Annotated in this window: 407 protein-coding genes, 4 tRNA genes, 2 pseudogenes and 1 riboswitch (2 of these 414 running past the window's edge); of the genes and pseudogenes, 226 read left to right on the forward strand and 187 right to left on the reverse strand. The window is 36.8% G+C overall.

Annotated elements, in window-relative coordinates; all coding sequences use genetic code 11:
* A protein-coding gene (locus BCF58_RS07855; protein WP_121461260.1) for an adenylate kinase crosses the window boundary here: on the reverse strand, positions 1-56 show its beginning. It extends 523 nt beyond the left edge of the window; the window shows 56 of its 579 coding nt (coding positions 1-56); the start codon lies at positions 54-56; its stop codon lies off the left edge, out of view.
* A gap of 126 nt (positions 57-182) precedes the next feature.
* Positions 183-737 (reverse strand): phosphoribosyltransferase, encoded by a 555-nt coding sequence (locus tag BCF58_RS07860; RefSeq protein WP_121461261.1) that lies wholly within the window; start codon positions 735-737, stop codon positions 183-185.
* A 335-nt stretch (positions 738-1,072) separates the two neighbouring features.
* Here BCF58_RS07860 and abc-f point away from each other — a divergent pair, with 335 nt between their 5' ends.
* Positions 1,073-2,662, forward strand: a complete 1,590-nt coding sequence (gene abc-f, locus BCF58_RS07865; RefSeq protein ID WP_121461262.1) for a ribosomal protection-like ABC-F family protein — start codon at positions 1,073-1,075, stop codon at positions 2,660-2,662.
* Between the two features lie 95 nt (positions 2,663-2,757).
* Here abc-f and BCF58_RS07870 read toward each other — a convergent pair whose 3' ends face one another.
* Complete coding sequence (locus BCF58_RS07870) at positions 2,758-3,342, reverse strand: hypothetical protein (protein WP_147462045.1); 585 nt, start codon at positions 3,340-3,342, stop codon at positions 2,758-2,760.
* A gap of 208 nt (positions 3,343-3,550) precedes the next feature.
* Here BCF58_RS07870 and BCF58_RS07875 point away from each other — a divergent pair, with 208 nt between their 5' ends.
* Complete coding sequence (locus BCF58_RS07875; RefSeq protein WP_121461264.1) at positions 3,551-4,837, forward strand: adenylosuccinate synthase; 1,287 nt, start codon at positions 3,551-3,553, stop codon at positions 4,835-4,837.
* Between the two features lie 36 nt (positions 4,838-4,873).
* Here the strand turns inward: BCF58_RS07875 and BCF58_RS07880 are convergent, their stop codons facing one another.
* The 4 genes from BCF58_RS07880 to BCF58_RS07895 form a co-directional block, all read right to left on the reverse strand.
* Positions 4,874-5,422, reverse strand: a complete 549-nt coding sequence (locus BCF58_RS07880) for a TIGR02594 family protein (RefSeq protein ID WP_121461265.1) — start codon at positions 5,420-5,422, stop codon at positions 4,874-4,876.
* A 14-nt stretch (positions 5,423-5,436) separates the two neighbouring features.
* Positions 5,437-6,264, reverse strand: coding sequence for an N-acetylmuramidase domain-containing protein (locus BCF58_RS07885; RefSeq protein WP_121461266.1), 828 nt, complete (start codon positions 6,262-6,264; stop codon positions 5,437-5,439).
* 19 nt (positions 6,265-6,283) lie between these two features.
* Positions 6,284-8,143, reverse strand: coding sequence for a hypothetical protein (locus BCF58_RS07890; protein ID WP_121461267.1), 1,860 nt, complete (start codon positions 8,141-8,143; stop codon positions 6,284-6,286).
* An 80-nt stretch (positions 8,144-8,223) separates the two neighbouring features.
* Positions 8,224-9,834: a hypothetical protein gene (locus BCF58_RS07895; protein ID WP_121461268.1), complete on the reverse strand. Its 1,611-nt coding sequence runs from the start codon at positions 9,832-9,834 to the stop codon at positions 8,224-8,226.
* A gap of 392 nt (positions 9,835-10,226) precedes the next feature.
* Between BCF58_RS07895 and BCF58_RS07900 the strand changes: the two genes are divergently transcribed.
* From BCF58_RS07900 to BCF58_RS08000, 21 genes are all read left to right on the forward strand, one after another.
* Positions 10,227-11,066, forward strand: coding sequence for an energy transducer TonB (locus BCF58_RS07900; protein WP_121461269.1), 840 nt, complete (start codon positions 10,227-10,229; stop codon positions 11,064-11,066).
* A gap of 167 nt (positions 11,067-11,233) precedes the next feature.
* Entirely contained in the window at positions 11,234-12,007 is a 774-nt protein-coding gene (locus tag BCF58_RS07905; protein ID WP_121461999.1) for a ParA family protein, read from the forward strand.
* 40 nt (positions 12,008-12,047) lie between these two features.
* A complete protein-coding gene (locus BCF58_RS07910) occupies positions 12,048-12,938 on the forward strand; it encodes a ParB/RepB/Spo0J family partition protein (RefSeq protein WP_121461270.1) in 891 nt (296 codons plus the stop codon).
* Positions 12,939-13,577 (forward strand): DUF5683 domain-containing protein, encoded by a 639-nt coding sequence (locus BCF58_RS07915; protein WP_121461271.1) that lies wholly within the window; start codon positions 12,939-12,941, stop codon positions 13,575-13,577.
* Positions 13,578-13,703: 126 nt separating this feature from the next.
* Positions 13,704-14,405, forward strand: coding sequence for a 4-hydroxy-tetrahydrodipicolinate reductase (gene dapB, locus BCF58_RS07920; protein WP_121461272.1), 702 nt, complete (start codon positions 13,704-13,706; stop codon positions 14,403-14,405).
* Positions 14,406-14,481: 76 nt separating this feature from the next.
* On the forward strand, positions 14,482-16,143 hold the full coding sequence (lepB, locus tag BCF58_RS07925; protein ID WP_121461273.1) for a signal peptidase I: 1,662 nt from the start codon (positions 14,482-14,484) through the stop codon (positions 16,141-16,143).
* A 62-nt stretch (positions 16,144-16,205) separates the two neighbouring features.
* Positions 16,206-16,823, forward strand: coding sequence for a WbqC family protein (locus BCF58_RS07930; protein WP_121461274.1), 618 nt, complete (start codon positions 16,206-16,208; stop codon positions 16,821-16,823).
* 1 nt (position 16,824) lies between these two features.
* Positions 16,825-18,531 carry a S8 family serine peptidase gene (locus BCF58_RS07935; RefSeq protein ID WP_121461275.1) on the forward strand — a complete coding sequence of 569 codons (1,707 nt, stop codon included), beginning with the start codon at positions 16,825-16,827 and terminating at the stop codon, positions 18,529-18,531.
* 119 nt (positions 18,532-18,650) lie between these two features.
* Positions 18,651-19,142 (forward strand): lipocalin family protein, encoded by a 492-nt coding sequence (locus BCF58_RS07940; RefSeq protein ID WP_121461276.1) that lies wholly within the window; start codon positions 18,651-18,653, stop codon positions 19,140-19,142.
* A gap of 22 nt (positions 19,143-19,164) precedes the next feature.
* Positions 19,165-19,854, forward strand: a complete 690-nt coding sequence (locus BCF58_RS07945; protein ID WP_121461277.1) for an OmpA family protein — start codon at positions 19,165-19,167, stop codon at positions 19,852-19,854.
* Positions 19,855-19,962: 108 nt separating this feature from the next.
* Positions 19,963-20,850 (forward strand): decaprenyl-phosphate phosphoribosyltransferase, encoded by an 888-nt coding sequence (locus BCF58_RS07950; protein WP_121461278.1) that lies wholly within the window; start codon positions 19,963-19,965, stop codon positions 20,848-20,850.
* The gene (locus BCF58_RS07955; RefSeq protein ID WP_121461279.1) at positions 20,847-22,163 is read left to right on the forward strand and encodes an FAD-binding oxidoreductase; all 1,317 of its coding nucleotides are present in this window, start codon (positions 20,847-20,849) and stop codon (positions 22,161-22,163) included. Before BCF58_RS07950 ends, BCF58_RS07955 begins: the two co-directional genes overlap by 4 nt.
* Positions 22,164-22,166: 3 nt before the next feature.
* Positions 22,167-22,892, forward strand: a complete 726-nt coding sequence (locus tag BCF58_RS07960) for an SDR family NAD(P)-dependent oxidoreductase (RefSeq protein WP_121461280.1) — start codon at positions 22,167-22,169, stop codon at positions 22,890-22,892.
* A gap of 4 nt (positions 22,893-22,896) precedes the next feature.
* Positions 22,897-23,484, forward strand: coding sequence for an HAD family hydrolase (locus BCF58_RS07965; protein ID WP_121461281.1), 588 nt, complete (start codon positions 22,897-22,899; stop codon positions 23,482-23,484).
* A 23-nt stretch (positions 23,485-23,507) separates the two neighbouring features.
* Positions 23,508-23,984: a hypothetical protein gene (locus BCF58_RS07970; protein WP_121461282.1), complete on the forward strand. Its 477-nt coding sequence runs from the start codon at positions 23,508-23,510 to the stop codon at positions 23,982-23,984.
* 15 nt (positions 23,985-23,999) lie between these two features.
* Entirely contained in the window at positions 24,000-25,175 is a 1,176-nt protein-coding gene (locus BCF58_RS07975; protein WP_121461283.1) for a cysteine desulfurase family protein, read from the forward strand.
* A 69-nt stretch (positions 25,176-25,244) separates the two neighbouring features.
* A complete protein-coding gene (gene trxA, locus BCF58_RS07980) occupies positions 25,245-25,562 on the forward strand; it encodes a thioredoxin (protein WP_121461284.1) in 318 nt (105 codons plus the stop codon).
* Between the two features lie 125 nt (positions 25,563-25,687).
* Positions 25,688-25,761, forward strand: a tRNA-Asp gene (locus tag BCF58_RS07985).
* A gap of 32 nt (positions 25,762-25,793) precedes the next feature.
* Positions 25,794-25,867, forward strand: a tRNA-Asp gene (locus BCF58_RS07990).
* Positions 25,868-25,899: 32 nt separating this feature from the next.
* Positions 25,900-25,973 (forward strand) — tRNA-Asp (locus tag BCF58_RS07995).
* Between the two features lie 172 nt (positions 25,974-26,145).
* Positions 26,146-27,159: a L,D-transpeptidase gene (locus BCF58_RS08000; protein ID WP_228434758.1), complete on the forward strand. Its 1,014-nt coding sequence runs from the start codon at positions 26,146-26,148 to the stop codon at positions 27,157-27,159.
* On the opposite strand, the gene BCF58_RS08005 is transcribed toward BCF58_RS08000, so the two are convergent.
* From BCF58_RS08005 to BCF58_RS08015, 3 genes are all read right to left on the reverse strand, one after another.
* Complete coding sequence (locus BCF58_RS08005; RefSeq protein ID WP_121461286.1) at positions 27,160-27,684, reverse strand: hypothetical protein; 525 nt, start codon at positions 27,682-27,684, stop codon at positions 27,160-27,162.
* A gap of 1 nt (position 27,685) precedes the next feature.
* Positions 27,686-29,014 (reverse strand): PDZ domain-containing protein, encoded by a 1,329-nt coding sequence (locus BCF58_RS08010; protein WP_121461287.1) that lies wholly within the window; start codon positions 29,012-29,014, stop codon positions 27,686-27,688.
* Between the two features lie 107 nt (positions 29,015-29,121).
* Positions 29,122-29,757, reverse strand: coding sequence for an alpha/beta hydrolase (locus BCF58_RS08015; RefSeq protein ID WP_121461288.1), 636 nt, complete (start codon positions 29,755-29,757; stop codon positions 29,122-29,124).
* A 283-nt stretch (positions 29,758-30,040) separates the two neighbouring features.
* On the opposite strand from BCF58_RS08015, the gene BCF58_RS08020 reads away from it, so the two are divergent.
* Positions 30,041-30,490 carry a hypothetical protein gene (locus BCF58_RS08020; RefSeq protein ID WP_121461289.1) on the forward strand — a complete coding sequence of 150 codons (450 nt, stop codon included), beginning with the start codon at positions 30,041-30,043 and terminating at the stop codon, positions 30,488-30,490.
* 81 nt (positions 30,491-30,571) lie between these two features.
* Here BCF58_RS08020 and BCF58_RS08025 read toward each other — a convergent pair whose 3' ends face one another.
* Together BCF58_RS08025 and BCF58_RS08030 are read right to left on the reverse strand one after the other, a co-directional pair.
* A complete protein-coding gene (locus BCF58_RS08025; protein WP_121461290.1) occupies positions 30,572-31,210 on the reverse strand; it encodes a response regulator transcription factor in 639 nt (212 codons plus the stop codon).
* Complete coding sequence (locus tag BCF58_RS08030; protein WP_121461291.1) at positions 31,197-33,224, reverse strand: ATP-binding protein; 2,028 nt, start codon at positions 33,222-33,224, stop codon at positions 31,197-31,199. The genes BCF58_RS08025 and BCF58_RS08030 overlap by 14 nt, the downstream gene beginning before the upstream one ends.
* A 284-nt stretch (positions 33,225-33,508) precedes the next feature.
* On the opposite strand from BCF58_RS08030, the gene BCF58_RS08035 reads away from it, so the two are divergent.
* Positions 33,509-34,015, forward strand: coding sequence for an outer membrane protein (locus tag BCF58_RS08035; protein ID WP_121461292.1), 507 nt, complete (start codon positions 33,509-33,511; stop codon positions 34,013-34,015).
* A 354-nt stretch (positions 34,016-34,369) separates the two neighbouring features.
* Here BCF58_RS08035 and tyrS read toward each other — a convergent pair whose 3' ends face one another.
* Positions 34,370-35,665: a tyrosine--tRNA ligase gene (gene tyrS / locus BCF58_RS08040; RefSeq protein WP_121461293.1), complete on the reverse strand. Its 1,296-nt coding sequence runs from the start codon at positions 35,663-35,665 to the stop codon at positions 34,370-34,372.
* Between the two features lie 232 nt (positions 35,666-35,897).
* On the opposite strand from tyrS, the gene BCF58_RS08045 reads away from it, so the two are divergent.
* Positions 35,898-36,458 carry an RNA polymerase sigma factor gene (locus BCF58_RS08045; protein ID WP_121461294.1) on the forward strand — a complete coding sequence of 187 codons (561 nt, stop codon included), beginning with the start codon at positions 35,898-35,900 and terminating at the stop codon, positions 36,456-36,458.
* Between the two features lie 60 nt (positions 36,459-36,518).
* Here BCF58_RS08045 and BCF58_RS08050 read toward each other — a convergent pair whose 3' ends face one another.
* Entirely contained in the window at positions 36,519-37,157 is a 639-nt protein-coding gene (locus BCF58_RS08050) for a hypothetical protein (RefSeq protein WP_121461295.1), read from the reverse strand.
* 117 nt (positions 37,158-37,274) lie between these two features.
* On the opposite strand from BCF58_RS08050, the gene lipA reads away from it, so the two are divergent.
* Positions 37,275-38,141: a lipoyl synthase gene (lipA, locus tag BCF58_RS08055; RefSeq protein ID WP_027374985.1), complete on the forward strand. Its 867-nt coding sequence runs from the start codon at positions 37,275-37,277 to the stop codon at positions 38,139-38,141.
* Positions 38,142-38,186: 45 nt separating this feature from the next.
* Here lipA and BCF58_RS08060 read toward each other — a convergent pair whose 3' ends face one another.
* On the reverse strand, positions 38,187-39,062 hold the full coding sequence (locus BCF58_RS08060; protein ID WP_121461296.1) for an AraC family transcriptional regulator: 876 nt from the start codon (positions 39,060-39,062) through the stop codon (positions 38,187-38,189).
* Between the two features lie 202 nt (positions 39,063-39,264).
* Between BCF58_RS08060 and BCF58_RS08065 the strand changes: the two genes are divergently transcribed.
* Complete coding sequence (locus tag BCF58_RS08065) at positions 39,265-40,464, forward strand: MFS transporter (protein WP_121461297.1); 1,200 nt, start codon at positions 39,265-39,267, stop codon at positions 40,462-40,464.
* Positions 40,465-40,509: 45 nt separating this feature from the next.
* On the opposite strand, the gene BCF58_RS08070 is transcribed toward BCF58_RS08065, so the two are convergent.
* The gene (locus BCF58_RS08070) at positions 40,510-40,854 is read right to left on the reverse strand and encodes a mannan-binding lectin (RefSeq protein ID WP_121461298.1); all 345 of its coding nucleotides are present in this window, start codon (positions 40,852-40,854) and stop codon (positions 40,510-40,512) included.
* Positions 40,855-41,022: 168 nt separating this feature from the next.
* Positions 41,023-41,403, reverse strand: a complete 381-nt coding sequence (locus BCF58_RS08075; RefSeq protein ID WP_121461299.1) for a SpoIIAA family protein — start codon at positions 41,401-41,403, stop codon at positions 41,023-41,025.
* Positions 41,404-41,516: 113 nt separating this feature from the next.
* On the opposite strand from BCF58_RS08075, the gene BCF58_RS08080 reads away from it, so the two are divergent.
* Positions 41,517-42,722: an NAD(P)/FAD-dependent oxidoreductase gene (locus BCF58_RS08080; RefSeq protein ID WP_121461300.1), complete on the forward strand. Its 1,206-nt coding sequence runs from the start codon at positions 41,517-41,519 to the stop codon at positions 42,720-42,722.
* 4 nt (positions 42,723-42,726) lie between these two features.
* On the opposite strand, the gene BCF58_RS08085 is transcribed toward BCF58_RS08080, so the two are convergent.
* The gene (locus BCF58_RS08085) at positions 42,727-43,314 is read right to left on the reverse strand and encodes a Crp/Fnr family transcriptional regulator (RefSeq protein WP_121461301.1); all 588 of its coding nucleotides are present in this window, start codon (positions 43,312-43,314) and stop codon (positions 42,727-42,729) included.
* Positions 43,315-43,598: 284 nt separating this feature from the next.
* On the opposite strand from BCF58_RS08085, the gene BCF58_RS08090 reads away from it, so the two are divergent.
* Positions 43,599-44,216 carry a C1q-like domain-containing protein gene (locus BCF58_RS08090; RefSeq protein ID WP_121461302.1) on the forward strand — a complete coding sequence of 206 codons (618 nt, stop codon included), beginning with the start codon at positions 43,599-43,601 and terminating at the stop codon, positions 44,214-44,216.
* A 62-nt stretch (positions 44,217-44,278) separates the two neighbouring features.
* Here BCF58_RS08090 and BCF58_RS08095 read toward each other — a convergent pair whose 3' ends face one another.
* The 3 genes from BCF58_RS08095 to BCF58_RS08105 form a co-directional block, all read right to left on the reverse strand.
* A complete protein-coding gene (locus BCF58_RS08095; protein WP_121461303.1) occupies positions 44,279-45,481 on the reverse strand; it encodes a VWA domain-containing protein in 1,203 nt (400 codons plus the stop codon).
* 11 nt (positions 45,482-45,492) lie between these two features.
* Positions 45,493-46,164 carry an SIMPL domain-containing protein gene (locus BCF58_RS08100; protein ID WP_121462000.1) on the reverse strand — a complete coding sequence of 224 codons (672 nt, stop codon included), beginning with the start codon at positions 46,162-46,164 and terminating at the stop codon, positions 45,493-45,495.
* Positions 46,165-46,311: 147 nt separating this feature from the next.
* Complete coding sequence (locus tag BCF58_RS08105) at positions 46,312-48,075, reverse strand: amidohydrolase family protein (RefSeq protein ID WP_121461304.1); 1,764 nt, start codon at positions 48,073-48,075, stop codon at positions 46,312-46,314.
* Between the two features lie 199 nt (positions 48,076-48,274).
* On the opposite strand from BCF58_RS08105, the gene BCF58_RS08110 reads away from it, so the two are divergent.
* From BCF58_RS08110 to BCF58_RS08200, 19 genes are all read left to right on the forward strand, one after another.
* Positions 48,275-50,056, forward strand: a complete 1,782-nt coding sequence (locus tag BCF58_RS08110; protein ID WP_228434759.1) for a tetratricopeptide repeat-containing sensor histidine kinase — start codon at positions 48,275-48,277, stop codon at positions 50,054-50,056.
* Positions 50,057-50,104: 48 nt separating this feature from the next.
* Positions 50,105-50,839, forward strand: a complete 735-nt coding sequence (locus tag BCF58_RS08115; protein WP_121461305.1) for a LytR/AlgR family response regulator transcription factor — start codon at positions 50,105-50,107, stop codon at positions 50,837-50,839.
* A gap of 59 nt (positions 50,840-50,898) precedes the next feature.
* On the forward strand, positions 50,899-51,441 hold the full coding sequence (locus BCF58_RS08120) for a lipocalin family protein (RefSeq protein WP_121461306.1): 543 nt from the start codon (positions 50,899-50,901) through the stop codon (positions 51,439-51,441).
* 86 nt (positions 51,442-51,527) lie between these two features.
* Complete coding sequence (locus BCF58_RS08125; RefSeq protein ID WP_121461307.1) at positions 51,528-52,790, forward strand: CinA family nicotinamide mononucleotide deamidase-related protein; 1,263 nt, start codon at positions 51,528-51,530, stop codon at positions 52,788-52,790.
* Between the two features lie 82 nt (positions 52,791-52,872).
* The gene (locus BCF58_RS08130; protein WP_121461308.1) at positions 52,873-54,930 is read left to right on the forward strand and encodes a M13 family metallopeptidase; all 2,058 of its coding nucleotides are present in this window, start codon (positions 52,873-52,875) and stop codon (positions 54,928-54,930) included.
* Between the two features lie 208 nt (positions 54,931-55,138).
* A complete protein-coding gene (locus tag BCF58_RS08135; protein WP_121461309.1) occupies positions 55,139-57,238 on the forward strand; it encodes a M13 family metallopeptidase in 2,100 nt (699 codons plus the stop codon).
* A 270-nt stretch (positions 57,239-57,508) separates the two neighbouring features.
* Positions 57,509-57,955, forward strand: coding sequence for a type VI secretion system contractile sheath small subunit (locus BCF58_RS08140; protein WP_166668350.1), 447 nt, complete (start codon positions 57,509-57,511; stop codon positions 57,953-57,955).
* Between the two features lie 15 nt (positions 57,956-57,970).
* Positions 57,971-59,332, forward strand: coding sequence for a DUF5458 family protein (locus BCF58_RS08145; protein ID WP_121461311.1), 1,362 nt, complete (start codon positions 57,971-57,973; stop codon positions 59,330-59,332).
* Between the two features lie 77 nt (positions 59,333-59,409).
* Positions 59,410-59,874, forward strand: a complete 465-nt coding sequence (locus BCF58_RS08150; protein WP_228434760.1) for a hypothetical protein — start codon at positions 59,410-59,412, stop codon at positions 59,872-59,874.
* 26 nt (positions 59,875-59,900) lie between these two features.
* Entirely contained in the window at positions 59,901-60,944 is a 1,044-nt protein-coding gene (gene mutY / locus BCF58_RS08155) for an A/G-specific adenine glycosylase (RefSeq protein WP_121461313.1), read from the forward strand.
* Positions 60,945-61,216: 272 nt separating this feature from the next.
* Complete coding sequence (gene gldD / locus BCF58_RS08160; RefSeq protein WP_121461314.1) at positions 61,217-61,774, forward strand: gliding motility lipoprotein GldD; 558 nt, start codon at positions 61,217-61,219, stop codon at positions 61,772-61,774.
* A 28-nt stretch (positions 61,775-61,802) separates the two neighbouring features.
* Entirely contained in the window at positions 61,803-62,726 is a 924-nt protein-coding gene (locus tag BCF58_RS08165; RefSeq protein WP_121462002.1) for a PfkB family carbohydrate kinase, read from the forward strand.
* Between the two features lie 86 nt (positions 62,727-62,812).
* On the forward strand, positions 62,813-64,177 hold the full coding sequence (locus tag BCF58_RS08170) for a peptidylprolyl isomerase (protein ID WP_121461315.1): 1,365 nt from the start codon (positions 62,813-62,815) through the stop codon (positions 64,175-64,177).
* Between the two features lie 91 nt (positions 64,178-64,268).
* Entirely contained in the window at positions 64,269-65,258 is a 990-nt protein-coding gene (locus tag BCF58_RS08175) for an NAD(P)H-dependent flavin oxidoreductase (RefSeq protein WP_228434761.1), read from the forward strand.
* A 14-nt stretch (positions 65,259-65,272) separates the two neighbouring features.
* The gene (locus BCF58_RS08180; protein ID WP_228434762.1) at positions 65,273-66,046 is read left to right on the forward strand and encodes an alpha/beta fold hydrolase; all 774 of its coding nucleotides are present in this window, start codon (positions 65,273-65,275) and stop codon (positions 66,044-66,046) included.
* Between the two features lie 315 nt (positions 66,047-66,361).
* Positions 66,362-70,267 (forward strand): response regulator, encoded by a 3,906-nt coding sequence (locus BCF58_RS08185; RefSeq protein WP_121461316.1) that lies wholly within the window; start codon positions 66,362-66,364, stop codon positions 70,265-70,267.
* 10 nt (positions 70,268-70,277) lie between these two features.
* On the forward strand, positions 70,278-70,634 hold the full coding sequence (locus BCF58_RS08190) for a response regulator transcription factor (RefSeq protein WP_121461317.1): 357 nt from the start codon (positions 70,278-70,280) through the stop codon (positions 70,632-70,634).
* Between the two features lie 7 nt (positions 70,635-70,641).
* Positions 70,642-71,718 (forward strand): HEAT repeat domain-containing protein, encoded by a 1,077-nt coding sequence (locus BCF58_RS08195; protein ID WP_121461318.1) that lies wholly within the window; start codon positions 70,642-70,644, stop codon positions 71,716-71,718.
* Entirely contained in the window at positions 71,712-73,817 is a 2,106-nt protein-coding gene (locus BCF58_RS08200) for a glycosyltransferase family 2 protein (RefSeq protein ID WP_121461319.1), read from the forward strand. The genes BCF58_RS08195 and BCF58_RS08200 overlap by 7 nt, the downstream gene beginning before the upstream one ends.
* Positions 73,818-73,919: 102 nt before the next feature.
* Here BCF58_RS08200 and BCF58_RS08205 read toward each other — a convergent pair whose 3' ends face one another.
* From BCF58_RS08205 to BCF58_RS08220, 4 genes are all read right to left on the reverse strand, one after another.
* On the reverse strand, positions 73,920-75,167 hold the full coding sequence (locus BCF58_RS08205; RefSeq protein WP_228434763.1) for a YaiO family outer membrane beta-barrel protein: 1,248 nt from the start codon (positions 75,165-75,167) through the stop codon (positions 73,920-73,922).
* A 208-nt stretch (positions 75,168-75,375) separates the two neighbouring features.
* Positions 75,376-75,993 (reverse strand): HD domain-containing protein, encoded by a 618-nt coding sequence (locus tag BCF58_RS08210; RefSeq protein ID WP_121461320.1) that lies wholly within the window; start codon positions 75,991-75,993, stop codon positions 75,376-75,378.
* 31 nt (positions 75,994-76,024) lie between these two features.
* A complete protein-coding gene (locus BCF58_RS08215) occupies positions 76,025-76,324 on the reverse strand; it encodes a rhodanese-like domain-containing protein (protein ID WP_121461321.1) in 300 nt (99 codons plus the stop codon).
* A 144-nt stretch (positions 76,325-76,468) separates the two neighbouring features.
* Complete coding sequence (locus BCF58_RS08220) at positions 76,469-77,689, reverse strand: outer membrane beta-barrel protein (protein WP_121461322.1); 1,221 nt, start codon at positions 77,687-77,689, stop codon at positions 76,469-76,471.
* Positions 77,690-77,822: 133 nt separating this feature from the next.
* On the opposite strand from BCF58_RS08220, the gene queG reads away from it, so the two are divergent.
* From queG to BCF58_RS08280, 11 genes are all read left to right on the forward strand, one after another.
* Positions 77,823-78,764: a tRNA epoxyqueuosine(34) reductase QueG gene (queG, locus tag BCF58_RS08225; protein ID WP_121461323.1), complete on the forward strand. Its 942-nt coding sequence runs from the start codon at positions 77,823-77,825 to the stop codon at positions 78,762-78,764.
* A 371-nt stretch (positions 78,765-79,135) separates the two neighbouring features.
* Positions 79,136-79,813: a TIGR02117 family protein gene (locus BCF58_RS08235; protein ID WP_394337667.1), complete on the forward strand. Its 678-nt coding sequence runs from the start codon at positions 79,136-79,138 to the stop codon at positions 79,811-79,813.
* Between the two features lie 6 nt (positions 79,814-79,819).
* Positions 79,820-80,458 (forward strand): murein L,D-transpeptidase catalytic domain-containing protein, encoded by a 639-nt coding sequence (locus BCF58_RS08240; RefSeq protein ID WP_121461326.1) that lies wholly within the window; start codon positions 79,820-79,822, stop codon positions 80,456-80,458.
* Between the two features lie 145 nt (positions 80,459-80,603).
* Positions 80,604-81,383 (forward strand): hypothetical protein, encoded by a 780-nt coding sequence (locus BCF58_RS08245; RefSeq protein ID WP_121461327.1) that lies wholly within the window; start codon positions 80,604-80,606, stop codon positions 81,381-81,383.
* A 211-nt stretch (positions 81,384-81,594) separates the two neighbouring features.
* On the forward strand, positions 81,595-82,269 hold the full coding sequence (locus BCF58_RS08250) for a MarR family winged helix-turn-helix transcriptional regulator (protein ID WP_121461328.1): 675 nt from the start codon (positions 81,595-81,597) through the stop codon (positions 82,267-82,269).
* A gap of 2 nt (positions 82,270-82,271) precedes the next feature.
* Complete coding sequence (locus BCF58_RS08255) at positions 82,272-83,741, forward strand: phytoene desaturase family protein (protein ID WP_121461329.1); 1,470 nt, start codon at positions 82,272-82,274, stop codon at positions 83,739-83,741.
* Between the two features lie 3 nt (positions 83,742-83,744).
* Positions 83,745-84,581: a phytoene/squalene synthase family protein gene (locus BCF58_RS08260; protein ID WP_121461330.1), complete on the forward strand. Its 837-nt coding sequence runs from the start codon at positions 83,745-83,747 to the stop codon at positions 84,579-84,581.
* A 17-nt stretch (positions 84,582-84,598) separates the two neighbouring features.
* Positions 84,599-85,069 (forward strand): SRPBCC family protein, encoded by a 471-nt coding sequence (locus BCF58_RS08265; protein ID WP_121461331.1) that lies wholly within the window; start codon positions 84,599-84,601, stop codon positions 85,067-85,069.
* On the forward strand, positions 85,066-85,524 hold the full coding sequence (locus BCF58_RS08270; protein ID WP_121461332.1) for a sterol desaturase family protein: 459 nt from the start codon (positions 85,066-85,068) through the stop codon (positions 85,522-85,524). Before BCF58_RS08265 ends, BCF58_RS08270 begins: the two co-directional genes overlap by 4 nt.
* A gap of 2 nt (positions 85,525-85,526) precedes the next feature.
* On the forward strand, positions 85,527-86,213 hold the full coding sequence (locus tag BCF58_RS08275) for a lycopene cyclase domain-containing protein (RefSeq protein ID WP_121461333.1): 687 nt from the start codon (positions 85,527-85,529) through the stop codon (positions 86,211-86,213).
* Positions 86,206-87,495, forward strand: a complete 1,290-nt coding sequence (locus BCF58_RS08280) for a cryptochrome/photolyase family protein (RefSeq protein WP_121461334.1) — start codon at positions 86,206-86,208, stop codon at positions 87,493-87,495. Before BCF58_RS08275 ends, BCF58_RS08280 begins: the two co-directional genes overlap by 8 nt.
* Position 87,496: 1 nt before the next feature.
* Here the strand turns inward: BCF58_RS08280 and BCF58_RS08285 are convergent, their stop codons facing one another.
* Together BCF58_RS08285 and BCF58_RS08290 are read right to left on the reverse strand one after the other, a co-directional pair.
* Positions 87,497-88,306 (reverse strand): anti-sigma factor, encoded by an 810-nt coding sequence (locus BCF58_RS08285; RefSeq protein WP_121461335.1) that lies wholly within the window; start codon positions 88,304-88,306, stop codon positions 87,497-87,499.
* 1 nt (position 88,307) lies between these two features.
* Positions 88,308-88,784, reverse strand: a complete 477-nt coding sequence (locus BCF58_RS08290; RefSeq protein WP_121461336.1) for an RNA polymerase sigma factor — start codon at positions 88,782-88,784, stop codon at positions 88,308-88,310.
* Positions 88,785-89,147: 363 nt separating this feature from the next.
* Between BCF58_RS08290 and BCF58_RS08295 the strand changes: the two genes are divergently transcribed.
* From BCF58_RS08295 to BCF58_RS08305, 3 genes are all read left to right on the forward strand, one after another.
* Positions 89,148-89,717, forward strand: a complete 570-nt coding sequence (locus BCF58_RS08295) for a fasciclin domain-containing protein (RefSeq protein ID WP_121461337.1) — start codon at positions 89,148-89,150, stop codon at positions 89,715-89,717.
* Positions 89,718-89,814: 97 nt separating this feature from the next.
* Entirely contained in the window at positions 89,815-90,522 is a 708-nt protein-coding gene (locus BCF58_RS08300; RefSeq protein WP_121461338.1) for a ferritin-like domain-containing protein, read from the forward strand.
* Positions 90,523-90,546: 24 nt separating this feature from the next.
* Positions 90,547-91,356, forward strand: a complete 810-nt coding sequence (locus tag BCF58_RS08305; RefSeq protein ID WP_121461339.1) for a ferritin-like domain-containing protein — start codon at positions 90,547-90,549, stop codon at positions 91,354-91,356.
* 210 nt (positions 91,357-91,566) lie between these two features.
* Here the strand turns inward: BCF58_RS08305 and BCF58_RS08310 are convergent, their stop codons facing one another.
* From BCF58_RS08310 to BCF58_RS08320, 3 genes are read right to left on the reverse strand one after another with little or no spacing between them, the layout of a single operon-like run.
* Positions 91,567-91,761 carry a cold-shock protein gene (locus tag BCF58_RS08310; protein ID WP_121461340.1) on the reverse strand — a complete coding sequence of 65 codons (195 nt, stop codon included), beginning with the start codon at positions 91,759-91,761 and terminating at the stop codon, positions 91,567-91,569.
* A gap of 30 nt (positions 91,762-91,791) precedes the next feature.
* Positions 91,792-92,220 (reverse strand): cold-shock protein, encoded by a 429-nt coding sequence (locus BCF58_RS08315; RefSeq protein ID WP_121461341.1) that lies wholly within the window; start codon positions 92,218-92,220, stop codon positions 91,792-91,794.
* A 14-nt stretch (positions 92,221-92,234) separates the two neighbouring features.
* On the reverse strand, positions 92,235-92,984 hold the full coding sequence (locus BCF58_RS08320; RefSeq protein ID WP_121461342.1) for a DEAD/DEAH box helicase: 750 nt from the start codon (positions 92,982-92,984) through the stop codon (positions 92,235-92,237).
* A gap of 536 nt (positions 92,985-93,520) precedes the next feature.
* Here BCF58_RS08320 and BCF58_RS08325 point away from each other — a divergent pair.
* On the forward strand, positions 93,521-94,468 hold the full coding sequence (locus BCF58_RS08325) for a beta-1,6-N-acetylglucosaminyltransferase (RefSeq protein ID WP_121461343.1): 948 nt from the start codon (positions 93,521-93,523) through the stop codon (positions 94,466-94,468).
* 22 nt (positions 94,469-94,490) lie between these two features.
* Here the strand turns inward: BCF58_RS08325 and BCF58_RS08330 are convergent, their stop codons facing one another.
* From BCF58_RS08330 to BCF58_RS08340, 3 genes are all read right to left on the reverse strand, one after another.
* Positions 94,491-95,552 (reverse strand): 3-oxoacyl-ACP synthase III family protein, encoded by a 1,062-nt coding sequence (locus BCF58_RS08330; RefSeq protein WP_121461344.1) that lies wholly within the window; start codon positions 95,550-95,552, stop codon positions 94,491-94,493.
* Positions 95,553-95,994: 442 nt separating this feature from the next.
* Positions 95,995-96,074: transfer RNA gene (locus BCF58_RS08335), tRNA-Leu, on the reverse strand.
* Between the two features lie 66 nt (positions 96,075-96,140).
* The gene (locus BCF58_RS08340; protein ID WP_121461345.1) at positions 96,141-96,908 is read right to left on the reverse strand and encodes an MBL fold metallo-hydrolase; all 768 of its coding nucleotides are present in this window, start codon (positions 96,906-96,908) and stop codon (positions 96,141-96,143) included.
* Between the two features lie 55 nt (positions 96,909-96,963).
* Between BCF58_RS08340 and BCF58_RS08345 the strand changes: the two genes are divergently transcribed.
* A complete protein-coding gene (locus BCF58_RS08345) occupies positions 96,964-98,391 on the forward strand; it encodes a TonB-dependent receptor (RefSeq protein ID WP_121461346.1) in 1,428 nt (475 codons plus the stop codon).
* 12 nt (positions 98,392-98,403) lie between these two features.
* Entirely contained in the window at positions 98,404-98,853 is a 450-nt protein-coding gene (locus tag BCF58_RS08350; protein ID WP_121461347.1) for a GAF domain-containing protein, read from the forward strand.
* A 52-nt stretch (positions 98,854-98,905) separates the two neighbouring features.
* Here the strand turns inward: BCF58_RS08350 and BCF58_RS08355 are convergent, their stop codons facing one another.
* The 5 genes from BCF58_RS08355 to BCF58_RS08365 all read right to left on the reverse strand — a co-directional run bounded on the left by BCF58_RS08355 (position 98,906) and on the right by BCF58_RS08365 (position 102,361).
* Positions 98,906-99,640 carry an ABC transporter substrate-binding protein gene (locus tag BCF58_RS08355; protein ID WP_121461348.1) on the reverse strand — a complete coding sequence of 245 codons (735 nt, stop codon included), beginning with the start codon at positions 99,638-99,640 and terminating at the stop codon, positions 98,906-98,908.
* Between the two features lie 189 nt (positions 99,641-99,829).
* Complete coding sequence (gene mgtE, locus BCF58_RS08360; protein ID WP_121461349.1) at positions 99,830-101,176, reverse strand: magnesium transporter; 1,347 nt, start codon at positions 101,174-101,176, stop codon at positions 99,830-99,832.
* Positions 101,177-101,316: 140 nt separating this feature from the next.
* A complete protein-coding gene (locus BCF58_RS17370) occupies positions 101,317-101,484 on the reverse strand; it encodes a hypothetical protein (protein ID WP_170148989.1) in 168 nt (55 codons plus the stop codon).
* Positions 101,485-101,496: 12 nt separating this feature from the next.
* The gene (locus BCF58_RS17375; RefSeq protein ID WP_170148990.1) at positions 101,497-101,646 is read right to left on the reverse strand and encodes a bacteriocin-like protein; all 150 of its coding nucleotides are present in this window, start codon (positions 101,644-101,646) and stop codon (positions 101,497-101,499) included.
* 160 nt (positions 101,647-101,806) lie between these two features.
* Positions 101,807-102,361: a pyruvate decarboxylase gene (locus BCF58_RS08365; protein ID WP_121461350.1), complete on the reverse strand. Its 555-nt coding sequence runs from the start codon at positions 102,359-102,361 to the stop codon at positions 101,807-101,809.
* 174 nt (positions 102,362-102,535) lie between these two features.
* Between BCF58_RS08365 and rpsO the strand changes: the two genes are divergently transcribed.
* Positions 102,536-102,805: a 30S ribosomal protein S15 gene (gene rpsO, locus BCF58_RS08370; protein WP_121461351.1), complete on the forward strand. Its 270-nt coding sequence runs from the start codon at positions 102,536-102,538 to the stop codon at positions 102,803-102,805.
* A gap of 57 nt (positions 102,806-102,862) precedes the next feature.
* Here the strand turns inward: rpsO and BCF58_RS08375 are convergent, their stop codons facing one another.
* Complete coding sequence (locus BCF58_RS08375; protein WP_121461352.1) at positions 102,863-103,222, reverse strand: DUF4260 domain-containing protein; 360 nt, start codon at positions 103,220-103,222, stop codon at positions 102,863-102,865.
* Between the two features lie 192 nt (positions 103,223-103,414).
* Between BCF58_RS08375 and BCF58_RS08380 the strand changes: the two genes are divergently transcribed.
* Entirely contained in the window at positions 103,415-105,655 is a 2,241-nt protein-coding gene (locus tag BCF58_RS08380; RefSeq protein ID WP_121461353.1) for a polyribonucleotide nucleotidyltransferase, read from the forward strand.
* 75 nt (positions 105,656-105,730) lie between these two features.
* Here the strand turns inward: BCF58_RS08380 and BCF58_RS08385 are convergent, their stop codons facing one another.
* The 6 genes from BCF58_RS08385 to BCF58_RS08410 form a co-directional block, all read right to left on the reverse strand.
* A complete protein-coding gene (locus tag BCF58_RS08385; protein ID WP_121461354.1) occupies positions 105,731-108,151 on the reverse strand; it encodes a TonB-dependent receptor in 2,421 nt (806 codons plus the stop codon).
* A gap of 4 nt (positions 108,152-108,155) precedes the next feature.
* The gene (locus BCF58_RS08390) at positions 108,156-108,596 is read right to left on the reverse strand and encodes a MarR family winged helix-turn-helix transcriptional regulator (protein WP_121461355.1); all 441 of its coding nucleotides are present in this window, start codon (positions 108,594-108,596) and stop codon (positions 108,156-108,158) included.
* A 329-nt stretch (positions 108,597-108,925) separates the two neighbouring features.
* Positions 108,926-112,093, reverse strand: coding sequence for a M1 family aminopeptidase (locus BCF58_RS08395; RefSeq protein WP_121461356.1), 3,168 nt, complete (start codon positions 112,091-112,093; stop codon positions 108,926-108,928).
* Positions 112,094-112,095: 2 nt separating this feature from the next.
* Entirely contained in the window at positions 112,096-112,968 is an 873-nt protein-coding gene (locus BCF58_RS08400; protein ID WP_121462006.1) for an ABC transporter ATP-binding protein, read from the reverse strand.
* A 141-nt stretch (positions 112,969-113,109) separates the two neighbouring features.
* Positions 113,110-113,313 (reverse strand): helix-turn-helix domain-containing protein, encoded by a 204-nt coding sequence (locus BCF58_RS08405; RefSeq protein WP_121461357.1) that lies wholly within the window; start codon positions 113,311-113,313, stop codon positions 113,110-113,112.
* Between the two features lies 1 nt (position 113,314).
* Positions 113,315-113,830: a DUF2975 domain-containing protein gene (locus tag BCF58_RS08410; protein WP_121461358.1), complete on the reverse strand. Its 516-nt coding sequence runs from the start codon at positions 113,828-113,830 to the stop codon at positions 113,315-113,317.
* Positions 113,831-113,993: 163 nt separating this feature from the next.
* Here BCF58_RS08410 and BCF58_RS08415 point away from each other — a divergent pair, with 163 nt between their 5' ends.
* Positions 113,994-114,347: a TfoX/Sxy family protein gene (locus BCF58_RS08415; RefSeq protein WP_121461359.1), complete on the forward strand. Its 354-nt coding sequence runs from the start codon at positions 113,994-113,996 to the stop codon at positions 114,345-114,347.
* A gap of 72 nt (positions 114,348-114,419) precedes the next feature.
* Here BCF58_RS08415 and BCF58_RS08420 read toward each other — a convergent pair whose 3' ends face one another.
* A complete protein-coding gene (locus BCF58_RS08420; protein WP_121461360.1) occupies positions 114,420-115,511 on the reverse strand; it encodes a DNA polymerase beta superfamily protein in 1,092 nt (363 codons plus the stop codon).
* Between the two features lie 92 nt (positions 115,512-115,603).
* On the opposite strand from BCF58_RS08420, the gene BCF58_RS08425 reads away from it, so the two are divergent.
* Positions 115,604-116,650: an AAA family ATPase gene (locus tag BCF58_RS08425; RefSeq protein ID WP_228434764.1), complete on the forward strand. Its 1,047-nt coding sequence runs from the start codon at positions 115,604-115,606 to the stop codon at positions 116,648-116,650.
* Here the strand turns inward: BCF58_RS08425 and BCF58_RS08430 are convergent.
* The 12 genes from BCF58_RS08430 to BCF58_RS08485 all read right to left on the reverse strand — a co-directional run bounded on the left by BCF58_RS08430 (position 116,647) and on the right by BCF58_RS08485 (position 130,358).
* On the reverse strand, positions 116,647-119,070 hold the full coding sequence (locus BCF58_RS08430) for a S8 family peptidase (RefSeq protein ID WP_121461362.1): 2,424 nt from the start codon (positions 119,068-119,070) through the stop codon (positions 116,647-116,649). The two genes, BCF58_RS08425 and BCF58_RS08430, sit on opposite strands and share 4 nt — an antisense overlap.
* A gap of 105 nt (positions 119,071-119,175) precedes the next feature.
* Positions 119,176-119,922 carry a nucleotidyltransferase domain-containing protein gene (locus BCF58_RS08435; RefSeq protein WP_121461363.1) on the reverse strand — a complete coding sequence of 249 codons (747 nt, stop codon included), beginning with the start codon at positions 119,920-119,922 and terminating at the stop codon, positions 119,176-119,178.
* An 87-nt stretch (positions 119,923-120,009) separates the two neighbouring features.
* Positions 120,010-121,764 carry a hypothetical protein gene (locus BCF58_RS08440; protein WP_121461364.1) on the reverse strand — a complete coding sequence of 585 codons (1,755 nt, stop codon included), beginning with the start codon at positions 121,762-121,764 and terminating at the stop codon, positions 120,010-120,012.
* 190 nt (positions 121,765-121,954) lie between these two features.
* The gene (locus tag BCF58_RS08445; RefSeq protein ID WP_121462007.1) at positions 121,955-123,337 is read right to left on the reverse strand and encodes an RtcB family protein; all 1,383 of its coding nucleotides are present in this window, start codon (positions 123,335-123,337) and stop codon (positions 121,955-121,957) included.
* Positions 123,338-123,428: 91 nt separating this feature from the next.
* Positions 123,429-123,734 carry a GNAT family N-acetyltransferase gene (locus BCF58_RS08450; protein WP_121461365.1) on the reverse strand — a complete coding sequence of 102 codons (306 nt, stop codon included), beginning with the start codon at positions 123,732-123,734 and terminating at the stop codon, positions 123,429-123,431.
* A 134-nt stretch (positions 123,735-123,868) separates the two neighbouring features.
* The gene (locus BCF58_RS08455) at positions 123,869-124,408 is read right to left on the reverse strand and encodes a hypothetical protein (RefSeq protein ID WP_121461366.1); all 540 of its coding nucleotides are present in this window, start codon (positions 124,406-124,408) and stop codon (positions 123,869-123,871) included.
* A gap of 17 nt (positions 124,409-124,425) precedes the next feature.
* Positions 124,426-125,247 carry a hypothetical protein gene (locus BCF58_RS08460; protein WP_147462047.1) on the reverse strand — a complete coding sequence of 274 codons (822 nt, stop codon included), beginning with the start codon at positions 125,245-125,247 and terminating at the stop codon, positions 124,426-124,428.
* 14 nt (positions 125,248-125,261) lie between these two features.
* Complete coding sequence (locus BCF58_RS08465; RefSeq protein ID WP_147462048.1) at positions 125,262-126,620, reverse strand: hypothetical protein; 1,359 nt, start codon at positions 126,618-126,620, stop codon at positions 125,262-125,264.
* Between the two features lie 164 nt (positions 126,621-126,784).
* Positions 126,785-127,099, reverse strand: coding sequence for a helix-turn-helix domain-containing protein (locus tag BCF58_RS08470; protein ID WP_121461369.1), 315 nt, complete (start codon positions 127,097-127,099; stop codon positions 126,785-126,787).
* 387 nt (positions 127,100-127,486) lie between these two features.
* Positions 127,487-128,995, reverse strand: coding sequence for a hypothetical protein (locus tag BCF58_RS08475; RefSeq protein WP_121461370.1), 1,509 nt, complete (start codon positions 128,993-128,995; stop codon positions 127,487-127,489).
* A 266-nt stretch (positions 128,996-129,261) separates the two neighbouring features.
* The gene (locus tag BCF58_RS08480; RefSeq protein WP_170148991.1) at positions 129,262-129,708 is read right to left on the reverse strand and encodes a transposase; all 447 of its coding nucleotides are present in this window, start codon (positions 129,706-129,708) and stop codon (positions 129,262-129,264) included.
* 17 nt (positions 129,709-129,725) lie between these two features.
* Positions 129,726-130,358, reverse strand: coding sequence for a LysE family translocator (locus tag BCF58_RS08485; RefSeq protein WP_121461371.1), 633 nt, complete (start codon positions 130,356-130,358; stop codon positions 129,726-129,728).
* A gap of 725 nt (positions 130,359-131,083) precedes the next feature.
* On the opposite strand from BCF58_RS08485, the gene BCF58_RS08490 reads away from it, so the two are divergent.
* The 3 genes from BCF58_RS08490 to BCF58_RS17650 all read left to right on the forward strand — a co-directional run bounded on the left by BCF58_RS08490 (position 131,084) and on the right by BCF58_RS17650 (position 132,696).
* Positions 131,084-131,416: a HopJ type III effector protein gene (locus BCF58_RS08490; RefSeq protein WP_121461372.1), complete on the forward strand. Its 333-nt coding sequence runs from the start codon at positions 131,084-131,086 to the stop codon at positions 131,414-131,416.
* Positions 131,417-131,486: 70 nt separating this feature from the next.
* A complete protein-coding gene (locus BCF58_RS08495; RefSeq protein ID WP_121461373.1) occupies positions 131,487-132,506 on the forward strand; it encodes a helix-turn-helix transcriptional regulator in 1,020 nt (339 codons plus the stop codon).
* A 61-nt stretch (positions 132,507-132,567) separates the two neighbouring features.
* Entirely contained in the window at positions 132,568-132,696 is a 129-nt protein-coding gene (locus BCF58_RS17650; RefSeq protein ID WP_262696994.1) for a hypothetical protein, read from the forward strand.
* Positions 132,697-132,752: 56 nt separating this feature from the next.
* Here the strand turns inward: BCF58_RS17650 and BCF58_RS08500 are convergent, their stop codons facing one another.
* Together BCF58_RS08500 and BCF58_RS08505 are read right to left on the reverse strand one after the other, a co-directional pair.
* The gene (locus BCF58_RS08500; protein WP_121461374.1) at positions 132,753-133,937 is read right to left on the reverse strand and encodes a DUF1501 domain-containing protein; all 1,185 of its coding nucleotides are present in this window, start codon (positions 133,935-133,937) and stop codon (positions 132,753-132,755) included.
* Between the two features lie 91 nt (positions 133,938-134,028).
* On the reverse strand, positions 134,029-135,405 hold the full coding sequence (locus BCF58_RS08505; protein ID WP_170148992.1) for a DUF1800 domain-containing protein: 1,377 nt from the start codon (positions 135,403-135,405) through the stop codon (positions 134,029-134,031).
* A 238-nt stretch (positions 135,406-135,643) separates the two neighbouring features.
* Here BCF58_RS08505 and BCF58_RS08510 point away from each other — a divergent pair, with 238 nt between their 5' ends.
* The 6 genes from BCF58_RS08510 to BCF58_RS08535 all read left to right on the forward strand — a co-directional run bounded on the left by BCF58_RS08510 (position 135,644) and on the right by BCF58_RS08535 (position 140,947).
* Positions 135,644-136,207, forward strand: a complete 564-nt coding sequence (locus BCF58_RS08510; RefSeq protein WP_121461375.1) for a porin family protein — start codon at positions 135,644-135,646, stop codon at positions 136,205-136,207.
* Between the two features lie 116 nt (positions 136,208-136,323).
* Entirely contained in the window at positions 136,324-137,373 is a 1,050-nt protein-coding gene (locus tag BCF58_RS08515) for a glucokinase (RefSeq protein ID WP_121461376.1), read from the forward strand.
* Positions 137,374-137,515: 142 nt separating this feature from the next.
* Positions 137,516-138,082: a YceI family protein gene (locus BCF58_RS08520; RefSeq protein ID WP_121461377.1), complete on the forward strand. Its 567-nt coding sequence runs from the start codon at positions 137,516-137,518 to the stop codon at positions 138,080-138,082.
* Positions 138,083-138,160: 78 nt separating this feature from the next.
* Entirely contained in the window at positions 138,161-138,787 is a 627-nt protein-coding gene (locus tag BCF58_RS08525; protein WP_121461378.1) for a YceI family protein, read from the forward strand.
* A gap of 68 nt (positions 138,788-138,855) precedes the next feature.
* A complete protein-coding gene (locus BCF58_RS08530; protein ID WP_121461379.1) occupies positions 138,856-139,497 on the forward strand; it encodes an alpha/beta hydrolase in 642 nt (213 codons plus the stop codon).
* 106 nt (positions 139,498-139,603) lie between these two features.
* Positions 139,604-140,947 carry an ammonium transporter gene (locus BCF58_RS08535; RefSeq protein WP_121461380.1) on the forward strand — a complete coding sequence of 448 codons (1,344 nt, stop codon included), beginning with the start codon at positions 139,604-139,606 and terminating at the stop codon, positions 140,945-140,947.
* Positions 140,948-141,001: 54 nt separating this feature from the next.
* On the opposite strand, the gene BCF58_RS08540 is transcribed toward BCF58_RS08535, so the two are convergent.
* A complete protein-coding gene (locus tag BCF58_RS08540; protein WP_228434765.1) occupies positions 141,002-141,625 on the reverse strand; it encodes an FMN-dependent NADH-azoreductase in 624 nt (207 codons plus the stop codon).
* 59 nt (positions 141,626-141,684) lie between these two features.
* Positions 141,685-142,266, reverse strand: coding sequence for a Crp/Fnr family transcriptional regulator (locus BCF58_RS08545; protein WP_121461382.1), 582 nt, complete (start codon positions 142,264-142,266; stop codon positions 141,685-141,687).
* A 188-nt stretch (positions 142,267-142,454) separates the two neighbouring features.
* Here BCF58_RS08545 and BCF58_RS08550 point away from each other — a divergent pair, with 188 nt between their 5' ends.
* Positions 142,455-143,873 carry an L-serine ammonia-lyase gene (locus BCF58_RS08550; RefSeq protein WP_121461383.1) on the forward strand — a complete coding sequence of 473 codons (1,419 nt, stop codon included), beginning with the start codon at positions 142,455-142,457 and terminating at the stop codon, positions 143,871-143,873.
* Positions 143,874-143,889: 16 nt separating this feature from the next.
* Here BCF58_RS08550 and BCF58_RS08555 read toward each other — a convergent pair whose 3' ends face one another.
* The 9 genes from BCF58_RS08555 to BCF58_RS08595 form a co-directional block, all read right to left on the reverse strand.
* Positions 143,890-144,801, reverse strand: coding sequence for a PsbP-related protein (locus tag BCF58_RS08555; protein ID WP_121461384.1), 912 nt, complete (start codon positions 144,799-144,801; stop codon positions 143,890-143,892).
* 53 nt (positions 144,802-144,854) lie between these two features.
* Positions 144,855-145,700: a prephenate dehydrogenase gene (locus BCF58_RS08560; protein ID WP_121461385.1), complete on the reverse strand. Its 846-nt coding sequence runs from the start codon at positions 145,698-145,700 to the stop codon at positions 144,855-144,857.
* A 254-nt stretch (positions 145,701-145,954) separates the two neighbouring features.
* A complete protein-coding gene (locus BCF58_RS08565; protein WP_121461386.1) occupies positions 145,955-148,231 on the reverse strand; it encodes a cation:proton antiporter in 2,277 nt (758 codons plus the stop codon).
* A 97-nt stretch (positions 148,232-148,328) separates the two neighbouring features.
* Positions 148,329-149,039: a LytR/AlgR family response regulator transcription factor gene (locus BCF58_RS08570; RefSeq protein ID WP_121461387.1), complete on the reverse strand. Its 711-nt coding sequence runs from the start codon at positions 149,037-149,039 to the stop codon at positions 148,329-148,331.
* Positions 149,017-149,787, reverse strand: a complete 771-nt coding sequence (locus BCF58_RS08575; RefSeq protein ID WP_121461388.1) for a histidine kinase — start codon at positions 149,785-149,787, stop codon at positions 149,017-149,019. Before BCF58_RS08575 ends, BCF58_RS08570 begins: the two co-directional genes overlap by 23 nt.
* Positions 149,788-149,794: 7 nt before the next feature.
* Complete coding sequence (locus BCF58_RS08580; RefSeq protein ID WP_121461389.1) at positions 149,795-150,166, reverse strand: hypothetical protein; 372 nt, start codon at positions 150,164-150,166, stop codon at positions 149,795-149,797.
* Positions 150,166-151,359, reverse strand: coding sequence for an alanine dehydrogenase (locus BCF58_RS08585; protein ID WP_121461390.1), 1,194 nt, complete (start codon positions 151,357-151,359; stop codon positions 150,166-150,168). Before BCF58_RS08585 ends, BCF58_RS08580 begins: the two co-directional genes overlap by 1 nt.
* A gap of 71 nt (positions 151,360-151,430) precedes the next feature.
* The gene (gene tsaE, locus BCF58_RS08590) at positions 151,431-151,838 is read right to left on the reverse strand and encodes a tRNA (adenosine(37)-N6)-threonylcarbamoyltransferase complex ATPase subunit type 1 TsaE (RefSeq protein WP_121461391.1); all 408 of its coding nucleotides are present in this window, start codon (positions 151,836-151,838) and stop codon (positions 151,431-151,433) included.
* Positions 151,838-152,386, reverse strand: coding sequence for a transglycosylase domain-containing protein (locus BCF58_RS08595; protein WP_170148993.1), 549 nt, complete (start codon positions 152,384-152,386; stop codon positions 151,838-151,840). The genes tsaE and BCF58_RS08595 overlap by 1 nt, the downstream gene beginning before the upstream one ends.
* 169 nt (positions 152,387-152,555) lie before the next feature.
* On the opposite strand from BCF58_RS08595, the gene dnaG reads away from it, so the two are divergent.
* Positions 152,556-154,532, forward strand: a complete 1,977-nt coding sequence (gene dnaG / locus BCF58_RS08600) for a DNA primase (RefSeq protein ID WP_121461393.1) — start codon at positions 152,556-152,558, stop codon at positions 154,530-154,532.
* Positions 154,533-154,584: 52 nt separating this feature from the next.
* Positions 154,585-155,271: an ATP-dependent Clp endopeptidase proteolytic subunit ClpP gene (gene clpP / locus BCF58_RS08605; protein WP_121461394.1), complete on the forward strand. Its 687-nt coding sequence runs from the start codon at positions 154,585-154,587 to the stop codon at positions 155,269-155,271.
* 48 nt (positions 155,272-155,319) lie between these two features.
* Here clpP and BCF58_RS08610 read toward each other — a convergent pair whose 3' ends face one another.
* From BCF58_RS08610 to BCF58_RS08635, 6 genes are all read right to left on the reverse strand, one after another.
* Positions 155,320-156,429, reverse strand: coding sequence for a T9SS type A sorting domain-containing protein (locus tag BCF58_RS08610; protein ID WP_121461395.1), 1,110 nt, complete (start codon positions 156,427-156,429; stop codon positions 155,320-155,322).
* 105 nt (positions 156,430-156,534) lie between these two features.
* Positions 156,535-156,725: riboswitch (cobalamin riboswitch) on the reverse strand.
* A 155-nt stretch (positions 156,726-156,880) separates the two neighbouring features.
* Positions 156,881-157,639: a triose-phosphate isomerase gene (gene tpiA / locus BCF58_RS08615; RefSeq protein WP_121461396.1), complete on the reverse strand. Its 759-nt coding sequence runs from the start codon at positions 157,637-157,639 to the stop codon at positions 156,881-156,883.
* A 15-nt stretch (positions 157,640-157,654) separates the two neighbouring features.
* Positions 157,655-159,781 carry a S9 family peptidase gene (locus BCF58_RS08620; RefSeq protein WP_121461397.1) on the reverse strand — a complete coding sequence of 709 codons (2,127 nt, stop codon included), beginning with the start codon at positions 159,779-159,781 and terminating at the stop codon, positions 157,655-157,657.
* Positions 159,782-159,813: 32 nt separating this feature from the next.
* Positions 159,814-160,164 (reverse strand): tellurite resistance TerB family protein, encoded by a 351-nt coding sequence (locus BCF58_RS08625; RefSeq protein ID WP_121461398.1) that lies wholly within the window; start codon positions 160,162-160,164, stop codon positions 159,814-159,816.
* Between the two features lie 131 nt (positions 160,165-160,295).
* Positions 160,296-161,411, reverse strand: coding sequence for a BT_3928 family protein (locus tag BCF58_RS08630; RefSeq protein WP_121461399.1), 1,116 nt, complete (start codon positions 161,409-161,411; stop codon positions 160,296-160,298).
* A gap of 1 nt (position 161,412) precedes the next feature.
* Positions 161,413-161,979 carry a DUF1599 domain-containing protein gene (locus BCF58_RS08635; protein WP_121461400.1) on the reverse strand — a complete coding sequence of 189 codons (567 nt, stop codon included), beginning with the start codon at positions 161,977-161,979 and terminating at the stop codon, positions 161,413-161,415.
* Between the two features lie 199 nt (positions 161,980-162,178).
* Here BCF58_RS08635 and folP point away from each other — a divergent pair, with 199 nt between their 5' ends.
* The 7 genes from folP (at position 162,179) to ilvA (ending at position 170,496) form a co-directional block, all read left to right on the forward strand.
* The gene (gene folP, locus BCF58_RS08640; protein WP_228434766.1) at positions 162,179-163,015 is read left to right on the forward strand and encodes a dihydropteroate synthase; all 837 of its coding nucleotides are present in this window, start codon (positions 162,179-162,181) and stop codon (positions 163,013-163,015) included.
* Between the two features lie 337 nt (positions 163,016-163,352).
* Positions 163,353-164,225 carry a branched-chain amino acid transaminase gene (locus tag BCF58_RS08645; protein ID WP_121461401.1) on the forward strand — a complete coding sequence of 291 codons (873 nt, stop codon included), beginning with the start codon at positions 163,353-163,355 and terminating at the stop codon, positions 164,223-164,225.
* 177 nt (positions 164,226-164,402) lie between these two features.
* Positions 164,403-166,082 carry a dihydroxy-acid dehydratase gene (ilvD, locus tag BCF58_RS08650; protein ID WP_185144830.1) on the forward strand — a complete coding sequence of 560 codons (1,680 nt, stop codon included), beginning with the start codon at positions 164,403-164,405 and terminating at the stop codon, positions 166,080-166,082.
* Positions 166,083-166,093: 11 nt separating this feature from the next.
* On the forward strand, positions 166,094-167,827 hold the full coding sequence (gene ilvB, locus BCF58_RS08655; RefSeq protein WP_121461403.1) for a biosynthetic-type acetolactate synthase large subunit: 1,734 nt from the start codon (positions 166,094-166,096) through the stop codon (positions 167,825-167,827).
* 14 nt (positions 167,828-167,841) lie between these two features.
* A complete protein-coding gene (locus BCF58_RS08660) occupies positions 167,842-168,123 on the forward strand; it encodes an ACT domain-containing protein (protein ID WP_121461404.1) in 282 nt (93 codons plus the stop codon).
* 54 nt (positions 168,124-168,177) lie between these two features.
* Positions 168,178-169,224: a ketol-acid reductoisomerase gene (gene ilvC, locus BCF58_RS08665; RefSeq protein WP_121461405.1), complete on the forward strand. Its 1,047-nt coding sequence runs from the start codon at positions 168,178-168,180 to the stop codon at positions 169,222-169,224.
* A 12-nt stretch (positions 169,225-169,236) separates the two neighbouring features.
* Complete coding sequence (gene ilvA, locus BCF58_RS08670; protein ID WP_170148994.1) at positions 169,237-170,496, forward strand: threonine ammonia-lyase IlvA; 1,260 nt, start codon at positions 169,237-169,239, stop codon at positions 170,494-170,496.
* An 81-nt stretch (positions 170,497-170,577) separates the two neighbouring features.
* Here the strand turns inward: ilvA and BCF58_RS08675 are convergent, their stop codons facing one another.
* The 3 genes from BCF58_RS08675 to BCF58_RS08685 all read right to left on the reverse strand — a co-directional run bounded on the left by BCF58_RS08675 (position 170,578) and on the right by BCF58_RS08685 (position 174,794).
* Entirely contained in the window at positions 170,578-172,047 is a 1,470-nt protein-coding gene (locus BCF58_RS08675; RefSeq protein WP_121461407.1) for a M20/M25/M40 family metallo-hydrolase, read from the reverse strand.
* 11 nt (positions 172,048-172,058) lie between these two features.
* Positions 172,059-172,295: a hypothetical protein gene (locus BCF58_RS08680; RefSeq protein WP_121461408.1), complete on the reverse strand. Its 237-nt coding sequence runs from the start codon at positions 172,293-172,295 to the stop codon at positions 172,059-172,061.
* Positions 172,296-172,379: 84 nt separating this feature from the next.
* Complete coding sequence (locus BCF58_RS08685; protein WP_121462011.1) at positions 172,380-174,794, reverse strand: hypothetical protein; 2,415 nt, start codon at positions 174,792-174,794, stop codon at positions 172,380-172,382.
* A 113-nt stretch (positions 174,795-174,907) separates the two neighbouring features.
* On the opposite strand from BCF58_RS08685, the gene BCF58_RS08690 reads away from it, so the two are divergent.
* Positions 174,908-175,333: a hypothetical protein gene (locus BCF58_RS08690; protein WP_121461409.1), complete on the forward strand. Its 426-nt coding sequence runs from the start codon at positions 174,908-174,910 to the stop codon at positions 175,331-175,333.
* Positions 175,334-175,363: 30 nt separating this feature from the next.
* On the opposite strand, the gene alaS is transcribed toward BCF58_RS08690, so the two are convergent.
* The gene (alaS, locus tag BCF58_RS08695) at positions 175,364-177,967 is read right to left on the reverse strand and encodes an alanine--tRNA ligase (protein ID WP_121461410.1); all 2,604 of its coding nucleotides are present in this window, start codon (positions 177,965-177,967) and stop codon (positions 175,364-175,366) included.
* A 369-nt stretch (positions 177,968-178,336) separates the two neighbouring features.
* Here alaS and BCF58_RS08700 point away from each other — a divergent pair, with 369 nt between their 5' ends.
* The 4 genes from BCF58_RS08700 (at position 178,337) to msrB (ending at position 180,816) form a co-directional block, all read left to right on the forward strand.
* Positions 178,337-178,888 carry an RNA polymerase sigma factor gene (locus tag BCF58_RS08700; protein WP_121461411.1) on the forward strand — a complete coding sequence of 184 codons (552 nt, stop codon included), beginning with the start codon at positions 178,337-178,339 and terminating at the stop codon, positions 178,886-178,888.
* An 11-nt stretch (positions 178,889-178,899) separates the two neighbouring features.
* Positions 178,900-179,172, forward strand: coding sequence for a hypothetical protein (locus tag BCF58_RS08705; RefSeq protein WP_121461412.1), 273 nt, complete (start codon positions 178,900-178,902; stop codon positions 179,170-179,172).
* Between the two features lie 79 nt (positions 179,173-179,251).
* On the forward strand, positions 179,252-179,698 hold the full coding sequence (locus tag BCF58_RS08710) for a DUF417 family protein (RefSeq protein WP_121461413.1): 447 nt from the start codon (positions 179,252-179,254) through the stop codon (positions 179,696-179,698).
* A gap of 20 nt (positions 179,699-179,718) precedes the next feature.
* Positions 179,719-180,816: a peptide-methionine (R)-S-oxide reductase MsrB gene (gene msrB, locus BCF58_RS08715; RefSeq protein WP_121462012.1), complete on the forward strand. Its 1,098-nt coding sequence runs from the start codon at positions 179,719-179,721 to the stop codon at positions 180,814-180,816.
* A 162-nt stretch (positions 180,817-180,978) separates the two neighbouring features.
* Here the strand turns inward: msrB and BCF58_RS08720 are convergent, their stop codons facing one another.
* Together BCF58_RS08720 and BCF58_RS08725 are read right to left on the reverse strand one after the other, a co-directional pair.
* Positions 180,979-181,824 (reverse strand): ABC transporter permease, encoded by an 846-nt coding sequence (locus tag BCF58_RS08720; protein ID WP_121461414.1) that lies wholly within the window; start codon positions 181,822-181,824, stop codon positions 180,979-180,981.
* Positions 181,817-182,728, reverse strand: a complete 912-nt coding sequence (locus tag BCF58_RS08725; RefSeq protein WP_121461415.1) for an ABC transporter ATP-binding protein — start codon at positions 182,726-182,728, stop codon at positions 181,817-181,819. The genes BCF58_RS08720 and BCF58_RS08725 overlap by 8 nt, the downstream gene beginning before the upstream one ends.
* Positions 182,729-182,833: 105 nt before the next feature.
* Between BCF58_RS08725 and BCF58_RS08730 the strand changes: the two genes are divergently transcribed.
* The 4 genes from BCF58_RS08730 (at position 182,834) to BCF58_RS08745 (ending at position 187,378) form a co-directional block, all read left to right on the forward strand.
* Positions 182,834-184,210, forward strand: coding sequence for an AAA family ATPase (locus tag BCF58_RS08730; RefSeq protein ID WP_121461416.1), 1,377 nt, complete (start codon positions 182,834-182,836; stop codon positions 184,208-184,210).
* 62 nt (positions 184,211-184,272) lie between these two features.
* Positions 184,273-185,382 (forward strand): NAD(P)/FAD-dependent oxidoreductase, encoded by a 1,110-nt coding sequence (locus tag BCF58_RS08735; protein WP_121461417.1) that lies wholly within the window; start codon positions 184,273-184,275, stop codon positions 185,380-185,382.
* A 101-nt stretch (positions 185,383-185,483) separates the two neighbouring features.
* Complete coding sequence (gene prfB / locus BCF58_RS08740) at positions 185,484-186,596, forward strand: peptide chain release factor 2 (protein ID WP_121461418.1); 1,113 nt, start codon at positions 185,484-185,486, stop codon at positions 186,594-186,596.
* Positions 186,597-186,682: 86 nt separating this feature from the next.
* Positions 186,683-187,378, forward strand: a complete 696-nt coding sequence (locus tag BCF58_RS08745) for a DedA family protein (protein WP_121461419.1) — start codon at positions 186,683-186,685, stop codon at positions 187,376-187,378.
* Between the two features lie 37 nt (positions 187,379-187,415).
* Here BCF58_RS08745 and BCF58_RS08750 read toward each other — a convergent pair whose 3' ends face one another.
* Together BCF58_RS08750 and BCF58_RS08755 are read right to left on the reverse strand one after the other, a co-directional pair.
* A complete protein-coding gene (locus tag BCF58_RS08750) occupies positions 187,416-188,279 on the reverse strand; it encodes an alpha/beta hydrolase (protein WP_121461420.1) in 864 nt (287 codons plus the stop codon).
* 166 nt (positions 188,280-188,445) lie between these two features.
* The gene (locus tag BCF58_RS08755; RefSeq protein ID WP_228434767.1) at positions 188,446-188,925 is read right to left on the reverse strand and encodes a tetratricopeptide repeat protein; all 480 of its coding nucleotides are present in this window, start codon (positions 188,923-188,925) and stop codon (positions 188,446-188,448) included.
* Positions 188,926-189,103: 178 nt separating this feature from the next.
* On the opposite strand from BCF58_RS08755, the gene BCF58_RS08760 reads away from it, so the two are divergent.
* Positions 189,104-189,985 (forward strand): DUF808 domain-containing protein, encoded by an 882-nt coding sequence (locus BCF58_RS08760; RefSeq protein ID WP_121461422.1) that lies wholly within the window; start codon positions 189,104-189,106, stop codon positions 189,983-189,985.
* Positions 189,986-190,062: 77 nt separating this feature from the next.
* Here BCF58_RS08760 and dnaJ read toward each other — a convergent pair whose 3' ends face one another.
* The 5 genes from dnaJ to proS form a co-directional block, all read right to left on the reverse strand.
* Entirely contained in the window at positions 190,063-191,184 is a 1,122-nt protein-coding gene (gene dnaJ / locus BCF58_RS08765; protein WP_121461423.1) for a molecular chaperone DnaJ, read from the reverse strand.
* Between the two features lie 97 nt (positions 191,185-191,281).
* Positions 191,282-191,818, reverse strand: a complete 537-nt coding sequence (locus BCF58_RS08770; RefSeq protein ID WP_121461424.1) for a nucleotide exchange factor GrpE — start codon at positions 191,816-191,818, stop codon at positions 191,282-191,284.
* A gap of 138 nt (positions 191,819-191,956) precedes the next feature.
* Positions 191,957-193,291 carry an Nramp family divalent metal transporter gene (locus BCF58_RS08775; RefSeq protein WP_121461425.1) on the reverse strand — a complete coding sequence of 445 codons (1,335 nt, stop codon included), beginning with the start codon at positions 193,289-193,291 and terminating at the stop codon, positions 191,957-191,959.
* Between the two features lie 113 nt (positions 193,292-193,404).
* Positions 193,405-194,712, reverse strand: coding sequence for an OmpA family protein (locus tag BCF58_RS08780; protein ID WP_121461426.1), 1,308 nt, complete (start codon positions 194,710-194,712; stop codon positions 193,405-193,407).
* Between the two features lie 325 nt (positions 194,713-195,037).
* Complete coding sequence (gene proS / locus BCF58_RS08785) at positions 195,038-196,513, reverse strand: proline--tRNA ligase (RefSeq protein WP_121461427.1); 1,476 nt, start codon at positions 196,511-196,513, stop codon at positions 195,038-195,040.
* A 167-nt stretch (positions 196,514-196,680) separates the two neighbouring features.
* On the opposite strand from proS, the gene BCF58_RS08790 reads away from it, so the two are divergent.
* Positions 196,681-197,667, forward strand: coding sequence for a prolyl-tRNA synthetase (locus BCF58_RS08790; protein WP_228434768.1), 987 nt, complete (start codon positions 196,681-196,683; stop codon positions 197,665-197,667).
* A gap of 31 nt (positions 197,668-197,698) precedes the next feature.
* Positions 197,699-199,099 carry an OmpP1/FadL family transporter gene (locus tag BCF58_RS08795; protein WP_170148995.1) on the forward strand — a complete coding sequence of 467 codons (1,401 nt, stop codon included), beginning with the start codon at positions 197,699-197,701 and terminating at the stop codon, positions 199,097-199,099.
* Positions 199,100-199,166: 67 nt separating this feature from the next.
* Here BCF58_RS08795 and BCF58_RS08800 read toward each other — a convergent pair whose 3' ends face one another.
* Both BCF58_RS08800 and BCF58_RS08805 read right to left on the reverse strand, forming a co-directional pair.
* Positions 199,167-199,889 carry a ZIP family metal transporter gene (locus BCF58_RS08800; protein WP_121462014.1) on the reverse strand — a complete coding sequence of 241 codons (723 nt, stop codon included), beginning with the start codon at positions 199,887-199,889 and terminating at the stop codon, positions 199,167-199,169.
* Positions 199,889-200,617 carry a class I SAM-dependent DNA methyltransferase gene (locus BCF58_RS08805; protein WP_121461429.1) on the reverse strand — a complete coding sequence of 243 codons (729 nt, stop codon included), beginning with the start codon at positions 200,615-200,617 and terminating at the stop codon, positions 199,889-199,891. Before BCF58_RS08805 ends, BCF58_RS08800 begins: the two co-directional genes overlap by 1 nt.
* A gap of 134 nt (positions 200,618-200,751) precedes the next feature.
* Here BCF58_RS08805 and BCF58_RS08810 point away from each other — a divergent pair, with 134 nt between their 5' ends.
* Positions 200,752-201,915 carry a THUMP domain-containing class I SAM-dependent RNA methyltransferase gene (locus BCF58_RS08810; RefSeq protein WP_121461430.1) on the forward strand — a complete coding sequence of 388 codons (1,164 nt, stop codon included), beginning with the start codon at positions 200,752-200,754 and terminating at the stop codon, positions 201,913-201,915.
* A gap of 437 nt (positions 201,916-202,352) precedes the next feature.
* Positions 202,353-202,562 carry a hypothetical protein gene (locus BCF58_RS08820; RefSeq protein ID WP_121461432.1) on the forward strand — a complete coding sequence of 70 codons (210 nt, stop codon included), beginning with the start codon at positions 202,353-202,355 and terminating at the stop codon, positions 202,560-202,562.
* A 47-nt stretch (positions 202,563-202,609) separates the two neighbouring features.
* Here the strand turns inward: BCF58_RS08820 and BCF58_RS08825 are convergent, their stop codons facing one another.
* Entirely contained in the window at positions 202,610-203,413 is an 804-nt protein-coding gene (locus BCF58_RS08825) for a helix-turn-helix domain-containing protein (protein WP_121462015.1), read from the reverse strand.
* Between the two features lie 37 nt (positions 203,414-203,450).
* A complete protein-coding gene (locus BCF58_RS08830) occupies positions 203,451-204,461 on the reverse strand; it encodes an SDR family NAD(P)-dependent oxidoreductase (RefSeq protein WP_121461433.1) in 1,011 nt (336 codons plus the stop codon).
* A 209-nt stretch (positions 204,462-204,670) separates the two neighbouring features.
* Between BCF58_RS08830 and BCF58_RS08835 the strand changes: the two genes are divergently transcribed.
* A complete protein-coding gene (locus tag BCF58_RS08835; protein WP_121461434.1) occupies positions 204,671-205,675 on the forward strand; it encodes a glycosyltransferase in 1,005 nt (334 codons plus the stop codon).
* Positions 205,676-205,750: 75 nt separating this feature from the next.
* On the opposite strand, the gene BCF58_RS08840 is transcribed toward BCF58_RS08835, so the two are convergent.
* Positions 205,751-206,977 (reverse strand): aminotransferase class I/II-fold pyridoxal phosphate-dependent enzyme, encoded by a 1,227-nt coding sequence (locus BCF58_RS08840; protein ID WP_121461435.1) that lies wholly within the window; start codon positions 206,975-206,977, stop codon positions 205,751-205,753.
* A gap of 146 nt (positions 206,978-207,123) precedes the next feature.
* Here BCF58_RS08840 and BCF58_RS08845 point away from each other — a divergent pair, with 146 nt between their 5' ends.
* Positions 207,124-207,582, forward strand: coding sequence for an Lrp/AsnC family transcriptional regulator (locus tag BCF58_RS08845; RefSeq protein ID WP_121461436.1), 459 nt, complete (start codon positions 207,124-207,126; stop codon positions 207,580-207,582).
* 10 nt (positions 207,583-207,592) lie between these two features.
* Here the strand turns inward: BCF58_RS08845 and BCF58_RS08850 are convergent, their stop codons facing one another.
* The 3 genes from BCF58_RS08850 to BCF58_RS08860 form a co-directional block, all read right to left on the reverse strand.
* A complete protein-coding gene (locus tag BCF58_RS08850; RefSeq protein WP_121461437.1) occupies positions 207,593-208,630 on the reverse strand; it encodes a bestrophin family protein in 1,038 nt (345 codons plus the stop codon).
* Between the two features lie 112 nt (positions 208,631-208,742).
* The gene (locus BCF58_RS08855) at positions 208,743-210,815 is read right to left on the reverse strand and encodes an alpha-ketoacid dehydrogenase subunit alpha/beta (RefSeq protein ID WP_121461438.1); all 2,073 of its coding nucleotides are present in this window, start codon (positions 210,813-210,815) and stop codon (positions 208,743-208,745) included.
* A gap of 77 nt (positions 210,816-210,892) precedes the next feature.
* Positions 210,893-213,007 carry a S8 family peptidase gene (locus BCF58_RS08860; protein ID WP_121461439.1) on the reverse strand — a complete coding sequence of 705 codons (2,115 nt, stop codon included), beginning with the start codon at positions 213,005-213,007 and terminating at the stop codon, positions 210,893-210,895.
* Between the two features lie 269 nt (positions 213,008-213,276).
* On the opposite strand from BCF58_RS08860, the gene dnaE reads away from it, so the two are divergent.
* The 5 genes from dnaE (at position 213,277) to BCF58_RS08885 (ending at position 228,917) form a co-directional block, all read left to right on the forward strand.
* Positions 213,277-217,938, forward strand: a complete 4,662-nt coding sequence (dnaE, locus tag BCF58_RS08865) for a DNA polymerase III subunit alpha (RefSeq protein WP_121461440.1) — start codon at positions 213,277-213,279, stop codon at positions 217,936-217,938.
* A 278-nt stretch (positions 217,939-218,216) separates the two neighbouring features.
* Complete coding sequence (locus tag BCF58_RS08870) at positions 218,217-221,108, forward strand: fibronectin type III domain-containing protein (protein WP_121461441.1); 2,892 nt, start codon at positions 218,217-218,219, stop codon at positions 221,106-221,108.
* 300 nt (positions 221,109-221,408) lie between these two features.
* Positions 221,409-224,606, forward strand: coding sequence for a T9SS type A sorting domain-containing protein (locus BCF58_RS08875; protein ID WP_121461442.1), 3,198 nt, complete (start codon positions 221,409-221,411; stop codon positions 224,604-224,606).
* Between the two features lie 299 nt (positions 224,607-224,905).
* The gene (locus BCF58_RS08880) at positions 224,906-227,200 is read left to right on the forward strand and encodes a T9SS-dependent choice-of-anchor J family protein (RefSeq protein WP_121461443.1); all 2,295 of its coding nucleotides are present in this window, start codon (positions 224,906-224,908) and stop codon (positions 227,198-227,200) included.
* Positions 227,201-227,327: 127 nt separating this feature from the next.
* Complete coding sequence (locus BCF58_RS08885; protein ID WP_121461444.1) at positions 227,328-228,917, forward strand: GEVED domain-containing protein; 1,590 nt, start codon at positions 227,328-227,330, stop codon at positions 228,915-228,917.
* Positions 228,918-228,966: 49 nt separating this feature from the next.
* Here BCF58_RS08885 and BCF58_RS17380 read toward each other — a convergent pair whose 3' ends face one another.
* Together BCF58_RS17380 and BCF58_RS08890 are read right to left on the reverse strand one after the other, a co-directional pair.
* Positions 228,967-229,125, reverse strand: a complete 159-nt coding sequence (locus tag BCF58_RS17380) for a hypothetical protein (protein ID WP_170148996.1) — start codon at positions 229,123-229,125, stop codon at positions 228,967-228,969.
* 41 nt (positions 229,126-229,166) lie between these two features.
* Complete coding sequence (locus BCF58_RS08890) at positions 229,167-229,994, reverse strand: ion transporter (RefSeq protein ID WP_121461445.1); 828 nt, start codon at positions 229,992-229,994, stop codon at positions 229,167-229,169.
* Positions 229,995-230,241: 247 nt separating this feature from the next.
* Here BCF58_RS08890 and BCF58_RS08895 point away from each other — a divergent pair, with 247 nt between their 5' ends.
* The 3 genes from BCF58_RS08895 (at position 230,242) to BCF58_RS08905 (ending at position 233,090) form a co-directional block, all read left to right on the forward strand.
* On the forward strand, positions 230,242-231,090 hold the full coding sequence (locus tag BCF58_RS08895; protein WP_121461446.1) for a hypothetical protein: 849 nt from the start codon (positions 230,242-230,244) through the stop codon (positions 231,088-231,090).
* Between the two features lie 123 nt (positions 231,091-231,213).
* The gene (locus BCF58_RS08900; RefSeq protein WP_121461447.1) at positions 231,214-232,311 is read left to right on the forward strand and encodes a Nif3-like dinuclear metal center hexameric protein; all 1,098 of its coding nucleotides are present in this window, start codon (positions 231,214-231,216) and stop codon (positions 232,309-232,311) included.
* A 2-nt stretch (positions 232,312-232,313) separates the two neighbouring features.
* Positions 232,314-233,090: a zinc ribbon domain-containing protein gene (locus tag BCF58_RS08905; RefSeq protein WP_121461448.1), complete on the forward strand. Its 777-nt coding sequence runs from the start codon at positions 232,314-232,316 to the stop codon at positions 233,088-233,090.
* Positions 233,091-233,147: 57 nt separating this feature from the next.
* Here BCF58_RS08905 and BCF58_RS08910 read toward each other — a convergent pair whose 3' ends face one another.
* Complete coding sequence (locus BCF58_RS08910; RefSeq protein WP_121461449.1) at positions 233,148-234,926, reverse strand: AMP-dependent synthetase/ligase; 1,779 nt, start codon at positions 234,924-234,926, stop codon at positions 233,148-233,150.
* Between the two features lie 271 nt (positions 234,927-235,197).
* On the opposite strand from BCF58_RS08910, the gene BCF58_RS08915 reads away from it, so the two are divergent.
* Positions 235,198-236,337: an acyl-CoA dehydrogenase gene (locus tag BCF58_RS08915; protein ID WP_121461450.1), complete on the forward strand. Its 1,140-nt coding sequence runs from the start codon at positions 235,198-235,200 to the stop codon at positions 236,335-236,337.
* A 19-nt stretch (positions 236,338-236,356) separates the two neighbouring features.
* Positions 236,357-236,719 carry a hypothetical protein gene (locus tag BCF58_RS08920; RefSeq protein ID WP_121461451.1) on the forward strand — a complete coding sequence of 121 codons (363 nt, stop codon included), beginning with the start codon at positions 236,357-236,359 and terminating at the stop codon, positions 236,717-236,719.
* A 40-nt stretch (positions 236,720-236,759) separates the two neighbouring features.
* Here BCF58_RS08920 and BCF58_RS08925 read toward each other — a convergent pair whose 3' ends face one another.
* Both BCF58_RS08925 and BCF58_RS08930 read right to left on the reverse strand, forming a co-directional pair.
* Positions 236,760-237,704 carry a DUF4349 domain-containing protein gene (locus BCF58_RS08925; protein WP_121461452.1) on the reverse strand — a complete coding sequence of 315 codons (945 nt, stop codon included), beginning with the start codon at positions 237,702-237,704 and terminating at the stop codon, positions 236,760-236,762.
* 225 nt (positions 237,705-237,929) lie between these two features.
* Positions 237,930-239,525: a peptide chain release factor 3 gene (locus BCF58_RS08930; protein ID WP_121461453.1), complete on the reverse strand. Its 1,596-nt coding sequence runs from the start codon at positions 239,523-239,525 to the stop codon at positions 237,930-237,932.
* A 144-nt stretch (positions 239,526-239,669) separates the two neighbouring features.
* On the opposite strand from BCF58_RS08930, the gene BCF58_RS08935 reads away from it, so the two are divergent.
* From BCF58_RS08935 to BCF58_RS08975, 9 genes are all read left to right on the forward strand, one after another.
* On the forward strand, positions 239,670-240,281 hold the full coding sequence (locus tag BCF58_RS08935) for an AAA family ATPase (protein ID WP_121461454.1): 612 nt from the start codon (positions 239,670-239,672) through the stop codon (positions 240,279-240,281).
* 35 nt (positions 240,282-240,316) lie between these two features.
* Positions 240,317-241,147, forward strand: a complete 831-nt coding sequence (locus tag BCF58_RS08940; protein ID WP_121461455.1) for a CPBP family intramembrane glutamic endopeptidase — start codon at positions 240,317-240,319, stop codon at positions 241,145-241,147.
* Positions 241,148-241,233: 86 nt separating this feature from the next.
* Positions 241,234-241,821 carry an RdgB/HAM1 family non-canonical purine NTP pyrophosphatase gene (gene rdgB, locus BCF58_RS08945; protein WP_121462016.1) on the forward strand — a complete coding sequence of 196 codons (588 nt, stop codon included), beginning with the start codon at positions 241,234-241,236 and terminating at the stop codon, positions 241,819-241,821.
* A gap of 51 nt (positions 241,822-241,872) precedes the next feature.
* Entirely contained in the window at positions 241,873-242,787 is a 915-nt protein-coding gene (locus BCF58_RS08950) for a ribonuclease Z (RefSeq protein WP_121461456.1), read from the forward strand.
* A gap of 10 nt (positions 242,788-242,797) precedes the next feature.
* Positions 242,798-243,562, forward strand: a complete 765-nt coding sequence (locus tag BCF58_RS08955; RefSeq protein ID WP_121462017.1) for a TIGR02757 family protein — start codon at positions 242,798-242,800, stop codon at positions 243,560-243,562.
* 8 nt (positions 243,563-243,570) lie between these two features.
* Positions 243,571-244,125 carry a DUF1003 domain-containing protein gene (locus BCF58_RS08960; RefSeq protein ID WP_121462018.1) on the forward strand — a complete coding sequence of 185 codons (555 nt, stop codon included), beginning with the start codon at positions 243,571-243,573 and terminating at the stop codon, positions 244,123-244,125.
* A gap of 236 nt (positions 244,126-244,361) precedes the next feature.
* Positions 244,362-246,707, forward strand: a complete 2,346-nt coding sequence (locus tag BCF58_RS08965; protein WP_121461457.1) for a choice-of-anchor L domain-containing protein — start codon at positions 244,362-244,364, stop codon at positions 246,705-246,707.
* Between the two features lie 172 nt (positions 246,708-246,879).
* Positions 246,880-250,464, forward strand: coding sequence for a choice-of-anchor L domain-containing protein (locus tag BCF58_RS08970; protein ID WP_121461458.1), 3,585 nt, complete (start codon positions 246,880-246,882; stop codon positions 250,462-250,464).
* A 113-nt stretch (positions 250,465-250,577) separates the two neighbouring features.
* A complete protein-coding gene (locus BCF58_RS08975; RefSeq protein WP_121461459.1) occupies positions 250,578-252,941 on the forward strand; it encodes a choice-of-anchor L domain-containing protein in 2,364 nt (787 codons plus the stop codon).
* A gap of 56 nt (positions 252,942-252,997) precedes the next feature.
* Here BCF58_RS08975 and rsmA read toward each other — a convergent pair whose 3' ends face one another.
* Positions 252,998-253,768: a 16S rRNA (adenine(1518)-N(6)/adenine(1519)-N(6))-dimethyltransferase RsmA gene (gene rsmA / locus BCF58_RS08980; RefSeq protein WP_121461460.1), complete on the reverse strand. Its 771-nt coding sequence runs from the start codon at positions 253,766-253,768 to the stop codon at positions 252,998-253,000.
* Positions 253,769-253,859: 91 nt separating this feature from the next.
* Between rsmA and BCF58_RS08985 the strand changes: the two genes are divergently transcribed.
* The 5 genes from BCF58_RS08985 to rluF all read left to right on the forward strand — a co-directional run bounded on the left by BCF58_RS08985 (position 253,860) and on the right by rluF (position 257,518).
* On the forward strand, positions 253,860-254,759 hold the full coding sequence (locus BCF58_RS08985; RefSeq protein WP_121461461.1) for a cell division protein FtsX: 900 nt from the start codon (positions 253,860-253,862) through the stop codon (positions 254,757-254,759).
* A 2-nt stretch (positions 254,760-254,761) separates the two neighbouring features.
* Positions 254,762-255,058, forward strand: coding sequence for a DUF3098 domain-containing protein (locus tag BCF58_RS08990; protein ID WP_121461462.1), 297 nt, complete (start codon positions 254,762-254,764; stop codon positions 255,056-255,058).
* A gap of 172 nt (positions 255,059-255,230) precedes the next feature.
* Positions 255,231-256,049, forward strand: coding sequence for an undecaprenyl-diphosphate phosphatase (locus tag BCF58_RS08995; protein ID WP_121461463.1), 819 nt, complete (start codon positions 255,231-255,233; stop codon positions 256,047-256,049).
* A gap of 34 nt (positions 256,050-256,083) precedes the next feature.
* Positions 256,084-256,815, forward strand: a complete 732-nt coding sequence (gene truB, locus BCF58_RS09000) for a tRNA pseudouridine(55) synthase TruB (RefSeq protein ID WP_121461464.1) — start codon at positions 256,084-256,086, stop codon at positions 256,813-256,815.
* On the forward strand, positions 256,793-257,518 hold the full coding sequence (gene rluF, locus BCF58_RS09005) for a 23S rRNA pseudouridine(2604) synthase RluF (RefSeq protein ID WP_121461465.1): 726 nt from the start codon (positions 256,793-256,795) through the stop codon (positions 257,516-257,518). Before truB ends, rluF begins: the two co-directional genes overlap by 23 nt.
* Positions 257,519-257,601: 83 nt before the next feature.
* Here the strand turns inward: rluF and BCF58_RS09010 are convergent, their stop codons facing one another.
* On the reverse strand, positions 257,602-258,855 hold the full coding sequence (locus tag BCF58_RS09010; RefSeq protein ID WP_228434769.1) for a helix-hairpin-helix domain-containing protein: 1,254 nt from the start codon (positions 258,853-258,855) through the stop codon (positions 257,602-257,604).
* Between the two features lie 309 nt (positions 258,856-259,164).
* Positions 259,165-259,509, reverse strand: a complete 345-nt coding sequence (locus tag BCF58_RS09015) for a MerR family transcriptional regulator (protein ID WP_121461466.1) — start codon at positions 259,507-259,509, stop codon at positions 259,165-259,167.
* A gap of 229 nt (positions 259,510-259,738) precedes the next feature.
* On the opposite strand from BCF58_RS09015, the gene BCF58_RS09020 reads away from it, so the two are divergent.
* Both BCF58_RS09020 and BCF58_RS09025 read left to right on the forward strand, forming a co-directional pair.
* Entirely contained in the window at positions 259,739-262,402 is a 2,664-nt protein-coding gene (locus BCF58_RS09020) for a reprolysin-like metallopeptidase (RefSeq protein WP_121461467.1), read from the forward strand.
* An 83-nt stretch (positions 262,403-262,485) separates the two neighbouring features.
* Entirely contained in the window at positions 262,486-263,379 is an 894-nt protein-coding gene (locus BCF58_RS09025; RefSeq protein ID WP_121461468.1) for an SMP-30/gluconolactonase/LRE family protein, read from the forward strand.
* 20 nt (positions 263,380-263,399) lie between these two features.
* Here BCF58_RS09025 and BCF58_RS09030 read toward each other — a convergent pair whose 3' ends face one another.
* Positions 263,400-264,707: a DEAD/DEAH box helicase gene (locus BCF58_RS09030; protein WP_121461469.1), complete on the reverse strand. Its 1,308-nt coding sequence runs from the start codon at positions 264,705-264,707 to the stop codon at positions 263,400-263,402.
* A 437-nt stretch (positions 264,708-265,144) separates the two neighbouring features.
* On the opposite strand from BCF58_RS09030, the gene rpsA reads away from it, so the two are divergent.
* From rpsA to BCF58_RS09045, 3 genes are all read left to right on the forward strand, one after another.
* Positions 265,145-266,935, forward strand: a complete 1,791-nt coding sequence (gene rpsA, locus BCF58_RS09035) for a 30S ribosomal protein S1 (protein WP_121461470.1) — start codon at positions 265,145-265,147, stop codon at positions 266,933-266,935.
* 164 nt (positions 266,936-267,099) lie between these two features.
* Entirely contained in the window at positions 267,100-268,083 is a 984-nt protein-coding gene (locus BCF58_RS09040) for an EamA family transporter (protein ID WP_121461471.1), read from the forward strand.
* Between the two features lie 83 nt (positions 268,084-268,166).
* A complete protein-coding gene (locus BCF58_RS09045; protein ID WP_121461472.1) occupies positions 268,167-269,162 on the forward strand; it encodes an alpha/beta fold hydrolase in 996 nt (331 codons plus the stop codon).
* A gap of 63 nt (positions 269,163-269,225) precedes the next feature.
* Here the strand turns inward: BCF58_RS09045 and rplS are convergent, their stop codons facing one another.
* Complete coding sequence (gene rplS / locus BCF58_RS09050) at positions 269,226-269,579, reverse strand: 50S ribosomal protein L19 (protein WP_089792393.1); 354 nt, start codon at positions 269,577-269,579, stop codon at positions 269,226-269,228.
* Positions 269,580-269,853: 274 nt separating this feature from the next.
* Between rplS and BCF58_RS09055 the strand changes: the two genes are divergently transcribed.
* Both BCF58_RS09055 and BCF58_RS09060 read left to right on the forward strand, forming a co-directional pair.
* The gene (locus BCF58_RS09055) at positions 269,854-272,601 is read left to right on the forward strand and encodes a fibronectin type III domain-containing protein (RefSeq protein WP_121461473.1); all 2,748 of its coding nucleotides are present in this window, start codon (positions 269,854-269,856) and stop codon (positions 272,599-272,601) included.
* Between the two features lie 113 nt (positions 272,602-272,714).
* Positions 272,715-273,416, forward strand: a complete 702-nt coding sequence (locus tag BCF58_RS09060; RefSeq protein WP_121461474.1) for a CoA transferase subunit A — start codon at positions 272,715-272,717, stop codon at positions 273,414-273,416.
* 64 nt (positions 273,417-273,480) lie between these two features.
* Here the strand turns inward: BCF58_RS09060 and BCF58_RS09065 are convergent, their stop codons facing one another.
* Entirely contained in the window at positions 273,481-275,280 is a 1,800-nt protein-coding gene (locus tag BCF58_RS09065; RefSeq protein ID WP_121461475.1) for an ABC transporter ATP-binding protein, read from the reverse strand.
* Between the two features lie 120 nt (positions 275,281-275,400).
* Between BCF58_RS09065 and BCF58_RS09070 the strand changes: the two genes are divergently transcribed.
* Positions 275,401-276,054: a CoA transferase subunit B gene (locus tag BCF58_RS09070; protein WP_121461476.1), complete on the forward strand. Its 654-nt coding sequence runs from the start codon at positions 275,401-275,403 to the stop codon at positions 276,052-276,054.
* 59 nt (positions 276,055-276,113) lie between these two features.
* Here BCF58_RS09070 and BCF58_RS09075 read toward each other — a convergent pair whose 3' ends face one another.
* Complete coding sequence (locus BCF58_RS09075; RefSeq protein ID WP_121461477.1) at positions 276,114-276,914, reverse strand: DUF4197 domain-containing protein; 801 nt, start codon at positions 276,912-276,914, stop codon at positions 276,114-276,116.
* A gap of 106 nt (positions 276,915-277,020) precedes the next feature.
* On the opposite strand from BCF58_RS09075, the gene BCF58_RS09080 reads away from it, so the two are divergent.
* From BCF58_RS09080 to BCF58_RS09125, 10 genes are all read left to right on the forward strand, one after another.
* Entirely contained in the window at positions 277,021-279,282 is a 2,262-nt protein-coding gene (locus BCF58_RS09080; protein ID WP_121461478.1) for a glycoside hydrolase family 20 protein, read from the forward strand.
* Positions 279,283-279,319: 37 nt separating this feature from the next.
* Positions 279,320-280,312: an isoaspartyl peptidase/L-asparaginase family protein gene (locus BCF58_RS09085; protein ID WP_121461479.1), complete on the forward strand. Its 993-nt coding sequence runs from the start codon at positions 279,320-279,322 to the stop codon at positions 280,310-280,312.
* A gap of 91 nt (positions 280,313-280,403) precedes the next feature.
* Positions 280,404-281,066, forward strand: coding sequence for a copper homeostasis protein CutC (locus BCF58_RS09090; RefSeq protein WP_121461480.1), 663 nt, complete (start codon positions 280,404-280,406; stop codon positions 281,064-281,066).
* Positions 281,067-281,245: 179 nt separating this feature from the next.
* The gene (locus tag BCF58_RS09095) at positions 281,246-281,632 is read left to right on the forward strand and encodes a GxxExxY protein (protein ID WP_121461481.1); all 387 of its coding nucleotides are present in this window, start codon (positions 281,246-281,248) and stop codon (positions 281,630-281,632) included.
* Positions 281,625-284,111: a beta-mannosidase gene (locus BCF58_RS09100; protein WP_121461482.1), complete on the forward strand. Its 2,487-nt coding sequence runs from the start codon at positions 281,625-281,627 to the stop codon at positions 284,109-284,111. Before BCF58_RS09095 ends, BCF58_RS09100 begins: the two co-directional genes overlap by 8 nt.
* 72 nt (positions 284,112-284,183) lie before the next feature.
* Positions 284,184-285,092 (forward strand): AEC family transporter, encoded by a 909-nt coding sequence (locus BCF58_RS09105; RefSeq protein WP_121461483.1) that lies wholly within the window; start codon positions 284,184-284,186, stop codon positions 285,090-285,092.
* Positions 285,093-285,230: 138 nt separating this feature from the next.
* A complete protein-coding gene (priA, locus tag BCF58_RS09110) occupies positions 285,231-287,678 on the forward strand; it encodes a replication restart helicase PriA (protein ID WP_121461484.1) in 2,448 nt (815 codons plus the stop codon).
* Positions 287,679-287,841: 163 nt separating this feature from the next.
* Positions 287,842-289,311, forward strand: a complete 1,470-nt coding sequence (gene dacB, locus BCF58_RS09115; RefSeq protein WP_121461485.1) for a D-alanyl-D-alanine carboxypeptidase/D-alanyl-D-alanine endopeptidase — start codon at positions 287,842-287,844, stop codon at positions 289,309-289,311.
* Positions 289,312-289,399: 88 nt separating this feature from the next.
* Entirely contained in the window at positions 289,400-291,322 is a 1,923-nt protein-coding gene (locus BCF58_RS09120; RefSeq protein ID WP_121461486.1) for a M1 family aminopeptidase, read from the forward strand.
* Positions 291,323-291,341: 19 nt separating this feature from the next.
* A complete protein-coding gene (locus tag BCF58_RS09125; protein WP_121461487.1) occupies positions 291,342-291,914 on the forward strand; it encodes a TlpA family protein disulfide reductase in 573 nt (190 codons plus the stop codon).
* A 29-nt stretch (positions 291,915-291,943) separates the two neighbouring features.
* Here the strand turns inward: BCF58_RS09125 and BCF58_RS09130 are convergent, their stop codons facing one another.
* Positions 291,944-292,822: a cupin-like domain-containing protein gene (locus BCF58_RS09130; protein ID WP_121461488.1), complete on the reverse strand. Its 879-nt coding sequence runs from the start codon at positions 292,820-292,822 to the stop codon at positions 291,944-291,946.
* A 160-nt stretch (positions 292,823-292,982) separates the two neighbouring features.
* Between BCF58_RS09130 and kbl the strand changes: the two genes are divergently transcribed.
* The 4 genes from kbl (at position 292,983) to gldG (ending at position 297,311) form a co-directional block, all read left to right on the forward strand.
* Complete coding sequence (gene kbl / locus BCF58_RS09135) at positions 292,983-294,176, forward strand: glycine C-acetyltransferase (RefSeq protein ID WP_121461489.1); 1,194 nt, start codon at positions 292,983-292,985, stop codon at positions 294,174-294,176.
* Positions 294,177-294,253: 77 nt separating this feature from the next.
* Positions 294,254-294,808 carry a CopD family protein gene (locus tag BCF58_RS09140; RefSeq protein ID WP_121462020.1) on the forward strand — a complete coding sequence of 185 codons (555 nt, stop codon included), beginning with the start codon at positions 294,254-294,256 and terminating at the stop codon, positions 294,806-294,808.
* A 102-nt stretch (positions 294,809-294,910) separates the two neighbouring features.
* Positions 294,911-295,639 (forward strand): ABC transporter permease, encoded by a 729-nt coding sequence (locus BCF58_RS09145; protein WP_121461490.1) that lies wholly within the window; start codon positions 294,911-294,913, stop codon positions 295,637-295,639.
* 4 nt (positions 295,640-295,643) lie between these two features.
* The gene (gene gldG / locus BCF58_RS09150; RefSeq protein WP_121461491.1) at positions 295,644-297,311 is read left to right on the forward strand and encodes a gliding motility-associated ABC transporter substrate-binding protein GldG; all 1,668 of its coding nucleotides are present in this window, start codon (positions 295,644-295,646) and stop codon (positions 297,309-297,311) included.
* A gap of 47 nt (positions 297,312-297,358) precedes the next feature.
* On the opposite strand, the gene BCF58_RS09155 is transcribed toward gldG, so the two are convergent.
* The 11 genes from BCF58_RS09155 to BCF58_RS09200 form a co-directional block, all read right to left on the reverse strand.
* Complete coding sequence (locus tag BCF58_RS09155) at positions 297,359-298,534, reverse strand: type II restriction endonuclease (protein WP_121461492.1); 1,176 nt, start codon at positions 298,532-298,534, stop codon at positions 297,359-297,361.
* Positions 298,524-299,720 carry a DNA (cytosine-5-)-methyltransferase gene (dcm, locus tag BCF58_RS09160; RefSeq protein ID WP_121461493.1) on the reverse strand — a complete coding sequence of 399 codons (1,197 nt, stop codon included), beginning with the start codon at positions 299,718-299,720 and terminating at the stop codon, positions 298,524-298,526. The genes BCF58_RS09155 and dcm overlap by 11 nt, the downstream gene beginning before the upstream one ends.
* A complete protein-coding gene (locus tag BCF58_RS09165) occupies positions 299,717-300,127 on the reverse strand; it encodes a very short patch repair endonuclease (protein WP_121461494.1) in 411 nt (136 codons plus the stop codon). The genes dcm and BCF58_RS09165 overlap by 4 nt, the downstream gene beginning before the upstream one ends.
* 121 nt (positions 300,128-300,248) lie before the next feature.
* Positions 300,249-300,614 (reverse strand): helix-turn-helix domain-containing protein, encoded by a 366-nt coding sequence (locus BCF58_RS09170; protein WP_121461495.1) that lies wholly within the window; start codon positions 300,612-300,614, stop codon positions 300,249-300,251.
* 749 nt (positions 300,615-301,363) lie between these two features.
* On the reverse strand, positions 301,364-302,278 hold the full coding sequence (locus tag BCF58_RS09175; RefSeq protein ID WP_121461496.1) for a helix-turn-helix domain-containing protein: 915 nt from the start codon (positions 302,276-302,278) through the stop codon (positions 301,364-301,366).
* 305 nt (positions 302,279-302,583) lie between these two features.
* Entirely contained in the window at positions 302,584-303,423 is an 840-nt protein-coding gene (locus BCF58_RS09180; protein WP_121461497.1) for an SDR family oxidoreductase, read from the reverse strand.
* Between the two features lie 164 nt (positions 303,424-303,587).
* On the reverse strand, positions 303,588-304,325 hold the full coding sequence (locus tag BCF58_RS09185; RefSeq protein ID WP_121461498.1) for an SDR family oxidoreductase: 738 nt from the start codon (positions 304,323-304,325) through the stop codon (positions 303,588-303,590).
* Positions 304,326-304,401: 76 nt separating this feature from the next.
* A complete protein-coding gene (locus BCF58_RS09190) occupies positions 304,402-304,971 on the reverse strand; it encodes a Crp/Fnr family transcriptional regulator (protein WP_121461499.1) in 570 nt (189 codons plus the stop codon).
* A gap of 77 nt (positions 304,972-305,048) precedes the next feature.
* Complete coding sequence (locus BCF58_RS09195; RefSeq protein WP_121461500.1) at positions 305,049-305,474, reverse strand: DUF1801 domain-containing protein; 426 nt, start codon at positions 305,472-305,474, stop codon at positions 305,049-305,051.
* A gap of 2 nt (positions 305,475-305,476) precedes the next feature.
* On the reverse strand, positions 305,477-305,620 hold the full coding sequence (locus tag BCF58_RS17385) for a hypothetical protein (protein WP_170148997.1): 144 nt from the start codon (positions 305,618-305,620) through the stop codon (positions 305,477-305,479).
* A gap of 9 nt (positions 305,621-305,629) precedes the next feature.
* Complete coding sequence (locus BCF58_RS09200) at positions 305,630-306,058, reverse strand: DUF4268 domain-containing protein (protein ID WP_121461501.1); 429 nt, start codon at positions 306,056-306,058, stop codon at positions 305,630-305,632.
* 143 nt (positions 306,059-306,201) lie between these two features.
* Here BCF58_RS09200 and BCF58_RS09205 point away from each other — a divergent pair, with 143 nt between their 5' ends.
* The 3 genes from BCF58_RS09205 (at position 306,202) to BCF58_RS09215 (ending at position 307,976) form a co-directional block, all read left to right on the forward strand.
* Complete coding sequence (locus BCF58_RS09205; RefSeq protein WP_121462021.1) at positions 306,202-306,609, forward strand: RrF2 family transcriptional regulator; 408 nt, start codon at positions 306,202-306,204, stop codon at positions 306,607-306,609.
* Positions 306,610-306,709: 100 nt separating this feature from the next.
* Positions 306,710-307,597 carry a sulfite exporter TauE/SafE family protein gene (locus tag BCF58_RS09210; protein WP_121461502.1) on the forward strand — a complete coding sequence of 296 codons (888 nt, stop codon included), beginning with the start codon at positions 306,710-306,712 and terminating at the stop codon, positions 307,595-307,597.
* 88 nt (positions 307,598-307,685) lie between these two features.
* Positions 307,686-307,976, forward strand: a complete 291-nt coding sequence (locus BCF58_RS09215) for a putative quinol monooxygenase (RefSeq protein ID WP_121461503.1) — start codon at positions 307,686-307,688, stop codon at positions 307,974-307,976.
* A 100-nt stretch (positions 307,977-308,076) separates the two neighbouring features.
* Here BCF58_RS09215 and BCF58_RS09220 read toward each other — a convergent pair whose 3' ends face one another.
* Complete coding sequence (locus BCF58_RS09220) at positions 308,077-308,874, reverse strand: T9SS type A sorting domain-containing protein (protein ID WP_121461504.1); 798 nt, start codon at positions 308,872-308,874, stop codon at positions 308,077-308,079.
* 97 nt (positions 308,875-308,971) lie between these two features.
* Between BCF58_RS09220 and BCF58_RS09225 the strand changes: the two genes are divergently transcribed.
* The 8 genes from BCF58_RS09225 to BCF58_RS09260 all read left to right on the forward strand — a co-directional run bounded on the left by BCF58_RS09225 (position 308,972) and on the right by BCF58_RS09260 (position 317,611).
* Positions 308,972-311,113, forward strand: coding sequence for a TonB-dependent receptor plug domain-containing protein (locus BCF58_RS09225; protein ID WP_121461505.1), 2,142 nt, complete (start codon positions 308,972-308,974; stop codon positions 311,111-311,113).
* 10 nt (positions 311,114-311,123) lie between these two features.
* Positions 311,124-312,209: an HmuY family protein gene (locus BCF58_RS09230; protein WP_121461506.1), complete on the forward strand. Its 1,086-nt coding sequence runs from the start codon at positions 311,124-311,126 to the stop codon at positions 312,207-312,209.
* Between the two features lie 22 nt (positions 312,210-312,231).
* Complete coding sequence (locus BCF58_RS09235) at positions 312,232-313,110, forward strand: heme/hemin ABC transporter substrate-binding protein (RefSeq protein WP_121461507.1); 879 nt, start codon at positions 312,232-312,234, stop codon at positions 313,108-313,110.
* Entirely contained in the window at positions 313,094-314,134 is a 1,041-nt protein-coding gene (locus tag BCF58_RS09240; RefSeq protein WP_121461508.1) for a FecCD family ABC transporter permease, read from the forward strand. Before BCF58_RS09235 ends, BCF58_RS09240 begins: the two co-directional genes overlap by 17 nt.
* Entirely contained in the window at positions 314,134-314,904 is a 771-nt protein-coding gene (locus BCF58_RS09245) for a heme ABC transporter ATP-binding protein (protein WP_121461509.1), read from the forward strand. Before BCF58_RS09240 ends, BCF58_RS09245 begins: the two co-directional genes overlap by 1 nt.
* Before the next feature lie 2 nt (positions 314,905-314,906).
* Entirely contained in the window at positions 314,907-315,557 is a 651-nt protein-coding gene (locus BCF58_RS09250) for a class I SAM-dependent methyltransferase (RefSeq protein WP_121461510.1), read from the forward strand.
* A 4-nt stretch (positions 315,558-315,561) separates the two neighbouring features.
* Positions 315,562-316,590 (forward strand): hemin-degrading factor, encoded by a 1,029-nt coding sequence (locus tag BCF58_RS09255; RefSeq protein ID WP_121461511.1) that lies wholly within the window; start codon positions 315,562-315,564, stop codon positions 316,588-316,590.
* A 148-nt stretch (positions 316,591-316,738) separates the two neighbouring features.
* On the forward strand, positions 316,739-317,611 hold the full coding sequence (locus tag BCF58_RS09260; RefSeq protein ID WP_121462022.1) for a ChaN family lipoprotein: 873 nt from the start codon (positions 316,739-316,741) through the stop codon (positions 317,609-317,611).
* Between the two features lie 66 nt (positions 317,612-317,677).
* On the opposite strand, the gene BCF58_RS09265 is transcribed toward BCF58_RS09260, so the two are convergent.
* The gene (locus tag BCF58_RS09265) at positions 317,678-322,135 is read right to left on the reverse strand and encodes a fibronectin type III domain-containing protein (protein ID WP_121461512.1); all 4,458 of its coding nucleotides are present in this window, start codon (positions 322,133-322,135) and stop codon (positions 317,678-317,680) included.
* A gap of 265 nt (positions 322,136-322,400) precedes the next feature.
* Between BCF58_RS09265 and BCF58_RS09270 the strand changes: the two genes are divergently transcribed.
* Complete coding sequence (locus BCF58_RS09270; protein WP_121461513.1) at positions 322,401-323,018, forward strand: peptide deformylase; 618 nt, start codon at positions 322,401-322,403, stop codon at positions 323,016-323,018.
* A 34-nt stretch (positions 323,019-323,052) separates the two neighbouring features.
* Here the strand turns inward: BCF58_RS09270 and BCF58_RS09275 are convergent, their stop codons facing one another.
* Positions 323,053-323,328 (reverse strand): hypothetical protein, encoded by a 276-nt coding sequence (locus tag BCF58_RS09275; RefSeq protein WP_228434770.1) that lies wholly within the window; start codon positions 323,326-323,328, stop codon positions 323,053-323,055.
* 98 nt (positions 323,329-323,426) lie between these two features.
* The gene (locus tag BCF58_RS09280; RefSeq protein WP_147462049.1) at positions 323,427-324,392 is read right to left on the reverse strand and encodes a protein-glutamine glutaminase; all 966 of its coding nucleotides are present in this window, start codon (positions 324,390-324,392) and stop codon (positions 323,427-323,429) included.
* 324 nt (positions 324,393-324,716) lie between these two features.
* Between BCF58_RS09280 and BCF58_RS09285 the strand changes: the two genes are divergently transcribed.
* Entirely contained in the window at positions 324,717-325,469 is a 753-nt protein-coding gene (locus BCF58_RS09285; protein ID WP_121461516.1) for an SDR family oxidoreductase, read from the forward strand.
* 99 nt (positions 325,470-325,568) lie between these two features.
* Here the strand turns inward: BCF58_RS09285 and lipB are convergent, their stop codons facing one another.
* From lipB to BCF58_RS09330, 9 genes are all read right to left on the reverse strand, one after another.
* Positions 325,569-326,297, reverse strand: coding sequence for a lipoyl(octanoyl) transferase LipB (lipB, locus tag BCF58_RS09290; RefSeq protein ID WP_121461517.1), 729 nt, complete (start codon positions 326,295-326,297; stop codon positions 325,569-325,571).
* Between the two features lie 80 nt (positions 326,298-326,377).
* Positions 326,378-327,112: a tryptophan synthase subunit alpha gene (trpA, locus tag BCF58_RS09295; protein ID WP_121461518.1), complete on the reverse strand. Its 735-nt coding sequence runs from the start codon at positions 327,110-327,112 to the stop codon at positions 326,378-326,380.
* A 67-nt stretch (positions 327,113-327,179) separates the two neighbouring features.
* Positions 327,180-328,367 (reverse strand): tryptophan synthase subunit beta, encoded by a 1,188-nt coding sequence (gene trpB, locus BCF58_RS09300; RefSeq protein WP_121461519.1) that lies wholly within the window; start codon positions 328,365-328,367, stop codon positions 327,180-327,182.
* Positions 328,354-329,004, reverse strand: coding sequence for a phosphoribosylanthranilate isomerase (locus BCF58_RS09305; protein WP_121461520.1), 651 nt, complete (start codon positions 329,002-329,004; stop codon positions 328,354-328,356). Before BCF58_RS09305 ends, trpB begins: the two co-directional genes overlap by 14 nt.
* Position 329,005: 1 nt before the next feature.
* Positions 329,006-329,782, reverse strand: coding sequence for an indole-3-glycerol phosphate synthase TrpC (gene trpC / locus BCF58_RS09310; RefSeq protein ID WP_121461521.1), 777 nt, complete (start codon positions 329,780-329,782; stop codon positions 329,006-329,008).
* 52 nt (positions 329,783-329,834) lie between these two features.
* Positions 329,835-330,143 (reverse strand): GIY-YIG nuclease family protein, encoded by a 309-nt coding sequence (locus BCF58_RS09315; protein WP_121461522.1) that lies wholly within the window; start codon positions 330,141-330,143, stop codon positions 329,835-329,837.
* Between the two features lie 62 nt (positions 330,144-330,205).
* Positions 330,206-331,192, reverse strand: a complete 987-nt coding sequence (trpD, locus tag BCF58_RS09320) for an anthranilate phosphoribosyltransferase (protein ID WP_121462023.1) — start codon at positions 331,190-331,192, stop codon at positions 330,206-330,208.
* A 113-nt stretch (positions 331,193-331,305) separates the two neighbouring features.
* Positions 331,306-331,875: an anthranilate synthase component II gene (locus BCF58_RS09325; RefSeq protein ID WP_121461523.1), complete on the reverse strand. Its 570-nt coding sequence runs from the start codon at positions 331,873-331,875 to the stop codon at positions 331,306-331,308.
* Between the two features lie 13 nt (positions 331,876-331,888).
* Positions 331,889-333,307 (reverse strand): anthranilate synthase component I family protein, encoded by a 1,419-nt coding sequence (locus BCF58_RS09330; protein ID WP_121461524.1) that lies wholly within the window; start codon positions 333,305-333,307, stop codon positions 331,889-331,891.
* A gap of 549 nt (positions 333,308-333,856) precedes the next feature.
* Here BCF58_RS09330 and BCF58_RS09335 point away from each other — a divergent pair.
* The 5 genes from BCF58_RS09335 (at position 333,857) to BCF58_RS09355 (ending at position 338,660) form a co-directional block, all read left to right on the forward strand.
* Positions 333,857-334,084, forward strand: coding sequence for a hypothetical protein (locus BCF58_RS09335; protein ID WP_121461525.1), 228 nt, complete (start codon positions 333,857-333,859; stop codon positions 334,082-334,084).
* Between the two features lie 2 nt (positions 334,085-334,086).
* On the forward strand, positions 334,087-334,461 hold the full coding sequence (locus BCF58_RS09340) for a c-type cytochrome (RefSeq protein WP_121461526.1): 375 nt from the start codon (positions 334,087-334,089) through the stop codon (positions 334,459-334,461).
* Between the two features lie 131 nt (positions 334,462-334,592).
* On the forward strand, positions 334,593-336,293 hold the full coding sequence (gene lysS, locus BCF58_RS09345) for a lysine--tRNA ligase (protein ID WP_121461527.1): 1,701 nt from the start codon (positions 334,593-334,595) through the stop codon (positions 336,291-336,293).
* 99 nt (positions 336,294-336,392) lie between these two features.
* Positions 336,393-337,766, forward strand: coding sequence for a T9SS type A sorting domain-containing protein (locus BCF58_RS09350; RefSeq protein WP_121461528.1), 1,374 nt, complete (start codon positions 336,393-336,395; stop codon positions 337,764-337,766).
* Positions 337,767-337,835: 69 nt separating this feature from the next.
* On the forward strand, positions 337,836-338,660 hold the full coding sequence (locus BCF58_RS09355) for an OmpA family protein (protein ID WP_121461529.1): 825 nt from the start codon (positions 337,836-337,838) through the stop codon (positions 338,658-338,660).
* Positions 338,661-338,715: 55 nt separating this feature from the next.
* Here BCF58_RS09355 and BCF58_RS09360 read toward each other — a convergent pair whose 3' ends face one another.
* Complete coding sequence (locus BCF58_RS09360; RefSeq protein ID WP_121461530.1) at positions 338,716-339,720, reverse strand: cytochrome d ubiquinol oxidase subunit II; 1,005 nt, start codon at positions 339,718-339,720, stop codon at positions 338,716-338,718.
* Positions 339,717-341,060 carry a cytochrome ubiquinol oxidase subunit I gene (locus BCF58_RS09365; RefSeq protein WP_121461531.1) on the reverse strand — a complete coding sequence of 448 codons (1,344 nt, stop codon included), beginning with the start codon at positions 341,058-341,060 and terminating at the stop codon, positions 339,717-339,719. Before BCF58_RS09365 ends, BCF58_RS09360 begins: the two co-directional genes overlap by 4 nt.
* A 221-nt stretch (positions 341,061-341,281) precedes the next feature.
* Between BCF58_RS09365 and gyrB the strand changes: the two genes are divergently transcribed.
* The 7 genes from gyrB (at position 341,282) to BCF58_RS09400 (ending at position 351,068) form a co-directional block, all read left to right on the forward strand.
* Positions 341,282-343,216 carry a DNA topoisomerase (ATP-hydrolyzing) subunit B gene (gene gyrB / locus BCF58_RS09370; protein WP_121461532.1) on the forward strand — a complete coding sequence of 645 codons (1,935 nt, stop codon included), beginning with the start codon at positions 341,282-341,284 and terminating at the stop codon, positions 343,214-343,216.
* A 111-nt stretch (positions 343,217-343,327) separates the two neighbouring features.
* Entirely contained in the window at positions 343,328-345,220 is a 1,893-nt protein-coding gene (locus BCF58_RS09375) for a DUF3857 domain-containing protein (RefSeq protein WP_121461533.1), read from the forward strand.
* Positions 345,221-345,222: 2 nt separating this feature from the next.
* Entirely contained in the window at positions 345,223-347,154 is a 1,932-nt protein-coding gene (locus tag BCF58_RS09380; RefSeq protein WP_121461534.1) for a transglutaminase domain-containing protein, read from the forward strand.
* Positions 347,155-347,219: 65 nt separating this feature from the next.
* Positions 347,220-347,645, forward strand: coding sequence for a DUF5684 domain-containing protein (locus tag BCF58_RS09385; protein ID WP_121461535.1), 426 nt, complete (start codon positions 347,220-347,222; stop codon positions 347,643-347,645).
* Between the two features lie 72 nt (positions 347,646-347,717).
* Positions 347,718-348,542: an RsiV family protein gene (locus tag BCF58_RS09390; RefSeq protein ID WP_121462024.1), complete on the forward strand. Its 825-nt coding sequence runs from the start codon at positions 347,718-347,720 to the stop codon at positions 348,540-348,542.
* Between the two features lie 44 nt (positions 348,543-348,586).
* The gene (locus BCF58_RS09395; RefSeq protein ID WP_121461536.1) at positions 348,587-349,438 is read left to right on the forward strand and encodes a diacylglycerol/lipid kinase family protein; all 852 of its coding nucleotides are present in this window, start codon (positions 348,587-348,589) and stop codon (positions 349,436-349,438) included.
* A 40-nt stretch (positions 349,439-349,478) separates the two neighbouring features.
* Entirely contained in the window at positions 349,479-351,068 is a 1,590-nt protein-coding gene (locus BCF58_RS09400) for a sulfatase family protein (RefSeq protein ID WP_121461537.1), read from the forward strand.
* Positions 351,069-351,075: 7 nt separating this feature from the next.
* On the opposite strand, the gene BCF58_RS09405 is transcribed toward BCF58_RS09400, so the two are convergent.
* On the reverse strand, positions 351,076-352,356 hold the full coding sequence (locus BCF58_RS09405; RefSeq protein WP_121461538.1) for a dicarboxylate/amino acid:cation symporter: 1,281 nt from the start codon (positions 352,354-352,356) through the stop codon (positions 351,076-351,078).
* 140 nt (positions 352,357-352,496) lie between these two features.
* Positions 352,497-354,185 (reverse strand): gamma-glutamyltransferase, encoded by a 1,689-nt coding sequence (gene ggt, locus BCF58_RS09410; RefSeq protein WP_121461539.1) that lies wholly within the window; start codon positions 354,183-354,185, stop codon positions 352,497-352,499.
* 105 nt (positions 354,186-354,290) lie between these two features.
* On the opposite strand from ggt, the gene BCF58_RS09415 reads away from it, so the two are divergent.
* Together BCF58_RS09415 and BCF58_RS09420 are read left to right on the forward strand one after the other, a co-directional pair.
* On the forward strand, positions 354,291-355,256 hold the full coding sequence (locus tag BCF58_RS09415; protein ID WP_121461540.1) for an NAD-dependent epimerase/dehydratase family protein: 966 nt from the start codon (positions 354,291-354,293) through the stop codon (positions 355,254-355,256).
* A 109-nt stretch (positions 355,257-355,365) separates the two neighbouring features.
* Positions 355,366-356,088, forward strand: coding sequence for a polysaccharide deacetylase family protein (locus tag BCF58_RS09420; RefSeq protein WP_394337669.1), 723 nt, complete (start codon positions 355,366-355,368; stop codon positions 356,086-356,088).
* Between the two features lie 5 nt (positions 356,089-356,093).
* Here BCF58_RS09420 and BCF58_RS09425 read toward each other — a convergent pair whose 3' ends face one another.
* The 3 genes from BCF58_RS09425 to BCF58_RS09435 form a co-directional block, all read right to left on the reverse strand.
* On the reverse strand, positions 356,094-356,918 hold the full coding sequence (locus tag BCF58_RS09425) for a class I SAM-dependent methyltransferase (protein ID WP_147462050.1): 825 nt from the start codon (positions 356,916-356,918) through the stop codon (positions 356,094-356,096).
* A 33-nt stretch (positions 356,919-356,951) separates the two neighbouring features.
* The gene (locus BCF58_RS09430; protein WP_121461543.1) at positions 356,952-358,157 is read right to left on the reverse strand and encodes a metallophosphoesterase; all 1,206 of its coding nucleotides are present in this window, start codon (positions 358,155-358,157) and stop codon (positions 356,952-356,954) included.
* Positions 358,158-358,224: 67 nt separating this feature from the next.
* Positions 358,225-359,292 (reverse strand): 3-oxoacyl-ACP synthase III family protein, encoded by a 1,068-nt coding sequence (locus BCF58_RS09435; protein ID WP_121461544.1) that lies wholly within the window; start codon positions 359,290-359,292, stop codon positions 358,225-358,227.
* A gap of 100 nt (positions 359,293-359,392) precedes the next feature.
* On the opposite strand from BCF58_RS09435, the gene BCF58_RS09440 reads away from it, so the two are divergent.
* The 8 genes from BCF58_RS09440 to BCF58_RS09475 all read left to right on the forward strand — a co-directional run bounded on the left by BCF58_RS09440 (position 359,393) and on the right by BCF58_RS09475 (position 365,678).
* Positions 359,393-359,962 carry a hypothetical protein gene (locus tag BCF58_RS09440; RefSeq protein ID WP_121461545.1) on the forward strand — a complete coding sequence of 190 codons (570 nt, stop codon included), beginning with the start codon at positions 359,393-359,395 and terminating at the stop codon, positions 359,960-359,962.
* Positions 359,959-360,690, forward strand: a complete 732-nt coding sequence (ubiE, locus tag BCF58_RS09445) for a bifunctional demethylmenaquinone methyltransferase/2-methoxy-6-polyprenyl-1,4-benzoquinol methylase UbiE (protein WP_121461546.1) — start codon at positions 359,959-359,961, stop codon at positions 360,688-360,690. Before BCF58_RS09440 ends, ubiE begins: the two co-directional genes overlap by 4 nt.
* 3 nt (positions 360,691-360,693) lie before the next feature.
* Positions 360,694-361,476, forward strand: a complete 783-nt coding sequence (gene porT / locus BCF58_RS09450) for a type IX secretion/gliding motility protein PorT/SprT (RefSeq protein WP_121461547.1) — start codon at positions 360,694-360,696, stop codon at positions 361,474-361,476.
* Between the two features lie 136 nt (positions 361,477-361,612).
* Complete coding sequence (locus tag BCF58_RS09455; protein WP_121461548.1) at positions 361,613-361,915, forward strand: V-type ATP synthase subunit I; 303 nt, start codon at positions 361,613-361,615, stop codon at positions 361,913-361,915.
* The gene (locus BCF58_RS09460) at positions 361,915-362,202 is read left to right on the forward strand and encodes a cell division protein ZapA (protein ID WP_121461549.1); all 288 of its coding nucleotides are present in this window, start codon (positions 361,915-361,917) and stop codon (positions 362,200-362,202) included. The genes BCF58_RS09455 and BCF58_RS09460 overlap by 1 nt, the downstream gene beginning before the upstream one ends.
* A gap of 221 nt (positions 362,203-362,423) precedes the next feature.
* Positions 362,424-363,995: a ribonuclease Y gene (gene rny / locus BCF58_RS09465; RefSeq protein ID WP_121461550.1), complete on the forward strand. Its 1,572-nt coding sequence runs from the start codon at positions 362,424-362,426 to the stop codon at positions 363,993-363,995.
* Between the two features lie 79 nt (positions 363,996-364,074).
* Positions 364,075-365,316, forward strand: coding sequence for an MFS transporter (locus tag BCF58_RS09470; RefSeq protein ID WP_121461551.1), 1,242 nt, complete (start codon positions 364,075-364,077; stop codon positions 365,314-365,316).
* A 167-nt stretch (positions 365,317-365,483) separates the two neighbouring features.
* Positions 365,484-365,678 carry a hypothetical protein gene (locus BCF58_RS09475; protein ID WP_121461552.1) on the forward strand — a complete coding sequence of 65 codons (195 nt, stop codon included), beginning with the start codon at positions 365,484-365,486 and terminating at the stop codon, positions 365,676-365,678.
* Between the two features lie 79 nt (positions 365,679-365,757).
* Here the strand turns inward: BCF58_RS09475 and BCF58_RS09480 are convergent, their stop codons facing one another.
* From BCF58_RS09480 to BCF58_RS09500, 5 genes are all read right to left on the reverse strand, one after another.
* Entirely contained in the window at positions 365,758-366,693 is a 936-nt protein-coding gene (locus tag BCF58_RS09480; RefSeq protein WP_121462025.1) for a YeiH family protein, read from the reverse strand.
* Positions 366,694-366,776: 83 nt separating this feature from the next.
* A complete protein-coding gene (locus BCF58_RS09485) occupies positions 366,777-367,658 on the reverse strand; it encodes a LysR family transcriptional regulator (RefSeq protein WP_121461553.1) in 882 nt (293 codons plus the stop codon).
* Positions 367,659-367,684: 26 nt separating this feature from the next.
* A complete protein-coding gene (locus BCF58_RS09490; protein WP_121461554.1) occupies positions 367,685-368,518 on the reverse strand; it encodes a GLPGLI family protein in 834 nt (277 codons plus the stop codon).
* Positions 368,519-368,550: 32 nt separating this feature from the next.
* A complete protein-coding gene (locus BCF58_RS09495) occupies positions 368,551-369,420 on the reverse strand; it encodes a sugar phosphate isomerase/epimerase family protein (protein WP_121461555.1) in 870 nt (289 codons plus the stop codon).
* Positions 369,421-369,429: 9 nt separating this feature from the next.
* Positions 369,430-369,897, reverse strand: coding sequence for an acyl-CoA thioesterase (locus BCF58_RS09500; RefSeq protein ID WP_121461556.1), 468 nt, complete (start codon positions 369,895-369,897; stop codon positions 369,430-369,432).
* Between the two features lie 123 nt (positions 369,898-370,020).
* Between BCF58_RS09500 and BCF58_RS09505 the strand changes: the two are divergent.
* The 3 genes and pseudogenes from BCF58_RS09505 (at position 370,021) to BCF58_RS09515 (ending at position 371,519) form a co-directional block, all read left to right on the forward strand.
* A pseudogene (locus BCF58_RS09505) lies at positions 370,021-370,372 on the forward strand (arsenate reductase family protein).
* 52 nt (positions 370,373-370,424) lie between these two features.
* Complete coding sequence (locus BCF58_RS09510) at positions 370,425-370,988, forward strand: Crp/Fnr family transcriptional regulator (RefSeq protein WP_121461557.1); 564 nt, start codon at positions 370,425-370,427, stop codon at positions 370,986-370,988.
* A 51-nt stretch (positions 370,989-371,039) separates the two neighbouring features.
* Positions 371,040-371,519: a DoxX family protein gene (locus BCF58_RS09515; protein WP_121461558.1), complete on the forward strand. Its 480-nt coding sequence runs from the start codon at positions 371,040-371,042 to the stop codon at positions 371,517-371,519.
* A 57-nt stretch (positions 371,520-371,576) separates the two neighbouring features.
* On the opposite strand, the gene gcvT is transcribed toward BCF58_RS09515, so the two are convergent.
* From gcvT to BCF58_RS09535, 4 genes are all read right to left on the reverse strand, one after another.
* Entirely contained in the window at positions 371,577-372,653 is a 1,077-nt protein-coding gene (gene gcvT / locus BCF58_RS09520) for a glycine cleavage system aminomethyltransferase GcvT (protein ID WP_121461559.1), read from the reverse strand.
* Between the two features lie 9 nt (positions 372,654-372,662).
* Complete coding sequence (locus BCF58_RS09525) at positions 372,663-373,142, reverse strand: hypothetical protein (RefSeq protein WP_121461560.1); 480 nt, start codon at positions 373,140-373,142, stop codon at positions 372,663-372,665.
* A gap of 4 nt (positions 373,143-373,146) precedes the next feature.
* Positions 373,147-373,656 (reverse strand): isopentenyl-diphosphate Delta-isomerase, encoded by a 510-nt coding sequence (idi, locus tag BCF58_RS09530; protein WP_121461561.1) that lies wholly within the window; start codon positions 373,654-373,656, stop codon positions 373,147-373,149.
* A 78-nt stretch (positions 373,657-373,734) separates the two neighbouring features.
* A complete protein-coding gene (locus tag BCF58_RS09535) occupies positions 373,735-374,337 on the reverse strand; it encodes a Pr6Pr family membrane protein (RefSeq protein ID WP_121461562.1) in 603 nt (200 codons plus the stop codon).
* Positions 374,338-374,557: 220 nt separating this feature from the next.
* Between BCF58_RS09535 and BCF58_RS09540 the strand changes: the two genes are divergently transcribed.
* Together BCF58_RS09540 and BCF58_RS09545 are read left to right on the forward strand one after the other, a co-directional pair.
* Positions 374,558-374,959 carry an LNS2 domain-containing protein gene (locus BCF58_RS09540; protein ID WP_121462027.1) on the forward strand — a complete coding sequence of 134 codons (402 nt, stop codon included), beginning with the start codon at positions 374,558-374,560 and terminating at the stop codon, positions 374,957-374,959.
* Between the two features lie 61 nt (positions 374,960-375,020).
* Positions 375,021-375,980 carry a D-2-hydroxyacid dehydrogenase gene (locus BCF58_RS09545; protein ID WP_121461563.1) on the forward strand — a complete coding sequence of 320 codons (960 nt, stop codon included), beginning with the start codon at positions 375,021-375,023 and terminating at the stop codon, positions 375,978-375,980.
* Between the two features lie 50 nt (positions 375,981-376,030).
* On the opposite strand, the gene mscL is transcribed toward BCF58_RS09545, so the two are convergent.
* Entirely contained in the window at positions 376,031-376,411 is a 381-nt protein-coding gene (gene mscL, locus BCF58_RS09550) for a large conductance mechanosensitive channel protein MscL (RefSeq protein ID WP_121461564.1), read from the reverse strand.
* A gap of 138 nt (positions 376,412-376,549) precedes the next feature.
* Here mscL and BCF58_RS09555 point away from each other — a divergent pair, with 138 nt between their 5' ends.
* Entirely contained in the window at positions 376,550-378,067 is a 1,518-nt protein-coding gene (locus BCF58_RS09555; protein ID WP_121462028.1) for an NAD(P)H-hydrate dehydratase, read from the forward strand.
* Between the two features lie 50 nt (positions 378,068-378,117).
* Here the strand turns inward: BCF58_RS09555 and lgt are convergent, their stop codons facing one another.
* Both lgt and yidD read right to left on the reverse strand, forming a co-directional pair.
* The gene (gene lgt / locus BCF58_RS09560) at positions 378,118-378,984 is read right to left on the reverse strand and encodes a prolipoprotein diacylglyceryl transferase (protein ID WP_228434793.1); all 867 of its coding nucleotides are present in this window, start codon (positions 378,982-378,984) and stop codon (positions 378,118-378,120) included.
* Positions 378,985-379,419: 435 nt separating this feature from the next.
* Positions 379,420-379,626 (reverse strand): membrane protein insertion efficiency factor YidD, encoded by a 207-nt coding sequence (yidD, locus tag BCF58_RS09565; RefSeq protein WP_228434772.1) that lies wholly within the window; start codon positions 379,624-379,626, stop codon positions 379,420-379,422.
* Positions 379,627-379,762: 136 nt separating this feature from the next.
* Here yidD and BCF58_RS09570 point away from each other — a divergent pair, with 136 nt between their 5' ends.
* Positions 379,763-381,040, forward strand: a complete 1,278-nt coding sequence (locus tag BCF58_RS09570) for a replication-associated recombination protein A (RefSeq protein ID WP_121461566.1) — start codon at positions 379,763-379,765, stop codon at positions 381,038-381,040.
* Between the two features lie 49 nt (positions 381,041-381,089).
* On the opposite strand, the gene BCF58_RS09575 is transcribed toward BCF58_RS09570, so the two are convergent.
* From BCF58_RS09575 to BCF58_RS09595, 5 genes are all read right to left on the reverse strand, one after another.
* The gene (locus BCF58_RS09575; RefSeq protein WP_121461567.1) at positions 381,090-381,518 is read right to left on the reverse strand and encodes a hypothetical protein; all 429 of its coding nucleotides are present in this window, start codon (positions 381,516-381,518) and stop codon (positions 381,090-381,092) included.
* Positions 381,519-381,617: 99 nt separating this feature from the next.
* Positions 381,618-383,834, reverse strand: coding sequence for a DUF2339 domain-containing protein (locus BCF58_RS09580; protein ID WP_121461568.1), 2,217 nt, complete (start codon positions 383,832-383,834; stop codon positions 381,618-381,620).
* A 113-nt stretch (positions 383,835-383,947) separates the two neighbouring features.
* On the reverse strand, positions 383,948-384,670 hold the full coding sequence (locus BCF58_RS09585) for a hypothetical protein (RefSeq protein WP_121461569.1): 723 nt from the start codon (positions 384,668-384,670) through the stop codon (positions 383,948-383,950).
* 274 nt (positions 384,671-384,944) lie between these two features.
* Positions 384,945-385,793: a prephenate dehydratase gene (pheA, locus tag BCF58_RS09590; RefSeq protein WP_121461570.1), complete on the reverse strand. Its 849-nt coding sequence runs from the start codon at positions 385,791-385,793 to the stop codon at positions 384,945-384,947.
* Positions 385,794-385,803: 10 nt separating this feature from the next.
* Positions 385,804-386,217, reverse strand: a complete 414-nt coding sequence (locus tag BCF58_RS09595) for an acyl-CoA thioesterase (RefSeq protein WP_121461571.1) — start codon at positions 386,215-386,217, stop codon at positions 385,804-385,806.
* A 136-nt stretch (positions 386,218-386,353) separates the two neighbouring features.
* Here BCF58_RS09595 and dnaA point away from each other — a divergent pair, with 136 nt between their 5' ends.
* The 4 genes from dnaA to BCF58_RS09615 all read left to right on the forward strand — a co-directional run bounded on the left by dnaA (position 386,354) and on the right by BCF58_RS09615 (position 389,564).
* Entirely contained in the window at positions 386,354-387,808 is a 1,455-nt protein-coding gene (gene dnaA / locus BCF58_RS09600) for a chromosomal replication initiator protein DnaA (RefSeq protein ID WP_121461572.1), read from the forward strand.
* A gap of 101 nt (positions 387,809-387,909) precedes the next feature.
* Entirely contained in the window at positions 387,910-388,359 is a 450-nt protein-coding gene (locus tag BCF58_RS09605) for a low molecular weight protein-tyrosine-phosphatase (protein ID WP_121461573.1), read from the forward strand.
* Between the two features lies 1 nt (position 388,360).
* Positions 388,361-388,858 carry a Cif family virulence factor gene (locus BCF58_RS09610; protein WP_121461574.1) on the forward strand — a complete coding sequence of 166 codons (498 nt, stop codon included), beginning with the start codon at positions 388,361-388,363 and terminating at the stop codon, positions 388,856-388,858.
* A 7-nt stretch (positions 388,859-388,865) separates the two neighbouring features.
* Positions 388,866-389,564 carry an SAM-dependent methyltransferase gene (locus BCF58_RS09615; RefSeq protein ID WP_121461575.1) on the forward strand — a complete coding sequence of 233 codons (699 nt, stop codon included), beginning with the start codon at positions 388,866-388,868 and terminating at the stop codon, positions 389,562-389,564.
* A gap of 119 nt (positions 389,565-389,683) precedes the next feature.
* On the opposite strand, the gene BCF58_RS09620 is transcribed toward BCF58_RS09615, so the two are convergent.
* Positions 389,684-390,061, reverse strand: coding sequence for a GxxExxY protein (locus BCF58_RS09620; RefSeq protein WP_121461576.1), 378 nt, complete (start codon positions 390,059-390,061; stop codon positions 389,684-389,686).
* Between the two features lie 96 nt (positions 390,062-390,157).
* On the opposite strand from BCF58_RS09620, the gene BCF58_RS09625 reads away from it, so the two are divergent.
* On the forward strand, positions 390,158-390,535 hold the full coding sequence (locus tag BCF58_RS09625; protein ID WP_121461577.1) for a hypothetical protein: 378 nt from the start codon (positions 390,158-390,160) through the stop codon (positions 390,533-390,535).
* Positions 390,536-390,571: 36 nt separating this feature from the next.
* Here BCF58_RS09625 and BCF58_RS09630 read toward each other — a convergent pair whose 3' ends face one another.
* The gene (locus tag BCF58_RS09630) at positions 390,572-391,447 is read right to left on the reverse strand and encodes a DUF4349 domain-containing protein (protein ID WP_121461578.1); all 876 of its coding nucleotides are present in this window, start codon (positions 391,445-391,447) and stop codon (positions 390,572-390,574) included.
* A 155-nt stretch (positions 391,448-391,602) separates the two neighbouring features.
* On the opposite strand from BCF58_RS09630, the gene BCF58_RS09635 reads away from it, so the two are divergent.
* The gene (locus BCF58_RS09635) at positions 391,603-392,670 is read left to right on the forward strand and encodes a DUF2891 domain-containing protein (RefSeq protein ID WP_121462030.1); all 1,068 of its coding nucleotides are present in this window, start codon (positions 391,603-391,605) and stop codon (positions 392,668-392,670) included.
* Here the strand turns inward: BCF58_RS09635 and BCF58_RS09640 are convergent.
* The gene (locus BCF58_RS09640; RefSeq protein ID WP_121461579.1) at positions 392,667-393,137 is read right to left on the reverse strand and encodes an Mpo1 family 2-hydroxy fatty acid dioxygenase; all 471 of its coding nucleotides are present in this window, start codon (positions 393,135-393,137) and stop codon (positions 392,667-392,669) included. The two genes, BCF58_RS09635 and BCF58_RS09640, sit on opposite strands and share 4 nt — an antisense overlap.
* Positions 393,138-393,208: 71 nt before the next feature.
* Between BCF58_RS09640 and BCF58_RS09645 the strand changes: the two genes are divergently transcribed.
* The 5 genes from BCF58_RS09645 to BCF58_RS09665 all read left to right on the forward strand — a co-directional run bounded on the left by BCF58_RS09645 (position 393,209) and on the right by BCF58_RS09665 (position 399,114).
* Positions 393,209-394,054 carry a helix-turn-helix domain-containing protein gene (locus tag BCF58_RS09645; RefSeq protein WP_121461580.1) on the forward strand — a complete coding sequence of 282 codons (846 nt, stop codon included), beginning with the start codon at positions 393,209-393,211 and terminating at the stop codon, positions 394,052-394,054.
* A 90-nt stretch (positions 394,055-394,144) separates the two neighbouring features.
* Entirely contained in the window at positions 394,145-395,452 is a 1,308-nt protein-coding gene (locus BCF58_RS09650; RefSeq protein ID WP_121461581.1) for a TolC family protein, read from the forward strand.
* Positions 395,453-395,477: 25 nt separating this feature from the next.
* Positions 395,478-396,590: an HlyD family secretion protein gene (locus BCF58_RS09655; protein WP_121461582.1), complete on the forward strand. Its 1,113-nt coding sequence runs from the start codon at positions 395,478-395,480 to the stop codon at positions 396,588-396,590.
* Positions 396,591-396,705: 115 nt separating this feature from the next.
* Positions 396,706-398,298: an efflux MFS transporter permease gene (locus tag BCF58_RS09660; RefSeq protein WP_121461583.1), complete on the forward strand. Its 1,593-nt coding sequence runs from the start codon at positions 396,706-396,708 to the stop codon at positions 398,296-398,298.
* A 111-nt stretch (positions 398,299-398,409) separates the two neighbouring features.
* A complete protein-coding gene (locus BCF58_RS09665; RefSeq protein ID WP_121461584.1) occupies positions 398,410-399,114 on the forward strand; it encodes a class I SAM-dependent methyltransferase in 705 nt (234 codons plus the stop codon).
* A gap of 158 nt (positions 399,115-399,272) precedes the next feature.
* Here BCF58_RS09665 and metG read toward each other — a convergent pair whose 3' ends face one another.
* Positions 399,273-401,306 (reverse strand): methionine--tRNA ligase, encoded by a 2,034-nt coding sequence (gene metG, locus BCF58_RS09670; protein ID WP_121461585.1) that lies wholly within the window; start codon positions 401,304-401,306, stop codon positions 399,273-399,275.
* Positions 401,307-401,643: 337 nt separating this feature from the next.
* On the opposite strand from metG, the gene BCF58_RS09675 reads away from it, so the two are divergent.
* The 14 genes from BCF58_RS09675 to guaA all read left to right on the forward strand — a co-directional run bounded on the left by BCF58_RS09675 (position 401,644) and on the right by guaA (position 421,742).
* The gene (locus BCF58_RS09675) at positions 401,644-404,523 is read left to right on the forward strand and encodes a SusC/RagA family TonB-linked outer membrane protein (protein WP_170148999.1); all 2,880 of its coding nucleotides are present in this window, start codon (positions 401,644-401,646) and stop codon (positions 404,521-404,523) included.
* 11 nt (positions 404,524-404,534) lie between these two features.
* The gene (locus tag BCF58_RS09680) at positions 404,535-406,088 is read left to right on the forward strand and encodes a RagB/SusD family nutrient uptake outer membrane protein (protein WP_121461587.1); all 1,554 of its coding nucleotides are present in this window, start codon (positions 404,535-404,537) and stop codon (positions 406,086-406,088) included.
* A 20-nt stretch (positions 406,089-406,108) separates the two neighbouring features.
* Entirely contained in the window at positions 406,109-407,221 is a 1,113-nt protein-coding gene (locus BCF58_RS09685) for a SusE domain-containing protein (RefSeq protein ID WP_121461588.1), read from the forward strand.
* Positions 407,222-407,298: 77 nt separating this feature from the next.
* A complete protein-coding gene (locus BCF58_RS09690) occupies positions 407,299-409,455 on the forward strand; it encodes a glycoside hydrolase family 97 protein (RefSeq protein ID WP_121461589.1) in 2,157 nt (718 codons plus the stop codon).
* Between the two features lie 133 nt (positions 409,456-409,588).
* Positions 409,589-411,436 (forward strand): glycoside hydrolase family 13 protein, encoded by a 1,848-nt coding sequence (locus BCF58_RS09695; RefSeq protein WP_121461590.1) that lies wholly within the window; start codon positions 409,589-409,591, stop codon positions 411,434-411,436.
* Positions 411,437-411,462: 26 nt separating this feature from the next.
* On the forward strand, positions 411,463-411,984 hold the full coding sequence (locus tag BCF58_RS09700) for a nuclear transport factor 2 family protein (RefSeq protein WP_121461591.1): 522 nt from the start codon (positions 411,463-411,465) through the stop codon (positions 411,982-411,984).
* Positions 411,984-413,390 carry an MFS transporter gene (locus BCF58_RS09705; RefSeq protein WP_121461592.1) on the forward strand — a complete coding sequence of 469 codons (1,407 nt, stop codon included), beginning with the start codon at positions 411,984-411,986 and terminating at the stop codon, positions 413,388-413,390. The genes BCF58_RS09700 and BCF58_RS09705 overlap by 1 nt, the downstream gene beginning before the upstream one ends.
* 231 nt (positions 413,391-413,621) lie before the next feature.
* Positions 413,622-414,353, forward strand: a complete 732-nt coding sequence (locus BCF58_RS09710) for a pirin family protein (RefSeq protein WP_121461593.1) — start codon at positions 413,622-413,624, stop codon at positions 414,351-414,353.
* 129 nt (positions 414,354-414,482) lie between these two features.
* On the forward strand, positions 414,483-415,034 hold the full coding sequence (locus BCF58_RS09715) for an NADPH-dependent FMN reductase (protein WP_121461594.1): 552 nt from the start codon (positions 414,483-414,485) through the stop codon (positions 415,032-415,034).
* Positions 415,035-415,329: 295 nt separating this feature from the next.
* On the forward strand, positions 415,330-416,322 hold the full coding sequence (purM, locus tag BCF58_RS09720; RefSeq protein WP_121461595.1) for a phosphoribosylformylglycinamidine cyclo-ligase: 993 nt from the start codon (positions 415,330-415,332) through the stop codon (positions 416,320-416,322).
* Positions 416,323-416,397: 75 nt separating this feature from the next.
* On the forward strand, positions 416,398-416,970 hold the full coding sequence (purN, locus tag BCF58_RS09725) for a phosphoribosylglycinamide formyltransferase (RefSeq protein WP_121461596.1): 573 nt from the start codon (positions 416,398-416,400) through the stop codon (positions 416,968-416,970).
* A 253-nt stretch (positions 416,971-417,223) separates the two neighbouring features.
* The gene (purH, locus tag BCF58_RS09730; protein ID WP_121462031.1) at positions 417,224-418,738 is read left to right on the forward strand and encodes a bifunctional phosphoribosylaminoimidazolecarboxamide formyltransferase/IMP cyclohydrolase; all 1,515 of its coding nucleotides are present in this window, start codon (positions 417,224-417,226) and stop codon (positions 418,736-418,738) included.
* A gap of 89 nt (positions 418,739-418,827) precedes the next feature.
* A complete protein-coding gene (gene purD / locus BCF58_RS09735) occupies positions 418,828-420,066 on the forward strand; it encodes a phosphoribosylamine--glycine ligase (protein WP_121461597.1) in 1,239 nt (412 codons plus the stop codon).
* 146 nt (positions 420,067-420,212) lie between these two features.
* Positions 420,213-421,742, forward strand: coding sequence for a glutamine-hydrolyzing GMP synthase (gene guaA / locus BCF58_RS09740; protein WP_121461598.1), 1,530 nt, complete (start codon positions 420,213-420,215; stop codon positions 421,740-421,742).
* A gap of 426 nt (positions 421,743-422,168) precedes the next feature.
* Here guaA and BCF58_RS09745 read toward each other — a convergent pair whose 3' ends face one another.
* The 14 genes and pseudogenes from BCF58_RS09745 to BCF58_RS09810 all read right to left on the reverse strand — a co-directional run bounded on the left by BCF58_RS09745 (position 422,169) and on the right by BCF58_RS09810 (position 437,964).
* Positions 422,169-422,474: a hypothetical protein gene (locus tag BCF58_RS09745; RefSeq protein ID WP_121461599.1), complete on the reverse strand. Its 306-nt coding sequence runs from the start codon at positions 422,472-422,474 to the stop codon at positions 422,169-422,171.
* Positions 422,475-422,659: 185 nt separating this feature from the next.
* Entirely contained in the window at positions 422,660-423,208 is a 549-nt protein-coding gene (locus BCF58_RS09750; protein ID WP_147462051.1) for a hypothetical protein, read from the reverse strand.
* The gene (locus BCF58_RS09755) at positions 423,205-423,813 is read right to left on the reverse strand and encodes a hypothetical protein (RefSeq protein ID WP_121461601.1); all 609 of its coding nucleotides are present in this window, start codon (positions 423,811-423,813) and stop codon (positions 423,205-423,207) included. The genes BCF58_RS09750 and BCF58_RS09755 overlap by 4 nt, the downstream gene beginning before the upstream one ends.
* Before the next feature lie 6 nt (positions 423,814-423,819).
* Positions 423,820-424,077 carry a hypothetical protein gene (locus BCF58_RS09760; RefSeq protein ID WP_121461602.1) on the reverse strand — a complete coding sequence of 86 codons (258 nt, stop codon included), beginning with the start codon at positions 424,075-424,077 and terminating at the stop codon, positions 423,820-423,822.
* 237 nt (positions 424,078-424,314) lie between these two features.
* A complete protein-coding gene (locus BCF58_RS09765; RefSeq protein WP_121461603.1) occupies positions 424,315-424,797 on the reverse strand; it encodes a hypothetical protein in 483 nt (160 codons plus the stop codon).
* Positions 424,798-425,257: 460 nt separating this feature from the next.
* Complete coding sequence (locus tag BCF58_RS09770; protein WP_121461604.1) at positions 425,258-425,605, reverse strand: hypothetical protein; 348 nt, start codon at positions 425,603-425,605, stop codon at positions 425,258-425,260.
* A gap of 225 nt (positions 425,606-425,830) precedes the next feature.
* Positions 425,831-426,313, reverse strand: coding sequence for a hypothetical protein (locus tag BCF58_RS09775; RefSeq protein WP_134197396.1), 483 nt, complete (start codon positions 426,311-426,313; stop codon positions 425,831-425,833).
* 272 nt (positions 426,314-426,585) lie between these two features.
* Positions 426,586-427,697, reverse strand: a protein-coding gene (locus BCF58_RS09780) for an IS3 family transposase (RefSeq protein ID WP_121461606.1) whose coding sequence is annotated in 2 segments (ribosomal slippage) — positions 426,586-427,442 and positions 427,442-427,697 — 1,113 coding nt in all. Because the reading frame shifts where the segments join, the coding sequence is not laid out codon by codon here.
* 193 nt (positions 427,698-427,890) lie between these two features.
* Positions 427,891-428,364 (reverse strand): hypothetical protein, encoded by a 474-nt coding sequence (locus BCF58_RS09785; protein ID WP_121461607.1) that lies wholly within the window; start codon positions 428,362-428,364, stop codon positions 427,891-427,893.
* 16 nt (positions 428,365-428,380) lie between these two features.
* Positions 428,381-428,647 (reverse strand): annotated as a pseudogene (locus tag BCF58_RS17535) (hypothetical protein); the annotation flags it as partial.
* An 80-nt stretch (positions 428,648-428,727) separates the two neighbouring features.
* Positions 428,728-429,213 carry a hypothetical protein gene (locus tag BCF58_RS09795; RefSeq protein ID WP_121461608.1) on the reverse strand — a complete coding sequence of 162 codons (486 nt, stop codon included), beginning with the start codon at positions 429,211-429,213 and terminating at the stop codon, positions 428,728-428,730.
* A 2-nt stretch (positions 429,214-429,215) separates the two neighbouring features.
* The gene (locus BCF58_RS09800) at positions 429,216-433,307 is read right to left on the reverse strand and encodes a DUF6443 domain-containing protein (protein WP_170149000.1); all 4,092 of its coding nucleotides are present in this window, start codon (positions 433,305-433,307) and stop codon (positions 429,216-429,218) included.
* A 94-nt stretch (positions 433,308-433,401) separates the two neighbouring features.
* Positions 433,402-436,323, reverse strand: a complete 2,922-nt coding sequence (locus tag BCF58_RS09805) for a hypothetical protein (protein ID WP_147462052.1) — start codon at positions 436,321-436,323, stop codon at positions 433,402-433,404.
* Positions 436,324-436,329: 6 nt separating this feature from the next.
* Complete coding sequence (locus BCF58_RS09810) at positions 436,330-437,964, reverse strand: T9SS type A sorting domain-containing protein (protein ID WP_121461611.1); 1,635 nt, start codon at positions 437,962-437,964, stop codon at positions 436,330-436,332.
* A gap of 369 nt (positions 437,965-438,333) precedes the next feature.
* On the opposite strand from BCF58_RS09810, the gene BCF58_RS09815 reads away from it, so the two are divergent.
* Positions 438,334-439,836: a carbon-nitrogen hydrolase family protein gene (locus BCF58_RS09815; protein ID WP_121461612.1), complete on the forward strand. Its 1,503-nt coding sequence runs from the start codon at positions 438,334-438,336 to the stop codon at positions 439,834-439,836.
* A gap of 93 nt (positions 439,837-439,929) precedes the next feature.
* Here BCF58_RS09815 and BCF58_RS09820 read toward each other — a convergent pair whose 3' ends face one another.
* Positions 439,930-443,691, reverse strand: coding sequence for a fibronectin type III domain-containing protein (locus tag BCF58_RS09820; protein ID WP_121461613.1), 3,762 nt, complete (start codon positions 443,689-443,691; stop codon positions 439,930-439,932).
* A 297-nt stretch (positions 443,692-443,988) separates the two neighbouring features.
* Between BCF58_RS09820 and BCF58_RS09825 the strand changes: the two genes are divergently transcribed.
* Entirely contained in the window at positions 443,989-445,635 is a 1,647-nt protein-coding gene (locus tag BCF58_RS09825; protein WP_121461614.1) for an ABC1 kinase family protein, read from the forward strand.
* Positions 445,636-445,732: 97 nt separating this feature from the next.
* A complete protein-coding gene (locus tag BCF58_RS09830; RefSeq protein WP_121461615.1) occupies positions 445,733-447,085 on the forward strand; it encodes a DEAD/DEAH box helicase in 1,353 nt (450 codons plus the stop codon).
* 45 nt (positions 447,086-447,130) lie between these two features.
* Here BCF58_RS09830 and BCF58_RS09835 read toward each other — a convergent pair whose 3' ends face one another.
* The 8 genes from BCF58_RS09835 to BCF58_RS09870 form a co-directional block, all read right to left on the reverse strand.
* Entirely contained in the window at positions 447,131-448,084 is a 954-nt protein-coding gene (locus tag BCF58_RS09835; protein WP_121461616.1) for a tetratricopeptide repeat protein, read from the reverse strand.
* A 9-nt stretch (positions 448,085-448,093) separates the two neighbouring features.
* Positions 448,094-448,750, reverse strand: coding sequence for a GDSL-type esterase/lipase family protein (locus BCF58_RS09840; RefSeq protein ID WP_121461617.1), 657 nt, complete (start codon positions 448,748-448,750; stop codon positions 448,094-448,096).
* Positions 448,751-448,818: 68 nt separating this feature from the next.
* The gene (locus BCF58_RS09845; protein WP_121461618.1) at positions 448,819-449,280 is read right to left on the reverse strand and encodes a lipocalin family protein; all 462 of its coding nucleotides are present in this window, start codon (positions 449,278-449,280) and stop codon (positions 448,819-448,821) included.
* 163 nt (positions 449,281-449,443) lie between these two features.
* The gene (locus tag BCF58_RS09850) at positions 449,444-450,607 is read right to left on the reverse strand and encodes an iron-containing alcohol dehydrogenase (protein ID WP_121461619.1); all 1,164 of its coding nucleotides are present in this window, start codon (positions 450,605-450,607) and stop codon (positions 449,444-449,446) included.
* 121 nt (positions 450,608-450,728) lie between these two features.
* Positions 450,729-451,313 (reverse strand): hypothetical protein, encoded by a 585-nt coding sequence (locus BCF58_RS09855; protein WP_121462032.1) that lies wholly within the window; start codon positions 451,311-451,313, stop codon positions 450,729-450,731.
* A 37-nt stretch (positions 451,314-451,350) separates the two neighbouring features.
* The gene (locus tag BCF58_RS09860) at positions 451,351-452,643 is read right to left on the reverse strand and encodes a hypothetical protein (RefSeq protein WP_121461620.1); all 1,293 of its coding nucleotides are present in this window, start codon (positions 452,641-452,643) and stop codon (positions 451,351-451,353) included.
* Between the two features lie 68 nt (positions 452,644-452,711).
* A complete protein-coding gene (locus BCF58_RS09865; RefSeq protein ID WP_121461621.1) occupies positions 452,712-453,116 on the reverse strand; it encodes a putative periplasmic lipoprotein in 405 nt (134 codons plus the stop codon).
* 157 nt (positions 453,117-453,273) lie between these two features.
* Complete coding sequence (locus tag BCF58_RS09870; protein ID WP_147462053.1) at positions 453,274-453,909, reverse strand: hypothetical protein; 636 nt, start codon at positions 453,907-453,909, stop codon at positions 453,274-453,276.
* Positions 453,910-454,037: 128 nt separating this feature from the next.
* Here BCF58_RS09870 and BCF58_RS09875 point away from each other — a divergent pair, with 128 nt between their 5' ends.
* Entirely contained in the window at positions 454,038-456,572 is a 2,535-nt protein-coding gene (locus tag BCF58_RS09875; RefSeq protein ID WP_121461623.1) for a phosphoenolpyruvate carboxylase, read from the forward strand.
* 55 nt (positions 456,573-456,627) lie between these two features.
* Here BCF58_RS09875 and BCF58_RS09880 read toward each other — a convergent pair whose 3' ends face one another.
* Entirely contained in the window at positions 456,628-458,232 is a 1,605-nt protein-coding gene (locus tag BCF58_RS09880) for a S8/S53 family peptidase (protein WP_121461624.1), read from the reverse strand.
* Between the two features lie 86 nt (positions 458,233-458,318).
* Here BCF58_RS09880 and BCF58_RS09885 point away from each other — a divergent pair, with 86 nt between their 5' ends.
* The 4 genes in view from BCF58_RS09885 to BCF58_RS09900 are tightly spaced (at most 16 nt apart) and all read left to right on the forward strand, a layout consistent with a single transcriptional unit that may run on beyond the window.
* Entirely contained in the window at positions 458,319-459,443 is a 1,125-nt protein-coding gene (locus tag BCF58_RS09885) for a DegT/DnrJ/EryC1/StrS family aminotransferase (protein ID WP_121461625.1), read from the forward strand.
* A 3-nt stretch (positions 459,444-459,446) separates the two neighbouring features.
* Positions 459,447-459,902, forward strand: coding sequence for a hypothetical protein (locus BCF58_RS09890; RefSeq protein ID WP_121461626.1), 456 nt, complete (start codon positions 459,447-459,449; stop codon positions 459,900-459,902).
* A 16-nt stretch (positions 459,903-459,918) separates the two neighbouring features.
* Positions 459,919-460,941: a UDP-glucose 4-epimerase GalE gene (gene galE, locus BCF58_RS09895; protein WP_121461627.1), complete on the forward strand. Its 1,023-nt coding sequence runs from the start codon at positions 459,919-459,921 to the stop codon at positions 460,939-460,941.
* Positions 460,942-460,951: 10 nt separating this feature from the next.
* Positions 460,952-461,373: the 5' portion of a methyltransferase domain-containing protein gene (locus BCF58_RS09900; RefSeq protein WP_121461628.1), read on the forward strand. 343 nt of this gene lie beyond the right edge of the window; only the first 422 of its 765 coding nucleotides appear in the window; it begins with the start codon at positions 460,952-460,954; its stop codon lies beyond the right edge, outside the window.

The raw sequence follows: 461,373 nt of genomic DNA on the forward strand, positions 1-461,373 counted from the left end.
TGTGCTTGTGTTCCTTTTCCACTTCCTGGAGGGCCGAACAGAACAATGTTTATCATAATGTTGAAGGGCTTCTGGCAATTGGCGGTTTGCTTTTTTGCTTTTAGCTATTTTTAAGTTATTATTGAATGTATTTCTTTATTCTACTTTTTAGGCTAAAAGCTATCAGCTCATAGCCAACAGCGTTAATGATTGATTTGTCCTTCTTCCAATTGATATAAATTGGGTAAATTTCTTCCTAATTCATCATAATCCAATCCATAACCAAGAACAAACTTATTTGGAATTTCTTTTCCAATATAATCAAGCTTGAAATCTTTCTTATACACTTCAGGTTTCAATAAGAAAGAAGCCAGTTTTACGGACTTCGGACGTTGTGTTTCCTTGAAATATTTAAAAAGGCTTTCCACCGTATTTCCTGTATCTACAATATCTTCCACAAGGATAATATGACGGTCTTTCACATCTTTGGTAAGCTCCATTTTCTGGTAAACAATCCCCGTAGATTCTGTTCCTGCATAAGAACTCATCTGGATGAAAGCAATCTCGCAATTTCCCGGGTAATATTTCAAAAGATCAGAAAAAAACATGATTACGCCATTCAAAACACCAATGAAAACAGGAACTTCGTCCTTGTAATCCTCATAAATTTTTAAAGCTGTCGCTTTTACAATCTCCTGAATTTCGGCGTCCTTCAGATAAGGAACAAAAGTTTTGTCGTGAACTTGAATGCTTTCCATAAATAAAATTAGTAGGTGGCAAAGTTACGGATTTTTGATGAAAATATTTTCCTGTTTTATTTCAAGTTCCGAAAAGGATTTAAGTTGAAATGTCATTCTGAATGAAACAAAGTGGAGCGAAGAATCTATCTGACAGATTATGGGATAGAGGATAAGAGATTCTTCCTTCCTCAGAATGGCAAAAACTGAAACATAAAAAGCAAATTTAAAAGAATCACTATCTTTGTCCTTTCAAACCCCAAAATATAAGACATGTAGGATACAGTTTCTTTCAGATTTAATTGAATAATAACCATTCGTGCTATTGACGTTTAACCTTAATTAAGAAAGAAATCATGCTTTTTCTACATCATATATCCTTTGGGTTTCCTGCGGGAAATCTGCTTTTTAATTCTATAAATTTAACGATACCATCTCATACCAAATCGGCTTTGGTCGGAAGTAACGGCATGGGAAAATCTACCTTACTGAAATTGATTGCCGGCGAAATTGAACCTCTGGAAGGAAATATCAATATTCAAGGTGATCTGTTGTACGTTCCGCAAATGTTCGGGAACTGTAATTATTTGACCGTTGCAGAATGTTTGAAAATTGAGAAAAAGTTAGAAGCGCTTCAAAAAATCACTAATGGCGAAGTGGATGAAATCTATTTTGAAACATTGAATGACGACTGGGATATTGAAGAACGTTGTCAGAATGCTTTACAATACTGGAAACTTGAAAATGTTAGTGTACATCAAAAACTGGAAAGCTTAAGTGGCGGTCGAAAAACCAAGGTCTTTCTTGCCGGAATTCAGATCAACCAACCGGAAATTATTTTGCTTGATGAACCTACCAATCATCTGGACTTGGAGGGAAGAAACCTGTTGTATGATTTTATTGAAAAAACAAGCTCAACGGTTATCATTGTCAGTCATGACCGAACTTTACTGAATCTGGTTGATACTATTTTTGAATTAAGCAATCAGGGAATTTCTACCTATGGCGGGAACTATGATTTTTATGCTGAACAGAAAGAAATCGAAAATGAAGCCCTGCAAAACGATATTCATTCCAAAGAACGGGCGTTGAAAAAGGCCAAAGAAAAAGAACGTGAAACAATGGAACGAAAACAAAAACTTGACGCAAGAGGAAAAGGAAAGCAGGAAAAATCCGGAGTGGCGAGAATTATGATGAATACACTCCGGAATAATGCGGAGAAAAATACTTCCAGATTAAAAAGCGTTCATGCCGAGAAAATCAATGATATTTCCGGTGACTTACGGGATTTGCGCTCGTCTGTGAGGAATGCGGATCAGATGAAAGTGAATTTCAATGACTCGAATTTACATTCGGGGAAAATTCTGATTTCTGCGGAGGAAATTAATTTTAAATATGAGGAAGAAAATCTTTGGAAAGAAAATCTCAGTCTTGAAATCCGAAGTGGAGACAGGATTTGTATCAAAGGTTCCAACGGTTCCGGGAAAACAACATTGATTAAATTGTTATTGGGAGATTGGGAGCCCTCTGCAGGGAAAATTACCAGAGCGGATTTTCAAACGATTTATGTTGACCAGGAATATTCTTTAATTGATAGAAATTCTACCGTATATGAATTTGTCCAACAGTTCAACGACAATGCCATGCAGGAATTCGAAATAAAAACCTTTTTGTCAAGATTTTTATTCGGAAAGGAAACGTGGGACAAAAAATGTAATGTTCTGAGCGGCGGAGAACGCTTGCGGCTACTTCTATGCGGGCTTTCCATCAGCAATAAAGCTCCCGATATGATGATTCTCGATGAACCGACGAATAATTTAGACCTTCAAAATGTGGAAATACTTACGAATTCTATTAAAGATTATCATGGGACTTTGGTGGTGATCTCGCATGATGAGGTGTTTCTGGAGGAGATTGGAGTGAAAGACGAAATTTTGCTGATTTAAAATTAAAAACAGAATTATCTGCTTTTTGCTTTTTTCGTAGGAATCCAAACGGTTGAATTGTGAAAACCTTATTTGGATTCCTATAGAAGAAATGATTATTTTATTTTAATGTTGGGTAATGGATAGGTTCCCACTGCTTCTATCCATTGAGTGGAATTATTTTTAAAATTAGTAAAAAAGGCATTCATATTTTCTTTATAACCTCTTTCACTTACAGCGAAAAGTAAAATACCTTTATTGTTTTCTGTGACCAGTTTATACCGGTAAATATTTCTTTCGGCGACTGTTACTTCTTTGCCGTCTTTAGAGTTCTCGCTAACGAGGAAATCCAGGATGTATTCTCCATTATTTTCATATATCTGATAATTGACTAAAGGATTGGCCTTTTTCATTTCTTCAAGTTCAGTCACTTTTTGATTAATAACATCTTTAATATCAAAGTTCCCTCTTACAAACTCAACTAATACTAATGTGTTATATTTTTCAATATTTTCATTTGAACTTAGATATTCCTGTTTAAAATAATTTTCGTTGGGATGTGAACTCCATGTCAAATTATACACTTTAGAGCCAATTATAATCGGTCCCGGAACATTCAGATAGTCGGTTATCTTATTTTGAGCATGCAGGGAAAACAATGGAAGTAAAAGAAAAAGAAAAATTTTTAATGGCTTATTCATGGTTTCTAGTTTGTTGAAATCAAAGATACTTATTTTTATTGTGAAGTTTAGAGAAACAAAAAAACAGATTCTAAACAGATAAATTGTCAAGTTATCATTGTGGGAAACCGTAACCATTTCCACCCACCCAAAAAATAAAATTCCCCTCAAATTTGCTCACCCAATTTTTTAAAAGTAATTTTGCATGAATCTAAAATAAAAGTAAAATATGTCAACTTACGTAGTTGTAGGTCTTCAGTACGGAGATGAAGGTAAAGGGAAAATCACGGATGTTTTATCGGCCAAATCGGATTACGTTGTACGCTTCCAGGGGGGAGACAACGCAGGTCACACCGTTTATGTAGGCGATGAAAAATTTGTTCTGCACCTTCTTCCTTCAGGAGTTCTACAGTGCAAAGGGAAATGTATCATTGCGAACGGAGTAGTGGTCAATCCTAAATCTTTCATTAAAGAAGTTGGACAGATTGAGAGCAAAGGCTTACGAACTGACCACATTTTTATCAGCAGAAGAGCGCATGTGATCATGCCTTACCACATTTTATTGGATACCTACCGTGAGGAAGAGCATGGGGGAACACAGATCGGAACTACCAAAAAAGGAATCGGACCTTGCTATGAAGACAAGATTGCAAGAGTGGGGATCAGAATGGTAGACCTTTTAAATCCTGAAATTTTAAGAGAAAAAATTGAGAAAAACTTAAAAGTTAAAAACTCTCTTTTTGAAAAATATTACGGAAAACCGACATTAGACGTTGAAGAAATCTACAACGAATATGTAGAAATCGGAAAACAGCTTCAGGACAGAATCGTTGATACGGAACTGGAATTGAATGAAGCGATCAGAGACGGTAAAAATGTTTTATTCGAAGGCGCTCAGGCTTTGATGCTGGACATTGACTTCGGAACCTATCCGTATGTAACTTCATCTTCTCCGTCAACTGGAGGAGTTTGTACAGGAGCGGGAGTTCCGCCTACCTCCCTTCAAAACCTCATAGGTGTTGCGAAAGCATATTGTACAAGAGTAGGAAACGGGCCTTTCCCATCTGAATTGGATAATGAATTGGGTGAGAAGATCAGACAGATTGGTGGTGAATTCGGGGCTACAACCGGAAGACCAAGAAGAACAGGCTGGTTGGATTTAGTTTCTTTGAAGCACGCTTGTATGATCAACGGGATCAATAATTTAGTAATTACCAAATTAGACGTTCTTACAGGAATCGATACCTTGAAGATCGCTACGAAATATAAAACGGAAGACGGAAAAATCATCGATTACTTCACTTCTTCCACTACAAAATTATATGACTACGAAGCGCTTTACGAAGAACTTCCGGGCTGGACTGAAGACATCACGAAGGCGAGAAGCTATGATGAGCTACCGGACAATGCTCAGAAATACATCGAGTTTATCGAGCAGTATTTAGGAATCAACGTTTACCTTGTTTCTGTAGGTCCTGAAAGAAGCCAGAACATCATCAGAAAAGAATTATTCTAAGATAAAAAGAAAATCCTGCGAAAGCAGGATTTTTTATTAGGCCTCGTTGCTTGAAACGGTGCCTGAAGAAGAAAGTGAAATTTTTCTTACATTAACGGGTTGGTTGATATAGTTGGGCCTTCTGGCAGTATAAAGCCGTTTTTTTTCAATTCGGGTAATGCATACTTTATCACTTTGGTTTCCTCCCAGTACATGGAAGCAGGAAGCGTCTTCACCTACATACAAACCTACGTGTCCGCCGCCATTTCGGATAAACACCAAGACATCACCTAACATGGGAGTGGGAGTATGTTTCCCGAAATTTCCCCAGTTCAATGCCCAAAGTGGATCTTTAACGATCTGCTTAGAACTCCTTTTAGCCACTACCGCCATAAAAAGCCCGCACCAGGGAATAGAGTCGGCATTATAGAACTTTTTAACACCATTGTACATCGGGTCTTGTCCCACCTCCTGTGCCCAGGATAAAATGGTAGCATTATTGGCTGCGCCGGGTATTTCCGTAGTGCCATAAAGGTTTAACGCCTGTTTGATCATGATAGGCCCGTTCTCTTTGACAAGCCATTCATATTGTTTTGAAAGTGCCATGGTTATAAGTATTTTTAGTTTTTGGAATATTTAGCGTATGCTTTTGCAAGCTTTTCATCATACTTATTGAGCTTATAGCCGCCACCGTTATAACCTTTTGCAAAATTTGCCCAGTTTTTATTTCTTAAATGAATTAAAAGCCCGTTCTTTTCAAGGAATTTTCCGAATGCTTTCAAATGTTCCCCTTCATTGATCTCCATCTTGGAAACAAAATCATTCACATCTGCATAATCCAGGTTTTTAGCATGAAATCCCATGATCTGGAATGATCCCCATGAAGCGGAACACAATGCTGCGTCTTTAAATTTCGGGTCATTTCCCAATGAAATGGCTTCATTGAGCCTGTCATACTCTTTTACGCCTCCCTGATAATAAATTTTAGTCCATTTAGGATACAGAACATCTTTATTATTGGCATTGTAATAGGAGCTTGGGTCAATTCCTCTTTTCTTCAGTTCGTTCCAGAAAATGTGCCCTTCAAATAAAATCTTAGGCTTATTGTTGATCAGGAATCCTTTTCCGCTGCTTTCAATTTCGTTGACAGCTTTTACGGCGGCTAATTCAAGCCCGTATTGACTGGCAAAGCTGATAAGATCGCTTTCCTTTAAAAATTTGTCTATGGAGTTAACAGGGGTGGTGGTTTTTTGAAGAAGTACTGTCCACGTTTTTACGCCAACAATTCCATCCACTACCAAAAAATTTTTCTTTTGGAAATCCTTTACGGCGGCATCTACCTCCAAAGTAAAAGAATCAGAGATCTTAATAGTATATCCTAGTTTATGAAGAAGCTCACAAAGGGTGAGAACTTCCGGTGATTTTGTATAATATTTTAAAAGTTTCATGGTTTTAGTTTTTAAGGGGTTATGAGTTCATAGGTATTTTAGGCATTCTTTCGCAGATCATGCCGATCAGGAAGAAGGATTTGAATTTCACTTCCTCTCTTTGAAGCTTATATTCCAGAGTCAATGGATTGGCATTCGTAACACTGAAATTCTGTTGCAGCACAGCATAATCATCAATTCTGAGCTCAATACTGTAATCACCGATAGGAATAAACTGGTTGATGATTCCCACCTCATTGGATTCGATCTCAAAAATCCGGTTGTTATTGGTTCCTTTGATCGAAAGTGCACATTTATAAATAGGCTCGTTATTCATTTTATCAAGAACCTTGAACTGCACATTGGCTCCTGTAGGTGGTGGAGGTGGCGGAGTAGTTGGGATAGGGGTTGTCGGATACTTTGGTCCCCACGTTCCCCAAGGAACTTTAATTGGAGTTGGGGAAGGTGTCACGGGTTTTGGTGTTGGTTGTACCGGACTTGCTCCATGGGTTCCTGGAATCTTGATTCCGCCCATCATTCCACCAAGATTGATTTTGTTGGCAAAAGCAGTGCTGGCCGCGGCTTTCATAGCTTCAGGTGCCGGTTCAGCGGCTGGTTTTACAGAGATGTCATTGGCCGGGGCCATTTTTACCGTTTCAACGGCAGCTGTTTTCTTGGCCATATAATTAAGCTGATCAGACTTTATGGTCTTTACATTCGTAATGGCTTTTAAAAATTTTTGATTATTGTTTTTGTTCACAAAAACCTGCTGTTTCATCACCAGCGGGCCAAAATACACCAGTTGATTCGGATTGCTTACCGCTTCACTATTGATGGCCGGATTCAAAATGATCTTAAGGTTTTTCATCAGGATCATGGTTTTGGGAAATGCAGGAAGTTTAAAATCATTGGAAATCGTCTGTCCGTCTGATATCTTTTTAGGCTCATTCCACTCAAATACGGAAGACAGCATAAAGTTTTTATTGAACCAGCTTCTTTTTAAATGAACAAAGGAATACTCAAGTTCCACTGCCTCGATCATACTTTCATCATAATCAATAGACATGATTTCCGAAGGCAGGTTTTCAGTAGCATTTTTAGCTTCAGAATGTAAACCGTCCAGTTCCGATTTTTCAATCCGCATGCTGTTCCATCCCGATTCGTTTTCCATAAAATCATAAGGGATAAAATTGATATCATGTATGGATGCCTGGTTGATAACATCCGTTTTTTCTGCCGCTTCAAAAGTGTTTCTGGCATTTTGAGCCATGGCTATATACAGATCAGCTTCCGTTGCTTTATTGATCTTGGCAAGCTCTTTTTCGATTATATCTTTATTGCCTTTTACTTTCCATTCGGAAAAGGCAAGTTCTTTTATATTGTTGAGGTGGATCAGCTGATCATTCCAGTTGTTTTTTTCTTCATCCGTATCCAGCCCGTCAAATAATTCCAAATGGGAAGTAATATTATTGACTGCTGTTTCATGGTTGGTCCGATACTTTTTATAGGCTTTAAACTCCTTCGTATCATTGTTTTTAGCATCAAAAAGAATGGTGCTTTTTGTTTCTAATACTTTATCCAGGTGTTCTTCAATATTTTTCAGGTTGTTTTTTTCAAGAATATCCCTGTAGATATCGAATAGGGAATTATTAGGGTTGAGATCCCAGAAGTTGGGAGAAATAGGAACAGAGTTAAGCTCATAAGCCATATTCTGTTTTTTAATGATGGAAAGAGCTTTTTTCTGTTCATCATTAAGCAGGCTTTGAGGTTTCAATAATTCAAGCTCTTCATTCTCATAGATTCTCAAAGACGGGCAGATCATCGGTAAATCGTTTTCCATGGAACTTTGAGACATATATATGTTTTTCAGCTTCTGGTAAACGGCAATAAAATATTTCATGGCTATTAGTTTTGGGTATTGGTTTTTGGAAATAACCGACAGGAAAAACTCCTGCCGGTTACTCATTTATAGAGAAGATATTATGATTTTCCGTCTGTCCACTTCTTGATCTCCGGATTTGGGTTTGGAGATTTTGGAACTACGTGGCATTTGTAACCGATGATGTAGATCCCATCTGAAGTTAACTTTTTACCATTCCATTTGGCATTGGATTTTACATCCTGGTTGTCATAGCTGTAGCTGCCTCCGAATACGAAAGGTCCGATTCCCACCGCTGCTCCTGAGCTTACTGAGTTTTTAACATCCGTGAATGCTGTACTGTTGTTGGTGAAATCTAAAGAAACATCTTTAGCAATGATTAATTCCGTAATGATAGAAGGCATCAATCCTTTACCTTTACCATCGCTGATCATATCTCCGTTTAATGCTTGTGGAGATTGCTCATGTAATTTCCAGTATTTGGATTCTACGAATTGTTGATTGAACCAACCTCTTTCCACTCTTACTTTTCCTAATTTGAAAGAGATTTTCATATTAGTGTAATCTGTGTTTACTTTGGTTTTCTCGTGTTTTCCTCCACCTTTAGCTCCTATAGAGAAAATTCCCATGCTGAATCCTCCTGCAGCACTCCAGTTATGAACCGTTTTTGAATAGTCATAATTAGATTCACCTTCGGTAATGGTAATAGTAGGCCATCCTTTAGATTCTTTTAATGCATTCGCTGCAACCGGGATAGAAGGAGAGTAGTTGGTGTAATCCAGAACTCTTGTTCTCTGGCTGTTTCTGAACTCAGACTGGATTCTTTTCTTGATGACAAGCATGTGTTTCTCTTCAATTTCACTCAGATAATTCTGGATTCTTTCCACTGCTTCTTTATACCCTAAAGATTGCCATGCTTTTAAGGCTGCATCTTCACGTTTTTTCATGTTTTTACCGTCGATGGAAAGTTTAGCCATAGCTTCTGCGTCCCCATTATCGGCAGCCGTTCTGATTTCGTTGTTAGCATCTACCACATCGTAATATTTCATTTGATATTCGATGTATTTTGCGTACGTTGGAGATACGAAAGTGTGGAAGATTTCCGGCTTGTTCATATCATCGATAGGTGCGTTTTCATCAAAATCAGGATTTTTTAGTTTTTTAATTTTGAATAATTTATCTCTTAAAGAGTCTAATTTCTTTTCAACCTTTTCATCAAACTGGGTGTCTACAACTACCGACCATTGTAAAAGATCCTCATATACTTTAGAAACTCTTTTCTGAGAATCATTCATAACACTCATGATAGTCATTGATCTTCCGTTTCCGTCTGGTGTAAGAGGGGGAAGCTGAGAGGGAACGACATCTACCATGGCAGCAAATTGCTCCATTTGAAGATATTTTCTGAATTTGCTGTTAGATAAAGCATTTTGATACGCTTCCATATCTACTTTAGGATTTCCGTTGGCATCAAGGATCGGTTTTCCTGTCCCGTCAAGCATTGGTTTTGGTGATGGAGCATCTCCGAAAAGCCCGTTAAGTGCATAATCGAAAGTATCTTCAGAAAGAGTAATCCCTACCGGGTCAAAGGCGATGAAATCATCTGGTCCCAAAGAATCAGGATTTCCTCCGTTAGTTACAGTGTCATAAACTTGCTTTAATAGCATACTCATCAGTGAGTTTGATTTTGCTTCTTGTGTTAAAGTTGGCATAATTATCAGTTTTTAAATAGTGCTTACTCTGTTAGGTTTTCAGCTTACCCTTTTTTGTTTGTTTTGTATGGTACAAATGTATTCCGGGTCCGGAAAAAATATCTCAGTATTTTTCCGATTTTGGGGGTGTGGTTTTTACTGTTTTTAATTTTATGTTGATTTTTTGTTAATTATTAATGTTTATTGTTGATATGTGAAAATTGTAATGGTCTTATTGTTAATAGGTTGTTATTATATACATAGTTAAATTTAACATACATGTATAAAATTTTATAAAATGTTATTGTTTTGGTAAAATTTTGGCAAATGTTTTGATATCGATATAATACTTATTAATAAGAATTGAAAAACTAATAATCACAAGTATTAACAGTTTAAATATTTTACTAGTGATGAAACACCTACAACACAACCAGGAATTTCGCTTGAATGAAATCCTTTTTGAGCATCGTAACAAGGAATACGGTGCCTATGTATTAAGAAATGAATCAGACAGACTACTAACGAAAGCACTCTTTGTAGGTGTTGGTTTATTGGCTGCGATTTCAATTACTCCAATGTTGATCTCTACATTTAAAAATGATGTGCCAACAGAAGGCCCAGGAGGAGTAGTTATTGAATTTGTTGATCCTGTTGTTCCTGATGTTCCAGAAACACCGCCGGTACAACCTGTTCAGCCGACCGCTCCGGAACAACAAACATTTAATAGTGCTGTTCCTACACCTTCAAGCAATGCTCCGGATGAACCCATAAAAGATATCCCAGAAACGGCTAAGCCCGGATTGGTTGATAATTTTAAGCCTGAACCAAATCCATCAGATACTTATGTTCCTACAACTTCAAATACAGGAATTGGACCTATTGTGCCTGAAGTAAAGCCTCAACCACCTGTAGAGAAAACAGATCCCAATAAAATTGCCGATGCTGGAGAATTGAGTAAAGAAGCCGACTTTGTAGGGGGAATCAATTCATTTAGAAATAAAGTCATCAGTAATTTTGACGGATCCGGTTTTGAAGGAAGCGGAGATTTGATGAAAACAACCATTACCTTCATTGTGGAAACCGACGGAACTATTTCCGGAATCAAAGCCAATGGAGGAGATGCAGATTTCAATAATGAAGCCATAAGAACCATTAAGTCTGTAAAAGGAAAATGGGTTCCCGGAAAAAATAAAAAAGGAGAAGCCGTAAGAAGTTATTTCAAATTTCCGATTTCCATGAAATTCGAATAATAATAGTAAATACAAATCTTGAACAGTTATCCACAAAGAGCTATTTTTTGTGGATAATTTTTTTAATGTATAAAATCCTTATTAACAATATTTTAACTCAATTTAGGTTTCAGCATTCACGAAGAGCAAAGAAAAAAAGTGTATTTTTGAAGCTTAAAGTTCTAATAATGGCAAAAATCATAGGTATCGCTAATCAAAAGGGAGGAGTTGGAAAAACAACAACAGCTGTAAATCTGGCTGCAGCATTAGGGGTATTGGAAAAAAGAATATTAATTATTGATGCGGATCCGCAGGCCAATGCAACATCCGGCCTGGGAGTTGAGGAAGTACAGTATTCCACATATAATTTATTGGAGCATAGCGTAGATACAAAAAGCTGTATCCAGAAAACGAGTACACCTAATTTGGATATCGTTGCATCACACATAGACTTGGTAGCGGCAGAAATAGAGCTGGTAGATAAAGACGACAGGGAATATATGCTTAAGCAAGCCTTACAGAGTGTGAGAGATGATTATGACTTCATCATTATCGATTGTGCACCGAGTTTAGGTCTGATTACCGTCAATGCACTTACCGCGGCAGATTCGGTAATTATCCCGATCCAGTGTGAATATTTCGCATTGGAAGGATTAGGAAAACTTTTGAATACCATTAAAAACGTACAGAAGATCCATAATAAGGATTTAGATATTGAAGGATTGCTTCTTACGATGTATGACAGCAGATTACGACTGTCTAACCAGGTAGTGGAAGAAGTAAATGCACACTTCCCTGAAATGGTTTTTGAAACCATCATCAGCAGAAATGTGAGATTGAGTGAAGCACCGAGTTTCGGGGAAAGTATCCTGAATTACGATGCCGAAAGCAAAGGAGCTATCCAGTATATTCAATTGGCAGAAGAAGTACTGCTGAAAAACGAAAAATTAGTAAAGAATTAAAATTAGCTTAAAGCCATAAGCTTAAAGCTTGAAGTATAATATGAAGGACAAAAAAAGAGCTATGGGACGTGGTTTGGGTGCTATTTTAAGTGCTGAATCCAAGGCGACAATCAATTCTGCTACCGATGAAGGCGCAGATAAATTTGTAGGGAATATTGTAGAAGTGTCTATAGAAGATATCTATCCGAATCCCACCCAGCCAAGAACTTATTTTGACGAAAAAGCATTAAATGAACTTGCGCAGTCCATCAAAAACTTAGGAGTAATCCAACCGATTACCTTAAGAAAAGATGGCGAAAAGTTTGAAATCATATCAGGAGAAAGACGTTACAGAGCCAGCAAATTGGCCGGTCTTACTTCTATTCCTGCATACATCCGTTTAGTCAACGATCAGGAACTGTTGGAAATGGCTCTTGTGGAGAATATCCAGAGGGAAGACCTTGATTCTATTGAAATTGCATTGACATATCAAAGACTTTTGGATGAGATCGGGATGACCCAGGAAAATCTGAGCCAGAGGGTAGGGAAAGATAGAAGTACGATTACCAATTCCATCAGATTATTGAGATTAAGTCCCGATATTCAGAATGCAATCCGAAGCGGGGAAATTTCTGCGGGACACGGTAGAGCCATTATCAGTTTGGAAAATGAAGAATTACAGCAAATTTTGTTTGACAAAATCATCAAAGAACAATTGAATGTTCGCCAAACCGAACAGGCTTCCGCTATTCTTAAAAACCCGAAATCTCCCGCTGCTAAAAAAGTAAAGCCGGAATTGTCAAACAACTATAAAAAAGCGCAGAAGACAATTTCTGATATTTTAGATGTAAAAGTGGAGATCAAAACCTCCGGAAATGGTAAAAAAGGTAAAATTGTTCTGGACTTCAAAAATGAAGACGAGCTGGAATATATTTTATCCCATATTAAATAAATGAAAAAAATACTTTTCACATTTTTCTTATGCCTGTTTGTGACGGCATATTCACAGGTAAATCCAAATGATACCATTCGGGTGGAATATCATCCGAAAGACAGTATCTCTGCGGCAAAACCTGCCAAATCCGAATCCCAGGTTATTGCAGATCTTGAAAACGCCAACGGACCTACAAAACAAACCCTTAAGTTAAATCCCACAAAAGCCGGGTTATATTCTGCGGTTCTTCCGGGATTAGGACAGTTTTATAATAAAAAATACTGGAAAATCCCAATCGTTTGGGGTGCGGTAGGTGCAGGTGCAGGAATTGCAGTCTGGAATGATAAACAATACAGAAAATACAGAGAATACTATATTGCCAAATTGAATGGTACCCCCAATGAATTTGTAGATACTCACCCTTGGCTGGATAAAGTGGCTTTAGGAAATGCACAGGACAGAGCAAAAAGACAAAGAGATTATGCCATAGCTTTTACAGCTCTCATATACATTCTGAATATTGTAGACGCAGTAGTGGATGCCCACCTCTATGAAAGCCGCCACGACCCCGACCTGTCTTTCAGCCCTGCAGTAATTCAGGATCAGTATGGTATGGCACCTCCGAAAACAGGTTTGAGTTTAAGTTATAGATTTTAATAAATAGTAAGTACGTTTTAATTGATAATACTTTGCTAAATGAATGCCTTTGAGAGTTAAAAACATATAGCATTTTAATTTCTTTGCGATGAAAACTCAACAAAACGTATGGTTAAATAAAAAAATATGAAAATAGCATTAGTTGGATATGGTAAAATGGGCAAGATCATTGATGAAATTGCAACCAAAAGAGGCCATGACGTGGTGGCCCGCCTGAAAGAGACCCCAACTGCTGAAAACCTTAATAATGCAGACGTCGTTATTGAATTTTCATTGCCGGAAGTGGCATTCAACAACATAAAAGCATCTCTGGAAAATAAAATTCCCGTGATCTGCGGAACTACAGGATGGCTGGAAAAGAAACAGGAAATTGAGAAAATGGCTCTTGAAAACGAAACGGCCTTCCTATACGGCTCTAATTTCAGTCTAGGTGTCAACTTGTTTTTTGCTTTAAATGAAAAATTGGCTGATCTGATGAAAAATGTAGATGAATATTCCTGTCAGTTAGAAGAAATTCATCACATCCACAAATTAGATGCTCCGAGTGGAACCGCTATTTCTTTGGCAGAAGGTATCTTTAAACACAATCCGAAATTTGATGCCTGGAAATTGGACGATACACAAGGAAATCAATTAGGGATTTTTGCGATCCGTGAAGATGAGGTTCCTGGAACCCACAGTGTATTCTACAGAAGTGAGGTAGACGAAATTGAGATCAAGCATACAGCTTTCAACAGAAGCGGTTTTGCATTGGGAGCTGTAGTGGCTGCAGAATGGATTAAAGATAAAAAAGGAAACTTTACCATGAAAGACGTTTTGGGACTGTGATCTGTAACAAAACTTCATAATCATTAACTAATAATAAGTTGCTCAACACAAATTAACAGAATAGGCACGAAAATTTATGAATTACTTTTTAACTTATACAGTATATGTTCTCATTCTCTCCATATTAATGGGGATTTCAACATGGAAGCTGTTCAAAAAAATGGGCTATAGTCCGTTATTCGCATTTATACCTTTCTATAATTACTTCATTATTTTAAAAGAAACGAAGCATCCGAAATGGTGGGCTATTTTATCCTATCTACCCATTGTAGGACCTATTATGATGTCTGTTTTCCATATTTATTTAATGAAAAAATTCGGGAAAAGCCTTTTCCAGCACCAGCTTCTCACAGTGATTCTTCCTTTCATATATATGGCAACGGTAAACTATTCCAAAGATGTGGAGCTTGAAGATGAAAATGCGAATGAGTTATTTTTAACAGACGAAGAGAAAAATGCTAAAAAGAAAGATACTTTTATCGGATCTATTACTTTTGCTGTAGTTTTTGCAACCATTATCCACGTTTTTGTAACACAGCCTTTCGGAATTCCTACCGGATCCATGGAAAGAACATTATTAGTAGGAGACTTCCTTTTCGTAAACAAATGGAGCTATGGATACAGATTACCAATGAGACCGGTAGCAATCCCATTCTTACAGGGTACAATTTATGATAGCCAAAAAGATGGAAACCCTAAAAATGATCCTAAATCTTATGTGGAGGGGGTAAAGCTGCCATACACAAGAATATTACAATTCAATAAGCCTCAGAAAAATGATGTGGTAGTGTTCAACTATCCTCAGGATTCCGTGCATACGGCCATCGACAGAAAAGATCCTTATGTAAAAAGATGTGTAGCGGTAGCCGGAGACACCTTTGAAATGAGGGGCGGAAAACTTTTCGTGAATGGAAAACCTGAAACGGTTCTTGGCGATCAGGAAGTTCAGCATGCTTATACGGTAAATGCGGGAGAGCAATTAGATATTCCGTCACTGTATAATACTTACGGATTCTTACCGGTAAGAGAAATGCAAAACGATAAAGGGTTTGAATATATTTTCCAAGGATTAACAGATAAAACGGCAGCAGAAATTAAAGCCTTACCGAATGTGATCTCAATGGAAGAAAACATCTATCCGAAAGATTCTGCAACCATTTCATATAAATTAAACGCTGATAAAACAGCCTATACAAAAAGTATTGACACTACTCAATCTATTTTCCCGATCAACAAACCTTGGAACCAGGATTGGTATGGTCCTGTAAGAATTCCTAAAAAAGGGGATGTAGTAGCTATTAATAAAGAAACACTTCCAATGTATCAGTGGATCATTTCAGAATATGAACACAACAGCTTGGAAAATAAGAACGGGAAAATTTTCATTAACGGGAAAGAAGCTAGCCAATATACAATCCAGCAGGATTATTATATGATGGTAGGAGACAACAGAGATGCTTCATTGGATGCAAGATTCTTTGGTTTCGTTCCAGAAGAGAATATCGTGGGTAAACCAATGTTTACATGGATGAGTTTACAGGGAGCATTCTCAGATGCAAGCTCTTCTTATCAGGCTCCGTTTAAAGTACGCTGGGAAAGAATGTTCAAAGCAACCAATACAGGAGAGGCGAACAAAACTTCTTACTGGTGGATCGCTGCAATGATTCTTATCTTATTCTTTGGGTGGGAGTATTTTGTGAAGCTGTTCAGAAAGAAAAAAACAGAAGAAGATTTATAATTAAATAAAACTAAAACTAAAATGAAGTATTTGAAAAAATGCTTCATTTTTGTATAAAGAATATGAAGAACGTATTACTGCCGGTATTTTATTTGCCACCTATTTCATGGTTTTCAGTTTTTCTGAATCCTGAGAATAATATTGTGTTTGAACAGTTTGAAAGCTTTCCAAAACAGACCTACAGAAACAGGGCCAATATTTATGGAGCCAACGGGAAACTTTCATTGATTATTCCTATTAGTCACAACGGAAAAAGAGAATTAAAGGACATTGAAATTTCCGAATCTGAAGATTGGAGAAAACTTCACTGGAAATCAATTCAGACCGCGTATCAAAGTTCCCCTTATTTCGAATATTATGAAGATAAAATCAGAAAAATATTTGATATTGATGAAAAGAACCTGGTCAATTTTAATCTGAAAGGATTAGAAATTATTTTGCAGACCTTAAAAACAGAAAAGGCATACTCTTTGAATGAAGAATATATCAAAAATCCGGAAGAACTCAATTTCAGAGAACGTTTCTCAGCCAAGCTTCCTTCAGAATTTGAAATGGAAGAATATTATCAAACATTCTCGGATAAGTCAGGATTTTTAAAAGATTTGTCAATTTTGGACCTAATTTGTAACAAAGGACCGGAATCTTTGACTTATATTAAAAATATTAAATATTTATACTAACATGAAAAAGGTATTATTAGCTGCTGTTTTTTTAGCGGGATTTAGCTTTACATATGCTCAGGAAGCGCAAGTGAAGACCCTAGACCCTAAAGAGAATAAAGACTTGATGACGTGGTATCATAAAGATTATGCTACGGCAAAAGTATACGGTGTGAATACGGAAAATGCATATAAATTTTTAGAATCCAAAGGATTAAAGCCTACAACTGTTGTAGTAGGAGTTTTAGATAGTGGGGTTCAGGTAGACCATCCCGGATTAATTAAAAATGTATGGACTAATCCGAATGAAGTTCCGAATAACGGAAAAGATGATGATGGAAACGGATACATAGATGATATTCACGGATGGAATTTTATAGGAGGCAAAAATGGAGATGTTGATGTTGATAATATGGAAGTAACCCGAGTGGTTGCCAAATATAAGCCGGTATTTGAAGGGGATGATTCTGCAAAAAACAAAGCAAATCAGGCTAAAATGCCCGAAGAGTTTGCCATGTATATGAAGTCCAAAGAGATTTTCGGTAAGAAAAGCATCGAAGCAAAACAAAGCATGCAGACCTATACCATGATCAATGATTTAATTCCTAATATGGTTAAATTATTGAACGGTAAATCTGTTACAGCGGAAAATATTGCTGCTATAAAACCATCAACGGATCAAAAAGATGCCATTGCCCTTCAGATTTTAAATCAGGTAGCTCAAAGCCCGGAATTCAAAGGGAAATCTACTGCTGATTTTGAAAAAGAAATGAAATCGCAAATGAAAGAGGCAATTGACCATTTCGGGCCTCAATCCAAGCAATATGATGTAAACTACGATCCAAGAAAGGAAATCGTAGGAGATAACTATGAGGATTATTCTGAAAAAAACTATGGGAATAACCACTATGAAGGACCTGATGCAGAACATGGAACTCACGTTGCGGGTATCATTGCCGGACTTCCTCAAGGAAAAGAAGTTCAGTACGGTGTTGCTTCAAGAGTAGCGAAGATCATGTCTGTAAGAACAGTTCCAAATGGTGACGAAAGAGATAAAGACGTTGCGAATGCGATCAGATATGCAGTAGATAACGGAGCCAAAATTTTAAATATGAGCTTTGGTAAACCGGTTTCTCCGGGGAAAAATGTAGTTTGGGATGCATTTAAATATGCTCAGGATAAAGGAGTTCTTTTGGTGAAAGCTGCAGGAAACGAAAATGAAGATGTGGCTGAGCATCTTGCTTATCCTACTAACTTTAAAAATGTTACAGATGAGAAACCATTTGTAAACAATGTTATCGTGGTGGGAGCAAGTACCAACAGAAACAATGAGCTTAGGGCTGGTTTCTCTAACTTCAACAAAAAGATGGTAAATGTATTCGCTCCGGGTGAAGAAATCTATTCTACCGTTCCGAAAAACGAATACAGATATCTTCAGGGAACTTCAATGGCTTCTCCTGTTGTAGCTGGTGCTGCTGCGGTTCTGTTATCCTATATGCCAACTCTTAAACCGGATCAGGTAATTGAATCTTTAGTAAAATCAAGTAATCCGAACACCGAAAACCAATTCGGAGATTTCTCTCAGTCGGGGGGTGTTATAGATCTGAAAAAAGCTGCTGAATATGCTTATGCTAATTTTTATAACGGAAAATCATCTTCAGGTGCTAAAAAAGCTGTAAAACCTGCAAAGAAAGTTAAAAAGCCTGCCGGAAAAGCCATTAAGCTATAAAATAAATACTTATAATAAATTTACAACAGAAAAAGTTCCAATCTTTGGGACTTTTTCTGTTTTTTTATGATTTTGGCACGGTTTTTTGTAACTTTATAATATCTAAATAATAAACAGATATGAAAAAGTTACTACTTGCAGGAATGTTGGGAACATCACTTTTTGCAGTGTCTTGTTCCTCCGTTAACAATGCAAAAACATCACAAAATCAGAGAGCGGAATTCCTTAAATTAAAAGGAGATTGGCAAATCGTAAGCATTGATTACGATAAAAAGTATAAAATCAAACCTTTTGATGAGGGTGCAGATGCCCAGTGCTTTGTAGGAAGCCACTGGAGATTAATCCCTAATAACTATACAGGAGCATACACTTTAAACGGTGGTGGATCTTGTCCTACTGTAACACAACCGATCAAAATTGATGCAACAGGAGGAAATACTTTCTCGTTCAAGAAAATTGCACCGGATACAAAAGCAAAGCAAAATACCGCAGGATACACTTTAAACCTGATCAACCAGACTACAGACCAGTTTTCGCTTGAACAGAATGTTCCTTTTGATGGAAGCACCGTAAGGGTAGTGTATAATTTTCAGAGAACAGGAATGAAATAATTAATGATAAATATTAAATAAGATGAAATTTAACAAAACATATATCGGAGCATTATTCTTATCATCCGCATTGTTGCTAACAAGCTGTGAGGCTGTTCAGAACTCAAATCACCAACAAAGAGGTACTGCAGTAGGAGCGGCTTCGGGAGCAGTAATTGGAGGGATCTTAGGAAATAATGTCGGAAAAGGTAAAAATGCTGCTTTAGGAGCTGTATTAGGAGGAATTATAGGTGGGGTAGCCGGTAACGTTATCGGTTCTAAAATGGATAAGCAGGCTAAAGAAATTAAAGAAACCTTACCAGGAGCTGAAGTAGAGAGAGTAGGAGATGGTATTAAAATTACCATGAGTGAAAGTATTGTAAACTTCGCTTTTGACTCATCAGATCTTACCGCTGCAGCGAAAACAAACTTAGATAAACTGGCTCAGGTTCTTATCAATAATCCGGATACCAACATCAATATTTATGGTCATACCGACAGTAAAGGGTCAGATGATTATAACATGAAATTATCAGAAAGAAGAGCCAATTCCGTAAAAGCATATTTATCGGCTAAAGGTATTGCTTCAAGCAGATTGTTTGCCATGGGAGAAGGAGAAGGCATGCCGGTAGCTACTAATGACACAGACGAAGGAAGAGCTAAGAACAGAAGAGTGGAATTTGCGATTACTGCTAACGAAAAAATGATTAATGATGCCCAACAGGGTCAATAGTTAATTTAAACATATAAATATTTTCTTAAAAGACCGCTTCGGCGGTTTTTTTTGTATTTTTATGCTATAAATTTTGAAATCACTATTTTTGCAATTGAAATAACATAAATGAAGAAATATCTGAAATTGCTGCGTGTAGAGCAATGGGTGAAGAATCTTTTTGTCTTTGTCCCGTTGTTTTTTTCCGGCAATATTACCAATCTGGATCTGCTTACCAAAAGTATATTTGCTTTTATCATATTTTCCCTCGCCGCCAGTGTAGTCTATATCCTTAATGATTATAACGATATTGAAGCGGATAAAAAACATCCTGAAAAAAGAAGAAGACCTTTAGCCAGCGGAGCTATTTCAAAATCACAAGCGATAGGAATCCTAATAGGGTTAATTGCAGCTGACATTGCCCTTGTGTTTTTTGCCCAGGCTTATTTTCATAAGAGTTTGTGGAAGTTTGCTACCATCATCCTGTTTTATTTTGTGATGAATATTGCTTATACATTTAAGCTAAAACACGTTCCGATTATTGATATTTTTATTATTGCTATCGGGTTTGTCCTGAGAGTATTGGCGGGAGGATATATTACGGGGATCAGCATTTCTCAATGGGCTATCCTGCTGACATTCGTTTTAGCTTTGGTTTTAGCGATTGGAAAAAGAAGGGGAGAGCTTATTAATGCTCAGGTTTCAGGAAAAACAAGAAGAGCACTGGACGGATATAATGTACAGTTCGCAGATATTGCGCTCTCCATATCCGTAACATTAGCCATTGTTTGTTACCTGATGTTTACGCTATCACCGGAGGTGCAGGACAGATTTCATGAAAGGGTATTTTACACGGTTATTTTCGTAGTATTTGCATTCTTAAGGTATCTGCAACAGACATTGGTGTATAACAGGACGGAATCCCCTACAAAAATTGTTTACAGGGACAGATATATACAGGTCACCTTATTATTGTGGGTTGCTGCATTTTTAATTCAAATTTATTTTAAAAAATGAAGCCGAATTTTATACAGAAGGTTACAAACTGGGGCAATTATCCTATAGTGGAGAAAGAAATGAAGTCTGATGACAGCTTCAGCAAAATAAAAGAATTTGTACTAAGCCATAATGAAGTCATTGCAAGAGGAAACGGAAGATGCTATGGAGACGCTTCGTTGGGAGAACATATATTTTCTACAAAAAAACTCAATAAACTTATCAGTTTCGACCGTTTAAACGGGATCATTGAATGCGAGTCAGGAGTATTGCTTTCAGAAGTTCTGGAGGTAACGGTTCCGCAGGGATATTTTCTTTATGTAACCCCGGGAACTAAGTTTGTGTCTGTGGGGGGAGCAATTGCATCAGATGTTCATGGTAAAAACCATCATGCAGAAGGCTGTTTTTCAGAATATGTGATAGAATTCAAATTAATGAATGAAAATGGGGAAATCATTACTTGTTCGCGGGAAGAGAATTCAGATAAATTTTGGGCGACTATCGGCGGAATGGGGCTTACCGGAATTATTTTGACGGCAAAGTTCAAACTTAAAAATATAGAAACAGCCTACATCCGTCAGGAAAGTATAAAAGCCGAGAACCTTGATGAAATTTTCAAGCTGTTTGAAGAAAGTGAAAGCTGGACGTACACCGTTGCATGGATTGACTGCCTTCAGAAAGGTAAAAATATAGGAAGAAGCATTTTAATGAGAGGAGAGCATGCTTTTCAGCACGAATTACCACAACATCTGGCCAAAACTCCGTTAAGGCTGAAAAAGAAATTCCAGCCAACGGTACCTTTCTATTTTCCTAATTTCGTTCTGAATGCTCTTACCGTAAAGATCTTTAACTTATTGTATTATAAAAAGCAGGCAAAAAAAGAGGTGAAAAGCTTTATTGATTACGAAACCTTTTTCTATCCCCTGGATGCAATTAATGATTGGAATAAAATTTACGGAAAGTCAGGATTTATCCAATATCAGATGGTTATTCCAAAAGAAACCGGAAAAGAAGGGATGAAAAAAATTCTGGAAACTATTGCGAATAGTGGAAATGGTTCTTTTCTGGCTGTATTAAAGCTGTTTGGTAAAAACAACCCGGAAGCTTATAATTCGTTTCCTTTTGAAGGGTACACCCTGGCGTTAGATTTTAAGGTGAATTCAAAACTGAAAAGGCTGATTGATCAGTTGGATGAGATTGTTCAGGAATTCGGAGGAAGGATTTATCTGACGAAAGACAGCATGAGCCGATCTTCATTAACCAATTACCTTAAAAATGTTCAAAATCCTAAATTTGTGTCCTTACAGCACAAAAGAATCATAAATAATAACTAGCCAATGATAGTTCTGGGAAGTACGTCTGAAGTAGCACAGGCTTTTGTGGAAAAAGCGCTTCAGGAAGGCGAAAAATTTGAAAAAATATACCTTTTTACCTCAAATAAAGAAACTACTGAAAGATTTGCGAGACATATTGATGTGAAATTTCTTCAGCAATCCGAAGTCATTGAGCTGGATTTATTAAAAGAAATCGATTATAATGCTTTTGATACCATCCAATCCAACCTTTTATTTTGTGCCACAGGATATTTAGGAGAAGGGACAGAGGAAGGGCTGTATGACAATAAAAATACAGACAGGATCATCGATATCAATTATTCCAAACTCGTTCCGGTGATCAATTATTTTGCTCAAAAATTTGAAAGCAGGAGATCGGGAACGATTATCGGATTATCTTCTGTAGCAGGAGACAGGGGAAGGCAGAGCAATTTTATTTACGGAAGCGCAAAAGCGGCTTTTACAGCGTATTTAAGTGGTTTGAGAAATTACCTGTTTGATAAAAAAGTTCATGTATTGACGATCAAGCCCGGATTTATGGCTACAAAAATGACAGAAGGACTTCCATTAAACCCAAAATTGACGGCTACTCCAAAACAGGCGGCAGACTGTATTTATAAAGCTTATAAAAAACAAAAGGATGTTGCATACGTTTTACCAGTTTGGGGCGTTATTATGATGATCATAAGAAATATTCCTGAATTTATTTTCAAAAAATTAAAGCTTTAAAAGAATGAAAAAATTGTATTGTTTTGATTTTGATGGTACTATAACGTATAAAGATACCATGTTCATGTATCTTAAATTTTATGACCCTACCAAATTCAGATTACAATTTATTAAACACGTTCCGCTTTTCATTTTATTAAAATTAAAGCTTGCCGAAACTGAAAAAGTAAAAAAAAGTTTCATTGGTTCTATTCTTAAAGGGCAGACTCAGGAAAAGATAGAAAAGAAATCCAAAGAGTTTTTTGAGCACAACTATCCTAAGATCGTTCGTGAAAATGCTTTGGATTTTATCAATAATATGGATCGCAGTAATACAAAAAGTCTATTGGTTACTGCATCCTTGGATATTTGGGCAAAACCTTTTGCCGATGCATTGCAAATGCAGTTGGTTTCTACAAAAGCCGAATTCAAAAATGGAGTGTTCACCGGAAACTTTATCGGCAAAAACTGCAACGGAAAAGAAAAGCTGGTAAGGATAAAAGAAGAGATCAGTGATTCTAAATTCGATAAGATCATTGCTTTTGGAGACACTTCCGGAGACAAGTATATGCTTAAATGGGCAAATGAAGGTCATTACCAATTTTTTCACTAATTTTGGATGGTAAAAATGTAACAATGAATAAATTGCTTGTTTGGAGTTTTGCAATCATGATGAGCTGTGCAAACACACCGTCCCCAACCTCTCAAAAATCTCAGAGTATGCAGACCAGTGCTGAAATTCTTGTGTCAGAATCACAGGGCGGAACAGAACGTCCCGGATTTGTTATTTTAAAAAACGAACAGGAGTTTCAGAAAGCTGTTCAGGGCGGTAATTTTACAATTGCAGAGGCGGGCAAAGAACAGGCTGTGGATTATCCGGATTTTCCTAAAAATAAAAAAGTTATTTTATATAATATGGGAGAATTCAGATCGGGAGACCATAGAATCGCAGAAATAAAAAGTATTTCGGTGAAAAATAATATATTGTATGTAGAAGTTCCACCCTATGTTTCAGGAGGTATGGAAATACAGGTGATTTCAAAACCGTGGATCATCTTTGCCGTTCCTTCGGATTATCAGTTCAATTCCGTAGAATTAAAATATTCAAAGTAAAAAGTAAAAGTAAAAATGAATAAAGTATATTTAGATAACGCTGCAACAACACCTATTTCAGAAGAAGTTATTGATGCCATGGTAAGCATCATGAAAACCAACTTTGGAAATCCTTCCTCCACGCACAGCTTTGGACAGGAAGCAAAAATCCTGATTGAAAATGTAAGAAGGCAGGTTGCAGATTATCTTCACGTTACTCCCGCTGAAATTATCTTTACTTCATGCGGAACAGAATCAAATAATATGATTATCAAATCCTCTGTAGAACATCTTGGTGTAGAGAGGATCATCAGTTCTCCTTTGGAACACAAGTGTGTTTCTGAAAGTATTTTGGATATGAAGAACAGAAAAGGAGTGGAAGTGGCTTACATCCGCCCCAACGGAAAAGGAGATATTGATCTTAATAGATTAGAAGAATTATTAAAATCTTCAGATAAAAAAACTTTAGTGAGCCTGATGCATGCCAATAATGAAATCGGAAATATTGCTGATATCAAAAAAATTGCGGAATTATGTAAAGCGCATCACGCCCTTTTCCATTCTGATACCGTACAAACAATGGCTCATATGAACCTTGATTTTTCTGATATTTCTGTTGATTTTGCTTCCTGCAGTGCTCATAAATTCCATGGGCCAAAAGGGGTCGGGTTTGCCTTCATCAGAAAAGCAACCGGTTTAAAAGGAATTATCACCGGAGGACCTCAGGAAAGAAGCTTGAGAGCCGGAACAGAGAATGTAAGCGGTATCGTAGGATTAGGAAAAGCGCTGGAGTTATCTCTTCATCATATGGAAGCTTATACCAACCATATGCAGGGGATTAAAGATTATGCGATTGAAAGATTATCTGCAGAAATTCCGGGAATTAAATTTAATGGAAGAAGTGCAGAAAAAGAAAATAGCCTCTATACGGTTTTAAGTGCATTATTGCCCTACAAAAATCCTTTGATAGGCCTTCAGCTGGATATGAAAGGAGTGGCGGTTTCCCAGGGAAGCGCATGTTCTTCAGGAGCCTCAAAGCCTTCAATGGTTATGATGATGGTTTTATCTGAGGATGAAATGGATCATTGTACGCCATTACGTATATCATTCAGTCATATGACTACTAAAGAAGATATTGATGCTTTAGTAACTGCCCTGAAAGAAATTTCAGATGATTTCGTTATAGAAAAAACAAATGCTGAACATAGATAGGCTTATCGCTTAAAAGTCTTAATTTTGAACTGTAGAATTAAATATAAAATTAATTAAATAAAAAATAAAATGGCTTTAGAAATTACAGATAGCTCATTCCAGGAAACGGTTTTGAAATCAGATAAACCGGTATTAGTAGACTTTTGGGCGGTATGGTGTGGACCATGCAGAACTTTAGGTCCGATCATCGAAGAAGTGGCGGCGGATTTTGAAGGGAAAGCAATAGTAGGAAAAGTGGATGTGGACAACAACCAGGAAATTTCAATGCAGTATGGCATTAGAAATATTCCTACTGTTCTCATTTTTAAGAACGGAGAAGTTGTAGATAAATTAGTGGGGGTAGCTCCAAAAGATGTTATCGCTGAAAAGCTAAGCGCACACTTATAAAAAAATAACTTTGATAATGAACGCCTTCCAGCTATGGGAGGCATTTTTTTTTAAAATAATTTGCAGGTAATTAAAAAAGATGTATTTTTGCAATCACAAAAAGAAACAAGCTCTTTAAGAAAAATGATCCGGTAGTTCAGCTGGTTAGAATGCCGCCCTGTCACGGCGGAGGTCGCGGGTTCGAGTCCCGTCCGGATCGCATAAGTTTTATCAATTTACTTTAAAAAAATTGATCCGGTAGTTCAGTTGGTTAGAATGCCGCCCTGTCACGGCGGAGGTCGCGGGTTCGAGTCCCGTCCGGATCGCATAAGTTTTATCAGTTTACTTTAAAAAAATTGATCCGGTAGTTCAGCTGGTTAGAATGCCGCCCTGTCACGGCGGAGGTCGCGGGTTCGAGTCCCGTCCGGATCGCATAAGTCTCTTATCAAATAGGAGGCTTTTTTATTTTTTATTATTTACGTTTTTTTAGTCTATCCGTATTTTCCCGATATTTTTATGAATAATTAGTATTATTCAATTTTAGGTCTGATATTTGTACTTCAGAAGCGAAACTCAATGACCTAATTATTTTATGAACATATTTGTGAAAAAATCATTTCTATACACATGCTTATGTGCTTTATTGTTGATCTCATGTAAAAAAGAAATAGAGAAAATAAGCGATACTTTTAAAGATACTTCTTCCATAGAATCTCCGGCAGAAAAACAAGATTCCATCAAAAAGGATTCTGTAGTACAAAAAGAATCTATTCCTGCTCAAATGAAGGATAATGGATTTTACGGAGCTTTTATACTTCCGAAAGATAAAAAACTAAGGGATTCCATGTTTTCGGTCTTCAGCAAACAATACACAGAAAAGGAGCGTTACGCAATTCTTGCGCTCAACCGGTTGGACTCCAAAAACAAATGGAATGCGGACACCCTTGTGGTTCCTGTGAAAATAGACACTACTTTGATGGCTTATTCACCGTTTCCAATGCAATTGGATGTATTGAGCCCTGTAAAAAAATTCGTTGTTTTTTCCTATCCTATTCAGGCTTATGGAGTGTATTCCAACGGAAGTCTGGTTAAATGGGGTCCGACAAGTATGGGAAAAAAATCGGCAAAGACAAAAACAGGCTTAACATTCGCCAACTGGAAAAAGAAACTGGCCATATCTACCGTAAGCAGCGAATGGAAATTACCTTATAACTTTAATATTTTTAATCTTGACGGAATCGGATGGCATCAGTATGATCTTCCGGGTTATCCTGCATCACACTCATGTTTGAGACTGTTAATGAATGATGCCAAATGGTTATATGGCTATGCGGACACCTGGGTTCTGAATCCGGGCGGAGCAACCACAAAAGCAAAAGGTACAGCTGTTTTGGTATATGGGGATTACAAATGGGGCGGAAGAAAGCCCTGGAGAAAATTATTGGATGATCCTAATGCAAATAATATTTCTGTAGAGGAAATGACGAAAATGATCGAACCCAGTATTGAAAAAATATTACAGGAGCAGGATAACAGAGAAAAAGTTGTAGATTCTATAAATGCAGCGAAAGCAGTACTTGAGCAAATGCCGCAGACACCAAAGGCTATTGAGCCTTAATTAATCTTTTTTTTCAAATTGTAAAGTGGACTCTTCTGCAAACTTTCTCAGTTTTTGCATTTCATCTTTAGCTTTAATCTGCCCGAATCTCGCAGCAGCATAGGTGAGTCCTATACAAACAAGCATGATAAATGAAGCGTTTAAGGCCCATGGGAATTCCTTGCTGTTGATTTGCTTTTCAACGTAATACATGGTGAAAAAAGTCATCCATAAGATCGAGAAAGAGAAGTAAAGAAACATGAAAAACGTCCATACCGCCGAGCTTGGTCCGAACACACCCCTTATGGCTGTCTGATCATCTTCTGTTTCTATCCTTAATGATAACCTTGGCTTCCAGTAGTTGTCATCTTCTGTTTCCACACAAATAGTAGCGACTTCTTTATTGATATTGCCGGAAAATTCATCTTTATGCTCATTAAGATATGTTCTGAGGTTTTCGGCATATTCCTCCTTGCTGAGACCGGTAAACATCTTGAATCTCGGGCGGGTTCTTATTTTATCTAAAGTGGTTTCCTCGGTTTTCATATTAATATTGATCTTGATACGGGATAGGATCTTCCAATACAAAACTTAAAGTCAGTTTTTCTGTTTTTCTCTGTACAACCATGGTGATAGATTTTCCCTCCTGGGATTTCATGATTTCCAGTATTTTTTCCATTGTCATATCAGAGGTTTTGCTTCCGTTGATGGTAATAACCTGATCATCCTTTTTAAAACCTGCTTTGTCGGCTGGTGAATCTTTTCTTACCCCGGAAATAGAGAAAATGGGCTTTAAGACAAATTTATATTGAAATCTTTCACCGGCTGTAAGCTCAGCGGCAATTTTATTAGTTTTGGTAGTTTCTATAGAGACGAAATCTTTTTCCCACTGAAGTCCGTCTTGCCTGAAATCGAGGCCACTCATGTTGAAATGAAATGGGTCCCCGAAATTCTTGTTTTTTCTTAAATACAGCTTCCCGTTAAGGTAATCGAAAATAACCGTAAAACGACGCATTATTTCGCCTCCTACGGATCCTTTTCTGTTCTCGACGATGGTTACATGCTGGATAGAATACTCATCGGGCATCGCGGTAAGAGGTTTTTCAAACTTAAAATCGCCGATATAGAAGTTATGGATCCTGCTTCTCTTTCCAAAAATATCGCCGTTAAAACCTCTTCCTAAAAAATCATCAATATTGGGACGATTGTATACAAAATCTTTGATAAGGGTAGGGAAGAGCCATATAGGATCACTGTTTCCCAAATCAATCAGCATCTTTGAGCTTTTCTTTTCTCTCGTCATTTCTATATCTGCATAAATGTAGGGTTTATTCTTTTCGATGGATATGGGGAATTCTTCAAAACGCTGCGATTTTTTCCGGAATAAATCAGTATCGTTGTAGACGGTAATTTTTTTTGAAAGATAGTCTATGGCAACAGGATGGTTCTTAAAGAAATGATATCCGATCACTCCGTTTACAGGAATGCCGACATGAGTGGAAATATTGAATTCCTGATTGGTGATAATGAAAATAGTCATGGAACGATTCGTGAAATTGTTTCCCACCTTTCCAATATTGTTATCCGATCTGAATCCGTCGATACTTAAATCCCCTCCCAATCCGGAAAATCTGACTTTTTCAACGCTGGTCAGCTTTACTTCCTTATTCTCCAGACTGAAAAGCAGTGTTTCTGCTACCCCGGTATCCAGTAAAAAGGTAAGTTCAGCTCCATTAATGGTAACAGGAATGAAAATAAGGTTATTGATGAGCTTGAACGGGATAACTGTTTTTTTAGCATCTTTTATTTCAAAAGCGTTTTGGGCATTGAGGAAAATGCTGAAAAATAGCGCAACTATAAAACATCTTAAATTCATTTACTGAATTTAGTGAATTTATTCTTACGAAAAACAAAAAAGATTCTCAATGGTGAAAATCTTTATATAAACTGCAATAAAACCGGCAATTGTTTGTATAGTGTAGGCTATTTTGAATAAAAGTCCATCAAATCCATATAGTTTTTTTGATTCACTCCATGGCCGCTCATGTATTCACGGAATGTAAAATAACAGTTAAGATCATATAAAAGATCGGCAGCTTTTCTTCCCCATTCTAATGGAATAACTGCGTCATCTGTACCGTGAGATATAAAGAATCGCAGGTGCTCCAGTTTCTTTTTGTCTTTGATGTTGCCCAGTAATTTATTTTCAGGATAACTGCTCATACATGCAACACGGTTGAAAAGTTCAGGATATTGTAAAGCCAAAGCATAACATAATATTCCTCCCTGGCTAAATCCGCATAAGTGAGCTTGTCCTTCGGTTAGTCCATAACGGTTAATGATTTCAAGGACACTTTCCAACACGGCACGAAGGGATTCGTTAGCCTGATCGACATTGATAAAATTTTCAGGGTTGTCGAAATCTATATCATACCACGAATATCCCTCAAATTGAGTGTCTCTTGGAGCTCTGAAGCTTATGATAAGCCAATCTTGGGGAAGTGTTTCTCTGAAGCTGAAAAGATCCTGCTCGTTGCTGCCATATCCGTGAAGCATAAAAAGTACAGGAGTATTTGGAGTAATATTTTCCGGTTCTCTAATGATGTAATCTAAATTCATAAGACAAATATAGTTATAAATTGAATTAAAAAAGATCTTGACCTGATAATATTAAAAATGTAAAGTTTTAGTTTAAATAAAATTAGTTTTAACTATTGATTAATAGTGTATTATAATTTTTATATATAATTAAGTTTAATATAATTTTTTATTAAATATACAATTTTTTCAGCTTTTATTGATTTGATACTGTTTAGAAATCTTTATTGGAAATTTTTCATAAAAGTTATTTTTATATTGATAAAAAACCTATATTTGGAACATTAAAAATCTATTTGGAGAAATGAAGCAATTTTACAAATCAAAAAGTTTACTTAGACTTTCCTTTTTATTCATCGTATTATTCTCAGTAATTTCTGTTGTTAATTCTTGTAAAGATGACGATGATGATGAATTTACAGATCATATTGTTCAGTTTGAAGCAAAAATAGTTAACGGGGGACCTGCAACTCCGCCACCGACTACTTTTAGTAAATTTAAAACGGTAGTTACCCAGGTTGGAACCAGCTCAAATACTATTTTTGATCCGCCGGGTTTTACATGGACAAGTGGGGAGTTTTTTGTAAATTCTAGCCAATCGCAATTGAATTTAGCCGCTAATGCAGAATTGTTACATGCGGATTCTAAATTGACTGTAACTATTTGGATTGACGGGGAGATTGCCGAAACAGCTACTGTAGAAGGTGCAGGAACGAAAAGTGTTTCTGTAGCTCACAGTTTCTTAGAATTGTAAATCAGAATAACATATTAAGATATATAAAAATACCGCCGATCGGCGGTATTTTTTGTTTAAAAAATTATAAGAAGAAGATTACTATTCATCTATCATATTTTGTTGCAAAGCAATAGTAATAAGCTCTGTTGAATTCTTTGCCTGAAACTTCTGCAACAGGTTTTTACGATGGGTATCTACAGTGAGAGGGCTGAGGTAAAGTTCTTCTGCAATGATACTGCTTGTTTTTCCCTGGGCCACCAACCTTAGGATCTGTTTTTCCCTTTTGGTAAGTCTGGGCAAGGAAAGCTCACTTTGGGAAGGCTTGCTGATGATTTGCTTGGTTTCGTTACAGAACACAATATTTCCGGAAAGTGTACCTTTTATGCATTCTATAAGCTCTTCAATAGAGGTGTTTTTCAGTAAATAACCACTGGCTCCGTTTTGGATACATTGCATAATGATACTCCGCTCGGAGCGGTTGCTGAACATAATGACGGAAGTATCGGGTGATATTTTCTTTATTTCTTTGCACAACTCAATGCCATTGGCATCAGGTAAAGTAATATCGAGCAGAATAATATCTACGGCATTGGATTTTACGTATTGGATGATTTCTGAAGCTGAAGTGAAGCTCTCAGAGATATGAAGGAATGATTGATTTTTAAGCATCATTTTCAACCCTTCAATAACTATTGGATGGTCATCTACAATAACGACATTTATTTTATGAGATTGCATAAGTGTTTAATTCAATATTAATAATTGTTCCTTCATGATCAGAATTGATTTCCATCTTGCCTTTAAGATAATCGACTCTGTTTTTAAGGTTATGAAGTCCCATGCTTTTTGATTTTTTAAAATCCTCTTCCTTGAATCCTTGTCCGTTGTCTTCAACAGTAATCAGGAAGTATTCATCGGATTGTGAGCATTGCAGTAATATATTGGTCGCTTTTGAATGTTTTACCGAATTAGTCAATAGCTCCTGAGCGATTCTGTAAATATTAAGCTGTATGGATAATGGAATGTTTTTGCTGATATTAATAGGTTGAAAATCCACTTCCAGATCTTTCCTGGTGTAAAAGTCACAAAGGTCTTTAAGAGCTGTTTCCAGGCCGAAATTCAGCAAAGATTCGGGCATAAGGTTCCGGGCGACATGTCTTAGCTCAGTAACCGAATGATCCAGCTGATTCAGAATTTTATAGAAATCTTTATGCTGATCTGCTTCCAGATTGGTTGATGACCATGTGGAAAAATTGATTTTAACCCCTGCAAGCATTCCGCCGAGACCATCGTGAAGATCTTTGGCAATCCTTTCCCTTTCCCTTTCTTCACCTTCCAAAATGGCTTTTGTGAGAGATAATTCTTCCTTTTGTTTGATATCTTTTATTTTTTGCTGCAGGTTGATCTCTTTTTGTTCGGATAACTTCTTGTTTTTTCTGTACAGGAGAAATAAGAAAATCAAAAGACTGAGAAATAACAATAAAACAAGACCTAATATCCATAAATAAGAATCTTTTTTATTGACTTCTAATTGTTTCTGTATTTTTTCCCTATTGAGGCTTGCAATTTTTTTCTCGGCTTCCGCTTTTTTATACCTGGCTTCAAGGTTAGCTATATTTTGATGAATAAGCACCGTATTAGTACTGTCGATAGAGTTGATGAACTTTTCAGCATATAAATTGGCATTGACTGTATCTTTCAGGGCTGTGAAATTTTTGGTCAGTCCTTTTAGAGTTTCCTGTCTGTTTTTTTGATAGGCAGAGGTTTTATATACCTTAGTCAGGATTTCATTGGATTTCTTATAGTCTTTTGCATCCTGATAGATCTGTTGCTTGAATAAGTTGATTCTTTCAATGATTGTAGTGTTTTTGTATTTTTCGGCATTACTGAGCCCCCAATCAAAGTTTTTGAATGCTTCGGAATAATTCCCCAGCTTCATATGATAAAAGCCTAAGGTACTGAAGTAAAGGGAATGAAAATTAGATTCCGGATAATCTTTAATGATAGCATACGTTTTATTGAGTTCCGTTTTTGCTTCCTGCATCCTTTTTTCTCTCATCAGGCATTCTGCTTTTATCAAAAGGGTTTCCCCCAGAAAGCCTTTTGATTGTGGGGTCTGCTTTTTTAACCTGTTAAAAAAAGATTCTGCCATATTACAATGTTCTATGGCTTTTGAAAAATCCTGTGAATTGTAAAATGAAAGGGCCACCCCTTTATACAATCCGCCAATGAGCTCATAATCTCCTATAGATTGTGCCAAAGGAATTGCTTTGGTGATAATAATATTCATGGATTCCACTTCTTTGTTCTGCATTCTTTTGAATAAAGACAGATTCTGAAGCATAATGATTCTTATTTTTTTCGCCTCCTTACTTTTATATTTCCTCAGAATAGATTCTATGCTTGTAAAATCTTTTTCAAGAAGAGTGGCCACATCAGGCTTCGTGAAATTGATTAAAGATTGATAATAAAGCCCTATATCCTTATACAATTGGCTTTGGGATGAGCTTTTAAGGCCTTGTTTTACATATTTATTATAATTTTCTATATCCTGTCTTGTGAAATAAGTAGCGGCAAGCTGATAAGATTTAAGAGCTTTTACAGTATCTATGGTTTCATTGTTGGTTGCGGTAACCAGGCTGTCAAAATTACTGTTCTTTTTTTCCAGATAATAAAAATAGGCAGCTTGGGCATTTACTTTATATGAGCCAAACAGTGAAAGTAAAAAGAAAAATAAATATTTATTCGCCATGGGGAAGTAATAGGATTGCTGAGGTTCAAAAATAAAAAAATACACTAAAAGAATAATGATATTGCTGTATGTTATTTTATATGACAGTCTTATGGGTGAAAATTATAATTCCTGAAGATATATTTTGCCAAAGATACAGCATAAACGACTCATTAAATATACCTGAAAACAGGTAGAAAAAAATACTGTTTTTTAAGGATTGCAGTCTGTGCTGTACTCTGATAGCTTTGCAGAAGTCACAAAGACATATGAATTCTCAAATTAAACATTAAAATTATTATTAAATGAAAAAGAAGATCTTTTTACTGGGTTTGATTTCCCTTTTTGGAATAATGAATGCACAGAGAGTACAGAAAGGAGAAGCTCAGATAAATGCAGGAATCGGATTCTCAAACGGATGGGGAATGCCTATTTATGCAGGGTTTGATTATGGGATCCACAATGATATTACGGTAGGTGCCGAAGCAAGCTTTACTACTGAAAAATACACAGGTGATATCAAGGGGACCTGGTTTGGAATCGGAGTGAATGGAAACTATCATTTTAATACCCTTTTTAAAATACCGAATAAGTGGGATATCTATGCGGGAGTAACCTTAGCTTATAATTCATTCTCTTATAAGTATAACGGATCTGATTATGATTATTTCGGAGGCGAATCTTCAGGAGTTGGTTTTGCGGGGCAAGCCGGAGCAAGATATTATTTCACAGACCATTTCGGAGTGAATGTGGAGTTCGGAGGCGGAACGATAGCTTCCGGAGGAAAGGCGGGAATAACCTATAAATTTTAATCAGTTACATACTAAAACCAAATATGAAAAAAATTAACATACACCAATCATTCAGATATGCTTTTATTTTTTATTAACGGTATTATTCTTAGATATTACGCCATGATGCAGCGATGATGATAATAGCACAAGCCACAAAGTGGTTGATAATACATAGCAGCTTATACAGATTTCTACTTTTAAAAAATGATAACTTTCTCAAAAGCCGTGAAGCTATCCGCACGGCTTTTTTTACTTGAATTGATTTTCAACAATGAAGTAGTTTTTTCATGCGGTTAATTTTGTATTAAAAAAAGAAAGACACCTTGATAATCAAGGTGGCTTTCTCATATAATGATATTGTTTGAAGTCTGTTTACTGAACTTTAATGATAAAATAACTTTTCTTGCCTTTCTGAAGCAATAAAAACGTACCGTCAATCAGGTCATTTTCATTGGCCGTGAAGGTGTCGTTCACTTTTTGTTTGTTTACAGAAATCGCATTTCCTTTTATTTCCCTCTGGGCTTCGCTTTTAGATTTTAAAAAGCCAGACTTTTCAGAAAGGAGATCAATAATGTTTACTCCCAATACATCTGCTTTGGTAATTTCTTTTTGAGGAACTCCATCAAATACTTCCAAAAAAGTTTCCTCATCAAGGCTTATAAGGTCTTCTGCGGTAGAACGTCCGAAAAGAATCTCAGAAGCTTTTAGAGCCTTTTCATATTCTTCCTTTCCATGAACCCAAACGGTAACCTCTTCGGCAAGTTTTCTTTGAAGTTTTCTCTCATGTGGAGCTGTTTTATGCTCTTCAATTAAGTCTTCAATCTCCTCTTTCCCTAAGAACGTATAGAACTTGATGAATCTTTCCGCGTCTTCATCTGTAGCGTTCAGCCAGAATTGATAAAATTTATAAGGAGAAGTTCTCTTTTTATCCAGCCAGTAGTTTTCACCGCTTTCAGATTTTCCGAACTTGGAACCGTCTGCTTTAGTGATCAAAGGTACAGTGAGTGCAAATGCTTCACCCTGAGCTTTTCTTCTGATCAATTCCGTTCCGGTAGTAATATTTCCCCACTGGTCAGAACCTCCCATCTGAAGTTTCACATTATTATTCTGGTATAAATGAAGAAAATCGTACCCCTGGATAAGCTGGTAAGTAAATTCCGTAAAGCTCATTCCTTCTGCGCCGCCTTCACCCGTAAGTCTCTTTTTCACAGAATCCTTGGACATCATATAGTTGACCGTAATGTTTTTACCAACATTTTTGGCAAAATCCAGGAATGAAAAATTCTTCATCCAGTCGTAGTTGTTTACCAGTTCCGCTTTATTCGGCTCATTTCCCTCAAAATTCAAAAATCTTGAAAGCTGGTTTTTCAGACAGTCTACATAATGAAGCAACGTAGCTTCATCCAAAAGATTTCTTTCTGCGGATTTTCCGGAAGGATCTCCGATCATACCGGTGGCACCTCCTACCAAAGCAATAGGTTTGTGGCCATGTTGCTGAAAGTGCGCTAAAATTTTTATCTGAATAAGACTTCCGATATGCAAAGAATCAGCCGTTGGATCGAAACCAATATACGCGGTAGTTACCTCTTTATTCAGTTGCTCATCAGTTCCGGGCATCATATCGGCAAAAAGACCACGCCATTTTAGTTCTTCAATAAAGGAATTCATTTATATTTTCTTTACAATTTAACGGTGCAAAGATAGTAAATTCAGAGGTATGAGCACAAAAGGTAAAAAGCAAAACGGGATAATAGCAAAAACTTCATCGCTATGAATCATATTTTATGAATGCCAAGCCTGTTATTACCTGTTTTTTATATGGTAGAGATAGGTAAGGAGCAATAAAGCTCAATATTTGGTCCTTTGCAGTTTTGCCTAAAATAAATTATATTTGTTAGTAATGAACGAAGAACAACTATTTTTGCTCATCCAGAGAGCAAAGGATAAAGACCAGAAAGCCCAAACGAAACTCATTAATATTTTTTGGGTGGATGTATTTTCTTTTGTCATGAAAAAAGTGAGGGATGAAAATGATGCTGATGAAATTACCGTGAATGTTTTTTCCAAAGTCTTATCCAAACTGGATATGTATGATCTGCATTTCCAGTTCAAAACCTGGATTCTCACCATTGCCCAGAATACAGTTATCGATTTCTGGAGAAAAAGAAGCAGGGAAAACCAGGATACTACCGAGAATCTTGAAGAGGTGAAAAATCAGTATGCAAAATCTCCGGAGGAACTGATGATTTCTGAAGAAGAACAAAAAAAGATCATCAAAACAATCGAATCTTTAGATGCTAATTACCAGGATATTATAAAGCTGAGGTTTTTCGAAGAAAAAAGCATCAAAGAAATTGCCGATGAGTTGGGGATTTCCGTTGCCAATACCAAAGTAAGGGTGATGCGTGCCAAAAAAGTCTTGGCAGAATTGTTGAAGAATAATGAGTTTGAAGAGGATTAATAAAGTTTATCAGGATTTAAGTTTACTATCTCATTGTCTTATCATTCCTTACAAGTTTAATTAGATATAAATCTCTGCTTTTGTCTTTGGTAAAACGATTTTTCTTTGATCTTCCTGGTTTCTGTTTTGCAGATTAATTTTTAACCCTTTTTTATTATAGATTTCCTTTTGGGATTTTCCGTTACTGGGGTTAGTAGTATCTTCTACCTCCTTTTCATAAACCAGTTGCCCGGTAGAAAGGTTGAAATCTACATCTACCCAATAATCTCCGGGTCTGCCGTAAGAAGAAGAGTGACCAATCAGTTCAAAATGTCCGTTCTGAAACCTGTATTTATCTGTATAGCCCCATTTCCAGCTGCTTCCGCCGGATTGGGAAATCATTAAGATGCCTTTTTCAATTTTCGTGTCTCCATAAGGATCACCCATCATTCCGCCGCCCTTACTTTCAAGAACAGCATTTCTGGATTTTTCTAATACAGTCCATTTTCCGTTGACCATTTTTAAGATCTGGATTTCACGGATATTTCCTGTATCTGTAGTATCGTTCGTGTTATAGACAATTACTTTTTCCGGAATTTTATCGCCGTCGAGATCTCCGTCTACCGTTTCAATAATTTCTGAACCTGCAGGCTGAAATTCTTTTTGAGCAAAACAAAACGTACCGGATACTATAGATAAAAGGAAAAATAACTTCTTCATGGGATGTAAATTTGGTTGCATCAAATTTACGACTATATTTTAATTATCTGTTCCATCAATTTTTCCATTAGATGGTTTCCATTAAAAAATCCTTAACTTTGACCTTCAATTTTAGAAATGGAAAATTCAGTTCAAGACACTACTGTTCAAAAACCAAAGTGGATCCGTGTAAAACTTCCTACAGGAAAGAATTACAGAGAATTAAGGACTTTGGTGGATAAATATAAATTAAACACCATTTGCCAGAGTGGAAGTTGCCCGAATATGGGCGAATGTTGGGGAGAGGGGACAGCCACCTTTATGATTTTGGGAAATATCTGTACCAGAAGTTGTGGATTTTGTGGAGTGAAAACCGGAAAACCACTCGATGTAAATTGGGATGAGCCTGAAAAGGTAGCACGCTCCATTAAATTAATGAAGATAAAGCATGCGGTTCTTACGTCTGTAGACCGTGATGATCTGAAAGATATGGGCTCTATTCTTTGGGGAGAAACCGTGAACGCCGTAAGAAGAATTTCTCCGGGAACTACAATGGAAACTCTTATTCCGGATTTTCAGGGGATTACCAAACACCTGGACAGATTGGTGGAAGTGGCTCCGGAAGTGATTTCTCATAATATGGAAACGGTAAAACGTTTAACCAGGGAGGTAAGAATCCAGGCCAAATATGAAAGAAGCCTTGAAGTGTTGAGGTATCTGAAAGAAGCAGGACAAAGAAGAACAAAAACAGGAGTAATGCTTGGATTGGGGGAAACCAGAGATGAAGTTTTCCAAACCATTGAAGACATCAGAAATGCCAATGTGGATGTCATTACACTGGGGCAATATCTTCAACCTACCAAAAAGCATTTGCCGGTGAAAAAATTCATTACTCCGGAAGAGTTCGATGAATTTGGAGATTTTGCAAGAAGCTTGGGCTTCAGACACGTTGAAAGTTCTCCTCTGGTAAGAAGCTCTTATCACGCAGAAAAACATATTCATTAAAATACAGTCGCTCCGAATCGGAGCGATTTTTTTGAAGTATAGTGATTAGAAATTATTTATTTCAATTGACCTGTCAATTTTATTCAAATGCTTTTTTCTGAACTCTGAAGGCGTTTCCCCCACATGCTGTTTGAATAGCTTATTAAAGTAAGATATGCTTTCAAAACCAACCTGAAAACAGACTTCCGTTATTGAAGATTCTTTTAATAAGAATATCCTGGCCTGATTGATCCTGTAATTATTCACGAAATCTGTGAAAGTCATATCGGTTTGCTTCTTAAAATACCGGCAAAAAGCGGGAGTGCTCAAACTTACAATTTTTGCAATCTCATTCACGTTAGGTTTTTTATCATAATTTTCATGGATGTAATCATAGATGGTCCCCATTCTGATCTTGTCATTCAGGAACCATTTTATTCGGGTATCTTCACTGTTGAGCTCTTTTACTTCTTCGGATTCTGCCAGAATTTGTAAAATTTCGATCAATCCCAATAATGAGTCAATTGAACTCTTCTTTCTGAGGAGATGGAGCTTTTCCACGATCAGTTTTTTGGTTTCTCCATAAAATGATAAACCCAGATAGGAACGTTCCAGAAGAAGCTTTATTTTTTCAAATTCAGGCACAGGAACAATAGTATTCTGAAGAAAATTTTCCCTCATTTGCAATACCATTTGCCAACATTCAGTCTGAATTCCATAATCAAAATTAAGATGGGGGACATTGGAGCCGATCAACAGGAGGTCACTTTCTGTAAATCCGGAAATATCTTTGCCAATGTGTCGTATCCCGCTTACCGCTTCTACATATACCAGTTCTATTTCAGGATGATAATGCCAGAAAAAACAATTCTTTAAGGAAGGGGAGAAAAGCTTAAAAGACTTTCCGTCTTCAAACTCAATTATTTCTTTCTGGATTTTCATTTTGGTTCTATTTTAATGATTTAATAAACTAAAATTAATAATAAAGGTTAATACAGAGCAAATTTAGATCATTCAAAGAGAAGTGAAAATCAATATTTCTCTCGATTTTTGCATTTCAAATGATATCTTGATGACAGATTCTGAATTTTTTCTAAAACTACCGGATCATCATCACTTTAGGAACTTTAAAATATAAAAAGGAATGCTCGACAAAAGGATAATACCACTGGCTATTGGTGGTTTGGGGATCGGAACTACAGAATTTACAATCATGGGGTTGCTTCCCGATATGGCAAAAACTTTACAGATTACAATTCCGGAAGCAGGGCATCTGATTTCCGCATATGCTTTGGGTGTTGTAATCGGGGCACCGATACTGATCGGGTACTCAGTCAAATTTCCGCCCAAGAGAGTCTTGATTGTACTGATGATTCTTTTTACATTGTTCAATGCCTTATCCGCTGTGGCACCTGATTATACCAGCATGCTGATCATCAGGTTTATGTCCGGATTACCTCATGGTGCATTTTTCGGAGTAGGAACCGTGGTTGCTTCAAGACTTGCCGGAAAAGGAAAAGAGGCTCTTTACATCTCTTTAATGTTTACCGGGCTCACAGTGGCCAATCTGGCCATGGTTCCGTTGGTTACTTATATAGGGCATGCCTTTCACTGGCGTTGGTATTTCGCCATTGTGGCTGGTATTGGTGTACTGAGTTTATTATCTCTGAAACTCTGGCTTCCTGTGATGGAAACGAAAGAAGATGGTCATTTCCTGGAGGAACTGAAATTCCTTAAGCATAAACAGTCATGGCTGGTTTTATTGATCACTGCCATTGGATTTGGAGGCCTTTTCACATGGTTTAGTTATATTACCCCTCTAATGACGGTCATTGCAGGGATTAAAAGCAGTCAGATGGCATACGTTATGATCCTCGCAGGAGGAGGTATGGTGGTGGGAAACCTGGCCGGAGGATTTTTATCGGATAAGTTAGGTCCTGAAAGAACATGCTGCCTGTTGCTCTTTTTGATGATGTCTTCCTTGGCCGGCGTTTATTTTCTTTCGGCATATCAAAATATTGCTTTGGTGTTGACATTCATTTGCGGGGCATTATCCATGTCGGTTTCATCTCCCATTAATATCATGATGATGAAAGCGGCCCCGAAAAGTGAAATGATGGCGGCTGCTTTTATGCAGGCTGCTTTTAATATCGCTAATGCGATGGGTGCATTTTTAGGAGGAATTCCTCTGGAATATGGATTGTCGTTCAATTATCCTGCATTGGTAGGGGTGGGAATGACTTTTATAGGATTGATGATCAGCATCCGGTATATGTATCTGTACAGAAACATAAATGAGGGTGTAGAGGAAATATTAGGGGATTATGTCTCCTGCGATCAATAAAAAGACGGCCTCCGCAAGGAGGCCGTCTTTTTTGTGTACATTCGTTTAGAATTTGAATACACAGCCGCAAACGCTCATTTTACCTTCCACAACGGTTGTCCATTGTCCGTTCCAGGTACCACCGTAAGAGGCACAAATGGCAGGACAGACCGCTTTAGCATCCTCATCGCTCCAGATAGGGCCTGCCAGGACATCCAACGCATATTCTGAGCTCCCGGTTGGTTGTGTACTATATTCTACTTCTATAACACTCATTTCTCCCTCTACAATGGTTGACCATTGTCCGGTAAATTTTCCTAAATGTGCCGCAGCAATGCGACCTCCTAATTTTTGTGCTTCATCATTGTTCCAAAGTGGTCCTGCAATGATGTTGATTTTGAATGTTGACATGATGTAAAATTTTATGTTGGTTAACATTACAAATGTATTCACTATATAGGGAAATATATAGAGTAGAAAACACCAAATTGGTTATTAGGTATTTATACGGCAGAAATAAAAAAACTGTCTCCTGTGGTATCACAGGAGACAGTTTTTCCTCTTTATTTAAATTGTTTACTATGCCTCAACTTCATCGCCGTTTTTACACCAGTAAAGGGCGTTGTACAAGTTTTCTTTCGGAAAAGATTTGAATTCGCCGGGCATTAAAACACTGAAAATATCAGTGAAGTTCTGCACTCCCTCTTTGTCTGTGACAATGGCAGTGCGGTTCCACTTTATTAAATTCTTCAACCCTAAAAGCGCATCCTGCAGCCAGGCTCCCATCGTAAAATTACTCAGGTCTGTATCCAGATAAAGTAAGTAATTAAGCTCTTCAAATTCGTCTACTTTAGCTTTTACATGAGGGATAACAACATTTTCAAAATCCTCTTTAGTTACTTCACCAGTTGCGTTGAAAGCCGCAACATTTTCCGGTGCTTCAGGAATAATCGTAATCATAGTCTAATATTTAATGTGGTTGCATTGAAAAAACAGCAATAATTAAACCATAAATTAATGAAAAATCGTTAAAAAAGTTATAAATATTATCTATTTTAGTATAAAATATGAATATGGATCTCAAATCGAATGAGCCGTTCTGGCTGTTGAAAAATGGGCTTATTGCTTCCTATCCTTCCTTGAAATCAGATGAAGACTGTGAAGTCCTTATTGTGGGAGGTGGCATTACAGGAAGCTTAATCGCCCATCAAATGATTGAAGACGGATACCGTACAATTCTTATCGATAAGAGAGAAATATGTAATGGAAGTACCTCGGCTACCACTTCAATGCTTCAATATGAAATTGATGTTCCCCTTTCAGAACTCATCGAAAAGGTGGGCAAAAACGGTGCTGTTAAAAGTTATCAGGCTTGTTCTGATGCCATTGATAAGATTGAGAAGTTATCAGAAGAAATCAGGTCGGATGCAGGGTTTAAAAGAAAAAAGTCTCTCTATTTTGCATCCAATAAAAGTGATATTCTCTGGTTGAAAAATGAATTTGAAACCCGTAAAAAGGCGGGCTTTAAGGTAAAGTGGCTGGAACCGGAAGAAATTATTGAAAAATTTGGTTTTAAGAATACTTATGGAGGAATAATTTCCGCTCAGGGAGCAAGTATTGATGCATTTAAACTGGCTCATGAATTATATAAGCTTAATATAAAGAAAGGACTGAAGATTTTTGACAAGACAGAAATGAAATCTGTACAATATCATAAAGGCTATAACTTAGTTTCTACTGTCAATGGTCCTACGATAAGAGCTAAGAAAATAATTTATTGTATCGGATATGAAAGTAAAAACCTGATCAAAGAAAATTTTGTTGACCTCAAAAGCACCTACGCCATAGTTTCTGAGATCGATAAAATAAAGTTCCGGAATATTACTGATATATTGGTGTGGAATACCGATAAGCCTTATCTCTACCTGCGTACTACAGATGATGGACGAATGCTGATCGGTGGTGGAGACGAAGATTTTTATGATGCCGGGAAACGGGATGCCCTTCTTGATAAAAAAGAAAAGGAAATCCTGAAAGCATTGAAAAAAATCAAACCTGATTACCATTTTTATACCGATTTCGTTTGGGCAGGCACTTTTGGTGAAACCAAAGACGGGCTTCCCTATATCGGAACCCATGAAAAATTTAAAAACTCCTTTTTTGTTCTCGGTTTCGGAGGAAACGGAATCACTTTTTCAGTGGCCGGAATGGAAATGGCTTCTCTATTTATGAAAAACAAAAAACATCCTTTATCAAAATACTTTAAGTTTGGAAGGTGATACGCTAAAGCTTATTGCCGTTTGAATCAAAATACCTTTTTTTTAATCTGCTTAATGAAACCGGATGCATACCCAAATAGGTGGCAAGATCTTTCGATTTTACCCGCAGGATTAATTTGGAATTCTGGTTGAGTAATTGGAGATACCTTTCTTCCGGGGTCAAGCGGAGAAAAGAATAAAAATTACTGTAAATATCCATGGCGGTTTTTTTCCAGTACATTAAAAGTAAGGAGGCTATATTAGGATAATCTTTAATCGATTCTTCCAGTTCATTATAATTCAGAAGGAACATGGTGGTTTCCTCCAATGCTTCATAGGTAAGTGATGAAGGGCGGTTAAGTGCTAAAATCTCCATGCAGCCATATATATTGTTCTCAGGAACAAACCATACAGTTTTATTATTTTTATCATATACTCTTATAAGTCCTTTCAGTACAATGCCGACCTGACTGATCTGCTCTCCTCTGTGTAAGATTATTTTATTCTCCGGAAAGGTAACCATCTGAACCAGTTCTAATAATTTTTCCTTATCACGGTCATGAAGAAAGTCATTCTGCTCAAAATAATCTTGAGTAAATTCATTAGATCTCATATGTGTTTTTATACTAACTAATGTAATAATATTATTTCAATTCAGGTAATTGTGAATGAGGAAAAAATAATAAACTGTGATGTTTTGTTATTTTATCATTAACAGTTGTTAATAAATAATTTAGCTTTCGTTAATAAAATGTCATATTAGTAGTGATTATGATAATTTATTTATAGATAGGGTTTAGATTTGTTGAAGAATTTCAAATCAGCCAGATCATGAAAAAAAAAGACTTCATTACAGTATTGCTGCTTTTTTGGGTAGGAATGCAATGCTAGTCACAGGTGGGAATCAATACAACTGATCCACAAGCTACCCTGGATATTAATGGAAATTTACGTGTTCGTGTTACTGAAAAATGCATCGGACCTTCTTGTACAGATTCTATCCTAGTGCGAAATGCACAGGGCTATGTCCAGACTATTTCAAAAGCACAACTAACTGCTCCTGCTCATAAATCCTTTGTATCCGGTACGGGAAACAGTAGTGTCATTCTTGTGGCAATTTCATCTGCTACCAACTGGGGGAAAATATTATTTGATAAGGAACTTATAGATGAAAATAATGATTTTGATATAGTAAATAACATTTTTACAGCTCCTTTGGACGGTATTTACGAGGTGTATGTTCAGTATAAAGTTTCCTCAGCTATTTCTGCAGGGGAGTTGGGAATAGGAATTTTTGTACAAAAAGGAGTGGTGGCACCTGAGCTAATAGCGGAAGAAAGCTATACTAATCTTAGCCTTCTCGGGATTCCCGTATCTCCTGCTACAAGGAGAACACAGGCCATAGTAGCGCTGAAAACCGGAGATCAGGTTTTCTTCGGAGCCAAAGCATCTATCTCTTCACTGGACCTCTTATCGGGCTCTTCATCATTATTCTCCATTCATCAGATAAAATAATCATTTGTGTTTTTATTTTTGTGTATTGGCGGCCGGCTCATTTGAGCCGGCCGCCTAAGGTATTATAAACTATATCCGTTTTCCCTGGCCAGTTCTACAATAGATCTTTCAATGGCTTTTCCAAGATCGTCTGTGTCTGCATTGCCTCTTTTTTTCATTTCGGCATCAATGTAGGCCTGTCTTTTTTTTGATAATTCCTCAATTTCTTTCTGAATTTTTTCACGCTCGGCAGATTTGGCGGCTACGGCTTTTTTTACCTCTTCTTTGCTTTTGCCCTTGAATTCTTCAGGGAGCTCTTCTTCTTTAACGGAACTAATGAAGTTGACATCCTTTTCTGCCCTGTCAACCAAATCCCAGTTATCATTTTTATAAGCATTTTTCTTCGCTTTGGCTACGGTTCTTTCTGCCGCATTGGAGGCAGACTGCATTACCGCATTTTTATCCTGTACCAATTGCATTTTTTTATATTCATAGCCCCTGTCTCCGTAATATATATAGGTATCGTTCAATTTTGTATTGCATTCGGAAATTCTGATGTCATAAGGGGTTTCAATATAAATTACCTTTTTATTGCTATCGATATTAAAATATTTTCCGTCACCCAGCACTGCTCCGTTTTGCCATGAAGTCCGGATCCCTTCGTTTCTGTCTCCACAGAAGATGGTATTGGTATAGATTCTTTTAGCCTTTGCTGACGAAACAGATTCTTTATAGTTGATTCTTCCCTGGTCGAATGGCTCATTGCCTGCAATATAAATCAGTTTCATGCTTTTATCATTGCTGTCCCAGTTCAGATTCATGGAAGCATCACGGATAACGGCACCACAGAACTCGCTTCCACCGTTGGTTCTTAAAGCAAACAGTTTTTCGGAAACTACATCAAGATTTTGTGTTAACGGAGTTACCTGCCGGATGTAATTTTCATCACTTATTCCGTCATTACCATATTCATATAAGGCAATTTCAATCTGTGGAGCCTGTCCGTTATACTTTAAGGTGGTTAAAGTATTCACAATATTCCAGAGCCTAGATTTAGCCTGATCAATAAGCCCGTCCATACTGTTGGATGTATCCAGTAAAAGTGCCACCTGGATTTTATTCTCCTTGCCGGTAAGAGATGGGGAGGTTGAAGAAGCATCATTCTGTGCAAATGTTCTTTCAATTTGAATGTTCGGATTTCTTTTGATACAGCCGACAGTTGAAGGGTTTTGGGCATTTAAAAATACCGCTCCCGCTGCTAAAGTTAAAAATTTTAAAGTTGACATGATGTTATTATTTAAAGGATTTCATATTTTGTTTTGATGCTGTATTTCAGCTTGATGTTTTCAATATGGTCGAAAGAATAATCTTGTACTGCTTCAGACTGTATTTGAACATTACTTACCATTTTTTGAGCATAAGCAGGTAAAACTGCATCACTTGTATAATCTTCGATCTCAATAATTTCCAAAGGATTTCCTGTTTTCCTGCCAATGCTTTCCAACAGGTAGTCTGCTTTTGCTTTAGCTGCCTTTAAAGCATTTATTTTTACCGCTTTCTTAAAGTCAGCTATTTTGGTATTTTTAATTTCAGCAATGTTCATATTGCTTACCCATTTTTGGTTCAGGTCCTCAAACAATTTGCTTATCTCTGTTTTGGTACTGACTTTAAACTGGTAGCTTTTCGTAAAAGTTTTAGTTTTTGAATAAATATTCTGGTACATAGATTTGAAATCTATATCTTCATTTTTCACATTATGGGTTTTTAGGATCTCGAATAACTTCTTTTCGCTTTCAGTCAGATCATTTTTATTATCCGCTTTTATGCCGATATTGAAGATGATTTCATCAGGTTCCACCTCCATTTCGGCAATTCCGGTAACTTCAATTGCATTTTTCTTTACTTCCTGTGCATGGACTAAACTTCCTAGCGTAAAGAATCCGATCAATAAAAAATGTCTCAATTTCATAATTTTGGGTTTTAAATTCTGAAGTAAAGGTAGCTGTATTAAGAACCTGAAACCGGGAGACTTGGTGAAACTGCTTTTTGACTTGGTGGACATAAAAAAAGACAATCCTGGTAAGGATTGTCTCGTATTCTGATTTATAAAGTCTTATTATCGTATGAAATAAACTTTGGAAATCTTATTATTTTTGATTTCATAGATAGCGGTTGCTTCCACTTTCTTGATCGGGTTCATCCCGGAAACACTTTCTTTATCAATAACGAAATTACCATTGATGATCCTTTCCTTAAGCTCACAATGAAGATCTGGAAGCCTCTTGAACATATCACTATAGTCTTTTCTCATGGCTTCCTTGCCTTTGCTCAATAATTTATTAGGAAAAAAGTAAAGCTCTACATCATCTGCATAAGGTTCCAGGAAAGCTTCAATATTTCTTGCATTATAAGCATTAAGCTGCTTTTGCACTAAAATTTCCGGGGTTACTTTCACTATTTTTCCGGTTTCTAATGCCTGCCCGTTTTTAAATACCAGATTTATCTTTGTGAGATTTTCTAAATTTTCAATAGGATCAGAGTCCAACAGGACTAGATCAGCAGTTTTGCCCAAAGAAACGCTTCCGGAGCTGTTTTCTTTATTGAATATTTTAGCGGGATTTATAGTAGCGGATTGTAAAATTTGCCAGTTACTCATTCCTGCTGCTTTCATAGCTCTGAGTTCAGCAATGAAGGATGCCGCATGCTGAGTCCCGATATTTCCAGCATCTGTACCTGCAGCTATCGTTACGCCACCGTCAGCCAGTTTTTTTAAATTAGCTATCCTGATGGAATCTACTTTTTCCATATAAGTATTTATTTGTGGCAGATTAAACCTGGTCTTTAATTTTTTAATCATTAACGAATCTGCAGTATCAGACAGATGCTTCAGATCGTATATGGATCCTATTGCTGTAGGATTAGAATTTTCCAATTCATAAGTGGTGTAGGCATTTTTCTGAGCATACGTTTTGTAATAGTTATCCGCTACGATAAGCGTAGGACATAAAACCACCTTTTTTGATTTCAATAATTTTACAAAGTCGTCAGAAACCACTTCATCTTCAATATTGTGTACTAAAAAATTAGCCCCGTGCTGAACTGCAATTTGTGCCGTGATCCGTTCAGTAGCATGTACAGCTACCTTTAAATTATTTTTATGGGCTTCTTCAATGATTGCTTTTATAATGGGCTCATGCTTTCTTGCGGCAGCCTCCGCTTCTTTACCTTCACCCATGACGATATACCATATTTTGATAAAATCAGGCTTGTAAGGAAGCTGATCCTGTACCAGTTTCTTTGCATCCTCTATAGAAGTGACAAGGCTGAAGGGCTCATTTTTATCCAGCTTTTTAAAAGCTTCGGGCTCATAGGTAGTTAAGAGTGGCCCCGTCATATATACAGTAGGCAGATTAGCCTTCTGTGAAAATGAATTTCTGAGGGTTAGAAAATTATAGGTAGCTCCCACGTCAATTACGGATGTGATCCCGGATTTAAGATAGCGCTGCATAAAATCTTCCATATGATCATGAACCCAATCGATTTCCTTTTCGTAGGGAGTATGTTTCCTCAGGTCTAATGCATCAGGTCTTGCGTACAAACCTCCGCTTTGAAAGAAATGCACATGTGCGTCAGTCATTCCCGGGATTAAAAATTTTCCTTTACCATGAATAATATGGGCATTCTGGAAAGGCTTTACTTTTCCGGCGGGCCTAATCTCAGAGATAATATCTTTATTAATAATAACGGTTTGATTAGGGATAAGTTTCTTATTGATAACATCTACAATGGTAACATCCTCAATATAAGTCTGAGCCTGTAAGGTATGGATGAAGCTGCTCAGAAAGCATGCAATAATAAATAGATAACAATTTTTTTTCATGGTTCAATTAAGTTTTCTTTTTATTTGAACAAAAATAACGAAACAGTTCCGATGAAATGTTATAAAATTTCAAGGATATGATTTTTTGATATTGAAAAGTTTTGCAAAGGTAAACTTGGTGAAAAGGAGTTCTGACTTGGTGAAGAATGAGGAAGTATAAATAAAGATTTAGTTACTTTGCATTATAGATTGGGAAATAGTGAAATTACTCTTCAAAATCATATTAGTTTTCATATTTGCGGCTGGAAATCTTTCCTCTGCCCAGGACTCTATGCGGGTTTCAAAGGCCCTTAAATCTGCATCGAAACTGAAAAAGGCAGTTGATAATAATGACGAAAAGGGTGTTGCAGATATTTATGTAGGGATAGCTAACGATTACTATAACAAGGGTAATTATCTTAAAAGCGAAGAATATTTGCTGAAGGCAAGAAATATTTATCAGAGCCTGAATGACAAAAAAAATCTTGAAACGGTCACCAGAAAACTGGCACAATCCCAGGAAAAGCAAAATAAATTTACCCCGGCGCTTACCAACTACAGTAAAGCTGCGGAAATAAGTTCCTCCAAAGAAAACAGGGCTGTCAATTATAATGATGCTGCAAGATTATCCACTTCTTCACCTGAATTGAAGGCCGAAGTGATTCAGAGTAATATAAATATCAGCAGGAAGGAAAATGAAAAAGGTGATTTAGCGGCAGGTTACAGCCAAATGGCAGACCTGAATATCCAGCAGAAAAATATTCCCAAAGCGGAAGAAAACCTGAACAACGCCTATGAAATATCTAAAGAGCAGGCAGCTCCGCAACAGGCATTGGAAATCAATCAGAAACTCACAGATTTTTACGTAGACAACAAAAACTTTGATAAAGCGATTGAGGCTAAAAAGAAAGTGCTGAAAGAAGATTTCGTAAAAGAGAACACAGAGGAAAAAGTAAATCAGATTCAGGAACTGGCGGATATCTATATCAAAAAGAATGACCCGCAGGAAGCTATTAATTTATTGAAAAATGCTTATGCCATTGCCCTTGAAAAAGGACATACACTGGAAGCTCAGAAAAGCGTTCAGAAACTGGACAGTTTATATAATGTATCTGAAAATACAGATGCTTCCGTGCAACTTTACAGGGATTTTTTAGGAAAGCTTCCCGATTTGGTTTCCAAAGACAGAAGCCTGGTAGATAACAAAATATTAGAAGATACCGAAGAACGGATTTCACAGCTGGAGAAAGAAAAAAAGCTTAAAGATGAGCTTATTCGTAAGAAAAATATATTCAATTATGGTTTAATAGGGGCTTTGATCCTTTTATCAGGATTAGTAGGTCTCATTTTCTGGACACTGAGAAAAGTTCAGGTTAAGAATAAAAAAATTGCCTTGCAGTCGCTTCGCCGTGAGATGAATCCTCATTTTATTTTTAATAGCCTGAATAGTGTTAATCAATTCATTGCAACCAATAATGAACTGGAAGCCAACCGATATCTGACGAGGTTTTCAAAGCTGATGCGTGGAGTGATGGAAAACTCTACGGAAGACTTCATTCCGTTTCAGCAGGAGCTGGATTTATTACAAAACTACCTGGCGTTAGAGAAAACACGTTTTGCGGATAAATTTGATTATGAGATCCATGTGGATGAAAACCTGAATTTACAAAGCCTGCAAATCCCCGGAATGCTTGTTCAGCCGTTTCTGGAAAACGCAATCTGGCACGGGCTGCGCTATAGAAGCGGGAAAGGGCTTCTAAATCTGAGCTTTGAAAAACTTAATGATCATTTGAAAATCACCATTGAAGATAACGGAATAGGAATAGAAGAAAGTAAAAAGCAAAAAACAGAACACCAAAAAATAAGAGAAGGCCGGGGAATGAAGAACACACTGGAGAGAATTGCTTTATTGAATGATTTATACAGCCGCCATATTCAGTGTGATATAACAGATAAGAAAAATGAACAGGGAGTTTTAGTGGTTATAAGTTATGAGTTATAAGTTATGAGTTTCTGATGGATCATCTCTTTCTAAACCTAAATTCAAAAAATGAAAATAAAAGCCATACTCGTAGATGACGAAGCCATTGCAAGAGATGTTTTAAAAAATTATCTCACCAAATATTGTCCGCAGGTTGAAATTGTAGGAGAAGCGGAAAATATAAAAGAAGCGGTTCCCTTAATTGCCGGAAAGCAACCGCAATTGGTTTTTCTGGATGTGGAAATGCCTTTCGGGAATGCTTTTGATGTATTGGAAGCCACCAAAGAATTTTCTTACGAAACCATTTTTATTACCGCATTTTCACAATATTCTTTGCAGGCACTTAACAAATCTGCAAGCTATTATATTTTAAAACCGATTGATATTCAGGAATTGATTGTTGCGGTGAATAAGGTGATTGAAAGTATTGAAAAGAAAGAAGAGCTCAACAGAAATAAAATTTTGCTGGAGAATTTAAAGCTAAAACCTGAAAAGCAGCAACTCATTTTACCTACTTTACAAGGCTTTGATGTGGTGAAAACGGAAGACATTGTACGGCTTCAGGCAGACGGAAACTTCACGCAGGTCTATCTTACGGACCATTCGAAAAAAATGGTATGCAGGTTTTTAAAACATTTCGATGATCTGTTGGAAAATCCTTTTGTAAGAGTACACCGTTCCCATATCATCAATACCAATTTTGTTAAATCTTACCATAAAAGTGGAACAGTAACACTATCCGACAATACGGAGATTGAAGTTTCCGGAAGTTTTAAAGATAATTTTCTGAAAGTTTTCTCATAGATGAATAAGGCGTAGGCATTATTTTTGAAGTTTTCATACAACCACAAAACGTTAGTATTATGAAAAATTTTCAGAAAATAATAGTCCCTGTTTCGCTGGGTATTTTAGGAGTGATTTTATTTAATTCCTGTTCAGTGGGAATTCCGGAAGGGGCAAGAGCCGTTAAAAATTTTAATGCCCAGAAATATCTGGGAAAATGGTATGAAGTGGCACGTTTCGATTATAAATTTGAACGGAATATGGATAATGTTACGGCTACCTATACTCAAAATTCTGACGGAAGCATTCGGGTAGAAAACAGAGGGTATAATGTGGTAAAAAAAGAATGGAAAGAAGCGATAGGAGAAGCCAGATTCGTAAAAGACAAAACGGAAGCCCGTCTTAAAGTCTCATTCTTTAAGCCCATCTGGTCCGGCTATAATGTTATAGACATCGATGAAAATTATCAATATGCCTTAGTGGCCGGGAACAGTGTAAAATACCTTTGGATACTTTCCAGGACTACAGAAATTCCTGAGAGTATCCGACAAAGATTTCTTGAAAAAGCTAAAAAGATCGGTTATAATACAAATGAATTGATTTGGGTAAGGCACAATCAGTAATTTTTTAAGTACGATTTTAAGTTAAATATATTGTCAGCCACATATATTTTCCCGTCATTTGTATAAGAATTTTCGAGAATATACATATGGAAAAAGCTGTTCTGATTACCATTGGTGATGAGATTCTTTCAGGAAATACCGTAGACACCAATTCTAATTTTATTGCTACTGAACTTAAAAACATAGGAATACAGGTTGTACAGATCTTCACCATTTCAGATGAGATTGAAACCATCAAAAAAACTTTACATGCTGCACTGGAATCGGGCGACCTTGTGATTACAACAGGTGGATTGGGACCCACCAGAGATGACAAAACAAAAAAGGCCCTGGCTGAATTTTTCAATGACGAGATTGCTCTGGATGAGGTTACTTTTGAACATCTTAGAAAGTATATGGAAAAAAGAGGAAGGCTTGAGATTCTTGAAAGAAACAGAGAACAGGCTTTTGTCCCTACAAAATCTTTAGTTTTCCAAAATTATTACGGAACCGCTCCCTGTATGATGATGGAGCAGAATGGAAAGCTGTGCTTCAGTCTTCCGGGAGTTCCTTATGAAGTAAAGCCATTGATTAAAGATCAGATCATTCCTTACTTAAAAAATAAATTCAATCTCAACTATATCACTACAAGAATTGTTTCCGTTGTAGGAATTCCCGAAAGTATTTTAGCGGATACCATTGAAAACTGGGAACTGGCCCTTCCGGATAACATGGCATTGTCTTACCTTCCGGTAGGAACCAGGGTGAAACTGAGATTAATTGCGAAAGGAGATAATGAAGAGCTGTTACAGCAACAATTGGAAGACCGGGTTCAAATGCTGCTCCCTTTAGTGGAAGGTCATACCATTGCCACATCCGAAGATAAAATTGAAAAGATTTTAGGTGAATTGTTGAGTGAGAAAAAGCTCACTATTTCAACAGCGGAAAGCTGTACGGGAGGAGAACTGGCCAAAATGATCACTTCCAATTCAGGATGCTCAAAATATTTTCTGGGGGGAATCATTGCTTATGCTTCGGAAAAGAAAACCGAAATTTTAAAAGTTTCACAAGATACAATTGATCAGTATACGGTAGTGAGCGAACAGGTTGCCCGGGAAATGGCAAAAGGTTGTCAGGAATTATTTGATACAGATATTTCTCTTTCCACAACCGGAGTGGCCGGGCCGGGAAAAGGTGAGGACGGGAAAGAAGTAGGAACTGTTTTCTATACCATCAGAATCAATGAAAAAGAACAAACCTCAAAACTCTATATGCCTCATTTGGAAAGGCTCGATTTTATGAATTTTGTTTCACAGAAAATCCTTCAGGATCTGATCGGGATGCTGATACAAACTGAAGATAATCAGTAATGTACATAAGCGGCTGGAAAATAAAATACTTTCAGTAACAAATTGAAGAAAAGACATACATATTGTATAAATTGTAATTAGAATGAAAAAATTAACGCTTTCTCTGTTCTTATTAACAGGGATTTGTTCACAGAATGTATTGCAGGCTCAGGCTAATGCAAACAAAACTGCTGTGAGTGCTACAGATAAAGGATTAGACCTTAGTCTGATGGATAAATCTGTACGTCCTCAGGATGATTTTTATAACTATGTGAACGGAACATGGATGAAAACTGCTAAAATTCCGTCTGATAAGCCAACCTGGGGAAGTTTCAACAAGCTTGCTGATGATACGGATAATAATTCCATGACGATCCTGAACTCTCTTTTGAAAGATAAATTTGCTGATGGAACAGAGGGGAAAAAGATTCAGGACCTGTATGCTACCTATATGAATATGCAGAAGAGAAATGCAGACGGAATCAAGCCTATTCAGGCAAATATCAACAAAATTGATGCTATCAAAAATGTTGCGGATCTTCAGAATTATCTTACTTCAGCAACGAAAGAAGGCGAAAATACTTTCTACGGATGGGGAGTGGATGCAGATCTGAAAGATTCTAAAATGAATGCTGTTTACTTAGGTAATGCTGCTCTTGGTTTAGGAAGAGATTATTATCAGAAAGTCAATGAAAAAAATACAGAGGCTATTGCAGAATACACAAAATATGTAGCTTCCATGTTGAAAGAACTGGGTTACAAAAATGCTGATGCAGCTGCAAAAGGAATTGTTGATTATGAGAAAAGTATTGCACAGACTTATTTGACGAACGAGCAAAGCCGCGACAATACACTTCAGTATAATCCAAAAACAATGTCGGAACTTTCCGGATTGGTGAAAAATGTAGACCTTCCTGCTTACCTTAAAAAAGTGGGGGTGAATACGGATAAAGTAATTATCGGGGAAATCGGGTATTACAAAAACCTGGATAAATTCATCAATGCCCAGAATCTTCCTGTGATCAAGGATTATCTGAAATTCCATATGCTTCACGGAAGTGCTTCTTATTTAAGCGAAAAACTGGGCGACATGAAGTTTGCTTTCTACGGCAAATATTTAAGAGGTCAGCAAGAACAAAGAGCTCTTAACAAAAGAGGGTATGAACTGATCAACGGAACCTTGGGCGAAGCCTTCGGAAAATTATATGTTGAAAAATATTTCCCTGCTGAAGCAAAAGCTCAAATGGTTGAGTTAATTGATTACCTGAAGAAAAGTTTCGCGGTTCACATCAATGGTTTGACATGGATGTCTGCTACAACAAAGGAAAAAGCAATGCAGAAATTGAACAAATTCACTGTAAAAGTTGCTTATCCTGATAAATGGAAAGATTATTCTAAACTAAATATTGTTTCTGAAGCTAAAGGTGGAAACTTATATTCAAACCTTCAGAACATCACTGAATGGCAGTATAACAAAGATTTGGCGAAAATCGGAAAAGCTGTTGACAAATCAGAATGGGGAATGACTCCGCAGACGGTAAATGCTTATTACAACCCGGTAAACAACGAGATCGTTTTCCCTGCTGCGATTCTTCAACCACCTTTCTTTAATCCTCAGGCTGATGCTGCCATTAATTTTGGTGGAATCGGTGCGGTTATCGGTCACGAAATGAGCCACGGATTTGATGATTCAGGAGCACAGTTTGATGCAGACGGAAACCTGGTAGACTGGTGGACTCCGGAAGATAAGGCCAATTTCGAAAAAGCGACAAAAGCTCTTGCTGCTCAATACGATAAGTATGAGCCAGTAAAAGGAACGTTCGTAAACGGGACTTTCACGAACGGTGAGAATATTGCTGACCTGGGAGGTGTAAATATCGCTTATGATGCGCTTCAAATGTATCTGAAAGATAAAGGGAATCCTGGATCCATCAGTGGTTATACACAGGATCAGAGATTCTTCATGAGCTGGGCAACTGTTTGGAGAACATTGTCAAGCGAGAAATACATGATCAACCAGGTGAAAACAGACCCGCACTCCCCTGGATATTTCAGGAGCTTCGGTCCGGTTATTAATGTTGATTCTTTCTATAAAGCATTCGACGTAAAAGAAGGCGATAAGCTGTATAAAAAACCTGCAGACAGGATTAAAATCTGGTAATCATTACCAAAAAATAGAAAACCGCTCAGAAATGAGCGGTTTTTGTTATTAATGATAATTGATAATCGGTCATTGATCTTAAAAATTCACCTGCATATTGATCTTTACATATCCAGTTCGAATCTTATATCATTTATTATTTATCAATGATCATTAGTAAACAATTCGTATATTTGGTAAGTTTGTGTTCAATCAAAAATTATTTTTAATGAAAAAGCTAAATATTGCAATACTTGCCTTTTCAGGGATAGTATTTTTAAACTCCTGCGGTACCGCAAAAACTGCTGATACCAGTACCAAAACCGAGACTGCAGTTGCCGTTGCAGAACCTGTGAAAAAAGAAGAAGTGAAGGAAGAAGGGATCAATTTATCATATATGGATAAAAGTGTACGTCCGCAAGATGATTTTTTTAGCTACGTTAACGGAAACTGGGTGAAAACCACTCAGATTCCTTCCGATAAATCAAGCTGGGGCTCTTTCAATGCATTGAGAGAAAATGTGGATGATGCTTCTCTTGATATTCTCAATAAAATTCTTTCCGAAAAATATCCGGAAGGTTCGGAAGGACAAAAAATTCAGAACCTGTATGCTTCTTTCATGGATACCAACAAAAGAAATGCGGAAGGTTTAGCTCCGATCAAAGGAGATCTGGCAAAAATTGATGCCATCAAAAACCTCAATGACCTTCAGAAATATCTTTTAGAAGGAACGAAGTTTGGAGACAATTCTTTCTATGGATGGGGAGTAAGGGCAGATATGAAGGATTCTAAAATGAACGCCGTATACCTTGGCGGTCCCGATCTTGGTTTAGGAAGAGACTATTACCAGAAAGACAATGAGGCCAATGCTAAAACTTTAGCAGAGTATCAGAATTATGTGGGCAAATTATTCGGGGTTTTAGGATATAAAAACTCAGCTCAGGCAGCTCAGAATGTAGTGGCTTTTGAAAAGCAATTGGCTAAATACCTTTTAACACTTGAACAAAACAGAGATGCCAATTTAAGATATAACCCTAAAAAAGTATCCGAATTATCAGATTTGGTTAAAAATATCGACTTAGCAAAATATTTAACGGGTGCGGGTGTCAACACAGATAAAGTAATTATCGGAGAACTGAAATATTACCAGAATATGGATCAGTTCCTGACTCAGAAAAACCTTCCACTGTTAAAAGATTACTTAAAATACCATGTTATCAACGGAAATGCGAGTAACCTGGATCAGAATTTAGAACAGATCAGATTCGATTTCTATTCAAAATATCTTCAGGGACAGAAAGAACAGCGTCCGATGGATAAAAGAGGGCTGTCTCTTGTCAATGGAGTTCTTGGAGAAGCTTTCGGTAAGCTGTATGTTGAAAAATATTTTACTCCGGAAGCAAAACAACAGATGGAAACTTATATCGACTATCTGTTGAAATCCTTCAAAACCCACATCAATAACCTGGATTGGATGTCTGCAACCACCAAGGTAAAAGCGCAGGAGAAACTATCTAAATTCTCTGTGAAAATCGCTTATCCGGACAAGTGGAAAGATTATTCTCAATTGAAAGTAAGCTCTCCCGAACAAGGGGCAACCTTATATTCCAATCTTCAGAATGTTGCAGCATGGCAATATCAGAGAAGCCTGGAAAAAGTAGGAAAACCGGTGGATAAAACAGAATGGGGAATGACTCCTCAAACGGTAAACGCATATTACAACGGTTCAAACAACGAAATCGTGTTTCCTGCAGCTATTCTACAGCCTCCGTTCTATAATCCTAAAGCTGATGCAGCCGTTAATTTCGGTGGTATCGGTGCCGTTATCGGACACGAGATTTCTCACGGATTCGACGACAGCGGTTCCCGTTTTGATGGAGACGGAAACCTGAATAACTGGTGGACAGATGAAGACCGTAAGAACTTTGATGCAAAAGTAGGACAACTAGCCGCACAGTATAATGCTTATGAACCCGTAAAAGGAAGCTTTGTAAACGGTAAATTTACAAGTGGTGAAAACATCGGAGATTTAGGTGGAGTGGCTGTTGCTTATGATGCCCTTCAGATGTATCTGAAAGACCACGGAAATCCAGGGCCAATCAGTGGGTTTACTCAGGACCAGAGATTCTTTATGAGCTGGGCAACAGTCTGGAGAACAAAATCCACAGACCAGCATATGGTCAATCAGGTAAAAACAGACCCGCATTCACCGGGATATTTCAGGGCATTCGGTCCGCTGGTGAATCAGGATTCATTTATTAAAGCATTTGATATAAAGTCTGGGGATAAAATGTACAAGGCCCCTCAGGACAGAATAAAAATCTGGTAATAGTTTACCAGCAATTGTTAGAAAAGAAAACGCATCATTTTGATGCGTTTTTTTATTTATTTTTCATAGTTTAGTGACATCATTAAATACTATTTTTTAATTGATATATAATGGATTAAATTAAATATTTCAAGAAAAATCTTAACAAAATTTTGTATGTTACAGTTTTTTTTTAAATTTAAACATTGGATTGGTGACTTGTTCGATTCCGCAACAGGTTATTTTAAAAGCAATCCTCACCAAAATCAAAAATCTCAAAATAATAATAATATGGCAATGTTCAATTATGGTGTTGGCGGAAACGAAGTTAAAGTAGACGCTAATGAAGCTATTCAGGAAATACAAGAGAATAAATCACTCATTGTAAGCCAGCTTACAACCGAGGAATCTTATACCCCTGAAATTGTAACAGGATTAAAGACTGTGGATGATGTCTTCAAACATTTTCAGCCTTCTGTAAGCGTACAGCATGAAACAGAAGACGGCGGAGTGGTAGAAGAAGAATTCCGTTTTCAGAATCTTGCGGATTTCACACCCAAAAATCTTACCCAGAATTCAAATTATTTACAGCAGCTCAGCATGGAGCAGGAGCAGTACAACAAAATTGTACGTCAGCTGAAAACAAATAAAATTCTGCGTAATATGTTGGAAAACGAGCAAACGAGAGCAGCGTTTGTGGAAGTATTGAAAGAAGTGGCACAAGAACTTGAAAAATAATTAAAGACTTTAATCATGGACAGTAAACTACAGGCAGCAGAAGGCCAACAACAAGGTCAACAGCAACAGACGGGTAAACCAAAAGGAAATCCGCTGGCCGAACTTAATAAAATAGGAGGTTTCGGCTTTGTTGAATCCGTTGTGGATGGCATTGCCAATATGAATCCGACAAGAAAAGCAAGGAAAGAAATTTTCCTTAATGATACCAATAAAGCAGACGAAAGAAAAGAACTACTCCAAAAAATAAATCTTTGGGTGCAGCTTTTGGAAGAAAATGAATCTGCGGATAAAATGGCGGAAACCTGCAAAAATAAAGCGCAACAGGCTGATCAGAGTTTAAAAAGAAACCTGAAAAACACCCTTGATGCCGTTCGCCAGCTGGAAACCAACTACAGAACCGTAGCGCAGTTCTACAAAAATACGGAATTAGACAAAGTAGACAATGTAAATATTATTAATGCAAGCATTGATCAGGTAACGGATTTGGATAATCCGATTTTCATTGACGCGATTGCTGATGAATTTAAAAACTACTATGATCGTCTGGATCTTAGGGATAATTATTCCATTCTGGCCATTCCGGGATATCTGGGATCCAATAAGGTAATCGAAAAATGGGCGAAAATCTGTAATGAGAACAAAGTGATGATGGTTACGGATTTCGCGAACCTTGATAAACCGGATGATGTGGTAGACCTTTTCCATTCCGCCAACCTTACAGGAGGAGAATTGCACAGAAGTAATGTGATTATGACGTGTAACTGGCTTGTAGGACGTGGCAAAGCTGAAGAAGTGGGTGAAGAGGAAAATGTAGAACTTCCGCCTTCAACATCCTTAGCCGGGAAAATTCATAAAACACTGATGTCTCAGGTGGCTGCAGGTAAGAAACATGGGAACATCAACGAAGTGGATGCCGTAAAATTCGAATTAAAGAAAAGTGAGATTTCCCAATTAGAAAAAATGGGATTGGTGCCGATGGTGAATGAATATGGCAAAATTATGGCTTTCTCTGCAAAAACATTATTTACAGGAGATAATATCGGACTTCAGACATATTCAGTAGTTCGTGTATTTGATTATGTAACTAAAGTTTTATTGGATTTCTTAAACAGAAGGGCTTTCGAAAACTGGAATGCAAGAAATGAAGACGATTTGAGAAGACAGATCGTAACATTCTTAGATGGCATTAAAGGACCGGATAAACTGATCGAGAAATTCAAGATCGTTCGTTTTGAACAGGATAAAGTGAACAAAGACAGAGTATGGCTGGATATCCGTTTAACCCCGTATTTCCCTACCAAAAGCTTCGTTATTAAATTAGACGGGCACAAAGGAGATGATGGTAACGAATGGGATGCAGAATACGCTCAGGAATAAATTGACCTAAATTTTTATATAAAAAACCGATGCATTTTTACATCGGTTTTTTTCTACCGGATACTATGAAAATTATTATGGAAAGAAGTAAATTCATATATGCTTTACCTTTATTTATTGTGGCTTTTCTGATAAGCTGTGAAGATAAAAAACTTCAAAGCCCTGAACATAAGATAGACCTTTTTGCAGATGAACGGCATGAAGGTAAGGCGTATGTAATGAGTGAAGAAGAATGTTACGATCAAAGTCAAATGGTCATTACCAGTGCGGATGTAAAGCTGGTAGACAGTTCTTCCGGCCGCGGTAAGGCTGTTTTTATCTATAAAATCAACTCAGGGGATTTGGTAAAAACAACACGGGATTCTGCTGTTCATTATCCATTGCAATTTCTTTCCAATTCCAGGTTAAAGCTCGGAAAAGATTCCATGTACATATACCTTCAAAAGCTTAATGGGTATCGTTTTATCGCCAAAGAAAAAAATCTTAAATATCAATGGTTGAAAGGAGCTTCGGTATATTCTGTAGGTAAAGAAAACAAATAAGTTTATCTTTGCAGGGATTTAATGAGATGACTTTTTTGGACAAAAATAACAAAGCTTCGGACTTTTTACACCTGGGCAACAAACTTCTGAGCTGGTATAAGAAAAATGCCCGGGATTTACCTTTCAGGCAAACAAAAGATCCGTATAAAATCTGGATCTGTGAAATCGTTTTTCAGCAGACAAGAATCAATCAGGGGTTGAACCATTATAATAATTTTATTCAAAGGTTTCCCGATGTGCAGACCTTGGCAGAAGCTGAAGAAAATGAAGTTTTACTGTATTGGAAAGGTTTGGGATATTATTCGAGAGCCATTAATATACACAAAGCGGCCCAGCAAGTCATAAATGACTATGGTGGTGTTTTTCCGTCCCGATATGAAGAAATCCTGAAATTAAAAGGAGTAGGCAAATATACTGCGGCAGCCATTACAAGTATTTGTTTTGGTGGTAAAATTCCGGCAGTGGACGGAAACTTTTACAGAGTATTAAGCCGGGTTTTTGCAGATGATTTTGATATATCCAACTCCAGAGCGTTTGCCTATTTCTCAGAATTGGCCACATTAATTCTGCCTGGAAATGTAGGTGATTTCAACCAGGCCATGATGGATCTCGGTTCGGAAATCTGTAAGCCGAAAAATCCATTGTGTGGAGAGTGTCCTTTGAATGAAGACTGTTTGGCATTTTCACTCAACAAAATTTCGGAATTCCCTGTGAAAACCAAAAAAGTGAAAAGTGAAAATCTTCATCTGAAATACTATTTTGTCCACAGGAATGGCCAGTTTCTAATTCAGCAGAGAAAAGACGATTTTATCTGGAAAAAATTATTTGAATTTCCTTCAATTATTCCTGAAGAACTGGAATCATTCAATAAAGGAGTGAAAACCGTGAATCATAAGTTGACGCATAAGAACCTTACTATCGAAATTTCTAATATAGAAGTAACTTCAGAACCTGCCTGGAAGCAATTCATCGCTCAAAATCAATATCTCGTTACAGATTTTGAAGGTTCCCATGAAAAATCTTTTCCTAAACCCCTGGAAAATTATATCCAAAACCGAAATCAGAAATAAATTATTAAGGCACAAAAGCTTTTTTCTTGAAACACTTTAGAGCAATTAAGTTTAAAGTTTAATACTTTGAGAATATTAAGAACACATCATATTTAAAACCGGAGGTTTTAAAATACTTACGTGAACTTCTCAATAACTATATTTTAACTTACCATAACTAAAGTGTTTAAAACTTTTGTGTCTTTTGTGGTTAAACTTATTTTAAATATAAACTCACTGAAAGACTGAAATTTGTCTTCCTAAATCTAAAATCTAATTTGTACTTTTGCAAAATGATTAAAAAAGTCATTTTTATTTTCGCTTCATTACTACTGTTGTCTTGTGGAAAAGATCCTATTCCCAAGCCATATGGGGAACTTCGTTTGGAATATCCGGCACCCAAATATCAGAAACTGGATAAGGATTGTGCCTATAATTTTGAGTATTCTGATTTTGCAACCATTACGGATGCCAAAAGACCTTGTTGGTATTACCTGAATTACCCGAAAATGAAAGCGAAAGTTTTCATCACCTATTATCCGATCCAGAATGATTTTGCAGACCATATCAAAGAAGCGGAAAAAATGGTGTATGAACATACCATTAAAGCAAGTGCTATTGATACTAAATCTTTTGAATATCCTGAGAGAAAAGTTTACGGAAACTTTTATGAATTAAAAGGGCAGAGTGCCTCCAACCTTCAGTTTTACGCTACAGACAGCACAAGACATTTTGTGACTGCTTATTTATACTTTAACACAAGACCAAAGCCGGATTCGCTGGCCCCCGCAGTTAATTACATCAAAAAAGACATGATGCACCTGCTGGACACATTTGAATGGAAAAAATAATTACGTACAAAAATACATTGAAAAACATATGAAACTTTTAGTTGTAGGAAGCGTTGCATTCGATGCAATTGAGACCCCTTTTGGCAAAACAGATAAAATTTTAGGAGGTGCAGCCACTTTTATAGGGCTTACTTCATCCGTTTTAGGAGTGAAATCAGGAATCGTTTCCGTAGTAGGAGGTGATTTCCCGCAGGAATATCTGGATTTGCTTACCGATAGAGATGTAAACATCGAGGGTATTGAAATTGTGAAGGATGGCAAAACGTTTTTCTGGTCAGGAAAATATCATAATGATCTGAATACAAGGGATACTTTAGTAACAGAAGTGAACGTTCTGGAAAATTTTGATCCTAAAATTCCTGATTCTATGCAGGATTCTGAGATTTTACTTTTAGGGAACCTGCATCCCGGAGTTCAGTTATCCGTTCTTGAAAAAATGAATCAGCGCCCTAAGCTGGTTATTCTGGACACTATGAATTTCTGGATGAACACTGCTTGGGATGTCTTAATGGATATGATTGCCAAAACAGATGTGATCACCATTAATGATGAAGAAGCAAGACAGCTTTCAGGAGAATATTCCCTGGTAAAAGCAGCTAAGAAGATTCATACCATGGGGCCTGAATTTGTAATCATTAAAAAAGGTGAGCACGGAGCATTGCTTTTCCATGATAACAAAATTTTCGCGATCCCTGCACTTCCGCTTGAAGAGGTATTCGATCCTACCGGAGCTGGCGATACTTTTGCAGGAGGTTTTGCCGCTTATTTAGCTAAAAAAGGAAAATTTGATTTCGAAACTATGAAATCTGCATTAATCGTAGGTTCTGCGATGGCTTCATTCACCGTTGAGAAATTCGGAACCGAAAGGCTTCAGGAAGTTACGGAATCGGATATGTTCAGCAGATTAAGACAATTCAAAGAATTGACGACATTTGATGTCGAACTGCAATAAATAAGTCTTTTTAAGAAATATTTATAATAAAAAATTGAGTGTAATTCGCTAAGAATTCTAAATTTGCAACTTATTTAAATAGTATAATGATAAATAAACTACAAATCACTTTTCTTTTAGGTGTTTTTATGATGTTGTTTTCCGGGCATGCCCAAGCTCAGTTACAGCAGGGGCAGTTGGTAGATGGGATTGCAGCTGTAATCGGGGATGAAATTGTTCTGGAATCTGATGTAAGCGAGCAGATGAATTATGCAAAGCAGCAGGGAGCATCCAATACAGATAAGTGTGAGTTTTTGGAAAATCTGATCAATAATAAGCTTCTTGTTTACGAAGCAAAAAAAGATACTTTGATTGAAAACCAATCTGCACGAATTAAAGAGCAGGCGAATGCTAAGTATAATCAGTTACTTTCTCAGTTTCCGGATGAAAAATCAATGCTTGCAGCCTATAAGTTCAGAACCGGATATGAGATGAAGAATGCCATCGAAAAAATTGATACTGATACTTATTACGGACAGGCTAAATACCAAAGAGTAACAGAAAAAGCAGACGTTACTCCAAATGAGGTTACAGACTTCTACAATATGTATAAGATGCAACTTCCTGAAGTAAAAGATGAGATTTCCCTTGCTCAGATTATGATATATCCTAAACTTACGGAAGCTCATAAAGAAGAACTGATCAATAAGCTGAAGAAAATCAAGCAGGATATTCAGGCAGGAGAAAGTTTTGAAAGTCAGGCAAGAATCTATTCTGAAGATGAAGGATCGGCGGCTAATGGAGGATTATATAAAAACATCAATAAAGGACAGATGGTAAAGCCGTTTGAAGCTGCGGCTTTAAACCTTCAGGAAGGAGAAATTTCCGAACCTGTTGAATCTGAATTCGGATATCACATCATTCAGCTGGTAAGAAAATCGGGTAAAGTATACGATGCGAGGCATATCCTTTTGAAGGCTACTCCTACTGATGATGAGATTAAGACAGCGAAGAAAAAGCTGGACAGTCTCAGAACTTTAATCATTGATGGTAAAATGACCTTCAAAGATGTGGCATTCAGATATTCTGATGATAAAAGAACCAAATTTAATGCAGGTTTAATTCCTGGTGCAGACGGGTCAAGTAAAATTGAAAGAGAATCCGTTCCGGGAACAATCAGCTACGAATTGGCAGGATTAAATAAAGGAGATATCACAACAGCTTTTGAGGATGAAGATAACAGAAGAAAAGCCGTTAAAATTGTGAAAATTGAAGATGTGATTCCTGCTCACCAGATTACGCTGGAAACAGATTACGACAGAATCAAACAAATGGCACTTAATAAAAAGCGAAATGAAATGGTTGAAAAGTTTGTCAACTCCAAGCTTCCGACAACCTTCATATCAATAGACGGCCGTTATGATTCTTGTAACTTTAAAGCCAACTGGAAAAAAGAATCAATTAAGAAATAAAATAGAAACCTTCAGAGAAATCTGGAGGTTTTTTTATCAGTGTTCCCGGATAAAATTTTTCAAAAAACTATGTTTTTAGTATTTTTACAGCATGAGCAATTTTATAGATTTCAACTCGGCTAAAAAGCTTCACGAAATGCAAAACAATCAAAATAGAATCACACAACTATTCAATATACAATATCCGATCATTCAGGCGGGAATGATCTGGCATTCAGGATGGAGACTGGCCTCGGCGGTTTCCAACTGTGGTGGATTAGGCTTAATAGGAGCGGGAAGCATGTACCCCGATATTTTAAGAGAGAATATTCAAAAATGTAAGCAAGCCACAGATAAACCCTTCGGGGTGAATGTACCGATGCTATACCCCAATCTTGATGAGGTTATTCAGATCATTCTGGAAGAAGGTGTGAAAATTGTCTTCACTTCTGCCGGAAATCCCAAAACCTATACGGAAACTTTACAGAAAGAAGGACTGAAAGTGGCTCATGTGGTATCCTCTACAAAATTTGCCATGAAATGTGAAGATGCAGGAGTCGACGCTGTAGTGGCAGAAGGTTTTGAAGCGGGAGGACATAACGGAAGAGATGAAACAACTACTTTTTGCCTGATTCCCAATGTCAGAAAACATATTTCCATACCATTGATCGCGGCAGGTGGAATTGCTTTAGGATCACAAATGAAAGCAGCCATGATATTAGGTGCAGACGGAGTTCAGATAGGTTCCCGTTTTGCCGCAACTGTTGAAGCCAGTGCTCATGAAAACTGGAAAAAGAAAATTACAGAGCTTCAGGAAGGAGATACACATCTTACATTGAAAGAATTGGCACCGGTAAGAATGGTGAAAAATAAGTTCTTTAATGAGCTGGAAGGTATTTATCAGACTGGAAGAAATACGGAAGCTTTGGTGACCGCTTTAGGAAGAGCAAGGGCTAAAAAAGGAATGTTTGAGGGAGATATGGAAGAAGGAGAGCTGGAAATAGGGCAGGTTTCAGCGTTAATTGATGAGATTCTTCCTGTAGAAACCGTTTTCAATAACTTATTGAAGGAATTTGAGGATACAAAAATGCCTGCATTCTAGTGACGTTTTGAGTTTTGATAGAAAGTAAATTTATTGAAGTCAAAGGGAAAACCCTTTATATAGAATATAACAATTCGTTTGAAAATAAGCCAACCCTTGTTTTCCTGCATGATTCTTTAGGCTGTGTCCAGCTTTGGCGAGATTTTCCTGCTAAGATAGCAAAAGAGACCGGATGTAATGTTTTGGTATATGACCGGCTGGGTTATGGGAAATCCCACCCAATGCTTACTCATGAAAGAGAAAACAATTACATGGAGCAGGAAGCAGATGTATTGAATGATCTTTTGAATGAATTGAACATTAATAACGCTGTTTTATTTGGGCACAGTGATGGTGGTACCATAGCTTTGATTACCGCAAGTAAATATTCTGAAAAGATAAATGCAGTGATTTGTGAAGCAGGGCATATTTTCGTAGAAAATGTTACGGTAAAGGGTGTTAAAGATGCTTTAGAAGCTTTTAAAACAACTAATCTGGGAGAGCGCCTCCAGAGATACCACGGAAATAAGGCCAATAGATTATTTAAAGCATGGACAGAAATCTGGTTGAGCGATCGATTCAGAAGCTGGAACATTGAATATCTTTTACCCCATATACACTGTCCTTTATTATTTATTCAGGGAAATGCCGATGAATACGGAACCTTGGATCAGGTTGAAAAAACAATCAGTCAGACAAGTGGAACTGCAGAAAAATATATTATTCCGGATATTGGGCATACTCCGCATAAAGAAGCCCCTGAATTGGTTATTACCAGATCGGTGGAATTTATTAATAGGATTAAATAAAACAGAAGCGGGCTTTAGCCCGCTTCTGTTTTATTTAAGATATCTGATTAAAACCTCACAAATTACATTTTTTATAGTAAAGTAAAGCATAGCCTGAAAGTGAATTAAATTTAATTTAAATCAGATAAATTCCTGCTAGTCAATATTTGATGTTATTGACTTATTTTATTTCATAATTTGAATTATTTATTGATTTATTATATATATGTCTTTATTTTAATTTTTTTTATAATTCTATACGGATTAATTTGTAACTTGCTTTTACGTGTTTTCCCACCGAGAAATAGAAATCGTGAAATCCTATTTAAAAGTATTATGAATAAATACCCCATTCCTGAAAATGAGGAAGAACGCATCAAAAAGCTGGAATTTTTTGATCTCTTAAATTTAGGAAAAGATCCCCAACTGGATGTGTTTGCAGAGGTTGCCTGTTTGGTTTGCAACTGTTCGGCTTCTCTTATTGCGATGATGGAGAGAGACACCCAGACGATCCAGAGTTGTGTCGGACTTCCTGTAGATTTTGTAGACCGGGAAAATACGATCTGTCAGTATTCAATTGCGACTGGGGAAGTGCTTGTAATCAACGATACTTCGTTGGACGAGAGATCATGCTATAATCAGATGATGAAAGATGCCGGAGTCCGTTTTTATGCAGGTGTACCACTGAAAGATGATGAAGGCTACGTACTGGGTACTCTCTGCGTTATTGATTTTGAGCCTAAAACGATATCAGATGAGCAGCTGGGCATGCTTATAAAAATAGGAGAGGCTGTAACAAAAATGCTGATGGGAAAAAGAAAAAATATTCAGGCGGAGTATTTTGAACAGACCTTTAGTATTTCCAATAACCTGATTTGTGTTCTGGATAACCATCTCATGATTAAAGATGTTAATCCTTCTTTCGAAAAAACATTCGGACTAAAAAAACAGCAGGCACAAGATCAAAATTTTTTAACTCTTTTAGGAGAACATTGTCCGATGCTAAGAGCACAGGTGGAAACATTTCCTGAAACGCAAGAGGAATTTAAGTTCACTACCTCTACCATAGTTGATCAATCATCCATTATTATTGAGTGGTCTTTAAAACAAAATCAGGACCGCTCCGAAATTTTATGTTTTGGAATTAATATTACCCATCTTATTGAAGAAAAAATAAAACTGGAAAGTTCAGAACGAAGGTTCAGAAGCTTCTTTGAAAATGCCATAGGCCTCATGAGCATGCATGATATGGAAGGGTATATCCTGGCTGTCAACGAAAAAGGAAGGGAAACCCTGCATTATGGGGCTGATGAAATCAAAGGATTGAATCTGAAAGATCTTGTGCCTGAAAAAAACTGGGCCTTGCTTGAGCAATACATCCAGCGTATCAATGAAAATAAAGAAGATTTCGGAACCATGATTCTTAAGACGAAGGAAGGCGAAGAAATGATCTGGATGTACCACAATATGGTTGAAATTAATGAAGATGGTAATCCCTATGTCATCAGCACAGCCCTGAATGTGACAGAAAGAATGATGTTGGAAAGAGATCTGGTATATGCGAAGAAAATGTTGGAACAAACGAATGCGGTAGCACAAGTAGGAGGATGGGAGATCAACCTTAAAACCGGTTCCGTATTCTGGTCACAATCTACAAAAGATATCCATAAAATGGATAAGACCTTTGAGCCCAATTTTGAAAGTGCAGTAGGCTTTTATGAAGGAGAAAGTAAAGACAGAATCAAGTTTTTGTTTGACAGGGCGGTAAATAAAGGAATTCCGTATGACGAAGAACTGCAGCTTATACGCAACGACGGAGAGGTTATTTGGGTAAGAGTAAAAGGCATTCCGGAGTTCGAAGATGGAGTTTGTACCAAGATATTCGGGATTATTCAGGATATTGATGCTTTCAAGAAAGTTTACCTTGAGTTAGCTCAAAAAGAAGCTATGCTTCAGTCATTTATAAATTATGTTCCCGCACCTGTGGCTATGCTGGATAAAGATCTCAATTATCTTTCGGTAAGCAGAAGCTGGAAAGATGAATTTCAGATGAATAATATAGAGCTTATAGGGAAAAGTATGTTTACGGTTTCCCAGGTACCGGAGGAAAGAAGAAAAATTTACGAAGAAGCTCTGGAAGGTAAAGCATATAAAAATGAGAATATGGCCATAGATGCCATTCATAAGGACGGTAAGCAACATTATAACCTGGAAGTCAGACCATGGTATCTTTCAGGGGACAGTATCGGTGGGATTATTATTTCGGCTCAGAATATCACTAATGTGATTAAAACCAATGAAGAGCTTAAAAAAGCCAAAGATTTGGCAGATATTGCCAGTAAAGCCAAATCCGAATTTTTAGCCAATATGAGTCATGAAATCCGGACCCCTCTCAATGGAGTGATAGGGTTTTCAGATCTTTTACTAAAAACACCGCTCAATGAAGTGCAGACACAATACCTGAATTACATTAATGAATCAGGAGAAAATCTGCTTAATATCATCAATGACATTCTCGATTTTTCTAAGATAGAATCAGGGAAAATGGATCTTCTGATTGAAAAGAGTAATATTTATGATCTGGTAGGCCAGGTCGTTAATGTGATCCTTTATCAGTCACAGAAAAAGAATATTGAACTGCTCCTGAATATAGAGCAGGGATTACCAAAAACAATCTGGGTGGATGAATCACGCCTTAAGCAGGTGTTGATCAACCTCCTTGGAAATGCTGTCAAATTCACAGAACAGGGTGAAATTGAGCTAAAAGTTGAAAAGCTGGATTTGAATGATAAAAATATGACCTTAAGATTTGCCGTAAGAGATACGGGAATCGGTATTCCGGTAGAAAAGCAGCAGCATATTTTTGATGCTTTTACCCAGGAAAACAGTTCCGTAAGCAAACGTTACGGAGGAACAGGATTGGGGCTTACCATTTCAAATAATATCCTCAAATATATGGGAAGCAAACTTTCGCTCAACAGTGAGCTGCAAAAAGGATCCGTGTTTTACTTTGATATTGAGGTTCCGTATGAAATGGCTTCTCATGATGAAGATGAAGATTTAAGGCTCAATAAAGTCCTTATTGTAGATGATAATGAAAACAACAGAATCATCCTTCAGCATATGCTGGCTTATAAAAATATCGATTCAAAACTGGCGGCTAACGGAATGGAAGCACTTCAGATACTAATGCGTGGAGAGCGTTTTGACGTTATTTTAATGGATTATCATATGCCTGTGATATCAGGACTGGAAACCATAGAAAAAATCAAGGAATTATTTAATACACAAGGGGAGCATTCTCCTCTTATTGTTCTTCATACATCATCAGAAGAACATGACGTTATTAATTCTTTCCGTAAGGAAGAAAACTCTTATTTCCTGTTAAAGCCCATAAAGTCAGAAGAATTATACAGGACTTTAAAGCATGTAGCAAAGCATACTGAAAAAGAAATGAGTAAAACAATATCATCACCGGAAACAGAAAAACCGTTATTTGAGCCTTCACTTCAGGTGTTGCTAGTAGATGATAACCCGGTGAATATGGTATTAAACCATAAAATGATGAAGTCGTTGATACCGGATGCACAACTCACGGAGGCTACAGATGGACTTCAGGCCTTGGAACAATGTAAACAGAAACGCTTCAATCTTATACTCATGGATGTCCAGATGCCGGTAATGGATGGAATTGAAGCTACAAAACAAATACGTTTGTTATCAGACTATGCAACAATTCCTATCATTGGAGTTACAGCAGGGAACGTTTTAGGTGAAAAAGATAAATGCCTTGAAGCGGGAATGAGCGATTTCCTGCCCAAACCTTTAAGGCAGAATGACCTTCTGGAAATGCTGAAGAAACATTTGAGTAATAAGGATACTAAGATAAAAAATGAAAATCCTTTAGAACCTGAGAAACATCTTGATATGAACCTTTTGAATGAACAAACCGGAGATGACGAGGATTTTAGAAAAGTATTCCTGAATCTGGTTGTGCAAGAGCTAACCCTCTCTGAAGAAGAATTAAAACTTGCCGCAACGAAAAAAGATTTAACAGGGGTAAAAGCTATTCTACATAAACTCAAAGGAACAGCCGGAGTAGCAGGCTTATTAAAACTTGCCCAATCTTTTGCCAAGTGGGAAAATAAAATAGAAGAGGGTAATGACTATGCTTCCATGCAGGAAGAAATCGCTCAGGAAGTAGCAATAGGACTGAATTTAATTAAAAGTTTAATAAAATAAAAAACAATTTATGTTGATTTTGATCGCTGAAGACGATGAACTGATTTTGAAAACAATTGAACACAAATTATTAAAAGAAGGACATGAAGTGATCCTGACCCGCAACGGGAAAGAAGCCATTGATACCCTGAAAAATAAAGATGTGGATCTTGCCATTACCGATATCATGATGCCTTTCGCTTCAGGAATTGAAATACTTTCATCCATAAAAACAATGGAAAAAAAGATACCCGTTATCATGCTTTCCAGTATGGGACAGGAAGAAGTAGTACTGAATGCTTTTGATATGGGTGCCTCCGATTTTATTGTAAAACCATTCAGCCCCAATGAATTGATGTTAAGAATTAAAAGATTTGTTCCAAAATAAAATCATAATGCTTCTTTTAACCAACTCAAACTCAATTCATTACCTTTTCCTTGTTTTTTTGGGAATGCTGTCATTGGTGGTATTATTAATAATAGTAGTGCTTATCTATAGCTTTTATCAGTATAAAGAATCTGTTCGGGTTTCCCAATGGTCCGGTATCATTAATGAAAAAGTAACTGAAACCATTGTATATGATGAAGGAGAAATAGCTCCGAACAATAGTTTTGCTGCATTTTCCGATTACCCGTTATTCAGAAACTTATTCCTGAAAAAGCTGGTAGAAACGGATAATAAATTTTCCGGTGCTGCACAGAACAAAATAAAAGACTTATTCAATGATTATAACCTTCAGAATGAAGCTTTCAAAAAGCTTAACCAGAAGCAACCTTATCTGATTGCAGGAGGTATACAGGAGCTTACCGCCATGAATGTTGAGGCGGCACTTCCAAAAATTTCTTCATTTTTAACCCATCCTTCCGTTCAGGTGTACCAGGAAGCCCAATATGCGATGGTAAGCTTTAAAGGTTTTGAAGGATTACATTTTTTGGATACAATTTCCACTAAAATTTCTGAATGGCAGCAGCTGCGTTTGCTCATTTCCATTACAGATATCCCGGCGGACTATGATGATACACTTAAAAACTGGCTTGAAAGTTCCAACGATACGGTAGTTATTTTCACCCTCCGTTTATTGAAGAAATTTCAGCTCTTATCCCTTTATCCAATGGTTATGAATTTGCTCAATCATCCCTCTGTTGAAGTAAGGATACAGGCTGTAAAGGCGCTTCAATCGCTGGAAAATTCTTCTACTATTACGGAACTTACGGATATTTATCCCCATCAGCCTTTTGAAGTACAGCTGGAGATCCTCCGGGTAATGAGAGTGCTGAAAGAACAATGCTGCGCAGGATTTTTACAGCAGCAATTGGTAGAAAACCCTTTTTCCGCGGTCAAAATTTATGCAGCAGAAGCTCTTTTTTCGCTGGGCCATCATGATTATCTGGTGCAGGTTGCCAACGATAAGGCTTCATCAGAACAATTGGTCCAAATTATTAAACACGCCTTACAGGAAAAAATATGCTAGAATTTTCACATATCGTTTACGAAGTCGTTATATGGTTGTTTTTGCTGTACGGTTCAGCTGTAGCGATTATTTATGGATGGATAGGAGTGTATGCTTTAGGAGCTGTAATACGCTATAAAAAAGAAAATACATTTACGGATTACAATATTATCGCCGTCAACCCCAATGCGCCTACCTTTAGTCTTATTGCTCCGGCATACAATGAAGGAATGACCATTGTGGAAAATGTAAGATCTCTCTTATCGCTGTATTATCATAATCTGGAGATTATCATTGTAAATGACGGCAGCAAAGATGATTCCATGCAAAAGCTGACCGAAGCTTATGAGCTGGAATCCATATCCTTCTTTGTGCAGGGAGAAATAGAAACCAATGCGATAAGAAGTATTTATAAAAGTAAAAATCCCGCTTTCAAGAAACTTATCGTGGTAGATAAAGAAAATGGAGGGAAAGCAGATGCTTTGAATGTTGGAATTAATGTTTCTTCGGGAGATTATCTTGTTTGTATCGATGTAGATTGTATTCTTGAACAGGATGCAATTCTTCGCCTGGCAAAACCATTCCTGGAAGAAACAGATAAAAAAATCATTGCCTGTGGCGGAGTGATCCGTCTTGCCAACAACTGTAAAATTGAAAATGGTAAGGTGGTAGACGTGAATATGCCTAAAACATTATTGGGAAAAACCCAGGCTTTAGAATATATCCGAGCTTTCGTGCTGGGAAGGATGGCTTGGTCAAGAGCTTCCGGGCTTATCTTGATTTCCGGCGCTTTTGGTGTTTTCGACAGGAAAATTGTGCTGGCCTGTGGCGGATATGACAGGAATACGGTAGGAGAGGATATGGAGTTGGTGGTCCGCATGCGGAAATATATGGAAGAAAAGAAGGAGCCTTATGAAGTCATTACCATTCCTGATCCTTTATGCTGGACGGAAGTTCCGGAAACTAAAGAAATTCTAAAAAAACAACGTAACCGATGGATGCGGGGAACTATGGAAACCCTTTGGAAGCATCGCAAAATGATATTTAATCCGAAATATGGTAAATTGGGAATGATCAGTCTTCCTTATTGGCTTTTTTTTGAGTTTCTGGGCCCCCTGATAGAATTTTTGGGATATATTATTTTTATTGTTTTTTTGTTATTAGGAATTATTAACTGGCAATTTTCTACCGTATTGTTTGCTTTAGTGATCTCCACAGGTTTTCTTTATTCCATATACGGCATATTGGTAGACCTGGTAAGCCGACAGGTGTATACGAAAAGAAAAGATTTTCTCACCCTCATTGGGACCGCTTTCCTGGAACCATTTTATTTTCATCCTATTGTGGTCAAAGCAAGCATAAAAGGTTTTATAGATTACTTTAAAAAATCTCATAGTTGGGGAGAAATGACAAGACAGGGCTTTAATCAAAGCGCTCAGCATTTACCTTTTAAAGAAAGAGTGGCTGCTATTCTTACAATGAGCCTTAGAACATGGGGAGTGTTCACCATCGTTTTTTCTGTCCTGTTTTTATCAGGAATAACGGTAGAATGGCTTTGGTACCATTATTATGTTTCCGGATTGAATGTCTCAGAGATAACTCAAGACCTTTTCATGGACAACCTTATATTTATGTTTAAGCTTATATTCGGGATTGGAATTATTTATCTGTTGCTGAATTTTATAAAAGAAAGCTGGGCAAAGACTGTAATCATCGTCATAGGTTTATTCGTTATTATAACTCAATATATTTTGTTCCTGTATTTTTCGGAAACCCATCAACTTTTAGGCGCAGATATTTTAAACTATAGTAAAGCAGAAATAGAGCAGAATTTAGAGCATAGCGGAATGCTTAATTTTAAAAATTTTGCATTATTGGGGCTCTTACTTATCGCAGTATTTATTCCCTTTTGGCTGGCTGCTAAATCAGCTTTTAAATCCATGTATGTGGGGCTTGCATTTTTGTGCATAGGGTTAGCAGCTTTATGTATTCCAAAAGATTTACTAAAATCTAATGATTTCTACCATATTGATAAACTTAATCAGAAAGCGGCAAAAAGTAAATGGGATTATTTTTTCAACTCCAATACGGACGATTTTATTGATGAACATTTGAAATAAGAGATTAAATAATGAGTAATAAACAGTTTCGGGCATTTTCTTTGAAAATGCCCGAAACTGTTTTTATATTTGATTCCGGCGGGCTTTCAGCCCGCCGGAATCTTAAAACTTCTTAGTATATCCTACCAGTAAATCGAACTGATTTCCTTTCTTGTTAGGTAGGTATTCCTGATTGTAATACACTGTGGATACAGAAAATAAATTCGTCTTTTGGATAGAAAAATTATATTCCGCTCCTATTTTAAAGGTTTTAAGCTTAAAGCTTTCATTTTCAAGCAAATTATTGCGGTATTCTTCAGGACTTATTCCTGTTCCCACCTGGAGAGCGAAATAATCCTGTGCACTTTTAGTATAATACCGAACGGTTCCAGTATAGGAATGAGCAATATTTTCTTTATTAGGAGTGATGTAAGTGCGTAGATTGAACCAGAAATTTTTATAATATTTCCCGGCAGAAGCGGTAAGCATCCATATATTGTCGGTAAAATAAATCTGGCGGTAGCCGATTTCAGCTTCAAAGCCCTTTGGAAGATTTGCATTTAATGAAGCGCCGGTTCGGTATTTTGGAAATATGCCTACATCATTGGAATATCCACCACCTATATAAAGATATAAAGTTTTGGATAATCTTGGATAAGCTTCTAACTCTATTTGTGTTCCGCTTTCCGCAAATTTGTTGGCATAATTTCCTCTGAGGATAACGGGTCCGATTGGGGTGATTCTCTTGTAATGGATTCCTACGATATGCCAGTCGTTATCAAATTGTTCGTCAAAATGAGAATAATTATAAATGATACCGATTGCATTTTTAGCCGTAAATTCATTGATTCTTATAGCAAGACCCGTAGCTTCCGTATTTTTTGGATTAATGCTTAACACAGTCTGAATTGCTTTCTCGGCTTCAATATAATTTTTATTGGCAAAATGGGTTTTTGCTTTTAATAACCAAAGAGATTCCGATTGAGGGTGGTATGATAATCCTTTGTCAAGAATTTCTATAGCTTTTTCATTTTGATTATTCCAATACTCCAGAGAGGCATAGGCGATAAAATAATCTTCGTCGCGAACATCTTTTTTTCCAAGTTCATCAAATACTCCTCTTGCAGATGCCCAATCCTTATTCCATGTATATAGCCTTCCCAGAAAAATAGAAATATCAGTATAATCAGGGGCTTTTTCCAACGCCTTTTTGGCAAGGGTAATAGATGTGTTATAATCTTTTTGTTCAAAAGCAGTAGTTCGCGCCTGGGCAAATAATTCATCTGCAGTTCTATTTTCCTGACTGTAGAAAAATGGGGAAATAAATAATAACAGGTATCCCAGTGATTGTCTCATTGAAGATGTAAGCATTAAGGTCAGAAGTTTTATTTTGTGAATTGTATATTTATAATAACAAATATATTGAAGTTTTTTATCAGAAACTATATATTGTTAGTTAATGCTCCTTTTTTTGTATGATTTTTTGGTTATCAACATGAAAATAAAACTCAAGGGGGAAATTAATAAAAGTGAACTTTAGCTTCCACTTTAATTTCAATCAGTAATTAAAATGTATGACCTACAGACTTTCAAGCTCGGCTTCAATATTTTCTTTTGCCTGCTTCTCGTATTTTGATTTAAAATACTCGGTTTTAAAAATATGATCAAGCTCTGAAAAATGTTGAAGCACCTTTTTTCTTCCTGGTTTATACAAAAGATCGGGATAGAAAGAATATTCCTTTCTTATCTTTTTTGTGTACTTAAGATAGGCTTCCGGATCTTTTCCGAGGACGGAAAGATCAGCATCCAAAAGATAATTAGTATCATGATGTCCGGAAATCTGATGTGTTTTTGTAGTCAAAATCTGTTCGAAAACATCTTTGATGGTTTTTTTGTCAACCTTTAGCTTTTCAAGCCTGGAAACAGCAAATTCGGCACTTTTTTCTTCGTTGGATTTTGAAGTGACATCATAAATAATATCGTGATAAAAAACAGAAAAAGTAATAGTTGTGAAATTGAGAATTTGATCTCTTACTGCTTCCAGCTCAGAGAACATGCTGTTCAGATGCTCAAGATTATGATAAAAGCGTCCCTTACCGGAATGTTTTTTCTCAATTTCAAGCCAAAGACTTTCAATAAGATTCAGGTCTTGTGAAAACTGCTGGGAATTTCGTACAAACCTTTCTTTCAGATCCATGCTTAACAAATTAAAAATAAAAAGGAACTTTTTAAAAAGTTCCCTGATTTGCTTCCAAAGTGGCTTTTAATTCAGCCCAGCCTCCGCCGTTATAGCCTTCTTTTAATCCTTGTGAATTAAGATATTCCAATGCCTTTCCGCTTCTGTTTCCACTTCTGCAGAATAAGATCACAGGTTTTTCAATAGATAAGATTTCATCTTTTCTATCTTCTACCTCACCTAAAGGAATATTTTTAGCACCTTCTATGTTTCCGTCCATTTCCAGTTCCATGGGCTCACGAACGTCGATCAATTCATAATTTCCTGATTTCAATACTTCTGTTAACGACATAATAAATTATTTTTAGTCCTGAATAATAATAACGAAAATACGCAAAATTCTCCTGACTTTTCAATACTTTCGAGAGATATTTTTGATGATGGACAATAGAGAGCGATTAAAATAAAAGCCATCTATTCAGATGGCTGTATATTTTTAAAATAAGGTATATCCTAAAATCAAAGATATTGTTTGATATTTACTTTTCCAGTATACATAATCATCCAGGAAAGATCTTGGTGAAAGATATCTTAATTCGGCGCTGAACCTGTCATTATACTTATAACCGGCTCCCAAAGCAATATTATTTCCGGAAGATATAGCCAAATGATTATCGTATTCAAAATCTATTTGGGATTTCTTCGATGAAAAATCGAGTACATAAGCAAAATCAACAAAAAATTTCGATTTATCGTTCAGAAAGAAATAATGTCTTATTCCCACAGGAACTTCAATAGATGAATATTCTACACTTCTTGTAGCAGTTAAGATAGATGTGTATCCACCATCAAATGAAACTTCTTTGCTGGATTTGTAAGATTGATAAGTCGGCTCTACAAAAGCAGACCATTTATTTTTATTGAACGGGAAAATATATTCCAATTCAATTCCTATTCTGAAATTGAGTTCAGAATCGAAATCAGTATTTCTTACACCGAAATTTTCGTTTCCGATAGAAAGAGAAGATGAGTTGATACCCGGTCTTATTGTTACATTGAACATATCTCTTTTAGCAGTCTGAACAGTATAATCAGTATTTTTAGTTTCTGAACCTGTGGACCCGGTAGAACAAGCATTAAATTTACTGAAAATATTTACAAGATCTTTTTTAGAATATTTTGCATTATCAATTTCATTGCCTGTAATTCCGCATTTTAAATCAGCTGAGATCTGATCTTTATATTCTTCATTATAAGCTATGCTTCCGTTTCCTATATTGTAGTTTTTGTAAACCAATTGCTTAATTTCGGAATTGTCAACACTATAGAAAAACCTTCTGATATCATCTTGTTCATAAGATAGTAAATCTGCCTTCCCGTCGATCAGATATCTTAAAAGCAATGTTTCCTGATGAAATTCAGGTTCCTTTTTTTCAGAAATGTCTGTGAGTTTCAAAGAAGAACGGTCAATTTTCACTGTTTCTCTTACAAATCTGTATGAACCTACTCCGAATTCCTTAATATTATTGGTATTTTCTCTTTTTACATCAGAAGCATCGGATAGCTTGTATTCAATTTCTTTAGGATTATTTTTCCATTCCGAATTTTTGATAAGGACTTCCTGCTTCTCTCCCGAATTATTGATTACGTATCCGTTTTCAAACTTAATCTGGCTCTGGTATGCGGTAAATGCCAACAAACAAGCCACTAAACTCATTTTTTTCAAGGTGGTAAATATTATTCTATAGTTAATTATTTTAAAGGATTTAACACGAATACATAGCGAATATCATTTGTGTTTAAATACGGCGGCAAATTTATAAAATAATCTTAGTTTTGCAATGTAAAATATGAATTCAAATGCCGGAAAATATTCACAACTCATTAAATCCAAAGCAATAAAGTTTGGATTTCAGGACTGTGGTATTTCCAAAGCAGATTTTTTAGAGGAAGATGCACACCATCTGGAGACTTGGTTGAAGAATAATTTTCATGGAGAAATGAAATACATGGAAAATTATTTTGATAAAAGGCTTGATCCTCGACTATTGGTTGAAGGCTCCAGATCTGTAATTTCCCTGTCCTATAATTATTTCCCGAAAGAAAAAATACCAACTCTTGAGAATTTTAAGATCTCTAAATATGCCTATGCCGAAGATTATCATGAAGTGATTAAAGAAATTCTCCGTGAAATGGTTGCCGAATTGCAGGACGAGATCGGTGACTTCGGATTCAGGGTATTTGTAGACTCTGCTCCTGTCCTGGAAAGAAGCTGGGCGAGGAAATCAGGGATAGGATGGGTAGGCAAAAATGCCAATCTGATCACAAAACAAAGCGGGTCTTTTTATTTTTTAGCAGAAATCATTTGCGATCTGGAACTTATACCGGACCATGAAACAACAGACCATTGTGGTACTTGTACCAAATGCATGGATGCTTGCCCTACGGAAGCTATCATATCAGATAAAATCATTGATGGCAGCAAATGTATTTCTTACGCCACCATAGAACTGAAAAATGAAATCCCCGAATATTTCAGGAATAAAATGGAAGACTGGATGTTCGGCTGCGATATTTGTCAGGATGTATGTCCCTGGAACAGGTTTTCCAGTCCCAATCTTCAAAGCAGGTTTACCCCCAACGAAGCGCTTAAAAATTTCAAAAAAGGAGAGTGGAAAGAACTTACTCAGGAATTGTTCTCGGAAATATTCAGAAAATCACCTGTAAAAAGAACAAAATTTGCAGGATTGAAGAGAAATATTGAATTTTTGGAACGTTTTTCCGGTAAATAATATGCTCAATTTTTGGTGATGATTTCTTTTCTGGAAATTTTGGTTTCCAAAACTGAAGTGGTTAATCAGCCATTCCTTAAATTAAGTACTTTAAGGAGGAAAAGATTTTACAATGATAAAAGTTTGATAAAGCCCTTCTTTAAAAGAAAAAATGACTTTCAGGAGACTAGAATCTCACAGAAAATCAACGTTTTTTTTGTATTCTTTTAGGAGCTATTTTCACTCTTATTTTAAATCTTTTTTGTGATTTAGAATTTTTACGCATATTTACTAATATTTCATACTTAAATGTAATCATTTTTTCGATAAAAACAAATACTTTTGAGAAAAATTAAATTAAATTTTTATTAAATCGGTCCAAAAATATGAGTGTGAAAATGGTATTAATATCTCTCCTTAAAATAGTAGGAATTGTAGTAGGAATTATTCTTCTGTATGGGTTATTAGGTTATTTGCTGCCTTTTATAGAAATTAAGGCAAAAGAAGATGGTCATAAAAAAGAAATTCCGATTTATATTTATACCAATGGAGTTCATACGGATATTGTGATGCCGGTAAAGAATGACCTGCAGGATTGGGGTTCCAAAATTCCATTTTCCAACATACGTTCCCAACAGACGGATTATAGTTATATAGGTATCGGATGGGGAGATAAAGGTTTTTATCTGGATACACCTACCTGGGCCGACCTGAAATTTTCTACGGCATTTAAAGCTGCTTTCTGGCTGAGCGAATCTGCAATGCATTGTACGTATTATAAGACAATGAAAGAAGGAAGTGACTGTAAAATGATCATGATCAGCAGATCGCAGTATACTAATCTTGTGCGGTTTATAGAAGACAAATTTGACAGGGATCAGAACGGGAATTTTATTTTGATTCCCACAGATGCGGTATACAGTGATCATGATGCTTTTTACGATGCAAAGGGAAAATACAGCTTCCTTTATACCTGTAATACATGGTCCAATGATGCTTTAAAAGCAGCCGGACAAAAAGCCGCTTTCTGGACTCCTTCAGATTTCGGGATATTTCAGCACTATAAATAAAATAGAATGAAGACTTTTAGTACAATACTGGTCTGTCTTCTTTTATTCTCATGCAAGAGTGAATCCAGGAAAGAATATATTGCTGTTTCTGAAAATCAGGTTAAAAAGCCTGAAATCGATTTTACCAAAACAAAAATAAAAGCTGAAGAAGCCTTAAAGTTTTGTAAATCCAAAGGTTTCAGTACGGATTTTTGTATCCTTATCGATATGAGCCTGCATTCCGGGGTTAAAAGATTTTTCGTCTGGGATTTTAAGAAACAAAAGGTTTTGAAAAAATATTTGGTGGGTCATGGTTGTGGGATGAATTCATGGAGTAGGGATCAATCCAAAGATAAACCTCAATTCAGCAATGAGGATGGAAGTCATCTTTCGTCATTAGGTAAATATAAGCTGGAGGGTAGAGGGTATAGTGATTGGGGAATTAATGTAAAATATCTGATGCATGGCCTTGATGAATCCAATAGCAATGCTCTGAAAAGATTTATAGTATTTCATTCGTGGAACCTAATGAGCGATGAGGAAATATTTCCTCATGGATCTCCTGAAGGTTGGGGTTGTCCTACGATCTCCAATAATGCCATGCGGGAAATTGATCCCAAGATTCAAAATTCAGAAAAACCGGTCCTGATGTGGATTTATGAATAAGAAACGGTTCGTTTTTCATATTTTTGCAGTGATATGGCCCGTTTTCCCATTTTTTTACGAGATCAACGGAACATCTTTCACACCAAAATCTTAAACAATTAATAAATATTTTACAATGTACTCAGAAATTAAGAAGTTGAAACTCATGAAAAAGATCTTTTTTGTATTCCTTTTTTTATCGGTAAAATTTATAACCGCACAGGCGCCGGATAATTCCTTATATGGATATTTTGAAGAAAAAGGAAATAATACTTTTTATAAAAGCTTTAATTTTGATGGAAATGGAAAAGTGTTCATTGCTGATATGGATTACGGAGAATATTTTACACGTAATGACAGCCTTATCATCTATCCGGATAAAAGCATCTTTATCTTCAAAATTAAAAAAGATAAATTGATAGGTGCCTCTGAATGGGTTAAGAAAGGTACCTGGATCATCAATAAAGACAGTACACAAATCGGAAATAAGGTTATTTCTCCAAAATCTAAGGAAAAAGCCGAACTATTGGCAGAATACTATGATAAAACTAAAAAAAGTAATGACCTGGATGTATTGTTTTCAGATGAGTTTCCAAAAATTAATGAAGAGCTTTGTAATAAGGGACTTGCGAAAGCCTGTCTTAATCTCTTTGGACTAAAAATGCTTGAATATACACCCGGAATTTTGAGTGATGCAGACAAAATCGCATCCAAAAAACTAAAGCCTCATCCGGAATTAATCGCTCTTTCCAAAAAAATTATTGCCCTGGGTGAGCCGGAAGGTTATACGGTATTAGGTTCTTATTATTATACCTTAGGTTTACGAAAAGAAGCTTTTCAGATCTGGGATAAAGGAGAAAAGAATGGAAGCCACAAGTCCGGTATGGCAAAAGCAACGGTTGAGTTTGAAGAAGAATTACAAAAAGCCCAGCAAAAAGAAGAATAGCAATCAAATAGTTTGGCTATAAGAAAATTGAATGCATATTTTTTAATGGAGACTTTAGAATATTGATTAGTATTCCGTACTCATATAGTTATTCTGTAATTAATCATAACCTCTCTGGAAACAGAGAGGTATTTTTTTGTTTAAAAAAATGAATATAAATAAACTATATTTTATTTTATTTAGTATATTTGTATACTAATATTTATTTATCATGCATTACAATATCATAAAAGATGTAATTCAGTTACTTGATCAGTTTGAAACCGACAACAAGACTCAACATTATTCTAAAGATATTGAAGGGTTCAAAACCTGGATATATGATCAGAAAAAACAGCAGCAGGACATCGTGGAAGATGAGCCTTATTGGGAGGGTAAAGAACATGGCAGGTCTCCTGAAAGCGTGATTAGTACTTTGTTAGTACATATGAACAGATATGCCAAAACCTATTCAAAATCTGCTATTGCTGATTCGGATTTTGCAACGCAGGAGGATTTTATCTACCTAATCAATCTTAAAGCGTTTGGAGCGATGACCAAGATGGAGCTCATTAAAAAGAATATTCAGGATAAGCCGGTAGGGATGCTTATCATCAACAGGCTGATCAGCCAGGGATGGGTGGAGCAGAAAGATTCCGATGCGGATAAGAGAACAAAAATGATCACTATTACAGCAGAAGGTCTGGCTGCACTGGCCCAACAAATGGACAAGATCAGAAGTGCTACTCATATTGTGGCGGGTGATCTTGATTATTCTGAAAAGATGAGCCTTATCCGGATTCTGGATAAACTGGATAAGTTTCATCATCTGATATTCAGCAGGAATATTGACAGTAAAAACCTCATTGATGAGGTGTATAAGGAACATACATTTATAAAGAACTAAAAATGAAAAAGATTGCCATTATAGGTTCCGGATTTTCGGGATTATCCGCTGCGGCATATTCTTCAAAAGAAGGACATGAGGTCCATGTGTTTGAAAAAAATGAAAATGCAGGTGGACGCGCAAGGCAGTTCAGGACACATAATGGATATCTTTTTGATATGGGGCCAAGCTGGTATTGGATGCCGGATATTATAGAGTCTTTTTTTAATGACTTCGGGAAAAAGGCTTCTGATTTTTATGAACTGGTTCCACTGGATCCCCAGTTTGAAATGGTTTTTTCAGACACAACCATGAGCATTCCTCACAGGTATGAAAAAATGCAGGAACTTTTTGAAAAAACAGAAAAAGGAGCCGGTAAAAAGCTTGAAGCTTTTATGGAAGATGCACGGTACAAATATGAAGTGGGAATGAAGAACTTTGTTAATAAGCCTTGCCACTCCTGGTTGGAATTTGTTTCGCCAACCATTGTCAAAAGTGCTTTGAAGCTGGATCTGCTTACTAATTTCCAACGTTTTGTCAGAAAGTACTTTAAACATCCGAAGCTGATCATGCTGATGGAATTTCCTGTTATTTTTCTCGGAGCTTCTCCCAAAGATATACCCGCCTTATATAGCCTCATGAATTATGGGGGATATAAATTAGGGACATGGTATCCAATGGGCGGCTTTTTCAGGATTGTAGATGCTATGAAGCAGATAGCCTTAAGCAACGGTGTGCAATTTCATTTTAATGCTAATGTTCAGAGGATTGTTGTTGAAAATGGAAAGGCATCTTCCCTGATCGTTAACGGAAAAGCATTGGATTTCGATGTGATCATCGCTTCATCGGATTATCAGCACACCGAAAGCCAGCTTCTTCCAGAAGAATATAGAAATTATAAGTCAAACTATTGGAAAAATCTGACTTTTGCACCTTCTTGCCTTATTTACTATCTGGGATTAAAAGAGAAAATTCCAAATCTCAAGCATCATACTTTATTTTTTGAAAATGATCTGGAATTACATACCAGGGAAATTTATGAAAATAAGAAATGGCCTACAAAACCTTTATTCTATGCATGTTGTCCTTCAAAAACCGACAAGGATGTAGCACCGGAGAATTGTGAGAATGTATTTCTTTTGATGCCAATTGCCATCGGGATTGAAGATTCTGAAGGAATGAGAGAGAAATATTTCCTTGATATGATTGAACGATTAGAAAAACATACAGGCTCCTCCGGATTGTTATCTAAAATAGAGTATAAAAAAAGCTATTGTATCAAAGATTTTAAAGAAGACTACAATGCCTACGAAGGAAATGCCTATGGTCTTGCCAATACCTTATCCCAGACTGCTGTTTTAAAGCCATCTCTCAGGAACAAAAAAGTAAAAAATATCTTTTATACAGGCCAGCTCACTGTTCCCGGACCGGGAGTTCCGCCCTCTATTATTTCGGGCAAAATAGCTGCCGGAGAAGCCACCCATAAGAATTAAACTATGAAAAAATTATTTGATGAACTTTCTTACAAAGTAAGCAGGGAAACAACAAAGCTTTACAGCACCAGTTTTTCCTTGGGAATACTGGCATTGTCTCCAAGAATCAGGAATCCCATATATGCCATTTACGGATATGTTCGCCTAGCCGATGAAATTGTAGACAGTTTTCATGAACACGACAAAGAAAGACTACTCCGGAGATATAAAGAAGAAACCTTTCAGGCATTGGAGGATGGAATTTCCCTTAATCCTATTCTGCAGTCATTTCAAGAGGTGGTGCATGAATATAAAATCGATCATAACCTTATCAGGCAATTTTTGAAAAGCATGGAAATGGATCTTCATAAGATAGAGTATGACTCGGAATTATATAAAGAATACATTCTGGGATCAGCAGAGGTGGTGGGATTGATGTGTTTGCAAATATTTGTTGAAGGCAATACTGCGGAATTTGAAAGGCTTCAACCATTTGCTATGAAATTGGGTTCTGCTTTTCAGAAAGTTAATTTTCTGAGGGATATGAAAGATGATAGTCAAATATTAGGGCGTAATTACTTTCCTAATGTTGATATTTCCTATTTTGATAATAGGGTAAAGTCTGAAATTGAAAAAGAAATAGAAGCGGAGTTCAAAGAGGCCCTTGAAGGCATAAAGAAGCTCCCGGGTTCTTCAAGATTCGGAGTATATCTCGCATATCGTTATTATATTTCGCTTTTCAGAAAAATAAAAAAGACTTCTGCTCACAAGATCATCAATCAGAGAATAAGAATTTCGAATGGCAGGAAAATATCCTTGATGATGAGCAGTTATCTGCAATATAAAATATCACTTTTATAGTAATTTAAACCGGAATAATGGTACACACGCTTGTTAGAGAACAGCAGCTCAATTGCGATATAGATACAGCATGGAAATTTTTTTCTTCCGCTCATAATCTGTCTGAAATCACTCCAAAGGATATGGGATTCATCGTTCTTACGCCAATGAAGAAGGATGAGATTTATGAAGGAATGATCATAGATTATCACGTCTCTCCTTTACTGGGAATCAAGCTGGACTGGAGGACTGAGATTACTCAGGTAGACTTCCGTAAGAGTTTTACAGATTTTCAGAAGAAAGGGCCTTATAAGCTTTGGAACCATTTTCATGAATTTATCCCGAATGAACAAGGGGTTTTGATGATGGATACTGTTGATTATGAATTACCATTCGGGTTTTTAGGTGATATTGCGCATAGCTTGTTGGTCAGAAAAAAGCTCGATCATATTTTCGCATATCGCTATAAGGTGCTGGAAAAATTATTTAATAAAAAGCAGGCCTCATGAATTTCCTAATTGTCATAGGTACATTTTTTGCCATGGAAGGTGCTACTTGGCTGATCCATAAATATGTCATGCATGGCTTTCTTTGGGTGCTTCATAAGGACCATCATGATCACAGCAGCGATGGACCTGTAGAAAAAAATGATTACTTCTTTATCATATTTGCAGTTCCTACAATAGCGCTTATGTATTACGGAACCATTCAGGGGTTTAATTTTTATTTCTACATCGCCTTGGGAATTGCATTATACGGAATGGCTTATTTTTTTGTCCATGATATTTTTATTCATCAAAGGCTGAAAATCCTCCGTAATACACAGAATCCATATTTACTGGCCATCAGGAGGGCTCACAAGCAACATCATAAGCATACGGAAAAAGAGGAAGGGGAGTGTTTCGGATTCTTATGGGTTCCGGTAAAGTATTTTAAAATGTATTTCAACAAAAATAAATCATAAGAATGCTACAGTATACTTACCTTCTGATCAATTTTTTTACGGTAATCATCTGTTTTGTATTTTCTTTTCATCCTAAAATAAAATTCAACAGGCATTTCGGGGCATTCTTGTTAGCGGCTTTTCTTGTGGGAGCAGTCTTTATCACTTGGGATGCGTTGTTTACGAAAATGGGCGTGTGGTGGTTCAATGAAAAATATACATTAGGGTTGAAGCTTCTGGGGCTTCCGTTGGAAGAGATGATGTTCTTTATCAGCATACCTTTTTCATGCCTGTTTACCTATTACTGCCTGGATCAGTTTTTTCGTCTTGACTGGAAACCAATCCCGGAAAAAATATTCGTCGTGGTAAGTATCGTGATGGCGTTTAGCATAGCAGCTTACCATAATGAAAGAATATATACCTGCATTACTTTTTTTACAACGGCCCTTAGTATGTTTGTTTTATATTTTATGTTGAACGTGCGCTGGATCGGAAAAGCGTCTTTTATTTATCTGATATTAATGCCCGGTTTTATAGCAGTTAATGGAATACTTACGGGAACAGGGCTGGAATCCCCGATCGTCAACTATAATCCGAATGACTTCATGGGCATCAGATTTCTTACGATTCCTATAGAAGATACCGTGTACGGATATGAATTGATCTTATGGAATCTTTATTTTTTTCTAAAATTCAAAACGGATGAGTAAGATTCATGTTTTCTGGTTTCGCAGGGATCTCAGGATTGAAGATAATGTGGGATTGTATCATGCGTTGCGCTCGGGGGGCAAGGTGATGGCTGTCTTTATTTTTGATACGGATATTCTCAATAACCTGAATAACCGATCAGATAAAAGAGTGGATTATATTCATCAGGCATTGGAAGGAATCCATGAAGAATTAAAAGCATGCAACAGTGCATTATTTACCTATCACGGAAAGCCTTTAGATGTATTTGAGAAACTGATCAGCGAATATGATATTGATACTGTTTTCTGTAACCGGGATTATGAGCCGCAGGCAATACAAAGGGATAAGATTGTGGCCGGTTTTCTCAGAAAAAATAATGTAAAGTTTACAGATTGTAAAGACCAGGTTATCTTTGAAAGAAATGATGTTCTGAAAAATGACGGCTCTCCGTACACCATTTTTACTCCTTATTCAAAAAAATGGAAAGAAAGCTTATCAACAGAGAAGATTAAATTTTTTAAGGCTGAGATGAATAATTTTCTTCCTGTACAATCTCCAGAACATATTCTGAGCCTGAAGCATATCGGATTTGAGAAAACAGGAATGCAATACCTGTGTCCTGTATTGAATAAAAAAATAATAGATTCTTATCACCGGTACAGAGATTTTCCGGCAATGGATCATACGACTCATTTAGGGATTGCGCTCCGCTTCGGGACGATCTCTGTAAGAAAATGTGTGCAATATGCCTTACGGCATAGTGAAACATGGCTGAATGAGCTTATCTGGAGGGAATTTTTCATGCAGATCCTGTTTCATTTTCCTTATGTAGTCCATCATTGTTTTAAAAAACAGTATGAGAATGTGAAATGGAGAAATGATGAAAAGGAGTTTGAGTTATGGTGTACCGGAAATACCGGTTATCCTATGGTAGATGCCGGAATAAGGCAGCTTAATGAGACCGGATTTATGCATAACCGGGTAAGGATGATTGTTGCAAGCTTTCTTACCAAACATTTATTGATAGACTGGCGATGGGGGGAAGCTTATTTTGCGGAAAAACTGTTGGATTATGATCTTTCAGCCAACAATGGCAACTGGCAGTGGGCGGCAGGATGCGGATGCGATGCTGCACCTTATTTCAGAATTTTTAATCCTGAAGAGCAGACTAAAAAATTTGATAAGGATCTGGAGTACATCAAAAAATGGCTTCCGGACAATTATCGGGTTCCACCTGTAGTAGACCATAAAGTAGCCAGGGAAAGAGCTCTTGAAACCTATAAAAATGCGCTTATGGAGTAAATCAGATTTCACCCATTACATACATGTTTTCCATAGTTGGAACTTCACTTCCGCCTTGCTTTTCAAGCGTAATTGCGAAAGCCTGGGCTTTATCTATATGAGAAAGGGCAATTTTACTGTCTTTATCCTCAGTATACATACCTGCACTCACAGGCTTACCGTCCGCAATCGCCCAAAGCTGGTACTGCATTCCTGCAGGAGCTTTAGGAAGACTTTCCGCATTCAGGTAAACTTCTTTTGTACTTTTATCCCAAAAAACCACAGCTTTGGAGTCAGGGTGCTTTTCCACACCTTTCAGTTTCACCATTTGCATATCAGGATGAGACAGCATCTGCCATTTCTGCTGCATTTTTTGCAGCGCAATATCCTGAGATTGTTTTTCAGATTCCAGCTTTGTAATTTGTTTTTTGGTTTCGGATTGGCTGTTCATCCAAAATAGATGACCGGCAATACTGATTAAGAATAAGATGGAAGCTGCAATGGCATATACTTTCCAATTGTTGTTCCCCTGGATTCTTACCTCTTCCTGATCTTTGGCAGCCGGAATGTTTTTCGATACCACGGGTTTTATTTCTACAGAAGTTTGTTCCTGCTGAATTTTGTTCCAGATTTTGGATTTTAAATCATCAGGTGGCAATACGGCCTGAGCTGTAGCCAAATCTTCCAGCGTTTTCTGTGCTTCTTCAAAAGCCGCTCTTACTTCAGCATTATTTTTTATCACACACTCCAAAATCCCTGCTTCCTCGGGAGAAGCAAGACCTAGAATATAAGATTCTATAATTCCGGATGATATGTATTCTTTTGTGTTCAATTTATTGATAATCTTTTAATAAATCCTTTAATTTCATTAATGCATTCCGCATCTTCGTTTTTACTGTTCCCAGGGGGATCTTCAGTTTCTCGGATATTTCATTCTGGGTATATCCCTGGTAATATGCTAAATTAATAAGTTCCTGTTTATCTGTTTCAAGACTTTCGATCACGTTGTTAAACCCAATAAAATCGGAGGATGTATTATGCGTTGAAAGTTCTGCTGTGTTATATACGAAATCTGGAAGAGGTTGGTTTTTAAGCTCATTTTGGAAGCCCTTAGATTTCAAATAATCTATTGCTGTATTTCTGGCAATATTGATCATCCAGGTATAAAATCTTCCTTTAGTGCTGTCATATTGATGAATAGAGTTCCAGATTTTTACAAAAACATCCTGGATAACCTCTTCAGTATATTCTTTAGACTGTACGATTCTTAGTATGACCCCGTATAGTGCGCCGGAATAATGGTCATACAAATAATGAAAACCAGTTTCGTTTTTTTCTTTTAATAAAACGATAAGCTCTTCCTCGGAATAGGTTGTTTTAATAGTGAATGTTTTTTCAATCCAAATGTAATAAAATAAAACATATTACAAACAGAATCCAAAAGATCTTTTTCATCGTAAATAATTCAAAGGATTATTCATATGGTTATCAAATATGAAAATTGAGGCTAGAAATAACGTTCCCAATTTTGGGTTTTTATTTTGAATGAAAAATAAGTAGCTGATTTTTAATTGTTTAAATAATATTTAAAAATTTTTAAATCTGAAATTCAGCTTATCTCGTAAATCTATATAACAAACGAAATCAAATATCAAACTTAAAAAAACAACACAATGAACACAAAATCAAAAATCGCAGTCATAGGAATCGGATTCCTGTCACTGGTTTTTAGCGGGGAGGTAAATGCACAGATGATGAAAGAAAAAACCGTAATGGTAGGTGGTGCGCTCATGTACCCGTCTAAGAATATTATTGAAAATGCGGTAAACTCTAAGGATCACAAAACTTTGGTTGCAGCAGTAAAAGCAGCAGGTTTGGTGGAAACTTTACAGGGAGCGGGACCATTCACGGTATTGGCACCTACCGATGCAGCGTTTGCCAAACTTCCGAAAGGAACGGTAGAAAGCCTGGTAAATCCGGAGAACAAGAAAATGCTTACTCAGATACTTACCTATCATGTGCTTCCGGGAAAATACAGTGCCAAGGAAATCTGGGCAGCGGTAAAGGCTGGAAACGGGAAAAGTATGATGAAAACAGTAGCAGGAGAAGAACTTACATTCTGGACTAAAGGCAAAGATCTTTATGTAAAGGATGCCAAAGGGAATAGTGCAAAAGTGACTATAGTTGATGTAAATCAGTCAAATGGTGTTATTCATGTAATAGATACGGTTTTAATGCCGTAAAGGTTTATTAGTTTTCCGAACAGCATAAGTTTTTATGCTGTTTTCTTTTAAATCCGAACAGACCATATAATAATCAGACACTTAAAAAATAGCTATTATGAAAAAACTAATCAGTGTTTCTAATCAGGGAGCTACCCTGGATACCGGCAGAAGGAATTTTTTAAAACTCAGCGGCATAGGGTTGGCTATGGCGGGATTAGCGCTTGTGGGATGCGATGATGATGACTTTCAGGTTATGGATAATAAGGTTTTTGACCTTGGGCAAGGTGATGTTGGGGTTCTTAATTATGCGTATGCCCTTGAGCAGCTGGAAGCAGATTTTTATACCAAAGTGGTAAATAATTTTTACGCGGGAATTTCTACTATTGAAAAAGAACTTTTTACAGATCTTTATCATCATGAAGTCATTCACAGGGACTTTTTTAAGGCGGCTATAGGTGCTGCCACCACCCAGGTGCTTCCGAAACTTGAATTTCAATACCCGAATGTAAATTTTAACGACAGGAATTCTGTACTGGCCACTGCAAAAGCCTTAGAAGATACAGGGGTAGCTGCTTACAATGGAGCCGGAAAATATATATCGAATCCTGATTATTTGGTCATTGCAGGGAAAATAGTTTCTGTAGAAGCCAGGCATGCTTCTGCGATCAGGAATATCATTAATCCCGGCTCAACAGATTTTTCCGGAGATGATGTCATAGATGCCAACGGACTTGATCTTGCAAAAGAACCCAAGGATATCGTAATGGCGGCAGGAGGGTTTATAAAAACACCTTTCACCTGGAAAGAAAGAGGAATTGGTTAATTATTCACTTCAAAATCTATTATTATGAACATTCTTAAATTACTGGATAAGCTTTCTAACGATAAATTTTTTACAACGGAAGCCTCAAGGCTAAACTCCATTACGAATAGCTCTGCAATGGGACAAAAGGCAGCCATAGCCTCAATACCTCTGGGAGCCGCCGCGATGGCATCGGCAAAAACAGAAACAGTATATGCACCGGGACCCGGAACAACTTTTAAAACTGTTTTAACGGACGCTCTGCAACTGGCACTGGTACTGGAATATCTGGAAGATGAATATTACAGCATGGGGCTTTCTGCTTCAGGGCTTATTCCCAATGCCGACAGACCCGTGTTTATGCAGATTTCCAAGCATGAATCGGCGCATGTGAATTTTCTGAAAAGCACATTAACTTCCCTGGGGGTAACTCCGGGTACCAAGCCTACTTTTGATTTTACGGCCAGTGGGAATTTTTCCCCGTTTACCGATTATAATCAGTTTCTTATTCTTGCTCAGGCTTTTGAAGATACGGGAGTACGTGCATATAAAGGACAGGCAGGGAATGTAATGTCTAATAAGGTTGTTTTACAGGCAGCTTTACAGATTCATTCCGTTGAAGCCAGGCATGCTTCGCAGGTTCGAAGAATGAGGGCAAATAAAGGCTGGATAGAATTGGCAAACGGCGGGAATATGCCTGCCGCTACAAACCCGGTATACGCAGGCGAAGATAATATCAATCAGGCAGGATACAATACATCTAATGCTTTTGGAGCTGCAGCAGGTTCCGCTGCTTTTGATGAAATCCTGACGGGTAATGATGCTAATACAATTGCCTCTTTATTTATTGTATAAGGAGGCAGCAAAGTGGTAGGTGTGACCTTCTCCGAACCGGAGGAGGTTTTTCATTTATGAAAAAACCTCTCATTGTTAGATGAGAGGTTAAATGCAATATAAAAAATAAATGATTTTATTTATAGTAATGCGTATTTAGACCATATATCCGGATAGTTAAAATAAATAATGATTCCAACTTATCTTTCATAAATGATCAGAGAATTCAAATTATGCCAATCTTACATTGACAGCATTTAAGCCTCTGTCTCCTTGTTGTACATCAAAAACTACTTTATCGTTTTCACGGATCGATCTTGTGCTCAATCCTGAGGTATGTACAAAAATATCTTTACTCCCATCTGAAGGAGAAATAAATCCGAAGCCTTTTGCTTCATTGAAAAATTTTACGGTGCCTTGTTGCATTGTAATTATTATTAAAAATTGTTATTAAAATTATTTGACCAATTGTATGTTGATAGCGGAAAAGCCTTTAGCGGACTTTTCTTTCTCAAATGATACTTTGTTTCCTTTTTTTATAGGCTCAGTACAATTGTTGGTGTGGAAAAATACATTTTCCTTTGAACTGTTTTCGGTAATAAAACCGTAACCTTTATCACTGAAAAATGTAACAATGCCTACTTTTCGGACATCTTCTTCAGCAATTGGCGCAGCGCCCAGTTGTATTTCCGTGAGGTTTACCTCAATACGTTTTTCGGGAGGAGTAGAGGTTAATCTGCCGTACTCGTCAACATAAACAAGCATGTCGTCCAGATCTTTTCCTTTATTGTTGTTTTCCTTGCGCTCTTCCCTTCTTTGCGCTTTTTCTTTTTGTTTTTGAACTTTTTTCTTGAAATTTTCTTTTTTAGAGAAAGAATCCCCCATAAATTACTGTGGTTTTAATTAGTGTATTGAAATTTTTTATTTTGAGCAACAGGTATTTTAAAACCCATTGGCTTTTGATTATTCTTTAAACTTGAATCTTCCTCTTCATTACTTAATGAAGAAGAGGCTTCCTCTGTACCATTAATGACGATCTCAATCGGGTTATGTGATACAGTATTTGCCAGTTTCCTGGTATCCCTTTTCATTGTTTCGGAGAAAAATAATGTTTGTCTTTTCTGAGAAACAAGTTCCAGGACCTTTTTTACGTCATCTGCGAACTCTTTACCAAGCATTCTGTCAGCTTCATCCATCACCAGGATTTCTATTTTAGATAGGTCGATATGTCTTTGGTTAACAAGGTCCAGCAGTCTTCCGGGCGTGGCAATAAGAATATCTACTCTGGCTCTTAAAGCAGCCAGCTGGCTTCCGGCCAAAACGCCGCCAAAGATAGAAAGCTGGGACAATGGAAGATATTTACTATAAATTGTAAAATATTCTTCTATTTTCATTACCATTTCCCGTGTGGGAGTTAGTATCAGAGTACGGACTTCTTTATGTTCCGGTGTACTTTTCTTAAGGAGCTGCAAAACAGGTAAGGCAAAAGCCGCTGTTTTCCCTGTTCCTGTGGGGGAACATCCGATAATATCTCTCCCGGCTAAAATATATGGAATAGTCGCATCCTGTATTTCTGTAGGTTTTGAGTATCCTGCTTCCGTGACAGCACGAATAATGGGATTGATTAAATTTAAAGTTTTAAAACTCATTTGTAAATTGCCGGATATCCGATATTGTGTCACCAAACCTGTTAAGATTCGAATTGGTATATTCTATATGATGAACATGCATGAAATCATTTCAGTCATCATTTTGCTTTGCTTTACCTATGAAAATATTCCAAAGAATATAATGATGAGCTTGCAATGTGTATCTTTTCATAAGAGTGTACTTTAGTACAGCTCAATGAAATTTATTCTCTTGCTATAAGAGGTTTAATGTATAAGTAACAGACTTGATAGTCGCTTTTTCTTACTCTGAAGTTCAGCCTGCCGGTATAAATATTCATTCAATAAAAATTAATAGTTGAAAGTGGGCAGCTGAAAAAGCAAAACTGAAAGAAAAAATGGTATTTTAAACTATTACAGAATAGCAAAGGCAGAGGCCTGTTTATATATATTGCAAATATACAATAAAATAACGGAATAGCCACCAGTTTAATGAATTGATTATCAAAAATATATTCGTATATTTATCATATTAACCAAATTGTTTGCATGAAGCGGATGATTTTAATTCAGCCGTTATGCTAATTTATTCTCCTATAAGCCAGCCTCAACCCCGGATTTTAAAACAAGATTCTGCCCGGCATATAAAAATTGCTTATTTCATTATGGTGCATCATAAACCTGAAAGTTTTAAAGCAATGTTCCGGAAAATCTATACCAGAGACCAGTTTTATCTTGTGCATATCGATAAAAAGGCGAGTGAGGAGATAACGGATGAAATTCAGTTGTACTTGGTGCATTTTCCCAATGTATATGTTTTGGAAAGTATGAATATTGTTTCGGGGGGCTTCAGCATGATAAAGGCTGAGCTTAATGCCATGGAATTTCTGCTTAATGTAAATAATGAATGGGATTATTTTATCAATCTGAGCGGGGAAGATTATCCTCTTAAATCCCAGAATATCATTCGGCAATTTCTTACCATCAATAATGGAAGGAATTATCTTTTTTATTATGATCAGAAATTTTATCGCCCCGACACGCTTCAACGGATACAAAATCATTTTACGGAACTGTCCCTTAAAATTTCCGCTTTTATGTATAAAAGGGAATTTATGAAAGATGTGATTCCTTATATAGGCGGGAAATGGGTGATTTTTACCAGAGATACCTGTGCTTTCCTGACCCATAATAAAAGGGTGATGGATTTTGAAGATTATTATCTTCACACATTTTTACCTGCGGAATCTTTTTTTCAAACAGTTCTTATGAACACTTCTTTTAATGACATTATCGTTAATGATGATAAAAGAGCGGTAATAGGTAAATCTATATTTAATAAAAAGCAAAATTCCGATAATGTTATTGCGTATTTGAAATCCAGTAATCATCTTTTTATCCGGAAAGTAGACAAAACAACAGATGAGAATATTTTAAAATATCTTGATCAAAGCTATGACCTTCCTTTACAAGAGGTGGATGAAATAGAAAGGGAATTAAGAATAGATCATGATCAGAATAATTAAATTCACTTCCTATCTAATCCTCTTAGAACTTATATACGAAGGCATTGATGTTCATTCCCGCACCTACTGATGCAAAAAGTACAATGTCATTTTTTTCTATCCTGTGCTGCTCCAGCTCTTCTTTTAAAATCATGGTAAGCAAGGAAGGAATGGTTGCCACACTGCTGTTCCCCAATTTATTAATAACCATAGGCATAATATTTACAGGAGTTTGAACACCATATAGCTGGTAGAATCTGTTTACAATGGCTTCATCCATTTTTTCATTGGCCTGATGAATAATGATTTTACTTAACTGATCAATAGAGTACCCACTATTGTCAAGGCATTTCTTCATGGCATCCGGAACATGTAAAAGGGCAAATTCGTATATCTTTCTTCCGTCCATTTTTATATACTTGGTATCCGGACAACTTTCATTATTGTAAGATTTTCCAAAGTAGAGATAATCTTTTTCTTCCAGCGTATAAGAAGCGGATAAATGGGATTTGATACCCGAATCATCATCAGGGTTTGCTTCTACAACTACCGCACCGGCACCATCAGCATAAATCATACTGTCTCTGTCATGAATATCTACGACACGGGAAAGCGTTTCGGCACCAATGACTAAGCATCTTTTAGCTATGCCGGATCTGATGAACGCATTGGCTTGTATGATCCCCTCGATCCAGCCCGGACAGCCAAATAATACATCATAAGCGACGCAAAAATTATTCTTGATTTTTAATGTGTGCTTCACTCTTGCCGCAAGGCTTGGAACCATATCGGATTGCACGGTGCCAAAACGGACATCACCAAAATTATGTGCAAATATGATATAATCTAATGTTTCCGGATCTATTTTCGCATCTTCTATGGCAGCCTGGGCTGCAATTAACCCCAGATCTGATGTTACCTGTTGATGGTTGGCATATCTTCTTTCTTCAATACCCGTGATCTTTTTTAATTTTTCGGTAATGGAAGAATTGTTGTCCTGTAATGCAATTCCGTGCTCGTTGAGAAAAATATGTTTGTCAAAAAATAAATTGGTAATTGTTTCTGAAGGAATGCAGTTGCCAACACCTATGATTTTGCTTGTCATCTAAAAAAATATTATTTGTCTGGTTCTTTACTATAAAGTTGTGTGATCATTGCATTTTCTCAACCTGTTGTTAAGCAAAACCTCCTGCTGTTAACAAGAGGTCAATGAACATATAACTTGTTCTAACTTAAATGTTCGTTTAATAATTTATAAAAACATTGCTATTATCTGTTAATATGACTTTAATGGATTTTCCCCACGGTAATGAGGATAATAGAAATATAAAGTATAAATAGTGAAATAAAAGAGCTTGTGTTTTTTTATAAATTGTATTTCTACGGTTAAAGGTAGTTTATTAATAATGAATATTACTATAAAAAAAATATTTAAAGAAAATTAACAGAATTAATAATATGCTGTGAATATAAAGAAAGAGGTATTCCTTTTTGATTAAACTTAAATGAAAAACCTCTGAAAATCAAATGATTTCAGAGGTTTTTAGTACCCAGGACCGGGATCGAACCGGTACTCCTAAGAACTGGTGTTTGAGACCAGCGCGTCTACCAATTCCGCCACCTGGGCTGCTTTAAATTGGTGTGCAAATATAAAAACTTTTTTACTATTTAAAAATTTTTTGTGAAGTTTTCTTTAAAATTCTATTTCAAGGCCATCGTAGGCAAGATGTATTCCCGCTGGAAGTTCTTTATCTTCAATATCATGCAATCCCAGATGGTGGCTGATGTGCGTTAAAAATAATTTTTTAGGTTTCAGCTCTTTAAAAAGCTGGACAACATCAGGAAGGATAAAATGGGCAGGATGCGGATCAAATTTGCGGATACAGTTCAGAACCAATACATCCAGATCTCTTAATTTTTCTTTTTCCGTATCAGAAATAAAGTTGGCATCTGTGATATAAGCCAGATTTTTAAACTTATATCCAAATACGGTAATTTTATAGTGGATCACCTCAATCGGAGTAACCTCGGTATCTAAAATGGTGAAAGGGTGGTTTTCTATTTCATGAAGCTCAAAAGCCGGAGCCCCGGGATATCTTACATCCGTAAAAGCATAGGGAAAGCGGCTCTTAATTTCGTGTCCAACCCTTTGATAACAATAAATAGGCATATCTTTTCCGCTTTTAAATATAAGCGGCCGCATATCATCAAGCCCGATCACATGATCATTGTGTTCGTGGGTTAGAAGGGTAATATCTACGTGGTGCTCATGGTTCAGCAACATCTGTTGTCTGAAATCCGGGCCGCAGTCGATAAGTATTTTCTTGTTTTCTTCCGTGGTGATCATCACAGAAGACCGGAAACGGCTATCTTTCGGGTTATCGGACGTACATACCTCGCATGTACAGCCAATAACAGGTATACCCTGGGAAGTTCCGGTACCTAAAAATTTCAACTTCATTTTATTTTTGAGGTTGGTTTAATTTTGGTAAATTTACAAAAAATTTAATGTCGTAATGTATCAGAAACTAACTCCTAAACAAAAAGCATTAACAATTAATCTAGATCCTACCATTTATGGTACTTTCGCGGAAATTGGAGCAGGGCAGGAGACTGTTCGACATTTTTTCAGAGCAGGGGGGGCTTCCGGTACAATTGCTAAGGCAATGTCTGCTTACGACAAAGATTTCAGTGATGCCATCTATGGAAAAGAAGTAAAAAACAGATACGTTACCCAAAACAGACTTCGCAAAATGCTTCGCTACGAAGTAGCGTTGATCGAAGAAAGAATTTCCAGGGAAAACAATCCCAACAGAAAGTTTTTTTCCTATGCCAATACGGTGACGACCATTAATTTCGATAAGACCCAGAAAGGTCATGGCTGGGTTGGAATCCGTTTTCAGGTAGCAGAAAATGAAGATTATAACGAAATTGTTATTCACGTTAAGTTTAAAGAGAACGACGCTACTTTACAGCAGGAAACATTGGGGAATTTAGGAGTCAACCTTATTTTCGGGGCATTTACTTATTACGATAACCCAAGAAGACTCATCGAATCATTATATGATGATGTTGCTAAAGACAACCTGGAAATTGATATGATCGATTTCAGCGGACCGGCTTTCGCTTACGTAGATAACAGATTGATGTCTCTTCAGTTGGTAAAGAACGGAATGACGGATGCTGTGATTTTCAACTCAGCTGGGAACAACATGCTGCCTGCGGATATTTTGTATAAGAAAAATATTTTTGCGGTAAGAGGAAGCTTCAGACCGGTAACCAAAGTAAACATAGATATGCTTCAGAATGGTATCGATATGTTTCTGAAAGATGCTACCTGTACTCAGGAAGAAACGGAAATATTAATTGAGATCACCATTTCCAACCTTAGGGCAGACGGAGATATTGATGAAAGGGATTTCCTTGACAGGGTAGATATCCTGGGTAAATTAGGATATACCGTTATCGTTTCCAACTTCTCTGAATATTACCGACTCATTGATTATTTTGCTTCTTATACAGGAGGAGATATCGGAGTGGCAATGGGGGTAAATAACCTGTTGATGGTATTTGATGAAAAGTACTATAAAAATTTATCAGGTGGGATCCTTGAGGCCTTTGGGAAATTCTTCCGTAACGGAATGAGGGTATATCTGTATCCTTACAAAGATCCGGAAACCCATGAGCTTTTAGATGCATCCAACCTAAAAGTGGAAGAGAACCTGAAAGAGCTCTATAAATATTTCAAGCTGAACAACCGTATTGTAGATATCAAAAACTATAATCCGGAATTCCTGGAAATCTATTCCAGGGAAATATTGAGAAAAATTGCCTGCGGCATCAAAGGGTGGGAAAATCAGTTGCCCGAGGGTGTTGCAGAAATGATTAAAGAACGCGGAATGTTTGGCTACAAAGAAGAACTTTCCCTAAAACAATTCTCCTAAAAACAAAATATAATGCTAGAATTAAAGAAGAGGCTTTCTTCCATCCTTGAAAGTCCGAAACATAATACTGAAGAAAAGCTTCAGAAAGTTTGCCACCTGCTGGATCAGGAGATTCCTTATTTCAACTGGACGGGTTTCTATTTTAAAAATGGAGATAAGGACGAACTGATCTTAGGACCTTACGTAGGAGCACCTACAGATCATACTATCATCCCTTATGGAAAGGGAATTTGTGGGCAGGTAGCCGTTTCCAATGAAACATTTATTGTTCCGGACGTGAAATTGCAGGATAATTATTTAAGCTGCTCCATTGATACCAAAGCGGAAATCGTGGTTCCGATCTTTAAAAATGGTGTCAACATCGGACAGATTGATATAGATTCTCATACGCTGAATCCTTTTACCAAGGAAGACCTGGAAATGCTGGAATGGCTGTGCCATGAGGTATCCAAGATTTTGTAATCTGGGTAACAGATTTCGTTGATAAAATATTTCCGGTCCAGGCCGGAATTTTTTATGGCCGGGAATTTATTTCAGATATCAATTCTTTAAAATATTCTCCACATTTCGCAATATGTGTTCCATACCAGGAAAACGCTTCTCCATCTACGATCATAATTTTTTTCTCAGGATAAAAAGCTTTCAGCTCATCAATATGTTTTTCTTTGAACGGAAAAGGCTCGGAAGAAAGCATAATGATATCTGTTTCGGCCAAATCCTCCACGGTGATCTCAGGATACCGGGTTTTGTCTTTAAAGCTGTTTTCAAAACCTGTTTCCGTTAGAATATGATGAATGAAAGTATCTGAACCTATAGTCATATAAGGATTTTTCCAGATCAGGTAAGCGGCTTTTATTGGAGAATTGATCTTTGTCTGATTGAGAACTTCGTAAATCTTGAGATTATAAGCTTTCGCTTTTTCTTCCTGATGAAAAATGTTTCCTAAGTTTTTAACCAGGTAATAATTGTCTTCCACGGTTTCCACATGCGTTACCATCACTTTGAAGTCTTCCATCAAAGCCTCTACCTGGTCTTTGACATTTTCTTCTTTGTTGGCAATAATCAGGTCTGGCTGTAAGCTTTTGATCTTTTCAATATTGATATTTTTGGTGCCACCGATAATTTCTACCTTTTTGATCTTTTCATAAGGGTGAATACAGAATTTTGTTCTTCCGATAACTTCATTTTCCGTTAAACCTAAATCAAATAAAGCCTCGGTAATTGAGGGCACAAGAGAAACAACTTTCATTAATCAGACTTTTGCCTAAAATTACAAAAGTTTTGAACACTTTAGTTATTAGAGTTAAAAGAATAGCATTTATGAAGTACACATCAGTTTTTTTGAAACCTTTGATTTCCATCTTACCTGAGCTCATTATACAGTTTAGCTTTAGACTTATGCAACTAAAGTGGTTTAATTATTTTTTTAAGTTTTATGTTACAAGAGTTTACCCGTAAGGAAAAGTCCGGCTACGGAAAAATAGATAATCAATCCCGTAACATCCACTAAAGTTGCTACAAATGGAGCAGAAGAAGTAGCCGGGTCAAGATTCAATTTTTTAAGAATAAAAGGAACCATAGAACCGGAAAGTGTTCCCCAAAGCACGATCATGACTAAAGAAACGCCCACACTTAATCCAACGAAAGGCCAATACATGCCATAATCGAAAAGACCTGTTTTGTGCCAGATCATAATCCTTAAAAATCCGATGATGCCGAGAACTCCCCCAAGAAATAATCCCGTAAAAATCTCTTTTTTCATGACATACCACCAATCTTTCAAACCTATTTCCTGTAATGCCATCGCCCTGATGATCAGGGTTGCGGCCTGTGAACCGGAATTCCCGCCACTGGAAATAATAAGCGGTACAAATAAAGCCAGTACAACCGCTTTCTGAATTTCGTCCTCAAAATAGCCCATCGCTGAAGCGGTAAGCATTTCGGAAAAGAATAAAATAATCAGCCACATTCCTCTCTTTTTCACCATTTCGATAAGAGAAGTCTGGGTGTAGGGAACATCCAATGCTTCAAGTCCTCCGAACTTCTGAATATCTTCCGTGTTCTGTTGTTCAATTTGGTCGAGGATGTCGTCAATAGTTACAATTCCAACCAGGACACCGGCTTCGGTAATGATCGGAAGGGCTGCCCTGTCGTATTTTTCAAAATAGGTAACCGCATCTTCCTTAGAGGTAGTAGTGGTAATTGCGACAAAATGATTGTCTGTGATTTCAGAGATCAAAGTATCTTCTTCAGCCAGCAATAAACTTCCCAGGGCAATATCGTCGATCAGCCGGTTTCTTTCGTCTACCACATACAAATGGTTCATGGTTTCCACTCTTTTTCCCACCTTTTTGATCTGTTGCAGGCACCTTTTAACAGTCCATTCCTTACGGATCTGGATGTAATAGGGTGTCATCAGACGTGCAATTGAATCAGAATCATATCCTAACAGCTTCAAGGCAATTCTTCTTTCCTGTGGATTAAGATGATTAATGGAGTATTTGATGAGTTCATCCGGGAAATCTTCAAACAATGCCGTCCTGTCATCCGGAGTCATGGCATTCAAAATTTCGGAAACTTCATCGCTTCCGATACTTCTGATGGTTTCTTCCTGGAAATCAGGGTCCAGATGCGAGAAAACTTCTGCTTTGTATTCTTTCGGAACCTTTAAAAATGCCAATAGTCTCTCATCAGCAGGGAGTTCGCTGAGAGTTTCGGCTATGTCGGCAGGGTTAAAGATAAGTTCGTCTGTAGAATTCAAAACGTGAATTTTTTGGCTATGCAAAAATAATTCAAATTTTTAAGATGAAAGAATGATGCGGAAAAATTAAGGATTAATTTAAATTTCATTTTTATCGGGGATCAAAAAAGCACCCGTAAACAGGTGCTTCAAAATTAAAATTAAAATAACAAAAGGTTCCACATTTATTCCATAAGAGGTTCACATATCGGATAGGGTGAAGCGATACACATTCCACCGCTACAGCATTCTCCTGCCCAACATTGTGATGAATCGCTGCATTTTCTGATCAGTCCGCCACCATTAATTTCTTTCTGCTTTTGTCTGCCGAGCTTTTTTAGATTGGTTTTCATTACGACAGGATTTTAAGGTTCTATGCAGGCATATTCTACACACATATAGTTGCAGCACCATCCGATGACACATTGTTCGTGGCTGGTACACTGTTTGAAGGCACCGCCGTTGATCTGCTTTTGAGCTTCTCTGCTAAGTTTTTTCAGATTTGATTTTTTCATATTATTTAGATTTTAATGTCTTACTAAAGTAATAAAATGTTTTAAATTATTCACTATAATATGAAATGTTTGTACACGTTTTTTTGCATTACGTATACGAAACGCAATGTTTTATCTATGACGGAAAAAAGGTCGTAATGTCTGGGTTTTCAGTTTAGCACTAAAGATCCATTTCTGAAGACGGATTGATTTTTTTAAAATTTTTAAGAATCCCTTTTAAAGCACCATTGGTTCCTATTTTAATGGAATTTTCGGTAGAGCCCAAGAGGCGCATATTTTTTCGATAGGTATCGTAATCTGTTTCTGTAATAAAATTTCCCTCGGCATCAAAAAGCTTCATGCTAACGACAACCTGATTAGAGAATACATATTTTCCTAAGCCAACCTTAAAATATTTTACTTTAGGGACAATGGCAAAATCCGCATCGTTATTAAGGCAATAATCAACAATGGTTTCCTTATCCACATTATCAAAAGGAACCTGCACTTCCGCTCTTAGCATTCTGTTTCTTTTGTAACTGCTTACTTTATCGGAGACAGCACTGAAAAAGGCATTATTCGTCGGTTCCTTTATTTCTTCAATATCAGGTTCTACTTCAGGATTGAAGTACAGGATTTTTCTTATCCTATCATCGGCATTTTTCTGGGCCTTTACGGTAGCCATGCCGATAAATAAAAAAGAAATAAACGTTGTAAAAATTAAAATTTTTCTCATCACTAATACGTTTGCAAAATTACTGCCTTTTAATGGGATAGCATACAATTTATTAAGAAATTTTTAACATTTTTTTCTATCATTTTTGATACATGAAATCAATAATGTTTGCAGGCTTAGAAAATAGTCGTATCTTTGCAGTCGTTACATAATAATCATTTAAATAATATTGGAATGTACTTAACAACAGAAAAAAAGCAGGAAATTTTCTCAAAACACGGGAAATCTGCACAAGACACAGGAAGTGCTGAAGGACAAGTTGCACTTTTCACTTTCAGAATCAACCACCTTTCTGCTCACCTTAAGAGCAACCACAAAGATTATAACACAGAAAGATCTTTGGTGAAACTGGTAGGTAAAAGAAAAAGATTACTAGATTACCTTAAAAGAAAAGATATCGCAAGATACAGAGCAATTATTGCTGAACTAGGTTTAAGAAAATAATCTATAAAGATTTTCAAAATAAAAGCAACTTCGAAAGAGGTTGCTTTTTTTATACTGTTACTTTTTATCTTTTCCGATTTTCCCCAAATGAGTGTTATGAAAACTGTCCGGATATTTTAAACCGTATCCTAACATCCTGTCAAAAGCTGAGTGAGCAAAAAGTATGGCCCCTGTCATGTTGAGATAGGGAAGAGAGAGTAGGGTTCCCAGAAGATATATTACGATTGCGGTTCCAAAATGATGAAAGAGATTATAACAAAAAGCTCCAGCTTTATTATTTACGGCATATCCCAGCATAGAAATATCAGGAACAAGGAATAAGCCTCCAAACCACCACCACGAAAAGCCCGTTTGCTTAAAGGCCAAAATCCCCAAAACTAAAAATGTGATATATTCCAGCTGCAATTGTGTTTTCATAGGTTCTTGTTCTCTATAGTAAGAAACTCTGCAATATTTGTTTGTCTTTTTTACCGAAAGTTACAGTTCCGGAGCAGATATTTTATTGTTAAAATTTAATAAACCATCAGAATACATTATCTTTGCAACTGAAAATTTAAAGAGTTTAAATATTAATCGTACTCAATACGGAGTACTAGAGACGAAAAATTTATGAGTATACCTCAAGCGTTCACAGAAACGATTACTCTTGCAGACGGCAGAGAAATCACTATTGAAACGGGGAAGCTGGCTAAGCAGGCCGATGGATCCGTAGTCGTAAAAATGGGTGGAACAATGCTTTTAGCAACTGTTGTAGCCAATAAAGAAGCCAACCCTGGTGTAGATTTTTTACCATTAACGGTAGATTACAGAGAAAAGTTTTATGCAGGTGGGAAGATTCCCGGAAACTTTTTCCGTAGAGAAGCAAGACCTTCGGATCAGGAAATATTAACCATGCGTTTGGTGGACAGAGTTCTCCGTCCGCTTTTCCCTGAAGATTTCCATGCTGAAGTTCAGGTGATGATTTCCTTAATTTCTTATGACGGTAAATCTATTCCTGATGATTTGGCCGGTTTGGCGGCTTCTGCTGCTATTGCCATTACCGATATTCCTTTCAACGGACCGATGTCTGAAGTAAGAGTAGTAAGATTTGATGGTGAACTTTCTATCAATCCAAGCTATGAAGATCTTAAAAATTCAGAACTGGATATTATGGTTGGAGCTACTAAAGATTCGATCGTAATGGTAGAAGGGGAGATGAAGGAGATTTCTGAACAGGAAATGTTGGAAGCTATTATTTTTGCTCATGCAGAAATTAAAAAACAAATTGAAGCTCAGGAAAGACTAGCTGAAAAAGTAGGCAAAGCTTTCCCGAAAAGAGAATATTCACACGAAAATCACGATGAAGCTATTCGTGAAAAAGTATGGAAAGAATGCTACGATAAAGTATATGAAGTAGCTAAAACTCCTTCAGGAAAAGAAGAGAGAGGAGAAAAATTCAAAGCTGTTCTTGAAGAATTTTTAGCACAGTATGTTGATAATGTTGAAGAATTGGAAAGAGTAACGCCTTTTGCAAAAGTTTATTATCATGATGTAGAGAAAGAAGCGATGCGTCAGATGATCCTGGAAGACAATATCCGTCTGGATGGTCGTGATCCTCAAACGATCCGTCCGATTTGGTCTGAAATTGATTACCTTCCCGGAGCTCACGGTTCTGCGATATTTACAAGAGGGGAAACTCAGTCTTTAACGGCTGTAACTTTAGGTTCTGTAAAGGACGCTAATATGGTAGACAGCGTAATGGCGAACTACGACGAAAAATTCTTCCTTCATTATAATTTCCCTCCGTTCTCAACCGGTGAAGCAAGACCTTTAAGAGGAACTTCAAGAAGAGAAGTAGGACATGGAAACCTGGCTCAGAGAGCTTTACAGGCTGTTATTCCTGAAGAAAACCCATATACTATCAGAATTGTTTCAGATATCCTTGAATCCAACGGTTCGTCTTCAATGGCAACGGTTTGTGCCGGAACATTGGCTCTGATGGATGCAGGGGTACAGATTACAAAGCCTGTTTCCGGTATTGCAATGGGATTAATTACTGATACAAAATCTGGAAAATTCACTGTACTTTCCGATATCTTAGGAGATGAAGATCACTTGGGAGATATGGACTTTAAAGTAACGGGAACGGCAGACGGTATTACTGCCTGCCAGATGGATATCAAAATCCAGGGGCTTTCTATGGATATCATGGAAAAAGCTTTAATGCAGGCTAAAGAAGGAAGATTACATATTTTAAATAAAATTACGGAAACAATTTCTGAGCCAAGAGCAGATGTAAAACCTCACGCTCCGAAAATGGTAGTGATGGAAATTCCAAAAGATTTCATTGGTGCTGTAATCGGGCCTGGTGGAAAAATCATTCAGCAGTTACAGAAAGATACAGATACGGTTATTGCTATTGAAGAACAAGGTGAAATCGGACGTATCGAAATTGCAGGAACCGACAGGGAAAAAATCAATAATGCCGTTGCGAAAATCAATGAAATTACTTTCGTACCAGTTGTAGGTGAAGTTTACAAAGGTAAAGTAGTGAAAGTAATGGATTTCGGTGCTTTTGTAGCAATTGCTAAAGGTACTGAAGGTCTTCTTCACATTTCTGAAATCGAATGGTCACGTTTGGATAAAGTTCCTTATTCGGAAGGTGATGAAGTGGAAGTGAAGTTCATGGGGTATGATGACCGTAAGAAAATGAAACTTTCAAGAAAAGTTCTTTTACCGAGACCTCCAAAACCAGAAGGAAAACCAAGACCGGAAGGACAAGGCAGACCGGAAAGACCAAACAGACCTGAAGGACAGAGACCTCAAGCTGAAAAGCCTGTGGAAAATGAAAATCCATCAAGCGAATCATAAGATCAATCTTATTATAAATCATAAAAACCCTCCGAACCGGAGGGTTTTTTATTGTATCGTCAATTTGAAATAGAGTTATCCATTCCCGATTCTTTGCTTCAGATCTTCCGCGCCCCCTGTTTTTCTTGGTTGCCCGGCTTTTCCTGAGCCAAAGTTATAGGTATAGGAAAGTGTAACGACACGGCTGTCTCTTTCCACTACAAAATTTTCTATATAATTGTTGAATTTAGTTTGTGCTTTGGGATTGCTCGTAAAGAAAATATCATTGAACGCAAATTTAAGCGTACTGTTGTTCTTGAATTTCTTCTGAGCTCCGATGTTCAGGTACCAGTTGGGTTGCACATCCATATAGGCATAGACTTCTCTTGCTCTGTAATTTCCGGTAACCTCGGCGGTAAAGCCATTTCCAAGCTTAAATGAATTGATGCTGTTCAGGTTGAACGTAAAATTCCCTTTATTATTGATCTGTGTTCCCGAAACGTTTCCGGTATATGCACCGTAATAGAAATTGGCACTGTTGTTCATATCCCACCATTTAGTCACTTTCACCGGAGCAATCAGATACAGTCCGACATAGGAAGCAGAGCTCAGGTTATCATTGGTTTGTACGGTAATGTTCTCTCCGTTTTCAATGACAGGCTTTATCACGTCTGTAATATTATCAGACGTTTTGCTGTAGCTTAAAGTGGCAAAATACTTATTACTGAAGCTATAAGTAAACTCATAATTCATGGTGGTTTGAGGATTCAGATCCGGATTTCCTGCTTTATAAGTAGTAGGGTCAAGATAGAATTTAAAAGGGTTTAACTGGTTATAGCTCGGTCTTGTGATTCTTCTGCTGAAATTAAGCTCCACATTATTTTTATCATTCAGATCGTATGAAAAAACAGCACTCGGGAAAATTTGCGTGTAGTTCTTTTTATTGATCTGATTCGTGGTGATCTGCGTTCCGGTTACATTCGTGTTCTCGACTCTTAGTCCGAAGGTAGAGCTGAACTTTTTCCATTTTTTAGAGACATTTCCATAAACAGCATTGATATTTTCTTCGTAGATATAATGATTGGTTTTGCTTACATCCAGTACAGGAGTTCCCGAGCTTGCATCAAAGAACTGAAGATCGTTATCTGCTTTTACAAAGCTGGTTTTCGCCCCTCCTTCCAGTTTCCAATCTCCTTTCAGAGCCTTGGTAAGGTCGGATTTAAGAGAAAAAATATTTAAATTTCCATTGATGTCGCCTTTCAGAATATCCACGTTCTCCAGGTTTCCGGAAACCCCGTATGTTCTGGTATCAAAATTCTGTAAAGAAGTATTCGAATAATTGATGTAATCAAAATCGGTTGTGATTTCAGAGCCTAAAGAATCGATAGTATATTTATGATTGAGGTTAAAGGAAGCATTTTTCCAATGGTCATGCGAACGGTTTTGGGTGGTAAAGCTGCCTGAGGGAAGATAATTGCTGCCCAAAATCTGGGATGAGTTATCACCTTTCGGATCAAATTTATTGCTGATAAACCCTACCGAGAATCCAAGAATATTTTTATCATTCATATAATAATCCATTCCGGCTTTGGCGATGTGATTCCTGAAGTTCAATTTTAAGAAATTATCCTGTACATAAGCTTTTTGGAAATTTCCATCATTATCAAAGAAATTTCTGTCCAGCATCAGGTGATTGAAAAATTCCCTGTAGGCAAAGCTGTAATTCGCAAAAACATTGATCTTCTTATTCCTGTGGTTAATGCTGAAGTTATTATTGTTTTTGATGAATCTTCCGGTTCCTAAGGCCACAGAAGCACTTCCGTTGGTTCCTTTTCTCTGGTCTTTTTTTAGTTTGATATTAATAATTGAAGTTCCTGCCGCATCATATTTGGAAGACGGGTTGGTGATGAATTCAATTTTTTCCACGCTCGCAGAAGGAATTCCACGAAGATAATTGGCAAGGTCTGCTCCCGTCATAGGTGTATTTTTTCCGTCTACCTGTACCAGAAGATTACCTTTTCCTCGAAGGCTGATGTTGTCATTGCTGTCAATATTTACTCCCGGAGCTTTTTCTAGGACTTCAAATGCCGAATTTCCGGTGCTTGCAATGCTGTTTTCCACATTCAGGATCATTTTCCCTTCCTGTCTTTCGATATAGGGTTTGGTTTTCGTGATTGTTACGCCTTCGATTTGTTTTTCATTGAGCTGAATCTCAGGAAGAGTAGTGTTACCTGCTACGGCAATGGGTTCCGATCTGTAAGTTTCCGTTCCGTTTTTATTGATTTTCACATAGTAATTTCCGGCGGCAAGATCATTAAAACTGAAACTTCCTTTCTGATCCGCAATTTCCGTTTTTACCAATTTATTTTCGGAATTGAATAAATTGATTTCCATCTGATTCACCTCTGAGGAATTGATATTTCCCGACAGTGAAAAATCCTGTGTTGTCTGCGCAGAGAGCCTGCTGCTGAAAAAAGACAGGATCCAAACAAAAATGAATAAAAATATTCTGGCCATTGTTTTATTTTTTAGAATTTAAACAGTTGTCTGAAATGGTAAGTAATGCTGCATTCATAATTTCCAGCACTTTTCTTGAAATACCCTTTAAAGCAAGTTGTCTGTTACTTTCAATCAAGGTTTGAACTTCTTTGATGATCTTTATTCCCGATTCGGTTACTTCAAGATTGGATTTTCTCCTGTCTTCGGGGTGACTATGGCGAATGATAAATCCTGATTTTACCATAAGATCTATAATTCTTGTCACAGACGCATTATCCTTGAAAACCAGATCCCCGATTTCACTTTGTGTAATTCCGGGATTTTCAAGAATGGCTTTGATGATAAGCCATTGATCAATTGTAATATTGAAGCCGTTGGCTTTCAGTTGCCGTTGTGCATAGTTTCTGTATGATCTTATCGCCTTATCTATATTATAGAAGATGATCGAATTTAATTTTTCCATAATTTCTTATTTAAATAATGACTTATCAATTATTGATATATCAATTAATTTGTTGCGTGAAATTTTATTTTGTTACAATCATGCTTGAAAAATTTTAAATATTTATTTTAACCACAAAAGGCACAAAAGTTTTTTGAACACGTTAGTTACTTAAGTTTCATGCTGAAATATATAAGAAGATCACGTAAGACTGAAATCAGAGGTTTCAAAAAACTCATGTGTACTCATAAATATTTACATTTTTAACTTTAAAATAACTTATGTGTTTTTATAAAAACTTATGTGGTTATATTCAAATAAAAACCACCGTATCAACGATGGTTTTCAATTTATATAGTTGTGAATAATTGGGTGATTTTCTTTTTTATATGTTCGTCCGGAGCGATTTTATAGAATTCTTTGAGAAGATCTAAACTGGTTGGTTTTTTAGGATATCTGTTATTCAGAAGGAAGTTTTTCAAAGCTAGATTCACCTTTTCTTCACCGACCAGCTCACTTAGTTTTACCATCATAACGGCACCTTTGGAATAAGATATATGGGTATTGTTTCCGGTTACTTTATAGATCGGCTGCTCCTGCGACAATCCCTTTTCATTATTATAGATCTGTTCATGAACTTTTATTCTTTCCTTCATTTTCCTCTGTCCATGCATTTTTTTGTACAGCATCATTTCGGTGTACATGGCAAGAGTTTCGGTAAGCATTGTTGAGCCTTCCCTGTCATCAGGATCAATCTGGCTGTTTCCCCACCAGAGATGGGAGAGTTCGTGGCCTGCAAGCTCATTAATAACATCCTGTTCCTCATCTGCATGAATGTTCGCATGGAAAACCATATCTTCAGGCATAAAAATAGCGGAAGGATAGGCTGTCGCAGCAAAACCTCTGGTAAATGAGGATATTTCTGCAAAACTGATGGTTTTGAAAGGGTAATTCCCAAAATTCTGTATGCAATAGTCCAGTGAAAGTTTAGCATTCCGGATAAGATGGTCTACATTTTCATCATGCTTTTCGTGGTAGAAAACATGGATCATAATACCTTTATGATGGATGCTTTTTTGCCTGTATTTTGCTGAAGATACGGCAAAACGAAACGGAATGCCATTCGCTTTATATTGAAAGAATTTTCTTTCTCCTCTGGTAAACTGGTCAGTAAGATCTCCTGTCCCGATTGCAGTCTGGTCTTTTTCCGTAGAAATAACCATATTTAAATTGATAAAATCTTTCCTGAACACTTCCGGCGCTTCAGCCTGCTTCAAGCTTTGCTGTTTTCCAAGCCTGAATTCATCCCTTTTTTTCTGATCCTCGATTTCATTGTCTTTCTGATACCCAATCACGGGATAATATCTGCTGATCCTCATGAAAGAACCGTTTTCTATCATAGCGTTAAATGATTCATGACCATTGACTGCAAACCATTGATAAGAAATTCTGAAATCCAGACGGGCTGTTTCATTAGGCATTAATGGCTTGTTTAAAAGGATCTCTGTAACGGCCTTACTCATTCTCCGGGTTTCTGAATTGGTTTGAATAATTGCTTCATCGATCTGCAGATCCGGATGGAAATTGATGAGAATCTTATCAATAGATTGATCAGACTGATTGATCAAGGTATATGTTCCCGTAATCTCATAAGAATTTTCTGAAGGATGAAGATCGATTTTGGTCAGGACATCCGTAATCACGGGTTGTGGAAGATTTTCGTAGTGACGGAATGCTTTCTCATAATGAGCAGCTTTTACCATCTCTTCCTCTTTATTTTGCGGAGAATAGCCTTTCATAAATAAGCTTCCTGTAAAAGCACCCATCATTAATAAAACGAGAGGAAAAACAGCTTTTTTGAAACTCCATTTTTGGGTTTTAGCCATTTTATTTATCATCCATAAAAGAACCATAATGCCCAATCCGGATAAAAGCCTTTCTGCAAAGGCTACTGAATACACTCCATACCCATTAAAATCGCTGTATGTACCTTTATAATCTGAAAATATTCTCAGTAACGGATAAAGAATAATTTTCTTTGAAATGGGCGTCGCCGCCATAATCAGAAGTAAAACAGAAATACCTAAAGCCACAAACCTGTTCCTGATATTATCATTGATGAGCAAAACAAAGCCTGAAAAAAGAATAATTGGAAATGTATTGAAAAGAATAGTCCCCAAATAAGCGGTCCAGTCTATGTGAAAGTAATGGTAGGTTAACTGAAAAACTAAGCCCTCAAGAATTAATATTCCGCTGAAAAAGAAAAGTAAAATACTGATGGATAAGAAATGACCGGCTAATTTATTTTTGTAAAAATAAGTACTTCTTTCAATCAGGGAGAATCCTGAAGAATGGCTCCTCCAATAAAGATCATTGATGAAATAAGCCGCAATAAACAAGCCGAAAAGATGAAAGTTTTCTGAAATGGTGGTTGCCATCAAGCCCGAGCTTGCATATTTTTGCGGAAGGCGGATTCCTTTTTCTATTTCGGCATACATTTCCATTCCTACAAAGAAAAGTAATAGTATTGAAGCTGCTACGATGGCAATGCTTTTAAAAAGATAGATCAGGTCAATCTTTGCAAAAGACAGGATAGACTGTAAAGCAGAAACATTGTTGAAGTGTAGAGAAGAAACGGTGTATGTTTCTGAATGGGTGTCTGAAAACACAGAATTGAGTTCCGTTTTTCTCTTCTTTTTGCCTGAAAAATGGGAAAAAGAAAAGAGACGGTAGGAGAGTATTAAAAATACAACCGAAATAATCAGAAAAATGACCCTGTTCGATAATAAATACCAGGATAAAGGGATGGTTAATTCGTTCTTTTCCCAAGCGGAAAGATTTCTGCCTTCATAAAAATAGGCGGATAAGCCAAAAGGGTCTGTCAATGCAGATAATTGCTGGGATTCTAAGGATTGAGGAATACTTCCTGCCATAAATGGAGAATTGGAAAATAACAGGATGACCATATACAGTACATAAAGCAGTAAACCACCAATAACCACCATGAGTTTTTTCTTTATGATCAGGGAAATGAAAAATAAAAAGCTACAGACCAAAAGACAATTGATGCATCCGAAAATTAAAAAGGGAAATAGATAATGCCAAAGATTAAAAAGGGGCTGTATCTCGCTTCCGGCACGCATATTCTGACCGATTATAAAGCCGATCATTAAAAAAGTAAAGCTTAAAAAAGTCTGTAAAAAATAAGTATAAAATCTTCCTTCTACATAATCCCATTTTGAAAATGGAAGTGAAAACAGGATATGGTCGAATTTTGAATCCTGATCTTTAAAAAGCTGCTGACTGGCAAAAATAGTAGCGAAAAATATGATGGACAAACTCAACATTCCGGTCATAAAGCCAATGGTATAAGGGGAGTTCAGATAAATACCTTCCCCGACGGTGAGATTGAATTTATTTCCACAGAATATTCCTGAAAATATCAGAATCAGGGCAATAAGATAAGTTAGCCAATGCTTTGTACTGCGTTGGGCTTCAAATAAGAATATAGCGTTCATGATTACATTTTTTGGGTGAGGGAATGAAAGTAGACGTGCTCCAATAAAGGATTTACAGGGATAAATTCTTTAGGCTCTACTTCTGAGAACGTGGTAATGTGCAATTCTCTTTCAATCAGTTGTTGACTGATGATTTGGTATTCCGAATGGTAATTGTTCAACTCATTTTTATCAATGGATTTCGACCAGATTTTCTGATCGAGTTGTGCGATCAATTCATTGGGTTTTCCTTTTTTCAGGAGCTCTCCTTTATTCATGATGGCCATTTCTGAACAGAGATTCCGGACATCTTCCACGAGATGGGTGGAAAGAATAACAATGACTTCTTTACTGATGTCATTCAGCAGGGAATTGAAGCGGTTGCGTTCTTCGGGATCGAGACCTGCGGTAGGCTCGTCTACAATAATAATTTTAGGATTTCCCAATAATGCCTGTGCCACTCCGAAACGCTGTCTCATTCCTCCGGAAAACGTATGAACTTCTTTGTTTCTGAAATCGGAAAGGTTCACTTTTTCAAGCAGGCTTAAAATCTGATTTTTGCGTTCGGAACGGTCTTTAATGCCCTTTAACATAGCAATATGTTCCAGAAGATCAAATGCGGAAATTTTCGGATATACTCCAAAATCCTGTGGTAAGAAACCAAGATTTTGTTTGATGTAATCAGGATTTTTGGAAATATTGATTCCGTTGAATATGATATTCCCTGAAGTAGGTTTCTGAAGACCTACAATTGTTTTCATTAAGGAAGATTTTCCGGCTCCGTTGGGACCTAAAAGTCCGAACATCCCGTTTCCGATTTCCAGAGAAATATTCTTAATGGCTTGAAAACCATTTTTATAGGTGAGGCTGAGGTTGTTGATGGATAAAGTGTTCATATTGTTGAATTTGGATAATAGAAGGACAGGCAATGTTTCCATTGCTTTTAAAAATTGGACGATAAAATTTTAGTTTAACCACAAAAGATACAACAGCTTTTGAGGTTGCTGAATTGATAAGTTTAAAAGTTTATAGTATGATCATTCTTTATATTCTAAAATGTCTCCCGGCTGACATTCCAGTATCTTGCAGATCGCTTCCAGAGTATCGAAACGGACCCCTTTGGCTTTGCCCGTTTTCAGGATGGAAAGATTGACGGGCGTGATTCCCAGTTTTTCTGCCAATTCTTTACTCTGCATTTTACGTTTGGCAAGCATCACATCTAAGTTGACTATAATTGACATTCTATATAAATAAATCTTGTTCGTTTTGCAAATGTAATCCTTGCGTAAAAATATTCGCAAGAAATAAACAGAATATTCCCAGCATGAAATGGATAAAAACCAGTCCCCATATTATGCTTTCCACCTCCACAAAGAAGCTTGCGATAATCACCATTGGTAATGGAAAGAAAATATTATATATGTAAAATCTTTTCAATTGCACCGTATTTTCTTTGGTAAATAATTTCGACTGAAAGAAAACTTTAAAAACTTTGGCGGAAAGCCAAAAGAAAATTCCATATCCCGTTAAAACCATTAAAAAAGAGAAGATGATATACGGATAATTGTTCTCTATATTTAGAAAAGGTTTTTCCGTCAATGGATAGTTGATGTGTAAATATTTATTTTGATTGTAAGGGGTAATTTCAAAACCTGTAATCAGACAAATGAATGAATACAGTGCCGTAAGCAAATAACCCACGGATAATATCAGGCAAATGTAATAGAGGATTCTTGAAATAATTTTAGTCTGGTCCATGTCAAAAAAATAATGAATTGATATTGCAAATGTATAATTAATTATCGTAAAACAATAATTATTTTAAATAAAAATTTATTTTATTAATATTTTATTTCAGATAAACCCGGATAAAATCTTACGGTATAACAGTTTTTAATTAATTTAGAATAAATTTTTTGCAATGGCCTATAGTATTGAACTTGCAGACAGGGTCCGTGAAAGGCTCTCAGAGATCCCAGACCTTGAGATTGTCGAGAAAAAGATGTTCAGCGGTTTATCTTTCCTGGTGAACGGTAAAATGTGTATCAATGTGAGCCATGACAACCTGATGTGCCGGTATCATCCGGATCTGGAAGAGGAAGTTACAAGGAGAAAAGGATTCTTACCTATGATCATGAAAGGAAAGCAGCTTAAAGGATACTGTTATGTGGAGCCTGAAGGCTTTCAAAAACGCGAAGATTTTGAATACTGGATAAAAATATGTCTGGATTATAATGAAGTGGCTAAAGCTTCAAAGAAATCAAGGAAGAAATAACCACGATCACTATAAACAATTGTCATTCTGGACGAAGTGAAGAATCTCTCAATTTTTAATACTGTGAAGATATTAATGATACAATTCTTCTCTGATTTTAACCAAAATTTTTTCTGTCCTTTTTAAATCCGGATAATCAGGAAGAGTAGAAATACTATAATAATGCTCGATAGATTGTATTAAGTCCTCTGCTTTCTTCATAACTGCTTCATAGGACCAGTTTCCTGCTTTAATATCCAGTAATTCATCGCGGTTATCCACACGGATCTGTAAAGAGCCTGTTTTGAAAATATGCTCGCAGGATTGCAACAGACGGATCGTATGCATCATATTTTTGCTGTCGTAATTCTGCCCATGCTGCTGATTTACATTATAGCGGTCTTCATTCCGTTCCAAGACCCATTTCCAGTATTCACGGTAATCCTTGCAGTACGTGGAGTAGGCGTCGAGGTTACAAAACAAGTATGCGATTGATTTTTCTTCTTTCGGAACAGAGGAAACAGAAACCTGATTGGCTTCTTCGTTCTGAATAATTCCTTTATAACCTAGGTTTCCGGATTCATCGTAGAAAACCGCAAACATTCCTTTGGTATTGTCAACGCTCACCAATCCGCATTTTTCCTGAGAAAGACCACCCCGTCCTACGGACACCCCTCCGGCGGAGGGGAATTCACTGAGCCATTTTTTCAACGGAACAGAACCGTGATTCTGTAAAACATAACAGAAATCAAGAATGGATTTTCTTTCTTTATCTATTGGATTCAGGATCTTCTTATTGAGTCCTTTTGCTTTTTTGATCTGCGAAACCGCATAGCCTGCAAACGTATCTTTACATAATTTGGAGAGGAAATCCTCAGGTTTCAACAGACCCATCAATGGATTTTTCCGCAAAATACAGTCTTCCGGGCTTGCCAGAATTTCCAGAATATTAGGATTGTTTTTTTGCAGCAGTTCTACCAATCTTCCGATCTCAAAATAGGTAATGTCGTTGGTTTCATTAGAGATTTGTGGAGTATAATTAAGCCCATAGAATTCTTCTTTCGGTAAATAATATACTCCACGGATATCCGTATCTGAGTTTTCAGTAGCTAATCCGAAAGAACGGCTTCCGGAGATGGCTTCGAAGAGGATGAGGTGTTGGGATTTTATGGTTTGGATGGTCATGACTAATTCTTTGAATGTTAAATAATGATAGAAATACGTAATGTTTTGCGTAAGTTAATTTATTAATTAAAAAGTTAATCAACTATAAAAAAATGATTACTTTTGTAAGTATAATGAGTCAGTTTGATTACATAAAAGATATAGCGAAATATGGTCTTGAAAATGACCAGGAAAAATTATTATCTGTATTAAATGATTTAATTGAACATTCTAAAAATACCAAAAAATTAAACTTTGCAATACAACTACAATCAATTCTAAAAGACTCTCTCAAACAACAAAGAAATAATTCATTAACTAAAGTTGGGTCTGAATCTTATTTTAATAGAATTGAAGATAGAGAAGTCGGAGAGTTAATATTAGAAAAATTAACTTCTAACTATAGGCTTGATAACATAGTTGCTGATAATACTGTAATTCATAGCTTACAATATTTTATTGAAGAACATCAAAAAGCAGAGTTACTTAGAAAATTTGATTTACCAATAGCAAATAAATTATTGTTGCATGGACCTTCTGGTTGCGGTAAAACTTTGGCTTCTTATGTTGTTGCAGGAGAATTAGATAAGATGATGGTTGTTGTGAATTTAGGAGCAATTGTATCATCAAAATTAGGAGAGACTAGTAAAAATTTATCTAAGATATTTAGGAAAGCGGCTTCTGAAGATTGTATTATATTTATTGATGAGTTTGATTCTTTGGGTAAAGTTAGAGATTATTCACAAGATCATGGTGAAATGAAAAGAGTTGTAAATACTATTTTACAATTATTTGATTACCTTCCTCAAAATAGTATTGTTATTGCTGCTACAAATCAAAAAGAAATGCTTGATGAAGCATTACTCAGAAGATTTGATTTTTCTATTGGATTTAATTTACCAAAGGAAAGAGAAATAAAAGAATTAGTATTGCTAACTCTTAAAAATGGTAATTTTTCTTTTGATAGTAAGATAAAGGCTAATAAAGTCATTAAAAATTCTATTGGACTATCTTATTATAGTATACAAAAGACATTAGTTACAGCTATAAAGAGAAGTCTATTTGCAATAAATAATCCAGAAAATATAATTTCCGCCAAAATTGATACTTCAATATGGCAGAAATTAATTGATATTGAAAAAGAATCTATTGGAGTTTAATTTTCTGCATCCAGATCTATATTATTTTCATTTTTAATCTCAATAAATTCATTTATCTCTAGCATTTCTGAATATAGATTTTCAGTATTTTCATTTGATAATATTTCTGTAATTTTAATAACCATTGAAAAGTTATGTTTTTGTTTTTTTAATGATTTCATATAATCTTTTTTTGCTAAACATCTAACTACTATTGAAATCTTATCATCTAATTTACTAAAATCAGCTGGTTGAATTCTGTAAGACATAAATTGACTATTTGAAAATTGTCGATTTTCTATTCCAAAATGGTCTTCACTCCATGTTATGTTATTCTTAATTGAGTAATCACTTTGGTTACCAGTTTCAAATATCTTTACATCTTCTACATCCTTAATAAGATTAAAGGATATATGTAATGGTAAATAATCTAATTGATTATCTTTTATAGGCATAAAACTATAACATAGTGAAATGTCAAACTGTAATTTATTTCCACTTTTATTTAAATACTGAGGAAGAAATATTGGTACTTTGAATATTTCTCCTACCTCAATAAAATTTTCTATAATGAAGGTTATGGTATTATTTTCATTAGCTAGTAAGTGTTCTCTTTTTGGAATGCCGAAACCTATTAAACTTTTTAAAAGGAATTCTGGTTTATCTTTAAAATGAGGTAAAGAATTTTTATTAGGATAGTTTGCCGAATTTATTAATAAAGCTTTGACAGTTTGAGATTTTAAATTAGGGTATTCATTCAGGATTTCGGCTGCATAAGAAGTAATTAAAGGTGTTGATAAACTTGTGCCAGAAGATCTTCCATAAAATTTATCATTGTTTGCAAATGCAGATTTTAAAATTTCTAAACCAGATTTTTCATTAAATAAATCCCCACCAAAGAATACAAAATCTGGTTTATTCAAATGTTTGTTTTTCTGTTTTATTGTTTGGGTATTAATTATTTGAGAATAATCATAATGAAATTTTCTTGTATAATAAGCAGGATAAATTCCATTTGGAGTAATATCTGAGCTGTCATTTTCTTCGAAATTACCAGCTAATGCTCCTACAGAAATATTATTTAAGGACTCAGAGGGAATGCAAATATTAGTGTCTTCACATGCATGAACAATAGTAGTAGCATCCGGTTTATAAAAAAAATCTGGGTATTCGTGATCTGGATGAAACTCATCATCTACTAATGATTTTAAACTATCTGAATTAAAATTTCCAACTGAAATAAAGATTAAAACATCTTCTTCATATGCGATTTTATCTAACTCATATGCAAAAGAACTAAATGGTTCATTATATTTTTTTGCATTGGGAATTACTAACGATAAATTAAAAATTTTAATTCCATATTCTTTTTTGGCAAATTTAATGTCTTCTAATAGTTTTGGAATATCAAGCGGATCATTGCTTTGTTGTAAAGCTTTTATTACAAAGATTTTAGCTTTTGCATTATATGTATTTTTAATAATATTATAAAACTCATCCCCTAAGACAATTAATCCTGCAACCATAGTTCCATGGCCAACCTCATCCCAAAAAGAACCCTTACCAGTATGGTCAATATTTTCATTTAAAATAACTGGTCGTAACGGTAAAATTCTTTCTACTCCGGTATCAATAACTCCTACAGTTGTTACATTATCCCGCAATTCTATTTCAAAATCATAATCTCTTATTGGACCATTATAACCCGGTTTGAACTTTTGAGTTCTCGAGCTAGTTATTGCTCTAACTATATCAAAATTGTCAGCAATAAATTGAATTTGATCTTTTTTAATCTCATAAATTTCTAAAATACTTTCGTGCATTTCAGAATATGAATAACTGAAGTGATGCTCTCTTAGATAGGTAAAAAGTCGTTCTTTTTGAACATTATAAATCTCATCAATACTTTCAATGAAATTAAGTAAAATCCCTTTTCTACTATAAGTTAAAATTCGTGCTGTACTATCAATGAATTCAAATTTATAAATTAAAGCTAAAAGATTGTACTGTTTATTATTGTATGAAGTTCCATGAGGACTTCCAATAATAATTTTTAAATGGTTTTTAAAATTTTCAAATAAACTAAGGTCATATATTTCAAAAATTACAGTTTTGTTAAACTCTCTGTATTCGATAGGAACTAAGCCGTACTTTGTTAAAAATTTTTGTTTTAAATCCGAATTGAAAATATTATAAAAATTAATTTTAATTAAGTCTATATTTTTGTCAAATTCTATACTTCTTTGACTATTTCTTAATTTTTGCTTAGCATAAAATGAAATATTAAATTTTCTCAGTCTTTCTTTTTGAAATTGTTGAATTACTTTTGGCTCATTTTGTTCTGTTATCTCATCAATTTTTTTACCACCTCCAACATTTCTTTGTCTGTTAAACTTTGGGTGGGTTGATTTGTCATTGTTTAAAAAAATATGTCTATTCATGGTGTTTGTTGTGTATCAAAAATTAATAATTTTTATTGAAGTTTTTAAAATTAAATATATTGATAAAAACAAAAAAAAGATTACGGCTTCCCGTAACCTTTTAATTTACATCAATATTTCCCTAAAAACCCTCTCCATCTCATCTTTATCTGTCTTTCCTCCAGTCAAACTCTTTGCTCTTTCTTCATTATCTGCAACCATTTTTTCCAAAAACCCAAAAAGCTCCCAGTCATTCGGATGGTAATACGATTCTCCTTTTGTAGCTTTTAAAGCAATAAGGTTTTCTATTTTTGTTCTTGTAAAATCATCTACCAAAACAAGTAATTCACTAAACAGCACTGGTGGAACGGTTCCTTTTTCTAATATCCATTTTCCGGTAAGAGCAGTTCTTAGGCAGTAGAAATAGCTTTTCAGCTTCACTTCATTGTTTCTGCAGGTTTCCAGATATTTTTTGCTCATACTCAGATAGTGATAAGAAACCGCTACCGGAGAAAAACAACTGTCTGCCAATGGTCTGAACAGTTCAACAAATTTTTTGTTTTCCTTATAGACGATAGGAGAGTAGAACCAGCTTAATAAGGCTGCATTAGATTTTAGCAAAAGATGAAAAGTCTTCCTCAAGTCCCAGCCGGAACCATCCAGATCATCTTCTGTCATAAATTCTATCGTTTCATCTTTATCCCAGGGAGAAAGATACCAGTCTTTTTCGTGTCGGTATATGAAACGGATATCGTAATCGCTGTCAGGAGAAGCAAAACCCCACGCTCTGCTCCCTGATTCTACGGCAAGAAGTATTTCTATACCACGTTTTGCCTCAACTTCTTTGAGTTTATCTAATATTTTTGGTGTCATCGTTTTTTATTTGTAGTGCAAAGTAAAAAAATAACTGCGCAATATTTTTGCGCAGTGAGTGTTATTTCAAATAATAAAAATTTATATTTAGGCTCTAAAAACCTTAATGAAATGATCTTTTTCCAAAGTTTCTAATGAAAAGTCGAAATCTGATTCTTCTCTGTTTGAAGTGATTATTGCTCCTAATTCTTTTATAATGCGATTAAAAGTAAGAGGCTCATACCATTGTTGGTATAGTGCTTTTGTAGCCATTACAGAAACTTCGGAGCTCCCTGAAACATGAGAATGTCCCGCTCCAAAATTCAGTAATGTAAAGCATTGCTTCCCATCCTTTGGCAAAAGAATGCCTAAAATCATTTGTTTTTGAACCGCATTACATCTGGTTTCGGCAAAGAGATTATTGGGATTCATCATATAATCATAAGAAATATTATCCCCTTTTCCTATGATGATTTTATAACCGCTATTGTTGTCACCATAATAGATGTTATTCATAATTAGTGTAGGAGTATTCAATCCTTTATTGGCATAAAGATATTCAACCGCACCATTAGGGGCAGAAGTCATATCTCCTGAATACATCAAATGTCCGTTATTCTGATTATAAGTTGCGTTCCAGCCTGTTTTTCCAGAAATATTAAGTCCTGAAAGGTCAAGATCAAAAGCTCCCCAGGAATCTTCCCAATAAACTCCCACAGCTAACCTTTCTCCATAAAATTTGGTTCCTGTCGGAATATTTCCAACAAACATTTTTTCAGAAGTTGGCAAAGCAAATTCTATGTTTTCAGGCAAATAAATTCTTTTGTCAGAAAGATCATATTTAAGTTTTAGATAGTCCAAAATAAATTTATAGTTCAACTGATTAACATAGGTTTCTTTACCTTTCTTAACCCACGATTTCCCGTTTCTGATCCTGTAGACAAAAGTATCCTGTCCGTATATTCTTGAATGACAAGCTGATAATGCTTTAAACAAAGCAAAAGGAGTGGCATTTTCCAACCAATGTAAATCACCATATTCTAGCAAAGTATTGGTAGCGTTATTCAATGGATTTGCTATTAAAGGTTTATGATAGATTTTTGAGAGCTTTGAAATTTTATTGATTGTTTTTGGAGCTTTGTTTTTATAAGCCAGAAATAAAGGTTTAAACCTGTTAAAGATTTCAGCCAGTTTTTCCAATCCGAAACTTTCAAACAGATACGTTGGATTATATTTACTCTCTTTAATCAGATCAATTAATTCATCATTTTTGATTAAAAGTGTTGTAAGAGTAGTTTTATAAATGACGTAACGGAAAAACTCAACCGGATTTTCAGGATAAATGTTGTACAAATCGGCAATTTTTACGATCGCTTCTTTATTTCTTACGTTTTCTTTTCCGGTAAAATCATATTCAAGCTCATGATGCAGAATATAGAGCAAATCATCAATCTTTTCTTCTTTCAAAGCAATTCCCGATTTCAGCAGTGAAAGGCATTTTTCCTGCATTTCTTCTTTGGTATAGGCTTTCACTACCTTAAAGGTTAATTTCAGATCAGGAACATTTAATATTTCGTTGGGAATATAAATTTCATTCTGAAACCGAGTTCCGTAGGTAGTTATGTAATGCTTGATTTGCTCAACCCATAAATCAAATCTTGAACTGTCTTTTATTTTTTGCCAGGATTTATGAAAGGATTTATTTAAATCATTTCCTTTTAATTTTTCCTTTGCATAGTAACTGATAATTTCTTTTTTTGACCAAAGAGCACCTGGTTCAATGATAAAACCATCTTCTGAAATGAATGGCTTTTCATTAGATTCTCTTGCTAATATAGCATTAAATAATTGTAATGTTTTCATTGTGTTTCATGTAAAAAATAAGTGAGGAGTAATTCTGTAATGAAGCATATAGGAACTCCTTTTACCTATATTTTTATAAAAAAGACGGGGAGTAATTCTCCAAAGTTTATAGGAACTCCCTTTGTCTTATTCTTTGAAAAGGCGGAAAGTAAAATGGGAAATATAGGAACTTTCTTTGCCTTCATTTTGTTCACGCTTTTCTAAACTTCTTCTTTTTCTTCCAAGGCGCATTTTTCTGCACATCACCCGCCATAATACATCCGTAAGGCATCACTTCATCCAATACTTCACAAAGGCCGTATTCTTCTATCTGAGCTCTTACGTTTTTAGCGCTTTTATAAGCTGTCGGAAGCTCGGAAATATCAATTTCATTGGAGAAGAAACGAACATCCAGTCCTTTTGTTTCTTCTGCAAAAACGTCTTCAATGGTTTTATGGGCCAATGATTTCTTATGCTGGCTTCTGCTGAAATTTCTTCCCGCACCGTGAGGCGCAAAACCTAAATTTCTTTCATTCGTTTTTCCCTGAACAATTAATACTGGTTCCGCCATATTCAATGGGATCAGTCTTGGTCCAGTAATATCGGGCATGAATTTATCATCCAACGGAGTAGCTCCTTTCGCATGGTAGAACAAATCACCATCTTTAAAGACGAAATTATGCTCATTCCAGTATCTGTTTTCCTTTTCTATATCCAGTTTGTTTAAAACTGCATCATGAATGGAAGTATGATTTTCTTTGGTCCATTGTCTTATTAACTGTAGCGCCTCCCAATACGATTTTCCTTCTTCCGTATCATAAGGAATCCATGCATTTTCTCTCAAAGTTTCAGGGGAAATTTCCTGTCTGAAACGGTTGGCGACCTTCATTCCTTTATCATACAAAGATGCTCCCGGAGCTCTTGAGCCGTGATGGGTAACCAACATTGTATTTCCTGTATTTTTGGAAATTCCGACGAACAGAAAATGGTTTCCGTCTCCCTGAGTTCCCATATGAGAACGGGCAATGCTGATCAGCTTTTCATCATTCAGAAAATAGTTTGCTCTGAAGGCATCCATCAATTCCTGAGACATCGGCATCTGTTCACCTCTTGGTCTTCCTCCGTACCCGAAATGCGTTACAGAATGAGCAGCATCCAAAACTTCTTTAGGATCAGCCTTTCCAAAATCCGTTAACATCACGGAACAGCAGATATCCGCACTATGGAATCCCGGGTGAATGGCATTTTTAGCAACTGCAACACCCCCTACAGGAATATTTCCTTCAGGACCGGTAGGACATGCATCCGGCATTAATGCACCCCCAACCAGCGTTGGAGTTTTCATTAAAACCTGCATCGTTCTGATCACCTTTTCCACATTATCAGCCTCATTTTCATGTTCCGCTCTGATGTTGATCACAAAATCTTTTGGAGATGCATGAAGCGGGATTTGCTCAGGCTGTTTGAACTGCACAAGGTATTCTTTGATCTGGTTTTCATCCAGGTTATTTTCATTAATATGATCGATGGCTCCTTTAAACCATTTTGCCGGTCTGTATCCTAATTCAATTAAATGATTTCCGTTAAATTCCATTGTTTTTTTCATTTTGATGATGCAAAGTAACGATACAAGTGCGCAGTATTTTTGCGTAGTATAACTTTTTTTAATTATTTTTACAAAAATATCAAGTATACCCAATCTCTCGTCTTCTATGTTGTAGTGTCGCATTAGTATACCGGGTTGTTCCAATAATTTGACTGAATTTTTTAGCAATGACCACAAATAGCCATCCTTTATCTTGGTTGAAATCTTCAATAGCTTTGGCAATATAGCTCTCAATATTTTTTGAATCAGGAACAGAGGCATACCATAATTCTGATAAATTACCGTCTTCAGATACCACTATCAGGTCATTTTTATGCTCTATATTGATAGGAATAAGCTTTATATTATTTGTTTCTAACTTAATTTCCTTAAACCATTTTACCATTCACTTAATTTTTATGCTTGTATGTTTTAAGATTGATAACATTCAAAAAAATCATTCATAGAAACCAAATCTAATCAAGGGAGATTACACTCCCCTGATCAGATAAAAAAACATGAATGTATTGAGTGTTGTCATTATTTCCAGAAAGTCCAGACATTTCCATTGAAAACGGCCAGCTGTTTTGCTGTTGTATCATAAACTATCAAACCTGGAGCAGGATTGATAATAGTAAGATGTGGACTTGCTACTTTTGGTAGTATCATGGCTTTATTGGTATCTTTTAAAACCAAAATACCTGAACTTGATGAAGGAACTCCTGATCCTATTTCCACTTTTGCTCCGGTATTCTCGGTAAGAGAACTTTGGAGGGTAACACCATCAATGTTGGTGATCGGGTCAATTGTAGTGCCTGTAACATCAATTGATAGGTCTTTCCAACCTGTTGAAGACAACAGTTTCACTTTATGATCTGAAATGTCATATATCAAGGTTCCATTTTCTGCACCGGAAATAGAAGCCGCTGAATTAACCCACGGAAGAACCATCCCTTTATTAGCGCTTCCAAACTCTAACGAAACAGAGCCTGAGGAAACAGAATCCTTCCCTATTGCTACCTGAGAATAGGCTGTAATTGAAAAAGCAGAAACGATACTAAATATTATTTTTCTTTTCATTGTATTAAATTTGTGAATTAATTATCCGGGCATGTTTGTTGGCTTAAGCAAGTCCATCCTGACGATGTACCATTGGTATTAATCTGCAAACAATTTAAATCCGTATTATATACCATCATCCCTTCAATAAGATCTGTGGCTGGAATTGCTGCGACCTGAGCAGATGTTAATCTGTTTGGAACAAACCCTTTAGTTTTGGCTTCAAGAGCAATCCAAGCTCCTTTTCTTACGTTTGGCCAGCTGCCATCATTTGCACTCGCTCTATTCAAAGCAGTAATCCCAACGGTAGCCCCTTGAAGAGTTCCGGCTGTTACGGCAGGTTTATAACATACGCAAGAGCTTGTAACCACAATCACAGGTGAGGATACCGGACTGTAACAATTATTGGTGGTATCATGAAAGACCGCCCAATAGGTCCCAGAACTTACTGCATTCGGAGCTGCTACAATAGTTGCCACTGATGGAGTGCTGCTTGTATGCCACTCCAAAACAGTTCCCGCAGGAGCTGTGGAGGAAGTTTGTTGGGTTAAATCTACCGTCATTACGGGGCAGTTATTGGTAACAACTTTTACTCTTGTGCTTGGGCTATAACAATTATTGGCAGCATCATAAAATACCCCGTAATATACTCCCGGTACTGTAGCGGCAGATGCGTTTGCCGTAGTCAATGCATTATTTGTTGAAACGGGAAGACCGTTATGCCACTCAAATGTTGTACCTGCCGGCGGAGTCCCTGTATAATGGGAATTTAAATTGACTGTGACCTGTGACCAAACATTGCTGCACAACATTATTAAAATGGTGATCAGCATTTTCTGATTAAAAAACTTGTTCATCATTTTCTTTCAGTTTTTTAATTGATTACAGGAGCTGCAGTACCCGCTAAACAACAAGTGGTTTTTGTAAACGTAACAGCAACGGATGCCGGACTAAAACAAGATGCGCTAGTATCATGCACAAAAGTATAATAAGTTCCTGCAGTAGCTACTGCTGTAGGATTTGCCACAGGTGTGCCTGTATGAGTGTTATTGGTATACCATTCTAATGTTACTCCAGCTGGCAAAGAGCCGGAATATAAACTATTTAAATTAACCGTTTCCGTTGGGCAGGTATTAGTAATGGTGTTGGAAGATAAAGAAGGAGCTGTTGAACAGCAGCCTCCGCTGGTTACGGTAAGTGTGGTACTTGGAGAAGTACATCCAGCATTATTGGCATCTGAATAAAACACATTATAAGTACCCGGAGTTGAAACAGCCGTAGGATCTGCCACCTGGTTTCCAGACGGATCATAAAAAACAAGCGTTACTCCGGCAGGTAAAGAAGCTTCAGGTGTACCTGTATATTGGCTTTTTAGATTTACTGGGGATCCACATGTCATTGTATAGCTCGTAGAGCTAAAAGTAGGGGCTGACGTAGGGGCGTTGCATTTGAATATAATATCATTTGTGGTAGAAAAAGTACCTGCAGAACTGCCATAATTAATAGAAATACCGATACCATTGTCAGTAGTTGGATTTGTATCTATTGTATTACTAAAGATATATTGATTAAATTGTAAGTTAAAATTAATCTCATTAAAAACTGCTGAATAATATCCATTCCAAGCTTTCCCGCTTTTATACTTAAATGCTTCATAAACCACTTCTCCACTAACTGTTTTTTGAATTCCCATAGTTAGATTTGAGCCTGTACCAGAAACAAAACCTGGCCCATAATCTCCACCTGCCAGATAGGTATCCCATGCTTGAGACAATTTCACTGATTCACTATTACCAGGAGGGATAGTAACATCATATTTCACGGTTATAAAAGAATTGGGATAGGTATATGAATATGTTACTATTAAACCATAGATTAGCGAATTTTTAGTAATGGAGAAGGTGATAGAATGTTCAGTAGTATTTCCCATGGTATTACAAGTACTGCCTGTTGGAACAAGTATATGGCTGCTAGGAACACCTATTTGATTAAGTATCGAGCCCGTTGAGTATGTATCTTGTCCAATTACAAGAGCAATCCCATTTACACCAGGAGTATTATTTGGAGAGCCTCCTTGAAGTGGATTAGGCGAATACATCTGATATTGATTGTTCGCCATTACCTGCAAGTTTCCAGCTCCTGAAATCTCTGTGCGTAATCCATTAGTAGTATTAGTTCCCCCGGTTGGGTTCATAATGGTCACATCATTAAAATCTGTGGGGGTACAGATCATTTGTGCATTAACCTGCATGCTAAGACAGGTTAAAAAAAACAAGATTTGTAATAAATTTTTTCTCATAATATTCATTTTAAATTAAACGTTAATAATTGTAGTGCTTTATAGAGTATCATCTTTGGCTTATTTACAGGAATCCTGCATTTCCAGAGATAGATTCATCATTTGACTAAAAATATTTTTCTCCATTTTGATATTGTATTTCTGCTCATTTTAAATTTTAAAGCTAATTGGCTGTTGTTGAGGTTATTTCTTTTCTGATAATCCAGTATGTAGAATATTGTCTGCTTATTATAAGAGCGGAATTTTGGATTTGAATCACTTTGCTCTGATGTTTCGAAAATGAGATTGTTAAGGCTAATAATATCTAATGCCGTTAATTTCTCTTTTTCAAAGAAACGCCTACAGACATCTGCCTTCTCTGGTTTTTTATATTCTATGATATCAGTATAAATTTTTTTATAATCAGGGTTCATTGGATCATTAAAAAGTTGAATTAAAAGTGAGAAAGGAAATATGTGTAGATATATCTATCTGAGCACATATTTCCATGATTTGAGGGAAATGATTATTCTTTCTTATCATTTTGTTTATATTTTTATCTCTTATACTGTCAAAAAAAATGATTTTATAAGAAGTAATATGGTAATTTTTGTTATTGAATTATTTGGCAAAATTATTGGAAACCCCCGATGGAATCGATAAATTATGGTCGTCGATTATCATCAGTTATCCTGTTTTTTTATGCAATGAGTGTAAAAAGAAAAAATTCGAATTAATCATTAATTCGAATTTTAGCAAATGACAAAAGAATACTTCCTTTTTTTATTTATGGAAATCTTTTCGCTTCTATAAGTGCAATATCAAATAATTTTTAACATCCAGGTATAGATATCAATATTGGTAGGGATGTTTAGTTTTTTCCTTAATCTGTATTTTTTACTCTCAACAGAATTAATAGTTACATTTTTATACTGAGCTATTTCTTTCGTCTCGAATTTCAATTTCATTAAAGCACAGTACTCCAAGTCTGAATGCGTAAGCGCCGGATTTATTTGTAAAAGCTTCTGGTCAAATTCAGGAAAGGCCTCTGAAAATTTTAAATGAAAAGATTTATCCTTACTTTGGACCAGTTTAATAAGTTCTCTTATAAGTTGAACATCTTTTTCAGGTTGTTTTTCTTTTGCTAATTGAGTTGTTTCGTCAGCAAAAAGATCTTTTTCTTCCACAACTGGTAATACGTCATTTTTAATTGCTTTCCCTTTACGTTTTTGGCTAGCCGCAAAGTATATGTATATGATGCAGGCTACTATTATTATTAGGACAGCAATAATAATATAAGTGTAAACCTCATTATTTTTTGTTTTGCTGAGATCTTTATTTTGAGCAGATATCGTATTATCTAAGATTTTTTTTTCAACAATTGAGATACTATCGGTAATATTCTTCACTTTAGAAAGGTATAATGCCTGATTCTTATAATCATCAAGTCCAAGATAGGCCTCTGACATTCCATAATAAATGTCTTTTAATTCTTGCGAAAAAACCCTGTATTCATGAATAAGTTGGATAGATTGATTAAAGTATTCTATAGATTTTGTATAATTTTTTTTCTTATTTTCAATCCACCCTTTATTAATGTAGAAGTAAATGTAAAGTGATTTGTCTTTTTCATTTTTCATAAGCTCTTCAAACTCGTTCATATACTTTCCTGCTTCGGAAAGCTTATTTTGTTTGATATAAGTATAGGCAACATTCAATGCATATGATCCAACTCTAATATTTCTAGCCGGGTTTATTTCTTCCATCTTAGATTCTTCATAAGCTTTTTGAAAATAAAAGAGAATAGAATCCGGAGAAGTCTTCGGGTCATCCCGTAGATTTATTGCTATGGTATTGTATATGGCAGATTTAAGAAAATATCTTCTTTTTCCGACATAAAAATGATCTGCAATATATAAGCTTTTATGTAAAGATTCTCTCGATTTTTTTTCAAATCCTAACCTGGCATAAGCAATTCCCTGTATTAAGAGCATTTTAGACCACATTAAATAATCTTCTGACTTTTCGGCTAAAACCAATCCCTCAGGAATCTTTTTCAAAGCTTCATCATAATTCTGTTCATAAAGATATGCTCCAGCCATCCCAATAATTCCATTCATGATACCTTTGTCATAGCCAATATTCTTTGATTGATAGTAAATTTCTGTACATATTCTGAGCATTTCTTTATTTCCGCTTTCTGCTATTAAATTTTTATTATTAGCAATCGTTATGAGACTATCAATGCTTTTTTGCTGTTTAATTTTATCCTGAGTATAAAAAGTAGTACTCAGTTGCAGGAAAATATATAGTAAAAGTTTGGTTTTCACAGATAATTTAAATTAGATAGAGATTCAAATAATGAGTTGTATCAAAATTAAATTGTATATGATATAACAATCATTTTTCTTAAAATAAAATTAAGAATTTTTTAAAATGCATAATAAATTATGCAGAAATAATATTTAATTATTAAATTTCTTATATATAATAAATAGTAAAACGTATTTATTATAAAAATACGTTTTTGATTGTGAATCATGAGACAGGATAGATAAAAAGAGCAGGAATTTGCCTTTTACATATTAGTAATCTTTTAATTTATCTTATGGATTTCAGTTTTATACTTACTTATCCACTTATATAATGTTGTTTTGGGAATTTTATACTCATCAATAACCTGTTGTTTAGTTTTTTCCCCAATATTGATAAGTTCCAATATAAAATTAATAATTTCTTTGGTATAAAGGTTCTTTTTGAACTGAGGAAGAGAAGAAACATTAGTGTTCTGATTATAACTCATATTACTTGGAGGGGAATAAAGTATCAGATGATGAGAATAGATTCTAAAAAAATCATACTCGAGTAAAATACTAAACTTTAATATAAGATTGCTTTCCAAAAACTCTCTGGATAGTATTGCCGCTAATTCTTCATCGGTACATTTCATGAATTTACAAACGCGATCTATTTCCAGATCACGTTCTTTAATTAATTGGTTGATCAGAGATCCTAAATGAATATTTTTAAAGTCAATCACCATATTATCATAAATTGTATCTACTTATTTTTTGAAAAAAATAAGGCCATTCCTAACCCTGAGAGTACACAGACTTTGCTCCATTTAGTAATTTTCCAAAACTTCTGATTGTTTACAAACTTTGTTAGCTTGCTGGATAAAGACGAGATTATAAAGAAGACTATAAAGGCCTGAAGTGCAAAAATAATCCCCAAAAGAAACATTTGCAAAGTGACATTAAAGCCGCTTTTAGAAATAAATTGGGGTAAAAAAGCAATAAAAAATAAAGCTACTTTAGGATTTAGAACATTCATTAAAAAGCCTTTTCTAATTAAGTAGATTGTGTTTTCTTTACTCTGATCTTGATTTTCATGAAGATTCAGTTCAATTTTTTTTTCTTTTAAAGACATAAAAGCCAGATAGAATAAATAAGCGGCTCCTATATACTTAATGACCGAAAAAGCCAATGCTGATTTTTGAATAATAATAGACAAACCGGTTGCCGCTGCGACAGTATGAACTAAAACCCCTAAAGCTAGTCCTGTTGAAATAGCTATTCCATTTTTTTTGCCTTTCGTTATGCTTTCTGTCAAAACAAATATGTTATCCGGTCCGGGGATAATTGACAATAGCAATGATGCACTTAAGAAAGAAATTATTAATTGTACTTCCATTATAGATCGTTTACCTTTATAGTTAACTAAAATAAATTTGACTTTTCTAAATTAAAGATTAAGTATTATTAGAAATCAAATTAGGGGATGAATTTTGTAGATATATCTATTTGTGCTATCACGCACAAAATAATTAAGAATGTTTTTTTCATTATTATGTTCTTAGTAATCTTGTTCGACTGCAAAATTATAAGAAAGTTCCTTTAAACCTGTAGAATAAAGTCGTCGATTGTCGTTAATTATCATGTTTTTTCATCATATTAATATTGATCAAATGAAAAATAATGTCTTAAGTATATTGATAAAAATTTTTATTCTAATCATTGTATGTGCATAAAAAACGGTGTATCTATTAGATTTTAAATTAAATTTGCAAGAAGGTGTACATGATTGTAAAGTCACACATATAAATTTATTATTTCAATGCTAAAGGTGAAGCATTATAATTGTAATTAAACTTTATAGTTTCTTGGCAATTTGGAAATAGGCTTTCGGCTTTTTGGGATTGTTGATTGTAGATTTAACCACAAAAGTTTTAATTTAAAAAACAAAAGTTTTCTTTAGTTTAAAATTAATAAGTAAATCAAAATCACATTAGTTTAAAAATCTTCGATTTCAACTTGAGTGTACTTCTTTACCATATTGAAAATTAAGCTAAGAAAAAACTTAAAGTGTGTAAAAAAAACTTTTGCAAAGCTTTTATACCTTATAAATAAAATAAAAATATGCTGTTCAAACAACTGGAAAATTCTCCCGAAACCATTCAATTTAAAGAAGTCATTGCTTATATTGATGAAAACTACGATTTTACCCCTATAAAATTTACCAACGGAAATACCGTAAATGAAGCTGGTCAGAATAACGGTTCTTGCAAAATATTCAGTTTTGCGAAGCTGAATGATCTGCCGAAAGAAAAAGTTTTAAATCTTTTCGGAGAGTTTTACAGGGAGGATGTGTTAAAAAATCCGGAAGGAACCGATCACCAGAATATCAGAAACTTCATGGAATTCGGATGGGACGGAATTTCTTTTGAAGGGGAAGCTTTAAAAAGGAAATAATTGACAATTGTCATTCTGAGTGAAACGAAGAATCTCAGGTAAATTCTGATTAATTAAAAAACACAGCACCATGTCATCCAACAAAAATGCCCTTATCCGCTATAAAACATTAGATAAATGCCTTAAGAACAAATACCGTAAATATACCCTGGAAGATTTGATTGATGAATGTTCCGAGGCTTTATTCGAATTTGAAGGAAAAGAATCTTTTGTGAGCAAACGGACTGTTCAGCTTGACCTGCAGAATATGCGCAGCGAAAAGTTCGGATATGAGGCACCTATTGAAGTGTATGACAGGAAATATTACCGCTACAGTGATCCCGACTACAGTATCCATAACATTTCGGTGAACGAAAGCGACCTGAAGGCAATGAACAATGCCGTTCAGATTCTAAAACAGTTCAAAGATTTCTCTATGTTTAAAGAGATGAACGGGGTTATTCAGAAGCTTGAAGATTCTATTCATGCCAAGAATCAGAAATCCATTATTCATCTGGATAAAAATGAACAGTTGAAAGGATTGGAGCATATTGACGTTTTGTATGAAAGTATTTTAAATAAAAAAGTTTTAAAAATTCTCTACAAAAGCTTTACAGCAAGGGAATCCACTGTTTTTACCGTGCATCCGCAATTGTTGAAAGAATACAATAACCGCTGGTTCCTGATCTGTCTGTACAAAGGAAGCATGTACAATTTGGCGCTGGACAGGATGGAAAATATTGAACCCGACGAAAAAACAGAATATATTGATAAAGACCTGGACGGGGACGAATATTTTAAGGATATTGTAGGAGTTACTGTTTCAGAAATGATGAAGCCCAGAAATGTGGTTTTCTTTGTGGATTCTTCCAATGCTCCCTATGTGAAAACCAAGCCGTTTCACAAAAGTCAGGAAATTGTAAGCGAGACCGAAGAGGGAACGGTTTTTAAGATTTGTGTACAGATTAATTACGAACTGGAAAGACTGTTATTAGGATTCGGAGATTGCCTGATCGTTCATAAGCCCAGAAAATTAAGGCTGAAAATGCAGGATAAATTCAAGGCAGGAAGTATGAATTATGAAGCCCTGGTCGTTCCGGACGAAGATTAAATGGCTTAATAATGAGTTGGCTTAGAAATTGTATTTACTTAGATATAAAATGCCACACATTATGAAATCAAGAATTTTTAAAACATTGATCGCAGTTTTAGCACCTTTGGTGATTGAATTTGTAGTTAAAAAAATATCAGAAAAATTAAACGAGAAGAAGGAAGAGAAGAAGCAGTTACCTGCTCAATGAAGTAGTTAAAGTTTAAAATTGAAAGAGGCTTTTCCAAAGGAAAAGCCTCTTTTTATTTATATAAAATCATAAACTCCGTTTTTCCAGCCTAAAACTTTGGAAGAATCCGCTTTCAGCCAGTTTTTAAGAATAGTGGCATAGACTTTCCGGAAATCCTCAGAGTAGACCAGGTCACCTTCATTCAGGTTTTGAAGATCCGGAAGCGCATTCAGAAGCCCTTTCTTTTTCAGGCCCCCACTGATGAAAAACATTTGATTGGCTGTTCCGTGATCCGTTCCGTTGCTTGCATTTTGGGCAACACGGCGTCCGAATTCAGAAAAGGTCATGAGAAGAATGTTGTTGAAAAGACCATTGCTTTTCATATCGGCCACGAAGGATTTCACTGCCTCATTAATATCATTGAAAAGCTTTTTCTGCCGGTCATTCTGATTAACATGCGTATCAAAACTTCCGATGGAAAGATAATAGACCCTGGTATTGATGTCAGATTTGATCAGTGAAGCTACAGTTTTAAAATCTTTACCCAATTGTGAATTCGGATAAGGTTGGGTAGTGGTTTTCGATTTGCTTTTTTCAAAGATATAATCCGCATTATTGATCGTTGATCCTAAAGTCTGGTACAAATAGGATACGGTTTCGTCATCATGATGATGTTCATAAAGTGATTTGAAGTATTTTTCCTGGCTGGTCTGGTATAACCTCTTCGGATCTTTGAAAGCAAATGCCTTATTATTTTCTCCCTTTAAGGCCAGACTCAGCATATCATCCACTTCCAAAGCCTGAGTAGGATGTTCACAACGATAACATTCTTCATCCAGGAAGCGCCCGAGCCAGCCTGTTTCCAAATATTCATCGCTTTTGCTTGCAGAATGCCAAATATCCATACTCCGGAAATGTGATTTATCGGGATCAGGGTAACCTACATTATTCATAACGGCTAGTTCACCACCGTCAAAAAGCTCCTTAAAGAAGGATAAAGACGGATTGATCCCCGTTTCATCATTCAATGAGAGGGAATCTTTGATAGCGATGTTATTTCTTTCTCTGAAATAGATATCATTTTTTGTAGGAATGATGGTATTTAAGCCGTCATTTCCACCGGTAAACTGTAAAACGATCAGGATTTTCTGATTAGGCTCCAATGCTTCATCCAAAGTCATGGCTTTCAAGAAGTTGGGCATCATTAATGATGCGGTAGCTAATGAGCTTATTTTAAGGAATTCTCTTCTTTTGATTAACATAAGGTTAGGTTTTAGGTTAGAGGTAATAGATGGCAGGCTTTACAGATGTTTGTTAACTATGAACTTAAATCTGCGACCTGCGACCTAAAAACTACATGAGTTGATATTCGGGAGTGGACATCAGGTTGATCACATTCATTTTTACACTGTTGTCGGAGAAGTTTTTCACAGACCCCATATCCAGTGTTTTGACATTCAGGATGAGGTAATCCTCACAGTTTTTATTACTGAAAGCCTTTTCAACGCGAGCCCAGTCGATAGCGATATTCGGGTTTTTAAAGCTTTTATTCAGTACTGTTTCACGGGATTTCATGCCCATATCAATATCATCATCCTGTCGCGGAGTATATTCCAAAGGCCTTAATCCGGACCAGATCTGAGGAATCTGTAATCTGAGCATTAAGGTAGAGCTGTCAATCCATGATTTTCCATTGGGCCATCCTGAAACATTCGGCGGATATAAAAGCATCTGACCTAATAATTTTTGATAGACAATAAGATTTTCCGGATTTTGTATTTCCATCGGAAGTATTCTCATCATTCCGGCCATCAGTTCGATAGGGGATTTTATCCTGTTTCCAATATTTTTCTGATCATAGAACCAGGAAGCCGAAAACAGATCATTCATCAGCTTTTTAATATCATAATTGGACTGATAAAAACTCTCGCTCAGCTTATTGATAATAGCAGGATCTATATTTTCGTTAACGAAGAACTTATAAATTTTCGTCGTAATAAATTTTGCGGTGGCTTTTTGCTCCAGAATAATATTCAGAACATCTGCTCCGGTAAAATTTCCGGTTTTTCCAAGGAAAGTTTTGGTTCCGGTATCATGCAGATTGGGTCTTTCCCTGAAATTTCCCAGCTTGTCAAATCCCCACCCGGTAAATGCTCTTGCGCCTTCTCTGATATCTTTTTCTGTATAATTTCCTCTTCCCATAGTAAATAATTCCATTACTTCACGGGCAAAGTTTTCATTGGGATGGCCTTTTTTATTCTGTTGATTGTTGAGAAAGTTCAACATCGCCGGAGATTGGCTTACTTCAAAAAGAAGGTCTTTAAAACTACCTAAAGCATTTTTTCTGATGACATTCAGGATCTGTCTGCTGAACTTAGGGTTGATGACTCTCGTAGCAAAATGGCCGTGCCAGAAGAAGGCCATCTTTTCTCTTAGCTGATCTTTACTGTTGATCATTTTCTCCAGAAAGTTGAGGTTCAGCTCAAGGTTCTGCTCTCTGTTGATCTTTAAAACTTCCTTTTTCCTTTCAGCGGGCGTTTTATCATTCATATAATCGATGATTTCCACATCAGGAGTATCATAATTGATTTCAGAAAAATTGTCCTGTACGAACAATTCTTTCATGAATGTTTTGGTGTCCTTATTTTGTAAGTCTTCAATTTGGTGAATACCCGGACCAAAACCGGCACGCCAGAGAAGGTGTTTATTATGCTGCAGGGAAAGATTCATAATCAGAGGTTTGTTTTTTGGATATTCCAAAAGATGGAAAGTTAAAATAAGAACGGTTAAGAATTCTTAATATTATTATTATGGCTAATGAATTTAAACAACTATTTAATTTATTTTAAATTTAAACGATTGATATTCATTTATTTGTCTGTTATTGAAGTGTTAAAGTAAGGGAAAACACCCTGTTTTGGCATGATTTTTACAGCTTAATGAATAGTAAAATTTAAAAATCAGAGTTATGAAAATGTTTAAACAAGTGCTTTTATTGGCTGGAATTGTAACAGCCGGTATGGCCAGTGCACAGGACTCACAAATGAATAACATGATCAAGGTAGGTGCCAACGTAGGATTAGCTGTTCCCGCTGATAACGTTTCTGCTGCTGTAGGAGTGGACGTATCCTATCAGAACTTAATCACTCCCGGATTTGGTTTAGGTATCGCAACCGGGTATAGCCATTATTTCGGAAAAGATAATGATGGTCTGAACAATAATGATGTTGGCGTAATTCCGGCAGCTGCATTGATCAGAATTTATCCTAAGCAAACAGGATTCTATTTCGGTACGGATATCGGATACGGTTTCCTGGTAGGAGATGAGAAAGTGGCTTCCAACAGTACGGTTGACAGACCGGACGGAGGTTTTTACATCAAGCCTGAGATCGGATACCACAACAGAGACTGGAATTTCTTTGTACAATACCAAAAGGTATTTACGGGAGATAAAGGTGATATCGTGGGTCAGGACTACAATGTGGGGAACATTGGAGTAGGATTCGGGTATAATATTCCATTAGGAAAGTAGTTAGATTTAAATATAAACAATTATTAACCAAAACCTTTTCAATTTTTTTGAAAAGGTTTTTTTTGGTCATACAAAAGTTACGAAAACAATTATTATATTTGATAAAATTTGCGATTATGAATTTGAATCCAAAATTTCCACTTTATTTACCGGGAGTAAAGAACAATGACAATGATAATGTTTCCATCATTGGGGCAAATCTTCGTGAAGATGTTACCAACTTAGGGTATTTTGTTTCCTGTAACGGAAGTATTGAAATAAAAATACAGAACGATTATCCTACTAAAGAATATTCTTCCTTTTCAGATATTTTAAAGAAGTTTATCCAGGATAACCAGTTGGAAAATGTAAAGAGACTGGGAATGGCAGTTCCCGGACCTGTGCTTGACGGTAAAAGCAGCCCTTCAAGATTGGGCTGGAACTTAGATGTAGAAGAGTTCAAAAGAGATTTCGGGTTTGAAAACGTATATATGCTTAATGACCTTGAAGCTTCTGCTTACGGAATGAGCCTTCTTCAGGACAGTGATCTGGAACCTATTTACACAAGCGGACATCTGGAAAAAGGAAATGTAGCTATTTTGGCACCGGGTAACGGATTGGGGGAAGCGGGATATTTCTTTGACGGGAAATACCTGAGACCTTTTGCTACGGAAGGAGGGCACTCCGAATTTTCTCCTAGAACCAATGTAGAGGTTGAATTCTATCAGTTCCTTAATAATATTTACGGAATTGTAAGCTGGGAAAATGTACTATCTAAAACAGGCTTGTTTAATATTTACCGATTCCTGAGAGATGTCAAAAGGCATCCGGAACCCGAAGGTCTCGGTGAGCGTCTTTCTAACGGAAACTTCGTTCAGGAGTTATACAAAGCGGCTGTTGAAGATGATGTGCTGATCTGTAAAATTGCACTGGATACCTTCATTGAGTTTTTAGCGAGGGAAACCAATAACTTAACATTAAAGCTGAAAGCTACCGGTGGTCTTCTGATTTCAGGGGATATCCCACAAATCATCAAAGATTATATTGATAAAGAAAGATTTTATGAAAAGTTCAAGATAAGTGATAAAATGGAGAACATGCTCCGCAATATCCCGATTTATCTGATCAAGAGTGATCATACGGGACTGAACGGTGCGGCGCTGTATGCAGCTTATCCTCAGGAATAAAAAGAGGCTCCGGTTTGCCGGGGCTTTTTTAATGATATTATTCATAAAAAGAATTGTTTTTATTGATATACATCAACGAAATCTATCAAAGAAGATAACTACATTTGCATCATTAACTAACAAAGTAAATAACTTATTCTACATGAAAAAAATATTATTATTAGCTGTATTAGCTGGAGGTTTAGCTTTTGGACAATCAAAAAAAGTAGTAGCATCCGATGTTCACTGGTGGGGATATAAAGTTGCGAAATCTGAAGCAAGTTCTCATGACGGGACTGTAAAAGTAAAGTCCGGGAATATGGTAATGAAAGGAAACCAGTTGGTTGGAGGTACTTTTGTTTTGGATATGACTTCCATTAATGCAACTGATCTTACAGGAGAATATCAGGCAAAATTGAACGGGCATCTTAAAAACGGAGATTTCTTCGAAGTGGAAAAGCACCCGACAGCAACTTTCAAAATTACTTCTGTAAAGAAAAATAATGATAAAATTTACAACAGCCTTGTAACAGGAGATTTAACAGTGAAAGGAAAAACAAACTCTGTTACCTTCCCTGCAAAGGTTTCTTACAGCAAGGGAGTGGTAAGTTTAGTATCCAATAAATTCACGATCGACAGACAGAAATTTGATGTTACGTATAAGTCTACCATGCAGGATGTATTTTTGAAAGATGACATCGATATGCTTGTAAAGGTAACGGCTAAATAATTTAACCAAAAAAAGATTAGTAAAAGTGTAGAAGTTCTACACTTTTTTTTATTTTTGTTGAATTGTAAATAAAAAAGAATGAAAAGATTACTATTGTTTGCTATGATGTGTGTGAGCATATCATTTACTTATGCTCAGAAGAAATTTGATAAGGTTTCTAAAGTGACTTCATCTGAAATCAGATGGTGGGGATATAAGGTTGTAAAGGCAGAAGCATCCTCGCATTCAGGTACCGTAAAGTTAAAAAGCGGTAAGTTCAATTTTGATAAAACTGTTCTTGTAGACGGTGAGTTCATCATTGATATGAGAAGTATAATGGCAGGAGATGTTTCTGAGGAAGATCAGATAAAACTGACCAATGAGCTTAAAAGCACTAATTTTTTTGAAGTAAAAAAATTCCCGATAGCTAAGTTCCACTTAACTAAAATTATCCCTTTAGCGAATAGTGAGTACAATTCTACGGTATATGGAGATATCACGATCAAAGGAGTGAGAAAAACCATTTCTTTCCCGGCTAACGTTTACGTTACCCAATTTACCGTGGTTGTTGAGTCTGCTAAATTCTCATTAAACAGAAGGGACTTTAAAGTATTTTACCAGTCTTCATTGAAAGATTATTTCATTAAGAATGAAATGGATTTCCAGTTCAGAGTTTCTACGGAGAAGTTAGATAACGAAAACAGAGTTCCTGCAAAGAAAAAATAAGCACTGCTTTTTAGAATAATTCAATGGATGTCTTTTTTAAGATATCCATTTTTTTTTATTTTAGTAAAATGAAGATTTATATTGTAAGCGGACTTGGAGCAGATTTTAAAGTGCTGGAAAAAATACAGTTTCCCGATCAGTACGAAATTGTATTCTTAGACTGGCTTATTCCCCAAAAAGATGAGCGGTTGTATACCTATGTGGAAAGAATGGCTGAAAGAATTGATTCTTCTGAACCTTTTTGCCTTTTAGGGTATTCTTTTGGCGGGATTATGGTGCAGGAAATTCATAAACTAAAGCCTGCCGAAAAGGTAGTCATTCTGGGAAGTATAAAATCTGATAAAGAAAAATCAAAACTGATCAGAGCCGGAGAACTCACAAGAATTCCTAAAATAGTTCCGGTGAGCTTTTTCAACGACAGGACAACCAATATTTATTCTGTGGTAAGAAAGTTCTTTGATCCCAAAAACCCAAGAGTTCTGCAATATTTCAGAGTCAGGGATCCTTATTACCTGAAATGGTCCATAGAAAAGATCTCGGATTGGAAATACGAAGAAAATCCTGAGGTGATCCAGATATTGGGAGACAGGGATATTGTATTTCCCTTAAAAAACTCTAAACCCAATTATGTGGTGAAAGGGGGGACTCATCTTTTTCCGGCAACAAAATATAAAGAAGTATCTAAAATTTTAGGGGATATATTTAAATAAATAGAATTTTATATTTAAATCATTGTTAAAATTTAGGGGTTGTTGTTTGAAAATTTAATTTTTATAAAATTTATGTTTACTTTTGATAGGGTTAAATATAAATGATATGACTTTAGGTTTAAAATGGATAGTCTCATTTGCTATCATCGCTCTTGTTGCCATTGGAGGTTTATTCTGGAGCCCCATCGTTGATTTTCCTAATACAGGAGCATTTTTAAGCGAAGATAAAATCGTTGGTGCCGATGTGGCCTGGATTCTGGCTGCTGCAGGTCTCGTCCTGCTAATGACTCCCGGTCTCTCATTCTTCTATGGCGGAATGGTGGGAAAGAAAAATGTAATTTCTACCATGTTACAGAGCTTTATAGCGTTAGGAGTCATATCTATTCTGTGGGTGGTTATCGGTTTTTCACTTTCTTTTGGAGATTCTTTAGGGTTTGAGGTGAACGGTGTTCATTACGGGATCATTGGAAATCCCCTGAGCTATCCTTTTTTCAGCGGAGTAGGCGTTTTACCGCATAAAATGATGGCTTCTACCATCCCTTTTGTGCTTTTTGCCCTGTTTCAGATGAAATTTGCGGTGATTACCCCGGCTTTGATTACCGGATCTTTCGCAGAACGTGTCCGTTTCATTTCCTATCTTTTATTCATGGTGCTTTTCAGTATTTTTATTTATACACCCCTTTGCCATATGGTGTGGCATCCGGATGGACTTCTTAATACATATTTCGGGGTAAAAGACTTTGCGGGCGGTACCGTAGTGCATATGAGTGCCGGATTTGCCGCATTAGCGGGAGCATTGGTTTTAGGGAACCGGAAAAATCCACATCATGAACCTTCTAATATTCCTTATGTGCTTTTAGGTACAGGAATGCTTTGGTTCGGATGGTTTGGGTTTAATGCGGGATCGGCATTAAGTGCCAATGCAACGGCAGCCATGGCGTTTGGAACCACAACTATTGCTTCTGCTTCTGCCATGATGACCTATATATTTTTTGACAGAATCAACAGAAGAAAGATTTCTGCGCTGGGAGCATGTATTGGTGCTGTAGTCGGTTTGGTTGCCATTACACCGGGCTGTGGTTTTGTAACTATTCCTGAAAGCCTTTTTATAGGATTTATTTCGGCAATTGTTTCTAATATAATGGTAAACTGGAAAGCCTTAAAGAAAATTGACGATACATTAGATGTCTTTGCCTGCCATGGAGTAGGAGGAATTATGGGAATGATATTGACTGCTATTTTTGCCCATGGAGAGAATGCAAGCCTTCTTCACGGTGGACTTGAAGTATTTGCCCATCACATGATGGCTTTGATCCTGGTTTCTCTTTTTGCGTTTTTCGGCTCATTACTTTTGTATAAAATTACCAATTCAATCATCACCTTAAGAGTCTCCGAAGAATCTGAAAATATGGGGCTTGACCTTTCACAACATGAAGAAAGCCTGAATTAGTAACAGAAAAAACAGGGCATAATGCGGATACCCTGTTTCAATTGGATTTCAAAATTACTCAATAGAGGCAATAGTGTTAAAGATTGTTTTTTTTGACTCCTCGAATATTTCGCCACCAAATTCTTCATTATCCAATGAGAAAGTGGTGATATCTTTTACTCCCATAATTCCTAAAATATGTTGTAAGTAGGTTGTCTGGAAATTCATATGTCCGTTCTTTTCATTTTCCCCATATCCTGTGTCTCCTCTGCTTGACAGTATAAATGCTTTCTTATTTTCCAGCAGGCCTACATAGTCCCCATCCGGAAAACCAGACCTGAATTTCCAGGTTTCATTGATTCGCATGACCTGATCTATATAAGCTTTTAAGCCGGAAGGAATAGACCAGTTATACATGGGGGTACCAATGACATAGATATCATTTTCCTTAAGCTCTTTTATAAGCTGATCACTCAGCTCTAATTCTTTTTGGTTTTCTTCTGTTCTGTCTGACGGTTTTTTGAATGCTCCTGCGATCCAGGATTCATTAATGTTGGGGATAGTACTAATTCCGGTTTCTCTGTAAGTAAATACATCAAGAGGGTGCTTGGCTTTCCAGTTTTCAACAAAAAGGTCGGTTAATCTTCTGCTGTAAGATCTTGTGTTTCTCACACTGGCATTAATAATCAATATTTTCATAATGGTAAATTGTATACCTCAAAATTCTTGATAATTAAGTCCGGAAAAATTGATCTAGTTCAAGATGATTTATTTTTTTTTTTTTTGATCCTGCTGATAAATTCTGCTGAGACTCCTAAATAAGAAGCGATTAAATACTGTGGAACTTTGGCGGCTATATCGGGATAGGACTCCAGGAAATAAAGGTATTTCTGTTCAGCCTTATACATATTATTAAATACAATTCTTTTCTCCAGTGTTCCAAGGTATCCTTCTAAAATAATTCTAAAATACCTTTCCAGGGAAGGTATTTCTTGCAGCAGTTTTTGAAAAGAGCTATAACTGATCTGTAAAAGAGTGGTTTTCTCTATTGCCTGTATGTTATACATAGAGGCTTTTTGTCTGGAAAAGCTATGGATATCGGTTGCCCACCAATCATCAATAGCTAAAAAAAGAATTTCTTCATTACCGTTTTCAGGATTGATGCAGAAAGCTTTTAAAGCACCGGATACCACATAATTGTCATAGCGGCAGATATCGCCATTTCTTAAAAGAAATTCACCTTTTTCCAAAGTCTTTTCTGTCCACAGGTTTTTAAAACCCGAAATTTCCTCCGGACTCAATCTGACATGCTGCGAAATATTTTTAATTAATGTTTCCATTCACAAGTATGAAAGTACAATGAGAATTTGTCAGGGTTAAAAAAAGAATATTATTCACTGCTAATTTAAAAAATATAATTGTGAAATCTTATTTCTAATAAGTATGAATAGTTATTAATACCGGTTTTGGCTATACTGTTTATTAGATTTATCATGTATCTTTGTATAAGCAAAATGAAGAACCATTTATGGAGTCTATATCAGTTTTTGAAATCATTAAAGTAGGAATCGGCCCGTCCAGTTCGCATACAATGGGGCCGTGGAATGCAGCCGCTGCATTTATCAGAATTCTTAATAGAGAAAGATCGGTTGCCGAGGTGAAAGAGGTTTTTCTTGAATTTTTCGGTTCCCTTGCCAAAACAGGCATCGGACATGGAACTGATATTGCCGGAATGCTTGGCTTGAATGGGGAAGATTTCAAAACAATAGATACCTCAAAAATCGATGAAAAAGTAGCAAGAATTAAGAATGACCAGATTCTTAATTTAGGAGGCGAAAAAGAGATCCCGTTTATCTACGGCCATCATTTGGTTCTGAATATGCAGAAATCCCTGGATTTTCACCCTAATGGAATGATTTTCAAGGCTATTTTTGAAGATGGAACTGAGCTTGTACAGGATTTTTATTCTGTAGGGGGAGGTTTCATTGCAAGCCAGGAAAAAAACTCTATCCAAAAACACTGCATACGTACATTATATCCTTGTCACCATGGTTCAGACATTGTAAAATATTGTGAGAAGCTTGGGTTAAAAAAGGTTTCGGATTTAATTTTAATGAATGAAGAAAGCTGGAGATCAAAGGAAGAAACCAGACAGGAAGCCCTTTATATCTGGCAACAGATCAAAGAATGCATTTATAAGGGCGTAAACAAAGAAGGGGTCCTTCCGGGAGGCCTGAATGTTACCCGAAGAGCGGCAGGAATCAACCGAAAGCTTTTAGGCGATAAGGTCTACAGAAATCTTGATGAATGGTTCCAACAGGTCGTAGATGCAGAAGAAAACTTTACCAATATCAATAAATGGATAGCATGCTTTGCGTTGGCTGTAAATGAAGAAAATGCAAGCTTCGGAAGAATAATCACAGCACCTACCAACGGAGCAAGTGGAGTTATCCCGGCCGTTTTGATGTATTCCCAGGCTTTTACCCCCTTTACAAGTGAAGATGACATTGTAAGGTTTTTATTAGTGGCAGGAGAGATTGGGACTTTATTCAAAAAGAATGCTACTATTTCCGCTGCAATGGGAGGATGTCAGGCTGAAGTTGGCGTTTCATCGGCAATGGCAGCGGCAGGTTTAACAGAGATTTTAGGCGGTAGCGTAGGACAGGTTTTAATGGCCGCAGAAATCGCTATGGAACATCATTTAGGCTTAACCTGTGACCCGATCAAAGGGTTGGTACAGATTCCTTGTATTGAAAGAAATACGATGGGAGCCATCAAAGCCATTACCGCAGCTAATATAGCCTTGGAAAGTGATCCGGGCAAAGCAAAAGTAAGTCTTGATGAGGTAATCCAGACCATGTGGGAAACGGCCCTTTCCATGAGCGATCGTTTTAAGGAAACTTCGGAAGGTGGATTAGCTATTGCAGTGAATGTGCCGGAATGTTAGAATTATTAATGTTCAGCTACTTCCGCTTAAAAGTTTTTGTTATTTTTTTAAATGTCTCTAAATATTTTTCAAAATTTTCCTTAGTCTGCCCAACTATCATATAGTAGTCACCTTTATCGTTGAATAGCATAGCTTGATAGATAAGTTCAGGGATATTATTTTTTGTTTTACCATTGGCAATTATTTCGTAGCCATTTAAATTGTCTATGGTTATCTCATTGATTTGTTTTATGATGCTTTGGTTGCCATTTGGAAGTTTTTTTAATCTTTCTTCAGCATATTTTTTTCGATTTTGAGTGGGAACTTTCCCAATTGAATTCCCTACTATTAAAATGGGCTTTTCGGTGGGGATTTTTCCATCTGTTGAATAAAGCAAACTACCAGACATGTACTTTATAAGTTTAAAGTCTGTATTCGAGGTATCAACGGTAAAAATCGCTGCGTCCAGTGGACTTTCGTTTTGTGATTGGTCGTACACCGTTGAAAGTAATGCCTCTTTAATTATAGGCTCAATAGATTTTGAGACTTCAGGATAAATTCCGCTAACTAAAATGGTTTGTTGCGCATCACCAAAAACAAGGATTTGTTTAAAGTAATTCGTTTCATTCGCTGATTGTGTCACATTAAAAAAAGTAGCCTTAGAGTTTTTGAAGTCAATAGTTTGCTTTTTTATAAGTGTCATTCCTTTCATCTTTAAAGCATCAGCAGTAAACCCATCAATAATAGATTGATAGGGAGCGGGAATTTCAGTAATCATTATTGACGTTCCTGTTTCATTATTCTGAAATCCACTAAAATTTGAGGCTATAACAAATCCGTCGGGCGGAATTAGACTACACTTCGTTCCGGGAACTTTTATTAAATCTTTCGTTTGTCCGAAGCAAACCTGTCCAATTAATAATAATCCAATTAATAATATTTTTTTCATATTTATGTGTCTTTTAAATTTGCAATATCCAAATATACGTATTCCGTGAGTTATTACTTATCAAGTATTCCTCTTATTTTATTTGCATTCTTGATCAGTTCCCCCAAATACTCATAATTTTCCTTTTCCAAAGCTGCTTTGAATTTTCTAAGCTGGGAAATATGCTCATTCAGAACATCCAGAACATTCTCTTTGTTTTGCTTAAAAATAGGAACCCACATTTCCGGATGGGATTTTGCCAAACGTACCGTACTTGAAAAACCAGAACTTGCCAACTGAAAAATAGTCTCTTCTTCACGCTCTTTTTCCAAAACGGTATTCGCTAATGCATAAGACGTGATATGGGAAATATGGGAAATATAAGCCGTGTGAATATCATGATCTTCCGCATTCATATAGATTTTGTGCATATCAAGGCCTTCAATGATTTTTTCTACCAGATTCAGTGCATCTTCTGCGGATTCTTCCTTATTGCAGATGACTCCTGCTTTTCCTGAAAAACTATCTGTAATAGCTGATTTTGGACCACTATTCTCCGTACCCCACATCGGATGGAACGCTACAAACCTGGAACGTTTTGGATGGTTTTTAACGGCCTTTACGATTCCTGCTTTGGTGGAACCTGCATCCATGACCGTCTGATGACCGGAAATTAAATCCAGAACATCCGGCAAAATCTTTCTTGCCGCATCTACAGGAATAGCAATGATGATGAGATCGGAATTTTTAATTCCATATTCAAGATCTACTTTGGCGTCAATGATTTTTAAATCCAGAGCTTCATTAAGATGCATGTCGCTGTTGTCAACTCCGTAAATAAAATCAACAATTCCTTTTTCTCTTAATTTTAAAGCGATCGAACCCCCGATTAAACCTACACCAATAATACTGATTTTCATTTCTCTCTATTTTTTAAAATAAAAAACCCCGTCCAGGACGAGGTTTTAAGTTATATACATTAGAATCCTATCCCAGATCTGAGCTAAAAATTCTATAATAATATGTTCCGTTATTTGTAATCACAAAGCGAAGGTATAAAATATTTTTCAAGTATAAAATAGGGACTAGTGAATTTTGCGGTGCAAGTCAATTAACTTCGTTGTGAATTTTAAATTGACTGTTCACCTGCTCAGCAGAATTCACCGTTGACAAATTATGGGTTAGAAATAATAAGAGTTGATGGAATATCCGATAACCACAGGCTTTTTGAATCAATCAGGTTTTTCCAGCTTTTGCTGCTGATCAGCATTAAATCCTGGGAACTTAAAAATTCTTTTTCAATCTTTTTCTCGTTATACAGGGTAATGTGATTCGGAGCCACCTGTTCAATACCTCTGATCAATTCTTTTACTTCGATATTATTGCGGATCTGCCCTGCAACATCTAAAATAATGATCTGGGAATTGTTATTGTTGATCAGTCTTTTTGCATATTCTAGCAGGTAAAAATCACTCAATTTGAAAATGGGGATAAATACCTTATCCGCAGATTTAAAATCTTTATCTACCAAAACGCCTACAGGAATATGGGTTTTATCTAAAATCTGTAAGGTGAAATCATCAAAAGGAGAGTTGTTGAAAATATAACTTTTACCTTTTACCGTATTCAAAAGTTTTTCAGGGTTAATGATTTTGGTGGTGAAACCTAATAATCTTCCCAGTAAGCTTCCTTCATACATGGATTTTCCTAGCATGATCAGCAAAAGGTCATAATTTCCTTTGTTTGAAATACTGGTCAGATCGTTTTCGATATCCGTAGAAGCTTTGAAAAGAGTAGTCACCTGAAGCTTAAGGTCATGCGAGGTTTCTATGACATTTTTGAATTGCTGGCTTTCGTACTCATCAATTTCATAGGCATGCATTTCATCCACAGGGGCAATGTTCATGGCCGTGATGCTTTTGTTTCCGTTCATTTTATTAGTGAAGTCATGAGCCAGTCTCAATAAAGTGCTTCCCGCTTCAGGCTTATCAAACGACAGCAAAACACGGTATTTGGAATCATTTTCAGGATGTTCCGGTTCGTCTTTTTTAGATTTGAACAGGAAGTTGATGAAATCAAGTGCAGGACCTGTCATGAAAGTAGTGAATAGAGCCATAATTACCATCATGGCAAAAATTTCAGGGCTTAGAACTCCCAGATCGTAGCCAATATTGAGAACGATAAGTTCCATTAATCCTCTCGTATTCATTAAGGCGCCAATCGTTAAACTCTCTTTCCAGTTGATGCCGAGAAACCTGGCCGTTAAAGCACTTCCTGCGAATTTCCCTACAACTGCGGTTAAAATTATGAATCCGGCAGTTATCCATAGATGAGAATCATTTAATAGTCCTATTTGTGTACGGAGCCCTGTGAATACAAAGAATAAAGGAAGCAAAAGAACCAATGCCACATCTTCTACCTTATCGATGAAAAGGGTGCGGAATTTTGCATTTTCCGGCATAATGGCTCCTGCCATAAAGGCACCGAATAATGCATGGATACCGATTACTTCCGTTGCATAAGAAGAAAGAATCAGTGTAAGAAAGAATATGGCAACCATGGGTTTGCTGATGGTGCTTTTACCTGCCTGCAAATCGCCCACTCTTTTTAAGAAAGGCTTTACGATTTTGATCATTAAAAACACATAAGCAATGGCCATAATAATAACATATATGGAACTTGCAAATGAACCTGCTTTTACAATAGCAATTACTGCGGCCAGGATACACCATGCCGTAATATCATCGGCTGCGGCACAGGTAATTACAATGGTGCCCAATTTTGTTTTTTGGAGATTTCTTTCCTGTACGATCCTCGCCAACACGGGAAAAGCCGTGATACTCATGGCAATGGCAATAAATAAGGCAAAAGACGTAAACTGGATTCCGTCCGGAGCAAATTCCTGGTAAATATAATAAGAGAGACCGATCCCTAATGCAAAGGGAATAATGATACTTGCATGGCTGATTACTACGGCATCATGGGCCTTTTTCCTTAAAACGCCAAGATCGAGCTCCATTCCTACAATATACATAAAAAGGATAAGCCCTATCTGGCTCAGAAACTGTAAATTCCCTAATGATTCTTTCGGGAAAAGGAAAGCGGAAAATTCAGGGAAGTACATTCCTACAAGCGACGGGCCTAAAACAATACCGGCAACCATTTCACCAATTACGGTAGGCTGCTTTATTTTCATGCAGATCCAGCCGAAGAGTCTTGCTACAAGGATAATGGTGACAATTTGTGCCAGCAGCAACGCTAAAGGATGGTGAAGATTGGTCTTAAAAGACTCCACAAAGTTATCCCAGGTAGAACCTGTATTCGTTTTTAGGACAATACTTTCTTTCACCTCCAATGTCTGTCCTTCGATGATGAAGTAGTACATCAGGCAAGAAAATACAACAATGGTGCTTATGTAAAAGATAATGCTTTTATATTTCCCCCAATTCATAACTCCGTATTTTAAGTGCAAAGTTGAGAAGAATATATTGATATTAAATTATATTCTTTCTGAAATGTAATGAAGGTTTCAAAAAATGTAATAAAATCTACTTGCCGAATAGCTTTGCGAGAGAGTTTTTATAAGCTTCTCCAATCGGTAATCTGAGAAAATTCTCGCCATCTGCTGAAATGGTAGTGATGACCTCATGGGTTGAAAATACTTTGATAGAAGACAGTGCAATGATTTCTTTTTTATTCACCTGTGCAAAATCTTTGGCAGGCAACATTTCCAGCAGGTTTTTAAAGCTTAAGTTTTTCAGAACGATGGCAGTTCCGTCATTCAGAATGATATCTTTATCCCGGCTGTCAATTTCGGAGGTTTTAATATAAGCAATCTGTTCTGTGAAGATAACCGTTTTTCCTATATTGGTATTCCACTCGATAAAGTCTTTTTTTTGTGAGGAGGATACCAATTGTTGGGCTTTTTCAAAAGCCTGGGCCAATCTTTCTTTTTTGATGGGTTTCCTTACGTAATCCACAACATTTAGATCAAATGCTTCTGCCGCATATTCTTTATAAGCAGTGGTAAAGATGATTTTCTTGTAGTCGGAGATCAGTTCGGCAACCTGAAGCCCTGTCATTCCGGGCATTTCGATATCTAAAATACAGACGTTGCAATCAATCTGATCGATTTCGTTTAAAAAGATTTTAGGATCATTAAATGCTTTTACCACTTCTACATGATCGATCTGTTCACAAAGAAGCTTTAGATAACTTATCGCCAGTAATTCGTCATCAAGAATAACGCATTTTATCATAGAATTCCCCTAAATTGATATTTAATTCGGCAGTGAAGATACCATTTTTTGAACTTTTGGTGAGCTTGTAATGATTATTGTAGATCATTTTCAGCCTCTGATCCAGCGACTGGCTTCCAAAACCGCTTTTTTCCTTTTCCAATACATTCTTCAGGGAAGCTTTATTGCTTACTTTCATGATGAATACCCCGCCTTCAAGCTCCATATGGACGGAAATAAACGAGTCTTGTGCCAGAAAATCAGTATGTTTAAAAGCATTTTCAATAAGATCGACTGAGATTAAAGGGGCAAACACCTTTTCTTCATATATAGCATCGGATTTATTGATCCTGGATTTGATCCTGAAATCGAAAAGGGGATTTATTTTGATCTTATTGATTTCGATAAGGCTTAACGCAAAGTTCAGCTCTTCTTTAGGGCTCACAAACTTATTGTTGCTTTCATATAAAATATAATCCAGCACATTGGCAAGTTTATCCAAAGACATGTACGTCTGATAAGCATGTGACTGAACGGAATTCAGGATGTTTTTGAATAAATGAGGATTGAGTTTGGTTCCGATGTGTTCCAGCTGAACCTCATTCAGCTTTTGTTCAATCAGTTTATTGGTTTCCGAAAGTCGGGTATTTCGTTGTTTAAGCCTTTTATTTTGACCCCATAAATAAATACTTACCGTAAGAAAAAAGAAAACGGCAAAGACTCCAATGAATATCAGATAATCATGAATCATGTAGTAATTGCCCTCCATAAACGTGCTATTTAAGCTTTTTCAGACTGTTCAGTGTTGCAGTTTCCTCACATTTTTCATACGTGATTTCATATACCGGATTTTCCTTCGGATACATCAAAAGGTAATTCGGACAAGGTTTTTTCTGAGCCTGGCTTCGGTCAAAATCCACTTTTCCGAGGGTAATGATGCTGTCTCTTAGAAATTTCTCATCAATCTTATGGATACTCATTTCGCTTTTAAAGCTCTCAGAATATTTGAAATCCTTGGAAAGGGTTTCTGCAATAACACGGCTGTTTGGTAAATAGCCACTACAGCTCGCTCCCTTTTTGTTTAAAATAAAAAATACAATGATAAGTCCCGGAATAAGACCGATTAAATAGAATTTCAGTTTTTTCATTAGAAAATTAAAAGATTGATATCGTGGTAAGTAAGCCCGAAACGGTCACAGATTATTTTTTTGGTATGTCTTCCTTTGTACATATATAAACTCTGCTTCATTTCGTTTTTCCGGATCAGCATATTTTCAAATCCGCCTTCTTCATCATAATTCAGAATGTAGGAAAGGAAGAAGTTGGAAATGGCTTTTGTGGTAGTTCTTGGCATTTTTGAAGTAAGATTCGGAAGGCCGCAATGAATTACCCCGTGTTTGATGATATAAGGTTCTTCCATCGTGGTAAGCTCGGAAGTTTCAATCACTTTACCATTATCAATGGTAATGTCTATAATTACACTTCCTTTCTTCATCTTTGATACCATTTCCTCAGTAACGATAGGGGTCATATTCAATCTTGGAAGAGCTCCGATCACAACGTCGGCACGCCTCAATGCCTTGCTCAGCTCTTTAGGGTCGATGATGGAGGTAGGAACCCTGCTGTCCACCAGTGTATGAAGTCTTCTCAGCTTGGAAAGAGAGTTGTCGAAAACCCTTACACTCGCTCCAAGTCCGATAGCGGCTTTGGTAGCAAATTCACCCACAATTCCGGCTCCGAGAATAACCACTTCGGTAGGTCTTACCCCTGTAATTCCGCCCAGCATTAAACCATTTGATAAGGCTAATAATTCTGAAGCGTATAAAATGGAAACCGTACCTGCAATTTCGCCAACCAGTCTTACCAATGCAAGCTGTTTGTATTCGTCTACGATAAATTCAAAAGCGATGGCATTAATTTTTTTCTCCGCCAGTTTCAGGAAATACTCTTTATCTCTTAAATTGATCTGAAGCGCTGAAACCAGATACGTATTCGGTTTCATATATTCTATTTCAGCCTCTGTCGGCGGGTTTACTTTAAGGATGAGATCCTGCCCGAAAGCTTCTTTAGGATCATTGGTGATTTTTGCTCCTGATTCGGAATATTGTAAATCTGTGAAAAATGAACCCTGCCCAGCCCCTGATTCTACGATGATTTCGTGGCCGTGTTCTACCAATACCTGTACCGCGTCCGGTGTTATGCAGGTTCTTCTTTCATGAAGACAGGTTTCTTTAGGAATTCCAATGCTGAACTGTTTTCCTTTTTTTATAACCTCCAATTTTTCTTCCTTCGGCATCAACTCTTCTTCGGTAAAAGGAGTAAAAATATTTGTGGTGCTCATTCTTACGTTTAAATTAGTTCTTACAAATAATTATTTACAATCAAAATTCATGTAGCAAAGATACATAATATTTACTCGAATGATATCTCTCTGCTGTCACCGGTATTGATGATACTCATAGTGTGGTAGTTAAGCCCATAGAGGTCGTCTTCATATACTTCAGGCCATTCTATGATGCAGAGATAAGCGTTGTCCAGATATTCCTCTATGCCAATATCATACACTTCATCAATACTCTTTAAACGGTAAAGGTCAAAATGATATACTTTTCCTTGAGGTGTCTGATATTCATTAACAATGGAGTAGGTAGGAGAATTAACTTCATCTTCACTTCCCAGGTTTTTAAGCAAAAACTGTGTGAAGGTAGTTTTTCCGGCCCCCAGGTTTCCTTTTAACAAGAGGATATGATGTTGGAGTTGGGGAATGATTTGCTCGACGATCTGTTGCCAGTCTTCAAGTGTATTAATGGTATAGTTCATTATTTATTCAAATTTTCAGAATATAAATCATAAAAATGTTGGGCTCTGCTTTTGGCACGTTCAGGATTTCTGTTTCTGTTATTTCGTACAGGATTTTCATATAAAGCGAGGATTTCTCCCATTTCTATTGGCTGTAATGTCTTAACCTGTTTATTAAATAATGACTGTGAAATCTGTTCAGTGCCTTTTCTGTTTTCTAAAAAGTCAAAATTACTGAAATTAAAATTGAGACATTCTTTTTGGGTATAATGTTGTTCAAGGTATCGGCTCAATAAAAAAATATCAAAAGAGTTTTTATTTTTAATGGTTAGGACAGGGAATAATAGATTGGCTGTTTGACTGCAAGGACATTCTTTTCGAGGCGTTTTTAAACCTGAAAAGGTGTCGATCACTAAATCCCATGAATTTCTGAATAACGAATTAAGGTATACAGTATTATAAAAATCAGTGAAGCTTTCCGGAAGCTTGCTATTGGTTCTTATAGACCATGTAATAATTCTTCTGTCATTTTTATTTAAAATATATCTTCCGCCAAACTCCATGTACATAATAAACATACTAAAGAGAAAAAATAAGACGATTAAAATTCTTTTAAGATATTTCATAACAGGAAATCAATTATCAAAAATAATCAATGAATATGAAATTCTAATATATATAATGGACATTCTAAATTCTAATTTCTGACTTCTATATAAATTTATTTATTTTTACACTATGATTACGAAGCAGACCATAGACAAGATTTTCTCAACAATCAGAGTGGAAGAAATAGTGGGGGAGTATGTTCAGTTGAAGAGAGCCGGGTCTAATTACAAAGGATTGAGCCCTTTTCACGATGAAAAGACGCCCAGTTTTGTGGTTTCGCCGAGTAAACAGATCTGGAAAGACTTTTCTACAGGTAAAGGAGGAACTGCCATTTCCTTCTTAATGGAAATTGAGAATTTTACTTATCCTGAAGCACTTCGTCATGCCGCCAAAAAATACGGGATCGAGATTGAAGAAGATCAGCGTGAGTTTTCTGAAGAAGCTAAAAGTGCCCAAACAGAAAGAGATTTACTTTATAAAATCCATGAAGTTGCCAACAATTATTTCCAGGAAACGCTTTGGGATTCCGAAGAAGGGAAAAGTATCGGTCTTGCTTATTTTAAGGAACGTGAGCTAAAAGATGATATTATAAAGAAATTCCAGTTGGGATATTCCCCGGAAAAGAAGAATGCCTTTACGGAGTATGCTTTAGAAAAGGGGTATGCCAAAGAAATACTGGAAAAATCCGGACTTTCTATTTTCCCGGAAAATACACCGACGGGAGTAGACCGTTTCCGTGAAAGGGTAATTTTCCCGATTCACAGTTTTTCAGGGAGAGTATTAGGTTTTGGGGCCAGAATTCTAAAGAATAATGTGAAGACTGCCAAATATCTCAATTCTCCCGAAACGGAAATCTATCACAAATCCAATGTACTTTACGGTTTAAACCAAGGTAAACAGGCCATTTCCAGAAAAAATGTCTGCTTTTTGGTGGAAGGGTATATGGATGTGATTTCCCTGCACATGTCAGGAATTGAAAACGTTGTGGCGAGTTCAGGAACTTCTTTGACAACAGAACAAATTAAACTTATCAAAAGGCTTACGGAAAATGTAACCATTCTTTTTGATGGAGATAATGCTGGAATTAAAGCCAGTTTCCGAAGTATTGATATGCTTCTTACAGAGGGAATGAACATTCGTGTCCTGCTTTTCCCTGAAGGAGATGACCCGGATTCTTTCGCCAGAAAACATCCGCAGGAATATGTAGAGAAATTCATTGAAAATGAAGCGATGGATTTTATTGATTTCAAGGCGGAAATCCTTTTAAAAGAGGCAGGAAGTGATCCTATTAAAAAAGCAGAAGCAATCCGGAATATCGTAAAATCGGTGGCTTTTGTACAAAATGCCCTGAAAAGAGAGGTCTATCTGAAAGAAGTTTCCAATAAATTCGGATTATCTGAGCAGAGTTTGTTCAATGAGCTCGATGTTCAGAAGCAGATGACTCAAAATCAGAATCAAACCGTTCAGCAGCAGAAGGAAAATAAAGCCCCAAAACTGGAAATTGTTCCGAAACCTGAGCTGGAAATAGATTCCGTTCAATTTAATATCCTGCATCAGGAAAACAGATTGATTGATCTGATGCTGATGTTTGGGGATATGGTCTTGCAGAGGAAAAATGAGAATCAGGAAAAGTATGAAGTAACGGTAATTGAAGAAATCCTTCATCATTTTGAAGAAGAACAATATGAATTTCAGATAGAAACCAATAAAAAGATCATTCAGAATATTCAGGAAGGCATTGAGAATGATGAGCTTCGTGCCGGAAATTTCTTCCTTACTTTAATGGATGAAGATATTACGTCTAAAGTAGCAGATGCCTTACTTATTCCGGATGAATTGAGTGACTGGACGACAAGAAATATATTTCCGCCCTCTATTGGAGATCATGTGGACCTGGAAGTAACCAATGATATTTTGATTCATAAATATTATTACATTCATTACATGATCAAGCAGCTTACATCCGAATTTGAAAGTTATCGTGACACAGATCCTGAAAAGTATTTTGATTCTATCAAAAAAATCATGATGCTGAACGAGCTTTCAAGGAAGATTACCGAAAAATTAGGCTGGTCTCCTGTGACAAAAAGTCCTATAAAATTTTAGGAATAAAAGTTGTAATTTACATTTCAGAATATTTAAAATAATACACAGAAATATGGACATTAAAAAAGAATTCAGAGATTTCTCTGTGAAGCATTTAGGAAACAACGGTCTGGCTACCGATCAGTATATGGGAATGTACGGCCCTACCAATTTGACTCCGTACATTATGGAAGAAAGAAGATTAAACGTTGCTCAGATGGACGTTTTCTCGCGTTTGATGATGGACAGAATCATTTTCCTGGGAACAGGAATCGATGACCAGGTTGCCAATATCGTAACGGCACAGCTTTTATTCCTGGAAAGTGCGGATCCTTCAAAAGATATCCAGATCTATATCAATTCTCCGGGTGGGAGTGTATATGCAGGATTAGGCATTTATGACACGATGCAGATCATTAAACCGGATGTAGCCACGATCTGTACAGGTATGGCAGCTTCCATGGGAGCTGTATTGCTGGTAGCAGGGGAAAAAGGAAAACGTTCTGCTCTTAAACATTCAAGAGTGATGATCCACCAGCCTTCGGGTGGTGCTCAAGGGGTGGCTTCCGATATGGAGATCAATTTGAGAGAGATGTTGAAGCTTAAAAAAGAGCTTTATGACATTATTGCCCAGCATTCAGGCCAAACTTATGATTGGGTTGAAAAAGCTTCGGACAGAGATTACTGGATGACTTCTGAAGAAGCTAAAGGATATGGAATGGTAGATGAAGTTTTACAGAGATCTGCAGATAAAAAATAATTTCGAAGAGTAAGAAATAAAAAACGCGCCGATAGGCGCGTTTTTGTTTTATTGTTTAATGAATTTGTGAACCGTTGAGGTTTTGTCGGTTTTAATTTCCATGAAATAGATTCCTGAATTTAAAGACTGTACACATATTTTTTTAGATTGTACAGTCAGAACTTTTTGTCCTGAAAGGGCAAAAATATTCACTTCTTTTATATTTTCCACTGTTTCGAGTTGGATATAATCACTGGCAGGATTAGGGTAGATCCTGAAATTGTGTTTATAGATATTGGATGCACTCAAGGTAGAATTTGTTGCTTCAGTAGGAGTGTAGGGAAGCCTTTGTCCGAAGCTCAATCCCAACCAGTCATTATTTCCCAGTTGAATTTGTGATAAGTCTGCATAGTTTTTCCAACCGGACAGATCTTTTCCTTTATACAACTTCCAGGTGTTGGAACCTGAGGTGTTTCCTGTGAGATTATTCAGTGATAGTGTAGAAATCTGGTTATTCCCTGAAGTATAATTAAAATAAGGAGCTTGTGTCTTGATCAGCTGTAGAGCCTGTTCAGCAGTCATACTTCCATTATACTGAATTCCGAAAACAAAAGAATCCGTATTGGCTCCAAAATCAATGACCACTAAGCTTTTATTGCTTCCTGTTCCTATCCAGTTCACAATTTGGGATGAATTGTACCACGCGGAATTATAAGCAGCAACAGGTATTGAAGGATGTGAAAGTGGCGGAGTAGTGGGTGTAAATCCGTATCCGAAGGAAATTCCATACCATTTTCCATCGACCAGAATATCATTGTTAACCCCATTATTTAGAGTCATAGAGCCTGAACCTGTTCCGGACCAGGTGGACCAATAATCATCCGGGCTTGGAATGTGATGATTATAAGTAAAGCTGTAAAGAAAACCGGAAGGAATATCGACCGTAATTTTTGGTTCTGCTGCTGCAATAGCATTAATCAAGTCCTCCATCGTTAGATCATTGGAGTCAAAGCGGTATCCCCAGGCATAAGAATAAGGGGTGCTGTCATCATTAAAGTCTGCAATAAAATAGGCTTTTTTCGAACCTGTTCCTACCCAGAACTTAATGTCATTTTCAGTAAATTGTGCCCATACAAACTGTATGCAAAGCAACAAGAAAAAAAGATAGATCTTTTTCATGATATAAAAATTTAAAGTTTTGTTCCCGAAACTTACCTGCAGGATAAAATATTCATGAAAAGATCATAAAGGATTGATGATATTTCATAAACTTTTAGTCCCGAAAGTTGAAATGTATTTAAGGCAGGTCTCCTGGCTTGCATCTTATGGTACACCTTCCCAAATCTTTACATTCAGTGGTATTCAGTACAATAAGTAGTTCAGCTTACAGTTGCGGGTACAGCTCAGGATTTGAATGTTCTCACCTGATTCCCTATTAATGAACGATAGGTTCAACCTTAAAACCGCTGCAAAGATATTTAAAATAGATTGATTATTGAATTATCCCTTCCAAAAACGGAGAGTTGGGTGAGGTGATAGTGTATGTGGTTGATATTCAGTGAATAGGTTTCATAAATAAGTTTCGGCGGCATCGAAGATGCCGCCGAAACTTATTTTATTTATTTTAGATTTAATTAAAAGCTTCAATAATCTTGGAGAAGTCCTCTAATTTCAAAGCAGCTCCTCCAATTAAACCACCGTCAATGTCCGGCTGAGAGAAAATTTCTTTGGCATTGTCCGGTTTTACGGAACCTCCGTAAAGAATAGAAACTTCATCAGCAACTTCCTGTCCGTATTTAGCGGCAATAATGCTTCTGATATGAGAATGGATTTCCTGAGCCTGTTCCGGAGTTGCTGTTTCTCCTGTTCCGATAGCCCAAACCGGTTCGTAGGCTATCACCACTTTTTTGATCTCTTCTGCAGAAAGGGTAAACAAAGCTACTTCGGTCTGGTTTTTCACCACTTCAAAATGCTGTCCTGCTTTTCTTTGTTCAAGAGTTTCTCCGTTACAATACACAGGAATTAAACCTTTATCAAGAGCTAATTTGATCTTTCTGTTGCAGTGAGAGTCTGTTTCTCCGTGATATTGTCTTCTTTCAGAGTGACCGATCAATGACCCGTTTACATCAATAGATTCCAGCATATCCGCTGAAATTTCTCCTGTATATGCTCCGCTTTCATGCTCGCTCATATCCTGGGAAAATACACCGATCTCATCTTTTTCATAAATATCTTTTGCCATCATTAAGTATAAAGAAGGCGGTGCGATCCAAACTTCACAGTTGGTAACATTGTTATTTTTATAGCTTAGTAATTGAATCATCAATTGTTGTGCATCAATTACGTTTTTGTTCATTTTCCAGTTTCCTGCAACTATTTTTCTTCTCATAGTCTTATCTAAAAATTATTGATTAATTCCTTCTAATTTAAACATGAATGCATAGACCAAAGCAAGATCCTTCAGGTAATCAAATCTTCCTGAAGCTCCGCCATGGCCGTAATCCATATCTGTTTTTAATAATAGTACATTTTTATCGGTTTTCATATCTCTAAGCTTCGCTACCCATTTGGCAGGCTCAAAATATTGTACCTGAGAATCATGTAAACCTGTTGTCACCAATATATTTGGGTAGCTTTTCTTTTCAATGTTTTCGTACGGAGAGTAAGATTTCATATAAAAATAAGCCTCCTTGTTATTAGGATTTCCCCATTCGTCGTACTCGTTCGTTGTTAACGGAATGCTTTCATCAAGCATAGTGTTCACAACATCTACAAACGGAACCTGTGAAATAACTCCGTTCCATAATCCCGGGCTCATATTCGCAATAGCTCCCATCAATAAACCTCCTGCGCTTCCTCCCTGTGCATATAAATGTTTCGGGGAAGTATATTTTTCTTTCACAAGATATTCTCCGGCATCGATGAAATCTGTGAAAGTGTTTTTCTTTTTCATCATTTTGCCATCTTCATACCATTGTCTTCCCATTTCCTGTCCGCCGCGGATATGAGCGATGGCAAAAGCAAAACCTCTGTCCAGAAGACTTAACCTTGTACTGCTGAAAGTAGCATTCATTGAATTTCCGTAAGAGCCGTAAGCATATAACAAAACCGGACTGTTTCCGTCTTTTTTGAATCCTTTTTTATAGACAATAGAGATAGGAATTTTAGTTCCGTCTTTTGCTGTAGCAAATAACCTTTCGGAGATATAATTCTTTTTATCATATCCGCCCAATACTTCCTGTTGTTTCAGTAATGCTCTTTTTCCAGTCTTTAAATCCTGTTCATACTGAGAACTTGGTGTGATCAAGGAAGTATATCCGAAACGGAAGTTATCAGTGTTATATTCCGGATTTCCGGAAGGGGAAACCGTATAAACCGGCTCATCAAATTTTAAAAATTCTTTTTTACCCGTTTTTCTGTCATAAATAACCAATTGAGAAAGTCCGTTTTGTCTTTCACTGAAAACAAGATAGTTCTTGAATTCACTGATACCTTCCATTAAGACATCTTTTCTATGGGGGATAAAGTCTTTCCAGTTTTCAACACCTGTCTTATCCAAAGGAGTTTCCATCACTTTGAAGTTTAAGGCATCTTTATTGGTGGTAATTAAAAATTTATCTTCTAATGGTGTCACATCATAAAGAACATTTTTCATTCTCGGCTGGAAAACTTTGAATATATCATTAGGTGTATTGGCATCCAGATATCTTACCTCGGAAGAAGTCGTGGCGCTGGAATAAATCATAATGAATTTTTCATTCTTAGATTTTCCGACTCCAATGTAATTGGACTTATCCTTTTCTTCATAAACAACAACATCCTTTGCGGGATCTGTTCCTAAAGTATGTCTTTTAATCTTTTCAGACAGAAGTGTTACAGGATTGTTTTCTGTATAATAGATGGTTTTGTTATCATTGGCCCATGTTGCATCACCACCTGTATTTTTAATTCCCAAATCCGTTGTTTTCCCGGTAGAAAGATCTTTTAAAAACAATTTGTACTGTCTCCTGGAAACATCATCCACACCATAGATAATTTTTGTATTATCGGGACTGATGCTGAATCCTGTTGCAGAATAATAAGAATGTCCTTCTGCAAGCTGATCTACATCCAGAATGATTTCTTCCGGGGCATTAAGGTTTCCTTTTTTTCTGCAATATTTAAAATACTGTTTTCCGGTTTCTGTTCGGGTATAATAATAATATCCGTTCTTGAAAGTAGGCACAGATTCATCCTTTTCCTTGATCCTTGCTTTCATTTCCTGGAAAAGCTTGTCCCTGAAAGGCTCAGTATCTTTCATCATACCCTGCCAGTACATATTTTCTGCTTTCAGATAATCAACCACTTTCGTTGAATCTTTTCCTTTTTTGAAATAATCAATCATCCAGTAATACGGATCATTTACTTTATCTCCGTGTATTTCCCGGACGTGATCCTGTTTCTCGGCAATGGGAGTCTTAAGGTCGGGGAATTTCTGGGACTGTAATGTTGAAACGCTCATGATTAGTAATCCTAAATAATATTTTTTCATAGTCATATTTTGGTTGAAAGGTGATGTGTAATTTATTCCAGATGCCAGATATTCTTTAGCAGTTTGTAGAATGTATGTTCCTCATCCGTTACAACATGGTCTGCTTTGATCAGGGATTTGGCAAACTGAGCAAACTTTTTACGTTCTTCCTCTGTAGAATCATCCTGGAAGCACCGTGCATGGAATTCAAAATGATCTTTCCACTCTTCAGGGCGGAGCAATGCAAGCGTTTCCAGTTCATTATCAAGGTTCATTCTGAATGGAAATTCATCCGCTAAGTATTGTTGGATCAGCATTCCTTCTTCCGGAGCAAATTCTCCGTCTACAGATGAAAGAATCATTAATAAGTGATAGCCGGCGATGGATTTATTAGATTTTTGCATTTAAAGTGTATGTTTAATTTTGATAGTTGATAGTTGATAGTTGATAGTTGATAGTTGATAGTTGATAGTTGATAGTTGAATAGTCTTTGTTTAAAAAAATCACACTTGACCATTCAACATTCACATTTTATTTATTTAATATAATCTTTTGCAGGTTGTTTGTCTACAATCTTTCCATTTTGAAGAATCAGAACAAAAGGATTACTTCTTGCAATGGTTTTGATGGCTGTTCCGTCCATCATCATATTTTTAATGGTTTTGAAAGTATTCGGATCGGTAGATACTCCATAAATAACCACACCTTGCTTTTCGTCTTTTTGTGCGTTAACCTTAGTTTCCACTTTTTGTAGCAATTCCGGGGAAACATCTTTAGGGTGATAAGAGAATACGATAATAGCTTTTGGAGCTTTGATCACTTCGTTGGTCACATCCATTCCGGTCGGGTCTTCAATCTTGAATTTCACAATTTCAGATTTATAGCCTTCTTTTACCAGCTTGGATTCATTTTTTCCTTCTTCAATTTTCCATGGTGATCCTTCTTCCCAATATTTTGTTTCTTTGATGTATTCATCCTGATTCACTTTAATCACTTCCCCTGTTTTCTGATTTTTAAGGGAGTAAAAAGTTTTGTATTCCGAAGGATTCTTGGCAATTTTTTCTTTTTCAGCAGCCAGATCGGTTCCGGTTTTGTAATCACGGAAATCGATGATCGGTTCATGCAAAATTCCCTGAGACATAATGTAGATCATGATAAGAGAGAACAGACCTAATACAATATATTTAGGCTTATCTGAAGATTCTTTTTGGGTATATTCACCTGTTTTGGTGAAGTCTCCTCTGTATAACAAGAACAGAAGGATAAGCCCGGCTAAAAGGACAATATCTTTAATGAAACTTTGCCACGGAGTAAATTTAATAGCGTCTCCGAAACATCCGCAATCCGTTACTACATTGTAATAAGCAGAATAGAAGGTAAGAAATCCGAAGAATATACAAAGGACGATTAATGCCGAAAGTGTGAACTTAAGTTTGATCTTCAATAAAAGCATAAAGCCCAGAAGAAGCTCCAGTACTACAACGACAATCGAAAACAATAAAGCGAATTTTTCTAAAAAAGGCATATTGAAAACAGCAGGAGAGAAGTATTCTTCCATTTTAAAGGAGAAACCTACCAAGTCCACCGCTTTTACAAAGCCGGATAGAATAAAAATAACGGCAATAATGAAACGTAATATACCTTTGATCATATTAAATAGTTTTAGGTTCGAAATTGTTTTCTTTTTCGGAGAATTTGATGAGGCAGAACACTGCGTAATTCAGCATGTCAAAATAATTGGCATCCAAACCTTCTGAAACGATGGTTTTCCCCTGATTGTCTTCAATCTGCTTGGTTCTGAGAACCTTCTGGTAAATGAGATCTGTAATAGAAGAAATTCTCATGTCTCTCCATGCTTCGCCGTAATCATGGTTTTTCTTTTCCATTAAAGCCTTTGCTTCATTGGCAAAACGGTCATAAAGGCTTAAAATTTCCTCTTTATTTTCGTTGAAATCATTGGAATACCCTTTTTCAAGCTGAATAAGACCGATGATAGAATAGTTGATAATGGCAATAAACTCATCTTCTTCACTCTCATCCACCATTTTTTTATCGGTCATCTGCAAAGTGCGGATCCTATTGACTTTAATGTAAATCTGATCTGTAATGGAACTTGGTCTTAAGACTCTCCACGCTGCTCCGTAATCCTGTAATTTTTTACTGAAAAGATCACGGCACTGACTGATAATTTGCTGGAACTGTACTGAAGTTTTTAACATAAATTCTCTTAATCTTCCAAAGATACAAAATAGCTTGCAGAGTTGTGAGTTATGAGTTAAAAGTTATAAGTTTGTTGTAACTGTTAATTGCCGGGATTACTCATATATAGTTGTTTTGTAGATGTAGATTTTACGGCTTAGATTTGTAAAAAGTTATTACTCATAACTCATAACTTTTAACTCATAACTTATAACTGAGATGAATCATTCATTGAACTGTAACGGAAGATTGGTCGATTTGAGCTCTCCGAAAATTATGGGGATTTTAAATCTTACCCCGGATTCTTTTTCCGACGGTGGAAAGTTTAATAATGAAAAAGATGCTTTGAAGCATGCTGAAAAACTTCTTTCAGAAGGAGCCGAAATTATTGATGTCGGTCCGCAATCCACACGTCCGAATGCTGAATTCCTGAGTAGTGAAGAAGAAATACGAAGGATAGGAGCTGCTATTTCACAGATCAAAAAAGAATTCCCGGAAGCATTGATTTCTTTAGATACATTTTATGCGGAAACGGTACGATTCGGATTTAATGAGGGAATTGATATGGTGAATGATATTTCAGGGGGACAATTTGATGATCAAATGTTTGATACGGTAGCGGAAACAAAACTTCCTTATATTCTGATGCATATAAATCCTTCCTATGAAACAATGCATGACAAGATTAAATACGAAGATATAACCTTGGAAATCAACCAGTATTTTTCTGAGAAAACGAATGTATTATTGCAAAAAGGGATGAAGGATATTATTCTTGATCCTGGTTTCGGATTTGGTAAAACGGTGGAAGATCAGATGAAAATGATAGATGAGGCAGAATATCTTGGATTTCAAAAATTTCCTTTGTTAATAGGAATTTCCAGGAAATCATTTATCTATAAACCACTTGGGAAATCTCCATTGGACATCAATGAGGAAACACAGAAACTTCATATGAAAGTTTTACAGCGGGGAGCCAGGATTCTGAGGGTACACGATGTAGCGGAAAGTGCGGCAGTTATTAAACAATTTTGCGAAAAAAATAAAAAATACTAAAAAAACTTGTATGGTATTTAAAAATTATTACATTTGCAATATGAATTTTACGAATCAAAAAAATATTCTTGTCATTTCTAATAGCATTGTTGTCATTAACAACAATAAGGAAGCGGCATTGTAAAATATTTTAATTTAAATTATATAAGCCGTTTCATATTGAAGCGGCTTTTTTATTTCAAAAATTATGTATCAGTTATTAACAGTAATTATTATCGTCATTATTATTCCCTTACATTGGTGAGAAGGATAGAGTATGACTGTACATATTTGAGCCCTCTCACATCATGAGAGGGCTTTTTTATTCCCCTTTTGTTAATTTTTAAACCCCTATATAATGTATTACAACAGCAAAACGATCGTGTATTTTGACGGAAACTTTCTCAGGGCCGAAGAAGCAGGAATAGACCTTTACGGACAGTCACTGCATTATGGGTACTCTGTTTTTGAAGGTATAAAATCTTATAATACCGATCGCGGAACCAGAATTTTTAAGGCAGAAGAACATTATGAAAGACTGAAAAGATCGGCAGAACTGATGCATATTCCGTTTGATTATAAGGTCAGTGAATTAACGGCGCTTACGTATGAGCTTTTGGAAAAAAATGGTTTCAGCGATGCTTATATCCGTCCATTGATAACCTGTTCTCCCAATATGTCTCTTTCAAAAGGACAAAAATCCTATCTCTCTCTGCTTGCTTGGGAATGGGGCAACGGTTATCTCGCAAATAACTTGAAGATTATGACCTCACGCTTTCAACGCCCAAATCCGAATGCTTTTAAAGTAGAAGCTAAAGTGGGCGGGCATTATGTCAATTCTATTCTTGCCTGTCAGGATGCCAAAGACAAAGGCTATGACGAAGCCCTGTTGCTTGATGAATACGGAAATGTTGCTGAAGGTTCCGGGGCCAATATATTCTATGAAAAGGACGGAACATTATTTACGCCTGCAAAAGGAAGCATATTGCCGGGAATTACAAGACAGACCGTGTTTGAAATATGCAGTGAACTTACTATTCCTGTTAAAGAAACCCTATTTAAACCTGAAGAAATGAAAGGAGCTGATGCCGCTTTTTTCTGTGGCACAGCAGCCGAAATTGTAGCGTTGGATTCTTTGGATGATGTTCCTTTCACTAAAAACTGGAAAGATACTGTAAGCAGCAAGGTACAGCACACTTATCAGAAACTGGTAAGAGGTTTGTCGTTGTAAATTTTAATAAATTAAATAGTTGATTATCAGATTAATAAATATGTTTTTCAAACAATTGAATATTGTAATTTTCATAAAATTGGAAATGAGAACAATATTACAAGCTGTAGTTTTGAATCAGAATTAAAGAATTTTTGACACCAGACTGGAAAATAAAAACAGCAAATGCAGGATTATATGCTAAATAAATATTCAAAAACATTCACACAAAACAGCGAACAGCCCGCTGCAAAAGCAATGCTTTACGGGATAGGCTTTACAGAAGAAGATATGCACAAGGCACAGATCGGTATTGCCAGCATGGGTTACGACGGAAATACCTGCAATATGCACCTTAACGACCTGGCAAAAGTCGTAAAAAAGGGAACCTGGGATCACGGTCTTGCAGGGTTGATATTCAATACGATAGGAGTAAGCGATGGGATGAGCAACGGTACAGACGGTATGCGGTATTCGCTGGTAAGCCGGGATGTAATTGCAGATAGTATCGAAGCCATCTGCGGAGCACAATACTATGACGGAATCATTGCACTACCGGGTTGTGATAAAAATATGCCGGGAACCATCATTGCGATGGGAAGACTGGACAGACCTTCCATCATGGTGTATGGAGGAACGATAGCTCCCGGATGCTATAAAAATGAGTCCCTTAATATCGTTTCGGCCTTTGAAGCTTTAGGGAAAAAAATTACCGGAGAAATTTCAGAAGAAGATTTCAATGGGATTATCAAAAATTCATGTCCGGGAGCAGGAGCATGTGGAGGAATGTACACGGCCAACACCATGTCCTCAGCCATAGAGGCGTTAGGAATGAGCCTCCCGTATTCATCTTCCAATCCTGCGCTAAGTAAAGAAAAGCAAGATGAGTGTCTGGAAGCAGGAAAGTATATTAAAATACTACTCGAGAAAGACATCAAGCCATCAGATATCATGACCCGTAAGGCTTTTGAAAATGCGCTTCGTCTGATCATCATTCTTGGAGGAAGCACCAATGCTGTTCTTCATTTTATAGCCATGGCGAAAAGCGTTGGTGTTTCTATAACTCAGGATGATTTCCAGAAAATGAGTGACTGCACTCCGGTATTGGCAGATCTTAAACCAAGCGGAAAATACCTTATGCAGGACCTTCATGAGCATGGAGGAACACCTGCTGTTATGAAATATTTATTAGACGAAGGATTGTTGCATGGTGACTGTTTAACGGTTACCGGAAAAACCATCGCTGAAAATCTTGAAAATGTTCCTAACCTTGATTTTACAAAACAAAAAATCATCAGACCTCTATCTAACCCCATTAAAGAAACAGGTCATCTGAGAATATTATATGGCAACCTGGCCGAAAAGGGAAGCGTAGCTAAGATCACCGGGAAAGAAGGGGAAAAATTTTCAGGGAAAGCCAGAGTATTTGACGGCGAAAAAGATCTGATCAAAGGAATTGAAAATGGTAGAGTTCAGCACGGAGACGTCATTGTCATCCGGCATGAAGGTCCTAAAGGAGCACCGGGAATGCCGGAAATGCTGAAGCCGACCAGCGCTCTGATCGGAGCAGGACTGGGTGGAAGTGTAGCCTTAATTACTGACGGAAGATTCAGTGGCGGGACTCATGGCTTTGTGGTAGGACATATTACTCCCGAAGCTTACGAAGGTGGTCTGATTGCTTTTGTGAAAGACAATGACCTTATTGAAATTGACGCCGTAAACAACACCATACAGCTAAAGGTTTCCAAAGAAGAAATTGAACAGCGGAAAAAAGGATGGCAAAAACCCGAACTTAAAGTAAAAAAAGGACTGCTGTACAAATATGCACTCACCGTATCATCAGCCGCCGAAGGCTGTGTAACAGACGAACTTATTTAATAAAAATGTTAATGAAAAATTTAAATATACCCACAGAAACAGAAATTAGCGGCAGCCGGATCATTCTTGAAGCATTTCTTCAGGAAGGGGTAAAAACAATATTCGGGTATCCCGGCGGGGCCATCATTCCAATCTATGACGCTCTTTATGATTATAAAGATCAGCTGGAACATATTCTGGTCCGCCATGAACAGGGAGCGGTCCATGCCGCGCAAGGTCTCGCCAGAGTTTCCGGAGAAGTGGGAGTGGTGCTGGCAACCAGTGGGCCCGGAGCAACCAATCTGGTGACAGGGTTAGCCGATGCACTGCTGGATAATACGCCTATTGTCTGCATTACGGGGCAGGTTTTTGGACACCTTTTGGGAACAGATGCCTTTCAGGAAATCGATGTGATGAATATTACAAGCCCTGTTACCAAATGGAATTATCAGGTAGCCGATGCGAATGAACTATCCGAAGTGCTCGCCAAAGCATTCTATATCGCAAGATCAGGCCGGCCGGGGCCCGTATTGATAGATATAACGAAAAATGCCCAGCTGCAAAAAGTTCCGGATAGAGGCTACACACCTTGTGATTCTTTGAGAAGTTACAAGCCAAATCCTGTTCCCCACATGGGATATATTGAAAAAGCAGCTGCATTGATCAATGAGGCAGAAAAACCATTTATTATTGCCGGGCAGGGAATTATGCTGGGAAAAGCAGAAAAAGAGTTTCTGCAGTTTGCTGAAAAATCAGGAATTCCTGTGGCATGGACGGTTTTGGGGATGAGTGCTATCCCCACAGATCATCCGCAGGCAGTAGGAATGGTAGGAATGCACGGAAACTATGGACCCAATATTCTTACCAATCAATGTGATGTTCTGATTGCGGTGGGAATGCGTTTTGATGACCGTGTGACCGGGAAGTTGGATCAGTATGCCAAACAGGCAAGAATTATTCATTTGGATATTGACAAAGCAGAGATCAATAAAAATGTGATAGTTGAGGTTCCCATTCTTGGAAACTGTAAAGAAACCTTACCGCTTCTTACACAGCTGATCAAAGAACAGCAACATGCAGACTGGCAACAAAAGTTTAAAAATTGCTATGAAATTGAACATGATCAATTGATAAGCCATGAATTGTATCCTGCTGAAGGGGAAATTACCATGGGGGAAGTGATCCGACACCTGAACGAAATGACCCAAGGAGAGGCTGTTATTGTAACCGACGTAGGACAGCACCAGATGGCAGCCTGTAGATATTCAACCTTTAAGCATTCCAGAAGCAATATTACCAGTGGCGGATTGGGAACCATGGGATTCTGCCTTCCTGCAGCAATAGGAGCAGCTTATGGAGGAACGAAGCATCCGGTCATTGCTGTGATGGGGGATGGAGGCGCCCAAATGAATATCCAGGAGTTGGGAACGCTGATGCAGTATCAGCCAGATATCAAAATTTTAATTCTTAATAACTGTTATCTGGGCATGGTACGACAGTGGCAGGAACTGTTTCACGAAGAAAGATATTCATCGGTAGATATTCAGAGCCCGGATTTTGTGCAGGTTGCCAAAGGATATAATATTCCGGGAAAAAAGATAGCACAGAGGGGAGAATTGAAGGCCGGCCTTAGCGAGATGCTTCATCATAAAGGAGCTTTTCTTCTGGAAGTAATGACCGGAAAAGAACACAATGTTTTTCCAATGATTCCTCAAGGTAAAAGTGTCTCAGAGATTATCCTTACTCATCATAAAACAGATCAATAAAATATACAAAAAAGATGAAATCAGAAAACAAAGAATACACTATTACTGCCTATACAGAAGACTATCTGGGGTTGATCGGAAGAATCAATGCTATTTTTTCAAGGAGAAGGATCTCTATTGTGAATTTCAATGCAGGACCTTCTGAGATTGAACATGTGAAAAAATTTGTGATTGTGGTCCGGGAATCGGAAGAATCTGTACGAAAGATCACCCAACAGATGGAAAAACAGGTGGATGTACTGGAAGTTCATTATCATAAAACTCCGTATCTGACCACAATAGCACATGCGGGGTGAAGATAGAAGAAACCTGAAAAAATAATAATTAACAACAATAAAAAAATTTAAAAAATGGCAAAATTGAATTTTGGCGGAGTAGAAGAACATGTAGTGACAAGAGAAGAATTTCCGTTACAGAAAGCTCAGGAAGTATTAAAAGATGAGGTAGTGGCCGTAATCGGATATGGAGTACAGGGACCGGGTCAGGCATTAAACCAGAAAGACAATGGGATCAATGTAATTGTTGGGCAGAGGAAAAACTCAAAATCATGGGATAAGGCAGTCGCAGATGGATTTGTACCCGGAGAAACACTGTTTGAAATAGAAGAAGCGCTGCAAAAAGGAACAATTATCTGTTATCTCTTAAGCGATGCGGCTCAGATAGAGTACTGGTCTAAAGTAAAGCAGCATCTTACACCTGGAAAAGCATTGTATTTCTCTCACGGTTTTGGAATTACCTTTAATGAACGTACAGGAATTGTTCCGCCGGCTGAAGTGGATGTATTTCTTGTGGCACCAAAAGGATCCGGAACATCATTGAGAAGAATGTTCCTGCAGAATCGCGGGCTGAACAGCAGCTTTGCTGTGTATCAGGATGCGACCGGAAAAGCAAGAGAAAGAGTAACAGCATTGGGAATAGCCATTGGAAGCGGGTATTTATTTGAAACAGATTTTAAAAAAGAGGTATTCAGTGACCTTGCAGGAGAAAGAGGCACCCTGATGGGGGCCGTACAAGGTATATTTGCAGCCCAATACGATGTATTGAGGAAAAATGGACACAGTCCTTCCGAAGCATTTAATGAAACAGTGGAGGAATTGACACAATCATTAATGCCTTTGGTTGCAGAAAACGGTATGGATTGGATGTATGCGAACTGTAGCACCACAGCACAGAGAGGGGCATTAGACTGGTGGAAACGTTTCAGAGATGCCACTTCACCGTTGTTTGAGGAATTGTACGAAAGTGTTGCAAAAGGAGATGAAGCCCAGCGTTCTATTGAAAGCAACAGCAAACCCGATTACAGGGAAAAACTGGAAGTGGAACTGACTGAGCTTAGAGAAAGCGAAATGTGGAGAGCCGGCAAAACCGTCCGCAGCCTCAGACCTGAGAACAATTAATCAATAAAAATAATGGAAGCACAAACATATCCCTCTGTTTTGGAAAATGTCTATAAAGCGGCAGAAAGGCTTAAAAATGTTGTAGTAAGAACCCCGTTGGCCATTAATAATAACCTCTCTGATATATTTGAAGCAAAGATAAGGTTTAAAAGAGAAGACCTGCAGCGGGTGAGGTCTTACAAGATACGGGGAGCTTACAATAAAATGGCAGTGATGGCTGCTGAAAACCTTGCCAAAGGAGTGGTTTGTGCCAGTGCAGGAAACCATGCCCAGGGAGTCGCTTTTGCGTGCAGTACTATGAAGGTGAAAGGAACTATTTTCATGCCTTTGCCCACACCGGGACAGAAGTTGGAGCAGGTGAGAATGTTCGGTGGTAATGATATAGATATTGTCCTTTACGGGGATACGTTCGATGAAGCTAAAGATGCCGCGGAGAAATTCTGCCAAGATCATCAGGGAATATTCATTCATCCGTTTGATGATCGGGATATTATTGATGGTCAGGCTACGGCAGCGCTGGAAATCCTTGAACAGTCGGATGAGCCTATTGATTATCTTTTTCTTCCGGTGGGAGGCGGTGGACTGGCTGCGGGTGTTTGTACGGTGTTCCGCGAATTGTCTCCACAAACGAAGATCATAGGGGTGGAGCCTTCTGCAGCGGCAAGTATGAAAAAAGCATTGGAGAAAGGAAAGCCGGTGCTTCTTGAAAAGATCAGCCGTTTTGTAGATGGAGCCGCCGTACAGAAAGTAGGAGATCTTAATTTTGAACTTTGCAAAAATGTATTGCATGATATGGCTGTAGTTGATGAAGGAATGGTTTGCGAAACCATTCTCTCCCTCTATAATAAGGATGCTGTTGTGGTGGAACCGGCGGGAGCCCTTTCTGTTGCTGCATTGGAAAAATATAAGGATGAGATCAAAGGGAAAAATGTGGTTTGTATCATTAGTGGGAGCAATAATGATATTACCCGTATGGAAGAGATCAAAGAAAAAGCTCTTCTGCATGCAGGCTTAAAACATTATTTCCTCGTTAGATTCGCACAGCGTCCGGGAGCCTTGAAAACCTTTGTCATGGATGTGTTGGGACCGAATGATGATATCACTTTTTTTGAATATACTCAGAAGAATTCCAAAGAAAAAGGAATCGCCGTTGTAGGGATTGCCCTTAAACACAGTGAAGATTTTAAACCGTTACTCAATAACATGAAAAAGTATGACTTCTTTGTCAATTATCTGAACAATGATCCGTCTTTAATGAACCTGCTTATTTAAAGGAGTAATCTTGGATGGAAAAAACCATTTTGCAACAGGTGAAAAAATAAAACAGGCTGCCTAACTGTGCAGCCTGTTTATTTATCTCTCAAGCGTAAAATCCGGGATTACTTTCGGACGCTCTGTTTCATTGGCAACTTTCCACGATGTTCTGTACATCCATTCCGTCATTTTATAGAGTTTTTTGTAATTGATGTTTTCAGATTCATCTTGTGGAGTATGGTACTGATCGTGCAAAACGCTTGTGAAGAATAGGGCTGGAATTCCAGCTTTTGCATAAGGCAAATGATCACTCCTGAAATAAAAATATTCGGCATGGTTTGGGGAATCCCAATCTTTGAGGTATTTGAACCGGGTACTTTCGTTATTAGCTTCTTCCGCCATTTTTACCAGTTCCTCAGAATTTTTATGAGGTGCATTTCCGCCCAATAAAGCAGCCTCATCAAGACTGTTCCTTCCGATCATATCACCGTTGAGGACGGCTACGATATTTTCTTTAGGGACTACGGGATGGGACGCATGCCATCTCGAGCCAAGCAATCCTCTTTCTTCGGCCCCGTGAAATACAAAAAGAATACTTCTTTTTCCCGGCTGTTTTTTATATGCCCTTGCCATAGCCAGCATAGCAACACAGGTACTTGCATTATCATCAGCCCCGTTGTAGATGGTATCGTTTTTTACGGGATGCCTTATCCCGTCATGATCCTGGTGTCCACTGATCAAAACATATTCGTTTTTAAGCTTCGGATCTGTACCCTCAATTTTTCCGATGATGTTTACGGAAGGATATTTGTAGGTTTCAGTAATGAGGTGTAATGAAATTTTAGGATTATTTTTTACCCAGCCCGCATTTTCTCTTTTAATCCATAAAACGGGAATAGCATTGGAAACAGTTTCCCTTAGCCCTTCCACACCATAAGCTCCTCTTGTCATTTGCGGAACGACTTCCACCCAGCTTTTCTCCGAAGTATCATCGGTGATGAAGATGATGGCTTTTGCCCCCAGCTCAAAGGCTTTATTATAATATTTGGTTCTTACAAATCCAGGATATCTTCTTACAAAAAGGGTCATTTCTTTGGCTATGTTCTTGTCTGAAGCATTTACGGCCAGAACTTTACCTTTTAAATTCAGTTTGGACAACTCTTCAGGTTCTGCATTTCCTGCATATACCACCTCTGTATTCAGGTTGACATTCACCGGTTCTGCAACCAGGAAATCTTTCCATAGTTTCAGGTTGTTTTCCCCAATCTTTAAGGTGCTTTGCGGAATTACCTGATGCCTGTACATATCAAAGAACTGGAAGAATGTTCCATTATCTCCCGCAGGAACCATGCCTGTTTCTTTTGCTTTATCGGCCAGCCACATGGAAACTTTAAGTTCATCCAATGTTCCGGCTTCACGGCCCCAGAACTGGTCTGCTGCCAATTCGTACATGTCCTTTTTCAGGTCGGATTCCTTAATAGCGGAAACCAAAGGCTTTTTATAAGACTGTGCATTTCCGAAACAATATAGGAACAGGCCTAGTAATGAGAGGTAATAACTTTTTTTCATAGTATAGTGTATTAATTAATGTTAGCCAGCTTTTCAGAAAACTGTTTTGAAAATTCCTTTCTGTCTGTTTCCAATTTTTCCTGATTGCCGGGTAGAATATAATTAAAAAGAATTTTATTCTCATGATCAATAAAAATAATTTCCTTTTCTTCTCCATCAATCATCTGGGAGAAAATTTCCCACATGGAAACATCTTTCAGCTTTAACAAATCAAAAAACTGTTCTGCTTTTATTTCTATTTTTTTCATTTTATTTTCTTTTTTACCACCCCGTCAAAATTTTCAATTTTGCCACCCCTCCAAAGGAGGGGAATTACAGGGAGGATATTATTTTTAGAATTCTAATAATTTGAGCTTAAACTGTACTGCAAAATTTTGCTTAAAATTGGAAGTGGTATAATAACCCACTCTATAAAATAATCCCAGGTTGAAGTAAGAAGATAGAAAGTTATTCCATTCCAGGCCTACTTCCTGGTATAAGTGATCCAATTTTCTGAACTTGAACTGGTGGTATTCAGGATATTTCATATCTCCGATGGTTCCTCTCAAAACAAAATCAAAGCTCGAAACATTTTTTCCGAAGCTCTTAAAGTATAAGGGAAGCTTGTGTGTGAAATAATAGGCAATGAATTTGTCATTATAAAATTTTCCACCCTCCAATGTCGCGAAACCAAGATAAGAGGTAAGGTTGAAATTGATATCTCTGCCTGGAGAAGCCAGTCCGTTCATGGTAAAATGTTTCCAGATCGGTGCTTCACCCAGTACCAAACCTCCGTAAAGCCTTACGCCTGTGGTTCCCAGCATAGTCTTAAAGTTATGGACAAAGAGGGCATCAAACCGGGTATAATTAAAATCCCCGCCAAAGGCTTTAAAGCTTTGCTCGTAATTGAAGTAAAGCTCGGGAAATCTCTGCTCAATAATGGATTTTCCCTGCGGAGTCATAATATTTGTAGAGTTGGGGGAAAACTTCAGGGTAAATAATGTATTGAAGTTTTCAAAGGCAGGACCTCTTCCTCTGAACTGATAATCGAACATGGCTTCTTCAAAGTTTCTTTTTGCGGCAAAAACAAGAGTAAGTCCGTTGGAAACATCATTCAGGTAGGAGAGGGAGGCGCCCCGGAAATGATAGTATTTATCATTGTTAAGGTTATTTCCATAGTTCATCATCCTCATTTTGAAATTCCAGAGCCTCCGGTAAAATTCTCCGGAGGAATTAACGTCATTATAATATTCAATTCTGAGGAATGAATTTTTTTCAAGAGAAGTCTTTATATCGAGGCCGAGGCCGTATTTCCATTGATCATCTTTAAAGCCGTAAGCAAAATAATAATCCGGGGAAAAATAGGGATTGAAGGTTTCATTCAGTTTTGCTTTTAACCCTACTCTGAATCCTTCGTATAAGTTGTAGTTGACGATCTCATCTACTGCAAAATCCACAATTCCAACTCTGATTTGGCCATTGATTAGGCCGGTTAATATTTTGGCTTTATTATCAATATTATAGATTTTTCCCAAGCTGTCAATCGTGGTATAGGTATTTCTTTCTCTTTCGGTAAGAGGATCGGTTCTGTAAAGGTCCAGTGTTTTTCCATCCGCATTTTTTACGGAAAAAGTATAGCCTTTAAAATCTTTGGATTCTTCTTCAATGGGTGACTGGAAATCAAAGTATTTTGAGGTAAGGAAAGCATAGGTTCCAAAGCTCCTTTTATCTTTTTTCTCTGTTTTATTTTCAGAATGTTCCTTATCATCTTCTTCCATACCCATTCTGCCCATTCTTAGCTTCACTTTTTCATGAGCGAGAAACCATTTGTTGTTATAATAAATCCAGGTGCTGGTAATAATCCCGTCATTCTTGTTTTTACTGAAATTCTCGATCTTTTTTATACCGTATGTTTCAGTGTCCACATAAATAGCGCCATTGAATTTTCTTTTTTTGTCGGGTTTTTTATAATTCACTTCACGGAAACGGATCACGAAATTCTGTCTTCCGTCCAGTTCGAGGGTATCCGTCAGGAAAAACCTGTAAAGACCTCTGTTTTCCTGCTTTAATTGATTAGGAAGTTTATCCCTGTTGCTTTGTTGCAGCGCAATCATTTCATAAATAGGCTGCTTCAGGCCCGAGATTCTGTTATCCAGGATGTTGATTTTTTCACCGTATTTTTGAGAGTATAAAAATTCCTGTGCTCTTTCCCACAGGAAGAGTTTGCTCTTTGAAAATATTTTTCTTGCAGAAATATTATTTAATGAATCTTTTTCTCTTTTCTTTTTGAAGAAATCGCTCTCATCAAAAAACTGGTTGAACTGTGAAATACTGTCTTCATCGATATCCAGCGAAACTTTTTCATAAGATTTATAAGAATAGGATTCTAAGCTTTTCGGAGAGTTTTCCTTGAATTGCTGATTAACTTTTTTAAGGATTTCCAAGGCTCTGGGATCACTTTTATCCTCTAAGACAACGGTTTCAATAGCTGTAGTACTGGAAGAATTTTTAACGAGGGAAACTTCCATCGTATCTTCAGCCAGAACCGTTTCTTTCTGATAATTTGTGGCTTGGATTTCAATACGTTTACATTTGGATTTAAATTCCAGGACGCCCTCATGGTCAGTATGGCCAAGAAATTTACCGCTACAGGATATTTTTGCATTGGCAACAGGAGTTTTATCGGTATCGTCAATGACCTTTATTTTCGATTGTGAATAACCAAAAATAAATGTTGTGAAAAATATAAACAATAAAATCCTTTTCATGTGAAAAACAACATCAAAAGTAGTAATATTTATTTTTGTGGTGAAAGTTTTTTCATTGATATTGGCACAATTTTTAATAGATTTATGCAGAAATTTTTTAAAACACAATTAAGATGAAAAAATCCTATTTCACAGGAGCACTCTGTGCTGCCCTGCTATTTCTTTCTTTCAGTGCAAAAGCACAGTTACAGGACGTGAATGTCATGACACAACAACGAGATGTTTTAAAGCTTTATACAGAACTGATGGATAAACAGATCAGCCTGGAAAAGGAAAAGCAGAATAACGCTAAAATTTTAAGTAAGACGGAGGGATTAAATAATCAGTCTGATAGAAAAACAGACAAATTCAGCGCTTCTGATCCCAACAGTACGGCGAAAGATGCCAAAAAAACGGCAAAACTTTTAAGACAGACAGAATCGGCTAATAAAGAACTGCAAAAAAGCAATAACAGAATTGCCAGTATGGAAGGCGATATCAAAAAATTGCAAGTGCAGCTGGACAGGTTGAAATATACCGTGGAAGTTAAAGGAAAATAAAAAAAGGAAGTCGGCTGACTTCCTTTTTTGTTATATCTGTAAAGCTTTTTGATAAGCATTTTCCAAGCCTGCAAGATTTTTTCCTCCTGCAGTTGCAAACCCCGGGTTTCCTCCGCCGCCACCCTGGATTTCTTTTGCCAGATCTTTTACAATAGCTCCGGCCTGATAATTTGTAGCCAGATCATCGGAAACTCCTACAGTGATCATCGGTTTTTCATCTGCGTCAGAAAGAACAATGGTAACTGATGCCGGGATCTCTTTTTTCAACTGGAAAACAATATCTTTTACCGAGCCGGCATCTAATGAAGTTTTCTTTACCAGTAATTGCTTATCGCCTTTCTGTTCATAAGCATTTTTCCAGTCGCTGATTTCTCCTTTTGCCTTCTCTTTTTTCAAGGCATCCACTTCTGCTTTTAAAGAAACATTTTCATCCATTAATTTCTCAATAGATTTTACAACATCTCTGGATTTCAGTAATTGAGAGATTTCAATGATCTGCTTTTCCAGATTTTTGAAATACTCATCAGATTTATCCCCGGAAATCGCTTCAATTCTTCGGATTCCTGCTGCAGTTGAACTTTCTGAGGAGATTTTGAAATGACCGATTTCACTGGTATTTTTCACATGGGTTCCTCCACAAAGCTCTTTTGAGCTTCCAAACTGGATCATTCTTACACTGTCCCCATATTTTTCACCGAATAAAGCCATTGCTCCTTTATCCAACGCTTCCTGAATAGGAATATTTCTGAATTCCTGTAAAGCAATGCTTTCTTTGATCTTTTTATTTACTTTTTCTTCTACCAAGGCCAGTTCTTCTTCAGTCATCTTGTTGAAATGAGAGAAGTCGAAACGCAGGTAATCCGGACCTACGTAAGAACCTTTCTGTTCTACGTGTGTCCCTAAAACCTCTCTTAACGCTTCATGTAGAAGGTGCGTTACAGAGTGGTTAGACTGTGTGTTTTTTCTGTCTTTAGCATTCACTTTTGCATAGAAAACAGCCCCCGCATCTTTTGGAAGCCCGCTGATCAGGGAAATGATCAATCCGTTTTCTTTTTTAGTATCTAAAACTTCAAAGCTCTCCGCAGCATTTTCAAGGACACCTTTATCCCCGATTTGTCCACCTCCTTCCGGATAGAAAGGGGAGTTGCTCAATACGACCTGATAAAATTCCCCGTCTTTATTTTCTACTTTTCTATATTTTGTAATATATGTTTCAGCTTCAATTTGGTCGTATCCTACAAAAGTTTCAGGCTTTTCTTCTAAAATTACCCAGTCGTAAACTTTAGAAGCAGAATCTTTTTTGGAACGCTGTTTTTGCTTTTCCATTTCAGCTTCAAAACCTTTTTCGTCGATCGTTAATCCTTTTTCTTCAGCAATAATTCTCGTTAAATCATCAGGGAAACCATAAGTATCATATAATTCAAATACCTCCTCGCTTGGCAATACTTTTAAATTGTCAGCGATCGTTTGCTGGATTAATTTTTCAACTCTGATCAATCCGTTTTCTATGGTTTTTAAGAAAGAATCTTCTTCACTTTTGATGACTTCAGCCACCAGTTGTTTTTGTTTTTCCAGTTCCGGGAAGAAGGTACCCATCTGGTCTTTAAGAACAGCAACCAATTTATAAAGGAAAGGTTCTTTCATGCCCAGGAATCTGTAAGAATAAGAAATTCCTCTTCTTAAAATCCTTCTGATCACATAACCGGCTCCTCCGTTGGATGGCAATTGCCCGTCTGCAATCGCAAAAGAAACCGCTCTGATGTGGTCTACTACTACACGGATCGCAATATCTTTTTCGTCTTCTAAAACACCTGTGTATTTCTTTCCTGAAAGTTCTTCAACTTTAGAGATCAACGGAGTGAAAACGTCTGTATCATAGTTGGATGATTTTCCCTGTAACGCCATACAAAGACGCTCGAAGCCCATTCCTGTGTCAATATGTTTTGCAGGAAGGTTTTCTAAGCTTCCATCTGCTTTACGGTTATATTGCATGAAAACCAGATTCCAGATTTCTACCACTTGCGGGTGATCGTTATTCACTAATTCAAGCCCTGAAACTTTAGCTTTTTCTTCATCACTTCTTAAATCTACATGGATTTCAGAACACGGTCCACAAGGTCCGCTTGCCCCCATTTCCCAGAAATTATCTTTTTTATTTCCATTGATAATTCTGTCCTCAGAAATTACAGCTTTCCAATAATCATAAGCATCCTGATCTCTTTCCAGATTTTCGGAAGCATCTCCTTCAAAAATGGTTACATAAAGGTTTTCTTTCGGAATTCCGTACACTTCAGTCAATAATTCCCAGGCAAAAGCAATAGCATCTTTTTTGAAATAATCACCGAAAGACCAGTTTCCTAGCATTTCGAACATGGTGTGGTGATAGGTATCTCTACCTACATCATCCAGGTCGTTATGTTTTCCTGAAACTCTCAGACATTTTTGAGTATCGGCAATTCTAGGAGCGGTAGGTTCCTTGTATCCTAAGAAAAAATCCTTGAACTGCGTCATTCCGGAATTGGAAAACATAAGAGTAGGGTCGTCTTTCAGTACGATAGGTGCTGAAGGAACGATAAGGTGGTCTTTGCTTTTAAAATAATCTAAAAATTTTTGACGTATCTCTTGTGATGTCATCATGATATATGTTGCTTTGCTTTTTACAATTTTTTGATAAGATGCAAATTTAAGGTTTTTAGCTGATTCGTATGTACTTTAAAATATTGAAGGCATAATTTTTTGTAAGAAATTTTGAAAATACTATTTCTGGTTTCAAAATAAGTGTTTCTTTCTGGACGGAACGGAATAGAATGAAGAATCATAGTGGTAAAAAAGTAAGTTTAGTTTCCTATTCAATGACAAATATTATGATTAATTACTAAATTAGTTTTAATATTTTTGATTCTCACAGATTGAGCAGGTAATGATGGATAAAATATATTGTTAAAAAAATTGCTTATTTCCTTAAATCCGTGAGAGGAAAATTTATAAAATGAGAAAAGTATAATGAAAAATGAAGTGCTGAAAAGTTGGGTGGAACAGTATTCCGGACCTCTTCTGAAGAGAGCGGCTTATTTACTTTCGGATAAAGATGAAGCACAGGATGTTGTTCAGGAAGTTTTTCTGTCTGCCTTTTCATCATATGATTCATTTGAGGGGAAAAGCCAACCTTTGACCTGGCTAATGAGTATTTTAAACAGAAAAGTGGCTGATTTTTATCGTAAAAAATATAAATCTGAGCCACAGATACAGCTGGATCATTTTTTTGATGAAACCGGTTCGTGGAAAAATGATGATGTCCTCAATGATTGGGATTCTTCCAATAAGGAAACCGAACTTCTTGATGATAAAGATTTTAATGAAACTTTAGAGAATTGCATTGAAGATTTGCCCTCCAGATGGAAAATTCCATTGAAAATGTATTATCTTCAGGAAAAAAAAGCACCCGAAGTGAGTCAGGAATTGAATATTTCCACGACTAATCTATGGAAGATTCTGCAAAGAGGAAGAATGCAGCTGAGAGAATGTCTGGATGTAAACTGGTTTGCAAAATCATAAAGGATTGAAAAATGTTAAAAAAACTAATACATATCATTTTTTTGCCATGCAGTGAGGCCACTTTACTGATGGAAAAACGTAATGCAGAAACCATTTCTTCCAAAGAGAATTGGAAACTATCCCTGCATTTAAAGATCTGCAAATGGTGCAGAGCATACCAACAAAAACTCGAAATTTTAGATGATATTCTGAAAAGAAAGCTATCTCAAAGAACAGAAGATGAAATTAATGATTCTGATATTCAGGGTTTTAAAAACAAAATGTTTGAAAAATTAGATTCTTAGAAAAAAAATGTCAGGATTTTGAAATGGTTCCGACTATACTTTTGAAAATAATAAAGTATGTATTCAAAATCTTAAATCTATGAACGGAACTACTACAGAAATCAATCAACGAAGCTCAACCTCTCAACTCGGTTATTATATTTCGTTATTCGGAGCGGCACTTATTTTATTATGGATTGGTGTTTTTAAATTCACTCCTACAGAAGCGGCGGCAATAAAACCATTGGTGGAAAACCATTTCCTGACTTCTTTCGTATATAATGTTATGAGTATTCAGGCAGTGTCAAATGCTATCGGAGTGATAGAAATTATCATTGCATTACTATTGATATTTAGTGTGAAATTTGCTTTTCTAAGAAGGTATGCAGGAATTGGGATGATCATTACATTTCTCATCACGCTAAGTTATTTGCTGACAACTCCGGGTGTTTGGAAAATGGTAGATGGAATTCCGGTGACAGACTTTTTTATCCTGAAAGATCTGATGCTTTTAGGATTTGGATTGATGATACTTGAAAAGAAATAATAATGGATAAAAAGAAAAAAATGAAAAATATATTGGTATTGCTCGGAATCATTCTGGGTATTGCAGTCTTTGCAACAAGTTGTAAAGATTCATTAAAATCAAAATCAGCAGAAACTAAAAAAGAAAATGAGACCATTATGGACAGTAAAAATGTAAGAGAAATTTATTTTGCAGGCGGATGTTTTTGGGGGACGGAACACTTTTTTCAGCAAATTCGAGGAGTAGTAGGAACAGAAGTAGGATATGCCAATGGAAACACTGAAAATCCTACCTATGAACAGGTGGTAAGCCATACCACAGGTTTTGCCGAAACAGTGAAAGTAAAATATGATCCGGAGCAGGTGGATTTGAAATTATTGATTGATTTGTATTTTAAAACGATTGATCCTACAAGTATCAATAAGCAGGGAAACGACAGAGGAGACCAATACAGAACCGGGATTTATTATACTGATAAGGCAGATGAAGCTATAGTAAAAGGAGAGGTTCAGAAATTGGCTAACAATTACAGCAAACCGGTAGTTGTGGAAACCATCCCGTTGAAAAACTTCTACAAAGCGGAAGATTATCATCAGGATTATCTGGATAAAAATCCGGGAGGATATTGTCATATTGAGCCGGGACTTTTCGAAATGGCCAGAAACGCAAACCCGCTTCCCAAAGCAAAGTATCAAAAGCAGGATAAAGAAGTATTGAAGGAAAAACTGACTCCAATTCAGTATGATGTCACTCAGAATAATGCTACAGAAAGGCCTTTTACAAATGAATACGATAAGGAATTCCGTGACGGGATCTATGTAGATATTACAACAGGGGAACCGTTATTTATTTCAACAGATAAGTTTGAATCCGGTTGCGGATGGCCAAGCTTTTCAAAACCGATTACCAAAAAAGTAATTGAAGAAAAAATGGACAGATCTCATGGAATGACTAGGGTAGAGGTAAGAAGTAAAACTGGAGACGCCCATTTGGGACACGTATTTACAGACGGTCCGGAGGATAAAGGAGGGTTACGTTATTGTATCAACAGTGCTTCTTTGAAATTTATCCCAAAAGAAGACATGGAGAAAAAAGGATATGGGGAATATATTTCTTTACTTGAAAAAGAGAAGAAATAAATATAGAAAATGAGGTGATTTGAGACTGCCGAAAGGCAGTCTTTTTTTATATTCACAATCTATTTAATTTAATAATGAAATCCAACTTTAACCAAAAAGTGGCTCGGAACCGAACCACTTTAATCTTTGAATTTTTAATTCTTTAATCTTTTAATCAAATAATTACCAATCCCTCTTTTTCAAAATCCAGTAAGAACCGAAAATAAAGATCACACTCCAAACAATGCAGGCAATTAAGCTTTCTGTAGGATAGGTGAACTCATATTTTAAGCCCATCATTTTTGCCAGATTTAATCTTATTAAAGGATTTGGAATCAAAGAGGACATACTTTCCAAAGGCAGAAGCTTCGTAAAGAAGAAAGAATTTTGGGCTACATCCAGTCGCTGCTGTTGAGTTAAACCTTGCAGTCTTGTAAACGATTCCACTCCGATTAAGATGCTCTCCATAATCCAGAAAACGAAAAATGCAAGGAAAACAAATACCGATTTTCTCAATAAAACGGAAAGGAACATCAGGAAACAGAAGAAAGTAAATAATTTCAGGAAATAATTTCCTATGAAGAACATTTCTTCAAAAACCTTGGCTGAATCAGTGACTTTGGAATATTGATACCCCAAAAATATGGTAATGACAAATACAAGAAGGGTAGAAACAGTCGTAAATAGGGTAATGGTTAATAATTTTGAACTAATAAATTCTTTCCTGCTCAACCCATCAATCGTATTCTGTTTAAACATCCTGTTGCTGAATTCCTGTGAAATGGAAAATACAATGATAAGTCCGAGGAAAATCTTTAGCAAAGCTACAATCCATGTTGTAAAATTCCAGATCTCAGGGAAATTATAAATACCCTGTTCTTTTAAATTGATTGGATTTCCGAAAATTTTAAGATCTACCAGTCCAATAAAAAGCAAAGCGATTAAAATTGCAAAATATAGGACGGTGAAAACCTTGAATGGTCTGTAATTCAGATTTTTATAATATTCGAGTTTTAATAATTTAAGCATGGTTATTCGTGTTTTTTACAAGTTCAAGGAATTGGGTTTCAAGAGACAGCTTTTTCTTTGTCAGATGCGAAAGGAAAATCCCTTTTTCAGCAAGTTTCTGATTCAGACCGGATGCAGAGATGGAGGCATCTTCGCGGATCTGGGCTTTAATGATTTCCCCTTCCAAATGCACGGAAGTAAACCATTGAAGCTCTTCCAGAATACTTAAAAGCTGGGTGTTATTATCTGCTTTCAATTCAAAAAAGCCTTTATTATTAGTCATTTCATCTACCCTTCCGCAGTAAATTGAATTCCCTTCTTTTAATACGATTACATGGCTGCAAATTTTTTCAATTTCATCCAGCAGGTGACTTGCAATGATGATGGTAATTCCCTGTTTGGCAATATTGCTGATGATTTCCCGGATCTGAATGATCCCCTCCGGATCCAGTCCGTTGGTAGGCTCATCCAGAATTAAAACTTCAGGATTATTAAGCATGGCCGAAGCAATAGCCAGACGTTGTTTCATTCCTAAGGAAAATGTTTTGAAAGCGTCTTTCTTTCTTTCAAAAAGGCCAACGGTTTTTAATACTTCATCAATTCTTGTATAAGGGGTGCCCTTAATTTCTGCAACGATTTTAAGATTGGTTTCAGCACTTAAATAAGGATAAAAATTAGGTTGTTCAATAATCGCCCCTATTTTTTTCAAAGTGTCCGAGCTGGTCCCTTTCTGCCCGAACCAATACCAATCACCATTGGTGGGATTGATGGTAGAAAGAAGCATCCCGAATGTAGTGGATTTTCCACTTCCGTTAGGCCCGAGAAGCCCGTAAACATTTCCTCTCTCGACATCAAAAGATATATTGTTTACCGCAACTCTTTTGAATTTTTTAGTCAGATTTTTTACTGATAAAATTTTTTCCATGTAATTTGTCCGTAATTTGTTTTACATAGTAGTAGTCCGTGTAAATGATAAAATGTTACAAGATTAAGATTAAAATATTTACATTTGATAGAACAATAGGTAATTATGAAGTTAATTGAACTTGCTAAGGAATTAAATATTTCAGCTGAAGCTATTAAAAGATTTATCCAGGATTTTGATCTTGATTTAGGAGGGTGTATCAGTACCAATTTTGAAGTAACGGCCGATTTTGAAAAATTTGCCCGGGAAAATATAGATTTTCTAAAGCGTTACGAAAAAGATCTTGATAAAAATAAAACAGTGGAACAGATTGCGGAAACAATCAATCAGCCTAAAGAAAAAATAGAAAAGGCGATTAAAGATGACCATTCCAATATCTTTGATAACGGTTTTTTCCGTTCCTCCATTTCAAGCTATGGAATTGATAACAAATTAGGGGGGAATTATCAGTTTGTCTATGATTATTTCGGACATAAAACAAACCTCCAGCATAGAGATTTTATTGGGTACAGAGACCTGTTTTTCTATATTTCCGGGGTTTTGGAGCCTTTTTTAAACCCGCAGCAGATTAAAGACTGGGGAATTCATAAGCCGGCAGGAATCATATTATACGGCCCACCCGGAAGCGGGAAAATTTTCTGGGCCAATAAAATTGCCGAGATTATCGGGTACCAGTTTAAAGAAGTGAAAAAGCATTATCTGGGGACATCATTTATTGATGGCAGTAAAACTAATTTCAACGATTTTCTGGTAAGCATGATGCAGGAAGACAAAGTACTTCTTTTACTTGAGAATTTTGATGAAATTATGATGGAAAGAAATGCTGAGACTGATGTAGCATCGTGCAATCTGGAAACCCAGGAAATAATTCTTCACTATATAAGCAAATTTGAACAGGAAGATGTACTGATGATAGGTTCCGCCAATTCCGTTTCGGAAATCGATGAGGAAGTTCTTGCTCCGGGAAGATTTGATGTCCTGGTTCCCGTTTTTCCGCCCAATGCGTCCGAACGGTCCGAAATCATCCTGTATGCCATGACAAAAGGTCTTCAGGAAGACTCTTTACTCTACAAAATCCTTAAAAATAATAAAGCTGATAAAATTCCTTTCTGGCATGGAGTTTCTTCACAAATGAAAACATTCAGCAATACCATGGTGATTGATTTTACTCAAAGCCTGAAAAAACGGATTAAAAATCTGTATGCAAGGACAAGAAATGAAAATCTAAAGATCGATCAAAAGCTTTTGAACGGGGCTTTAAGAGATGCGGCTGCCAAACTTACAGAAGAATATCTTGACCAGGTCGCAAGATTCCTGAATGATGTAGTTATTAACAATTATGATGATTTCAAGTTTAGGGTTATCGCTTTGAAAAACGAACTCGATGCTTATAAAGTAGTGGAAGTACCCCGCAGAGCTATTGGTTTTCAACATAATGAAGAAGAAAGTAAAGGAAAAGAGGAAAATAAAGACAACTCTTAAATGTTCATATCGTAATTAATCTCACTTAACATTTATCAACTATCATTAATCATTAATCATTCATGAACAGTATCTGGGAACTCGAAACTTTCTACAGAAAACGGAATATCATTATTGTAGGAGCTGGCTTTACCGGGCTATGGACGGCTGTTTCCATCAAGGAAAAATATCCTGAGAAATCTGTATTGATTATGGAGAGAAATGCAATTCCGTTAGGGGCATCAACCAGGAATGCCGGTTTTGCCTGTTTCGGAAGCCTTACGGAAATCATTGCCGATTCACAGAAAATGGGATGGGAAAAAACGTTGCAGCTGGTAAAGATGAGGTTTGAAGGATTGAAAAAAATTCAAAATTATTTTAATAATGATGAAATTGGTTTTGAATTAACCGGAGGCTATGAAATTCTCAACAACGATGAGCCTTTACAAAAAATAGAAGAGGTTAATGAAAAGCTTAAACCCATCACAGGATTGGGTGAAACTTATTTTCTGAACCAGGATAAAATACAAAAATTTGGATTAGGTAAATCTGAATTTATAATTGAAAATCCATGCGAAGGGAGCCTGCATTCAGGAAAATTAGTACAAAAGCTTTTGGAAAAATGCCACGAACTGAAAGTTGAATTCCTTTTTGGGGCAGAAGTCAAAAAGATGATTGAAAATCCACATGAAATTGAAGTTCAGATTTCAGAAACTGTTTCTGTGTTTGCAGATCAGTTGATTCACGGTACCAATGCTTTCAGTTCAGATTTTTTGAAAACGGAAGAAATTATTCCGGCCCGTGGACAGATTCTTTTAACGGAACCCATTGAAAATTTAAAACTTAAAGGGACTTTCCATTATGACGAAGGGTTTTACTATTTCAGAAATCTGGGAAACAGGGTTTTATTGGGTGGCGGAAGAAACCGGGATTTTAAAACCGAAGAAACAATTGCTTTTGAAACAACCATTTTTTTACAGGAACATTTGGAAAAATTCCTGAAAGAAGTGGTTCTTCCTGATCATCAGGATATTAAAATTGCCCATCGCTGGTCCGGAATTATGGCAATGGGCCCGGAAAAAACTCCAATTGTGAAACAAATTTCTGACAGGCAATTCTGTGCTGTCCGGCTTTCAGGAATGGGAGTCGCTCTGGCTCCGAAAATAGGAGAAATGATGGCGGAAATGATATAAGTAATTGTACGGATCACCTACCTAAGAGAAGATATGTGAAAATCTGTGGCATCTGTGGGAATCAAAAATAATATCAGTATTTTTGCAAAAAAGAAACATTCGTGATTAATAACGACCAGATAAGAGAAGTTCAGTCCAGGATTGAAGATTTACATAAATACCTTCAGATCGAGAAAAAGAAGATCGAAATTTCCAATGACGATGAGAAAACGGCGGCTCCGGAATTTTGGGATAACCCGAAAGAAGCCGAGGCATTCCTTAAACAGCTTCGTTCCAAGAAAAGATGGGTAGAGGATTATGAAGAAATCAACAGTCAGTTTGAAGATCTTCAGGTATTGGCGGAATTTGCCAAAGAAGACCCGGATTCCGAAAAAGAACTGGATGAAACATTTCCGCAATTAGTAGAAAAAATTGAAGATCTCGAGTTTAAGAATATGCTTTCCAACGAAGGAGATGAACTTTCGGCCGTGCTACAGATTACGGCTGGAGCAGGAGGGACAGAAAGCTGCGATTGGGCTTCAATGCTGATGAGAATGTATACCATGTGGGCGGAAAAGCAGGGGTATAAAATCAGGGAGCTCAACTTCCAGGAAGGGGATGTTGCCGGAGTAAAAACAGTTACGCTGGAAATAGACGGGGAATATGCTTTCGGATATTTAAAAGGAGAAAACGGAGTTCACCGATTGGTAAGAATTTCACCTTTTGACAGTAATGCCAAACGTCATACAAGCTTCGTTTCCGTGTATGTTTATCCGTTGGTAGATGACACCATTGAGATTAATATCAATCCTGCCGATATCAGTTTTGAAACCATGAGATCTTCCGGAGCAGGGGGGCAGAACGTGAATAAAGTGGAAACAGCGGTGCGTCTTCGTCACGCGCCTACTGGGATTATCATTGAAAACTCGGAATCCCGTTCCCAGCTTCAGAATAAAGAAAAAGCCATGCAGTTACTTCGATCAAGACTGTATGAAATGGAACTGGAGGAACGTATGAAAGCCAGAAACGAGATCGAAGCCAATAAGATGAAGATCGAGTGGGGAAGCCAGATCAGAAACTACGTTATGCATCCTTATAAATTGGTAAAAGACGTTCGTTCCGGCCATGAAACTTCAGATGTGGATTCCGTGATGAACGGAAATATCACCCCGTTTCTTAAAGCATTTTTGATGGCGGATGGAACAGCGGTTTCGGATGATGATCTCAACCTATAAAATATCATGCTTTGAATTTGTTAAAAACTTATAATTAATTTTTGTTTCAGGTTTTTTAGGCTTACTTTTGTTACTCATCAATATTTATGGAAGATTTCAATAGCTGGAAGGATTTACTGAACCCTGAGTTTTATATTAAAATGGGTGGGTTCTGGCTTATTTTGTTTATTATTTTTGCTGAAACAGGTCTTTTTGTAGGGTTCTTTTTACCCGGAGACTCTTTGTTATTTGTTTCAGGAATTTATGCGGTAGAAATTATCAAAGAGACTTTTGGCTCCACCGGGAGCGACTTCTTAGATACCACCATTTTGGCTGCGTGTGTTTCTTTAGCGGCAATTATCGGGAATGAAGTAGGGTATTATTTTGGATTAAAAACCGGTCCCGCATTATACAAAAAGAAGGATACCACATTATTCAAAAAGAAATATCTTTATCAGGCTCACGATTTTTTTGAAAAACATGGGGCTTTAGCTGTGATTATGGCCAGATTTTTACCTGTGGTAAGGACTTTTACACCTATTGTTGCCGGAATTGTGAAAATGGATAAGAAAGAGTTCCTGAGAGATAATATTATAGGGGCTGTCCTGTGGTCATTCTCTTTAATCTATGCAGGACATTATCTGGATAAAATTTTCAGAGATGAATTCGGAATTGAACTGAAATCTAAACTGGAATATATTATTATCGTAATTGTTCTGATTACAACACTTCCGGTGATCATTAAGTTTCTGTTCGGGAAAAAACAGGACTTCTCTAAATATGAAGATCAAAACTTTGAATAATATCATCATACAAAACCAAATAACCTGCTTTAGCAGGTTATTTTTTTATCCACTCTAAAATATTCGGGTAAATAATACTGTCTCTTTTTCTTTTGCTAAAAAACCTTGGTGCATGGCCCGCTCCTTCCATAAAAACCAGTTTATGGGGAACATTCTGCTGAGTCAAAGCAGAATCCAAAGAAAGACCCTGGCGTTGGTTCACCAGAAAATCTTTATTTCCCTGAAATAGTAGGGTAGGAACCTGAGTGATATTGGCAATAGGGCTTGCTTTTTGAAACTCTTCAGATAAATTTTTACGGTCGAATTTTGTACCTACCATCTTTTGAATCGTAGGAGAAGTATATTTTGAATAAAAGGAATCGAGGAATTCTTTGGAAAAAAAATCAGTGGGTCCGCTCAGAGAAATAATTTTCTTGATCTGATCAGGGTGTTGATACCCGTAAAGCAGCGTCAAATGTCCTCCTGCGCTTTCTCCTAGCAGAATATAATTATTGGGCTGCAGTTCCGCTTTCTGGGCTAATGAATTGAATTTTTCAATAACGGAAGCAATATCCTCCAATTGTTCTTTATAAGTGATTTTTTTTGAAACCAGGCGGTAATTCATATTAATGCTTGGAATATTATTTTTAAAAAGCATTTTCTGAATATGGATCATGTGTTCCTTTCTTCCATATTTCCAGGCACCACCATGAACTATTACAACCACCGGTGAAAATTCCGGATAATCGGATGGCAGGAAAACATCCATTTTCTGTCTCTTATGTTCACCGTATTTTAAATTGTAAATCTTCTGTTCATTATGGGTTCCCACCCAAACCCTGAATCTTGAATTACAGGAATTCAAAACAAATCCGATGCATCCCAAAACAAAGAAATGATATTTGAGAATGAACTTTTTCATAGATTAAAATTACATAAATACAAGGAAATATTGGGGATCAAAAAGATGACTTTTACCATAGCTGGATCACTATTCCGATTTGTTTATCCATAAGAGCCAATTCTTTAGCTCTTCAAGGTCTTGGGCACAAGTCTGGTAAATACATATAATAATTATTATTAAAAAATCATTCATGAAGGGCATTAGCATAATTATATAATGATCGGTTATATCTGGGTAAATGCCCAGAGATTGCTTTTAAAGCTAAGGACAACGCTTCTTTGTATTCCCCCTGAGAGGAAAGGGAAAGAGCTAAAAATGAATCGACTGCGTCATTCAGTTCATCTGAATAATTGGCCTTTTCTTCTCTTAAAATATGAATGCTTTCATCAATGTTCCCGTTATTTCTTAAAGTACTTGCTAATTGAATTCTTGCTCTCCTTCTGCGTAAACCGGATAATCCTTGCTGTAATGCAGATCTGTAAAGAGGTTCTGCATCCTTTTCATATCCTGTTGAGTCAAAAGCACAGGCCATTTCAAAGTTGACAATAGCTTGTGAGCCTGAAAGTCTAGCGGTATGGGTTTTTATTTTCTGAAGAAATTCATCATTGCTTATTTTTCCAAATTGCAGCCAGATACGCTGTAATTGAGCTTCCCAATTTTCCATCTTGTCCATTTTATATTGTATATGATGATTTCCAACAAAGATATAAAATATGAGGAGCCATCTTTATGCTTTCACTATTTTAACAGATATCAAAATTTGCCTTATAAACAATTTGAAAACAGAATTAAATAGTTATTTTTGCTGCACTTAACAATTATTAAAAAAATATTAAAATACTATGGCATCTGGTTTTTTTGCGATTTTAGATGATATCGCTGCTTTGATGGATGATGTGGCAGTTACAAGTAAAATAGCAACTCAGAAAACAGCAGGGATTTTAGGTGATGATTTAGCCGTGAATGCAGAAAAAGCGACCGGTTTTCTTTCCTCCCGCGAATTGCCTGTTTTATGGGCAATTACAAAAGGGTCTTTCATTAATAAACTGATTATTCTTCCCGTTGCTTTCCTGCTCAACTGGCTGTATAAGCCGGCAATAGAGATTATTCTGGTTCTGGGAGGACTTTATCTTGCCTTTGAAGGTGTGGAGAAGATTATCGAATTTTTATTCCACCGCTCCAAAAAAGGACATGAAGTCATTGAAGAAAGCCAGGTTGACGAAGATGAGCCTGTTTCTGAAAAGGCCAAAATAAAATCTGCCATTGCAACAGACTTTATTCTTTCCATAGAAATTGTGATTATTGCCTTAGGAACAGTTATACAGGAAAACCATCCTTTATTGACGCAGATTCTTACCGTAACCTTTGTCGCAATTTTAGCCACTGTTGGGGTGTATGGAATTGTTGCCCTTATCGTAAGAATGGATGATGCTGGCTTTAAACTGATCAGAAAAAGTAATGACAAAGGAATTTTCTCCAAATTGGGCCATTTATTGGTGAATGCATTGCCTGTTATTATCAAAATTTTGGGAATTGTAGGAACACTAGCCCTGATTCTGGTTTCAGGAGGGATTTTCGCTCATAATATCGAATATCTGCATCATTTTCTTCCTACATGGCCTGATATGATTAAGGAATTCACATTAGGAATTATAGGCGGATTAATTGCTGTAGCATTGTTTACGGTTGGTAAGAAAATATATTCTGCAGTTCTTCGTAAATAAGCAGGCTTCAAATAACATACTTCGGCCCGGGAGCAAAGCTCCCGGGCCGAAGTATATTTAAAAAGGACTGGATATTCTTAGTTGAACAAATCCTTTACTTTATCAAAAAACGTTTTCTCCTTTCCGGATGGTTCTGCCACCATTTCTCCGCTTGACATCTGTTTTTCGAAGAAATCTTTCTGTTCTTTCGTCAGCTTTTGAGGAGTCCATACATTAATGTGAATAAACATATCCCCTTTTCCATAACTGTCGATGCTTGGAAGGCCTTTTCCAGCCAATCTTAAGATTTTGCCGGACTGAGTTCCCGGATCTACCGTGATCTTTACTTTTCCGCCAACTGTCGGAACTTCTTTTTTTGTTCCTAAAGCTGCTTCTGCGAAAGATATATATAATTCCTGGTGAAGATTATCACCCTCTCTTTTGATTGCTTTATCTACTTCTTCTTCAATGATGACCAATAAGTCTCCCGGGATACCGCCGAAAGGGGCATCATTTCCTTTTCCTCTTACATTAAGCTGAATGCCGTCTCTTGCGCCTGCCGGAATATTAATGGTAACTTCTTCTTCATCTTTGATCAGCCCTTGCGCATTGGCGCCTGCCGGAATTTTATCTGCTACTTTTCCGATTCCCTGACAGGTCCCACAGGTAGTCTGTGTCTGCATTTGCCCGAACATGGTATTCATTACTTTAATTTGAACACCGGAACCACTACAGGTAGGACATGTTTTTGAAGTGGCATCTTCAGCCATCTTCATTTTCTTCACTTTGATGGTTTTTTGGGTTCCATTCACCATTTCTTCAAGGTTCAGCTTGATTCTTATCCTAAGGTTAGAACCTTTTACCTGCTGATGTCCACCACCACCAAATCCACCGAATCCGCCACCGAAGTGTCCTCCGAAAATATCGCCGAACTGACTGAAAATATCTTCCATATTCATTCCGCCACCGAATCCGCCGCCAAATCCACCATTTCCGCCCACACCTGCATGACCGAACTGGTCGTATCTTGCACGTTTCTGGTCATCGCTTAGGATTTCATAGGCTTCCGCAGCTTCCTTGAATTTTTCTTCAGCCACTTTATCCCCCGGATTTTTATCAGGGTGATATTTTATGGCCATTTTTCGGTAGGCTTTCTTTATTTCATCGGCAGATGCGGATTTGCTTATTTCAAGAACCTCGTAATAATCTCTTTTTGACATGATCTTATAATTGATTATTGATAAATGATAATAGACATTCAGAATGGTATAAGTGAGATCTCATCAATTATCACTCATCATTTATCATTTATTAATATTAGTTTCCTGTTACTACTTTGGCAAAACGAATAACCTTATCGTTCAAAGTGTAACCAGTTTCAATAACGTCTACGATTTTTCCTTTCAGATCTTCTGAAGGGGCAGGAATCTGAGTAATAGCTTCGTGGAAATCTACATTAAAAGAGTCTCCGGCTTTTACTTCCATAGCTTTCAATCCCTTTTCATTAAGTTTATTCTTGAATTTTTGATAAATCAGTTCTACTCCCTGTAAATCTGCAGAATTCCCGTTTTTAGCAATTTCTTTTAAAGCTCTTTCAAAATCATCCAAAACTCCCAGCATAGAAATCATCATATCCTGATTCGCATATTGGAAAAATTCCATTTTTTCCTTTGAAGTTCTCTTTTTATAATTTTCGAACTCAGCATAAAGACGAACATAACGATCTTTTTCTTGTGCCAAAAGTTCATCTGCTGTCGGCTCAACTGTCACATTTTCTCCGGAATTGGCTTCATTCTGGAGGGTATTCTCTTCTTGCTTATTGATGTTTTCTTCGTTGATATCCTGATTTTCCATATTCAATAACTATTTTACTGAATTGTTTGTCAAAGATTCTGCCAAAGAAAAAATCAGGACATTAAGTCAGAAAAATTGGCAGCTGAATAAATGAATAAGTCAATAATGATAAGTCAGTTTTACATCATTGGCCATTGATTATTCCCCGAAAAAAGTTTGGAACAGCAAGTAAAGGTTCAAAATGATGATCACAAAAGAAATCACCCATACACAAATTTTCAAGAACGGTTTGTTTACAAATTCGCCCATTTTTGCTTTATCACTCGTAAACATCACTAAAGGAACCACGGCAAAACTAAGCTGCATGGATAAGATTACCTGACTTAAAACAAGTAAATCTGTTGTACCTTGTTCACCATAAATAATGGTAACGATCAATGCGGGTATGACTGCAATAAGCCTTGTGATTAATCTTCTCAGCCATGGTTTTAATCTGATATTCAAAAAACCCTCCATTACAATTTGTCCTGCAAGAGTCCCGGTAAGAGTAGAGTTTTGTCCGGAAGCCAATAAAGCAATTGCAAAAGCAATGCTTGCCATGGAAGCTCCTAAAATAGGAGTTAGCATCTTATAGGCATCGTGGATATCAGCCACATGCTTATTTCCTGTAGTATGGAAAGTGGCCGCAGCCAGAATAAGAATTGCCGCATTAATAAAGAACGCTAGTAATAAAGACACGGTGCTGTCTAATGTTGCAAATTTGATAGCTTCTTTTTTACCTTCCCTGTCCCGTGTATAATCCCGGGTCTGTACAATACTGCTGTGAAGATACAGATTGTGTGGCATAACAGTAGCTCCTAAGATCCCTATCGCTATATAGAGCATCGCAGGGTTTTGAATTATTTCTTTTTGGGGAACCAATCCCCCAAGGATTTCATTGAATGCAGGTTTTGAAATAATAATTTCATATACAAAACATGCCAGAATAATGAAAATAAGCCCGCCCACAATGCTTTCTATCCACCTGAAGCCTTTCGCCTGAAGCAAAAGGATAATGAGAACATCTATGGTGGTAATAACGATTCCCCAGGTAAGAGGAATATGAAACAATAAGTTCAATGCAATGGCTGAACCGATTACCTCTGCCAAATCACACGCGGCAATGGCAATCTCACATAATATCCAAAGAATAAAATTGGTTGTCGGATGAAAATGATCCCTGCAGGCCTGTGCTAAATCCCTTTCTGCTACTACACCCAGTTTTACAGACAGGTGTTGCAATATCATGGCGAAAATATTGGAAATAAGGATAACAGAGAGCAGGGTATAACCAAATTGTGCTCCTCCGGCAATATCCGTTGCCCAGTTCCCGGGGTCCATATAACCTACGGCCACCATTAGCCCGGGTCCGGCAAAGGCAAGATACTTCCTCCAAAAAGTGGCCTTTCTAGGAACTTTAATAGACGAGTATACTTCTGATAAGGAATGGGAAGTCTTATCTTTCCTCCAGCCTTGTTTTATATTGAAATTCATAAATGTTAGAAATGACTAACAAATTTAATTAAATAAATGAAAATTCAAACATTATAAAAAAGAAAATCCCGGAAAAACTTTTTCCGGGATGAATTTTATAGGATTCTGAAAGATTATTTTGCAAATCTTACAGCCATTTTTCTGTCAACAGCTCTTTCAGCATCAGAAGCTTTAGCATCTACAGTAGCAAACTTGCTTCCGTATCCTTCTGCTCCTAAAACCTGAGATCCAACTCCTGCTTTAGTTAAAGCTGCTTTAATAAAATCAGCTCTTGCCTGAGATAATTTTACGTTAGATGCTTCGTTACCTGTTTTATCTGTGTATCCACCGATTTTAATTTTAGCGTCAGGGAATGCTTTCAAAATAGCTACCAAATTATCCAACTGCCCTTGAGAACCGGCTTCTAATTCAGTAGAGCTTCCCATTTTGAAATTAACATGGTCAAAATCATACCAGGTATCTTTCAAAGCATTATCGTCTGCTGCATTTTTATAACTGTCAGACTTTAAGAAAGTGATCATTCTGTCTTCCATTCCTCCTTTGTATCCTTTAAGTGCTACACCGTTCAAGTCGATATTTTCGTCAACTTTTGCAGTAGTAGTTGTAGTTGCCGCAGTATCCGTAGAAGAAACTGCTGCCGTATCGGAAGAAACTGCCGTAGAATCGGTAGTAGTGGTAGTTGTTGTTGTATCTTTCTTATTGCATTGTTTCCACAAGAAATATCCTGCTGCTAATAATAATAGTAATGGTAATAACCATTTCCAGATAGAACCGCCACCGCCGTCATTGTTATTTCTGTCAGGATACGTTCCCGTAGGAGTAGTACTTCTTGTCACTTCTATTTTAGGTTCTTCATGAGAAGTTACTTTTATTTTGTCATCATCATTATCGAATTTATATCCTTTTGCCCAATCTCCCAGATTTAATGAAGCTAAAGAAAGTCCTGCAGGTAATAACGTAGAAATAATACCTTTCTGGTCACCTAATAAACTTGAAATGCCGGATTGCCCCAAATTATTATCAGAAGCATATTTTCCGATCGAACCTAACGTAGCACCAGTTACCAGATTCAATAAAGAACTGGATGAATTGTTGCTGATTCCTGCATAAGATGCAATAGTATTGACTAATCCGTTTACCTTGTCACCAAAGATTAAGGATAGTAAACTGCTTATCCATGAGTTATTATTCGCAGACCCACCTAATAAATTTCCCAAGATGCCGCTTGACGAAGCATTGGTAATGGCATCCAAGACTGCCGGATTATCAGAATTGTTGGCTAAACCTCCCACAACAGCAGGCAATAACCCACCAATTGCTTTTGAGATGCCAGACTCACTTTCTCCAAGCTGTGATGCTGCCTGAGAAACTAAAGCGGGACCTAATTGTCCTTTGATTAAATCAATAACATTTAAAGACATAATAAATTTATTTTAAAATTAATGTTGGCATAAATTTAAACAAAAAATGGTCCAAATATTAATTTTTTTAAAATATTTGTTAAGTTCTTCAAATATTTTTTGAATAATTGACAAAAATGAGCAGGTGATTTTATAAATAATATTCGTTCCTTAGGTGGTTTGAAGGGGGTGGGATCATATTTTTTATTCCATCTAATGAATTGTAAAGTTTTCTCTGAATAGTGAAGTTGTATAATGGATTATACAGGATGTAATAGATATGTAGCAGAAAAGAAACGCCGAATATTGTCAACAATATCCGGCGGTATAAATTTTTGATATTTTATTAGTATGCTTTTGCAAATAATACTCGTCTTTTAGACGGTTTACCTGAAATTAAGGAAACACCTTCTTCTACATCATCATCTAAAGGGATACATCTTATGGTAGCCTTAGTTTCATCTTTGATTTGCTCTTCTTCTTCTGCAGTGCCATCCCAATGAGCATAGATGAAGCCTCCTTTTTCTTCCAGGACTTTTTTAAATTCTTCATAGGTATCAACTTTAGTCATATTATCTTTTCTAAAATTGTATGCCTTATTGTAAATATCCTTCTGGATAGTAGTCAATAATTCTTCAATATAAGAATCTAATCCGTCAATGGAGCGGACTTCTTTGGTAAGGTTGTCCCTTCTGGCAATCTCAACGGATTTGTTTTCCAGATCTTTTGGTCCGATAGCTATTCTTACAGGAACTCCTTTTAATTCATATTCTGCAAATTTCCAACCCGGTTTATTCTGTGTATCATTGTCAAATTTAACAGAAATCCCTTTTGCTCTTAATTTAGCCTGGATATCCAAAGCCACTTCACTGATTTGGTTTAATTGTTCCTCTCCTTTAAAGATAGGTACAATAACGACCTGGATAGGAGCCAAAGTAGGAGGCAACACCAATCCGAAATCATCAGAATGGGTCATGATAAGAGCTCCCATCAAACGGGTAGAAGTCCCCCAGGATGTTGCCCATGCATGTTCGATCTTACCTTCTTTATTGGTGAATTTCACATCAAAGGCTTTCGCAAAATTCTGGCCTAAAAAGTGAGAAGTACCTGCCTGAAGGGCTTTTCCGTCCTGCATTAATGCTTCAATACAATAGGTCTCATCTGCTCCTGCAAATCTTTCTGAAGGTGTTTTTAATCCTTTAATGACAGGCATAGCCATGAAATTTTCTGCGAAATCCGCATATACATCAATCATTTTTTCTGTCTCTTCAATCGCTTCGTCTTTGGTGGCATGAGCGGTGTGGCCCTCCTGCCATAAGAATTCTGCTGTTCGTAAAAACAGACGGGTTCTCATTTCCCAACGTACAACATTCGCCCATTGGTTGATCAGAATAGGCAAATCTCGGTAAGATTGGATCCAGTTTTTATAAGTACTCCATATGATCGCTTCCGAAGTAGGGCGAACAATAAGCTCTTCTTCAAGCTTCGCATCAGGGTCTACAATTAATTTATGAGGGTTATTAGGATCAGTTTTTAATCGGTAATGGGTGACAACCGCACATTCCTTGGCAAAACCTTCTGCATTTTTCTCTTCAGCCTCAAATAAGCTTTTGGGTACAAAAAGCGGGAAGTAAGCATTAACGTGACCAGTTTCTTTAAATTTCTTATCCATTTCATCACGCATCTTCTCCCAGATGGCGTATCCATAGGGTTTAATAACCATACATCCACGCACTCCTGAGTTTTCAGCCAGATCTGCTTTTACTACTAACTCGTTATACCACTTGCTGTAATCTTCGCTTCTTGAGGTTAATTTTGCCATTACGATTTTAACTTTTTTATATTATTGTTATCTAAAAATAAAAATCTATTTTTGATAGATTTTTATTACCATTATTTGGTACATTTTTGGTACAGATTGCAAATATAATTTAAATTAAAAATTTTTACATTATCATGAAAAGAAATATACATAAAAATTTGCTTGGTATGCTAAAGTCTAAAGGGATTTTAGCAATATCAGGTGGATTACTGCTGATGTCATGTGGCGCTCAGATGGGCGGTTACAGTGAGACAGATGGGGTATACTATGATCCCAACAAAGACACCCTTCCTGAGGGGGTGATCATTAACGATGACAGAGGAAACAGGGTGGGAGAATATTATGATTATTATCAGGACTCTAATGTTATTCAAAATGCTGAAATCAATTCCAGAGAGCAGGATAACCGATACAATGCATGGAGTGGCAATGAATGGAATACAAATGCAACAGACTCCGACTGGGGCAATTTTGCGGGAAGCGTAACTAATTACTATGATAATTCCTGGGGATGGGGATATCCTTGGGGATGGTACGGCGGATACAGCCCATGGGGATGGAACAGAGGCTGGGGTATAGGTTTATCCTGGGGCTGGGGTGGTTATTACGGCTATAATCCATATTGGAACTGGGGATGGGGCTTTGGATATTCACCTTACTGGGGCGGATATTATGATCCTTTCTGGGGTGGTTACGGATATCCTTATTATGGAGGCTGGTATGGTGGATATTGGGGTAACGGATATTACAACAGACCTGTTTACAGAAGAAGTGGTGCAGACGGAAGAGGATTTAACAGCTATAATGCAGGAGGTCTGAATAAATATGGAACAGGTTCAGGTTTCAGAAATGGAAGCAGCGGTACGCTTAGAAACAATACCGGAGGCTTCAGAAATACCAATACCGGAGGCTTCAGACAAGGAAATACGAATAACAGCGGAGGTTTCAGAAATTCAGGAGGTATGAGACAACAGAATCCTACCTATAATCCGCCAAGAAGAAATGACAGTGGTTATAGAAATGATAGCGGCTTCAGGTCAGGAGGATTTAACAATTCCAACAGTGGAGGCGGCTTCAGATCAGGAGGCGGTTCTACAGGAGGCGGAGGTTTCAGATCCAGTGGTGGAGGCGGCGGCTTCAGAGGTGGAAGATAATTTCAAAACGTAATAACTATTCAAAAAAATAATGTTAAAAAAATCTTTAGTATTAATGAGTATTTCTGCTGCATTTTTTGCGCAGGCTCAGGATGTTTCTATTATAAGGAATTCTATTGATGTATATTCCGGATCACCGATGGTTGGGTCATCCAAATTCAATGCGATGGCCGGATCTAACGGAGCTTTAGGAGGAGACGCAAGCTCCCTGCTTACAAACCCTGCAGGTTTGGGAGTGGCTATTTCAGGCGAAATTAATGGAACATTGTCTATCAATAATAATAAAAATACTTCCTCTCTGGCAGGTTCATCAATCAATTATAACGTTAATGATGTAGATCTTGGAAATGTAGGGGGAATCATGACGTTTCAGCTTATGACTGAAAGTGCGTGGAAGTTCATCAATATCGGAGTAAATTTTTCCAACCAATCCATAGAAAATTATGTGGAAACACCGGGGAACAGTAATTTGATGTATGACTTTGATGTAGATAGGAGTTCTTCCTATGCAGGACACGCTTACAACAGATATGGGAACTTATCTAAAACCAGCTTTGGAGTAGGGGCAAACTACAATCATAACCTGTATTTAGGGGTAGGGTTTAATTTCTTCAATGCAACGATTGATCAGTATGATACGGCAGCGTTCAAATCTCTTCAAAATGGAGCCATAGATTATTTTGATAAGCAAAATACACCTTATTTTGAAAGGTCTACCGGATTTTCAGCTTCTCTTGGGGTAATCGGAAAAGTAAGTCCTAATTTCAGAATCGGAGCTGCTTTGGAAACGCCTACCTTCTGGGAAATCGAAAGAAGTTATGATTTTTACAATGATCCTGAACTAGGAGATGATTTCGGATATGAAAACAGAAGATTCACCTCGCCGCTTAAAGCTACAGTAAGTGCTGCGGTTGTTGCAGGTAAAAATTTCTCGTTGAATGCTGACTACAGCCTTGGCCTGTCCAGACCAAAATATAAGGTATATGGTCCTGCGGAAACGGAACTGAATGATTTCTTCGAGGATAACTATAAAAATGTATCTGAATTAAGATTAGGTGCTGAATACAGAATCAAACAATTAAGACTGAGAGGTGGTTATTCTTATGTATCGAATCCGCTTGATGCTTTAACGATCAACAGATTTACCAATGAGGGAACTACCGGTGATCAATCCTATAGCAACCTTATTTTGAATGACAGAAATCTTTTATCTTTCGGTTTAGGATACGATTTCAAATCATTCTATATAGATGCAGCATATCAGAACGTAACTTCTAAGTACAGCAATCCTTTTATGAGAGGTATTCTTACGGATAATATAGATTCTGCTTACTATTCGCCAACAGATATCGTAACCAGTGATGCTTACATTGTTTCCGATGTGAAAAACAGCAGAAATAACTTCTTTATTACATTCGGCTGGAAATTCTAATTTCCGGATTGTGTAATGAGTGATTAAATTGAGGCTCCGAATTTAAACAATTCGGAGTTTCTTGTTTTTAATGATGATGAGTATGGGGATGAGAATGGAAAAGATGCATCGTTAAGGCCAATAAAACTCCTAAAATAACGAGTCCTATTTTCATCCAGTCGATATTGTGATTCTTGTTGCTTTCAAAAATGATCACCGAAGAAATATGCAGGAAAATACCCCCTACAACGGCCAGGAAATAAGGCTGCAGATCGGGATTGAAATAGTTTCCTAACAGCATTCCCAAAGGGGATGCGGAAGCAAACAAGGCAATAATTAATAATGACGGGTAAGATGACGAATTTTTCGTATCGTTCCTGTTGAATAAAAATGCCCCAAGAATAAAAGAAATCGGGATATTATGCACCAGAATTCCCAGTAAATAAGGGGACAGGATTTCTTTCTCGCTGGCTAAAGGAATTCCCTCGATAAACGCATGAACAAAAAGCCCTACCATTAATGCTACCGGAAGGATATTGTTTTCATTATGATGATGGAAATGGCCATGTTCAAAACCTTTGGTAAGAGCTTCCAGAACCATTTGAAGCAAAACCCCGAGAATAACAAAAATACCCAGGTTGGTACTTTCTTCAGAAACATACACCTGTGGAAATACTTCATTAAGGCAGATCGTAATTAAAAATCCTGCACTTAAAATCAATAAGTTTTTAGCCAGCTTTTCTTTCTTGCCAAAATATTTTCCGAGGAATACTCCTGCAATGACACTTAAAATCAGTAAAATAACCGATATCATATTGTTTTCTTAAATAAATTGATGCAACGTGGTGATGTTTCCTTCTGAAAGGGATTCAGCTGATAGTCTCCCCAGATTTTTATTCTTTCAAAACCACATTCTGCAGCATAAGAATGAATGGTTTCCGGAGTGTGTAGCTTTACTTTTTCAAAAAAATGGAAAGACTTTCCGTCAGCTTCAAACTTGATATCTTTAATGATATGCCTTCCTTCTATTTTTTTACCAATTTTAAAATTTATATTTTCCCGTGTAATCACAGATTCCGGGACTATACTTTTTCTTACATATTCTTCATTCAGGTAATCCAGGACGAAATATCCACCAGGTTTTAAAACATTATAAACCGATTGAAAAACTTTTTTATCATCACTTTCCTTATCGAAATATCCAAAGCTGGTAAACAAATTGAAAACGGCATCCATGGGATCCGCATCAATAGGATTTCTCATATCGTGAACATCGAAAATAAGGGTCTGGTTTTCGAACTGTTTATCGAACTCAATACTTTGTCTGGAGAGGTCCAGTCCTAATACATCATACCCCAATTTATTCAGGAAAACGGAGTGCCTTCCCTTTCCACAAGCCAGGTCTATGATTCTAGAAGAAGGCGGAAGCTGAAGGTCAGCCGTTAATTTTGTAATGAAGCTTTCCGCTTCAGTATAATCTCTGTTACTGTACAGCAAATGATAATAAGGGGTATCAAACCAAGATTCAAACCATTCCATAATGCAAAAATAACTAAATTTGTGCGGTTAAATACAAACTATTTTAGACATTAAAGCATTTAAAGATTTAAATTATTGAAATATTGATTGCTCTGATTTAATCTTTCAATTTTTTAATCTTTTAATTATTACTTATGAATACAGACAATCTACAAATTCAGATAAAAACATTCTTCGGACTGGAGCCGGTTTTGGCAGAAGAGATTAAAAAATTGGGCGGCCGGAATGTTGAAATTAAAAACCGTGCGGTTAACTGTGAAGGAGACCTGGGTTTTCTTTATAAAATCAATTATTCTGCGAGAACAGCCTTGAAAATCCTGGTCCCGATCCATGAATTTAAAGCTTTTAACCAGCATCAGTTTTATGACAGGCTTTTAAAAGTGAGCTGGGAAGATTTTTTGGATGTTGATCAAACTTTTGCCATTGATGCAACGGTAAATTCAGAAACATTCAAGCATTCCCAGTTTATGACCCTTAAAATGAAGGATGCCATTGTAGATTACTTTCAGGATAAATTTAAAAAACGCCCGAGTATTGAAACCAAAGATCCGGATATCAAATTCCATCTTCATATCGACAGGGAATTAGTAACCATCTCATTAGATTCTTCAGGTGATCCTTTATTTAAAAGAGGTTACAGAAAAGAACAGGGGCAGGCCCCGATCAACGAAGTGTTGGCGAGCGGAATGCTTCAGATTGCAGGTTGGGACGGAAAAGGAAATTTCCTGGACCCGATGTGCGGTTCCGGAACACTGTTGATAGAAGCAGCCATGATTGCGATGGACCTTCCGGCACAGATTTTCAGAAAGAAATTTGCGTTTCAGAACTGGAAAAATTATGACGCTGAATTATTTACAAAAATTAAAGAAGTCCGAATCAATAGGATTAAAGAATTTGAAGGGAAAATTGTAGGATACGATATTGATGCAAGGATGCTGAATGCGGCAAGAATGAATATTGAAGCGGCTGAAATGGAAGAGGTGATTGAAGTGAAGAAACAGAACTTCTTTGATTCTGAAAAAGAGCTGTTTCCGTTACTGATTGTCTTTAATCCGCCTTATGATGAGAGGATTTCTATCAATGACGATGATTTTTACAAAAAAATAGGGGATACTTTTAAAACGGGTTATCCGAATACTTTAGCATGGTTGATTTCTTCTGATCTTGAGGCAGTGAAGAAAGTTGGATTACGCCCATCAAGAAAGGTAAAGCTTTTCAATGGAAAGCTGGAAACCCGATTTTTACAGTATGAGATGTATGAGGGGACGAAGAAGGTGCATAAAATTGAGAATAATTGATGGCAGGGAACAATTTCGATTTTTTAGATATTATTTTTAATGCGCTGAATGTATTGGATAGCTTTTCATCGGATAAAATTGGTACGGCTCAGACTAAAAAAAATAAGAAATTAAAATACTGGGCGGAATTTTTCAGCAGTATTTTTATGTTAGTAGGTTTTAGCTTCTTTTTTCTGGCAATTAGAGATTCTAAAGACATAATGCATATTTCTTTTTTAACTTTTCTGATTTGCTGTCTGATAGGATTATTAATTTCCTTTATATGCTGCTTTATTCTTTATAAGTTAGATCGGTTTTATTTTAAACGCGTTTCTGCGATGATTACATTTTGTGGATCGTTGATTTTCTGCTCAATTACCTTAATTCTATTAATTTATTTTAAATCAGGAATATTTATATAAAAAATTTTTTTAAATTTATTATCTAAAAAAATAATTATGAAATTATTAGTAATTAATCCTTTTGATATTATAGTAGTCGCAGTAATGATCATCATATTATATGCTGTTTCTATTGCCATACTATTTAAAAATAAGTCTACTATCTGGCCTTATCTCGCATTGCTGTTCTTTCCTGTCATTGCTCCGATAGGCATTATAGCAGGATATTTTATGACAAACAAAATTAAATCTCCAATAACTAAATAAAAAAATCCGCCATCCGGCGGATTTTTATTTTAAAGTTTCCCGAATTATTATATCAAAGAAGGCGCAAAGCCATACTGTTTTTTAAAGGCGTAGGAGAAATGGGATAAGTCTTCAAAACCTACTTCCATATAAACATCCGTCGGTTTTTTATTCTTTTCCGTCAAATGATAATAAGCCAGCTCAAGGCGTTTCTGAATAAGCCATCGTTGTGGTGTAACCATAAACGCTTTTCTGAAATCCCTGTTGAAAGTAGAAAGGCTTCTTCCTGTTAAATATCCAAATCTTTCCAATGGCATATTGAACATATAGTTTTTCTCCATAAAGTTAATAAGATCGATTTTACCAGGCTCTTCAAAATTAGCGAGCAGGGAATCAATATTTTGATCAATTTCCCGTAAAATACTTATTGCTTCAATGATTTTTAAATGAGCTATATTTTCAGGGAAGGCTTCTTTCATATCAAAATAAGGAATCAGGGAAGCCAGACAACTTTCAAGCAACGGATGTTTGGAGAAACTGTAGATTTTAGCTTCTTCGCAGAAACTTTTCTGTTCCCGATCAACAGTAGAGTAGAACAGCTTTAAACGTTCTGTGGTGAGATGCATCACTACGGCTTTATGCGGTTTTCCGTCTTTTGGATAATTGATGATCGTAGCCAGATGATTTCTCGGGATCAGAAAAATATCTCCAGCTTTGAAAATATAAGCCTGATCTGCCTGAATGATTTTGGTTTCCCCGGAAATAAACCACACCAGCATATGATATTCAAAAATAGTTTCCGTTTTGAATAGCTTATCATCATACGTAGATAATTTAATGTCCGGTGTGATGTATTTGATTTGAAAATCCATAAGATCATTTTCTGTTACAAAGGTATTTAAAAATGAATTATTCCACATTGAATTGTATTCCGGTCATTTCCTCACTTAATTTCCATAATCGTTCCGCATTTTCCTGATCAATAGAGTAAGGTTGAACTCCCCGAATGGTAGAGGGGTCATCAAATCTGTGCTCAATTTGCCTGTGATCTATTTCAGCAATATCACAATCTTCACAATAAACGCCGCCAATATTATCCAATAGGGGACTTATGGCGCACCAGACAGTCGTTGCGGCTCCTTGTGGAATAGTTTTCAGTCTGGCTTCAACCTCAGGTTTTATCATCCCGTTTTCATCGTGTGTTCCTATTTGTTTAAACAGTTCGATGGGCTCTTCTCTTCCTAAATCGGTTCCATGTACAGAACCCGGATGTAAAGAATAAGCTCTTACATTGAATTCTTTTGCTCTGTGATCCAGGGCAACGGCAAATAAATTACAGGCCGTTTTAGATTGTCCGTACCCCAATAAGGTCTGATATTCCCTGTACTCAAAATTAGGATCATCAAAATCGAATGGAGACATCTGGTGTCCGTAAGAAGATACATTGATAACTCTGGCTCCATTGGTTTTTTTGAGAGCAGGCCAAAGTTTTGCCGTAAGATGAAATGCTCCCAGATAATTGGTCGCCAGTTGAGATTCAATCCCTCTGGAATCTCTTCGTAACGGAACCCACATAATTCCGGCATTATTGATCAGTACATGTAATTCTTTTCCGGATGCCATGAATTTCTCTGCAAAGGAGTTGATGGATTCAGGGCTCATTAAATCTAAAGGCTCAATTTCCACATTGTCAATTCCGGCCAGATTCTTGCCTGCTTTCTCAATATCCCTTGCAGGAGCGATTACCGTTGCGCCGGCTGAAACCAATGTTTTAGTAGTTTCAAGACCTATTCCGGCATATCCTCCGGTGATGATCACTGTTTTACCGGAAAGATCAATTCCATTAATTACTTCCTGTGCAGTTGATCCTGCATTAAACCCTGAAATTAGCGGTTGTTGTAAGTTTTGATGATGTCTCATTGTATTATTTTTATTGTTGAGACAAAGTTAGAGAGCCGGTTAATGACATATTTTGTTTAAAATTCCAAATTACTTTGTTGAAAATGTCAGCTTTGAAAAAAATAAGTCAATAGATATGATTTTTAAAATTTAAGCGTTAATTAATTTAATAAGTTAGAAAACTGTTTGCGGGTTCTTCCGTGAATAATTAATTTTGAAAAATTTTCAATTTGAAGCCTACCATTTCCATTGTTGTCGCTATTTTTAACCGAAAGGATGAGCTTTTTGAGCTTTTAACTTCGCTCACTCAACAGACTGATAGAGATTTTGAGATAATCATCGTAGATGACGGTTCCCTGATCGATCTTAAACCCACCATACAGAATTTTGAAGAAATTTTGAATATAAAATATTTCAGAAAGGATAACTCCGGACCCGGTTTAACGAGAAATTACGGAGCCAGGAGAGCTGAAAGTGAATGGCTGGTTTTTGTAGACAGCGATGTTGTTGTAGAAAAAGATTATATTGAAAACATCAAAAAAGATATTCTTGAAATTCCATGTGATGCATTCGGAGGAGCGGATAAAGCGCATAAAGGCTTTAATTTGATGCAAAAAGCCATTTCATACTCTATGACGTCGGTTTTTACAACAGGAGGGATAAGAGGGAGTAAAAAAGCGGTTTCCAGGTTCCAGCCGAGAAGCTTTAATATGGGAGTGAAAAAAGAAGTTTTTGATCAGGTAGGAGGCTTTTCCGAAATGAGAATAGGAGAGGATCCGGATTTATCCATGACACTTTGGGAAAACGGATTTAAGACCGCTTTCTTTGATGACATTGCCGTATACCACAAGCGCAGAGTGGATTTCGGAAAATTTTCAAAACAGGTATACCAGTTTGGCTGTGCAAGACCGATTCTTAATCAGCGACATCCGGATTATGTAAAGATCTCTTTTGCATTTCCCACCTTATTTTTATTGGGATATGTAATGGGCTTCCTGGAATATTTTGTCCTTGCAAACGGGTTTATATTGGCTGTATACGGATTATATACTTTTCTGGTATTTTTCCATGCTTTATTGATCACTAAAAATATCAGCATTGCCGGAATGGCAGTGATTTCAACATATATTCAGATGTTTTCCTACGGATATGGCTTCCTGAAATCCTGGATCTTCCTGAATATTTTCAGCATGAAACCTGAAGATGCATTTCCAAGCCATTTCCATAAAAAATAACATAAAAAATCTTTAAGATTCGATTAAAAAATAAAAGCTGTTGAAATTTCAACAGCTTTTACATTTACCAAAACATTAGTATATAGAAATTGTTTCATGGTTGAGAATGCCTACCTTTTTCATGCATTCTTTCATTTTTTGGTATGTTCTTTCAATATCGTGATCCAGTCCAATGGAAAATCTGATCAGGCCGTCGGAAATTCCCATCGCAGCACGTTCTTCTTCCGGAATTTCAGAAGAAGTTGAGCTTCCTGAACAAGAGAATAAAGTTTTATAAAATCCTAAGCTTACAGCAAGATACCCAAGGTTTTCCTGTTGCATCAGCTCCATAAGATCATTGGCCTTTTCGGTAGTGCCTGCATCTAAAGTCAGTAATCCACCGAATCCGTACTCTTCATTCATCATGCTTTTCATCAGCTCATGGTCTTTATGGGATTTTAGTCCGGGATAAGAAACTTTTAACCCATTATTTTCAAACCTTTCAGCCAGATACATTGCATTGTAGCTGTGTTGTTTCATTCTGATATGAAGCGTTCTCAGGTTTTTTAAAATGCTTGCGGAACGCATACTGTCCATGGTCGGACCAAGCAACATGCATGCACCTGTATTTACATTTTTGGTATCGTTGATGAATTCCTGTGTGCCGCAATACACTCCACCAACAGTATCACTGCTTCCGTTGATGAATTTTGTTAAACTGTGGATAACGATATCAGCTCCCAGCAATTGTGGTGAAACAGAAAGAGGGGAGAATGTATTATCAACAATCAGTTTTATATTATATTTTTTACAGATTTCAGATAGCTTTTTCAAGTCAGCTACTTCCAGTAGCGGATTACTTACGGTTTCACAATAAATAACCTTTGTATTAGGCTGTATAGAATTTTCAATAGATTCGAAATTGCTGATATCTACGAAAGTCGTATTGATATTGAAAGACGGAAAAAAGTTTTTAAGAAAAGCATACGTGCCTCCATAAATAGTTCTGCTCGAAATAATATGATCACCTGCTTTGCAAACCTCCATAAGCACAGAAGTAATAGCACCCATTCCTGAAGCTGTAACATTGGCAGCTTCCGTATTTTCCATCTTGGCCAAAGCCTGGGAAAGATACAGGTTCATCGGTGATGAATGTCTTGAATACAGATAGCATCCGTCCGCATTTCCTTCAAATGTATCGAACATGGTTTTAGCAGAAAGGAATGTGTAGGTGGAGCTGTCTGAAATAGATGGGTTTACCCCTCCAAACTCTCCGAAATATTGCAAATCCTGAATTTCATTTGCGGCATTAAAAGTCTCCATTATTTTTTTGTTTTAAATTTGAATTATTTTCAGAATTATTACAACATATTTTTAAAATATTAGATTATAAATCCATCAATTATATAAAAAGGTGAAAAATTGTTTGCTATATTTGAATGTTATAAACTTTTACCAAAAAATTATCTATGGCCTTCGACGAAACTGATAAAAAACTCCTGCTTTTTTTACAGGAAGATTGTAAGCAAACCACCAAAGAACTCTCTTATAAGCTTGGATTATCTGTTACAGCAATTTATGAGCGGATAAGAAAGCTGGAAAACATGGGTGTGATTTCAAAATATGTAGCTCTTCTTGATAAGCAAAAAGTGGATAAAAACTTTATTGTTTTATGCCACATCAAGCTTACTCAACACAAAAAAGAATACGTACTTCAATTTGAAAAAGAAGTGATGAACTTAGAGGAAGTTACCGAATGTTTTCATATAAGCGGTGATTATGATTACATCCTTAAAATAGGAGTGAAAGACATGGATGATTACCGGAATTTCATGCTGAGCAAACTGACCACTTTACAGCATATTGCAAGTACCCACAGTTCATTCATGATCTCCGAGGTTAAAAATACAACAGCAATTGCGCTGTAATAAAGGCGGATTATACTATAACTCCATTTTTAGAAGCAATGGCCTCAGGAAGATCTTCGTGTTCTCCCATGATCTGTAGAAGGTCAATTTCTATAGTCCTGCAAATGGAAAGCATCGGGACATCAAACATCAATCCTGCAAACGGGTTTTCAGAATAATCCCCTACCAGTTCCATGATGATGTATATCCAGCCGATAATAATACAGAAAGGAATACAGGTCCAGATCCCCCAGTCGCCGAGCTTTGCAAACTCATTCACTAAACCCAGCGGAAGTAAAAGGATAAACAGAACGTTGAAAACAAATGCTGTACTTGCGAACTGTCTTGGAGAAGGAAATTTTTTGATTCTTTCTGCCTGTCCCTGAAATCCGTAAAATTCATTCAGTCCGGTCTGTAATTGCATTTGATTGAAATCTGAAATGGCTTTCATATTCTTTAATGCATTGATATCTTTTGCCTGTTGGGAAATTAGATAAGTGGCAAAATTTTTATAAGTTGACTGAAGTTCAGCCTCTTCTTCCGATAAATATTTATGAAGAAAGATCGGTGTTCTTCCGTAATCCGGAAAACCGGCTTTAATCAGTCTGTTACGCTTTTGATTAACGTTGTGATGGGAATGCTCTTCTTCCGCACTGATGTGTTCCCATTCTGTAGGAATCAATAACTGTTCACGAAAAGCATACAGCCATGCGATATGACGGTATATTATCTTTTTTCTCCGGTCTTCAAGGTCAAAGGTTCCGACTTCTTCATTTTCCGTATGGAATGCATAAACCATAGATGCAAAAGAACGGCTTGAATTGACGATCCCACCCCATATTTTTCTTGCTTCCCAAAGTCTGTCATACGCTTGATTGTTTTTAAAACCAACCAAAAACGCTTCTGCAGTACCAATTAAAGCTACGGGAACCCAAGGAATAATCATCCATTGCCAATTGAAAAAATAGAAGAGAACAGCGATCAGCGTACACCAGATGGAGATCCAAATCAGATGAATGCCGGATAAATTGAGTACCTGTCTGTAATTAACATACTTGGTTGTGATCATACATTATGCGTTTTGATGAGACGTCTGAAAATAATGGATTACAAGTTTATTAAAAAAATAAAAAACGAGCATAAAAAAACCTCTAAAAAATTAGAGGTTGGTATGGTTTGATCTAGTATTGTAACATTTCTTCAATCTTCGCAGCTAATTTCTCAGCGTTTGGAAGCATTTCTTTTTCTAACACCAGGTTAATCGGAACGGCAGGTAAATCCAGCGAGCCCATTGTTTCAACCGGAGCATCCAGATATCTGAAACAGTTTTTAGAAATACGGTGAGCAAAAGCTTCTGCAAAAGAGTTGTTAAGCTGTTCTTCTGTTAAGACAATACACTTTCCATGTGCTTTCACTCTTTCAAATACAAGAGCTTCATCTAGTGGAATTAATGTTCGGAGGTCAATAACTTCCACTCTTCCGTTAAAGCTTTTAACTGCTTCTTTAGCCCAATAAACACCCATTCCGTACGTTACAATAAGTAATGTTCTTCCTTTAGCTGTTTCGTCCTGATTGGCTTCGATGATTACTTTTCCTTTTCCAAAAGGTAAAACGTAATCTTCTGCAGGTTCTATGGTTTTAGCATCTTCAGTTCCTGGAACCTTACTCCAGTATAAGCCTTTATGCTCAAGCATTATTACTGGATTCGGATCGTAATAAGCGGCCTTTAATAAACCTTTGAAGTCTGCCGCATTACTTGGGTATGCTATTTTAATTCCTTTGATATTCGCTAAAATACTTTCAACACTACCACTATGGTAAGGACCACCGCCACCGTAAGCTCCGATAGGAACACGGATAATATTGCTTACCGGATATTTTCCGTTACTTAAATAGTTTGATTTTGAAATCTCGGTGATCAATTGGTTGATTCCCGGATAGATGTAATCTGCAAACTGTACTTCAACGATTGGCTTCAATCCAACTGCACTCATACCGGTAGTAGAACCAATAATATAAGCTTCCTGGATCGCCGTATTGAATACTCTTTTACTGCCGAATTTCTTTCCTAAGGTTACAGTTTCACGGAAAACACCTCCGATTCTTTCTCCAACATCCTGTCCGTAAAGTAACGCTTCAGGATGCTTCCACATCAATTCCTGAATAGCATGGATCGCAGCATCTACCATCACAATTTTTTCGCCTCCTTCCGGCTCTCGTGTTCCCGTTTCTTCAGTAATCGGAGTTGGTGCAAATATATGATCAGCAACGGTTTCAGGTTTGGGATCCGGAGCATTTTTAGCCTTTTCGAATGCTTCTTCAGCTTCCAATCTTGCTTTTTTGGTGATTTGCTTTAATAATTCTTCATCAACCCCTGTTTCAAGTAATTGATTTCTTAAAATTTCACCCGGGTCTTTTGCTCTGTGTTTCGTAAGATCTTCTTCATCTCTGTAGAATTCTCTTCTTACTCCTGAAGTATGATGTCCGATAAGAACTGTTTTAGCACAAACAACTAACGGCTTTCTTTCTGTTCTCACAAAATCTACAGCCTTTTTCATTACCTCGAAGCTTTCGGCAAAATCAGTTCCGTCCACTCTCATTCTGTTTAAACCGGTAAATCCGGCTACAAAATCATAGGCGTCACAAGTTCTTGCTTCTTCTTTCGTTACGGAAATTCCCCATTCATTATCCTGAACAAGGAATATGATCGGAAGCTGATGCAACGCAGCAAACTGTAATGCTTCACTTACTTCACCTTCTGTTACTGAATTGTCACCAAGGCTGCAAACCACAACCGGATTATTATCAAACTGTTGTAAGTTAAAATCCTGTATATATTTAATACCCTGAGCAACCCCTGTTGTAGGAATTGTTTGCATTCCTGTAGCCGAGCTCTGATGAATGATTTTAGGCATTTTCTCATCTCTGCTTGAAGGATGCGAGTAGTATGATCTACCTCCTGAAAAAGGATCGTCAGCCTTAGCTAATAACTGAAGCATCAATTGATATGGTTCGAAGCCAATTCCAAGAAGAATGCTTTCGTCTCTATAATAAGGGGAAACCCAGTCTTCTTTAGTTAATTGATATGCCGTTGCCAGCTGAATAGCTTCATGGCCTCTTGAAGTACTATGAACATATTTGCAAACATTTCTGTTTTCTTCATAAATGTCGGCCATTGCTTTGGCAAGCATCATATGGTTATAAGCCTTTAGTAAAATCTCCTGAGAAACTTTTTCGTGAAGTGTATTTTCCATAGAAAGCAAATATACATAAAAAAACAAAATACTAACAAGTGTTAGTATTTTGTTATATTTCCAAGTGTTCTAGGTAATTATTCTTTGATAACCTTTTTAGAAATCACGTCTTTATCTGTTTTCACTTCAACGATATAAATTCCTTTAGGATATGATGATAAATCCACAGATTCCTGATCACTATTGATTGCCCCGTTTTGCAATTTCTTACCCGATAAATCATAAACATTGAAAGTAGATTTTTTAGGTGCTTTCAATACTTTTACGATGTCTTTAGTAACGGTTGGGGCGATAATAATCCCATTAGCAATTTCAGATTCTTTGGTGCCTAAAACTTGCTCACTATGTCCAGTTACAATAATAGAATAGTTTTGAGGATTGTTAGATCCAACATTATCTACCAATGTTCCTTTGTTAGTGATCTCAATTCTATAATTTCTTCCGGCAACCGGAGCATCAATAACAACTTGCTCTACGTTATCAACCGTATTGTCTGCTTTGGTTGCAGGTGTATTTGGACTTGCTGCATTAAGCTTCCATGGATAATAAATCAAGTTACTAGTAGTATCAATAATTCTTAGGTCCATATCGTTGATCAATCTTGATGTTCTGTTATTATGAGCAGCTTGATAAGTAGTAGGAAGATTAGTTAATGCAGGGTCAATCCATGAAATTGTAACTTTTAACGGCTCACTTCCTGATGCTTTTACAAGCTTTTTGTTGGCAACGCCACTTGTTAAAGTTTCATTATTAAAGATTACGGTACCGTTTGATTTTCCAACCAGGATTTCTGCACCTTTCTTAGCATCTGCATATCCCCATCCGAATAATGGATCCGGACCCACATTTCCTGCTTCCTGTGCAGAGTGTACTAATAATGTTTTAGCAGAAGCGGCATTTAAAAGACTTCCTGCAAATAATTGCTTGTTGATTTGTGTCCAAAGTCCGATAATTCCTGTAATTACCGGAGCAGAGAAAGATGTTCCGCTACCATATCCATAAGTTTCACTTCCCGTAGTACTTGAAGCCGGATAGAATACATCAGTACCTGTAGTAGCGATATCTGGCTTAATACCACCATCATCTCTTGGTCCTGCGCTACTGTAGCTTGAATGTACTACATCTGAAGATGTAGTATATTTGAAATTATTAGTAGTAATTACATCTGTAGCTGCAACAACAATAATGTTCTTAGCTAAAGAACCGTTTGTAATACAATCTGCTCCATTGCTACAGTTGTTTGGAGGAAGAGTAGCCCCTGCAGGGAAAAGGGTATAACCCGAACCTGTACTGTAATAGGCTGTAGTAACGGCACTGCCAGTAGGACCATCCCCAAAATAGTTTCCAGCTGATTTTACGATGATATTTGAAGGATTCTGATATACAATGTCATCATAATTGGCATCATTATCTAAATACGCTCCTTGTAAATCATAAGCTGTACCAGATGTACCTCCTGAATAAGAGCCATTCCAATACCATGCACTTTGTGGAAGTCCATAACTAGGTCCCCATAACCATCCTCCGTTGCTTCCATATGAGTGGTTGGAAATATTAGGATTAGCTAATAATATTTTATCAAATACATCACTTGGTGAAGATTGTCCAGGTAAAGTAGTTGTAGCGAATCTGTAAGAATCAATAGTGGAGTTAATAGCAATTCCTTTGATGTTACCATTCAAACCACCACCACTTACAGCAACAGAGCGAGCACCAATAAATCCGGCTACACCAGTTGCGTGATCACTGTAACTTTGCGTAGTAGCTTCCAGGTTTGTAATTCTTCCTGTAGCATTAGCAAATGCAGTATGAGGAGCATATACTCTACCTCCATCGAATACTGTATACTTTATATTTTCACCGTTAAAGGCTCCGGATAATCCAACTATATTTCCTGCTGTGTTAAGTGCATCAGCATTTGCATTTAATCCTTGTCTGGTATCTTCAGTTGTAAAAAAGAAAGGTTTCCCATCAAAAACAAAAGCTACCCTTGTGCTTAAATCTTCTAGCTTTTCCTTTAAATCAGAATCCTTATTTAAATCAATAGTATTGTAATTACTATTTACATAGTTGTTGAAAGCCTGTTGTTTTACAGCTTTTTGTTGATCAAATCTTCTATGCAAAGCTTCATTGCTTTGCGCACTTATTAAAGTAATAGCTAATGTACTGACTAAAAGTAAATGTTTCTTCATAACACTTAGTAAATGTGGAATAAAATATTAAGAGGCAAATATATATAAAATTATTAAGGTGTATTAATTTAATAAGAAAAAGTTGATTTATTGTTGATTTATTTTTTCTAAAATAATAATTACATTGAGTTTTTGATGTTTTTAGTGATGAGGTAATAATTATTAAAAATTGAATTGTATCTACTTATTGAAGTCGGTGATAAAAATTAAATATTAGGAAAAATTGAAGTAACTTTACATTCTCTTTCTTAAAAAAGTTAGAAAATTATATGTACTTAATTTTTGACACAGAAACCACAGGGTTACCAAAAAATTTCAACGCTCCTCTTTCAGATTCGGAAAACTGGCCGAGAATGGTTCAGATCGCCTGGCAATTACACGATGATGAGGGGAATCTGATAGAAAACCAGGATTATATCATTAAGCCGGAAGGGTATGATATTCCCTTTAATGCTGCGAGAATTCACGGGATAACTACTAAGATTGCCAATGAGGAAGGACGGGATTTGCAGGAGGTTTTGGAAGAATTTTCTGAAGTTTTGGAGCGGGTAAGAGTGGTTTCTGGACATAATGTTGAATTTGATTATAATATTGTAGGTGCTGAATTTTTCAGGAAGAGTCTAAAAGATAATCTTCAGGAAAAACCAAAAGCGGATACGATGATCTTAGGAACAGATTTTTGTCAGCTTGGAGGAGGCAGAGGAGGGAGATTCAAACCTCCGAAACTTGAAGAACTTTACGAAAAATTATATGGGCATAAGTTTGATGAAGCCCACAATGCTGCCGCTGACGTAAATGCAACCGCTCAGGTGTTTTTTGAAATGATGAGGGTGGGAGTGATTCCTGCTGAAGTGTTGAAGATTTCAGAAGATCAGTTAAAATATTTCAGAACACTGTATCCTGATCCGATAAAACCTTTCAGTATTGTGATCAGAAGGCAGGTTGCGGATTTCCATAACAAGAAAAAGCAGACGGATTTCGGAAGCATTGATGAAATTGATCTTGGGAAATATTTCAACTTTGATAACCATAGTGTATTCTCAACGCTTATGGCTACATCAAGTATTTCCGACCTTATCAAAAGAGCTTCGGATGATAATTTTCCTGCCGTGGGAATGGTTGATATCGGAAATATGATGGGAGCCTTTAAATTTGTTTCTGCAGTAGAATCGGCGAATTCGGAAAGAAGTAAGAAGCATAAAGAATATCTTGCCAAGAAACAGGAAGCAGAAGAAAAAGGAGAGGTTTTTAATGAAGAAGAACCTGTTTCAGAACCATTAATTCCGGTTGTTGGCTGTGAATTCTATATCTCGGACCGATATGAGCAAAAGCAATTTACAAAAGATGACCCGGATAGAAGAACACAGGTTGTACTTCTGGCGAAAGATTTTAATGGGTATAAAAATCTGGCGAAGCTTTCAAGTATCGGATTTTTGAAAGGATTTTACTTCGGGGTTCCAAGAATCAGTCGTGAAGTTATAGCAGAATATAAAGAAGGTTTGATTGCTTTGACTTCTGGTATTAACGGAGATATTCCTGATGCAATCTTAAATACGGGAGAGCAAAAAGGTGAAGAGCTTTTCAAATGGTGGAAAGATACCTTCGCAGACGATTTCTATGTTCAGATTCAAAATCATAAGCTACCGGAAGAAGAACACTTGAATGAGGTTCTATTGTATCTGGCAGATAAATATAATGTAAAAATCCTGGCTCAGAATGAAACATTTTATACCAACAAGGATGATTCTAATATCCAGGATATTGTAAGCTGTATTAAAGATGGTGAAAAACTATCAACTCCTGTAGGAAAGGGTTTTGGTAAAAGAAGAGGATTGGCGACAGGGGAATATTACATCAAAAACAGTGAAGAAATCAAGGAAGCTTTTCTTGCTTATCCTGATGCGTTTGAAGCTTATGAAGAGTTTCTGGCTAAATTTAGTGCATATACACTGAAAAGAGATGTACTCCTTCCCAAATTCGATATTCCTGTTGAATTTATTCGCCCTGAAGATGATGTGGACGGTGGAAAACGTGGCGAAATGGCCTATTTGACCCATCTGACTTACGAAGGTGCAAGAAAAAGATATGCTGAAATTACAGATGAGATCAAAGAACGTCTTGACTTCGAATTGGATGTTATTGCTAATACAGGGTACCCGGGATACTTCCTTATTGTACAGGATTTTTGCAACGAGGCCAGAAAAATGGGAGTATGGGTTGGTCCCGGACGTGGTTCGGCTGCAGGTTCGGCTGTAGCTTATTGCATCGGTATTACCAATGTGGATCCGATTAAGTATGATCTCCTTTTTGAGAGATTCCTTAACCCGGAGAGGGTATCCATGCCCGATATTGATATTGACTTTGATGATGAAGGCCGGGACAGGATTATCAAATGGGTAATTGATAAATATGGGCAGAATCAGGTGGCTCAGATTATTACTTATTCGGTATTGGGAGGAAAGTCTGCCATCAAAGATGCAGGAAGAGTATTGGATGTTCCTATCCCTGAAACTAACAATATTGCCAAATTAGTGCCTTCGACCCCGGGAATGAATATTGCTAAGGCGCTGTCAAAATATGATAAATTAAGACCGGAAGAGCAGCTTCTTGTAGATGAAATGAGAATGGTTCTCGGCAATCCTGAAGATCCCCGTTTTGATGTGCTGGAAAGTGCTAAAAAAATGGAAGGATGTATCAGGAATACCGGAATCCATGCTTGTGGTGTCATCATTACACCGGAAGAAGTAAGTAATCTGGTCCCGGTTACTATTGCTGCAAAAGATGCGGATATTCTTGTATCGCAGTTTGATAACTCCGTAGCGGAAAGTGCGGGATTATTGAAAATGGACTTTCTGGGTCTTCGTACTTTAACGATTATCAAGGATGCTTTGAAGCTTGTAAAAGAAAGGCATGGTATTGATATAGACCCGGATAAAATTCAGCTTGATGATCCAAAAACCTATCAGTTATTTAAGGAAGGAAGAACAGTAGGGATTTTCCAGTATGAAAGTCCGGGAATGCAGAAATATATGAGGGAGCTTAAGCCTACGGTTTTTGCTGACCTTATTGCAATGAATGCTCTTTATCGTCCCGGGCCAATTAAATATATCCCGAATTTCATCAACAGGAAACACGGAATTGAAGAGATTGTTTATGATTTGCCTGAAACGGAAGAGTATTTAAAGGAAACTTACGGAATTACCGTTTATCAGGAGCAGGTAATGTTGTTATCCCAGAAATTAGCCAATTTTACAAAAGGTGAAGCGGATACCCTGAGAAAGGCCATGGGTAAAAAACAGATCGATGTTCTGAACAAAATGCACCCTAAATTCATCGAAGGAGGCCGTAAAAATAATCTCGATGAAACCCGCCTGGAAAAGATCTGGAACGACTGGAAAGCTTTCGCAGAATACGCATTTAATAAATCCCACTCAACGTGTTATGCGTTGGTTGCTTATCATACGGCTTTTTTAAAAGCAAACTATCCGGCGGAATATATGGCGAGTGTAATGAGTAATAACATCAACAATACAGCTCAGATTACGATGTTCATGGAAGATTGTAAGAGTATGGGGGTAGATGTTTTAGGACCGGATGTAAATGAATCTCAATATAAATTCTCGGTAAATGAGAAAGGGCAGATTCGTTTTGGTTTAGGTGCTATCAAGGGAATTGGAGAAGGACCAAGTGAAGCGATCACTAAAGAAAGAGAGAACGGAAGATTTAAGGATATTTATGATTTCTTTGAAAGAATTCCGTCATCCCAGGTTAACAAAAGAGTCGCGGAGAGTTTGGTGATTGCAGGGGCTTTCGATGAGCTTGATAAATATCACCGGGGACAATATTTTGATATAGACATGGCCGGGAGAACCAATCTTGAAAGGCTTTTAAGATATGGACAGAGCTTCCAAGAAAGTAAAAATGAGGTGGAAAATTCTCTTTTTGCTGATTTTGCGGAAGAAATCCAGATTGAACAGCCTAAGCTGGCTCCCTGTCCGGAATGGCCCAATATGCATAAACTTAACAAAGAAAAGGAAATTATCGGATTCTACCTTTCGGCTCACCCGTTGGATGAATTCAAATATCAATTCCAATTCATGCAGGGGCAACTTTCCAAAAAATCTGTGCTGGAAAAGGAAGAAGTGGAAAAAATAGTTGTAGATGAGGTGCCGATTCTTGAACAGGATACTCCGGAAGAAGTTGTTGATATTGTAGAGATTGTTTCCGATGAATTGCTGACCGGGGAAGAAGAGATGGTGGAAGAAACTACTAAAAAAGCGGAGCCCAAAGGGAATTTCGGATTTTTGAATCTTGATGAGGTGGATGCTTATAAAGAACAGGCATTTAGTAATAATCCCCCTGAATTATTCGAAGAAAAGAAAAAAGACTGGAAGCAGATCCAAAAGGAAAAAGAAAATGGAGGCGGAGGTAAAGAATTTACCGTTGCGGGATTAATTACCGAATACAGGGTTCAGGATGGATTCAAAAGTGGTGAAAAGGTTGCTTTCCTTACATTGGAGGATTATACGGGGTCTTATTCTTTCAGGCTGGGAGACAGAGATTATATGCGATTGAAAGAAAAGCTTGAAGTGCAGCGCTTTGTAATTTTGAAAATAAAATTCGCTCAGGTAAAAGACGGTCGTGTTTTTGTAAACGTTAATGATGTTATCGAGCTTAAAGAGGCATTTGAAAGATTTGCCAAAAGCATATCTTTGGTAATGGATGTTATGGATTTCAGAAAAGAAGATCTGGAATTTTTCAGAAATGTTCTCGAAAAAAATAAAGGCGACCAGAAATTGAAATTCTATCTGAAAAATATTGAAGATGATTCCCATATAGAGCTTCAGTCTATGAAATACTCCGTCGATCTGAATGGAGATCTGATCAAAGAAATACAATTGCTCAATAAATATGAATTTTATTTAAATTAAAAATCACGTTTTGTAGAATAATATAAATCTAAGACAGCTTTTGCTGTCTTTTTTATTTTGAATTGGAAAATTGGAGTTATTGTTTTATTGTATTGAATATCAGTTGTTTAAAAATAATTCATTAATTAATGAATTTTTAGTTATTTAATTTAATTATTGATTTTTAATTAAATAAATACTATTTAAATTATTAATTTTTTAATATATTTTAATAAATATTATTATTTATTTAATTTATTTTGTAATTTTATACTTTGAATTTCTAAATAAAACTAAGTATGAAAAAATTAAATTTACTCTTTATGCTTTTAATGGCCTTTTTGGCTTGTCAAAAGTATTCTGGGCAGTCATTCGTTGTTGCTACCTGTTCTAGCAATGTTGATAATTTTACGTATTCTGCTATGAGAAGCAGTACTACGGCCAATGATAAAAACCGGACGGCATTTATTATTCCGGCTTCTCAATTGACGAGTATTGCTAATGGGACGATAACTTCTACCTATTTTAGAAGAGCTACGGCTTCAGGAACGCTTAACGCAGATGCCAATTTTAAAATCTATTTAAAAAATACTGCTTCAGTAGACTTTGGGGCATCTTCTATCGATTGGGCTACTGAAACGGGAACGGCAACATTAGTATATGATGGAAATCCCCAAACTGCAGTAGGGAGTTCTGCCGGGTATAAACAATTTGTTCATACTACTAATTTTAATTATACTTCTGGAAGTAATCTGGCTGTTTATATAGAATATGTGCAGACGACAGCTCAGGCATCTAATATTTATTGGCAGTATGAGTATGTTGGACCTTGTATCAATACGGCCAACTCCAATACTACTAAATATGAAAATACTACCGGTGCATTTACGGGATCACTTGCGAGTACAAATTATAGAAGACCTTTCATTGCGTTTGATCTTCCTCCTACTTCGGTTCCGGCTTGTACTACAGTAACGTTCCCTGCTGCTGGAGCTACAAATGCTCCTTATTCTCCAATGTTAACATGGAATGCGGTTACGGGTTCCGCTGCAGCATCAAGCTATAAATTAAAAGTAGGGACTACTCCGGGAGGAAGTGATGTAGTGGCTAATACTAATGTAGGGAATGTAACTTCTTATGCTTTGTCTAATCTGACCGCTGGTACAACATATTATGTTACTGTTACACCTGTTAATTCACTTGGTGAAGCTACAGGTTGTACGGAAACTTCATTCACTGTAGCCGGGCCTCCTGCAAATGATAACTGTGCGGGTGCTGTTCCGTTGACTGTAAATACGGATATGAATTGTGGAGTGACAACTGCAGGAAATACATTAGGAGCAACTAATTCAGGAATTACAATGGTTTCACCATGCAGTACAACAGCGGTTGGTGATGATGATGTCTGGTATTCATTTGTAGCAACCTCCACATCTCATGTGGTATCATTGTCTAATGTTGTTTCTACTGGACCTACAAGTACTACAGATGCTTATTTTCAGGTACTGAGCGGGGCCTGTGGCTCTCAAACCAGTGTATTGTGTTCGGACCCGAATGCTGCTATAGTAACCGGATTAACGGTGGGGCAAACATATTATGTAAGAGTATTTACTGTGGGTGAATCGAATGCGGGTGGCAGAAATATCAGCTTTAACATCTGTATAGGAACACCGCCACCGCCGCCGGCAAATGATGATTGTGCAAGTGCTGTTGCTTTGACGGTGAGTTCAGGATCGCTATGTACAAATGCAGTAGCCGGGACAACATTGTCTGCTACGGACTCTGGTGTTGCTGTTGCTCCATGTACAGGAACTGCTGATGATGATGTCTGGTATTCATTTGTGGCTACCTCTGCAACTCATGTTGTTGCCTTAACGAATGTGGTGTCTGTGGGAACAACTTCTTCCACATCGCTTTACCTTCAGGTGTTAAGTGGTGCCTGTGGATCATCAGCGAGTGTAGCTTGTGATACATCTTATGCTACTCCGACCCAGCTTACAGGTTTGACGGTAGGAAATACGTATTATGTAAGGGTTTATAATTCTAATGGTTTGGGTTATGCCAATTCATTTAATATTTGTGTTACAACACCGGTGGCTCCGTCAAACGATGAGTGTGCCAATGCCGTGCCTTTAACGGTGAGTTCAACTTCGACTTGTGGTGGTGCAACTGCAGGGACTACGGCTTCGGCTACTAACTCAGGGCTTGCTGTGTCTCCATGTACGGGAACGGCTGATGATGATGTCTGGTATTCATTTGTTGCATCGGCGACAATCCATGCTATTGCATTATCGAATATAATTTCTACAGGAACTACATCATCTACAAGTTTATATACTCAGGTATTTAGTGGGGCATGTGGAGCGTTGACAAGTGTTGTTTGTGGTACGACTCATTTTACACCTGTTACAGGGCTTACTCCTGGTCAGACTTATTATGTGAGAGTATATAATAGTAATGGTGCTGGCTACAGTAATAGTTTTAATATTTGCGTAATTACGCCAGCTTTACCTCCGGCAAATGATATTTGCTCAGGAGCTGTGGCTTTAACGGTGGGGAATAATTTCAATAGTAATCCTATTACGACAAGTAATGATGGTGCAACAACAGATGGGACAACTACTTGTCAGGCCAGTAGAGGGGAGAATGTATGGTATTCTGTAGTGGTACCGGCTAGCGGTACTCTTACCATTGAGACTCAGGGTGTTGCCGGTTCTGGTCTTCTGGATACTGTACTTTCTGTTCATGGAGGAACATGCGGGGCATTAACAAGTGTAGCATGTGATGATGATAGTGGAATAGATAATTACTCATTATTGTCACTAACGGGGCAAACACCGGGTGCTACTTTGTATATAAGTGTATGGAGATATACGGCAGCGGCAGGTGGAAGTTTTCCGGGACAATTTAAGCTTTCTGCGTATGATGCTTCTGTGTTGGCTACCAATGAGGCGGCTATAGTAAAAGACAAGTTAAAAGTGTATCCGAATCCGTTTAAAGATGTTTTATATATATCTGATATTTCTGGCGTAAAATCAGTTTCTGTAGTGGATATGACAGGACGAATAATGAAAACGATTGATAAGCCTGGATCTATACTTTATTTGGGAGAGTTGAAATCAGGCATGTATATAGTTCTTCTTACGATGAAAGATGGTTCGAGACAAACTATTAAAGTTATTAAGCAATAGATCCGATAGTAATTAAAAATATGAATTAAGATAGCAGCTGTATTAGCTGCTATTTTTTTATGTTAAATGCTGTAAAATGATTTCAGTATAATGTTTTTGTTTATATGTTATAATATTGATTTTCAGATTGTTATTTTATTTTCATTATTATGTGAATAATTTATAAAATTAAATGATTGTTTAGTTTTTGATTTATAAAATGTTGTTTTTGGTGTAAGATTTTTAAAAAAATACAATAGTTTATGATTTTTGTTGAAAATATTTATACATTTACCACCCTAATTTTTAATTTTACTAAGCATGAAAAAGTTATATCTACTCTTTCTACTTTTGATGAGTTTGTTGACTTATCAATCGTATTTAGGACAAAGTTTCACACTTGCTACTTGTTCTACTGGTCTTTCTACAAATACCTACGGGCCAATGAATAGTGTTACAACGGCTGATAGCAAAAACAGAACGGCTTTTATTATTCCTGCTTCACAATTGCTTGCGATTGCTGACGGAACGATCACTTCTACTTATTTTAGAAGAATTGCTACTTCAGGGTCATTACCTGCTGGAACAACTTTTAAAATTTATCTAAAGAATACTGCTGCTTTAGATTTCGGGTCTGGTTCCCCGGATTGGGCTACGGAAATTAGCACCGCTACATTGGTCTATAATTCGGATCCTGCCGTTGCTGTAGGAAGTACTGCTGGATATAAACAGTTTGCTCATACTGCGGGATTTGTGTATACCGGTGGAAGTAATCTTGCGGTCTATGTAGAATATGTACAGACAACGCCTCCAACAACAGCAATTACTTGGGATTATGAATACGGATCACCTTGTGTAACTCCTACAACAGGTACTAATACAACAAAATATGTACTTACTACTGGTGCATTTGGTCCAACACTTACCAGTTCGAATGGTAGAAGACCGGTGGTTGGTTTTGATGTAACTATGCCACCGGCAACTGCTGCGCCAGCTTGTACAACTGTTAGTGCTCCGGCAAATGCTGCTACAAATGTTTCGTTAACACCTACAATTACCTGGTCTGGGGTTTATGGAACAAACGGTGCTTCTAGTTATTTAATTAATCTGGGAACTACGCCAGGTGGAACAGATGTATTAAACGCATACAATGCAGGGAATACAACTTCTTATGCAATTCCTTCAGGGACATTATCATATAATACCAATTATTATTTAAAAGTAATTCCTACAAATAATATAGGTCCTGCGACAGGTTGTAATGAAACATCTTTTACTACTTTACCACTTCCTTGTCCTTCTGTTTCTCAACCTGCAAATAATGCGACTGGTACGTCTCTTAAGCCTACTATTATTTGGTCTTCAATCGGAGGTGCAACTGGCTATAGATTGTCTGTGGGGACTACAAGCGGAGGAACTGATATTTTAAATAATATAGATGTAGGAAATGTTTTGAATTATACTTTTACTTCTAACTTAAATCCTTCTACACAATATTTTTACACAGTTACGGCTTATCAAGGAGGCAGTGTTTCCAGTGGTTGTACGGTAAGAAATTTTACTACAGGTACTGCTGTTGCTCCGGCAAATGATGATTGCGCAAATGCTGTGGCTTTAACAGTGAATCCCACTTTAACATGTACCACAACGACACCTGGGAATACGTTGGGGGCAACATTATCTATGGCTGCCACTCCTTGTTCTGGTACCCCAAATGATGATGTTTGGTATAGCTTTGTAGCAACTTCAACTTCACATTTGGTTTCATTAACAGATGTGGTATCAACAGGTGTTTCTAGTGTAACAGATATGTATTTTCAGGTTTTATCGGGAGCTTGTGGAGCTTTGACAAGTATTCTGTGTTCAGATGATGATGTAAATATAGTTACAGGTCTTACTCCTGGTGTCACTTATTATGTAAGAGTTTACACATATAGTTCAGCGGCTAATGCTAGTGCTAGCTTTAATATTTGTATCAGTACACAGCCAGCTCCGCCTGCAAATGACAACTGTGTAGATGCTGTAACTTTGACGGTAAATCCTGATATGAACTGTGGTACTGTAACTGCAGGAACTACTTCAGGAGCGACAAGTTCAGGTGTTGCGCTTGGGTCATGTTCGGGAACGGCAGATGATGATGTATGGTATAAATTTACGGCTACAGCTACAAGTCATTCAATACAGTTGAAAAATGTTGTTTCAGTAGGAACGTCATCCTCTACATCATTATATGTTCAGGTATTTAGTGGTGCATGTGGAACTTTAACAAGTACAAGCTGTATAACCTCGAATACAAACTATACACTTTTGAGTGGTTTGACAATTGGAGGAACTTATTATGTGAGAGTATATAACAGTAACTCTAATGCAGGAGCAACTTTATATGCGAATACTTTTGACGTTTGCGTGGGAACCTTGCCTCCGCCACCGGCAAATAATGAATGTGCTAATGCTGTATCTCTTGCAGTGAGCAGTTCAAATACATTTACTAGCTTAGTAAACGGTTCTACTTTAAGCGCAACTCAAAGTACAGCTACAGCACCTACTTGTAGTGCTACGGGAATAAATGATGATGTTTGGTATTCATTTACTGCAACATCTGCAACGCATCTTGTGCATGTTTTATACAGTGATAATGCTACTACAACGCAAGTATATTCAGGAACATGTGGTAGTTTGACTGCGGTTACTTGTTTTGCAGGTGGTTTGGGGAACTCAAATGTATTGTTGCAAAATCTTAATGTAGGAGAAACATATTATGTTAGAGTATTCTCAACGTCAAGTACGGCAGCTACGGCCTCGAATTTCCAGATTGCTGTAACTACTCCTTCGGCAGTTAGCAATGATACGTGCGCTACTGCAGCTGCGATAGCTTGTAATGGTTCGGTTCAGGGCTCTAATGCCTTAGCTACTGATGATACGTTGCCGACTTCTACTTGTGGAGGAACAGGAACCACTGCTACTTATAAAGGAGTTTGGTATACAGTAACAGCTACAGAGAATGGGCCTATTACAATTGATGCATGTGGCACACAATATGACGCATACTTAAGAGTTTATACTGGAGATTGTACTACACTTACTTGCTTTGCTAATACTTCCGGTACAGGATACGCTGATGCTGGTTGTACAAGTAATATTTATAACGCTCCTAAATTAACATTTACAGGAGTTACGGGTACTACTTATTATGTACTGTTAACAGGTTATGCTGCTACTAGGATCGGTAATTATAGTATTTCAGTTACACAAGGCTGTTCAAGTCTAGGAACTAATGAAATTAAGGATAAAGAAGATAGAATTAATGCTTATCCGAATCCTTTTGCAGATGTGTTGAATATCTCTGATGTTTCTAATGTGAAATCAGTCTCTGTAATGGATGTTGCAGGAAGATTGGTAAAAACTATTGATACTCCTTCTTCGTCTCTTCATTTGGGAGAATTGAAATCAGGATTGTATTTAGTGGTTTTGAATATGAAGGATGGTTCAAGACAGACGATTAAAGCAATTAAAAAATAAAACTCATATTTTGATTTAATGATAGATGGCGGCTAAATTTTAGCCGCCATTTTTATGGATATACAATGGCAAATAAAATAAGAAATAAAATCTGAAAATAAAGAATGGTTTAAGTTGTTGATATTCAGTGGTTAGTATTTTTATAATTCAATTATGATTGAATTATTATTTTTAAACATTTGTTTTGTTTTACATAACAAAATGGTTTATTTATAATATTATTTTTAAAAAAATAATATAAATATTAAATTTAATTAAAATTTTTTTTAAATTTATTTTCCCTAATAATTTTTACTGTAATGAAGAAACTACTACTTTTTATTTTAACATTGCCCATTCTATGTTTTGGACAATGGACAGAGAATTTTGATGCCGGAACTACTATGCCGGCAGGATGGGCCGTCATTAATAATGGCGGAGCCAATGGCTGGGTATTCGGAACACCCGGTGCGGGAACTGCCCAGTCTGGATCGAATGTTGCTAGGCTTACTTATAATGCTACGGCACATGATGATTATTTAATTACAAAAGCTATTACGGTAACAGCAGGTTTGAGTGACAGGATATCTTTCTTTGTAAGGTCCAGAGATTCAAGCTTCCTTGAAAATTATGAAGTTTTGCTTTCTACTACCAACCAGACGGCAACTGCTTTTACTACGGTACTTCAGGCTACCCAAAAAGCACCAGCTGTATGGACACAAAAAACATTTAGTTTATCATCTTATGTGGGTCAAACGGTTTATGTTGCTATTCATGCGACGGATACAGATCAATGGCAGCTGTATGCAGATACATTTGTAGTGGATTCGGCACCAACTACTGTTCCTTCGTGTGCAACTCTTACAGCACCAACTAATGGTGCAACAGGAGTGAATCCTGATGGAGTATTAAGCTGGAATTCTGTTGCCGGTGCTGCCGGATATAAGATTAAGGTAGGAACCACCAGTGGCGGAACAGATATTGTAAATAATGTGGATGCTGGAAATGTGACCTCCTATAACATTGCAGGGACGCTTAATTCCGGAACTACCTATTATGTGACTGTTACACCATATAATGGTATTGGAGATGCTGCCGGATGCTCCCAGATTTCATTTACTACAATTCCTGCGCCGGCCAATGATAATTGTTCAGGAGCAATCGCTTTAACGGTAAATCCGGATCTGAATTGTGCTTCAGTAGCCTCAGGGAATACTCTGGGAGCGACACAATCGATGGCAGCAACACCATGTAACGGGACCTCTGATGATGATGTCTGGTATTCTTTTGTGGCAACTGCTGCTTCGCACGTTATAACATTATCAAATGTAGTTTCAACAGGAACAGTCAGTTCAACGGACACCTATTTTCAGGTTTTAAGTGGGGTTTGTGGAAGCCAAACAAGCGTGTTGTGTAGCGATCCTTTATCAGGGACAGCTACCGGATTGACGGTTGGGGAAACTTATTATGTGAGAGTTTACAGCTACTCGGGAGAAGGATATGCTCAAAGCTTTAATATCTGCGTAGGAACATTGCCTCCTCCTCCGGCCAATGATAATTGTTCGGGAGCAATTGCCTTAACAGTGAATCCTGATCTGAACTGCGGATCAACAACAGCAGGAAATACGGTTAGTGCCACACAGTCAATGGCTGCAACACCATGCAACGGAACCCCGGATGATGATATCTGGTATTCATTTGTGGCTACTTCAGCTTCTCATGTGGTGACACTTTCTAATGTTTCCGGATCTACAGATATGTATTTTCAGGTATTGAGTGGAGCTTGTGGTTCACAAACAAGTATTGTCTGCTCTGATCCTAACTCTGCTACCCTGACAGGCTTAACCCCAGGACAAACGTATTATATAAGAGTGTATACATATAGCAGCGGAAATAATGCAAGCTTTACGATTTGTATAGGGACACCACCACCGCCACCTGCCAATGATGAATGCTCGGGAGCCATTGCGTTAACATTGGGTACTGATTTTGCTTCAGGAGCTATATCCTCAACCAATGCAGGAGCTACAACTAATATTACTTCTACATGTGCTTCTTCAAACTCGGTTAATAATACCTGGTATTCCGTAGTGGTTCCGGCTTCAGGAAATGTAACCATTGAAACAGGGGCGGTAACGGGATCTCAATTTACAGATTCTATATTAGCTGCTTATAGTGGAGCTTGCGGATCTTTAACTCAAATTTCATGTAATGATGATATTACCACAACCACCAATTTATATTCAAGGGTTTCTCTTACGGGAAGGACGCCGGGTGAAACCATTTATATAAGCGTGTGGAGATATTCTACAGCTGGCGGAGATGGTCCGATTCAAGTCTCTGCTTATGATGCAGGCAGCCTGGCTACTATTGAAATTACTGAGACTAAAAACAATATCAAAATCTATCCGAATCCGTTTGCTGAGGTACTGAATATGTCTGACGTGTCTAAAGTGAAATCAGTTTCTGTAACAGACATGGCGGGAAGAGTCTTGAAATTTGTTGAAGCTCCATCTTCGGTACTTTATTTGGGAGAACTTACACCAGGAATGTATGTGCTAACATTGCAAATGAAAGATGGATCTAAGCAGGTTCTTAAAGCTGTCAAAAAATAATCTTTTTAATGATAAGTAAATATTTCATGGAGACTGATAATTTAGTCTCCATTTTGTTATTAAAAATTTATTTTTTTTTAATAATAATGAAATTTTGTTTAATTTAGTGCGAAACAAAATTATTAACATGAAAAAAATTCTATTATTGGGCTTTATAAGTCTGGGGATTGGAGCGTTTGCTCAAACGTATTGTACACCCGCATTCGCTTCCGGCTGTGATGATGGGGATCAAATCGACAGTTTTCAAATACCTGCTGCTGGCTTTAGCCATCTGAACACGGGATGCTCTACAAATGCCTATGGTGACTTTACCACACAAACCATAAGTATGAATGCCGGATTACATTATCCTTTTTCGGTAACTCATAACTATGGAAGCCAAAATATCCGTATCTGGATAGATTTCAACAATGATGGAAATTTTGATGATACAGCTCCTGAGCTGGTAGCCTCGGCAAGCAGTTCCAGTGCCACTGGATCGGATATCACAGATGGTAATATTAGCATACCTACTACTGTAACTCCCGGGACATATCGGATGAGAGTAGGAGACAGGTATTCAAGCCAGCCTATACCTTGTAATATTGACGGTTATGGAGAAGCACATGATTATATGGTGAATATCGGAGCTGCACCAAGCTGTCTTGCGCCAAGTAATGTAACTGTAAACGGAGTGACTTCCAATTCGGCAACAATAGTATGGGTGGCTTCTACCAGTACCGTAGGGGTGGGGTATGAGTATTATGTATCTACTTCCAATACAGCTCCAACGGCTACTACCACGGCAACAGGAAGTGTGGGTGCTTCAGCTGTTTCGGTCACATTACCTGCTACTTTGGCTTCAGCTACCAATTATTATGTGTGGGTACGCTCTGCTTGTAGTACTACGGATAAAAGTCAATGGTCTATAGGTGCCACTTTTACAACAGATTGTGCTGTTGTGGTTCCTGCCTATACGAATGATTTTGCGACATTCCCACCTACATGTTGGGAACAGTTATCCGGTGGTTCTCCAACAAGTACCCCTCCTACAGGAACGTATAGTTATTGGTATGAAGATGGATTCCTGGGCTCAGGTTCAACAGGTTCTGGTGTAATTAATCTGTATACTACGGATACGGTAGGGTGGCTGAAGACGGTGCCATTTAATTTATCCGCAGGAGGATATCGCGTGAAATTTGATTATGGGGTGACGGCATATAATGATCCGGGGCCTTCAGGTATGGGTTCTGATGATGTGATCCAGTTTGTGGTTTCTTCTGACGGAGGAAATACCTGGACGGTGTTGCAAACATGGACTGCTGCTAATGCTCCTTCCAATACGTCAACACTGTTCTCTTTGGATCTTACGTCTTATACAGGAGCAAACACTGTTTTTGCATTTTACGGGTCAGATGGAACAGTAAACGACACTGAAGACTATGAATTCTTTGTAGATAACTTCATCGTAGAACAAGCTCCACTATCAACCTCGGAAATTTCCGGAACTAAAAACAATATCAAAGCGTATCCAAACCCATTCACGGATGTGTTGAACATTTCGGATGTTAGAAACGTGAAATCAGTTTTTGTAACCGATGCAGTAGGAAGGCTAATCAAAACTATTGAGAATCCCGGTTCTGTGCTGCATTTAGGAGAATTAAAGCAAGGGATGTATTTCGTAACGCTTACTCTGAAAGATGGCTCTCAGCAAACCATTAAAGCAATTAAAAAATAAATAATTTGCATTCTAATATAAAAGACGGCTCAAAGCCGTCTTTTCTGTTTTATTTATTAGGTACAGGTTGAATGTCTCCTGTGTTCATACTACTGAATACGGCAGGGAAAAACATGACTAAGATAAAATAAATGATGACCATTAATATTACTAAAGCAAATAAAATCATCACCAGGCTGTTGGGTTTGTTTTTCTTTTTAGGTTCCATAATTCTTGTGGTATTTGGTTAATAGATTAATTATAAAAATATTAAGCTAATTTCTTGCCACATTGTTTACAATACCTTGCATCATCATCAATATCCTCATTGCCACACCTGTCACATATCTTTTCAAGGTTTTGTCTTTTGTTTCTCATTTCAGCGGTTACTATTCCTGTAGGAACAGCAATAATCGAGTAACCGGCCAACATTAAAATTACCGCAAAAAATTTTCCCAAAGGAGTAATCGGAGAAACATCACCATATCCCACAGTGGTTACGGTAACAACTGCCCAGTAAATAGATTGCGGAATACTTTCGAATCCTGGCCTTCCGCCCTCTACCATAAACATCATGGAGCCAACAATGACTGAGAAAATAATCAGGAACAGAAGGAAAATATAGATTTTTCTTGAACTGTTTTTCAATGCTTTTACGATGAGGTATCCATCATTCATAAAATCGAGAAGATTAAAAATTCTGAAGATTCTTAACATTCTCAACATTCTGAAGATAAGGAAGTATTTGGTAACAGGGAAAAATAAGCTTAAGTAAAAAGGGATAAGCGATAAAAAATCTATGATCCCGAAAAAACTGAAAATATAATGTCTTTTATTTTTCACTACAGCTATACGCATGCTATACTCTATGGTGAAAAGCAGAGAAATGATCCATTCCAGGATTAGAAAAGTTATATGGAATTTTTTATCCAGCCAGGGGATGCTTTCCATCATTACAATGAGCGTGCTTAACAAGATAAGAATTAATAATACAATGTCAAACAATTTTCCGAGTCTTGTATCGGAACGATTAATGACACGATATAAAAATCTTTTCCACAAGGTGTCTTCGGGAATAAGATTGTGTTCTTTTTCCATGCTATTTCAAATTATAACCTAAGATAATATTTTAATGGGTTAGTATACAAATATAGGGTAAAAAGCTTATAGGTAGAAGAATGTATGATATTAAGCTCATTGATTTGTGAATTATCATGTATTAATTTACTGGTTTTCAGTATTTTGTTTCGGTAATATATAAAAATAATATGACATATAAAAATAAAATTTTATTTACATGTTATGGTATTCTTTGTAATTTTATGTCACAAAAAAACAATAAATCATGAAAAAAATTATTACTGCAGCCCTCTTGGGGGCGTTATGCTCTTTATTTAATAGTCAAGTAGGGATTAATACTACAAACCCTAATTCAGCAACCGTACTGGATGTTACTTCCAATCAGAAAGGAATCCTGATTCCGCGCCTCACAGATGCAGAAAGAAATACAAATTTAGCCGATAATAATACTCTTACGATCCCTCCCGCAGGAGTTGTAAATGCGAGCCTGGCTATTGGTACTCTCATTTTCAATACTACAGTCAACGCCTTTCAATACTGGGATGGTACGGTATGGAGGCAACTTTTTGTTGCTACTTCTTCTCAGGCAGGAAATGACGGTGTTGTAAAAATAAATTCAGGAAATGCAGGAGTAAAGCCCACTCTTAACCTTACTGCAGCAGGAAGTGGGTACGGTCCAAAGCAACAGGTTGTATATGCTGTTCCATTGGTATTTGCAGCAAGTCCTACCACCAGCTGGCCGGAAACAACTGTTCCATTCCCGGGAGTAACATCTAATATTTATAATTCCAACACCAATAAATGGCGTGAGAATGAAATTTACGGACAGGTCCATATCTGGAGGCTTATAGCCAATATAACTCCGGGTTCTAATAGTTCGGGCTCGGTGAAGGCCACACTGACGAATCCCGATTCAGGCTTTATTGTTAATTCTATTCAGTTTTTGCCAAGTGGCTCCAATGGAGTAGGGAATGTTCTTACATTCTACTTTTATACGATTGCTGATGCCGCAAGCTTAGATCCGGGAAGAGGTTACCAGCTCTTTTTGGAATCGGACACAGGCTGTAACGTAGTTGTGGATTCCTTTACCAGGGTATCACTTTTCAAAGATTAAAATCTCATGACTATATTGGAACCCGGCTTATGTATACATAAGCCGGGTTTATTATATGAAAAAGATGTCTGAGCCGGATTTATTTTCATAAAATTAATATCTTCGTCATTACAAGTCAATCGAATGAAATTAAAAGAAGTAATTGCTAAAATTGAGGAAAATATAAAGATCCGCCAGGCAGAAGATTTTGATAATGTAGGTCTTTTGTGTGGTGTTCCGGACCGGAATGTTTCCGGAATCCTGGTTTGCCACGATGCGTTGGAAAATGTAGTGGAGGAAGCCATTCATAAGAACTGCAATCTTATCGTATGTTTTCATCCTATTATCTTTTCAGGATTACAGTCTCTTACGGGCAAAAATTATGTAGAAAGAGCTGTTTTAAAAGCAGTTGAAAATAAAATTGCCATTTATGCGATTCATACGGCGTTTGATAATGATTTCTTTGGGGTGAATGCGGGAATTTGTCAACAGTTGGGATTGAAAGGCATGAGAATTCTTCAACCTAAGAAGAATAACTTGAAACAGTTATCGGTATATGTTCCTAAAGACTACACTGAATCGTTGAAACAGGCGCTTTTTTCAGCAGGAGCTGGAAATATAGGGTTTTATGACGAATGCAGTTTCAGCATCGGTGGAGAGGGTACATTCAGGCCGTTGGACGGTTCAAATCCATTTTCCGGACAACAAAATATACGGGAAAACGCTGATGAGAATATGATTTCAGTGATTTTTGAAAGCTATAAGTTGGGACAGATCATTTCAGCAATGAAGTCAGCACATCCTTATGAAGAAGTGGCATATCAGATCTATAGTTTAGATAATGAAAATCAACATGCAGGATTAGGAATGTACGGTGAGCTGGAGGAAGCTATGGATGAAAAAGATTTCCTGAAAATGGTGAAAGAAAAATTCAATCTGGAAATCATTAAGCATTCTGCCTTTACAAATAAAAAAATAAAGAGGGTAGGAGTGTTGGGTGGATCCGGCGCAAGCGGAATCAAATCTGCTTTATCCAAAAAATGTGATGCTTACCTTACGGGAGATATCAAATACCACGATTATTTCTTAGCGGAATCCCAAATGCTGATTTGTGATATCGGACATTATGAGTCAGAACAATTCGTTGTTCAACAATTATTTGAAATTTTGTCACAAAAATTTAGTACATTTGCAATCTCAAAATCTAACGAAAAAACAAACCCAGTAAATTATTTCCTTTAGATATGGCAAAAACCACCGATATTTCAGTTGAAGAGAAATTAAGAGCTTTATACGATTTGCAGATCATTGATTCAAGATTGGATGAAATCCGAAATACAAGAGGAGAATTGCCAATCGAGGTGGAAGATCTTGAAATCGAAATTGAAGGGCTTGAAAAAAGAGCTGAAAAATTTCATGCGGATATCAAAGATCAGGACGACCAGATCAAAACTAAACATGAAGTAATCAACCATGCAAAAACCTTAATTGAAAAATACAAATCTCAACAGGATAATGTAAGAAACAATAAGGAGTTTGAAGCATTAGGTAAAGAAATTGAATATCAGGAACTTGAAATTCAGCTTGCCGAAAAAAGAATTAAGGAATTCGGAGCTAAGATTGCTCATAAAAACGAAACGTTAAGTGAGCTTACTTCAAAAATCGACGAATTGAAGAACCACCTGAAATTCAAAAAAGAAGAGTTGGATGGTTTGATCTCTGAAACCCAGAAAGAAGAAGAATATCTGTTGGAGAGATCTAAGGAATTTGCTTCCAAGATTGATGACAGATTATTGGCATCTTATAATAAAATAAGAACCAGCTCTATCAACGGTTTAGCAGTAGTAGGATTGGAAAGAGGGGCTCCAAAAGGTTCATTCTTTACGATTCCGCCTCAAAAACAGATGGAGATTGCTCAGAGAAAGAAAATTATTATTGATGAGCATTCAGGAAAAATCCTGGTGGATGACGAATTGGTAATGGAAGAAACTGAAAGAATGAAATCTGTGATTAAATTTTAATCATATTGAGATTTAAGAATAAAAAAATAAGGCCGGAAATTTTCCGGCCTTATTTTTTTATTCTTGGTGATCATACATCTTATTGTACAGATCAATAAACTTTTCCTTGATTGCTTTTCTTTTCAGCTTTAAAGTAGGAGTCAGCAGTCCGCCGTCAATACCCCACACTTCAGGGGTCAGTTCAATTTTTTTGATCCTTTCCCAGTTCCCGAGATGCTCATTGATGCCATCGATTTCTTTTTCAATTCTGTCTTTCAATTCAGGGCTTTTTGCAATTTCTTCGGGAGTAGAGCCAACATTGATATTATTACGCATAGCCCAGCTTTTGGCAAACTCGAAATCCGGTTGAATCAATGCACAAGGCATTTTTTCACCATCACCCACCACCATAATCTGCTCAATGAATTTAGAAGCTTTAGCAAGATTTTCAATAGTTTGGGGAGCAATATATTTTCCTCCGGATGTTTTGAACATTTCTTTTTTACGATCGGTAATCTGTAAAAACCCGTCATTATCAATATGTCCGATATCTCCGGTTTTAAAATATCCGTCATCTGTAAAGGCTTCTTTTGTCATTTCCTCATTCTTGAAATATCCTTTGAAAACAGATGGACCTTTTACGGTAATTTCTCCATCCTCCTGGATTTTTACATCCAAATTATCTAAAGGTAATCCAACAGTTCCCACTTTCATTTTTTCAAAACTATTTACGGAAATTACCGGTGATGTTTCTGTTAAACCATATCCCTCCAAGATAGGAATTCCGGCGTTTTGGAACATTAAGTTTAACCTTGTAGACAAGGCGGCAGAACCTGAGACCAGTGTGATAATCTCACCGCCTAAGCCTTCTCTCCATTTAGAAAACACAAGTTTGTCGGCAATAATTTCCTGTAGCCCGGAAGGCTTTGAAACCTCTTTCTTTTTTGTAATGAGATTTAATGCCCAGAAGAATATTTTGGATTTTAATCCCCCTGCAGAAGAGCCTGTATTGTAAATTTTATCATAAACTTTTTCTACCAGTCTGGGAACAACACTCATATAATGAGGCTTTACTTCTTTCACATTTTCGCCCATTTTTTCAATGCTTTCGGCAAAATATACAGAGAAACCATTGTATTGGAACAGATAGAACAACATTCTCTCAAAAATGTGGCAGATAGGTAAGAAGCTAAGAACCCTCGTATCTTTATAATCGAGACTTTTCTTTCTGGGAATCCTCGGAACGGAGCCCAGAACATTGGAAACAATATTATGGTGGGTAAGCATTACCCCTTTAGGTTTCCCTGTAGTCCCGGAAGTATAAATGATAGTGGCAAGGTCTTCAGGATTGATGGTATTGGCGAGATCTTCCACTTCAATCTGAGTGGAATCATCTTCTCCAAGGTCTAAAATTTCTCTCCAGTTGGCGGCACCGCTTATTTTTTCAAAAGTAAAAATACCCTGTAAGGAAGGAATGTTATGCTTCACTTTCATTACTTTGTTCAGAAGATCCTTGTCGGAAACAAAACAGTATTTTATTTCGGCATCATTGAAAATGAATTCATAATCTTCCGGAGAAATACTTGGATACACCGGTACAGACACCACCCCGATTTGAGAAAGCCCCAAATCCATAATAGCCCATTCCGTACGGGAATTGGTTGTAATCAATGCAATTTTATCCCCCGGTTTGATCCCCAGCTTTAGAAGTCCTCTGGATATTTTGTTTCCTTCATTGATAAACTCCTGTGTAGAGGTTTTTTTCCATTCACCATGATATTTCGTAACAAACATATCATTTTTAGGAAATTTCTCTAAAGCATAATGAGGTATATCAAATAATCTCTTAATCGTCATAATTTTTTAAGCAGTTTTAAACAATTCTAAATATAAGCATTTTTTTTAATAATGAAAGCTGGATAAAAGTAATTGGAAATTAGTAAAATGCATATCATAATATATTGAAAAATTATGAATGACACTAATGATATTTTAGAGATAATTTAAAAGATATTGGAATTCTTTGGTTTTTTGTCTAATTTGCTAATTTTTAGGACTTAACTTCTAATTCTATTTTCAGGTTTCCCTAAAAAGTGTAAATTTACGACCATCTAATTATTCAATTTTTATGGACTTTAATTTATCGGAAGAACAGCTGATGATTCAGCAGGCAGCAAGGGATTTTGCACAAAACGAACTATTACCGGAAGTCATCGAAAGAGACCGCGACCAGAAGTTTCCTACTGAACAGGTAAAGAAAATGGGAGAAATGGGGCTTTTGGGAATGATGGTAGATCCTAAATACGGAGGAGCAGGTATGGACAGTGTTTCTTACGTTTTAGCGATGGAAGAGATTGCAAAAATTGATGCTTCTGCAGCTGTTGTAATGTCTGTAAATAACTCATTGGTTTGTGCTGGTCTTGAAAAATTTGCCAGCGAAGAGCAAAAAGTAAAATACCTTACACCTCTTGCAAGCGGACAGGTAATAGGAGCATTTGCTTTATCTGAGCCGGAAGCAGGTTCGGATGCTACTTCTCAAAAGACTACTGCGGAAGATAAAGGGGATTATTATCTTTTAAACGGGATCAAAAACTGGATTACGAACGGAGGAACAGCTTCTTATTATATCGTTATTGCTCAAACAGACCCTGAGAAAAAGCATAAAGGAATCAATGCATTTATCGTAGAAAGAGGTTGGGAAGGTTTCGAAATTGGGCCAAAAGAAGATAAATTGGGAATCAGAGGAAGTGATACGCACTCTTTGATTTTTAACAACGTAAAAGTACCCAAAGAAAATAGAATCGGTGAAGACGGTTTCGGGTTCAATTTTGCAATGGCTGTATTGAACGGAGGAAGAATCGGAATTGCTTCCCAGGCTTTAGGGATCGCTTCAGGTGCTTATGAATTGGCGTTGAAATATGCCAAAACAAGAAAAGCTTTCAGAACGGAAATCATCAATCACCAGGCTATTGCTTTCAAATTGGCAGATATGGCAACCCAGATCACAGCGGCAAGAATGCTTTGCTATAAAGCGGCTGTAGAAAAAGATGCAGGAAAAGATATTTCTGAAAGCGGAGCTATGGCTAAATTATATGCATCTCAGGTGGCAATGGATACTACGATTGAAGCAGTACAGATCCATGGTGGTTACGGATACGTGAAGGAATATCACGTAGAAAGAATGATGAGAGATGCAAAAATCACTCAGATCTATGAAGGAACTTCTGAAATCCAGAAAATTGTGATTTCAAGAAGTATTGCAAAATAAACTGTTTAAAAACTACACTATGAAATACTTATGGATTACTCTCGGGATCATACTTTTACTTTTAGGAGTATTTGTTTGGTATAAGTATTACTTCGTGTTCGGGGAAGGAGTGAAATCCGGCTACCTCAATTATGCCATTAAAAAAGGGTATATTTTCAAAACCTATGAAGGTAAATTGATTCAGGAAGGTTTCGGAAGAGGAAAAACGGGAACTGTTACAAGCTATGAGTTTGAATTTTCTGTAGAAGACCCTAAAATCTTCCAACAATTAGAAACCAACAGCGGTAAAACCTTTGATCTTCATTATAAAGAATATAACGGAGCATTGCCCTGGAGAGGAAATACCAAATATGTAGTAGATAAGGTAGTGAATATGAAATAGTAAAAAGCCTTTCAGATCTTCTGAAAGGCTTTTTATTTTGTTATTTTGACTCGTTTGAACGGTCAGGAGAATCTTGTGCTTTTTTCTTTTTGTATAGATAATATCCTATTCCTGCCATGAGAAATAAAGGCCAGAAAGGAAGTAAAAACAGAAAAATTGAAGTGATGACATTCCAGCCGGAAGAAATCGCTGCGAAAGATTTTTCACTAAAAGTTTCAGGCTCTTTGTTCTCAGCATAGCTTTCGGAAGTCCCGTAAAGGGTAATATCAAGGTCACACATGGTATTTTCTGCAAAATCCTGTCCGGAAACCTCAATGCCTTTATTCTCGATCTGGCCCATATTACCAATGTCATCCATTAAATATTCAAACTTTTGAATCGGAACCTTTACTTTCAGATAGGCTATTTTCTTTTCATTGGTATGTAAAGAAATATTCTCGCTTTTAATATATCCGTCATATTTACGAACTTCCTCTTTTACGATCTCTTTAGCTGTTTCTGCATCGTTTACGGATAATTCCAAAGTTCCTGTTTTGATCATCCTGTTTTTAGGCATATTAAGCTCATAGCTGTCATTTTTAGGCTTATCCTTATAAACGACTTTGGTTTCCTTAATTACTTTCGGAGCCGGTACATTCACCACAATTTTTTCAGTTTTTTTATCTGTGGTGTCTTTTTTCTTTTCAGGTTTGGATTCCAGTTTTACAGAAGCTATTTTATCAGACAGGGAATCGATGCTCTTGGTTGTGGATTCAATCTTTTCTTTAATATCTTCTTTAGTTTCCTCATATTCTTTAATTTTTACATTGGCGGAATCTAAAATTTTGTCGGCAGAGTTTTGGACGGAATTCACGGTTTCAGTGGCAACCGTGGCGACACTGTCTGCGGATTTGATCGCATCTTCAATCTGAGATTGGCTTACTTCTCCTTTTTTACACATGATAAAGGTGCTCGATACAGCGACCAGTAGTATGAACTTTTTCATAACATTAATTTTTTGATGGAGTAAAATTAGGGGCGGTTTTTTTGTAATGTTTGTAAATAGAATGTATTGCTTTAGTAAAATTATAAATACAATCCAATCAGTATTTTGTATTCATTTTACAAAAGATTTACAAAAGATTTTCTGAGAATTCATCATCTTTCAACAACGTGAATAAAAAAATCCGTGAAAAGTTTCACGGATTTTATGTATACTTTCAGTTATGGATTAACTGTTTTGAAATTCACTGATAAAATGCAGTTTCACATTCGGGAATTTTTCCTGCGTCATATGAATGGTAAATGAGGAGTCCGCTAAAAATACCAGCTGATTGAATTTATCTCTGGCTAAAAATCTTTGTTTCAGCCTTGCAAACTCTTTGAACTCTTCTGATTTTTCATCCGCTTCCACCCAACATGCTTTATGCATGGAAAGAGGCTCATAAGTACATTTAGCGCCATATTCATGCTCCAGACGATACTGGATAACCTCATACTGAAGTGCACCTACCGTTCCAATGATTTTCCTTCCATTCATTTCAAGGGTAAAGAGCTGGGCCACTCCTTCATCCATAAGCTGATCGATACCTTTTGCCAATTGTTTTGCCTTTAAAGGGTCACTATTATTGATATAACGGAAATGTTCAGGCGAGAAGCTCGGAACTCCTTTAAAGCTTAGCTTTTCACCACCGGTTAAAGTATCTCCGATTCTGAAGCTTCCCGTATCGTGAAGTCCCACAATATCTCCCGGGAAACTTTCATCTACAACCTCTTTTTTATCAGCAAAGAATGCATTGGGAGAAGAGAATTTCATTTTTTTGCCTTCTCTTACCAGGAGATAGTTTTCATTCCTTTTGAAAGTTCCGGATACGATTTTTACAAAAGCCAGACGGTCTCTGTGTTTCGGATCCATATTCGCGTGGATCTTGAAAACAAAGCCTGTAAACTGATTTTCTTCCGGCCTTACAATACGAAGATCGCTTTCTTTTGCTTGTGGCATCGGAGCTATTTCAATAAATGCATCCAGCAATTCACGTACCCCGAAATTATTCAATGCGGATCCGAAGAAAACAGGTTGTAAATCTCCTTTCATATACTCTTCACGGTTGAATTCCGGGTAAACGGACTGGATCAGATCAAGCTCTTCTCTCAACGTTTCGGCAGCCTTTTTGCCAATAGCTTCGTCAATAGAAGGGTCATTTATATCATCAAATGTAATGGATTCTCCTACTTTCTGCTTCTTCTCTTCCAGAAATAACTGAATATTATTTTCCCAGATATTATAAATTCCCTGGAAATCACTCCCCATTCCGATAGGAAGAGACAATGGAACAACACGCAATCCTAATTTTTGCTCTACTTCATCCAGCAGGTCAAATGCATCTTTACCTTCACGGTCCAGCTTATTGATGAAAACCAGCATGGGAATATTTCTCATCCGGCATACCTGTACCAGCTTTTCAGTCTGTTCCTCAACCCCTTTGGCTACATCAATGACAACAATTACAGAGTCAACAGCTGTTAATGTCCTGTAGGTATCTTCGGCGAAATCTTTGTGCCCCGGAGTATCGAGAATGTTGATTTTGTGATCTTTATATTCAAAAGCCAATACGGAAGTCGCCACCGAGATTCCTCTCTGTCTTTCGATTTCCATAAAGTCAGAGGTCGCTCCTTTTTTTATTTTATTGGACTTTACCGCCCCTGCTTCCTGAATGGCACCCCCGAAAAGTAGCAGCTTTTCTGTAAGAGTGGTTTTACCGGCATCGGGGTGAGAAATAATCCCGAAGGTCTTTCTTTTCTGTATTTCTTTGATTAAGTCTGACATAGTGTATTTTGAAGTTGCAAAAATCGTGATTTTTTATTGAAAAAAGAAAACTTTCCGGAAATATGAATTTCATCATCGTGATAAATCCTGATTTTGTTTGACAAAATATTTTTAACGGCTATATTTGTTTAAAATTTCTTTTAAATGAAGACTAAAAGATTAATTCTTGTTACTTCACCACCTGCTTCAGGAAAAACATATATTTCAAAGAAAATTTCAGAAAAGCTTAAGCATATAGTTTATCTTGATAAAGATACGTTGATCCCACTCAGTAAGCAGATATTTGTGGTTGCCGGGGAAGAATACAACCGGAGTTCAGATTTTTTTGAAAAATATATTCGTGATTATGAATATACAACCATTGTAGATCTGGCTTTGGAAGCTTTACAATATGATGATAAAGTGCTGATTAATGCACCTTTTACAAGAGAAATTCGCTCACCTGAATACATGAATAACCTTAAAGCGAAATTAAAAGACTATCATGCCAAGCTTACGGTAATCTGGGTCATTACAAAACCGGAAGTTATTCATCAGCGTATGGTTGAACGTAATTCTGACCGCGATACATGGAAACTGGAAAATTGGGATGAATATATAAAAGATGTAGATTTTTCCATTCCTTCGACTATTGATGATCAGAATGATGAGCTGGATTTCCTGAAATTTTATAACTCTTCCGATGAAGAATATGATGAGTCTATGACAAGAATTGTTTCTTTATTAGAAAATGATGGACTTAGTTCCAGTTTATAAGTAATTAATTTATATTTGACAAAGCTTAAAAATTAATGGAAAAAAGTATATATCCAAAATTTACTTTCACTTGGGTCGGAGGACTTGTCTTATTGGGCGGCTTTCTCGTGGGAACAATAATTGTTTCATTTTTTAACGTCTTTTGGATGCTTGTTTTTAAGGAAAACCTGCAATATAAAGAATGGTTCCTGATGATATCCAATGCCGTGATTTTCTTACTGGTCATTGCTGCTTTTGATTTTCTTATTGTAAGGCCTACCACCCGAAAGAAGCTGAATTTTAATTTTTCTCCTACTAATTTTTACACCTATTTGTTAATTTTCCCTTTGATGTTGGGAATGATGTTTATCGCAGAATTTATCACCGCCCAGATCCCAACAACAGGACCTTTCTTTGGAGAATTTTATGAATTTTTCTCTGATCTGATGAGTAAATTAACGGATGATAAAGCGGTAATGATTCTCATGGCGGTTATTATGGCTCCTATTTTTGAAGAAATTATTTTCAGAGGAATTATACAAAAAGGTCTGATCAATAAGGGTGTAGAGCCTTGGAAAGCGATATTATTGGCATCCATTATTTTCGGAGTGGTTCACGCCAATCCGTGGCAATTTGTTGGGGCGGTTTTATTAGGCTGTGTTCTGGGATTGGTGTATTATAAGACAAAGTCTTTGCTATTGCCCATGCTGTTGCATGGTTTTAATAACTTATGCTCATCACTGCTCATTATTTATACCAAAAATGAAAGTTTTGCAGATGCTTTGAAAGTTTCCGAATGGGTAGTATTAGCAGTTGGAATCGTACTTTTTTCTCTCTTCTACTACCTGTTTACGAAAAAATATAAAGTACATTATTCTGAAATTTAAAATGCAAAATGCCATAAGAGTCACAAGAGCTTTACAGGCAGAATAAAAAAATATTAAGTGTTCTTTATTGAACTATATAAATGAAAATGGATATGGAATTATTAGTTGCCACGCACAATGTGCATAAAAAAGAAGAAATCCAACAGATTTTAGGAAATGATTTTACCGTTAAAAGCCTGACGGATCATAATATTTACGAAGAAATCATAGAAGATGGAGATTCTTTTAATGCTAATGCCTTAATTAAGGCTAAATATTGTTTTGAAAAAACAGGAATCCCAAGTTTGGGTGATGATAGTGGGTTGGTGGTAGAAGCTTTGGATGGGAGGCCGGGAATTTTTTCCGCGCGTTATGCCGGAGATCATGATTTCGCTAAGAATATCGAAAAAGTATTAAGCGAGCTGAAAGATGAAGAAAACCGCAAAGCCTATTTTATTACGGTTTTATGTTATTATGATGAAAATGGAGCAAAGTATTTCGAAGGAAGGGTGTACGGAAATTTATTGACGGAGAATAAAGGATTCAAAGGGTTCGGATATGATCCTGTTTTTGTTCCTGAAGGATATGACAGAACTTTTGCGGAAATGGATCCGGAAGACAAAAATAAGATCAGTCATCGAAAAAAAGCCCTGGATTTATTTTTAAGCGGTCTTAAAGTAGCCGATCAACAATAAATTCGGGTTTTAGGTTTTTCTGTTGTACATTTGTTATCCTAAACTATTGATTTGAGTACTTATTTAACGATACTAGGTTTTAATTCAGCGATACCGACGATCAATTCATCTCCTACATCCCAGTTGTTGGAAATGGAGGAAAGGCATTTCCTGATCGATTGTGGAGAAGGAACACAGGTCCAGCTGAGAAAAGCAAAAGCAAGGTTTTCTAAAATCAATCATATATTTATCTCCCATCTTCATGGGGATCACTGTTTCGGTCTTCCGGGGCTTATTGCTTCTTTTAGGTTGTTGGGGAGAGAAAATCCTTTACATGTTTATGGCCCTAAAGGAATCAGAAATATGCTGGAAACCATTTTCACCATTACGGAAACTCATCGTGGCTTTGAAGTGGTTTATCATGAACTGGACAAAAACTATTCGGAAAAAATCTATGAAGATAACAGGGTAGAAGTGTATACCATTCCTCTTGATCACAGGATTTACTGTAACGGATATCTTTTTAAGGAAAAACCGAAAGACAGGCATCTGAATATGAAGGAGATTGCAAAATACAATGAAATCGAAGTTTGTGATTATCATAATATTAAAGCCGGAAAAGATTTTGTGCTAAGTGACGGATATGTACTCAAAAACGAAGTGCTTACTGTGGCGCCTGCTCCATCGGTTTCCTATGCTTTTTGCAGTGATACGAGATATCTTGAAAGTGTGATCCCGATCATTAAGAATGTGACTGTGTTATATCACGAATCCACATTCCTGCATGATCTGAAGGAAATGGCAGATTATACAGGACATTCAACCGCTTTGGAAGCTGCAAAGATTGCACAGAAAGCTGAAGTGGGAAAATTAATTTTAGGGCATTTCTCCAACCGTTATGCGGATCTTACCGTGTTTACGGATGAAGCCAGAAATGTTTTCCCGAATACATTTCTTCCGAAAGCATTGGAATGTGTGAAAATTTAAGGAAAGTATGCTGAGCTCCGAAGAATTGAAAAACTTTTTGAACGAAAAGGCAGATCAATACAATCATTCAGATTTTATTGAAAATGATCCGGTGCAGATTCCGCATCGCTTTTCCTTACAACAGGATATAGAAATTGCCGGATTTTTATCGGCCACAATTTCCTGGGGAAACAGAAAATCAATTATAAAATCGGCAGAGAAAATGTTGGATATAATGGGTAACTCGCCGTATGATTTTGTAATGAATCATTCTGGTAAAGAGTTAACCTCAATTCAGGATAAAAGTATTCACCGGACATTTAATGGTGAGGATTTTGCTTATTTTATCAGGCAATTCAATAGAATATATACTAATCATGGAAGCCTGGAGGATTTATTTAAGCTTGAAAAACCTGAAATAAATTTTTACCATGCTATAGAAAGATTCAGGGAACAGTTTTTAGAGACGGAAAAACACCGGAGCCATAAGCATGTAAGCTCACCTTACAAAAATTCTTCAGCCAAAAGAATTATCATGTTCCTGCGCTGGATGATCCGGAAAGATCAGCGTGGGGTGGATTTTGGAATATGGAATATTGATCAGAAATATCTATCCATTCCGTTGGATGTGCATACCGGAAATATGTCAAGGAAGCTCGGATTGATATCAAGGACTCAGAATGACTGGAAAACGGTTGAAGAATTAGACAGGGCAATAAGAAAATTTGATGATAAAGATCCGGCAAAATATGATTTTGCTTTGTTTGGATTAGGGGTAACCAAAGAACTTCTATAAAATTGAAAATGATGAAAACAGATAATGAAAAAACAGAAACTTTAGAGAAAATTGCTAATGGAATAACCTGGTGGATCGGGTCTATTCCTTCTCTAATTGCCCATACCTTATTTTTTATCATCTCGTTTCTGCTTCCTTTACTGGGAATAGTTGAATTTGATAAAATGCTTCTGATCCTTACAACGGTAGTTTCACTGGAAGCTATTTATCTGGCCATTTTTATTCAGATGTCTGTAAACAGGAGTCATGAAAAAATTGAAGATATCCAGGAAGACATCGAAGAAATCAGCGAAGATATTGAAGATATCCAGGAAGATATTGAAGAAATCAGTGAGGATATCGAAGAGATCAGCGAAGATATTGAAGAAATTAATGAAGATATTGAGGATATCCAGGAAGATATTGAAGAGATCAACGAGGAAGAGGAAGATGAAAACCACAATGAAAGGGCTAAAAATGTGATGCTGAAAAGCAATGTGAATTCAAACAAAAACGAAATCAAAACTTTAAAAGATAAAATACAGGAGCTTCAGGATAAAATAGATGAGCTGAAAAAAGATTAGTTTTAATCTTGAAATTCAGGGGTTTGTATTTTTTTTAATTATTTAATATTGGGGAAATATTCTGGATAAACAAATTATTTTAAATAATTTATTGGGTAAATGAAGTGATTGTTTTACTTAATTTATTATAAATTCTAAAAATCACGATGTTTTATCTTATTTTGTTCTATTGTCTCATTTTAAAAAATGTAACATCATATGTTTATTTTTGCTATTTTTGGATAAACAATCGTAAAATGTTAAATTATAGGTTAGAAAAATACTTTTTATTTTTAGTATTACTATTAGTTTCAACGTCTGCGTTTTCTCAAACTAAACCAAGAAAACCGCAAAGAGAAAAGATGGGTTCAGAAAGCATGAAGGCTGGTGTATTTATAGATGTAAATGCCGCTTCTTATGCACCTTCTGCTTATACTCCCACCCAGCTTGTAAGAGATGTGCTGATCACAGGGGGAAGTACTTGTACAGTACCTAATGTTTCCAATGTTACGGTGACGCCAAACCAGCCTGTTACAGATGCTAACAGAGTTTGGGGATATTTCCATAGGGGAACCACCAATTTCCCTTTTAAAGATGGGATTATTCTGGTAACAGGTGCCGCTAATAAAGCAGGAAATGCTTTTGAAACCAATACATTGAGTGACAGCCCTGGTACAGGAAGTGATGCGGATCTGGTTGCTGCCATTAATCCACTAGCAGGACTTCATGATGCCGTTGCTTTGGAATTTGATTTTGTACCTAACAGTAATCAGGTTAAATTTAATTATTTATTCGCTTCAGAAGAATATACTTCCAGCTTCCCATGCGGAAACTTCTCCGATGGTTTTGCATTATTGTTGAAAAAAGTAGGTGACCCTACTTATACCAATATGGCTATTTTACCAGGTGGGGCAGGGCCTGTAAGTGTTACGAACATTGTTCCTTCCAATTATACTTGTGGACCAATTAATGCACAATATTTTGCAGGTCAGAATACCACAAATATCGAAACCAATTTTAATGGAAGAACCATTCCTTTAACAGCGGTTGCGGATGTAATTCCGGGACAAACTTACCATTTCAAAATGGTTTTGGCGGACGCATCAGACTCAAGTTATAACTCTGCTGTTTTCATTGAAGGAGGATCTTTCGATATAGGAATTAAGATTGTAGATGAAAATGGGGTTCAGTTGCCAGACACCATCAATATGTGTGATAATACACCTAAAATATTGAAGGCTCAGGTGGGAACAGTTGCTGGGATGACTTTCCAATGGTATAAAGACGGAGTATTAATTCCGGGAGCAACAAATGCTATTTATACCGCAACACAACCCGGAGTCTATGAAGTAAAAGTAATGGTTCCGGGAAATCAATGTCCGGGTACCGCTAAAATTACCATTATCGGAGGAACTACGCCTGCCGCACAAAATGCGTCATTAAAGCTCTGTACGACTCCAACGGTGTCCAACTTTAATCTGAATGATGCAATTCCTTCTATTACAACAACACAGGGAGCAGTGATTAAGTTTTACGTAAATCAGGCTGATGCTACCGCTCAGAATAATAACTTTATTACCAACCCGACAAGTTATAATGGTACTGACGGACAGGTGCTTTATGTGGTAGTTTCCAATGGAGCATTCTGTAGCAAAATTGTTACTTTAACTTTAATAAAAGAAGCTACCCCTGTTGCTCAGGTTGCTGCTTCCAGAATGAAAATTTGTCTTGGAGAATCCGTGATTTTAACTGCTTCCGGTGGAGTAACTTATCAATGGAATAATACTACAACTTCAGGAGCAACCCAAACTTTGAGCCCTACTCAGACTACTACTTACACCGTATATGCTATCGGAGCAAAAGGATGTAAATCTTTACAGCCTGCAACCATAACAGTAGAAGTGGTTCCGGCCATTACCTCTGGATTGAAAGGCGGAATGATCTGTATCGGAGATAAAATTACTTTAGATGCCGGAGCAGGACCGAATTATACCTATTTATGGAATACAGGAGCAACAACTCAGACTATTATAGTAGATGAAGAAGGACCTTATACGGTTACCATCAGTAACGGTGTGTGTAGCAAAGACTTTACAACTCAGGTAATCCAGGCTATTGTCCCTGAAATTACAAACGTCGACTATAATGAAAATGGTACTCTTACTATTACGGCAGTAAGTAACGGACCAATGGAATATTCTGTAGATAATGGATTAACATGGCAGTCATCCAATGTATTCTCCAATATTCCTAAAAATAAGATAATCCCTATCAGGGTAAGGGTAAAAACGACAACTTGTGTGGGTGTTTTAGATTATTTCACTTTTGTTGTGAAAAACGTAATTACACCTAATGGAGATAATGTTAATGATATCATTGACTTCAGACCAGTGATCAATTATAAAGATTTTAACGGAGTGATATTTGACCGTTACGGAAAAGCTGTTTATAAGGCTGAAAAAGTGAGACCATACTGGGACGGATACTTCCAGGGAAAACGTCTTCCTACTGCATCTTATTGGTATCAGATTCATTATGAAGATCCTGCCAATAAAACAACAGCAGTAAAAACAGGCTGGATATTATTGAAAAATATTGAATAATATACATTATAATACATATTTAAAAAAGGTTAACAATTTGTTAGCCTTTTTTATGTTTTATAAAATAGAATTGATATTTGAAAGCGGATAAGTTTAAACGGCTAATAATACAATTTGCCTTGAAGTGAATTTCAATCAAAAAAAATAGTATTTTTGTTTAAAATAATATAAAATGTTAAATAGTAGGACAAGAAGTTTATTTTTGGCTTTGTTTTTAGTTCTTATCAGTAACTTTACTTTTTCCCAAGGTAGAGGTAAAACGGTAAGTACACAAAAAGCGACGGCTCAGACTATGAAAGCGGGAGCTTTTATAGATGTTAATACTCCTGGTTATCCTGAATCAAGCTATGGCATCACCCAATTAATAAAAGATGTTTTAATCAACGGCGGGTCCACATGTTCTACTGCCAATGTGAGTAATGTTGTAGTGTCTCCTAATCTGTCACCCAGTGACCAGAACCGTACCTGGGGATATTTCAATAAAGGGACAACCAATTTCCCGTTTGCAAAAGGTATCATACTTACTACCGGGCATGCAAGAAAAGCGGGTAATACTTTTCAGTCTCCTCAATTGGGAGATGTTTTCGGACATATAGGAGATCCTGATTTAGCGGCGGCTTTAGGTGTTAATAATAACTCATTGAATGACGCAACTTATATAGAATTCGACTTTGTACCTACTTCTACGGAAGTTAAGTTCAGATATTTATTTGCTTCGGAAGAATATGAAGGAAACTTTCCTTGTACTATTACGGACGGGTTCGCACTCTTATTAAAAAAAGTAGGGGACCCTACTTATACGAACCTTGCAGTCCTTCCTGGAGGAGCGGGACCTGTAAGTGTAACGAATATCGTTCCTGCAACGTATGCTTGCGGACCTAAAAATGCAGCTTATTTCGGTGGTCAAAACACTACTAATATAGAAACCAATTTCAGTGGCCGGACCATACCACTAACAGCTCAGGCCACGGTAATTCCGGGACAGACGTATCATTTTAAAATGGTTTTGGCGGATTATGATGACTCCAACTATGATTCCGGGGTTTTCCTTGAAGCCGGATCTTTTGATATTGGAGTCCAGATATTAAATTCTGCAGGTGTAGCCCTTCCACCTTCTATCAATGTTTGTGACAATACACCACAAACTTTTACAGCTTCAGCACAAATTCCGAATGCAACCTATCAGTGGTTGCTTAACAATAATCCTATTCCGGGAGCAAATTCAATAAGCTATACCGCTACGCAACCGGGATTATATACCGTTCAGGTTTTCATTCCGGGAAACACGTGCCCTGGAACAGCAAGCATTACTATTGTAGGAGGAACTTCCCCTACAGTTCAAGACACTACACTAACCACTTGTTATGTTGCAGGAAACGTTACATTTAATTTAACCTCAGCGCAACCTTCAATCAGTACTACTCCGGGAGCTACATTTGCCTATTATGTCAGTCAGGCAGATGCCAATGCCGGAAATACGAATACTATTGCTACTCCTACGGCTTATTCAAGTCCTGGAGGACAAACAATATATGTTCTCGTTAAAAACGGATTCTGTTCCAAAGTAGCCCAGCTCCATCTGGTAAAAGCACCTCAGATGACGGCTACCATTGCAGCACCAACTCCTTTGACCTGTACTAATTCTCAGATAACATTAAATGCTTCTGCTTCCGTATATCCTGCAGGATCTACTTTTAGCTGGACTACTACAGGAGGAAATATTGTTTCAGGGGGAAATACTTTAAACCCTGTGGTGAATGCGGCAGGAACTTATACCTTAACAATTTCTAATACTTACCAACCAGGAAATGTCAATTGTACCGCTACTTCAACAGTAACAGTTGTCGGGGACAGCGCACCACCTACTACAGGACTTACAGCTACTAAAGTACTTATTTGTGCGGGAGAAACCGTAACGTTAACGGCAACCGGTGGGGCAACTTATAACTGGGCATCATTACCAGGTTCAGGAAATACGCAAACAGTTACACCTACAACTACAACTACTTATACTGTAACAGCGGTGGGGGCAAATGGTTGTGTTTCTCAAAATCCGGCTACCATTACCATAGAGGTTTCTCAGCCTATTACTGTGCAAAATGCTTCATTGCTTAAATGCTATGAACCTGGAAATATTATCTACGACTTAACTTCAGCTCAATCGCAAATTACAACAGCAACGGGAGTTACATTTGCTTATTATGTAAGTCAGGCTGATGCCAACGCGGGAAATACCAATACCATTGCAACTCCAACAACTTATTCAAGTCCTGGAGGACAAACAGTGTATGTACTGGTGAAAAACGGGGGCTGTAGTTATGTGGTTTCTTTACAGCTACTGAAAACTGCTGAAACTACTTTAACAATAGCAACTCCACAAACGATAACATGTACAACCACTCAGATAACATTGAATGCCTCTGCTTCGGTAATTCCTGCAGGATCCACCATAGCATGGACGACTACGGGAGGAAATATTGTTTCAGGAGCCAATACTTTAACTCCGGTTGTAAATGCTGGAGGAACCTATACTTTAACCGTTCAGAATACTACCCAGCCTGCAAATTTAACTTGTACTTATACGGCAAGTGTAACAGTGACCGAGGATAAAGTTCTCCCGGTTGCTGCACTTACCTCATCACAACCGCAAATATGTGTGGGGGAATCGGTAACATTAACGGCTACGGGTGGAGCGACCTATAACTGGACAGGCTTACCGGGTACGGGAAGTACTCAGGTTGTATCACCAACAGTAACAACAACATATACAGTGTATGCAGTAGGTGCTAACGGATGTGTTTCTGCAAATCCTGCTACCGTAACAGTTATAGTAGGCCCGCCAACAGTAACTGTGGCTGCGTCAAAATCTAAAATATGTGCCGGTGAATCGGTAACGCTAACGGCCTCGGGAGGTATTACTTATAACTGGGTCGGATTAACAGGGAATGGTAATACTCAGGTGGTTACCCCTACTACAACCACTACTTATTCAGTGTATGCATTGGGTGGAAACGGATGTAGTTCTGTAAATCCTGCTACGATCACCATTGAAGTGGTTCCTGCTATTACTTCCACCTTACAGGATGTATATGTATGTGTAGGAGATTCAGGTACTTTAGATGCAGGTGCCGGACCTGGTTATACCTATTTATGGAGTACAGGAGCAACCACTCAAACAATTACCACCAATGTTGTAGGGACCTATACGGTGACGATCAGCAATGGGGTTTGTTCTAAAACGTTCTCTGCCCAGTTGTTGAATCCTGATCTTCCGAAGTTTACCAATGTAGTTTATGATAATCATGTTCTGACTCTTACGGCTTCAAATCCTACCGGTGGAGTTTTGGAATATTCTATTGATGGTGGAGTAACATGGCAGACATCAAATATTTTCTATAATGTGTTGGATAATACCAATTATAATATGATGGTAAGGGTAAAAGATGCAAAATGCAGCACTTCTCTAAGCTATTACACATTTGTGATCAGCAATGCCATCACACCAAATCAGGATGGTATCAATGATGGAATTGATTTCTCGGGAATAAGCGGTTATAATAATTTTGCGGCTTCTATTTTCGATAGATATGGAGCAGAATTATTCAAAGCTTCAAAATCCGAGACCGTTTGGAGAGGAACGCTTAAGGGAATGAATATACCAACGGCGACCTATTGGTACAGGGTACAATGGGAAAATCCGGCCAGTAAGAAGCTTGAGCTTCGATCAGGATGGATATTACTGAAAAACAGAAATTAGAATAAAAAAGGCGTCTCAATAAGACGCCTTTTTTATTTTTTTAGTCATAAAAAAAGTTAAATATTGGTGCGATATATTCAAAAAAAAATTAAATTTGTTAAAACGAAAATATTATGAATAGAAATCTACTGTTTTTTTTCTTTTTATTAATTACACCATCCTTTCTATTTTCTCAGAATCTACCTAGGAAACCTCAGAAAGAACAAGCTTCGGCATTATCAATGAAAGCAGGAGCTTTTATTGATATTAATGCAGCGAGTTATGCTGAAAGTAGTTTTACCATCACACAATTAGTGAAAGATGTTCTGATCTCTTCGGGAACAAATTCCTGTATAACTCCAAATGTTTCTAATGTCGTGGTAAGTCCTAACCTTCCGGTAGGGAATGCCAACAGGTCTTGGGGATATTTCCATAAAGGAACTACCAATTTCCCTTTTAAAGATGGGATTGTATTATCTACGGGATATGCAGTGAAAGGAGGGAACTCGTTAAATGCCGGGACATTAGGGGATGATTTACCAACGGGAAGTGATCCGGATTTAGTGGCGGCTACCAACCCTACGGGAACCCTGAATGATGCTGTAATTTTAGAGTTTGATTTTGTACCGACTTCCAGCCAGGTGAAATTTAATTATTTGTTTGCTTCTGAAGAATATACGGGAAGCTTTCCTTGTAGCTTCTCAGATGCTTTTGCATTATTGCTAAAACCTGTTGCGGGCGGTCCTTATGTTAATATGGCTGTACTGCCTAGTGGTGCAGGACCTGTGAGTGTGACCAACATTCACCCTGCTACTCAGTTCAGTGGTGCGCCGCTAAGCTGTGGAGCAGCAAATCCAACATTTTTTGGAGGATATAATACAACTAATATTGAAACGAACTTTAATGGAAGAACAATTCCGCTTACTGCAACAGCAACTGTAGTTCCGGGACAGGCTTATCACTTCAAAATGGTGTTGGCTGATGCCCTTGACAGTTCTTATGATTCTGCGGTATTCTTAGAAGGTGGTTCTTTCAACATTGGTGTGGAGCTTCTTGATAATAACGGAGCGACATTACCGGCAGAAATTAATGTTTGTGATAATGTTCCTCAAGTATTGACAGCTTCTGTGAGTGACCCTATTATGACATTCCAGTGGTTCTTTAATGGAGCTCCAATACCTGGAGCCACTACCAATACTATTACGGCTGTTCAGCCAGGAACGTATACTATTGAAGTAAGTGTCCCTGGAAATCCTTGTCCGGGAACTGCATCTATTCAGATTCATGGAGGTACAACGCCATTAGCTCAAGATGCGACCTTGCTGCTCTGTACCACGCCGGATATAACGACCTTTGATTTGACTAATGCTATGTCATCCATAAGCCCAACACCAGGCTCTGTATTTTATTTTTATGAAGTTCAGGCTGATGCACAGGCTCAGAATGGTAACTATATTCAGAATATCCTGAACTATAACGGAACAGACGGACAAATTTTATATGTAGTTGTCTCCAATGGCGGTTTCTGTAGTAAGCTTGTCGAATTGAAGCTATTAAAAGAAGCTACTCCTGTGGCTCACCTTACTTCTTCAAGAATAAAAGTTTGTCCGGGAGAAACGGTGAACTTTGTAGCATCAGGAGGAAATACTTATTTATGGAATAATTTCCCGGGTACAGGTAATGCTCAAACGGCAACACTTTATCAGACAACAACATTTACGGTATATGCTCTTGGACCAAAAGGATGTAAATCTTTACAACCAGCTACTGTAACAGTAGAAGTTACCCCTGAAATTACATCTCCATTAAAAGATGAGGAAATGTGTATTGGAGACAGAATTACTCTTGATGCAGGAGCTGGACCCAACTATAAATATCTATGGAGCACAGGTGCCACTACACAGACTATTAATGTAGATCAAATAGGCGTTTATACGGTGACTATCGACAACGGATATTGTACAAAAACTTTCACATCGAAAGTAATGGCTGCTGCTCAACCTTATATCACCAATCTGCAGTATGGAAATAATACATTAACGATCACTGCTCAAAATACTTCAATCAATAATATCTACGGAACTCTGGAGTATTCTATTGATAACGGTATTTCATGGCAGGAATCGAATGTATTTACTAATCTGTTGAATAATACAACTTACCACATTCAGGTTAGAATAAAAGGTACCCACTGTACCGGAGAGATTGAATTCTATACTTTACATATCAACAACCTGATTACTCCTAACCAGGATGGTGTGAATGATGTCCTAGATCTTACTGCTTTTGGAGACTTCCAGAACTTCAGCGGATCTATCTACGACAGATATGGGGTGGAAATGTTCAGATTCTCAAAAGAAACTCCGATCTGGGATGGTTCAGTAGGAGGCAAGAGACTTCCGACAGCTACTTACTGGTACAAGTTCAATTTTGAGTATCCGAAATCAAAAACTCAGATGAACTGGTCCGGATGGATTATGCTGAAAAACAGAGAATAACGTAATAAAAGATGATGCAATAAAAAAGCCTTTCATATCGAAAGGCTTTTTTATTTTTATTGATTTGCTTTCCAGAGAGCAGCAAACCCGATAAAGTCTGTTACACTTAGCTCCTCTGCTCTTTTATCCAAAAACTCATGGGTTTTTAAAGCTTCAGGAATAGTCAGGACCTTTAATGCATTGGACAGTTTCTTTCTCCTCTGATTAAACCCGGCCTTTACAATTTGTTTAAATAGAATTTCATTTCCCGCAAGGCCTTCTTTCGGATTTCTTGTCAGCCTGATAACTCCGGATTTTACTTTCGGAGGAGGGTTAAATACGTTCTCATGAACAGTGAAAAGATATGAAGTATCATAATAAGCCTGCACAAGAACAGAAAGAATTCCATAGTCCTTCGTTCTTGGAACCGCCGCAGTTCTTTCAGCTACCTCTTTCTGAAACATGCCTACCATTTCAGGAATCAGTTCATAATGATCAATAATCTGAAATAAAATTTGTGAAGAAATATTATAAGGGAAATTTCCTATAATGGCAATTTGCTCATCATTCACAAATGAAAAATCCTGCTTCAGAAAATCACCTACAAAGGTTTTTTCGGTAATGATAGAATAGTTGTTCTTAAGGTATTCTATCGACTCTTTGTCTATTTCCGCGAGGTAAATATGTTGATCTTTTTCTAAAAGATATTTAGTAAGAACACCCATTCCGGGACCCACTTCCATAACATTTTTATAGTTGTTGAAGCTTAAACCTTCTACAATTTTTCTAGCGATGTTCTCATCGGTCAAAAAGTGTTGACCGAGATGCTTTTTTGCTTTTACACTCAATGTTTTTTATGATTTTGTTAACAATGATTTTCCAATATTGGTCCCAAATTTCGGAAGATTTTTTCTATTTTAGCCAAAAATTTTAATATTAATGGCTAAATCTGTAGATGAATTTAATAAGAAAAGGCTTCGGTCCAGCAATATTACTGTAGTAATAAGTATTGCCTTAGTGTTATTTTTGTTGGGATTAATGGGATTGATTTTAATAAATGCTCAGAAATATTCCGACTATATCAAAGAACAACTGGTTGTGAACGCCTACTTTGATGAAAACTATGAAGCTAAAGATTCTTTGAAAATTGCTAAACTTGAAGAGGAAACTTTCAAAAAAATACAGACTTTGGCGCCCGTAAAAAAGGCTACTTATATTTCAAGAGAAATGGCATCTCAGGAAGCTAAAAAGAGTATGGGGATTGATGCGGATGCGCTTTTTGAAGAAAATATATTTCCTTCATCCATAGAAGTGGCTTTAAAACCTGAATACGTAGACCCGGCTAAAATTGATGAGGCCATCAAAATAATCAAATCCGTACCAGGAATTGTGGATGTTAAAAACGACAGTACCTTAATGGTGGAGGTTTATAACAACCTAACCAAGATCCTGAGATGGATCCTGGGATTTTCTATTTTATTCCTGATTCTGGCAGTGGTTCTAATTAATAATTCAATACGTCTGAAGATCTTCTCAAAAAGATTTATCATCAAGACTATGCAGCTGGTAGGAGCAAAAAGAAGATTTATTTTAAAACCTTTTATCATTGAAGCGGTTGTTCTGGGTGCCATTGGTGCTGTAATAGGACTTCTTGCCTTATTCGGGGTCTGGTATTATTTTACCAATCAGATTGGTTCTGCTTTTGTACAGAATAATCAACAATACTTCTGGTTGATCTTGCTGGTACTTGGTGTTGGTATATTGATTACGGTTTTAAGTACCATTGTGGCAACCTGGAGATTCTTAAGAACAAACGTTGACGATTTATATTACTCTTAATAATGAGCAAAAAAACAAATAAATTTTCCGCTGCAGATTTTGGCACGGATGCTGAAGCCCCACAGGAACATCCTTTTTATTTCGGACAGCAGAATTTCAAATGGATGCTTATCGGTTTGGCATTTATTGTGGTGGGATTTCTTTTGATGATGGGTGCTGATGCAAATACCGTTGATGGAAAATTGGACCCTGATCAATGGAATGATGAAATCTTCTCTGTTCGCAGAATCAGGATTGCCCCGCTATTCATTGTTATTGGCTTTGCCATAGAGGTGTATGCGATTTTAAAAAGAAAATAATAAATTTTTTGATTTAAGGATTAAAAGATTAAAGAATTAAAAGATCAGGCTACTGAACATTCATTTGGAAGCGTATTTAATAAATTAATTTATCTTTCATAATTAATGTTTTGACCCTATTGAAAATCTTTTAATTCTTTAATTTTTTAATCTTTCAATTTTTTGAAAGAATATGGATTTAATAAAAGCAATTATTATTGCCATTGTAGAAGGACTTACTGAATATTTGCCCATCTCTTCCACGGCACACATGGGGTTTACTGCAAATTTGCTGGGACTGCAGGATGATGAATTTCTAAAAATGTTTCAGGTTTCCATTCAATTTGGTGCCATCCTTTCTGTGGTGGTGGCTTATTGGAAAAAATTCTTTGATTTAAACAATATCAAATTTTACTATAAGCTGGGTTTTGCCGTTATACCGGCTTTGGTTTTAGGATATATCTTTGATGATAAAATAGAAGCGGTTCTTGGGAATCAGATCGCTATTTCCTCAGTGTTGGTATTAGGTGGAATTGTTTTATTGTTTGCGGATCGTTGGTTTAAAAATCCAAGGATTGATGATGAAAAGGGAATTACTGTAAGAAATGCTATTACCATAGGCTTTTGGCAGTGTCTGGCAATGATGCCCGGAACCAGCCGGAGTGCAGCTTCCATTATCGGAGGTATGGCACAAGGACTAACCAGGAAGGCTGCTGCTGAATTTTCTTTCTTTTTAGCCGTTCCGACAATGCTGGCGGTTACCGTGTACTCGGTATTTCTCAAAACATGGGGTAAAGAAACCGGAAATCCGCAAAAAGGATATGAAATGATCCTGTCTTCACAAGATCATATCACCATTTTCATTGTAGGGAATATAGTAGCTTTTATTGTGGCTTTGATCGCCATTAAGGCATTTATAGGAATGCTCAACAAATATGGCTTCAAACCTTGGGGATGGTACCGTATTTTTGTTGGGATTGCTTTGTTGATCTATTTCTATTACTTTACATAATGATCAATTACTTATTACCGATTATTCATAATTGATGACAACCGAAGAATTACAGTCAGGACAGATATTTTTATTGGACAAACCGTTGGATTGGACTTCTTTTCAGGCGGTCAATAAAATGAAGTATAAGCTTAAAAGGGAATTCAAGCTTCCTAAAAAGTTTAAAATAGGACATGCAGGAACACTTGACCCGAGGGCAACAGGACTTCTGATTGTATGCTGTGGAAAATTCACCAAAAAGATTCCTGAAATCCAGGATGCTCCCAAAGAATATTGGACGGAGATTAAAATAGGGGTACAAACTGAAAGCTACGACACGGAAAAGCCTGAAATCCTTCACCAGGATATTTCTCATATTTCAGAAGATTTTATCAAAGAGGCTTTAACGAAATTTGTAGGAGAAATTGAACAAAAGCCCCCTGTGTTTTCTGCGATAAAAATTGATGGTGAAAGAGCTTATAATTTAGCCAGGGCAGGAGAGGAAGTAGAAATGAAATCCAGAAAAACAACAATTTTTTATATTGAAGATATTAAAATAGACCTTCCTCATATAAGTTTTATGGTTGGGTGCTCAAAAGGAACTTATATTCGTAGCCTGGCTCATGATATAGGACAGGCACTTGGAGTAGGTGCTTATCTTACACAGCTGAGGAGAACCAAGATTGGGGAATACCGGATTGAGGATGCTACCAGCCAGTTTCTGGATAATGATTTTAGATTTGAAAGCATTAAAAATGAAGATCATGCAGGAGAAAACACGTATTAATAAGTACCTCTCGGAAGTAGGATACTGTTCCAGAAGAGCAGCGGATAAATTACTGGAAGAAGGGAGAATAAAGGTAAATGGAAAAGTTCCTGAGTTGGGTACCAAAATTTCCGATGAAGACCTGGTGGAAGTAGATGGAAAACCTATTCGTGAACCCCAGGAAAAGCCTGTATACATTGCTTTTAATAAACCTGTAGGGATTGTTTGCACAACGGATATCAAGCGAGAGAAAAACAATATTGTAGATTATATTAACCACCCGAAAAGGATTTTCCCCATCGGAAGACTGGATAAACCCAGTGAGGGGCTGATCTTACTGACCAGTGACGGTGATATCGTCAACAAAATCCTGCGGGCCAGGAACAACCACGAAAAAGAATATCTGGTAAGGGTTGATAAACCGATTACCCCAAGATTTCTGGAAAAAATGCGAAACGGAGTTCCTATTTTGGATACAGTAACCAGAAAATGTGAAGTGGAGAAAATAGATGAAATGAACTTCCGTATCGTTCTTACCCAGGGGCTTAACCGGCAAATCCGGAGAATGTGTGAATATTTAGGATATGATGTTAAGAAACTGAAAAGAATCCGTATCATGAATATCAAATTAGACCTTCCCATAGGGAAATGGAGGGATCTCACACAAGATGAGCTTTCAGCACTGAATACACTTCTGGAAGACTCCAGTAAAACTGCGGAATAGTTATAAGTTATGAGTTATGAATTATGAATTTAAAATGTAACTTATAACTCATGACTCATGACTCATAACTCATAACTCATAACTCATTTCAGATAAAGTTTCATTCTCGTTTCATATTCCGGCTTCAGTTTCAGCAGTTTCCATATCTTCTTCTCATCCGGGGTACTGATCCGGTAAAAAATGATCTTATTTGCAGAATATTTGAAATAAGGGTGATTTTTTAACCATTCTTCGGGAGCGTCCAGTAAAGTATATTTTTGTACTTCTGTAGCATTTAACGGACAAATAGAGATTAATTTTTCAACCTGTTCTTTATCAATGTTATAAGTTTCCAGGATCTGCTGCTTATTGACAAAACCACCCAACTTTCTCCTGAATCCGATCATAGAACCGGCACTTTTCTCGTCCAGTCCAAACTCTAAAAGTTGTTTAAAAGTAATGGCATTCAGGTCTGTTTTTGAAAAATCTGTTTTCTCCTGTTTTACAGCAAATGCAGTTGGATCTATTTTGATGTAAGGTTCCAGTTCTTCAAACTTTTCAGCAGAAATAACGAAACATTTCTTAAGATCTTCCGGGCTTTTAAAGTTTCCTTTTAAATTTTTATCACGGTAATTAACAATCACTTTAGCCTGGTTTTGTGTAAAGCCAAGAGATTGCCATCCTGCAATGTCAAGAATATTGGGATCAAAAGACTTGTATTGTATATTAGTTTTTACGGTATAAGGATTGGATGGACCGGAGTTCCCGGAAATTTTGTCCGGCAAGATCAGATAAGGTTCCAGTTGCCTGTAATGTTCTTCACTGATGATAAAACATTCCTTCAATTTTTCTTTACTGCCGAAGCTTCCGCCCAAGTATTTTTTATATTTAAGTATAGCTTCTGCCTGTTTTTCAGAGAAACCCATTTGGATCCAACGATCAGCAGAAATATGATCCGGATTAAATTTTCCGGAAAGGATCAATGATTGTTTTTGATTTTTATAGACTCTGGCTTCCTGAGTGGTTTCAGGAAGCATAAGGTAAGGGTTGAGCTCTTCAAATTTTTCCGCTTTAATGGCATAACATTTTTTTAATTGTGCCTTGGAAATAAATTTCCCGCCGATTAACTCCTTATAATGAAGAATCGTAGCCGCCTGCTTTTCTGAAAATCCCAGGCTCTGCCATTGTTGAGCATCCAGTTCATTGGGGTCAAAATCAGATAAGGGGGGTGCATTTTCAGAAATAAACTGAACCCCGGAAAAGTTTTCTTTCTTACCTGTATATTTTTGAAATCCAAATAAGATAATGAGCAGCATTCCCAGCAATGCTACCTTTTGGTAATAATCTTTTTTCATCATATAGTAAACTTAGCTATAAAAAGATAGCGGGGCAACAAGTGACTGGGTATTAGTGTATTTTGAATTAATAATTGTAAGAATTTGTTTTAAAAATGAAAATAAATCCTGTTTATTTAGAAATTTTTTAATGAAATGAGTATTCTGCCAATGCATTATTGAGAACTCTAGTAAACAGTTAAGAAGTGACAGTTTCCTATTTTGGTTCTGTATAATGATTTAAATTGTTCTGTAATAGCTTTAGTTTTTCTTCCAGATTAAAATAAGCCCTCCAATCCGGAGGGCTTATTCAATTTATAGGTAAATAATTATCTACTCTGTATCTTTTTCAACTAAAGACTCTTTGAGCTTCAGGAGCTCGGCTTTTACAAACTCCAGCCTGTCTATTAAAGTAATGGTTTCAGAAATTTTGCTGTTGGTAGTTAATGCGATACGGGCCCCATCCAGGGTATATCCCTTTTCTTTTACCAGGTGATAAATAATCTGAAGATTTTTAATATCCTCAGGAGTGAAATACCGGTTTCCTTTTTTATTCTTTTTAGGTTTAATGATAGGAAATTCCTGCTCCCAATACCGTATTAATGAGGTATTCACATCAAAAGCCCTGGCGACTTCGCCTATAGAATAATACAGTTTATCCGGTAAATTTATCTTCATTTTACTAATCCTAAACCCCAAAGATAAAATTTTTTAACATGTGTTACAACTAAGAGGTTTCAAATCTTCTCCAAAGCCGGGCCCTGTTGATTTTACTTATGGAAAGAAAGATTTGTAATAAATTATTGAGCATAATAAAATATCCTTTATGATTTTCTTAAGGAATCACAATTTTTTAGTAATTTAACCCCTAGAAAATCAACATAATACAAACCTAAATTACATCAATATGAAACGCTCTTTATTTATTATGATGCTGCTGATTTCCTGCCTGGGGTTTTCACAGTGGTCAAAAACGGAACTCCGGTCCCAAAAAATTAAAAAATCCCAGGAAAAACTGGAATATTCAGCATTGTATGCATTGAATACGGATCAATTGGGACAACTATTAAAAAATGCTCCCGAACGCTCAGCCGGCGGCAAAGGAATTATTATTTCTATTCCTGTTGCCAGTGGTAAAGTTGAGAAATTTCAGGTTTGGGAATTTTCAAATATGTCTCCTGAATTGCAGGCACAGCACCCTGATATAAGATCTTATGTGGGAACAGGGGTGGATGATCCTACAGCTTATTTGAGATTTAGTGTATCCCCTTTTAATTTTTCGTCCATGATTTCCAGGTCTGGTTCGACTGAATATATAGAGCCCTACACAGACGACAGAAATGTGTATGCGGTTTTTGATTCAGGGGCAAGAAAAAACCAGGGTGATGAATCTTTTATATGTTCCACCAAAGGAGAAGTGGAAAAGAATATAAGCAACGGAAATATTTCCACTAATAAACTTGCCGGTTACAATGTTTTCAGGCTTGCTTTATCATGTACGGAGGCATATGGAGACTATCATTTGACGGCCGCAGGAATTCCGGGCTCAGCTACGGATGCCCAAAAGAAAACAGCTATCCTGGCAGCAATGAATGCTACTGTAACAAGATTAAACACAGTATTCGAAAGGGAATTATCGTTGCATTTCAATTTAATTGCCAATACGAACTCTTTAATATTTTATACCGGCGGTACACCGGAGCCATACACTACGGGAGGGCCTGATGATGCCATAACAGGAATAACAGGAATAATACCTTCTACGGACTATGATTTAGGGCATCTGATAGATAAGCAGGACGCGAATGGAGCGGCTTATTTGGGAGTAATCTGTAACAATAGCCAGAAAGCAGGCGGTTGGACGGCCCATAATTTTCCCGAAGGAGATAAATTTGATATAGATTATGTTGCCCATGAAATGGGGCACCAATTAGGCGCAGGGCATACCTATACATCACATACCGGCCAGCTTGACCAAAGAGTAGAGCCGGGCAGTGGAAGCACAATTATGGCCTATACAGGAATTATTGGCGGAAATCTGGATGTTCAGTTCAATTCCAATGATTACTATCATATCAATAGTGTGAATCAGATCAAAAATAAAGTAAACTCGGTAACTTGTGGGGTCAACACGCCATTTACTATTCCGGCACCAACAGTAACTTTAAGTGGAAGCTATACGATTCCAAAATCAACTCCTTTTGTTATCCGGGGAACAACATCTGATGCAGGCAGTGCTTCTTATACGTATACGGTAGAACAAACAGATCAGGCTGCTAATGCACAAATTGGCGCAAATTCCATTGCATATGCTACAAAACCGTCGGGTCCCTTATTCAGGTCTGTGAATCCGGTAAGTACTCCGGCAAGATATTTTCCGGATTTTAATAAAGTTTTAGCGGGAGTTTTAACCACAACTTGGGAATCTGTATCCAGTATCGCAAGAACGCTTAGCTTCACGATGTCTGTAAGAAACAATAATCCTACACAACCACAGATAGGACAGGCAACCACCGCTGTAACGGTAGATGCTGTTTCCGGCCCTTTTCAGGTTACTGCGCCTACATTTGGCCAGTCATTAAGTTCAGGAGCCAATACAACCGTAACGTGGAATGTTGCAGGAACTACTGCAGCTCCTGTGAGTACGGCAAATGTTAATATCAGGCTTTCCATAGATGGCGGACTTACCTTTACGACATTAGCCGCCAATACACCGAATGACGGAACTCAGCAGGTTACAATTCCGGCAGGATCTACGTCTTCCAATGCCTATATTTTGGTGGAAGCTGTGAATAATATTTATTATGCGGTGAGTCCAAGCTTTGTGATTGATTATACTGTAACAGGAGAAACCTGTACTACTTATACTTACAGCGGACCTGCGGTAACCATTACTGACGGGCCTGGCGGAGATGCCATATCGGCTCCAAGAGTATTAGCTCCTTTAACTATTAATAATACAGGAACTATTACCAAAATTAAAGTAACTCCAAACATTGCCCATACCTATGTTCAGGATCTTGCGGTTGGAATAGAGGCTCCAAATGGTACCTCTGCCATTATCTGGAACAGATCATGTACTTCTCAGGATAATATCGTCGCTGCGTTTAGTGATACGGGAGCTGCTCCTACGTGTGCTACTCCGATTCAGGGAGATGTAAAGTCCTATGAATCTTTAGCGATCTTTAAAGGGCACAAAGCCCAGGGAGTATGGAAACTGTTTGCATCTGATAACTTTACAGGAGATCAGGGAACAATCAATTCATGGGCTATTGAAGTTTGTACTCAGGCAACACAGGCTCTGGGAACCAGAGAAATTTCTCCTTTGAATAATGATATTAAGATTTATCCGAATCCTAGTAATGGTAATTTCTTTATCAAGTCAAGAAACTTATCAGGGGATGTTAAAGTAACATTATTTGATTCAAGTGGAAGATTGATTCACTCTTCTTCTTATCAGGGAGCTGGAGATCACACCCAGGAATTTAATCTAAGTATGCCTAAAGGGGTATATATCATTAACCTGAATTCTTCTAAGGGGGTACATAGTCAAAAACTAATTATTAAATAAAAATTTTTAGCAATATTCTAAAGAGGTCAACCCAGGTTGACCTCTTTTTTGTTGTAAATTGTGCACTTGTAAAATAATGGAGAATGAGAAATTTGAAACTACTATATAGGATTGGTTTGGTTTTAGCATTAGTAAATTGCCAATCAGTAAATTACAGCCATATGTTTTATGATGATGTAAAGCCGGAAAAAATTTCAGACCAGTTCAGCTTTACCGAAGGACCTTCTTCGGATGAGGAGGGAAATGTGTATTTTACAGACCAGCCTAATGATAAAATTTATGTTTGGGAATGGAAAACCAATAGGATCATTGAATTTTTAGATAAAACCGGAAGAGCCAACGGTACCCACTTTGATAAGGATGGCAATCTCATTACCTGTTCCGATGACCAGGGCGAAATATGGAAGATATCCAAAGATAAAAACGTTCAGGTACTGTTAAAAGGTTTCGAAGGAAAACGGTTGAATGGCCCCAATGATGTATGGAATGATTCTTCTGGAGGATTGTATTTTACAGATCCTTTGTATGAAAGAGAGTATTGGGATGATTTCAAGCAGGAAATTCCGCACAAAAGCCTTTATTATAGGAATAAAGAAGGAAAAGTAATTAAAATTGACACTTTTACCCAGCCTAATGGAATCGTAGGTAGCGAAAAATTTAAAAAACTCTATGTTTCAGATATTGATGCCAAAAAAACTTACGTATATGACATATTAGGTGAGGGAAAGCTTTCCGAAAAAAAGCTTTTCTGTGAAATGGGATCCGATGGGATGACATTGGATAAACATGGAAACCTTTATTTAACAGGTGATGGGGTACGTGTTTTTAATCGCAGTGGCAAAAAGATCTACCATATTCCGATTCCTGAAGATTGGACTTCGAATGTGACGTTTGGCGGGGAAAATAATGATATACTTTTCATTACGGCTTCAAAGTCGGTTTATATTTTACCAACTAAAGTAAAAGGAACGAAATAATAATATAAAAAATGGAAGTATCAAAAAGCTACTTCCATTTTTACTTTTTTACCCTTCAGTTTTTCATTGCTTAATTTTTTCAGAACAGCATTTATCTTATCCCTGGAAACAGCAACATAAGAAGTGGTATCTTTTACTTCAATTAATCCAATGTCTTCTTTTTGTAATTCGCCTTTTTTGATCATATATCCGACAATATCCACTTTATTGACTTTGTCTTTCTTTCCCGCACTGATGTAAATTGTCTGAAAAGGAGTTTTTCCGGGAACTTTATTAAAGCCGGTTACATTTTCTTCCGGAGTATTGTTTTTAATGAACGGGAAATTTTCGTCCTCAGTCATTATTAAATAGGCAAAACCTTTGGCATTCATCCTTGCAGTACGTCCATTTCTATGAATAAAGGCATCTTCTTTAGGAGGTAATTGATAATGAACAATGGATTCAACTTCAGGAACGTCTAATCCACGGGAAGCTAAATCGGTTGTGATTAAAATTCTTGCGGAGTCATTCCTGAATTTTAATAAGGCACGCTCTCTTTCGTCCTGCTCCATGCCGCCATGAAAAGTTTCCCTGTCTATTCCTTTTTGCCGTAAAAGCTCTGAGATACGGTCTACTGCTTCCCGGTGATTACAGAAAATCAACGTTCTTTTATTCCCTATTTTGCAGATCAGATTGAAAAGAGTATCCAATTTTTCTTCCGGAGTGGTCATCACTTTTTTAAGCTGAATGTCCGGTTTGGCATCATTTAACTTTAAAAAATCAATGGTTTTTTCATTCTTTAGCCCTGTAAAAGGAGGAATTTCATCCATTGCAGTAGCGGAAGTCAATATCCTTTGAGATGCATTTTTCAGAGAACGGATTATAAATTCCATGTCTTCCTGAAATCCTAATTCCAAGGCTTTATCAAATTCATCCAGCACTAAAGTCTGAATGGTTTTAGGATCAAAATTGTTATTTCTTAGGTGATAAACAACTCTTCCGGGAGTACCGATGAGAACTGCCGGAGCTTCAATCAGATTATTGATTTCAATCTTTTTATCATGTCCGCCATAGCAAACGGAAACCTTGAAATCTGTCCCTATAGCTTTGAAAACCTGTTCAATCTGTAACGCTAATTCTCTTGCCGGAACTAAAATCAAGGTCTGGATCCCGGAAACGTCTTTTCTAAGATTTCGAAGAACGGGAAACAAAAAGGCAAGCGTTTTTCCTGAACCTGTAGGGGAAAGCAGGATGATATCCTGGTTGTTTTCAGAAGCTTTATAAGTGGATTTCTGCATCTGATTCATGTCCTGAATCTGCAGTTTTTGAAAGATTGATTGTAATTCCATGTTGCAAAGGTAGTAATTTAGGAGGCAGTTTTTTTGTTATTCGTTACTGTTGGGAACCACCCCGCCAAAAATTCTAAAAAATTTTTGGCACCCTCCGGAGGAGGGGAATTTCTTTCAGTAGAACTTCAGGCATTGTGAGGAATGAAACGAAGCCTGCACCGAGGATTAAGTGGATAGCTGCAAAAAGTTTCTTAATCCTTAAAATGGATGTTTAGGTGTGCTTTTAATTTTTAGAATAGTATTGAGAATCAAAGGTTTTCAAAGATAATTGTTAAAGGATAAAGTTGTTGTTTATCTGAAATAAAATTAGTATCTTTGCACCCACTTTTGTGGTACAGGTTTGAAGAGTAAATAATTAAAAATTAATTACTTCCGTATTTTTTAATCCACATTGATTCGAACCGTTAAAAAAGAAGGAATACAAATTTTATTAGAAAATGTCAAAAGAGACAAATTCAGCAGAGGTTTTATTAAACCAAAACGTAGCACCGGAACAATTTGATTGGGATTCTTTCGAATCAGGTCTTGATGCAGATGCGAGAAAAGAAAAAAGCGATTTAGAAGAAATCTACAACGGATCTCTTAACAACTTAGACGATAACGACGTTTTAGTTGGAAAAGTTGTAAGATTAACTGACAAAGAAGCGATCGTAGACATCAACTTCAAATCAGAAGGTGTTATTTCTCTTAACGAATTCCGTTACAACCAAGGGTTAAAAGTAGGTGATGAAGTAGAAGTAATGGTTGACAGAAGAGAAGACAAAACTGGTCAGTTACAATTATCTCACAAAAAAGCAAGAACTCTAAAAGCTTGGGATAAAGTAAATGAACTTCACGAAACAGGTGAAATTGTAAACGGTTTTGTGAAATCAAGAACTAAAGGAGGTATGATCGTTGACGTACACGGAATCGAAGCATTCTTACCTGGTTCTCAAATTGACGTTAAGCCAATTAAAGACTACGATCAGTTTGTAGGTAAAACTATGGAGTTCAAAGTTGTGAAAATCAACCCTGAGTTCAAAAACGTAGTAGTATCTCACAAAGCGTTGATCGAAGCAGATATCGAAGGTCAGAAAAAAGAAATCATCTCTCAATTAGAGAAAGGACAAGTTCTTGAAGGTACTGTTAAGAATATTACTTCTTACGGTGTGTTCATCGACTTAGGTGGTGTAGACGGATTAATCCACATTACAGATCTTTCTTGGTCTAGAGTAAACCACCCATCTGAAATCCTTGAGGACGGACAAACTGTAAAAGTTGTAATCCTTGATTTCGATGATGAGAAAACAAGAATCCAATTGGGTATGAAGCAATTAGAGCCACACCCATGGGATGCTCTTTCTGCTGACTTAAAAGTAGGAGACAAAGTAAAAGGAAAAGTAGTAGTTCTTGCTGACTATGGTGCATTCGTAGAAATCGCTCCAGGTGTTGAAGGATTAATCCACGTTTCTGAAATGTCTTGGTCTACTCACTTAAGATCTGCCGGTGATTTTGTAAAAGTAGGTGATGAAGTAGAAGCTGAAGTATTAACTTTAGATAGAGACGAAAGAAAAATTTCTCTTGGTATCAAGCAGTTATCTAAAGATCCATGGGAAAATATCGAAGCTAAGTATCCGGTAGGATCTAAGCATGTAGGAACGGTAAGAAACTTCACTAATTTTGGTGTATTCGTAGAATTAGAAGAAGGTATCGACGGATTAATCTACATCTCTGATCTTTCTTGGACTAAGAAAATCAAGCATCCGTCTGAATTCTGTGCAGTAGGTGATAAATTAGACGTTATCGTACTAGAATTGGATATCCAGGCTAGAAGATTATCTCTAGGTCACAAGCAATTGACTGAAAACCCATGGGATACATTCGAAACTAAATATGCTGAAGGAACTATCCACGCTGGTAAAGCGGTAGAAGTTCACGATAAAGGAGCTTCTGTACAATTCGAAGATGCTGAGGTTGAAGCTTTCTGCCCTTCAAGATTATTAGAGAAAGAAGATGGATCTAAAATCAAGAAAGGAGAAGAGGCTGATTTCAAAGTAATCGAATTCAATAAAGAGTTCAAGAGAGTAGTAGTTTCTCACACAGGTATCTTCAGAGATGAAGAGAAGAAAAATGCTAAAGAAGCTTCTTCCAGAAACGTATCTTCTTCTTCAAATAATGAAGAAAGATCAACTCTTGGAGATATCGATGCATTAGCAGAATTGAAAAGAAAAATGGAAGAAGGTAAATAATCTTCAACTATTATGATACATGAAGCCACTCTTTGGAGTGGCTTTTTATTGAAATCATAAATCGGCTCAGGCAAAGCCTGAGCCGATTTTATTTATCTATTATATTGATGGCAGTTACTATATTTTAGCCAGTTATCGTACCTTTGCTGGCTGAAAAATAGATTATGAAGAAGAAAAATATACTAAAAGGAGTTGTGTTTGTTGGAATAGGGGCAAGTATATATGGTATGCTGGCAACATTCGTGAAAATGGCCTATCAGGAGGGATATACCACTTCAGAGGTTACAACATCGCAGTTTGTGTTAGGATTGGTAGGCCTGTTGCTGCTTAATTTTATTCAAACGATAACCTCTAAGCAAAGATTAACATCACCAAACCCCAAAGAATTCAGAACATTGATGCTGGCGGGAACATCTATGGGATGTACGAGCTTATTTTATTACATTGCCGTTCAGTACATTAATGTTTCTATTGCCATTGTCCTGCTGATGCAGTCTGTTTGGTTCAGCGTAGTGGTAGAAAGCTTTTTAGCTAAAAAAATGCCCAATGCCAGAAAGATTTTCGCGACTGTTGTTGTTTTGTTGGGCACTGTCTTAGCCACTAATCTTATTAATGTTGAAATAGAATTAGACTGGAGGGGAATCTTCTGGGGACTAATGGCGGCTGTATCTTATACGCTGACGATGTTTACATCAAATACTCTTGCAACACATTTACCGGTCTTCAGGAAAAGTATTGTCATGCTTTCCGGAGGAGCTGTTGTGGTATTTGCATTTTTATTCTTTGCCCAGATCGGGCCACTTTATTTTGACAGTTTAAAATCTATATACTTAAACTTTACGGAGAATACGGAACATATTCATTCCTTTAATTACTCTATACTTTGGAAATATGGTTTGGTTCTGGCTTTATTTGGAACTATTATTCCACCGATTCTTTTCAACATAGGATTTCCAAATGCGGGATTAGGTTTAGGAAGCATAGTTTCTTCACTTGAGTTGCCGGTTTCCGTAACGATGGCTTTTGTACTGCTGGGGGAGAAAGTTCTTTTGATCCAATGGGTAGGAATTGTACTTATTCTTTTTGCTATCGTTCTCATGAATCTGCCGAGTAAAAAAAAGGAATATGAGGTGGTAGAATTTTCTTAAAGAAATTATAATTAAATTAAATACAATAATGAAAACTACTTCTTTTGAAGTGGTTTTTTTATTTTTATATATAAATAAGTTTTATGAGATATTTTAAAAATATAGGGCTAGTAATACTATTATTAATTATGCCGGTTGAGGTATTTTCCCAGCTTAGACCTCTTGATGATATGCTTACCGACTATCAATATCCTTATGAAGTGCACTTCATACATCTGAAAACCCAGAATAATGACCTGAAAATGGCTTATATGGATGTAAAACCTAAAATACCCAATGGGAAAACAATAATGCTTCTTCATGGAAAAAACTTTAATGGGGCTTATTGGGAACAAACAGCAAAAGATTTATCTGCAAAAGGATTTAGAGTGATTATCCCTGATCAGATCGGTTTTGGAAAATCCTCCAAGCCTCAACATTATCAGTTCTCATTTGCTCAGTTGGCCGCTAATACCAAAGCTATTCTGGATGAGGTTGCTGTTAATAAAACAATTGTTTTAGGACATTCAATGGGCGGGATGCTGGCTACACGCTTTACTTTGATGTACCCGGAGACTGTTGAAAAACTGATTCTGGAAAATCCTATCGGGCTGGAAGATTATAAAGCATTAGCAAAATATCAGACCATTGATGATGCTTATAAATCCGAACTGAAAAACACATACGAATCTTATAAAAATTATCAGTTGAAATTTTATTATGACAATCAGTGGAAACCGGAATATGACAAGTGGCTGAATCTTTTGGCAGGGTGGACCATAAGCAAGGATTACCCGCAAGTGGCCTGGAATGCAGCTTTAACCAGTGATATCATTTTCAATCAGCCGGTTGTATATGAATTTAAAAATATTAAAACACCAACTCTGTTGATTATCGGGACCAGAGACAGAACAGCAATAGGAAAAGACAGGGCGCCTAAAGAAGTTCAGCCTTTGATGGGGCAATATCAGGAATTAGGTAAGAAAACGCAAAGGGAAATTGCAGGTTCGAAACTGGTGGAGCTTGAAAATGTAGGTCATCTTCCGCATATCGAAGTATATCCGAAATTTTTTGATGCCTTATATGACTTTATAAAATAAAAGAATAAAAAGAGGCTGTTCAAAATGAACAGCCTCTTTTTATATGTATTGTTGTCTGAATTTCTATTTCTTGAAAGCAGCATCCTTGATTCTAGCTTTTTTACCTCTAAGGTCTCTGAAGTAATAAATTCTAGATCTTCTAACTTTACCTCTTCTGTCAACTTCAATTTTTTGAAGAGCAGGCATGTTGATTGGGAATACTCTTTCTACACCTACATCACCACTCATTTTTCTGATCGTGAAAGTTTTTGTAGAACCGGTACCTCTCAATTGGATAACTGTTCCTTTGAAGAACTGAGTCCTTGTCTTTTGTCCTTCTTTAATTTCGTAATACACAGTAATGGTATCACCCGCTTTGAATTCAGGAAATTCTTTTTTTGCGATGTACTTGTCTTGTACGTACTTTAATAAATCCATTATTAATAAAATAAAATGTTAAAGCTAAGCAACTTACACGGTTATCGTCAGAGGTTGAATAACAGGTTGCAAATATACAAATTAGTTTTTGAATATGCCAAATATTTACTGTGTAAAAAACTATAATTTTTTAAGCAATGTAAGGGTTAAAAATTAACACTTCCTTTAAGTTCATATCAAATAGGGTTTATATGAGAGTTCTACTTTTGCCCGATATAAAATTACTTTATTCTCAAATTATTACATACATATAACATCCCTTAAATTATTAATTATGAGACTTACCTTATTCTTTTTTTGTTTTGTCGTCCAGATGACTTTCGGACAGACTCTATTTCCTTATTTACAAAACCCGACTCCCAATTCTATGATTGTGAACTGGAAAACAGCGTCCAACAATGAAACCACGGTAATGTATGGAAATTCCCCAACCAACTTGAACGTTACGGTTACCGGAACCACCAATATATTTTCAGATACGGGATATAATAATAACTATTATTACCATACGGCTAAAATCACCAATCTACAACCGAATACAAAATATTATTACAAAATAAAAACGGGAGCCAGCGAATCCGAAGTGTATAATTTCAGAACCCTTCCTTTGGCTGGGCAGCCTGCCACAGCAGATGGTAAAATACGTTTCCTGATCATGGGAGATAATCAGATTAAGGCAGAACCGAGATATGATACGCTAACATTAAATGCTTTCAAGAAATTAAAACAAAAATTCGGAGCCAATTCAGATCCTTCAGATAATGTAGCGCTTACTTTTATGGTAGGAGATCAGGTAGATGTAGGAACTCTGGATCATTATGAAAATGTTCACTTTAAGAAGAATACCAAGCTATCTCCTTATTTACCTATCCAGACGACCGTAGGTAATCATGAAACCTATGGAAGTTTAGGGATGAATTCCTATTACGCCCACTTTTATATTGATGAGATTACTTATAAAGGCATATCGTCAGGCAATGAAAACTATTATGCTCAACAAGCCGGAAATGTACTATTTGTCAGCTTGAGTTCTGAACACACTGGTTCAGCACAACAAACTTGGTTGCAACAAGTTTTGAATGAAGCTAATAATGATATTACCGTAGACTGGATTATTTCCTTAAGCCACAGACCTTATCAGGCGGAGCAGTATGTTGGAGATATTTCACCTTGGGTAAGGAATAATGCAGTGCCTCTTTTAGTAACTTCCAATAAATATCTGATGCACGTTGGAGCGCATCACCATTTATACCATAGGGGACAATTGAAAAACACCCCAAATTATCAGATCATTTCAGGAGGTACAGCCTGGGACCAGTATTGGGGAATGTCCAATGAACAGGATTTCGATGATGTTCAGAAAACATTGACAGACTGGACCTATCAGATCGTGGAAGTAGACGTTACCAATGGAAAAGTAGACGTAGAATGTTATTCCATCGGAGGAATCTATACCAAAAAATATAATGAAAAGATCGATACTTTCCACCGGTATAAAAATCAGCCAAAGCCTGCAAAACCATCTATTACTAATACTTTTACAGGACCAATAACTTTACCGTTAACATTGGATGGAAGCGCATTTTACTCTTCCAACGGAGAACTTTTGAATACTACCCAGTTCCTCATCAGTAAAGCTCCTGATTTTTCAGTTATCGATAAAGAATTTTATCGTGATTATGAAAACTGGTTCGGAAAAGACGGAAATGGAAATCCGGATCTGACAAAAAACCTGAATGCAGGAGTAGATATTACCAAAGCTAATTTCGCTGCCAATTCCATTTCAAATGGAACCTATTATGCAAAAGTCCGTTACAGAGACAGAAACCTGGAGTGGAGCGACTGGAGCGATGTGAAGCAATTTGAAGTGACAGGAAGCGTAGTTTCCAATCCGACTTTCACATTAAATAAAACAGAATACCTGCAAAACGAACCTATTACAGCCACTTTCACAGGAGGACCCGGAAATCAGCAGGATTGGGTGGGGATCTATAAAAAAGGCCAGAATCCGGCAACAGTAACCTCTCAGGTATACGCTTACACTAATGGACAAACTGCAGGAACCGTCAATTTCAATACCGGCTTAGCTAATAAAGGACAATATTTTGCAGGTTTCTTCGCCAATAATGGATATACAGAAATTACTCCACGAAAAAACTTCTATGTAGGTCCTAAAGTTCAATTACAGGCAACTTCGGATGTCTATCCGGTGGGGGGAACTGTGATTATCAACTATAGCAATGGTCCGAACCTGGTAAAAGACTGGATCGGAATCTATAAAATGGGGCAGGTTCCGGGAACCAATACGTCTATAAAATGGAGCTACGTGAATGCCGCTTCAGGAACCCTTAATTTTACAGGACTTCCAAAAGGATATTATTATGCACAATATTACCTTGAAGATGGTTACACGCCGATCGGTGATAAAATATTCTTTAAAGTAGGAGATATTGTTACGGAATTATGGATCAATAAGCCCGTATATACATTAGGAGAAAGCATTACTGCTTCATGGACAGATTCTCCGGGAATTATCAAAGACTGGTTGGGAATTTATCCTCAAAGCATTCAAACTCCGGATGATAACTTTACTTCTTATACTTATTTCGACGGAATAACACAGGGTACCAAAACCATTACAGGAAATGTAAACGGAGTACCAACCACACCGGGCAACTACTATATGGTTATGTTTACTAATGATTCCTATACGGAAGTATCCAACAGGGTACAGTTCCAGGTAACTTCACCCACATTGGGAACAGACGAGGTAAAAAATAGCACGGAGAAAAATGTCATTCTATATCCGAACCCTTCAAAACCGGGAGAACCTACCTTCATTAAAAGTGATTATCCGATTGAAAAGATCGAGCTGGTTTCTGCTTCCGGAGAACTATTATATGAATCTAAAAATATTCATAACCAGCGTTTTTCCTTAGTGAATGAAAATCTGCCGAAAGGAGTGTATTTCGTAAAGGTACATACCAGAAAGCTGTTTACTTTAAAACTTATTATTCAATAATATTCAGGAAGTAATAATGAAGTGCGGGAAAATTTTCCCGCATTTTTTGTAAGCGAAATTCAAACCTATTACTAAAAATGATTAAATTTAGCGGACAGAAAATCTAATATTTCATGATAGATAAAAGAGTAAAAAATGCAAAGGAAGCCATCGAAGGAATCAAAGATGGAATGACACTGATGTTGGGCGGATTCGGTCTTTGCGGTATTCCTGAAAACTCTATTAATGCTTTGGTAGAGAGTGATGTAAAAGATCTTACTTGTATTTCAAACAACGCAGGTGTGGATGATTTCGGATTGGGATTGTTACTTCACAAAAGACAAATCAAAAAAATGATCTCCTCTTATGTAGGCGAAAATGCTGAATTCGAAAGACAAATGCTTTCCGGAGAATTGGATGTGGAGCTCACTCCACAGGGGACTCTTGCAGAAAAATGCAGAGCTGCGCAGGCTGGAATTCCTGCATTTTATACCCCGGCAGGTTTTGGAACCGAAGTGGCGGAAGGAAAAGAAGTAAAAGATTTTGACGGAAAACCACATATTTTGGAACATGCCTACAAAGCAGATTTTTCTATTGTAAAAGCCTGGAAAGGGGATCATGCCGGAAACCTTATTTTCAAAGGGTCAGCAAGAAATTTCAATTTTCCAATGGCGGGAGCTGGCAAAATAACGATTGCCGAAGTGGAAGAATTGGTGGAACCGGGGCAACTGGATCCCAACGAGGTACATATCCCGGGAATTATGGTTCAGAGAATTTTCCAGGGAGAAAAGTTCGAGAAAAGAATTGAACAGAGAACGGTAAGGAAAAAAGATTAATTTTTTCAGTTACATTTATCCTATAAAAAACTACCCCGGATTACTTCGGGGTAATTTTTTTGAATTATACTCCTGCCGTAAGTTTACGTTCTCCGATCTGCTGCCTCCACATAGCATAATACAATCCTTTTTCATCAATAAGATTTAAATGGGAGCCCATTTCTACAATCTGGCCACGTTCCAGTACAAAAATTCTGTCGGCGTGCATTATTGTGCTTAATCGGTGTGCAATAAGAACCGTAATTTGTTCTTTTTCCTTGGAGATCTCTTTTATAGTGGTGGTAATTTCTTCTTCCGTAATACTGTCTAATGCAGAAGTGGCTTCATCAAAAATAAGCAGGTGCGGTTTTCTCAGCAATGCTCTTGCAATGGCTATTCGCTGCTTTTCACCGCCGCTTAACTTCAGTCCGCCTTCACCGATAACGGTATCTATTCCGTTCTCAGCACGTTCTAAAAGGGCAGTACAGCTGGATTTTTTAAGGGCTGACTGTAGATCTTCGTCAGTAGCAGATGGGTTTACAAATAAAAGATTTTCTTTTATAGTACCTGCAAAAAGCTGGGTGTCCTGTGTCACAAAGCCAATCTGGTTTCTCAATTCATCAAAATCGAATTCTTTCCCGTTGATACGATTATAAAAAATATTTCCTTCCAGTGGTCTGTATAATCCGACAAGCAATTTTACCAGCGTGCTTTTCCCGGAGCCGCTAGGTCCCACAAAAGCAATAGTTTCACCGTTTTTCACGTGAAATGAAATGGAATTCAGTGCTTTATAGTGAGCTGTCTGATGTTGAAAAGAAACGTTTTGGAATTCTAGTTCTTCAATGGCTCCGATTCGTTTTGGATTTTCAGGCTTAGGCTCTACCTCTTTTTTCATAACCCGGTCAAAGTTGTTAAGAGATGCCTGAGCTTCACGATAAGAAATAATAATATTCCCGATTTCCTGCATAGGGCCGAAAATAAAGAAGCCATAAAACATCAATGATAAATATTGTCCCGGTGTTACGATATTTTTAAAAATAAGCAACAATAAAGTAAACGTAATGATTTGTTGTAAAAAATTAACCAATGTCCCCTGTACAAAACTCAGGGAACGGATGCTCTTTACTTTTCTGAGTTCCAGATTCAGGATTTTATACGTATTGTTGTTCAAACGTTCCACTTCTTGATGGGTAAGTCCTAAACTTTTTACGATTTCAATATTTCTAAGACTCTCCGTGGTGCTTCCTGCCAGATTGGTAGTTTCTGTAACAATAGTTTTCTGGATGGTCTTTATTCTTTTGCTCAATAAGTTGGTTACTACGGCAATCAGAACAATTCCCACGACATACACCGGCATGATGGACCAGTGCAGGCGGATCGCATATACAGAAACAAAGATGATGCTCACCAGAATTCCAAAAAACACATTGATGAAATTGTTGATAAACTTCACCGTATCCTCACGTACTTTCGTTAAAATAGAAAGTGTTTCACCGCTTCGTTGATCTTCAAATTCCTGGAAAGGCAGTCTCATGGAATGTTTTAGACCGTCGGTGAAAATCTTGGCACCAAATTTTTGAATGATCACATTCACCACATAATCCTGAAATGCTTTTGCAATACGACTTACCATTGCCGTACCGATCAGCAGCCCCAGAAAATAGAATACACCGTGATAAATATCAGTTCCATATAGATATTCATTCAGGTTTCTCGGAAGCAACTTCTCCTTATCAAAAAAATTAGGATGAGTTACCAGCTTATCCAGGATATTTCCGGTAATGGCAGGCGCAAACAATGAAAAAACCTGATTTACAGCCGCTAGGAAAAGTGAAATGATGATGAGCCATTTATAAGGCTTGAGATAATATAATAGAATTTTCATTTATAAAATTAAGTTCACAAATTTACAATAAATTGAGACGCAAAAATTTATCATAGGACAAGAAAGAAAGTATTTCGTAATTCTGAAAAAATGGCTAATTTGGCGGGATAAGATTATGCTATGCTAACTAAAGAACAAATTGCACAAAGAATTTCCAGAGAAGTAAAAGACGGGTATTATGTAAACTTGGGAATCGGAATTCCAACATTGGTTGCGAACTACGTTCCGGACAATCTTTCCGTAGAATTCCAGAGTGAGAACGGGGTTTTGGGAATGGGGCCTTTTCCTTACGAAGGGGAAGAAGATGCAGATATTATCAATGCAGGAAAACAAACGATCACCATATTACCGGGAGGCTCATTCTTTGATTCTGCATTCAGTTTCGGAATGATCCGTAGCCAAAAAGTGGATTTAACGATTCTTGGAGCGATGGAAGTTTCAGAAAATGGTGATATTGCCAACTGGAAAATTCCGGGGAAAATGGTAAAAGGCATGGGAGGTGCAATGGATTTGGTAGCGTCTGCTGAAAATATTATCGTAGCCATGATGCATGTAAACAAGGCAGGGGAGAGTAAAATTCTTAAAAAATGCACCCTTCCCTTAACGGGGGTTAATTGTGTGAAAAGAGTGGTTACTGAATTAGCTGTTCTGGATGTAACACCCGCTGGTTTCAAATTAGTGGAAAGAGCGCCCGGAGTTTCAGTAGAACACATTATACAATCTACAGAAGCAGACTTGATCATCGAAGGAGAAATTCCTGAAATGCAATTCTAATAAATAAAAAAGGCTGTATTCATCACTGAAACAGCCTTTTTTATGTCGTATAAGTTAAATTATTTCGCTCCAAATACTTTTTGTAAAAGGGAAGTGGTTCTTAATGCAGGATTATTACGGATTCCGTTTTCCTTTTCAGCAATCATTTTAAAGACCCCATTGATGGTTTCTGTGGTTACATATTCATTAAGATCGGTTGTTACAGACTGTCCCGTCAATACATTATATTTTGAAATTAAATTTTTCCATACGGTATCAGCGCCTACTTTTCCTAGCGAAGCTTTTACTTTGGGTTGGAAGGCCGTAAATAGCTGACTTTGGGTTTTCGTCTGTAAATAATTTGTTGCCGCATTATTTGATCCCAACAGAATGTTTTTTGCATCGGTAATAGTCATCGAAGTAATGGCATTGGCAAAAATAGGAGCGGATCCCGTTACCGCATCTTCAGCAGCCCTGTTTAATAACTTTACCCCTTGATCGGCAAGGCTCCCTAACCCCACTGCACGAAGTTTGGTGTCAATTACTCTTAATTTTTCGGGCATTAAGATTTTCACCATTTCATTTTTATAAAAACCATCGGTTGTAGCCAGTTTTTTTACACCCTCAGTTACTCCAAGGTTTAAAGCCTCTTTTAATCCTGATGAAATTTGAGTAGAGGTAAGGCTCCCGAGGTTGACAGAGGAATTATTGGCAGTTGCAGTAGAACCTGATGTAGTAGTGGTAGAAGGGGTTGTTTTTACCGGAGTATTAAGATCAATGCCTGTTTTCTCTTTAACAGTAGATTTGATAGCATCTAAAATTTGTGCCTGGGTGGAGATCGAAAATAACAAAAAGGAAACTAAAACAAAATTTTTTTTCATTGTACTATTTTTGCAAAATTAGATATTTTATTATTGAATAAGTTAAAATAGATGAAGAAAATTTTTTAGAAAATAAGTATATTCGCCTAAATCTTAATCTAATACAATGCAGCGTTTTTTTCTTACTCTATTAATTCTGGTTTCACATATGTTTTTTGCTCAATCTAAACTCAATCTAATTCCAAAACCTCAGAAAGTTGAATTTGTAAAAGGGGAATTCACTATCCCTGAAACATTTATATTAAGTGGAGATCTTCCGAAAGCAGAAACAGAGTATTTCAAAAAAAGATTAAGCACCCAGTTGAAATTTCAATATGCTCAAAAAGAGGGAGGAATTCATTTGACGAACTCCATAATTCCAGGTTTACCAAACGATGACGAGCAGAAAAAAGAATATTATTCCTTAGAAATTTCGCCCAAACAAATCCATATAAAATCTTATACCAAGCAAGGATATTTTCTGGCACTTCAGACATTGATTCAGTTGCTTGAAGAACATAAAACAAATAAAAAAATCCCCGCGTTAAAAATCGAAGATCAACCTAAGTTTGCATGGAGAGGAATGCACCTGGATGTTTGCCGCCACTTTTTTACTGTTGATGAAGTAAAGCAATACATAGATTATCTGGCTATGTACAAGATGAATACATTCCACTGGCATCTTACAGATGATCAGGGCTGGAGAATTGAGATCAAAAAATACCCGAAGTTAACACAGCTGGGTTCTAAAAGAAAGGAATCCATGATCGGTGCTTATGTAGATAACAAATTTGATGGAAAACCGTATGGACCATACTTCTACACACAGGAACAAATTAAAGATGTGGTAAAATACGCTCAGGAAAGACATATCACGGTGGTTCCGGAAATTGAAATGCCGGGACACGCTTTGGCTGCACTTACAGCATATCCTGAATTGGCCTGTACAAAAGGGCCTTTTGAACCGGCAACAAAATGGGGCGTTTTTGATGATGTCTTCTGTCCGAAAGATGAAACCTTCACCTTTTTAGAAAATGTTCTGGATGAGGTAATTCAATTGTTCCCGTCACAGTATATTCACATCGGAGGCGATGAGTGCCCGAAAACAAGATGGAAAGAATGCGCTCATTGTCAGGAATTGATTAAAAAGAATAATTTGAAGGATGAACATGGTTTACAGAGCTATTTTATCCAGAGAATCGAAAAATATGTGAACAGTAAAGGGAGAAAAATTATCGGATGGGATGAAATTTTGGAAGGCGGATTGGCTCCCAATGCAGCTGTAATGAGCTGGACAGGCATTAAGGGAGGAATTGAAGCCGCAAAAGCTAACCATTTTGCCGTAATGACACCCGGATCTTATTGCTATTTCGATCATTATCAAGGTGACCCCCAAACAGAACCGAATGCCTTCGGGGGATATACACCATTGGATAAAGTGTATTCGTATAACCCGATTCCGGAGGAGCTTAATGCGGAGCAGGCAAAGTATATTTTAGGAGTTCAGGCGAATTTATGGACAGAATATATTACAGATTTTAAGCAGGTACAATATATGATTTTCCCAAGATTAATGGCTCTTTCAGAAGTTGCATGGGGAACCTCGGATCCGAAAAATTACAAAGAATTTGAAAACAGGGTGATCAGCCAGTTCACAGTTCTGGATAAAATGAAAGTGAATTATGCCAAGAGTATTTACAATGTTTCCGGAAAAGTAATTCCTGATAATAATGGAATTGCATATGAACTTTCTACGTCACAAGATCCAAAAGGAATACGATATACTTTGGACGGAACTGATCCTGCAACAAATTCCTCAGTGTACCAAAATCCCGTTCCGGTTTCAAAATCGTTACTGATCAAATCAGCTTATTTTGAGAATGGACAGTTAAAAAGTGCTGTTTCCTCTCAGGAATTTTCCATTTCCAAAGCAACAGGAAAAAAAATCACTTTAGAGCAGCAACCAAGTGAAAATTACTCTTTTGGAGGAGCTTTTACCCTGGTTGACGGAATTATCGGGAACCAAAAACAACTGGGAAAAACCTGGCTGGGTTTCCAGGGGAAGGATGTCATTGCTACCATTGATTTTGGCCAAAAAACAAACTTTACTGAAGTTTATTTTAATACGCTGGAAAATAAAGGAAGCTGGATTCATCTGGCAAAATCAGCACAGATTTTTGTTTCTGATGACAACAGGAACTTCAAAATGATCAAGGAAATTGGAAAAGAAGACATTCAAAAGGCAAAAGGCAAAATTAAATTAAATGTAGGGAATCAAACTGCAAAATATATAAAAATCAAAATAGAAAATGCTGGAATCATCCCAGCCGGAAATCCCGGAGCAGATTCTAAAGCATGGCTTTTCGTTGACGAAATAAGTGTACTTTAAAACCAGCTACTAATTTCTAACTTCTAATCTCTAACCAATGAATTCAAGAAGAAAATTTCTCAAAAATACAGCATTGGCATCTTCAGCATTATTATTGAATCCTTTGGATTTGATTGCTAAAGATTTGCCGGAAGAAAATAAAGTCATCAATAAGCCCATTGTTCTTTCCACCTGGAATTTCGGGCTAAAAGCCAATGAAGAAGCCTGGACGATTTTAGGTAAAAACGGAAGAGCTTTAGATGCTGTTGAAAAAGGAGTCCGATTGGTTGAATTAGATCCGAACGAACGAAGCGTAGGATATGGCGGGCGTCCCGACAGAGACGGAAGAGTGACATTGGATGCCTGTATTATGGACGAAAATTATAATATCGGTTCCGTTGCCTGCCTGGAAAATATTAAAAATCCGATTTCCGTAGCAAGAGCCGTGATGGAAAAAACGCCACACGTCATGTTAGTTGGAGACGGAGCTTTCCAGTTTGCCATTTCACAGGGCTTTAAAAAAGAAAACCTATTGACTCCCGAGTCCGAAAAAGAATGGAAAGATTGGTTAAAAACCAGTCAGTATAAGCCCATCGTCAATATTGAAAACCATGATACCATTGGAATGATCGCTTTGGATGCACAGGGAAATCTTTCCGGTGCCTGTACAACCAGCGGAATGGCCTTCAAAATGCATGGAAGAGTAGGAGATTCCCCCATTATCGGAGCCGGATTGTTTGTTGATAATGAAGTAGGAGCGGCAACAGCAACCGGTCATGGAGAAGAAGTGATCAGAACTGTGGGAACCCACCTTGTCGTAGAATTAATGAGACAGGGAAGAAATCCGCAACAGGCATGTAAAGAAGCTGTAGAAAGAATTGTAAAAATTGCCCAGAGAAGGAATAAAAACTTAAAAGATATTCAGGTAGGATTTATTGCCTTAAATAAAAAAGGGGAATACGGTTCGTATTGTATTCAGGACGGATTCAACTTTGCGGTACACGATCAGAAAGGAAATAGATTGGAAAAGCCGGAATTTGCCTTAAAATAATTTTAAATATCAATAGAAGCGGGCTTTAGCCCGCTTTCAACATAATATCAATCCATTGGCTTTAGCCAAAACATAAATTATACGATTAAAAATGTCTAAAATAGAAATAGCATGTTTCAACCCTGAATCAGCAATGATTGCGTTTGAAAACGGGGCAGACAGAATAGAATTATGCGACGGGCTTAGTGAAGGAGGAACAACTCCCGGTTTTGAAACTGCCAAAACACTTCGTGAAAAGATCAATATCCCGATTTTTGTGATGATCCGTCCCCGCGGTGGAGATTTCACCTATTCTGAGGCGGAATTTGAACAGATGAAGGAAGAATTGTCCCAATTAAAAACAGTTAATGTAGACGGATTTGTTTTTGGAATTCTGGATGAAAATGATGAGGTAAATGTAGAACAGAATAAAGCTTTAGTTGAATTGGCGAATCCTCTTCCATGTACATTTCACCGTGCTTTCGACAGGGCAAAAGACCTTGAGAATTCTTTGGAAAAAGTAATAGAATGCGGTTTTAAAACAATCCTTACTTCCGGGCAAAAACCCAATGTCTCAGAAGGAAAAGAAAACCTAAAAAAGCTGGTGGAGCTTTCCAACGGGAGAATTGAAATTTTAGTGGGAGGTGGGCTTCGCTCAACCAATATTGAAGAGATCAGGGAATTTACCAACGCAGGATATTTCCATTCTTCTGCCATCACAGACGGAGGTGCTTTTGCTAACCCACAAGAGGTGGCTTCATTGAAAATAAAGTAATTTTTTCTAAACGCAAAGATTGATTTTGAACAGGATTATTTGAAGGAAGCAAAGGATAGCGACAAAGTCGCTAAAGAGGCCCGCTTAATAAAAATCAATTTATTGATTAATTCTTTGCTCACTAAGATTTCGAATACTCTTTAAATCTTTGCGTTAAAAAAAATAAAATATATACACAAATGACTGAAAACGAATTATCCTATAAAATTATAGGGGCTGCATTGGAGGTTCATAGAAATCTGGGAGTCGGTTTATTAGAAAATACTTATGAACAGGCCCTTGCATATGAACTGAAAAGGCAAGGATTTTATGTAAAACAACAAATATATTTACCCTTACAGTATAAAGAAATAAATATTGAAAATGCTTATAGAATTGATTTAATTGTTGAAAATAAAGTTATTGTAGAAATAAAATCAGTATTGGAATTGCATCCTGTTTTTTATTCTCAGGTATTAACTTATTTAAAACTAACAGATATAAAGCTTGGACTTCTTATTAATTTTAACAGCCTTCTTATTAAAGATGGTATTCATAGAATTGTAAACAAAATTATTGATGAATAAAACAATCCTTATTGCTTTTCTTCTTATTCAGAATATCATCTCTGCGCAGCTCACAGAAGATGATTTATCTGTGGGAAAATGGCAGTTTAAAAATGCTAAAGACAACAATTGGCTTCCGGCAAAAGTTCCCGGGACAGTTCATTTGGATCTGATGGATCATAAAATTATTCCTGATCCTTTCAAAGATGAAAATGAAAAGAAAGTACAGTGGGTTGAAAATGAAGACTGGGATTATCAGACCAGCTTTACAGTTTCTTCAAAACAACTGATAGCAACCCAAAATATCGATTTAGTTTTTAACGGATTGGACACATTTTCAGAGGTTTATCTTAATGGTAAATTATTGACGAGGACAAATAATATGTTTAGAAAATGGGTGATTCCCGTTAAACAAGATTTGAAATCAGGGAATAACATTTTACAGGTTAAATTCAAATCCGCAGTGAGTACTGGGAAGGAGTTGGCTAAAAAAGTTCCTTTTACCATGCCGGAATCCCCGAGGAGCTTTGTAAGAAAAGCACAATATCAGTTTGGATGGGATTGGGGACCGAGATTGGTGACAGCAGGAATCTGGAAAGACGTGAAATTGAGTTTCTGGAACACGGCCAAATTGGAAAATGTAAAAGTTGAACAGAAAAAACTGACGAAAGAAAAAGCCGATCTTAATATTCATGCCGAAATTATTGCTGAAAAAGCAGGAAATTATACCATTTCAATTAACAATCAACCATCGAATGTTCAGTTGAAGAAAGGGAAAAATATCATTCAGATCCCTTTTGTAATAGACAATCCCAAATTATGGCAGCCGAACGGTTGGGGAAAACAGGAATTGTACCCTGTCAGAGTTTCCTTACGAAAAAACTCAATACATCTTGCAGATAAAGATTTGAAAATTGGTCTGAGAACAGTGGAATTGATCCAGGAAAAAGATGCAAAAGGAAAATCATTCTATTTTAAAGTAAATGGAAATCCATTGTATATCAAAGGAACGAACTGGATTCCGGGAGACAGCTTTTCACCCAGAATGACTAAAGAGAAGTACCAGTATTTGATCAGACAGGCTAAAGAGGCCAATATGAATATGATCAGAGTCTGGGGTGGCGGAATCTATGAAGACGATGAATTCTATAAAGCCTGTGACGAAAACGGCATTTTGGTTTGGCAGGATTTTATGTTTGCCGGAAGCTTTTATCCCTCAGATGAAGCTTTTTTAAATAACGTGCAACAGGAAGTGAAAGATCAGGTCAACCGTTTACAAAACCATCCGTCGATTGCGTTATGGTGTGGAAACAATGAAGTGGATGAAGCCATCGTAAACTGGGGATATCAGAAGCAATTTAAATATTCAAAAGAAGATTCTTTACAGGTTTGGAAAGATTATAAAAAAGTTTTTCATGAATTAATTCCCAATACCTTACAAGAGAATGTAACCGCAGAAAAAAATATCTATTGGCCAAGCTCACCATCCATCGGGTGGGGGCATAAGGAAAGCTTAACGGAGGGAGATTCTCATTATTGGGGAGTTTGGTGGGGAGAACAGCCCTTTGAAATCTATAATGAAAAAGTAGGACGATTCATGTCCGAATACGGTTTCCAGGGAATGCCCACATTAGAAACTACCAAATCCATGTTTTCCGGAAATCCTGATCTGAACTTACAAAATCCAACCATCAAAGCCCATGAAAAACATTCCAGAGGATGGCAGATTATAGACGAATATATCAAAAGAGATTATCACCTTCCTGCAGATTTTGTAAAATATAATTACGTTTCCCAATTGGTTCAGGCACGGGGAATGCAAATCGCTATTGAAGCCCATCGTCGTGCAAAACCCTATAACATGGGAACTTTATATTGGCAGTTGAATGATTGTTGGCCTGTGGTTTCTTGGTCTTCAATAGATTATCTTGGAAATTGGAAAGCGCTCCACTATCAGGTGAAAAGAAGCTTTGAACAACAGGTGATTTTAACAGAGGAAAAAGACGGTAATTTGAATTTTTACGCTATTAATGATGAATTAAAGAAATTCAATAATATAAGTTTAAGTATTCAAGTGGTTAAATTTAACGGCGAAATCATAAATCAAATTAATGCTAGTCCCGCTGAAAAAGAACTAAATGATATACTGAAGTTCGATCCGGTTGAAGCCAAAAATTTGATAGGAAATTCAGATAGAAATAAAGTGTTTTTAAAATTGTTTTTAAAAGACGAAAAAGGAAATGTGATTACCCAAAACATCCATTTCTTTTCCAAACCTAAAGATTTAAAGCTATCCCAACCGAGTATCCGGATCAAGAAGATCTCTCCGGCAGAAATTGAAATCTCCACCGATGTTCTGGCCAAAGATGTGTATCTGATCGGGGATGTTCATTTCAGTGATAACTTCTTTAATCTGCTTCCTGGTATCTCAAAAAGAATTCAGCTTTCAAAGCCTTTGGAAAAAATAGAGGTAATGAGCCTTTGGGATACTATGCAATAATGATGATTATATTGCTAATGTGAAATAACTGAAAAATCAACCGTAAATTTGTATTATATTTCTTTATAACGTATGGTTAATTTTGTTCTGATTGCAGTATGTATTCTGGCGGGGATGATTTTCAAGGCAACAAAATCCATCCATCCCGATGCTCATAAAGGCATCAATACCTGGATTCTTTATTTGGCGCTACCTGCCGTTTCCTTTAAGTACCTGCCGAAAGTTCATTGGACCAAAGAAATGTTTTTTCCCATTGCGGCTACATTTCTTATAGCGGTTTGTTGTTTCTTTTTTATGATGTTCTACAGCAAAAGCAAAGGATATTCAAGACGGTCGAGAAGCACATTGGAACTCACAAGCGGATACAGCAACACTTCTTTCATAGGATTTCCCCTGATCAGCGCATTTTATGGAGAAAGTTTGTTGAGTATTGCTATCATCTGTGATCAGACTATGTTCTTTGCCCTTTCCACACTGGGGATTATTGCTGCTGTAAAAGGAGGGAGCAAATCAGGAAAAGTTAGCGCAGCGTTTATTTTGAAAAGGTTGATTACTTTTCCACCACTTTTAGGATGTATCGCCGCCTTAATATTATCTCAGTTCATTGATTTTACTGTAGCAGAGCCTTTTTTTGATAAACTGGCGGCAACAGTAAGTCCTTTAGCATTATTCTCTGTCGGCTTACAATTGAAATTCAATGGCTGGAAAAAGCTGATTCCTCAAATGTCTGCTTCCATGCTGTATAAGCTGATTATTGCACCCGCAATTGTCTTAGCTGCAGCTTTATTGTTAGGAATTAAAGGCAATATTGCCAAAATCACCGTTTTTGAAGCAGCGATGCCCACAGTAGTCACTTCCAGCATTATTGCAGAGCAATTCCGGTTGAATACCAAACTGACCAATTTAATCATCGGATTCAGTATTATTGTAGGTTTTCTGACTTCTGCCATTTGGTATAAAGTGCTTGAGTTTATATTCTGAAACATTAATAAATTATTCTCTTTTATCATTCTGAGCGCAGCGAAGAATCTCAAAGTTAATCTTATCCTTTACTTTAGTCTTAACAAAATATTGCAGTTTTCTAAAGAAAAATCTAACTTTACCCTTTAATTATTTCTCTTGCGATACGCCCAGGTTGTTTTACCGCTGAATTTGAAAGGATCTTTTACCTACAAGGTTCCGGAAGAATTAATGCCTGCCATTCAGCCGGGAATGAGAGTTTTGGTGCCGTTTCGCGGAAAGAAAATCTATACGGGAATTGTTGTTGAAATCCATAATGTAGATCCTGAAAACTTTGTTCCCCGTGAGATCATCAGTATCCTGGATGAATTCCCGATTTTGCCCAATGAACAAATCAGCTTCTGGAACTGGCTTTCAGAATATTATCTATGCAATTTGGGAGAAATTTACCGTTTTGCTTTTCCATCCTCTTTAAAATTGGAAAGCGAAACCTATTTGAAGTTAAAACCTAATGTAACCGTTGATTTCGAAAACCTGGATGTGAATGAAATGTATCTCATTCAGGCTTTGGAAGTGAGGCAGCTCATCAACTTAACGGATATTGAAGCGTTTATCCCTAAAAAAGAGATCATCAAAACCATCAGTTCATTGATTGATCTTCAATACATTGAAATTGATGAAAAAATATCCGAAAAATATAAAGCGAAAGAAATTGCCTATGTAAAGATCAATGAAACGTTTTTAAACAATCAGGATCTCACGGAAATTCTTTCAAAATTAAATAAGGCTCCCAAACAGAAAGACCTTTTTCTTCATATTTTAAATCAGCAAACTGAAAATCCAACAGGATTCATCAAAAAATCAACCTTATTTGAAGACGGATATTTTGGAAACTCTCATTTTAAGGCTTTGGTGGATAAAAACCTGGTGGAAGAATATTATCTCCAGAAAGACAGGCTGGAAAGCTATGAAGGGGAAATTGAAGACATTGAAGACCTTTCAGAACCGCAGAAACAAGCCATAAAAGAAATTGACGAGGCTTTTGAAGAAAATAAAAATGTCCTGCTTCATGGCGTAACTTCCTCGGGAAAAACACATATTTACCTTGAGAAAATTGAAGAAATGGTTAACAGCGGGAAAAATGTCTTGTTTTTACTTCCTGAGATCTCCTTAACCAAACAGATCACACAAAGGCTGGAGAAAAAATACGGCAAAAAGCTGGGCTTTTATCATCAGAAACTTACCGATTTCGAACGGGTGGAAGTCTGGAGAAGAATAAAGAACAATGACATTCAGATTTTGATTGGAACAAGGAATTCCTTATTCCTTCCGTTTCAGAATGTAGGTTTGATTGTGGTGGATGAAGAACATGATTCTGCCTATAAACCCAGAGAAGTTTCCCCTTATTTCAATGCCAAAGATGCCGCATTGGTTTTGGCGGGATTTTATGACGCGAATGTGATTGTAGGTTCGGCTACACCTTCTGTGGAAAGCTATTATCTGGCGCAGAAAGGCAAAGTGAAATATGTTTTCCTCAATGAAAGATTCGGGAATGTAAAACTCCCTGAATATGAACTAATCAACTTTAAAGAAGCCCAGGAATCTAAAAAAGCTTCAGGAAATTTTTCTTTACGTTTGCTTGAGGAGATCAGGAAAACCCTTGAAGAGAAAAATCAAACGATGATTCTCCACAACCGCCGTGGTTATGCTAATGTAGTAGAATGTGAAAGCTGCGGATACGTGAATTACTGCTCGAATTGTGATGTGGTAATGACCTATCATAAATCCGCCAACGAAATGAAATGCCATTATTGCGGACAACGAGCATCAAAACCAAGAACTTGTCCCAAATGCCATTCCGAAAACCTTAACGAAAAGGGGGTAGGTGTGGAACAGATCCATGAAGAGCTTGCCAAACTATTTCCGGATAATGAAGTGGATAGAATGGATGTAGATTCCATGCGAAAGAAATTTGCTTATGAAAAGCTGTACGAAAAAATTGAGTCGGGAGAAACGGATATCGTTGTAGGAACTCAAATGATTTCCAAAGGATTGGATTTCGATCATATTGAGCTGGTAGGAATCCCCAAAGCGGATTCTTTATTGTACGTACAGGATTTCAGGGCGGAAGAAAGAGCGTATCAGCTCATCACTCAGGTTTCGGGAAGAGCGGGAAGAGTTTCAGGGAAAGGAAAAATCCTGATTCAAACCTATAATCCGGACCATTCTGTTTTCCAGTTGATTAAAATAAATGATGTAGCTAAAATCTATGACTATTTTTTGAAAGAACGCAGGAAATTCCACTATCCGCCCTACACCAAACTCATCATGATCGAGCTGAAACACCGGCGAGAAGATAAAGTTAACCGTGCGTCGCAATTCTTAGGTTCTGTTTTAAGAAAATATTTGCCTGAAGACTGCATTTTAGGCCCTGAAAGAGCACAAATTGCTAAACTCAACAACCTGTATCAGTTTCAGATACTGCTAAAGCTTCCAAGGGGAAAAAACTATGAGAAATTCAAAAAGTTGGTTTTAACAAGTTTGAATGAATTTGATGATATTACTGCTTATCAAAGCATCAAAAAAGACATTTTTGTGGATTTTTAACAATTTTTAACAAACTTTAGGCTCTTTTATAAGATGCTAATGGTCAGGTTTGTGACAATAATTTCTACTTTTGATCGTTGATTTAATGTTTGGCTCTTTTATTGATGATTTTTAACCAAATCGTTTTTATGACATCCAAACATAGAAACAAATTAGAAGATAGATGGTAAATTACAGAAAGTATATTTCAGGCTTTGCGGTACTGGCATCCGGATTTTTCCTGGCTCAGTCTACCGTATCTACAGTTCTGTACTCTCCGGCTTACGATAATCAGAAAAGTAATTTAAACTTGCCTTCACCCATAACCTCGGTTGTGGAAAAAACGATTTTGTCGCCGAAAGAACTTGTAGACATTAATGTAAACACAATGATGTCCGACCCTGTGCTGAAAAATGCAAATTGGGGATTCGTAGTGTATGACCCGAAAACGAAGAAAGTAATCTCTTCGTACAACGAAAATACTCCTTTAGTTCCTGCTTCTACCACTAAGTTATTGACCACTGAAACAGCATTAAGCCTGTTGGGCGAAAACTACCGTTGGATGACGCAATTGGAATACTCAGGAAGTATTGATGAGAATGGAGTTTTGAATGGTAACCTTTATATTGTAGGAAGCGGTGACCCGTCTTTAGGGACGAACAAGGCCGGAGCTTCATCATACAGGGATATTGTTTCAGACTTCGTAAGCGGAATTTCAAATGTGGGAATCAAAAAGGTAAATGGTGATATTATTATTCAGACAGCGCTTTTCAAAGGTACTATTTCAAGACTTCCGGAAAATGTTGTTTGGCTAGAGAACGGTAATTACTATTTGCCTGCAGGAACCACTCGTGAAATCAGCCCCGCCAACGAAAAGCTGATCAAAAAAGGGAGCAATTTCTCAGCTGAAAAAAAGTATTTCTACATTTCTCCGTATGTGAACCAAATGGTATATGCCGATACATATGAAGGAGACGCAATTTTAACAACAAAATTACCCGATGCGCCGGCTTATCTGGCCAATACCTTCAGAACAACTTTAGTAAAAAGCGGAGTAGCCGTTACAGGGAAAGTAACTCCTAAAATGACGGACGGAGCTCCTGAAAGCAGAAAGATGATTTCTGCTTATAAATCTCCTACATTAGGGGATATTGTGTATTATACCAATCAGCACAGTGATAATTCTTTAGCAGAAGCTTTATTGAAAACCGTAGGTTTCCAGAAACTGGGAGATCAGACTACCGAATCGGGAAGAGCAGTGGTAACAGGTCACTTAAAAGATATTTCTTTTGATCTGACCGGATTAAGCTATGTAGACGGAAGCGGTCTTTCAAGAAGTAATCTGGTAACACCTATTTCCCAGGTTAAATATCTTACCTCTTTAATGGATGAGAAGTACTATCAGGCTTATCTTACTTCATTGCCGATCGGAGGCCAGACCGGAACATTGAAAAGAATGTTCATGGGAACCGGAAACGGGCAGATTTTTGCTAAAACAGGTACCTTGAACAGAGTAAAAACGTTAGCCGGATATATGAAAACCAATTCCGGGAAGACATTAGTTTTTTCTTTGCTGGTTAACAATTATTCCGGTTCTGTGGATATGGTGAAGAAGAGGATGGAAAAAATCCTTGAGCCTGCTTTGGATCTTTAATGCATGATAAGCAATTAAAATTATATAAGAACCTTTTAATCAATGATTAGAAGGTTTTTTTTATCTTTGAGAATATAAAAGTTTTATTATGAAGAAATTATATTTTTTAGTTCTGGGTGTTTTTGTATTTCATCAATTCTGCGCACAGAATGAAAATATAGAAAAAAAAGGCTTGATGGCTAAGGAAATGAAATCCTATGCCAATAAGATGGTTGCCTATAATATCAATCCCAATACCTTAAACTATGATTTGCAGTATCAGAGAATGGACGTAACCCTGGATCCTGCGGTAGCTGCCATTTCAGGTTCTGTAACCTCTCATTTCAAGCCCAGTCAGAATATGAGCAGTATCTATTTTGACCTGGTCAATTCTTTAACGGTTTCTCAGGTAAAATACCATGGCACTGATCTTAATTTTCAACAACTTGCCACCAAAGAAGTTAAGATTGATTTTCCGGTTTCCCTGCAGGCGAATGTATTGGATTCCTTAACGATCCATTATTCCGGGACACCTCCTGCAACCAATGGTGCGTTTACCAATGGAACCCAGGGAGGAACTCCGGTGGTGGCAACTCTAAGTGAACCTTACGGGGCTCAGGATTGGTTTCCGACAAAACAAAGTCTTAATGATAAAATAGAACGCTTTGATTTTAAAATTACAACTCCTTCTCAGTATAGCGTTGCTTCCAACGGAAAGCTGATGTCCGAAACTATACTTCCGGGAGGACAGAAATTAACGTTCTGGAGAACGATGTATCCTATGGCCGCTTACCTGGCTGCCCTTTCCATTACGAATTTTGTGAAACTGACCGATACAATGGGCAATCCGCCTTTCCCGTTTATTAATTATGTATATCCTTCTACGGCAGCTGATGCAACAAGTATGGCCAATATAGACTGGACCAAGCAGATCATGAATACTTTTGAAACCTATTTCGGACCTTATCCTTTCAGAAATGAAAAATACGGACATATGCAGTTCATGCATGGCGGTGGAATGGAGCATCAGACCATGAGTTCCATGGGAAGCTGGAGCAAAGGACTGATTGCGCATGAGCTGGCTCACCAGTGGTTCGGAGATAAGGTAACCTGCGGAGCATGGAATGATATATGGCTGAATGAAGGGTTTGCTACATTCGGTGAACATGTGGCCAATGAAAAGCTGATTATGTCCAATGCTGATTTTATGAATTATCTTGCCGGTCAGAAGGATTTTGTCACCAGCGCACCGGGTGGTAGCACGTATGTGGCAGATTCTAATCTGGCCAATGTAAATACTATTTTCAGTAGCAGATTAAGCTATGCAAAAGGAGGGTATATTGTGAGAATGATCAAATGGATTCTTGGGGAGACAGTATTCTATCAAGCTCTTAAAGACTATCATGCAAGACCGAATCTGGCTTATAATTATGTGAGGACTGCCGATCTGAACGCTTCCTTATTGCAATCCACAGGGAAAAACTTTACGGAGTTTTTCAATGATTGGGTGTATGGCCAGGGATATCCTACGTATGATATCAGATGGAAACAATCTGCTAATCAGATTACCTTTAAGGTTTCCCAAACGCAGAGCCATGCTTCTGTAAGCTTTTTCGAAATGCCGCTTCCTGTCAAAGTGAACGGAACAGGGGGAGAGGTGGCTTACTTCGCTTTGGACAATACTTCAAACAATCAGTATTTTACGCAGACGGTTACGTTTCCTGTAGCAAGTGTTCAGTTTAACTATGAATATCAGATGCTGGAAAGAAATTCAACGGTTACCCAGGATGCTACTTTAAGTACAGCTTCTGCTGATGTGGAAAGTTTTGCTCTGTATCCGAATCCGGCCAAGAATGAGCTGTATATAAAAGGAATTGATAAACAAACAGATTATACTATCCACACAGCGGATGGAAGACTGGTAAGAAAATCAGTGTATCAGCCGAATAAAACGATTAATATTACGGAATTAGTTCCGGGGACTTATATCTTCTCTATCAAAAACAAAACCATTAAATTTATTAAGCACTAACAGAAACGAACTGATATCCATGAGATTTTTAAAAGTAATTGGCTTGCTGGGAAGTACCTTTTTATTTTCCCAGCAGAATGACTGTAGTTTAAAAAAGTCCGAACACATCAATGTTCCGGCGGCAGATAAAAACGATCTGTTGTGCATCGCCAAAAATTCAGGAAAGCCCAATACCGTTTTTTACACATTGGCAAGTTGGTGTGCTCCTTGTATCGAACATCTTCCGGATGCTTTGAAACTTGAAAAGGATTTCAATACAGACGTATATGTTGTTCTGGTGGAAGCGGAAGATGATCCCAGGGTTCAAAATGCGATCAACAGAGTGAAAGACAGATTGGAAGATGCTAAAATGCTGGTATTAAAAAACTCGGTGTATCCGGGCGGAGTTAAAAAGCGTAACAAAACCTTTGTAACGCAGATCACGCCACCCGAATTTGAAACCATTCCTGATTTTTCAAAATTTATCGTCATCAATAATCAAGGAGACGTTGTCATGGTGACTAACTGGAAAGATTATAAAAAATTGGATAAAAAGAATACAGAGAACGCTCAGCAGATGTTATCGCATACAGTAATTCCATTGTTACAATAATTTTAGGTATTAATATAGATGAGAAGCTTTCAGATATGGAAGCTTTTTTGTTTTTTAATAGCCCGGTTAGCCTTTCTTTTGGCTTTTTCCAGCTTATAGGCAAACCACTTTTCGCCGAAAATATTTCTCATGGCATTGTCGAAATTCCGGATAAGCACCATGTTTTTAAAACCTCTCCATTTTTCCAGAAAACTGTAGGGCAGTGCTCTTACGGAAACCGAATATCCTTCTGTTTCGTATTGGATATAATGCCACCAGCCGGAAGGAATGTAAAGTGTCTCACCGGGTTGTATGATGGCTTCGTAACCGTTTAAGTAGAGAAGGCCGGGAAATTCCCTGTAATCGGGTTCTTTAATATTGGGGACACTATGAAAATTGTAAGGAAGCTTATACATCAGGTCAGATTGTTCCCATGGAAAAAGCCAGATCTTTTTGATGCCCTGAAATTGGGTGATAAACACATGAGACATATCAATATCAATATGATTCCGGGTAATAGAACCTTCACCACCGAAAAACATAAAAGGAAGCCATTTTAAAATTTTCCCTTTGGTCACATCATTGTAGCGAATGTCATTTTGGAGTTCGGGTTTAATGCTTAATAAGTTGAATAAAAAAAGCCTGTGTTCGGTAGGAGTGGAGCTTATCAGATCCAGATACTCGGCGAAAGTGGTTTGTCCCACCGGTTTGCTGGCAACTCTGTCCAGGGATTCAAGATCACTTCCATAGATATTGACTGTATGGTCTCCGGCGATTTCTTTGAAGTATGCATAGTTCCATTTTTTGAAAGCAGGGCTCTCCGGATCTGCAAAATCTTCTAAAATAATGGGCTTTGCGGGTTTCATGTAGGTTGAAAAGAAATCTTCCGGGGTTATATTTTTTATTTTTTCTACTGCTGATAATCTCATTTCCCTGAATTTTGAAACAAATATAACAATTAGTCTACTAAAATTATAGACTATTAGGAAAAATCTTATTTTTTTATAGAAACATTCAGAATAAAACCGATATAAAGCTGATACTTTACCGCCTTTTTACTAAATTAGCGCATCTTAAAATTTACTAAAAATGATCTCTAAAAAGTATCTTGAAAATCTACAGAACGAACTTCAAAATATTGATAACGACGGGCTATATAAAAGAGAAAGAATCATCACTTCTCAACAAAGCGCGGAAATAGAAGCGAACGGTAAAAAGCTGTTAAACTTCTGTGCGAACAATTATTTGGGATTATCCAACCATCCTGAAGTGATGAAAGCTTCTCAGGATATGATTGAATCTCATGGGTATGGAATGTCTTCTGTTCGTTTCATCTGTGGAACTCAGGATATTCACAAGCAATTGGAACAAAAGATCGCTGAGTTTTTAGGACTTGAAGATACCATCTTATATGCTGCGTGTTTTGATGCGAACGGAGGGGTTTTTGAACCTTTGTTTACCGAAGAGGATGCAATTATTTCCGATGAGCTGAACCACGCATCAATTATTGACGGGGTTCGCCTTTGTAAAGCGGCAAGATACCGCTATAAAAACAATGATATGGCGGATCTGGAAGCTCAGTTAATTGCTGCATCCGAGAAAAACCACCGTTTCAAAATCATCGTAACAGATGGTGTGTTCTCTATGGACGGAATTGTTGCCAACTTAAAAGGAGTTTGTGATCTGGCGGATAAATATGATGCGTTGGTGATGGTAGACGATTCCCATGCAACAGGTTTCATCGGGAAAACAGGACGTGGAACTCATGAAGCGAATGAAGTAATGGGTAGGGTAGACATCATTACTTCTACCTTAGGAAAAGCTTTAGGGGGTGCTTTAGGAGGATTTACTTCCGGTAAGAAAGAAATCATCGATATGTTAAGACAGCGTTCAAGACCTTATTTATTCTCCAACTCTTTGGCTCCGGGAATCGTAGGTGCAGCTTTAAAAGTGTTGGATATGATCTCTGACGATACTTCACTTCGTGATAAGGTAATGGAGAATGCAGCGTATTTCAGAACGCAGATGAAAGCTAAAGGATTTGATATTCCTGATGGTGATGCGGCGATTGTTCCGGTAATGCTTTACGATGCACCGCTTTCCCAGAAAATGGCTGAAAAGCTTATGGATGAAGGAATTTACGTCATCGGGTTCTTCTATCCGGTAGTACCGAAAGGAAAAGCGAGAATCAGAGTTCAGTTATCTGCGGCACATACAAGAGAACATTTAGATAAAGCCATTGCTGCTTTTGAAAAAGTAGGAAAAGAACTTGGAGTAATATAATGCACCAGGCTGTAAGCTTTAGGCAGTAAGCTTGTATGCTGCCTAAAGCTTGTAGCTTATCGCTTAAAGCTAAAAATATGCTTTACACTATCATTAAGGCTTTACATATTATCTTCATGGTAAGCTATTTTGCGGGGATTTTTTATCTCGTGAGAATATTCGTTTACTATAAAGATACGGATGAATTTGCCGAAGAAAAGAAAGCGATCCTAAGGGAACAGTATACGTTCATGGCCAGAAGGTTATGGAATATTATTACCGTTCCTGCAGGTGTTATTATGGCGGTATGCGGAATCATCATGATTTTTTTGAATATGGGTCTCATGAAAACCCCGTGGTTCCATCTGAAGCTTACTTTCCTGGTCGGTTTGGCAATTTACCATTACTGGTGCTGGAAAAAAGTGCTTCAATTGAAACAGCTTAACGGAAATACCCTTGACACAGCCAACATTAAGCTGAGACAAGCCAATGAAATAGCAACTTTCATTTTGTTCCTGGTGGTATTCACCGTGATTTTAAAATATCAGGTGATCGAATACTGGTGGCAATTAATTGCAGGATTTTTCGTTTTGGTAGTTCTGATCATGATGACGGTGAAGCTGGTGAATAAGAATAAAAAAAATAAACAATAGTAGTTATAAGTTATGAGTTTTGAGTTATAAGTTGGTTTTTAAAACCGGCAACAAGTAACTCACAACTCATAACTTATCATTTAAAACTCATAACTCAAAAACATGTTTGCAATTTTAAAAAAAGAACTTTGGAGTTACTTCGGGAACTGGAGCGCATGGATCATCATTGCGGCTTTCAGTCTCATTGCGGCTCTTTTTCTGTTTTTTTTCGATAACGATTCCAATATTTTCGAGATCGGGATGGCTTCTTTACAGAGCTATTTCGTGCTGGTTCCTTGGCTGTTGATGTTCATTATTCCTGCACTTTCCATGAAAACGTTTGCAGAGGAACAGCAGACAGGAACCCTAAACTGGCTTTTTTCACAGCCTTTAAAAGTATCTGATCTTGTATTCGGGAAATTCCTTTCCGTTTGGGTAGTCGGGATTTTATGCCTGATCCCGTCATTGGTTTACCTGTATACGGTATATGTTCTGGGAGTTCCGGAAGGAAATATCGATCTGGGAATGACGTTCGGAAGCTATATTGGTCTCATTATTTTAATTGCAGCTTTTTCGGGAGTAGGGATTTTAGCGTCTTCGCTTTCCCAGAACCAGATCATGGCATATCTGTTGGGTGTTTTCATGTGCTTCATCATGTATTTCGGGATCGAGCAGTTAGCGAGTTATAAACTTTTAGGCGGAGCAGATTTTATTTTACAGAATATCGGGTTTTATCAGCATTTCTTAGCCTTTACAAGAGGGCTGATTGATTTCAAGGATGTAGCCTATTTTGTTCTGATCATCGGGGTTTGTTTAGCATTGTCCAATCATTTTATCCAAAAAAAGAAGTAAGATTATGAAGAAGATATCATTCAAGTCACCGGTAGGAATTTTACTGTTCGTTATTTTGCCTTTGGCGGTCATCCTGTATATTTCAGGAATCAGGTTGGATTTAACAAAAGAAAAAAGATACACGCTTTCAGACAATACGATTAAAGTACTGGAATCCGTTAAAAAGCCTTTAACGGTTGAGGTGTACCTTGAAGGGGATTTCCCGGCAAGTTTCAAGCAGCTTCAGAGCGAAACCAAATTCATGCTGGAAGAATTCAGAAAGGTGAATCCGAAAGTAGATTTCAAATTTATAGACCCTATCAAAACCAAAATGTCCCAGGATACTTTGATGGCGATGGGAATGCAGCCTTCCGTATTGCCGGATGTAAAAGACGGGAAAGTTTCACAGATCGTGCTGTTTCCGTATGCGGTGATCAAGTATAATAAAAATGGGGTTTCTATTCCTTTGGTGGTACAGCAAACCGGGATTGATGCCGATGAGCAGCTTACCAAATCCATTGAAAATTTAGAATACAACCTTGTTTCCAACATCAAGAACGTAGCAACGGATAAGAGAAAGAAAGTCGGAATTCTGGTGAACCAGGATGAGCTGAGCCCGGATGAATTCCAGGGATTTATGCATCTGGCGCTGGAAAGCTATGATGCAGGTCCTATTATTCCTAAAAACCAGACGGAGCTTACAGCCGCTGATATTCCTTTATTGAAGCAGATGAGCGCACTGGTGATTGCCAAACCAAGAAAAGCTTTTACCGATGGTGAAAAGGTCATTTTAGACCAGTACATTATGAATGGCGGGAAAACCCTTTGGATGATTGATGCCGTGAATGCTGAAATGGATACCTTAATGAGGTCCCAGAAAATAATGCCTTTCCCTGTAGATAATAATATGACGGATTTCTTCTTCAATTACGGGATCAGGATCAATCCTGCTTTGGTAAAGGATGTGAAGAAGTTTGCGCTATTAAGACTGGTAACAGGGGAGGTGAGTGGAAACCCGCAATATACAAGCCTTCCATGGCCGTATTATCCGCTTGGAATTGCTGAAAAAGATCACCCGATCACCAAGAATATCAATCCTGTGAAATTTGAGTTCCCGACTTCTATTGATACATTGGGAAGAAAGAACATCAAAACCCACGTCCTTTTTGAATCCAGTGAAAGAACATTGCTGAAGCAGGTTCCGAATTACGTGGATTTAAAAGAAATTGCCAGCGTAGACAGCCTTGGACAAATGGAAAAACCAAGCACCCCGAAAATCTACGCCGTAGCACTGGAAGGCAAATTTACGTCTGCCTATTCTTCAAGAATTGAAAGAAAATCTTACCCCGGCTTCAAAGCACAAAGCCCGGAAAATAAAATGATCGTGATTGCAGACGGAGACGTCGGAAGAAACAAAGTAATAAAAGGAGAACCTTTACCATTAGGCGTAGACATGCTGACCAACGAGCAGTTTGGAAACGAACAGTTTTTAAGAAATGCTCTAGATTATCTGCTAGATGACAGCAATCTGATGGAATTAAGAAACAGAAACATCGAAGAAAGGCTTCTGGACCGCCAGAGAATCACCGAAGAAAAAAGCAACTGGCAATGGTTTAATTTGCTGCTCCCATTAGTGGTGATAGGGGCTTTAGGAGGGTTGTTCTTCTGGTTGAGGAAGAGGAAGTTTGGATAAATAAAAGAGAAACCGGGAGGTTTCTCTTTTATTTATCCATTTAAATTTTATGTTTGATAATTTCTGACTTTTTTTACAAAAGAATCTAGTGTTAAAATCTTATCTCTGAATTCTCTTGGAAAACTATCTAAATAAGGTTTGGGAACAACAAGGTTTACATCGTATTTATACATTTCTTCAAGTTGATTCTTAGAAATACCTTGTTGTAAGGTAAATAAATGTTTTGTTTTGATCCTGTCAGCTTCGTTTAGAACTTGCCGCCACCTGTCTTTACAAGTTGTTTTTGCCGCAAGAACTATTAACTTATTTTCATTATAATCAGGATTTCTGTATGCTTCCACACTTGGAAATAAGAAATCTGGTTTTTTATTAAATTCAGTTACTGCCTGAGTTTCATAATGCAAATCAAAAATATTGAAAACTTCAGCTAAGTGATGTTCCAATGATTTTCCAGCTCTGCTTTTTCTTCGATTTAAAATAGTATTCGCAACTTCAACAAGTTCTTCTACAGATGTAAAAGGTGATTTAATCCTTTCAGAATATCTATTATTTTCAAGTGTTTTGAAAAGTTGAAACTCAGCATTAATCCATTGCAAAATTTCTTTATCAGGATTTGTTTGTATTAATTGTGAAGTTATATGATATGAATTATTATAGCAATTTCTGGCATTAGTTGCAAGTTCAATTGTTGTTGGAAAACTAACAGTTAAAGTAGAAATAAAAGCATTAAAGCATTCAATAAGCTTATTTTCTGCTGTTTGTTCAACTTGTTTTGGAATTATTCCGTTTATTTCTGTGGTCGAAATATTGAGTGCGGCTAAAAATCCGTCTATATCATCATCAGAATGAAGAACAAATGCTTCGTAAAATTCTTCAGATTGTTTTGCAATTACAAGTAAATCTCCAATGTTTTCGTCTTGAAGGAATGGGAATCCTTTTCCAAATCTCGTTAATCTGTATTCGTTTCTTGTACCAGTTCCATAATAGATAAACCTACTTTGTGTCTCAAAACTATTTTGCCATTTTATTGTTACAAATTTATCTTTATTTTCTCCTTTTTGACCTTCAGAATCAAAAAATAATGGCCAACTCTTTTTATGCATATGGAATCCAGCCTGATGTCCGCCAGTTGCTCCGGTATCATTTGCTGTTATAAATTTTGAAAATGCAATTTCAGAATTTTGTACTGATTGGACTACTTCAGTTAAAATACTATTTTCCATAATCTTCCAAAACTTTTACCAACTGTTTTGCAACAGCTTGAATTAGTGGAACAGCAACAGAGTTTCCAAATTGTTTATATGCTTGGTTATCAGAAACAGGGATTATGAAACTATCTGGAAATCCTTGCAGTCTTGCACATTCTCTTGGAGTTAATCTTCGTGGGTTTGAATCTTCCTGCGGTATAAGTATTTCTGCCCCATCTTTATAATATCTTGCTGACATTGTTCTTGAAATACCCTCTAAATCAGTAAGCCCATAGCCAAATCCGTTTCCTTTTGCTTTATGTTTTGCTGCATAATCTTGCAGGTAGTTCCAAAGTTTATCAGATAAAGTATATTTTAGGTCTGGAATCGGTTCCAGAATATCCTTAATTTTAGCTTTTGGTTTGGGAAGGTTAGGAAATTCGAAATTCTCATTACCGTTAAAAATATCGTTTCGAAATCCTATAATAATTATTCTCTCTCTGTGTTGTGGAACAAGATGCTTTGCATCTAAAACCTTATAATGAATAGAATACCCCAACTCTGTTAAGGTGTTTTTAATTACTCTAAATGTATTTCCTTTATCATGAGAAACAAGATTTTTTACATTCTCCAACATAAAAGCTTTTGGCTTTTTGTAATCCAAAATTCTTGCGATATCAAAAAATAAAGTTCCTTGTGTTTCATCTAAAAATCCGTGTTTTCTCCCCAGAGAATTTTTTTTGGAGACTCCTGCAATAGAAAATGGCTGACAAGGAAATCCGGCTAATAAAACATCATGATCAGGTATGTTTTTCTCATTAATTTCGGTTATATCTCCGTAAGGGACTTCTCCAAAATTAGCTTCGTAAGTTTTTTTTGCATAGTTATTCCATTCACTTGTAAAAACACACTTTCCACCGGCGTTTTGATAAGCAAGTCTTATTCCTCCAATTCCGGCAAATAAATCTATAAATTTAAATTTAGGATTTTGTTTTGGAGGAAAGGGAATATCAAATTTAAAAGGAATATATAGTTGATCAGGATCTTCTATAGTAGATAAAATTTCTCTTTGCAAATATTCTTTTGCAGCAGGTTTGAAATATTGAGATACGCCGTTTTTATGATTTTGCCAATAATGTGTTAAAGCCGCAAAACCATCATTTAAGTGCTTGTCAATGTTTATATTAAGTTCTTCTTTTACTTCGGTGTATTTCAACATCATCCTTTTAAATTTTCTTCAATTTTCATTATGCAAGATGCTAAATTTTTTCGAATATCTTTGCTCCAAAACCGTAAAACTTTCCAACCACTTTTAGTTAATTCCTCGTTTACAATTTTATCTCGTTTAATGTTTTGTTCAATTTTCTTCCACCAGAAATCTCTGTTAGTTTGAATCCTGAATTTTTCTGTTTCCCAATCTTTTCCATGAAAATATTCACTGTCAACAAAAATTGCAAGTTTATTTTTTTTGAAAGTTAGATCAGGTTTTCCAAAAACAGTTTTATTATTTTTTCTGTAACGATATCCAAGTTTCCATAATGTTTTAGCCAAAAGAACCTCATCCTTTGTTCCTTTGCTTTTTATGGCTTGCATATTCTTTCTTCGTTGTTCTGTTGTTAAAACATCCATATTACAAAATTAGTAATTTGCTTTAAAACAAAATATTTGGAATCTTTCTAAACATGAAATAAGTTTTTAAATAAAAAGAGAAACCTTACGGTTTCCCTCATTTTATATATTTTTTCTGTATTTATTTTTTCAACCTCTCATTCTCCTCCATCAAAGTCACAATCTTCTCTTCCAAAATTTTAATATAGCTCTGCAAGTTTTCTACAATAGAATTCGGTATACCATTGAAATTATTAAAATAGCTACCGGAATTACCATTAAAAGTGGTATTGTCGTGGCTGTTATGTACTATAGCTGTTTGCTTTTCCTCCTTGATCTCTTCCACCGGAACGCCTAAAGCTTTGGCCAGTTTTTCCCATTCATCGTCGTAGATTCTTACTTCATCATTTTCTTTTCGGGAATAGTTGGAGACATCTGTGGAGATGATCTTAGACATATATTCCTGGGTGTATCCTCTTTGTTTTCTTAGATTTCTTAGCTTTTCCATATACGTTCTTTTATCTGTGCTTTGTACAAATATAGACAAAAATGAGGCAAAATGTTGGAATCTGTGGTATGTGGGATAAATTTTTTTAACGCAAAGGAAAAATATTTTGCTGCTGATGATCAAGGTGAGCAAAGTAACTCAATCAATACATTGATTGTAAGAAGCAAGCTTCATCAGCGACGTAGTCGCTAATCTTTGCATTCTTAAAATAATAACCGAGAAAATGAAAGCTTTGCGTTTTTGAACCCATTAAGATTTTGGGTAAAGGAGTTAAAAATAGTAAGAAGAACTTCGTTGTAAGCTTTTATTTAACGCAAAGAAATATTCATCATGCATATTGATAAAAGTAAGCAAAGTAACTCAATCAATACATTGATTGTAAGAAGCGAGCTTTATAAGCGACGTAGTCGCTATTCTTTGCATTTTAAAATAATAACCGAGAAAATGAAAACTTTGCGTTTTTGAACCATTAAGATTTTGGGTAAAGGAGTTAAAAATAGTAAGAAGAACTTCGTTGTAAGCTTTTATTTAACGCAAAGAAATATTCATCATGCATATTGATAAAAGTAAGCAAAGTAACTCAATCAATACATTGATTGTAAGAAGCTAGCTTCATCAGCGATGTAGTCGCTATTCTTTGCACTCTTAAAATAATAACGGATAGAAATGAAACTTTGCGTTTTGAACCATTAAGGTTTTGGGTAAAGGAGTTAAGAATATTAAATGAGATTCTTCCTTCGTCAGATCTTTCAATTAAACAATTTCCTAAACTCTCCCGGCGATTGGTTAGTCTTCTGCTTAAACAGCTTACTGAAAGACTGCGGATGCTCAAATCCCAATTCATAGGCAATTTCACTCACCGAAAGACTCGTTGTGCTCAGGCGTTCTTTGGCGGAATCAATGATTTTGTTCTGGATATGTTGCTGTGTATTTTGCCGGGTATGGATCCGCAATAAAGTTCCCAGGTAATTCGGGGAAATATTCATCTGTTCGGCGATGGTTTTTACGGAAGGAATTCCTTTTTCGAGAAGATTTCCGCTGTCGAAATATTGGGAAAGAACTTCCTCAAACCTTACCAGCAATTCATGGCTGGATTTTTTCCGGGTGAAAAACTGGCGTTCGTAAAAACGTTCGGAGTAGATCAGGAATAATTCAAGCTGGGCTACAATGAGATCCTGCGTAAACTTATCAATATTCGTCTGATATTCTTTTTCAATGTTTTTAAATAGATCCACAATGATCCTCTCTTCCTTATCCGAAAGGAAAAGTGCTTCATTGATCTGGTAGCTGAAAAACTCGTAAGATTTTATCTTCCTGATCAGGGAAGTTCCCCAAAGAAAATCAGGATGAATCAGTAATAAATATCCGGTGGGTTCCACTTCCACCTCCGGTTTCATTTCCAGGCTTAAAAACTGGAGCGGAGAAACAAAACACAATACCCCGGAATCAAAATCATATTCCTGCTGCCCGTAATTGAACTTGGCGTTCACATTGCGTTTCAGGCCGATGGAGTAAAAGTTCTGCACCCATTTCAGCTCATGATCGTTCACGGGATATTTTACCTTGCTGTAATCGATCAGGCTGATCAGCGGATGTTCAGGATTCGGAAGACCACAGAAGGCATGAAAATCTGAAATAGAATGGAAGCGGAATGTCTCTTTCATAATGACTAAGGTATTTAATTAATTTTAATCCCGGAAAAATTTTGAACCATTAAGCAGTGAAGCAAAGCATAATGAAGAGTCTCTCTTAATACTCTTAACTACTTCACTGCAGCTTAATGGTTCAAAAACGCAAAGCTTTCATTTCTATCCGTTATTATTTTAAGAGTGCAAAGCATAGCAACTACGTCGCTGATGAAGCTAGCTTATTACAATCAATTTTATTGATTGAATCCTTTGCTCCCTTTTAAATATACTTTATGAAGACTTCTTTGCGTTTGAAAATCTTAATGGTTCAAAAATTTGAATTAAATCGCAGTTGCTTCTGTCAAAGTTTTCCAATCCTGGGCATCTTTGGTCATGATTTCAATCTTTTTATCAAGGTAATCGGTTGTTCCCACACCCAATAAGAAATGCACCGGCGGATTGGCCTGCTTACTGATCTCGATCAGAACTTCTGCGGCTTTGTCCGGATCATTCGGCTGGTTTCCATTGATGTCATTAAGATGTGCTTGTTCCAGGGTTCTTGCCGTCTCATAAGCTTCAATAGGATTTTCAGGCGTTTTTATGGAACCTTTGTTCAGGAAATCCGTACGGAAATATCCCGGATATACCACGGTTGAATGAATTCCGAAATCTTTTGTCTCTTCAGCCAATGCTTCAGTAAATCCTGCTACGGCAAATTTGGTGGCACAATAGACTCCCCAACCCGGAAAATTCCCGGAAAATCCTCCGATGGAAGAGATATTGATGATGTTTCCGGATTGTTGACTGCGAAGATAAGGCATCACATTTCTGATTACATTTAAGGTTCCGAAAACATTTACGTCAAAATTCGCTCTTGCCTCTTCATCCGAAAGTTCCTCCAAAGTCCCGATTTGTCCGTACCCTGCATTGTTCACCACGACATTGATCTGTCCGAAAGCATCAATTGTTTTCGCAATGGCGGATTTCACATCGTTGTTGTCTGTTAAATTGACTTCAAGCGGTAAAAAATTCCCGGAAGCTTCCCCGATTTCAGAAATTAAGGATTGCGCATTTCTGGTGGTAGCAACTACACGGTAATTTTCAGATAATAGTTTTTTAACTAATGAAAGTCCTAAACCTTTTGACGCTCCTGTCACGAACCATACTTTTTTTGTTTCCATTTTTAAATATTTTTATTTGTTTTAATTGATGGTACAAAGATGGAGCGTTGTAAGATGGAAAATGTAGCCGAATCAACGAATGATGTATCTGAATCGTGGATGATTCTGTTTTTAATAAAAAAGAGAAACACAAAGGTCTCTCTTTATTTATTTTATTTTACATGTTACCAGGGACTTATTCCTGTTTCATCCTCAATATCATTACTGAAGTACTGACCTGTGGGCCCATTTTCATCAGTCAAAGTATGTTTGATAATAAAAGATGCTGCACTTTCCACAGAGCCGGGTCCGCTGTGTGCATTGAAATCTGTGGCGGTATAACCGGGATCAATGACATTCACTTTGAACGGAAGGTCTCTTAATTCATAGGCCAGAACAATTGTATAGGCATTCAAAGCTGATTTTGATGGTCCGTAAGCTGCGGTTTTTACATGATAATATTTCCATTCCGGATCGCTGTGTAAGGTTAAAGAACCCAGTCCTGAAGTAATATTACTGATTCTCGGGTTGTCTGACTTTTTCAAAAGAGGTAAAAAGGCCTGCGTAACATTGATGACCCCGAAGAAATTGGTTTCAAACACTTCTTTAATATCATTAACGGAAGTTTCAGAAGCCGTTTGCGGATTTACACCCAAAATCCCTGCATTGTTGATAAGAATATCCAGTTTTCCCTGTTCGTTTTCAACAATATTTCTGGCTTGTAAGATGGAATCGGGGTTGGTGACGTCTACTTCAATGGCTTTGATGTTTTGAAATCCTTTTTCATTGAGTTCTTTGACAACGGCTTCGCCTTTTTCAAGACTACGGCTTCCCAGGTAAACGAATAATCCTTTTGCTGAAAGCTGTTTTGCGGTTTCGAGGCCAATGCTTCTGTTGGCTCCTGTAATAAATACTGTTTGCATTTTCTCTGTTTTAATTGTTGGTGTAAAATTCCGTCAATTAAGCAGGATAACATTTGCCATTTGGCAAAAAGTGCTTTCAGCGTATATTTTTCCTTATCCGGCTCAGGGAAGACTGGGTAACGCCCAGATAAGAAGCAATATAGGAAAGTGGAATGCGGTTGACGGCATTAGGGTAGATTTCCAGAAACTTCAGATAGCGGGTGGTAGCATCTTCGGAAACAAGCGGGCTTCTTCTTTCTACTTTTTGAATCAATGCCCGTGAGGTAATTTTATGCACAATGGCATCCCAACCTACGATGGTTTGCAAAAGTTCCAGCCAGTCTTTTCTTTGAAAGACAATAAGCTTACAGTCTGTAACGGCTTCCACATAAGAGCTGGAACAGATTTCATTATCAAAGCTTTCCAGATCCACCACCAGATTATTTTCATCAATGAAGTATTTGGTAATTTCTTCTCCTTTGTTGTTGTAATAGCAGACCCTCAGAATACCGTCTACCAGGAATCCCACCTGTCTGGCGATTTTTCCCGCTTCTGAAAAATACTCATCCTTAGGCAGATGCAGTTCTGTCGCCTTACTTGCAATAAGGTCCATTTGCTGCTGATTCAGGCTTCCAAACCTTAAAATAAAATCAAATAAATCTTTCATACAGGCAAGATAAACAAAGGTAATGTAAAAACATTTGCCATTTGGCAAAAACGACATTAAAAGGGTTGGATAAACAATTATAGATCCTGTTCAGCTCCATACCGTATTGCCTCTGCAAGCACTTCAAGATGAATGTCTTTAAACGCTTTGAATTTAATGCAATATCCGGTCACACTCGCTTTTCCTATTTTCTCACCATAGGTTTTGGCTAAGTGTTTTTTATCTTCAATCCCCATAATATAGATGGAAATACCTGTTGTATTGGCACTCATCCCGATTCTGTAAAATTCCCTCGTTTTTTCACCTGCATAGTGCATTGTGTAAGATCCGTAGCCAATATTGGGATTGGAAACCGTTTTATTGTTGTCGTTTTTGCCATCCAGGAACCACAACTTACATTCCGGCATGATTTGCAGAATAAGATCGTGGAGTTCTTGCATATCGTTGCGTTTGGCTTCAGGTTGACTGGAAATATAGTTTTCGATTTGTTCCTGGGTGTTCATGACTAAAATATAGCTTTGAATAATTGATTGATTTTCCTGAAGATAAAACGGATAGTCCCCAAAATAAATTCCTGGAAGATTATTTCAGCAATCAGATAAAAGATTCCTAAGAGCAATCTGAAAAGCAATTCAAGAATAATTGTCATAAGCTAATTTTAGACATCTTTTATAAAATCCTCATATTCATAATAAAACCGCTCAAAACCATCCATTTTTTCCACAAAAAACTCAAAAATTTCCTGCCATGTATTCTTATTGAAAATAGAAACGCCGTGTTTCTCAATCCAGATCTTGCTGATCACTTTGCCATTTTCCAATGTAAAATATTCCTCTTTCTGGAAATCACCGATAAAGTCTTTCAGGATGTCTTCCAGTGACCAGATCTTTTCATAATAAGCATTCCGGAAAATTTCATCCTTCATTTCTATATCCAGGGAGACTTCCGCCTTTTTATTATCGGCATAAAACTTAAAAGAAAAATCTTTAACCTTAGTATCGTATAAGATCCATTTTCTCGGAAAAGACTTTCCGAAAGCGGTCCAAAATTCCTTTTTTAATTGTTGGGCTTCCTGTTTACTGAACATAAAAACAAAAATAGGTATTTTGGATGGAAGTTGGAAGCGGGAGGAAGGAAGAGGAAGCTTGTCTGAAGCCTGAAATTACTCCTAACTTCCTACTCGCAACTTCCAGCCTCCATATTTCAAACAATTTTATTACTTTTGCTGTAATGCTGTCAAAAAAATCTCAATATGCTTTTAAGGCACTTTCATACCTGGTAGAAAAAAGGAATGAAGGCCCGGTTCTTATTTCCGAAATTGCGGAATACAAGAAAATTCCTTTAAAGTTTTTAGAAAACATCCTGCTCGAGCTCAAAAAAGCAGACATTCTTGATAGTAAAAAAGGAAAAGGCGGCGGATATTTTTTTAAAGAAAATCCTGAAAATGTGAAGCTTGCCAAAATCATCCGTTTGGTAAACGGACCTATTGCATTACTTCCCTGTGTAAGCCTGAATTTCTACGAAAAATGTGAAGACTGCAATGAAGATCACTGCGGACTTCATGATGTATTGATAGAAGTCCGGGATGCTTCCCTGAATATTTTGGAAACAAAAACTTTAATGGATTTGGTCGACTGATAAAAATCCTTTTTTTTGAATATTTAGTCCACTGATTTGGTAGGATAAATATTTTATTTCATATTTGTATTGCTTCAAATCAATAAATGATGAATAGAATATGGTAATCTCCAGAAAAATCCAGATAAGGCTGAATGTTCTTTTTATAGCCATCGCCATTATATCGGCTGCTGTTTTTTCCATGTATCAGTTAGGTTACCTGGATGAGCTTTCTGACATTCTCGCTAAAGACAATTACATTTTTTACTGGATGCTTTTAGTCGGGGTTTTTGCAGAAATAGTGGCTGGATCTATGGGAATGGGCTATGGCGTTATCTGTACTACCACACTCTTATTCCTGAATATTCCGCCTCATATTGTAAGCGCAAGTATACATTCGGCGGAAAGCTTTACAACCGCGGCGGGAAGCATCAGTCATATCAGACTTAAAAATGTAAGTAAAGGCCTTGTTAAGAAACTGGCAATTCCGGCCATTATTGGTGCCATTATCGGAGCTTTATGTTTGACTTATTTTGGAGAATATTATGCGAAAGTTACCAAAACAATTATTGCTTTTTATACTTTATATCTTGGGTTTCAGATTTTCAGAAATGCATTTAAGAAAAAGCAGAATAAAGCATTGAAAAGGAAAACCAATTTAACGAGGCTCGGACTTCTCGGAGGTTTTATAGATTCCTTTGCCGGAGGAGGGTGGGGCCCGTTGGTAACGGGGACTTTAATCAAGAATTCGTTTACCCCCAGATTTGCAGTGGGCAGCTCTACCGTAGCGAAGTTTATTTTAACCATTACTGCGGCTATCACATTCTTCTTTACATTGGGAATTCAGCATTGGAATATTATTCTGGGGCTTCTGATAGGAGGCATCATTACGGCACCTTTTTCAGCAATGCTTACCGCAAAATTACCGGTAAAGAATATGTTCCTGATCATTGGAACATTGGTGATGGTGATGAGCTGCATAACTATTTATAAGTCGGTTTTCAATTAATTTTTTGTTCATTGTGGAAAACTATGGATTGTAAAAAAAGGTTGCACCCTTGAAATATTCTACTTTTACACCATTAAAAAAACAGGACATGAATTTACATATCATTGCGCTTTTTAAGTTTAATGAAAATTATCTGATGGAAGCGGTAGAGCTTTTCCAAAATCTGGTGAAAGAAACAAGAAAAGAAGAAGGCTGCCTTCAATACGACCTTATAGAAGACAAAGACAATAAAGGAACATTTTTCCTGATCGAATTATGGGAAAGCACGGAACATCACGGCAATCATCTCGGGCAGGATCATCTTTTGAATTTCCGCAGGGATGCATCAAGAATGATGGAAAGCTCAACGCAGGTTTACAGAGGATTTAAAATATATTAAACTTTGGTTTAATTCATGGTAAAAGGCAGTTTCAAGTAATTTGAAACTGCCTTTTTATTAGAAAAAATAGAAAGTATTAATGGTTGGCAAGAATTGCAGTTTATTTTTTAATGAATTTTGTCTTAAGTACTGAACCATCCATCGCTTCAATGAGGATATAATACACACCCGTTTGAAGCTGGCTGATATCGAATCTCTGGCTGTTAAGCTTACCTTCAGCAGCCTTTTGACCGTTAGCGGTATAAATAATGACATTCTTAACCTCTTTTCTTGTAACAAATTGTAACGCTGTATTTTCGGCATTCAGAGCAAACCGGATATCATGGTCTGAAAATTTTACCTGATCGGATACTCCCAGAGTAGCAGTTGAAGCATATACAACATCATCCAGCTGGATGGCAGTATGCTGTGCACTTCCTGTGATTTTGAAAGCGATGTATTGCTTGGTGGACGCAGGTACCGTAAATGAATACGTAGTGTCTGCAGAGGTTAAAGTAATGACATTTCCTATGGGAGTAAATGACGGCATTTCTGAAGAATTTATACCGTCTACCAGTCCTACTTCTACGGTACCTGTTGCTCCACCGGCAGAACCTCCCGTAATAGCGGCCTTAAAGGATAAGGTCTTGCTGCCATCCGGTGCTATAATCTGTGGAGAAATGAGATATCCGGCCGTATTGCTGGTAAAGAAGCTGTAGTACTGAATGTGTTTGTCTGTGGTTCCGTCTGCATATACCCACGGGCCGGATCCGCTTTGAACTCTGGACCAGTTGTTCTGTGGCCAGGTGGCACTTGTACCAATCGTAAAGTTATCAAAATTCTCATCAATTGTTGCCAGCTGTGCCTGGGCTGAAATGGTTGAAAGCACTAAAGTTCCTAAAAGTAATTTCAATTTCATAACGTTATTTTTATTTAGAATTATTCTACAAAACTATATAATTATTTTTAATTATTCTAAATAAAGTTTTATATTTGTCGAAAATTTTTTTGCTATTATGAAGAAGAAAGTGCTTTCTATTCTATCATTATCCGCTGTTCTATGGATACATGCACAGGAAAAAGATACTCTTAATCAGAAAAAAATAGAAGAGGTGGTCATCACGGGTCAATACATGCAGCAGTCCATAAATAAATCCATTTATAAAGTTGAGGTTATCGATGCGCAGCAAATCAAAAATATGGCAGTAACCACTGCCGCAGAAGTGCTTAATCAGAATCTGAATATTCTCATTGAACCGAGCAGGGGTTCCGGGGATTCAAGTGCCAATATAATGGGGCTTACAGGGGAATACACTAAAATTCTTATCGATAATATTCCTGTGGTAAGCGATCAGGGAATGGGAAATATGGTTGACCTCACCAAATTAAATGTCAATAATATCGAGCGTATTGAAATTGTGAAAGGTTCAATGGGAGTAGAATATGGAAACAATGCCGTTGCAGGAATTATTAATATCATTACGAAGAAAAATTACAGCAAAAAATTCACAGGAGTAGCTTCTCTGCAGGAAGAAACGGTAGGTAAAGATTATGACTGGTTCAAAAAAGGAAACGGGCGTCACATCCAGTTTTTAAACCTGGGATATAAGATCAATGATCACTGGACGATTGCAGCGGATATTAACCATAATGATTTTCAGGGGTTCAAGGGAAGATATAACGGTTATAAATATTTCAGCGAAAATAATGACGGGTTGAGAGGGTACGACTGGCAACCGAAAGACCAGTTAACGACCAACGCATCCATTCGGTACCATAAAAATAACACCACTTTTTACTATAAAGTCAATTTTCTTACGGAGAAGATTAATGTGTATAATCCTGTGATTGAAGAATTATACTTAGGCGGCGGAAACAGAACCTATGTTGCCAATGATGCTGATTATAAAACAAAAAGATGGATCCATCAGTTCAATATTCAGACAAAGCTAGGCTCAAGAATCAATTATAACGGGGATTTTTCTTACCAGACACAGGAAAGAAAAAAACAGGAATACCAGTATGATGTTCCTAACAGACAGGAACTTTCAAGAGGAGAAGATTTCACCTATTATCAATCTGAAGTAATGTATTCCAGAGGAATGTTCAGCAACTTTTTAGATAGTGAGAAAGTTAATTTCCAGATAGGGTATGAGCTTGACAGGACAAAAGGTTTTGCGAGTGGTGAAATCGGGGACTTCGGAAGCACCGGAAATGATGATGTGAACAGGATTATTTTCAATTATGCCAACTTCATCTCCGCAGAATGGAATGTCAATAACTGGTTGTCATTACGTCCCGGAGTAAGATTAGCGTTAAGCAATAAGTTTGATTCCCAATACAACTATTCAGCAACAGCAAGGTTTAAAACCACACAAAATTCAGATATCCGTTTGGTATTCGGTTCAGCCAATCGTTTCCCGACTTATGATGAACTATATACCTATATGGTGGATAACAACCATGATATCAGAGGAAATGAAAATTTAAAGCCTGAAACGGGATATTCGGCAGGGATATTCTGGGATTATACTACGGCAACGGCGAATAACTGGAGATTCAACTTCAGTGCTTCAGGAATGTACCTTGATGTGAAGGACAGAATTGAAAGTGTGATTATCAGCAACAGCCCGTTACAATATACCTATCTCAATGTAGATAATTACAAATCCTTACTATTCGGAGGCTCTGTAACAGCCAAAAAAGGTGACCTGTCATTGAATGCAGGAGTTTCTGTTTTGGGAATTTCACAGGTGCTGAATACCGGTCATCTTACGTCACCTGATGACTACAATTTTTACGCAGAAGCCAATTTATCAGCGAATTATACCTTACCCTATACCAAAACGCTTTTTGCCCTTTACTATAAATACACCGGAACTAAAAAAATGTTTACCCACCAGCCAAACGCTCAGGATCCTTTAGATGCGGGACAATATGTGTTAGGGAAAATAGATGATTTCAGCATGCTGAATTTTACGGTAAGCCAGCCATTTTTTAACAATCATCTGGAGCTTAGCGCAGGAATTAAAAACATTTTTGATGTAAGTACCATCAGAAATACCGTACAAAGCGGAGATGGACATAACGCGACAGCCAACCAACAAAATCTATTCTACGGCAGAAGTTACTTCGCCCGATTAAATTATAACTTTTAAAACTTTACACATGAAGAAAATACTATTTTCCCTTTTAATAGGAGCTTCTTTTATATCTCAGTCATGTATCAATGATAATGAAGATCCTGTTTTCATAGTTCCTACGGACGGTGAAGTCGTAAACCCGGATGTAGGTGGAGCTACTCAACCAAACCAGGTTTGGATTGATCTGGGAACCCATACGGAGATCCTTACCAAAAGAACGGATTGGGATTTGGCATTCTATTCAGGAAACGCTTTTAAAGTGATGCTGAACTCATCGATCATGATGGCAGCAGGAAAAATTCCTAATGCAACCAATATAGATTTAGTTACAGAAGCAAGTGTGGCAACTTTAAAAGACCAGGTTCAGGTGGCCAACTTTAATCCTTCCAATGTAGTTTATATTGATGATGTGAACGGAAATTTCCCTTCAGGATATACCGCAATTGAGGAAATCAAGGTGAATGACGCTGAAAATGCAGTGTACCTTGTTAATATGGGAAAAGAAATCTATACAGGCACTGTCGCAACCGGATCGGTTGCAACGGGAGGTGATGACAGAGGCTGGATGAAAGTTCAGGTAGTGAGATCAGGTGACGGATATAAAGTAAAGTATGCTCAATTGAATGAAACTACCCATAAAGAATTGAGCATTACTAAAAATACTGCTTATAACTACAATTTTGTAAGCCTGAAAAGTAATAAAGAAATACCTGTTCAGCCGGAAAGAAAAAAATGGGACATCTGCTTCACGGTATTCACCAATACCATTATGGGAGCGGGAAGTTATATTTATGCAGACTTTGTAACCATCAATAATGTGGGCGGAGCAGGAGCGTATGAAGTAAAAGTAACGGCACCTGCATCCGGAGTTGAAGTGTATAACAATTTCAAAGCGCCGGATATTGATCAGTCCAAATTCATTTACAATGACCAGAGAGTAATCGGTTCCAACTGGAGAAATCCGGTAGGAGTGAACGGACTGGAAGTTTATGGCGATCGTTTCTACATTATTAAAGATGCAGAAGGATATTACTTCAAGCTGAGGTTTACAAGATTGACCAGTACAGCCGGAGAACGTGGTAGACCACAATTCGAATATCAACCTTTATAAAAATAATCTAATCAGTAATAACATGAAAAAATTCGTTGTAATAGCGTCTGTCCTTTTAGCAGTATTCTCATGCAAAAAAGCAGAAGAAACTAAAAAAGAAAACCCTGCAGAAATTACATCAGAAACTCCGAAAAGCAATCATAAGATTGTAACCCTGAGTGGCGGAATTACCGAAATCGTAAGTGCATTAGGACACGAAAAAGAAATCGTGGGAACCGATGTTACCAGTACTTATCCTGAAACATTAAAAGCTACGGCCAAAGATCTAGGTCACGTAAGATCGATGACTATTGAGCCGGTCATGGCGGTAAACCCTACTTTGATCTTAGCATCTGAAAAAGACATTAACCCGGAATTATTAGGAAAAATCAAATCTTCAGGGATCAAATCTGAGGTTTTCAAACAGGAATATTCCGTAGAAGGAACTAAAAAATTAATAGCAGACGTTGCGAAAGCAATAGGCAATACAGACTATCAGAAATTAATCGATAAGATTGATGCTGATCTGAAACAAATCCAGCCGATTGCTAAAAAACCTAAAGTATTATTCATCTACGCAAGAGGAAATATGCTGATGGTAGGGGGAAAAAACACACCGATGGAAAAGCTGATCACCATTGCAGGAGGTGAAAATGCAGTGAATGATTTTGAAGATTTCAAACCATTAACGCCTGAAGCCGTTGTAAAAGCAAATCCGGATGTATTATTCTTCTTTACAAGCGGATTACAGGGAGCCGGAGGGAATGAAGGTGCTCTTAAAATGCCTGGTGTTTCGCAGACCAATGCGGGTAAAAATAAAAGGATTATAGCCATGGACGGCGGTTTGGTTTCAGGTTTCGGACCAAGATTAGGAGAAGCTGCAGTAGGATTAAATAAATTATTAATTGAAAACACAAAGTAAACTATACTTTTATATTACTATAAGTGCCATACTGCTGATTCTTATCGCGGTATGGTCACTGAACACCGGGGTGTATGATTTTGGAGGAAAATCCCCGTTCACAATATTGTGGCAGTCTATACAGGGAGATCCTGATTTGGCTTTAAGCGACCAATATGTGATCTGGGATGTGCGTGCAGCGAGAATTATCATGGCCATTTTAATCGGAAGTATGTTGGCTGTTTCAGGAACGGGATTACAGGGACTTTTTAAAAACCCTTTAGCAACAGGGGATCTGATCGGTTTGACTTCCGGAGCTACTTTATTAGCTGCAATTGCTATTGTTTTGGGAGGACATTTCAAAGAATATCTTCCTGAAGCGGTACAGTTTTCACTGGTAAGCCTGTTTGCTTTTATAGGAGCTTTCTTATCCATGATGCTGGTGTACAGAATCTCTACAAGTGGAGGAAAAACCAATATTGTAATGATGCTTTTAACAGGAGTTGCCATTACGGCTATAGGGTTTTCCATCACTGGTTTTCTGATCTATATTTCAAAGGATGAGCAATTAAGAGATCTTACCTTTTGGAATTTGGGAAGCTTGGCGGCTGCTACCTGGACGAAGAATATTGTTTTAGCAGTAGTGCTGGTCATTTCTTACGTTATTTTACTGCCTAAAGGAAAAGCATTGAATGCGATGATGTTGGGAGAAAAAGATGCACAGCATTTGGGAATCAATGTCGAAAGATTAAAGAAGCAGATCATCATTATCACAGCATTAATGGTTGGAAGCAGTGTCGCTTTTTCAGGGACGATCGGCTTTGTAGGCCTCATTGTACCATATATTTTAAGGCTTTTATTTAAGTCCAATTATGCTTTTATCCTGCCTTTATCGGCAGTTTGTGGCAGTATTTTGTTATTGACGGCAGATACATTCAGCCGAAGCATTGTAGAGCCTTCGGAATTACCGGTCGGGATACTGACGGCATTAATGGGAGGACCGATCTTTATTGCGATTCTGGTTAAACATAAAAAATCATTGTAATGATAAAGGCGCATCAGATCAATTATAAGCATAAAGAGTTCCATATTCTGGATGGAGTAGATGTTTCGGTGGAATATGGTGAGTTTCTGGCTATTATTGGACCCAACGGAGCAGGAAAATCAAGCTTACTCAGTGTTTTGTCGAATGAAGTAAAATCTAAGCAGAAAATTCTATTTAAAAGTAAGCCTATCAACAATTGGGAAGTCAGAGAATTGTCTATGCATAAAGCTAAATTTTCCCAGCACAACAGCACCGATATTCCTCTTGACGTAAAAGATGTCGTGATGATGGGAAGATATCCTTATTTTGACGGACAGCCAAAGAAAGAAGACCATGAAGCGATGAACAATATGATGTATGAAACGGACGTATTTCATCTCAAAGACAGGGAATACAATACTTTGTCGGGTGGAGAAAAACAACGGGTACATCTTTCCCGGGTAATGGCACAATTGCAGAATGAAATTGCCCACAAACTTATTTTTCTGGATGAACCATTGAATAATTTAGATATTAAACACCAGTATAAGGCATTGGAAACTATTAAAAACTTCACGAAAAAAGCCAACAGTGCTATAGTTGTTTTACATGACCTCAATTTAGCAGCACAGTTTGCAGACAAAATTCTGTTGATGAAATCAGGGAAGGTTTCTTCCTACGGAACGCCGGAAGAAGTTTTCACGGCTGAAAATATCAGTAATGCCTACAACTTCCCGTGTACCATTTGTCCGCATCCTATTACTCATAACCCAATGATCATTTTCGGATAACCATGGAAAAAGACGAACTAAGAATACTTGCTGAAAATCTTGCCCATCCGCAAGGAGAAAAAGGCATCGAGATTGGCGAAATGATGAACGAAACCAATATCGGGATGACTTCAGAAAGCATCAAGGCCCTTCTGATAGAAGACGATGAGCATATCCTTGAAATAGGGCACGGCAATGCAGGACATTTGAAAACTATTTTAAATAAAGCTAACCATATAAAATATACCGGAATTGATATTTCCGAAACCATGCATCTGGAGGCTAAGAAACTGAACAGGGAATGGGAGCATCAGGTGGATTTTGTATTGTATGAAGGGAAGAAGCTTCCTTTTAAAGACAAAACCTTTGATAAAATAGTTACTGTCAATACAGTGTATTTCTGGGAAGAGCCAATTGCTTTTTTAAATGAAGTCCATAGAGTTTTAAAGGACAACGGAACTTTTGTTCTCACTTTTGGGCAAAAGGATTTCATGGAAAAGCTTCCTTTCACCGCTTTCAATTTTACTTTGTACAACAACAGTGAAATGGAAGAGCTTATCTCGGAAAGCGAATTCAAGAGAATGAAAATTTCTGAAAAGGAAGAAGAAGTGAAAAGCAAAACAACCAACGAAACCATCAAAAGAATCTATACAGTTTTAACCATAAAAAAATAATAGAATGAGCACATTAGTGAACGATTTAAAAGAAAAATGGGAAGCTCTGAAAGCGGAAAACCCGCATTTGAGAATAAGAAATGCCGCTACACAACTAGGCGTAAGCGAAGCAGAATTATTAGTAACGGACATAGGTGAAGGAGTAATGGCTCTGAAACCGGAATTTGCAGATATCTTGTCAGAAGTTGAACAATTAGGAAAAGTAATGGCTCTTACGCGTAATGACGAATGCGTTCATGAAAGAAAAGGAACTTACCTGAACGGAGATTTCAGCAGTCCTCATGCCCAATTGTTCGTAGGAGAAGATATTGACCTGAGAATTTTCTTACACTCATGGAAGTTTGCTTTTGCAGTAACGGAAGGAGACAAAAAAAGTCTTCAGTTCTTTGGTAAGGACGGATTGGCACTTCACAAAATCTATGTAACGAAAGAAAGCAATGCAGAAGCATTTGATGTTATTGTAGAAAAATATAAAGCAGAAGATCAAAGTCAGGCTTTTGAATTTGAAGCAGTTGTTCCGAAGCCGGAAGAAAAGCCGGATGCTGAAATTGATGTGGAAGCTTTCCAGAAAGAATGGAGAGAACTAAAAGACACCCACAATTTCTTCACGATGACCAGAAAATACGGAGTAAGCAGAACCCAGGCTTTAAGACTGGCTCCGGAAGGTTTTGCAGTGAAAATCGACAACTCAAAGGTAGTCAATGTTCTGGAAGATGCTTCCGAAAAAGATATTCCGATCATGGTATTTGTTGGGAACAGAGGGATCATCCAGATTCACACAGGACATGTGAAGAAAACACTTTGGCATCAGCAGTGGTTCAATGTAATGGATCCGGATTTCAATCTCCATTTGGATGTGACCAAAATTGCAGAAGCATGGATCGTTAAAAAACCGACGGAAGACGGAGACGTGACAGCGATAGAAGTATTTAATAAAGAAGGAGACATTATTGTTCAGTTCTTCGGGAAAAGAAAACCGGGGATTCCTGAGCTGCAGGAATGGAAAAATCTTGTAGCAGAATTAGAGAAATAATAGTTAGATGATTTTGAATGAGGCCGTTTTGCTTTGTAGGCAGGGCGGTCTTTTTACTTTTTATTTCAAAACCGGAAAATAAAGTAAATTTAATGTTTGCTTTCATTTTATAGTTTGAAAATAATAGTATTTTTATAACATGATAAGAATGAAAAATATTTTCATAGCACTATTGCTTGCAGGCTATTCCTTTTTAAATGCCCAGGAATTTAAGGCATACCAATTTTATGATCAGAAAGGAAAAGCAATATCCACTGATAAACTAATCAAAGAACTGGCGGAATATGACGTCATACTTTTTGGCGAAAACCACAATAACTCCATTAATCACTGGCTTCAGCTGAAAGTAACGGAAGCTTTGTATGCCAGAAAAAACGGACAGATTATTCTTGGAGCGGAAATGTTCGAAAGAGATAACCAATCCCAGCTGAACCAGTATTTAAAAGGGGTTTTTGATGCCAAAGCCCTGAAAGATTCAGCCCGTTTATGGAATAATTATACCACAGATTATAAGCCTTTGGTAGATTTTGCAAAAGCCCAAAAACTGGATTTCATTGCGACCAATATTCCACGAAGATATGCTTCTCAGACTGCTAAGGAAGGGATTGAATCCTTGCTTGCATTAAATGAAGAGGAGAAAAAATATATAGCTCAGCTGCCTATCCAAGTAAGTCTGGAAACTCCCGGCTACAAAGAAATGAAAGCCATGATGGGAGATCATGCTGAAGGGACAAAAGTGATGAATTTCATTTCGGCACAGGCTACAAAAGATGCAACGATGGCAGAATCCATCCTGAAAAACATTCAGGAAGGTAAAACTTTTATTCATTACAACGGAAATTATCACAGCAAAGAATTCGGTGGAATTTATTGGTATCTCAAACAAAAGAATCCTCACCTGAAAATAGCAGTGATCTCTGTTTTTGAAACTGAAAACCCGGATTTAAAAATCCCTCAAAAAGATTACGTTCCTACGAATTTCAACCTGATTATTCCATCAGATATGACGAAAACCTACTAATAATATTACAAGCCTATAAAAACAAAAAAAGCTCCCGTTTTTGAGAGCTTTTTTGTTTTGAATGAATTATTCTTTAATGAATTTCTTCTGAATATTGCCTTTTACATCTTCAATATCAATGATGTAGACACCATTGATGAGCTGGCTCACATTGATCTGGTTGTTCAGGAGAACTCCGCTGGAAATAAGGCGTCCTGTTGAGCTGTATATTTTATATCCAGCTTTACTGCTGATATTCTTCACATGCAATATTGAGCTTACCGGGTTAGGGTAGATCATAATATCATCCTGGTTCAGAGAATTCGGAACAGGTAACTTAGAAATCCTTACGGTGTAATCCTCTACTTCTCCATATGGGAAGCTTGTACAGTTCACCGGAATACCTCCTTTTTGCATTGCTACTCTCATCACTACATATTTGTAATCTGTCATACTTACAAATGCATTAGCCGGTACACTGAATGTTCCTGTGACAGGAGTTGTTGTATTCGGACCTGTAGCAATGATTCTTTCATTAGGATCAAAAGTACCACTTCTGTCAAAGTCGATCCATACCGCAACACCAGCCTCATTGGTTGTGGTTTTCTCTATCGTGATCTGGTTTCCTGTAGATCCCTGGATCAGTTCAATGAAAGTGGCAGGGTTACCTGAATAATCAGTGTAATTGGAAGCTCCCGAAGCATTCTCCATATTAGGTTTGCCGTTTGGCTTCACCGTCACTTTTGAAATATAATCTGTCGCTGAATTCTGTGAAGACATCTGACAATAGATCACCGTAGGGGTTGTGAAGAAATACAGTTTTGTGAATTCGGCAACAGTACCATTACAAACATTCGCTACCTGCATTTCATACTTTGTTAATTCAAGAAGGTTAGTCAGTGTATAGGTATTCGTTGGAACGGCTATTGTAGTCCAGCTCGGAATACCCACTTTTCTATATCTTAAGACATAGGTTGCCCCCGGGAAAGGATCCCAAACCACAACAGCGGATGTTGGAGTAAGAGTCGTAATCGTTAATCCGGGAGGCGGCAATTCACATGTTCTTTCCGTTGTAAATACTTTAGGATTCGACCATGGATTGATCGTTGTCTCACCGTTACAAATATTGGCGATCTGAACTTCATACGTAGTGTACGGAGATAATCCCGGAAGAGTATAGGTATTGGCCGGTGGTGCCGGTAAGTTGACCTGAATCCATGTTGTTGTTCCCACTACCCTGTATCTCATCACATAGGTGGAGCTCGCTGCAAGCGGAGTCCAGGTGATCTGAGCTGAGTTCGTGGTGATGTTACTGATCGAAACACTTGGTGGTGTAGGATCACATCTGGTGGTAAAGGTCTTGATGGCAGTCGGAGCTCCAGGGGTATTTCCACATACCGCTGAAACCTGTACCTCATAAGTTGTTGCAGGCGTTAAACCTGTTAATGTCAACGGAACATTTCCTAAAAGGGTAGATGCATATACATCCGTCCATGCAGTAGTACCCTGTACTCTGTATTGTACCAGATACGTGATATTATTCGCAGCACCTGTAATATTAACAATTGCTGAGTTATGCGTAATGGTATTGAATGTAGGTGCATTAGGAGTCGTGTTGGCACACGGTCTTAATTTCACCGCATAATCCTCTACCTCTCCATTTAAAGCATTCTGACACATTACCGGAGAGCTGGTACGTTTCAGCACTACTCTCATTGTGGTTGTAAGCGGTCCGTTATAAGCCGTGGTCGGTACATTAAACAATGCTGTTACAGGAGATGTGGTGCTTGCTGCGGAGTTTAAGATCTGCTCAGTAGTTTCAAATACCCCGTTCCTGTTAAAGTCGATCCATGCAGATACCGCATCATTATAAGTCGATCCTGTCCAGCCTTTGGCAACAGAAATCTTATTGCCGTTAGATCCGATATCTAATGTGATAAGGGTGGCAGGAGTGGTATAGCTGATATAATTAGTCTGTACGGAGGTATTACTCATTGGCGGAATACCCGGATTTACAGGAGTAATGGTCACATTGGAGATATGGTCATTGGTTCCTGTACCTGTCATTGGACAATAGGTAATAGGGGTGGTGGTAAATGTTGTAGAAGTAGACCAAGGTCCCTGAGTTCCACCACATACGGTAGCCACCTGTACTTCATAAGCCGTTTGTTCTGTAAGACCTGTAATGTTATAACTGTTCGTTGTTACAAGAGGTGAAGTAACCCATGCACCAACCGGTGAAGTGGTTCTCCATCTTACATAATAAGTAGCACCGGTAGCTCCCATCCATGAAACAGTAGCAGCAGTGGCAGCAATATTACTCATGGTAATCCCTGTTGGTGCTGCAGTAGTACATGCAGGAATATCTACAAATTTAACCTGATAGTCTTCTACTTCCCCGTTGCTGGTAAGATTGGCACAGGCATCAGCCGGCGTAGATAAATATACAATAACACGCATTTTCAGCTTGTTGGTTCCCATATAAGCATTGGCAGGAACAGCGAAAGTAGCGGTTACAGGAGTCGTATTGGAATACCCTAAATTCATAATTCTTTCACCTCCAGGAGTTGTAGAAGGGATATTGTTGAAAATCCCGTCCCCGTTAAAGTCGATCCAGGCATTGGTAGAATAGGTGCTGGAAAGGATAGTTCTTCCCACAGAAAGTACATTTCCTGTGGTATTACGTCCTAAAGTGATAAGCTTAGCAGGATCATTGGAATAATCCGTATAAGTACTCTCATTAGAATTATTGCTCATGATTGGCGTATTCACACCGGTCATGGTAACATTATTGATGTAGCCGTTTGTAACGGTAGCAGTACCTGTATTACAATAGCTAATAGCCGGAGTGGTAAAGTTGGTGGATGCTGAGAATGGCCCCTGGGTTCCACCACAGATAGTGGAAACCTGTACTTCATATTGAGTATTTCCATTCAGGTTTGAAATTGTATATGGATTAGCAGCAGGGTTTATGGTAATCCATGTAGGAGAACCAATCTGTCTGTATCTTAATACATAAGTAGCATTTGCAGTTACAGTCCATGAAACAGTGGCTGTTGAAGAGGTCAGATTGGAAATATTGATATTAGTTGGCGGAGCCGTGGTACATGGTTGTAAATCAATAGCTTCAAACTGTATTCTTGGAATGGTGGAATATCTGCTGGTGGCTGTCGGTGGACTTGTCGGGTCAGGATTATTAGAGGTGTTGTAATACAACATTCCTCTGTTGGTACCCGCTGTATAACTTCCCCATTGGGCAGTACATGATGTACCTGCGGTGTTTTCATCAACAGCAACCACAATATTGCTTGTGCCATTCCACAAGAAAGGAGTCGTTAATAAAAGTTCTACCCAGTTACCATTTGTCATCGTAGGCACTGTGTCTGAATATACCTGCGTTAAGGATGAGACAGGAATCCAGCTGGTAGTGGTAGGGAAATTAGCTTGTGTAGTATTTCCCATATACACCGTCCAGTTATTATAATTAGCCTGAGTGGCTGCTGTGGATGATACATAAAATCTGATTTTGGTAATATAATGATTGGAACCTACTGCACCGGCAACTTCAGCCGCTGTATATATTTGTTGAGAATAATTATATCCTGAGCAGGAATACATAGGAAGATTAGCCAAAGTAGCAGTACCTGAACCTATTTGTCCTGGCGTGAATGAAGGACCGGCTATCCAGGCTGTTTTATCTGTTGGAGAGCATACGGATCTCACCCACCAGTAATAGGTAGTTCCTGACACCAGGGGAGTCAGGTTTGCTGTAGTTGCTGCCGTTGGTGTACCCACTGTTGCTGCCGTAGGGGCTACTCCGGTCGTATTGTAATAATACTCATATCCATTGGCAGGAGCTGGTGCCGGTGCAGCCCAGTTGATAGTAGCTGAATTAGGCGCAAGATTGGTAACGGGTAATGTAGTAGGTTCAAAACAGGTAGGAGCTTCCATTACCTTTACCTCATCCAGCAAAACATCATCATAAAAATAACCATTACCTGCAGCGTCTTTATCTACTATAAACTTCAATTGGATAGTAGTTCCTATGTAGGTGGCAGCTAAAGGTATTCCTACGGTCCTCCATTCAGAATCATTGGTATCGTTAGAGAAGATCTGAACCCATCCGTTTCCGTCATTTATAAGTACCTTCAAGACATTGTTGTCATAAGGAGGAAGTGTACCTGTCGCGGAAGTCAGATGGTTTTTAAACCATTCAAATTCAACATACGGAACTGTTAAACCCGTTAAGTTAATCTGTGGAGTAGTAAGCTCAACATTATGAAGGTTAGCATACGGTGAACTGGCATCTACCCAGGCAAAAGTACCTGCAGGTTTTCCACCGTTACCGGTAGCTCCGTAGCCGGCAGAACCGGAAAATTTCCAAATAGCGGTGGCACTGGTAGATGAAGGGTTGGTATTCGTCCAGCAAGCGGGTAAAGCTCCTGAACTGAAAGATTGCGAGAACGGAACCGTAGCAACGGGACAGGTTTGCGCAAAAATGAGCCCTGTAAAGGCCAGTACTAGAAAAAGTAAAATTTTCTTCATACAGTATAAAGTTTAGTTTAATTTCTCAAAAAATCACTTCTTAGTTAATTTTTTTTATGTAAAAATTGAATCGGTAAGTTAATTAAACTGTTTTGATGGTGCAACTTAGATTTACTTTTTATAATTTTTTATAATTATGTTTAAAATTTTAATAAAATTTTAACCTGTTTTGTTGGTTTTTTTAAAATAAATTTATTATACAACGCATAAAGCTTGACGGGTAGGTTATTCTTTTACATCTTATATTTGTATCATTGGATTGCTTATGAAAAAAATATTTTTATTTTTAATTTTATCAGTTAATTGGATCTTTGCTCAGGAATTAACTCCTAAGGAGCTTTCCATTATCAATCAGGGTGATATTAATTCCGCTTTGCCTATTTACCAGATTACCGAGCCTGATCAGCATAAAACATTATTAAATCTTTCCACGGAAATTGACCCCCTGGATCCTCATACGGCTGCTTTGGTTAAAAGGATGAAGCTTTCTCTCCTTTCAACGGATGGAGGTGTGGGCATTGCTGCTCCGCAGGTGGGGATCAACAGAAAAGTAATCTGGGTTCAGCGTTTTGATAAAGAAAATACACCGTTGGAATATTTCATTAATCCGGTTATTGTATGGAGATCGGAAATACAGAACTTAGGACCGGAAGGAGACTTGTCTATTCCTGATTTCAGGGACCAGTTTTATAGAAGTAAAGTCATTCAGCTGGAGTATGTGGATTTGAAAGGACAGAAATATTCAGAAATTGTAGAAGGGTTTACCGCAGTAATTTTCCAGCATGAGATAGACCATCTTTTCGGAATTCTGATTTCCGATAAAAAGGAAAAAGAGAAAAACGATGCTTATCAAAAAGTAGATGCTTTTCAGAAGGATAAATAAAGGTAAAACAGGCTATCACAAGGATAGCCTGTTTTTATTTTATCTCATTCACCTGCCTTATAATATTCGTATTATTTTCAATACCTATATTAAAAGCTTTTCCTTCTTTAGCACTCTGATTAAGCTTTTCCAAAAGGATTTGATAATCGGGATCTTTTTTTGACAGGTAAAAAACCTGCTGACTTATTCCTATAGTCACCCGCTGAAATTTTTCCGGGTTTTCCGGATCTTCAGTAACCTGGTTGATGGTTGAATTATTATACCAGGTTAAATTCTGTGAGTTGGGATTATGGGAACAAGATGTGATCATAAAGAATATTATATAAATCCATGCTTTCATAAAGAATAGTATTTAATATGCAGCTCTTGCAATTTACCTATAAATATACAGGAGCTGCATATGATATATTAAGAGATTCCTCCGCAGTGTGATACGCTTGGAGCCGGTGTCGGAGAACAGCCGGAAAGTGATGAGAACGTTGTCAGTACACAATTGGTATTGATGTAACTGTTATCATACAAATAAGATCCGGTTGAGCTTCTGTAATAAATATTTCCTGCTGTATTGGCATAAGAAGAAGAGGATGCAGTTCCGCAAGAGGTATTTACACACGCATTTCTCCAGGTAGTTTCAGTAACAGGCCCGTTAGGAAACAGGGACGGATCAATAATTCTTTTTTCAGTAACTCCGGAAGCATTTTTATAGCTCACCAAAATGGCTACGTGATAATTCCATGATACACAGCAAGAACCGGTAGAGGCTTTTAGATTTCCATAGATAAACTGTTTTTCACAATCATATCCATTGTTCACAAGGATTTGTCTCATTTTGTGAGCTCTTGCGTAGCAACCGTCTACAGCATATCTGAATGTAATACACGGAGAAGAAGCTGTTGAAGTTCCGCACGACTGGTTTTTAATTTGAGTAAACATATTGTTTAAAGTAGTTACATTGGGAAGTACACTCGTCAATTTGTTAAGTTCCGGTTTTTCTTCCTTGGTCAGGATAGACCTAAAGTATTTAACATCTTCCTCAGTTCCTTTTTCCACCTTCACGATTTCATTGCTGTTAAGCTTCATAAAAACATGAATAGGAGACTCATTCTGTATAGCCTGCCTGATCAGGCTGATGTACTCTTCATTTTCTTTGCTTGGCTTAATTTCGTAGAATTGGGCACTAAGGATGAAAGAAACTTTCAACGTTCCGTTTTCTTCATTAATTCCCACAGGAACCGTTTTTCCGAAGTCCCTTGCGGCAACATGGTTACTGGTGTTTTCTTTTCCAACTACATCTTGATTGGTAGCGGAGTCTGAGCAGGCATTTGACGACAGTAAAGTCAAAAATACCACCATTGATAAGAATAGTTTTTTCATGATTTTTAAGATTTAATGGTTTGGTGTTTTATATGAATTATAGTTTTTATAAATAATATTTTTAATATTTCCCGTATTGGTGATATGAAATTAAGAAAAACTCAAATGCTAACCAAACAAATTTTATAAAAAAAATATTTTTTTTTCTTCTAACACATTGAAATTCTTTGTTTAAAGGAAAAACGCGACATAAAATATCCCTTTAAAGGGAAAAATGGAATCATCGCATATAAAAAATATAAAAAATCATAAGTCCGCAAGATTCGGATTTTTTTAGAGAGACCCGATGCTCATTTTTGCAAGAAGATATTAAAACAAGAAATAATGCAAAGATTTAAAAACAAATTCGCTTTAATTACAGGCGGAACCAATGGAATGGGTTGGGCAACCGCACAACAATTCATTCATGAAGGTGGAAAAGTCATTATTACCGGAAGGAGGGAAGAAACAGTAAATAAAGCATTGAAGACATTAGGGAAAAATGCTTTTGGGATTGTATCGGATGCGGGAAGTATGAAAGATCTGATGAACCTGCAGAGTGAGGTCAGAAAATATGCCCAAAACATAGATTTGGTTTTTGCCAATGCTGGTTATGGAAAGTTTGCCCCTATTGAAAATGTTGATGAAAACGGATTTGATGAGCTCTTTAATCTATTAGTAAAAGGTCCTTTTTTTACGGTTCAGCAAATGTTGCCTCTGATGCAAAAGGGAAGTTCCGTTATTTTCAATACTTCTGTTGCTACAGACATTGCAATGCCCAACTTTTCGATCTATTCTGCGGCAAAATCAGCAGTACAGTCTTTCATCAAAACTTTTGCTGCGGAATTAACGGAAAGAGGAATTCGTGTGAATGGCATCAGTCCCGGACACATCAAAACCAATATTTTTAATAACACAGGTCTGAATGTTGAGCAGATTGAAAATGCGGTTGAACAAATTATCCCTACTATTCCTTTTAAAAGATTGGGTGAACCTTCAGAAATTGCCAGTACAGTACTTTTCTTGGCCTCAGAAGAAGCATCTTATATTCATGGTGTTGAATTGAAGGTGGATGCAGGGATTTCTGTGATAAGGTAGAGTAAAAAAAATTATCATTCCGTTGGAATCTACACTATTTTATTTAACGTTGCCCAGATTCCTGCGGAATGATAATTTAATGATAAATATATTGTGATTTTATCTATTCACAAGCTCTGCTCCGAAAACATCCACAAAATGCTTTCTGATACTTGCTTTTACATTTTCAAATTCTTCAGGAGTAAGCTCTCTTTCCAGTTCTCTTTTCAAGGAAGTTACCTGCTTATCTTTGATTCCGCAGGGAATAATGTATTCGAAATAGCGCATATCTGTATTCACATTCAATGCAAAACCGTGTAACGTTACCCAACGGGAAGCTTTTACGCCCATAGCGCATATTTTTCTGGCATAAGGTTTTCCTACATCCAGCCAAACCCCGGTTTCACCTTGTGAGCGTTCTCCTTTCAACCCGAAGTCACCAATGGTTCTGATGATCACTTCTTCCAGGTTTCTCATATATAAGTGAATGTCTGTAAAGAAATTTTCAAGGTCTAAAACAGGATAGCCGACTATTTGCCCATATCCATGGTACGTAATATCCCCACCACGGTTGGTTTTCACGAAAGTGGCATCAATCTCTTTTAATTGGTCGATTCCAGCTAACATATTTTCTTCATGTCCGCTTTTTCCTAATGTATAAACATGAGGATGCTCTACCAAAAGCAAATGATTCGGAGTGATGAGGTGCTGTTCGGCAGGAAGGTCACGGTTTTTTATTTTGGTATCAATAATATCTTTCATCAGGCTTTCCTGATAATCCCAAGCGGACTGATATTCTTTTATGCCTAAATCTTCAAATTCTACTACTTTATTCTGATGTGTATTCATATGTCTACGTCTATCTTCTTTTAAAGGCCATATGGAATCGCGATTTCATACCCTGTATTGATGTACAAATTTACTGAATTTTATCCTTTTATGGAATTGAGAAAATCTATGGCGCTCTTCCTCCAATCTTTATCTTCCAGTAGTATGTTTACGAAAGCCGTTCCAATGATCCCTCCGTCTGCTTTTTCAGTTACATTTTCAAAATCTTCTTTTGATTTGATACCGAAACCGATCATCAGAGGGTTTTTAAGAGGAAGAGAAGCCAGTTTTGAAAGATAGTCTTCATTTTTCAAAACAGCATTTTGAGTTCCCGTTGTGGATGAAGAACTTACTGCATATAAAAACCCCGAACTTAGAGAGTCAAGATATACCATTCTTTCATCTGATGTTTCAGGGGTTACCAGAAAAGTGAAATTAAGCTTATATTTTGCTAAGATTTCCCGGTAATTTTTTTCAAACTCAATAGGAGGTAAGTCCGGAATGATTAATCCGGAAACTCCGCTTTCCGAACATTCTCTACAAAAGTTTTCAAATCCGAAACTTAAAACGGGATTGATGTACCCCATTAAAATAACGGGAATTTTTATTTCGTTTTTAATGGATTTTAACTGGGAAAAAAGCTTTTCAATGGTCATTCCGTTTTTCAAAGCCAGCTCATGGGCATGCTGAATGACCGGACCGTCGGCTACAGGATCGGAATAGGGCATTCCGATTTCCATCATATCCGCACCGGAATCCTGAATAAGTTTGATTATTTCAACGGTATCTTCCAATTGGGGGATCCCCGCCGTGAAATATATATTTAGTTTTTTCATTTATTTTAGATGTTAGACGTTAAAGATTAGAGGTTAGATGAGAGTTTTGGAACTCATCACTATTAACTTATAATTCATAACTCTTCAAATACGTTTCCATATCCTTATCACCCCGCCCACTCAGGCAGATCACCACAATATCATTTTCATTGAACCTTTTTTTGTCTAAAACAGCTAATGCATGGGCGCTTTCCAATGCGGGAATAATTCCTTCCAACTTTGTCAGCTCAAAAGCAGATTGTAGTGCTTCATCATCATTAATGCTGAAAAACTCTGCCCGTTTCTCTTTAAACAGATGCGCATGAAACGGCCCGATTCCCGGGTAATCCAATCCTGCGGAAATAGAGTGGGGCTCAATAACCTGTCCGTCTTTTGTCTGCATCACAAGGCTTTTACTTCCGTGTAAAACACCCAATGTACCCAAAAAAGTTGTGGCAGCCGATTTTCCTGATTCAATGCCATGTCCTCCTGCTTCTGCGGCAATGATTTTAACCTCTTCTTCCTCTACAAAATGATAGAAAGTTCCTGCTGCATTGCTTCCGCCGCCAACACAGGCAATCACATAATCAGGGTTTTGTCTTCCGGTTTGTTCTTTCAGCTGTTCTTTAATTTCTTTTGAAATAATGCTTTGAAATCTGGCCACCAGATCAGGAAAAGGATGTGGACCAACTACACTTCCAATGACGTAGTGGGTGGTGACAGGGTTGTTGATCCAGTCTCTTAATGCTTCATTCACAGCGTCTTTCAATGTTTTTGAGCCTGAAGTTGCTGCAATCACTTTGGCGCCGAGCATTTTCATTCTTGCCACATTCGGAGCCTGCCGTTGAATATCGATTTCACCCATATAGACAATGCACTCCAAACCTAATAAGGCGCAGGCTGTAGCAGTGGCAACACCGTGTTGTCCGGCTCCGGTTTCTGCAATAATTCTGGTTTTACCGAGACGTTTGGCCAATAAAACCTGTCCGAGAGCATTATTGATTTTATGGGCTCCGGTATGATTGAGGTCTTCTCTTTTTAAATAGATACGGGTATTATACTTTTTACTTACATTTTCAGCATAATAAAGTGGAGTAGCACGTCCCACATAATTTTTCAATAAAAACTGATACTCTTTCTGAAAATCTTCAGATTCTATGATTTCGAGATAATTTTTTTGTAATTCTTCTACATTCGGATAAAGCATTTCGGGGATGAAGGCTCCTCCAAACTCTCCATAATATCCGTTTTCATCAGGATTTTTATAATTTTTCATATAATCTTTTTATTTTTTCAAGGTCTTTAACCCCTGCTTTCATTTCAAATTTTGAATTGATATCTAATGCAAAAGGCTGCTTTTTTATCATTTTTACATTTTCAATAGCATCTTCTGATATTCCACCGCTTAAAAAATAAGGAAGTGGAATTTCTATTTTCTCCAGCAAGCTCCAGTCAAACTGTTTTCCTGTTCCGCCAAATGAGAGACTATCCGTATCAAATAAAATATAGGAAATATCATTTTGGATGGCGTGAACCGAAGTGTAAAATTTTTCCACATTAAAGTCTTCTCCAATCCTGAAAACTTTAATAATTCCGACTTTCGGGTTTAGTTTTTTCCTTAATTCAGAAATAAAATCATCACTTTCATTTCCATGAAGCTGAATGAAATCTAAATTAGCTTTTTCAGCTATTTCTATTATTCTGTTGATTTTTTCATTCACAAAAACGCCAACTTTACCTCGATGGTCAATTTTGGAAATATCATCCGGATTCAGGTGGTTTAAAACAAACCTTGGCGACTTTTCATAAAAGATAAAACCAAGAAAATCGGCTTTCAGGGCAATGAGCTCTTTTACTTGTTCTAAAACTGTTAATCCGCAGACTTTTAATTGTAAGTTACTTTCTGTGCCCATTTTAAGTGATATTTTTGATGAAATCTGAAAAAGCATTTCTCGGATTTTTATTCTTCATGAAATATTCACCCATCAGAAATCCGTCAAAGCCCTGTTCTTTCAGATACCTGAAATCTTCCAGATTATAAATTCCACTTTCTGCAATGGATAAAACATTCTCAGGAAGTTGGTTTTTCAGTTGTACGGAATGCTGTAGATCTACCGTAAAATCTTTAAGATTCCTGTTATTAATTCCCACCAGATCAATCTCTGAATGACAATGTTTCAATTCTTCTTCTGTATGAATTTCCAGTAAAACTTCCAATCCTAATTCATGAGACAGAGCGGTGAATTCCTTAACCTGGGTGGGAGAAAGACAAGAAGCAATCAATAAAACAACATCTGCTCCGATACTTTTGGCTTCATAGAACTGGTACTCATCGATCATAAAATCCTTCCGGAGAATAGGGATATTGATTTGTTCTCGCACATTCAGAATATCATCAAATGAGCCTCCGAAGAAATCTTTATCCGTAAGAATTGAAATTCCGCTGGCTCCAAATGTTTGGTATGCAGAAACCACTTCTGAAGGCGAAACATTATCATTAATGATTCCTTTTGACGGAGATTGTCTTTTAAATTCGGCAATAATTCCGCTTTTATTTTTTATAGATTCCTTTAAAGAAAGGTTTTTTCTTCCGAAGAATCCCGAGTCTTTTAATTCCTCAACAGAAGCTTTCGATTGTGAAATCTTAATTTCCTCTTTTTTTCTCTCTATAATGGTGTCCAGTATTGTCATTGTGTTCTTTTAATTTTTTTCTCTTTGTCATTTCGAACAAAGTGAGAAATCTTTATTCGATCGTTTCGTTTAAAAAATTCCAATCAGGATTAAAGGTATTGATCAGGTTTTCCTTTTTTAATCTTGAATAGCCTTTGATTTGTTTCTCTCTTGAAATTGATTGTTCTATATCTTGAAAATTTTCATAATACACCAAATAAAAACATTTATACTTGGTTGTGAAATGATTATTTCCTCCTTCAGGATTTTTATGCCAATATAATCGGGATTTCAAATCATTTGTAACTCCTGTGTAAAGAACAGTTTTATTGATATTGGTTAGAATGTATACATAATAATTATGAGTTCCTAAAGTTTTCATTTAGTTTAATTTAAGATTCTTCACTTCATTGCATTTCGTTCTGAATGACAAGACTCTTACGATTATTCCAGCAAAAGCTGAAGGCTTTGTAAAGCCTTGCCACTTTCTAAACTTTCCTGGGCCCGTAAAAGACAATCATCATAGCTACCAAATTTATTGGTGCTGTGCAGAGCAACGGCAGCATTGGCTAAAACCACTGAGTTTTGCTGTTTGGTTCCTTTTCCCTGCAGGATATTTCTGAAAATTTTTGCCGTTTCATGGGAAGTGCTTCCTGCTTCTATGCTTTCCGGACTAACAGAGTCGAAACCAAGATCTTCGGAAGAGTAGATTTCTTCTCCTTTTTTAGTAATAATCTTGGTATCATGAGTCAGGCTGATCTCATCATATCCATCCATGCCGTGAACCAAGATAAAATCGCGTTCATCTTTTTGCATAAGATATTGATAGATCCTTGCAATTTCAAGATTGTAAACACCGATCATTGAGAATTTAGGTTTGGCAGGATTAACCAATGGACCTAACAAATTGAAAAAAGTTCTTAAACCCAATGATCTTCGTAATGCACCGACAGATTGAAGAGCGGGATGAAAATAAGGCGCATGTAAAAAGCAGATATTGGCTTTTTCAAGGTCCTGATTCAGCGTATCAATATCGGTTTTGAAATTGTAGCCAAGTTCTTCCATTACATTGGAAGATCCGGTAATAGTGGATGCTCCGTAATTACCATGTTTGGTGACTTTCTGTCCTGCTCCGGCAACAATAAAACTTGCCAGGGTAGAAATATTAATAGTGTTTTTTCCGTCTCCACCTGTTCCTACAATGTCTATCGTATCATCTGCATCCAAAGTAATAGGAACTGCCATCTGCAACAAGGCTTCCCTGAAGCCTTCCAATTCTTTTAAAGTAATATTCCGCATCAGGAAAATACTGATGAAGGCTGTTACTTCAATACTATTGAATTTATTCTGCGCAATCTCAATCATGATAGCCTTAGCCTCAGATTTGGATAAGGTATGATGATTAAACAGGTACTGTAAAATTTCTTTCATTTGTGGGGTCTTTATGGTTGAGGGATCTTGTATTATGGTATTCATTTCAGTGGAGGCATTGGTTTATTAACAGAATCACATCCTAACGATGAAGGTGATCTTTCTTTATTGCTTTAGCTATGTAAGAAGTTCCGGATAATGACTTCTCCGTCGGGAGTCAGAATACTTTCAGGATGAAATTGTACGCCATGCACATCATATATTTTATGCTGCAACGCCATGATCATTCCGTCTTTATCTACTGCGGTTATTTCCAGTTCTTCCGGAAAATCTTCAGGATTTACCGCCCAACTGTGATACCTTCCGACTTCTATTCCTGAAGATAAATTTCTGAAAAGTTTAGTGTCATTTTTTACAAATTCGGCGGAAGTGGCCACACCGTGAAAAATTTCAGTGAGGTTAATCAGGCTTCCGCCAAAAGCTTCTGCAATGGCTTGCTGCCCCAAACAAACTCCCAGAATACTTTTGGTTGCCGCATATTCTTTAATGAGATCCAGTAAAATTCCGGCTTCTTCAGGAATTCCGGGACCGGGTGAAAGTATTATTTTATCATATTTTTCAATTTCCGCTAATGTGATTTCATCATTCCGAAAGACATCCACTTTCTCATTTAGAATCCTTTCTATAATCTGAACAAGGTTATAAGTGAAGCTATCGTAATTATCAAAAACTAATGTTTTCATTCTGTTTGTTATTTTAATCTATAGTTGCAGCTTTCTGGACTGCTTTTTTTAAGGCATTGAGTTTATTATTCACTTCCTGAAGCTCATTTTCCGGCTCAGATTTGGCTACTATTCCGGCTCCGGCCTGATAGTAGAGTGTATTATTTTTACTTAGGAATGTTCTGATCATAATGGCCTGGTTACATTCGCCGTTCAGTCCGATGATGCCGATGCATCCGCCATAATAGCCGCGTGAATCTTTTTCATATTTATTGATGAGCTGTAGTGCTTTATGTTTAGGGGCTCCGCTTAATGTTCCCTGAGGAAATGTAGTGGCGATCATTTCAAAAGGATTCTGGTTTTCCGGTAAATCAGCGGTTACCTCACTTACCATATGGATAACATGTGAGAAAAGCTGAATTTCTTTTAATTTGGTAACCGTAACATTTTTCCCGAGTTTTCCTAAATCATTCCGGGCCAAATCCACCAACATGGTATGTTCTGCGTTTTCTTTAGGATCTTTTTTCAGTTCCTCAATAGATTGCAGATCGGTATCGAAATGCCCCGTTCTTTTAAAAGTTCCGGCAATAGGATGGATAATGGCTTTGTTGTTCCTAATGATCAGCTGACTTTCCGGACTGGAGCCAAACAATCTGTAATTTCCATAATCGAAAAAGAATAAATAAGGGGAAGGATTGATGTTTCTTAACGCACGGTAAACATTGAACTCATCACCCTGAAATTTTTGCTCAAACCTCCTGCTTAAAACCAACTGGAAAACATCCCCTCTCATACAATGCTTTTGGGCGGTTTTTACCAGATCAATATATTCCTCATTGGTAATATTGGAGGTTTCATCACCTACCTTTTCAAAAGGATAGATAGCGGGATTCTGGTTTTTAATCAGGCTTTCCAGTAAATACAGTTCTGACTTTACTCCCTCGATCTGATTTTCAATGATGTGCATTTCATCCGTATAATGGTTGATGGCTATAACATATTGATAGAGTCTGTATCTGAGAATAGGAATTTCAACTTCCGGGCTTTGTGCTTTGAAAGTAACGGTGTCAAAAAACTGAACTGCTTCATAACTGGTATACCCAAAAAGACTTTGGGCAGTTTCTTCTACGGGATCTTTGGTCTTTTCACAGACAAAAATACTGGAAAACTGTTCAAAAATATCTGCAACTTTATGCTCGATAATGAACTGCTTGACCGGTTCTTCTCCGGGAAATTTTACTTCGAATTCTTTGAGATTTTTAATTTCAATTCCCGCAATGGCATTGATCGCAATAAAGGAAAAATTATTGTCGATATTTTTGGAATCGGAACTTTCCAGCAGAATGGTATCCCGAAACTTATCCCGGAGTTGAAGATAAATGTTCATTGGAGTTTTCAGATCACCCAATGTTTTTTTGGAAACCGTTTTTATTTGTATTTTTTTATGGAACATTTTAGGGAGTTATTTTATATGAATTTAATAAATAAAAAAAGACTTTGACGAGTTCGTCAAAGTCCTGATATATTTTTTGTATTATTCCTGTTGTGAGTTAACAACATGACAAAAGCTTCAGACCCGACGAAGAGTTTGAAAGCCACCACCACATATTGTTGTTAATATTAAGCATGAGGCAAATGTAAATAAAATTTTTAACATACAACAACACATGCTTGAATTTATTTTTCCATTTGTTGCAGCTCCTTTTTTAGTTCTGTCACTTTCTGGTTAAAGGAAGAATAAGAATGAGGAACCAGCTTTTTTTAGTAACAAAAGCCAATAATCCAAAAATAAAAAACAGAATCAGCACCGTATAAATACCATGATGGCTGGTGAAAAATAAAATTTTAGAAAGACTTACCATAGCTTAAAGTTAAAACTATCTTTTTAATATACAGGTTACTGAAATAATAATTTTTTTGAGAAATATGATGAAGATGTGATTTATCATGAACTGGCAATTTATTTTTTTATATTTTTGTCTGAATTTATATAGAAAAAATAATGAAAAAAGTATTAGCAATCGCATTTATCGGAAGTTTATTCGTGGTGAACTGTTCTAAAAAAACGGATCATTCATTACAAGACAGCAATACTATGCTTGAAGAACCGGAAGTAACTACTACAGTGGTGGATTCGTCTGCAACAACCCGTAATAAGCCTGAAGCAGACGTAAATGCTGCCGTATCGGTTCCTGCAAGTGAAGCAAAAGCAGATACTCTTACGAAATAATAATGAAAAAACTGTTTTTGATAGGATTTGTGGGGCTTTCCCTTATTTCCTGTTCTAAAAAAGAAAATACACCGGTTGACACTATATCTTCAGAAACAACAATTTCTGAGCCTGCCAAAACCAGCCTTTCAGGAGATCAGATTATTGAAACATTGGATTGTACAGGGTGTCATACCGTGAATGAAAGAATGATAGGACCTTCATACCAGGAAATAGCAGATAAATATTCTGAAAAAGATATTGAACTGCTTGCTTCAAAAATTATTGAGGGCGGAAGCGGAGTCTGGGGAAGTGTTCCAATGCAGCCCCATCCTCAGGTATCCAAGGAAGATGCTAAAAAAATGGTAGAATATATCTTAACATTGAAAAAGAAATAATTTTACATTTTACATATAAAGCCTTACAGATTTGTAAGGTTTTTTTTTCTGCATTAGGTGTAAAATTACCAGTTGACTTGTACCTATAAAAACAACTATCTTTGCACGTTATTGAAATATATAAATATAAAATGCAATTATCAGAACAAGAAATCATTAGAAGAGAAAAGCTGAATAAGCTTGTTGAAATGGGAATCAACGCTTTCCCTGCGGATGAATATGTAGTGACAGATACTACACAATCTATAAAACAGGATTTTTCTGAAAATAAACAGGTGAAGATCGCCGGTAGATTGATGTCCCGCAGAATTCAAGGAAAGGCTTCTTTTGCTGAATTGCAGGACTCTACAGGTAAGATCCAGGTATATTTCAACAGAGATGAAATTTGTACAGGTGAAGATAAAACTTTATATAATGAAGTATATAAGCACCTTTTAGATATAGGAGATATTATTGGTGTTGAAGGAGAGTTATTTACGACTCAGGTAGGTGAGAAAACCGTTTTGGTTAAAAACTTTACGCTTTTAACAAAATCTCTTCGTCCGTTACCATTACCTAAAACAGATGCGGACGGAAATGTTCACGATGCGTTTGTTGATCCTGAATTACGCTATAGACAACGTTATGCCGATTTAGTGGTAAATCCGCACATTAAGGAGATATTCGTAAAAAGAACGAAATTGTTCAACGCAATGAGGACTTTCTTTAATGATGCAGGATATTTTGAAGTAGAAACTCCAATCTTACAATCTATTCCGGGTGGAGCTGCGGCAAGACCATTCATTACGCACCATAATGCTCTGGATATTCCGTTATATTTAAGAATTGCCAACGAACTGTATCTGAAAAGGCTGATCGTAGGTGGATTCGACGGAGTATATGAATTCTCGAAAAACTTCAGAAATGAAGGGATGGACAGAACCCACAATCCTGAATTTACAGCAATGGAAATTTATGTAGCCTACAAAGACTACAACTGGATGATGGATTTTACAGAAAGATTGCTGGAATTCTGTGCTACACAGGTAAATGGAAATGCAGAATCAACTTTTGGCGAACATACCATCAGCTGGAAAGCACCATATCCGAGAATTTCAATGACGGAAGCCATTCAGAAATTCACAGGCTTTGATATCACCGGGAAAACCGAGCAGGAATTATTTGATTTCGCGAAATCTATCGGAATTGAAGTGAATGAAACCATGGGTAAAGGTAAACTTATCGATGAAATCTTCGGTGAGAAGTGTGAAGGAAACTTCATTCAGCCGACATTCATTACAGATTATCCGGTAGAAATGTCACCCTTGACGAAAAAGCACAGAAGCAAAGAAGGCTTAACCGAGCGTTTTGAATTGATGGTATGCGGAAAAGAAATTGCCAATGCTTATTCTGAGTTGAATGATCCGATTGATCAGAGAGAACGTTTCGAAGAACAATTAAAACTTTCTGAAAAAGGAGATGATGAAGCAGGGCAGTTCATTGATGAGGATTTTCTTAGAGCATTAGAATACGGAATGCCACCAACTTCAGGATTAGGAATCGGAATGGACAGATTGATCATGTTCTTAACGAATAATCCGTCTATTCAGGAAGTATTATTCTTCCCTCAGATGAGACCGGAAAAAACGGTTCCTCAGGTTGAATTGGGAGAAGACGAAAAAGTAATCCTTGAAATTCTTAATTCCCAGGAAGAGCCATTCTCTTTAGCTGAGGTAAAAGAAAGAAGCCAGTTGTCCGGAAAAAAATGGGATAAAGCTTCTAAAACTTTAACTAAAAATAATCTGGTGAAAGTTGAAAAGATTGATGAAAATCTTTTGATGAAACTGGTTTAGAACTGAATATAATAAAATGAAAAAAAGCGAAAATTTATTTTCGCTTTTTTTCATTTTATTGGGATTTATTATTAGTTTTGGGGCAGAAAAACATACTTAATGAAAAAAATTATTACTATTGCTTCAGTACTAGTATTTACTATTACTTGCGCACAGATTACCCTTACAAAAGACATCAATTATGGAAATAATGGTGTAGTTACCTTAGGGAGTTATGTAACAAGTGAAACAGATTATATTAAGCCCATGGATAATGGCGAAGTTTTATTATCTATATATAACCCCGGAGGTGCTAAATTTATAAAATTAAAAAGTAATGGCACTTATGATAATAATTTCGGAAGTAATGGGATACTTACGGTAGCTGATACCCAAATATTAAGTTTTCAGGGTAATTATTTTTATGCTACCCGGGAAATTGGCGGTGAACTATATCTCAGAAGGTATTATGTATCAACAGGGAATTTAGATACATCTTTTGCTAATAATGGAGTTTTGGATGTCGGATTTATGCTTAATGCCACAATGATTACCTTACCTGATGGAAAAATATTGATCAGGACCCAACATGGATTCAAAAGATATTCTTCGTCGGGAGTTTTAGATACTACCTTTGCCAACAATGGTTTCTTTAGTGTTCCAACCCAGTATGGAACTCATAATCTTCAATTATTTGGTAACAATTTATATGAATTCGGACCTGACAACTATAATTATGGGGTCTTCAAAAGAGATATCAATATAGGAAGCAGTTTTACTAATTATGGTACGAATGGACAGGCTGCTCCCGTTTGTCCTCAAAGCGTAAGTAATTCCAGATATCCGCAATATCTGCCAACTGAAGGAGAAATAATTTTTCTAAATGAAAGCCATACTCTTTCAAAAACAATAGCAGACGGAACTCCGGATGTTTCATTTGGAAGTGGCGGATGCCTGGATTTGCAGAATGTTTTTAATGGAATGACCTATCAATATAGTTATATCTATCACTATAATGCTCAAAGGCTTTATTTTACATTAAAAAATCAGACAAATACAAATGATAAAACGGTTAAAATTGCTATATTCGATAACAATGGAAACCTTATTACGGTTAACAGCCAGCCTTTTTATGATACTAATCTGGTAGATAACCAGTACGGATATATAGGAATAACGGTTCAGGGCAACTATCTCTATTTGATAGGCTTTGGTACGGTATCCAGATATATTTTATCTGAAAATACCTTAACAACCTCTGAAGCAGAGAACCATCATGTGGAAATAAGTTTTGTAAACCCTTTTAAAGACGAGTTAACTTTAAAAACCAGTGAAAAAATAAAGGAAGTAGAAATTATTGACCAAAGTGGGCGTTTAGTTTTAAAAGGCAATATGATAAAGCTAAATACATCATTATTGGAAAAAGGAGTTTATTTTATTAACGTAACCTTGGAATCGGGGAGAATGATTTCTAAAAAAGGAGTTAAACTATAAATATAGAAAACAATTTGTTTCATAAACGATAAATTGATATTTTCCCGTTATTTAGAAAATGTATAATTGATGAAACTCTTTCTGATCTTTATCATATTTCTCTTTTATACACGGGTTGATGCACAAACGCTCACCTCTGTTTATTTTGAGCATAACAGCTATGAGCTTAATGAAGCATCCAAAAAGAAGCTGGATAGTTTGTCAGTATTAAAAACTAACCTTACATTCAGGATTTTCGGAAATTGTGACCCTTCGGGAAGTGAGGAATACAATAAGGCCTTATCGGAATACCGGGCAAATACTGTTCACAAATATTTACTGGGAAAAGCCGGAAATAATATAAAACTGGTAAGCTCGGTAGGGTTGGGCGAAGAAAAACAAATTAATGACAATACCACCGAAGAATTGCGTGGAAAAAACAGGAGAGTAGATGTATTTGTAGAAAAGAAATTTGCTCCGGGACAAAAGCTAACCCGAAGAATGCTTCCCAGCTTTTTTGAAACCAAAGTTTCCCATATGAAAGTGAAAGATACCTTTTCACTACCAGATGTCAATTTTATAGGGAATCGTCATGTCTGGCTTCCAAAGGCTGAAAAGCAAATTATTCAGCTTTTCAACATGCTGAAAGATAATCCGGCATTGGAAATTGAATTACAAGGGCATATTTGCTGTGATTATGAAAATTTTGATGGTGAAGACATAGATTTGGGAACCTTTAACCTTTCGTGGACAAGGGCTAATGCCGTCAAAGAATTTCTGGAAAAACAAGGAATAGATCCTTCCCGGATAAAAGCAAGAGGTCTTGGTCATCTTAATCCGGCTGTATATCCTGAACTTACAGAATCTGACCAGGTTAGAAATAGAAGAGTTGAACTGGTTTTAATTAAAAAATAAATTTTAGGTTTCGGCGGCAGCGAAGCTGCCGCCGAAACCTTTTATGATAAAGCCATTATTTCCTTTGTTTGCTAAACGAAGCCATCAGATAAAACAAAAACGGCAAAATAAACAGGGAACCCAGCATCAAAGCCCATGATAAAGCCGAAATTGTTTTCGGTGCTGCAGCTTCCTCCAATAAAGAAAGATGATTGCCGTTTCCTAATAATATAATATCAGGATAATGCTGATAGGTGGCTGCAACCAGGATCATGATCATCTGGAATCCTGCTAAAATCCGAACAGGCATAAGTTTTCTTTCCTTCATACAGTAAAAGATTAAACCTAAAGAAAGCGTTGCCAAAGCAATGGCAGCAATACCCAGAGGTTTGGAAAATATCCACATAAGAAGTGGAATATTTGAAAGGTAAGCCGTTAAAAAAACTAAAATACCCGTTACTACTACGAAAATCATCGTTTGTTTAGACTTTCTGATCATCAATGTCAGATCGACTTTATCCCTGGTTTCTCTTAAAGAAAAGATAGAAGCAAGATAAGCACAAAGGGATACCGTAAACAAACCTACGGCAGCTCCGAACCAATTCAGCCAACTGAAAATATAAAGGTCTAAAAAGCCAGTTGCATCAGGGTTAATCGATTTTGAAACCGTAGAAGCAGCAATCAGTCCAAGGAAAAATGGAGTTAATAAACTTGCGTAGTAAAATATTTGAGTATATAAAATCTGCCAGTCATCTTTTACAGCGTCATAATGTCTGAATGTAAAAGCAGTTCCTCTGGCGATAATACCCAGAAGCATTAATACTAAGGGAATATGAAGATAAGTCGACATAGTAGTATAAATGCCCGGAAATCCTACAAAAAGAATAACAATAGCAATGATCAGCCACATATGGTTTGCTTCCCAAACCGGGGCTATAGATTCATACATGATCTGTTCGGTTTTATGACGTGCTTTTTTATGAGTGAAAAGCTCCACGATACCCGCTCCGAAATCAGCGCCTCCTAAAATGATATACAGGCAGATCGATAACCAGAGGAAAGCTATAACAACATAGATCATGATTTCTTATTTTTATTGTTAAACTGAATGTCGGTAGGATCATAAAGCTTAGGAACCATTTGTATTTGTCTTCTCAACAGGAAAATAATAATGAGTGATAAGGACACAAAAATGGCGGTGAAAAAATAAAAAGAATACTGAATTCCGGGCATTGGCGTTACGGCATCTATAGTTCGCATAATCCCATAGATAATCCAGGGTTGCCTTCCAACTTCAGTTACCGTCCAGCCAGCTTCCAAAGCAATATATCCGAACGGTGTGGCTATAAGGAATGTTTTTAGCAGCCATTTCTTTTCAAGCCATTCTTTTTTGAAAAATAAAGCATATAAGTAAACTGCCCCGATGCAGATCATTACGACTCCAAAGAAAATCATGATCTGAAATGCATAATGAACAACAGCAACGGGTGGCCATTCGTCCCGTGGAAAATCATTCAGCCCTTTTACTTCTGAATTAAAATCATTGCTTACTAAAAAACTTAACACTTTCGGGATTTTTATTGCATATTTGATTTCTCCTTTTTCTTCATCAGGAACTCCGCCAATCACAAATGATGCTCCCTTTTCTGTTTCAAAATGAGCTTCCATAGCAGCAAGTTTAATCGGCTGTCTTTCTGCAACAGATTTTGCTGCAATATCACCACTCAAAGGAGCTCCAAAAGCACCAATCAAGGCAAAACCTGCAGCAATCCTGAATGCTTTTGTATGAAACTCAACGTTCTTTTTTCTCATGATTAAATATGCATGAACCCCTGCGACGGCAAATCCGGTAGCACAAAAGGCTGCAACCGTCATATGCAATGACTGAGGAAACCAGGCGTCGTTGAACATTGCTTTGATAGGATCAATATTCATATACTTTCCGTCAATATAATCAAATCCGGCAGGAGAGTTCATCCATGCATTGGCCGCTACGACGAGAATTCCGGAAGCCAGTCCGCTGAGACCAACTAAAAATCCGCAAAACCAGTGAAACCATTTGTTGAATTTGTCCCATCCATATAAAAAGAAGCCAATGGCAATGGCTTCAATGAAGAAGGCGGTGCCTTCGAGAGAGAATGGCATTCCGAAAATGGGGCCTGCATGTTTCATGAATTCCGGCCACAGAAGTCCCAGTTCAAAGGAAAGCATAGTCCCGGAAACGGCACCCGTGGCAAATAATATTGCTACACCCTTGCTCCAGGCTTTGGTAAGTCCCTTGTATATTTCATTATTGGTTTTAAGGTATTTCCAGTGTGCAAAAGCCATTAAGAAAGGCATTACCATACCAACGCATGCGAAAATGATATGAAAACCGAGGGATATGGCCATTTGTGCACGAGCGGCAAGAAAATCGTCCATAATATCAACTTTTTGAGTAAATAAAGATACGGATAAATTATGGAGAGATCATATGATTTACAACAGTTGCGGTTGAAGAAATTCATGATAACTTTGATCTCTTTGAATTGATTTTGGTGTGGATAAATCAACTCATTTTTGACATATTTTAACTTTCGTACCTCGAAAAAAATCACGATATTTGTAAGTCTTTGCATTTAGCAAGATTTTTAATATTTAATATGAGTCAGAAACAATATACAGCGAGTAGTATTCAGGCATTGGAAGGAATGGAGCACGTACGTATGCGTCCTTCCATGTACATTGGTGATGTAGGCGTAAGAGGTCTTCACCATTTGGTTTATGAAGTAGTAGATAACTCTATTGACGAAGCATTGGCAGGATACTGCGATACCATCTTCGTTAGCATTAAAGAAGGAAACGGAATCGAAGTAAGCGATAACGGTAGAGGTATTCCTGTAGATTTCCACGAAAAAGAACAGAAATCTGCTCTTGAGGTGGTAATGACTAAAATCGGGGCCGGAGGTAAATTCGATAAAGATTCTTATAAAGTTTCCGGAGGTCTTCACGGAGTAGGGGTTTCCTGTGTGAATGCCCTTTCCAATGAAATGATCACTACCGTATACAGAGACGGAAATATTTACCAGCAGGTATATTCCAGAGGAAAAGCGCAGACCGGGGTAGAAGAGATAGGGCACAGTGATAAGAGAGGAACAAAACAATTCTTCCAGCCTGATGATTCTATTTTTTCAGAATTAGTGTACAACTATGATACTTTGGCAACCCGTTTAAGAGAGCTTTCTTACCTTAATAAAGGAATTACCATTACACTTACTGATGAAAGAGAAAAATTAGAAGACGGCACTTTCAGGTCAGAAGTTTTTCATTCTGAAGGTGGTTTGAAAGAATTTGTCGCATACATCGATGGAAACAGAGAATCTATCATGGAGCACGTGATCTTCATGGAAGGGGAAAGAGATGATATTCCTGTAGAGGTTGCTATGCGTTATAATACTTCCTTTAATGAAAATCTTCACTCGTATGTAAATAATATCAATACACACGAGGGAGGGACTCACCTAGCAGGTTTCAGACGTGCTTTGACGAGAACATTGAAGAAATATGCTGATGATTTAGGAATTCCACAAAAGGAAAAGGTAGAGGTTACGGGAGACGATTTCCGTGAAGGATTAACGGCTGTGATTTCCGTAAAAGTAATGGAGCCTCAGTTTGAAGGGCAAACCAAAACGAAATTAGGGAATTCTGAAGTTTCCGGTGCAGTGGATAAAATCGTAGGAGAAATGCTTACCAACTTCCTGGAAGAAAACCCTATTGAAGCTAAACAAATCGTTCAGAAAGTTGTTTTAGCAGCAAAAGCAAGACAAGCTGCTAAAAAAGCCCGTGAAATGGTTCAGAGAAAATCACCTATGGGTGGTTCCGGACTTCCGGGAAAACTTTCGGACTGTTCATCAAAAGATCCGGCCGAATCGGAAATTTTCCTTGTAGAGGGAGATTCCGCAGGTGGAACTGCAAAGCAGGGAAGAGACAGGCATTTCCAGGCAATCCTTCCGCTAAGGGGTAAGATTTTGAACGTAGAAAAATCTATGCTCCATAAAGTATATGATAACGAAGAAATTAAGAATATCTATACCGCACTTGGGGTATCCGTAGGAACAGAAGAAGATAGTAAAGCTTTGAATATGGCTAAGTTAAGATACCATAAAATTGTGATCATGACCGATGCCGATATTGATGGTTCTCACATTTCAACCCTGATCCTTACATTCTTCTTCCGATATATGAAAGAGCTTATTGAGAATGGATATATCTATATTGCTCAACCACCATTATATTTATTGAAGAAAGGAAACAAAAAGGTATATGCCTACAATGAGAAGGAACGTGAAGAGTTTACTCTTGAGATGGCTCCGGACGGAAAAGGCGTAGAGGTACAGCGTTATAAAGGTCTTGGGGAAATGAACCCTGAACAGTTGTGGGAAACAACCCTTAATCCTGAGCATAGAATCTTAAAACAAGTAACCATTGACAACGCAGTAGAGGCAGACAGTATCTTCTCTATGCTAATGGGAGATGAGGTTCCGCCACGAAGAGAATTTATAGAGAAAAATGCAAAATATGCAAAAATTGACGCATAACTCTTAAAAAAGTATATGAAAAGACCTCAGAAATGAGGTCTTTTTTTTGTTTTTTTTAATAAAATTTTAACATTTGTTAAGATTTTGTTATTTTTGAGAAATTTTATAATAATGATGAAAATATTAATAGTGGGAGCTTTATCCGTTGTTTCTCTTTACTATGCGCAAAACTATCCTGTTTCGGCTATCCCTGAAAATTTAAAGAAAAATGCGAATGCTGTTGTCAGAAAAGATGTGACGACAGTCCAAATTAATAAAATTGATGAAATAAAATACCAGTCTACTACTGTTACCACCGTCCTGAATAAGGACGGAGACTCAAAAGCGGTTGCTTATATTCCTTATGAGAAAGGAGATGCTATATCAGATGTCAAGGTAACTGTTTATGATGAAGGCGGCAAAAAGCTTAAAAGTTTCTCAAAGTCGGATTTCGGTGATTTTGCTAATAATCAACAAGGCACATTTTATTCTGATGACAGGGTTTTAGTATTATCCTATACCCCTATTCAATACCCCTATACTATTGAATTCTCTTATCAGATCACTGATGAAAATACAGTATTTATTCCGGATTTTGTGCCTTTTTCCGGTACCAATATTTCCTTAGAAGAAAGCCAGTTTAAAATTATTAATAAAACAGGTATTGAACTTCGTACCAAAACATATCCGTCTAAATATAATTATGCTTCCGTTACAGAAAGTGATAATGGAGTGGAGAAAACATATAGCTATAAAAATGTTCCCGCAATAGATGATGCCTTTTTATTACCTGAGCCTGTTAAAATACTACCGAAAGTGAGTTTTTCTCTGACAAAATTTAATCTTGAAGGAAAACAGGGAACCATCAATAGTTGGAAAGACTTCGGCTCCTGGTATTATAACAGTATTTTACAGCCGGTATCAGTATCCACGCCCGCGATTAAAGCAGAAGTTGCCTCACTCAATCTACAGGGATCTACGGAAGAAAAAGTAAAGAAACTTTTTCAGTATATGCAGTCGAAAACCAGATATATTTTTGTGGCTCTAGGGATTGGAGGATGGCAGCCGATGTTGCCGGATGAAGTTCAGAAAAAAGGATATGGTGACTGTAAAGGGTTAACAAACTATATGAAAACTTTATTAGATGAAGCAGGAATTCCTTCTTATTACTGTAAAGTCTATTCCAGTTCCTCACAAGTTTCGTTCGATCCTGATTTTCCTAAAATGGGTGGAAACCATATTATTTTGATGGTTCCGACAGAAAAAGGGAATATCTGGCTGGAAAATACATCTCAGCAAATTGCTTTTAATCATTTAACATACACAACTACCGACAGAAATGTTCTTCTGGTTAAAAAAGAAGGCATAGAGGTAATCAATACACCGGTATATACTGCAGAACAAAATAAAGAAAAGCAGACTTTACGAATAAGGCTTAACGACGATAACAGTATTTCTGGCGCCGGATTGTTCGAATATACGGGAAGTCAGTATGATTATAGTCTTGGTTATAGTAATTTGTCTCCAAAAGAAAGAAACGAAGCTTTAAAAAGTCAATTGGACATCCTGAATTTTGAAAAACTGGAAATGAAAGATTTTGTGAATGACAGAGACCATGCGGTTTCAAAATATAATATTGATTTTAAAGCAAATAATTATTCTAAAAATGCAGGAAACAGTATGATATTCAGAGCCGTTCCTATTTTCTCCAACAATATTTATAAAACGGATGAAAACAGGGAACTGCCATTTGAAATCGGGCAGGCTTTTGAAGATGAATACCAGATTAGTTTCGAAATCCCTAAAAATTATAAAATAGAAGAGATTCCGGATAATGTCACTATTAGTTCTGAGTTCGGTTCATACAAATTAAGTATTGTAAAAGATGGTGAGAACCTGAAAGTAAATAGAACGGTAAGAGTAAACAAAGGAATATATCCTAAGGAAAAATATAATGATTATGTAAGCTTTAGGAAAAAAATAAACGGTATTGATAACTCGAAAATTTTAATTACAAAAATCTAAGCATGAGAAAAAAATTATTATTAGTCCTTTTTGCAATCAATTGCATTTTTATGGAAGCTCAAAAACATGAGTTTCTTGATCCGCCGAAATTTAACGATGCAGATCTTTCCAAAACCAAGTCAGTATTAGATGAGAATGCTCCTGCGGAAATTTTATACAGATCAATATACTTTAGGGTAGATGCATCTACAGGCTTTTTACACAAAAAATATTTTTACAGGGTGAAAATTTATAACAAGGTTAAAGCAGAAGATTGGCTGAACCTTGAAGTTTCACTGTATCAGAATGGTAGCGATCAGGAAACGTTGAATAAGATCAAAGCTTTTACCTATAATCTGGAAAACGGGACTGCGGCTTCTACTAAAGTTGAAAAAAACTCAAAATATAAAAGTAAGGAGAGTAAATATATTACCATTACGAAGTTTGCTTTTCCTAATGTAAAGGATGGTTCAATCCTTGAATATGAATATGAAGTTGTATCTCCATTCCTTTTTGCTATTCCTGAAATCCTGGTAGAAACGGATACTCCGTCATTATATACCGAATATATATTGGATAGCCCTGTTAATATTTCATACAATCTGAATTATACGGGATCGCTTGCTCCAAAACACAGAGAGGTAGTGGAAAAATACCTGTATGGGTCTCAATACAGAACATACAGGTTTGGATATGAAAACATAAAAGGATTCAAGACAGAAAAATTTATAAAAAACGACAGAAACTACAGAACCAAGATCAGTGCCGAATTAAATTCCACCAACTTCAGAGAATTAAAGCTATATTCATGGTCTTGGGAGCAAATTAAAGACAGATTGTATGAAAATGAAGAATTCGGAGGAGAGCTAAAGAAAACCAAGTTGGCAAAAGAAAATATGCCTCCCGGAATTTCTGAAATGAAAAATGATACGGACAAGGCAAATGCAATTCTAGCGTATGTACAGAAAAACTTTACATGGAATAAAGATAGAGGAGTATATGTGGAAGATGGAATTAAAAAGCTTTTGGAAACTAAATTAGGAAATGCAGCTGAAATTAATCTTTTTCTGGTAATGCTTTTAAGAGAAGCCGGGTTGAAAGCTAATCCTCTTCTTATTTCTACCGTGGACAACGGATTAATCAATTTAAATTCCCCGAATGTTTCCAATATGAATTTTGTACTTGCGGCAGTAGAAACCAAAGAAGGGTTTACTTTATTTGATGGTACATCCAAGCAATCTTCGGCAAACGAGCTTCCTCCGAGAGACTGGAACCAGTACGGAATCCTTATTGCAAAGGAAAAAGTGAAGCAAATTGAAATGACCAATGCAAAACCAAGTTTTACCTACCTTACAGTAAATGCGAAAATCAATGAAGATGGCTCGGTTTCGGGAAGTTATTCCGATAAGGATACGGGATCTTACGCGATGTATAATAAAGAATTTTATGATGATAATGCTGAGAAATACAAAAAGCAGTATAAGGAAAACTTCACAATAGATTTCGCAGATATTAATTCTAAAGTACATGATAACGGGGATTTCGAAAGTACAATGAAGTTTGATTCCGAAAATATGATAGACAGGGTGGGCAAAAAGATGATCATTAACCCGATGCTTTTCTTAAATAAAAACTCCAATGAGTTCGATCAAACGGAGGAAAGAAAATATACCATCGATTTTATCTCACCATTTACAAGAGTGAAAAAAATAGAGCTTCAAATTCCGGATGGATATGCTATTGAAGAGCTTCCGAAAAATAAAAAAATCACCACTGATGATAAAGAAATAGCTTACAGCTATGTAGTGGAGCAAAAAGGAAATGTATTGGAAATCACTTCTACGACAACCGTGGCAAGCTGTGATTATCCGAAAGAATATTACCCTGCATTCAGGCAAATATGGGGAGTTGCTTCAAAAAGCGAGAACCAGGTCATAAGTTTAATTAAAAAATAACTTGAAAAGCTTCTAATTTTAGAAGCTTTTTTTATATATTTGATCGAACCATAAAAACTATTAATATGTTAACTCTATTACAAGCAGGCACTTACGACGACAGTATGGATGCCGCTTCAGGTGCCGCCGCCGCAGGAATCGGTATCGGAATGATGATTTTTTATTTGATTTTATTCCTATTCTATGGCTATTGCATGTATAAAATTTTCCAAAAGGCAGGAAGGGAAGATGCATGGGCCGGCTTTATCCCTGTTTATAACACGATTGTTTTACTGGATATTGTTAAAAAGCCTATATGGTGGATTATTCTATTCTTTATTCCTTTGGTAAATATATATGCGGCATGGGTGGTCTATGACAGACTGGCTAAGGGCTTCAATAAAGAAACGCCATTATACACCATTCTTTTACTCATCCTCGGATTTATTTTTATTCCGGTTTTAGCCTTTGGGAATGACGCCTATGATAAAAACAGGATACCCAATGATTAAAAAATTTTAAAAAAATATCTAAGAACCATTCATTTTTGAATGGTTTTTGCATTCATATGGGAAATCAAAATTATGAAAAATACTATTGCTGTTCTGGCAGCTTCTTCCTTTCTCATGTTTACTGCCTGTAAAAAGAATGAAGTTAAAAATGACCTGACAAAAACAGAAGTTAATACTCCCCAACCCTTTACAACGGATTCCGTAACAATCAACGATTCTATAAAAGTGAGTGATTCCTTAACGTTGAAATACACTTCAAAATTATTGGTTTTCCCAACTATAACAGATAAAAAGCTTTTGGATAGTATTTATTTCAGTAATAAAGATGTAAAAGATTATTCAAAAGAAGGTTTGAAGGCATATCTGGAAGAGGAAAAAAACAAATATTATAATTCCATAAAAAATGACAGTAAAGACTGGATGTCAGGAATGACCTATTCTCAGCAATGGTATACCAATTCGGCAATGAATTTAAAGTCTGATACGAATGATTATCTACATATCCAATATGTCGGAAGTTCTTATGAAGGAGGAGCCCATGATAATTACGGATTTTCGGAAAGGGTATTTGATTTGAAAAACAATAAAAAAGTAGAGTTGAAAGACATTACCTCAATGCCAGAAAAGAAGCTTGAAGCATTATTGATGAAGAATATCAATACCATCCACAGCGGAACTACCGGCTCCGAAGGTGAGATTAAAAACTCTGAAATGCTTTTAGTGGAAGTGATTCCGGTGACGAGTAATTTCTATTTTGATGAGAAAAACCTTTATTTCCATTATAGTCCTTATGAAATTGCTGCCTTTGCGGCAGGGGATATCATCATTCCAATTTCGTGGCAAGAGCTGGAGGGGACGCTGGATCCAAAGTTTAAAGAAAGAATGAAAATTAAATAACAATAATGCTTCCGGAATAGGAAGCATTATTTATTTTTGTACCAATGGAAAAAGTAGCCTTCATTATCAATCCTTTTTCAGCTAAAAAGAATTATCAGCCTTTTCTCAATGAGCTTAAGAAGAAAGTGGATCAGCCACTATATTATATTTCTGAATCTATTGAGGGAACCGATGAGTTTATACAGAAAAATTTTAATGAAGTAGACATTTTCGTAGCGATAGGCGGTGACGGAACTATTTCCACCGTAGCGAGAAATCTCATTCATACAAATAAAATTCTGGGAATTTTTCCGGCAGGTTCAGGAAATGGATTTTCCAACGAGACTCAATTCAGTAAAAACTTAGATGAGTTGATTGGAAAAATAAAAGCCGGTAATTCCAGGAAAATAGACACTTTTACAGTAAATGACAGACTTTCCATTAATGTTTCCGGAACGGGATTCGACGGGAAAGTAGTTAAAGAATTTGAAAAAACGGACAGAGGCTTCAAAAACTATATTAAAGTTTCCCTGAAAACATTTTTCAAGTATAAGCCTATTAAAGTTAAATTTTTCGAAGAGGCTTATCAAAAATATAATGGGAAATATTTAATGCTTACTATTGCCAATACCCGCCAGTTTGGAAACAATGCTTATATTGCTCCCCAGGCAAGTAAAAGTGACGGGAAAGTAGATGTTGTGCTGGTGAAAAAATTTCCGTTGACCTATTCCCCGCTTTTTGCATTCAGGATGTTTACCAAGAAATTAAAAGATGATGACTATGTTACCTACCTTTCTGTTTCCGAAATTGAATTTAAAGTCAATACCAAAAACTGGCACCTGGATGGGGAATTTAATAAAATAAAATCCCCTATTCATGTAAAAGTACAGCCCTCCAGCCTGAATATACTTACTTAAATATTTTTTCTAAATTTATACATCATCAAACTTTAAAAAAATGTTTTCAAGAGTATTGCTTATAATTTCTGCCGCTTTGGTGATTTCCTGTAATGCAAATAAAAAAATCGCTTCAGGGAATAAAGATTCTCAAAAGCCGAATATCATATTTATCATGACAGATGATCATGCTAAAAAAGCAATGAGTGCTTACTCTGATGATCTCATTAAAACCCCGAATCTTGATAGGATTGCAAAAGAAGGGATACAGTTTGATAACGCCTTTGTTACCAATTCTTTATGTGGGCCTTCTAGAGCTGTTTTCTTAACAGGTAAATACAGTCATATCAATGGTTTTAGAGCTAATTTTGATAAATTTAATGGAGATCAGCCTACTTTACCTAAATACCTGAAGACAGCAGGATATTACACCGCAATTGTAGGAAAATGGCATTTGGTGTCAATTCCCCAGGGATTTGATGAATATAGTATAATGATTGATCAGGGTGAATATTATTCGCCCAGATTTTTCGATGGTAAAGATACTGTTTCTGTGAAAGGATATGCTACAGATATTATTACGGATAAGGCGATCAAAATTTTAGAACAACAAAAAGATAGTGGTAAGCCCGTTTTCCTTATGGTACATCAAAAAGCACCGCATCGTGATTGGATGCCCAACGTTAGTGATCTGGAAAACTCCAAAGAAAAATATTACCAATTGCCGGAAACATTCTTTGACGATTACAAAAATAGAACTCAGGCTGCTTCATTGGCAGATATGAGGATTGAAGATCTGTTTTTAGGATATGATCTTAAATTGTATCTCAAAAATCCGCAGGAAGAAACAAACAGTGGTGGAGACAAAAACTCTGCAAAGAATTCATATAATTGGCTTTTAAGTGAATATGAATCTATGACTACTGTTCAAAAAGCGATGTGGGATAAATATTATAAGCCTATTTCAGATGCATATTATGCTGATAAGCCGATAGGCGATGAGTTGGTAAAATGGAAATATAACCGTTTTATGAATGATTACCTTAAGACAGTGAAATCTGTAGATGATAATGTCGGAAGATTGTTGGAATATCTGGATAAAAAAGATTTGTCAGAAAATACATTAATTATTTATACCTCAGATCAGGGTTTTTTCCTGGGGGAACATGGGTGGTTTGATAAAAGATTTATGTATGAGCCATCTTTAACAATGCCTTTGGTAATGCGATATCCTGCAAAAATTAAAAAAAATATTAAGACAGATAAATTAGTACAAAATCTGGATTTGGCTCCCACCATTCTGAAAGCAGCGGGATTGCAGGTTCCAGAAGAAATGCAAGGGAAGTCTCTTGATGTTTTCTTTCAGGGAAAATCTCCGGAAAACTGGAAAGATAAGATTTACTACCATTTTTATGAGAGCAATGCATGGCATCAGGTTCAGAAGCATTTTGGCATCCGTACCCGGCAATACAAGCTCATCTATTTTTATGATCTGAAAGATTGGGAATTATATGATCTTGAAAAAGACCCGAATGAAATTAATAATGTTTATAAAAACCCTGAATATCAGCATGTAAATGCCCATCTTAAAAAGGAACTGAAGTCTTTGATTATAAAGTATAAAGATTCTTCGGCAACAAATTTTAATTAAATTTAAATCAAACCTCCAGCTTTTTTTCAATTTCATATGGATGATCCAGGCAATATTTCAATTGTTTTTTATCCAGTTGCTTTTCCCAGTTGGCAACCACTACCGTTGCTACAGAATTTCCGATTACATTTGTCAAAGCACGGCATTCGCTCATAAATTTATCAATTCCTAAAATTAAGGTCATCCCGGCAATCGGGATTTCAGGAACAACCGCTAATGTTGCAGCTAAAGTAACAAATCCTGCTCCGGTAACTCCTGCAGCTCCTTTAGAGCTCAGCATCGCTACCAGAAGAAGCATGATCTGCTTTTCAATAGGAAGGTGGATGTTTAATGCCTGAGCAATGAATAATGAAGCAAGGGTCATGTAAATATTAGTTCCATCCAGATTAAAAGAATAGCCTGTAGGAACAACCAGACCAACAATAGCCCTGGAACAGCCTGCTTTTTCCAGTTTTTCCATAACCCCAGGAAGAGCGGATTCGGAAGAGCTGGTTCCTAAAACCAACAGAAGCTCTTCTTTTAGATAATACATCAGCTTAAAGATATTGAAGCCGTTGTACCATGCTACAACTCCCAAAATCAGAACAATAAAAAGGATGGAGGTAATATAAAAAGTCCCCACAAGAAAAATCAGATTCAATACAGAATGAAGTCCATATTTCCCGATCGTGAAAGCCATTGCTCCAAAAGCTCCTATCGGGGCCAGCTTCATCAGCATATGTACAATTTTAAAGACCGGAGCGGAAAGATCCTGTAAAAACGCTGTAACCTTATGACTTTTTTGTTTCGTTAAAACTAATGCCACACCCATTAAAATGGCAACTAATAATACCTGCAGGATATTTTCTCCCACTAACGGACTGAACAATGTTTCCGGAATAATATTCATAATAAATCCGGTAAGGGTAGATTCGTGGGCTTTTTGCTGATATTGAGAAACATCTCCTGAAAGCGTGGCGGGATCAATATTCAATCCGGCTCCCGGCTGCAGTATATTTCCAACCACTAAACCAATAATCAGGGCAAGGGTAGAAAAAGTAAAAAAATAAATCATGGCTTTTATAGCAATTCTTCCCACTTTTTTCAAATCCGTCATATGAGCGATTCCCAGTGTAAGGGTGATGAAAATCACCGGAGCAATAATCATTTTTACCAATTTGATAAAACCGTCACCCAACGGTTTCATTTTTTCTCCTATTTCAGGATAGAATCTTCCTAATAATATTCCCGCAATAATGGCGATGATAACCTGGAAATAAAGTTGCTGGTAGAATTTTTTTGTTTTCAAAAGAAATAATGATGTTTTAAAAAACGAAAATTATGAAAATTACTTAGAAAAACAGGATAGAAGTAAGTGAAATTTATGGCGGAGCTGAAAGCCCCGCCATAAATTTTATATATCCTTTTAAATGCTTTGACCTTTAATAATTACTCCACTGCAACAGAATCATCACCGCGTCCGTCAGCTACAGCATGAATATTCCCGTTATCATCAATTAAGATCATCTCTGTTCTTCCCAGTTGTCTTACTTTATTGAAAACATATCCTTTTTTGGTAAGCTCGGAAATGGTCGATTCAGGGAAGTTTTCTTCTGCCATCACGCTTTCGGGCAGCCATTGGTGATGAAATTTAGGGGCATTTACAGAAATATTTGCACTTTGTTTAAAGTCAACAATATTTACAATAGACTGGTAGACGGAAGTAGGAATAGTAGTCCCTCCCGGTGTTCCCACTACCATATAAGGCTTTCCGTTTTTCAGCAGGATAGTAGGAGTCATGGATGAAAGCATTCTCTTATGAGGTCGTATGGAATTGGCTTCCCCACCAATTGCGCCAAACATATTGGGAACTCCCGGCTTTATCGAGAAATCATCCATCTCGTTATTTAAAAAGAAACCTGCTCCCGAAACGACCACTTTACTGCCGTATAGCCCATTAAGGGTGGTCGTTACGGAAGCTGCATTACCTTCCTTATCAATAACGGAAATATGAGTGGTTTCTGTAGATTCTTTTGGTTGAGGAGTGATTTTTCCTACCTCTGAACTCGGTGTAGCTTTATGAAAACTAAAACTTTTCCATCTGCTTTTTAAATATTCATCGGAGATGAGATAGCTGGTTTTATCATCGATAAAATCAGGGTCACCCATATATTCGGCCCTGTCTGCGAATGCTCTTCTTTCTGCTTCAATCATGATCTGTACCGCCTCCGTAGAGTTTTGCTGATATTTTCCCAGGTTTTCATAACCTGCCATTTTCAGCATTTGAGCTAAAAGGATTCCGCCACTGGAAGGTAAAGGCATAGAGACAATATGATTGTCCTTATAGCCAAACTCCAGAGCCTTCCTGACAGCAACTTTATAGTTTTTCAGGTCTTCAAGACTAATGATGCCATTTCCTTTTTTCATCTCAGCAACTAAAAGATCTGCTGTTTTTCCTTCATAAAATCCTTTGGCTCCTGATTTTTGGATTAATTTCAAGGTTTCGGCCAGTTCTTTCTGAATCAAAATGTCTCCGGCTTTCCATGGGGTATTTTTTACGAAAGCAATAGAGGAGGTATTATGTTTTTGAAATATTTCCTTATGAACATTTAATAAATTGGCTTCCTGTTCCGTAATGGAAAACCCTTTTTCAGCAAGATCAATCGCAGGCTGAATGAGCTTTTCCATGGGAAGTTTACAATGCTTTAAAGTAGCAAAAAATCCGGCAACACTTCCGGGAACTCCAACAGCCAATCTTCCGTTTTGTGACCAATCTGTATTCGCTTTTCCTTTTTTATCCACATACATATCCCTTGTAGCTTTTTCAGGGGCTGTTTCACGGTAGTCTATCGTAAATTTTTCCCCGGTATTCTTAACGCCAACAAGAAAACCGCCGCCGCCAATGTTCCCTGCCTGAGGATAAACAACAGCTAAAGCATATTGGGTAGCGACAACAGCATCATAGGCATTTCCACCTATTTTCAGAATCCTGGCTCCGGCTTCACTGGCTAAAGGATGTGCCGATATAACTACTCCTTTATTCTTTACTTTTACTTCCTTTACAATATTAATATCGGTAAATTGAGCCCATAAAAATTGGCACAGTAAAAGTGTCCCGGCAAGAAATATATTTTTCATATTCGGATGTTTAAAACAAAAGTATGAAATATTGTTCTGCACAAGTGTGCCGATTTGCCTGATTTTTTTACTTTTGTAGAATTCTAAAATCTAAAAAATCTAAAAATGGAGTCCTATACGGAAAAAATACTTATTACAGGTGCATTAGGCCAGATAGGCACCGAACTTACGAACAGGCTTGTTGAAATTCACGGTGCGGATAATGTGGTTGCTTCCGGATTAGACAGATGGCAGAAGGGGATTACTTCTGCCGGATACTATGAAAGAATGGATGTAACGAATACCCAATTGGTAAGACAGGTAATCAAAGATTATGATATCACTACTGTGTACCACTTGGCTTCGCTACTTTCCGGAACGTCAGAAAAGCAACCGATTTTTGCATGGAAACTAAACTTAGAACCTCTTCTTCACTTTTGTGAAATGGCAAAAGAAGGATTGATCAAAAAAATCTTCTGGCCAAGTTCAATCGCTGTTTTTGGAAAAGGAATTCCTAAGGAAAATGTAGGGCAGGATGTAGTTTTGAATCCGACTACAGTATATGGGATTTCCAAAATGGCAGGGGAAAAATGGTGTGAGTATTATTTTGATAAGCATGGAGTAGATGTAAGAAGTATAAGATATCCTGGACTGATCTCTTGGAAAACTCCTGCGGGGGGTGGAACTACGGATTATGCTGTGGAAATTTTCTATGAAGCAGTAGAAGAAGGAAAGTACACAAGCTTTATTTCAGAGAATACGGCAATGCCGATGCTATACATGGATGATGCTATCAATGCTACATTAAAGCTGATGGAGGCTCCTAAGGAAAGCTTAACCGTACATTCATCCTATAACTTAGGTGGAATGTCATTTACACCAAAAGAACTGGCAGAGGAAATCAAGAAAGAAATCCCTGATTTTACAATTGATTATCAACCGGATTTCAGACAGGCGATTGCAGATTCATGGCCTGCTTCCATTGATGACACAATTGCGAAAAAAGATTGGGGCCTTACTTATGATTTCGGAATTGCTGAAATGTCAAAGGATATGATCAAAAATTTAAAAGTAAAACTGAATAAAAATTAATATTCTATTTCACTTTAAATAAAATCTGTATCTGGTTATAATTAAATTATTTATAATATTTATCTAAAATATAGTTTAAATGATATTGTTAACTTTTAACATGTTGAATATGGAGGCTGAAACTAAAAACGGCATTCGTATTTCTGATGAAGAAAGGGTAAAGATTACGGAAGACAATACCAAAGCTATTCTCAGAATTTTAGATATTCATGATATAAAAGCAACATTTTTCGTTGAGATTTCTATCGTCGAAAAACTCAAAAATCTCATAAAAGCAATTTCTGGCCGAGGTCATGAAATTGCTTTTTATAATAAAAATTCCAGCCTTCAGGAAATTGAACAGGCCAAAAAAACAATACAGGATTTTCTGGAAAAACAAATAAGAGGTATCCGTCAGAAAGATTTTAAATTACCGGACGGAGATTTGAAATTATTGGAATTTAATTACATTTCCAATATCGACAATGCCAATATTCTTTTTCCTCTGAAACGATTGGAAAGAAATACGGAGATTACAGAGGACGACGGGATAAGTATAGTACCCGAAAGTATTTCCCCTTACAGCCAGTTGCCATATAATGATTTTGTGTTCCAAATGTTGCCGATGAGCTATTATCAGAGTATGGTTTTCGAAACCCTGAAAAATGAAGAATTTGTTCTGATTTATTTAAATACATGGCAATTCACCGATTTCAAAAAATACAGGTTTAAAATTCCGTTTTACAGAAGCTTGTTTTCGGGCAGAAAAATGGAGGACAAATTAGATGCCCTCCTTACCTGGATCAACGAGAAGGAACTGGCGACTTCCCGTATGAAAGATTATATTTTTTGATCAATTTATTCTTTAATGCAAATAGCTAACAAATCGGTGGAATATTGCATTTCTTTTTCAATAATGATATCAGTGTGAGAATATCTGAAAACAAAATGATCAGTGGAATTGTTTCCCGTAATTACCTTTTTGGCACTGGGTTTCCACTTCTTTTTCAGTTCAAATAAACTTTTTAATAATTTCAGTAAAAAGACTCTCAGTGAATAAGGGTAAATGGACAAAGTGCAGGGAAGTGTAATGATCTTTTGCTTTTTTGTCCTGTTGATTTCATCCAATACAAAATCTGCCTCAGAACCAATTTTAAGGACTTCTACCTTGCTGAAATGCTTTTGAAGCAAATGTTTTAAATTTCCGGCAGTATATTCTTTTAAGTGAAAAATATTCCACGGTTGCTGAATATGATTAAAAAGCCTGTTGGTTTTATCAGGTGTTGAAATCAGTAGATATCCACCGGGATTTAAAAGCTTTTTCAAATCATCAACATATCGGTTGTCATTTGGGACATGCTCTATAACCTGAAAGGAAGTAATGATATCAAATGTTTCATTCGAGATCTCCGGGATTGTTTTAAACTTCAGATTAGAGGAAGTGTAATTTTCTTTGGCAAAATCTACAGCCTCCTTGCTGATGTCTACACCAGTTACACTTTCAGCATGTTCTGACAGCATTTTTGTTCCGTAACCGGAACCACAACCGAAATCCAGGACCTTTTTATTTTTCACAAAGCTTTTAGCATACTCATAAGTTGCAATATGCATCAGATGAATATAAAGTTCCGATGTATTATTAAAGTTTCCGTTGAGTATATGTCTTTCGCCGGTATCTTCCATGTACTGCAGTGATTTGTCTGCTAAAATAAGCAATTAAGACAATTCAAAAAGAGTAATTTCCGGCAAAACACCAACTCTTCCCGGATATCCCAACACTCCGAAACCTCTGTTCACATACAAAAGTTTGCCTTCGCTTTCATACAAATCTGCCCATTTCGGATAGCGATATTGAACCGGTGACCATTTGATGTTTTTAAGATCCAGCCCGAACTGCATTCCGTGCGTATGCCCCGAAAGCGTAAGATGAACGTTTCCAGGGTGTTTTTTCACCACATAATCAAAATGAGTAGGGTCGTGGCTCATTAATATTTTTGTAGCCGATTCCGGCAGGTTTTCGAGCGCTTTATCAAGATCTCCGAATTGAGGAAATGGTTTTAGTCCCCAGTTATCAACACCAAGGATATAGAGTTTTTCACCATTTTTTTCAATCACCCTGTTTTCGTTTCTCAGCATATCAAAACCGGCTTGTTTTTCATATTCGATAAGAGTTTCGAGGTTTTTTTTCTTGGCATCCGGGGAGCTCCAGGTCACATAATCTCCGTAGTCATGATTTCCCAATACTGCAAATTTGCCATCCCTGGCTTTAATTTTTGAGAACAAGGGAATGAACGGTAAAAATTCCTCCGCAACGTTATTCACCATATCCCCTGTAAATAATACGAGATCAGGGTTTTCTCCATTGATCAGTTCTACGGCATGAGCCAGTTTATCGGGATTAGAGAAGCTTCCACTATGAACGTCGGAAATTTGTACAATTTTATACCCTTTAAAGCTTTCAGGTAAATTATTAAGTTTTACCTTCACTTTTCTTACTTTGTGCCTGTATCTTCCAAAGGTAATACCATCTATAAATAAAGCGGAAAGTACTCCTCCCATCCCTAATCCAACCAGACTTAAAAATTTTCTTCTTTCCGGAAAGAAATTTTCAGCAGGTCTTATCAGTCCTGTAAGGTAACTTCCGGTTCTGAAAATATCATCGATGAGTAAAAATAAGACAACAAAAACTTTAGGCAAGATGAAAATTAAAAATAATGAAATCATGATCTGTGCTCTCATCGTGCTTCTGTCGGATCTCTGGAAGTGAGTGACTTCGTAAGCGAAAACTGCGTAGACAGCCAGGGATATTACCCAATAGGACAGTCTTATCCAGAAATTATCTGTTAACGTTCTTATTGCCTGATAGATATATACTTCTAAAAATAAGAAGATGGCAGCAATAATTAAAAAATTTCTTTGCATAATAGGTTTTAAAAAAGCACAAAAGAAATTCCTTTGTGCTTTTAAATATTTTTAAATTATTTATCAATTAAGGAAATCTGTAAACGATAGCATTGATGTTCATTCCAGCTCCCACTGAAGTCATTACAATGTTACCTTTATCTATAAACGATTGACCTTCCATTTTTCCTTTAATTATTAAATCATACATGGTAGGAATCGTGGCTACAGAAGAATTTCCGAACATCTGAATCGTCATTGGAGAGATCGCGTGATCGTAATCTTTTACGTCATAAAGCTTGTGAAGTCTTTCTATCATCGCATAATCCATTTTGGCGTTCGCCTGGTGAATCAGTACTTTGTTGATGTCTTCAATAGAAAGACCTGCATCATCAATGGTTTCTTTGATCGCTACAGGAACATTCTTAAGGGCATATTCATAAATTTTTCTTCCCAGCATTCTCACGTATAAACGTCTCTGGTCTGCTTCTTTATTGATAGAACAACTATTTCTTAAATAATCTAATTCAACACCATTGTCACAGATGGTATTATGGGCAATGATTCCTACATTTTCATCATCCGTAGCTTTTACCACCACTGCACCCGCCCCGTCAGCAAAAATCATTTTGTTTCTGTCGTAAGGGTCTGTAACACGACTTAATGTTTCTCCACCGATAACAAGGATAGTTTTAGCAGCGTTAGCTTTAATCAGATTGTCTGCTAAAATCATGGCTTCCACCCAACCCGGGCAACCGAAAATCATGTCATAGGTAACGCATTTTCTGTTTGTTATTCCCAGCTTGTTTTTTACTCTTGCCGCCATATTAGGCATGAAGTTTACATAACCGTCAATAGTAACTTCCCCAAAATTACTCGCATAAATGATATAATCTAATTCTTCACCATCTATTTTTGCATCTTCAATGGCTTTTTTAGCAGCTTCATAACCGATTTGTGAGTTGGAAAGCTCTTCCTCAATGAATCTCCTGTTTTCTATCTCTGTAATTTCTACAAACTTTGCAATAATCTCTTCGGTAGGCTTTTCTATCTTTTCCCCTTCGTCTGTATAGAACTCGGAATCTAAAAAATAATCTCTACCAATAACTCTATTAGGAATATAAGATCCAGAACCAATAATGATCGTATTCGGCATTCGTTTAAATGATTTTTTAAAGATGCAAAGTTAATAATTAATATTAATAAGAAAGAATTAAAAATATTATTAAATTTGCAAAAATTGTACTTTACAATCTATGAAAAATAGCCCGTCATTGAAAGGTTTACTGATTGCTGTTGCGGTATTTATAGTAGCCTTTGGGATTTATTTCCTTTTTTTGGCCAAGAAAAACTATTATCTGGTAGATAATCCCACTCCCAATACGTATTATTATACTATTAATAACGGTTCCGAAGGAATCATTTCTGCAGGGCAGTCGGTGAAAGTAGATCTGAATAAAGGAAAAAATTCTATTAAAGTCTTCGACCAGAACAAAAAATTATTATACGATTCCGCGTTTCAGGTAGATAAAATTCGGGGTCTTATCAATATTGCACATCAGGATTATTATATCAATCGCCAATATTATGGATACAATCTTAAAAAAGATTCACTACTTTTGGTGCTTGATAAAACCGTAATAGACGGAAAAGAATATTTTGGGGATCCTAAACACTTCAATAAGCTTTATACAGAAGATTTTTATTATAATGTGAATGAAGATTATGATCAACTGATCAAGAATATTGATAAAGTGGAATCCCGCACAAAAATTTTCAGAAAGCAAGATTACCTTAACTATTATAAAGAATATTACAAGTTTTGACAAAAGATATTAACCAAGTAACTCCCTACAATTCTGAGGCTACCAAAAAAAGCCAGGTAGAGGATATGTTCGACAATATTGCACCCAAATATGACCTTTTGAATCATGTTTTATCCATGAAGATTGATGTTTTGTGGAGAAATAATCTGGTGAAATGGATGAAAAATGATCACCCGCAGGAAGTGCTGGATGTGGCTACAGGAACGGGAGATCTGGCCATCACCATAGAAAAAGGAACAGGTGCAAAAGTAATTGGTTTGGATTTATCGCAACAAATGTTAAATGTTGGCGTTATTAAAATAAAAAAACTTAAATTAGACGGCAAAATTTCCATGCAAAAGGGAGATGCAGAAAATTTACCTTTCGAGGACAATAGATTCGATGCTGTTTCCGTTGCATTTGGAGTAAGGAATTTTGAAAACCTCACTAAAGGTTTATCAGAGTTAAGAAGAGTAGTTAAAGATAACAAAAGTGTTTATATACTGGAGTTTTCAAAGGTTGAGGGTTTCTTAGGGCCATTTTATATGTTTTATTTCAAAAATATATTACCTGCCATCGGCAGACTGGTTTCTAAAGATAATAGGGCATATACATACCTTCCGGATTCTGTAAATGCTTTTCCTTTTGGGGAAAAGATGAGACAAATTCTTTTAGATACAGGATTTAAAAAAGTTGAATATAAAAAACAAAGTTTAGGTATAGCCACAATTTATAAAGCAACAAAGTAACCTATGAATAAATTTTTATTAAGAGCACTGGTTTTAGCCACCGTAAATATTGCAGTTTTTGCAGATGCACAATTTAGAACCCGAAACAGAATGGACAAGCTGGAAGATTTTGATCAGCAGACATTCAGTTGGGGTTTTTACTTAAATGGCAACTTGCTGGATTACCGTATCGTATTGCACCCTAGATATGGGATGAGCGGAAATCACAATCTTGTTACTTCTAAAGAAAGTATTAGTTTCGGTGCCGGGTTGATCGGTAAATGGAGACTTAACGATTATTTGGATCTAAGAGTGGAACCAGGGTTACAATTTGCTCAAAGACAGCTGACTTTCAACACTCAGTCTAATGATCAGTATGCTGCCGGAACTTTGACGAATCCTCCTTTTACTCCGATTCCTTTAACTGAAAACGATAAAGTAAGAGAAATCAAATCTACATTGGTTGATGTACCGGTATTATTGGAGCTTCATGGTCAAAGATGGTATAACTCCAGACCTTACGTTGCTGCAGGGGTGAATTATGTGGTGAACCTACAGTCAAACTCCAGTTCGGAAGACGATAACCTTCAGCAGGTTTTCAGATCCACAACTCACAATTTTGCGTGGTCTGCGGAAATGGGGATCCAGTTTTATTTCAACAAGTTTAAACTGACTCCCGGGATCAGAGGTACTTTCTTCATGAATAACGAAAAAGTGGCGGATAATGCCACCACTCCTCCTTACTGGTCAGCGGCAGTATCTACATTACAGACAAGAGCGATCATGTTTGTATTGAAATTCGAATAAGAAAATTAAAATAAAATATAAAAAGGAGGTGCAATGCACCTCCTTTTTTGTTTCCGTGGTTAAAATATAAGGAATTTTATTTTCATTAATGTTAATAATTTCATATTTTTGCTATTAGTTAGAATATAAACCTGAAATGCTTCAAAACTTAGAAAACAATTTTTCAGAACTGGAAAAAAAGATTTCGAACTTACAAAAGAATTATCGGACTCTTGCTGAAAAGTTATCGGAATTGAGTGTTGAGCATGAAGATCTGAAGAAGAAATATGATGAAGAAAGAAAGAAAAATCAGGTATTAGCAGAAGAACAAAAAAATATAAAACTTTATTCAGCAATATCAGGAAATCCCGAACACAACAGGTTAATGAAAAATCATATTAACAGGCTCGTGAAGGAAATAGATTTCTGTATTGCCCAGCTTCAAAACAGTGGACTATAATGGATGTAAGAAGAATAACCATCAACATTGCAGGAAGGGTATATCCGCTGAACGTACCGGCAGCAGAGGAAGAAACTTTGCGTAAAGTCGGGAAGCAGATTGAAAATATGATTAAAGATTTTGAACAAAATTTCGATGTAAGAGATAAACAGGATGCTTTGGCGATGTGTGCCCTTAAATTGGGAACCAATGCTGAAGTGGTGTCTCTTCAATACGAAAAAAGTATACATTCTACCAACGAAAGATTAACCCAGATTAATCAGTCGTTAAATGAAATTGGGAAATAGATTTTTCCCCAAAAGCTGCCTACAATAATTCTAACACATTAAAGGTAAACTCAACGCTAAACAATTACCGAACAAATGTCCATTGAATGGCGTGCCGGTCTTCCGGATTACAGACAGTGGAAATCAGTTCAAATCGTGTTGATTAGGAGTTTACTCTCAATCTTTGAATTGTTGTAGGCTTTTTTATTTTGAATTATGAAGACAATTAAAACTCGATATATATGACAACAACCGCAATTATTGTCGGCGTTATTTGCTTAGTAGTCGGGGCTGTTTTAGGAATGATCTTTTCTAGAAGCTCACTGAACTCAAAAGCTAAATTTATAATAGATGATGCAAAGAAAAATGCCGAAAACCTTATAGAAAAAGCTACTGTACAGGCTGAATCCATAAAAAAAGAAAAAAACCTTCAGGCAAAAGAAAAATTCCTTGAACTGAAATCCCAGCATGATGCCGATATTCAGGCTCGTGAAAAGAAAATGCAGGAGGCGGAAAAAAGAATAAAGGATAAAGAGCACAAGCTGAATGAAGAGCTTAGCAAGGCAGGAAAGCTTGAAAAGGATTTGGATAAGCAAATTGCAGATTATGCTAAGAAAAATGAGATTTTAGATAAAAAACAGCATGAATTAGACACCGTTACCGCTAAAAAAGTCGAAATTCTTGAGAAAATATCTAATTACACCGCTGAAGAAGCTAAAGTTGAATTGGTGGAATCCATGAGAGCTGAAGCAAAAACAAGAGCTCAGGCGCATGTTCAGAGCATTATGGAAGAAGCCCAGCTGAATGCCAAAAACGAAGCCAGGAAAATCGTTATTCAGACGATCCAGAGAATCGGAACCGAACAGGCCATCGAAAACTCCGTGTCTGTTTTCAATATTGAATCGGATGAAGTGAAAGGTAGGATTATCGGTAGAGAGGGTAGAAACATCCGTGCTTTAGAAGCCGTAACAGGAGTTGAAATCATTGTTGATGATACCCCGGAAGCTATTCTTCTTTCATGTTTCGATCCGGTAAGAAGAGAAATTGCCAGATTATCCCTTCACAGATTGGTTACGGATGGAAGAATCCACCCTGCAAGAATCGAAGAAGTTGTAGAAAAAACAAGAAAGCAAATTGAAGAGGAAATTATTGAAGTAGGAAAAAGAACCATCATAGACCTTGGAATTCACGGGTTACACCCGGAACTGATCAAGATCGTTGGTAGAATGAAATACCGTTCTTCTTACGGACAAAACCTATTGCAACACTCCAGAGAAGTAGCCAATATTGCTGCTACAATGGCTGCAGAATTGGGCTTAAATGTAAAACTAGCTAAGAGAGCAGGTTTATTACACGATATCGGTAAAGTTCCTGAGCAGGAATCTGAACTTCCTCACGCCTTATTAGGGATGCAATGGGCAGAAAAATATGGTGAAAACCCTGAAGTTGTTAACGCAATCGGGGCCCACCACGATGAAATTGAAATGAAATCATTATTATCCCCGATCATTCAGGTAGCGGATGCTATTTCAGGAGCAAGACCGGGAGCAAGACGCCAGGTGTTGGAATCTTATATCCAGAGACTGAAAGACCTTGAATCTGCTGCTTTAAGCTTCGACGGAGTGTCAAGTGCATATGCCATCCAGGCGGGTAGAGAATTAAGGGTAATGGTAGAAAGCGGAAAAGTGAATGACGAAGTCGCTTCCCAATTATCTTACGACATCTCTGAGAAAATCCAGAACGAATTAACGTATCCGGGGCAGGTAAAAGTAACAGTGATTAGAGAAACGAGAGCTGTGAATATTGCAAGATAATAATTGAACCAAGATATTTGATAAAAACCTTTCAAGAAATTGAAAGGTTTTTTATTTTTATCCAAATTTAAAAAGATCAATGCAAGAACTTTCTCTGTCTTCGAAACTGAAACACATTTTTTCCATTCCTGTTATTATTTCCGCCCTGGGCTACTTTGTAGACATTTATGATCTCCTCTTATTCGGTATTGTAAGAATCCCGAGTTTAAAGGATTTAGGATTGAATCCTGATGTGGATGGTACTTTCATTCTTAACTGTCAGATGGTCGGGTTATTAATTGGAGGGGTTGTATGGGGTGTTTTCGGAGATAAGAAGGGGAGGTTGTCCGTTTTATTCGGATCTATTCTGGTGTATTCACTGGCCAATATTGCCTGTGGCTTTTTACCGTATTTTCCTAAAGAGCATTTGGTTTATCAGTATGCTTTACTAAGATTTATTGCGGGAATTGGTCTGGCAGGAGAACTTGGGGCCGGAATAACCCTGGTTTCTGAAAGTTTACCTAAAAACCTTAGAGCCATTGGAACCTCTGTAGTGGCGGGTTTTGGTTTGATGGGAGCTGTTGTGGCTCAGTTAACGGTAGAACTGGCTGGCGGCTGGAATATTTCTTACATTATAGGCGGAGGATTGGGAATCCTGCTTTTGTTTTTGAGAATAAGCGTTTCGGAATCCGGTATTTATAAAAACATTGAGCAGAAAAGCATTTCTAAAGGAAATTTTTTCTCCTTTTTTACCCATAAAGACCGTTTGATAAGATATCTGAAATGTATTGCTGTCGGGCTGCCTACATGGTATTGTATTGGCATTTTAGCTGTTTTAGCCAATCAGTTTGCCTCTGAACTGGGCATTACCGAAATCAGTCCCGGTAAAGCAATTATGTGGGCTTATGTTGGGATTTCTGTCGGTGATTTAATGAGCGGGTTTATTTCCCATGCGTTGAAATCAAGAAAGATGGCTATTTTCTATATGCTCGTTTTTACGTTGATAGGAGTAGCGATTATGCTTTTCGGGAACACTGATACGGAAACGAAATATTACATTTTCTGTGTATGGCTTGGATTGGGAACCGGATATTGGGCCATGTTTGTTACTTTGGCGGCAGAACAGTTCGGGACCAATATCAGAAATACGGCTACGACTACAGTACCCAATATGGTAAGAGGTCTTGTTCCGGTAATGATTCTGGCTTTTGATTTTTTCAAAAATAGCTTTTCGATTATTGTAAGTGCAGCTATTCTGGGGGTGATTGTGTTTGGATTGGCCATCTATTCGGCGCTTACAATTTCAGAAACCCACAATAAAGATCTGGAGTTTACCGAATAATTGTTTAATAATTAAAATCTTTGTTTTCCTTTCAGATGTAAATATAACAGCAATTGGATCAAGGTATTATTAAATTTTATATTAAATTATGTTGCAAATAATATATATTTGTTTAACTTTGAAAAAGAACTAAATTATAATTGTTTAATCACCTAAAATCAAATCACATGTCAAACAACATTTTAAAAAACGCTAAGAAGCTAAAAAAAGCAGACCTTAAAAATATTGCAGGAGGAATCAGCGGAAATCCTGATTTATCTCTTTGCGGATGCAGCTGTTCAGGTTCGGTAACAGGACCTTGGTATTGTGTACAATATATCGCTTGCCCACAAGTATATACATGCGGATCTGCTGAAATTTAAGAAATTATTTCAATTGAAATAAACATTTCCACATTTAAATACAAAAGCCTTTTGGTTCTCCAAAAGGTTTTTGTTGTTTTTATTTCATGATATAAATAAGGCTTCCGGCACTTATAGCGATCCAAAGGATCACCGCAGCAGCTAATGGCTTAAAGCCTATAGTCTTTAGGGTCCGGACAGATAGAGTAGAGCCGATTAAAAATAAGGTTAAGTTCAGACCTGATTTAGCGAAACCGGTTACTATTGAAGTAAGGCTATCCGGGAAAGGAAGATAGGTGTTCAGCAGAATAGCAAGAATAAACCATCCGATGAACCAGGGGATTTTAATTTTCGTTCCCTTATTTTTAAAGATAAACATAGTAATAATAGAAACGGGAATAATCCATAAAGCACGAGCCAATTTTACCGTTGTAGCTGTTTTTAAAGCTTCATCTCCATACTTACTTGCAGCTCCCACCACAGAGCTTGTATCATGGATGCCTATGGCACACCATAATCCGAACTGTTCCTGGGATAAGTCCAGTAAATGACCTATTGCAGGGTAAATAAACAAAGCAAGGGAATTAAGGGTGAAAATAATAGCCAATGCAAGTGAGATCTGCCTTGTTTCAGGTTTAATGATAGGAGAAGTAGCTGCAATAGCGCTTCCTCCACAAATGGCTGTTCCTACTGAAATTAAATAGGACAACGGTTTATCCAGTTTAAATATTTTTCCTAAAAAATACCCTAAAACCATCACCGATATAATGCTTGCAATCGTTAATGAAAATCCTGTTTTTCCCGCCTCTAAAGCTTCATCCAGCTTCAATCCGAAACCTAATCCTACGATGGAAATCTGCAATAATAGATGGATATATGAGTGTAAGTTCTTTTCAAAGGGATTGCCAATGAAAACAGCCAGAAGAAATCCCAAAGCCAGAGCAATGGGGGAGGAAATAAAAGAGGTCAGGCAAAGAGTTGCAAATCCTGTAAAAATGATCTTTTGGACAGATTCATTCCGGATCAATTTTTTCATATTGTAAAACATTGAATTCATGGTTCAAAATTCTACAATTTATTATTACAAAGTAAATTGAATTTTGTTATTGATGATAACTTTTAGTTATAATTAATGAATCGTAAAAAGAGATTGATCAGTTCAGATTGCTCACCTTTGGAAAGAATAATATGGAAGTTTCTTTCGATACTGAAATTTTTAAGGTCGATAATGGTAAGAAGATTGTTCTTTAATTCATGCAGAATGGTGCTCACTGAAAGAAATGCCATACAATTTGAATGCAGCAGATAATTCTTAATGCTTTCGCTGCTTCCTAATCGCATTACGGTGTGTAATTCTTCAATCGTGATTCTTTTTTCTTTCAGACGGTTTTGAATGAATTCCTGCGTCCCGGAACCTTGTTCACGGAAAACAAAATCCAATCCATAAAGCTCCTTCAGGCTCAACGTTTTGTTTGCCAATGGATGTCCTGATCTTGCTACAAGAACAATTTCATCTGCTTTAAAAGATTGATAGTCAAAATAAGAAGATTGAGATTCTCCTTCAATAATTCCGAAATCAATTTTACCGCTTTTTAATAATTCCGAAATGGCTTCTGTATTGTAGGTTAATAATTCGATATTAATGTCTTTATAGTAAGAATTGAATTTCGCAAGAATTTCAGGAAGAATATATTGAGCTACCGTAGTACTTGCTCCAATAATCAGTTTGCCTTTGTGCTGCTGGTTGATCTGATAGATCTCAAACTCAAGATCACGGTAGATATTCCGGATCTTTTCTGCATATTCAAAGAGAATTTTTCCACTTTGAGTAAGCTGTATGGTGGTTCCATTCCGGTGGAACAGCTTTGTGTTGAGCTGGTTTTCGATTTCTTTAATATGCTTGGTGACAGCCGGCTGAGAAATATGCAGTTCCTCCGAAGCTCTGGTGAAGCTCAGCCTGGATGCAACGGTATGAAAAACTTTTAACCTGTAATCAAACATTATGAATGTATATCTCTTAATTAATTTCAGTAACGGATCGCTTTATCAATTTCAACAGGATTGTTATATTTCCTGATCACTTCCTGCATATTTTTGGTTTGGCTGTTAAGGTCATCAAGCGTACGTATTTCTTTTCCGTTGATATTAATATTAAGATTCGTATTGGTTTTACTGAAATTAGTTCTTTCAAAGGCAAAAGGATCATTATAAAATTCCACCAAAAGTTTTTTCTTCTGTTTTTCTGTAACAGGAATAGCCTTAGTCCCGAAATTAGATTCCAGAAAATCATCGGTAGAAATGAAAGCCGGTAATTTCTGGCTTTTAATCAAATGGTAAATGAAATTATTGTTGGAATCCTGGATTTCGAAAATTAATCCGGGTAATCCACGGAATTTAAAAGGCCCTTCATTAAAAGGAATATCTTTGCTGAACCATGCCGTCCAATTTCTGCCTCCAAATATGGTAGTAGCCTTTTGTAGCTTGTATCCCTGAACAATTTTAGTTTCATCGGAAATAGTCCAGTTCATGGGATCAGTTGTTTTAAAAGAGTAATACCCGAATTTGATATTGATGAAATTTTCATTATCAAAACTGTTCATCTTTCTCTTCACAATTTGTCCGCTCATGTCAACATGTTTATTATCCATATTCCCAAACTTTTTGTTTAATGAATCTGCAATCAAAAGATTCCTTCCATAGAATTTTACCTCCTTTGAATTGATATCCAATATCATATTGAATTTCTGATATTCGTTTTCAGTGGAGTCCATTTTTAATTGCAGTTCATAAATGAACCTTTGGGTTTGCGATGCTGCGGGTATTATGAATAGTAGAAACAGCAAAATGAAAATATTTCTCATGGCTAAATGCTATCAATGTTATCTCTAAATTACTAAAAGAAAAAATGATTCTTCAGAATATAATCACGACTTATACTAATGCTTTCGAAAATATCTTTATCACTTGAATCCTGCTCCACAAACCAATACTTAAGACCTGCTTTTTTTCTGGCCTCAAAAATTCTTTTAAAGTCAATTGTTCCGTTTCCAATTTCCGTAAAATCTTTGCTGTCTTTCTGCATATCTTTTACATGCCATAAAGGAAATCTTCCGGGATGTTTTTCAAAATAAGCGACAGGATCGAGTCCTGCTTTTGAAATCCAGTAGAGATCAAGTTCCATTTTAACCAGTTCTGAAGATGAATTTTCTAAAATAAAATCATAAATAGTACCTTTCTCATCCCATTTCTCAAACTCAAAATCATGATTGTGATACGCCATCTGAATACCGGCTTTTTGAGTGACTTCACCGGAGATTTCCAACAGCTCCGGAAACTTCCTGTAATGTTCAGTGGTTCTTTCCTCCGGAAAAAGATAGGAGCAAACCATATATTTCGCTCCGAGAAAATTCAGATCTTCAACAGATTGTTCCCAGTTATTTAATAGGGTTCCCGCGCTTTTATCCATAACTCCTGTCGTATGATGGGAGCTTATAATTTTCAATCCGGTATTTTTAAGGATAGATTGGAACTCGGTTTTATTTTTTCCAAAGAAAGTTCCGTTATACCCATAAATTTCCAGCTCTCTATAGCCTAGAGCCGCTAATTTTTCAAGAGCTTTTTCCGGATTATCGGATAGGGCATCCCGAATGGTGTAAAGCTGTATTGCCAGGTTTTTTTTACGATCGGCAAAACCGGATACTCCACAAGAATATAATCCGATGAAACCCAAAGATGATAATTTTATGAAATCTTTTCTAAGCATTGAATTCCACTATAAAAAAGGTTTCATTTCGTCTTCGATCTGGGTTCTGAGTTCCATCAGACGGATCGCATACTGTTCAAGCTGTTTTTCTTCTTCGGTTTCCGGAGTCCATTTCGGAACAGGAAGTTTTTTACCATTCTCATCTACAGCAACAAATACAATGATGCAATGGGTTTTTTTGTCAAAATTTGGCTGCTTTAAATTCCTTGAAGAAACGTTAATGGCAATATGCATGCTTGAAGTCCCAGTGTAAATCACCTGTGCTTCTACCTGTACCACCTCACCGATTTTGATAGGTTCATAAAAACGGATTCCGCCAACATATACGGTAACGGAATAATTTCCACTCCAGGTGGTTGCACATGCGTAACCTGCCTGATCAATCCATTTCATAACACTTCCTCCGTGAACGTTTCCTCCGTAATTAACATCTGAAGGCTCTGAAATAAACTGAAAAGTAATAGGCTTGTTCTCCATTGATATAAAAATTTGAATAAAGGTATTTAATAATTTTCAAAATTTTAGATTAAATCCTACTTTTGAAGCCTGAAACCTCAAAAAGGTAAACCATAATTAATAAAAAGAAGCCAGAAACAGGAAATGAAAAAAGTATTTTACCTTAATACGTGTGACACATGCAGAAAAAATATTAGCGCAATTTGATCTTACAGATTGGGAGCTTCGTGAAATCAAAAAAGAGCCGGTGACTAAAGAAGAATTAACTGAAATGTATAAAAAGACGAAGTCTTATGAAGCTTTATTCAGTAAAAAATCTACCCAGATCAAATCAAGAGGTATTGACGTAAAATCCCTGGAGGAAAAAGATTTTAAAAAGCTGTTGCTGGATCATTATACCTTTCTGAAACGTCCGGTTTTCATTACGGATGATAAAATCTTCGTAGGAAATGATAAGAAAAATGTAGAAGCTTTGAAGGAATTTTTTGAAGCGTAATTAAGCAAGGAGTTGATTTATAATTAAGTATTTTCTTTATGTTTGTTTTGTTATGGAACAGATCCGAACCTATTTTGAGCAATCAGTTACAATGTCTGACCGGGATTGGCAACTGTTTTCATCGAAACTTGAAAGACAGAAGTTTTCCAGAAAAGATCATCTTATCACTGCCGGGAAAAAAGAAAACTACCTTTCTTTTATAGAAAAAGGCAGTGTAAGATTTTATATTGCCGGTGAAGATGATTTTACTTTCTCATTCTCATTTGCTGGCGAATTTGTAAGTGCTTATGATTCGTTTCTTACACAAAAAAACTGCAGTTACTATATTCAGGCACTTGAAGAAACTGTCCTTTGGCGCATTTCCTATCAGGATCTCAATATAATTTATGATGAAACTGAAGTAGGAGACAGGATTGGAAGGCTTGCCGGTGAAGGACTATATCTTGATATTTTTAAAAGAGAAATATCCCTGTTAACGAAAACAGCAGAAGAAAGATATCTGGCTTTATTTTCGGAGCGTCCTCATATTCTGAAATATATACCGTTGAAATATATTGCCTCATATATCGGAATTACACCCCAGGCACTGAGCAGAATCAGACGCAAGATTTCTTAACCTAGGTTCATTGCTTTGTAAAAGCAGATGGTAGAACTTTGCATAAAAAAAATGCCTGAAGCTATTTTACCTATTGTCCTGATCATTTCTATGATCATTTTTAAACTGATTCGTAAAGAGTATGAATATGCTCTTTCAGCACGGATTGCTATGGCATTGATGCTTGTAGCAACCGGAATTGCTCATTTTGTATACAGCAAAGGAATGACTTTAATGATTCCAGCATTCATACCCTGCAGAGAGGAACTGGTTTGGGTAACCGGTATTTTTGAAATTGTATTGGCGGTGGCAATACTGATTCCCAGGTTTCAAAAAAAGGCTGGATGGATGCTGATCTTATTTTTTGTCTTGATTCTACCAGCTAATATATATGCCGCTTTTGAGCATGTTAATATGAAAACTGCTGATTTTACGGGAAATGGAACCAGCTATCTATGGTACAGGATTCCTTTACAGCTGTTTTTTATTGTCTGGGTATATTTTTCATGCATCCGGATTCCGTACAAAATAAAGCCTGTCATTGATTTGTAGAAAAAGAAAAGGATGTCCTCAATAGGACATCCTTTTCTTTTATATTTTTAGAACAGACTATACAAAAGGAGCTTTCACCACTTTTGCAGGAAGGTTCTTATTTCTTACCTGAATGAAAATTTCTGATCCGAGTTTAAAATGAGGCTTATCAACATAAGCTAATCCTAAACCGATTTTTTTCATCGGAGACTGAGTTCCTGAAGTTACCTTACCGATTACATTTCCTTCCGCATCTACAACAGGGTAGTCATGTCTTGGAACCCCTTTATCTTGAAGCTCAAAACCTACTAATTTTCTGTTTACCCCTTCTTCTTTTTGCTTGGCAAAAGTATCTTTAGACACAAAATCTTTATCAAACTTGGTGATCCATCCTAATCCTGCTTCAATTGGAGAAGTAGTATCATCAATATCATTTCCGTATAAGCAGAATCCTTTTTCCAATCTTAAAGTATCTCTCGCCGCTAATCCGCAAGGAATGATTCCTTCCGCTTCTCCGGATTTAATAATTTCATCCCAAAGTTTTTCAGCAGATTCGTTTTTGAAATAGATCTCAAAACCTCCGCTTCCTGTGTAACCTGTGTTGGAAATAATCACATCATTTACTCCGGCAACAGAACCAACAGTAAAATTATAGTAAGGAATTTCAGAAAGGTTGGTATCCGTTAATTTCTGAAGGATTTCCGTTGCTTTCGGACCTTGAACAGCTAAAAGAGACATCTCATCAGAAGCATTTGTCATTTGAGCCCCGAATGTGTTGTATTTTGAAATATGATTCCAGTCCTTATCAATATTGGAAGCATTTACCACCACAAAATATTTGTTGTCTTCCATTTTATAAACGATCAAATCATCCACGATTCCCCCATTTTCATTAGGAAGACAAGAGTATTGAGCTTTTCCGTTTTCCAAAGCATCTACATTGTTGGTGGTAACATATTGTAAAAGTTCTTTAGAACCAGGACCTTCAATGAAAAACTGTCCCATGTGGGAAACATCAAATAATCCTGCTTTTTCTCTTACTGCAAAATGCTCTTCAGTAACTCCTGAATATTGTACAGGCATTTCAAAACCTGCAAAAGGTACTATTTTCGCTCCTAAAGAAACGTGTTTGTCGTACAAGGCTGTTTTCTTCATGTTTATTTTTTATTTCTTTATTTTAAAACTGTTGAAAGTATCGTTGAAAAGAGTCATATAATTACCGTTCCAGTATTTCTGTTTACAATTGATGGTAATAAGATAAAGCTCTTTTTCTTTCTGAAAGACTTTTGTGATCCAGTAAAGCTTTTCTTTTTCATCAAAATATTCGTAATGATATTCTGTATATCCTTTTTTACCATTCCGGCTTTTTATTTTGCTTTCCTCATCCGTTGACTGGTAAAGGGCAAGAATGAATTTTTTGGTTTCATTTTTAGGAAGATCAAGGTTATGATATTCTGAAATGGTAATCGCTCCAACCTGATTGTCCGGGAAGATATTGACGATTTCCCCGCTATTCATTACTTTCCATATTTCGGGAAAAGAAATGGAATAATTCGGGTTATCATACACTTTCGTGGCCGTTTTTTGTGCAAAAACTATAAAGCTTATCAAAAAAGTCAGTAATAAAGCAATTCTTTTTGTCATAAATTTAAAAATGGTGTTTATATTCTTCAAGAATTATTTTGAACCATTCTGTGAAATGTTCCGGATTTTCAGCTAATTCCTGGTCAAGCTCTTCCATGGAAATGTATCTCACATCATCCACTTCATCCTTATTCAAATTGAAATCGCCTTCGTATGTTCCTACGAACACATGATCCAGTTCATGTTCCCAAAGTCCTTCACCAACATCCGCTTTATAGATAAAGTTGAATTTTTCAGAAAGATCGGCTGTTATTCCCAATTCTTCTTTTAATCTTCTTTTAGCCCCATCAAGATAAGTTTCCCCATTTCTGGGATGTGAACATACTGCATTCGTCCATTGATTGGGAGAATGATATTTTTCAGCTGCTCTTTTTTGTAAAAGCATTTCGCCTTTACTGTTGAATAAGAAAATGGAAAAAGCTCTGTGCAGTAAGCCGTTTACGTGAGCCTGCTGCTTTTCCATCAAGCCTAAAACTTCATCTTCAGGATTTACTAAAACTACAAATTCTTCCATTCCTACAAATGTAAGTGTAATAAATGTATTTTGGAAATTTTTGGTAAAACATCATATTTGGACAGGCTGAAGAGCCTGCTAACGATGGACAGATTTGCCAAGCCTTATCAAAAGCATGGACAATCCTATAAAAAATATAAGGATCCAGATCGAATTGGCAATAACGTTGAGAAGCCCTAATGTATCTGCATCAATAAAAGGATAGGGATAAAACCCGGAAAAGCTTCCTCTGATCAGAATATAACAAAGATAAAGTAACGGGTAAATGGACCATTTAGGAATCTGGTTATAATTCAGAGAAGAAGTATTCTCATAGAGATACCAATAGATAAGAACAAGAACAGGAATTACACTGTGCAGTAATTCATCAACAACTTTCTGTAATCCTGTCGGGCTCCAGGTTGAGCGAAGAATGACCTGATACACGAGACCAACAATGACAATATAAACGGTAATACCCGTTAATATTCCCGGATTTTTATTTTCAGATGGAGGATTGCTCCAAACTTGCCTGGTAAAATATAATGCGACAATTAAATTGGTAAGAATCGTAAAATAGCTGAAAAACCTGATATTTGTTTCCGGAAAAGAAACTGTACTGTTTTTCAGCATCAGGTAATATTGGGCGATTATCGCAAACCAACCGATAAGACAGAACAGTAAAGCCAGCGTTTTTCTCATATCGTTATTAGCTTATTCGAAGATAAAAAGAAAAAATCAGTTTCAATCCCGATCTTCTGAAATTATAAAACGAAAATTTTTAATCTGTGATGAGGAAAATATAGGTTTATTATTAATTTTATTCATTAAATATTAATTTATTTAGTAAATTTTTAATCTGATACAGTTTGAAGATTCTTTCTGACCGAAAAACCGTACCTTTGCCATTCAAAATTTAATGATGGAATTAGAATACAAAGCCCATATAAGTCCGATACTTAAGGACGGAGTAAAGAACTACTTAATCGATATTGACGGGACCATTACAGATGACGTGCCGAATGAAGAGCCGGAAAGAATGGTTACCTGCGAACCGTATCCTGATGCTTTGGAAACCATTAATAAATGGTACGATGAAGGCCATCAGATTTGCTTTTTCACTTCAAGAACTGAAAATTTAAAGCAAATCACGATCGATTGGCTGGATAAGCACGGTTTCAAATACCACAGTGTATTATGCGGAAAACCGAGAGGTGGAAATTACCATTGGATTGATAATCACCTGGTGAGAGCTACAAGATATAAAGGTAAATTTACGGATATGGTAGAAAAACAGGTGACCATTGAAGTTTTTAAAGACTAGAAAAGATTCATGAATCCCGGATGAATTCCGTTCGGGTTCAAAAAAATAATTAAAAGTTCTAATGAAAGTTTTAGCAAATGACGGTTTGGATCAATCAGGCATTGATGCATTAACTGAAAAAGGTTTTGAAGTGATTACTACAAAAGTTCCGCAGGAGTTTTTAGTAGAATATATTAATGAGCATAAAATCCGTACTTTATTGGTGCGAAGTGCGACTCAGGTAAGAAAAGACATTATTGATAACTGCCCGTCGCTGGACATCATTGGAAGAGGAGGAGTAGGAATGGATAATATTGATGTAGACTATGCCAGAGAAAAAGGAATTCATGTGATCAATACACCTTCAGCTTCTTCAGAATCTGTTGCTGAATTGGTTTTTGCCCATTTATTTTCAGGAGCAAGATTTTTGCAGGACTCCAACAGAAAAATGCCTTTAGTAGGAGATACGGAATTTGCCTCACTTAAAAAAGCATATACGGCAGGGATTGAGCTCAGAGGAAAAACCATTGGTATTGTAGGGATGGGAAGAATCGGGCAGGAAGTGGCAAGAATTGCATTAGGCCTTGGGATGAGAGTGATTGCAGCAGATAATAATGTAGGAAAGGCAAGCATTAAAGTGAAATTCTATAACAACCAGTTCATCAACGTTGATATTGAAACAGAACCGCTACACGATGTAATAAAGCATTCAGATTTTATCACCCTTCATGTTCCGGCTCAAAAAGGCGGTTACATGATCGGTAAGAACGAATTTGAAATGATGAAGGACGGGGTTGCTGTCGTAAATTGTTCAAGAGGTGGAGTAATTGATGAAGCTGCTTTAATTGAAGCTCTGGATTCCGGAAAAGTAAAATTTGCAGGTTTAGATGTTTTCATTAATGAACCGACACCTTCCAAAGAAATTTTAAACCACCCGAAAATCTCTCTGACCCCTCATACGGGAGCATCTACATTAGAAGCTCAGGATAGAATAGGACTTTCCTTAGCTGAACAGATTTCAAGCATTCTACAGATTCATTAAGAAATCTGTTGTACCATAAAAAAACACCTCACATTGAGGTGTTTTTTGTTTTATACGTTCCTGTTGCTTTTCAATAAATCCCGGATTTCTGTCAATAATTTTTGATCGTCAGTAGGCCCGGCTGGTGCAGCTTCTTCTTTCTTGCTGATTCTGTTAATTCCTTTTATCATCATGAAAAGAACTAAAGCAATACAGAAAAAGTTGATCACCGCTGATAAAAAGTTACCGTAAGTAACCCCGTTCCATGCTAGCTCTTTAATATTATCTGCACCGGCAGCTTTCATGGCAGGATTCAGAAGAAGTGGGGTAATAACGTCTTCTACAAATGAAGAAACGATTTTACCAAAAGCCCCACCAATAATTACCCCTACTGCCAGATCAATAACGTTGCCTTTGATAGCAAACTCTTTAAATTCTTTAATAAATCCCATAATTTATATTTTTTTGTTTATTGTTATATACAAAAGTAGGTTTTAAAAACATAAACATCAATAGTTTTAGTTATTTTTCATCTTAAATTCACGTTATATTGAGGTTATTATTGTTAAATTTAATCAAATTACATGAAAATGAAAATACTTACAGCAGAACAGATCCGGGAATGTGACCGGTTTACCATTGAAAATGAGCCCATTTCTTCCGTTCAACTGATGGAGAGAGCCGCACAGGCCTGTGCCAACTGGATATCTGAACACTGTAAAAATCATAAAAAAATAGCCATATTTTGCGGAATCGGAAACAATGGCGGAGATGGGCTGGCTATGGCAAGAATGCTTTATTTGAAGGGATTTGATGTAGATGTTTTTATCAATACTGCTCAACAAAAGCTTTCTGAGGACGCATCTGTCAATTTCAAAAAATTAAGAGATTTTTCCGGAATTGATATTAAAAGTTTCCAAGAAGTAGATCAGTATAACTTTGATAGCAAAACAATTATAATAGATGCGCTTTTCGGGACCGGGCTTTCAAGAAAAATAGAGGTGGGGTACAAATGCCTGATTGATAAACTGAACGAAATAGACAACATAAAAATATCTATAGATCTCCCGTCCGGGTTATTTGCCGATACTATTGCAGAAAATGATTCTACTATTTTCAAAGCAGATTATACATTAAGTTTCCAATGTTGGAAGAAGAGCTTCTTGCATACCGAAACGGGAAAATATACCGGAAAGGTGGTTATCCTGGATATTGGCCTTAGTAAGGAATATATTTCGAATGCTATAACCAATGATTTTGTCATTGATGATCGTCTTGTAGAAAAAAATTTTAAGCCCAGAGAGGACTTCTCACACAAAGGAACCTATGGAAGGATCACGATAATAGCCGGAAGCTACGGAAAAATTGGAGCTGCAGTTCTTTCTACAAAAGCGGCTTTAAAAACTGGAGCCGGGTTAACTTTCACACTTGCTCCCCGTTGCGGATATGAAATTCTCCAGACCTCTTGTCCCGAAGCCATGTTTATAGAAGGAGGAAACCAATTTGTCAGTCAATTTGAAATAGAAAAAGATTCGGTTTGTGGGATAGGACCGGGTCTAGGAACCGAACCTGAAACAGAGAAAAATTTTCTTCAGTTTTTAAAAGAATATTCAGAACCATTAATTCTGGATGCAGATGCGCTGAATATCATTTCCAGGGATGAGAAAAATATAAAATTGATTCCCCAAAAGTCCATCATCACGCCGCATCCTAAAGAATTTGAAAGACTTTTCGGAAGTACTGCAGATTCTTTTCAAAGAGTGGAGCTGGCTCGTAAAAAAGCCTCTGAGCTTCAGATTTATATTATTTTAAAAGATCATCATACCCAGGTTATTACCCCGGAAGGGAAAGTATTTTATAATATTACCGGAAATTCCGGACTTGCCAAGGGGGGAAGCGGAGATATTCTTACCGGAATACTGACATCATTCCTGGCGCAGGGATATTCAGAAGAAAACACAGGTGTGTTGGGAGTCTGGTTCCATGGAAAAGCTGCGGATATGGCTGCAGGAAAGCATTCTAAAGAAGCGATGTTGCCTACAGACGTAATCAGTGAATTTGGGAATGTTTTTGATGAACTCAACAAAAGGATTTCCCCTAAACTATAAAACAAAAAAGCCACAATCAATTGTGGCTTTTTTAATATTAAAAAGTAATGTTATTCAGGTTTTTCGTTTTCTGCCTGTGTGATCTTGAATTTTTTAGACATGATCATAATCACCACTCCGGCAATCATAAAAGGAATAGAAAGGACTTGTCCCGTATTCAATCCGGCGAATTCAATAAACTCATCGCCTTGTGGCTCCTTCAGGAATTCAACAAAGAATCTGATCGCCCAAAGAATGATGAAGAATAATCCGAATAGCCATCCCTGCTGATATTTTTTATCTGTTTTTCTGTATAAGAACCAAAGTAAAATAAATAGGGCAACATATCCAACCGCTTCAAATAATTGGCTTGGATAACGGGGAATCGTAACACCGTATTCGCTGCTTTGTTGCGGGAATAGTAGTGCGAATGGAGAGTTGGGGTCAGCCGGTTTTCCAATGATTTCAGAATTAAAGAAATTACCCATTCTTACAAATGCCCCACCTAAAGAAACTACAATTCCTAATCTGTCATATACCCAGAAAGGATTTTTCTTAATGATTTTAAATGAATAATAAAGAGTGGTAAATATCAAAGCAATGGTTGCACCGTGGCTTGCCAATCCTGAAAATCCTGTGAATTTCAAGCCGTTTTTCGTACTGATCGGTAAAAATACACTCCAGAAATCCTCTTTGAATAATTCCGGCTGGTAGAAAATGACGTGTCCCATTCTCGCTCCCAGGATTGTTCCGATCAAAGTCCATGTGAAAAGAGGCTCCAGATATTTTTGATTTACATTATCGATTTTGAAAATTCTGGTCATTAAAATATACCCGAATCCAAAAGCAAAAATGAACATTAAACTATAATAATGCAGTGTAATCGGACCTAAATGGATGCCGGTAGAAGGATCCCAGATTTTAAACGGAGTTTCCAGTTCCACATTATCAGAAGCAGTAACCGGTTTTTGTGATTTAACCGCATATTTAAAAGTTTCGATATTTTCAGGAGTAACGGCTGTATCAATCAACTTGAAATTCTTATCAAAGAACTGGTATTTTGTATTTTTAAATTTGCTTAAAGTCAGAGAGCTGAAATTAAAGTAGGCAGGCTCAAAATTAGAATTGTTCAGGATAACCAGAACATTGTTATCCGTTTTTTTGTCTGCGAACGCATCAAGATCTCCAAGTTCTGTTGTAGAATAGATTTTTACAGGGATTTCAGTGGAATTTACTTTTAAAGTTCCGTCGGATAAGCCGTCCGGATAATTCTGCGCAAAAAAACACTGGGTCATCAACGCAAATAATACAAGGTAAATTCTGAAAAATAGGTTACTCATTTCTATTGATTTAATAGTTTGTTTATTGATATTTTATTTTTTAGGAGGCACAGGATCGTATCCGCTTCCGCCCCATGGATGACATCTTGAAATTCTTTTCACCCCCATCCAGAATCCTTTAAAAATACCATGAACCTGCAATGCTTCTACCATATAATGAGAACAGGTAGGTTCATAACGGCAGTTTTTCGGAAGTAAAGGCGAGATAAACCATTGGTAAAATTTAATCAAAATTACCATGGGAAAAGTGATGATTTTATTGAATGTAAGTTTCAAAACAATGCAAAAATAGGGTAAAAAAATGAAAATTAGTTTAAATTTGTTAGAAGTTTCAGAAGGATAAAGACTGATGCTTATCTCAAAAATTTAATATACTTTGAACCAAAATATACCATTAGCCGAGAGATTGAGACCGAAGAACCTGGATGAGGTTCTTGGGCAGGAGCACCTTACCGGAGAAAAGGGGACCATCCGGAAAATGATAGAAAGTGACACGTTGAATTCACTGATCTTCTGGGGACCTCCGGGAACCGGAAAAACAACATTGGCGGAAATTATCTCCGAAAAGTCAGGCAGGAAATTTTTCAAACTTTCTGCGGTTTCCTCCGGAGTGAAGGATGTTCGTGATGTCATTGAGGAAGCCAAAAAACAAAACCTGTTTTCAGGAAAATCACCGATTTTATTTATTGATGAGATCCACCGGTTTAATAAATCCCAACAGGATTCTCTTCTCCATGCCGTAGAAAAAGGATGGATTATACTTATAGGGGCAACTACAGAAAATCCGAGTTTTGAAGTTGTTTCGGCATTGCTTTCCAGAAGCCAGGTGTATGTTTTAAAAGCAATAAGCTATGAAAAGCTGGAAGAACTGATTGATATTGCCGTAAACAGATACAATCTTGATGAAAATGCAGATTTTATAGTAAAGGAAAAAGAAGCCCTTATTCAGTATTCCGGTGGAGATGCGAGGAAACTCATCAACTCTGTAGAGCTTGTTCTGAACCAGTTCAAAAATTCAGGAAATAAGGAAATCTCAAATACAGATGTGCTTGCCGTTCTGCAGGAGACCATGGCTTTGTATGATAAAAACGGAGAACAGCATTATGATATTATTTCCGCTTTTATAAAGTCTATGAGAGGAAGCGATCCCAATGGAGCTGTATATTGGCTGGCAAGAATGATTGCAGGAGGTGAAGATATAAAATTCATAGCAAGAAGAATGCTTATTTTGGCGGCTGAAGATATTGGGCTGGCTAATCCGAACGCGCTTGTGATTGCCAATAATTGTTTTCAGGCCGTGAATGTAATAGGAAATCCCGAAGCGAGAATCATTTTAAGTGAAACGGCTGTTTACCTTGCAGTATCTCCGAAAAGCAACTCCACGTATATGGCTATTAATGAAGCGCTGGCATTAGTGAAAAAAACCGGAAACCTACCGGTTCCGCTTCATTTGAGAAATGCTCCTACCAAGCTTATGAAAGACCTGGATTACGGAAAAGATTATAAGTATGCCCACTCCTATGAAGGAAGCTTTGTGGACCAGGATTTTCTGCCTGAAGAAATTAAAGACGTCAAATTATATGAACCGGGAAATAATGCTACGGAAAAGAAAATCTATGATGAATTAAAGAAAAAATGGAATAATAAATATTAAAAAAGGATGCTTATATAAGCATCCTTTTTATTTTATATAATGGTAAGCATTATTTTGTCGAAATAAAAACGGCTTTCTGCCCATTATTATCTTTTACCTCTATTTTCTTGAAGATATCTGCATACACTTTAGTATCCGTATCTGTAAACTCATATCCGTCAATCAAAACAGGAGTGCTTTTTGCTACACCTTCCTGCTCATTCAGCTGAGCCAAAGATATTCTGTCCAACACTTCCGTTTTCTTAAGTTTGAATTCCGCAATTCCGTTATCAGCCAGATAACTGAATTTTTTAAGAGCCTGTGGCAGGTTAGCAGCAGTTTTATATACATGCATGCTTTGTACAAGATCTTTTTTGGCATTAAACATATCTACTGTTCCAACAATATTATCGGCTACAGCAAACTTAGTAGTAGTGCTCTTCTGTGCAAATAAAGTGGCAGAAGCAAATATTAAAAAAGAGTAGAGTAATTTTTTCATAAAGTAACTATTAAAAACGTGATAAATATAGTTATTTTTTATAAAATATGGACAAAATTTTATAATAATTTAAAAACTATCCATAAATAAAGGATATTGTTAGGATTCTGAATCTTCATTTTGAGCATTTTCATTTTTATGATCTACCAGATTCCTGATGATGTTTTTCAATCTTTGAAACATAAATGAGCTTAATAATAAAATGATACCCAATATAATAAATGCAATGATTCTGGATACATTATCCATTTGCCATACATCGTAAGCATATAATTTTACGATTACAATGCCTACAAGAACAAAGCCTATTTTATTAAATTCGGGTATATTCCGCTTTAAGCCCACATAAATGAAAATGCTTGCTAAAATGGCCCAGATGATAGGTAAATACAAAATTCTGAAATGCTCTTTCAATGGATATGATTGTTGAATATTTTCGGCATTGGCTAAAATATATCCGTGATATAATTCGGAACTGATAGCCATTGTTATCATGAACGAAAAGATCCAATAAGCAATTGTGGACTTAAAAAAGTCAGTTGAAGGAAGGCGCCTCCAACCTATATAAACAAAAGGAAGCAGATATAATAAATAAAATACATAATAATTTTTTGAAATCTCTTTTCTCAAAATCGCATCCGTTATCATTGAAGCGGAAAGCGAAATATGAATAACCACTAAAAATATAAACAGATACAAAAATCCGGTTTCAAAACCTTTGGTGATCCTTAATGGATTACGCAATAGAAGCAAAATGAAAATATAATATATACTGAACAATAATCCGGCATTGATAATAACAGACAATGGCTGATCTGAAATTTGGTAAAGAATCTCAAATAAAACAGATACATAAATTATCCCATAACTTAAAACACTAAAAAGATTTTCAAAAAAAGGATTTTCCGGTTTGTCATTTTCATTTTGTTTTCTCAACAAATAAAGATTGGTGAAAATAGTAATAATGGTAACAAGGCTCGTCAGGAATACCGGATTGAAAATAACTGGCAGTTGTTTTGATGTAAAATATTCCGACCAGGTTACCATCTGAACTAAAATAACCAATGGGAAAAGAACATAAAAACACATTCTGAAAATAGTGAAGCCTGTTTTTTTCCAAATGAAAAGTAAAAGGGTAGCTTCCACCGCCCAAACGCTGGTGATCAGGTTAGTTTTGAACTGCAGGGCAAAAGCCAATGTTATTAAGCTTACCGTAATACCCGCAAATACAGAGTAAGGAATTCCAAAACTTCGTTTTCCGTGTTCTTTATATAAAAGGACTGCATTCACCCCTGCAAAGACAACCGGAAAAATAATAGCCGGTTCGTAATGTAATTTATTGAAAATATATACCAAACCGATAACACTGGTGAAGTTAACTAAAACAAGCATCAGGATATCTATAACCGAAAGTGTGTTTTTCTTCAGGTAATCTTGCAAAGCAAAGGCATAAAATATAATATAGGTGATAATGTAAAAATAAATGCTCGTAAAATCTGTTTTCTCAATAACCCAGTAAAAAAGATAAATGTTTGTAAATACAAAAGCAATGCAGCTGATGCTTTTCCAGGGTTTCAGGAATACAATAACGAGCATTCCTATATTCAATATGGTCAGATAAGTCAGAAGGAAAACATAGTTACTTTGGCCTGTACTCACCATGAGCGGAGCTAAAAACCCACCAAATAATGAGAAAACGATCAGTACCTGACTGTTATAAAAATAGGATACTATAATGGAAAACAGGGTAATGAGACAAATGAATATAAAAGCCGTATTCTGTGTGAAAATATGATATTCCCGAAAAGCAATAGTTAGCGAAAAATAAAGCACTGCGATTCCGCCCCCTGTGATAATGGACGAGAAGGTATTGTAGTTTTTCCGTAGAAAGTGGCCAGTAATAATGATTCCGATCCCGGTACATAAGCCTATTATGGTACGGGCAGTTTCTCCAATCCAGTTCTTGTCTATTGCGTATTTTACGAAATAACCGATTCCTAGCACAAGAGTGAAAATTCCAATGACGGTTAATATATTCTGTTTTAAAAAGTCAAGTATGGGAGCAAGCCAGTCCTTTTGTGAAACATTTTTCTCTGTCGGTGGCTCAAAAGACATTTCGGAACTTATATTTTGAAAAGGAGTAAGTGGGGAAGATGATGTCTGCACTGGTCTTTTCTCGGAAGATTCCTGATTTTCAGGAAAAAGCTTCTTATTGAGCTCCATAATCTCATTCTCCAGTTTTCGGATTTTATGGTTAAGCTTATTGTAGCCCCACAGGATAACTAAGAATAAAATAACAACAAGACCAATTTCCATTTCCTGATATTTTTAATCAAATATAGATATTTGTATCATAATGGTATCAAAAACTAATCCACCACATACAATGTGATGGATCAGTTATGCAGAGTGATTAAATTGTACTAATTTTAGTTGGATACTTTATAAATGTAAAAAGATCCGATACTTGAACCAAGGAGTCCGGCATTTATCACTCCGGAATCTGTGAGTCCGAAAGAAATCTTGTCACCGGCCTGGAAGGTGTAAAGAGAATTGATGCTGGATTCTGAGATGGTTAAACTCAATACAAGCGGAATGGTAAGTCCACTAAAAGGACGACTGTCTATAATGGTGGTCACCCCGGCTCTAGTCATAACGATTCCAATTCCGGGACCCCCTGTCAATATGGAAGCTTGTAGTCCTGTTCCAAGTCGGAATGAATACCCTATAGCATAAACTCCTGCTGTCGGAATGGTATACGAATTGTCAACATCCGAAAATAAAGCTGGATTTCCCACATTTCTTTCACTTTGTAAGAAATTTACGGCCTGAAAACCTGCCGGAAAAATCCCCAAGTTCAGTAAGGTGATTGTTGCTGTTTTTTTTGCTGCATACACAGAAGTGTTGGTGTTTACTGCACTGTTGGCTGCGTCTATGATAACTTGAGGGTCTACCTTAGCCACCTGAAAAGTTCCCTGATTCACCGCCATGATCTGATAGCCGGGTAAAGAGGGTACTTGAGGGGTATCTCTAACCTTCATCGTGCCATTTACATCCAGAGTTGCCGATGGAGTTGTGGTATTAATCCCAACCTGTGAAAAAATAGGGATAGAAGAAAATGCCAAAATCAAAATACAAATCTTAGTTTTCATGAGTAGTAAGTTTAATTAGTTTCTAAAGAATAACAGCAAAAATTATGCCTTATTTTTATTAAATTTTTAACGTAAGTTGTTATTTGTTATAAATATTTCAATTATAATTGAAATATATGTTTTGTTTCGTTTTGAAAACTACTTATCCTCTTTATGAGTAACATGAAAACATTTTACTTGCATTAAAATTTTAAATCCATAAAAAAGATAAAAAAAATGCTGTCAGAATTACTGGCAGCATGTAAAAGCAATAATGTCAATAAATAGTGACACATTATCCTTGCAATAAATATTCTTTATAGCTTCCGAGGAAATCAACATCAACATTGAGAGACTTTAATTCTTCCAGAGCATTTTCATGTAAGACAGCTTCCCATTTTCCAGCCACATTGATGAAAAAGAAATAATTTCCAAGACCTGTTTTCAATGTTCTGGATTCAATTTTACTCAGATTCATTTTCCTCCACGCAAAAACAGACAGGACCTGATGTAAGCCTCCCGCATGATCTTCAGGCAATGTGAGAATTAACCCTGATTTTTCACCTAAAACGTCCAGCTTACTATTATCATAAGAGCCTTGCTGTTTGGAGATGATAATGAATCTTGTATGATTTTGTTCGAAATCCTGGATATTGCGATGAATGATCTTCAGGCCATACAAGTTGGCTGCAAACTGATTGGCAACCGCAGCAATCTTTAAGTCCGGGTTTTCTGAAACATATTGAGCGGCAGCAGCAGTAGACGGAAAATCCTGTCTCTGGATCGTTTTGTAGTTCGTATCTAAAAAATGAAAACTTTGCGCCAAAGCTTGGGGATGTGAATAAATTTTTTCAGTTTCTTCCATCATACGATCAGGATGAATCATTAAATGATGGGCAATTGGCATTACAGCTTCAGCTTCTATTTTTATCGAAGGTGTTTTATATAAGTAATCAAGAGTCATGGAAACCGTTCCTTCGATGGAATTTTCCAGCGGAACAACTGCTTTGTCTACTTCTCCGTTCTCAACGAAGATAAAGCAATCTAAAATATTGGCTTGAGGCAAAAGCTCCTCATCGGGAAAAAGTTGTGTGGCGGCCAATTGGGTGAAACTGGCTTGCGGGCCTAAAAATGCAATCTTCATGTATAGTATATTATTCGGTTTTCCAGTTTTCTTTGATAAGCTTCATCAGAAAGTCCGGACATTTTATAATTTTATGGGTTTGAGAATTCAGAAAAAACAGGGTAGTGGATGCCTCGGTTATTTTGATTTTTTGCTCATTGAAAATTTCATATTCGAACTCAATTCTCACTCCCGGAATTTTTTTAACATAAGTATGTATTTCTAATTCCTGATCATACAAAGCAGGCTTCAAATACTTAATTTTATACTCCGAAACAGGTAACCAAATACCCTGATTTTCAATTTCATCATACGACATTCCTATATTACGGAAAAGTTCAACTCTGCCAATTTCAAAGTATTGTGCGTAGTTGCCATAATAAACATATTTCATGGGGTCTGTCTCTCCGTAACGTACTCTAATAGAGTGAGTTGTGTGTATCATTTTAACTTGTTAATTATACATACAAATATATTTTTAAATAATCAATACCTGCAAAATTTTTTTTTAAAAATAAAAAATTGGACCTTTGTCTTCCTTCTAAAAAAAATACTAACCATACAATAATCGGGGCATAAATATGGATGAAAATTTAATGATGATATGGCAGAAATGTCTTCAGTTCATGCGGGATAACCTGAATGCGGCTGAAGATAACTCTGATTTGAAGAAACTTGAGAAATCTTTTGATTTATTGTTTGATAAGGTTCAGCCGATTTCATTGGTTGAAAACAATCTTACATTGATGGTTCCCAGTGATTTTTATAAAGAATATATTGAAGATAATTACCTGTCTTTACTTTCTGCCGCCCTGAAGAAAAACATAGGTAAAGGTGTGAAACTTTGGTATTCTGTAATGGAAAATAAGCCGAACGGTTTAGAAAAACCCGTTACCATGAATATGAAAGGGAAAAGCATCCCGACACCTAAAGTACAGGAAACAATGCCGCAAGGTTTTTCATCCAATATTGTAAATCCTTTCGTAGTACCGGGAATCAAAAAAGTGAACATCGATTCCAATCTGAAATCTGATTTCTCTTTTGATAACTATGTGGAAGGGGAGAGCAATAAATTTGCTGCAACAGTAGCAAGATCAATTGCCAAAAGACCGGGAGCTACCGCTTTCAATCCGTTATTTTTATATGGAGGTTACGGTGTGGGAAAAACACACTTAGGGCAGGCGGTAGGTTTGGAAGTGAAAAACCAATTTCCGGATAAAGTCGTACTTTATTTATCATCTGAAAAATTTATTCAGCAATTTATATCGTCTGCAAAAGCTCATAAACAGACAGAATTTGCTAACTTTTACCAAATGGTGGATGTTCTGATCATTGATGATATCCAGTTCCTTTCAGGTAAGTCGGCAACACAGGACAGTTTCTTCCATATTTTTGATTATTTGCATCAGAACGGAAAGCAGATTATCCTGACATCTGATAAGGCACCGGCAGATATTATGGATATTCAGGACAGGATTGTTTCCCGTTTCAAATGGGGACTTTCTGCAGAGATCAAATCCCCGGATTATGATACTCGAAGGAAGATTATTATTGATAAATTGAGCCGTGACGGTATTGTTCTCACAGAAGATATGCTGGATTTCCTTGCTTCAGAGGCAAAAACCAACGTCAGAGAGCTGATAGGGGTTATCAATTCTGTTATCGCTTATTCTACCATCTATAAATCAGATTTAAGTCTTGAGCTGTTGAAAGAAACCATCAATAAGATTGCGGCTAATCAGAAGAAAATTATTAATATTCCTTATATTCAGGAAGTGGTTTGCGATTATTTCGGGATTAAAAGAGAACAGCTTCTATCCAAAACGAGAAAAAGAGAAATTGCATTACCAAGACAACTGGCCATGTATTTTGCTAAGGAATTCACCAATGCCACTTTCACTAAAATCGGAGAGGAAATGGGTGGAAAAGACCACTCAACTGTAATGTATGCTTGTGAAACCATCAAAGATATCTCCAAAATAGACAAAGAAGTTAAGAAATATGTAAAAGAACTTACAGAAAGAATCAAACATTAAGATTTTTAATTAAAATAATGAGAATGAAGAATAAATTTTATTCTTCATTTTTTATTTAGTTTTGTCTGTATCTTTCAACAACTAAAATTAGATTGAGCGCTATGAAAATACTAATGGTTTGTCTGGGAAATATTTGCAGAAGCCCTTTAGCTGAAGGTATTATGAAATCAAAGCTTCCGCAGGATTTTTTTGTAGATTCTGTAGGAACGATTTCCCAGCATGAAGGTGAGCATCCGGATAAAAGAGCTATTAAAACAGCGGCCAATCACGGAATAGATATTTCTAAACAGGTATCAAGACCGATTACCAGTGCTGATCTGAATAGTTTTGATAAGATCTATTGCATGGATATTGATGTTTATGAAGATGTAATTTCCAAAGCCAAAAATGAAGAGCAACGCCAGAAAATTTCGTTATTTCTTGAAGAATTGGGGGATCATGAAAATGCAGAAGTTCCCGACCCGTATTGGGGAGATATGGATGATTTTGAAAGGGTGTATCAACTTCTGGATAAAGGCTGTAATGCTATTAGGAACAAATTAATAAGCTAATATGAAAAGTTTTCTCATTGTATTTCTATTGACCTTTAATCTTGCATGGTCACAAACAAAGGATGAAATTGCCATTCGCAAAGTAATGGATGATTTTATGGAATGCATTAAAACCAGGGATGAAGCCAGATATCTGTCTTTATTCCAGGAGCCTGTTCTATGGACAGGAATTTATAAAGACAGAACCCAGGTAAAACGTTCAGAGAAAAATCCTAAGCTGGAAGCATACTTTGCGGATGATTATAAAGATTTTATCAGAAGCTTTGAAGACAACAAGTCTGAGGAAAAATTTGATAATATCCAGATTATTGAAGACGGATCTATTGCTTCTGCCAACTTTGATTATAGTTTTTGGTATGACGGCAAAATGGAAAACTGGGGAAAAGAGATATGGACCCTTATGAAGATTAACGGTGTCTGGAAAATTACATCCGTTACGTTTTCAATGGATCTCACTCAATATTATCCCCAACCTTCACTAAAAGAAAGAACTAAATAATAATAAAATGCTTTTTTTAATTCCTGCTTATTTATCTGAAAATACTCCCGTTAGTCACTTTTCACCTATCCTGAAAGATTATATCATGCAGACGGATTATTTCTTTGTGGAAAATGAAAAAACGGCAAGAAAAGTGATTAAGTTTTTTGCTCCGGAGAAAAAACAATCGGACTTAAAATTATTTTTACTGGATAAGTACACCGAAAATGCAGATATTAAAGAAGCGCAGGAATTGATGCTGAAAGGACAGGATTTTTGCCTATTATCTGAAGCCGGGCTCCCGTGTATAGCTGATCCGGGCAATTTGATTGTGAAATGGTGTCATGAAAAAAATATAAGGGTGGTTCCTCTTTCAGGACCATCATCTATTATTTTAGCCTTGATTTCCAGTGGATTTAACGGTCAGGAATTTACTTTTCATGGTTACCTTCCTATTGATAAAAGTGAGAAGAAAAAACAAATTCTCCATTTGGAGAGCCTGGTGCAGAAAACCGGATATTCTCAGATCTTTATGGAAACACCCTACAGGAATAATCAGCTTTTTGAGGATTTATGTAAATTTCTTTCTCTGAAGACCAAATTGTGTATTGCCGCCAATATCAATGATCCTGAGCATGAATTCATCAAAACGAAGACAATAAAAGAATGGCAGAAACAAAAACCGGAGCTTCACAAAATTCCGGCGGTGTTTGTTTTAGGAAGATAGTTTTCTCTCGCAGATTATGCAGATGATTGTGTTGTTTTAGATATTAATAAAAAACTTTAAAAGATCTGCGTAATCTGCATAATCTGCATAATCTGCGAGAAACTTAAAATATTTCAATATTATAAATTATTCACAACCCTCTTCACTCCATCCAAAATATTAGTAGTATTAAAATTTACTAGTAATCCCAATTTCTTATTGGATAATTTTAAATAAGTGTACAATTGTTTGAAGTGAATATCTTCCAAACTTTTTACAGATTTAAGCTCCAAGATTACTTTATTTTCAACAAGAAGATCAAGTTTGAAATTGACATTGAATTGTTTCTTGTCATATAATACAGGAAGTAGTACTTCCGATTGAACATCAAGCCCGTTTTCTTCCAGCTCATAAATTAAAATCTTTTTGTATATGGATTCTAACAAGCCAGGGCCCAGTTCGTTATATACATTAAAGATGCATTTCCTTACGAGGTAAGAAATTTCATTTTCATTCATTTGGTTTTATTTTGATGTAATTTACTACTTTAACACTTCGTTAACCCACGTTTTGCATACAAATTGGACATTTCTAATAATTAAAAAATTAAAGTTATGTCTGATAAAAGATTAGCCGGAATCTGGATAGATACGGAAAAAGCTATTGTGGCTAAAAATCACGATTCACAAAATGCCTCCGAATTCTTCCTTTGCAAACCAGTGAAAGCGGAAATACAGCACGGCAACTCCAGTGAGAATGCCGGAAACAATGCAGAAAGAACGAATAGAATTAAATTCTTCAAAGAAGTAGAAGGTTTACTTACCAATACCCAGGAATTATATATTACAGGACCGGGAGTAACTCAGGAAGAGCTGAAACATTATCTTCATGATACAGCTCAGTATAAAAACCTGAAAATTACTTTGGATACCTCACAGCAGATGCCGGAGGAAAAAATACTGGAAACCGTTAAAAATCATTTTAATGCTTAAATTAATAAAACCGGATATTGCTATCCGGTTTTTATTTTATTTTTTCTCTCTTGCCCTCCATTTTTTCCATAAGAAAATGATAACGGGAACGATCAGTAAGAATGGCCACAATGAAACCAGCCCGAGAATAAAACCTACAAAACTGTTCCAGCCTTCAGTCAGGGAATCAGCGAAGCGGCTTCCAAAACCTATTTTTGAAGTAGCGGAGCTTCTCACTTTTTCTTTATATAATGTTAGGTTCAGGGTGCTGTAGTTCACACGGTCATCAATAAAACGCAATCTGCCTTCAGCAACATCAATTTCATCTTCCAGTCCGCGTATTTTTTCCTGAATTTCAAGCATGTCTTTTGTGGAAGCTGCATTTTTAAGGAGATCACGGTATTTTTCAAGATATATTTTTTTGTTGGCCAGTTTAATGGAAACATCTGTATATTCTTCCGTAACGTCTTCAGACGAAACTTCTTTTGATAACACAGAACCTAATCCGTCAGAAAAAGAATTGATGAGGGCATCAAAATTTTTATGGGGAACACGGATGATCAGGTTTAAATTCTCATCAGTATCGGTATTTCGAAATTCTTCGGTCTGTACGTAAGCCTTGTTGTTTTTAATAATTTCATTAACCTGTTGATGAGCCTTTTTAATATCTCCGACCTGAATGGTCATATTTCCATTTTTGATCACCTTTTTAGAAATGGTGTCTATTTTTTTAGGAGCAATTTCTTGGTTTGGAGGTTGAGGCTGTTCAGAATCCATAACAGCCATAGCTGATACTTTATCATCAGATTTGAGTTTCTCGGATATTGAATTGGGAGGTGCAACTTGTATAGCGGCTTCTTCTTTGGCAAGATTTTCAGATTTATTACATTGAATAATGATAAGAAACAATAAAAGCAGGAAAATATTTTTCATAAGAAAGTTTTATGAAGATGATCAAAAAGTGTGCTTAAAATACGTTTTCATATAATTTTTTAGAAATATTATGATGATTCGTTTAAATATTTAATTGAATTATTGATTTTCTTATTGATTTCATGAAAGATCAAATAATTTTATATTTTTATTACATGAAAAAAAGTCTTTTAGCATTTGTATTTTCTCCGTTTCTGATCTATGCCCAGGAAGCTCCGAAGCTGACCAATGAAATGGCTGTAAAACTTTCTGATAAGCCCTTACATTGTATCAACCAGGAATATCCGAATAAAACAGCGCATATCATTAATAATGAAAAGGAAGTTTCCCTGTCGCCTAAAGATCTGCATCCCAGTTTTTACGGGTGTTTCGATTGGCATAGCTCAGTGCACGGTCATTGGATGCTGGTTCGGCTATTAAAGACAAAACCCGGCTTATCGAATGCCAAAGACATTGAACATATTCTGGACAACTCATTGAAGAAAGAAAGCTTGCAGGCTGAAGCAGATTATTTTACAAAATTTCAATTAACCACTACATTTGAAAGAACATATGGATGGGCATGGCTATTGAAATTAGATGAAGAATTGGCAACCTGGGATCATCCAAAAGCTAAAATGTGGCATCAGAATCTGAAACCTCTGACTGACCGGATTTTACAATCCTGGAAAACTTATTTGCCCAAACAAACGTATCCCAATAGAACCGGAGTTCACCCTAACACGGCTTTTGCGATGGCTTTTGCAATAGATTGGGCGAGAGCAAACAAGGACAAGGATTTTGAAAACCAATTGATGGAAAAAGCAAAGTATTTCTATTTAAATGATCAGAAAACACCTGCTTATTTAGAGCCGGACGGTTCAGATTTTTTTTCTCCCAGTCTCGAAATTGCCGACCTTATGAGAAGAGTTCTCCCTCAGAAAGAATATGTACAATGGCTGAATAACTTCTATGAAAAACGCAGTTTAGAAAATATTGAGAAAATTCCGGTGGTCAGTGATCTAAGTGACTATCAGACTGTTCACCTCGTAGGATTATCATTCTCAAAAGCATGGTGTATGAAGGGAATTGCAAAATCTCTTCCCGATAATCACCCGTTGAAAAAGGATTTTCGTAACACTGCGGATAGGTTTTTAGCTAACGGTTTACCCTTGCTTTTTCAAGGGAATTATGGCGGAGACCACTGGTTGGCAAGCTTTGCCGTATATGCTCTGGAAGATTAATACCTGATTCCTAATTTTTTTAGGATAAAGCTTAAAAGCCAGATGGGTCCTATCAAAAGAAACTGAACATCTTTTAAAAAAGATGGTTTTTTGCCTTCTATTTTATGGCCGACAAATTGTAAGATCCAGGTAGCAACAAAAACAGCAAGGTAAATGATCCATGGCTGGTCAAAGCGGGTATTTACCCCATAGGCAAAGCTTTCCATCACAATCATAATGAAAATCATAAGTAAGCCAATCAGAAAGGAAAGCCTCAAATAATAGATTGTTATTAAAGCCATTACAATAAAGCTTACATAACTGATACAGCCAATGTATATAAAGCATATTGACTTTGAAGGGATAAGAGAAATAAAACCTAAGATTGTCCAGAAGATAAGAGGGACGCATATCCAATGGATCAGTTTGTTGACGGCGTTTCTGTGGCTTTCGCCGTATTCTGCCAAAAGTAAATCGATCTTTCTCATGGTTGAAATGATTGTTAGCACGAAAATAATAAAATTTTGTAATAGAGTCGGATATTGGCTAAATTTGTACTATGTCTGTCTTAGAAGAATTCGGAGTTGAAATTTTTACTCAGCATAATATTTTCGAGAGAATTTCTGTCGATAAACCTTTCCGTCCCGAAAACCCGGCGTTTGTTTTTGTGAAAACCGGAACCATAAAGCTTCGACAACATTTCAGTGACCTGGAGCTTTCCGCCAACATGTTTATGGTAACGGATCCGCAAACCGTATATGAAATGATTTCCGTAAGTGATGATTTCCAGTCCAGAATGGTTTCTTATAAAAGAGAATTTATTTCTGCACTATCCTTAAAATTCAACAGACTGATTACTTACCGTTATTTCAGGCAACAAATGAACAGGGGAGTGCCTTTTCATGAGGATGAAATGGAACTGGTCTGGAAAAGTGTGAATTTCCTGAAATATGTATTAGATTCACCCACTGAAATAATCTATAAAAAGGAGATTATAGAACATCTGTTTTCCGTATTCTGCTATCAGATGGCTGGAGTTATTTCTAAAGAAGATAACAATTCCATGAGCCGTATGTCCAGACAGGAAGAAATTGTTTTCAATTTCCTAAAAGATCTTACGATTCATTATCATACCGAAAGAACGGTAGAGTTCTATGCAGAACGTCAGTCGATTACAACCAGACATCTTTCATCAGTCGTAAAATCCATTACGGGTAAATCGGCCAGTGAAATCATCGCTTTAATTGTAATGAATGAAGCCAAAGTGCTTTTAAACTCATCAGAAAAGCCTGTTTCTGAGATTTCCTCTATTCTTGGTTTTAGCGATCAGTATTCATTTTCTCATTTTTTTAAGAAGCATCTGGAATTGAGCCCGACTCAATACCGCAATCAATTCAAAAAGTAAAAATCCTACATTTGAACATCTTTTTCCAAAAATCAAACATTTGTTTGACTTTATGCATGCTATAACTTTGCATCTGTAAAACAAGGTAAAATGATAAATAATGTAAAAACAGCACTATCTTTAGTGATAGCTCTCATTCCTACGCTGTTTTTTTCACAGGAAAAACAGATGACCGCGAGTGAGGCAGCGGAATTGGCTGTGCAGAATCATCAGCAGTTAAAAGTTTCTGCTCAAAATATCGATATAGCCAAACAACAAACGGATGTGGTGAAACTTCAAAAGCTTCCTGCCATTACTGCTTCTACAAGTCAGTTCTATTTAGGCGATGCAGTGGCGATCGACAAAGATTTTTCAAACTCTACGAATATTCCGATGCCTCATTATGGAAGCTCTTATTCCGTGCAGGCAACCCAGCTTATCTTTAAAGGCGGACTGGTAAATAAATCCATTGAAATGACCGGGCTTCGCGAACAGTTATCTGAACTGGATCTTGAAAAGAATAAGCAGGATGTAAAATTTCTGGTAATTTCCAATTATCTGGATATCTATAAGATTTTAAATCAGGAAGAAGTTTTTCAAAACAATAAAAAACTGGCTCAGGAAAGACTGAAAAATATTCAGAAATTCTATCAGCAGGGAATGGTAACAAGAAATGAAGTCATCCGTGGTGAGCTGGCCATCAAAAATCTGGATCAGGGAATTCTGACTTTGTCGAATAACAGAAAGATCCTGAACTATAATTTAAATATTGCTTTAGGATTGCCTTCTGGAACAGAAATTATACCCGTAGAAAATCTTACCAACAAAGAATCCGGTATCGGTTTGGACTATTATATGGAATTGGCACACAACGGCAATCCGCAGTTGAAATCTGCCCAAACCAATATAGATGTTGCAGATAAGAATATTGAGATCATTAAAACCGATAAAATGCCGACTGTTGCTGGATTCGGAGGATATACGCTGCAACGTCCGATCACGACAAGAAACCCTGTTCTGGATATGTATTCCGGAGGGTGGCAAACAGGAATTTCCTTAAGCTATAATATTGATAATTTATTTAAGACAAAGGAAAGAATCAAGCTTGGTGAGCTTCAGAAAAATCAGGCCAACGATGCGATGACTTTGGTACAACAAAATGTAGATATGGGGGTAAATGCAGCGTATGTAAAGTATCAGGAATCTATTCAACAGGCTGAAATCCTGAATGATGCCAAAAAACTGGCGGAAGAAAACTATAAGATTACCGAAGCTAAGTATCTGAATCAGTTAGCCGTACAGGCGGAAATGATTGATGCACAGAATCAAAAGTTACAATCCGAACTGGATTACGCCAATGCCGAGATTAATGTATTGTATCAATATTATAATCTTTTAAAATCTACAGGAACACTTTAATTATCACAACTGAAAATCAAAAACAATGGAAAACAAGGAACAAACTCAACATACTCCAACTCCGGCAACATCAAGCGGAGAAATTAAAAAAAAGGAAACCAGAAAAAATAAAATCAGGGCTATTATTTCAAATCTTGTTGTTTTTCTGGTCATCGGTTTCGGATTATTCTGGCTCGTTCGTGAATATTTTCATATTGGAGATAAAAGCTATACGGAAGCGGCACAGGTAGAGGAATTTATTAACCCGATCAATACAAGAGTTCCGGCTTATATCAAAGAAATCAAATTTATTGAACATCAGCAGGTCAAAAAGGGAGATACTCTTGTTATTCTGGATGATCGTGAGATTGTAACCCAATTGGGTCAGGCGGAAGCAGCTTATCAAAATGCATTGGCTCAACGTTCGGTGACGAGTTCATCCGTGAATACCGTTTCCAATAATGTGAATGTGATGCAATCCAATATTGCAGGGGCCAAAGCAAGACTTTGGAATGCCGAACAGAATTTAAACAGATATAAAAATCTGTTGGCCGCAGAAGCGGTTACCAGACAACAGTATGATCAGGTAAAAACTGAATATGATGCTCAAAAGGCAGCCTATGAAACCTTGATCAATCAAAAGCAATCGGCCAATCTTTCCACGACGGAAGTAAAAAGCAGATTAGGAATTAATGATGCGGAAATTAAAAGGACAAAATCGGCTTTAGATATGGCGAAAATCAATCTTTCCTATACCGTGATTACGGCTCCTTATGATGGAGTAATGGGAAGAAGAACCATTTCCGAAGGGCAATTGATCCAACCCGGTCAACAAGTGGCAACAATAGTTTTAAACGGACAAAAATGGGTGACTGCTAACTTTTTGGAAAGCCAGATGCCCAACGTAAAAATCGGGGATACAATGATAATGACTGCAGACGCATTAGGAGGACAAAAATTTGAAGGGGTTGTTACCGCAATATCGGCAGCAACAGGGTCAAGGTATTCAAGTGTACCTACAGATAATTCAACAGGTAATTTCATTAAAGTACAGCAAAGAATTCCCGTAAGAATTGAGTTTACAGCTTCCAACAAGCAAGAAGACCTTAATAAGCTCCGTGCAGGGATGAATATGAACATCAATATAGCTCAAAAATAGCAAATAGTATAATGTGAGTGGTCAATGGTGAATTTTGCCTTGCAAGTCAAATATGTAATTTCTGTTCACCATTGACAATTCTCAATTCTCAATTCTAACTTCTAGTCTCTAAACTATGTATAATAAAGGATTATTTAATGACTGGGTTCCGAAACCCATGCAGCTTTTGCTCATTGTACTGATGCTGATGGTAGTAATGCCGCTTGGAGGGGTTTATACCGGAAACATCAGCTTTATGACAGGAGGAACCGGTGCGCTTTCAGAGTATTTTTTATTTGCCAATTACGCGACAACCATCGGTATGGGAGCAGCAATGCCTTTGGTTTTGAGAATGAAAATGAGATTTAAGGTACGTCATAAAATTACGGCGTTGTTTATCCTTTTAGGATTGTTCAGTTTTGTGAATGCAACGACTTTGCAACCGATGGTAATTGTAATAACTTCATTATTCATTGGTTTTTTCAAAATGATGGTGGCTATTGAGCTCTTTTTACCCATCATGATGATGATGGGAAACAGAGGCGTGTTTTATGGCGTTTTTTATACCTTTGTTTTAACTTTAAGCCAGGTTTCCAATTATTATGCGGTAGAAGTTTCTATTCTCTATAACTGGCAACAGTTTTTTATCATTGCATCATTAGTATGTCTGGGTATGGCTCTGTTATGCTGGATCTTTATGCATAACCAGTATTTTGCATTAAAAGTGCCGTTATACTATATTGACTGGCTGAGTATCATCTTATTCGTTTCGACCTTTATGTTTTCGGCGTACGTATTTTCGTTTGGAAAGCAACAGGACTGGTGGAATTCTTCAAAAATCATGAATGCAAGTATCGCTGCTTTTGTAAGTTTTGCGTTACTATCTGTTCGTCAGCTGACCTTGAAAAGACCTTATTTATCATTTAAAATATTCAAAAAAAACAATGTGATACACGGTTTGGTGATGCTGCTGTTTTTGGGAATGTTTTTAGGAACCACTTCTATTCAGAATACTTTTGCGGTTGGGGTTTTAGGCTATGATCAATTAACGAATGCCAAATTGAATGTTCTGATGGTTCCGGGGCTTGTATTGGCAGGAATAGTAGCTGTATTCTGGTTTAAAAAAGAAATACCGTTAAAAATGTACATCTTTTCAGGCTTTTCGGCGATGATGGGATATGCTATTATCATGTATTTTTCAATGGTATTAGAGTTCAGCTTTGACAGATGGTATTTGCCGATGTTCCTGAAAGGTTATGGGATGGGCTCCTTATTCATTTCTATCTGGTTCTATACGCTGGATAAGCTGGAACTGGATGATCTGCTTGCTGCAATTGGTCTTGTGTTGGTTTGGAGAACCTTTCTTGCTGTAGGAATTTTCTCGGCATTGTATTCATGGTTTCAATACCATTTTCAGGTAGTGGGAATAGGGGATTTAGCAGTATATGTTGATGGAATGACCATTACTCCGCAAACGCTGGCTCCCAATATGAAGTTAGTTCAATTCAACGCGATCATCATAGCCGGTAAAAAGATATTCGGATATATTATTTTGGCCGGGTTTGGGGTGTTGGGATATATTTTAACGCATCATTTCGGAAGAGAACGTTTCCAATATGTACGATTTGTCAGAATGCTTGGCGGGAAATCCGTCATAGCCAGAAGAAGACTGCACGAAAGAAAAAAATTATTAGAAGAAATAAAAGACGCAGCAGGACCTGCGATCTGACGAAACCTTGTTTTTCATTTGGTAAAGCTTCATTTATTTTTTTAAATGGGGCTTTACCTTTGTATTTAAAAAAATCTAAAATCAGTATCTTTGTGGCCTTAAAAAACAGGTATGAAAGACTTAATGGGAAAAGCGATCTGGGATTTTTATCACAATGAAAATCCTGAAGATTTACAGACGGAAACCTCAATTTCTGAACTGGATGAACTTCCTGTAGATTATCTTTTCAGAGGTTTTGAAGAGATGAATGAAATCGAACAGCAAGCACTTCAATTGGCCCAAGGAAAAGTTCTGGATATTGGAGCAGGAGCAGGTTCGCACAGTTTATACCTTCAAAATAAAAAAGAACTTGATGTGGTAGCTTTAGATATTTCCCCGAAATCTATTGAAATCTGTAAGTTACGTGGAGTAAAAAATGCTGTTTGCAAAAACATGCTTGAATTTTCGGGGGAAACTTTCGATACCATTATATTATTGATGAATGGAACGGGTATTTTCGAAAGCCTAGCCAACATTGATACCTATCTTCAAAAATTACATTCTTTATTGAATGAAAACGGACAGATTTTAATCGATAGTACAGATATTCTTTATATGTTTGACCGTGATGAAGACGGCGGTGTTTATATTCCAGCAGGCGGATATTATGGTGAACTCGATTATGTTGTTCATTATAAAGGGGATTCTGAAGAGCCTATTAAATGGTTATATCTGGATTTTAATACTTTAAAAAATGCAGCCGAAAATAATGGTTTTAAGATTGAAAAAGTATTGCAATATGAAGACTCTTATTTGGCAAGACTTATTAAAAAATAATACAGATACATTGTCATTCTGACGAAGGAAGAGTCTCCATTGACTTATGACATGGTTTATCGAGATTCTTTATTTCACTTTGTGCATTCAGAATACAATACCATAAAAGAAAAAGAGACTACAATTTTGCAGTCTCTTTTATATTTATTTGGATTTAATTATCCGATTTCAACACCGTTTTCAACTTGATCATCCGGCGTTACAAACGATAGCTTACCATCTGATTTAGTAGTTAAAAGTAACATTCCCTGAGATTCAATTCCTCTAATCTTTCTTGGAGCCAGGTTTAAAAGAATCATTACTTGCTTGCCTATCAGTTCTTCCGGAGTAAAGCTTTCTGCAATCCCTGAAACTACCGTTCTTACATCTACACCTGTATCAACCGTCAGTTTTAAAAGCTTATCGGCTTTTTCTACTTTCTCAGCTTCTAAAATGGTAGCTGTTCTCAGGTCGATTTTAGTGAAATCATCAAAATTGATTTGTTCTTTCATAGGAGTGGCGTTAGGATTGGTTTTTTTGTTGTTTTGTTTTGTTTGTTCTAATTTCTCAATCTGAGCATCTATTACACTGTCTTCAATTTGAGAGAATAAAAGAGGAGCGACATTTATTTTATGACCTGCTTCAATTAAAACTTTTGAATGTTCAATATCATTCCAGTTCATTTGTTTGATATTGAAAATGTCATAAATTTTCTGTGCTGTAAAAGGAAGGAAAGGCTCAGCTAAATTTCCTAATGCAGCAGCTATTTGGGCGCCAATAAATAGAATTTTTTTAGTTTTATCTAAATCAGTTTTGATAGTTTTCCAAGGCTCTTCATCAGCCAAATACTTATTACCAAATCTTGCCAAATTCATGAATGATGTTAATGCATTCCTGAATTCGTAATTTTCAAGATAGTTTTTTATTTCTGTAGCTTTGATACCGATCTCTTCAAGTTCAGGAGCATTGATGTCACCTTCAGGAATAATCCCGTCAAAGTTTTTATTAATTAAAACGGCAACTCTGTTGATGAAGTTTCCGAAAATTCCTACCAATTCAGAATTATTCTTCGTCTGAAAATCTTTCCAGGTAAAGTTATTATCCTTTGTTTCCGGAGCAGAAGAAAGAAGAGCATATCTCAATACATCCTGCTGTCCAGGGAAATCTTCAACATATTCATGTGCCCAAACCGCCCAGTTTCTTGAAGTTGAGATTTTATCGTTTTCAAGATTCAGGAATTCAAAAGCCGGAACATTTTTCGGCATTATATAATCTCCATGAGCTTTCATCATCGAAGGGAAGATAATACAGTGGAATACAATGTTATCTTTTCCGATGAAATGAACTAAATCACTTCCTTCACTTTGCCAGTAATCTTTCCAATCCTTTCCATTCTTTTCTGCCCATTCTTTCGTAAAAGAAATGTACCCGATCGGTGCATCAAACCATACATATAATACTTTTCCTTCAGCACCCGGAAGAGGTACGGGAACTCCCCAGTTCAGGTCTCTGGTCATTGCACGAGGCTTTAAACCATCGTTCAGCCAAGACTTTACCTGTCCGTAAACGTTGGGTTTCCAGTCATCTTTGTGACCTTCGATAATCCATTCGTTCAGGAAGCTTTCATATTCATTTAATGGAAGGTACCAGTTTTTGGTTGCTTTAAGCACAGGGACATTTCCGCTTAGCATAGATTTAGGATTGATAAGCTCAGAAGGAGAAAGGGTAGAACCACATTTTTCACACTGATCTCCATAAGCATTTTCGTTACCACAGTTTGGGCAGGTTCCTACAATATATCTATCTGCTAAAAATTCATTAGCCTGCTCATCAAAATACTGTTCAGAAACTTCTTCCGTAAATTTTCCTTTCTCATAAAGAGTTTTGAAGAAGTCTTGACTCGTTTCATAATGCTTTTTTGAAGTTGTTCTGGAGTATTCGTCAAATGAGATTCCAAGATCAGCAAAAGATTTTTTAATGACTTCGTGGTATTTATCCACAATATCCTGAGGGGTAACTCCTTCTTTTTTAGCTCGAATGGTAATAGGAATACCATGCTCATCCGAACCGCAGATAAACGCTACATCTTTTCCTAATCTCCTTTGAAATCTTGCATAAACATCAGCAGGAATATACACCCCCGCTAAATGTCCTATATGAACCGGACCGTTTGCGTAAGGCAAAGCAGCCGTAATCATCTTCCTGTTTGACATTTTATAGTAAAATTTTAAGTGCAAAGATAAGGAATATCTTAAGAAATCCGAAGAGCAGTTTTTTTAACGATGTTTTAACAGTTCAGAGCGGTGAATATTACATTTAGTTAAACAAATGTTTAACTTTTTATTAAAAATAGCCCATTGTTATGTATGGCATAATTTGACGTAACCAAATGAAAAACAATTGTTTGGTTTCAAATTGAACAACCAATATACAGAAAATTAATAAATTTTTCAATGAATCGACAGAAATTATAATTTTTTTATAAATTGCGAGTCTGGGTTTTATCCAAGGAATGATACAAAATAAAGAAACTATAAAAAAAACGATATTGTGAAAAATTTTACAACGGTATTAAAGATTGCGCCTGCATTTTTACTGGCAAGTACGGTAATTCATGCACAAACAAACGATACTATAACACAGGAAAAAAAAATTGAAGAAGTTGTATTGGTGGGGTTTGGGGCTAAAAAGAAAACAGATCTTACAGGATCTGTAACAGCTGTTACTGAAAAAGATTTTAATAAAGGAGCTATTGTTTCTGCAGATCAGCTGATCCAAGGAAAAGCCCCCGGGGTTAGAATTACTAATGGAGGAGGATCACCGGATTCGGCACCCAACATAAGAATTCGTGGAGGATCTTCTATTAGTGCGTCGAATAATCCATTAATTGTAATTGATGGGATTCCTCTCGATTCCACGAATCCTGCAGGGATTCAAAATCCATTAGCTTTAGTAAATCCTAATGATATTGAATCATTCTCTATACTTAAAGATGCTTCAGCAACAGCGATCTATGGAGCCAGAGCTTCCAACGGGGTTATCCTTATTAAAACAAAATCGGGGGGAGGTAGATTAAAAATGAATTTTAGTACTAATGTTTCTCTGGGACAGGTGACTAAATACATTGATGTAATGAACTCCAGTCAATACGTTAATTTTATTCAGACATATTTCCCGAATGATGTCTGGAAGCTGGGGACGGGCGGAAGCCCTGCTAATCCTACGGTAATGGGTAAGATCTATGATACCGACTGGCAGGATGTAGTGTACAGAACGTCCGTATCTACAGATAACAATTTTAGTGCTTCAGGAAATTTATTTAAAACACTTCCTGTAAGGTTATCATTAGGCTACAACAGAACCGAAGGGGTGGTGAAAAATGATGATCTGGAAAGATTTTCAGCTACTTTAAGGTTAACACCAACGTTTTTTGACAAACATTTAAAAGTAGATATCAACGCAAAAGGTTACAGAGTAGATAAAAATACAGTAGATGCGGGAGGTGCTATTGGTGCTGCATTAACGAGAAACCCTACCTTGCCGGTGTACAGCAGTGATGTATTTGGGCAAGAAATGGGTCAGAATTATTTTGGTGGATATTATCAGAATTTTTATCAGGCAAATGGGGTATACAATTTAACGTATGACTCCAATCCATTAGGATTGCTAATGCAAAGACACCGTCCAGAGAATACTTACCGATTCCTTGGGAATGTGGAATTAGACTATAAGTTTCATTTTCTGCCTGATTTGAGAGCGGTAGTGAATATGGGGTTGGAATCTTCAAGGACTAAGATTCGTGAGACCTATGATCAGAATGCCAGAAATTCAATTATTAATCTTACGACCAATTCTTTACAGGACCTAATCTATAACCCAGGTCTGGCCTACGCTGAAAACCAGTTTACCAATAACAGAAACCTGGATGCTTATTTAGTGTATAGCAGAAAGATTAATGATTTTATTACCAACTTTTTAATTCAGGGAGGGTATACCTATCAGGATTTCAGATATGATGGAAATAAAGAACAGTTTTATTCTGATCCTTCAGGAAGCGGTATCCGTATCCCGCAGCCGAACAGAGCAAACCCTAATTACGGTTATTTCAATCATCTGAATCTTCAGTCTTTCTTTGCAAGAACCAATATTGACATCAAGAACAAATATCTTTTCACGGCTTCATTCAGAGCGGATGCTTCATCCCTTTTCAATGGATTTGATAATCAATGGGGGTATTTCCCTTCAGCGGCATTTGCATGGAAGATGCAGGAGGAAGCATTCTTGAAAAATTCGGAAGTTGTTAAGGAATTAAAGTTGAGAATCGGTTGGGGACAAACCGGACAGCAGGATATCACACAAATCGCAGGCGGATTCTATCCTTCCAGACCTTTATTCTCATTAGGCGGGGAAAATGCACAATATCTTCCAGGATTTAATATTTACTCTGCATTAGGATATAATCAAAACCTGAAGTGGGAAACTACAACAAGCTGGAATGTTGGATTTGATTTTAGCTTATTTAGAGGCAATGTATTATCCGGAAGTATTGATTTTTATGACAGGAAATCCACAGACCTTTTACTGAAGGCACCTGTTCCTCCCGGGCAAGGGCTTACCAATGAATTTTCAGACAACGTAGGTTCTTTAAGAAACAGAGGGGTGGAAATGAATTTGAACATTAATCCTATTAAAAAAGAAAATATCAACTGGAACATATTTGGTAACATTGCTTATAACAAAGGAGAAATCCTGGAGCTAAAATACTATGACAGAATTTTAGCTGGTGGAGACCTTCCTGTTGGTACTGGCGTTAAAATCGCTTATCATGTGGTGGGCCTTCAGCCTTATTCTGCATGGATGTTCCAACAGGTATATGATGATAACGGAAACCCGATAGCAGATACTTTCGTTGATAGAAATGGTGATGGTAAGATCACCAATGATGACCGCTATGATGCACAGATAATTCCTAATTTCACCTATGGATTCGGTACAAGTTTAAACTATAGAAATTGGGATTTTACGGCTAATTTCAGAGGACAGATTGGCGGTAAAGTGTATGACGGAAGACATGTTGCGCAAGGATTTATCAACCAGGCTAAAACGGCCAATTCCGAGCATCTAAGCAACGTGCTTGATTTCTATGACGGAAGATCATCATTCAATCTTGTTCAACCAACAGACAATATGTATTTTTCTGATTATTTCTTACACGATGCGTCATTCCTTAGACTGGATAATGTGACCGTAGGATATAGCATCGAGAAAATATTTGGAAATAAGCTTGATCTAAGGGTATATGGATCAGTTAACAATGCATTTATCCTGACGAAGTACAAAGGGCAGGATCCAGAAAACTTTGGTGGAGTTGATAACAACTTCTATCCAAGACCAAGAATTTATACTATTGGTTTCAACTTTAACTTTTAATCCGAAAAATAATGAAAAGAACAAAAATATATAGTTTATTAGCAATAGCAGGTTTGTTTTTTGCTTCTTGTACTAGTGATCTGGAAACAGAACCGAAATATGAACTTACATTGGAAGAACTTTTAATAAGAGATCCCAATGCAGTAGAAGGTCTTTTATCCAGAATGTACTCTACATTTGCATTATCAAGTGTAAGTGGTCCCGGTGATTCTGATATTGCCGGAGCTAATGCCGGAGAATCGCCGTTCATCAGAGGATTGGTAAATCTTAATGATTTTACTGCAGATGGAATGAAAAACAGATGGGGAGACAATGGTTTGGATCAACTTACTACAACTTCCGGATGGAATTCAAATAACAAGTTCTTTAAATATGTATATGACAGAATTTATTATACGATTCCTCAAACAACCAATCTGATCCTTATTCTGAGAGATCGGGTAGATGTTCAAAATGAAGATCAGTATGTAAGTGAATTGAGATTTTTAAGAGCTTTATCTTACTATTATCTGATTGATTTCTTCGGAAAAGGACCTTTGGTTAACAACGATACCTATGGTTCTGCAACACCTCTTCCGGAATCATCAAGAGTTGAATTGTTCAACTTTGTTGAGGCCGAGCTAAAGGATGTTGAATCTAAAATAGCACCTACCAATACATATGGGAGAGCAAATCAGGCTGTTGTACAGATGCTATTGGCTAAACTGTATTTAAATGCAGAAGTTTATACAGGTACGGCAAGATATAATGATGCTGCTACATATGCTTCAAAAGTAATTACAAGCGGGAATTATCAACTGGAGACTAGTTTTGCTAAAAACTTTAGAGCAGATAATAATACCTCAAAAGAAATTATCTTTCCTTTGATTGCTGATGCTACTTCTTCTCAAAGTTATGGGAATACAACATATATTGTTAATGGAAACTTAAACTCTACAACGATGAATCTTGCTACCTACGGAGCAGCAGAAGGATGGGGAGGACATCGTGCATCAAAAGGATGGTATGGTTTGTTTGGAGCTAACGCATCGGAACTTGCCGCAAGTACGGATGTAAGAGCTAAAATGTTCTGGACTACAGGACATACCTTTGAAATGAATGATTATAAGGAGTGGACTAATGGATATCCATCTATTAAATTTTCTAATAGAAATACGGATGGATCAGGAAATGTAACCGCGTTTTCTTCTACAGATTTCCCTTTATTCAGATTGTCTGATGCCTATCTTATCTATGCGGAATGTGCACTTAGAGGGGCTTCTACGGCTACCGTTTCTCAAGGGCTTTCTTACGTAAACCTTATCCGTGCAAGAGCAGGAGCTACTATACTTGGAAGTATGACACTACAGACTATTTTGGATGAAAGAGGAAGAGAGCTAGGACTGGAAGGAGTAAGAAGACAAGACCTCATCCGTTACGGAAGATTTACCGGAGGAACTTATTTATGGCCTTGGAAAGGAGGAACCGCTAACGGAACTTCTATTTCAAGTAACTACAATTTATTTCCAATTCCTGAATCTGCACTTCAGGCCAACCCTAATTTGACTCAAAACACAGGTTATTAAAAAAACTTAAATGATTAAGAATGAAAAATATATTTAAAATATTTCTATTAGGAGTAATAACTTCGTTTATCGTTTCATGTGAAGGAGACGATGAAAAGTTGATCCTTAGCAATACATCGCAAGGAAATTTGTCAGCTGATAAAACTTCAGTGGTTTTAAATGAAACCATTGCAAGTCAGGCGGCAATTACATTTACCTACGTGAACCCTACCTTTGACCCAAAGATAGCTTTTACCAACTCCGTTGAATTAGCAGTCGCTGGTACAAATTTTAAACCAAGCTCTGTTCAGGATGTTCCAATGGACGGGAATACATTTTCATTGACACATCTTCAAATGAACAATATTCTGGCTTCTTTAAATGTAGCTCCGAATGTGGCAAAACCTATAGAGATCAGATTAAAGTCAAGCCTAAACAGTACTACAGCATATTATTCTAATGTAATCACTGTGAATGTAACCGGATATGCTCCGAACCCGGATTTGATCTATCCTAAAATTAATGTACCTGGAGGATATGCCGGGGCAGCCGGATATGCAGACTGGAATCCTGCCAATTCACCCAATTTATTTTCTCCTGGAAAAAATGATAAATACAGAGGATTTATCTATGTGACCAATCCTGCAAGCGAATACAAATTCACTATTAATCAGGACTGGGCGGGAGATAAAGGTGACGATGGCACCTTTACCGGTAAATTAGTTGAGCAGGGTGAGCAAAATATTAAGGCCGTTTTAGCTGGAGCTTACTACATTAATGTGGATTGGGCAGCCAATACATATTCTTCAGTGATTGCCAATTTCGGAATTATTGGTGATGCAACACCTACAGGATGGGGATCAGACACTAATTTTGTATACAATCCGGCTACTAAAACATTTATAATCAACTCCATTGCTTTAACAACTTCTGGAGTATTCAAGTTTAGAGCTAACGATGACTGGGCAATGAAGTTCCAGCCGGCAAGTGCTGATCAAACTTTGACTTCCGCAACAAGTGTTGTTACCTATCTGAATACTGAAAATACAGTAACGGGTGATCCAAGCTATAAAGTGGATGTTGCTGGAAATTATAAAATAGAGTTGGATCTACATAACTCGGCAAATTATAAATTAACACTTACAAAATTGTAAAATTTACCGAATTTATATACATAAAGTGTTGCTTTTTAGCAACACTTTTTTTATTTTTAATGCTTATATTAGTTATTATGAAGAAAATTACAGTTGGAGCTTTATTGTTCTCAATGATGTTCGCAGGCGTTAATGCACAATCTTTAAAATCACCGGACGGAAAGTTTGAAATGAACTTCCAGTTAAAGCAGGGAGTTCCCTATTATAACCTGAAATATAACGGGACTACAGTAGTTGAAGATTCTAAATTAGGATTGAGATTATTTAAAGACACTTCTATAAAATTCGCTTCCGAAATTGCAAAACCGGAAGATGCTAAATTTGATCTGAACAATGGTTTTACCAAAACAGACGAAAAAAGAGACTCTAAAAATGAAACCTGGAAACCGGTCTTAGGAGAAAAGAAAAACTATATTAATCATTACAACGAATTGGCGGTTACACTTAACCAGAATTCTACAGACAGAAGCATCGTTGTAAAGTTCAGATTATTCAATGATGGTTTAGGATTCAGATATGAATTCCCGCAACAGAAAAATCTTAACTATTTCGTTATCAGAGAGGAGGATTCGGAGATCGATTTCCCTACCGATATGAAAGCCTGGTGGATTGTGGCGGATTATGATTCTCAGGAATATAAATACCAAACTACCAAAGTTTCTGAAATTCCGGGAAAATGGGAAGGTGCTACTGATTCCAACGCTTCCCAGACTTTGATCAAAAATGCGGTTCAGTCCCCATTAATGTTAAAAAGAGAAGGTAAAGACCCTCTTTATGTGAATGTTGCAGAAGCTGCCGTTCTCAATTATCCGGCTTCACATCTTGAAGTGGATGCTCAGAATTTCAAATTTAAAACACATCTTACAGCCGACAGACAGGGCGCAAAAGGATATATACAAACTCCCTCCACAACACCTTGGAGAACCATTATTGTTTCGCCAAAAGCGGAAGAAGTAATGGATTCCAAAATGCTTTTCAACCTGAATGAACCTACAAAATATACTGACACTTCTTACATTCACCCTACGAAATATATGGGAGTTTGGTGGGAAATGATCATCGGAAAATCTCAGTGGGCATATTCAACTGCGGAAAATGTTCATTTGGGAATAACGGATTTTTCCAAGCTTACTCCTAATGGAAAACATGCAGCCAATAATGATAAAGTAAAAGAATATATTGATTTTGCAGCAGAAAATGGTTTCGGCGGGCTTTTGATTGAAGGTTGGAATACCGGTTGGGAAGATTGGTTCGGCCACTCAAAAGAATTCGTTTTTGATTTCATCACCCCTTATCCGGATTTTGATATCAAAATGCTGAATGAATATGCTCATTCTAAAGGAATTAAGTTAATCATGCACCATGAAACTTCAGGTTCCGCAACCAACTATGAAAGATGGGCAGACAAAGCCTTCCAATTAATGAATAAATACGGTTATGATGCCGTAAAATCAGGATATGTAGGAGATATTATTCCAAGAGGGGAACACCACTATTCACAGTGGACTATTAATCATTACTATAGAATTGCTGAGAAAGCCAATGACTATAAAATTATGGTCAACTCTCACGAATCCGTGCGTCCTACAGGAGAAAGCCGTACGTATCCGAACTATATCTCTGCAGAAGCCGCCCGTGGAACGGAATTCGAAGCTTTCGGAGGAAATAATCCGGATCATCAGACTATTTTGCCATTTACAAGATGGATGGGAGGACCGATGGATTATACGCCCGGAATTTTCCAGACCAAATTGGATTATTACTTCCCCGGAGACCAGCGTTTCGTTAAAACCACTTTAGTGAAACAATTGGCATTGTATGTCGTAATGTATATGCCACTTCAAATGGCTGCGGATTTACCTGAAAATTACAAAAAGCATATGGATGCCTTCCAGTTCATCAAAGATGTTGCGGCAGACTGGGATGATACCAAAATTTTGTCAGCAGAACCGGGAGATTATATCATTACAGCCAGAAAAGCTAAAGGAACAGAAAATTGGTTCGTAGGTGGAATTACCGATGAAAATAAACGTGATTACACCTTAGATTTCTCATTCCTGGATAAAGGTAAAAAATATGAGGCAACCATTTATGAAGATGGAAAAGATGCTGATTATATCAATAATCCTCAAAGCTATAACATTTACAAAAAACAAATTACAAGCAAGTCTAAAATTAATTTCAAAATGGTACGAAGTGGAGGTTTTGCGATCTCTATCAAGCCTGTCAATTAATTTTTTGATAATTAATAAAGGTGGGCTTTAGCCCACTTCACAATAAAAAAGATATAAAACGGCTTTAGCCAAAAATCATTAAAACCTTACGGATCATACTTCTGTAAGGTTTTTAAATCAAAACATGATTCCAATGAAAAAAATATACACCATTTTCGCTCTTTCAGCAGCCTCTCTGGCCTTTTCACAAAAACCACTGGAAAAAGTAGAACCGGCCTTCTGGTGGAAAGGAATGAAGAATCCCGAACTTCAGATACTGGTTTACGGAAAAGATATAGCTAACAATGAAATTGAGCTTTCAGATGGAATTCAGATCAAAAATGTTCAGAAAGTTGAAAATCCTAATTATGTTTTTATCACGGTAAACACCAATGAGATCAGTGTTCCGAAATTTAAGATCAATATCAAAAACGGGAAAAAGAATGTAGATTCATACACTTATGAATTAAAGCAAAGAGAGTCCAATTCAGCTAATCGGGATTCTTTTACCTCAAAGGATGTCATGTATCTTATTATGCCGGATCGTTTTGCCAATGGAAATCCGTCTAATGACAATACCAAGGATACTGCTGAAAAATCAGACCGTAAAAATCCTGGCGGACGTCATGGAGGAGATATAGAAGGAATCATTAAAAATCTTGATTATCTCAAGGAAATGGGCGTAACAGCTCTTTGGAATACCCCTTTACTGGAAGACAATGAACCCTCATATTCTTATCACGGCTATGCGCAGAGTGATTATTACAAAATAGACCCGCGTTACGGTACCAATGAAGACTATAAAAGACTGGCCAATGAGCTTCATAAAAGGGATATGAAACTTATTATGGACTATGTGACCAATCATTGGGGATCACAAAGCTGGATCATCAAAGACCTGCCTTCAAAAGACTGGATCCATTACTGGAAAGAAGGAGAAAAAGGTTTCAAACGGAGCAATTACAGAATGACTGCACAGTTTGACACCAATGCAGCAAAAACAGATGCGGAGAACTGTATGGATGGATGGTTTGATACCACAATGCCCGATATGAATCAAAGCAACCCGTTAGTAGTCAATTATATGGTTCAGAATGCCGTTTGGTGGACAGAATATGCAGGCTTAGACGGATTGCGAGTAGATACATATTCTTATAATGATAAAAAAGGAATTGCAGAATGGACGAAAAGAATAACCGATGAATACCCGAATCTGAATATTGTTGGAGAGGTCTGGATGCACGATCAGGCACAAATGTCCTATTGGCAGAAAGACAGCAAAATTGCCGCCATAGAAAACTACAATTCTTATCTGCCGTCTGTGATGGATTTTACGTTGCACGACGCTATAGGTCAGGTTTTTAAAGAAAAATCAGGTTGGGATTCCGGGATGCAAAGAGTATATGATAATTTTGCCAATGATTTTCTGTATCCTGATATTAATAATATACTCGTATTTGCTGAAAATCATGATACACAGCGATTTAATCAGTCATATTCCAATATCGAAGATTATAAACTGGCCATGACATTGATTTTGACTGTTCGTGGGATTCCTCAACTATATTATGGCTCAGAAATCGGAATGTCCGGAGATAAAGGAAAAGGAGACGGAGATATTCGCCGTGATTTTCCGGGAGGCTGGAAAGAAGATTCCAATAATGCCTTTGTGAAATCAGGAAGAACAGAATCCCAAAATCAATATTTTGATTTTACAAAAAAGCTGCTAAACTGGCGCAAATCCAAAGAAGTCATCCATACAGGAAAAACCCTACATTATGTCCCTGAAAATAACGTTTATGTTTACTTCCGGTATAACGATAAAGATAGGGTAATGACAATTATCAACAATAATACTGAGGCTCAGACCCTGAATTTAAAAAGATTCTCAGAAGGTATTAAAAATGTTGCTCAAGGAAAAGATATTATTTCAGGAAAAGAAATTTCTTTACAGAACAGCTTAAGCATACCTGCAAAAACATCGATGATCATTGAGTTATAAACTGATTTATTTAAAATTAATTCCAAATGAAAAAAACTGCACTTTTCTATACTTTAATATTTTTTTTACTGGGTTTTACCGGGATTTCAGCCCAATTAAAAAACAAATTTGAAAAAGAAAAAACGGAGATCAGTACCATGCTCGACGGCTTTAATGTAGCTGCTGCAAAATCCGATTATGAAGGATATTTCAATTATTTCGCCGACGAATCTACTTTTATCGGAACAGATGCTACCGAAATTTGGAATAAAAAAGAATTCATGGTTTGGGCAAAACCTTATTTTGATAAAAAAAGAACCTGGAATTTCACGGCTCTTAAAAGAAATATCTACTTCAGCAAAGACGGAAAATTAGCATGGTTTGATGAACTTCTGGATACCCAAATGAAAATCTGCCGTGGTTCAGGAGTCGTTGAAAAAATCAACGGACAATGGAAAGTAAGACAATATGTTCTTTCCGTAACAGTTCCTAATGATGTAGTGGATAAAGTGGTGGCAGAAAAAGCCCCAATAGAAGATGCATTAATCAAACAATTAAAAACAAAATAATGGAAAAAAATATAACGGGTTCTTTTGGAAAAAGAAAAAAGCCCAATTTATCCATACTTCAGATTATCAACATGAGTATGGGATTCCTGGGAATTCAGATGGCTTTCGGCTTACAAAACGGAAATGCAAGTAGAATCCTTGCCAATTTCGGAGCAGATGTTCATGAATTATCCTGGTTCTGGCTGGTTGCACCCATTACAGGGCTTATCGTTCAACCTATTATCGGGCATATGGGTGACAATACCTGGAGTCCGCTCGGGAGAAGAAAACCTTATTTTTTAATCGGGGCGGTTTTATGTGCCATTGGGTTGGTAATGCTTCCTAATGCCGCTTCTGCAACGCAAATGATGGCTGCCAATGTTTTATTGATGGCTGTAATTTTCCTTGCGATGATGGATGCGTCCATCAATGTGGCAATGGAGCCTTTCCGAGCTTTGGTAGGAGATATGCTCCCGAAACATCAGGCAACAATCGGGTTTTCCGTTCAGACGATTTTAATCGGAATTGGGGCCGTTATCGGTTCCGAATTGCCGGGATGGTTAACGAAGATGGGAATCTCCAACGAAGCTCCGGAAGGGTATGTAGCAGATAATGTTATCTATGCCTTCTATATCGGTGCTGCAGTTTTGATATTATCAATTTTATATACCATTTTTACGACCAGAGAATATTCACCGGAAGAATTTGCGTCATTTGAAGGCGGGAAACCTATTGTAAAACACGAATCAAAATTGTCTGATATTTTCAAAGACTTTAAAAATGCACCATCCCAGATGAAGAAACTGGGAATCGTACAGTTCTTTTCCTGGTTTGCATTATTTACCATGTGGGTTTTCACAACAAGTGCTTTAGCAACCCATCATTTCGGACTTTCTCCTGATGATACCCATTCTGCGGAATTCAATAAAGCCGGGGATTTAACGGGAAGCTTGTTCGGAAGCTATAATTTCTATGCTATTTTCTTTGCCTTTGCCCTGACTCCGATTGCGAAATTTATCGGTAAAAAGCAAACTCACGCTTTAGCCTTGGCATGTGGAGGATTGGGTCTGATTTCAATGTATTTTATAAAAGATACACACAACCTCTGGATTTCAATGATCGGATTAGGATTTGCCTGGGCAAGTATTTTAGCAATGCCTTATGCGATGCTAATAGATTCCATTCCGCAAAAGAAAATGGGAGTATACATGGGAATTTTCAATTTCTTTATTGTTATCCCTCAAATTATTAATGGAGTTTTCGGAGGTCCAATTGTAAGTGGTGTCTTTGGAAAGCAGGCTATTGATTATATTGTGGTAGGAGGGGTATGTATGTTGATAGGAGCAGTAGTTACCATGATTTTCATTAAAGAAGAACCTGAAAGTCCAAAAGAAATAGAAGAAGAAATCCAACAGGTACATTTTTAAGATAGAAATTAGACTTTCTTTAATTATTGAAAGGATAAAATCAAAAAAGCGGGCTTTAGCCCGCTTTTTTGTTAAAGCTTTCCAAAAAGGCTTTAGCCTAAACTTAGATATTCCTAAAAATCCAATGTTTCAAAAAAAAATCAATCTCATTCATCACAATTCCGTTCTTATCCTACGTCAATGATTTCAGAGGGCTGTATAACGTACATTTGTACCATAAATAAATCAGATATGAAAACAGTATATCATAAAGCAGATTCAAGAGGTCATGCAGACCACGGTTGGTTAAACAGCTATCATACTTTCAGCTTTGCCAATTACCAGAACCCGGAAAGAACCCATTTCGGTGTTTTAAGAGTATTGAATGATGATACCGTTACTCAGGGAATGGGTTTCGGAACACATCCTCACAGAGATATGGAAATCATTTCCATCCCTTTGGAAGGTGATTTGGAGCATAAAGATTCTATGGGAACTACGGCGGTGATCAGAAAAGGAGAAATCCAGGTCATGAGTGCCGGAACCGGGATTATGCATAGCGAATATAATAAAAACAAAGATGTGCCGGTTAAATTCCTTCAGATTTGGGTGTTCCCGAGAGAGATTAACCTTGAACCAAGATACGACCAGAAAAGCATCAAAGAAGGTGAGAAAGTGAATGGTTTTCAACAAATCTTATCACCCAATAAAAATGACGACGGGGTTTGGATTCATCAGGATGCATGGTTCAATATTGCCAATTTCACCAAAGGAAACGGGAAAAATTATATGTTGAACAAAAAAGGAAACGGAGTCTATGCTTTTGTACTGAAAGGAAGTGCAAAAGTAGGGGACAGAATTTTAAACGAAAGAGACGGATTAGGAATCTGGGACACTCAAAGCTTTAATATAGAAGCAATAGAAGACACCGAAATTTTATTGATGGAAGTCCCAATGGAATTACCTTCTTATCTTAAACCATAAAAATATTTTGCAAATAAAAATTCCCCTCCATTGGTGGGGTCAAAAAATTCAGAGAATTTTTGAAGGGGTGGTTTAAATATCCGACCTTTGCCGCAATATTAGAATACATTAAAATTAACAGATCAATACATGAAAATTTTAGCAATAGCAGGAAGCAATTCCGAAGTTTCGATGAACAAACAATTAGTTGCTTATGCTTCTACAATATTTGATAATGCAGAAGTGGAAGTAATAGATTTAAATCCTTTTGAAATGCCGATTTATAAACATGAAAGAGAGCTTAAAGACGGTATTCCACAGGAAGCAAAAGATTTTGCAGCGAAAATTGATGCCGCGAACTTACTGTTAGTTTCCTTGCCGGAACATAACGGGACTTATTCCACAGCTTTTAAAAATGTATTCGATTGGGTTTCCAGAATCAAGGAAAGAACAGTGTGGAATGAAGTACCAATGCTGCTAATGTCTGCCGCTCCCGGAGCAAGAGGCGGAGCCGGAGTTTTAGAAGCTGCCACAAAGCGTTTCCCTTTCCACGGTGGAAATATCGTAGAAACTTTTTCACTTCCGTTTTTTAATGACAATTTTGATAAGGGCGGACAGAAAATTTCTAACGAAGAGAAAGACAATGAATTAAGAGAGAAAATCAAAAAGATTTCAGCCATCGAAACCATCCTTGAAAAATAGAATTTGAATATTCATTTAAAATTACTATTTTTGCAAAAAGAAAAATAATGAAAATTCAGGCCACTTTTAAAGAATGTTTTTCCCAAAAAGGAGAAACTGTGGGCTCTGAAATTCTGAGATAAAATAACGGCCGATAATCTACCAAGATTGTCGGCTTTTTATTTTCTGAAAAACCGATATAAAAAGTAAATATAAATGTACCAATTTATCAATGTAACAGTTTACCAATTCAAATTATTGATAGATTTTCAAATTGCTACATTGTTACATTAGTTAGATTGTTAAATTATTAAGCATGAGCAACACTTACAAATCTGCAGGAGTAGACAAAGAAGAAGGATACAAAACCGTTGACAAGATCAAAAAAGCGGTGGGTGAAACCCATAATTCCAATGTATTGAACCATTTGGGAAGTTTTGGGGCTTTCTACGAAATAGGAGGGTATAAAAACCCTGTTTTGGTTTCCGGAACAGACGGTGTAGGAACCAAGCTGAAAGTCGCTTTAGATACTAAAAAGTACGGCTCTATCGGAATAGATTGTTTCGCAATGTGTGCCAATGACATTCTTTGTCACGGTGCAAAACCATTATTCTTTTTAGATTACCTGGCTTGCGGAAAACTGGATTCGGAAATCGCTGCGGAAATCGTTCTGGGAATGGTAGAAGCTTGTAAGGATAATAATTGTGCATTGATCGGTGGAGAAACCGCAGAAATGCCGGGAATGTACCAGCCGGGAGATTATGATGTGGCAGGATTCTGTGTAGGAATTGTAGAAAAAGACCAGATCATCGACGGTTCTAAAATTAAAGCAGGTGATAAAATCATCGCATTGCCAAGTTCCGGCTTCCACTCCAACGGTTTTTCATTAGTAAGAAAAGTATTCCCGAATTTTGAAGAAGAATTTGAAGGAAAACCATTATACGAAACCCTTTTGGTACCTACAAGACTGTACTATAAAGACATTCATAAAGTGATTGGAGAGGTAAATGTTGCCGGTATTGCTCATATTACAGGGGGAGGTTTATACGAAAACGTTCCAAGAATTATTCCTGAAGGATTGTGTGCTTCTATCGATGCATCAAAAATCCAGATCCCAAGTGTTATGCTTGAACTGGAAAAAAGAGGCGGCGTAACTCGTGAGGAAATGTTCGGAACCTTTAATATGGGAGTGGGAATGACGATCGTAGTAGATGCGGAACATGCAGAAAAAGTATTGCATCTTTTGGATGATGCTTACGAGATCGGAGAAATCACGGAAGGAAGCGAGAAAATAAATTTGTCAATATAACAATTTATCAATGTATCAGTGTACCAATACATTCATTGTTACATTGTTAGACTAATACATTGTTACATTAATAACATGAAAAACATCGTTGTACTCGTTTCAGGTTCCGGAACCAATCTTCAAAGGATCATAGATACTATTGACAATGGAGAGATCAGGAATGCCAAAGTAACTCTCGTAGTAGCAGACAGAGAATGTTACGGACTTGAAAGAGCAAAAAATCATCATATAGAAAATATACTTATTCCAAGAGGAAAGAATTTCAGCAGTGAATTAAGTAAGGTAATTCCTGAGAATACAGATTTAATTGTATTGGCAGGATTCTTATCTATCCTGAAACCTGAGCTCTGTGAAGCCTGGAAAGGTAAAATCATTAATATCCATCCTGCCATGCTACCGAAATTCGGAGGAAAAGGAATGTGGGGGATGAACGTTCATCATGCTGTTATTGAAGCTAAGGAAAAAGAGAGTGGGGCAACGGTTCATTTCGTAACATCAGGAATTGATGAGGGAGAAACCATTCTTCAAAAATGTTTTGAAGTAACGGAAAACGACACTCCTGAAACGTTGGCGGAAAAAGTACACCAGATCGAGTATGAAATTTTCCCGAAAGCCATTAATAAAGTATTAAATAATGTACCAATCTAATAATTTATCAGTTTACCAATTATAGTCATTGTTAGATTGTTATACTGATACATTGTTACATTAATTAAAAACACATTAGATTTTGAAAAAAATATTTCGAAAGCATTTTGATAAAATCTAAGTAAAATAAAGTAAATCCGGAGGTGAAAGACCCGGAATACAGTTTGAAATAGCTGTAAAAAGTAAAAAATCGAAAGTAAAATGAGCAAAAAATCGCAGATGCGCGATTTCAGCTTAAAAAATGAAAAAATCTATGAGCAAACGAGTTTTAATCAGTGTTTCTGACAAAAGCGGGTTAATAGAATTCGCGCAGTTTTTGGAAGCCCAGAATTATGAATTAATTTCTACGGGAGGTACTTTCAAACATCTGAAAGACGCTGGTTTAAATCCAATTCAGATTGATGAGGTTACCAATTTCCCTGAAATGCTTGATGGCAGAGTGAAGACCTTGCACCCGAAAGTTCACGGTGGGCTTTTGGCAGTACGTTCCAACGAAGAGCACATGAAGACAGTTCAGGAGCACGGAATTGGTCTGATAGACATGGTGATCGTAAATCTTTATCCCTTCTTTGAAAATGTAAACAAAGACATTTCTTTACATGAAAAGGTAGAATTTATCGATATCGGTGGTCCTTCCATGTTACGTTCAGCGGCTAAAAACTTTGACTCTGTTACCGTGATTACTGATGTGGAAGATTATACAACAGTAAAACTGGAAATGGAACAAAACGGTGATACGTATATTGAAACGCGTAAGAAATTAGCCGGAAAAGTATTCAATCTTACTTCTGCTTATGATGCAGCTATTTCAAGAATGCTTTTAGATGAAGAATATCCGACGTATTTAAATGCATCTTATAAGAAAGTTTCCGACCTGAGATACGGTGAAAACCCACATCAGACAGCAGCTTATTATGTTTCTACTTTCGAAAACGGAGCTATGAAGGATTTCGAACAGTTAGGAGGAAAAGAGCTTTCTTTCAACAACCTTCGCGATATGGACCTTTGCTGGAAAGTAGTAAATGAGTTTAAAGAAGAGATGGCTTGTTGTGCGGTAAAACACTCTACACCTTGTGGAGTTGCGATCGGAACTTCAGCATTGGAAACCTATCAGAAAACTTTCGAATGTGATCCGGTTTCCATCTTTGGCGGAATTGTTGCCATGAACTATACAATCGACGCCGCAACAGCTGAAGAATTAAACAAAACGTTCCTTGAAATCGTAATGGCGCCTGACTTTGATGAGGATGCTCTGGAAGTTTTAAGAAAGAAAAAGAACTTAAGAATTATAAAAATTGTAAATCCTGTTACCGATAAGCAAACGTGGGTGAAGATAGATGGCGGAATGCTGGTTCAGGATAATGATACTCACTTCTCTGAAGAGATCAAAGTGGTAACAAACGTACAACCTACGGAAGAGCAGAAAAAAGCATTACTGTTCTCTCAGAGAGTGGTGAAGTACGTGAAATCAAACGCTATTGTTGTTTCCAACGGAATCCAGGCTTTCGGAATCGGTGGAGGTCAGGTCAACAGAATCTGGGCTACACAACAGGCTATTGAAAGAGCCAAAGAGAAATTCTCAGGGGATTTGGTATTGGCTTCAGATGCTTTCTTCCCGTTCCGTGATGTAGTGGATTTCTGCGCTCAGGAAGGTATCAAGGCAATTATTCAGCCGGGTGGAAGTGTAAAAGACCAGGACAGCATCGAGGCAGCGAATGAGCATGCTATTCCGATGATGTTTACAGGGATGAGACACTTTTTACACTAATTAAAATAGAATTAAAATTGATTTTGAGATTGTATTTATAGCATTCAAAATTATATATTTGTAAAATTAGACTAGTTAATTAATAAAGTATGAGAATATTAATCATAGGTGAAGGTGGGAGAGAATCTGCTTTGGCAGCAAGACTTCATAAAGACTCCAGAGTTACTAAAATGTTTTTTGCTAACGGAAACGCGACTACCGATGCAATAGGGAAAAATGTTCATTTATCAGAAATCAAAGAACTTAGAGATTTCGCGATTAAAGAAAAAGTAGATTTAACGATCGTAGGTCCTGAAGCTCCATTGGTAGCCGGTTTAAAGGATGAGTTTAAGAAACACGATCTTAAAGTTTTCGGTCCGACTCAGAAAGTAGCAAGTCTTGAAGGAAGTAAAGCTTTCTCTAAGAAATTTATGCAGACCTATGATATCAAAACAGCAAAAGCTGTGGTATTTGATTCATATCCTGATGCAAAAGCATATGTTCAGACCCAGGAATATCCGTTAGTGGTTAAAGCAAGTGGTCTGGCGGGTGGAAAAGGTGTGGTAATCTGCGATACAGTTGAAGAAGCAGAAGCTACCATCCACGATTTTATGATCCGTAGAATTTATGGAGATGCAGGAATTCAATTGGTTATCGAAGAATATTTACAAGGTTTTGAGGCTTCTATCATTGCATTCTCAAACGGTGAAAGATTATTCCCTTGTATTCCTGTAAAAGATTATAAAAAAGCAGGAAACGGTGATAAAGGACCAAACACAGGAGGTATGGGTTCTGTTGCACCAAGCCCTGAATTTACACAGGAACATTATACAGACTTCGAGAAAAATATCCTTGAGCCTACTATTGCGGGGCTGAAAGGAGAAGGGTTCAGCTTTAAAGGAATCATTTTCTTCGGATTAATGGTAACGAAAAAAGGAACTTACCTTCTGGAATACAACATGAGATTCGGAGACCCTGAAACTCAGGTTCTAATGGCTCTTATGGAAAACAACCTTTTGGATGTGATCAACGACTGTATGAACGGAAAAGACATCGAGCTTAAATTCAAAAATGAAAAAGCGGTGTGTCTGGTCATGTGTTCAGGAGGGTATCCGAGAAACATCGAGACAGGCTTTGAAATCGTAGGAGAAAACAAAGTGAAACACAGCCAGTTATTATATGCAGGAGCTGTGAAAAAAGGAGATAAGGTAGTTTCTAACGGTGGAAGAGTATTAAATCTGGTAGCTACAGGGGCTACTTACGATGAAGCCCGTAAGAAAGTTTATGAAGATGCCATCCCGGTTCACTTCGACTACAGTTTTTACAGAGAAGACATCGGAAAATTCTGATAAAAACCATAAAAAAAGATTTGGAGTGCTTCCAAGTCTTTTTTTGTAAAACTAATGGCATTGATTTTCAGAGGAAAGTCAATTCAAAAAGAACAATTTGAGTTTATATAAACTCATCACTTATAATTTATAACTCATCACTTACAATGGACAACGGTATTATCATATTAGATTTCGGATCTCAATACAATCAGCTTATCGGAAGAAGAATCCGTGAGATGGGAGTTTATTCTGAAATTTTGCCTTTCAATACACCTATACAAACACTATTAGAAAAACAACCGAGAGGAATTATCCTTTCCGGAGGACCAAGTTCTGTGAATGCAGAAAATGCTCACCTGGTTGAGAAAGAATTATATGAGCAGGGAATTCCTGTATTGGGAATCTGCTACGGAATGCAATTAACGGCACACCTTTTAGGCGGAAAAGTACACAAAGGGGTAAAAGGAGAGTATGGAAAAGCTCATCTGGAAATTGTAAAAGAAAATGCTTTATTGCAGGGAGTTTCTCAAAATTCTATCGTTTGGATGAGCCATTTCGATGAAGTAGGAATGTTGCCTCCCGGTTTTGAGCTTAATGCCACTTCAGGAGTTATTGCTTCCATTTCTAATGCTGAGAAAAACATTTACTGCGTTCAGTTCCACCCTGAAGTTTCCCACACGGAAGAAGGAGGCAAAATGCTTGAAAATTTCGTATTCGGAATCTGTAACGCTGAGAAAAACTGGAAATTAACCAATTATATCGAAAAAACGGTTGCTGAGATCCGTGAAAAAGTAGGAGACAATAAAGTGATCCTTGGACTTTCAGGCGGTGTAGACTCTTCTGTAGCGGCTGTTTTGATCCATAAAGCTATCGGAGATCAGTTAACCTGTATTTTCGTTGATACCGGTTTATTGAGAAAGAATGAAGGCCAGAAAGTAATGGATAACTACGGTGAGCACTTCCATATGAATATCAAAATGGTGGATGCTTCTCACAGGTTCCTATCCAAGCTTGAAGGTATTGATGATCCTGAGCAGAAAAGAAAAATCATCGGAAATGAATTTATTCATGTCTTTGATGAAGAATCTCATAAAATTGAAGGAGCTAAATTCTTGGCACAGGGAACCATTTATCCTGATGTTATCGAAAGCCAGTCCGTGAACGGACCTTCAGCAGTAATTAAATCACACCATAATGTGGGCGGGCTTCCGGAAGATATGGAATTCGAATTATTAGAGCCGTTAAGAGAGCTTTTCAAGGATGAAGTAAGAAAAGTAGGCGAGGAGCTTGGAATTCCACATCATTTGGTACACAGACACCCTTTCCCGGGACCAGGTTTAGGAATCAGGGTACTGGGAGCTGTAGATGCTGAAAAAGTAAAAATCCTTCAGGAAGCGGATGATATTTTCATTGAAGAATTATATAAAAATGATCTGTATGAAAAGGTTTCCCAGGCTTTCGTGGTATTACTCCCAGTAAAATCTGTAGGGGTAATGGGAGATGAGAGAACTTATGAATATACTGCGGTAGTTCGTTCCGCTAATACGATTGATTTCATGACGGCAACATGGAGCAAATTACCTTATGAGTTCCTTGAAACGGTTTCCAACAGAATCATCAATGAGGTAAGAGGAATCAACAGAGTGGCATATGATATTTCAAGTAAACCACCTGCAACGATAGAATGGGAGTAACCCCCATAAAAATATCTTCAAAAAATAACATTTTTATGACTTTACTCATAAGATGTTACCTTTTAAGAGGGTAACTTTGTAAAGGAATTAAATAATTTCAAATAATTTTTTTTTCATCATTTGTGTTTTTGCCTCCCGTAAGGGAGGTTTTTTTATGGAAATTCTTTAGAGTAAGCCTGATAGGGTTATTCATCGCGTAATGGTAAGATTACTTCCTTATCTTCCCAGATCAGGCATATACATTCCGGTCTCTTGCAGCTCTTGGTCACTGTATAATTATGAAGCATCCCGGAAGGGTAGTAGTTGTTATTTTCTACAATTGTCAGTTCGTTTTCTTTTGAAACGTGTTTAAATTAAAATTTGGATATGTATTTACACCCTAATTTTAATAAATATGTTTGAAAAAATTAACTTTATTATAATTAGCTACATAAAATTTACGATTCCATATACTTTATTAAAATGAATATCAGTATATAATATTATATCAAAATTAGAATCATTAATAGATGTAGATTTAATTTCTTTATCAGAACTAGCCCTAAACGAATCTAAAGTTTCTTTAAGACCTTTGATAGGTTTATTTATTTCTAATGAAATTTCATAACGTGTTTCAAATACGTCTAAAAAATATTCTCTATCCATTATGAAGGAATCAATTTTTGTTGAATCAAGAATTATAATGTCTTTATCAATTTTTTGTAAAATTTCTTGTAATACTGTTTTTTCCATTATTTTATTTTTTTGGATTGGGGGCGATAGCTTTCCACTATCGCTCTATCTTCTCAAATCCGGCATATACATTCGCTCCGAAGTCATACATTCCGCTTTCCTGGAGCTGTATACTTGGTAAAAGAAATATTTTTTGATTTGTTCTTTCCTTCTATTAAACCAATTTAAGAATAAAAAGGAGCTTATTAATGGTAATTAGTCAAATCGGGTAATTGATAATTATTTTGATAGCTTATTATCAAATTATCTCCACCAAGTCCTTTTATACAACTGAAATTTGTATAATCATTACTTAATAATTTTTCATTTCCTTTATCCTGAAATTTAATTTTTTTCTGGAAGGTAATATAATCAGAAAAAGTAAACCCTTTTGTAGGAATAAAAAAGGTACAACTATAAAAATAATTCCAAATATCAAAAAGAAAATTATAGGTGTTTTCATTTATAGTTATTCTGGCGACACTATCAAAACGGGAATCATCTAATTTTCTTAGTACTACGTATTCTCCTTCATCATTAAAAGTCTCAAGAATTTTAATTCTAAGTCTTTTTAGTTCATTCTCATCAGTTAAATCTTCTTCTCGTCTAAACGAGAAGAAGATTGTATCATTTTTTGAAAATAAAGATTTATATATTTTTTTCAGACGACTTACATCATCCCATCTGTTTATATCAAAATCTTCAATCAAAAGAAGGCTTATATCTTTATGTAAAATCCTGTTGTTAAACTTCACTTATTTTTAGTAATTTTAATGTCCCAGTTAAAGCCTATTGAGTTTAATAATTTTTTATACCACGGTCGAGATATTTCTTCATTCAAAGCTAATGGTGATCGTATAGTTTTCCATGGGAAATCCATGTCCAGACTTTTACGTAACCAGAGTACATCAAGTTGTGATTCCCTTGAAGCTGTAAACAAATATGGTAAATCTGTTAAAGGTGTATCACCTAATGGCAATTTTTCAGCGTATTTGATTAAGGCTTCTTCTTGATTAATATCTTTTATAAAAATCAATGTTGGATACTCATAATAGTAAAACATTCTATTTATTAATGTTCTATCCATTATTAATATATTTGATTTTAACTTGCATAAAATAATTCTATTGTCATTTCCTATATTAACTAATATTTTCTCTGAAATGAAATTAATAGTATTCATAAGATTGTCATTTTCTATCCATCGTTTAAACCCTAGAAAGTACACATGAGAGGTTTGGGTTAAAAAATATTCAAAAATATCATTCCATTTCGCTTGGCTTATCTCAAGATCATTGTTCATATCTTTAATACTAATCAACTCATTATTATACTTGAATAGATCTAAACTATTATCCATAAAAATTTATTTTTTATAATTCCAAGTTGATTTGGCTCCTCCTATAAATCCGTCAAGATAGCTACTTCCAAGATCAGGGCTTTGTAATTTCAACATATTTGCTGATCCAAATTGATAAGCTGCACTAGGATTCGTCCACCACCATAAAGTATTATTATGAATGGAGTATCCGCCACCTCCGCCATTAAATATCAATCTGGAGTTTCCATGTCCAAATACTCTAAAAATGCCATCTCCTTTAGTATTTTTAAACTTCTTAAGCATTTTTTCAAATGTTTGATGAAAAACTTTTTCATCCGATTTTCCAAAGAAATTTACAGGTTCTTCATCAATTATCTCATCAGCTCCAAATTGTGTAAAATCAAATTTTGAAAAATCTACTTCATCATTTTTATCCTTTTGAGAGTCAAAATATGCATCCTTCTGTCACTTTAAAGAACAATAGAGTATTGATTGCAATACTCTATATGTTAATTCATATTTTAAGGATAGATACATAGCCTATTTTGTTAATATTGATGAAGATTTGGGAACTTCTAATCCTTTGTCTAAATAATTGTCTTTTACAATTTCTTTAGCATCAATATTTTTTAGTTCATATGCTTTTAGCAAATAATAATCTATCAAATTTGAATTTGTATTAAGACCATTATCATGATTAAGAAACTTCAAAAAATAATATGTATCAAAATATGCTTGCCCGTAATTATGTTGATTTGCCATTGTTATAGAATAATATAAAAACTCTTTTTTATAATGATAAATAGCAAAATAATGGTAGGCTTTAGCATAAGCTATGGTATCTCCTTTTTGTAGCGCATTTTTTAGAAAGGTATTAATAGAATCATTAGGAACAAATCTATTATTCCCTGAATTTACAGGATCTCCTCCTTTTTGTTTGTTAGCATTATTGATGTGCTCTTTATTACAAGAAAAAAGAATTAGTAGAAAAATACTGATTATTATAAACTTAAAAATATTCATTTAATATTTATTTTATATAATTTTTAAAAAGTTCTCTATGGATAATCTCTCCATTTTTAAATATTACGATATATCCGTTCGTGGGATCACAATTATAAATTCTCCAATTAATATAAATAGCATTGAAAGACAATACTATTTATATTTTCAGTACATTTAATAAATTTGTTATTCTTTAAAACGAATCTCCAATTACATAAAAAACTACAAAATATTCTATAGTAATATTAATTAAGAATAAAACAATTAACCATTTTAATTTTTTAATATAAAAAAGTGTCCAAAAAAACATTATTATTCCTAAAAAATAAGTAATAAAGAAAAAATAATGAGAAATTAGATTTGGTAAAAACGCTAAAATATCAAATTCGAATAAGTATGTACATAAAAATTGAATATTCTGTAAAAGTATTAATCCGTTTAAAAATAAGAATGTTTTAAATGCTAAGTTTTTCATCTTTTATATTAATATTTTATATAAGACCTCATTTTTATAGGCTTCATCTATATTAGAATGATTAATAATAGAAGATCTCCTATTTCCTCCAGGAAAAAAATAACTTCCTGTGGCGTCAAAATTTTGAATATTATGCAGCATCCAGAAAGGGTAGTAGTTGTTATTTTCTACAATTTCTCCCGGTTGCCATTCATTAAAGCAAATTGGAGGGTCATACCAGGCGGTTCCACCTGTACAATGGGTTACACTGTATTGTCTTGGCTGGATGATCCCATCTTTATTCGTATCCGTATAGCTTAATCTTACATTTCCTAAATGATCTGTGAAATTATAGATATATTGGTTGGCCAATGCATCATAATACCCTTCAGGCGTAGGAATGATCCAGTAGGAAATACCTCCAGAAGGAGTGGTTTGGGATGTTTTTTTATATCTTAAAGAACTTACCTTCTTCCAAAAATTACCAATGAAATTAAAGTATTGATTTCAATACTCTAATTTTTTGTTCTATTGAAGTGTAAACTTTTGTCCTAAAAAAGTAGCGATACCAGTATTGAAAAAGTCAACTTTTAATGTTTATTTTTCAATACAATATAATTCTTTTATGATATATTTCCCATTAACTTTTGCAACTACATGATAGTTATTTGATTCAACATTCTTATTTACAATTTCTGTAACATTATTCTTAGTGTTTTTCATTATGTAATTCTCAATAGCAATAATATCATTCTTTTTTTCTGATAGAAAATCATCATTAGGATTAATATTTTTATAAGATTCTTTAACCGTTTTATTTTCTGCATTTTTTCTAATAATAAATAACTCTTCGTTATCCTTTATTTTCAATATTGAAATTGTAGATGATGGAATAGTTAAATTACTTGTAATTGTATTAATTATTACAAAATCACCTTTAATTTTTGAAGATTCAATTAAGTCTATTGTTCCTTCTTTCATCATAATATATGTCATCCCAGGAACTTTGCAGTCTTCCTTTAATTTATTAGAACTTGATGGGTCTCGTTTTATAGAATATATGGTGAAATCACTCTTCATACAGTTGTCGAAAGTTTGTTGTTCCAATCCGATGAAATATTTTTGTACCAAATGCCTTTGAGTGCTACATCCAATAAATGAGAATATAAAAACAAATATAAAAAGGCTACTTCTTTTTAACATTTTGATAATAATTAAATCTATTTGTTAAACAATTAGTTACAAAGATATTATAAAAAGAATGATATGCATTGTAAGCTACCCAATTTTGTTTCCATTCTAAATGATAGATTCTTCTTTCATTTTGACCTCTCCCCGTTAATATTACCAATCTAAAATAGAGAAATTTGCTTTTTTGATTGCATTTCGATGAACTCATTCGGGGTTAGATTTCCTAATGAGCTATGCGGTCTGTAATCATTATAATCCAACTTCCATGCATTTAATTTTTCCTGTGCATCCTGAAGCGACAAAAACCAATTTACGCTTAGGCACTCATCCCTCAATGAACCGTTAAAGCTCTCTATAAATGCATTGTCAGTAGGTTTTCCAGGTCTGGAGAATTCCAATTCTACGTTCTTTTCATAAGCCCATCTATCCAATTCTTTGCTGATAAATTCAGGACCATTATCTATTTTGATACGCTCGGGAAAAACCTTCTCTTCAAAGGTAATGTTTTTTAATATTTCTGTGACGTTTTCTCCCTTGATGGAAATTCCCGCCTCGATGGCCAAGCATTTTCTACTATAATTATCAACTAAAGTCAAAAGCCTAAATCTCTTCCCATCAAACAAGGCATCGCTCATGAAATCCATGCTCCAACATTCGTGTAAACTGGAGGATGTACCGTCCGTAGGCTTTCTGTTCCTTGCGGATTTTATTCTCTTGTTCTTCTTCCTACGTAGATTCAAGCCTTCCTCACAATAAATCCGATACACCCGTTTATGATTATCTTTCCAACCCTCACGCCTGAGAAGAACCTGCAAGCGTTGAATGCCATAACGGACACGAATTTGTGAAAGCTCCACCAGCCGCATTCTAAGGGCCGTATCATCCCTACGGTGAGATTGATAGTAATAAACCGTTCGTTGCAGAATTACCAAATCACAGCTTCTTCTTAATGATACCTTATAATTATCATGTATTTCCGTAGCCAACCCACGTTTTTGGGCTGGCTTCAGAACTTTTTTTTCAAAACATCCTGTAGAATTTGCTTATCCAAACTCAAATCTGCTATCAGTTTTTTGAGCTGGCTGTTTTCTTCTTCCAACTGTCGTAACCTCCGAAGCTCAGAAATACCCAATCCCCCATATTTCTTTTTCCAATTGTAATAGGTTGCCTCACTGATGCCCATTTTACGACAGATCTCCTCAACTTTGACCCCTGTCTCAGATTGCTTTAAGGCGAAGACAATCTGGCTCTCCGTGAATTTGCTCTTTTTCATAAGATTTTCTTTTTTTAAAGTTATAATTTTATTGAAAATCTCTACTTTTAAATGGTAAGGTTTTATGGGAGAAGGTCAATGTAATTATGCAGCATCCCGAAAGGGTAGTAGTTGTTATTTTCTACAATTTCCCGGGATTGACATTCGTTGACAAAAATAGAGTATTGAATCCAATACTCTATTTTTGTCAAATCTATTTATTACAATAAATTGAAGACGATGATGGTATTTTTTTTCCTTTTTCTGTATATACGTAGTTTACTGATGAAATCGCACGTTGACTTTTCATTTCGTAGGCTTTTAATAAGCAATAAGAAGCATATTGACTATTGTATGCTAATGGGTCATCTAAGGCAAAATCAAGAATATCAGCTATATCTCTGTAAGCTTCCGCATAATTGTTTTTCTCTGCCATTAATATTGCATAGTAAATAAATTCTTTAGAATGTCCACTTGTCATGTATTTTCTACGATACTTTTTATATATTATAGTATCATTGCTAAGTATCATTTTGTTTAGTTCATCATTTGATTTTTGATCATTAATATCAAGCGTATTAGTATCAATAGCTAAAGTATCTACTTTTTTTATTCTATCATTTTTTTCTTCATATTTATTACAATTAAATAATAGAAATAGCGTCAAAAGACATAAAATATTTTTCATACAAAGAGATTATAAATTATTTAAAATTAGGGTATTTTTTTAGAAACTCTTTATATGCTTGTCTTTTTAGTTCTTTACCTCCTCTGTAAAATATAATTGAACCTTGTTTATCCCCTTTATTTTCTCCTTTATTGATATTTTGTATTCCTCTTACAGAATTATCATAAGTTACATATTCATCAAATGGCATTGCTTCAATAATTGCACTTACTCCACAATCATTATGCACTAAAATCTCTTTCTCAGAAACATAATAATTATGGTTGTCCTCAACTTCAAAGTTATAGACTTACTTTTCTAATAAAAGAGATTGATTTTTGGTCAATCTCTTTTTTATTGTTTATTTAGCTTATCAAAATATTCTTACTCATAATTATTTTTCCTTGGATTTAAAAACCATCTTCCTTCTTTTTTATATAACATAATATTGTAAATTAATATTTTAGTAAAAAAAGCAGGATAATCAGAATCTATTTTTACTAGAACTTTAAATCCATCTATTTTCTGAATACATATAATATTAGTTTTGGGATGATCGCCTTCTTTTTTATAATTAAACTTTTCATAATCATTGCAAAGCTCATAAAAATCAATTGGGTAAATCTCATGATACTTATCGTTAATAATAGAAATAACTCTATCTGAAGTTACAAGTAAATAAGAATCATATAAATCACACTCTAATATTGGTAATTCATTTGACAATAAAGATGCTTTCGTTGGAACATAATTATCCTCTAAGAATATTGTATGCATTTTATCATTAAATGTTGTCCAATCTTCAGGTTTTCTGTCCACACATCTAAGGGTAATCTCTAAAACCTCTTTTTTAAATTCTTTTGCTTTCATAACTAATGTAAAACTTTTTCCCAAACAACAATATCTCCTTCTCTACTAAAATAATATCCTAGTTCATCTGCCCATCCTCCATGTTTAAGAAAAGAATTATGAACCATATTGAATTGTATACGAACTTCACTCATTCCATATTTCCTTGCCATACTTTCAGCTGTTTCTGTTAATGCTTTCATTACACCATTTCTAGGAGCACTCGAGCTTCGTAATATAGCATTAACTTGCAATTCCATAACATCACCTGTAAACCATCCCATATTAATACTAGCATCAAGATTTGAGACATATTTACCAAAATGTCCCATAAATTCATTCATCAAGGAACAATCATTATGAACAAGAATATTTTTCTCAGAAACATAATAATTATGGTTGTCTTCTACTTCAAAATTATAAACTTTTACTCTTGCATCCAAGAAATTAATAGATTCTACAGGGAAATTTTTTCCGTCTAAAGTAGTAAGGAGCATTCCTTTCGTAAGATTTTTAGCTTCTATCCAGTTTCCGCTTACGTAGAAAGGGTGTTCAGGAGTACAGGTAATTTCTGTACCGTTTACAGAGATTTTTACTAATGAAGAAGAAGTATTGCGGGATAGGGCTACTACCTTTTTAAGCTCCCTTTTACCAGTATTTTCATTATAGCTCCATACCAGATCTCCTTCTTTGATATCTTCAATCTTTTTAGTTCCATTTTCTACTAAAACCAACGTACCTTCTGTAAAACAGATCTTAATAAGTCCTTTAGTCAGTCTTCCCAGAGGCCGGCAAATGTACCTGCTCACCCCGGCAGCTCTCCATCCGGCAACAAAAAGCTCTCCACCGGCAAAAGACAACGGGATATCCATAAATAAGAACTGTTCAACATCGCTGACAGACTGGCCTATTTTTGTTTCTGTAATGGCTGTTTGCCAAGTGTTCCAGTTCTGTTGGAAATTCCAGTTATCCCGTACTTTTCTAATAGCACTTGCCATAACTGCCGAATTGTAAGAACCTTTTTTGAAGCCGCTTTTCTTTCTTCCAACTATTACAACTTCGGGAATAGTAAGTTCCAAAGAGAAAAGAGGACTACTACTTACATACTTATCGACAGAGCTTACCTTGTTCCCTTTTTTGAAATAATTCATCAATGCATCTATTTCAACTGAATTTGAAGTAGAAATATTACCATTGGCATCTACGGAATACATTCCTGTAGGATCGGAATAATTGACAGGGTTATTCAATGCGAAATGGTATGGAGTGTGGTTATTATATGATTCAGATAAAGCATCTATTCCTGTAAACCTGCCAATATCCGGCATATAATGTCTCCAGTCCATGGCATACATCCCTGTTTCTTCTAATTCTTTGCCATTAAATTTGTATTGGTAAGCATTCTGGGTAGTGGCTGTGTAATTATGCAGCATCCCGAAAGGGTAGTAGTTGTTATTTTCTACAATTTCTCCGGGTTGCCATTCATTATAGCAAATCGGAGGATCATACCATGCCGTTCCACCTGTACAATGGGTTATACTATATTGTCTTGGCTGGATAACACCATCTTTATTGGTATCCGTATAGCTTACTCTTACATTTCCTAAATGATCTGTGAAATTATAAATATATTGGTTGGCTAATGCATCGTAATACCCTTCGGCCGTAGGAATGATCCTTAGCTTCATTTCTGCCACTTCATTAGGATCAGGCTCCGCGGTAATGCCTCCGGGAGTGGCAGTTTCAGATGGTTTTGTAGACTTATACTGGAAGCCATCCAGGTAATTCGTTTCTATATCTCCAAAGAGCTTCTTCACCTTCACCCCGTCTGCTCTGTAAGTATAGCTGGTTACTTTAGAGTTTTGGGTGATCTGGTTGGGTAAATTTAAATAATTATATTGGATGGAGGAAATCCCTTTATCCAAATGCGTGCTCATATTTCCGTTGGCATCGTACGTAATAGTGTTCGGGGTTGCTATATAAGGATAACCGGACGGGTTTTGCTGTTCATCGGTTACTTTGGTCAGCTTATTCCCGTTATACTCATATTTCAGGTTATCGATCATAGTGGCAAAAGTGTTTCCAACTGATACACCTTCCGATCTTTTTAATCTAGTGATGCTTCCGTCGATATCATAATCAATCTTTTCAAAATATTCTTTGGCTGATTCACTTCCTGCCTTCTGGTAGAACCCCACGCTTAACCTGTTGAGATCGTCATATACATATCCGTATCTTTTGAGCGGTTCATTTTCTTGTGTAAGGGTTTTCCAGGCTACTTCAGCAATATCTCCGTTATATCTGGCTTTTACCTTCAGGTCGGTAAAATCGGAATTGGGGATTTCCATGCCTTCTACCTGGTTATAATTGATTTTGTACCCAAACAGGTCATCACCCAAATTACCCGGATCGTTGATCTTCGTCAATTTACCGTGGATGTTATAGGTGTAGTTGATAGTCTGCAATGGGGAAGCAATGGTATTTCCTACTTTTTTTACTTCCAGCTGGCCAAGGTCGTTATATGTATTCTGGCTCAGTACTTCCACCGGGTTATTGTCAATCTGGTGTTTATGGATAAGCAGCCTGTTCTGATCATCATACACAAAATTTTCTGTAATGACTTTTTCCGTATCAGTACTTAATCTTTTATGATAGGTTTTGCTTTGCAATACCGCTCCAGCAAAATCAAGCTCCGTTTCGGTTTTGGTATAGCCTCCTAAATGGTTGATGGAGTGGGAGCCTATGGCCCTTCCCTCCGCATCATACCAGATGTGAGACCCGGTCCAGTTGTCATCTTCAATATTTTTAACGTAAGAAGAAGCAGGCATTCCTTTGATACTCCGGTAAGAAACTACCCCACCCGAAGAATATTGAGTAGGTGTAGCACTTAAAGTGGCCTTTCCTAAAATGGTTGAAGGCCTTGCCGGTGCTATTGAAGCGTAATCGTCATAATAATTGACACTAAGAAGCTTGGAAAGAACGACAGGGTAAGAATAATTAGTATATTCAATAGTCATTCCACTAAGAGTGAGACTAGAATTTCTTGTCTCATAATCTACATAATGTATGCTATTAACTGCATTTTGAATTTGATGCCTTGGCGTTCCATCCCGAGAAATTCCGGTATAAATTGCCCTGCCAAACTGATCATATTTAGTAAAAAACCATGCCTCATTATCTACATAACCGTTAATTCCATTCTTAAGGTTAGAATCGCGGTGCAGAATAACTTGGTTTTTTTTATTATAAACCATCTGTTCCCATCCTTTTCCGGGAATATATTTTTCAACTATTCTATTTCTATTATCGTACTTATATTGATAACAAAACTCATTCAAAATAGTTTGGGTAACAAAATTCCCATTTTGAGAGATCTGTACATCCGCTTTGGGAGTGATTACATAAGCAAGCTGATCATATATATTATAGATGTAATAGGTGTCTACAGGAGTAGTGCCGTTCATTTTTCTTGTTAGAATAGTCTGTCCCTGTGAATTTTTAAATTCAATATTCTTGTTACCATCTTCATCAACGGTAATGTTCTTCATCAATTGACTTTCTCCATACCATTCCACAGTTGGAACAGTGGCGGATAAGGTAGCATCTGCCCAGGATGAAGTGATGATATATTTTTTTACCTGGTCGGCTGAAACATTAGTTTCATATTGCGATTGTATGGTGTGCCCCGACCCTTTTTTCCAGACATCTCCGGGAGCTGCAACTTCCAAAATCATTTCTAAAGGAGAGTTATCAATGATTTTTTCTCTAAATGCATTGATAACGCCATAATAAGAATTAATATCTGTTTCGGATACGGCTTGTATTCCCGAATTGGCTGTAATAATAGGCAACGGTAAAAAATCTTTAGCCTGTCTCCCCAGTTCATCATAAAACACAGGCACAACAAGGTCTTTTCCGGATGGGGTAGATTTTACCGAAACGGTCTGCTTTAGTCTTCCCAATCCGTCAAAATACTGTACGGCTTCGGATTTTTTGCTTCCGTCTTCGGAAAGGTAGGTTTTAGAGTAAATATAGTTCTGCGACGCAGTAGGGGTTTGTGCATAGAATAATCCGGCTACAAACACTATATGGAATATAAATAATATTTTTTTCATTTCTTTAGAGATTAGAAGTTCGAGGTTAGAAATTAAAAGTTTGAAAGGGAATATATTTCCACTCATCACTTATAACTTATGACTCATCACTTAATTACTGTTTGTAGTTATACTGGTATTCTTTTAACACTTTTCCGTTCACATCTTTTACTTTTTCCAGTCTGCCAAAACTATCATAGAGGTAAATTTCCCGTATTCCGCTGGGAGGCAGTACATTCGTTAAGCCAATCAGAGGATTGTATGTAAATGCGGTGACACTAAAATTTGATAATACACTATTATTCTTAAAACTTTCCAATTGTGCTAATAAAGCATCTTCTTTCGTTTGTGCAGTAGCCGGAGTGGCATTAGCATCTTCATTGGAGGCGGTTACAATGGCATCAATCAGATGTTGAGGAATGTCAGATATAGTAGCTCCATCTATTTTAGCAATCGGTAAAGTTTTATTATATCCCCAAATGATGGTAGAAGGAGTTCCATAACCTGTCGGAGAATCCGGTGTAGTAGAGTACTGAACTATATGTCCTTTTTCATCATAAGCATCATATCGGATTCCCATATAGCTGTCGACTAAATTATCAGGGGTATATCCAAGGACAGCTGTAGGGTATAATAATAATGTATTGTCATACCTGGTCTCACTTTTAGCAATAACTGTCCCGTTTTTCTTTATTTGAGTTTCTAATGGAATTCCCAATATATTAACATTGATCAAAGCTGTATGATTTTTATCTTTCGCATACTTATAGATAGTTTCGTCAATACTTCCGTCAGAGTTTGTCGTTTTTTCGGTAATTAGATTGAAATCATCAGCAGACCTGACGGTTTCTGAACTGGAAGTCAGCGCTCTGGCATTTTGGCCAAATACTTTCGAAGTAATCCGTTGTTCTTTAATCCATGCTGTTTTGGTTTCATAATCACCATCCGCAAGAGGAACATAATTGGGTATATTCATCTCAGCAATTGTATAATCATAGTTTTCAGAAGCTAATAATTGATTTCCGGTATTATAGACTTCTTTTTTATCAATCAGTCCGCCTTTGGTTATATTGATATTCGGCCAGTACCTGTAAGGGAATGAGGGCTGTACAGGATAAGCAGATGGAGCTTTATAATAATATTTAGTATAACCTCCGGTGTCTCCATTTAATACTTTTACATTTTTATAAATAATAGACTGAATCGGATACCCCATATTCATTCCTTCCTCTATACTTTCTCCGCTCGAGGAATTGGTATCATCAAACTTATCGTAAGCAAATTTTTCAAATTTTGCTGGAGTTTGGGAACTGAAGTTCTCAAAATACTTGATACTTTCTATTCTTACACCCAGATCTCTCTCAACAATTGCATTTTTATAAGGAGCATCTTTAATGGCCATTTCATAAACTTCTATATGTCCTTTACCACCTGTTGGGCTTTGTATTTTAATGGTGTGAGCTCCTGGTGCTAACATAAATTTTGTAGATGATACTATTGGCGGAGGTGTTGAACATAAAACATTTGTATGGCCATCATTATAGTTAGCATCAAGAATAGTATAAGTAAGAGAAGGTTGAGAACCATCACCCGGATCAATTAACGGCGGATAAGGATAAATCTCGTTCACAATATATTTTACATACACAGCTTTATTAGTCATTGGAGTACTAGTCACTGTAAAGTTATAAGTTGTTGATAGATTAGTATCAAAATCTGTAGTGTAAATGGGTTTCAGGTATTGAAACTGGGGGTTTCCAAAGTATACCATATTATCATTAAAATCTGCCATGTATTGCGTGAAATTTTCATGGGCATACTCATTGGCTTCAAAGTTATATTCCACGACTCCGCCTGTAGGCAATTTTACTTTTTTTAAAGAACCGAGAGAGAAGTATTTAGGGTTTTCAATTTCATTGGTTCCTGGATTGTTAGAAGCGTAATCACATAAGAAATAATCTTTAAATTGTCCTGATACCGGGCCATACTCTTTAGAACTTCCTGAGTTATTATATTCAAATTCGGTCATCTCACTTTTGGCAAGGTCTGAACTATATTTTTTGATTTTCCATAATGCTCTTTTCCAAATAGATTCCTTATAATCGTAAGGGTTCGTAAAACTTGAGGTATTATATATAAATTCTAATTTGGAAATAATATTCCCTGCATTATTCTTTAAAATAATAGAGTTTACCTGGTATGGGTCGTTCATCGAATTTTTAAGAGATTCGGTGTAGGTATAATCCAATTCTATAGAACCATTATCTTTTGACCAAATCTTTTTTAGTTTACAGTTCTGATACGGAGTAAGCGGATCTGCCATCGGATAATAAACATCCACTTGGTAATCCATGGACACCAACTCCTGCATCTTGTAATCATAGATTTTAGTCAGGAAAAATGCACTTTTATAATCATTAATCTGTGACCCATTCTTATATTCAGAAATTGAATTTTTATCAAAAACATAGATGTATCCCTTATCATCTGTTATTTTGAAACTGTTGAATATCAAAGTAGCGGTATTGCTGTTTCTTACATATTCAATCTTAAGATTAGAAGGGGTGAGTTTAATAAGTTGAAAAGTATTGTTAGTAAGATCTCTTATGATTCTGAATTTTCCACTATACCCTCCTATATTATAATAGTAGATATCATTAAATTCATTTTTGATGTAATTACCGCTTGAAGCATCATCATACTTTTCATCCAATTCTTTAACAACCTCTCTGGATATAACGCCATTGATACCCAATAAGCTCCATCCTAATCCAACTTCGCTGGCTTTTTCCCCACTTAGTAAATTTTTAGGATGATAGCTGATGTTCATTCCGGCGATAATATCTTCGCTATTGGTTGGAAGAGAAACCAATGGGAATGAAATATCCGGCACTCCCGTGGCATAAGAAACAGGGGAATTGGTATAGGTAGATAATGAGGATACAGAAGCTACAGGCTTGGAGAAACCTGTTTCAAAATCCTGCCCCATACATACCTTAACTAAAGCAATAGATAGTGTTAATAATATTTTTCTCATCTTAGTTTATTTCTTAATCAATTTAGCATTTGCTGTTTTACTGGTGTCCGTTTTTATTGTGATCAGGTAAGCTCCCTGGATCAGAGGTTGGGTATTGATCTTGGTTACCTTATTTTTTGTCTTGGTTTGCTGTAATAACTTACCACTCATATCATAGAGTAAAATATCTGCTTCCTTAAACTCATATCCGATCTCTACATAGGTGTAATCTGATACAGGATTTGGATAGACTCTGATATCCTGCTTTTCAATTAGCTGATCAATCTGTCCGTCTCCCAGTTTCACAATCTTCCAGTTCTCTTTGCCTAATTCCTCTGCACTGGTTCCTGCTAAAATAATGGAACCGTCTCTGTTAAGCTTAATATCCGATAATCTTTCTTCCTTCTTTCTGGATTCTCCTTTCACATGCTTTCTCCACTGTTCTTTCCCTTCCTGATCCAGATACAGCATCCAGAATGTCTCATCATCACTTTCTATTCTTCCTTCTGCCTGAGTATAACCTCCTAATAGTATTCCTTTGGTTGTATTTTCATTAGACTTCCCGCTTCCTGCTTCCATCATCCCACTGATCACACTCATTCCCATCAAAACATCCCTGTTCTTGAAGTTGTAGGATTTCTGCCATAATTCTTCTCCTCTTTCATTTAAGGAAATCAGCCATAAGTCCGTTCCTTCCTCTATTCCTGCGGTTTTGTTTCCTGATCTTTCTGATCTTGATTCTCCACCGATCAAATATCCCGTGGAAGTTAAAGCCAATGTTCTCAGATGATCATCCGCTTTTCCACCATAGTTCTTTTCCCATTCTACTTTCCCGTCTTTAGAAAGCTTGATAATCCAGTAATCACCTTCACCTTCGTTAGTGGTAGTTTTCGCGAAGCGGGATATGGGATACGTGTTCTCGGGTTTCGATTTCTGGGAGTTAGACATGGAACCCGTACCACGAACCTCGGAACTTCTCGAATAGATCCCTAGCAAGACACCTCCATCTTTAGTAGGAATCATTTTCTCTACTTCATCCAGTCCTTTTCCTCCTAAGATGAGTTCTGAAGTCTGTTTTCCTGTTTTATCCAATCTGATGATCCAGATGTCTTTAGAACCAAATCCTTTGGTTGAGTTCTGAACATTTCCTGCTACAAAGTATCCTAAGTCTGTCGTTTGAATCACCGTTCTGGCTTCTTCATCAGAAGCAGTTCCCAATGTTTTCTGCCATTGTTCTTCCCCGAATTCATTGATTTTGATCAGCCACAAGTCGGATCCACCTTTGGAATCCTCCTTTTTATCCATTCCTTTTCCGGAATAGGAAGTTCCAGCCAGAAGAAAGCCTCCTTCCTGGGTATTCACTGCAGCGGAAAGGAAATCATGGTTCTGTCCTGAGAAATATTTTTCCCAGACTTCTTCTCCTTGTTGGTTTAATTTAACCAAATGGAAATCGTAACCGTTATTTTGTTTGTTGCCTTCTGCCTGAAGCTTAGAGCTTTGAATAGAGCTTCCTGTAATCAGATACTGCCCGTCAATCGTAGTGGTTACCTGAGAAAGAAAATCCTGAGTCGAGGATTTGATGTCTTTCTGCCACAATACATTTTGAGAATATAATACAGCGGTAGCGCATAAGAAGAGTGCACTCATGTAGATTTTTTTCATCTATCTTGTGTATTTAAAAGTTAATACTAGTGTTTGTTATTAATAATTTGCAAATTTAACATTTTTTAATAATCCAATTCACTTTAAGAAGAATAAATATAATATTTTATACTTCCCATTCAAAGTTATCTCAACAAAGCGACAAATAATGTCGTATTATATTATAAGATACAATTTTATAATTTGGTTGCAGTAATAAAGAAAGCTCATACATTTTTAAACCTTCCTAAACCATCTTTCAATTAATAATTAAAAGTATTGTTCAAATAACTATAACCATTACATAACTTAAGGGGGTAAAGAGATTGTACAATAAGTATAATTTTTATTTCAAATCATTTTTCCTATTTTTATTAAAACTTACATCAAATGCAAATAGATACACGAAAACTGAGTATTGAAGATTATGATGGCTTGGTTGAAACCATGCGCAGGGCGTATCCTCAGATGTCTGAATATGTATGGTCCAAGAAAAGCATCAGTAAGCTTGTCAAAATGTTTCCTGAAGGTCAGATATGTATCACGGTAGATGGGAAGCTGGCAGCGGTGGCACTTTCCATCATTGTCAACTATGAAGAATTTGGTGATGATCATACCTACAGCGATATTACCGGAAATTATACCTTCAATACACATACTTCTATGGGAAATGTTTTATACGGGATAGAGGTATTTGTAGACCCTGAATATAGGGAATTGCGCTTGGGAAGAAGATTGTATGACACCCGTAAAGAATTGTGTGAACTGCTTAATCTCAAGTCTATTATTTTAGGAGGCAGGATACCGAATTACCATAAGTACAGCAAAGAAGTCTCACCGAGAGAATATATCCGAAAAGTAAGGGATAAGGAGATTTATGATCCGGTTCTATCTTTCCAGCTTTCCAATAACTTTTTACCGATCAAGATTCTTAAAAAATATCTGCCTGAGGATGAATCTTCAAAAGAAAATGCTGTCTTATTACAATGGAATAACATCTATTACAGCAAAAAGCCGAATACGATGCAGGACAGCATCATCCGTCTGGGCTTGGTGCAATGGCAAATGAGGCAGTTTAAAAATATCAATGCTTTCTATGAACAGGTTGAGTTTTTTGTCAATGTAATGGGCGACTATAAATCGGATTTTGTACTTTTTCCGGAGCTTTTTAATACCCCTTTATTGGCTCCTTTTAATAGTCTTTCAGAAAGAGACAGTATGATAGAATTGGCAAAAATAACGGAACAGATTAAAAACAGGATTTCAGAACTGGCCATCAGTTATAATGTCAATATTATTTCCGGAAGCATGCCTGTTTTTGAAAACAACGATCTGTATAATGTAAGCTATCTGCTTCATCGCGACGGAAGAATAGACGAATACCGTAAAATTCACATCACGCCTAATGAAAGAAAATACTATGGAATGAAAGGCGGGAATGAAATAAGGGTGTTTGATACGGATTGTGGAAAAATAGGACTTGTCATCTGTTACGATGTGGAATTTCCGGAACTTCCAAGGATCCTGGCGGATCAGGGAATGAAAATCCTGTTTGTTCCTTATCTTACGGACACGCAAAATGCCTATATGAGAGTACGTCATTGTGCCGCAGCCCGGGCTATAGAAAATGAATGTTATGTGGCGATTGCCGGTTGCGTGGGGAATTTGCCGGGTGTAAATAATATGGATATTCAGTTCGGGCAGGCTGCCGTATTCACCCCTTCAGACTTTGCCTTTCCTTCCAATGCCGTGAAAGGGGAAGCTACTCCCAATACGGAAATGACCTTAATTGTAGATGTAGATTTAAACTTATTGAAAGACCTTCATTATAATGGCTCGGTACAGGTCCTGAAAGACAGAAGAAGAGACCTCTACGATACTTATCTTAAATAAGCAGGAATAATATAATATCAATCATTTAAATTGTAAAGGATAAAAAAATAAGCTCTCAGAAATGAGAGCTTATTTTATATTGAAGTTAAATTATTATTCTTTAATAAACTTCTTCTGAACAGTACCTTCTACATCTTCAATATAGATAACATATACGCCACTGATCAGTTTGCTTACGTTGATCTGGTTGTTCAGAATGAATCCGTCTGAGATCAGTTGCCCCGCTGAATTGTATATTTTATATCCGGCTTTACTGCTGATATTCTTCACATGCAATACTGAGCTTACCGGGTTCGGGTAGATCATGATATCATCCTGGTTAAGAGAATTCGGAACCGGAACTTTAGAAATTCGCACCGTGTAATCCTCTACTTCTCCATAAGGGAAGCTTGTACAGTTCACCGGAATACCTCCTCTCTGCATCGCCACCCTCATCACTACATATTTGTAGTCTGCTGAGCCTGCACTCACGAATGCATTGGCAGGTACACTGAATGTTCCTGTAATAGGAGTTGTGGTATTCGGACCTGCAGCAACGATTCTTTCATTCGGATCAAATGTACCACTTCTGTCGAAGTCGATCCATACCGCAACACCTGCTTCATTGGTAACCGTTTTCTCGATAGAGATCTGGTTTCCTGTAGAGCCCTGGATCAATTCAATGAATGTGGCAGGGTTACCAGTGTAATCCGTATAGTTGGAAGCTACAGAAGCATTCTCCATATTAGGTTTGCCGTTTGGCTTCACCGTCACTTTTGAAATATAGTCAGTGGCTGAACTTTGTCCGGACATCTGACAGTAGATCACCGTAGGTGTTGTGAAGAAATACAACGGTGTAAAGTTACCCGGTGTACCGCTACAAACATTGGCTACCTGCATTTCGTATTTCGTTAATTCAAGCAATCCGTTAATAGTATAGGTATTGGTAGGAACTGCAATGGTAGTCCAGCTTGGAATACCTACTTTTCTATATCTTAGGATATAGGTAGCTCCCGGGAACGGATCCCAAACCACTACCGCACTTGTCGGAGTAAGGGAGGTAATCGTTAATCCCGGAGGAGGAATTTCGCATGTTCTTTCCGTAGTAAACACCTTAGGAGTTGACCATGGATTAAGCGTAGTTTCCCCATCACATTTATTAGCGATCTGAACTTCATAAGTAGTATATACGCTTAGGCCGGTAAGAGGATAATTATTGGCCGGTGGAGCCGGTAAGTTTACCGTTGTCCACGTGGTTGTTCCTACCACTCTGTATCTCATTGTATACGTTGCACTTGCCGCAAGCGGAGTCCATGTAACCAATGCTGTTGTTGTAGTAATGTTACTGATCGTTACATTCGGAGGAGTAGGATCACATCTGGTCAGGAACTGATTGTGTGAGTATCCTCCTGTTGTTGTATTACAGATAGCAGCTACTTCCACTTCATATTGTGTTGCAGACTGTAAACCCGTTAATGTATAGGTATTAGTTGGCGTAGGATAAGGTTGAGCCGGTACAGCTACGGTCTGCCATGTGGTTGAGCCGATAGGTCTGTATCTGATCGTATATGATGCTTCTCCTGAATCCTGAGGCCATGTTAATGTTACAGAGTTATGGGTAACGTTCGTTAATGTTACTACAGGTGTAGTTGTTTTACAAATAACCAGTTTTACATTGTCAATAGCTACCGGAGGTTGAGTACCGCCACTACCGTCATTTCTCCATTCGAATACCAGACGCATAGTATTGCCGGCAAAACTGCTTAAGTTGAGAGTAGAGTTCAAATAACCCAGCCAGGTCGCCTGCTGATTATAATTGGTTCCTAATTGAATTCTTCCTGTTCCGGCAGTAATCAGAGTTCCAGCAGTCGGCATATAAGTAGCTGGAACCAACCAAACTCTTAAGTAGTCGAATGAACTTTCTCCTACAGCCTTCCAATCAAACGATAGTTTTGCGATCGTAGTTCCTGCAGGAACTGCAATATCTCTATACGCATGAACTGTACTGGCTGATGTAATTGTATATGAATTGGTTGCTCCGGCATCGTTGGAAATATAAATAGAGTTTCCTGTATTTCCGGTAGCGGCTCCCATAAACCATTTATTAGTTTGAGTACCACTTGTGAATCCGAAATCATTAGGACCTGTAGTAAACGGCTGATAATATGGTATTGTGGCCGGAATTTGTGTCGTGGTAAAACTTGGACCTGCTACCCAGATACTTGGATTGGTAGGACTACACATAGAACGTACCCACCAATAATAAGTTGTATTAGGTGTTAAAGGAGTCAGTGTTGTTGATGTTCCCGTAACTGGTGTCCCTGCGGTAGCACCTGTAGGAGGAATTCCTGTTGTATTAAAAAATACCTGATATCCACTTGCCGGTGCCGGAGTAGGTGCCGTCCAGTTGATGGTAGCCGTAGTAGAGGTAACTGTGGTTACTCCCATTGCTGTAGGCACAAAACATGAAGGAATAAACAGGTTGATATTATCAACAGCAATTGGAGGCTGTGTTCCAATGATACCATCATTTCTCCATTCAAATACCAAACGCATTGTGCTACCTGCAAATGTGCTTAAATTTACAGCAGTATTAAGGTAATTCTGCCATGTTAACTGCTGGTTAAAATTACCACCAATCTGTATTCTGCCTCCACCTGCGGTAATCTGGGTTCCAGCAACCGGAACAAATGAAGAAGGCACCATCCATACTCTTAAATAATCAAAAGTACTTTCGCCAAACCCTTTCCAGTCAAAAAGCAAATAAGCAAGTGTAGTTCCCGTAGGGACAGTAATATCTCTGTAGGCATGCACTACGCTGGATGAGTTGACGTTGTACCCATTCGTAACCCCGTTATCATTGGAAATATAAATAGAATTCCCCGGGTTTCCGACAACATTGCCAAAATACCATTTGTTAGGCTGTGTACCACTGGTGAATCCAAGATCATTAGTTGTATTAAAATTCTGCAGATAAGGAATTGTAGCCGGAATTTGAGTTGTTGTAAAGTTCGGACCAGGCATCCACATACTGCTATCTGTAGGGCTACACACTGCACGAACCCACCAGTAATATGTTGTATTAGGTGTCAGAGGGTTTAAAGTAGTTGATGTACCTGTAACCGGGGTACCCACAGTAGCACCTGTAGGAGGAACTCCTGTTGTGTTATAGTATATCTGGTATCCGTTAGCTGGTGCCGGAGTTGGCGCTGTCCAGCTCAAGGTTGCAGAAGTTGCCGTTACAGCAGAAGTGGTTTGTCCCATTGGAACAAGACAGGTAGGAATAAATAAATTGATATTGTCAATAGCTATAGCGGGCTGTGCTCCGAGAATACCATCATTTCTCCATTCGAATACCAGACGCATCGTATTTCCTGCATAAGCGCTGATGTTTAAAGTTGGCGACACAAAAGTTTGCCATGTGGTTTGCAGGTTGAATTGGCCAACCTGAGTTCTTCCGGCTCCTGCAGCAATCTGCGTTCCCGGAGTAGGAGTAAAGGTGGCCGGAACCAACCATACTCTTAAATAATCCCAACCATTTTCTCCTACTCCTTTCCAATCAAATGAAAAGGTAGATATGGTAGATCCTGCGGGAATTGTTATATCTCTATAGGCTTGAACCACACTGGCTGAGCTTACGTTATAGCCGTTAGTGGCTCCGTTGTCATTGGAGATATACAGTGAACTTCCGGGATTACCCGTAACAGCACCATGAAACCATTTATTGGGCTGGGTACCATTAAGAATGGTAAGATCATTCGTGGTCGAAAAATCTTGGGTGTATGGTAATGTTGCGGCCTGACCATAGGCTTTAGGTATGAAGCCTATATTCATCAAGCATAGAAGAAGAATTAAAACAGTAGAAAATTTCTTCATAAGTTAATATTTTATATTAATAATACAAATCTAAGGGTTTTTTGCTTTTTTGCCTCATTAATTTTCATGTTTTTATAAAAAAAATATAAGGATATCTCAGATTTGTTTAAAATGCTTAATATGTTTATTGAATTAAACGTTCTTTTATTTTGTTTTATTGTATGATTTATCGGAATTCATATCTCAAATTAATTGAATATTCTGCAATCACAATGTTTTATAAAACGGTATAAAAACTCATATAAATTTGACGATGGGAATAATTTTTGAAGTAATTTGCACCGATTACTTTTTACTATGTTTGATAAGCAACAAAGAAAACTGAGGAGATCTGCCCGATTAATTTCCGTATTAAGCAAATATGGATTTAAGGATATGCTGGCAAGAATGAACGGAAACAAGCAGGAAGAATTTTCTAGTGATCCGGACGAAATCATATCAAAAGGAACGGTTTATGAACGTATTAGGCTTGCTTTGGAAGAGTTGGGGCCCACCTTTGTAAAGCTTGGACAAACATTCAGTAACAGGGAAGATCTGTTGCCGCCGGAATTGATTCAGGAATTGCAGAAGCTTCAGGATAAAGTTGATACCATCGAAATGAATGTAGAGGAAATCCTGGAAAATGAATTCAATATTCAGGTAAAAGATCATTTTTATGAAATTCCCAAAGAGCCTATCGCTACAGCTTCCATTGCACAAGTCTATAAAGCGGTTTTGCTTAATGGAAATCACGTTATTCTGAAAATTAAAAAGCCTGATGTACAAACGGTTATTGAAGACGACCTTCTTTTAATTAAAGATCTGGAAAGACTCGTATCTACTTACTCTGAAATCGGAAATAAATTAAACCTTAAACAGGCTATTTCAACTTTTGAAAAATCTTTGCTGGAAGAAGTTTCCCTGATTAATGAGAAAAATAATATCCAGCAGTTTGCTTTAAACTTTAAAAATAATAAAGAAACTTATATTCCCAAGGTCTATGATGAGTTTTCCAACAATAATGTGCTTTGTATGGAATTTATAGACGGAATCAAAGTGACTGATACATCGGTTCTTCTGGCTAACGGGATTGATCCCGTAAAAGTTTCTGAAGTAGGGTTAAGATTATTTGTGTCACAAATCCTGGATTACGGCTTTTTCCATGCGGATCCGCATGCGGGAAATATTCTGGTGAAAAGAGACGGAAAAGTCGTTTTTATAGATTTCGGAGCTGTAGGGAAAATACAGCCGAATGATAAGGAAATCCTTGAAAATCTTATCGTAAGTTTTGTAGCAAAGAACTCCCATAAAATTGTCAGATACCTGAAAAAAATGGCAGTAAGTTATGAGATTCCCGATGAAAGAAGATTTGAAAACGATGTGGAAGATATCCTGAATTTTGTTCACAGTTCCTCTCTGCAAGAAATCAATGTTCAGGTCATCATCAACAAAATGAAGGATATTCTGAAAGATAACAGACTGTACATGCCAGATTATTTCTATCTTTTATTTAAAGGAATAAGCCTGATAGAAGGAGTGGGAAGAAATATCAACCCCGATCTAGATATTGTAAAAAGCCTTCACCCATATACCAAAAAGATATTCACCAAAAAAATCAGCCCGAAGAACCTGCTGAAAACAGGGATGGACAGGATGATGAATTTTACGGATAATGTAGATGAAATTCCAAAAGAGCTTCGTTCCGTTTTACAAAAGCTGGATGAAAACAAATTCACGGTATCCAGTGAAATCAAAAATATTGAAAAAACCAATCAGCTCATCAAGTCCAGCATTGTCAACCTGATTTTAGCCATGATCCTGGGTGCGAACATCATTGCCACGGCTATTGTTTTTGTATCAGAGTCAGGACCGAGGATAGGTGAGATGTCGCTGGTTGCTGTTTTAGGATTTGTTTTTTCAGTATTGCTGACGATCATCCTTTTATTAAGGATAACCAGGAAATAAAATAGCGGTTAAAGCATCTAAAAGTGGACTGAAAGCCTTTCGTTCCTAACTTCTGTTCCTCCTGAACAGACAAAAATTAAATGCCTATCTTTGCAAAATGGAAAAACTCACTTTCGCAGATTTTGACCTTCCGGTTAAAATTCTTAATGTTTTAGCGGATCTTGAACTATTCGAACCTACCCCCATCCAGGAAAAAAGCTTAAAGCCGATACTTTCCGGGAGAGATGTTATGGGAATTGCGCAAACCGGAACCGGAAAAACGTTAGCCTATCTTTTACCTGTTCTTAAAACATGGAAATACAGCAAAAGCGGAAATCCTACGGTTTTGATTTTAGTTCCTACACGGGAATTGGTGGTTCAGGTGACGGAGATCATTGAAAAATTGACGGAGCATATTACTGCAAGAGTGATCGGTATATATGGAGGGAAAAATATCAATACCCAAAAATTACTGTTCAATGACGGATGTGACATTCTGGTTGGAACTCCGGGAAGAGTAATGGATTTATCCATTGATAATGCCATTTCCCTGAAAGAAGTCCAGAAGCTGATTATTGATGAGTTTGATGAAATGCTGAACTTAGGCTTCAGGCCTCAGTTAACCCATATATTCGAAATGATGAAAGAGAAAAGACAAAACATACTTTTCTCGGCTACCATGACGGAAGCTGTGGATGAAATGCTGGATGAGTATTTCGCGAGTCCGATTGAAATTTCATTGGCAAAATCTGGGACACCTCTTGAAAAAATACAGCAGACGGGTTATAAAGTGGAAAATTTCAATACCAAGATTAATTTGCTTGAGCATTTATTGAAAACAAATTCCGATATGTCGAAGGTTTTGATATTTAATAATAACAAAAGGCATGCGGATTTGCTGTTCACGAAAATCGAAGAGCTTTTTCCGGAAGAATTCGATGTTATTCATTCCAATAAATCTCAGAACTACAGGCTGAAAGCCATGAAAAGATTTGAGAACGGGGAAGTAAGAGGACTGATTACTACAGATGTTATGGCGAGAGGTCTGGATATTTCGGATGTTACGCATGTCATCAACTTTGAAGTTCCGGAAGTTCCGGAGCAGTATATTCACAGGATCGGTAGAACGGGTAGAGCGGATAAAGATGGTATAGCGATCACTTTTGTGACTAAAAAAGAAGAGACTTTACTTCTCGATATTGAATTGCTGATGGATAAGGAGGTTCAGTTTATTGATTTCCCTGAAGGCGTAAAGATCAATCCTAAAAAGATCGCTGCTGAAGAAGAGCAGATTGTGATGAAGAATCCGGCCAGAGCAAAACTGAATGAAGGCGGGGGAGCTTTCCACGATAAGAAGGATAAGAATAAAAAGGAAAATTGGGGTGGACCTTCAAAAAGAAAAGCACCGAAGAAGTTCGGAGCCAACAGAGCCCAGCAAAAAGCAAAGACTAAAGCGAAAAAAAAGAAATAAATAAAAAACTCCCGAACCGGGAGTTTTTTTATACAGAATAGATTATTAATTGAGATCTATTTTATTATTTTTCAATATTTCATTAAACTTTTCTATCTTGCCTTTTGCTTTCATATCTTTATAAATTGCTGAAATAATGGCTTCAGCATCAGATCTGTAGGGAGATTTTTGCCGGGTGTAAATAAGATAGGCTTTACATATATAATCCAGGGCTTTTTCACTATCTTTTAAATTATTGTAATAAACATGTCCGATGCCATAATATACTTCGGCATCTCCCGGATATACTCTGTCAAAATCCAGATAGGCATCAATTGCTTTCTGGTATTCCTTTTTATAAACATAGGTGATCGGAATATTTTGTAATGCCATTTTGCCTTTCGGGTTTATTTCAAGAGATTTTTTATAAGCACTAAGTGCATTATCATATTCGCCGGTTCTCCGGTATGATATTCCTAGATTATCCCAGGCATAAGAAAATTTAGGATCCTTTTCCAATGCGAGCTTATAATTTTTAATTGCTTCAGTCCAGTTTTCTTTTCCGGAGGCAGCTATTCCTGCTTCATAAAAACTGAGGGCATCCTTGTTTTTAGGCATCGAATCATCATGCTTTTCTACAACATCGGCAAGATCTCTGATTCTGTCGCAATTAGACATCATATAAGACTCAATATCATAGTATGCGTATTTATATTCTTTAGATTCGGGGCTAATATTGAGGTTGATCTGCTTTTTATCCTTACCCTTTGCGTCTGTTTCTTTTGTGGAATCGGATAAGCTTTTGGCTAACAGATAGGGAAGAACCTGATCGTTGATACAGGAGCTTACCTCTTTATTGATGGCGTCTTTTGTTTTATTATATGCGCTAATTGTATCAAGGCACTGGCATGATTTTTCTGAGGCTTCTTTTAATATTTTTCCTGATGAAATCTCTTTTTGAGAAAAAGTGAGTGAGAAAATGAAGAAAGAAACGGCAAGGGGTATTCTTTTTTTTATCATGTGATTAAGTTATTTCATATAGGGATTCATGACGGAGGTCCAGAGTTTGTAGCCCTCCGGAGTTAAATGTAGCCTGTCTTCCAGAAAAATATCCTTTCTTACATTTCCGTTGCTATCCTGCATGACTTTGGTAATGTCAATAAATTCCGCATTAGGTTCCTTTTTCATAAAGCAGGCGATCTTTTTGTTTGCTTTTTTCATCTGCGGCCATAAATTTTCGCGGCTGGGAGAATATTTGATAGAAATATAGTCCACCTCTATATTCGGGAACTTTTCGCGGATTTTGCGGTAAAAGGTTTTAAAGCGTTTTACCACTTCTTTTGCTTTCAACTTGGGATTGTCGGCAAAGTCATTCTCACCACAATAAATAATGATCTGCTTCGGCTGATAAGGATTCAGAAGATCCCCGGCGTAAAAATTAAGATCAGTTAATCTCGAGCCCCCGAACCCTCTGTTGATGATGGTTTTATCCGGAAAATACCGGGCGACATCCGTCCATTTCGTAAAAGATGAGCTCCCGATCAGGAGGATGGCATCTTTAGGTGGTGTATTTTCCTGATCTGCTTTTTTAAAGTCCTGGATGTCCTGCCAGAACATCGGCTTCTTCTCCTGTGAAAAGAAAAAGGTAAAAGCCAATAGCAGGAATGCTGATAAAATCTTCTTCATTGTTTGATAATTGTTTAACTAATTAATCACGTTTCATAAAAAACTCCCGATTTCTCGAGAGTTATATTTTATCTTTTATAGGTTGTATAATAGAGATCGTTGACACCATCGCCGTTAGCATCTCCATTATTGAAAAGCTGCATTAATTTTAATTCCGTATTGGAAAGAATGAGCACTTTATAATTTTCAACTTCTTCCTGGTCAAACTTAATGGCAAGATCTTTTGTTTCTTCGCTGTACGTAAACTCACCTTCATTTTTTCCGGTTAGCTGACAAGTTGAAGCCACTGTTGAATAATAAGTATAGCTTACATAATAATCGGTTCTGAAGTGTAGAAGATTTTTCATATCACATCCCGAAGGTGAACCCACTGAAAGTACAGTTTTACCATCCTTCCCCGAAATGATCTCTGTTTTACTTACTCTCCAGTCGCCTTTTAACATATCCATTTCATAGGCTTTAACATCATCATCTTCACAAGAAGTAAGCGCAATGGCAGAAAAGGCAAATAAAAGTAGCTGTTTTTTCATTTTCACAAATTTAAGAATATGCTAAAATATAAATAAATTTGAAATATCTGTAATGAAATATACGTTTTTTAAACGAATGTTTGTAAATAAAATAATTTTAACCTGAGAGCTGAAAGCCTGAAGAAATAAATGATAATAGCTTCTGGCTTCCGGCCCAGGTTTTTTAATAACTCATTTCTACAATCTTGTAGGCATCCTGGGGAGTCAGTTTCCTGTATTCTCCCAGTCCGGCCCAGTTTCTGTCTGTAAAAGCTTTTTCCACTCTTTCCGCAGTTCCCTGATAGTTTTCTGTATATTCTGAAAGTTTTGTCTGAATGTGAAGGCTATGGAAGAATTCTTCCAGTTTTTTTATTCCTGCTTCTGCTTTTTCTTCCAGCGTTCCTTCTTTAATGTCCCAGACTCTTTCCGCATACTGGGCAAGTTTGCCTTTTTTAGTTTCAAAATTATATCTGTAATGAGAAGGAGCAATAATGGCCAATGTTCTGGCATGATCAATACCGTAATACGCCGTTAATTCATGTCCCATTGCGTGAACAGCCCAATCCGTGATCACCCCTTTCTGAATAAGTCCGTTCAGGGCCATTGTACAGCACCACATGAAATTTCCCGCAGCTTCATAATCAAATTCATCCGCCATTACTTTAGGGGCGGTTTCCTGCAGGCTGATCAGGATGCTTTCTGCAATTCTTTCCTGTAAATCTGCGGAAGAAGGAGCGGTCATATACTGTTCCAATACATGAGTATAGGCATCTGTGATTCCATTGGCAATCTGGTTTTTCGGGATGGAACGTACCACTTCCGGATCCAATACTGAAAATTGAGGAAAAAGCCCGGGACCACCTGAAGATAGCTTTTCATTGGTTTCTCTTCTGGAGATCACATAGCCGGAATTCATTTCAGAACCGGTTGCCGGTAATGTTAGAATACTCCCGAAAGGCATTCCTTCTCCTTCAAATGTTCTTACGGAGTTTCTCAGGATTTCCCAGGGCTCACCGCTATAGTTGGCGGCTGCGGAAAGGAATTTTGTTCCGTCAATAACAGAACCTCCTCCAACAGCTAAAAGGAATGTGATATTTTTTTCTTTGATGAAATCTAAGGCGTTCATCAAAACCTCATACTCCGGATTGGCAGGAACTCCACCGAATTCATACACTTCATGGTCTTTTAAAGCTTCTTTCACCTGATCATAAACACCATTGTTTTTGATGCTTCCGCCTCCATAGATCATTAATATTTTGGCATGTTGAGGGATTTCCTTTGAAATCTTAGCGATTTCTCCTTTTCCGAAAAGTATTTTGGTTGGGTTCTTAAACTCGAAATTAAGCATTGTTCTAAATTTTGTAGATCAAATGTAGTAAATGCGGAAGAAAATTTAAGTTAAAGAAGTTTTAAAATTACTATGAATGCGTTTTAATAAAACTATCGGGTAGAATTGAAATTTTTAAAAACTATTTCTGGTAAATCCCTTTACTTTTGCTTTCCAGTTTCCCTGTCTTTCTGTTGACTTTTACTAAGAAGGATTCTTTAGTACCCGTATTTCCTTTAGGCTTGGAGAGATACATTACAACATGTCGGTCTTCAATGGTATAAGCGCTGCTCAATGGGTTGGTGGTGTCTACCTGGTAACCATACGTATTGGCAATTAAAATGGCTTCCGGGAGATTGTCTACAGTTCCTATGAAATCCCTTAATTGTTTTTCAGTGGAGAAATATCTGGACTGGCTCTTTTCACAGGCAATAAGATACGAAAAACAGTCTTCTCCCAAGCATTTTTGAAAGAAACCTTTCTCGGGAGCCGGATCATTAATGGTCATATATTTCGGCATCTGACTTTCATAAATTAGGGCTTTATCAGGATCGGGATTATTGCGGAAGACAGACCAGTACTCGTATTTTTTATCGGGGACGATGAAAGGGTAGAGCAGATCAGTGTTGTCTAGGATTTCCGGGATTTTTTTGAAATCCTCGGGAACGTTGTTCTGGGAAAAAAGAAATTCCGAAACAAATAATAAAACCACAAAAACAATTTTCATAATATGAATGTCTTTACAAATGTAAGAAAATTGGAGTTTAATCAATTTCATATGGATTTCCGACCTTCCCTTTTAATTTATCTATAAAGGATATTTCAATCTCCTCTTTCTGAAAAATATTAAAGTTAGTGAGAACATTATTCGCCATCCATCTGATCTTCCAATGATTGTCCTTGAGCATTTTTACAATTTTTTGTACCATATGATCATTCTTTTGAATATTTTCAAAATCCATCCATGAATCCATATACCATAATGCTTTTAACCTGATCCTGTCATAGGTATTATTAAGTTCGTTATAAAGATAGGTGGTTACTTTTGGGAAATAAGAGTCACAAATAATTTCATCCATAACGTGATATATTTCCTGGTCCTTACTTATTTTAGCTTTTTCGAACAACCTTATAAATTCACTGGCAAGAAAATCACCCCAAATGTCAGAGTTTTCAGATAAGGCAAAATAAATAGTATTTAAATTACTTTCTTTAAAGTCTACAATGGTTTCACAATATTTTGCAAGGTCCTGAGGGTATTTTTCAGCAAGAGAATTGATCTTTTTAATCTCATTATCAAGTTCTTTTTCGCTTAAGGAAAGTAAAGCATCAATATTGATAATGCTTTCAAATACTGATCTGGTTTCTTTTTCTGAAGAATTATCAATAGTTTGATTAAAGCGTTCCCGATAAATTTTCAGGTACTGTTCTAAAGTATAATCTGCTATGTCAAGATCATCAATCTTTAACTCTATTCCTTTCGATTGATGAAAGAGTGAAAGATACTTCACTTCAGTCTTATATCTGGAGCCATCGGTTCTTTCTTCTCGTGTAATTACTTTTTCATTTCTGATCTCATTCCAATTCATTAAAGAGTTTCCATGTAAAGCAATACCTCTATTACTTATAAAAAGACCTGCTTTGTTCGATGATATCTGAATGATCTTCTTTATGATTTTCCAGGCATATCCAACGATGAGTGCTCCTGCGATAAGAAGGATAAAATAATCTTGTCTGCTGAATTTTTTATACTCAAATCCAGTTAAGTTTAAAAAATAAAAACCTAAAATAATGAAAATAGAGCAGCCTAATATACTAATGCAATTATCTAATTTAGAAAATCCTACTGAAATTTCATTTGGTATTTTTGTTTTCTCAACCAGCGTTTTTTTGTTTTTATGATATAAATGTTCCTGATATGCAGAAACTCCGCAAATGAATGAAGAAATAAAGAAAATTACTGAAAAAAGAAGCTCCTGTTTTACGAAAAAAAGTCCAATGGCTAAAGCAATAATTGCAGAAACTGAAAAGAATATAGTCCCGAATTTTTGTTTCATTTGTGTTTATTGAATGAGATATGAATATATAAATTATATAGTTTTTGAAGGTCGGACAAAGTCAAAATTTATTCCAATATAATTTTATAATATCCGTTTTCGTCTTTTACATCAATGCCTATGCCTGTAAACGTTAACTTATTGATTTGATAGCCTTCACAGCCGGAATCAAATTCCGACGACTGGATTGAAAAATCAAAAGCTTTAATATTAGAAGAGAAAGTATAATTTTTTGTACCATTATAAGCACCCACATTTTCTAAAATAATCATATTGTCAGTGGTTTTAGTCAGTTGTATAGTACCTTGATTTTCCTCCTGAATTGAATACGAGGAAAGAGTTCCATTGGCAATAAGATTTTCGCCATTAGCATCCACGAACTTAAAAACTATCGTCTGAGGCGCATTATAACAATCATCCCCACAGGCTGTGAAAATAAAAGCTATTAAAAGGAATATGAATATTTTTTTCATGGGATTAATTTTTCTGTAAACTCTAAACTTATGTATTGAATTAAAAACCAAATTTTAATTCTTCTCCATTATTACTATCGATAATTTTGATAATAATGCAATTAAATTTACCCACCTAAAGATATAAATTTATACAGTTTGGATTTATAGGATGAACTTATTTTATATTGTTGTAGCGTTGTCTATATATTTTTAAATACTGAGATAAGTTGTAATTGGTAATATTAAGATTATCAATCCCTATTTCTATTTTTTCATTGTTATGGTAAAAATAAAGGTAATTAACTTCTTGTCTATACTGGTGTCGGGAATCTATATTTTTAAAATATTTTGTGATTATTTTCTCCTGTTCAATTTCGCTCCATTTTATTCTTGGATTTTTATTTAATCGAATTCCCTCGTTACTAATGGAAATTATAACATCAGATATTTTTCTAATGTCTTTAATGACCATTATACAAGAAAAAGTAATAAACGCTAATGCGAATATAGTTCCGAAAATATTATCAAAATTCTTTTTGTAATATAGAAGACTCAACATAAAAATTCCAATGATAATAAGAATAAAATAGATTAATATATTAATGATTTTCCATGCAACAGAGTATTTGATTTGAGTTTCTTCTGGAACAGTATGTTCGTTAATAGGAATTTCTAAAGTTTTATGCGATAGATATTCTTTACAAATAAATATGATAATAGCTATGGCGGCCACAAAAAAGATTATGGAAAATAGAGCTGAAATTTTAAAAAAATAAAAACCAGTGAACAAAGTTATAATTTCTAGAATCATATAAAAAACAATTCCAAATTTTAGTCTCATTTGTATCTCATTAAAGTAGTTCACGAAGATATAAATAATTGATATAATTTTTGATTTCAACAGCTCCGTATTTGGCCCAAATCCCCTACATTTGTTATATGATACACGACCAACGCGCAGAAAAATTCAGACAGATTGTAGAGAATAAATACCAGATTTATAATTCATTATTCATGAGCCTGCCTTATGATAAAATGACGAATATCGGGATGTTGCTTCCGTTTTTGTATGAAGAAAGTAAAAATGGCTATGAAGCAGGGAAAACACCGGAAGAGATTGTAGAAGAATTCTTTAAAAACCATACGGATTTACAGACGGAAGAGCAAAAACTGGAGCTGCTTTTCAAGATCATTCAATATATCGAGAGACAGGTGGTTCTGTTCGACAGCATCGAAGATGCAGCCTTTCCTAGTCTCCATTCGGAAAGTGATAGCGGAACAGTAATCAATTTATATGAACGGTCACTTCAGGAACATAAGCTTGAAAAAGTACGCGAAAAACTGAAAGATTTTACGGTGAAAGTGGTTTTCACAGCACACCCGACACAGTTTTATCCAAGTTCTGTGCAAAGAATCATTCATGATCTGAGAAGTGCCATAACCACAGACTCGGTAACGAATATTGATATGCTGTTGCAGCAGTTGGGAAAAACACCATTCGTAAATAAAGAAAAACCAACCCCGATCGATGAAGCGCTGAGCATTATTTCCTATCTGAGATATGTGTATTATGATACGATAGGGGAACTGTTTACCAAAATCAAGAAAACATTTGGAAACGGACACTTCCATTTGCATGAAGATATTATCCAGCTTGGTTTCTGGCCCGGTGGGGACAGGGATGGAAATCCTTTTGTAACAGCAGATGTTACCAAAAGAGTAGCGGAAGAACTTCGTTCGGCAATTCTGAAATCCTACTACAGCCATTTGAAATTCATCAGAAGAAGATTGAGCTTCAGGGGAGTTTCGGAAGTGTTGAACCAGCTGAGTGATGAGTTATATGCTGCGATATTCAATAATCAGAAAATCACAGCAGAAGATATTCTGAAAAGGGCTGATGAAGCAGAAGATATTCTTGTCAGCCAGCATAATTCGTTATTCCTTGATCTGTTGGTCAATTTTAAAGACCGGGTGAAAATTTTCGGGACTCATTTTGCAACGCTGGATATCCGCCAGGATAGCAGGATTCATCAGAAAGTAATTGATGAGGTTTTTGCGAAAGCATACGGAAATACAGAAGTTTCCCATGAAGAAAAGTTTAATAAATTAATTGAAATTTCAGATAAAGTAAACCCTGATGATTTCGAAGATATTATACAGGATACACTGAAAACGGTTGCCCAGGTAAACGAAATTCAAAATCTGAACGGGATAAGAGGAATGAACCGTTATATCATTTCCAATTCCGATGCCGTAAAAGATGTTATGAATGTGTATGCATTCTTCAAAGTCTGCGGATATCGGGATGAAGATATTAAAGTAGATATTGTTCCGCTTTTTGAAACCATGGAGGGGCTTGATAACGCTGAAAATGTAATGAGCGAGCTGTATCAGAACCCTGTTTATAAAAAGCATCTTGAAAGAAGAGGGAACCAGCAGACCATCATGCTTGGCTTTTCGGATGGAACCAAAGACGGAGGGTATTTAAAAGCCAACTGGGAAATCTATAAAGCCAAAGAAGTACTGACGAAGCTTTCTGAGATGAATGGAATCAAAGTGGTTTTCTTTGACGGTAGAGGAGGACCACCAGCAAGAGGTGGTGGTAAAACCCACGATTTCTATGCTTCCCAGGGAAAAACGATCGCCAATAACAAGATTGAACTAACGATTCAGGGACAAACGATTACCAGCATTTTCGGGAATAAGGAACAGGCGAAATACAATTTTGAACAGCTTCTGACCGCCGGAGTTGAAAATGATGTGTTCAAAAATGCTAAAAAGGAATTAACGGATACGCAAAGAAAACTGATTATTGAACTCGGAGAGATCAGTTATAAAAAATATTCAGATCTGAAAGCTCATCCGATGTTTGTGCCTTATCTTCAGGAGATGAGTACCCTGGAATACTATGGAAAAACCAATATCGGAAGCCGTCCTTCCAAGCGTGGAAACGGAAATGAGCTGAAATTTGAAGATTTAAGAGCCATTCCGTTTGTAGGATCATGGTCACAGCTGAAACAGAATGTCCCGGGATTCTTCGGATTCGGTTTTGCGATGAACGAAATGAAAAAACAGGGAAGATTTGAAGAAGTGAAAGAGCTCTACAAAGGTTCGGATTTCTTTAAAACATTAGTTCTGAATTCGATGATGAGCATGAACAAATCCTATTTCCCATTGACTTATTATATTAAAAATAATCCCAAGTTTGGAGAGTTCTGGAGCGTTCTTTTTGATGAATATAATCTATCAAAAGAGCTTATGCTGGAATTGACAGGCTTTACCTTGCTTCAGGAAGAAGATCCGCTCTCCAGGAAATCGGTGAAAATTCGTGAGAAAATTGTATTACCTTTATTAAGTATTCAGCAATATGCTTTAATGAAAATCCAGAAAGGAGAAGGAAATAAGGAAGCCTATGAAAAGCTGGTAACACGTTCTTTGTTTGGGAATATTAATGCAAGTAGAAATTCAGCATAAATTTTAATAGTTGCAATTCAAATAAAAAGCCTCTCTAACCGAGAGGCTTTCTATTTTATTCTTTTATAAATTTTTCATAATAGACTTTATCCTTCGTCTGAATTTTCAGATAATAGGTTCCTTTCGGGAAGTCTTCTGCTGTGATGGATTTTTGATCAGTTGCTTTTCTGATCAACCTGCCTAAATTATCATAAATCTCTAAGCTCAAAACATCACTTTCAGAAGCAATATTTAAAATGCTTTTCACAGGATTAGGGAAAATGGCAATCTTATTTTTTTTCACCAGTTCCGAAGTATTCAGAACAGAAGTATATAAACTTCCGAAGTTCAGAATTCCATACCCCATCTGTGTGGTATAGCTGGGAAATAAGGATGCTGTTTGTCTTAATTTATTTCTCATCAGATCCCTGTTCATGGTAGGGAATGCCTGAATTAAACAGGCTACACCTCCGGCTGCAATAGGTGTTGCAATAGAAGTTCCGTTGACTGTCGTTACAGAATTATTATTGACGGTTGATGTTGCAGTCCCTCTTGCACTTCCATCGGGTTTTACAGCACCTGCCGAATTAGGTCCATATGACGAAAACCCGGAAGCACTGCCCGCAGAATCCACAGAACCGATCGTGAAAACTTTAACATTGTCAGCCGGAGTTCCCAGATAATGCCACGTTTGTTGCCCTGAATTTCCGGCAGCCACAAGAACAAAAATTCCTTTATTAACAGCAATTTCCGCACCTCGCGCTATGAATGAAGTGGTACCGTTCATTTGGGCATAGGTGTAATTGTATTTCGGATCATCAAAAGTGGTGTATCCCAATGAAGTAGTGATCATATCCACCCCTTTTCTGTCTGCCTCTTCTGCTGCCTCAATCCAGTACAATTCTTCTTCCGGAATTTCTACTGCCGTATTTTCACTTCGATAAAGGTAAAAACTGGCATCCGGAGCGGAGCCCACAAAAGAATCCTGGATATACCCGCCAATGGCGCCCAGGACAACCGTTCCGTGGGCATTCAGAGAGGTATTGTAGATATCTGTGCCTTTTGAAACAAAATCATAGCCGCCTTTGATCAGATTATTCGTCCACAATCTTGAAAAAGCGGAACCGGTATTAACGGTAGGAAATCCCGTATCGATAACCGCAATGGTAGTTCCTGTTCCCGTATATCCGGCAAGATGTAACTGTCTGAGATTGATCTGGTCAATCTGGGCAGCTCCGGAACCATAATCAAATGTTGTTAAAATCTTTTGAGTATCCGCTGTGCCTTCCCATTTATTATGTTGCATGGTCTTCGTTCCGCCGGAAGAATTTTTAGCAAAGCTTTCGACAGATTGTACATAGGGTTGAGCCTGTAATGTTATTATTTGAGCAGGTGTTGCATTTACGGCAGCACCATTCAGCCATTTGGAATAATCAGTTACCGTGAAGCCCAGGTTTTGCAGATTTTGAATGTAAGACTGTTCAATGGGAGCATCCTGGTCATTGAGGGGGATTCCCAATGTTGTTCGTCTGTCAAGAGATTTTTGGGATAGTTCAGATAAAGGATTGGCATAAAATGCCGCTTTATTAGGCTTATCTGTAAAATACACAAAAACCAGTTCCGTCTGTCCGAAAGCGATGGAATAACCGGTTAAAAGACAAAAGAATAAAATTTTTTTCATAAAGTTATTTTGTATAAAGATAAAACAAAATCAATAAAATTTTTGACAGGATATTAAATTCCTTATTTTTACAGAAATAATTATTTATGAAAAAGATTCAGATGGTTGACTTACAAAGTCAGTATTACAAATTAAAGAATGAAGTAGATAATGCAGTTTTAAATGTAATGGATTCGGCGGCTTTTATCAATGGCCCTGAAGTAAAGTCTTTCCAGAATGAATTGGAGTCTTATTTAGAAGTAAAGCATGTAATTCCTTGTGCTAACGGAACAGATGCGTTGCAAATTGCTTTAATGGCTTTAGACCTGAAAGAAGGGGATGAGATAATTACGGCAGATTTTACTTTTGCTGCTACTGTGGAAGTAATTCATTTGCTTAAACTTAAATCTGTTTTGGTAGATGTTGATTATGATACATTCACAATTTCTACAGAGGAAATTAAAAAAGCAATAACTCCTAAAACAAAAGCAATTATCCCGGTACATTTGTTCGGGCAATGTGCGAATATGGAAGAAATCCTGAAAATTGCCAAAGAACACAATTTATATGTAGTGGAAGATAGTGCACAGGCCATCGGATCAGAATATACATTCTCTGATGGAACTGTAAAAGTTTCCGGAACTATGGGAACTGTAGGAACAACTTCATTTTTCCCTTCTAAGAACTTAGGCTGCTACGGAGACGGTGGAGCGATCTTTACCAATGATGATGCTTTAGCTCATAGACTGAGAGGTATTGTGAACCACGGGATGTATGAAAGATATTATCATGATGAGGTAGGGGTGAACTCAAGATTAGACAGTATTCAGGCTGCTGTTTTAAGAAAAAAGCTTCCTCATTTGGATACCTATAACGAAGCGAGAAGAAAAGCAGCAGACTATTATGACGAAGCATTTGCCAATCACCCGAATATTCTGACGCCTAAAAGAGCGGAGAATTCCACGCACGTATTTCACCAGTATACCTTAAGGATCCTGAACGGTCAGCGTAATGAACTACAGAAATTCTTAACGGAAAAAGAGATTCCTGCGATGATCTATTATCCTGTTGCGTTAAGAAAGCAAAAAGCTTACTATCAGGAAAGCAACGATGCCGATTTTGTGAATACGGATAAGTTATTGGATCAGGTAATTTCTCTTCCGATGCATACAGAATTGGATGAAGAGCAGTTGAAGTATATTACGGAGGCTGTATTGGAGTTTATGGGGTAAAAAATGAGAAAAGATTTTTTCTTAAAGGGTAAAAAATATAAATTCTTTTTAGGATTTCATCTTTTTATTCTAGGACTTTATTCAGTATTTATGATTATTGTCCTTAAATCTTATAGCTCTTCATCAGATTTTAAATTGTATGAAGGGAATATTTCTGAAACTATTTTTAAGTATTCCTTTTATATTATTATAAATTTAATTTTATCTTTAATACTTTATTTTAAGATAAAATATGCAAAAGTCATTCTCAATTTATTTGCAGGGGTGATTCTTGTATTAGTTTTCTATGCAGTATATACTTTGAGTCTAAGTTATATTAATAACTTCTATTATAATTTTGTAATTAGCTTTAATATTTTAATTATGGGTTTTATACTTTTTTATCTTAGTTATTTAAATACGAATAATAAAGAAGTTAAAAATCATGAAATAGAAGACATAGGAAAACACAAAGAATAAAAAATATTTATTAAAAATGGCAATACTTGTCACAGGAGGATTGGGATATATTGGTTCCCATACAGTTGTAGAACTTCTTAATAATGGTTTTGAGGTTGTTATTGTTGATGATTTATCCCATTCGGAAAAATTTATCTTAAAAAATATTGAGGAGATTACAGGTAAAAAGCCTGTTTTTTATCCTTTCGATTTAAAAAGAAAAGAACTTCTTACACAGGTTTTTGATGCTCATCCCATTGATGGATGTATCAATTTTGCAGCTTATAAAGCCGTAGGAGAGAGTCAGGAGAGACCTGTGGATTACTACGAGAATAACTTATTTTCTCTGATTAATATCCTTCAGGAATTTAAGACGAGAAATATTTCCAATTTCATTTTCAGCTCATCCTGTACAGTGTACGGACAGGCGGATAAGATGCCGATTGATGAGGATACTCCTTTAAAGATGCCTGAAAGCGTATATGGAAAAACCAAACAAATGGGAGAAGAAATCCTGAAGGACTTTGCTAAAGCCCACAAAAGGAAAATTTCTTTATTGCGTTATTTCAATCCTATCGGGGCTCACCCTTCCGCAAAAATAGGAGAATTACCAATCGGAGTTCCCAATAACCTGGTTCCCTACGTTATGCAGACTGCAGCCGGAGTACGTGAAAAGCTGAATATTTGGGGGAATGACTATGATACGGAAGACGGAACACCGATAAGAGATTATATTTACGTTGTAGATGTAGCCAAAGCTCATGTAGCAGCTTTACAAAAACTGATGAATGATCCATCGGAAGAGGGCGTAATCGATATTTACAACCTTGGAACAGGAAAGGGTTCATCCGTTTTGGAAGTAGTGAAAGCTTTTGAAGCAGCTAATAACGTAGAAATACCTTATCAGATATGCAACAGAAGGGAAGGTGATATTACCATTGCCTATGCTAATGTAGATAAGGCTCAAAAAGAGCTTAACTGGAAATCCGAAACCTCTCTGGAGGAATCCTTAAGAACGGTTTGGGAATGGCAGAAATATCTCAACTCCAGAAACTTTTAAAACAAAACAGATGGCCTGGAATCCCGAAGTATATGATCAGTTTAAAAATGAACGTTCTGCGCCATTTTTTGATCTTTTGAATCTTGTTGAGAAAAGACCTGATTTATCTGTGATTGATTTAGGCTGTGGAACGGGCGAGCTGACCTCCAGATTATTAGATTATCTGGAAAACTCCAAGGTGCAGGGAATCGATTTTTCCGCTGAAATGCTTGAAAAAGCAAAACATTTCGAAACCAGCAGGCTTATTTTCGTAAAAAGAAGCATTGAAGATCAGTTGAATCTGAATGATACTTTTGATCTTATTATTTCTAATGCAGCCATCCAATGGTGTAATGAGCATAAGGAACTCTTTCCAAGAATCATCAGCAAAATAAAAAAAGGAGGACAACTGGCTGTTCAGATACCGTCCAATCATGAATTTATTGTTCATAG

Origin of the sequence: Chryseobacterium defluvii (assembly GCF_003634775.1) — a bacterium.
Classification (GTDB): Bacteria; Bacteroidota; Bacteroidia; order Flavobacteriales; family Weeksellaceae; genus Chryseobacterium; species Chryseobacterium defluvii.

Bases quoted from the DNA above. Each gene is read 5' to 3' on its own strand.
- truB (WP_121461464.1), top strand. From the start codon at position 256,084: ATGACAACCGAAGAATTACAGTCAGGACAGATATTTTTATTGGACAAA.
- BCF58_RS09340 (WP_121461526.1), top strand. From the start codon at position 334,087: ATGAAAAAACTGTTTTTGATAGGATTTGTGGGGCTTTCCCTTATTTCC.
- BCF58_RS08400 (WP_121462006.1), bottom strand. From the start codon at position 112,968: ATGAACACTTTATCCATCAACAACCTCAGCCTCACCTATAAAAATGGT.
- BCF58_RS08390 (WP_121461355.1), bottom strand. From the start codon at position 108,596: ATGGAAAAATTAAATTCGATCATCTTCTATAATATAGATAAGGCGATA.
- BCF58_RS09890 (WP_121461626.1), top strand. From the start codon at position 459,447: ATGAGAAAAGATTTTTTCTTAAAGGGTAAAAAATATAAATTCTTTTTA.
- BCF58_RS09305 (WP_121461520.1), bottom strand. From the start codon at position 329,004: ATGGGCACAGAAAGTAACTTACAATTAAAAGTCTGCGGATTAACAGTT.
- BCF58_RS09745 (WP_121461599.1), bottom strand. From the start codon at position 422,474: ATGGAAAAAACAGTATTACAAGAAATTTTACAAAAAATTGATAAAGAC.
- BCF58_RS08255 (WP_121461329.1), top strand. From the start codon at position 82,272: ATGAAAAAGATTGCCATTATAGGTTCCGGATTTTCGGGATTATCCGCT.
- BCF58_RS17370 (WP_170148989.1), bottom strand. From the start codon at position 101,484: ATGAAAACCAATCTAAAAAAGCTCGGCAGACAAAAGCAGAAAGAAATT.
- BCF58_RS08440 (WP_121461364.1), bottom strand. From the start codon at position 121,764: ATGAAAACATTACAATTATTTAATGCTATATTAGCAAGAGAATCTAAT.
- BCF58_RS09480 (WP_121462025.1), bottom strand. From the start codon at position 366,693: ATGAAAAAATTGATCCGGAATGAATCTGTCCAAAAGATCATTTTTACA.
- BCF58_RS09515 (WP_121461558.1), top strand. From the start codon at position 371,040: ATGCCTGAAGCTATTTTACCTATTGTCCTGATCATTTCTATGATCATT.
- BCF58_RS09440 (WP_121461545.1), top strand. From the start codon at position 359,393: ATGAAAAATAGCCCGTCATTGAAAGGTTTACTGATTGCTGTTGCGGTA.
- BCF58_RS08690 (WP_121461409.1), top strand. From the start codon at position 174,908: ATGAAAAAATCCTATTTCACAGGAGCACTCTGTGCTGCCCTGCTATTT.
- BCF58_RS08860 (WP_121461439.1), bottom strand. From the start codon at position 213,007: ATGAAGAAACATTTACTTTTAGTCAGTACATTAGCTATTACTTTAATA.
- BCF58_RS09800 (WP_170149000.1), bottom strand. From the start codon at position 433,307: ATGAAAAAAATATTATTTATATTCCATATAGTGTTTGTAGCCGGATTA.
- BCF58_RS09840 (WP_121461617.1), bottom strand. From the start codon at position 448,750: ATGAAGAAGATTTTATCAGCATTCCTGCTATTGGCTTTTACCTTTTTC.
- BCF58_RS09680 (WP_121461587.1), top strand. From the start codon at position 404,535: ATGAAAAGAACAAAAATATATAGTTTATTAGCAATAGCAGGTTTGTTT.
- purM (WP_121461595.1), top strand. From the start codon at position 415,330: ATGAGCAACACTTACAAATCTGCAGGAGTAGACAAAGAAGAAGGATAC.
- abc-f (WP_121461262.1), top strand. From the start codon at position 1,073: ATGCTTTTTCTACATCATATATCCTTTGGGTTTCCTGCGGGAAATCTG.
- BCF58_RS09665 (WP_121461584.1), top strand. From the start codon at position 398,410: ATGAAAGACTTAATGGGAAAAGCGATCTGGGATTTTTATCACAATGAA.
- BCF58_RS09820 (WP_121461613.1), bottom strand. From the start codon at position 443,691: ATGAAGAAATTTTCTACTGTTTTAATTCTTCTTCTATGCTTGATGAAT.
- BCF58_RS08685 (WP_121462011.1), bottom strand. From the start codon at position 174,794: ATGAAAAGGATTTTATTGTTTATATTTTTCACAACATTTATTTTTGGT.
- dnaG (WP_121461393.1), top strand. From the start codon at position 152,556: ATGATTACGAAGCAGACCATAGACAAGATTTTCTCAACAATCAGAGTG.
- BCF58_RS08625 (WP_121461398.1), bottom strand. From the start codon at position 160,164: ATGCAAAAATCTAATAAATCCATCGCCGGCTATCACTTATTAATGATT.
- ggt (WP_121461539.1), bottom strand. From the start codon at position 354,185: ATGAAAAATATATTTCTTGCCGGGACACTTTTACTGTGCCAATTTTTA.
- BCF58_RS09830 (WP_121461615.1), top strand. From the start codon at position 445,733: ATGGAAAAACTCACTTTCGCAGATTTTGACCTTCCGGTTAAAATTCTT.
- BCF58_RS08300 (WP_121461338.1), top strand. From the start codon at position 89,815: ATGAAAAAACTAATCAGTGTTTCTAATCAGGGAGCTACCCTGGATACC.
- rplS (WP_089792393.1), bottom strand. From the start codon at position 269,579: ATGGATTTATTAAAGTACGTACAAGACAAGTACATCGCAAAAAAAGAA.
- BCF58_RS09640 (WP_121461579.1), bottom strand. From the start codon at position 393,137: ATGAGAAAGATCGATTTACTTTTGGCAGAATACGGCGAAAGCCACAGA.
- BCF58_RS08505 (WP_170148992.1), bottom strand. From the start codon at position 135,405: ATGAATCTTTCCCTGCAGCATAATAAACACCTTCTCTGGCGTGCCGGT.
- BCF58_RS09220 (WP_121461504.1), bottom strand. From the start codon at position 308,874: ATGAAATTGAAATTACTTTTAGGAACTTTAGTGCTTTCAACCATTTCA.
- BCF58_RS09400 (WP_121461537.1), top strand. From the start codon at position 349,479: ATGTTTTCAAGAGTATTGCTTATAATTTCTGCCGCTTTGGTGATTTCC.
- BCF58_RS07945 (WP_121461277.1), top strand. From the start codon at position 19,165: ATGAAATTTAACAAAACATATATCGGAGCATTATTCTTATCATCCGCA.
- BCF58_RS09655 (WP_121461582.1), top strand. From the start codon at position 395,478: ATGGAAAACAAGGAACAAACTCAACATACTCCAACTCCGGCAACATCA.
- BCF58_RS09245 (WP_121461509.1), top strand. From the start codon at position 314,134: ATGATAAAGGCGCATCAGATCAATTATAAGCATAAAGAGTTCCATATT.
- BCF58_RS09470 (WP_121461551.1), top strand. From the start codon at position 364,075: ATGCAAGAACTTTCTCTGTCTTCGAAACTGAAACACATTTTTTCCATT.
- BCF58_RS08875 (WP_121461442.1), top strand. From the start codon at position 221,409: ATGAAAAAGTTATATCTACTCTTTCTACTTTTGATGAGTTTGTTGACT.
- BCF58_RS09270 (WP_121461513.1), top strand. From the start codon at position 322,401: ATGAAAAAAATATTTTTATTTTTAATTTTATCAGTTAATTGGATCTTT.
- BCF58_RS08020 (WP_121461289.1), top strand. From the start codon at position 30,041: ATGAAGCAATTTTACAAATCAAAAAGTTTACTTAGACTTTCCTTTTTA.
- BCF58_RS09795 (WP_121461608.1), bottom strand. From the start codon at position 429,213: ATGAAAGCAAAAGAATTTAAAAAAGAGGTTTTAGAGATTACCCTTAGA.
- BCF58_RS09645 (WP_121461580.1), top strand. From the start codon at position 393,209: ATGTCTGTCTTAGAAGAATTCGGAGTTGAAATTTTTACTCAGCATAAT.
- BCF58_RS09065 (WP_121461475.1), bottom strand. From the start codon at position 275,280: ATGAAAATTCTATTATATTATCTCAAGCCTTATAAATGGCTCATCATC.
- BCF58_RS09765 (WP_121461603.1), bottom strand. From the start codon at position 424,797: ATGAATATTTTTAAGTTTATAATAATCAGTATTTTTCTACTAATTCTT.
- BCF58_RS08215 (WP_121461321.1), bottom strand. From the start codon at position 76,324: ATGTCGTTAACAGAAGTATTGAAATCAGGAAATTATGAATTGATCGAC.
- BCF58_RS08560 (WP_121461385.1), bottom strand. From the start codon at position 145,700: ATGAAAATCAGTATTATTGGTGTAGGTTTAATCGGGGGTTCGATCGCT.
- BCF58_RS09365 (WP_121461531.1), bottom strand. From the start codon at position 341,060: ATGGACGATTTTCTTGCCGCTCGTGCACAAATGGCCATATCCCTCGGT.
- BCF58_RS08575 (WP_121461388.1), bottom strand. From the start codon at position 149,787: ATGGAGGGCAATTACTACATGATTCATGATTATCTGATATTCATTGGA.
- BCF58_RS08500 (WP_121461374.1), bottom strand. From the start codon at position 133,937: ATGTTAATCAAAAGAAGAGAATTCCTTAAAATAAGCTCATTAGCTACC.
- BCF58_RS08940 (WP_121461455.1), top strand. From the start codon at position 240,317: ATGGAAAAAAGTATATATCCAAAATTTACTTTCACTTGGGTCGGAGGA.
- BCF58_RS08115 (WP_121461305.1), top strand. From the start codon at position 50,105: ATGAAAATAAAAGCCATACTCGTAGATGACGAAGCCATTGCAAGAGAT.
- folP (WP_228434766.1), top strand. From the start codon at position 162,179: ATGAATCATTCATTGAACTGTAACGGAAGATTGGTCGATTTGAGCTCT.
- BCF58_RS07930 (WP_121461274.1), top strand. From the start codon at position 16,206: ATGAAGAACGTATTACTGCCGGTATTTTATTTGCCACCTATTTCATGG.
- BCF58_RS08135 (WP_121461309.1), top strand. From the start codon at position 55,139: ATGAAAAAGCTAAATATTGCAATACTTGCCTTTTCAGGGATAGTATTT.
- BCF58_RS08350 (WP_121461347.1), top strand. From the start codon at position 98,404: ATGCTAGAATTAAAGAAGAGGCTTTCTTCCATCCTTGAAAGTCCGAAA.
- BCF58_RS09495 (WP_121461555.1), bottom strand. From the start codon at position 369,420: ATGCTTAGAAAAGATTTCATAAAATTATCATCTTTGGGTTTCATCGGA.
- BCF58_RS07915 (WP_121461271.1), top strand. From the start codon at position 12,939: ATGAAAAAAATACTTTTCACATTTTTCTTATGCCTGTTTGTGACGGCA.
- rpsA (WP_121461470.1), top strand. From the start codon at position 265,145: ATGTCAAAAGAGACAAATTCAGCAGAGGTTTTATTAAACCAAAACGTA.
- BCF58_RS09545 (WP_121461563.1), top strand. From the start codon at position 375,021: ATGAAAGTTTTAGCAAATGACGGTTTGGATCAATCAGGCATTGATGCA.
- BCF58_RS08850 (WP_121461437.1), bottom strand. From the start codon at position 208,630: ATGATCACAACCAAGTATGTTAATTACAGACAGGTACTCAATTTATCC.
- BCF58_RS09350 (WP_121461528.1), top strand. From the start codon at position 336,393: ATGAAAAAAATTATTACTATTGCTTCAGTACTAGTATTTACTATTACT.
- BCF58_RS09335 (WP_121461525.1), top strand. From the start codon at position 333,857: ATGAAAAAAGTATTAGCAATCGCATTTATCGGAAGTTTATTCGTGGTG.
- BCF58_RS08340 (WP_121461345.1), bottom strand. From the start codon at position 96,908: ATGAAGTTGAAATTTTTAGGTACCGGAACTTCCCAGGGTATACCTGTT.
- BCF58_RS09095 (WP_121461481.1), top strand. From the start codon at position 281,246: ATGACTGAAAACGAATTATCCTATAAAATTATAGGGGCTGCATTGGAG.
- BCF58_RS08890 (WP_121461445.1), bottom strand. From the start codon at position 229,994: ATGGAAAAAGAACACAATCTTATTCCCGAAGACACCTTGTGGAAAAGA.
- BCF58_RS08770 (WP_121461424.1), bottom strand. From the start codon at position 191,818: ATGGAAAATCAGGATATCAACGAAGAAAACATCAATAAGCAAGAAGAG.
- BCF58_RS08930 (WP_121461453.1), bottom strand. From the start codon at position 239,525: ATGTCAGACTTAATCAAAGAAATACAGAAAAGAAAGACCTTCGGGATT.
- BCF58_RS09585 (WP_121461569.1), bottom strand. From the start codon at position 384,670: ATGAAAACTAAGATTTGTATTTTGATTTTGGCATTTTCTTCTATCCCT.
- BCF58_RS08830 (WP_121461433.1), bottom strand. From the start codon at position 204,461: ATGAGACATCATCAAAACTTACAACAACCGCTAATTTCAGGGTTTAAT.
- BCF58_RS09615 (WP_121461575.1), top strand. From the start codon at position 388,866: ATGCTTTTTTTAATTCCTGCTTATTTATCTGAAAATACTCCCGTTAGT.
- BCF58_RS09825 (WP_121461614.1), top strand. From the start codon at position 443,989: ATGTTTGATAAGCAACAAAGAAAACTGAGGAGATCTGCCCGATTAATT.
- BCF58_RS09165 (WP_121461494.1), bottom strand. From the start codon at position 300,127: ATGGATGTTTTAACAACAGAACAACGAAGAAAGAATATGCAAGCCATA.
- BCF58_RS07880 (WP_121461265.1), bottom strand. From the start codon at position 5,422: ATGGCACTTTCAAAACAATATGAATGGCTTGTCAAAGAGAACGGGCCT.
- BCF58_RS09475 (WP_121461552.1), top strand. From the start codon at position 365,484: ATGTCAAACAACATTTTAAAAAACGCTAAGAAGCTAAAAAAAGCAGAC.
- BCF58_RS09010 (WP_228434769.1), bottom strand. From the start codon at position 258,855: ATGATGAAAAAAGATTATTACCAAAAGGTAGCATTGCTGGGAATGCTG.
- BCF58_RS08385 (WP_121461354.1), bottom strand. From the start codon at position 108,151: ATGGCCAGAATATTTTTATTCATTTTTGTTTGGATCCTGTCTTTTTTC.
- BCF58_RS08365 (WP_121461350.1), bottom strand. From the start codon at position 102,361: ATGAGAAAAATTTTAATTTTTACAACGTTTATTTCTTTTTTATTTATC.
- BCF58_RS09325 (WP_121461523.1), bottom strand. From the start codon at position 331,875: ATGAAAACATTAGTTTTTGATAATTACGATAGCTTCACTTATAACCTT.
- BCF58_RS09435 (WP_121461544.1), bottom strand. From the start codon at position 359,292: ATGCCGAATACGATCATTATTGGTTCTGGATCTTATATTCCTAATAGA.
- BCF58_RS08095 (WP_121461303.1), bottom strand. From the start codon at position 45,481: ATGTCAACTTTAAAATTTTTAACTTTAGCAGCGGGAGCGGTATTTTTA.
- BCF58_RS09070 (WP_121461476.1), top strand. From the start codon at position 275,401: ATGCTAACTAAAGAACAAATTGCACAAAGAATTTCCAGAGAAGTAAAA.
- dapB (WP_121461272.1), top strand. From the start codon at position 13,704: ATGAAAATAGCATTAGTTGGATATGGTAAAATGGGCAAGATCATTGAT.
- BCF58_RS08635 (WP_121461400.1), bottom strand. From the start codon at position 161,979: ATGTTAAAAACTTCAGTACAGTTCCAGCAAATTATCAGTCAGTGCCGT.
- BCF58_RS09090 (WP_121461480.1), top strand. From the start codon at position 280,404: ATGTCTAAAATAGAAATAGCATGTTTCAACCCTGAATCAGCAATGATT.
- BCF58_RS08810 (WP_121461430.1), top strand. From the start codon at position 200,752: ATGAATACAGACAATCTACAAATTCAGATAAAAACATTCTTCGGACTG.
- BCF58_RS08240 (WP_121461326.1), top strand. From the start codon at position 79,820: ATGAAGACTTTTAGTACAATACTGGTCTGTCTTCTTTTATTCTCATGC.
- BCF58_RS08455 (WP_121461366.1), bottom strand. From the start codon at position 124,408: ATGAAAAGAAAAATAATATTTAGTATCGTTTCTGCTTTTTCAATTACA.
- BCF58_RS08480 (WP_170148991.1), bottom strand. From the start codon at position 129,708: ATGGTGATTGACTTTAAAAATATTCATTTAGGATCTCTGATCAACCAA.
- metG (WP_121461585.1), bottom strand. From the start codon at position 401,306: ATGTCAAACAGGAAGATGATTACGGCTGCTTTGCCTTACGCAAACGGT.
- BCF58_RS09755 (WP_121461601.1), bottom strand. From the start codon at position 423,813: ATGGATAATAGTTTAGATCTATTCAAGTATAATAATGAGTTGATTAGT.
- BCF58_RS08170 (WP_121461315.1), top strand. From the start codon at position 62,813: ATGATAAATAAACTACAAATCACTTTTCTTTTAGGTGTTTTTATGATG.
- BCF58_RS08870 (WP_121461441.1), top strand. From the start codon at position 218,217: ATGAAAAAATTAAATTTACTCTTTATGCTTTTAATGGCCTTTTTGGCT.
- lipA (WP_027374985.1), top strand. From the start codon at position 37,275: ATGGAAAATTCAGTTCAAGACACTACTGTTCAAAAACCAAAGTGGATC.
- BCF58_RS09015 (WP_121461466.1), bottom strand. From the start codon at position 259,509: ATGAAGATAAATTTACCGGATAAACTGTATTATTCTATAGGCGAAGTC.
- BCF58_RS09140 (WP_121462020.1), top strand. From the start codon at position 294,254: ATGCTTTACACTATCATTAAGGCTTTACATATTATCTTCATGGTAAGC.
- gcvT (WP_121461559.1), bottom strand. From the start codon at position 372,653: ATGAAGAAAACAGCCTTGTACGACAAACACGTTTCTTTAGGAGCGAAA.
- BCF58_RS09630 (WP_121461578.1), bottom strand. From the start codon at position 391,447: ATGAAAAATATTTTCCTGCTTTTATTGTTTCTTATCATTATTCAATGT.
- BCF58_RS09085 (WP_121461479.1), top strand. From the start codon at position 279,320: ATGAATTCAAGAAGAAAATTTCTCAAAAATACAGCATTGGCATCTTCA.
- BCF58_RS08880 (WP_121461443.1), top strand. From the start codon at position 224,906: ATGAAGAAACTACTACTTTTTATTTTAACATTGCCCATTCTATGTTTT.
- BCF58_RS09225 (WP_121461505.1), top strand. From the start codon at position 308,972: ATGAAGAAGAAAGTGCTTTCTATTCTATCATTATCCGCTGTTCTATGG.
- BCF58_RS08620 (WP_121461397.1), bottom strand. From the start codon at position 159,781: ATGAAAAAATATTATTTAGGATTACTAATCATGAGCGTTTCAACATTA.
- BCF58_RS08760 (WP_121461422.1), top strand. From the start codon at position 189,104: ATGGCATCTGGTTTTTTTGCGATTTTAGATGATATCGCTGCTTTGATG.
- BCF58_RS09275 (WP_228434770.1), bottom strand. From the start codon at position 323,328: ATGATCACATCTTGTTCCCATAATCCCAACTCACAGAATTTAACCTGG.
- BCF58_RS08630 (WP_121461399.1), bottom strand. From the start codon at position 161,411: ATGATCAAAGGTATATTACGTTTCATTATTGCCGTTATTTTTATTCTA.
- BCF58_RS09075 (WP_121461477.1), bottom strand. From the start codon at position 276,914: ATGAAAAAAAATTTTGTTTTAGTTTCCTTTTTGTTATTTTCGATCTCC.
- BCF58_RS09865 (WP_121461621.1), bottom strand. From the start codon at position 453,116: ATGAAAAAAATATTCATATTCCTTTTAATAGCTTTTATTTTCACAGCC.
- BCF58_RS08545 (WP_121461382.1), bottom strand. From the start codon at position 142,266: ATGGAAACATTAATTAAAAATATTTCGCAGCATGTCAGATTGAGTCCG.
- BCF58_RS07875 (WP_121461264.1), top strand. From the start codon at position 3,551: ATGTCAACTTACGTAGTTGTAGGTCTTCAGTACGGAGATGAAGGTAAA.
- BCF58_RS08995 (WP_121461463.1), top strand. From the start codon at position 255,231: ATGGATTTAATAAAAGCAATTATTATTGCCATTGTAGAAGGACTTACT.
- BCF58_RS08185 (WP_121461316.1), top strand. From the start codon at position 66,362: ATGAATAAATACCCCATTCCTGAAAATGAGGAAGAACGCATCAAAAAG.
- BCF58_RS08280 (WP_121461334.1), top strand. From the start codon at position 86,206: ATGAGTAAGATTCATGTTTTCTGGTTTCGCAGGGATCTCAGGATTGAA.
- BCF58_RS09175 (WP_121461496.1), bottom strand. From the start codon at position 302,278: ATGAAAGAGACATTCCGCTTCCATTCTATTTCAGATTTTCATGCCTTC.
- BCF58_RS09815 (WP_121461612.1), top strand. From the start codon at position 438,334: ATGCAAATAGATACACGAAAACTGAGTATTGAAGATTATGATGGCTTG.
- msrB (WP_121462012.1), top strand. From the start codon at position 179,719: ATGAAAAATATATTGGTATTGCTCGGAATCATTCTGGGTATTGCAGTC.
- dnaE (WP_121461440.1), top strand. From the start codon at position 213,277: ATGTACTTAATTTTTGACACAGAAACCACAGGGTTACCAAAAAATTTC.
- BCF58_RS08380 (WP_121461353.1), top strand. From the start codon at position 103,415: ATGAGTATACCTCAAGCGTTCACAGAAACGATTACTCTTGCAGACGGC.
- BCF58_RS09610 (WP_121461574.1), top strand. From the start codon at position 388,361: ATGAAAAGTTTTCTCATTGTATTTCTATTGACCTTTAATCTTGCATGG.
- tpiA (WP_121461396.1), bottom strand. From the start codon at position 157,639: ATGAGAAGAAAAATAGTTGCAGGAAACTGGAAAATGAACAAAAACGTA.
- BCF58_RS08845 (WP_121461436.1), top strand. From the start codon at position 207,124: ATGGCCTTCGACGAAACTGATAAAAAACTCCTGCTTTTTTTACAGGAA.
- BCF58_RS07940 (WP_121461276.1), top strand. From the start codon at position 18,651: ATGAAAAAGTTACTACTTGCAGGAATGTTGGGAACATCACTTTTTGCA.
- BCF58_RS08245 (WP_121461327.1), top strand. From the start codon at position 80,604: ATGAAAAAGATCTTTTTTGTATTCCTTTTTTTATCGGTAAAATTTATA.
- BCF58_RS09125 (WP_121461487.1), top strand. From the start codon at position 291,342: ATGAGATTTTTAAAAGTAATTGGCTTGCTGGGAAGTACCTTTTTATTT.
- BCF58_RS09845 (WP_121461618.1), bottom strand. From the start codon at position 449,280: ATGAAAAAACAGCTACTTTTATTTGCCTTTTCTGCCATTGCGCTTACT.
- BCF58_RS09360 (WP_121461530.1), bottom strand. From the start codon at position 339,720: ATGATCTATGTTGTTATAGCTTTCCTCTGGTTATCGATCTGCCTGTAT.
- BCF58_RS08120 (WP_121461306.1), top strand. From the start codon at position 50,899: ATGAAAAATTTTCAGAAAATAATAGTCCCTGTTTCGCTGGGTATTTTA.
- trpC (WP_121461521.1), bottom strand. From the start codon at position 329,782: ATGACAATACTGGACACCATTATAGAGAGAAAAAAAGAGGAAATTAAG.
- BCF58_RS09190 (WP_121461499.1), bottom strand. From the start codon at position 304,971: ATGAAAGATTTATTTGATTTTATTTTAAGGTTTGGAAGCCTGAATCAG.
- BCF58_RS08025 (WP_121461290.1), bottom strand. From the start codon at position 31,210: ATGCAATCTCATAAAATAAATGTCGTTATTGTAGATGACCATCCAATA.
- BCF58_RS08675 (WP_121461407.1), bottom strand. From the start codon at position 172,047: ATGAAAAAAAGTTATTACCTCTCATTACTAGGCCTGTTCCTATATTGT.
- BCF58_RS09555 (WP_121462028.1), top strand. From the start codon at position 376,550: ATGAAAATACTTACAGCAGAACAGATCCGGGAATGTGACCGGTTTACC.
- BCF58_RS08535 (WP_121461380.1), top strand. From the start codon at position 139,604: ATGACTTTAGGTTTAAAATGGATAGTCTCATTTGCTATCATCGCTCTT.
- BCF58_RS09695 (WP_121461590.1), top strand. From the start codon at position 409,589: ATGAAAAAAATATACACCATTTTCGCTCTTTCAGCAGCCTCTCTGGCC.
- BCF58_RS08460 (WP_147462047.1), bottom strand. From the start codon at position 125,247: ATGATGAACAAGTTTTTTAATCAGAAAATGCTGATCACCATTTTAATA.
- ilvC (WP_121461405.1), top strand. From the start codon at position 168,178: ATGGCAAAATTGAATTTTGGCGGAGTAGAAGAACATGTAGTGACAAGA.
- idi (WP_121461561.1), bottom strand. From the start codon at position 373,656: ATGGAAGAATTTGTAGTTTTAGTAAATCCTGAAGATGAAGTTTTAGGC.
- BCF58_RS08075 (WP_121461299.1), bottom strand. From the start codon at position 41,403: ATGATTACGATTATTCCTGAAGCACCGGAAAATGTTGCGGCTTTCAAC.
- purH (WP_121462031.1), top strand. From the start codon at position 417,224: ATGAGCAAACGAGTTTTAATCAGTGTTTCTGACAAAAGCGGGTTAATA.
- BCF58_RS08260 (WP_121461330.1), top strand. From the start codon at position 83,745: ATGAAAAAATTATTTGATGAACTTTCTTACAAAGTAAGCAGGGAAACA.
- BCF58_RS08910 (WP_121461449.1), bottom strand. From the start codon at position 234,926: ATGACGATTAAGAGATTATTTGATATACCTCATTATGCTTTAGAGAAA.
- BCF58_RS08885 (WP_121461444.1), top strand. From the start codon at position 227,328: ATGAAAAAAATTCTATTATTGGGCTTTATAAGTCTGGGGATTGGAGCG.
- BCF58_RS08005 (WP_121461286.1), bottom strand. From the start codon at position 27,684: ATGAAAACCGAGGAAACCACTTTAGATAAAATAAGAACCCGCCCGAGA.
- BCF58_RS08435 (WP_121461363.1), bottom strand. From the start codon at position 119,922: ATGACACCAAAAATATTAGATAAACTCAAAGAAGTTGAGGCAAAACGT.
- BCF58_RS08580 (WP_121461389.1), bottom strand. From the start codon at position 150,166: ATGAAAAAACTGAAATTCTATTTAATCGGTCTTATTCCGGGACTTATC.
- BCF58_RS08755 (WP_228434767.1), bottom strand. From the start codon at position 188,925: ATGGAAAATTGGGAAGCTCAATTACAGCGTATCTGGCTGCAATTTGGA.
- BCF58_RS08780 (WP_121461426.1), bottom strand. From the start codon at position 194,712: ATGTCTTTAAATGTTATTGATTTAATCAAAGGACAATTAGGTCCCGCT.
- BCF58_RS09835 (WP_121461616.1), bottom strand. From the start codon at position 448,084: ATGATAAAAAAAAGAATACCCCTTGCCGTTTCTTTCTTCATTTTCTCA.
- BCF58_RS08915 (WP_121461450.1), top strand. From the start codon at position 235,198: ATGGACTTTAATTTATCGGAAGAACAGCTGATGATTCAGCAGGCAGCA.
- BCF58_RS07935 (WP_121461275.1), top strand. From the start codon at position 16,825: ATGAAAAAGGTATTATTAGCTGCTGTTTTTTTAGCGGGATTTAGCTTT.
- BCF58_RS09620 (WP_121461576.1), bottom strand. From the start codon at position 390,061: ATGAATGAAAATGAAATTTCTTACCTCGTAAGGAAATGCATCTTTAAT.
- dnaJ (WP_121461423.1), bottom strand. From the start codon at position 191,184: ATGTCAAAAAGAGATTATTACGAGGTTCTTGAAATAAGCAAATCCGCA.
- BCF58_RS08975 (WP_121461459.1), top strand. From the start codon at position 250,578: ATGAATAGAAATCTACTGTTTTTTTTCTTTTTATTAATTACACCATCC.
- lepB (WP_121461273.1), top strand. From the start codon at position 14,482: ATGAATTACTTTTTAACTTATACAGTATATGTTCTCATTCTCTCCATA.
- BCF58_RS08405 (WP_121461357.1), bottom strand. From the start codon at position 113,313: ATGTCAATTATAGTCAACTTAGATGTGATGCTTGCCAAACGTAAAATG.
- BCF58_RS08570 (WP_121461387.1), bottom strand. From the start codon at position 149,039: ATGATAAAATGCGTTATTCTTGATGACGAATTACTGGCGATAAGTTAT.
- BCF58_RS08320 (WP_121461342.1), bottom strand. From the start codon at position 92,984: ATGAGTTTTAAAACTTTAAATTTAATCAATCCCATTATTCGTGCTGTC.
- BCF58_RS08900 (WP_121461447.1), top strand. From the start codon at position 231,214: ATGAAATTAAAAGAAGTAATTGCTAAAATTGAGGAAAATATAAAGATC.
- BCF58_RS07955 (WP_121461279.1), top strand. From the start codon at position 20,847: ATGAAGCCGAATTTTATACAGAAGGTTACAAACTGGGGCAATTATCCT.
- BCF58_RS08070 (WP_121461298.1), bottom strand. From the start codon at position 40,854: ATGTCAACATTCAAAATCAACATCATTGCAGGACCACTTTGGAACAAT.
- BCF58_RS09500 (WP_121461556.1), bottom strand. From the start codon at position 369,897: ATGGAGAACAAGCCTATTACTTTTCAGTTTATTTCAGAGCCTTCAGAT.
- guaA (WP_121461598.1), top strand. From the start codon at position 420,213: ATGGACAACGGTATTATCATATTAGATTTCGGATCTCAATACAATCAG.
- BCF58_RS08445 (WP_121462007.1), bottom strand. From the start codon at position 123,337: ATGGAATTTAACGGAAATCATTTAATTGAATTAGGATACAGACCGGCA.
- BCF58_RS08550 (WP_121461383.1), top strand. From the start codon at position 142,455: ATGGAGTCTATATCAGTTTTTGAAATCATTAAAGTAGGAATCGGCCCG.
- BCF58_RS08935 (WP_121461454.1), top strand. From the start codon at position 239,670: ATGAAGACTAAAAGATTAATTCTTGTTACTTCACCACCTGCTTCAGGA.
- BCF58_RS07895 (WP_121461268.1), bottom strand. From the start codon at position 9,834: ATGCCAACTTTAACACAAGAAGCAAAATCAAACTCACTGATGAGTATG.
- BCF58_RS08010 (WP_121461287.1), bottom strand. From the start codon at position 29,014: ATGAATTTAAGATGTTTTATAGTTGCGCTATTTTTCAGCATTTTCCTC.
- BCF58_RS08840 (WP_121461435.1), bottom strand. From the start codon at position 206,977: ATGGAGACTTTTAATGCCGCAAATGAAATTCAGGATTTGCAATATTTC.
- BCF58_RS09265 (WP_121461512.1), bottom strand. From the start codon at position 322,135: ATGAAGAAAATTTTACTTTTTCTAGTACTGGCCTTTACAGGGCTCATT.
- BCF58_RS08265 (WP_121461331.1), top strand. From the start codon at position 84,599: ATGGTACACACGCTTGTTAGAGAACAGCAGCTCAATTGCGATATAGAT.
- BCF58_RS08295 (WP_121461337.1), top strand. From the start codon at position 89,148: ATGAACACAAAATCAAAAATCGCAGTCATAGGAATCGGATTCCTGTCA.
- BCF58_RS08130 (WP_121461308.1), top strand. From the start codon at position 52,873: ATGAAAAAATTAACGCTTTCTCTGTTCTTATTAACAGGGATTTGTTCA.
- dcm (WP_121461493.1), bottom strand. From the start codon at position 299,720: ATGATGTTGAAATACACCGAAGTAAAAGAAGAACTTAATATAAACATT.
- BCF58_RS08595 (WP_170148993.1), bottom strand. From the start codon at position 152,386: ATGTACATGGAGTTTGGCGGAAGATATATTTTAAATAAAAATGACAGA.
- BCF58_RS07960 (WP_121461280.1), top strand. From the start codon at position 22,167: ATGATAGTTCTGGGAAGTACGTCTGAAGTAGCACAGGCTTTTGTGGAA.
- BCF58_RS08530 (WP_121461379.1), top strand. From the start codon at position 138,856: ATGAAGATTTATATTGTAAGCGGACTTGGAGCAGATTTTAAAGTGCTG.
- yidD (WP_228434772.1), bottom strand. From the start codon at position 379,626: ATGGTAATTTTGATTAAATTTTACCAATGGTTTATCTCGCCTTTACTT.
- BCF58_RS08585 (WP_121461390.1), bottom strand. From the start codon at position 151,359: ATGAGCACCACAAATATTTTTACTCCTTTTACCGAAGAAGAGTTGATG.
- BCF58_RS09040 (WP_121461471.1), top strand. From the start codon at position 267,100: ATGAAGAAGAAAAATATACTAAAAGGAGTTGTGTTTGTTGGAATAGGG.
- rluF (WP_121461465.1), top strand. From the start codon at position 256,793: ATGCAGGAGAAAACACGTATTAATAAGTACCTCTCGGAAGTAGGATAC.
- BCF58_RS08220 (WP_121461322.1), bottom strand. From the start codon at position 77,689: ATGAGTTTAGTGGCTTGTTTGTTGGCATTTACCGCATACCAGAGCCAG.
- BCF58_RS09255 (WP_121461511.1), top strand. From the start codon at position 315,562: ATGAGCACATTAGTGAACGATTTAAAAGAAAAATGGGAAGCTCTGAAA.
- BCF58_RS09685 (WP_121461588.1), top strand. From the start codon at position 406,109: ATGAAAAATATATTTAAAATATTTCTATTAGGAGTAATAACTTCGTTT.
- BCF58_RS09710 (WP_121461593.1), top strand. From the start codon at position 413,622: ATGAAAACAGTATATCATAAAGCAGATTCAAGAGGTCATGCAGACCAC.
- BCF58_RS09525 (WP_121461560.1), bottom strand. From the start codon at position 373,142: ATGACAAAAAGAATTGCTTTATTACTGACTTTTTTGATAAGCTTTATA.
- BCF58_RS09420 (WP_394337669.1), top strand. From the start codon at position 355,366: ATGGAGGCTGAAACTAAAAACGGCATTCGTATTTCTGATGAAGAAAGG.
- BCF58_RS09185 (WP_121461498.1), bottom strand. From the start codon at position 304,325: ATGCAAACAGTATTTATTACAGGAGCCAACAGAAGCATTGGCCTCGAA.
- kbl (WP_121461489.1), top strand. From the start codon at position 292,983: ATGATCTCTAAAAAGTATCTTGAAAATCTACAGAACGAACTTCAAAAT.
- BCF58_RS09280 (WP_147462049.1), bottom strand. From the start codon at position 324,392: ATGAAAAAACTATTCTTATCAATGGTGGTATTTTTGACTTTACTGTCG.
- gldG (WP_121461491.1), top strand. From the start codon at position 295,644: ATGAAGAAGATATCATTCAAGTCACCGGTAGGAATTTTACTGTTCGTT.
- BCF58_RS09485 (WP_121461553.1), bottom strand. From the start codon at position 367,658: ATGTTTGATTACAGGTTAAAAGTTTTTCATACCGTTGCATCCAGGCTG.
- BCF58_RS09355 (WP_121461529.1), top strand. From the start codon at position 337,836: ATGAAACTCTTTCTGATCTTTATCATATTTCTCTTTTATACACGGGTT.
- BCF58_RS09200 (WP_121461501.1), bottom strand. From the start codon at position 306,058: ATGTTCAGTAAACAGGAAGCCCAACAATTAAAAAAGGAATTTTGGACC.
- dacB (WP_121461485.1), top strand. From the start codon at position 287,842: ATGGTAAATTACAGAAAGTATATTTCAGGCTTTGCGGTACTGGCATCC.
- BCF58_RS09030 (WP_121461469.1), bottom strand. From the start codon at position 264,707: ATGGAATTACAATCAATCTTTCAAAAACTGCAGATTCAGGACATGAAT.
- BCF58_RS08745 (WP_121461419.1), top strand. From the start codon at position 186,683: ATGGAAGATTTCAATAGCTGGAAGGATTTACTGAACCCTGAGTTTTAT.
- BCF58_RS09455 (WP_121461548.1), top strand. From the start codon at position 361,613: ATGCTTCAAAACTTAGAAAACAATTTTTCAGAACTGGAAAAAAAGATT.
- BCF58_RS09055 (WP_121461473.1), top strand. From the start codon at position 269,854: ATGAGACTTACCTTATTCTTTTTTTGTTTTGTCGTCCAGATGACTTTC.
- clpP (WP_121461394.1), top strand. From the start codon at position 154,585: ATGGACATTAAAAAAGAATTCAGAGATTTCTCTGTGAAGCATTTAGGA.
- BCF58_RS17375 (WP_170148990.1), bottom strand. From the start codon at position 101,646: ATGAAAAAATCAAATCTGAAAAAACTTAGCAGAGAAGCTCAAAAGCAG.
- BCF58_RS09575 (WP_121461567.1), bottom strand. From the start codon at position 381,518: ATGAAAAAATTACTCTACTCTTTTTTAATATTTGCTTCTGCCACTTTA.
- BCF58_RS09205 (WP_121462021.1), top strand. From the start codon at position 306,202: ATGCTGTCAAAAAAATCTCAATATGCTTTTAAGGCACTTTCATACCTG.
- trpB (WP_121461519.1), bottom strand. From the start codon at position 328,367: ATGAAAAATTATAAAAATCCTGATGAAAACGGATATTATGGAGAGTTT.
- queG (WP_121461323.1), top strand. From the start codon at position 77,823: ATGAATTCAAATGCCGGAAAATATTCACAACTCATTAAATCCAAAGCA.
- BCF58_RS08540 (WP_228434765.1), bottom strand. From the start codon at position 141,625: ATGAAAATATTGATTATTAATGCCAGTGTGAGAAACACAAGATCTTAC.
- BCF58_RS08680 (WP_121461408.1), bottom strand. From the start codon at position 172,295: ATGAAAAAAATAGAAATAAAAGCAGAACAGTTTTTTGATTTGTTAAAG.
- BCF58_RS09875 (WP_121461623.1), top strand. From the start codon at position 454,038: ATGATACACGACCAACGCGCAGAAAAATTCAGACAGATTGTAGAGAAT.
- BCF58_RS09235 (WP_121461507.1), top strand. From the start codon at position 312,232: ATGAAAAAATTCGTTGTAATAGCGTCTGTCCTTTTAGCAGTATTCTCA.
- tsaE (WP_121461391.1), bottom strand. From the start codon at position 151,838: ATGAACTATACCATTAATACACTTGAAGACTGGCAACAGATCGTCGAG.
- BCF58_RS08990 (WP_121461462.1), top strand. From the start codon at position 254,762: ATGAGCAAAAAAACAAATAAATTTTCCGCTGCAGATTTTGGCACGGAT.
- BCF58_RS07870 (WP_147462045.1), bottom strand. From the start codon at position 3,342: ATGAATAAGCCATTAAAAATTTTTCTTTTTCTTTTACTTCCATTGTTT.
- BCF58_RS09870 (WP_147462053.1), bottom strand. From the start codon at position 453,909: ATGATTCTAGAAATTATAACTTTGTTCACTGGTTTTTATTTTTTTAAA.
- BCF58_RS08965 (WP_121461457.1), top strand. From the start codon at position 244,362: ATGTTAAATTATAGGTTAGAAAAATACTTTTTATTTTTAGTATTACTA.
- BCF58_RS09860 (WP_121461620.1), bottom strand. From the start codon at position 452,643: ATGAAACAAAAATTCGGGACTATATTCTTTTCAGTTTCTGCAATTATT.
- BCF58_RS09170 (WP_121461495.1), bottom strand. From the start codon at position 300,614: ATGGAAAAGCTAAGAAATCTAAGAAAACAAAGAGGATACACCCAGGAA.
- BCF58_RS08485 (WP_121461371.1), bottom strand. From the start codon at position 130,358: ATGGAAGTACAATTAATAATTTCTTTCTTAAGTGCATCATTGCTATTG.
- BCF58_RS08895 (WP_121461446.1), top strand. From the start codon at position 230,242: ATGAAAAAAATTATTACTGCAGCCCTCTTGGGGGCGTTATGCTCTTTA.
- BCF58_RS09180 (WP_121461497.1), bottom strand. From the start codon at position 303,423: ATGGAAACAAAAAAAGTATGGTTCGTGACAGGAGCGTCAAAAGGTTTA.
- BCF58_RS09390 (WP_121462024.1), top strand. From the start codon at position 347,718: ATGAAAAATACTATTGCTGTTCTGGCAGCTTCTTCCTTTCTCATGTTT.
- BCF58_RS08645 (WP_121461401.1), top strand. From the start codon at position 163,353: ATGTATTACAACAGCAAAACGATCGTGTATTTTGACGGAAACTTTCTC.
- ilvD (WP_185144830.1), top strand. From the start codon at position 164,403: ATGCTAAATAAATATTCAAAAACATTCACACAAAACAGCGAACAGCCC.
- BCF58_RS09595 (WP_121461571.1), bottom strand. From the start codon at position 386,217: ATGATACACACAACTCACTCTATTAGAGTACGTTACGGAGAGACAGAC.
- BCF58_RS07970 (WP_121461282.1), top strand. From the start codon at position 23,508: ATGAATAAATTGCTTGTTTGGAGTTTTGCAATCATGATGAGCTGTGCA.
- BCF58_RS08165 (WP_121462002.1), top strand. From the start codon at position 61,803: ATGAAACTTTTAGTTGTAGGAAGCGTTGCATTCGATGCAATTGAGACC.
- gyrB (WP_121461532.1), top strand. From the start codon at position 341,282: ATGAGTCAGAAACAATATACAGCGAGTAGTATTCAGGCATTGGAAGGA.
- BCF58_RS08195 (WP_121461318.1), top strand. From the start codon at position 70,642: ATGCTTCTTTTAACCAACTCAAACTCAATTCATTACCTTTTCCTTGTT.
- BCF58_RS08175 (WP_228434761.1), top strand. From the start codon at position 64,269: ATGAGCAATTTTATAGATTTCAACTCGGCTAAAAAGCTTCACGAAATG.
- BCF58_RS08525 (WP_121461378.1), top strand. From the start codon at position 138,161: ATGAAAAGATTACTATTGTTTGCTATGATGTGTGTGAGCATATCATTT.
- BCF58_RS08855 (WP_121461438.1), bottom strand. From the start codon at position 210,815: ATGGAAAATACACTTCACGAAAAAGTTTCTCAGGAGATTTTACTAAAG.
- BCF58_RS09660 (WP_121461583.1), top strand. From the start codon at position 396,706: ATGTATAATAAAGGATTATTTAATGACTGGGTTCCGAAACCCATGCAG.
- gldD (WP_121461314.1), top strand. From the start codon at position 61,217: ATGATTAAAAAAGTCATTTTTATTTTCGCTTCATTACTACTGTTGTCT.
- BCF58_RS09395 (WP_121461536.1), top strand. From the start codon at position 348,587: ATGGAAAAAGTAGCCTTCATTATCAATCCTTTTTCAGCTAAAAAGAAT.
- BCF58_RS09580 (WP_121461568.1), bottom strand. From the start codon at position 383,834: ATGGAAATTGGTCTTGTTGTTATTTTATTCTTAGTTATCCTGTGGGGC.
- BCF58_RS08555 (WP_121461384.1), bottom strand. From the start codon at position 144,801: ATGAAAAAAATATTATTAATTGGATTATTATTAATTGGACAGGTTTGC.
- BCF58_RS08970 (WP_121461458.1), top strand. From the start codon at position 246,880: ATGTTAAATAGTAGGACAAGAAGTTTATTTTTGGCTTTGTTTTTAGTT.
- BCF58_RS09105 (WP_121461483.1), top strand. From the start codon at position 284,184: ATGGTTAATTTTGTTCTGATTGCAGTATGTATTCTGGCGGGGATGATT.
- BCF58_RS08790 (WP_228434768.1), top strand. From the start codon at position 196,681: ATGCTAAAGTCTAAAGGGATTTTAGCAATATCAGGTGGATTACTGCTG.
- BCF58_RS09540 (WP_121462027.1), top strand. From the start codon at position 374,558: ATGGAATTAGAATACAAAGCCCATATAAGTCCGATACTTAAGGACGGA.
- BCF58_RS09625 (WP_121461577.1), top strand. From the start codon at position 390,158: ATGTCTGATAAAAGATTAGCCGGAATCTGGATAGATACGGAAAAAGCT.
- BCF58_RS08775 (WP_121461425.1), bottom strand. From the start codon at position 193,291: ATGAATTTCAATATAAAACAAGGCTGGAGGAAAGATAAGACTTCCCAT.
- alaS (WP_121461410.1), bottom strand. From the start codon at position 177,967: ATGACATCACAAGAGATACGTCAAAAATTTTTAGATTATTTTAAAAGC.
- BCF58_RS07975 (WP_121461283.1), top strand. From the start codon at position 24,000: ATGAATAAAGTATATTTAGATAACGCTGCAACAACACCTATTTCAGAA.
- BCF58_RS08735 (WP_121461417.1), top strand. From the start codon at position 184,273: ATGAACAGTATCTGGGAACTCGAAACTTTCTACAGAAAACGGAATATC.
- BCF58_RS08050 (WP_121461295.1), bottom strand. From the start codon at position 37,157: ATGAAGAAGTTATTTTTCCTTTTATCTATAGTATCCGGTACGTTTTGT.
- BCF58_RS08150 (WP_228434760.1), top strand. From the start codon at position 59,410: ATGGAAAGAAGTAAATTCATATATGCTTTACCTTTATTTATTGTGGCT.
- purN (WP_121461596.1), top strand. From the start codon at position 416,398: ATGAAAAACATCGTTGTACTCGTTTCAGGTTCCGGAACCAATCTTCAA.
- BCF58_RS07905 (WP_121461999.1), top strand. From the start codon at position 11,234: ATGGCAAAAATCATAGGTATCGCTAATCAAAAGGGAGGAGTTGGAAAA.
- BCF58_RS08105 (WP_121461304.1), bottom strand. From the start codon at position 48,075: ATGAAAAAAAATTGTTATCTATTTATTATTGCATGCTTTCTGAGCAGC.
- rny (WP_121461550.1), top strand. From the start codon at position 362,424: ATGACAACAACCGCAATTATTGTCGGCGTTATTTGCTTAGTAGTCGGG.
- BCF58_RS09100 (WP_121461482.1), top strand. From the start codon at position 281,625: ATGAATAAAACAATCCTTATTGCTTTTCTTCTTATTCAGAATATCATC.
- rpsO (WP_121461351.1), top strand. From the start codon at position 102,536: ATGTACTTAACAACAGAAAAAAAGCAGGAAATTTTCTCAAAACACGGG.
- BCF58_RS09385 (WP_121461535.1), top strand. From the start codon at position 347,220: ATGTTAACTCTATTACAAGCAGGCACTTACGACGACAGTATGGATGCC.
- BCF58_RS08395 (WP_121461356.1), bottom strand. From the start codon at position 112,093: ATGAACGCTATATTCTTATTTGAAGCCCAACGCAGTACAAAGCATTGG.
- purD (WP_121461597.1), top strand. From the start codon at position 418,828: ATGAGAATATTAATCATAGGTGAAGGTGGGAGAGAATCTGCTTTGGCA.
- BCF58_RS08725 (WP_121461415.1), bottom strand. From the start codon at position 182,728: ATGGAAAAAATTTTATCAGTAAAAAATCTGACTAAAAAATTCAAAAGA.
- BCF58_RS08060 (WP_121461296.1), bottom strand. From the start codon at position 39,062: ATGAAAATCCAGAAAGAAATAATTGAGTTTGAAGACGGAAAGTCTTTT.
- BCF58_RS08355 (WP_121461348.1), bottom strand. From the start codon at position 99,640: ATGAAAGTTGTTTCTCTTGTGCCCTCAATTACCGAGGCTTTATTTGAT.
- BCF58_RS09230 (WP_121461506.1), top strand. From the start codon at position 311,124: ATGAAGAAAATACTATTTTCCCTTTTAATAGGAGCTTCTTTTATATCT.
- BCF58_RS08415 (WP_121461359.1), top strand. From the start codon at position 113,994: ATGGCCTATAGTATTGAACTTGCAGACAGGGTCCGTGAAAGGCTCTCA.
- BCF58_RS08190 (WP_121461317.1), top strand. From the start codon at position 70,278: ATGTTGATTTTGATCGCTGAAGACGATGAACTGATTTTGAAAACAATT.
- BCF58_RS07885 (WP_121461266.1), bottom strand. From the start codon at position 6,264: ATGAAACTTTTAAAATATTATACAAAATCACCGGAAGTTCTCACCCTT.
- BCF58_RS09430 (WP_121461543.1), bottom strand. From the start codon at position 358,157: ATGCAAAGAAATTTTTTAATTATTGCTGCCATCTTCTTATTTTTAGAA.
- BCF58_RS08315 (WP_121461341.1), bottom strand. From the start codon at position 92,220: ATGGGGGATTCTTTCTCTAAAAAAGAAAATTTCAAGAAAAAAGTTCAA.
- BCF58_RS09805 (WP_147462052.1), bottom strand. From the start codon at position 436,323: ATGAGAAAAATATTATTAACACTATCTATTGCTTTAGTTAAGGTATGT.
- BCF58_RS09215 (WP_121461503.1), top strand. From the start codon at position 307,686: ATGAATTTACATATCATTGCGCTTTTTAAGTTTAATGAAAATTATCTG.
- BCF58_RS08035 (WP_121461292.1), top strand. From the start codon at position 33,509: ATGAAAAAGAAGATCTTTTTACTGGGTTTGATTTCCCTTTTTGGAATA.
- BCF58_RS08610 (WP_121461395.1), bottom strand. From the start codon at position 156,429: ATGAAAAAGATCTATCTTTTTTTCTTGTTGCTTTGCATACAGTTTGTA.
- BCF58_RS09760 (WP_121461602.1), bottom strand. From the start codon at position 424,077: ATGCTTAAGAAGTTTAAAAATACTAAAGGAGATGGCATTTTTAGAGTA.
- BCF58_RS09415 (WP_121461540.1), top strand. From the start codon at position 354,291: ATGGAGTCCTATACGGAAAAAATACTTATTACAGGTGCATTAGGCCAG.
- dnaA (WP_121461572.1), top strand. From the start codon at position 386,354: ATGGATGAAAATTTAATGATGATATGGCAGAAATGTCTTCAGTTCATG.
- BCF58_RS08705 (WP_121461412.1), top strand. From the start codon at position 178,900: ATGTTAAAAAAACTAATACATATCATTTTTTTGCCATGCAGTGAGGCC.
- BCF58_RS08520 (WP_121461377.1), top strand. From the start codon at position 137,516: ATGAAAAAAATATTATTATTAGCTGTATTAGCTGGAGGTTTAGCTTTT.
- BCF58_RS08515 (WP_121461376.1), top strand. From the start codon at position 136,324: ATGAATTTGAATCCAAAATTTCCACTTTATTTACCGGGAGTAAAGAAC.
- BCF58_RS09880 (WP_121461624.1), bottom strand. From the start codon at position 458,232: ATGAAAAAAATTTTATTCTTTTGTCTTTTAACCGGTTATTCCATCGCT.
- BCF58_RS09330 (WP_121461524.1), bottom strand. From the start codon at position 333,307: ATGTTCCATAAAAAAATACAAATAAAAACGGTTTCCAAAAAAACATTG.
- BCF58_RS08375 (WP_121461352.1), bottom strand. From the start codon at position 103,222: ATGAAAACACAATTGCAGCTGGAATATATCACATTTTTAGTTTTGGGG.
- BCF58_RS07900 (WP_121461269.1), top strand. From the start codon at position 10,227: ATGAAACACCTACAACACAACCAGGAATTTCGCTTGAATGAAATCCTT.
- BCF58_RS08490 (WP_121461372.1), top strand. From the start codon at position 131,084: ATGCTGTTCAAACAACTGGAAAATTCTCCCGAAACCATTCAATTTAAA.
- BCF58_RS07950 (WP_121461278.1), top strand. From the start codon at position 19,963: ATGAAGAAATATCTGAAATTGCTGCGTGTAGAGCAATGGGTGAAGAAT.
- BCF58_RS08495 (WP_121461373.1), top strand. From the start codon at position 131,487: ATGTCATCCAACAAAAATGCCCTTATCCGCTATAAAACATTAGATAAA.
- BCF58_RS08250 (WP_121461328.1), top strand. From the start codon at position 81,595: ATGCATTACAATATCATAAAAGATGTAATTCAGTTACTTGATCAGTTT.
- BCF58_RS08200 (WP_121461319.1), top strand. From the start codon at position 71,712: ATGCTAGAATTTTCACATATCGTTTACGAAGTCGTTATATGGTTGTTT.
- BCF58_RS09195 (WP_121461500.1), bottom strand. From the start codon at position 305,474: ATGAACACCCAGGAACAAATCGAAAACTATATTTCCAGTCAACCTGAA.
- ilvB (WP_121461403.1), top strand. From the start codon at position 166,094: ATGAAAAATTTAAATATACCCACAGAAACAGAAATTAGCGGCAGCCGG.
- BCF58_RS09700 (WP_121461591.1), top strand. From the start codon at position 411,463: ATGAAAAAAACTGCACTTTTCTATACTTTAATATTTTTTTTACTGGGT.
- BCF58_RS08660 (WP_121461404.1), top strand. From the start codon at position 167,842: ATGAAATCAGAAAACAAAGAATACACTATTACTGCCTATACAGAAGAC.
- BCF58_RS08210 (WP_121461320.1), bottom strand. From the start codon at position 75,993: ATGGATCTGAAAGAAAGGTTTGTACGAAATTCCCAGCAGTTTTCACAA.
- BCF58_RS09635 (WP_121462030.1), top strand. From the start codon at position 391,603: ATGAAAAAAAGTCTTTTAGCATTTGTATTTTCTCCGTTTCTGATCTAT.
- BCF58_RS08310 (WP_121461340.1), bottom strand. From the start codon at position 91,761: ATGCAACAAGGCACCGTAAAATTTTTCAATGAAGCAAAAGGCTTCGGA.
- BCF58_RS09715 (WP_121461594.1), top strand. From the start codon at position 414,483: ATGAAAATTTTAGCAATAGCAGGAAGCAATTCCGAAGTTTCGATGAAC.
- rdgB (WP_121462016.1), top strand. From the start codon at position 241,234: ATGGATATGGAATTATTAGTTGCCACGCACAATGTGCATAAAAAAGAA.
- BCF58_RS09145 (WP_121461490.1), top strand. From the start codon at position 294,911: ATGTTTGCAATTTTAAAAAAAGAACTTTGGAGTTACTTCGGGAACTGG.
- BCF58_RS08330 (WP_121461344.1), bottom strand. From the start codon at position 95,552: ATGACAAGCAAAATCATAGGTGTTGGCAACTGCATTCCTTCAGAAACA.
- BCF58_RS08720 (WP_121461414.1), bottom strand. From the start codon at position 181,824: ATGCTTAAATTATTAAAACTCGAATATTATAAAAATCTGAATTACAGA.
- BCF58_RS09020 (WP_121461467.1), top strand. From the start codon at position 259,739: ATGAAACGCTCTTTATTTATTATGATGCTGCTGATTTCCTGCCTGGGG.
- BCF58_RS08275 (WP_121461333.1), top strand. From the start codon at position 85,527: ATGCTACAGTATACTTACCTTCTGATCAATTTTTTTACGGTAATCATC.
- BCF58_RS08730 (WP_121461416.1), top strand. From the start codon at position 182,834: ATGAAGTTAATTGAACTTGCTAAGGAATTAAATATTTCAGCTGAAGCT.
- BCF58_RS08470 (WP_121461369.1), bottom strand. From the start codon at position 127,099: ATGAACCCTGATTATAAAAAAATTTATACTGATATCATAGAATATAAA.
- BCF58_RS08820 (WP_121461432.1), top strand. From the start codon at position 202,353: ATGAAATTATTAGTAATTAATCCTTTTGATATTATAGTAGTCGCAGTA.
- BCF58_RS17380 (WP_170148996.1), bottom strand. From the start codon at position 229,125: ATGGAACCTAAAAAGAAAAACAAACCCAACAGCCTGGTGATGATTTTA.
- BCF58_RS09460 (WP_121461549.1), top strand. From the start codon at position 361,915: ATGGATGTAAGAAGAATAACCATCAACATTGCAGGAAGGGTATATCCG.
- ilvA (WP_170148994.1), top strand. From the start codon at position 169,237: ATGGAAGCACAAACATATCCCTCTGTTTTGGAAAATGTCTATAAAGCG.
- BCF58_RS08985 (WP_121461461.1), top strand. From the start codon at position 253,860: ATGGCTAAATCTGTAGATGAATTTAATAAGAAAAGGCTTCGGTCCAGC.
- BCF58_RS08045 (WP_121461294.1), top strand. From the start codon at position 35,898: ATGAACGAAGAACAACTATTTTTGCTCATCCAGAGAGCAAAGGATAAA.
- BCF58_RS09060 (WP_121461474.1), top strand. From the start codon at position 272,715: ATGATAGATAAAAGAGTAAAAAATGCAAAGGAAGCCATCGAAGGAATC.
- BCF58_RS09155 (WP_121461492.1), bottom strand. From the start codon at position 298,534: ATGGAAAATAGTATTTTAACTGAAGTAGTCCAATCAGTACAAAATTCT.
- BCF58_RS08825 (WP_121462015.1), bottom strand. From the start codon at position 203,413: ATGGATTTTCAAATCAAATACATCACACCGGACATTAAATTATCTACG.
- BCF58_RS09425 (WP_147462050.1), bottom strand. From the start codon at position 356,918: ATGGAAGATACCGGCGAAAGACATATACTCAACGGAAACTTTAATAAT.
- BCF58_RS09375 (WP_121461533.1), top strand. From the start codon at position 343,328: ATGATGAAAATATTAATAGTGGGAGCTTTATCCGTTGTTTCTCTTTAC.
- BCF58_RS08450 (WP_121461365.1), bottom strand. From the start codon at position 123,734: ATGGTAAAATGGTTTAAGGAAATTAAGTTAGAAACAAATAATATAAAG.
- BCF58_RS09705 (WP_121461592.1), top strand. From the start codon at position 411,984: ATGGAAAAAAATATAACGGGTTCTTTTGGAAAAAGAAAAAAGCCCAAT.
- BCF58_RS08145 (WP_121461311.1), top strand. From the start codon at position 57,971: ATGGACAGTAAACTACAGGCAGCAGAAGGCCAACAACAAGGTCAACAG.
- BCF58_RS09025 (WP_121461468.1), top strand. From the start codon at position 262,486: ATGAGAAATTTGAAACTACTATATAGGATTGGTTTGGTTTTAGCATTA.
- BCF58_RS09775 (WP_134197396.1), bottom strand. From the start codon at position 426,313: ATGAAGAGTGATTTCACCATATATTCTATAAAACGAGACCCATCAAGT.
- BCF58_RS08565 (WP_121461386.1), bottom strand. From the start codon at position 148,231: ATGAATTGGGGGAAATATAAAAGCATTATCTTTTACATAAGCACCATT.
- BCF58_RS08030 (WP_121461291.1), bottom strand. From the start codon at position 33,224: ATGGCGAATAAATATTTATTTTTCTTTTTACTTTCACTGTTTGGCTCA.
- BCF58_RS08805 (WP_121461429.1), bottom strand. From the start codon at position 200,617: ATGGAATGGTTTGAATCTTGGTTTGATACCCCTTATTATCATTTGCTG.
- BCF58_RS08305 (WP_121461339.1), top strand. From the start codon at position 90,547: ATGAACATTCTTAAATTACTGGATAAGCTTTCTAACGATAAATTTTTT.
- BCF58_RS08085 (WP_121461301.1), bottom strand. From the start codon at position 43,314: ATGAGATCTAATGAATTTACTCAAGATTATTTTGAGCAGAATGACTTT.
- BCF58_RS08270 (WP_121461332.1), top strand. From the start codon at position 85,066: ATGAATTTCCTAATTGTCATAGGTACATTTTTTGCCATGGAAGGTGCT.
- BCF58_RS08345 (WP_121461346.1), top strand. From the start codon at position 96,964: ATGTATCAGAAACTAACTCCTAAACAAAAAGCATTAACAATTAATCTA.
- BCF58_RS08410 (WP_121461358.1), bottom strand. From the start codon at position 113,830: ATGGACCAGACTAAAATTATTTCAAGAATCCTCTATTACATTTGCCTG.
- BCF58_RS08925 (WP_121461452.1), bottom strand. From the start codon at position 237,704: ATGAAAAAGTTCATACTACTGGTCGCTGTATCGAGCACCTTTATCATG.
- BCF58_RS09285 (WP_121461516.1), top strand. From the start codon at position 324,717: ATGCAAAGATTTAAAAACAAATTCGCTTTAATTACAGGCGGAACCAAT.
- BCF58_RS07910 (WP_121461270.1), top strand. From the start codon at position 12,048: ATGAAGGACAAAAAAAGAGCTATGGGACGTGGTTTGGGTGCTATTTTA.
- BCF58_RS08205 (WP_228434763.1), bottom strand. From the start codon at position 75,167: ATGCTTACATCTTCAATGAGACAATCACTGGGATACCTGTTATTATTT.
- mscL (WP_121461564.1), bottom strand. From the start codon at position 376,411: ATGGGATTTATTAAAGAATTTAAAGAGTTTGCTATCAAAGGCAACGTT.
- trpD (WP_121462023.1), bottom strand. From the start codon at position 331,192: ATGAAAGAAATTTTACAGTACCTGTTTAATCATCATACCTTATCCAAA.
- BCF58_RS09120 (WP_121461486.1), top strand. From the start codon at position 289,400: ATGAAGAAATTATATTTTTTAGTTCTGGGTGTTTTTGTATTTCATCAA.
- BCF58_RS07890 (WP_121461267.1), bottom strand. From the start codon at position 8,143: ATGAAATATTTTATTGCCGTTTACCAGAAGCTGAAAAACATATATATG.
- BCF58_RS08795 (WP_170148995.1), top strand. From the start codon at position 197,699: ATGTTAAAAAAATCTTTAGTATTAATGAGTATTTCTGCTGCATTTTTT.
- tyrS (WP_121461293.1), bottom strand. From the start codon at position 35,665: ATGAATTCCTTTATTGAAGAACTAAAATGGCGTGGTCTTTTTGCCGAT.
- BCF58_RS08465 (WP_147462048.1), bottom strand. From the start codon at position 126,620: ATGATCTGTACCCCCACAGATTTTAATGATGTGACCATTATGAACCCA.
- BCF58_RS09885 (WP_121461625.1), top strand. From the start codon at position 458,319: ATGAAAAAGATTCAGATGGTTGACTTACAAAGTCAGTATTACAAATTA.
- porT (WP_121461547.1), top strand. From the start codon at position 360,694: ATGAATAAATTTTTATTAAGAGCACTGGTTTTAGCCACCGTAAATATT.
- BCF58_RS09690 (WP_121461589.1), top strand. From the start codon at position 407,299: ATGAAGAAAATTACAGTTGGAGCTTTATTGTTCTCAATGATGTTCGCA.
- BCF58_RS08510 (WP_121461375.1), top strand. From the start codon at position 135,644: ATGAAAATGTTTAAACAAGTGCTTTTATTGGCTGGAATTGTAACAGCC.
- BCF58_RS09315 (WP_121461522.1), bottom strand. From the start codon at position 330,143: ATGAAAACTTTAGGAACTCATAATTATTATGTATACATTCTAACCAAT.
- BCF58_RS08140 (WP_166668350.1), top strand. From the start codon at position 57,509: ATGGCAATGTTCAATTATGGTGTTGGCGGAAACGAAGTTAAAGTAGAC.
- BCF58_RS08905 (WP_121461448.1), top strand. From the start codon at position 232,314: ATGGCAAAAACCACCGATATTTCAGTTGAAGAGAAATTAAGAGCTTTA.
- BCF58_RS08960 (WP_121462018.1), top strand. From the start codon at position 243,571: ATGATGAAAACAGATAATGAAAAAACAGAAACTTTAGAGAAAATTGCT.
- BCF58_RS09490 (WP_121461554.1), bottom strand. From the start codon at position 368,518: ATGAGAAATATTTTCATTTTGCTGTTTCTACTATTCATAATACCCGCA.
- BCF58_RS09810 (WP_121461611.1), bottom strand. From the start codon at position 437,964: ATGAAAAAAATCTACATGAGTGCACTCTTCTTATGCGCTACCGCTGTA.
- BCF58_RS09260 (WP_121462022.1), top strand. From the start codon at position 316,739: ATGAAAAATATTTTCATAGCACTATTGCTTGCAGGCTATTCCTTTTTA.
- BCF58_RS09510 (WP_121461557.1), top strand. From the start codon at position 370,425: ATGGAACAGATCCGAACCTATTTTGAGCAATCAGTTACAATGTCTGAC.
- BCF58_RS07860 (WP_121461261.1), bottom strand. From the start codon at position 737: ATGGAAAGCATTCAAGTTCACGACAAAACTTTTGTTCCTTATCTGAAG.
- BCF58_RS08015 (WP_121461288.1), bottom strand. From the start codon at position 29,757: ATGAATTTAGATTACATCATTAGAGAACCGGAAAATATTACTCCAAAT.
- BCF58_RS08080 (WP_121461300.1), top strand. From the start codon at position 41,517: ATGGATCTCAAATCGAATGAGCCGTTCTGGCTGTTGAAAAATGGGCTT.
- BCF58_RS08710 (WP_121461413.1), top strand. From the start codon at position 179,252: ATGAACGGAACTACTACAGAAATCAATCAACGAAGCTCAACCTCTCAA.
- BCF58_RS09210 (WP_121461502.1), top strand. From the start codon at position 306,710: ATGGTAATCTCCAGAAAAATCCAGATAAGGCTGAATGTTCTTTTTATA.
- BCF58_RS09250 (WP_121461510.1), top strand. From the start codon at position 314,907: ATGGAAAAAGACGAACTAAGAATACTTGCTGAAAATCTTGCCCATCCG.
- BCF58_RS08100 (WP_121462000.1), bottom strand. From the start codon at position 46,164: ATGAAATTGAGACATTTTTTATTGATCGGATTCTTTACGCTAGGAAGT.
- mutY (WP_121461313.1), top strand. From the start codon at position 59,901: ATGACTTTTTTGGACAAAAATAACAAAGCTTCGGACTTTTTACACCTG.
- BCF58_RS09855 (WP_121462032.1), bottom strand. From the start codon at position 451,313: ATGAAAATTGTTTTTGTGGTTTTATTATTTGTTTCGGAATTTCTTTTT.
- BCF58_RS09535 (WP_121461562.1), bottom strand. From the start codon at position 374,337: ATGAGAAAAACGCTGGCTTTACTGTTCTGTCTTATCGGTTGGTTTGCG.
- pheA (WP_121461570.1), bottom strand. From the start codon at position 385,793: ATGAAGATTGCATTTTTAGGCCCGCAAGCCAGTTTCACCCAATTGGCC.
- trxA (WP_121461284.1), top strand. From the start codon at position 25,245: ATGGCTTTAGAAATTACAGATAGCTCATTCCAGGAAACGGTTTTGAAA.
- BCF58_RS08065 (WP_121461297.1), top strand. From the start codon at position 39,265: ATGCTCGACAAAAGGATAATACCACTGGCTATTGGTGGTTTGGGGATC.
- BCF58_RS08700 (WP_121461411.1), top strand. From the start codon at position 178,337: ATGAAAAATGAAGTGCTGAAAAGTTGGGTGGAACAGTATTCCGGACCT.
- BCF58_RS09850 (WP_121461619.1), bottom strand. From the start codon at position 450,607: ATGCTTAATTTCGAGTTTAAGAACCCAACCAAAATACTTTTCGGAAAA.
- BCF58_RS17650 (WP_262696994.1), top strand. From the start codon at position 132,568: ATGAAATCAAGAATTTTTAAAACATTGATCGCAGTTTTAGCACCTTTG.
- BCF58_RS08325 (WP_121461343.1), top strand. From the start codon at position 93,521: ATGCTAATTTATTCTCCTATAAGCCAGCCTCAACCCCGGATTTTAAAA.
- BCF58_RS08425 (WP_228434764.1), top strand. From the start codon at position 115,604: ATGATTACTTTTGTAAGTATAATGAGTCAGTTTGATTACATAAAAGAT.
- BCF58_RS09785 (WP_121461607.1), bottom strand. From the start codon at position 428,364: ATGAAAAATATTTTATGTCTTTTGACGCTATTTCTATTATTTAATTGT.
- BCF58_RS09045 (WP_121461472.1), top strand. From the start codon at position 268,167: ATGAGATATTTTAAAAATATAGGGCTAGTAATACTATTATTAATTATG.
- BCF58_RS08920 (WP_121461451.1), top strand. From the start codon at position 236,357: ATGAAATACTTATGGATTACTCTCGGGATCATACTTTTACTTTTAGGA.
- galE (WP_121461627.1), top strand. From the start codon at position 459,919: ATGGCAATACTTGTCACAGGAGGATTGGGATATATTGGTTCCCATACA.
- BCF58_RS08750 (WP_121461420.1), bottom strand. From the start codon at position 188,279: ATGAAAAAGTTCATTCTCAAATATCATTTCTTTGTTTTGGGATGCATC.
- BCF58_RS09605 (WP_121461573.1), top strand. From the start codon at position 387,910: ATGAAAATACTAATGGTTTGTCTGGGAAATATTTGCAGAAGCCCTTTA.
- BCF58_RS08420 (WP_121461360.1), bottom strand. From the start codon at position 115,511: ATGACCATCCAAACCATAAAATCCCAACACCTCATCCTCTTCGAAGCC.
- BCF58_RS08125 (WP_121461307.1), top strand. From the start codon at position 51,528: ATGGAAAAAGCTGTTCTGATTACCATTGGTGATGAGATTCTTTCAGGA.
- proS (WP_121461427.1), bottom strand. From the start codon at position 196,513: ATGGCAAAATTAACCTCAAGAAGCGAAGATTACAGCAAGTGGTATAAC.
- BCF58_RS09080 (WP_121461478.1), top strand. From the start codon at position 277,021: ATGCAGCGTTTTTTTCTTACTCTATTAATTCTGGTTTCACATATGTTT.
- trpA (WP_121461518.1), bottom strand. From the start codon at position 327,112: ATGAAAAAACTAAATATATATTTCACGGCGGGGATCCCCCAATTGGAA.
- lysS (WP_121461527.1), top strand. From the start codon at position 334,593: ATGCAATTATCAGAACAAGAAATCATTAGAAGAGAAAAGCTGAATAAG.
- lipB (WP_121461517.1), bottom strand. From the start codon at position 326,297: ATGAATACACATCAGAATAAAGTAGTAGAATTTGAAGATTTAGGCATA.
- BCF58_RS17385 (WP_170148997.1), bottom strand. From the start codon at position 305,620: ATGACAATTATTCTTGAATTGCTTTTCAGATTGCTCTTAGGAATCTTT.
- BCF58_RS08430 (WP_121461362.1), bottom strand. From the start codon at position 119,070: ATGAATAGACATATTTTTTTAAACAATGACAAATCAACCCACCCAAAG.
- BCF58_RS09380 (WP_121461534.1), top strand. From the start codon at position 345,223: ATGAGAAAAAAATTATTATTAGTCCTTTTTGCAATCAATTGCATTTTT.
- BCF58_RS09650 (WP_121461581.1), top strand. From the start codon at position 394,145: ATGATAAATAATGTAAAAACAGCACTATCTTTAGTGATAGCTCTCATT.
- BCF58_RS07965 (WP_121461281.1), top strand. From the start codon at position 22,897: ATGAAAAAATTGTATTGTTTTGATTTTGATGGTACTATAACGTATAAA.
- BCF58_RS09130 (WP_121461488.1), bottom strand. From the start codon at position 292,822: ATGAGATTATCAGCAGTAGAAAAAATAAAAAATATAACCCCGGAAGAT.